Source organism: Mycobacterium canetti CIPT 140010059 (assembly GCF_000253375.1).
GTDB classification, from domain to species: Bacteria; Actinomycetota; Actinomycetes; order Mycobacteriales; family Mycobacteriaceae; genus Mycobacterium; species Mycobacterium tuberculosis.
Map to the genome: position 1 here is coordinate 461373 of NC_015848.1, position 461373 is coordinate 922745.

Below are 461373 nucleotides of genomic sequence, written 5' to 3' on the forward strand. Positions count from 1 at the left end.
ATCGTGGGTGAGCACGCAGATCACCGTGCGCTCGTCGATACCACCCGCCTCCGCCTGGGCAGCCAGATAGCGGTGGGGCCATGCGACGACGACGTCATCGGCCGTCGGAAAGCGCGCTGGCGTGGCGAATACCGCGCGGGCGTCGCAGACGGTGACCCGGTAGCCGAGGAACGAACCCTGCCGCGCCAGCGCGGCGGCGAAGTCGATGGCACCGAACACCAGCATCCGCGGGCGCGGCGCGTGGCTGGACACGAAGACCTCCATGCCCTCGCCACGCCGCTGCCCATCGGGCCCATATTCGAGGATCTCGCTGCGGCCCACCGCGAGCAGACCCCGCGCATCGTCGATAACCGCCGCATCGGCACGCGCCGAACCCAGCGAACCCGTCACGGGGCTCTTTGTGTCGGGCCGGATCACCAGTCGGCGACCCACCCGCCGCCCGTCCGGATGGGCGATGACGGTCGCGATGGCGACCGGGCGTTGCGCGCCGATGTCGTCGGCCAGCTCGCCCAGGTCGGGAAACGTGGCCCGCGATACGGGCTCGACGAAGACGTCGATGATGCCGCCACAGGTCAGGCCTACCGCGAATGCGGTATCGTCGCTGACTCCGTAGTGTTCCAGCCGCGGTATCCCGGTTTGGGCCACCTCGGCGGCCAGCTCATATACCGCACCCTCCACGCAGCCGCCCGACACCGACCCACTTACCGAACCGTCCGGGGCTACCACCATCGCGGCCCCCGGGGGCCGCGGCGCTGACCGCAAGGTTCGCACCACCGTCGCGACCCCCGCGGTGTCACCGGCGGCCCAGATCGCCATCAGCTCGGCAAGCACTTCACGCACGCTTCCCAAAGTAGGCTTCAGTGCATGACCCCGGCTCAACTTCGGGCCTATTCGGCGGTGGTTCGCCTGGGCTCGGTACGGGCGGCCGCCGCGGAACTCGGTCTTTCCGACGCCGGAGTCTCCATGCACGTCGCGGCGCTGCGCAAGGAACTCGACGACCCGCTGTTTACCAGGACCGGTGCCGGGCTGGCGTTCACGCCCGGCGGGCTGCGGCTGGCCAGCCGCGCGGTCGAAATCCTGGGCCTGCAACAACAAACCGCGATCGAGGTCACCGAGGCCGCCCACGGGCGTCGGTTGCTGCGCATCGCCGCCTCCAGCGCCTTCGCCGAACACGCCGCGCCGGGCCTGATCGAGCTCTTCTCGTCTCGGGCCGACGACCTTTCGGTCGAGTTGAGCGTGCATCCCACCAGCCGGTTCCGCGAACTGATCTGCTCGCGCGCCGTCGACATCGCGATCGGCCCGGCCAGTGAGAGCTCGATCGGTTCCGACGGCTCGATCTTTCTACGGCCCTTCCTGAAGTATCAGATCATCACCGTCGTCGCGCCGAATAGCCCACTGGCCGCAGGCATTCCGATGCCCGCGCTGTTGCGTCACCAGCAATGGATGCTGGGTCCGTCCGCCGGCAGCGTAGATGGTGAGATCGCAACCATGTTGCGCGGCTTGGCGATTCCGGAGTCCCAGCAACGGATCTTCCAGAGCGATGCCGCCGCGCTGGAGGAGGTCATGCGCGTCGGGGGCGCCACGCTGGCCATTGGCTTTGCGGTCGCCAAGGATCTTGCCGCCGGACGGTTGGTGCACGTGACCGGTCCTGGGCTGGATCGCGCCGGCGAGTGGTGTGTGGCGACATTGGCGCCTTCGGCCCGCCAACCCGCCGTCTCCGAGCTCGTTGGCTTCATCAGCACCCCGAGGTGTATTCAGGCGATGATCCGGGGCAGCGGGGTCGGGGTGACGCGGTTCCGCCCAAAGGTCCACGTCACCCTGTGGAGCTAGCTACTTCGACTTGAAAGGCTCGGCGCGCCGGTCCGCCAGTTGACGGCGCCCGGCTGCGAGGATTAGCCAGTTCCCTTGTCGCACAGGAGCGTTGAGGCTATCGCCGTATGCCTACTGCGTGCGATCAGCGCTTGCTCGTTCAATACCACAGGGTGCGGCCCAGGTGCAAGGTTCACTGTGCATCGCGCGCTGGAGCCTTTGGTGCCAGTTGCCCGTTGAACCGTGATCCAGCGCGGCTGAGGGTGTGGTGGTGTCGGGCCGCTGGGAGGCCGGGAATGCGGACGGTAACGGTGGCTCCGCGGGGTTGATCGGCAGCGGCGGGGCCGGCGGCGACGGCGGTAGCGGCGGGGCCACCGGCGCCGGTGGCGAAGGTGGCGATGCTGGAGCAAGCGGGTCCATAAACGGCAACGCCGGCGACCCCGGCAACAGCGGAGAACGCGGCGCAGTGGGCAAGCCCGGCGCACCCGGCTGGTCCGAAAATGAAGGGTGAGTCGCGGCTCCCGGGGTGATTTGGTCGTGGTCGCGGTATGCCCGGTCGGGTGGGTGCTTAGGCGGCCTGGATCGGGTCGAAGCGAACGGTGAACCCGAGCGCGTTAGCTTGACGGACGATGCGGCGCATGGCCAGTTCAGGATCCAGTCGTGCGAAGTAGTCACCGCCGAGATCGGCGTAGTCGACGTCGTCGGTGAGCATGTGCCACACCGCGATCAGAATCGAGTGCTCTATTGCGACAAGGGCTTTCTTCTTACCCAGTCGGTGCGCCAGGCGCTGGTAGCGCGCCCCGAGGTAGGTGGTGTCTTTGGTGCGGACCGCAGCCATCGCGGCGGTGCCCAACGCGCCAACGAGCCACCGGTTGCCGTGGCGAGTCTTACCGGAGCGGCGCTTGCCGGCCGATTCGTGCTGCCCTGGGCACACCCCGGCCCAAGACGCCAGATGCGCGGCGGTGCGAAAGCGAGTCATGTCGGCGCCGGTTTCGGCGACGATGACCTCGGCCACCGACTGACCCACGCCGGGGATCGTCGCCAGGCGCTCAAGCTGGCGGGCGAAAGGGCGCATCTGCTCTTCGATCCGCGCCGAGAGTTCCCCGATGGCCGCAGTGAGCTGGTCGATGCGCTGCAGATGTAGCCGGCATAGGAAGGCGTGGTGCTCACCGAAGTTGCCGGTCAACGCCTGCACCAGTTGGGGAATCTTGGGGCGCATCCGGGCCTTGGCCATCTCGGCGAGCACCGCCGGGTCGCGTTCGCCGTCGATCAGCGCGGCCAGCATCGCCCGCCCAGACACCCCGAGAATGTCGGTGGCCACACTGGACAGCTTGATCCCGGCGTCTTCGAGTTCCTTCTCCAACCGTTGCGCCTCCCGGGTGCGTTCGGCGAGGAGTGTTGTCCGGTAGCGGGTCAGGTCTCGGAGCTGGCGGATCGGCTCGGGCGGCACGAACGAGGCGCGTAGCAGCCCGCACTCACCCAGTTGACATAACCACGCGGCATCGCAAACATCGCTTTTGCGCCCGGGCAGGCCCTTGGCATGCGCGGCGTTGACCAGCACCACGTTCAAGTCGCCTTCGAGCAGGTAGAACGCGGCGCGCCAGTAATCGCCAGTGGCCTCCATCACCACCAGGCTGACCCGTTCGGCGATCAGCCAGTCCCGTAGCTCCAGCAACGCGTTGGTGGTGGTGACGTAGGTGCGGATCTCCTGGCTCCGCGACCGTCTGCCCTTGGGGCTTGGCGTGCGCACGCATGCCTTCAGGTCCTTCTTGCCGATATCGAGCCCGGCGCACCGCTCGTGCAGCAGTTCCATCAAATACCTCCAGACGCAACAACTTCCAACACTGCGCGTCCGTCCGGAGGAACCACAGGGCCTAAAGAATCTGGTCCGCGTGCTCAACGCAACAATCGACAGTTCCTGTCGGTGGCTCCCAACGCCATACTGACACCACGAGCTCGGACGACATCACAGACATGTCGGCGTGCCGGACGAACGCCACGCCATTTTCCCGCCACAACGGTGGCCAGCGCAGCGGGCCGGGTTTACTGACCCGAAAATCACCGCATCACCGGGCTCGCTCACAACCGAGAGCGGACGCGGGCTCGGCGGGCTAGACGAATCGACGCGCCAACTTTCTCGGATCGAAGAAGCTATACGCTTTACCCCCATGAGTGTGTACAAGGTGATCGACATCATCGGGACCAGCCCCACATCCTGGGAACAGGCGGCGGCGGAGGCGGTCCAGCGGGCGCGGGATAGCGTCGATGACATCCGCGTCGCTCGGGTCATTGAGCAGGACATGGCCGTGGACAGCGCCGGCAAGATCACCTACCGCATCAAGCTCGAAGTGTCGTTCAAGATGAGGCCGGCGCAACCGCGCTAGCACGGGCCGGCGAGCAGACGCAAAATCGCACGGTTTGCGGTTGATTCGTGCGATTTTGTGTCTGCTCGCCGAGGCCTACCAGGCGCGGCCCAGGTCCGCGTGCTGCCGTATCCAGGCGTGCATCGCGATTCCGGCGGCCACGCCGGCGTTAATGCTTCGCGTCGACCCGAACTGGGCGATCGACACCGTGACCGCCGCGCCGGCACGGGCGTCGTCGGTAATGCCGGGCCCTTCCTGGCCGAATAACAGCAGGCATTCCCGCGGCAACGCGGTCTGCTCCAGGCGCGCCGCACCCGGGACGTTGTCCACCGCCACCACGGTCAAGCCGGCGCCCGCCGCGAACTCCAGCAGCCCGGTGGTGCTGTCGTGGTGGCATAACCGCTGATAGCGGTCGGTCACCATGGCGCCGCGCCGATTCCACCGCCGGCGCCCGACGATGTGCACGGTGTGCACGGCGAATGCATTGGCGGTGCGCACCACCGAGCCGATATTGGCATCGTGTCCGAAGTTCTCGATCGCCACGTGCAAGGGGTGACGGCGCGTATCGATGTCGGCGATGATCGCCTCTCGGGTCCAGTACCGGTAGGCGTCGACGACGTTGCGAGCATCGCCGTCGCGCAACAACACCGGGTCGTATCGGGGGTCGTCCGGGAGGTCGCCTGCCCAGGGCCCCACGCCGCCGGTCGGCGCGCCCCATTCCGTAGGCCCGGGCCCAAGCGCACTCATCGCGAGGTCCACAACGCGGCGTGGGTTCCCACTGTCGCGACCGTCGCGTACAGCAACGCCTCGTTGATCTCGCCCTGCGTACACAGCGACGCGCTGATGTGGACCGCGTCCAGTAGCGCGTCAGGAAGGATCAGCACCGAGGATCCATACGTCGCGCACGCCGGGCTCAGTCCGCGGCCGGGCAGTGTCGGTGCGGCGAGCAGCATCATGGGACCGCCGCGGGCAGCCGAGTCGTCCCGATACCGATCCGGGACGGCGTCGACCTCCAGCCCCAGCAGCATGTAGCCATTACCGGTGAACGCCACCGGATCTCCGAGCTGGGGCTTACCGAGCTGCATGCCGTCGGCGCGCCAAGCCGAGACGCTGGTGGTCTTGACCACCAGACCGGCGTCGTTTTGATTGGTCGGCAGCATCCCCACCGGAAACGCGGCCGGATAGGCCGCGGCAGTACCCGGGATCCGATCGCGGGGCGAGTACGTGTACACGCCGCGGACGGCGCTTCGCTCTTTCAGCGGACCCAGGCAGACCGTGCCGGTGAGCCGGCCGGCAGGCGCCGATAGCGGCGACACGACGTCGCGCACGTGGGCCATCGCGTCGCCGCAGCTGCCGAGCGCAGCGGATTCCATCGGATGGGCCAACGCGCCGTACAGCCCGAAGCGAATGTCTTCGGGCTTGGCGTGCGGCGCATGCGGGTCCGTCGGGGATGCATCCACGTCGATGAGCACATAGTCGCCGGACCAGCGCAGATTCGACACCGACATGTTCCAGCCCAGCACCGCCAGCGATTCGCCGGTCCGGGCGCTCTGGGCGCCGTAGGTGCGACCGGAATGACTCGAACCCGAGCAGCCCGTCAGACCGGACAGGACGACGGCGCCGCAGGTGGCCCAGGCAACGAGAATGCGCACAGCGATGCCGCCGACGCCTAATCCAGCCCCAGATCGGCCAGGCCCAGCACGCTGCGGTAGCGCAGTCCCTCGGCTTCGATAGCCTCTGCGGCCCCGGTGGCGCGATCCACCACGGTAGCCACGCCGACAACCTCACCACCCACGTCTTGGACGGCGTGCACCGCCGTCAGCGCGGAGTTACCGGTGGTACTGGTGTCCTCTACCACCAGCACCCGCTGCCCGGTAACCTCCGACCCTTCGATAAGTCGCTGCATGCCATGGGCTTTCGCCGACTTGCGGACCACGAACGCGTCGATCGGACGGCCCGGGGCATGCATGATGGCGGTCGCCACGGGATCGGCCCCGAGTGTCAGGCCGCCGACAACCGAATAGTCCCAGTCGGCAGTGAGTTCGCGCATTAGCCGGCCGATCAGCGCGGACGCCCGATGGTGCAAGGTGGCGCGACGCAGGTCGACGTAGTAGTCGGCCTCCCGGCCAGACGACAGCGTGACGCGGCCGTGCACCACCGACAGCCGGCGCACCAACTCAGCCAACTCTGCGCGGTCAGGTCCGGCCACGGCTTCTCCTCACGCCGCCACGCGGGAGGCCGATCACATGCGGCGTCACCGCGGTGGCCTCGGGCGTGACATCCGCGGTCTCAGTGTTGGTAGTTGGTGGCCTGCTGGCCGTTGCGTCCGGCCGGCGGCGGGCGCCGAACGCCTTCGGAGCGGCCTTCATCGCGGCGGATCGGCTCGGGGGCCCGACGAGCCGGATCGGGCAGCACCGTGGTTGCCGGATCCGGCTGGGCGCGCCGCGGCGGTAACTCCGCGGGGCCGCCCGGGGCCACGGGTCGGCCAGGTGCCGCGCCGCGCGGTCCCACCCCGGTTTGTTGGGGCATCTCCTGCGGCAGCGGCGGCAACACGCGCAGCAAGTCGTTGAATTGGCGCACGGTGCGCAGGCCCTCGTCCCACTGGGCACGGGTGCTGGCAATCGGCATGCTGACCAGCGTCCAGTTCTGCTCGTTCCACATGATTTCGGCGCAGTCGGGCGCGGTGTGCGCGAAGGTGACCATCCGCCGATCGCAGGCGCGCCGGGCCGCGTCTAGATTGGTGGAGTACACCATCCGTGGCCCGATCGCGCCCAGCAGCCAGATGTCGCTTTCTCGTGGCTCTTTCAGGCCTTTGAGCCGCAGGTCGACCACGACATTGGTGCCCACCTTGCGATGCAGCGCGATCACGGTGGCGACTTCCTCGAGATCGAAGATGTACACCGCCTCGCCGCGGATCTGACCCAGCACCACGTTATGGGCGGCAACATCGCCAACTGTGGACATCACGCCGCGCGTCCAGCGCTTGAGTATCTCGGTGGATTCCCGTTCGTAGTCGAACCCGTGCGATCGCGCCCACGACTTGCGGCGTCTGCTGCGCCCGCGGCGTCGATCGATGTCGACGTACAGCAACACCACGGCACCGACGAAGCACAGTGCCGAGAGCGTGAACCAAAGCGGGACCATCGGTGCATAGCCTATCCGCTGGCGGCCCGGAACCGAGAATGCGACCAGGTCACAACCCAGTCACCTTCCACGCCGAGCAGACGCGGAATCGCACTGCGCGGACCTCACGCGTGCGATTCCGCGTCTGCTCGTCAGACAAATCAGCCCAGGATCAGCGAGTCGGCGTCGGGGCTGACGTTGACCGGCACGGTATCGCCGTCGTGCACCTGGCCGGCCAACAGCATCTTGGCCAGCTGGTCACCGATGGCCTGCTGCACCAGCCGGCGCAACGGCCGCGCCCCGTACACCGGGTCGAATCCGCGCTGCGCCAACCAGCGCTTGGCCGGCAGCGAGACCTGCAGCTGCAGCCGCCGCTGCGCCAGCCGCTTGCCCAGCTGCGCCAGCTGGATGTCGACGATGCGCACCAGCTCTTCGGGGTTGAGACCCTCAAAGATGAGCACGTCGTCGAGCCGGTTGATGAACTCCGGCTTGAACGTAGCGCGCACCGCGGCCAGCACCTGCTCGGCGCTGCCACCCGACCCCAGGTTGGACGTCAGGATCAAGATGGTGTTGCGGAAGTCGACCGTGCGGCCGTGCCCGTCGGTGAGCCGGCCCTCGTCGAGGACCTGCAGCAGCACGTCGAACACGTCCGGGTGCGCCTTCTCGATCTCGTCGAACAGCACCACCGTGTAGGGACGCCGGCGCACCGCCTCGGTCAGCTGACCGCCCGCCTCGTATCCCACATAGCCGGGCGGGGCGCCGATCAACCGAGCCACGGTGTGCTTCTCGCCGTACTCGCTCATGTCGATGCGGACCATCGCCCGCTCGTCGTCGAACAGGAAGTCGGCCAGCGCCTTGGCCAGCTCGGTCTTGCCGACACCGGTCGGGCCGAGGAACATGAACGCCCCGGTGGGCCGGTTGGGGTCGGACACCCCGGCCCGGCTGCGCCGCACCGCATCAGAGACTGCGGTAACCGCGGCCTTCTGCCCGATGACCCGCTTGCCCAGCTCGTCTTCCATGCGCAGCAGCTTGGCGGTCTCGCCTTCCAGCAGCCGACCGGCCGGGATGCCGGTCCACGCCGACACCACGTCGGCGATGTCGTCGGGACCGACCTCCTCCTTGAGCATCACCTGCTCCCGGGCCTGCGCCTGCGGCAACGCCGCGTCGAGCTTCTTCTCCACCTCGGGGATGCGCCCGTAGCGCAGCTCGGCGGCCTTGGCCAGGTCGCCGTCGCGTTCGGCCCGCTCGGATTCCCCGCGCAGGGCTTCCAGCTGCTCCTTGAGGTCGCGGACGATTTCGATCGCGTTCTTCTCGTTCTGCCAGCGGGTGGTGAGCTCGGCCAGCTTCTCTTTCTGGTCGGCCAGCTCGGAGCGCAGCTTGGCCAGCCGCTCCGCCGACGCATCGTCTTCTTCTTTGGACAGCGCCATCTCTTCGATCTCCAGCCGGCGCACCAGCCGCTCGACCTCGTCGATCTCGACGGGCCGCGAGTCGATCTCCATCCGCAGCCGGCTGGCCGCCTCGTCGACCAGGTCGATGGCCTTGTCGGGCAGGAAGCGGGCGGTGATATACCGGTCGCTCAAAGTGGCAGCTGCCACCAGCGCCGAGTCGGTGATGCGCACCCCGTGGTGCACCTCGTAGCGGTCTTTGAGCCCGCGCAGGATGCCGATGGTGTCCTCCACCGACGGCTCGCCGACGTACACCTGTTGGAAACGGCGCTCGAGCGCGGCGTCCTTCTCGATGTGCTTGCGGTACTCGTCAAGTGTGGTCGCCCCGACCAGCCGTAACTCGCCGCGGGCCAGCATCGGCTTGATCATGTTGCCGGCGTCCATCGCGCCCTCGCCGGTGGCGCCGGCGCCGACGATGGTGTGCAGCTCGTCGATGAACGTGATGATTTGGCCGGCCGAGTTCTTGATGTCGTCGAGGACGGCCTTGAGCCGTTCCTCGAATTCGCCGCGGTATTTGGAGCCGGCGACCATCGAGCCGAGATCGAGCGCGACGATGGTCTTGTCGCGCAAGCTCTCCGGCACGTCGCCGGCCACGATCCGCTGCGCCAGGCCCTCCACGATCGCGGTCTTGCCGACGCCGGGCTCACCGATCAGCACCGGGTTGTTCTTGGTGCGACGGGACAGCACCTGCACCACGCGGCGGATCTCGTTGTCGCGGCCGATGACCGGGTCGAGTTTGCCTTCGCGGGCGCGGGCGGTCAGGTCGGTGGAGTACTTCTGCAGCGCCTGATAGGTCGCCTCCGGTTCGGGGCTGGTGACCCGGGCGCTGCCGCGCACCTTGACGAACGCCTCCCGCAGCGCCTGCGGCGAGGCGCCGTGGCCGGTCAACAGCTTGGCGACGTCGGAGTCACCGGTGGCCAGCCCGACCATCACGTGCTCGGTGGAGACGTACTCGTCGTCCAGCTCGGTGGCCAGCTGCTGCGCGGTGGTGATCGCCGCTAACGACTCGCGGGACAGCTGCGGCTGCGTGCTGGCTCCAGTCGCCTGCGGCAAACGGTCGAGCAGGCGCTGGGTTTCGGCGCGGACGGTGGCGGGCTCGACACCGACAGCCTCCAGTAGCGGTGCGGCGATACCGTCGTTTTGGGTCAGCAGCGCCATCAGCAGGTGAGCGGGCCGGATCTCGGGATTGCCGGCGGTCGAAGCCGCCTGTAACGCCGCGGTTAGCGCCGCCTGCGTCTTGGTCGTCGGGTTAAACGAGTCCACGACACCTCCATTCGGGGTCCGTTCGAAATGCTTGTCGGGTTGTTCAACGCCGTCAATGTTGAGTCTGTTCCGCTCAATTTTACCCACTTGTGCATCCGCCGCCGTTTCGCCGCGAGCTTAGAATCGAGGTCCGTGGGCCTCGAGGACCGGGACGCGTTGCGGGTGTTGCAAAACGCCTTCAAGCTCGACGACCCGGAACTGGTCCGCCGCTTCTATGCCCATTGGTTTGCCCTCGACGCCTCGGTACGCGACCTGTTCCCACCCGACATGGGCGCCCAGCGAGCCGCTTTCGGGCAGGCGCTGCACTGGGTGTACGGCGAGCTGGTGGCGCAGCGCGCCGAGGAACCGGTGGCCTTTCTTGCCCAGCTCGGCCGCGACCACCGCAAATACGGTGTGCTGCCAACCCAGTACGACACGTTGCGCCGCGCGCTGTATACGACCCTGCGTGACTATCTGGGCCATCCAAGCCGGGGCGCCTGGACGGACGCCGTCGACGAGGCCGCCGGCCAGTCGCTCAACCTGATCATCGGGGTGATGAGCGGTGCCGCGGACGCCGATGACGCGCCCGCCTGGTGGGACGGCACGGTCGTCGAGCACATCCGGGTGTCACGCGACCTTGCGGTCGCTCGGCTGCAGCTGGACCGCCCGCTGCACTATTACCCTGGCCAATACGTCAACGTGCATGTTCCGCAATGCCCCCGCCGGTGGCGATATCTCAGCCCAGCCATTCCGGCCGACCCGAACGGGCGGATCGAGTTTCACGTCCGGGTGGTTCCCGGTGGCCTGGTCAGCAACGCCATCGTGGGTGAAACTCGGCCCGGTGACCGGTGGCGATTGTCCGGTCCGCACGGAGCCTTTCGGGTGGACCGCGACGGTGGCGACGTGCTCATGGTCGCCGGTAGCACCGGGCTGGCGCCGCTGCGGGCGCTGATCATTGACCTCAGCCGCTTCGCGGTGAATCCGCGCGTGCACCTGTTCTTCGGAGCACGCTATGCCTGCGAACTCTACGACCTGCCCACGCTGTGGCAGATCGCGGCGCACAATCCGTGGCTGTCGGTCTCGCCGGTGTCGGAGTACAACGGTGATCCGGCTTGGGCCGCCGACTATCCCGACGTGTCGGCGCCGCGCGGTCTGCACGTGCGCCAGACCGGCCGACTACCCGATGTGGTCTCCCGATACGGCGGCTGGGGCGATCGGCAGATTCTGATCTGCGGTGGACCGGCCATGGTCCGCGCCACCAAGGCCGCCCTGATCGCCAAAGGCGCGCCACCGGAGCGCATTCAGCACGACCCACTGTCGCGCTAGCCGGGCGGAAATCCACCGTCCGGTGGCGTCGCTTCGACATCGCATACGGCCTTTGCTACCCGGTCACCGCTGGCTAGCATGAGTGCGACTGAGTGGAGCGGGGATGAGCAAGTTGCTGCCACGGGGCACAGTGACATTGCTGTTGGCCGACGTCGAGGGATCCACCTGGCTGTGGGAGACCCATCCAGACGACATGGGTGCTGCCGTGGCGCGCCTCGACAAAGCCGTGTCTGGTGTGATTGCCGCCCATGACGGCGTACGCCCAGTCGAGCAGGGTGAGGGTGATAGCTTTGTCCTCGCGTTCGCCTGCGCGTCGGATGCCGTGGCCGCCGCGTTGGACTTGCAGCGAGCGCGGCTCGCACCGATCCGGTTGCGCATAGGCGTGCACACCGGGGAGGTCGCGCTCCGCGACGAAGGCAACTATGCCGGTCCGACCATCAACCGGACCGCGCGCCTGCGTGACTTGGCGCATGGGGGCCAGACGGTGCTCTCGGGCGTGACCGAAAGCCTGGTCATCGATCGCCTCCCGGACAAAGCATGGCTGGTTGACCTGGGGACGCACGCGCTGCGGGATCTGTCGCGTCCGGAGCGGGTAATGCAGCTGTGTCATCCCGAATTGCGTATCGATTTCCCGCCGCTGCGGGTGGCCAACGACGATGTGGCCCATGGTCTTCCGGTGCACCTGACGCGTTTTGTGGGGCGCGGCGCGCAGATCACCGAGGTGCACCGGTTGGTGACCGATAACCGGTTGGTGACCCTGACCGGCGCCGGCGGCGTGGGCAAGACACGGCTGGCGGCGCAGCTCGCGGCGCAGATCGCCGGTGAGTTCGGTCGCGCGTGGTTCGTGGATCTGGCGCCGATCACGGACCCCGACTTGGTGCCGGTCACGGTGGCGGGCGCGCTGGGACTGCACGACCAGCCGGGCCGCTCCACGACGGACACCGTGCTGCGCTTTCTTGGCGGGCGTCCAGCCCTGGTGGTGCTCGATAACTGCGAGCACCTGCTGGATGCGACGGCGGCCTTGGTGTTAGCGCTGGTGAAAGCGTGCCGGGGGGTGAGGTTGCTGGCAACTTGTCGTGAGCCGCTCCGGGTCGAGGGTGAGGTGAGCTACCGGGTGCCGTCGCTGTCACTGAGCGATGAAGCCGTTGAGATGTTTTGCTACCGGGCTCAGCGAGTCCGGCCGGACTTTCGCCTCACCGACGACAACTCCGCCGCAGTGACCGAGATCTGCAAACGGCTGGACGGTTTGCCGCTGGCGATCGAGCTGGCGGCTGCGCGGCTGCGGTCGATGACGCTTGACGAGATCATCGATGGCTTGCGTGACCGGTTCGCGCTGTTGACCGGCGGTGCGCGCACGGCCGCGCACCGGCAGCAGACGCTGTGGGCCTCGGTGGATTGGTCGTACACGCTATTGACCGAGCCGGAACGTACCTTGTTTCGCCGGCTTGCGGTGTTTGTGGGTTGCTTTTTTGTCGACGACGCACAGGCGGTTGCCTGCAGCGGCGATGTGCAGCGCTACCAGGTCCTTGACGAGATCACCCTGCTGGTCGACAAGTCACTGGTGATGGCCGACGACAACAGCGGCCGGACGTGCTATCGGTTATGCGAGACGATGCGCCACTACGCGTTGGAAAAACTCTCCGAGGCTGGCGAGGTGGACGCCGTGTTTGCGCGGCACCGTGACTACTACACGGCGCTGGCTGCCAGGGTCGACAATCCCGGACCCTCCGATTATTCGCACTGCCTCGACCAAGCCGAAACCGAGATCGACAACCTACGTGCCGCCTTTGTGTGGAACCGGGAAAATTCCGACACCGAGGGCGCCTTGGCGCTGGCGTCCTCCCTGTTGCGGGTATGGATGACGCGGGGGCGCATCCAGGAGGGGCGCGCCTGGTTTGACAGCATTCTTGCCGACGAGAATGCGCGTCATCTCGAGGTGGCGGCCGCGGTGCGCGCCCGGGCATTGGCCGACAAGGCCCTGCTCGACATCTTCGTCGACGCCGCCGCCGGTATGGAGCAGGCCCAACAGGCTTTGGTGATCGCGCGCGAGGTCGATGAACCGGCGCTGCTGTCCCGGGCGCTCACGGCCTGCGGCTTGATCGCGGTAGCGGTAGCTCGCGCCGATGCGGCCGCGTCTTATTTCGCCGAGGCGATCGACCTGGCACGAGCGGTAGACGACCGGTGGAGGCTGGCCCAGATCCTTACCTTTCAGGCGGTCGATGCGGTCGTGGCGGGTGACCCGGTCGCGGCACGCCCGGCCGCCCAAGAGGCACGCGAGCTGGCTGCCGCGATCGGTGACCACTCCAATGCGCTGTGGTGCCGCTGGTGTCTCGGCTACGCCCAGCTGATGCGGGGGGAGCTGGCCGCGGCCGCCGCCCAATTCGGCGAGGTGGTGGACGAGGCCGAGGCGTCTCAGGAAGTGCTGCACAAGGCCAACAGCCTGCAGGGCCTGGCCTTCGCGCTCGCCTACCAGGGTGAACTGAGTGCGGCTAGGGCGGCGGCCGACGCCGCTCTCGAGGCCGCCGAGCTGGGCGAGTACTTCGCGGGTATGGGCTACTCGGCGTTGACCACGGCCGCGTTGGCCGCCGGCGACGTGCAGACGGCTCAACATGCCAGCGAGGCGGCCTGGCGGAACTTGAGTTTGGCGCTGCCCCTCTCGGCAGCGGTGCAGCGCGCGTTCAATGCCCAGGCTGCACTGGCTGGTGGTGACCTTAGCGCAGCGCGTCGTTGGTGTGACGATGCCGTGCAGTCAATGACCGGCCATCATCTGGCGATGGCGCTGGCGACTCGCGCCAGGATCGCGGTCGCCGAGGGCAAGCGGGAAGAAGCCGAACGCGACGCGCATAAGGCGCTCGCGTGCGCGGCCGAGAGCGGGGCACACCTGGATCTCCCCGACGTGCTCGAATGCCTTGCCGGCCTGGCCAGCGACGCCGGCACCCACCATGCGGCGGCACGACTCTTCGGCGCCGCCGAGGCTATCCGACAGCAGATCGGCTCGGTCCGCTTCGCGATTTACCGTTCGGACTATGTGCAGTCGGTGACGGCTCTGCGAGATGCGATGGGGGAGAAAGACTTCGACGCTGCATGGGCCGAAGGTGCCGCGTTGTCGATCAAGGAGACGATCGCCTATGCGCAACGTGGCCACTCCTGGCGCAAACGACCGGCCACCGGTTGGGAATCGCTTACTCCGACCGAGATTGACGTCGTGCGACTGGTTGGCGAGGGACTGGCCAACAAGGACATCGCGACGCGGCTTTTCGTCTCACCGCGAACAGTGCAAACGCACCTGACGCACGTCTACACCAAACTCGGCTTCACCTCGCGACTGCAACTCGCTCAAGCGGCCGCCCGCCGTACCTGAGTGCTATTGATTGGCGTTCGGGGACGGCGGTACCACGATGATGGTCGCTCCGGGAATCGCCGCCAGGGTCGCCGCAAGGTTGGCAACCACGCCGGGCGGCAAACCGGGCGGTAGGCCAGGTATGGCTGACCCGGCGGCCGCCGCGGGGACCGCGGGCGTCTGCTGGGCGGCGGGCCTGGTGGCAGCCGGGCCGGCTCCGCCGGCTCCGGCCGGGGCGGCTGCAGCCGGGGTCGGCGCGGAGCCACCGCGGGCGGCAAGACCGGCCAGACCGGTGCCGGCCAAACCCGCCGCTGCCAGGCCGGCGTAGGAGCCGTCCGAACCCCCCGTCATATACATCGGAGTCGCGCCGGGGAACATCGCCGCAACTTGGCGCACCGCTGGCGGAAGATTCCAGCTGTGCGGCACGGAGAGTCCGCCGATGTTAGCGGAGTAGCCGGTGAGCGCGGCGACCGGCGGCTGTGGCGGGCTGGTGACCCGTCCTCCGACCTCAGGGAGATCCCCGTCACCCGCGGCCCCAGCGGGTGTCTGGTCGGATTCGGCTGGGCAATGCGGCGCCTTTTGGGCCTCGTCGACCACGTCGTGGCGGTAGATCTCGCCGAGCTGCGCCGCCGATACCCCCAAACTGCCAGCCGCGACGGCTACAGCTGCGGCTACGAGAACGTCAAGATCCTCGATGGGGTTCGGAATGGCGTCGAAGGGCGGCGGTAGGAAGGACTGCAGGGTTGGTAGCAGGCTCACGTCGGTCGCCGCGGCGGCCGGTACGACCGCCTGAGCCGCTGTCGCGGCGGCGTCACTCAGCGACCCGGCCCCGCTGGTGGTCGCCGGTGGCGGGGTGAACGGCGGCAACTGCGACGCGGCCGCCGAGGCGCCCGCATAGCCCTCCATCGCCACGATGTCCTGGGCCCACATTTCGCCGTACTGCGCTTCACTAGTCGCGATCGCCGGGGTGTTCTGGCCAAAAACATTGGTCTTGACCAGTGACAGCATTGTGCGGCGGTTGGCCGCGATTACCGTCGGGGGCACGGTCGCCGCGTACGCCGACTCGTAGGCGTTCGCCGCGGCCACGGCCTGAGCCGCGGCCTGCTCGGCCGAGGCGGCGGTGGCCCTCATCCACGCGACATAGGGGACGGCCGCGGCCGCCATCGACAGTGCCGACGGGCCCAGCCAGTCATCGCCGGTGAGCCCGGAAATCACCGAGGAGTAGGAAGCCGCCGTCGCGGTCAGTTCGTTGGCCAGCCGTTGCCAGGCTGCGGCCGCTTGCATCAGGGGCCTGGAGCCGGGACCGGAATAGATTCTGGCGGAGTTGATTTCCGGTGGTAGCGCACCGAAATCCATGACTAGCCGCTCCTCACACCGGCAGCAGCCTCAGCGCTGCGTGGCTGGGTCGTCACGAAAGACACGGATTCTCCTTTGCCGAAGCTGTCCGGTCCGCGCAGGGTTCGTCGCTGCCGCGAGCCAGGCGACTGGGCGCATACCTATTCGGGTGGCGGCAACCATGTCGGAGCCGGATGGATGGCTAAGCGGTCATCAAGTTCGGATGGCTTGGGTTATCAGGTCACTCAGTTGCCCCCACCTCCTCATAGCAAAAGTACACAGGCAGATGTGAGCGGAGTTGCGAAAATAGACAAATAATTGAGCCGAGCAACGACCGAGCGAGAGGGTGAGCTGGTGATCGACGGCTGGACGGAAGGACAGCACGAACCCACCGTTAGGCATGAGCGCCCAGCAGCTCCCCAAGACGTTCGGCGGGTGATGTTGCTGGGTTCGGCCGAACCCAGCCGGGAGCTGGCGATCGCGTTGCAGGGCTTGGGCGCGGAGGTGATCGCCGTCGACGGCTATGTCGGCGCGACTGCCCACCGGATAGCCGACCAGTCGGTGGTGGTCACCATGACCGATGCTGAAGAGCTGACGGCGGTGATCCGGCGGCTGCAACCGGATTTCTTGGTGACGGTCACCGCCGCGGTGTCTGTGGATGCTCTCGATGCCGTCGAGCAAGCCGACGGCGAGTGCACTGAGCTGGTGCCGAACGCCCGTGCCGTCCGGTGCACGGCCGACCGGGAGGGCCTGCGCCGGCTGGCCGCCGATCAGCTCGGCCTGCCCACAGCCCCGTTCTGGTTCGTCGGATCCCTTGGCGAACTTCAAGCGGTGGCCGTCCATGCTGGGTTTCCGTTGCTGGTGAGCCCGGTGGCAGGGGTGGCTGGCCAGGGTAGCTCGGTGGTCGCCGGGCCCAACGAGGTCGAGCCCGCCTGGCAGCGCGCGGCAGGCCATCAAGTACAGCCGCAGACTGGGGGAGTGAGCCCTCGGGTGTGCGCCGAGTCGGTGGTCGAGATCGAGTTTTTGGTCACCATGATCGTTGTGTGCAGTCAGGGCCCGAACGGACCGCTCATCGAGTTCTGTGCACCTATCGGTCATCGCGACGCCGATGCCGGTGAGTTGGAATCCTGGCAACCGCAGAAGCTGAGCACGGCGGCGCTGGACGCGGCCAAGTCGATCGCCGCGCGCATCGTCAAGGCGCTCGGGGGACGCGGGGTTTTCGGCGTCGAATTGATGATCAACGGCGATGAGGTGTATTTCGCCGATGTCACCGCGTGTCCCGCTGGGAGTGCCTGGGTCACCGTGCGCAGCCAGCGGCTTTCGGTGTTCGAACTGCAGGCCCGGGCGATCCTGGGTCTGGCGGTGGACACCATGATGATCTCGCCGGGTGCCGCTCGGGTGATCAACCCGGACCACACGGCAGGCCGGACAGCGGTCGGCGCAGCACCACCTGCCGATGCGCTGACCGGTGCGCTCGGTGTGCCGGAAAGCGACGTCGTGATGTTCGGCCGCAGGCTTGGGGTGGCGCTGGCCACCGCACCCGAGGTGGCAATCGCCCGCGAACGCGCCCGCGAAGTTGCCTCTCGGCTAAATGTGCCAGACTCACGCGAGTGAGCTACGCCGGAGATATCACGCCACTTCAGGCCTGGGAGATGCTCAGCGATAATCCGCGGGCGGTCCTGGTCGACGTGCGCTGCGAGGCGGAATGGCGCTTCGTCGGTGTGCCCGACTTGTCGAGCCTTGGTCGTGAAGTGGTCTATGTCCAATGGGCGACGTCCGACGGGACGCACAACGACAACTTCCTCGCCGAGTTGCGGGACCGCATCCCGGCGGACGCTGATCAGCACGAGCGGCCCGTTATTTTCTTGTGTCGCTCCGGTAACCGCTCCATCGGCGCGGCCGAGGTCGCGACCGAGGCGGGCATCACGCCGGCCTATAACGTGCTGGACGGCTTCGAAGGGCATCTCGACGCCGAGGGTCATCGAGGCGCAACGGGCTGGCGGGCGGTGGGACTGCCGTGGAGACAGGGATGACCGACGAGTCTTCGGTCCGCACCCCGAAGGCGCTGCCCGACGGCGTCAGCCAGGCCACCGTCGGGGTGCGCGGCGGGATGTTGCGGTCGGGGTTCGAAGAGACCGCCGAGGCGATGTACCTGACGTCCGGATATGTCTACGGCTCGGCGGCGGTTGCCGAGAAGTCGTTCGCTGGCGAGCTGGACCACTATGTGTACTCCCGCTACGGCAACCCAACGGTGTCGGTGTTCGAGGAGCGGCTGCGGCTGATCGAGGGTGCCCCGGCGGCGTTCGCCACCGCCAGTGGCATGGCCGCGGTATTCACCTCGCTGGGCGCGCTGCTGGGTGCCGGAGACCGACTGGTTGCCGCGCGCAGCCTGTTTGGCTCGTGTTTCGTGGTGTGCAGCGAGATCCTGCCGCGCTGGGGGGTGCAGACCGTCTTCGTCGACGGTGACGACCTCTCGCAATGGGAGCGGGCGCTTGCGGTGCCCACGCAGGCCGTGTTCTTCGAGACGCCGTCCAATCCCATGCAGTCGCTGGTGGATATCGCTGCGGTGACCGAGCTGGCACATGCCGCGGGTGCAAAAGTGGTGCTGGACAACGTATTTGCCACACCGCTACTGCAGCAGGGTTTTCCGCTGGGGGTGGACGTGGTGGTGTACTCGGGCACCAAGCACATCGACGGTCAGGGCCGGGTGCTGGGCGGGGCCATACTCGGTGACCGGGAGTACATCGACGGTCCGGTGCAAAAGTTGATGCGCCACACCGGTCCGGCGATGAGCGCGTTCAACGCCTGGGTACTGTTGAAAGGCCTTGAGACGCTGGCTATTCGGGTGCAACACAGCAATGCCTCGGCGCAGCGGATCGCGGAGTTCCTCAACGGCCATCCCTCGGTTCGGTGGGTGCGTTACCCGTACCTGCCGTCGCACCCACAATATGACCTGGCCAAGCGTCAGATGTCCGGTGGCGGAACCGTCGTCACCTTCGCACTCGACTGCCCGGAGGATGTCGCCAAACAGCGGGCCTTCGAGGTGCTCGACAAGATGCGGCTGATCGACATCTCCAACAACCTCGGCGACGCCAAATCGCTTGTCACCCACCCCGCCACCACGACGCACCGGGCGATGGGCCCGGAGGGCCGGGCCGCGATCGGGCTCGGTGACGGTGTGGTCCGCATCTCGGTTGGGTTGGAAGACACCGACGACCTGATTGCCGATATCGATCGAGCGTTGAGCTAACCCGCTGCCTCTTGCTCGGCGTGCTCGGCCTGTTCGGCGGCTGCCAGCGCTCCTTGTGCCTGCTGTTCCATCAAGGTCATCACTAACCTGGCGTAGATCATCTGGCTGGTGATGGCCATCTGGCCGCGGGCGCGGCCCATGAAGGAGATCCCCCAGGCGAACAGGGCTGCGATGCGGTTCCGATAGCCGACCAGGTAGACCAGGTGCAGCACCAGCCACGCCAGCCAGGCGAAGTACCCGGCAAACTCCAGCTTGCCGACCTGCGCGACGGCGCTGTGGCGGGAGATCGTCGCCATGCTGCCCTTGTTGAAGTAATGGAACGGCTTGCGATTGGCTGGGTCGTCATTGCCCTTGACCATGTGTTTGATCACCGTGGTGGCGTATCGGGCCCCCTGGATCGCGCCCTGAGCCACCCCGGGTACGCCGGGCACGAACATCAGATCGCCGACTACGAAGACGTTCGGATGTCCCTTGACGGTGAGATCGGGTTCCACGATCACCCTTCCGGCCCGGTCGATTTCGGTTCCGTCGGATCCCTCGGCGATCATCTTGCCCAGCGGGCTGGCCGCCACGCCGGCCGCCCAAACCTTGCACGCGCATTCGATGCGGCGTTCGCCGCCGTCCTTTTCCTTGATGGTGATGCCTTTGTAGTCGACCGCGGTCACCATCGCGTTGAGTTGAACCTCGACGTCCATCTTTTCCAGCCGCCGTTGCGCCTTGAGACCCAGCTTTGGACCCATCGGCGGCAACACCGCGGGTGCGGCGTCGAGCAGGATCACCCGGCACTCACTGGGCGTGATGGTCCTAAACGCGCCTGCCAGGGTGCGCTCGGCGAGCTCGACGATCTGCCCAGCCACCTCGACGCCGGTCGGCCCAGCGCCGACGACGACGAACGTCAGGCGCCGCTCCCGTTCGGCATGGTCGGTGCTGACCTCGGCGGCCTCGAACGCGCCCAGGATGCGGCCGCGCAGCTCCAGCGCGTCGTCGATGGTCTTCATTCCGGGCGCGAAGGTGGCGAATTCGTCGTTGCCGAAGTAGGACTGCTGTGCGCCGGCGGCCACGATGAGGCTGTCGTACGGCGTCACCGTGGTCATGTCCATCAATTTCGACGTGACCGTCTGCGCTTTCAGGTCGATCGCGTTGACCTCGCCCAGCAACACCCGGACATTCTTTTGCCGGCGCAGGATCAGCCGGGTGGTCGGGGCAATGTCGCCCTCGGACAAGATCCCGGTGGCCACTTGATACAGCAGCGGCTGGAACAGGTGGGTCGTTGTCTTGGAGATCAGCGTGATGTCGACATCCGCCCGTTTAAGCGCCTTGGCCGCATTCAGGCCGCCGAATCCACTACCGATGATGACCACGCGATGGCGCCCGCCGACGGCCGAGGGTTCACCAGATGAGAGCGTCATGGTCCTCCTTCAGTCTGGTCGCTGTGGCGCAGCTACACAGTACGACTCCCGTCATGCCAACGGCGTAACTTTTTGTGGGCCTTGTGGGCCTTGTGGGCCTTTGTCGGGCCGCCTTCGGATCGGACGCTCGGGATGGCTGTTGGGCGCTGCGCAATCCCGCACTTCGATCAGGCAGCGTCCGGCAGTGCCATCAATGGCGGCCAGGTACACCTCTCCGACGGCTCGACATCGCCGGCCCGGCAGTTACCTGCACCATGGCCGGGCGATGCGGGAGCGGCTGCCGAAGGTCGGGCAGGTGTTTGCCGCCGGGGAAATCGACTACCACATGTTTCAGACGTTGGTGTATCGCACCGATTTGATCACCGACCCGCAGGTGTTGGCGCGGGTGGATGCCGAGCTGGCGCTGCGGGTGCGGGGCTGGCCGTCGATGACCCGGGGCAGCTGGCCGCCGCGATCGATCGGATCGTGGCGGTGGCCGACCCCGATGCGGTGCGCCAGGTGCGGGAGCGGGCCCGCGATCGGGAGGTGTCGATCTGGAATTCCGAGCATGGGCGAGGTGTACGCCCAGTTGTATGCCACCGACGCCCAAGCCCTGGATGCGCGGCTGAACGCCTTGGTGGCCACGGTGTGTGCCGGTGATCCGCGCAGCACAGATCAGCGCCGCGCCGACGCGCTGGGCGCGTTGGCGGCCGGGTCGGATCGGCTGGCCTGCCGCTGCGACGGCCCCGACTGTGCCGCCGAGGGGCGCCGGTGTCGGCGGTGGTGATTCATGTGGTGGCCGAGCAGGCCAGCCTGGAGGGCCGCGGCCAGGCGCCGGCAGCGTTGCTGGGCGGCGACGGGCTGATCCCGGCCGAGCTGGTGGCCGAGTTGGCCAAGACCGCCCGGCTGCAGCCGATCCAGCACCCGGCCGGGCCGGAGCCGGGTTATCGGCCCTCGGTGAAGCTGGCGGCGTTTGTGCGGGCCCGGGATCTGACCTGCCGGGCGCCCGGTTGCGACCGCCCGGCCACCCAGTGCGACCTGGATCACACCATCGCGTTCGCCGACGGTGGGCCCACCCACGCGTCCAACCTCAAATGCCTGTGCCGGCTGCATCATTTGCTGGCCACCTTCTGGGCCTGGCCCGCCCAGCAACTGCCCGACGGCACCGTGATTTGGACGCTGCCGGGTAACCAGACCTACGTCACCACCCCGGGCAGCGCGCTGCTGTTCCCGGCGCTGTGCACCCCCACCGGTGACCCACCTCGACCCGACCCGGCCCGCGCCGACCGTCGCGGGCAGCGCACCGCGATGATGCCGCGCCGGGCCAGCACCCGCACCCAAAACCGCGCCCATTACATAGCCGAACGCCACCGCAACCACCAAGCCCGCCGGATTGCCCAAGCGGCCGTCATCGCCACCGAGACCCACGGCCCACCACCCGATCCCGACGACGACCCGCCGCCCTTCTAGGGGCTGGAGCGACCACGCACCTGCCCGACGACACGGGTATTAGGCAAAGGCACAGGGTCCTGATGTTGTTGTATTTCAATGCGATTCAGCTAAGGCCCGGAGCCCATGGCTCGTCCGGATGGTCGGTTGGGGTGATGTGTATGCCCCTCCTGCTCCATCCCGTTTCCTTGTATCCTCAAGTTTGTCGTTTGGCGCTGTTGCGACAGGAAGGCGTCGATCATGCACGCACTGAGGTTGGTCGGCTTGGCGATATTGACGGCGATCGCTCCAATCGCGGTCCTCATCGGAAGTAGCCCAGCGCATGCCGATACCGATATTGGTCAACCGTGCTCGCCGGAAGGCGCGAAACTCTGGGGGAACCCCGGCCCGATATATTGCGAGCGCACGGCGGACGGGCAACTGCAATGGGTGTCCATTCCTGCTTGGGCATTGTGTGTGGCGTTCTGCGATCGGCCTGGCGGGCCATAGGGGCCCACCAGCGGACCCCCACGGTCCGCCGGCCTGCTAGCCCGGCCATGAGCTCGCGGTGGTTCGGTAGTTCGCGTTGGGCGCACTGCAGAAGTCCGAGGCCGTGCCGGCCAGCAAGACGAAATAGCCCTCTTCGCCGCGGCGGGTGTCGGCGAACGGCGGGTAGGTCCAACCGTTGTTGCACATCGAAGTCGGCGTGCCCGCCGTGGCCTTGCGCCAACCGGACTTGACGCAGGCCTTGAGGGCGTCGACGTCGGAAACGGTGCTCTTGGCGACGACCAGCATCGCGCCTCCCCATTGCCCGTCGGTTCGCCGGTAGGCGCGCGCCCCGAAGCCGGCCCCCGAGCCGGCTGTGTTCTGTTGGCAGCCCAACACCCGCTGCAGCGGCAAGAACACCGACGCCACATCGCGGTCCGCGACAGCGGCTGCGGCCGTGATGAATTGAGCCGCGTCCGAGCCGTCAACCTCCTGGACGGTGGGATTTCCGAAGCTAAACAGCTGCTGTGAGATCCGCTGTCGCAGCGCGGCGTCACCGTCGCCGATGACCGGTCCGCTGCCGCTGGATGTCATCGGGGGCAGCGCGCCGGTGGGTTCCGCGCCCGCGGTGGGCGCGGCGGCCAGCACGGCCAGGGACAAACCGCACGCGGCGACACCGACAACGCGGGCAATGACTCCCATGGCTACCTACCTCCCCGGCGGCATGGGTGGGGCGTCGTTCGGCGCTACCTCGGCACCGATCTTGCGAAATAGTATGTCGGCCTGGTTGCGGTAGTTGCCCTGGTCATCGAAGGCCTCGGGGGCGTAGGTGACCGCGACCGCCACCGCGACCCGTTGCGACGGCAGATAGGCCTCCACCGCGGCGTAACCGGCGAACATGGGATTTTGCAGCAGCCAATGGCCGGATATGACGATCCCGAGACCATAGCTGTAGCCGTCGTTCTGCTCGAAGCAGGTGGGGCAGCCCGGCTGGGCGCGGGTCTTGCCGCGCAGCTCGGTCGACACCATCTTCTTGTACGAATCCGCCGAGAGCAGCCTGCCCGACCCGATCCCCACCGCGGTGGCCTCCATGTCGTAGATGGTGGTGGTTTGGATGGCGCCGCGGGTGATGGTCCACGACGGATTCCAGAAGGTCGATTCCTCGTAAAACGGCACGCCGGCAGGAATTTTCAAGGCCCCTCGGCGCTCGGAGGTGAATGCATGCAAGGCGGGCTCGGGGATGGCGGGGGTATCGGAGTTGGCGGTGGCCGTGAGGCCCAGGGGGGAAAGGACCTTGCGCTGCAGCAGGGTTGGCATGTCTTGGCCGGCGGCCTTCTCCAACGCCAGCCCCAGCAAGAGGTAATTGGTGTGCGCGTAGTTCCAGTTGGTGCCCGGGTCGTAAAGCAGTGGCCGTGAAGAGATTTGATCGAGTAACTCTTGTGTTGTCCACTGCCGGAACGGATTAGCGTAAAGCTCGGCATCAAACGCATCGTTGCCGAGGACGTAGTCGGGGTAGCCGGATGTCATCTGCGCTAGTTGACCCAGCGTGACCCGGTCGGCGTGCGGAAAGTCGGGAAGCCACCTGGACAGCTTGTCGTCCAGGCGCAGCTTTTTTTCGTCGACCAGTTTGAGCAACAGCGTCGCGACATAGGAGATTGCGACCGCGCCGTTGCGAAAGTGCATGGCGGTGGTGGCCGGCACGCCGGTCATCGAGTCGCCGACGGCCCGCGTCACGACCTCCTTGCCGGCCACGGTGACCCGGACCAGCACCGCCCTCAGATGCGCTTGCGTCATGAAGTCACGCACAATCCGGATGACCGCGTCGGCCTTGGCCCCGGTGTTGGTCGGCGACGAAGCCGGCCCGGTGCGGGGTGGGGCGCAGCCGGCCAGCAGCCCGAGAGCCAGGACCGAACACCCGAAGCGCCGCAAGACGGGCATCCGACGGTCCTACCGGAAGGCGGCCAAGCCCGTGAAGGCCTGACCGAGCACCAGCTGATGCATCTCGGGCGTGCCCTCGTAGGTGAGCACCGACTCCAGGTTGACCATGTGCCGGATGACCGGGTACTCCAGCGATATCCCGTTGCCGCCCAGTATTGTTCGAGCGGTCCGGCAGATTTTGAGCGCTTCCCGGGTGTTGTTGAGCTTGCCGAAGCTGACCTGATCGGGGCGCAGGCCCACCCTGTCTTTGAGGCGCCCCAGATGCAACGACAGCAGCTGACCCTTGTGCAGTTCCACGGCCATGTCGACGAGCTTGGCCTGGGTCAGCTGGAAGCCGGCGATCGGACGTCCGAACTGGGTGCGCTGTGTCGCGTAGTCGAGCGCGCACTGCCAGGCCGACCTGGCCGCGCCCATCGCTCCCCAGACGATCCCGTAGCGCGCCTCAGATAGACACGCCAGCGGCGCCCTGAGGCCGGTCGCGTCGGGCAGCATGGCGTCGGCGGGCAGCCGGACACCGTCGAGCACCAGCTCGCTGGTGATCGACGCCCGCAGCGACAGCTTGTGATCGATGGTGTTGGCGGTGAAACCCGGGGTGTCGGTGGGCACGATGAATCCGCGGATTCCGTCGTCGGTGGCGGCCCACACGATCGCCACGTCGGCGACCGAGCCGTTGGTGATCCACATCTTGCCCCCGGTGATCACCCAGTCCGGACCATCGCGTCGCGCCCGGGTTTTCATCGCGGCCGGGTCGGAGCCGACGTCGGGCTCGGTGAGCCCGAAGCAGCCGAGCAGGTCACCGGTGGCCATGCCGGGCAGCCACTGCCGCTTTTGCTCGTCGGAGCCAAAGCTCGCGATGGCGAACATCGCCAGCGAACCCTGTACCGACACCAGCGACCGGATGCCGGAGTCGGCGGCCTCCAGCTCCCGGCAGGCCAGGCCATAGTGCACCGCCGACGCGCCGCCACAGCCGTGGCCGTGCAGCTGCATTCCCAGCAGTCCGAGTTCGCCGAACTGTTTGGCCAAATCGCGCGCGACCGGTAGGTCGCCGTCCTCGAACCACACCGCGACGTGCGGGGTGACGTGTTCGGCGCAGAACCGCCTGACGGTGTCGCGGACGGCGATCTCGTCGCTGGATAGCGACGCGTCCAGTCCCAGCGGGTCGTCGCGGTCAAGGGCGGGTGGTGTCGGGGTGCTCATCACTCAATACTGCCCCGGCCCGGTAGCCTCGCGGCATGCGACCACGGCGCGCGCTGGCGGGGCTGGCCGCCGACGTCGTCGCCGTGCTGGTGTTCTGCGCGGTGGGACGTCGCAGCCACGCCGAAGGACTGAGCGTCACCGGCCTGGCGGCTACGGCATGGCCATTTCTCACCGGCACTGGTATCGGTTGGGTGCTGGCTCGCGGCTGGCGGCGGCCGACCGCCCTCGCCCCCACGGGGGTGATCGTGTGGCTGTGCACCATCGTGGTCGGCATGGTGTTACGCAAGGTCAGTTCGGCGGGTGTGGCCGCGAGTTTCGTCGTGGTCGCGTCCGCGGTCACCGCGGTGCTGCTGCTGGGTTGGCGAGCCGCCGTTGCGCTGATGGCACCGCACCGCACGGACGGCTGAGAAGGCCAAATGTCGTCGGGGTGTTCGCCGACCCCGGGATTTCCGACGTCCGCCTCCGTGCCCGCGAAGTCTCAGTACCGAGCCAGATTTCACGGTCGAGACCCCAACCAACAGGTCAGCGCGGTGCCACCGCGATCGTGATGTTGGCGCAGGTATGGGCCGCGACCTGTCGAGCTACGACCCGGGCCGTGCCGCTACTGCAGCAGCGCTGCGCGTTCCGCACTGAGCGCAGTGGTGCGACGAGGCCCGAGCACCTGGGGTTGTCGGGCTAGCCGATCCACCCGACGTGGCCACCAGAACCAGCGGCCGAGCAGAGTTGCCAGCGCAGGTGTCATGTAAGACCGGACAACGAGGGTGTCGAACAGCAATCCGATCATGATCGTGGTGCCGATTTGGCCGACGACGCGTAGATCGCTGGCCACCATCGAGCCCATGGTGAAGGCAAACACCAGTCCGGCGATGGTGACCACTCGGCCGGTGCCGGCCATGGCTCGGATCATGCCGGTTTTGAGGCCGGCCCCGATTTCTTCTTGGAATCGGGCTATCAAGAGCAGGTTGTAGTCGGATCCGACGGCCAACATGACGATGATGGCCATGGGCAGCACGAGCCAGTGCAGTGGCATATGCAGGATGTGCTGCCAGATGAGGACCGACAATCCGAAGGCTGAGCCCAGCGAAAGGGCGACCGTGCCGACGATGACGGCGGATGCGACCACGCTTCTGGTGATGCCGAGCATGATGATGAAGATCAGGCAAAGCGACGCCACGACGGCGATCATGACGTCATACAGGGTGCCCTCGTGGATGTCTTTGTAGGTGGATGAGGTGCCCGCCAGATAGATGCTGGCAGCCTGTAGCGGGGTTCCTTTCACGGCTTCGTCGGCGGCCTGCATGATGGGGTCGATGTGTGAGATGCCTTCAGCGCTCGCGGGATCACCCCGATGGGTGATGACGAATCGAGCGCAGGTGCCATCGGGGGATAGGAAGAGTTTCAGACCCCGCTGGAAGTCGGGGTTTTGGAAGGCCTCCGGTGGAAGGTAGAACGAGTCGTCGTTGTTGGCGGCGTCGAATGTTCGACCCATGACGGTGGCGTTGCGGGTCATGTCTTCCATTTGAGTGACCAGTCCGGAGAACGCGCTGGTCAGTGTTTGGGCAAGGTCTTTGACGGTTTGCATGGTGGCGATCGTGGGGTCCAGTTGGGCGAGTAGTTGCCGCTGTGTGGTGTCCATGCGTTCGGTGTCGTCGGTGAGGTTGGCAAGGTCCTCGGTGAGCTTGTCGACGTTATCCATGCTGTTCAACAAGGAGCGCATCGACCAGCAGATGGGAATGTCGAAGCAGTGGCGCTCCCAGTACGTGAAACTTCGAAGGGGGCGCCAGAAGTCGTCGAAATCGGCGATTCGATCGCGTAGTTCGTTGGCGTTGTCTCGCATCTGCCTGGTATGAGCGTTCATATCATGGGTGGCATCGGTTAGCTGTCGCGTCAGCTCCTGGGTTCGCTGGGTGATGTCGATCATGCGTTGCAGTTGATCGGTAAGGGTGGATAGATCAGCCACGCGGTCCTTGAGGTTCTGCAGGTTTTCGATGGTCATCGTGCTTTGCATGCCGAGCTGAAACGGGATCGACGAGTGGTCGATCGGAGCCCCCAACGGTCTGGTAATGCTTTGCACCCGCGCGATCCCCGGCGTATGGAAGACGGTTTTGGCGATCCTGTCCAGGATGAGCATGTCGGTCGGGTTACGCAGGTCGTGATCGGCCTCGACCATCAGGACCTCCGGTTCCATGCGGGCTTGCGGAAAGTGACGGTCTGATGCGAGGTAACCGATGTTGGATGGCGCCGCGCTGGGGATGTAGTAGCGCTCGTTGTAGTTGGTCTGGTATTTCGGCAAGGCGAGCAGTCCGATCAGCGCTATCAGCAGGGTGGCGGCCAAGACGGGGCCGGGCCATCGCACGACGACCGTGCCGATCCGGCGCCAACGCCGTTTCGTTGTCGCTCGTTTGGGGTCGAATAGCCCGAATCGGCTGGCAACGGCGATGATCGCGGGCGCCAGCGTCAGAGACGCCAACATCACCGTGACCAAACCGATCGCGCATGGCGATGCGAGGGTATTGAAGTAGGGTAGCCGGGTAAAGCCGAGGCAGTACATGGCGCCGGCGACGGTGAGGCCAGATGCCAGGACCACGTGTGCCGTCCCACCAAACATGGTGTAGTAAGCGGCTTCTCGGTTCTGGCCAGTCGCACGTGCCTCTTGATAGCGTCCGACGAGAAAGATGATGTAGTCCGTCGAAGCCGCGATCGTGAGCGCCACCAACACGTTGACAGTGAATGTAGACAGGCCCATGAGGTCGTTGACGGCAAAAGTGGAGATGATGCCGCGGACCACCAGCAGCTCGAGCCCGACCGTCAGCAGCATGATCAGAGCAGCAGAAAGCGAGCGGTAGGCGATGAACAACATGATCGCGATCACCGCAATGCTGATGCCGGTAATCGTGTGAAGGCTGCGGTCGCCGTATACAACTCGATCGGCGCCGAGTGGACCCGGGCCTGTCACGTAAGCCTTGATCCCCGGCGGCGGTGGCACGCTGTCCACGATGCGTTGCACGGCGGCGACAGACTCGTTGGCCTGCGAGCCGCCCTGATCACCAGTGAGGTTCAGCTGGACGTATGCTGCCTTGCCGTCAGCGCTCTGCGATCCCGCCGCGGTCAGCGGATCGCCCCAGAAGTTCTCAATGTGTTGGACGTGGGTGGTGTCTTGTGACAGCTTGGTCACTAGCACGTCATAGAAGCGGTGCGCCTCATCACCCAGCTTCTCTTGGCCCTCCAGCAGCACCATTGCAGTGGTGTCAGAATCGAATTGCTGAAAGTCCTTGCCGATGCGCTTCATGGCGATCAGTGACGGAGCATCGTGGGGGCCTAACGCCACCGAATGTGTCCTAGCGACCGACTGTAGCTGCGGCGCAACGACGTTCACCACAATAGTCAGCGCCACCCAGAACAGAATGATGGGTAGCGACAACGCATGGATCGTCCGGGCGGCGGCCGACAGGTGCCCGGCTAGACGTTGGCTCCTCACGCGGATTTCACCAGGCAACTGGTGTGCGCGTGGTAAGCATTCACAATGCGCTCCTCGCGGATCACCTCGTTGACGGTGATGCGACAGCCCAGGCTTGCACCGTCACCGCGGGCAACCACGTTGGCGACTACGGCGGTCAAGGTGGTCACGATGGTAAATGACCACGGGACCGCGGCATTGACGACCTCATGCGGCTGGGCATCGGCATCCAGGTAATTGATGCTGGCGACCGTCCCTGGCGGGCCGAAGACCTCGTAGAGAACATGCTTCGGGTTAAACGCGATGATCGGGTCGAGGTTGCCGGTGTCGGGCGCATGTTGATGTGAGCCAAACACCGAGTGCAGCCGCGAGACCGTCACGGCCGCGACAGCCACAACGATGACTATCACCATCGGGATCCACAAGCGTTTGGCAACGCCGAACATTTACCTTCCTGATTCCATCGCTTCAACAAGCCGCCGCGTGAGGACGAACCCTACCGGGGAGACGCCACTCGTTGGGGCAGTTTTGTACACTCCGTTTACATCGTTTACGGCGAGGTCAAAAAATTTCGGTTAATCGTACAGGCTGCCGCTCGGTCATCTATAGTCATCGATCCAGAGCCGCTTCGACCAGCCTGTGGTCGAAGCGGATCAGTTGAACCGGAGGAGTGGAAACATGAGCGGCCCGACGGGAAATTCGATGCCCAGACAGCTCGGCGGCCGGGTGGCCAGGATCGTTACCGGGTAAGGGATCGCCACTCCCAATGTCTGTTATATCCACGTTGCGCGACCGTGCGACCACGACTCCAAGCGACGAAGCCTTTGTGTTCATGGATTACGACACAAAAACCGGCGACCAAATTGACCGAATGACGTGGAGTCAATTATATTCTCGCGTCACCGCCGTGTCTGCGTATCTAATAAGTTATGGCCGGCATGCTGACCGACGAAGGACCGCAGCGATATCAGCTCCGCAAGGTCTGGACTATGTTGCAGGATTTCTAGGAGCACTGTGCGCCGGATGGACGCCGGTTCCGTTACCAGAACCGCTGGGCAGCCTACGCGATAAGCGGACTGGACTGGCTGTACTCGACTGTGCCGCCGACGTCGTGCTGACGACGTCGCAAGCCGAAACGCGGGTCAGGGCCACGATAGCTACACATGGGGCGTCTGTAACGACGCCGGTCATAGCGTTGGATACATTGGACGAGCCATCCGGAGATAACTGTGATCTCGATTCTCAACTATCAGACTGGAGTTCGTATTTGCAGTATACTTCGGGTTCAACGGCCAACCCCCGTGGTGTGGTTTTATCCATGCGTAACGTTACGGAAAATGTCGACCAAATTATCCGTAACTATTTTCGCCATGAGGGCGGCGCGCCGAGGTTGCCCAGCTCGGTCGTTTCGTGGTTGCCGCTTTACCATGACATGGGTTTAATGGTTGGCCTCTTTATTCCGTTGTTTGTCGGATGTCCGGTTATCCTGACGAGCCCAGAGGCATTTATCCGTAAGCCTGCCAGATGGATGCAACTGCTTGCTAAACACCAGGCGCCATTTTCGGCCGCGCCGAACTTCGCATTCGATTTGGCCGTCGCTAAAACTTCCGAAGAGGACATGGCGGGGCTGGATTTAGGCCACGTAAATACAATAATCAACGGCGCGGAGCAGGTGCAGCCAAATACAATAACCAAATTCCTCCGCCGGTTCCGTCCCTACAATTTGATGCCCGCAGCGGTCAAGCCATCATACGGGATGGCTGAAGCGGTGGTTTACCTGGCGACGACGAAGGCGGGATCACCTCCAACGTCAACCGAGTTCGATGCTGATAGCTTGGCTCGAGGCCACGCGGAGCTAAGTACTTCCGAAACTGAGCGTGCAACGCGTTTAATACGCTACCACAGCGACGACAAGGAACCGTTGCTTCGGATTGTCGATCCGGACTCGAATATCGAGCTCGGACCGGGACGTATCGGCGAGATTTGGATTCACGGTAAGAATGTGTCTACCGGATATCACAATGCAGACGACGCGCTCAACCGAGATAAGTTCCAGGCCAGCATCCGGGAGGCCTCCGCGGGAACGCCAAGGTCGCCGTGGCTTCGCACGGGAGACTTGGGATTCATAGTAGGAGATGAGTTCTACATCGTCGGCCGTATGAAAGATCTCATTATCCAAGACGGTGTAAACCATTATCCCGATGATATCGAAACTACGGTCAAGGAGTTTACCGGTGGCCGGGTCGCGGCATTTTCAGTATCCGACGACGGGGTGGAGCATTTGGTCATTGCGGCCGAGGTAAGGACTGAGCATGGGCCCGATAAAGTGACTATTATGGATTTCTCGACGATCAAAAGGCTGGTCGTATCGGCGTTGTCGAAATTACATGGCCTGCATGTAACAGATTTTCTTCTGGTACCGCCCGGGGCGCTACCGAAGACCACCAGCGGAAAGATTAGCCGGGCGGCATGCGCAAAGCAGTACGGAGCAAATAAGTTGCAACGAGTAGCAACGTTCCCATGACAGACGGTTCGGTCACTGCGGATAAGCTTCAAAAATGGTTTCGAGAGTACTTGTCCACGCATATCGAGTGTCATCCAAATGAGGTCAGCCTAGACGTTCCGATTAGAGATTTAGGTTTGAAATCGATTGATGTCTTAGCGATTCCCGGCGACCTCGGTGACAGATTTGGGTTTTGTATTCCCGATTTGGCCGTTTGGGATAATCCTAGCGCTAATGATTTGATTGATAGTCTGTTGAACCAGCGTAGTGCTGACTCGTTAAGAGAGAGTCATGGACACGCCGACAGGAACACGCAGGGTCGGGGCAGCATAAACGAGCCGGTTGCGGTCATCGGAGTGGGCTGTCGATTTCCGGGAGATATTGACGGCCCGGAACGGCTATGGGACTTTCTGACCGAGAAGAAGTGTGCGATAACAGCGTATCCAGATCGTGGGTTCACGAATGCTGGAACTTTCGCGGAGTCCGGAGGCTTTTTAAAGGATGTCGCGGGTTTCGATAATAGATTTTTTGATATCCCGCCGGACGAGGCTCTGCGAATGGATCCGCAACAACGGTTGTTACTGGAGGTCTCTTGGGAAGCGTTAGAGCATGCAGGAATTATTCCTGAGTCATTAAGACTTTCACGTACGGGCGTATTCGTTGGGGTGTCGTCAACTGACTACGTCCGGCTTGTGTCAGCTAGCGCTCAGCAAAAGTCTACTATTTGGGATAACACCGGCGGTTCTTCGAGTATTATTGCCAATAGAATCTCATACTTTCTCGATATTCAGGGTCCGTCCATTGTCATTGACACGGCATGCTCGTCATCCCTGGTCGCCGTGCATCTAGCCTGTCGAAGTCTCAGTACCTGGGACTGCGATATCGCACTTGTCGGTGGGACGAATGTTCTTATTTCACCAGAACCATGGGGTGGGTTTAGGGAAGCGGGCATCTTGTCGCAGACAGGCTGCTGTCACGCGTTCGATAAATCCGCCGACGGGATGGTACGCGGTGAGGGATGCGGAGTTATCGTGCTGCAGCGCCTCAGTGATGCACGCCTTGAGGGCCGGCGGATATTAGCGATTCTGACGGGTTCAGCGGTCAATCAGGACGGTAAGTCCAACGGTATTATGGCGCCAAATCCTAGTGCGCAAATTGGTGTTCTTGAAAATGCATGCAAGAGCGCTCGCGTCGATCCGCTGGAAATCGGCTACGTCGAGGCCCACGGGACCGGAACGTCGTTAGGGGATAGGATCGAGGCGCACGCCTTAGGCATGGTCTTTGGTCGCAAGAGACCGGGATCTGGGCCCCTGATGATCGGGAGCATCAAGCCGAATATCGGCCATCTGGAAGGTGCGGCTGGCATCGCCGGATTGATCAAGGCGGTGTTGATGGTTGAGCGTGGCTCGCTGCTTCCGAGCGGGGGGTTTACGGAGCCAAATCCAGCTATCCCATTCACGGAATTGGGCCTGAGAGTTGTAGACGAACTTCAGGAGTGGCCGGTGGTGGCGGGTCGGCCGCGCCGGGCTGGGGTGTCATCGTTCGGCTTTGGCGGCACCAATGCGCATGTGATTGTCGAGGAAGCTTTTCCGGTTGAGTCGGATGGGGTTTGTGCGGGGGCCGACGGTTCCGGTGGTGGGGTGGTGGCGTGGGTGATTTCGGGGAAGACGGCTTCGGCGTTGGCTGCTCAGGCGGGTCGGTTGGGGCGGTATGTGCGGGCTCGGCCGGCGCTTGATGTTGTTGATGTGGGGTATTCGTTGGTGAGCACGCGGTCGGTGTTTGATCATCGGGCGGTGGTGGTCGGCCAGACTCGCGATGAGTTGCTGGCTGGGTTGGCTGGGGTGGTTGCTGGTCGACCGGAGGCTGGGGTGGTCTGCGGTGTTGGCAAGCCGGCGGGCAAGACGGCTTTTGTGTTTGCCGGTCAGGGCTCGCAGTGGCTGGGTATGGGTAGCGAGCTTTATGCTGCCTACCCGGTTTTCGCCGAGGCCCTCGATGCTGTGGTGGACGAGTTGGACCGGCACCTGCGGTATCCGCTGCGCGATGTGATCTGGGGGCACGACCAAGATCTGTTGAATACCACCGAATTCGCCCAGCCGGCGCTGTTTGCGGTGGAGGTGGCGCTGTATCGGCTGCTCATGTCGTGGGGGGTGCGGCCGGGTTTGGTGCTGGGTCATTCGGTGGGCGAGTTGGCCGCGGCGCACATCGCCGGGGCGCTGTGTTTGCCGGATGCGGCGATGCTGGTGGCCGCGCGTGGACGGTTGATGCAGGCGTTGCCCGCCGGCGGCGCCATGTTTGCGGTGCAGGCCCGTGAAGACGAGGTAGCGCCGATGCTGGGGCACGATGTGAGCATCGCGGCGGTCAATGGTCCGGCTTCGGTGGTGATCTCTGGTGCCCACGATGCGGTGAGCGCGATCGCTGATCGGCTGCGCGGCCAGGGCCGTCGGGTCCACCGGTTGGCGGTCTCGCATGCCTTTCACTCGGCGTTGATGGAGCCGATGATCGCTGAGTTCACAGCCGTTGCGGCCGAACTGTCTGTGGGCTTGCCCACGATCCCGGTCATTTCCAATGTGACCGGGCAGTTGGTGGCCGACGACTTCGCCTCAGCTGATTACTGGGCCCGGCATATCCGGGCGGTGGTGCGGTTTGGCGACAGTGTTCGTAGTGCCCACTGCGCCGGTGCCAGTCGTTTCATCGAAGTCGGGCCCGGTGGCGGCTTGACGTCGTTGATCGAGGCATCGCTGGCCGACGCGCAGATCGTGTCGGTGCCCACGCTGCGCAAAGATCGGCCCGAACCGGTCAGTGTGATGACGGCGGCGGCCCAGGGCTTCGTCTCGGGGATGGGCCTGGATTGGGCCTCGGTGTTTTCCGGGTACCGGCCCAAGCGGGTGGAGTTGCCGACGTATGCCTTCCAGCATCAAAAGTTCTGGCTCGCACCAGCCCCATCGGTCAGCGACCCCACCGCCGCCGGCCAGATCGGGGCTAGCGATGGTGGTGCTGAACTCTTGGCGTCCTCCGGGTTTGCCGCCCGGCTGGCCGGTCGGTCGGCCGACGAGCAACTCGCCGCAGCGATCGAGGTGGTATGTGAGCATGCCGCAGCGGTGCTGGGGCGAGGTGATGCTGCCAGTGTGGATGCCGCTCAAGCGTTCACCGATTCCGGGCTCAACTCGCTTAGCGCAGTCGAGTTGCGTAACCGGCTCAAAGCCGTCACGGGTGCCACGCTATCGGCCACGGCCGTATTCGACTACCCCACGCCCACCGATCTGGCCCGGTATCTCGTTTCACACTTAGACGGTGCCGGCCGCTCCGCCGCTGCGGTCGTGTCGCGTGCGCGGGTACGCACCGGTGAGCCGATTGCGGTGGTGGGAATGGGGTGTCGCTACCCGGGCGGGGTTGTGACGGCGGAGGACTTGTGGCAGTTGGTGGCCTCCGGTCGTGATGTCATCAGTGAATTTCCTGCCGATCGGGGATGGGATGTTGAGGGGCTGTATGACGCTGATCCCGATGTACTGGGCAAGTGCTATACCCGTCAGGGCGGGTTTGTTGATGATGTGGCCAATTTCGATGCCGGGTTTTTTGGCATCTCCCCGGGTGAGGCGTTGGCGATGGATCCCCAACAGCGCCTGCTGTTGGAAATCTCCTGGGAAGCGTTGGAGAACGCCGGTATTGATCCACTAGCGCTGCGCGGTAGCGCCACCGGGGTGTTTGTCGGCATATATGGTGACGGTTACGGCGTAGGTACTTCGCAGGCCCAGTGGTACGCCGATACCGGCCACATCACCAGCGTGGCTTCAGGGCGTATTGCCTACAGCCTCGGGTTGACCGGCCCGGCACTGTCGGTGGATACCGCGTGTTCGTCGTCGCTGGTGGCGCTGCACTTGGCGGCGAATTCGCTGCGTGCCGGTGAATGTGACTTGGCCCTGGCGGGTGGGTCGACGGTGCTGGTTACACCGTCGATTTTTCTCGGGTTTAGTCGTCAGCGGGGGCTTTCGGTGGACGGGCGGTGCAAGGCGTTCGCTGATGCCGCCGACGGGACCGGGTTTTCTGAGGGCGCCGGAGTGCTGGTGATGCAGCGCCTCGGCGATGCCCGCCGTGCCGGTCGGAGGGTCCTGGCGGTGTTGGCAGGATCGGCGGTGAACCAGGACGGCGCCTCCAATGGGCTAACGGCCCCGAGTGGCCCGGCTCAGCAGCAGGTGATTGCGGCGGCGCTCGCGGACGCGGGGATCACCGGCGCAGACGTGGATGTGGTCGAGGCCCACGGCACGGGTACCAGACTGGGCGATCCGATCGAGGCACAAGCGCTGTTGGCCACCTACGGCCAGCACCATACGCCGGATGCACCACTGTGGCTGGGGTCGATCAAATCCAATATCGGGCATTCTCAGGCTGCCGCAGGGGTGGCTGGGGTGATCAAGATGATCGAGGCGATGCGACATCAGATGTTGCCGGCAACACTGCATGTCGATCGGCCTTCTTCGCATGTGGACTGGTCGTCGGGCACGGTTCGACTGCTTACCGAGGCCAAGGAGTGGCCGGTGGTGGCGGGTCGGCTGCGCCGGGCTGGGGTGTCATCGTTTGGTGTGAGTGGCACCAATGCGCATGTGATTGTCGAGGAAGCTTTTCCGGTTGACTCGGATGGGGTTTGTGCGGGGGCCGACGGTTCCGGTGGTGGGGTGGTGGCGTGGGTGATTTCGGGGAAGACGGCTTCGGCGTTGGCTGCTCAGGCGGGTCGGTTGGGGCGGTATGTGCGGGCTCGGCCGGCGCTTGATGTTGTTGATGTGGGGTATTCGTTGGTGAGCACGCGGTCGGTGTTTGATCATCGGGCGGTGGTGATCGGCCAGACTCGCGATGAGTTGCTGGCTGGGTTGGCTGGGGTGGTTGCTGGTCGGCCGGAGGCTGGGGTGGTCTGCGGTGTTGGCAAGCCGGCGGGCAAGACGGCTTTTGTGTTTGCCGGTCAGGGCTCGCAGTGGCTGGGTATGGGTAGCGAGCTTTATGCTGCCTACCCGGTTTTCGCCGAGGCCCTCGATGCTGTGGTGGACGAGTTGGACCGGCACCTGCGGTATCCGCTGCGCGATGTGATCTGGGGGCACGACCAAGATCTGTTGAATACCACCGAATTCGCCCAGCCGGCGCTGTTTGCGGTGGAGGTGGCGCTGTATCGGCTGCTCATGTCGTGGGGGGTGCGGCCGGGTTTGGTGCTGGGTCATTCGGTGGGCGAGTTGGCCGCGGCGCACATCGCCGGGGCGCTGTGTTTGCCGGATGCGGCGATGCTGGTGGCCGCGCGTGGACGGTTGATGCAGGCGTTGCCCGCCGGCGGCGCCATGTTTGCGGTGCAGGCCCGTGAAGACGAGGTAGCGCCGATGCTGGGGCACGATGTGAGCATCGCGGCGGTCAATGGTCCGGCTTCGGTGGTGATCTCTGGTGCCCACGATGCGGTGAGCGCGATCGCTGATCGGCTGCGCGGCCAGGGCCGTCGGGTCCACCGGTTGGCGGTCTCGCATGCCTTTCACTCGGCGTTGATGGAGCCGATGATCGCTGAGTTCACAGCCGTTGCGGCCGAACTGTCTGTGGGCTTGCCCACGATCCCGGTCATTTCCAATGTGACCGGGCAGTTGGTGGCCGACGACTTCGCCTCAGCTGATTACTGGGCCCGGCATATCCGGGCGGTGGTGCGGTTTGGCGACAGTGTTCGTAGTGCCCACTGCGCCGGTGCCAGTCGTTTCATCGAAGTCGGGCCCGGTGGCGGCTTGACGTCGTTGATCGAGGCATCGCTGGCCGACGCGCAGATCGTGTCGGTGCCCACGCTGCGCAAAGATCGGCCCGAACCGGTCAGTGTGATGACGGCGGCGGCCCAGGGCTTCGTCTCGGGGATGGGCCTGGATTGGGCCTCGGTGTTTTCCGGGTACCGGCCCAAGCGGGTGGAGTTGCCGACGTATGCCTTCCAGCATCAAAAGTTCTGGCTCGCACCAGCCCCATCGGTCAGCGACCCCACCGCCGCCGGCCAGATCGGGGCTAGCGATGGTGGTGCTGAACTCTTGGCGTCCTCCGGGTTTGCCGCCCGGCTGGCCGGTCGGTCGGCCGACGAGCAACTCGCCGCAGCGATCGAGGTGGTATGTGAGCATGCCGCAGCGGTGCTGGGGCGCGACGGCGCTGCCGGACTCGACGCTGGCCAGGCGTTTGCCGATTCGGGATTTAATTCCTTGAGTGCCGTGGAGCTACGTAACCGCTTAACAGCCGTCACCGCAGTAACGCTGCCGGCCACCGCGATTTTCGATCACCCCACCCCGACCGAACTAGCCCAGTATCTGATCACCCAAATAGACGGTCACGGCAGCTCCGCCGCCGCAGCGGCAAACCCGGCGGAGCGAATCGATGCGCTCACCGATCTTTTTCTACAAGCTTGCGATGCGGGTCGGGATGCCGATGGTTGGAAGATGGTCGCCCTGGCGTCGAATACGCGCGAGCGCATGAGCTCACCGGTTCGGAACAACGTATCGAAGAACGTCGCACTGCTGGCAGATGGTATCTCCGATGTGGTTGTAATTTGTATCCCAACTCTAACTGTGCTATCGGATCAGCGTGAATATCGAGATATTGCGAATGCGATGACAGGCCGCCATTCGGTTTATTCGCTTACGCTTCCCGGGTTCGATTCGTCTGATGCACTGCCGCAAAACGCGGATATGATTGTTGAAACCGTATCTAACGCAATTATTGATGTGGTAGGCGGCAGCTGCCGTTTTGTGCTGTCGGGCTATTCATCGGGTGGGGTGTTGGCCTATGCCCTCTGCTCCCATCTGTCGGTCAAGCACCAGCGGAATCCCCTCGGAGTCGCACTCATCGATACATATCTGCCTAGTCAGATCGCCAATCCTTCAATGAATGAAGGGTTCAGCCCCAACGATACTGGGAAGGGCCTTTCCCGTGAAGTAATTCGAGTGGCCAGAATGTTGAATCGGTTAACTGCCACCCGACTCACCGCGGCAGCCACCTATGCTGCAATCTTTCAGGCCTGGGAACCAGGTAGATCAATGGCTCCGGTTCTTAACATCGTGGCGAAGGACCGAATAGCTACCGTCGAAAATTTACGCGAAGAACGAATCAACCGGTGGCGAGCTGCTGCTGCAGAGGCGGCCTATTCTGTAGCCGAAGTACCCGGGGATCATTTCGGAATGATGAGCACCTCGAGTGAGGCAATAGCTACCGAAATACATGATTGGATTTCTGGGCTCGTTCGAGGGCCTCATCCGTAGCTTTGCGAATCGGCCCGTGCCACAGCTCGCCGTGACCAGGTGCCAGGATGTTGGTCTCTAGCAAAGCCAGCGCAGCCAGGCTGCGGATACTGTTCTGCTGGCTGTGGCTGAACACCGCGGGCAGTAGCTGTGGCCCGCGGTGACGCAACATCGGATGACCAGTGATCAGCGCATCGCCGCTGGCCAGCACACCGTCGACGACATACGAGCAGTGACCGCTGGTGTGTCCCGGGGTGAAAATCGCCATCGGTTGACCCGGCAGCCCGGCGGCCGCTTCGGCGGTCAGCGGCTGGGCGGTCGGAATGCCGTCGCCGGTCAGGCCGCCGCGGCGAAGCAAGTGAATACCCCAGACCGCCACACGGGGCCGCCAGCTGCGCAGCGCAACATCGAAAACCGAGGCATTCTCCCGGTATTCCCGCTTAGCGTGACCTACCTCCTCGGCGTGGCAGTACACCGGCGTGCTGTGCTCACGAGCAAACCAGATTGCCGAGCCCAGGTGGTCGATGTGCGCGTGGGTGAGCACGATGGCGCGCACGTCACCCGGTGTGTAGCCCAGTTTGTTCAGCGAGGCCAGCACCTCCGCACGGTCGCCGGGATAGCCGGCGTCGATCAGCAGCACGCCGGTGTCGTCGGTGACTAGCACCCAGTTGACCGCGTGGCCGCGAGCGAGGTGAACCTTGTCGGTGATCTGAACAAGCTCCGCCATGCCCGCGAGTCTAGGAGCGATCGCGAGCGCGGCGAAGCCGGGCGCCGCGGGTCGCGACCATGGGATATGGAGCGATCGCGAGCGCGGCGTAGCCGGGCGCCGCGGGTCGCGACCATGGGATATGGAGCGATCGCGAGCGCGGCGAAGCCGGGCGTGGCGGGTCGCGTTTATGGCATAGGAGTAGAAAGAACTGGTGGCTGAACTGAAGCTAGGTTACAAAGCATCGGCCGAACAATTCGCACCGCGCGAGCTCGTCGAACTAGCCGTCGCCGCCGAAGCCCACGGCATGGACAGCGCGACCGTCAGCGACCATTTTCAGCCTTGGCGCCACCAGGGCGGCCATGCCCCGTTCTCGCTGTCCTGGATGACCGCTGTCGGCGAACGTACCAACCGGCTGCTGCTGGGCACTTCGGTGCTGACCCCCACCTTCCGCTACAACCCCGCCGTCATCGCTCAGGCTTTCGCCACCATGGGATGCCTGTACCCGAACCGTGTTTTCCTTGGCGTGGGCACCGGTGAGGCGCTGAACGAAATCGCCACCGGATACGAGGGCGCCTGGCCGGAGTTCAAGGAGCGGTTCGCCCGGCTGCGTGAATCGGTGGGGCTAATGCGGCAGCTGTGGAGCGGTGACCGCGTCGACTTTGACGGCGACTATTACCGGCTCAAGGGTGCCTCGATCTACGACGTGCCCGACGGGGGCGTGCCCGTCTACATCGCCGCCGGCGGCCCGGCGGTGGCCAAGTACGCCGGCCGCGCCGGTGACGGCTTCATCTGTACGTCCGGCAAGGGCGAGGAGCTCTACACCGAGAAGCTGATACCGGCGGTACGAGAAGGCGCCGCTGCCGCTGACCGATCCGTCGACGGCATCGACAAGATGATCGAAATCAAGATCTCCTACGACCCCGACCCGGAGCTGGCATTGAACAACACCCGGTTTTGGGCGCCGCTGTCGTTGACAGCTGAGCAGAAGCACAGCATCGACGACCCGATCGAGATGGAGAAGGCCGCCGATGCGCTGCCAATCGAACAGATCGCCAAGCGCTGGATCGTGGCGTCGGACCCCGACGAAGCCGTCGAAAAGGTAGGTCAATACGTGACATGGGGCCTGAACCACCTGGTATTTCACGCACCAGGACATGACCAGCGCCGGTTCCTGGAGCTCTTCCAGTCGGACCTGGCACCCAGGTTGCGGCGACTTGGCTGACTCCTCGGCGATCTACCTCGCCGCACCAGAATCGCAGACGGGTAAGTCGACGATTGCACTGGGGCTTTTGCACCGACTGACCGCGATGGTCGCCAAAGTCGGTGTGTTCCGGCCGATTACGCGGCTCTCTGCGGAGCGGGACTACATCCTGGAACTACTGCTCGCGCACACCAGTGCGGGCCTGCCCTATGAGCGGTGTGTTGGCGTGACCTACCAGCAGCTGCATGCTGACCGCGACGACGCGATCGCCGAAATTGTCGATTCGTATCACGCAATGGCCGACGAGTGTGACGCGGTGGTGGTAGTCGGCAGTGACTACACCGACGTCACCAGCCCCACCGAGCTCTCGGTCAACGCCCGGATCGCGGTGAACCTCGGCGCGCCAGTGTTGTTGACGGTTCGGGCGAAGGACCGCACCCCCGATCAGGTCGCCAGCGTCGTCGAGGTCTGCTTGGCCGAGCTGGACACCCAGCGCGCTCATACCGCGGCGGTAGTGGCGAACCGGTGCGAGCTGTCCGCGATACCGGCCGTGACCGACGCGCTGCGCAGGTTCACCCCGCCTAGCTATGTAGTGCCCGAGGAACCACTGCTGTCGGCGCCGACCGTTGCCGAGTTAACGCAGGCTGTGAACGGGGCGGTGGTAAGCGGTGATGTTGCGCTGCGCGAACGTGAGGTGATGGGCGTGCTGGCCGCGGGTATGACCGCCGACCATGTGTTGGAGCGGCTGACCGATGGCATGGCGGTGATTACTCCCGGCGACCGCTCGGACGTGGTGTTGGCCGTCGCTAGCGCCCATGCGGCCGAAGGGTTTCCGTCATTGTCATGCATCGTCCTCAATGGCGGGTTCGAGTTGCATCCGGCGATCGCCGCCCTGGTTTCCGGCCTGCGATTGCGGTTACCTGTCATCGCCACCGCGTTGGGCACCTACGACACCGCCAGCGCTGCCGCGTCGGCCCGCGGGCTGGTAACGGCGACGTCGCAACGCAAGATCGACACCGCGTTGGAGCTGATGGACCGCCACGTGGACGTCGCCGGTCTATTGGCGCAGCTGACCATTCCCATCCCTACGGTCACTACACCACAGATGTTCACTTATCGGCTGCTGCAGCAGGCCCGTTCGGACCTCATGCGCATCGTCCTTCCCGAAGGGGACGACGATCGCATCCTCAAATCGGCGGGCCGCCTGCTTCAGCGCGGCATCGTCGACCTGACCATCCTGGGCGATGAAGCCAAAGTCCGTCTGCGGGCAGCGGAACTCGGTGTGGACCTGGACGGCGCCACGGTAATCGAGCCATGCGCAAGCGAACTGCACGATCAATTCGCCGACCAGTATGCGCAGTTGCGTAAGGCGAAGGGAATCACCGTGGAGCATGCCCGCGAAATCATGAACGATGCCACATATTTCGGCACCATGCTGGTGCACAACTGTCATGCCGACGGCATGGTATCGGGTGCTGCTCACACCACGGCGCACACCGTTCGTCCGGCGCTGGAGATCATCAAGACCGTTCCGGGCATATCCACCGTGTCCAGCATTTTCCTGATGTGTCTGCCGGATCGGGTACTGGCGTACGGCGACTGCGCGATCATCCCGAACCCGACGGTGGAGCAGCTCGCTGATATCGCCATCTGCTCGGCACGCACCGCCGCACAGTTCGGCATCGAGCCCCGGGTGGCCATGCTGTCCTACTCCACCGGTGACTCGGGGAAAGGTGCCGACGTCGACAAGGTCAGAGCGGCAACGGAGTTGGTGCGCGCTCGGGAGCCGCAGCTGCCGGTCGAGGGTCCCATTCAATACGACGCCGCAGTGGAACCGTCGGTCGCGGCCACCAAGTTGCGCGATTCGCCGGTGGCCGGCCGCGCGACGGTGCTGATCTTCCCCGATCTCAATACCGGCAACAACACCTACAAAGCGGTGCAGCGTTCTGCGGGTGCGATCGCGATCGGCCCGGTGCTGCAGGGCTTACGCAAGCCGGTGAACGACCTATCTCGGGGTGCACTGGTCGACGACATAGTCAACACCGTGGCCATCACGGCGATTCAGGCGCAGGGCGTCCATGAGTAGCACCGTGCTGGTGATCAATTCCGGCTCGTCGTCGCTGAAGTTCCAGCTCGTCGAGCCGGTCGCCGGCATGTCACGTGCCGCCGGGATTGTCGAGCGGATCGGCGAGCGGTCATCCCCGGTTGCCGATCACGCCCAGGCGCTGCATCGCGCATTCAAGATGTTGGCCGAGGACGGAATTGACCTGCAGACCTGCGGGCTGGTGGCGGTCGGACACCGGGTGGTCCACGGCGGCACGGAGTTTCACCAGCCGACGCTGCTGGATGACACGGTGATCGGCAAGCTTGAGGAGCTGTCGGCGCTGGCCCCGTTGCACAACCCGCCGGCGGTACTGGGCATCAAGGTGGCACGCAGATTGCTGGCCAATGTCGCGCACGTCGCGGTGTTCGATACGGCCTTTTTCCATGACTTGCCCCCGGCGGCCGCGACCTATGCCATCGACCGCGACGTCGCCGACAGATGGCATATCCGCCGCTACGGATTTCATGGCACTTCACACCAATACGTCAGCGAGCGGGCCGCCGCCTTCCTGGGCCGCCCGCTCGACGGTTTGAATCAGATTGTGCTGCATCTGGGTAACGGTGCCTCCGCCTCGGCGATTGCCCGCGGCCGGCCGGTGGAAACGTCGATGGGCCTGACACCGCTTGAGGGCTTGGTGATGGGCACCCGCAGTGGCGACCTGGACCCGGGCGTCATCAGCTACTTGTGGCGCACCGCGAGGATGGGTGTCGAGGACATCGAATCGATGCTCAACCATCGGTCCGGGATGTTGGGGTTGGCGGGGGAGCGGGATTTTCGCCGTCTACGACTAGTGATCGAAACCGGGGACAGGTCAGCACAATTGGCGTATGAGGTGTTCATCCACCGGTTGCGCAAGTACCTTGGTGCCTATCTGGCGGTGTTGGGCCACACCGATGTGGTGAGCTTTACCGCCGGGATCGGCGAAAACGATGCGGCGGTGCGGCGGGACGCGTTGGCTGGCCTTCAGGGGCTAGGTATCGCACTCGACCAAGACCGCAACCTGGGCCCGGGGCACGGCGCCCGGCGGATTTCGTCAGACGATTCACCGATCGCCGTGCTGGTGGTTCCCACGAATGAAGAACTGGCCATCGCCCGCGATTGCCTGAGGGTGCTGGGCGGACGCCGAGCGTGAATCATACGACAGCCCGCCGGCGTGTCGCGTCGTGCGATTCACACTCGGGCGGCTTAGAACGTGCTGGTGGGCCGGACCTTGTTGGCCATGTCCACCAGCGTGTAGCGATGCCGTTGAGTGGGAGCTACCCGGGCCAGGCTGCGCAGTGACGCCTCGACGCCCAGCCGCAGCCCGTGACTGGTGAATGGGAAACCGAGGATGTGGTTGGTGCTGGCCTTGTTGTCCTTCAGCCAGTCCAGCGCGCCACCCAGCACCAGGGCGCGGATCTGCAGCACGCGTGGTTCGGTCGGGGGCAGCGCCTCCACTCTTCGGGCGGCGTCGCGGATCTGTTCCTCGGTGACTTCACTCGTTGACCGGCCGGACAACAGAGTCACCGCGCTGGTCAGCCGTGCCGTGGTGAAATGCCGAGAAGTGGGCGGTACCTCGTCGAGCGTGCGCACGGCGCCGACCCGATCACCTTCGGCCGACCGGGCTCTGGCCAGTCCGAAAGCCGCCGAGATCACGCCGTCGTTGGTGCTCCACACCGTCTGATAGAACTTGTGTTCGTCGGTGTTGCCGGCTAGTTCGACCGTGGCGGCCAGCGCGAGCTTGGGCGCCAGCTCGCCGGGAAAGGTGTCCAGCACCTCGGTGAAATGCCTGGTGGCCGAGTCATAGTCGCCGGTGAGCAGCTCGGCGACGGCCCGGTACCAGACCAATCGCCATCGCCAGCCGACGCGTTCGGCCAGATCGTCGAGTTTTCGGGTGGCCTTGGCCACATCGCCGAGATCCAGCAGCGCACGGACTTCCATCAGCGGCAGCTCCACCGACTCGGAGAAGTCGACGCCGTCGGCGTCCAGCGCACCGTGGCGGGCCGCGCGCAGCGAGTCTAGGGTCTGCACCGGCTGGGAGAGCACCGTGGCCTGCAGGACCGAAGCTGCGACGTCGGTCGGATCGACCAGCGGCACCGACAGCGCGGTCACGATCTCGTTGGCGGTCAGCTTCTCCGCGTGCACCTGCCCGTCCAGATACACGTCGGTGTGCGCCACCAGCAGGTCCACTCCAAATGTCGACCGACTGGGACTGAAGATCGTTGATAGCCCTGGCCGCGGCACCCCGGTGTCCTGGGCGACCACCTCCCGCAACACGCCCGTCAATTGCGCGGACATCTCTTCGGCGGTGGTGAACCGTTGCCGCGGATCGGGGTCGATGGCCCTGCGCAGCAACCGGCCGTAAGAGTCGTAGGTTTTCAGCACCGGGTCGTCTTCGGGTAGCCCATCCACATAACGGCCATTGCGGGTGGGCAGGTCCAGCGTGAGCGCCGCGAGCGTGCGTCCCACGGTGTAGATGTCGGTGGCCACCGTCGGACCGGTCCGCACGATCTCGGGCGCCTGGAAGCCTGGGGTCCCGTAGAGGTAGCCGAACGAGTTGATCCGCGATACCGCGCCCAGGTCGATCAGCTTGAGCTGTTCCTCGGTCAGCATGATGTTTTCCGGCTTCAGGTCGTTGTAGACCAAGCCGATGGAATGCAGGTAGCTCAGCGCCGGCAGGATCTCCAGCAGGTAGGCGATGGCCTCCGCGACGGGCAGTTTCTGACCCTTGCTGCGTTTGAGCGATTGCCCGCCGACGTATTCCATCACGATGTAGCCGACCGGATCCCCGTGCCTGTCGGTGTGCTCGACAAAGTTGAAGATCTGCACGATCGACGGGTGCACCACCTCGGCCAGGAACTGGCGTTCGGCCATCGCCATTGCCTGCGCTTCGGCATCACCGGAATGCACCAGGCCCTTGAGCACCACCGGACGGCCGTTGACATTGCGGTCAAGAGCGAGGTAGATCCAGCCCAGTCCGCCGTGCGCGATGCAGCCTTTGACCTCGTACTGGCCGGCGACGATGTCCCCGGGATTTAGCTGCGGCAGGAACGAATACGGGCTGCCGCAATAGGGACACCAGCCCTCTGAAGCTCCCTTGGTCTCCGAGTCGGACCGGCCGACGGGACGTCCACAGTTCCAGCAGAACCGCTTGGACTCCGGCACCACCGGGTTGGTCATCAGGGCCTCAAGCGGATCGATATCGGGCGCCCGCGGGATTTCCACCAGGCCGCCGCCCAGCCGTCTGACCGGCGGGCGCACCCGGCTGGTGGTGGCCATCCGGTCTTGCGGCTCGGTGTCCGGGCCGAGCGTCGGATGGGGGAAGTTGTCCTCATCGCCGAAATCGGGGCGAAACACCGCCTGGGTGCTCAGGGGTCGAACCGTCGCGGACGTCGCGGTCTGGGCGTCCGCCGGTTGGGTGCCGGGGCCCGAACGTTCGGTCTCTGACGCCTTGGCCATCAGTCCACATACCTCGGCGTGGGCGGGGCGGGGGCTGGGCCGAGCACCGTCAGCCACTTGCGATACAACGTGTTCCAGGTGCCGTCATTGCGGATGCGTTCGAGCGTGCCGTTGACGAACCGGACCAATCCGGTGTTGTCCAGGTTGATCCCGACGCCGTAGGGCTGGTCGGCCATGTCGGGCCCGACGATATGCAGGTAGGGGTCTTCCTCTACCAGCCCGGCCAGGATGGTGTCGTCGGTGCTGACAGCGTCGATCTCGCGCTGCTGCAAGGCCACCAAGCAGTCCGCCCAGTTCACCACCGACACAATGACGGGGGGCGGTGCGATCTCCCGGATACGGCGCAACGATGTGGTGCCCCTGGCCACACAGACCCGCTTGCCCGACAGGTCGGACACCTTTGTGATCGGCGAGTCACGCGGGGCGAGGATGCGTTGGTTGGCGTCGAGGTAGACGGTGGAGAAGTTGACCAGCTTGCGCCGCTCGCAGGTGATCGACATCGTCTTGACGACGATGTCGACCTGCGACTTCTGCAGCGCGGTGACCCGCTCCGCGGCCGACAGGATCCGGTACTCGACATGTGACGGGACACCGAAGATGTCGCGTGCCACTTCGCCGGCGATGTCAACGTCGAAGCCGGTGATCTCGCCGGTGATCGGGTCGCGGAAGCTGAACAGGTTGCTGCCGATGTCGAGTCCGACGATCAGCCTGCCGCGCGCGCGGATGTCGGCCACCGCGGCGTCGGCCTCGGCCTTAGTGGCAAAGGGGCGCAGGCTGGCGGTGGGATCGCAGTCCTGGCTCGAACTGTCCGGCGGCAGCGGGGGTTGCGGTGGCATGATTTCCATGCCGACCGGTGTGGGCAGCGGCAGCGTCGGCGTCGCCTCCACCCCCAGCGTTTCCGAGTGGCCGCAACTGGCCAGCACCATCGCCAACGCCAGCGGCGCGAGTGGGGCTGCCGCCCGCGCCAGGAGGGCCCGGCGCGTCATCACCGATACTCTTTCAGCCGGGGCCACAGGCCGAGCGCGACGGCAATGGCGGCACCTAAGCTGAGCACCACGCCGCCCACCTGCGCGCCTGCCAGCCCGCGATGCGCATTGAGGATGTCGTGGCGCAGTTGGGTGCGGCTTTGTCCCATGGCTTTGGTCAGTGCTTCGTCGAGCTTGTCGAATGCGGGGGTAGCGTCGTCCTCGCCTTTACCCAGTGCCACCTGAGTGGCGGCCCGATAGTTGCCGACGGAGATGTAGGAATTGATCCGGTCGTTGGCCTGCCGCCAGCGCACCAACAGCTGGTCGGCGCCCTGCAGATCGGGTTTGTCGACGGCGTGGCGGCGGGCCATGTAGTCGTTGAGCTGGCGTTGCATGGCGTCGATGCGCTGATAGAAGGCCTGCTTGCGGACCTCTTCGTCGCCGCGCCGGATCAGCGACAGTGTCTCGTCGGCCCGTGCCTGTTGGGCGGTGATCGCCAGGTTGGTGATGGTCTTGAGTGACTCAGCCGCGGTATCTTTCGCGCTACGGCTGGCCGTTGTAGAGATGGTCAGCGCAGTTCCCACCCACACCACCATGACGAGAATACCGAGCGCGCCCACGACAAGACCGGGGTTAATCCGTCGCCTGGTGCGCCGGGCCAGCCAGCGATGTGCGAACGCACCGAAGACCACGGTGGTGGCGACCACCAGGATCACCGGGGCCGGGATCTGGGTCGACGCGGTGGTTTCCCGATCTACCCGTGCTGATGTCGCCTGGTAGAGCCGTTGCGCGTCGGGCAGGATCGTCGATTGCATCAGCCCCGACGCCTCTGACAGATATGACGACCCGACCGGGTTGCCCGCCCGGTTGTTGGCGCGGGCGATCTCGACCAGGCCGGTGTAGACGGCCAATTCGGCGTTGATCCGGCCCAGCAATTGCACCAACGATTCGTCGGTGAGCCCGCTCGAGGCCCGGGTTACCGCTACCGAGGCATCGGTAATGGCCTGCTCGTAGCGCAGCCGAACGCCGCCCGGCTCGGCTTGGGCTATGAACGCGGTGGCGGCCGCGGCGTCAGCCACCGACAGCGTGGTGTACAGCCGTCCAGCCGCGAACGACAGCGGCTCGGTGTGGTCGAGCACCGCGGTCAACACCTGCTGCCGGTGTTCGATGGTGGTGGAGGTAGCGAAGGCGCTGGCCACGCCGAGAGCCGCCAACACGATGCCGATCGTCATGATTCGGCCGGGTGTCGTCGAGATGAACCACCGCCGGGGATGTGCCGGTTCGGCGGGCGAGCGTGATCCCAGCGGCTCGGTCGACGGGTGCGCCAGCTCAACCGTCACGTCTGTTAGGACCTCATCTTTCGGCTAACGCAACGAAACTCTATAAGCGAATTCTAAGAGAAGGTTCCGACAGATGGTGTTAGGCATACGCAATTGCCCAGTTGCCCGCCTGCATATTCTGAACAGGTGCGGGGCGACGGTGACGGATGGGTGGTGTCCGACAGCGGCGTTGCGTACTGGGGCCGCTACGGCGCGGCCGGTCTGTTGCTTCGGGCTCCGCGGCCGGACGGCACCCCCGCGGTGCTGCTGCAGCACCGCGCGCTGTGGAGCCATCAGGGCGGCACCTGGGGCTTGCCGGGCGGTGCTCGAGACAGCCACGAGACGCCGGAACAGACCGCGGTCCGCGAATCGAGCGAGGAGGCGGGCCTGTCCGCCGAGCGACTCGAGGTGCGGGCCACGGTGGTCACCGCCGAGGTGTGCGGGGTCGACGACACGCACTGGACCTACACCACCGTTGTCGCCGATGCCGGGGAGTTGCTGGACACCGTGCCCAACCGGGAAAGCGCCGAACTGCGCTGGGTGGCCGAGAACGAGGTGGCCGACTTGCCGTTACATCCCGGATTCGCCGCCAGTTGGCAACGACTGCGGACCGCTCCGGCGACCGTGCCACTGGCCCGGTGCGACGAACGGCGGCAGCGGCTGCCGCGCACCATTCAGATCGAGGCCGGGGTTTTCCTCTGGTGTACGCCGGGCGACGCGGATCAGGCGCCCTCGCCGCTGGGTAGGCGGATCAGTTCGCTGCTGTAAGCGCCGACCGGAGCTGCTCGGCCGCCGCACGTGGGTCGTCAGCCGAGGTGATCGCCCGCACCACCACGATCCGGCGAGCGCCGGCATCGAGCACGGCCGGCAGCCGTTGCGCGTTGATGCCGCCGATAGCGAACCACGGCTTGTCGTCGCCGCCGAGTTCGGCGGCGACCCGTACCAGCCCCAGACCCGGCGCCGCACGGCCAGGCTTGGTCGGTGTCGGCCAACATGGTCCGACACAGAAATAGTCGGCGTCGCCGGCGGCGGCCGCAGCAACCTGGTCGGGGTTGTGGGTGGACCGGCCGATGAGGGTATCCGGTGCCAGGATCTGTCGTGCGACGTTCACGGGCAGGTCGCGTTGACCCAGATGCAGCACGTCGGCGCCGGCCGCGCGGGCAATATCGGCGCGGTCGTTGACCGCGAATAGGGCGCCGTACCGGTGCGCTGCGTCGGCCAGGATCTCGCAGGCGGCCAGTTCGTCACGCGCCTGTAGCGGGCCGAACCGCAGCTCACCGGGTGAGCCCTTGTCGCGCAACTGGATGATGTCCACTCCGCCGGCCAGGGCGGCCTCGGCGAACTGAGCCAAGTCGCCGCGTTCCCGACGGGCGTCGGTGCACAGATACAGCCTTGCCGATGCCAGACGGGATTCGTGCACATCGTGACGCTAGCGCGCTAGCGTGGAACCCTGTAGACACGGGAGTCCCGGGAGCGGGGTCTGAGAGTGGGCGCGCCTGCCCTTACCGTCACACCTGATCCGGATCATGCCGGCGAAGGGAGGTCAAGGATGGCGTCCGACCTACACACCGGGTCGCTGGCTGTCATCGGCGGCGGTGTCATCGGGCTGTCGGTGGCCCGCCGTGCCGCCCAAGCCGGCTGGCCGGTGCGGGTGCACCGCAGCGACGAGCGGGGGGCGTCCTGGGTTGCCGGCGGCATGCTGGCCCCACACAGCGAAGGCTGGCCCGGCGAGGAACGGTTGTTGCGGCTAGGCCTGCAGTCCCTGCGGCTTTGGCGTGAGGGCAGCTTTCTCGACGGGCTGGGCCCGCAACTGGTCACCGCGCACGAGTCGCTGGTGGTGGCCGTCGACCGGGCCGACGTCGCCGACCTGCGCACTGTCGCGGACTGGTTGTCCGCACAGGGGCACCCGGTGATCTGGGAGTCGGCTGCCCGTGACGTCGAACCCCTACTGGCGCAAGGCATCCGGCACGGGTTTCGGGCGCCCACCGAACTGGCCGTCGACAACCGCGCCCTGCTCGACGCGCTGTGCCGTGACTGCGAGCGACTCGGAGTTCGCTGGAGCTCACAGGTGAGCAGCCTGTCCGACGTCGATGCGCACACGGTGGTGATCGCCAACGGCATTGACGCCCCGGCCTTGTGGCCCGGCCTGCCGATACGCCCGGTGAAGGGTGAGGTGCTGCGGCTGCGATGGCGACCAGGTTGTATGCCCTTGCCGCAGAGAGTGATTCGTGCCCGTGTGCGTGGACGACAGGTCTATCTGGTGCCACGTTCGGACGGGGTGGTCGTCGGCGCCACCCAATACGAGCACGGGCGCGACACCGCGCCGGTGGTATCGGGAGTTCGTGACCTGCTAGACGATGCGTGTACCGTGCTGCCGGCGCTGGGTGAGTACGAGCTGGCCGAGTGTGAGGCCGGACTGCGCCCGATGACACCCGACAACTTGCCGCTGGTCCAACGCCTGGATTCGCGGACCCTGGTCGCGGCCGGTCACGGCCGATCCGGATTCCTATTGGCGCCGTGGACTGCCGAACAGATTGTGTCCGAACTCGTTTCGGTTGGGGCCGCCTCATGATCGTCGTTGTCAACGAGCAACAGGTCGAGGTCGACGAGCAGACCACCATCGCCGCGCTGCTGGATTCGCTGGGCTTCGGGGACCGGGGTATCGCTGTGGCGTTGAACTTTTCGGTGCTACCACGATCGGACTGGGCCACCAAGATCTGTGAGCTGCGTAAGCCGGTGCGACTAGAGGTGGTGACGGCGGTGCAGGGTGGCTGAGTCCAAGTTGGTTATCGGTGACCGCAGCTTCGCCTCGCGGCTCATCATGGGTACTGGGGGTGCGACCAATCTGGCGGTGCTAGAGCAGGCTCTGATCGCCTCAGGTACCGAGCTGACCACCGTCGCGATACGCCGGGTCGACGCCGACGGGGGAACCGGCCTGCTCGACCTGCTCAACCGGCTCGGCATCACACCGCTACCCAACACCGCGGGGTGCCGCAGCGCCGCGGAAGCGGTCCTGACAGCGCAGTTGGCCCGTGAGGCGCTGAACACCAACTGGGTCAAGCTCGAGGTGATTGCCGACGAACGCACCCTGTGGCCTGATGCGGTCGAATTAGTCCGGGCTGCAGAACAATTGGTGGACGACGGATTTGTGGTCCTACCGTACACAACCGACGACCCGGTGCTGGCCCGCCGGCTAGAAGATACCGGTTGCGCAGCGGTGATGCCGCTGGGTTCGCCGATCGGCACCGGCCTTGGTATCGCCAACCCGCACAATATCGAGATGATCGTCGCCGGTGCCCGCGTTCCCGTGGTGCTGGACGCGGGCATCGGTACCGCCAGCGATGCCGCGTTGGCGATGGAGTTGGGTTGCGATGCCGTGTTGTTGGCCAGTGCGGTGACCCGGGCCGCCGACCCGCCGGCGATGGCCGCGGCGATGGCCGCCGCGGTGACCGCCGGATATCTGGCGCGTTGCGCGGGGCGGATCCCGAAACGCTTCTGGGCTCAGGCTTCCAGCCCGGCACGATAACCAAAACGGTGAAGCCACGGGGTGCGGGCGGCCCGCTACCGGTCCGATTGCCCCGGATGTGGCAGCTTGCTCATGCAGTGCAGCCTTATACACGCCAACCTGTTGGCGGCCGCCGACTACAACGTTGTGGGCTTGGCGGCGGCGGAGTTGGCAGCACCATCGTCAGTCTTCCGTAGCGGCATTGTCGCTGGTAGTGCTTTGGTTTGTGCTGTGTAACCTCCGGTTTAGGCCATTCAACGCGCTGTTCGTTTGATTGGTCGGTGGGATGCAAAAGCTGCGCGGCGACAGGCGCGGTCTAATCTGGGCGCGATGGTGAACAAATCCAGGATGATGCCGGCGGTGCTGGCCGTGGCTGTGGTCGTCGCATTCCTGACGACGGGCTGTATCCGGTGGTCTACGCAGTCGCGGCCCGTTGTTAACGGCCCCGCTGCCGCAGAGTTCGCCGCTGCGTTGCGCAACCGGGTGAGCACCGACGCGATGATGGCGCACCTATCGAAACTGCAGGACATCGCCAACGCCAACGACGGCACTCGCGCGGTGGGCACCCCTGGCTATCAGGCCAGCGTCGACTATGTGGTAAACACACTGCGCAACAGCGGTTTTGATGTGCAAACCCCGGAGTTCTCCGCTCGCGTCTTCAAGGCCGAAAAAGGGGTGGTGACCCTCGGCGGCAACACCGTGGAGGCGAGGGCGCTCGAGTACAGCCTCGGCACACCGCCGGACGGGGTGACGGGCCCGCTGGTGGCTGCCCCCGCCGACGACAGTCCGGGCTGCAGTCCGTCGGACTACGACAGGCTGCCGGTGTCCGGTGCGGTGGTGCTGGTAGATCGCGGCGTCTGTCCTTTTGCCCAGAAGGAAGACGCAGCCGCGCAGCGCGGTGCGGTGGCGCTGATCATTGCTGACAACATCGACGAGCAGGCGATGGGCGGCACCCTGGGGGCTAATACCGACGTCAAGATCCCGGTGGTGAGTGTCACCAAGTCGGTCGGATTCCAGCTACGCGGACAGTCTGGGCCAACCACCGTCAAGCTCACGGCGAGCACCCAAAGTTTCAAGGCCCGCAACGTCATCGCGCAGACGAAGACGGGGTCGTCGGCCAACGTGGTGATGGCAGGTGCGCATTTGGACAGCGTTCCGGAAGGACCCGGCATCAACGACAACGGCTCGGGAGTGGCTGCGGTTCTGGAAACGGCAGTGCAGCTGGGGAACTCACCGCATGTGTCCAACGCGGTACGGTTCGCCTTCTGGGGCGCCGAGGAATTCGGCCTGATTGGGTCACGAAACTACGTCGAGTCGCTGGACATCGACGCGCTCAAAGGCATCGCGCTGTATCTGAACTTCGACATGTTGGCGTCGCCGAACCCGGGTTACTTCACCTACGACGGTGACCAGTCGCTGCCGCTAGACGCCCGCGGTCAGCCGGTGGTGCCCGAAGGCTCGGCCGGTATCGAGCGCACGTTCGTCGCCTATCTGAAGATGGCCGGCAAGACCGCGCAGGACACCTCGTTCGACGGTCGGTCCGACTACGATGGCTTCACGCTGGCGGGTATCCCTTCGGGTGGCCTGTTCTCCGGCGCTGAGGTCAAGAAGTCCGCCGAGCAAGCCGAGCTCTGGGGCGGCACCGCCGACGAGCCTTTCGATCCCAACTATCACCAGAAGACAGACACCCTGGACCATATCGACCGCACCGCGCTCGGTATCAACGGCGCTGGCGTCGCGTACGCGGTGGGTTTGTATGCGCAGGACCTCGGCGGCCCCAACGGGGTTCCGGTCATGGCGGACCGCACCCGCCACCTGATTGCCAAACCGTGATCCGGGCCTGATCTCGCCACTGACCCCGCACCGACCGATCTAGAATGGGATTTCCTTGGTGCATGCCGGGCGGGACGGGGTTAGGAGATGCATGGTCGCGGGCGGTATCGACCTCTGGTCCGCTGTGTTCGCCCTCGCCGGGTGGCCGCGTCGGTGCGGACCCCGATCGCCTGTCTAGCGGCGGTGGTCGTGATAGCCGGCTGCACGACCGTCGTCGACGGGCGGGCGCTGTCCATCCTCAACGACCCGTTCCGGGTGGGGGGTCTGCCCGCGACCAACGGTCCGAGCGGCGCCCGCCCCGACGCACCGGCTGCGTCGGGCACGGTGATCAACACCAACAACGGAGCGATCGACAAGTTGTCGTTGTTGTCGGTCAACGACATCGAGGACTACTGGATGGCGGTCTACAGCGAATCGCTGAAGGGCACCTTCCGGCCGGTCGGCAAGCTGGTGTCCTACGATTCCAACGACCCAAGTAGTCCGATCGTCTGCCACATTGACACCTATCAGCTCGTCAACGCCTTTTTCAGCTCTCGGTGCAACTTGATTGCCTGGGATCGAGGGGTCTTCATGGCGGTCGCGCAAGAATACTTCGGCGACATGTCCGTCAATGGTGTGCTGGCACACGAATTCGGGCATGCTCTGCAAGTGATGGCGAATTTGGTTACCAGGAAAGATCCCACCATCGTCCGCGAGCAGCAAGCGGATTGCTTCGCCGGGGTCTATCTGTGGTGGGTGGCCGAAGGTAAGTCGACACGCTTTACGCTGAGCACCGCGGACGGGCTCGACCACGTGCTCGCCGGCATCATCACCACCCGAGACCCGGTGATGGAAGCCGATGCGGAAAACGACGACGAACATGGGTCGGCCTTGGATCGGGTCAGCGCGTTCCAGCTGGGCTTCATCAACGGCACGCCGGCGTGCGCGGCGATCGACGAGGACGAAGTCGAGCGGCGCCGCGGTGACCTGCCGACGACGTTGCGGGTCGATGCCAGCGGCAACCCAGAGACCGGCGAGATCGGAATCAACGAAGAGACCCTCTCGACGTTGATGGAGTTGATGGGCAAGATCTTCTCGCCGAAGAATCCGCCCACGCTGTCCTACCAGCCGGCCGGTTGCCCAGACGCCAAGCCCAGCCCACCGGCCGCCTACTGTCCGGCCACCAACACCATCGTGGTCGACCTGCCCGCCCTGGCGAGGATGGGCAAGGTGGCCTCGGCAGCGGAACACAGCCTGCCGCAGGGCGATGACACGTCGTTGTCGATTGTGATGTCGCGGTACGCGTTGGCGGTGCAGCACGAACGCGGGCTGCCGATGCAGAGCCCGTGGACCGCCTTACGGACGGCGTGCCTGACCGGCGTTGCGCACCGCAAGATGGCCGTGCCCATCGACCTGCCCTCCGGCCAGCAACTCGTACTTACCGCGGGTGATCTCGACGAAGCGGTTTCCGGGTTGCTGACCAACCGCATGGTCGCCAGTGACGCCGACGGTGTCAGCGTTCCGGCCGGTTTCACTCGGATAGCCGCGTTCCGTGCCGGCGTGGGCGGCGACATGGACGCATGCTATGCCCGGTATCCGGGATAGGACTGGCCCTGATGTTGATCGTTGTGCACCCACATCACCAAAAACCCGGTGACCAGCAACCACCCCAGGGCAACGGACGGGATCGCCCAGGCGCGACGTACGAGTAGTGCGGTGTCACAACGCGTGACCAGGGCCTGAGTGTTGTCGTTGCCGTCGGCGTACAGCGCCTGGGTGAGGTTGGAGCGCCAGCCGCTGCCACAGGTGACCTTGATGCCATACGCATCGTATTGATCCAGGTAGACCGGAAACCACAGCGCCATCAGACCAATGACCGCCAGCAGCAGGCCAGTAATTCCGATGAACATCTGGCGACGATTCACGGCTTCTCCATGTCTTGCGATGTGCATTCGGGATTCGGGCGCCGCAGCGCTCGCGTCATGCAAGCGCAAATGCGGGCTTTGCCAACAAAGGCCGGGTGGCCACGCCCAGGCAAGTTGTGAGGGAGGCCCCCCGGGGCCGCAACCATGTTAACGCGCGTCCGCCTAAGCATTCAGCGCGCCGTGCCCTACCGGCACTACGCCCGGGCGTGCGTGCGGAACCTGACAGAGCTCACGCTATTTGACCCGCCGACAGACGTAGCGCCGCATCGACCGCCAGCCTGGCGACATCGAGGGTCTTCGAGCCCAAGTCATGTCGGGCGCCGGTGATCTCGACGACCTCGGTCGGTGCCGAGACCATCGCCGCGGCGGAACGCACCTGGGCCAGCGTGCCGAACGGGTCCGCCGTTCCGTGGGTGAACACCGTCGGCACTGCGATCCCCGGCAAGTGCTCGGTACGGACGCGTTCCGGCTTTCCCGGCGGATGGACCGGATAGGAGAACAGCGTCAGCACGTCGACCGGTGCCTGCCCGGCCGCCACCACCATGGACGTCTGCCGACCGCCGTAGGAATGTCCCCCGGCGATCAGCGGACCCTCGGCAAGGCCGCGGCACAGCTGGATCGCTTCGACGATGCCGGCACGGTCGCCTGACCCCGAGCCGGATGGCGGACCGGTGGGTCGGCGTCGGCGGTAGGGCAGGTTGTAGCGCACGGCCAGCCATCCTCGGCGGGTCCATTCGGCGCAAACCTGTTGCAACAGTGTGGATTCGCGGCTACCGCCCGCGCCGTGGGTAAGGACGACTACCCCGTGTGGTGGGCCGGCCGGTTGGTGTGCAACGCCGGCGATCTGATCGAGGTTCATGACAGGTTCATGACAGCCGAAACAGCGGCGAAACGGGTCCGTGGCCGCGGCCCAGTGGATAGGCCGCGCGCAGGCATTCGGTAACCCATCGCTTCCCGAAGTCCACCGCGTCGGTCACGGTGAAGCCGTGCGCCAACGCGGCGGCGATCGCGGTTGCCAGCGTGTCACCACCGCCATGGTCATCGCCGGTGGGTAGTCGCTGCGCGTCGAACTGGTAGCAGTTGACGCCGTCATAGAGCAGGTCGCAGCTGCGCTCCGACGAGCGCAGGTGTCCGCCTTTGACCAGCACCCATCGCGGCCCCAGCGCATGCAGGGCTTTGGCCGCCGCACGCTGCGACTCGGCGTCGACTACCTCGATGTCTACCAGCAGGCGCGTCTCGTCAAGGTTGGGGGTCAGCAGCGTCGCCAACGGGAACAGTTGACTGCGAAGCGAATCCAGGGCAGACGGTGCCAACAGCGGGTCTCCGTGCATGGATGCGCATACCGGGTCGACGACGAGCGGAACGGACAGCTTGAGCCGACGCCAGGTCGCGGCCACGGTCGCAACGATGCGCGACGAGGCCAGCATCCCGGTCTTGGCGGCTTGAACGCCGATGTCGGTGACGACCGCCTCGATCTGGCCGGCCACCACATCGTCGGGAACTTCGTGAATATCGGTGACTCCCAACGTGTTCTGTACGGTAACCGCGGTGACTGCGACGCACGCGTGCACTCCTAGCAGTGCCATCGTGCGCATATCGGCTTGGATGCCGGCACCGCCCCCGGAGTCCGATCCGGCGATGCTCAACACCCGCGGCGGCGTCATTCCCAGCGGTGCCAGCGGGAGGTAGTTCACTGGGTTATCGGGAGATACACCCGATTGCCGTGCTCTGCGAATTCGCGTGACTTTTCGGCCATTCCGGCGGCGAGCACGGCTTCGATGTCCTCTTCGGTCTCAAGCCCGTGTTCGGCGGCGTACTCACGGACATCCTGGGTGATGCGCATGGAGCAGAACTTCGGCCCGCACATCGAGCAGAAGTGCGCGGTCTTGGCCGGCTCCGCCGGCAGGGTTTCGTCGTGGAATTCCCGTGCGGTGTCGGGATCCAGCGACAGTGCGAACTGGTCGTTCCAACGGAACTCGAAACGAGCCGTGGACAGCGCATCGTCGCGCTCCTGGGCGCGCGGATGGCCCTTGGCCAAATCGGCCGCATGCGCGGCGATCTTGTAGGCGATCACCCCGTCCTTGACGTCCTTGCGGTCCGGCAACCCGAGGTGCTCCTTGGGGGTGACGTAGCACAGCATCGCGGTACCGGCTTGGGCGATGATGGCCGCACCGATCGCCGAGGTGATGTGGTCGTAGGCCGGCGCGATGTCGGTGGCCAGCGGACCCAGCGTGTAGAACGGGGCCTCCTCACACAGCTCTTCTTCAAGCCGCACATTCTCCACGATCTTGTGCATTGGGATGTGTCCGGGACCCTCGATCATCACCTGTGCTCCATGGGCTTTCGCGATCTTGGTCAACTCGCCCAGGGTGCGCAGCTCGGCGAACTGCGCGGCGTCGTTGGCGTCGGCGATCGACCCTGGTCGCAGCCCGTCACCGAGTGAGAAGGTGACGTCGTAGCGCGCGAAAATATCGCATAGCTCCTCAAAGTTGGTGTACAGGAACGACTCCCGATGATGCGCCAGGCACCAGGCCGCCATGATCGAGCCGCCGCGACTGACGATGCCGGTGACCCGCTTGGCGGTCAACGGCACATACCGCAGCAGCACCCCGGCGTGCACCGTCATGTAATCCACGCCCTGCTCACACTGCTCGATCACGGTGTCGCGGTAGATCTCCCAGGTCAGTTCGGTCGGATCGCCCTTGACTTTCTCCAACGCCTGATAGATCGGCACGGTGCCGACCGGCACCGGAGAATTGCGCAGGATCCACTCGCGGGTTTCGTGGATGTTCTTGCCGGTGGACAGGTCCATGATGGTGTCCGCCCCCCAGCGGGTGGCCCACACCATCTTGTCGACCTCCTCGGCGATCGAGCTCGTCACCGCCGAGTTGCCGATGTTCGCGTTGACTTTCACCGCGAACGCCTTGCCGATGATCATCGGCTCGCTCTCGGGATGGTTGTGGTTGGCCGGTATCACTGCCCGGCCGCGGGCCACCTCGTCGCGCACCAGCTCGGCGGGCATGTCTTCGCGAGCGGCGATGAACGCCATCTCCGCGGTGATCTCGCCGGCGCGGGCGCGTTGCAGCTGGGTGCCGCGGTCGCGAACCACTCCGGGCCTATGCGGCAGCCCGGCGGTCAGGTCGATCACCGTGTCCGTGTCGGTGTAGGGCCCGGAGGTGTCGTAGAGGTCGAAGTGATCTCCGGTGGACAAGTGCACCCGTCGAAACGGGACTTGGAGAGTAGCTCGGCTGCCGGGAGCCTCGATTTCCCGGTAGGCCTTGCTGCTGCCCGCGATGGGACCCGTGGTCACCGACGGTTCAACGGTGATGGTCATGTGCAACTCCCTACGCCGGCATTACCCGGTCAGGTTCGTACGGTCGACGGCCCCGAGCCGTCCTCTCAGCGCACTCGGCGTGCGCTCCCGCGTGGGTACCCCCACGCTAGCGCAGCGCGGCGCCGGTGTGCACGGACGGCCCAATGCCGCGTTAGGCCTCTTCCATCGCCTCGCCGAGTTCCTCGAGGACCCGGTTGTGGTGGTTATTTGCCAAGATATGTCCGGTGGCGATAACCAGGGCGACCGGCCAGTCGATGAGTTCGAGGGCAGCGAGTGCCGCCAGACCTCCGTAGTAGGCCAGGTGCTCTGGCCGCGGAATCTTCACTTGGCCGCAGATCGGCAGGTTCATCACAATAGTCTCCGCTTCGCGGATCTTAGCCACGGCCTCACGCTGAGATGTCGCTCGACGCGTATTCTTTTCGGCCATCATTTGCCTTTCAGTAACGAAGGGTTTGCCGTTGTGCAGGGTGGTGCGGTCACCGTCGGGGGTATGTCGACGAGGACCGATGCGCTGGCGGACCCTTTGGCTTCGTCGTTTGCCTTGTTGCTGACGGTGCCTTTGTTGGAGCTTTACGCCGTGCTGTGGCGCGTCGGCGTCGTCGAGGTCCGGGGGGCGCACCGGGGGACGCGTCGCGGGAAAGCGCATCGGTCTCGGGTGGTTGCGGGTTCGGCTGGCCCGATTTGTCCCGACCCGTCAGCACACGGTTCAGCACGGCGACGGCGACGGTCGCAGCAGACGCGGCTGCTATCGCCTGCGCCCAGCCGAGTGGGTCGAGGGGGGTGCAGCCGAGCAACTGGCTGACGACGGGGATGCTGATTAAGGTTGCCAGCGCGGCCAGTGAGCCCAGTGCGGTGAGCACAACCAGCCATGCATGCGAGTCCACCAAGGTTTGACCCAACTGAGCGGCCACCAGCGCCACCAGCGCCACCGTGGATGCGCGGCGCGGCAAGCCGGTGAACCCCGCCATCACCCAGGCCACGGTGGCCGCGGCCGCCGTGGTCGCCCCGCGGATACCGACGGCACGCCATAGCTCGCGTTGATCGGGACCGCGAGTTGCCGGTGTTACCGGGTCGCTTGGCTTGCTGACCGCGAGCGCCGCCGCGGGCAGCGCGTCGGTCAGCATGTTTACCAGCAGCAGCTGACGGGTGTTCAACGGCGAGGTCCCGGTGATAGCGCTGCCGATGATGGCAAAGGCCACCTCGCCCGCGTTGCCGCCGAGCAGCACAGACACCGCCGCTTGCACCCGCTGCCAAAGCTGGCGTCCTTCCAGGATTGCGGGCAGCAGTGACTCGATCCGGCCGTCGACCAACACCAGGTCGGCGGCGACTCGGGCCGGGTCGCTGCCGTGGGCGACGACACCGATTCCGACGGTGGCGGCCCGGATCGCGGCCGCGTCATTGGAGCCGTCGCCGACCATTGCGCACACCCGGCCGCTGTGTTCCAGCGTCTGCACGATCTGTACCTTGTTCTCCGGTGTCATCCGGGCGAAGATCACCCGCTCGGCTACCGCCCGCTCCTGGTCCTTGCGTGACAGGGCATCCCACTCGGCACCGCTGATGATCTGCTCAGGGCTCACCTGCATGCCGAGCTCTTCGGCGATGGCGGCGGCGGTAATCGGGTGATCACCGGTGATCAGCCGGATATCGAGATCGTGCTCGTGCAGGTCCGCAAGTAGGGCCGCCGCCTGGGCTCGGGGGGTGTCGGACAGCCCAAGAAACCCCACCAGATTCAACTCGTCGCGGCACAATCTCGCGATCTCGTCGGGGTCATCCACGACCGACCGTGCCTGGGCCGTGGTCAGCTGGCGATGCGCCACCGCGATCACCCGCAATCCGTTGGCGGCCAGTTCAGCGACCACGTCGTCCATGCTCGAGCCGATGCCTTCGCACGCCGCCAGCACCACTTCGGGCGCACCTTTGACGGTCAGCTCGGTGCCAGACACCGAGGCGGAAAACGACCTACCGGAGCGAAATGGCAGGTGGGCGGCGGGTTCTGCGGCGCCGGGTTCGGCACCGTCGGTGCCACTGGCGGCAGCCGCTGCGGCAGCTTGCACGATCGCGACGTCGGTGGCGTGCACCTGCGGGCCGTTCGACGCCGGCGCAGCGCGCGCCGCGCAGCGCAGCACTTCCTCGCGCGGGTGCCCCGCCACCGGCCGCACCTGCGCCACCCGCAAACGGTTCTCGCTGAGCGTTCCGGTCTTGTCGAAGCAGACCATGTCGACACGGCCGAGCGCTTCCACCGAGCGCGGGATGCGGACCAGCGCACCGAAGTGACTTAGCCGCCGCGCGGATGCCTGCTGGGCCAGTGTGGCCACCAGCGGCATCCCTTCCGGCACCGCGGCCACTGTGACCGCGATACCGCTGGCCACCGCTTGGCGTAGGCCCCGCCGGCGCAACAGCCCAAGCCCGGTGACCAGTGCGCCGCCGGTCATGCTGACCGGCCAGGCCTGGTTGGTGAGCCGACTCAGCTGATGCTGCAGACCGACGCTGGACAGATCACCGGACACGAGCTCGGCCGCGCGGCGCTCCTGAGTGTCGGGACCCACCGCGGTCACCACCGCGACCGCGGTGCCGGACACGACGGTCGTCCCGGCATAGAGCATGCAGCGACGTTCGATCAGGTCGACACCCGGCGTGGGTTCGACCTGTTTGGTCACCGACAGCGACTCACCGGTGAGCGCGGACTCGTCGACCTCCACGTCGACCTCTTCAATCACCCGGGCGTCGGCGGGAACCACCTCGTGGGTCCGCACCTCGATGATGTCGCCCGGACGCAGGTCCTCGGCGCGGACTTCGATGTACCTCGGCTGGTCGTCCGCGCCGGCAAGCACCTTCCTGGCGGGTGGAATCTGCTGAGCCAACAAGCGATTCAGCCGACTTTCGGCACGCAGCCGCTGGCTGGCCGCGAGAATAGAGTTTCCGGTGAGCACCGAACCGACCATCACCGCGTCCACCGGCGAACCCAACACCGCACTGGCCATTGCACCAAGCGCCAGCATAGGCGTCAACGGGTCCGACAACTCCGCGCGCACGGCCTTGGTCAACTGCCAAAGCGCGTTCAAGGGTGCCTGGGTCAGTTGTGCGCCGCGCTTCGCCGTGTGTAGGCCACCGGCCAGCGCACGGGCCGGAGACGGCGAAGGCGGTGCCTTCGCCGTTGCCTGCTCGTCCGGCGACGGCAAAGCTTTGCGGACTTGCTCGACCGACATTGCGTGCCATTCATGAGCGGGTGCCGGTCGCGGTGCCTGCACGTCGACGACCTTGCGTGCCAGCAGGTATCCCGAGAGCAGTCCGGCCGCCGCGCCGGTGGTCACCGGTCCGGGCCCCAGTCCGCGGACCCCTGGCAGCATCAACAGGGCTCCCAAAGCCGATGCACCACCGGAAATTTCGTTACCTCGCTGGCGTGCGGCCCTGGCTGCCGGAATCGCGTGCAGCACCCTCCACGCGGCCCCAAGATCGGGCAGCAGGACATCTGCGTACCAGGGCGATGCACCGGCTCCGGGTGGTGGCAGCACACCAAGCGCCACATCTGCAGCCGAAAGCGCTTGCGCACCAACCGATGACAACACCGCGACAGTGCGGCCCGCCTGGCGCAGCTCGGCCACCGCACGGGCTAGGGCTTCGTCGAGGGACCCGCTGGCACCGTCGTCGAGGGGCCGGATGTCGTCGAACACCGGTCGCAACTCACCCAGGGCGTCGACATCGACCGAAACCAGGTCCGCCCCGGTGCGATGTGCCTCGGCAACCACCGCCGAGGCCAGCCGGTCGTGCGTGGGACGCAAAAGTGCCTCCACTGACGAACCCGAACCGCTGGCCGAGACACCAGGCACTCGGTGCCAGCCTGGGCGCCGGCCACTCTCCGTCAAAACGAGTTGCGCCCGATTCCACGCTGTGGACAGCTCGTCTGCGCCGCAACCGCGGATGCGCGCCACGCGCAGGTCGTCGGTGCACAGCACGCGGGGGTCGATGACGATCGCATCGACCCGGTCCAATCGGCGCAAACTGGCCGGCCGTAACGGCAACACCGCGTGCTGATCAGCTAGACCTTGGCCGAGCGCCGCGGCGAACGCCTCCGGCGTGGTCCGGCTGGCTTTGGGGGTGGCCACCAGCGTCGCGGTCGCGGCCATGTCCGCGTCGCGGGTCCCGGCGCCCACGAGCACCGCGCTCAGCGCTTGGATCAGTGCGAAACGCGCGACGCTGCGTTGGACAGGTGGCGTCGACCGTGCGGGACGCGACCGAAGGGATTGGGGTTGGTCGGCCGGTTCGTCAGCGTGCAGCGCGAGCTGTGGTTCATGCTGGCGCCAGGCTCTGGCCCCGGCACGGCATTCCGCGGCTTTCAGCGCCTGGATCGTCAGATCCACCGACAACGCCGCCGGCGACAGCGTGACGGTGTGCGCGGCGGCCATGGCCAGCTCAAGGACGGTGGTGGTCGCCGCCGTGCCTATTCGATCCTCGAGTAGGCGGCGCAGCAACGGCTGGTAGTCCACGGCCGCCACCGCTGCCTCGATGACGAGCGGAAATCGGGGCCAGCGCAGCGCCCGGCCGGCGAGCGCTAAGCCCAGTCCGGCCGCGGTGGCGGCTACCGTTACAGCTCTGACCGCCAGCAGCACGCCGTCGCCCGGCAGGCTCCCCGGTGATTGCGCCAGCTGATCGGCGGCTTGATCTGGGTGGCGGTGTCTTTCGGCTTTTTCGGCGTCATCGACAATGCGGCAAAGTTCGCGCAGTGATGTGTCGGGATCGTCGATAGCGACGACGACACGGGACAACGGGTAGTTCAGCCTGGCCGACCCGACCCCGGGGTGGGCTTGGATTGCGTCGAGCACGGCGCGCCCAAGTTCGTCGTCGCCTCCGCTGCGCAAGCCGCGCACTTCGATCCAGGCCCGACGCTCGCCACGCCAACAGTTCCGACCGAGTGTCTCGCGGGATAGCTCGCCGGAAAGCGCCCTGGCTCCCGCGCGCAGCGGGATGGTGGCGACCTTCATACCGGTTCCGACCCCGGTCTTGGCCAGGCTCACTGAGACCGCTGCCGCGGCAGTGATCGATGCACCGGTGAGGGTGGCGCTCGCCCGGAAGCCCGTCGCGACAGCGCGCACCGGCATAGCCCGTGCTATGGATGCAGCAATGCTCAAGGGTTGCTCAACGCCGCCGATTAGTTGGTGCTGCGCAGCGCAGCGGTGCCCGCTCGGCGACCGCTCGTCTTCCTGGCTGTTGTCTTGCTGGCCTTGGCTGGCGCTTCCTTCGCGGCGGCCGGCTTGTCGGGTACCGGCGCAAGTTTCGCCTTCACCGGCGGTGCGGCCACCTCGGGGGTGCGGTTGAGCTTCCGCAATAGCAACGCTCCGCCGCCCACGGCCAACAGGATCGGCCAATCGACGAGGCCAGCGACACCGATCGCACCGATGGCCAACGCGGCTGCCGCGGTCGACTTGCTGCCGCTGCTAAGCCCCTTCTGAATGCCTTTGGCGGCTCCGGTCACACCGCCGACGATGCCGCTCACGGCGGCGCCACCCACCGCACCCGCGGCCGCTGTGGTCGCCGTTGCTGCACCACTCACCGTTCGACCCACGGTTCGAACTGTCCCGCCGACCACACTCATGATGACTCCCTGGCCCAAACTGCATTCGTTTACAAATGGTTTAGCTACAGTTCTACACTCGTTAACCCGCACCCTGCATTCGCACCGCTGACGAGATTTCTGTTCAGCGCTCTCGAAATGCAAGCCTGCCACGCCGCCTTGACTGAGACAACGCGCAACCGCCGCGTGCGGCGCGACTGCCGGCTACCGCCGTACGCCGCCTACCCGGCGTGCAGGTCGACGAGCACCGGAGCGTGGTCGCTGGGCGCTTTGCCTTTACGCTCCTCGCGTACGATCCGGGCGTCAACCACCCGGGCGGCCAACGCCGGCGAGGCGAGGATGAAGTCGATGCGCATGCCCTGTTTCTTCGGGAACCGCAGCTGCGTGTAATCCCAGTAGGTGTAAACCCCGGGTCCCGGGGTGAAAGGCCGTACCACATCGGTGAATTGCGCGTCGACAATGGCGTTGAACGCCTTGCGCTCGGGTTCGGAAACGTGCGTGCAGCCGGCGAAGAATTCGGTGCTCCAGACATCGTCATCGGTCGGAGCGATGTTCCAGTCGCCCATCAGTGCGATTGGTGCGGCGGGATCGTCACGTAGCCAGCCTTCGGCCGTATCACGCAGCGCGGCAAGCCAATCCAACTTGTAGGTGTAGTGCGGATCGTCCAGGGCGCGGCCGTTGGGCACGTAGAGGCTCCACACCCGGATGCCGCCGCAGGTGGCGCCCAGGGCACGGGCCTCCGTAGAGGCGGGCACCTCCGGCTTGCCGCTCCAGCTGGGCTGGCCGTCGAACCCAACCCGCACGTCGTCGAGGCCAACGCGGGATGCGATTGCCACGCCGTTCCACTGATCGAAGCCGACGTGTGCGACGTCATAGCCGAGTTCGAACAGCGGCAAGGCCGGGAATTGGCCGTCCGGGCACTTGGTCTCCTGCATGGCCAACACGTCGACATCGGCGCGCCCAAGCCAATCGAGGACACGATCCAACCGGGTGCGAATCGAATTCACATTCCAGGTGGCCAGCCGCAGCAGCGGCGATCGCAAGCGCGGCGAAGCCGGGCGCTGGGGGTGGCCGCCGTCAATTGTGCCGTCGGGCATGGCTAGAAGGTATCCCAGCCGACCGACTGGGCAGGAAGATAGCGGCAGTGATGGTGCAGCCGAAAACCCAGGGACTCGGCGAGGACGGATGTCGCGGTGTCGTGCACGCGCACGTAGCCGCGGGTCGCGCCGCGGCCCGCTCCCCAGCCCAACAGCGCTTCCCACAATTGGCGGCCAGCGGAGCCGCTCGCGGATTGCTCGTCGGCGGCACGCATTGCCGACAGACCCACCCACCGGGTGCCGTCGGGTGCGTCGGTTACCGCTGCACGTGCGACCGCCACACCCAGGTAGCTGCCGAATGCCAACTCGCCGTCGATGACGGGGGTCGCCATGTCGAGGGGTAGGCGTTGGTGGTAGAGCCGCAGCCAGGTGTCGTCGGGGTGGTCCAGCAACGTGACCGACCGGCCGGGTTCACCGGTGGACACGTCACGCACCAACACTTGCTCTCGGCGCTCACCTGCCAGGCCGGCCGGTAGTGGCAGCAAGCGGTCCGGGACGGCCAGCCATGGCTGCAGATCGCGGCTCGCATACCATGCGCTGATTTCTGTGATGGTGTTCGTGTGTGCCGAGATATCCAGCGGTACTGCTGAATTAGCGGCCAGTACGGCCCCGTGTCCGGCTCGCAGGAGCCAGCCGTCCAGCCAGGTTCGTTCAACGCCGGGCCAGGCCGCCGCGGCGGCGTGTTCAAGTGCGCGGATCGCGGCGGTGCGCACCGGCGCATCGGTCAGGACCCGCAGGGCCACCACATCGACGGGCGAGAACTCGACGATGGTCCCGGTCTTGGTCTGCACTCGCACCGTCGGATCGACGGCTAGCAGCCGACCCACCGCATCGGTCAGCGGTGGCATCGATCCGGCGGGCCGGCGGTAGCGCACCGTTACCCGTGTCCCAAGCCCCGGCCACGAGACCATTAGTGACCGAACGGGTCGGGGTCCTCGCCGGGCAGCCACGACAGTCCGGGAACGCCCCAGCCATGTGACTTGACGGCCCGTTTGGCGTTGCGGGCGTACCGGCCGATGAGGCGATCCAGGTACAGGAACCCATCAAGGTGCCCGGTTTCGTGCTGCAGCATCCGCGCGAACAGGCCGGTGCCCTCGATACTGACCGGACTGCCATCGGCGTCGAGTCCGGTGACTCGTGCCCACTTCGCGCGTCCGGTAGGAAATGACTCGCCGGGAACCGACAGACAGCCTTCGTCGTCGGTGTCCGGGTCGGGCATGGTCTCAGGTATTTCGGAGGTCTCAAGCACCGGATTGATGACCACGCCGCGTCGGCGGGCGGTCATTGCGCGGTCCGCGGCGCAATCGTAGACGAAGAGCCGCAGGCTGCAGCCGATCTGGTTGGCAGCCAGGCCGACTCCGTTGGCGGCGTCCATGGTGTCGTACATGGTGGCGATCAACTGGGCGAGATCCGCCGGGAGTGAACCGTCGGCGGCGACCGTCACCGGTGTGGTCGCAGTGTGTAAGACGGGATCGCCCACGATGCGGATGGGTACGACTGCCATGGTGGGCTAGCTTAGGCCCGTCGACCCCGAAACGTAGGAGCGCGCCGCGGGGCGGCGGGCATCATCGCCGGGTGTGAACCACACGACGGCTGGCCGGCATGTCGCGTCGCAGGATTCACACTCGGAGCATGAGCCGGCGCGCCGCGATCGGCAGTCGGGTGCAAGCAAGTCGGCCGACTCGCGGGCAGGATTACCGCCCGACGGTTCCTGGCGTGGTTCAATATTCGCCGAAGAAGCGCCTACGTAGGCCAAGTCATTCGTACACATTGAGAATTCGCCGGAAGGGCCCAGGGGAAAGCGATATGGACAGCGCCATGGCGCGGGCAATTCGATCGGGGGACGATGCCGAGGTCGCCGATGGGCTGACCCGGCGCGAGCACGACATCCTGGCGTTCGAACGTCAGTGGTGGAAGTTTGCCGGTGTCAAGGAAGAAGCCATCAAAGAGTTGTTCTCCATGTCGGCGACGCGCTACTACCAAGTGCTCAATGCGCTGGTGGATCGGCCCGAGGCGCTGGCCGCCGACCCGATGCTGGTAAAGCGGTTGCGGCGGCTGCGCGCCAGTCGGCAGAAGGCGCGGGCCGCGCGACGCCTTGGCTTCGAGGTGACCTGACACTCTCCCCGCTTTTGCCGGTTGTGTCCCGGTGCTGGTTACAGTGGGCTCGATGAATGAGCGTGTACCCGACTCTTCCGGGCTTCCCCTGCGGGCCATGGTGATGGTGCTGTTGTTTCTCGGCGTCGTCTTCCTGCTGCTCGGCTGGCAGGCACTGGGTTCGTCTCCGAACTCCGAGGACGACTCGTCAGCGATTTCCACCATGACCACCACCACTGCGGCGCCGACGTCGACCAGCGTTAAGCCCGCGGCGCCCCGGGCCGAGGTGCGCGTCTACAACATCTCAGGCACCGAAGGCGCCGCCGCGCGGACGGCCGATCGGCTCAAGGCGGCCGGTTTCACGGTCACCGACGTTGGGAATCTATCGTTACCCGACGTCGCGGCGACCACGGTGTACTACACCGAAGTCGAAGGCGAACGGGCCACCGCCGACGCGGTAGGCCAGACGCTAGGAGCAGCGGTGGAGCTGCGACTGCCAGAGCTGTCCGACCAGCCGCCCGGGGTCATCGTCGTGGTGACCGGCTGACGCTGATTCGAACGCCAGGTTAGGCTCTCGCTATGCCAAAGCCCGCCGATCACCGCAATCACGCAGCTGTCAGCACGTCGGTCCTGTCCGCGTTGTTTCTGGGCGCCGGTGCCGCGCTGCTGAGCGCATGCTCGTCTCCGCAGCACGCGTCGACAGTTCCGGGTACCACGCCGTCGATTTGGACCGGATCGCCCGCGCCGTCGGGACTTTCGGGTCACGACGAGGAGTCGCCCGGTGCGCAGAGCCTGACCAGTACCCTGACGGCGCCCGACGGCACGAAGGTAGCGACCGCGAAGTTCGAGTTCGCCAACGGCTATGCCACCATCACGATCGCGACGACCGGCGTCGGTCAGCTCACGCCCGGCTTCCACGGCCTACACATCCACCAGGTGGGTAAGTGTGAGCCCAACTCGGTTGCCCCCACCGGCGGTGCGCCCGGCAACTTTCTGTCCGCCGGCGGCCACTACCACGTGCCAGGGCATACCGGCACCCCCGCCAGCGGCGACCTGGCCTCGCTGCAGGTACGCGGTGACGGTTCGGCGATGCTGGTGACCACCACCGACGCCTTCACCATGGACGACCTGCTGAGCGGCGCGAAAACCGCGATCATCATTCACGCCGGCGCCGACAACTTTGCCAACATTCCGCCAGAACGCTACGTCCAGGTCAATGGGACTCCGGGTCCCGACGAGACGACGTTGACCACCGGCGACGCCGGCAAGCGGGTGGCGTGCGGTGTCATTGGTTCCGGCTAGCTTGCCTGCCCGCAGGTCGGCCGCCCGAATTGATTTCGCAGGCTCACCGCGGCCCACCCTCGGTGTGGAGTGGGAGTTCGCGCTCGTTGACGCGCAGACCCGCGATCTGAGCAATGAAGCCACCGCGGTGATCGCCGAAATCGGCGAAAACCCGCGGGTCCACAAGGAATTGCTGCGCAACACCGTAGAGATTGTCAGCGGTATCTGCGAATGTACCGCCGAGGCAATGCAGGATCTGCGCGATACCCTGGGCCCCGCCCGTCAGATCGTGCGCGACCGCGGGATGGAGCTGTTCTGCGCGGGTACCCACCCCTTCGCGCGGTGGTCGGCCCAGAAGCTCACCGACGCGCCGCGGTACGCGGAACTGATCAAACGCACCCAGTGGTGGGGCCGGCAGATGCTGATCTGGGGTGTGCACGTGCATGTCGGGATTCGCTCGGCGCACAAAGTGATGCCGATCATGACGTCGCTGCTCAACTACTACCCGCATCTGTTGGCGCTCTCGGCCTCATCACCCTGGTGGGGTGGCGAAGACACCGGGTATGCCAGCAACCGGGCGATGATGTTCCAGCAGTTGCCCACCGCCGGGCTGCCGTTTCACTTTCAGAGGTGGGCGGAGTTCGAAGGTTTCGTGTACGACCAGAAGAAGACCGGCATCATCGACCATATGGACGAAATCCGTTGGGATATAAGACCCTCACCCCATCTGGGCACCCTGGAGGTGCGGATCTGCGATGGCGTGTCCAACCTACGAGAGCTCGGCGCGCTGGTCGCGCTGACGCATTGCCTGATCGTCGATCTGGACCGCCGCTTGGACGCCGGCGAAACGCTACCGACCATGCCTCCCTGGCACGTCCAGGAGAACAAGTGGCGTGCCGCCCGCTACGGCCTGGACGCGGTGATCATCTTGGACGCCGACAGCAACGAACGGCTGGTTACCGATGACCTCGCGGATGTGCTGACCCGGCTGGAGCCGGTCGCCAAGTCGCTGAACTGTGCCGACGAGCTTGCCGCGGTCTCCGATATCTACCGCGATGGCGCCTCCTACCAGCGGCAGCTGCGAGTGGCGCAGCAGCATGACGGCGATTTGCGCGCGGTAGTTGACGCGCTGGTTGCCGAGCTGGTGATTTAGCCGATGCGGGCTGGCTGAGTGTGACGTCCGCCAGCCGCGAGGAGATTGAGGTTTAGGTGATGGCCGATTTCGCGCCGGTTGAGTTGGCGATGTTCCCGCTCGAGTCGGCGCCGCTGCCCGACGAAGATCTGCCGTTGCACATCTTTGAGCCCCGCTACGCGGCGCTGGTCCGTGACTGCATGGACACCGCGGATCCTCGCTTCGGTGTTGTACTGATCTCGCGTGGCCGCGAGGTCGGCGGCGGCGATACGCGATGTGATGTCGGGACGCTGGCCAGGATCACCGAATGCGCGGACGCGGGTTCGGGTCGCTATATGCTGCGCTGCCGGGTGGGCGAACGGATCCGGGTGTGCGACTGGCTGCCCGACGATCCGTACCCGCGTGCGAAGGTACGGTTCTGGCCCGACCAGCCGGGGCACCCAGTGACGGCTGCCCAGCTGCTGGAAGTCGAAGACCGGGTTGTGGCGCTATTCGAGCGGATCGCTGCCGCCCGGGGAGTTCGGCTGCCGGCCCGTGACGTGGTATTGGGCTACCCGGTGGTTGACCCAGCCGATACCGGGCAGCGTCTGTACGCGCTGGCATGTCGAGTGCCGATGGGCCCGGCCGATCGGTACGCCGTGCTGGCGGCGCCGTCGGCGGCCGATCGATTGGTCCGCTTGGGTGACGCGCTGGACTCGGTGGCCGCGATGGTGGAGTTCGAGTTGTCGACGTAACTGCCCTACGCGGTGCGTCTGACCCACTGGGCCTGAACCACATTCACTGCGCCGAGCACCATATACGGACCCGTCACCGCCGGCAAGCGCATCCGGGTGCGGAACCGGCTCGACAATGGTCAACGCCTTCGCACCATTGCCGACCAGTACCCGCAATTGCTCGACTTCATCAGTGGTCGCTAGGACCGAAGGTCACCCTTGGTGCCGAACTTACGCAGCGACGCCACCTGCAGCGGATCCAGCGACGCGCGCACGGTTTCTCGCGCGGTCGCCAGGTCGGCGGCGGTGACGTTGGCGGCTTCGATGGAACGCCGCATCGCGGTAAGCGCGGCTTCGCGCAGCAGCGCCACACAGTCGGCGGCACTATAACCGTCGAGTCCGGCTGCCACCTCGTCCAGGTCGACGTCGGAGCTCAGCGGGATCGACTTGCCAGCGGTGCGCAGGATTTCGCGGCGAGCGGCAGCGTCGGGCGGTTCAACGAACACCAGCCGTTCTAGCCGCCCCGGGCGCAGCAGCGCCGGGTCTATCAGATCGGGCCGGTTGGTCGCGCCTAGCATGACGACATCCCGCAGCGGGTCAATACCGTCGAGCTCGGTCAGCAGCGCGGCCACCACCCGGTCGGAGACGCCCGAGTCGAAGCTCTGACCGCGCCGTGGCGCCAGAGCGTCCAGCTCGTCGAGGAACACCAGTGACGGCGCGGAGTCGCGGGCCCGCCGGAATAGCTCGCGGACTGCCTTCTCCGAGGAGCCCACCCACTTGTCCATCAGCTCCGACCCTTTGACGGCATGCACGCTCAACTGTCCGGTGCTGGCCAGGGCACGAACCACAAAGGTCTTGCCGCAGCCGGGCGGGCCGTACAGCAACACCCCGCGCGGCGGTTCGACACCTAGCCGAGCGAAGGTGTCGGGGTGCTGCAGCGGCCACAGCACCGCCTCGGTCAGTGCTTGTTTGGCCGCGGCCATGTCACCGACATCGTCGAGCGTCACGTCACCCACGGTGACTTCGTCGCTGGCCGAGCGGGACAGCGGCCGGATGACGGTCAACGCACCGAGGAGGTCGTCTTGGTGCAGCATCGGTGGTCGGCCGTCGGCACTGGCTCGAGACGCTGCCCGCAGCGCCGCCTCGCGAACCAGCGCAGTCAGGTCGGCCACGACGAAACCCGGTGTGCGGGAGGCGATTTCGTCGAGGTTGAGGTCTCCGGTAGGAACCGGATTCAGCAGCGCCTCCAGCAGCGATTTGCGGGTGGCCGCGTCGGGCAGCGGCAGGCCAAGCTCCCGGTCGCACAACTCGGGGGAACGCAGCCGGGCATCGAGTTGATCGGGCCGTGCTGAGGTGGCGATCAATACCACACCGGCGGTGGCCACCGCGGTACGCAGCTCGGACAGGATCAGCGAGGCTACCGGCTCGGCGGCGGCTGGCAGCAGGGCGTCGGCATCGGTGATCAGCAACACACCGCCCTCATGGCGAACCGCCTGCACTGCCGAGGCCACGGCTTTGACCCGGTCTCCGGCGGCCAGAGCTCCAATCTCCGGACCATCCAGTGTCACCAACCTTCGGCCGTCGCACACCGCGCGCACCAGCGTCGCCTTGCCCACCCCGGCCGGACCCGACACCAGCACACCCAAATTGGTGCCGGCGCCCAAGGTCTGTAGTAGGTGCGGCTCATCGAGGGCAAGCTTGAGCCATTCGGTGAGCTTGGAAGCCTGCGGCTGGGCGCCCTTGAGCTCTTCGATCTGGATCTCCGGACTCGAGATGCTCACTTGCCCGGCCGTGGACGTACCCATTGCGGCCGGGACCCCAGCGCCCCAGGTGACCAGCGAGTTGGGCTGCACGCTGACCGGCCCGTCGGGGTCGACGCCGGTAACGGTCAGCAGCTCCGAGGTCCAACTGATCCCGACCGCAGCTGCCAATGCGCGGCTGGCAGCCGACGTGGATGTGCCGGGGCCTAGATCGCGGGGCAGCAGCGAGACCGCGTCACCGACGGTCATCACCTTGCCGAGTAGGGCCTGCCGCAGCGTGACCGGCGGCACCGACTGGGTGGCCAGCGTTGAACCGCTCAGCGTCACCGATCGCGCTCCGTAGACGGTGACCGGGCTGACGATCACCTCGGTGCCTTCGCGAAGGCCCGCATTGGACAGTGTGACGTCATCGAGCAGCACCGTCCCGACCGCGGTGTCTGCCGCGGCCAGGCCGGCGACCGCGGCGGTTGTCCGAGAGCCGGTCAGCGACACCGCGTCCCACTCGCGGATGCCAAGGGCAGCAATGGCATTGGGGTGCAACCGAACGACGCCGCGGCGTGAGTCGACGGCCGAGGTGTTCAGCCGGGCGGTAAGGGTGAGTTGGCGGGCCGGGTCCGGGTGGGTCACAGCCGTCGACCCGGCTTGCGCAGGCCCAGCCGCGCCATCGACGGCCGGTAGGGATGCGCCCGGCGGCTCGCGCGCCGCACCGCGCGCCGTTGCTTGGGCTTGTCGTCCCACACCTCAGGGTGTTGGGCAAGCCAGCGCTGGCTGCGCACCGCGAAAGGAATATGGCACATGTAGGCGATGATGATCACCCAGATCAACAAGTAGGGGGCCAGGACTGCGGCCGCCGCGCAGATAGCCAGCACCGCCAGCAGGGCGGCCGCGTAGTTGGGTGGTACCGACACGGCGTGCATCTTTTTCATCGGGATCCCGCTGACCAAGAGTATCGACGTTCCCGTCACCCAAAAGCTGAGGAACCAGACCGAGGTCCACCATCCTTCGCCGAACTGCATTTTGAGGGCTAGCAGGCCGATCATGGAAACCGCGCCCGCCGGCGCGGGCATTCCGACGAAGAATTCATGCGCGTAAGCGGGCTGGGTTCCGTCGTCCTGCAGTGCGTTGTACCGCGCCAGCCGTAATACCACGCACACCGCGTAGAGCAGCACGACCACCCAACCGACCGGCCACTTCGACAACATCGACACGTAAAGCACCAGCGCGGGTGTCACTCCGAAGTTCACCGCGTCGGCCAGTGAGTCGATCTCTGCGCCCATCCGCGACTGGGCATCCAGGATGCGGGCCACCCGGCCGTCGAGCCCGTCGAGGATGGCCGCTGCGGCGATCAGTGCCATCGCGGCCTTCGGCTGGTGCTCGAGCGCAAACTTGATTGCGGTCAGTCCCGCGCAAATGGACAGCACCGTCATCGCGCTGGGCAGTATCTGCAGGTTTACCCCTCGCCTGCCGCGGGGCTTTCCGATCATCGACATTCGGCCAGCACGGTCTCGCCGGCGACCGCGCGCTGGCCGACGTTGACGATCGGCTCTGCACCCGCTGGCAGGTAGGTGTCCAGCCGGGAGCCGAACCGGATCAGGCCGTAGGTGTCACCGATGGCCAGCTTGTCTCCGACGTGTGCGTCGCACACAATGCGGCGCGCCACCAGCCCGGCGATCTGCACCGCGACCACCTCGGCGCCGTTGGGCATGCGGATCCGCACACTGGTGCGCTCGTTGTCGTCGCTCGCCTCCGGTAGGTCGGCCGACCCGAACCGGCCCGGCCGGTGTTGCACGGCGATCACTTCCCCGCTCACCGGGGCACGTTGCACGTGGGCGTCCAATATCGACAGGAAGATGCTGACTCGCGGTAACGGCGTGTCACCCATGCTGAGTTCGGCCGGTGGGGCCGCTGAGTCGATCGCGCAGATCACGCCGTCGGCGGGCGCGACAATGGCAGCCGGCCTGGTGGGCGGTACCCGCTGCGGGTGCCGGAAGAAGCCCGCGCAGGCAGCGGCCGCCAGCAGACCCGTGCCGCGCAACCACCGGTAGCGGTGTCCGACGGCCGCAATCGCAAGACCGGCGGCGATGAACGGCCGCCCGGCCGGATGAACCGGTGGAACGGCGGACCGCACCAGGGCGAGCAGATGTTGCGGGCCGTCGGGGCGGGGGCGTCTGGCCACGGGGTTATCTTACGGAGCTTCGTGCCGCAGGTTGGGTGCACGGCACTAGGATCGGTCCGGTTAGGTCAAGTCCCAGACTTGCAGCTGCGTTCCGGCAGCCACCTCCACGACGTCCTCCGGGATGTCCAGAAGTCCGTTGGCCGATGCCAACCAACGCAAATGGTGCGACGCCGGTGGGCCGTAGCTGATGACCGTGCCTGCCTGGTGATCGAGTATTGCGCGTCGGAACTGACGTTTGCCGCGCGGCGATGTCAGGCTCGCGGTGAGTACCGCGCTTCGGTGCGGCCGGTACGGATCCGGCAGGCCCATGGCCATGCGCAGCGGGGGACGGATGAACACCTCGAAGGACACCAGCGCGCTGACCGGGTTGCCGGGAAGGGTGACGATCGGCGTACCTGCCACCCGCCCGACGCCCTGGGGCATTCCGGGTTGCATCGCCACCTTGACGAATTCGACACCGTGGTCGCCTCCCCGGTAGTCAGCGCTGCCGAACGCGTCTTTGACCACCTCGTAGGCTCCGGCACTGACACCGCCGCTGGTGATGATCAGGTCGGCGTCCACCGCGTACCGGTCAAGGATCGCGCCGAACTGCGCGACGTCGTCGCCGGCGGTTGCGGTGGCGACCACAGCGGCGCCCGCATCGCGGACGGCAGCGGCCAGCATGATCGAGTTGGACTCGTAGATCTGACCCGGTTGTAGGGGCGTGCCTGGCGACACCAGCTCCGACCCTGTGGAGATCACCAGCACCCGCTGACGGGGGAGCACCGGCAGCTCGGCCAAACCCAGCGCGGCGGCCAGGCCGAGCACCGCCGGCGTCACGATCTGGCCGTTGTGCAGCACCGTGGTACCGGCGGCGACGTCTTCGCCCGACCGTCGGATGTGCTTGCCTGGGGTGGCCTGTTGGCGGATCGCCACCGAATCGACGCCGCCGTCGGTGGCTTCGACCGGCACGATCGCCGTCGCACCGGTGGGCACTGGCGCACCGGTCATGATCCGGTGCGCAGTCACAGGCTGCAGCGTCAGCATGTCGGCGCGCCCGGCGGGAATGTCCTCGGCGACCGGCAACATCACCGGATTTTGCGGTGTGGCACCGCAGGTGTCTTCGGCGCGCACCGCATAGCCATCCATTGCGGAGTTGTCGAAAACCGGCAGCGACAGCGGTGCGACCACGTCGCCGCCCAGGACCAGACCTTGAGCCTGGGTCAGCGAAACCGTGATCGGGCGACAGGCGCGGATCATCTCCGCTACGACACGTTGATGCTCCTGGACTGACCGCACCCGGCCATTATCGGTCGTTCAGACTCCGAAGCTGACGCCGGTGAGTTCTTCGGAGACGGTCCAGAGGCGGCGCTGCAGATCTTTGTCGTGGGACTGCGCGCTGGATTGGACCACCTTCGGGTGACCGCGCTGCTCGCCGAACCCGTCCGGGCCGTAGTATTGCCCGCCCTGCGTGGTCGGATCGGTGGCGGCACGCAGTGTTGGCAGGGCGCCCATCTCTGGGCTTTGGAAAAGCAACGGCCCGAGCACGGTAGCGACGGGCCGGATAAGTCGCGGCAGGTTGCGGGTCAGCTCGGTGTTGGAGCCGCCAGGGTGAGCGGCGACGGCGATGGTGGATTTGCCCGCTTCGCCCAGCCGGCGTTGCAGCTCGTAGGTGAACAGCAGATTAGCCAGTTTGGCTTGTCCGTAGGCGGCGACGCGGTTGTAACGGCGTTCCCACTGCAAGTCGTCGAAGTGGATGGCAGCGTGAATCCGGTGGCCCTGGCTGCTGACGGTCACCACCCGCGAACCGGGTACCGGCAGCATGTGGTCGAGTACCAGTCCGGTTAGTGCGAAATGACCGAGATGGTTGGTACCGAACTGCAGCTCGAAACCGTCCTTGGTGACCTGCTTCGGCGTCCACATCACGCCGGCGTTATTGATTAGCACGTCGATGCGCGGATAGGCCGTGCGTAACGCGTCGGCGGCTGCGCGCACCGAGTCCAGCGAGCACAGATCGAGTTGCTGCAGCGTGACGTGGGCGCCTGGGCGGGCGGCCATGATGCGGGCCCGGGCGGCGTTGCCCTTCTCGAGATTGCGGACGGCCAACACGACGTGTGCACCGCGGTCGGCAAACACGGCGGCGGTGTGGTAGCCGATGCCGGTGTTGGCGCCGGTGACCACAACGACGCGCCCGCTTTGATCGGGGACGTCTGCGGCCGACCATTTACGGGTCTTGTTGTCGTTGGCGGTCATGGGCCGAACATACTCACCCGGATCGGAGGGCCGAGGACAAGGCCGAACGAGGGGCATGACCCCGTGCGGGGCTTCTTGCACTCGGCATAGGCGAGTGCTAAGAATAACGTTGGCACTCGCGACCGGTGAGTGCTAGGTCGGGACGGTGAGGCCAGGCCCGTCGTCGCAGCGAACCGCAGCGAGGACAACTTGAGCCGTCCGTCGCGGGCACTGCGCCCGGCCAGCGTAAGTAGCGGGGTTGCCGTCACCCGGTGACCCCCGTTTCATCCCCGATCCGGAGGAATCACTTCGCAATGGCCAAGACAATTGCGTACGACGAAGAGGCCCGTCGCGGCCTCGAGCGGGGCTTGAACGCCCTCGCCGATGCGGTAAAGGTGACATTGGGCCCCAAGGGCCGCAACGTCGTCCTGGAAAAGAAGTGGGGTGCCCCCACGATCACCAACGATGGTGTGTCCATCGCCAAGGAGATCGAGCTGGAGGATCCGTACGAGAAGATCGGCGCCGAGCTGGTCAAAGAGGTAGCCAAGAAGACCGATGACGTCGCCGGTGACGGCACCACGACGGCCACCGTGCTGGCCCAGGCGTTGGTTCGCGAGGGCCTGCGCAACGTCGCGGCCGGCGCCAACCCGCTCGGTCTCAAACGCGGCATCGAAAAGGCCGTGGAGAAGGTCACCGAGACCCTGCTCAAGGGTGCCAAGGAGGTCGAGACCAAGGAGCAGATTGCGGCCACCGCAGCGATTTCGGCGGGTGACCAGTCCATCGGTGACCTGATCGCCGAGGCGATGGACAAGGTGGGCAACGAGGGCGTCATCACCGTCGAGGAGTCCAACACCTTTGGGCTGCAGCTCGAGCTCACCGAGGGTATGCGGTTCGACAAGGGCTACATCTCGGGGTACTTCGTGACCGACCCGGAGCGTCAGGAGGCGGTCCTGGAGGACCCCTACATCCTGCTGGTCAGCTCCAAGGTGTCCACTGTCAAGGATCTGCTGCCGCTGCTCGAGAAGGTCATCGGAGCCGGTAAGCCGCTGCTGATCATCGCCGAGGACGTCGAGGGCGAGGCGCTGTCTACCCTGGTCGTCAACAAGATCCGCGGCACCTTCAAGTCGGTGGCGGTCAAGGCTCCCGGCTTCGGCGACCGCCGCAAGGCGATGCTGCAGGATATGGCCATTCTCACCGGTGGTCAGGTGATCAGCGAAGAGGTCGGCCTGACGCTGGAGAACGCCGACCTGTCGCTGCTAGGCAAGGCCCGCAAGGTCGTGGTCACCAAGGACGAGACCACCATCGTCGAGGGCGCCGGTGACACCGACGCCATCGCCGGACGAGTGGCCCAGATCCGCCAGGAGATCGAGAACAGCGACTCCGACTACGACCGTGAGAAGCTGCAGGAGCGGCTGGCCAAGCTGGCCGGTGGTGTCGCGGTGATCAAGGCCGGTGCCGCCACCGAGGTCGAACTCAAGGAGCGCAAGCACCGCATCGAGGATGCGGTTCGCAATGCCAAGGCCGCCGTCGAGGAGGGCATCGTCGCCGGTGGGGGTGTGACGCTGTTGCAAGCGGCCCCGACCCTGGACGAGCTGAAGCTCGAAGGCGACGAGGCGACCGGCGCCAACATCGTGAAGGTGGCGCTGGAGGCCCCGCTGAAGCAGATCGCCTTCAACTCCGGGCTGGAGCCGGGCGTGGTGGCCGAGAAGGTGCGCAACCTGCCGGCTGGCCACGGACTGAACGCTCAGACCGGTGTCTACGAGGATCTGCTCGCTGCCGGCGTTGCTGACCCGGTCAAGGTGACCCGTTCGGCGCTGCAGAATGCGGCGTCCATCGCGGGGCTGTTCCTGACCACCGAGGCCGTCGTTGCCGACAAGCCGGAAAAGGAGAAGGCTTCCGTTCCCGGTGGCGGCGACATGGGTGGCATGGATTTCTGACCCCGGCGAGAAGTCGCAGCGAGGAGCCCGGTCCCTTTGTGGGGCCGGGCTCCTCTGGTTGGGAGCTACGGTACCGAGAACACCACGCAGTCGTGTAGGCAACCTTTGGCCGCTGTGGGCGAGTCGGGGGCCGCATCTCGGTGCAGCAGCGCGCGGATGGGTACGACACCGCAGCGGGCGGTGTCGTCATCGGGGCCTGCGTCCGACGCCTGGGCACGGCCGTCGACGATCAGCGAGTAGCCGCTAGGATCGGATGGCGGCCACAACAGGGTGACTTCGCTGCGGTGGGCCAGGTTTTGCCGCGTACGACCCCCGATCAGGCCGACGTCGACCACTGCCCGGGGTCCATCGGGGCCGTCGGGGAGTTCGCGCAGCACCGGCTCGACTGCCACCGTGTGCACGCGATAGCCATCATCGACGGTGATCAGGTAAGCGAACGGGTAGTCGGGCAAGGCGGCGGCCAGCCGTTTGAGGTCTACCTTTTTGGCACCCATGGATTCGAGGATAGGCGCCCGATGTGTTACTCCGAACCGACCGGCTGCCCGATCCGCGGGCTGGCGTAGGCGGATTCGCGGTCGGGGCTCGGGTAGAAGTTCGACTTGGGGATGCCGGAGCCGGGGGTACTCGGCTCACGCACGGCGGTATTCCGCAAGCCCGAGTCGTTGCTGCCCGAGTTGACGAAGCTCGGGTAGCTGGTGCCAGAGCTTCTAAGGCCCGGGTTTGCGCCCGAGCCAGCCGCGGCACTGCCGCTACCGGGGTTCGGGTTGCCTGAGTCCAGGCCGCCAACAGGAGCACTGGCCGGGGCGGCGACGGGCGTGTTGGTCAGGCCCGAGTTGAGGACGTTCGCCAGGCCGTGTTGGAGACCGCCCGTTGATCCGAGGGCGGAGGCGAGGATGCCCGAACTCAAAGCCGCCGTGCTCATGCCGCCGGTGGCGTAGCCGGCGGAGCTGACCAAGGCCGCCTCCGAGCCAGCCGCGCTTCCTAAGGCGGCGTTTTGCATCCCCGCGTTCCAGAAGTTGGTGTTGAGGCTGCCCGCGCTGCCGAGGCCCGCGTTGATTGTCCCCGAGGTCCCGATGCCGCTGTTCAGGGAGCCCGAATTCCCGATGCCGATGTTTCCGCTGCCGGAGTTGAATAAGCCGACGTTGCCGGTGCCCGAGTTCCCGAAGCCGATGTTGCCGCTACCCGAGTTGAAGCCGCCGAAACCCATCTGGTGATCACCGGTGATCCCGAATCCGATATTCCCGCTACCGGTGTTGCCGAAGCCGATATTCCCGTCGCCGAGGTTGCCGAGGCCCAGGTTGCCGCTGCCGGTGTTGCCGCTGCCGATGTTGCCGCTGCCGGTGTTGCCGCTGCCGATGTTGTTGTTGCCGATGTTGTTGTTGCCGATGTTGCCGCTGCCAGTGTTGCCGAAGCCCAGATTGATCTGGCCGTTCTTGCCGATGTCGATGCCGAGGTTCCGCAAGACCTGCTGCCAGGGCGCCAGTTGTGCGACGGCCGCAGACGCATCGAAGTGGTAACCGGCCATCGCCGCCACGTCCAATGCCCACATTTGCTCGTATGCCGCCTCGACGTCCATGAGCGCCGGAGCATTCTGCCCAAACCAGTTCGTAGCTGCCAGCAGCTGCATCAGGCCACGATTGGCCGCTACCACTGCCGGCTGCACGGTGGCCGCCAGCGCCGCCTCGAACGCGGTCGCTATTGCCATGGCCTGTGCGGCCGCTTGTTCCGCCTGCGCTGCCGCCGTGCTGAGCCAGGCTAGGTACTGGGTTGCGACGGCCATCATCGCCGCCGCGGACGGACCCAGCCAGGCGCCGCCAGCGAGTTCGGATGTGACGGAGCCAAGCGACGCTATCGACGCGAGCAATTCTTCGGCCAGCTCGCCCCAGGCGGTGGCCGCAGCAATTAGCGGTCCCGACCCGGGACCGGCAAACATCAGTGCCGAATTGATCTCTGGCGGCAACCACGCAAAATGCGGGCTTGTCACTGATCCAACTTAACTGTCAGCGACCGTTGCCGTGGCGGTATCGGCACTTCAATACCACTCATCTTTGGGGTCATCTTTGGAGCGCCCCTAGGAACCGCCAGCTTACCTAGTCCCGGGTAGGGGCCGACTGGCGGCCGGGATGCAGCTGAGGGTCTGCCACCTGCCCCGTAATGTCGCTGGTATGGCAAGCACCGACGCCGCGGCCCAAGAGTTGCTCCGCGACGCGTTCAACCGGTTGATCGAACATGTCGACGAACTCACCGACGGCCTCACCGACCAACTCGCCTGCTACCGCCCGACCCCGAGCGCCAACAGCATTGCGTGGCTGCTCTGGCACAGCGCCCGGGTGCAGGATATACAGGTCGCCCATGTGGCCGGCGTGGAAGAGGTGTGGACCCGCGACGGTTGGGTGGACCGCTTTGGGTTAGATCTGCCGCGGCACGACACCGGATATGGACACCGTCCCGAGGATGTGGCGAAGGTACGGGCACCCGCCGACCTGCTGTCGGGGTACTACCACGCGGTGCATAAACTGACCCTGGAATACATCGCTGGCATGACCGCAGATGAGTTGTCCCGTGTGGTGGATACCAGTTGGAATCCGCCGGTTACCGTCAGCGCACGGTTGGTGAGCATCGTCGACGACTGCGCTCAGCACCTCGGGCAGGCCGCCTACCTGCGGGGGATAACCCGGTAACGGCGACATCCGCCGGATCGCTGAGGCGATGGTCAGCTACGCCGAAGATCGCCTGCACCGATGGTTACCTGACGCTAGCCGGCAGCGCCGCCCTAGTGGTACCCGGCGTGTTCGTCGCGATGCTGGGCACCATTGTCGCGCCGAGACTGCGGTGAGGGGCCGGGGTGTGCGTCCTCGGCTCACCCGAGCGGCAGCTCGGCCAAGATGGTACCGGTGGGCTGTGGTGATCCGGTGCCGGGTTCGACGGTGAATGCCAGTGCGGTCGAGGCTCCGAGATCGGTCAGCGTCGCCGTCGTCGAGGGCGTCACCGCCGCGGTGCCCATCGTCCCCGCCGACCTCGGCCCTTTGGCCCCTCCCAGCAGCCACATCTGATACACGGTTCCCCGGGATGGTGGCGCCACATTGTTCATCACCAGCAGACCTGTGTTGCGGTCGCGGGAGAACACCACCGTGGCCGTCCCGGCGCCCAGTGGGCGAGAGACCGTCCGTACGTCCGGCGCCGTCAGAACTTGCTCGGCCACGGTGGGGGGTGGCGATGGCCGGGTCAGCACCCCCAGGCCGAACGCCCCCAGCCCCACAGCGATCGCCGCTGCGGACGCAAAGGCTGCCGTACGCCAGCGTGATTGGCGCCTAACCTCGGGAATGGTCGCATCCAGGATGGCCGTCCGCAGATGTGCTGGCGGCTCGGCGGTGGTGGCCGCCGAGACGACGGCCATCGTCTCGCGGACGGCTCGAACTTCGTCGTTGAAAGCCGCGGCTACCGGCGAGGGCGCGGCGGCCACCCGTCGGTCGATGTCGGCTCGTTCATCGTCGGACACAGCGTTCAGGGCATACGGGGTAGCCAGCTCGAGCAGCTCAAAATCGGTATGTTCAGTCATGAGCGCCGCTCTCCCAACGCATCGCTTCGCTCGGCCGGCGCGGTCATGACACGTCCAGGCAGTTGCGCAGGCTGCGCAGGGCGTCGCGCATGCGGGATTTGATGGTCGACAGATTGGCCGCTAACCGCCGCGAAACTTCGACATACGTCAGCCCGCCGTAGTACGCCAGTTCGATGCACTGCCGCTGCGTGTCGGTCAACGCCTTGAGGCACTCGGTCACCCGGCGCCGCTCATCACCGGCGATCGCCAGGTCGGCGACGACGTCACTCGCGGGATCGACGTTGGCCGCACCATAGCGCACTTCCCGCTGGTTGCCGGCTTGCTCGCAACGGACTCGGTCGACAGCGCGCCGGTGGGCCATGGTCAAAAGCCAGGCCAACGCGGAACCTTTGGCGGAGTCAAACTCCGACGCGTTCCGCCACACCTCAAGATAGATCTCCTGGGTGGTTTCTTCGCTGTAGCCGGTATCACGCAGCACCCGCATCACCAGTCCATACACCCGCGACTTGGTGTGGTCGTAGAATTCGGCGAATGCGGCCTGGTCGTGACCAGCGACCCGGCGCAACAGGACGTCCAGGTCGCTGCTCAGCCGTGGCGGTCCGGTCATCGATGGGTAGCCTATCGCCAGCCGGCGCCGAGATGGTCAAGCCGGTCATCACCGACGCGCCGATCGCGGTGGCCGGGGCACGAAATAGGCTGTTCGCCTTTGATATTCGGCGAAACCGGGGCGACCCTTCAGGTATCTCTCAGTCAGCCGGGCTCCGCTGACGTCCACCAGCAGGTAGGTCATCAGCAGCGGCGAACCCACCGTGGCCAGCGGCGCCCAATCGTTGATCGTGATCAACCACAACCCCCACCAGACACAGGCATCGCCGAAGTAGTTGGGGTGACGCGTCCAGGCCCACAGGCCGCGGTCCATGATGACCCCGCGATTGGCCGGGTCGGATTTGAATACCCACAGTTGCCAATCTCCCACCGCTTCGAAGGTGATACCGACCAGCCACACGGCTAAGCCCACGCCCCCAACAGCCAGTAACGGCTTCGGCGTCGGCCCGGTGACTGCGGAAAGCTGCAGCGGGAATGAGACGAACAACGTCAGGAGGCCCTGTAATCCGAAGACCTTGCGCAATGCCTGCACAGGCGTGGCACCGCGCAGCAGGTCGGCGTAGCGGGGATCCTCCCCCTGACCGGCTGTCTTGCGGTACATGTGCCAGCTCAGCCGCAGACCCCAGGTCGACACCAACGCTAGCAGCAGCCATCGGCGAACCGGGTCGCCGTGGCCGAGCGTCGCGGCGGCGACGGCGACGGCGACGAAACCCAAGCCCCATACCACGTCGACGACGTTGTACCGGCCGATGCGGCGGCCGATCGCAAACGCCACCGAATGCACCACGGCCACAGCCAAAGCCGACACGCTGGTTACCACGACGATGTTCACGGGGGGCCCTCGCGGATCAACGTCCACTGGTAGACGTCCAGATAGCCCGACCGGAAGCCCGCCTCCGAGTACGCCAGGTACAGCTCCCACATCCGTGCAAACACCTCGTCGAAACCTAAATGCGCCAGCCCATCTCGCCGCTGCATAAATCGTTCCCGCCAGAGCCGCAGCGTCTCGGCGTAATGCGGTCGCAGCGAGGCCGCGTCGACGATGCGCAGCCCGGTGTGTTGCCCGGTGATGTCGATGATGGCCTGCGTGGACGGTAGCAGTCCGCCAGGGAAGATGTACTTCTGGATCCAGGTCTGGGTGTGGCGGGTGGCCAGCATTCGGTGGTGCGGCATGGTGATCGCTTGGATCGCTACCCGGCCACCCGGGCGCACCAACTGTTCTAGCGCGGCGAAGTACCGTGGCCACGAACGGTATCCCACCGCCTCGATCATCTCGACTGAGACTACTGAGTCATACTGCCCGTCGACGTCGCGGTAGTCGCACAAGTCGATCTCTACCCGGTGGCCAAAGCCGGCCGCGGCGACCCGCCGCCGAGCCAGCCGTTGCTGCTCCACCGATAGGGTCACCGAGCGGATGTGGGCCCCCCGTGCGGCCGCGCGAATGCACAGCTCGCCCCATCCGGTGCCGATCTCGAGAACGTGGCTGCCCTGCTGGACCCCGGCCACGTCGAGCAGCCGGTCGATCTTGCGGCGTTGGGCTGCGGCCAACTCGGTCCAGGCGGGAGTTGGCTGGGCCAGCAGGTCGGTGAACATTGCGCACGAATACGTCATGGTCTCGTCGAGAAACGCGGCGAACAGGTCGTTCGACAGGTCATAATGCACGGCTACATTGCGCCGGGCCTGATCTCGGCTATGGTCTGGCCAACTAGGTCGAAAGGTCGGCGTGATCGGCCGCAGCCAGTGCAGCGAGCGCGGTACCAGCTCGTCCACCGACCCTGCCAGCACGGTCAACACCCGCGTGAGGTCCTTCGACGACCATTCGCCGGCCATGTAGGACTCGCCGAAGCCGATCAAGCCGTGGCGCCCGATCCGGCGTGCAAGTGCGTCCGGCCGATGGATGAACAGGCTGGGTGCGCGCGGATCGGCGGCACCTGTTGCCGTTCCGTCGGGGTAGACCAATCGCAGCGGCAAGTGAGTGGCCGTGCGCCGAAGCAGCCGGTTGGCGATTGCCGCCGATGCCGCGGCTAGGGGACCGCGCGGCACCTTGGCAACTGCTGGCCAGCGATCCGAATCGATTGCTGCCGACGGTGTTTGGCTGGTTTCGACGGTCATCGCGGCACCACCGGAACTCGACGTAGCCACAGTCTGATCCCCTGTATCCTGATGCGCGCGGCCACCACCATCGGCGCCAGCGGTGAAATGATTTGCATCATCGCGATCTGTCTTGTCGTTGCCGGTCGCCGCTGCCCACGCAGGGTGGCTGTGAATTCCGGGCACACCTGCCGGCGGTCACGGTGCAGCGTCACCGTGACGTCGAGTTCGCGGTCGGGCCGTGGTGCCCGTATCAGGTAGTAGCCGGCTAGCTGATGAAACGGCGAAACGTAGAAGTTCTTGGCCGTCACCACGGGCAGGTCAGCCGGCGGTAGCAGGTAAGCATGGCGTCCGCCGTAGGTGTTGTGCACCTCGGCAATGACATGGCGCAGTTGGCCGTCGCGGTCGTGGCACCAGAAGATGCTCAACGGGTTGAAGACATAGCCGAGAACGCGTGCTTGCAGCAGCGCGGTGATACGGCCGTCGGGGATGGCAAGGCCGCGAGCGGCAAAGAAGGCGTCCAGCCGGTCACGCAGCGAGCTATGCGGCGGACACGAGAACGGGTCAGCGAAGTGGTCGTCGGCGTGGAACCGTGCGAACGGTCGCAGCCACCAGGGCAGCTGGGGGAGGTTGTCGACATCCACGTACCAGCTGTAGCTGCGGTATGCGAACGAGTGGTGCACCGGGACTTGTCTGCAGTGGCTGATCGTGGTGCGGTAGATCGCCGGCGTCAGGGTTTGAGTCAGCACGCGACCATCGCCTCCTGTGGGATCGCTGCCGGCCAGTCGGCGCCAAGGCGCCGGGCCGCCCGAAGACCCGAGGCGGCGCCGTCCTCGTGGAATCCCCAGCCGTGGTAGGCGCCGGCGAATACCACCCGATTGTCACCCAGCGTCGGCAATAAACGTTGGGCTGCAACCGATTCCGGTGTGTACAGCGGATGGCTGTAGGTCATCTCGGCGATCACCGAGCTGTGATCAACCCGGTCGTGGCCGCCGAGGGTGAGCAGATACCGGCGGCCACCGTCGAGGCGCATTAGCCTGCTGATGTCGTAGCTGACCACGACCTGGTGCTGCCCGGGTGTCACCAGGTAGTTCCAGGATGCGCGGGCGCGATGGTGGCGGGGCAGGACCGACTCGTCGGTGTGCAGCTGGGCGCTGTTGGTGGAGTATGCGATCGCGCCCAGGACCGCGCGCTCGGCCGGTGTCGGCTCGTCGAGCAACAGCAGCGCTTGGTCGGGATGGACCGCGACGACGGCCGCATCGAAACGCCGCGACGGCCCATCACCCGCGCCCACCAATACCCCGTCCGGCAGCCGGCGCAGCGAGTGCACTGGCGTGCGGGTCGACACCTCGTCCAGCTGAGCTGCGATCGCCTGCACGTAGTTGGCGGAACCTCCGGTGACGGTACGCCAGGTTGGCGACCCGAACACCGACAGCATGCCGTGATGGTCGAGGAAGACGAACAGATACCGGGCCGGATAGCGCAAGGCGTCGGCCCCGCCGCAGGACCACACGGCGGCGACCAAGGGTGTGATGAAGTAATCGACGAAATACTGCGAGAAGTGGTGCCGGCTCAGGAAGGCTTCCAGCGTCTCCGGTTTGTCTTCCGCGTTGTCGGTCTCCTCACGCAGCAGGCGAGCCGCGGCGCGGTGGAAGCGGAGAATCTCGGCAAGCATGCACAGATACCGTGGCCGCAGCGATTGCCGGCAAGCGAACAGCCCGCGCGCTCCCAGTGCGCCGGCATATTCGAGTCCGATGTCGTCGGCGCGCACCGACATCGACATTTCCGACTCCTGGGTGGCCACACCCAGTTCGGCGAACAATCGGCACAACGTTGGATAGGTTCGGTCGTTGTGCACCAGGAACGCCGAGTCGACGCCGACGACGTCGGTGCCCCGGGGGCCGCCACCGTTGTCCAGATAGTGGGTGTGGGCATGACCGCCCAGCCGGCCGTCCGCCTCGTACAGGGTGACTCGGTCCCGTCCAGACAGGATGTAGGCGGCGGTGAGGCCGGCGACCCCACTTCCGACAACAGCCACCGATCGTCGGAGTGATTGCTGCACATCCTGTATTCGGAGCGGCCGGCTAGACGGACGGGCGGTTCAGCCGAGGCGGTCGCTGCTCATCGCCAAGGGCCGGCCCGCGGGCTGGGTTTCGCTGGGTACGGTCGGGGTCCGGGCGGGCCGGGAACGCACCCGCAGCGGCCACCAGAACCAGCGGCCCAGTAGTGCGGCGATGGATGGCGTCATGAACGATCGCACGATCAACGTGTCGAACAGCAAACCCAGACCGATGGTGGTGCCCACCTGTCCGATAACCCGCAGATCGCTGACGGCCATGGACGCCATGGTGACGGCGAATACCAGCCCCGCGTTGGTCACGACCTTGCCGGTGCCGCCCATCGACCGGATGATGCCGGTCTTCAGCCCCGCTCCTATTTCCTGTTTGAATCGGGAGACCAAGAGCAGATTGTAGTCAGATCCCACCGCCAACAGAACGATGACCGACATCGCAAGCACGAGCCAATGCAGATGGATTGCGAGAATATGCTGCCAGAGCAGCACCGATAGTCCGAAAGAGGCACCCAGTGAAAGTGCGACTGTGCCCACAATGACGGCGGCGGCAATAAAGGCCCGTGTGATGATCAGCATGATGATAAAAATGAGACAGAGGGACGAAATTGCCGCGATAAGAAGGTCCCATTGGGCGCCCTCGGAGATGTCGTGGAAGACGGCCGCCGTGCCGGCCAGGTAGATCTTGGCGTCTTCTAGTGGAGTTCCCTTGAGCGATTCCTCGGCCGCGGTACGAATCGCGTCGATACTTTTGATGCCTTCGGGTGATTGCGGATCCCCCCTGTGCAGGATGATAAACCGGGCCGCGTGTCCGTCCGAAGACAGGAACGACTTCATGGCGCGCTGGAAGTCTTTGTTCTTGAAAACCTCGGGTGGAAGGTAGAACGAGTCGTCGTTCTTGGCGGCGTCAAAAGCCTTACCCATGGCTGTGGCATTGTCGCTCATTTCGAGCATCTGGTCGAAGATTCCGGTCATGGTGCTGTGCATGGTAAGAATCATGGTCCGCATGTTTTCCATGGCCTCAATCTGCGGCGGGATCTGCGCGACCATTTGTGGCATGAGGCGATCCATCTCGCGCAAGTCGCCCAAGAGGACGCCTATTTGCTCGCTGAGCTTGTCGATTCCGTCCAGTGCATCGAATATCGATCTGAACGACCAACAGATCGGAATTCCGTAGCAGTGCTTTTCCCAGTAGAAATAGCTTCGAATTGGTCTCCAGAAATCATCAAAATCCGCGACGTGGTCGCGTAATTCTTCGGTGATCTCCTTCATCTCTTCGGTGTCGCCGACCATGCGGTGGGTAGTACTGGCCATCTCCGCCATCAAGCTATGCATCCGCGTCAACACCGCAATCGTCGTGGCCATCTCGTCGGCCTGCTTCAGCATGTCGTTCGCCCGGTCGCGCTGGTACTTTATGGTCTGCAGCTGACCGGCATTTTGCATGCTGATCTGGAACGGGATCGACGTGTGGTCCATCGTCGTTCCTTCGGGCCGGGTAATTGCTTGCACACGGGAAATGCCCGGGACCCGGAAGATGCCTTTAGCCAGCTTGTCCAGGACCAGAAAATCTGCCGGATTCCGCATATCGTGATCGGATTCAATCATTAGGATCTCGGGCTTCATCCTGGCCTGAGAGAAATGACGATCCGCGGCCGCATATCCTTGGTTGGCGGGTATGAAGTCCGGTAGGTAGTCACGGTCGTTGTAGCTGGTTTTGTATCCAGGCAGGGCGAGCAGACCGACTAGGGCGATCGCGCAGGTAGCGACGAGAACGGGCAGCGGCCAGCGAACCACCACGGTACCCACCCGCCGCCAGCCACGGACTTTGAGGAGCCGCTTAGGGTCGAACAGGCCGAACCGGCTGCCGACGTGTAGGACGGCCGGACCCAGCGTCAACGCGACCGCCACTGCGACTAGCATCCCCACCGCGCAGGGGATGCCCAGGGTTTGAAAGTAGGGCATGCGGGCAAAGCTCAGGCAAAAGGTAGCTCCGGCGATGGTCAATCCAGAGCCCAGAATCACGTGGGCGGTCCCGCGGTACATGGTGTAGTAGGCCGCCTCTTTGTCCTCGCCGGCCTGGCGGGCTTCCTGGTAGCGCCCGATGATGAATATCCCGTAGTCCGTACCGGCCGCGATTGCCAGCGAAGTCAGCAAGCTCACCGCAAAGGTGGTAAGTCCGATAGCCCCGCTATGCCCCAGAACCGCTACGACTCCGCGCGCAGCCGTCAATTCGACCCCCACCGTGATCAGCAGGAGAACCACGGTGATTATCGACCGATAGACGAGCAACAACATAATAAAGATCACGGCGACCGTAACCATGGTGATCCTGGCCATGGATCTATCGCCACTGTGGTGCATATCAGCGGCGAGTGCGGATGGTCCGGTCACATAGGCCTTGATGCCCGGCGGCGCGGGCGTGCTTTCGACGATGCTGCGTACTGCCTCGACGGATTCGTTGGCCAGCGGCGTGCCTTGGTTGCCGGCAAGTGACAGTTGAACATAGGCGGCCTTGCCGTCGTTACTTTGCACGCCCGCGGCGGTGAGTGGGTCCCCCCATAAATCTTGGACACTTTGCACGTGGTTCTTATCGGCCCTCAATTGAGCAACCAGGCCGTCGTAATACTTATGGGCAGCGTCGCCAAGGGGTTGGTTACCCTCTATTATGACCATCGCGAAACTGTCGGAATCGCCTTCCTTGAACACCATGCCGATACGTCCCATCGCCTCAAACGACGGTGCATCCTTGGGACTCAGCGACACCGATCGCTCTTGGCCGACAGCTTCCAGTGACGGGACAAATACGGTGACAACGACGCAAACTGCCAGCCAGCCAAGGATTATCGGTACCGCAAAGGCGTGGATCATCCTGGCGATGAATGGCTTTTCGGGGCGAGCGTTGGTATTGGAGTCGTTCGCGAATTTAGTACTCACGCGGACTTCACCAAGCAGTAAGTATAGGCGTTGACTTCGTTGGAAACCCTCTCGGCCCTGACCTTGCCGTCTACCGTGATTCGGCAGCCAATGCTGTCGCTATTACCTTGTGCCACGATATTTCCCATCACCGCCGCGTCGTTTGTCGTGATATGCAATGACCACGGTAGCACCGCTCCATCGACCCGTTGCGGCTCGGAATTGACGTCGAAATAACTAATGTCGGCGACTGTTCCGGGGGGTCCGAAGATCTCGTAAGTCAGGTGTTTAGGGTTGAATGGTTTGCTGTTTTCCAGGTTGGTGTCGGAGTACGACGGGCGGTTTTCGGAGCCGAAGAAGCCGCGGATCCGGTGCACGGTGAAGCCCCCGACGATGACCACCACCAGGATGACCAGTGGAATCCAAGTCCGCATTAGCACCTTGAAAATCTCAGATCCCCTTCACCGGTTGGCAGTGGTACGGCGGACGATACCCAACTTTCAAAATCCGTTCGAGCTGGTCGCTACTTGAACGCAACTAAGCCTAGCCTAAGTAAAACATGGTTTTAGGCCCGAGCTCTCGACTCCATACCTCGTTCGCTGGAGTGTAACGCATATCACGTGCGTAACGGCACGCTACGTTATCGGCAGCCCTCTTACAAATCACACGGTGTGCGTTATCCTCTGGCGGTGGCGCAACTCGGCTTCCAGCGCGCCCGCACCGAGGAAAACAAGCGCCAACGTGCGGCGGCGCTGGTGGAAGCCGCGCGGTCGCTGGCGCTGGAGACGGGCGTGGCATCGGTGACGTTAACGGCTGTCGCAGGTCGTGCCGGGATTCACTACTCTGCGGTGCGCCGCTACTTCACCTCGCACAAAGAAGTGCTGCTGCACCTCGCCGCCGAGGGTTGGGCGCGGTGGTCGGGCACGGTATGCGAGCAGCTGGGCGAGCCGGGGCCGATGTCGGCACCGCGGGTGGCCGAGGCACTGGCCAACGGTCTGGCCGCCGATCCGCTGTTTTGTGATCTGCTTGCCAATCTGCATCTGCATCTCGAGCAGGAGGTGGATGTCGACCGGGTCATCGAGGTCAAGCGGACCAGCATCGCAGCCGTGACAGCGCTCGTCGACGCGATCGAAAGCGCATTGCCGGCACTCGGGCGTTCTGGGGCATTCGACATCCTGCTGGCCGCTTACTCGCTGGCGGCCACCCTGTGGCAGATCGCCAATCCGCCGGAGCGGCTCACCGACGCCTATGCCGAGGAGCCAGAGTTGCTCCCACCGGAGTGGAACCTCGACTTTGCTGCCGCGCTTACTCGCCTGCTCACCGCTACACTTCTCGGCCTGCTCGCCGGATCCCCATGCGAATGCCGGTCGCCAACGCGCTGAAGCGGGTGCGGGACGAAGGGGGCGCCGGACTTGGGCCCGCTTGGCGGCGGTAGGTGACCAAACTCACGCTTCTTGGGCGTGCGCCGCAGCCGAACCACGACTATTGCTAGTTGCAAACGATAGTCATAGTCAATTGTTGTCAGACGCACAGCTGGTGTTGGCGGGAGTCGCCGATAGAGGAGTGTTCGACATGACGTTGCACGTCGGTGCCGACGGCCTAGAGACCGCAACTACGGCGCGCGCCGTGGCGGTCGCTAGGTCCGGAATGGTTTGTGTGGCCGGTGATGCGTCAGGGGCGTCTTCGTGCCTACGCGGTGAGCTATGACGAGGGCACTGATATGGATGGCCTCTCCACCGGAGGTGCATTCGGCCTTGTTGAGTAGTGGTCCGGGGCCGGGGCCGGTACTGGCCGCCGCCACAGGGTGGTCGTCACTGGGGCGTGAATACGCCGCGGTTGCTGAGGAACTCGGGGCATTGCTGGCTGCGGTGCAAGCCGGGGTGTGGCAGGGGCCCAGCGCCGAATCATTTGCTGCCGCGTGCCTGCCGTATCTGTCTTGGTTGACCCAGGCCAGCGCCGACTGCGCCGCGGCGGCTGCCCGGCTGGAGGCGGTGACCGCCGCCTACGCCGCGGCTTTGGTGGCCATGCCCACCCTGGCCGAGTTGGCGGCTAACCACGCGACCCACGGGGCCATGGTGGCGACCAATTTCTTCGGGATCAACACCATACCGATCGCGGTCAACGAGGCCGACTACGTGCGGATGTGGCTTCAGGCGGCCACCACGATGGCCACCTATCAAGCGGTCGCGGACTCGGCGGTGCGCTCGATCCCGGACAGCGTGCCTCCGCCGCGAATTCTGAAATCCAATGCCCAATCCCAACACTCGAGCTCGAATAATTCCGGGGGCGCGGACCCGGTGGACGACTTCATTGCAGAGATCTTGAAGATCATTACCGGCGGTCGCGTGATCTGGGACCCCGAAGCCGGCACTGTCAACGGCCTCCCCTATGACGCTTATACCAACCCCGGCACACTCATGTGGTGGATTGCCAGAAGTCTGGAACTTCTTCAAGACTTTCAAGAGTTCGCCAAGCTGCTGTTCACCAATCCGGTGAAGGCTTTTCAGTTCCTTGTCGACCTCATCCTGTTCGACTGGCCCACACACATGCTGCAGCTGGCTACCTGGCTGGCCGAGAACCCGCAGTTGCTGGTGGCTGCGCTCACCCCAGCCATCTCCGGACTGGGAGGGGTATCGGGGTTGGCCGGGTTGACCGGCCTAGTCCCTCAGCCCCCCGTCGTGCCCGCGCCGGCACCCGATGCGGTCGTGTCCACCGTGTTGCCACTCGCCGGGACGGCCACGCCGACTACCGCGCCGGCCAGCGCCCCGGCCGCCGGAGCGGCGCCCGGGCCCCCGACCGGTACCGCCACTGCCACATCGGCGTCGGTGCCAACGAGCGCCGGCGGCTTTCCCCCTTACCTCGTGGGCAGCGGTCCAGGCATCGACTTCGACGCGGGGACGCCCGCCGGTTCCAGGAGAGCGCAGCCCGCCGCGGATAACGTCACGGCCGTGGCGGCAGCGCAGGTGTCGGCCCGTCAGCAGGCACGTCGGCGCCGACGAGCGGCGGCGAAGGAACGTGGCAACGCCGACGAGTTCGTCGATATGGACTCCGGCCCGGCGATTCCGCCGTCGGGCGAGCCGGACGCTTGGGCGTCCAATTCGGGCGTGGGCGGGCTGGGGTTTGCCGGCACCGCAAGCAACGAGACGGTGGCAGCGCCGGCCGGATTGACCACGCTGGCCGACGATGAGTTCCAGTGTGGCCCACGGATGCCGATGCTGCCGGGCGCTTGGGACTTGGGAACTTGGGACCGCGGGGACTGATTACCCTACAACGCAGCGACGTCGCGCATGATGTCGGTGGGTTCGCGCACCGGCGCCCCACAGGTCAGGCAGAACGCGCCCGGGGAACGGGTGAGCCGACCGACTTGAAGCAGGACTTTGGCCTCGACGTGCCACAAGCAGGCAATGCACAGAATTTCGACGGTGTTCCCGAATGGGTCCAGGTCGGGGTCGTTACATTCGTCTACCGCATGCAGATGCACCACGTAACTCGCCCGGTTGGTGCACCCGGCTCCGGACTGGCAGGTGATTCCACCCCAGTCCAGGGCCGCCAGCGTGTGTGGGATCTCGTTGCCGGGCGCTTGACTCATGCGCCGCGCTCCAGTGTCCAGGCCATGCGGCCCATGTTTACCTCTGCCCCGCAACGGCATGGTATCCCGGCGCGTGGCCGGTGGTGGCTGGGCTACCAAGAGCGAAGTCGGGCATGGCCTTAGTCCTAGTGGTACGCGATAGGTCGTCGAATTCCGTGGGTGATGGATATGACTATTTCGTAGCTGGTCGCCAGAATCAATCCGCCGAACGGCGGCTGATGGGCCCAACGGGCTGTCCCCCGAATGGTGGACAACATTTCCGGGTTCGTTGCAAACGACCGCGCTTTGACGCCGGTTAGCTTTAGGCCGGACTTAGGCCCAGTTCCACACCGACATGTCGCCGGCTGGGTATCCATTGCACACCTCGGTCCCTTTAGCGACGACGCCCTTGTTGTTGAAGAAGATTTTCATGTGATTGACCCAGGCAAACGTCAGCGGATCACCATTGTAAAAGTGTTCGGAGTAGTCTCGGCGCTCCGCCGGTGACAGCGAGAAGAACCAGTGCGCCTTGTTGATCGTCGCTTGCTGAAGGTTTGCGTGGTTGTTGAAGTCGATCATGTACCGCTGGTAGTACACCGGACTGGTATCCCGCACCGCCGCCAGATATTGTTCGGCGTCGCAGGTGGTTGCGATCATCCGGCGAGGTATTGGAAAGTCTTCCGTGGAGTCGGCTGCCGCGCTTTGTGGAAACGTCGCAGCGGCGATGCCGAGAACCAGAAATGCCGCGCCGGCACGCAGGATGGAACTCAGCCGAGACATAGTGGTTACCGTAGCACTTTTGGGGCGCCTCGAGGCGGGCAGACGACAAGGTTCATAGTCTGTCTCACTACACGCTCCCATCAGGAGTGATGACGTGCGTGGGGTCGGGTCGCAGTTCCGGTGGGGCTTGGCTGTAGTCGCCGAACGGGCCGTCGCGGCGCTCGACCGCGGCTCGCACACCCTGGGTTTGGGCGGTCCGGATGAACTCGAGCGCGTCGGGGGTGTTGCGCATCAGCCCGTCGAGAATGCCGCCCAGCAGCTGGGTGGAGGCCAGGCCCATGTTCTCGTAGGCCTGGTTGACGATCAGTTTCTGGGCTTGCAACTGTGACAACGGGATTCGTGCCAGCTCGGTGGCGATCTCGGCGACGCGAGCCTCGAGCCGCTCGAACGGCACCGCCTCGTTGATCAGCTCGGCTTCGGCGGCCTGCACACCGGTCAGCGGCCGGCCCGTCAGCGAGTGCCATTTGACCTTGGCAAGGCTGAGTCGATACAGCCACATCCCGGTCAAATAGGCTCCCCACATGCGGCTATACGGGGTCCCGATCACGGCGTCCTCGCTGGCGATCACAATGTCGGCACACAGCGCGTAGTCGCTGGCCCCGCCGACGCACCAACCATGCACTTGCGCGATCACCGGTTTGGACGCCCGCCAGATGGCCATGAATTTCTGCGTCGGTCCGGTCTCCCGCGCGGTGACCATGGCGAAATCCTTGCCCGGATCCCATCGGCCGTCGGTCATCATGGCATCGCCCCAATGCTGGAAGCCGCCGCCGAAGTCGTAACCGCCGGAGAAGGCGCGGCCGGCACCGCGCAGCACGATGACCTTGATGTCCTGGTCGCGCTCGGCCAACCCGATAGCGGCCTCGATCTCGTCGGGCATGGGCGGGACGATGGTGTTGAGCTGTTCCGGGCGGTTGAGCGTGATGGTGGCCACCGGCCCGGCCGTCGTGTACAGCAGCGTCTGGAAATCGGGTGTCGGCATAGCAGCAGCGAAGTCACTTCGGCCCTAAGGGTCAAGTGTCTCAGCGGGGATCGTGATAACGCCGCTGGTTCGAAGCTTCGGCCAACCCGGGCGCAGGGTTTCGCTAGCTGGCATTTGCATGCCTCGGGCATCGGTGTCCGGTTGCGCTCTTTGCTCCGACGTTAGCCGCAGGGCCCTGCGGCTAGGCGCGGCCGGTGCCGTTGGCCGCGGCGGCAATCGATGTTGCAGCAGTTACAACGCCAAATGGAGTCTGAGCGCATCGTCGAGTTCGATCAGCTCGGCAGGGGAGACGTTGCGCAGCGACGGATCCAACCTGCTGGGCCTGCGCCTTCGAATCGACGGCCAGGCCACCGCTCGCTGCCGGCAACAACACCTGGAATGGGGACCTTTTCGGTGTTGCTGGTAACCGGGACAACCGGCACCACGCCTCGGTCGAGACGTATCGCGGCAGCGTTGGCCCTGTCGTTGCTGACAATTACCGCTGGCCGCCGCATATTTGCCGCGCTGCCGCGGGCCGGATCCAGGTCGACCTGCCAGATCTCACCGCGCAGCATCTACGCCGTTCGCTGCAAACCGCCGACTGCGACGGCAGGCCCGCTCTCTTGGCATGCGTCCAATGCTGCGACGTCCTCGGTAGACAAGCTCACGCTTGGCTTCATGCCGCAGTCCTACCCATGTAGTAACAGATAGTAATACGTAGTAATAGGTAGTAATGCAGTATCAATCGGCTACAACTCGATAGCCACGTTATTTGGGCTAAGTCCACCGTTCGTGAATGCCGGTTAGCCGGCCAGCATCCGCCATAGGAACGCGAAACTCAGCGCCGATTTGAATGCGATCTGTGCGTTGTCGGCTGCGCCGGCGTGCCCACCCTCGATGTTTTCGTAATACCAGACGGGGTGGCCCGCAGCCTGCAGGGCCGCCGTCATTTTGCGGGCGTGGCCGGGGTGCACCCGATCGTCGCGGGTAGAGGTCGTCATGAGTACTGGCGGGTATTTCCGGTTCGCCGAAATGTTTTGGTATGGCGAATATTCAGAGATGAACTTCCAGTCATCCGGGTTATCCGGATCGCCGTATTCGGCCATCCAGGAAGCGCCGGCCAGCAGCAGGTGGTACCGCTTCATGTCCAGCAGCGGCACGTCGCAGACCAGCGCGCCGAACTTCTCCGGGTACCCGGTCAACATGATGCCCATCAGCAGCCCACCGTTGCTGCCGCCCCGCGCGCCGAGCTGCTCAGCGGTGGTGATGCCGCGGGTCACCAAATCGGTTGCCACGGCGGCGAAGTCTTGGGCGACCTTGTCCCGGCCCTCGCGCATCGCCTGCGTGTGCCAGCCAGGCCCGTACTCGCCGCCGCCGCGGATGTTGGCCAACGCATAGGTGCCCCCGCGGGCCAGCCACAGCCGGCCCAGGACGCCGTCATACGTCGGCGTTCTGGATGTCTCGAATCCACCGTAGCCGTTCAACAATGTGGGGCCGGGATTGTCCGCGTCGGTGCGTCGCACGACGAAATACGGGATCGATGTGCCATCGTCTGATGTCGCGAAATACTGTGTTACAGCCATGTTTTCCGCGTCGAAGAAAGCTGGCGCAGATTTGATCTCTGCTAGTCGGCCGTCATCGGTGCCGCGTATCAGCCGCGACGGCGTATCGAATCCACTGGAGTCGAGGAAGAACTCGTCGCCGTGGCTGTCGGCGGAGACGATGACGGTGTTGGTGGCGGCGGGGATACCTGAGAGTGGCTCACGTCGCCAGCTGCCGGGAGTTGCGATCTCGACGCGGCTCGCCACGTCGGCCAGGGTGACGATCAACAGCCGGTCTCGGGTCCAGGCGTATTGGTACAGCGCGGTGTGCTCGTCGGGTTCGAACACCACCTGTAATTCCGCTGAGCCGGCAAGGAATTCGTCGTATTCGGCGGCCAGCAGTGAGCCGGCAGTGTACCTGGTGGTGGCCACGGTCCAGTCGGTGCGCAGCTCGATCAACAGCCAGTCGCGGTGAATTGACACGCTCGCGTCGGTGGGGGCTTCGATTCGGATCAGCTCCGAACCACGCAATTCGTAGACCTCTTCGTTCCAGAAGTCGAGGGCCCGTCCCAGCAGGGTGCGCTCGAATCCGGGCGTGCGATCCGCTGACGCGTTGACGCGGACGTCGGTGCCCGCGCCCTCGAAGATTGTCTCCGCATCGGCCAGCGGTTTGCCCCGGCGCCATCGCTTGATCACTCGCGGATAGCCGGAAGTGGTGAGCGAGTCGCCGCCGAAGTCGGTGCCCAGCAAGACAGTGTCCGGGTCCTCCCAGGTAATCTGGGATTTGGCCGGTGGCAGCTGGAACCCATCCTCGACGAATTCGCGTGTCAGCATGTCGAATTCACGCACAATGGATGCATCCGAGCCGCCCGGGGACAGGCCGATCAGCGCGCGCGTGTAGTCGGGTTCGATGACACCGGCGCCGCCCCACACCCACTTCTGGTCGTCGGCGCGGCCCAGTTCATCAACATCGATCAGCACATCCCAGCCCGGCGAGTCGGTGCGGTAGCTGTCCAGCGTGGTGCGCCGCCACAACCCGCGGGGGTTGGCGGCATCGCGCCAGAAGTTGTAGAGATAGTTGCCGCGCCTGTTCACATAGGGGATTCGGGCATCGGTGTCGAGCACCTCGAGCGCCTCGACGCGCATCCGCTCGAACTCTGCGTCGCAGAACGCCGCCGTTGTCGGCTTGTTGCGCGCGCGTACCCAATCCAGCGCTTCCGCACCGGTGACGTCCTCGAGCCATAGGTAGGGGTCAGCGCCGTCTGGGGCAGGCTCAAATGTCATGGAAGCCATTGTGGCCCCGGCGGTAGTGTGAGCTGTATTACATGATTTTGACGAGGAGCCGAATACGATGACTGTCTTTTCCCGTCCCGGTTCCGCCGGGGCGCTGATGTCCTATGAATCCCGGTACCAAAACTTCATCGGGGGCCAGTGGGTCGCGCCGGTCCATGGGCGCTACTTCGAGAACCCGACGCCGGTGACCGGCCAGCCGTTCTGCGAGGTGCCGCGCTCCGACGCGGCCGACATCGACAAGGCGCTCGACGCCGCGCACGCGGCGGCGCCGGGGTGGGGCAAGACCGCACCGGCCGAACGGGCGGCGATCCTCAACATGATCGCCGACCGCATCGACAAGAACGCCGCCGCGCTGGCGGTGGCCGAGGTCTGGGACAACGGGAAACCGGTCCGGGAAGCGCTGGCCGCCGATATCCCGTTGGCGGTCGATCACTTCCGGTACTTCGCCGCGGCGATTCGCGCCCAGGAGGGCGCGCTGAGCCAGATCGACGAGGACACCGTGGCCTACCACTTCCACGAGCCGCTCGGCGTGGTGGGCCAGATCATTCCGTGGAACTTCCCCATCCTGATGGCGGCCTGGAAGCTGGCGCCGGCGTTGGCGGCCGGCAACACGGCGGTGCTCAAACCCGCCGAGCAGACACCCGCTTCGGTGCTCTACCTGATGTCGCTGATCGGTGATCTGTTGCCGCCCGGGGTGGTCAACGTGGTCAACGGATTCGGCGCCGAGGCCGGCAAGCCGTTGGCCTCCAGCGACCGCATCGCCAAGGTCGCGTTCACCGGGGAAACCACCACGGGGCGGCTGATCATGCAATACGCCTCGCACAACCTGATCCCGGTCACCCTGGAACTCGGCGGCAAGAGCCCCAACATCTTCTTCGCCGACGTGCTGGCCGCCCACGACGACTTCTGCGACAAGGCGCTGGAAGGCTTCACCATGTTCGCCCTCAACCAGGGCGAGGTGTGCACCTGCCCGTCGCGCAGTCTGATCCAGGCCGACATCTACGACGAGTTCCTGGAGCTGGCGGCGATCCGGACCAAGGCGGTCCGGCAGGGCGACCCGCTGGACACCGAAACCATGCTGGGTTCCCAGGCCTCCAACGACCAGCTGGAAAAGGTGTTGTCCTACATCGAAATCGGCAAGCAAGAGGGTGCGGTGATTATCGCCGGAGGCGAGCGCGCCGAACTAGGCGGCGACCTGTCCGGCGGTTATTACATGCAGCCGACGATCTTCACCGGCACCAACAACATGCGGATTTTCAAGGAGGAGATCTTCGGGCCGGTGGTCGCGGTGACGTCGTTCACCGATTACGACGACGCGATCGGCATCGCCAACGACACCCTCTACGGCTTGGGTGCCGGTGTGTGGAGCCGCGACGGCAACACTGCCTATCGGGCCGGGCGGGACATCCAGGCCGGCCGGGTGTGGGTCAACTGCTACCACCTCTACCCCGCGCACGCGGCGTTCGGCGGCTACAAGCAGTCCGGCATCGGCCGGGAGGGCCACCAGATGATGCTGCAGCACTACCAGCACACCAAGAACCTGCTGGTGTCCTACTCGGATAAGGCGCTGGGGTTCTTCTGATGAACGCTCCCGCGGGGGTGCTCATCACCGCCGAGGCCGCCGCGCTGCTGGCTGGGTTACAGGACCGGCACGGTCCGGTGATGTTCCACCAATCCGGCGGCTGCTGCGACGGGTCCGCGCCGATGTGCTACCCGCGGGCGGACTTCCTGGTCGGTGACCGCGACATCTTGCTGGGTGTGTTGGACGTCGGGGAAGACGGCGTGCCGGTGTGGATTTCGGGCCCGCAGTACCAGGCCTGGAAGCACACCCAGCTGATCATCGACGTGGTGCCGGGCCGCGGTGGCGGGTTCAGTCTGGAAGCGCCCGAGGGCGTGCGCTTTCTCAGCCGAGGTCGGGTGTTCAGCGACGCCGAAAAGGCGATGCGGGAGGCTGCGCCGGTGATCACCGGCGCAGCCTACGAGTGCGGCGAACGACCGTTAGTGCGGGGTCTTGTCGTCGATCTCGACGAGCCAGATGCCACGCCGGGAGTGTGCCGCGCCAGTCGGCGGTAGCCGCAGTAAGGTCGTAGACCGTGATCCCCCTTCCGCGGTCATGGCAGCTGACCAGCGCGATGCTGGTTGGTAATGCGATCGGACTGCTAGCGGGGGTGGCGTGCAGCGTGCTGGTGCATGCCCGGATCCGTCCGGACATCGTCATCGCAATGGTAGTCGGGATTCCCAGCGCGATCGGGCTGCTGGTCATCCTGTTCTCCGGACGTCGATGGGTGACGATGCTGGGCGCGTTCATCCTGGCGTTGGCGCCGGGTTGGTTTGGTGTGCTGGTTGCGATCCAGGTGGCGTCCAGTGGCTGACAACGATTACCGGTCGGCACCCGGAACCGAGCCGTTTGTGCCCGATTTCGACACCGGCGCACACTCGCAGCGGTTCCTCTCGTTGGCCGGCCAGCAGGACAGGGCGGGGAAATCCTGGCCAGGCTCGACGCCGAAGCCGCAGGAGGACCCCGTGGGTGTCGCGCCTTCGGCCAGCGTCGAGGTGCTGGGGTCCGAGCCGGCCGCCACGCTAGCGCACTCGGTTACAGTACCCGGCCGATATACCTACCTGAAGTGGTGGAAGTTCGTTCTAGTGGTCCTCGGCGTATGGATCGGTGCTGGCGAGGTCGGCCTGAGCTTGTTCTATTGGTGGTATCACACACTCGACAAGACGGCCGCCGTGTTCGTCGTCCTGGTCTACGTCGTCGCGTGCACCGTCGGTGGCTTGATCCTGGCGCTGGTGCCGGGCAGGCCACTGATCACGGCGTTGTCCCTCGGAGTGATGTCGGGGCCGTTTGCCTCGGTCGCCGCCGCGGCGCCGCTCTACGGCTACTACTACTGCGAGCGGATGAGTCATTGCCTGGTCGGCGTCATTCCGTACTAGTCGGTTGTCGGACTTGACCTACTGGGTCAGGCCGACGAGCACTCGACCATTAGGGTAGGGGCCGTGACCCACTATGACGTCGTCGTTCTCGGAGCCGGTCCCGGCGGGTATGTCGCGGCGATTCGCGCCGCACAGCTCGGCCTGAGCACTGCAATCGTCGAACCCAAGTACTGGGGCGGAGTATGCCTCAATGTCGGCTGTATCCCATCCAAGGCGCTGTTGCGCAACGCCGAACTGGTCCACATCTTCACCAAGGACGCCAAAGCATTTGGCATCAGCGGCGAGGTGACCTTCGACTACGGCATCGCCTATGACCGCAGCCGAAAGGTAGCCGAGGGCAGGGTGGCCGGTGTGCACTTCCTGATGAAGAAGAACAAGATCACCGAGATCCACGGGTACGGCACATTTGCCGACGCCAACACGTTGTTGGTTGATCTCAACGACGGCGGTACAGAATCGGTCACGTTCGACAACGCCATCATCGCGACCGGCAGTAGCACCCGGCTGGTTCCCGGCACCTCACTGTCGGCCAACGTAGTCACCTACGAGGAACAGATCCTGTCCCGAGAGCTGCCGAAATCGATCATTATTGCCGGAGCTGGTGCCATTGGCATGGAGTTCGGCTACGTGCTGAAGAACTACGGCGTTGACGTGACCATCGTGGAATTCCTTCCGCGGGCGCTGCCCAACGAGGACGCCGATGTGTCCAAGGAGATCGAGAAGCAGTTCAAAAAGCTGGGTGTCACGATCCTGACCGCCACGAAGGTCGAGTCCATTGCCGATGGCGGGTCGCAGGTCACCGTGACCGTCACCAAGGACGGCGTGGCGCAAGAGCTTAAGGCGGAAAAGGTGTTGCAGGCCATCGGATTTGCGCCCAACGTCGAAGGGTACGGGCTGGACAAGGCAGGCGTCGCGCTGACCGACCGCAAGGCTATCGGTGTCGACGACTACATGCGTACCAACGTGGGCCACATCTACGCTATCGGCGATGTCAATGGATTACTGCAGCTGGCGCACGTCGCCGAGGCACAAGGCGTGGTAGCCGCCGAAACCATTGCCGGTGCAGAGACTTTGACGCTGGGCGACCATCGGATGTTGCCGCGCGCGACGTTCTGTCAGCCAAACGTTGCCAGCTTCGGGCTCACCGAGCAGCAAGCCCGCAACGAAGGTTACGACGTGGTGGTGGCCAAGTTCCCGTTCACGGCCAACGCCAAGGCGCACGGCGTGGGTGACCCCAGTGGGTTCGTCAAGCTGGTGGCCGACGCCAAGCACGGCGAGCTACTGGGTGGGCACCTGGTCGGCCACGACGTGGCCGAGCTGCTGCCGGAGCTCACGCTGGCGCAGAGGTGGGACCTGACCGCCAGCGAGCTGGCTCGCAACGTCCACACCCACCCAACGATGTCTGAGGCGCTGCAGGAGTGCTTCCACGGCCTGGTTGGCCACATGATCAATTTCTGAGCGGCTCATGACGAGGCGCGCGAGCACTGACACCCCCCAGATCATCATGGGTGCCATCGGTGGTGTGGTTACCGGCTACATCCTCTGGCTGGCGGCGATCTCCGTCGGCGATGGTCTGACGACGGTGAGTCAATGGAGTCGCGTGGTGTTATTGCTGTCGGTCCTGGTGGCGGTGTGCGGCGCGGCGGGCGGCTTGCGGCTGCGCAGCCGCGGCAAGCTCGCGTGGTCGGCGTTTGCTTTCAGTTTGCCGATTCCTCCCGTGGTGCTGACCGTGGCGGTGCTGGCCGACATCTACCTTTGACGGCTACTGTGGGTTGTCCGGCGGGATGGCCAGGGCGGTGATCGTTGCGGCGATCGCGTCGTATTGGGTTGCGAGTAAACAGAATTCGATCAACAGGCGCGCATCGAGGTGAGTTGCCAGCCGCTCCCAGGTGCCCGCGGTGATCGTGCGATCCTTGATCAATTCATCGGTAGCCTGTAGCAGCGCCTGTTGGCGGGCGCTGAGCACTTTTCGCGGTCCGTCTCCATCTGGAACGTCGGGCCAGGCGAATATCGTGGCCTGGGTGTTGGCGTCTAGGCCCCGACGGCGCGCCATTCGGCGATGATGCTGAAGTTCGTATTCGCAAGATCGTAGGTGTGCGACCCGAAGGATCACCAACTCGGTATCGACGCCGGGCAGCCGCCCGTGCAGTAGTCGGCCGGTGTAGATGGCAAAGGTCCAGAACAAGTACTGGCGGTAGCCCAGCGTGGTGAACAGGTGCATCTGCGGTGCCCCAACCGCACGTGCGGCCAGCTTGGCCACCAGCCAGTTGACCGGCCCCAGCTGGCGGAACTTCCCCGGGGAGATACGCGCGACTTGGCCGTTCTGACCGGTCATAGTTGTTTCACCAGATACGGGGACACCGTGCTGCGGTGTTCGTCGAGATCCAGTGCCCGCCCCAAGGCGGGGAAGGCGCGTTGCGGACAGTTGTCGCGTTCGCAGACGCGGCAACCGGCGCCGATAGGTGTGGCCGCAGTATTCGGGTCACCCGACAAGTCGAGTCCTTCCGAGTAGACGAGCCGGTGCGCGTGGCGAAGTTCGCAGCCCAGCCCGATCGCGAAGGTCTTACCGGGCTGACCATACCGGGCGGCCCGGAGCTCAACGGTGCGGGCCACCCACAGGTAGTTGCGGCCGTCGGGCATCTGGGCGATTTGCACCAAGATCTTCCCCGGGTTGGCAAACGTTTCGTAGACGTTCCACAGCGGGCAGGTGCCGCCGCTGGAGGAGAAGTGAAAGCCGGTGGCCGACTGACGTTTTGACATGTTTCCCGCTCGGTCCACCCGGACGAAGGTGAACGGGACCCCGCGCATCGAAGGCCGTTGTAGTGTCGACAGCCGGTGGGCGATGGTCTCGTAGCTCACCGAGTAGAACGCCGACAGCCGCTCGACGTCGTAGCGGAAATTCTCGGCGACGTCGTGGAACTGGCGGTAGGGCAGCACGGTGGCCGCGGCGAAGTAATTAGCCAGGCCCAGCCGGGCCAACGTCCGCGACTCGGCGCTGGTGAACTTGCCGTCGGTGACCATGGCGTCGATGAGGTCGCCGAACTCGAGATAGGCCAACTCGGCGGCCATCTTGAACACCTGCTGGCCCGGGGAGAGGTGACTGCTGATCTCCAGCGTGTTGGTCGCGGGGTCGTAGCGGTGCAGCACGGTGTCACCGAGGTCGATGCGCTTGTTGATGCGTACTCCGTGCACCTCGGTGAGCCGGCGGGTCAATTCGCGGGCCAGGTCGCCGTGGTGCATCCGCATCTGGGCCGTGAGGTCTTCGGCCGCGGTGTCCAGCTCATGTAGATAGTTCTGGCGTTGGTAGAAGTAGTCGCGCACCTCTTCGTGCGGCATGGTGATCGACCCTCGGCCACTGCCGTCGGAGAACCGCTCCTCGGTCGCGGCGGCCAGCTGCGCGGTGGTGATCCGGTAGCGCCGATGCAGGTTGACCACCGCGCGGGCCAGCCCGGGATGAGCGCTGACCATTTCGGCCACTTCATGCGGGTCGATGGCGATGTCTAGATCGCGGTCCAGGGTCACCTCCCTGAGTTCGGCGACCAGCCGGGTGTCGTCCTGGGAGGCAAAGAACGTCGCGTCCACCCCGAACACTTCGGTGATGCGCAGCAGCACGGCCACGGTCAGCGGCCGGACGTCGTGTTCGATCTGGTTCAGATAGCTCGGCGAGATCTCCAGCATCTGGGCCAGCGCGGCCTGGCTGAACCCGCGCTCGTTGCGCAGTTGGCGGACCCGCGAGCCGACGTAGGTCTTGGACACCCAACCGAGCGTACCGGGTGTTGTGAAGACACCATTCGCAGAGTTAGCAAGCGTGCTGCGATTGGTGTTTCCGCCACGGCGTTGGCATGATTCGCACCGGGACTCAAGGGTGAGCCTGAGGTACACGCGAGGAGGAAATGGGGAGAACGCCGTGAGCCTCGACAAAAAATTGATGCCCGTGCCCGACGGTCACCCCGACGTGTTCGACCGAGAATGGCCGCTGCGCGTCGGCGACATCGACCGCGCGGGCCGGCTGCGGCTGGACGCGGCTTGTCGGCACATCCAGGACATCGGTCAGGACCAACTGCGCGAGATGGGCTTCGAGGAGACCCACCCGCTGTGGATCGTCCGCAGGACCATGGTGGACCTTATCCGGCCGATCGAGTTCGGCGACATGCTGCGGTGTCGGCGCTGGTGCTCGGGCACCTCCAACCGGTGGTGTGAGATGCGAGTTCGTGTCGATGGCCGCAAGGGCGGCCTGATCGAATCCGAGGCGTTCTGGATCCACGTTAACCGGGAAACCGAGATGCCGGCCCGCATTGCCGACGACTTCCTCGCGGGTCTGCACCGGACCACGTCTGTTGATCGGCTGCGCTGGAAGGGCTATCTGAAGCCGGGCAGCCGGGATGATGCGTCGGAGATCCACGAGTTCCCGGTCCGGGTCACCGATATCGACTTGTTCGACCACATGAACAACGCTGTCTATTGGAGTGTGATCGAGGACTACCTGGCGTCGCATGCAGAGCTGCTGCGGGGCCCTTTGCGGGTGACCATCGAGCATGAGGCGCCGGTTGCGCTCGGCGACAAGCTGGAGATCATCTCCCACGTTCACCCGGCTGGTTCGACCGAGATATTCGGCCCGGGGTTGGTCGACCGCGCTGTTACAACGCTCACATATGTGGTTGGCGACGAGCCCAAGGCAGTCGCCTCGCTGTTCAATCTGTGACCGGATCCGCAGGACGTCGATCCGTGGGTTTACCTGCGGATTTGTCGTTACTGGCGGGTAGCTTCTGAAACGGTTCAGTTTTTGGGCGACTTCGCAAAATTTGCAAAAAGTCCGCAGGCCGTTGCCGAAATTCGCAAGTGAAATGGGTGGACCAGCGTTGACACGCTGTGCCATGGTCGAGTTAGCACACCAGTGAAGCTGCGCCGTTGACACCGCCTGGACGACGGTAGGGCGTCAGCGTTTTCGGCAATGAAAGACCGTTAAGGAGTTGTCTATGTCTGTCGTCGGCACCCCGAAGAGCGCGGAGCAGATCCAGCAGGAATGGGACACGAACCCGCGCTGGAAGGACGTCACCCGCACCTACTCCGCCGAGGACGTCGTCGCCCTCCAGGGCAGCGTGGTCGAGGAGCACACGCTGGCCCGCCGCGGTGCGGAGGTGCTGTGGGAGCAGCTGCACGACCTCGAGTGGGTCAACGCGCTGGGCGCGCTGACCGGCAACATGGCCGTCCAGCAGGTGCGCGCCGGCCTGAAGGCCATCTACCTGTCGGGCTGGCAGGTCGCCGGCGATGCCAACCTGTCCGGGCACACCTACCCCGACCAGAGCCTGTATCCCGCCAACTCGGTGCCGCAGGTGGTCCGCCGGATCAACAACGCACTGCAGCGCGCCGACCAGATCGCCAAGATCGAGGGCGATACTTCGGTGGAGAACTGGCTGGCGCCGATTGTCGCCGACGGCGAGGCCGGCTTTGGCGGCGCGCTCAACGTCTACGAGCTGCAGAAAGCCCTGATCGCCGCGGGCGTTGCGGGTTCGCACTGGGAGGACCAGTTGGCCTCTGAGAAGAAGTGCGGCCACCTGGGCGGCAAGGTGTTGATCCCGACCCAGCAGCACATCCGCACTTTGACGTCTGCTCGGCTCGCGGCCGATGTGGCTGATGTTCCCACGGTGGTGATCGCCCGTACCGACGCCGAGGCGGCCACGCTGATCACCTCCGACGTCGACGAGCGCGACCAGCCGTTCATCACCGGCGAGCGCACCCGGGAAGGCTTCTACCGCACCAAGAACGGCATCGAGCCTTGCATCGCTCGGGCGAAGGCCTACGCCCCGTTCGCCGACTTGATCTGGATGGAGACCGGTACCCCGGACCTCGAGGCCGCCCGGCAGTTCTCCGAGGCGGTCAAGGCGGAGTACCCGGACCAGATGCTGGCCTACAACTGCTCGCCATCGTTCAACTGGAAAAAGCACCTCGACGACGCCACCATCGCCAAGTTCCAGAAGGAGCTGGCAGCCATGGGCTTCAAGTTCCAGTTCATCACGCTGGCCGGCTTCCATGCGCTGAACTACTCGATGTTCGATCTGGCCTACGGCTACGCCCAGAACCAGATGAGCGCGTATGTCGAACTGCAGGAACGCGAGTTCGCCGCCGAAGAACGGGGCTACACCGCGACCAAGCACCAGCGCGAGGTCGGCGCCGGCTACTTCGACCGGATTGCCACCACCGTGGACCCGAATTCGTCGACCACCGCGTTGACCGGTTCCACCGAAGAGGGCCAGTTCCACTAGTCTGCCGAGCAGACGCAAAAGCACCCTTTTGCGGCGCAAAAGTGGCGCTTTTGCGTCTGCTCGCGCATTTGAGGAGGAACAGTGAGCGATGCGATCCAGCGGGTAGGGGTTGTCGGGGCCGGGCAGATGGGGTCCGGCATCGCCGAGGTCTCGGCTCGCGCCGGCGTCGAAGTGACGGTGTTCGAGCCGGCCGAGGCGTTGATCACCGCGGGACGCAACCGCATCGTGAAGTCGCTGGAGCGGGCCGTCAGCGCCGGCAAGGTAACCGAGCGCGAGCGTGACCGCGCCCTCGGCCTGTTGACCTTCACCACCGACCTCAACGACCTATCCGATAGGCAACTGGTGATCGAGGCCGTTGTCGAGGACGAGGCCGTCAAGTCCGAGATCTTCGCCGAGCTCGACCGGGTCGTCACCGATCCGGACGCGGTGCTGGCGTCGAATACCTCCAGCATCCCGATCATGAAGGTCGCCGCGGCCACCAAGCAGCCGCAACGGGTTCTTGGCCTGCATTTCTTCAATCCGGTCCCGGTGCTGCCGCTGGTCGAGTTGGTGCGCACGCTGGTCACCGACGAAGCCGCCGCCGCGCGCACGGAGGAGTTTGCCAGTACTGTGCTGGGCAAACAGGTCGTGCGTTGCTCCGACCGCTCCGGATTCGTGGTCAATGCGCTCCTGGTGCCGTATTTGCTGTCGGCGATTCGGATGGTCGAGGCCGGGTTTGCCACCGTCGAAGATGTCGACAAGGCCGTTGTTGCGGGGTTATCGCACCCCATGGGTCCGCTGCGGCTTTCCGATCTTGTCGGCCTAGACACCCTCAAGCTGATCGCGGACAAGATGTTCGAAGAATTCAAAGAACCGCACTACGGGCCCCCTCCGCTGTTGCTGCGTATGGTTGAGGCGGGCCAGTTGGGAAAGAAATCGGGTCGAGGTTTCTACACGTACTGAAGTGTATGAACGGCCCCCAGGCTTGACGCAAGGCGAGATCACAGACCGAGACGGTGTGGTTACGATCGTGTGACAGCCGTTGCATACATCGGGTAGTATTTCCGCGATCAACAGATGAGAGGTTCGGCCGGCATGACTGAGTTAAGGCCCTTTTACGAAGAGTCGCAATCGATTTACGACGTTTCCGACGAGTTTTTCTCACTGTTTCTAGACCCCACGATGGCTTACACCTGCGCGTACTTCGAGCGTGAGGACATGACTCTCGAAGAAGCGCAAAACGCGAAGTTCGATTTGGCGCTGGACAAGTTGCATCTTGAGCCCGGGATGACGCTGCTCGATATTGGCTGCGGCTGGGGTGGTGGGCTGCAACGAGCGATCGAGAACTACGATGTGAACGTCATCGGTATCACGCTCAGTCGCAATCAGTTCGAGTACAGCAAAGCGAAATTGGCGAAAATTCCCACCGAACGCAGCGTCCAGGTGCGGCTGCAGGGCTGGGAAGAGTTCACGGACAAGGTCGACCGTATTGTCAGCATCGGTGCCTTCGAAGCATTCAAAATGGAGCGTTATGCGGCATTCTTTGAGCGTTCCTACGACATACTTCCAGATGACGGCCGGATGCTGCTGCACACAATTCTGACCTATACGCAGAAGCAGATGCATGAGATGGGCGTCAAGGTGACGATGAGCGATGTGCGGTTTATGAAATTCATCGGCGAAGAAATTTTTCCGGGCGGACAGTTACCGGCGCAGGAAGACATCTTCAAATTTGCGCAGGCGGCGGACTTTTCGGTGGAGAAGGTGCAATTGCTGCAGCAGCATTACGCTCGGACGCTAAACATCTGGGCGGCGAATCTGGAGGCTAACAAGGACCGCGCCATTGCTCTTCAGTCAGAGGAGATTTACAACAAATACATGCACTATCTGACCGGATGTGAGCACTTCTTCCGCAAGGGCATCAGCAACGTGGGACAGTTCACGCTGACCAAGTAGCCCATCGCCGCCCGAGCACCCCAGGGGTTGCGGAGCTCACGCCGGGTGTGGCTTGACGCCCGGGCACCGGCCGGTGGGTAGCCAGCGCGCTTTGTCCGGTTACTTTTCCAGTGTGAACTGGTCGACGTCGGTGTAACCCTGGCGGAACAGCTTCGCGCAGCCGGTCAGGTACTTCATGTAGCGGTCGTAGACAGTCTGCGACTGGATCGCGATGGCCTGATCCTTGTTGGCCTCGAGCGCTGTGGCCCACATGTCCAGCGTCCTGGCGTAGTGCAGCTGCAATGACTGGACCGCGGTGACCCGGAAGCCGACCTTCTCGGCGTACTCGTGCACCGTCGGGATGGACGGCAGCCAGCCGCCGGGGAAGATCTCGGCCAGGATGAATTTGGTGAAGTGAACCAGTTCGTGGGTCAACGTCAGGCCCTTTTCCCTGCCTTCTTTGAAGGTGGGGCGCACGATGGTGTGCAGCAACATCTTGCCGTCGGCGGGCAACGTGCGGTGGGTCACCTCGAAGAAATGGTGGTAGCGCTGGTGGCCGAAGTGCTCGAACGCGCCGATCGAGACGATGCGGTCGACGGGCTCGTCAAATTTCTCCCAGCCCTCCAGCAACACTCGTCTGGAGCGGGGGGTGTCCATTTGGTCGAACATTTTCTGGACATGACCGGCCTGGTTCTCCGACAACGTCAGGCCCACGACATTGACGTCGTATTTCTCGATGGCGCGCCGCATGGTCGCGCCCCAGCCGCAGCCGATGTCCAGCAACGTCATCCCGGGTTCGAGGTTCAGCTTGCCCAGGGCCAGGTCGATCTTGGCGATCTGGGCCTCCTGCAGCGTCATGTCGTCGCGTTCGAAGTAGGCACAGCTGTAGGTCTGGGTGGGGTCCAAGAACAGCCGGAAAAAGTCGTCGGAGAGGTCGTAATGAGCTTGCACGTTTCCAAAATGCGGCGTGAGCTGCACGGACATACCGATTGAGCCTTTCTGTGTTCCGAGGCCCGCATCCGCTTGCCTCGACGCACCCCTGATCTATCCCCGATGCATCCCTTGCATGCTAGCTGCTGAAAGGCGGCCCAGTCGCAATCGGCGCCATGACCAGCTGTCGCAGCCGTCAGCGAAAATCACCAGGCGCGCCGCCAGGCACCGATCGCCAGGCCCACAACCAGCAGCGCACCGGCCTGACGCACGTGCAGCCAGGCCAACGCGGCATACCACAGCGGCCACACCGGAAACGCCGGTGGCGGCTGCTGGGGCCGCCGTCGCAGGAAATAGGGCCACACTTTCGCCAGCCGGGGCAGCGCCCGGCGACCAGCAACGCGGCCAGGGCATGGCAGCCAGCATGACGTTTACGGCGATAAGTAGGTAGAAGCCGACCATCATGGCCAGTGTCACGGTGCGCGCGCACGTTTCGCCGAGTAGCACCGGCAGCGTTCGGATACCCAGCGGTTCGTCGTAACCGATCTTGTCGATGTGCTTACCCATCAGCACCGTGGTGCACAACAGCCCGTAGGGGAGCGACGCCAGCACGACCTCCCAACCGCCCGCGCCCACCGCGGCGTAGTAGGTTCCAGCGCACGCTCGGGTGAGCCGCAGCTGGTGGTTCGTCGAGGCGTGGTATATGCGGCACGGTTGGCCCCGGTAGCGGCCGGGTGCGGGGCATAGCGGGCGCGCGCGTAGGTGGCGCTGTCAGTACTGACATCGGTGTCGTAGAGATCGTTCATAAGGTTGTTGGCGATGTGCGCGCATGTGATTCCCACCACAGGACGAGCCAGCGCCAATCCAAGCCAGGCTCGCCGATCGCCAACAGCCCCGCGACCAGGCCGGAGACCAGGGTCATCGGCAGCACTGCGGCCCGGGTGACGACGAGCCACCGGGTGACCGTGTCGGTCGGCCCGTCAGCTGGCGGGTTGGTGGTGCGAAGTGCGTAGGCCCACGATCTGAGCCGGGAGCCCGCGCCCGCGTCGGGCATCCCTAAAGCCTAGACCTGCCCCCAGGCAGGCACGATCGGCGAAGGATGCGGCTGCTCGCGAAACTTCTCCAACGATCCGCCGGCCTCGACGATGCCGCACAGTGCGCTCCAGCTCAGCATCGTCAGGTAGTCGATCAGTTCGTCACTGCTCATGCGCGGGTCTGACATCCAGGAGTGGGTGGCCAGCTGCACGCCGCCCACGATCAGATATGCCCACGGCTCGACTCCGCCGGTGTCCATCCCGGCTTCTTGCATGCGGCGGCGCAGCATCACCGCGAGCATGCGGGCAATGATTCGCTCCGAGTCGGCAATCACTTTGCTTTTGCTGGCCGAGCTATTCGCCATCACGAACCGATACGGCTCCGGTTGGGCCGCCACGGTCTCGACATAGACCCGGATGATTTCGCGGGTCAGTTCGAAACCATCCATATCGGCCGACAGCGCAGCGATCATGTTGGGGATCAAGGTGGTCTGCGTGAACCGCATCATCACGGCGGTCGTCAGGTCGTTTTTGTCGACGAAGTAGCGGTAGAGCACGGTCTTGGAGACCCCGATCTCGGCCGCTATCTCGTCCATGCTGAGGAAGCGGCCATGCCGGCGAATCGCCTCAATCGTGCCGTCCACCAGCTCATTGCGGCGCTCCACCTTGTGCTGGTGCCAGCGTCGCTTGCGACCATCCGTCTTCACGGTCACAGCCGGGATACGCTCTGCCACTGTTGCCAATTCCCATTCACTAGACGCTCCCGATACTACGGCCAATTGGGGGTCCTGCTGGCACATTGGACGCGCGCGCGGGGTGCGCAGGACAGTGTCGTCACATTAACTGGTGCCGGTGATAGCGGATGATGGTGTGGTGGCACATAGAGCCGAGGTGTCGGGCTCGCCGCCGCCACGGCTGAATTTGAGCACCCAGCCGACGGTGGCGCGGCGTGTCCGCGCCTCCTTCGCGGAATCCTTCGCCGCAGCCGATCCGGAGGCGGATGCCGCCCGGCGGATGGCGCTGCGTCGGATGAAAGTGGTGGCAGTGGGGTTTTTGGTAGGCGCCACCGGCGTGTTCCTCGCTTGTCGCTGGGCACAGGCCGATGGCGCTGACCACGCGTGGCTGGGTTATCTGGGCGCTGCGGCGGAAGCCGGTATGGTCGGCGCCTTGGCGGACTGGTTCGCGGTGACCGCGCTGTTCAAGCATCCGCTAGGCATTCCGATCCCGCATACGGCGATCATCAAGCGCAAGAAGGATCAGCTGGGCGAGGGCCTGGGCACCTTCGTACGGGAGAATTTCCTGTCGCCGCCGGTCGTGGAGACCAAGCTGCGTGATGCGCAGATACCGAGCCGGCTTGGCAAGTGGTTGTCAGAGGCCACGCATGCCCAGCGGGTGGCGGCCGAGACCGCAACGGTGCTGCGGGTGCTGGTGGAGCTGCTGCGTGACGAGGACATCCAGCAGGTGATCGACCGGATGATTGTGCGTCGTATCGCCGAACCGCAGTGGGGTCCGCCGGCGGGCCGGGTGCTGGCGACGTTGCTGGCCGAGAATCGGCAGGAAGCCTTTATCCAATTGTTGGCCGATCGGGCGTTCCAGTGGTCGCTCAACGCCGGGGTGGTGATCCAGCGGGTGGTGGAGCGTGACTCGCCGAGTTGGTCGCCCCGATTCATCGACCACCTGGTTGGCGACCGTATCCACCGTGAGTTGATGGAATTTACCGACAAGGTGCGCCGCAACCCCGATCACGAGTTGCGCCGTTCGGCTACCCGCTTCTTGTTCGATTTCGCTGACGACCTGCAACACGATCCGGCCACTGTCGCGCGCGCCGACGCGATCAAAGAGGAGCTAATGGCGCGCGATGAGATCGCCACTGCGGCCGCGGCGGCGTGGAAGACACTGAAGCGGTTGGTGCTCGAGGGTGTTGACGACCCGTCCAGTGCGTTGCGCACCCGCATCACCGATGCGGTCATCCGGATCGGCGAATCGCTTCGTGACGATGCCGACCTGCGTGACAAGGTAGACAGTTGGACGGTGCGGGCGGCCCAACATCTGGTCTCGGAGTACGGGGTGGAGATCACCGCGATCATCACCGAGACGATCGAGCGCTGGGACGCCGAGGAAGCCAGCCGGCGAATCGAACTGCACGTCGGCCGAGACCTGCAGTTCATTCGGATCAACGGAACAGTGGTCGGGGCGATGGCAGGGTTGGCGATCTATGCGATCGCGCAACTGTTGTTCTGACGGGTGCTAACAAACGCTTGCAATAGCAAGCACTTGGACGTACTCTGGTGGCCGTTGCACCGATCACCCCGAGCTAGGAGTAGCCAATGTCGTCGGAGGAGAAGCTGGCCGCCAAGGTGTCCACCAAGGCCTCCGATGTGGCTTCCGACATCGGCAGCTTCATCAGGTCGCAACGTGAGACGGCGCACGTCTCGATGCGGCAGCTCGCCGAGCGGTCCGGCGTCAGCAATCCGTACCTGAGCCAGGTTGAGCGCGGATTGCGTAAGCCGTCCGCCGACGTGTTGAGCCAGATCGCAAAGGCGCTGCGGGTCTCGGCCGAAGTCCTTTATGTGCGCGCCGGGATTCTCGAGCCCAGCGAGACCAGTCAGGTGCGTGACGCCATCATCACCGATACGGCGATCACCGAGCGTCAGAAGCAGATTCTGCTCGATATCTACGCGTCATTTACCCACCAGAACGAAGCCACCCGTGAGGAGTGTCCGAGCGATCCGACACCGACCGATGACTAGCCGTTGGCCGGCTGTTTTGCGCACCGGCTGGCGGGTAATCAAACCTGAAGGACAGTCATCTGGGTGAGGTCGACCGCAGGCTGATCCAGCCGATCGGCCGCGCTGGCCAACAGCGACTCCGTCGATGACGTGCAGCAAAGGAGACATGTAGTGACCGGATCAGCTGGGCCTGACATCTACGAACTCGACCGACAACCGACCCGACGATCAGGAGGTTTCCCCGGCAAGTCGCGTGCCATGTCAATCCGCGGGTCTTGACTAGTCCTCCCTGGAGGAGCCGACGCTTGCCCCAACGTCCAGACCAAAGATGTAAGAACGCCGATATCAGAAAATAGTTAATGAAAGGAATACCCATGGCTGAAAACTCGAACATTGATGACATCAAGGCTCCGTTGCTTGCCGCGCTTGGAGCGGCCGACCTGGCCTTGGCCACTGTCAACGAGTTGATCACGAACCTGCGTGAGCGTGCGGAGGAGACTCGTACGGATACCCGCAGCCGGGTCGAGGAGAGCCGTGCTCGCCTGACCAAGCTGCAGGAAGATCTGCCCGAGCAGCTCACCGAGCTGCGTGAGAAGTTCACCGCCGAGGAGCTGCGTAAGGCCGCCGAGGGCTACCTCGAGGCCGCGACTAGCCGGTACAACGAGCTGGTCGAGCGCGGTGAGGCCGCTCTAGAGCGGCTGCGCAGCCAGCAGAGCTTCGAGGAAGTGTCGGCGCGCGCCGAAGGCTACGTGGACCAGGCGGTGGAGTTGACCCAGGAGGCGTTGGGTACGGTCGCATCGCAGACCCGCGCGGTCGGTGAGCGTGCCGCCAAGCTGGTCGGCATCGAGCTGCCTAAGAAGGCTGCTCCGGCCAAGAAGGCCGCTCCGGCCAAGAAGGCCGCTCCGGCCAAGAAGGCGGCGGCCAAGAAAGCGCCCGCGAAGAAGGCGGCGGCCAAGAAGGTCACCCAGAAGTAGTCGGGCTCCGAATCACCATCGACTCCGAGTCGCCCACGGGGCGACTCGGAGTCGACGTGTTGGATGCAAACCGCATAGTCTGAATGCGTGAGCCACCTCGTGGGTACCGTCATGCTGGTATTGCTGGTCGCCGTCTTGGTGACAGCGGTGTACGCGTTTGTGCATGCTGCGTTGCAGCGGCCCGATGCCTATACCGCCGCCGACAAGCTGACCAAGCCGGTGTGGTTGGTGATCCTGGGCGCGGCCGTGGCGTTGGCCTCCATCCTGTATCCCGTTTTGGGTGTGCTCGGGATGGCGATGTCCGCCTGTGCGTCCGGCGTGTATCTGGTCGACGTGCGGCCCAAGCTTCTCGAGATTCAGGGCAAGTCGCGCTAACGGAATGAAAGCCCTGGTGGCCGTGTCGGCGGTGGCCGTCGTCGCACTGCTCGGTGTATCTTCCGCCCAAGCTGATCCCGAGGCGGATCCCGGCGCAGGTGAGGCCAACTATGGTGGCCCCCCAAGTTCCCCACGTCTTGTCGATCACACCGAATGGGCGCAGTGGGGAAGTCTGCCCAGCCTCCGGGTCTACCCGTCCCAAGTTGGGCGTACAGCCTCCCGCCGCCTCGGGATGGCCGCTGCCGACGCGGCCTGGGCCGAGGTTCTCGCGCTGTCACCGGAGGCCGACACTGCCGGCATGCGCGCGCAGTTCATCTGCCACTGGCAGTACGCCGAAATCAGACAACCCGGCAAACCCAGCTGGAACCTCGAGCCGTGGCGGCCGGTCGTCGACGACTCGGAGATGTTGGCTTCCGGCTGCAATCCGGGCAGCCCTGAAGAGTCGTTTTAGTGCTCGGCCAACCGACTCGGGCGCAGTTGGCCGCGCTGGTAGACCACACCCTGCTCAAGCCTGAGACCACCCGTGCCGATGTGGCCGCGCTGGTCGCCGAAGCCGCCGAACTCGGCGTCTACGCGGTCTGCGTGTCGCCGTCGATGGTGCCAGTTGCGGTCCAAGCCGGTGGTGTGCGGGTTGCGGCGGTGACGGGCTTCCCGTCGGGCAAGCACGTGTCCTCGGTCAAGGCGCATGAGGCGGCTGCGGCCCTGGCATCCGGCGCCAGTGAGATCGACATGGTCATCGACATCGGGGCTGCGCTGTGCGGTGACATCGACGCAGTGCGCTCCGACATCGAGGCGGTGCGTGCCGCTGCGGCCGGGGCTGTGCTCAAGGTGATCGTGGAGTCGGCGGTGCTGTTGGGACAGTCAAACGCGCACACGTTGGTGGATGCGTGTCGTGTCGCCGAGGATGCCGGTGCCGACTTCGTCAAAACCTCGACTGGGTGTCATCCGGCCGGCGGGGCCACGGTGCGTGCCGTCGAGCTGATGGCCGAGACGGTCGGCCCTCGGCTAGGGGTCAAAGCCAGCGGTGGGATCCGCACCGCCGCCGACGCGGTCGCGATGCTCAACGCCGGTGCCACCAGGTTGGGCCTGTCCGGCACCCGGGCGGTGCTCGATGGGCTCAGCTGACAGCTGAGCGCGCGGGTGGCGGCGTCAAATGTGCGAGAAGCAGGGATTCTGGATGCCGGTGGGGATAGCCGCGTCGCGAGTTGAGAACCGGCTCACCACGCCGGTCGAGGTGACTTGCACGCTGTCCGCGTGAATCCCCAACGGGTAGTTCTTGGTCAGGCTGGAGGTGAACTCGTTCAGCGTCGACTGAACGGTTTCTTTCGGCAGCGAGAACCCGAGCGTGTTGAAATTGATGATCTGCAGCTCCAATCCTTTGCCAGCCACTATCGGCTTGGCTGTGATGTTGTTCAGCAGGCCCTTCAGTTCGACGGTGCCGTCTGCGGGGTGAGTGACCACGCTGCTGGTGACGAAAGCGCCCAGGATCGGAATCGCGTTTTGCACCGATTCCTTGATGCCTTCCGACGACCAGGTAATGGTGGCGTCCAGGGCGCCGATCGTGCCCCTAGAGTTGGGGGTGTTCTTGAGCCGGACGTTCTGGATCGTGAGCTTTATCTGCATGCCCTTGGCATCGCGGATCTGATTGCCCGCGGTTTCCACCGAGATATTGGTGAAGTGCCGCGTAGCGACCTGCCACAGCAGCAGCGGCGCCACACCGAAGGATGCGGTGGCTTGGTCTTTGACCACGCATGCGACCGCTTGGGCGACCTTGCTATTGGCAACATGGCGAGCGTATAGCTCGCCTCCGATCAGCCCGGCGAGGACGAGCGAAAACACGATGATCAGGACAAGAAAGACGGTTAGCGGGTCGCGGCGGGCACGTCGTTTGGTCTTCACCGCCGCTGGCTCTTCCTCTTGCGCAGCCAGCAGGCCCGTTGGGTCCCACGCCTGGTGCGCAGCTTGGCGGCCGGATCGCCGTGTGTGGGCATGCGACGCAGCCAGATGCTCAGTTTGCGGCTCGGGCTGCTGCTCAGGTTGGGTGGGCGGACTCACCGGTTCTTGGATATGACCCGCGGGCTCGCCGGGGCGCAGTCGACCGGTGGATGCTTCGGACGATGCCGGGGGTCGGGCGAGCGGACCTTGATCCCCAGGGCGCGCCCAGGGCGACGGGTCGTACGGTGGACCTTGCGGGTTGGTCACCCACGCGATTGTGCCTTATCGATCTGAACGAAGTCTGTCTGGTTGCGTAGCACCGCAATGCGGTCGCGAGCCGCGGCCACATTGTCGACATCGATGTCGGCGACCAGCAGTTGCGGCTGGGTGCCAGCTGACACCACCACCTCGCCTAGCGGCGAGGCCACCAGGCTGCCGCCTACCCCGGTCGGTGCAGCCGAGCTCGCCCCCACGCCGGTGCGGGCATCACCTGGGTCTGCTTGGCCGGCCGCGGCGACGTAACTCATGGAGTCTAGCGCCCGGGCGCGGGCCAGCAACGTCCACTGTTCGAGTTTGCCCGGACCGGAACCCCAGGATGCACAGACCGCGATCAGTTGGGCCCCGCGCCGCGCCAGCTCGGTATAAAGGGCGGGAAAGCGAATGTCGTAGCAAACGGTCAAACCCACCCGCACGCCGTCGACCACGACTACCACCGGTTCGCGCCCGGGTGCGACGGTACGTGACTCGGTGAAGCCGAACGCGTCATAGAGGTGGATCTTGTGGTAGTGCGCGTCCGGCTGATTGGGCGTGCCCGGGCCGGCTGCGATCAGCGTGTTTGTTACCCGCCCGTCGCCGGTCGGGGTGAACATGCCGGCGATCACGGTGATGCCCGCCTCGGTCGCGATCCGTCGGACTCCGTTTGCCCAGGGTCCGTCGACGGGCTCGGCGACCTGCCGCAGCGGGACACCGAGCCGGCACATGGTCGCCTCAGGAAACACCACCAGCTGTGCGCCCGCGGTGGCGGCTTCGCCGGCGTACTTGCCGACCAGTTGCAGATTGGCGGCGGGGTCGGTACCGCTGCGGATTTGCGCCAACGCGATTCGCATGCGCGCCAGCCTAGGCCCGGCGACGAGCGCGCCGCACCGGCGCGCGCAGGAGCCGGGCAATCCAGCTTGCGCCCGGCGACGAGCGCGCCGCACCGGCGCGCGCAGGAGCCGGGCAATCCAGCTTGCGCCCGGCGACGAGTGCGCCGCACCGGCGTGCGCAGGAGCCGGGCAATCCAGCTTGCGCCCGGCGACGAGCGCGCCGCACCGGCGCGCGCAGGAGCCGGGCAAGCTGGCACCTCAGACGTTGTTCGTGATCCACAGCGTCGTGAAGCGCTGTTCGATGGTCACTAGCTGGCTTAATTGGGTGCCGATAAGCCTCTCCAGCTTCCCGCCAATGAACGGGATACGCACCTGGATGGTGACCTGCAGCGTCATTCGGGAGCCACCCGACTCCGGTATGGGCGAGAGCACGGCGGTGCCCCACAAGTTCACCGGAGCGTCCACGATCGATCCCGCAATGGACGCGGTCGCGATGCCTTCCTTGACCGGGCCCCAGGTCTCCTCGCGCCGTACCGAAAGGTCGCCCCGGTGCAACTGTGTGACCAGGCCGGGCAGATTGTGACTGCGCACCATCTGCAGGGTGACGACTTCGATGGTGCCGTCGTCTCCGGAGTCGCCACCTACGCGTATCGACTCAAGGGTCGCGACGTCGACCGGCGTTTCGGCCAGTCTGGCTTTCCAGTAGTCCGCCTCGTAGAAAGCCCGATGAACCTCCTCGACGCTGCCCTCGTAGTCGGCCGACATGTCGAATGAACGCGGCATAGCAGGTCAGGCTACCCTTACGGGCCATGAAACGGAGCGGTGTCGGTTCGCTCTTTGCCGGTGCGCATATTGCCGAGGCGGTCCCGTTGGCGCCGCTGACCACTTTGCGTGTGGGCCCGATCGCCCGACGTGTCATCACTTGCACCAGCGCCGAACAGGTGGTGGCTGCGCTGCGGCACCTGGATTCGGCGGCCAAGACCGGAGCTGACCGCCCGCTGGTGTTTGCTGGTGGCTCCAATTTGGTGATCGCCGAGAACCTGACCGACCTGACCGTGGTGCGGTTGGCCAATAGCGGCATCACCATCGACGGTAACTTGGTGCGGGCTGAGGCCGGTGCGGTCTTCGATGACGTGGTGGTTAGGGCCATCGAACAGGGTCTGGGCGGACTGGAATGCCTGTCTGGCATCCCAGGATCGGCGGGGGCGACACCCGTGCAGAACGTGGGGGCGTATGGCGCGGAGGTGTCTGACACCATCACTCGGGTTCGGCTTTTGGATCGGTGCACGGGTGAGGTGCGTTGGGTATCCGCGCGCGACCTGCGCTTCGGCTATCGCACGAGCGTGCTCAAACACGCTGATGGGCTTGCGGTGCCCACCGTGGTCTTGGAGGTGGAGTTTGCGCTGGATCCGTCGGGCCGCAGCGCACCGCTGCGCTACGGCGAGCTGATCGCCGCGCTGAATGCGACCAGCGGCGAGCGCGCCGACCCGCAAGCGGTCCGCGAAGCGGTGCTGGCCCTGCGGGCACGCAAGGGCATGGTGCTGGACCCGACCGACCATGACACCTGGAGCGTGGGATCGTTCTTCACAAACCCGGTGGTCACCCAGGATGTTTACGAACGGCTGGCCGGTGACGCGGCCACCAGAAAGGACGGTCCGGTCCCGCACTATCCCGCGCCCGACGGCGTCAAGCTGGCCGCCGGCTGGCTGGTGGAACGGGCCGGCTTCGGCAAGGGCTATCCGGATGCCGGCGCCGCCCCATGCCGGCTTTCCACCAAACATGCGCTGGCGCTGACAAATCGTGGCGGGGCCACCGCCGAAGATGTGGTGACGCTGGCGCGCGCCGTGCGCGATGGGGTCCATGATGTGTTTGGTATCACACTAAAACCCGAACCCGTGCTGATCGGCTGCATGTTGTAGCTGCGTTTTCGCGGCGGGGCGGCCTGGCGCGCATTGCTTAGGGCTGGTTGCCAGGCGTTCTGTGGTCATTCGTGTGCTGTTTCGCCCGGTATCTTTGATACCCGTGAATAACTCCAGCACCCCCCAGAGTCAGGGGCCGATCAGTCGGCGTCTGGCGTTGACGGCCCTTGGGTTTGGGGTGTTGGCACCGAACGTTCTGGTCGCGTGCGCCGGCAAAGTGACCAAGCTGGCCGAGAAGAGGCCGCCACCGGCGCCTCGTCTGACTTTCCGGCCTGCCGACTCTGCCGCCGACGTGGTGCCGATCGCGCCGATCAGCGTCGAGGTCGGTGACGGCTGGTTTCAGCGGGTCGCGCTGACCAATTCGGCAGGCAAGGTCGTCGCCGGGGCATACAGCCGGGATCGCACCATCTACACGATCACCGAGCCGCTGGGCTACGACACGACCTACACCTGGAGCGGTTCGGCCGTCGGCCATGACGGCAAGGCGGTTCCGGTGGCGGGCAAGTTCACCACCGTGGCACCCGTCAAGACGATCAACGCGGGATTCCAGCTCGCCGACGGCCAGACCGTCGGGATCGCGGCGCCGGTGATTATTCAGTTCGATTCACCGATCAGCGACAAGGCCGCCGTCGAGCGGGCACTAACCGTGACCACCGACCCGCCTGTCGAGGGTAGCTGGGCCTGGCTGCCCGACGAGGCGCAGGGCGCTCGCGTGCACTGGCGTCCTCGGGAGTACTACCCGGCGGGTACCACCGTCGACGTCGACGCCAAGCTGTATGGGCTGCCGTTCGGCGACGGCGCGTACGGCGCGCAGGATATGTCGTTGCACTTCCAGATCGGTCGTCGTCAGGTGGTCAAGGCCGAAGTCTCGTCGCACCGCATCCAAGTCGTCACCGATGCCGGCGTCATCATGGACTTCCCGTGCAGCTACGGCGAGGCCGACTTGGCGCGCAACGTCACCCGCAACGGCATCCACGTCGTCACCGAAAAATACTCGGACTTCTATATGTCCAACCCGGCCGCCGGTTACAGCCATATCCACGAACGTTGGGCGGTGCGGATTTCCAACAACGGCGAGTTCATCCATGCCAACCCTATGAGCGCCGGTGCCCAGGGCAACAGCAACGTCACCAACGGCTGCATCAACCTGTCGACGGAGAACGCCGAACAGTACTACCGCAGCGCGATCTACGGTGACCCGGTTGAGGTGACCGGCAGCTCGATCCAGCTGTCCTACGCCGACGGTGACATCTGGGACTGGGCGGTGGACTGGGACACCTGGGTGTCGATGTCGGCGCTACCGCCACCGGCGGCCAAACCGGCGGCGACGCAAATCCCGGTCACCGCCCCGGTCACGCCGTCGGATGCCCCCACCCCGTCCGGCACACCCACGACTACTAACGGACCGGGTGGGTAGCGCGACGGCTAGCTGATGCCTGGTCGCGGGGCCGGATGACGATCTGGTCAAGGTTGACGTGTGAGGGCCGGGTGGCCACGAATCCGATCACCTCGGCGACGTCGGCGGCTACTAGCGGTGTCATGCCGGCATAAACCGCGTCCGCGCGTTGCTGGTCGCCGTCGAAGCGGACCAGCGAAAATTCGGTCTCGACCGCGCCTGGAGCGATCTCGGTGAGCCGGACCGGCTTCCCCAGCAGTTCGCCGCGCAGCGTGCGATGCAGCGCGCCCTGCGCGTGCTTGGCAGCGGTGTAGCCGGCGCCGCCGTCGTACACCTCGAGCGCGGCGATCGAGGTGACGGTGACGATCAGGCCGTCGCCGGAGTCGATCAGCTTGGGCAGCAGCGCGCGGGTTACCCGCAGCGTGCCCAGTACGTTGGTGTCCCACATCCATCGCCAGTGCTCCAAATCGGCATCGGCGACGAACTGAAGCCCCTTGGCGCCACCGGCGTTATTGACCAGCACGTCCACCCGGCTCAGCGCGCGGGCCAACGCTTCGACGGCGGCGTCGTCAGTGACATCGGCCACAATTGCGGTTCCGCCGATCTGGTTGGCCAGCGCGGTGATCCGGTCCGCTCGACGCGCCACCGCGACCACGTGAAACCCCTGGGCCGCAAGGGTTCTCGCGGTTGCCTCGCCGATACCGGAACTGGCGCCGGTGACCACGGCGACTCGCTTGTGGGTGCCGATTGTCGTCATCGGGACAACTCTAATAAACGTGCTAAATTCTCGGTGTGTACCACAGCGCCTTGTTCCGCACGACGACTGCGTGTCTTTTCGCGGGCGCGTGTTGTTGCCGCCCCCTTTGCCGCGCCTGACCGATACACGTCAGCAGGTGTGGCCAACAGGACCCGGCCATTGGAACTCGGATAAGGACGCCCGTGTACTCGACCAACCGCACCTCACAGTCACTCAGCCGCACACCCGGCCGCAAGCACCAGCTGCGATCGCACCGTTACATCATGCCGCCGTCGCTGCACCTGTCCGATTCCGCGGCTGCGTCCGTCTTCCGGGCCGTGCGTTTGCGTGGTCCGGTCGGTCGGGACGTAATTGCTGGATCTACGTCGCTGAGCATCGCGACGGTGAACCGCCAGGTCATCGCACTGCTGGAAGCGGGCCTCCTGCGTGAGCGGGCGGACCTGGCGGTTTCCGGGGCTATCGGGCGCCCACGCGTGCCTGTCGAAGTAAACCACGAGCCTTTTGTCACCCTGGGCATCCACATCGGTGCCCGGACCACCAGCATCGTGGCCACCGACCTGTTCGGCCGCACGCTCGACACGGTGGAGACCCCGACCCCGCGTAACGCTGCCGGGGCCGCGCTGACCTCACTGGCCGACAGCGCTGACCGATACTTGCAGCGCTGGCGCCGGCGCCGTGCGCTGTGGGTCGGGGTGACGCTTGGTGGTGCAGTCGACAGTGCCACCGGTCATGTCGACCATCCGCGGCTCGGTTGGCGTCAGGCTCCGGTCGGACCCGTGCTGGCGGATGCCCTAGGCCTGCCCGTGTCGGTGGCGTCCCACGTCGACGCCATGGCCGGGGCCGAGCTGATGCTCGGCATGCGGCGGTTCGCACCGAGCTCGTCGACGAGCCTCTACGTCTACGCCCGCGAAACCGTAGGCTATGCGCTGATGATCGGTGGGCGGGTGCACTGCCCGGCCAGTGGTCCCGGCACCATCGCGCCCCTGCCCGTCCACTCTGAAATGCTCGGCGGTACCGGGCAGCTGGAGTCCACTGTCAGCGACGAGGCGGTTTTGGCTGCTGCCCGCCGGCTGCGGATCATCCCCGGCATCGCTTCGAGGACCCGGACCGGTGGGTCCGCTACCGCCATCACCGACTTGCTGCGAGTGGCACGAGCCGGTAATCAGCAAGCCAAGGAGCTGCTGGCGGAGCGGGCCCGCGTGCTCGGTGGGGCGGTCGCGCTGCTGCGTGACTTACTCAATCCCGACGAAGTGGTGGTCGGTGGCCAGGCGTTTACCGAATATCCCGAGGCGATGGAGCAGGTGGAGGCGGCGTTTACGGCAGGGTCGGTGTTGGCGCCGCGTGACATCCGCGTGACCGTTTTCGGCAACCGGGTGCAGGAGGCCGGGGCAGGCATCGTGTCCCTAAGCGGGCTCTATGCCGATCCATTGGGTGCCTTGCGGCGATCGGGCGCGCTGGATGCCCGGCTGCAGGACACCGCCCCGGAGGCGCTCGCGTGATCGGCTGACGAGCCGCGTCCGCGCGTGTCACTTCGGTTCCTGCAAGGATGGCAGGTGTGCGGCACGATGACGGTTCAGGGTTGATCGCCCAGCGCCGTCCGGTCCGCGGCGAGGGTGCCACCCGCTCGCGCGGCCCATCCGGGCCATCCAATCGGAATGTTTCGGCAGCAGACGACCCGCGCCGGGTTGCGCTGCTGGCGGTGCACACCTCACCGCTGGCACAGCCGGGCACCGGTGACGCCGGCGGCATGAACGTCTACATGCTGCAAAGTGCGCTGCACCTGGCCCGTCGGGGCATCGAGGTGGAGATCTTCACCCGGGCCACCGCATCGGCAGATCCACCGGTGGTGCGGGTGGCACCCGGCGTGCTGGTGCGCAACGTGGTGGCGGGGCCCTTCGAGGGTTTGGACAAGTACGACCTGCCCACCCAGCTTTGTGCGTTCGCCGCCGGGGTGCTGCGCGCCGAGGCGGTCCACGAACCGGGTTACTACGACATCGTGCACTCGCACTACTGGCTGTCGGGTCAGGTCGGCTGGCTGGCGCGCGACCGCTGGGCGGTGCCGTTGGTGCACACCGCACACACGCTGGCCGCCGTGAAGAACGCGGCACTGGCCGACGGCGACGGACCCGAGCCGCCGCTGCGTACGGTCGGGGAGCAGCAGGTCGTCGATGAGGCGGATCGGTTGATCGTCAACACCGACGATGAAGCCAGGCAAGTGATTTCGCTTCATGGTGCCGATCCGGCACGAATCGACGTGGTCCATCCCGGTGTCGATCTGGACGTGTTCCGCCCGGGTGATCGGCGCGCGGCCCGGGCCGCGCTAGGACTACCAGTTGACGAGCGCGTGGTGGCCTTCGTCGGACGCATCCAGCCGCTGAAGGCACCCGACATTGTGCTGCGTGCGGCCGCCAAGTTGCCCGGGGTGCGCATCATCGTGGCCGGCGGACCGTCGGGCAGCGGTCTGGCTTCACCGGACGGACTGGCCCGGCTCGCCGACGAACTGGGCATCTCTGCACGGGTGACGTTTCTGCCGCCGCAGTCCCACACGGATCTGGCCACCTTGTTTCGGGCGGCGGACCTGGTTGCGGTGCCGAGCTACTCCGAGTCGTTCGGCCTGGTTGCTGTGGAGGCCCAAGCGTGCGGCACACCGGTGGTGGCCGCGGCGGTGGGCGGGCTGCCCGTCGCGGTGCGCGACGGGATCACCGGCACCCTGGTGTCCGGGCACGAGGTCGGTCAGTGGGCCGACGCCATCGATCACCTGCTGCGGTTGTGTGCCGGGCCACGGGGACGGGTGATGAGCCGGGCGGCGGCACGGCACGCCGCCACGTTCTCGTGGGAGAACACCACCGACGCGCTGTTGGCCAGTTATCGGCGTGCGATCGGCGAGTACAACGCCGAGCGCCAGCGCCGGGGCGGCGAGGTGATATCGGACCTGGTAGCGGTGGGCAAGCCCCGGCACTGGACGCCGCGTCGCGGGGTGGGCGCGTGACTTCCTCCTTGCCGACCGTGCAACGTGTGATCCAGAATGCGCTCGAGGTCAGCCAGCTGAAGTACTCCCAACACCCCCGCCCGGGCGGGGCGCCGCCCGCGCTGATCGTCGAGCTGCCGGGCGAACGCAAGCTCAAGATCAACACCATCCTGAGCGTCGGCGAGCATTCGGTGCGTGTCGAGGCGTTCGTGTGTCGCAAGCCTGACGAGAACCGCGAAGACGTATACCGGTTCCTGCTGCGGCGCAACCGCCGCCTGTATGGGGTCGCGTACACGCTGGACAATGTCGGCGACATCTACCTGGTGGGCCAGATGGCGCTGTCCGCAGTGGACGCCGACGAGGTTGACCGGGTGTTAGGGCAGGTGTTAGAGGTGGTGGATTCGGACTTCAATGCGTTGTTGGAGTTGGGATTTCGGTCGTCGATTCAACGAGAGTGGCAGTGGCGGTTATCTCGCGGTGAGTCGCTGCAGAACATGCAGGCCTTCGCTCACTTGCGCCCGACGACGATGCAGAGCGCGCAGCGCGATGAGAAGGAGTTGGGCGGTTAGGTCGAGCCCGACGACGATGCAGAGCGCGCAGCGCGATGAGAAGGAGTTGGGCGGTTAGGTCGAGCCCGACGACGATGCAGAGCGCGCAGCGCGATGAGAAATAGCACTCGTGGAGGTCAAGACGCCCGCCGGTGATGGGCTGGTGGCGCTCACCCCGTTCCGGACTCAGAAATTCGCGATCACAATTTGCGCGTTCAAGTCATTGGCATGCATGTGATGGTTTAGCGTTCCGCTGTGCCTCTTCAGGTGTTTGTCGGCTTCGTTGCCATGATGACGCTCAAGGTCGCGATCGGCCCGCAAAACGCATTTGTCCTGCGCCAAGGAATTAGGCGAGAATACGTGCTGGTCATTGTGGCGCTGTGCGGGATCGCTGATGGGGCACTGATTGCCGCGGGCGTTGGCGGCTTCGCTGCGCTGATTCACGCTCATCCCAATATGACTTTGGTTGCCCGATTTGGCGGCGCAGCGTTCTTGATTGGCTACGCGCTATTGGCCGCGCGGAACGCGTGGCGCCCGAGCGGGCTGGTGCCGTCGGAATCGGGGCCGGCTGCGCTGATCGGCGTGGTGCAAATGTGCCTGGTGGTGACCTTTCTCAACCCACACGTCTATCTGGACACTGTGGTGTTGATCGGTGCCCTCGCCAATGAGGAATCAGATCTGCGGTGGTTTTTCGGAGCCGGTGCCTGGGCCGCCAGCGTCGTATGGTTCGCCGTGTTGGGATTTAGCGCGGGCCGGCTACAGCCATTCTTCGCAACTCCAGCTGCTTGGCGCATTCTTGATGCGCTGGTTGCCGTGACGATGATTGGGGTCGCCGTCGTTGTGCTCGTCACGTCACCAAGTGTGCCGACGGCCAATGTCGCACTGATCATTTGACCACCTCGTAGGCCGCCCATGTATCGGCCTTGGTGAACCGGCCGTTACGGTGCCGACCACCTCGGCGGTATGAACGCGCTGCGCAGCGGACCGAGGAGAATTCGGGCATTTTGGTCCACGATGAGGAGTGCGGGAGTGCGTGAGAGACTTGCCGGTATGGCAAACACTGGCAGCCTGGTGTTGCTGCGCCACGGCGAGAGCGACTGGAATGCCCTCAACCTGTTCACCGGCTGGGTCGATGTCGGCCTGACGGACAAGGGCCAGGCAGAGGCGGTTCGAAGCGGCGAGCTGATCGCGGAACACGACCTATTGCCCGACGTGCTCTACACCTCGTTGCTGCGGCGCGCGATCACCACCGCGCATCTGGCGTTGGACAGCGCCGATCGGCTCTGGATTCCCGTGCGGCGTAGCTGGCGGCTCAACGAACGCCACTACGGCGCGCTGCAGGGTTTGGACAAGGCCGAGACCAAGGCCCGCTATGGCGAAGAGCAGTTCATGGCCTGGCGGCGCAGCTATGACACGCCGCCGCCGCCGATCGAGCGGGGCAGTCAGTTCAGCCAGGACGCCGACCCTCGTTACGCCGACATCGGCGGTGGCCCGCTCACCGAATGTCTGGCTGACGTGGTCGCCCGGTTTTTGCCATATTTCACCGACGTCATCGTTGGCGACTTGCGGGTCGGCAAGACGGTGCTGATCGTTGCCCACGGCAACTCGTTGCGCGCGCTGGTCAAGCACCTGGACCAGATGTCTGACGACGAAATCGTCGGACTGAACATCCCGACCGGAATTCCGCTGCGCTACGACCTGGATTCCGCGATGAGGCCGCTGGTGCGCGGTGGTACGTATCTGGACCCGGAGGCGGCAGCCGCCGGCGCCGCCGCGGTGGCCGGCCAGGGCCGCGGGTAATTGTTTGAGATCCCACCTGCCGGCGGTTTCGGCGGCTGATGGTGTGCTTTGGTGCGCTGTTTGCCAAACAGCATGTGAACGGTAACCGAACAGCTGTGGCGCAGTGTGTGACTTGTCCGATTTTGGCCTTGCCGCGCTAGGGCGACGTTCACCGGATTTGTAGGATTTTCCTTGTGACTGTGTTCTCGGCGCTGTTGCTGGCCGGGGTTTTGTCCGCGCTGGCACTGGCCGTCGGTGGTGCTGTTGGAATGCGGCTGACGTCGCGGGTCGTCGAACAGCGCCAACGGGTGGCCACGGAGTGGTCGGGAATCACGGTTTCGCAGATGCTGCAATGCATTGTCACGCTGATGCCGCTGGGCGCCGCGGTGGTGGACACCCATCGCGACGTTGTCTACCTCAACGAACGGGCCAAAGAGCTAGGTCTGGTGCGCGACCGCCAGCTCGATGATCAGGCCTGGCGGGCCGCCCGGCAGGCGCTGGGTGGTGAAGACGTCGAGTTCGACCTGTCGCCGCGCAAGCGGTCGGCCACGGGTCGATCCGGGCTATCAGTGCATGGGCATGCCCGGTTGCTGAGCGAGGAAGACCGCCGGTTCGCCGTGGTGTTCGTGCACGACCAGTCGGATTATGCGCGGATGGAGGCGGCTAGGCGTGACTTCGTGGCCAACGTCAGTCACGAGCTCAAGACGCCCGTCGGTGCCATGGCTCTACTCGCCGAGGCGCTGCTGGCGTCGGCCGACGACTCCGAAACCGTTCGGCGGTTCGCCGAGAAGGTGCTCATTGAGGCCAACCGGCTCGGTGACATGGTCGCCGAGTTGATCGAGCTATCCCGGCTACAGGGCGCCGAGCGGCTACCCAATATGACCGACGTCGACGTCGATACGATTGTGTCGGAAGCGATTTCACGCCATAAGGTGGCGGCGGACAACGCCGACATCGAAGTCCGCACCGACGCGCCCAGCAATCTGCGGGTGCTGGGCGACCAAACTCTGCTGGTTACCGCACTGGCAAACCTGGTGTCCAATGCGATTGCCTATTCGCCGCGCGGGTCGCTGGTGTCGATCAGCCGTCGCCGTCGCGGTGCCAACATCGAGATCGCCGTCACCGACCGGGGCATCGGCATCGCGCCGGAAGACCAGGAGCGGGTCTTCGAACGGTTCTTCCGGGGGGACAAGGCGCGCTCGCGTGCCACCGGAGGCAGCGGACTCGGGTTGGCCATCGTCAAACACGTCGCGGCTAATCACGACGGCACCATCCGCGTGTGGAGCAAACCGGGAACCGGGTCAACGTTCACCTTGGCTCTTCCGGCGTTGATCGAGGCCTATCACGACGACGAGCGACCCGAGCAGGCGCGAGAGCCCGAACTGCGGTCAAACAGGTCACAACGAGAGGAAGAGCTGAGCCGATGACCTGCGCCGACGACGATGCAGAGCGTAGCGATGAGGTGGGGGCACCACCCGCTTGCGGGGGAGAGTGGCGCTGATGACCTGCGCCGACGACGATGCAGAGCGTAGCGATGAGGAGGAGTGGCGCTGATGACCAGTGTGTTGATTGTGGAGGACGAGGAGTCGCTGGCCGATCCGCTGGCGTTTCTGCTGCGCAAGGAGGGCTTTGAGGCCACGGTGGTGACCGATGGTCCGGCAGCTCTCGCCGAGTTCGACCGGGCCGGCGCCGACATCGTCCTGCTCGATCTGATGCTGCCTGGGATGTCGGGTACCGATGTATGCAAGCAGTTGCGCGCTCGGTCCAGCGTTCCGGTGATCATGGTGACCGCCCGGGATAGCGAGATCGACAAGGTGGTCGGCCTGGAGCTGGGCGCTGACGACTACGTGACCAAGCCCTATTCGGCACGCGAGTTGATCGCACGCATCCGCGCGGTGCTGCGCCGTGGCGGCGACGACGACTCGGAGATGAGCGATGGCGTGCTGGAGTCCGGGCCGGTTCGCATGGATGTGGAGCGCCATGTCGTCTCGGTGAACGGTGACACCATCACGCTGCCGCTCAAGGAGTTCGACCTGCTGGAATACCTGATGCGCAACAGCGGGCGGGTGTTGACTCGCGGACAACTGATCGACCGGGTCTGGGGTGCGGACTACGTGGGCGACACCAAGACGCTCGACGTCCATGTCAAGCGGCTGCGCTCCAAGATCGAAGCCGACCCGGCTAACCCGGTTCACTTGGTGACGGTGCGCGGGCTGGGCTACAAACTCGAGGGCTAGCGGACGCCGACAACCTTGGCGACTGTCTGGTCGGCTACGGCCAGTGCCATCGCCATGATGGACAGCTGCGGGTTCACTTCCGGGCAGCTGGGCAGGATCGAGGCGTCGGCAACCCACACGCCCTCGACGCCGCGCAGCCGGCCCGTCGCGTCGACCGGACAAAGCTGCTCGTCGGCGCCGGCGGCCGCGGTGCCCGTCGGATGGAAGGCGGCCAGGTGCAGGCTTCTGGGGTTGGCTCGGCGCAGCACATCCTGCAGCTCGGGCAGGGACCGCATCGGTGGGGCGCCGGGGATACCGGTCAGCACCTCCACCGCGCCGGCGGCAAAGAGCAGCCGGCCAATGGCCTGCAGCGCGACCCGTAGCTTGGCGATGTCACCTGGAGCTATGTCATAGCGCACCACCGTCTCGCCGCGCACCGACCGCACCGTGCCGACGCCCCGATCGGCCACCATCGCCCCGAATGTTGCGATCTGCGGCGCCCGGTCGAGCCAGCGGAGCAGCTCGGCCCCGTAGCCGGGGAAGACCATCGACCCCATGCCCGGCGGTGTGGAGGTGGCCTCGATCAGCACGCCGTCGGATTCGTGAAACTCGTGAACCGCCGCGCTCTGCAGCACCCCGCGCCACGCGAAGACGTCGTCGTCGAAGAGCCCGGCCAGCATAGTTGCCGGGTGCAGCGCAAGGTTGTGGCCCAGTCGCGGGTGCCCACCAAGACCGCTGCGCCGCAACAGTCCTGGCGTCTCCGTCGCACCGGCGGCGACGACGACCGCGTCGGCCAGCACGTCGAGTGTGGTGCCGTCGGGCCGGCGGGCTCGCACGCCATAGGCCCGCCCGGCGCGGTGCAGGATCCGTTCGACCCGCGCCCAGGAGATGATCCGCGCGCCGGCCGCGCAGGCTTGCGGCAGGGCGTTGAGGTGCACGCCGAACTTGGCGTTGCTGGGGCAGCCGATCGCGCACTGGCAACAGCCACGGCACCCCGGCGCATTGCGCGGGATGGGCGCCGCCCGCCAGCCCAGCGACTTGGCGGCCTGCAGCAACAGGCGCCCGTTGCGGCCCATGATCTCCAGCGGCACCGGCGCAACCCGCAGTGTTTGCTCCGCATCGTCAAGACGACGTCCCAGCTGGTCGGGGTCGGCCAGGCCGAGACCGAACTCGTCACGCCAGCGCCGCTGCACGGCAAGTGAAGGCCGAAAGCAGGTGCCGGAGTTGACGACGGTGGTGCCGCCCACCGCCCGGCCCATCGGCAGCACCACCGCCGGTCGCCCGAGCGCGACGGTGGCCCCGGCGCCACGGTACAACCCGGCATAACGGTCGACCGGGTGGGTGCTACGGAACTCCTCGACCGTCCAGCGCCGTCCCTCTTCGAGCACGACCACGTCAAGGCCGGCCCGGGCCAGCGTGCGCGCGACCATCGCGCCGCCCGCCCCGGAGCCGACGACCACCGCATCGGCCCTGGTGACGGATGGGCTGTCCGCCGACAAGATGACGGTCAACTCCGCGTCGGGGCGCGCCGCGTCATGTTCCTGGGCGCGGGCGAGCAATTCGTGCGCGTAGGTGTCGGCGCCGTTGGCCAACAGCACGATCGCCTTCAACCCCTCCACGGCCGCAGCGACTTCCGGGCTCAGTGCGGCGATCCGGTGCAGCACCCGTGCCCGCTCGTCCGGGTGCAGTCGCGGTAGCGACCGGCCGGTGGTGAGGTAGCTGGCCGCCGCCAGTGAAGCCAGGCCGGCGCGCACCGCGAATCGTGAGGTCGCCGGCAGTCGTGTGACGTAGCGGTCAACGCGCTGCACGAATTGAGCCGGCAACGGGCCGCCGAGCTCCGGCGGCAGCAGCGCGGCGCCGAACGAGGCCAACGGATAGGACTTAGCCCGATCGGCGAGCCGGCTCATATCCGGCGCCCGAGCCGGCGGCCGAGCTTTATGAAGAACGGATACGTTGCGAAGATGGCAGCGGCCATCGCGTGCAGCGGCCACTCCGCGCGGGCCACATCCACGCTGAAAACCCCGCTGTTCCACATGAAATCGCGGCCGTTCTGTGCGCGAAATGGCCGCCACAGCATCCCGAGCCCGGGTACGTTGTGGTACAGCCCGAACGAAGCGCCGAAGAAGACGCCCAGGGCGGCGGCCTCGGCGGCATCGCGGCGGTCCACGGGCAGGCGTCGCTCGATGAGCACTCCGCAGACAAACAGCAGCGGCGGGTCGAGCAGGAAACTCATGCTGGCGTCCCTTCCTTGATAGCCGGTGCCGCGGTTCCCCGCAGGCCGACTTCGGCGTGTCCGGTGCCCAGCACCGACCAGTGCCGGCCACCGAGCTCGATGTGGATGTCGGCCTGCTCGGTGTTGGTGCACACCGCCTTGGCCCCGTCGGGATCGGTGTATCCCAGGCTTACGCACCGCTCCGGCGGCTGGTCTACCCGGATTAGCGCCTCCCGGCCGCCGATGCGTCCTTCCAGTTGCCAGTGCCGCACGCCGAGCGTTGTCCGCATTCGCAGCGACGGTAAAGGACTTGCGGGCCAATCCTTTCCGTCGATGCGGAAGCGAACGAACGCTAGCGGCGCGAGCCTGCGTAGGCCCGGCTTGTGTGATACCGCGGTCACCACCTCTAGGACGTCGCCGTCGCCGAGATCGGCATGGATCCATCCCCACCGCTTGGCATTGCCATGTCCGTAGATGTGGGCCACACCGCCGCGCCAGCTGTCGACGCGGTGGGTGGTTTCGCCGACGGCCAAGGAGCCAGCGAAGACGGCGGTGGGTGCGATCACCACTTGGGCGCCGGGCAGCAACTCGCGCTCCCAGGCCACGCGAGGAAACGTCCACAGTGGCGCCGCGGTGTCCTTCCAGGACAGCTCCCATGCGAGTGATCGGGTACGTCCGGTCAGCTCCGCTGGCGCCATTCGTACACCGGCGATGTCGAACCAGGCGGGGCCGGCCGCGGGTTGGGCGGGCTGGGGGCCGAAGCGCTCGGTGCCCGGCGGGGCATCCGGTGGAAACCAGGTCACCCAGCCGTGCGCGTAGGGCCCGCCTGTCGTCGGGGCCACCGTCTCACAGTGCACCCATAGGCCGGTACGCGTCAGTGGATCCGACAGAGTCGCATACCAGACTTCCAGGCGCCCGGCTGCACCGCGCCACCGCGGCAAGGCCGCCGACCGCGTTTCATCGTCCACTGCGGCACCTCCTGCTGGCTGAGTTGTCGATTCGCCCACTATATTGGTTGAGCCAATGAACCAGTCAAGTGTCTTTCAGCCGCCGGATCGGCAGCGGGTGGATGAGCGGATCGCGACGACGATCGCCGACGCCATCCTCGACGGCGTCTTCCCGCCGGGCTCGACCCTGCCGCCCGAGCGAGACCTGGCAGAGCGGCTCGGTGTCAACCGCACCTCGCTACGCCAGGGTCTGGCGCGACTGCAACAGATGGGCCTGATCGAGGTGCGGCACGGCAGCGGCAGTGTGGTCCGTGACCCCGAGGGGCTCACCCATCCCGCGGTGGTCGAGGCGCTGGTGCGCAAACTGGGCCCCGACTTCCTCGTCGAGTTGCTGGAGATCCGCGCGGCGTTAGGCCCGTTGATTGGCCGCCTGGCGGCCGCCCGGAGCACGCCCGAGGATGCCGAGGCGTTGTGTGCGGCGCTGGAAGTGGTGCAACAGGCGGACACGGCCGCGGCGCGGCAGGCAGCCGATCTTGCCTACTTCCGGGTGCTCATCCACAGCACTCGCAACCGCGCATTGGGGTTGCTCTACCGCTGGGTGGAGCACGCCTTCGGCGGCCGCGAGCATGCGCTCACCGGGGCCTACGACGACGCGGACCCAGTGTTGACCGACCTGCGGGCGATCAACGGGGCGGTGCTGGCCGGTGACCCGGCGGCCGCTGCCGCGACCGTCGAGGCGTATCTGAACGCCAGTGCGCTGCGCATGGTCAAGTCCTACCGCGACCGCGCTTAGCTACTGGGCCGCACGCGTCGCCGGATGTACGGCGATGAGCCCTAATTGACTGCGGCGCTTGCACATTGCTGCGAGTTCCCCATAGGCCTTCTCCCCGAGTAATTCGGTGAGTTCGTCGGCAAGGCTCTGCCACACCTGCTTGGTTCCGACATGGGCGGCCGGATCGCCGGTGCAATACCAGTGCAGGTCAGCACCACCCGAGCCCCAACCGCGGCGGTCATATTCGGTGAGGGTGGTCTTGAGGATTTCGGTGCCGTCGGGGCGGGTCACCCATTCCTGGCTGCGCCGGATCGGCAACTGCCAGCAGACATCGGGTTTCATCGTCAACGGCGGCACGCCCAGCTTGAGGGCTTTGCTGTGCAGCGCGCAGCCGGCGCCACCGGCGAACCCGGGCCGGTTCAAGAAGATACATGCGCCCTTGTGTTTGCGGGTGCGGTGCTGGGGTTGGCCGTCGTGCTCGTCGAGTTCCAGGTAGCCCTTGCGGCGCAGGCCCTTTGCCCGGAACTGCCAGTCGTCGTCGGTCAGCTTGTGCACCGCGTCGGCCAACCGGGTGCGGTCGTCGTCGTCGGACAGGAACGCACCGTGCGAACAACAGCCGTCGTTTGGCCGGCCCGCGACGGTGCCCTGGCAGGCGGGTGTGCCGAATACACACGCCCAGCGCGACAGCAACCAGGTAAGGTCGGCCGCGATCAGGTGCTCGGGATTGTCCGGGTCGTAGAACTCCACCCACTCACGGGCGAAGTCCAACTCGACTTCTTGCCCCGGGTGCACCGGTCTCCGTCGCGAATTTGCCACGGATTCAACGTTAGACCACGAAGCCCGCCGCGGGATTCCGCCATAGCCCAGCACGGCCGGCACATGCCACTGGGCGCCTTGCGCGGGTCGCCACACGCCCGTATCTTCGCCCGGCTAGTTTGTTTTCGTGCGATTGGGCGTGCTGGACGTGGGTAGCAACACGGTCCATCTGCTGGTGGTCGATGCCCACCGCGGCGGCCACCCGACCCCGATGAGCTCGACGAAGGCCACGCTGCGGCTGGCCGAGGCCACCGACAGCTCGGGCAAGATCACCAAGCGCGGAGCCGACAAGCTGATTTCCACCATCGACGAATTCGCCAAGATTGCCATCAGCTCGGGCTGTGCCGAGCTGATGGCCTTCGCCACGTCGGCGGTCCGCGACGCCGAGAATTCCGAGGACGTCCTGTCCCGGGTGCGCAAAGAGACCGGTGTCGAGTTGCAGGCGCTGCGTGGGGAGGACGAGTCACGGCTGACCTTCCTGGCCGTGCGACGATGGTACGGGTGGAGCGCTGGGCGCATCCTCAACCTCGACATCGGCGGCGGCTCGCTGGAAGTGTCCAGTGGCGTGGACGAGGAGCCCGAGATTGCGTTATCGCTGCCCCTGGGCGCCGGACGGTTGACCCGAGAGTGGCTGCCCGACGATCCGCCGGGCCGGCGCCGGGTGGCGATGCTGCGAGACTGGCTGGATGCCGAGCTGGCCGAGCCCAGTGTGACCGTCCTGGAAGCCGGCAGCCCCGACCTGGCGGTCGCAACGTCGAAGACGTTTCGCTCGTTGGCGCGACTAACCGGTGCGGCCCCATCCATGGCCGGGCCGCGGGTGAAGAGGACCCTAACGGCAAATGGTCTGCGGCAACTCATCGCGTTTATCTCTAGGATGACGGCGGTTGACCGTGCAGAACTGGAAGGGGTAAGCGCCGACCGAGCGCCGCAGATTGTGGCCGGCGCCCTGGTGGCAGAGGCGAGCATGCGAGCACTGTCGATTGAAGCGGTGGAAATCTGCCCGTGGGCGCTGCGGGAAGGTCTCATCTTGCGCAAACTCGACAGCGAAGCCGACGGCACCGCCCTCATCGAGTCTTCGTCTGTGCACACTTCGGTGCGTGCCGTCGGAGGTCAGCCAGCTGATCGGAACGCGGCCAACCGATCGAGAGGCAGCAAACCATGACGGGACCACACCCCGAGACAGAGAGCTCCGGTAACCGGCAGATCTCGGTGGCCGAGTTGCTGGCCAGGCAAGGGGTCACCGGCGCCCCGGCCCGACGGCGCCGGCGGCGACGCGGCGATAGTGACGCCATCACGGTCGCCGAGCTGACCGGTGAGATTCCGATCATTCGTGACGACCATCACCACGCCGGCCCGGACGCGCACGCGAGCCAGTCTCCGGCGGCTAACGGGCGAGTCCAGGTTGGCGAAGCTGCCCCACAGTCGCCGGCGGAACCAGTCGCCGAGCAGGTTGCCGAAGAGCCAACGAGAACCGTGTACTGGTCGCAACCCGAGCCGCGCTGGCCCAAGTCCCCCCCGCAGGACCGGCGCGAGTCCGGGCCCGAGCTTAGCGAGTACCCGCGGCCACTGCGCCACACGCATAGCGACAGAGCACCCGCGGGGCCGCCGTCCGGTGCCGAACACATGAGTCCGGATCCGGTCGAGCACTACCCCGATCTCTGGGTGGATGTCCTGGACACCGAGGTGGGCGAAGCGGAAGCCGCGACCGGGGTGCGCGAAGCGCAACCTGGGCGCGGCGAGCGCCACGCCGCAGCGGCGGCGGCCGGCACCGACGTCGAGGGTGATGGTGCGGCCGAGGCGCGGGTTGCCCGTCGTGCCCTGGACGTGGTCCCGACGCTGTGGCGCGGCGCGTTGGTCGTGCTGCAGTCGATCCTGGCCGTTGCCTTCGGTGCCGGGTTGTTCATCGCCTTCGACCAGTTGTGGCGCTGGAACAGCATAGTGGCGCTAGTGCTATCGGTGATGGTCATCCTTGGCCTAGTGGTCTCGGTGCGGGCAGTCCGCAAGACCGAAGACATCGCCAGTACGTTGATCGCGGTTGCGGTGGGGGCGCTGATTACCCTGGGACCGCTGGCCTTGTTGCAATCGGGCTAGCCGCCACCACACACAGTGCGCCCAGCAATCAAAGTCGGCTTGTCGACGGCCTCGGTGTACCCGTTGCGGGCCGAGGCCGCGTTCGAGTACGCCGACAGGCTTGGCTACGACGGGGTCGAGCTGATGGTCTGGGGTGAATCGGTCAGTCAGGACATCGATGCCGTCCGGAAGCTGTCGCGCCGCTACCGCGTGCCGGTGTTGTCGGTGCACGCTCCGTGCCTACTCATCTCGCAGCGGGTGTGGGGCGCCAATCCGATCCTCAAGTTGGACCGCAGTGTGCGGGCCGCCGAACAACTGGGCGCGCAAACGGTCGTCGTGCATCCGCCGTTCCGCTGGCAACGACGCTACGCCGAGGGGTTCAGCGATCAGGTTGCCGCCCTAGAAGCGGCCAGCACCGTGATGGTGGCCGTTGAAAACATGTTTCCCTTCCGAGCGGACCGGTTTTTCGGGGCCGGCCAGTCCCGGGAACGGATGCGTAAGCGGGGTGGTGGCCCAGGTCCGGCGATCTCGGCGTTCGCGCCGTCCTACGACCCGCTGGACGGCAACCACGCGCATTACACGCTGGACCTCTCGCACACCGCGACTGCGGGCACCGACTCGCTGGATATGGCGCGGCGGATGGGCCCAGGGCTGGTGCACCTGCACCTGTGTGACGGCAGCGGCCTGCCCGCCGACGAGCACCTGGTGCCCGGCCGCGGTACCCAGCCGACCGCCGAGGTGTGCCAGATGCTGGCCGGCAGCGGCTTCGTCGGCCACGTCGTGTTGGAGGTGTCCACCTCAAGCGCGCGTTCGGCCAATGAACGCGAATCCATGCTGGCCGAGTCGTTGCAGTTCGCCCGCACTCACCTGCTGCGTTGATATGCCGGGAACACTATGAACGCGTTGTTCACCACGGCGATGGCGCTGCGCCCGCTTGACTCCGATCCCGGCAATCCGGCGTGCCGGGTTTTTGAAGGCGAGCTGAACGAGCACTGGACCATCGGGCCCAAGGTGCACGGCGGTGCGATGGTGGCGCTGTGTGCCAATGCCGCCCGCACCGCTTACGGCGCGGCCGGACAGCAGCCCATGCGGCAACCGGTCGCAGTGTCGGCGAGCTTTCTGTGGGCGCCGGATCCGGGGACGATGCGGTTGGTGACGTCGATCCGCAAGCGTGGTCGCCGGATTAGCGTGGCCGATGTCGAGCTCACCCAGGGTGGCCGCACAGCGGTGCACGCCGTGGTCACCCTGGGTGAGCCGGAGCATTTTCTCCCCGGCGTTGATGGGAGCGGCGGGGCCAGTGGAACCGCGCCGCTGCTGTCGGCGAATCCGGTGGTGGAGCTGATGGCACCGGAACCGCCCGAGGGAGTCGTGCCGATCGGTCCCGGCCATCAGCTGGCCGGGCTGGTGCACTTAGGCGAAGGCTGCGATGTCCGGCCGGTGTTGTCGACGTTGCGGTCCGCGACCGATGGGCGGCCACCGGTGATTCAGCTGTGGGCGCGTCCACGCGGCGTTGCTCCGGACGCGCTGTTCGCTCTGTTGTGCGGGGACTTGTCGGCCCCGGTGACCTTCGCGGTGGACCGCACCGGCTGGGCGCCTACAGTTGCGCTCACCGCCTATCTTCGGGCCCTGCCCGCCGACGGCTGGCTGCGAGTGCTCTGCACCTGCGTCGAAATCGGGCAGGACTGGTTTGACGAGGACCACATCGTCGTCGACCGGTTGGGCCGCATCGTGGTGCAGACGCGCCAACTGGCGATGGTGCCTGCCCAGTAGCACGGATCGGCCGAGCTGTTTGCGATGCTTTTCGGCATGGCAAGGATCGCGATTATCGGCGGCGGCAGCATCGGTGAGGCATTGCTGTCGGGTCTGCTGCGGGCGGGCCGGCAGGTCAAAGACCTGGTAGTGGCCGAGCGGATGCCCGATCGCGCCAACTACCTGGCGCAGACCTATTCGGTGTTGGTGACGTCGGCGGCCGACGCGGTGGAGAACGCGACGTTCGTCGTCGTCGCGGTCAAACCAGCCGACGTCGAGCCGGTGATCGCGGATCTGGCGAACGCGACTGCGGCGGCCGAAAACGACAGTGCTGAGCAGGTGTTCGTCACCGTGGTAGCGGGCATCACGATCGCGTATTTCGAATCCAAGCTACCGGCCGGGACGCCAGTGGTGCGTGCGATGCCGAACGCGGCGGCATTGGTGGGAGCGGGGGTTACAGCGCTGGCCAAAGGCCGCTTTGTCACCCCGCAACAGCTTGAGGAGGTCTCGGCCTTGTTCGACGCGGTCGGCGGCGTGCTGACCGTTCCGGAATCGCAGTTGGACGCGGTGACCGCGGTGTCCGGCTCGGGTCCGGCCTATTTCTTTCTGCTGGTCGAGGCCCTGGTGGATGCCGGAGTCGGGGTGGGCTTGAGCCGTCAGGTAGCCACCGATCTCGCCGCGCAGACAATGGCTGGCTCAGCGGCGATGCTGCTGGAGCGGATGGACCAAGACCAGGGTGGCGCCAATGGCGAGCTGATGGGGCTGCGCGTGGACCTTACCGCATCACGGCTGCGCGCCGCGGTTACCTCGCCGGGCGGTACGACCGCCGCTGCGCTGCGGGAACTCGAACGCGGCGGGTTTCGGATGGCTGTCGACGCGGCGGTTCAAGCCGCCAAAAGCCGCTCTGAGCAGCTCAGAATTACACCGGAATGATTCACGAATTTTGAACTGATTATCCCTCACCAGTACCAGTAACCCCACTAGTCCCGCTATTCTCCTCTTTGTAAGCGCGTGTGGGTGCCAGCGGAGGGGAAGCCGCTGGGACTGCGCGTGCCTGACACGATTGGGTTGCGATGACGTCTACGAACGGGCCATCGGCGCGGGATACCGGTTTTGTTGAGGGCCAGCAGGCCAAGACACAACTTCTCACCGTGGCCGAAGTGGCGGCCCTGATGCGGGTGTCCAAGATGACGGTGTACCGGCTGGTGCACAATGGCGAACTGCCCGCGGTTCGGGTCGGGCGGTCATTCCGGGTGCATGCCAAGGCCGTCCACGACATGTTGGAGACTTCGTACTTCGACGCGGGCTAGTTGCCGGCCGCACGCGGCCGGAGTCCGCCTGACCGATCTGGCAATGCTCGGGCGCTGCCGGTTTGGTGTTCCGTGCGACCGCCCGGGTAGAGTGTCCGGGTCAGATAGCCGTATAGATGGCGGGGTCATGGGTTCAGTAATCAAGAAGCGGCGCAAGCGCATGTCCAAGAAAAAGCATCGCAAGCTGCTGCGTCGCACCCGGGTGCAGCGCAGGAAACTGGGCAAATAGGTTGCGAGCAGACCCCGCCAGCTCGACCGTCACGCGCTTGTAACGCCGCCGTTTCGCCTGGCCGTTAGGCTGTCGGAGTGAGTTCGTCGAACGGGCGCGGTGGCGCCGGAGGAGTCGGCGGCAGCAGTGAGCACCCGCAGTACCCCAAAGTTGTGCTGGTGACCGGTGCTTGCCGTTTCCTAGGCGGCTACCTGACCGCACGGCTTGCCCAGAACCCGCTGATCAACCGGGTCATCGCGGTGGACGCGATCGCGCCGAGCAAGGACATGCTGCGCCGGATGGGCCGAGCCGAATTTGTTCGCGCTGATATCCGAAACCCATTCATCGCCAAGGTGATTCGCAATGGCGAGGTGGACACGGTGGTGCACGCCGCGGCGGCCTCGTATGCGCCGCGGTCCGGCGGCAGTGCGGCATTGAAGGAACTTAACGTGATGGGCGCGATGCAACTGTTCGCCGCCTGCCAAAAGGCGCCCTCGGTCCGCCGGGTCGTGCTGAAGTCGACCTCTGAGGTTTACGGATCGAGCCCACACGATCCGGTGATGTTCACCGAGGACAGCAGCAGTCGACGTCCTTTCAGCCAAGGTTTCCCTAAGGACAGTCTCGATATCGAGGGCTACGTGCGCGCGCTGGGCCGACGCCGCCCCGATATTGCAGTGACTATCCTGCGGCTGGCCAACATGATCGGCCCGGCGATGGACACCACGCTTTCACGATATCTGGCCGGGCCGCTGGTCCCGACGATCTTCGGCCGTGATGCGCGACTGCAGTTGCTGCACGAGCAGGATGCGCTGGGTGCGTTGGAGCGCGCGGCGATGGCCGGCAAGGCCGGAACGTTCAACATCGGAGCCGACGGCATCCTCATGCTGTCGCAGGCGATCCGGCGGGCCGGGCGAATTCCGGTGCCGGTGCCAGGGTTTGGGGTATGGGCTCTGGATTCGCTGAGGCGAGCGAATCACTACACCGAGCTGAATCGTGAGCAATTCGCTTACCTGAGTTATGGCCGGGTTATGGACACCACCAGAATGCGCGTCGAACTGGGTTACCAGCCGAAGTGGACGACCGTCGAGGCGTTCGATGACTATTTTCGCGGCCGCGGCCTGACTCCCATTATTGACCCACATCGGGTACGCTCCTGGGAGGGTCGCGCCGTAGGTTTAGCGCAGCGCTGGGGTAGCCGAAATCCAATTCCATGGAGCGGACTCAGATAGGTTTGGATGGGTAACGTGGCGGGCGAAACCAGAGCGAATGTCATTCCACTGCACACAAATCGGAGCCGGGTAGCGGCGCGCAGGCGTGCCGGTCAACGGGCAGAGTCCCGGCAGCATCCGTCGTTGCTGTCCGATCCAAATGACCGGGCGTCGGCCGAGCAGATCGCCGCCGTTGTCCGGGAAATCGACGAACACCGGCGCGCTGCGGGTGCCACGACCTCGTCCACCGAGGCCACGCCCAACGACCTTGCGCAACTCGTCGCCGCGGTTGCTGGATTTCTCCGACAGCGCCTGACCGGTGACTACAGCGTCGACGAATTCGGGTTCGACCCGCACTTCAACAGCGCCATCGTGCGACCCTTGCTGCGATTCTTCTTCAAGTCATGGTTTCGGGTCGAAGTCAGTGGTGTCGAGAACATCCCGCGCGATGGTGCGGCGCTGGTGGTGGCCAATCACGCAGGTGTGTTGCCGTTTGACGGGTTGATGTTGTCGGTGGCCGTCCACGACGAGCACCCGGCGCATCGGGATCTGCGGCTGCTTGCCGCCGACATGGTGTTCGACCTCCCCGTGATCGGCGAAGCCGCCCGCAAGGCGGGTCATACCATGGCGTGTACGACGGATGCGCACCGGTTGCTTGCCTCCGGCGAACTCACCGCGGTGTTCCCCGAGGGATACAAGGGGCTGGGTAAGCGTTTCGAGGACCGTTACCGGTTACAGCGGTTTGGTCGCGGCGGCTTCGTATCGGCCGCGCTACGGACCAAGGCGCCGATTGTGCCGTGTTCGATCATCGGCTCCGAAGAGATCTACCCCATGCTGACCGATGTCAAGCTGCTGGCTCGGCTGTTCGGCCTGCCGTACTTCCCGATTACGCCGTTGTTCCCGTTGGCTGGACCGGTCGGGCTAGTGCCGTTGCCCTCGAAATGGCGCATCGCGTTCGGTGAGCCGATCTGCACCGCCGACTACGCCTCCACCGACGCCGACGACCCGATGGTGACGTTCGAGTTGACCGATCAGGTGCGCGAGACGATCCAGCAGACGCTATACCGACTGCTTGCCGGCCGTCGCAACATCTTTTTCGGCTGACCCTTATTTGACCAGAGTGAACTGGCAGACGTCCGTGTACTTGTCGCGGAACAGGTCTGAGCAGCCACGTAGGTAGTGCATGTAGATGTCGTACGTCTCCTGGCCCTTGAGGGCGATCGCCTCATCTTTGTGCGCCTGTAGCGCATCCGCCCAGGCGTTCAGGGTCGGCACGTAGTTGGCCCCGATCCGGTGGTAGCGCTCGACCTTCCATCCGGCGTTGGAGGAGTAATAGTCCACCTGCGAGATCCTGGGCAGCCGCCCGCCCGGGAAGATCTCGGTCAGGATGAACTTGATGAAGCGCAGCAGGCTCATCGGAGACGTCAAGCCGAGCTCCTGGGCTTCCTCTTTGTCCGGGATAGTGATGGTGTGCAGCAGCATCCGGCCGTCGTCGGGCGTCAAATTGTAGAACTTCTTGAAGAAGGTGTCGTAGCGCTCGAACCCGGCGTCCCCGGCACCGTCGGCGAAATGCTCAAACGCACCGAGTGACACGATGCGGTCGACCGGCTCGTCGAACTCCTCCCAGCCCTGGATTCGCACCTCTTTTCGGCGGGGGCTGTCGACCTCTTCGAACATCGCCTTGTCGTGGGCGTACTGGTTTTCGCTCAGGGTCAAGCCGATGACGTCGACGTCGTACTCGGCGACCGCGTCTCGCATGGTGGAACCCCAGCCGCAGCCGATGTCGAGCAGCGTCATGCCGGGCTCAAGGTTCAGCTTGTCCAGTGCCAGCTTGCGCTTCGCGTACTGCGCCTCTTCCAGCGTCATATCGGGACGTTCGAAGTAGGCGCAGCTGTACGTCATCGATGGGTCAAGCCAGAGCTTGAAGAACTCGTTCGATTTGTCGTAGTGGGATCGGACTGCTTCGACCGGCGGCTTGAGCTGCGTGCCGCTTGTCGTGTCGCCCTGTGACGTCATTGAACGGACCCTACTTTCCCCACTAGATCGATGCAATCGCCGCCACCGTTGCATCGGCATCGGCTTCGTGGTGGGCCGCTTCTCCCAACATGGTGACGACACTGGTGACCACAGGCTTTCCTTCGGCGTCGGTAACTTCGCTTCGGATCTCGGCGAGCACCGTGCCGTGGGATTCGATGACGGAGTCAAGATAGGTGTCGAAGTACAGCTTGTCGTTGGCCAGGATCGGCCGGTGGAAGCGGAACTTCTGGTCGCGATGAAAGACCCGGGCGATGTTGATCGGGATATTGAACTTGGTGAAGATCTCCAGCTGCACGCGCCGGCCGGCGATCGCCAGGAAGGTCAGCGGGGCTACCAGCGCGGGGTAACCGGCCGCTGCGGCATCCGGCTCGCTGTAGTGGGTCGGGTGGTCGTCTTTGACCGCGACCGCGAACTCGCGGATCTTCTCGCGCCCCACCAGAAAGTGGTCCGGTGCCCGATAATGCTTGCCGATCAGTGTCTGGGCTTCTTCGGGAACTGTCATGCCGCTGCCGCCCTCCGCTCGAATAGTTGCTAGGCCCTATTGCCCGGCTCCTCCTCGCCCCGCTGCGCGGGCCGCATCGTCGCTAGGCTGGGCCCTATTGCCCGGCTCCTCCTCGCCCCGCTGCGCGGGCCGCATCGTCGCTAGGCTGGGCCCTATTGCCCGGCTCCTCCTCGCCCCGCTGCGCGGGCCGCATCGTCGCTAGGCTGGGCCCTATTGCCCGGCTCCTCCTCGCCCCGCTGCGCGGGCCGCATCGTCGCTAGGCTGGGCCCTATTGCCCGGCTCCTCCTCGCCCCGCTGCGCGGGCCGCATCGTCGCTAGGCTGGGCCCTATTGCCCGGCTCCTCCTCGCCCCGCTGCGCGGGCCGCATCGTCGCTAGGCTGGGCCCTATTGCCCGGCTCCTCCTCGCCCCGCTGCGCGGGCCGCATCGTCGCCAGGCTGGGCCCTATTGCCCGGCTCCTCCTCGCCCCGCTGCGCGGGCCGCATCGTCGCCAGGCTGGGCCCTATTGCCCGGCTCCTCCTCGCCCCGCTGCGCGGGCCGCATCGTCGCCAGGCTGGGCCCTATTGCCCGGCTCCTCCTCGCCCCGCTGCGCGGGCCGCATCGTCGCCAGGCTGGGCCCTATTGCCCGGCTCCTCCTCGCCCCGCTGCGCGGGCCGCATCGTCGCCAGGCTGGGCCCTATTGCCCGGCTCCTCCTCGCCCCGCTGCGCGGGCCGCATCGTCGCCAGGCTAACGGCGCAGCTTATCAGCGTGATTGGCGTCTAGAGGCTAGAGCCGCCAACGCGCCGCCGGCCGCACCCAGCGCCAGGGCTGACGGAACCCCGATCCGAGCGGCCTTGCGGGCGATTCGGAAATCACGGATCTCCCACCCCCGTTCCCGGGCCAGGCTGCGCAGGCGGGCGTCGGGGTTGATGGCGACCGCGGTGCCCACCAGCGACAGCATCGGGACGTCGTTGTAGCTGTCGGAGTAGGCGGTGCAGCGTTTGAGATTGAGTCCCTCCCGGATGGCCAGCGACCGCACCGCGTGTGCCTTGCCAGTGCCGTGCAGGATCTCGCCGACCAGTCTGCCGGTGAATATCCCGTCGACCGACTCGGCGACGGTGCCCAGGGCGCCGGTTAGGCCGAGCCGGCGGGCGATGGTGGCCGCGAGTTCGTATGGGGTAGCGGTGATCAGCCATACCTGCTGGCCGGCGTCCAGGTGCATCTGGGTGAGTTCGCGGGTGCCGGCCCAGATCTTGTCGGCGATGATCTCGTCGTAAATCTCCTCTCCCAAGGCCACCAACTCCGCGACGGATCGGCCCTCGATGAACGCGAGCGCCTTGCGCCGGCCAGCGGCGACGTCGTTGCTGTTCTCCTTGCCAAGTAGCTGGAACTTGGCCTGAGCGTAAAGAAATCCGAGGACGTCGCGGTAGGTGAAGTAGTGGCGAGCGGCTAGCCCGCGGCCGAAGTGCACCGCCGACGAGCCCTGAACCAAGGTGTTGTCCACGTCGAAGAAGGCGGCTGCGGTCAGGTCGATCGGCGGCTGCCGATCGCTGTCGGCGGCGGCGACGGGGGCCGGCATGTCCACCGGCGAGTGGCTGGCGCTGGCATCGGGTGGCGGCGGGTCGGCCGGCGAAGCCAGGTCGACGTGACCGGCCTGGTCTGGGCTACCCAGGTGGGAGGAAACCATCATTACTCCTAATCGCGGTGCCTGCCCGGTGGCCGATGCTGCGGCCGTTATCAACCCTATCCGGCAAATGCGTGGCGGAGCTCTTGGCTGGCGCGGATTGACCTGCAAGCCCCAGCGCGGTATCGAAATTCGCGAGGCCGCAGCGACTTTCGTCGTGAACACGACCCGCAGCGGTTCCGGGCCAACATGTCAGCCCCATACCGGTACGCGCAAAGCTGGGTACGTGAAATCCTGAATTCTTCAGCCTGTCAACGGTAGCGTCTACGCTAGCTAACGCAACGAGACATCCGATTACTACGCACGTTAGGACATTTCAGGAGGTATCGGGAGGCCTAAGGGTCACTAGGTCCGCGCGATGGGCGGAACACGAGGGTGAGGATGATTTCGGTTAGCGGCGCCGTGAAACGCATGTGGTTGCTGCTGGCCATCGTCGTGGTGGCCGTTGTCGGGGGGCTTGGTATCTATCGGCTGCACAGCATCTTCGGTGTTCACGAGCAACCCACTGTCATGGTCAAGCCTGATTTCGACGTCCCGCCGTTCAACCCCAAGCGGGTGACCTACGAAGTCTTTGGCCCCGCCAAGACCGCAAAGATCGCCTACCTGGACCCTGATGCCCGGGTGCATCGACTCGATAGCGTGTCCCTGCCGTGGTCCGTCACGGTCGAGACGACGCTGCCCGCGGTCAGTGTCAACCTCATGGCGCAGAGTAACGCCGACGTGATCAGCTGCCGGATCATCGTCAACGGCGCCGTTAAGGACGAAAGGTCTGAGACCTCGCCGCGAGCGCTAACCTCCTGCCAGGTGTCATCCGGATGAGCGAAAGACACGCCGCACTGACGTCACTGCCGCCCATTCTGCCGCGGCTGATCCGCCGGTTTGCGGTGGTGATCGTCCTGCTCTGGCTGGGCTTCACCGCCTTTGTCAATCTCGCCGTACCGCAACTGGAAGTGGTCGGAAAAGCACACTCGGTATCGATGAGCCCCAGCGACGCCGCATCGATTCAGGCGATCAAGCGCGTTGGTCAGGTGTTCGGTGAGTTTGATTCCGATAACGCGGTGACGATCGTGCTGGAAGGCGACCAGCCACTCGGTGGGGACGCGCACCGGTTCTATAGCGATCTGATGCGGAAGCTTTCCGCCGATACCCGCCATGTCGCGCACATCCAGGACTTCTGGGGGGATCCGCTGACAGCCGCGGGATCCCAAAGTGCGGATGATCGGGCCGCCTACGTCGTGGTGTACCTCGTCGGTAACAACGAAACCGAAGCGTATGACTCGGTCCACGCGGTGCGGCACATGGTGGACACCACACCGCCACCGCACGGGGTGAAGGCCTATGTCACCGGTCCGGCAGCACTCAATGCCGACCAGGCCGAGGCCGGAGACAAAAGTATCGCTAAGGTCACCGCGATCACGAGCATGGTGATCGCGGCAATGTTGCTATTGATCTATCGCTCCGTAATTACCGCGGTTCTCGTCTTGATCATGGTCGGCATCGACCTCGGCGCAATCCGCGGATTCATCGCCTTGCTCGCCGACCACAACATTTTCAGCCTTTCAACATTTGCGACCAACCTGCTCGTTCTCATGGCGATTGCGGCGAGCACGGACTACGCGATATTCATGCTCGGCCGTTACCACGAATCGCGCTACGCCGGCGAGGATCGGGAAACGGCCTTCTACACGATGTTTCACGGGACCGCCCACGTGATCTTGGGTTCGGGTTTGACCATTGCCGGCGCCATGTATTGCCTCAGCTTTGCCCGGCTTCCGTATTTTGAAACGCTCGGCGCGCCCATTGCTATCGGCATGCTGGTCGCGGTCTTGGCGGCGCTCACGCTCGGCCCGGCCGTACTGACCGTGGGCAGCTTCTTCAAGCTGTTCGATCCCAAGCGGCGGATGAACACTCGGCGGTGGCGCCGGGTGGGAACGGCAATTGTGCGTTGGCCCGGGCCGGTGCTCGCGGCGACATGCTTGGTCGCCTCCATTGGCTTGCTGGCCTTGCCCAGTTACCGGACAACGTATGATCTGCGCAAGTTCATGCCCGCCAGCATGCCGTCCAATGTGGGGGATGCGGCGGCTGGTCGACACTTTTCACGGGCTCGGCTGAACCCTGAGGTGCTGTTGATCGAGACTGACCACGATATGCGTAATCCGGTGGACATGCTGGTGTTGGACAAGGTAGCCAAAAATATCTACCACAGTCCCGGTATTGAACAAGTGAAAGCGATAACCCGGCCCTTGGGAACGACCATCAAGCACACTTCGATACCGTTCATCATCAGCATGCAGGGCGTGAATAGTAGCGAGCAAATGGAATTCATGAAGGACCGAATTGATGACATACTGGTGCAGGTGGCTGCGATGAATACCTCCATCGAGACGATGCATCGCATGTATGCACTCATGGGCGAGGTCATTGACAACACCGTCGACATGGATCATCTCACGCATGATATGTCGGACATAACGGCTACGCTAAGAGATCATCTCGCGGATTTCGAGGATTTCTTCCGGCCTATTCGCAGCTACTTCTACTGGGAAAAACATTGTTTCGACGTTCCGCTCTGCTGGTCGATAAGATCGATATTCGATATGTTTGACAGTGTGGACCAGCTGAGCGAAAAGCTCGAGTACCTGGTCAAGGATATGGATATTCTGATTACACTGTTGCCGCAGATGCGCGCGCAGATGCCGCCGATGATATCTGCGATGACGACGATGCGGGACATGATGCTTATCTGGCATGGCACGCTTGGCGCGTTCTATAAGCAACAGGAGAGGAATAACAAGGACCCCGGCGCGATGGGCCGGGTTTTTGACGCCGCCCAGATCGATGATTCGTTCTATCTGCCGCAGTCGGCTTTTGAGAATCCGGATTTCAAGCGGGGGCTGAAGATGTTTTTGTCTCCGGACGGCAAGGCAGCCCGCTTTGTCATTGCTCTGGAGGGAGATCCCGCAACGCCCGAGGGCATCTCTCGGGTCGAGCCGATCAAGCGGGAGGCTAGAGAGGCCATAAAGGGAACTCCATTGCAGGGCGCTGCGATCTATCTGGGTGGCACCGCGGCGACGTTCAAGGATATTCGAGAGGGCGCCAGATACGATCTGCTGATCGCCGGAGTGGCGGCGATAAGCTTGATTTTGATCATCATGATGATCATCACCCGAAGTGTGGTAGCCGCAGTGGTTATCGTGGGTACCGTCGTGCTTTCCATGGGCGCCTCTTTCGGGCTTTCCGTATTGGTCTGGCAGGACATTCTGGGTATCGAGTTGTACTGGATGGTGTTGGCGATGTCGGTGATCCTGCTCCTGGCGGTGGGATCCGACTACAATCTGCTGCTGATTTCCCGGTTGAAAGAGGAAATTGGGGCCGGATTGAACACCGGAATTATCCGTGCCATGGCTGGTACCGGGGGAGTGGTGACGGCTGCCGGCATGGTGTTCGCCGTTACCATGTCGTTGTTTGTGTTCAGCGATTTGCGGATTATTGGTCAGATCGGTACCACCATCGGCCTGGGCTTGCTGTTCGACACCCTCGTCGTGCGCTCGTTCATGACACCGTCCATTGCTGCGCTGCTGGGACGCTGGTTCTGGTGGCCGCTACGGGTGCGCCCGCGCCCGGCCAGTCAGATGCTTCGGCCGTTCGCGCCGCGCCGATTGGTTCGCGCCTTGTTGCTGCCGTCCGGCCAGCACCCGTCAGCGACTGGCGCCCATGAGTAGGCCCCAGGTGGAGCTTTTGACTCGCGCCGGGTGCGCGATCTGCGTGCGGGTAGCGGAGCAGCTGGCCGAACTGTCCAGCGAACTGGGCTTCGACATGATGACGATCGACGTTGATGTCGCGGCGTCGACGGGCAATCCAGGGCTGCGAGCTGAGTTTGGCGATCGGTTGCCGGTGGTCCTGCTGGATGGCCGCGAGCATAGCTACTGGGAGGTCGACGAGCACCGGCTGCGTGCGGATATAGCCCGCAGCACATTTGGTAGCCCACCTGATAAACGTCTACCGTAGACACCAGTTTTACTGGGGTAGTCGAGGGAGCTGGCCAGGTGGTGCTGCCGTGAGCGTGCTGCTCTTCGGGGTGTCGCATCGTAGCGCGCCGGTCGTCGTCCTTGAACAACTCAGTATCGACGAATCCGATCAAGTCAAGATCATCGACCGAGTGCTGGCTTCGCCGCTGGTGACCGAGGCGATGGTGCTGTCGACTTGCAACCGCGTCGAGGTCTACGCCGTAGTGGACGCGTTCCATGGCGGCCTGTCGGTGATCGGGCAGGTGCTTGCCGAACACTCCGGCATGTCGATGGGGGAGCTGACCAAGTACGCATATGTCCGCTACAGCGAGGCGGCAGTTGAGCACCTGTTCGCGGTTGCCAGCGGCCTGGACTCGGCGGTGATCGGCGAGCAGCAGGTGCTTGGTCAGGTGCGCCGCGCCTATGCCGTCGCCGAATCCAACCGCACGGTCGGCCGCGTGCTGCACGAATTGGCCCAGCGGGCGCTGTCGGTGGGCAAGCGAGTGCACTCCGAAACCGCCATTGACGCTGCCGGTGCCTCCGTGGTGTCGGTCGCCCTGGGAATGGCCGAGCGCAAATTGGGCTCGTTGGCGGGCACGACCGCGGTGGTGATCGGCGCCGGGGCGATGGGCGCGCTGTCGGCGGTACATCTGACCCGTGCCGGCGTCGGGCACATTCAGGTGCTCAACCGGTCGTTGTCCCGGGCGCAGCGGTTGGCCCGAAGGATCCGCGAATCTGGCGTGCCGGCCGAGGCGCTAGCGCTCGACCGCCTGGCTAATGTCCTGGCCGATGCCGACGTGGTGGTCAGCTGTACTGGGGCGGTGCGTCCGGTGGTGTCGCTGGCCGATGTGCATCATGCGCTGGCCGCCGCCCGCCGTGACGAGGCCACCCGTCCGTTGGTGATATGCGACTTGGGCATGCCGCGTGACGTCGATCCTGCGGTGGCCAGATTGCCGTGTGTGTGGGTCGTGGACGTGGATAGCGTGCAACATGAACCCTCGGCACATGCCGCGGCTGCCGACGTTGAGGCCGCCCGCCACATCGTCGCCGCCGAAGTTGCCAGCTATCTGGTGGGGCAGCGGATGGCCGAGGTCACCCCAACCGTGACGGCGTTGCGCCAGCGAGCCGCCGAAGTGGTCGAAGCGGAATTGCTGCGCCTGGACAACCGGCTGCCCGGCCTGCAGAGTGTCCAGCGCGAGGAGGTGGCCCGTACCGTACGGCGAGTCGTGGACAAGCTGTTGCACGCGCCTACCGTGCGGATCAAGCAGCTCGCCAGTGCGCCCGGCGGTGACAGCTACGCTGAGGCGCTGCGCGAGCTTTTCGAGCTTGACCAGACCGCCGTCGATGCCGTCGCCACTGCAGGTGAATTACCGGTGGTGCCAAGCGGATTCGACGCTGAAAGTCGCCGCGGTGGAGGCGACATGCAAAGCAGCCCGAAGCGATCGCCGAGTAACTGATTGGCGCACGTGATCCGGATAGGTACCCGGGGCAGCTTGCTGGCCACCACTCAGGCCGCCACTGTCAGAGACGCCCTCATCGCTGGTGGCCACTCCGCGGAGTTGGTGACCATCAGCACCGAGGGTGACCGATCCATGGCGCCGATCGCCAGTCTCGGGGTTGGCGTCTTCACCACGGCGTTGCGCGAGGCGATGGAGGCAGGCCTCGTCGATGCGGCGGTGCATTCGTACAAGGATTTGCCGACTGCCGACGATCCAAGGTTCACGGTTGCGGCGATACCGCCGCGCAATGACCCCCGCGACGCGGTGGTAGCCCGTGACGGGCTGACGCTGGGGGAATTGCCGGTCGGATCGTTGGTGGGCACATCCTCGCCGCGGCGGGCCGCACAGCTTAGAGCATTGGGTCTCGGTTTGGAAATCCGCCCCCTACGAGGCAACCTAGATACCAGGTTGAACAAGGTAAGTAGCGGCGATCTTGACGCCATCGTGGTGGCCCGGGCTGGTCTGGCGCGGCTGGGCCGCCTCGATGACGTGACCGAGACGTTAGAGCCGGTGCAGATGTTGCCCGCGCCGGCTCAGGGCGCGCTCGCGGTCGAATGCCGCGCCGGCGACAGCCGGTTGGTGGCAGTGCTGGCGGAGTTGGATGACGCCGACACGCGTGCGGCGGTCACCGCCGAGCGAGCCCTGCTTGCCGACCTGGAGGCAGGTTGCTCCGCACCGGTGGGAGCGATCGCAGAAGTGGTCGAGTCCATCGATGAGGACGGCCGTGTCTTCGAGGAGCTGTCGCTGCGCGGGTGCGTGGCGGCGCTGGACGGATCCGACGTGATCCGCGCGTCCGGCATCGGCAGTTGCGGTCGGGCACGGGAGCTGGGGCTCTCGGTCGCCGCGGAGCTGTTCGAGCTGGGCGCCCGGGAGCTGATGTGGGGAGTGCGGCATTAGCCCGCATGAAGAAGTGACTGGGAGTGACAATCATGACGCGAGGGCGTAAGCCGAGACCGGGCCGCATCGTTTTCGTGGGCTCCGGTCCGGGCGACCCCGGCTTGCTTACGACACGGGCTGCCGCGGTGCTGGCCAACGCCGCGCTGGTGTTCACCGATCCCGACGTACCGGAGCCGGTGCTGGCGCTGATCGGCACGGATCTGCCCCCCGTGTCCGGCCCGGCGCCCGCCGAGCCGGTTGCCGGGAACGGCGATGCGGCCGGCGGAGGAAGTGCGCAGGAACAAGGCCGGGCCGCGTCCGCGGTAGTCTCCGGTGGTCCTGACATCCGCCCGGCGCTGGGCGATCCCGCCGATGTGGCCAAGACGCTGACCGCCGAGGCCCGTTCGGGTGTCGACGTGGTGCGGCTGGTGGCGGGCGATCCGCTCACGGTGGATGCGGTAATCAGCGAGGTGAACGCCGTCGCACGCACCCACCTGCACATCGAAATCGTGCCCGGCCTGGCCGCCAGCAGCGCGGTCCCGACCTATGCCGGGTTGCCGCTGGGTTCGTCGCACACCGTCGCCGACGTGCGCGGCGATGTGGACTGGGACGCGCTGGCTGCCGCACCCGGGCCGCTGATCCTGCAGGCCACCGCATCGCATCTAGCCGAATCGGCCCGCAGCCTGATCGATCACCAGCTGGCCGAGTCCACTCCGTGCGTGGTGACCGCACACGGCACCACCTGTCAGCAGCGTTCGGTCGAGACCACACTTCAGGGATTGACCGACCCGGCAGTCCTGGGCGCTGCCGACCCCGCGTGCTCCGCAAACGGGAGGGACTCCCAGGCCGGACCGCTGATAGTGACCATCGGCAAGACGGTGACCAGTCGGGCAAAGCTGAACTGGTGGGAGAGCCGCGCTCTCTACGGCTGGACGGTGTTGGTGCCGCGCACCAAGGACCAGGCCGGCGAGATGAGCGAGCGGCTCACGTCGTACGGCGCGCTGCCGGTGGAGGTGCCGACCATCGCCGTCGAGCCGCCGCGCAGCCCCGCGCAGATGGAGCGCGCCGTCAAGGGCCTGGTCGATGGCCGATTCCAGTGGATCGTGTTCACCTCCACCAACGCGGTGCGTGCGGTGTGGGAGAAGTTCGGCGAGTTCGGTTTGGATGCCCGCGCGTTCTCCGGGGTGAAGATCGCCTGTGTCGGCGAGTCGACGGCCGACCGGGTGCGCGCCTTCGGAATCAGTCCCGAGCTGGTGCCCTCCGGGGAGCAGTCCTCGCTTGGCTTGCTAGACGACTTCCCGCCCTACGACAGCGTTTTCGACCCGGTGAACCGGGTTTTGCTGCCGCGCGCCGACATCGCCACCGAAACGCTGGCCGAGGGACTGCGAGAGCGTGGCTGGGAGATCGAGGACGTCACCGCCTACCGGACCGTGCGGGCCGCGCCGCCGCCGGCCACTACCCGGGAAATGATCAAGACGGGCGGGTTTGACGCGGTATGTTTCACCTCCAGCTCGACGGTGCGAAACCTGGTCGGCATCGCCGGCAAGCCGCACGCGCGGACGATCATCGCCTGCATAGGGCCAAAGACCGCCGAGACCGCAGCCGAGTTCGGCTTGCGGGTCGATGTCCAGCCGGACACCGCCGCCATCGGCCCGCTGGTCGATGCGCTGGCCGAGCATGCCGCCCGGTTGCGCGCTGAGGGTGCGCTGCCCCCGCCGCGCAAGAAGAGCCGCAGGCGCTAGTGGCCCACCCTCGTCAGGTGAGCGTGCGTGTCTGTACACCGACACGCCGACCGAGCTGGCATTTTGCGTACGCTCGCGGCTACGAATGAGCATGAGTTCCTATCCGCGGCAGCGACCGCGCCGGCTCCGCTCTACCGTCGCGATGCGCCGTCTGGTTGCGCAAACCTCGTTGGAGCCAAGGCATTTGGTGCTGCCGATGTTCGTTGCCGACGGCATTGACGAGCCGCGGCCGATTACCTCCATGCCGGGCGTGGTACAGCACACCCGGGATTCGCTACGTAGGGCCGCGGCAGCCGCGGTGGCCGCCGGCGTGGGTGGGCTGATGCTTTTCGGCGTGCCGCGCGATCAGGACAAGGACGGTGTCGGTTCGGCGGGCATCGACCCCGACGGGATCCTCAACGTCGCCCTTCGCGATCTGGCCAAGGATCTGGGTGAGGCCACGGTGTTGATGGCCGACACCTGTCTGGACGAGTTCACCGACCACGGGCACTGCGGTGTGCTCGATGACCGGGGCCGGGTCGATAACGACGCCACCGTGGCCCGCTATGTGGAACTGGCTGTGGCGCAAGCGGAATCGGGCGCCCACGTGGTCGGACCCAGTGGGATGATGGATGGCCAGGTAGCCGCGATCCGGGACGGTTTGGACGCCGCCGGCTACATCGATGTGGTGATCTTGGCCTACGCCGCGAAGTTTGCTTCGGCGTTCTACGGCCCGTTCCGCGAGGCGGTGAGCTCTAGCCTGTCCGGGGATCGGCGCACCTACCAGCAGGAGCCGGGCAACGCCGCCGAGGCGCTGCGTGAGATCGAGCTCGATCTCGACGAAGGCGCCGACATTGTGATGGTCAAACCCGCGATGGGCTACCTCGATGTGGTGGCGGCCGCGGCGGACGTCTCGCCGGTACCGCTGGCCGCCTATCAGGTCTCGGGAGAGTACGCGATGATTCGTGCGGCGGCGGCCAATAATTGGATCGATGAGCGTGCCGCGGTGCTAGAGTCGCTGACCGGTATCCGGCGTGCCGGCGCCGACATCGTGCTCACCTACTGGGCGGTAGACGCGGCGGGCTGGCTTACGTGACGGAGGCCTGACATGACACCAACCGGGGATACCAAGCCCAAGTTGTTGTTCTACGAACCCGGCGCGAGCTGGTACTGGGTGCTGACTGGTCCGCTTGCGGCGGTGTCGGTGCTCCTCCTCGAGATATCCAGCGGCGCCGGGGTTGGGTTGATAACGCCGGCGATCTTTCTGGTGATGGTGTCGGCGTTCGTGGCATTGCAGGTGAAGGCGGCGCGGATTCACACGTCGGTCGAGCTGACGCATGATGCCTTGCGCCAAGGCACCGAGACCATCAGGCTGGCCGAAATCGTCAAAATCTATCCGGAGGCAGACGGCCGCGAGACGTCCGGGGAAGAGCCGGCAAAGTGGCAGTCGGCGCGGACCCTGGGCGAGCTCGTCGGCGTACCGCGCGGCCGGGTGGGAATCGGGCTGAAGCTGACCGGAGGCCGCACCGCCCAGGCCTGGGCGCGTCGTCATCAACAGCTGCGGGCGGCGCTGACTCCGCTGGTTCAGGAGCGGCTCGGGCCCGTGGATTCTGATGTCGCCGACGTCAACGGTGACGACGCCGGGCCAGCGCGGTGATCGCCCGCTACCGGGCCGGGGCCGAACTGTTCCTGGCTTGTGCCGCGCTTGCCGGATCTGCGGCGAGCTGGTCGCGGACCCGCTCCACCGTGGCCGTCGCGCCCGTCATCGACGGCCAGCCGGTCACCCTGTCGGTGGTCTATCACCCGCAACCGCTGGTGCTGACCCTGCTGCTGGCGACGATCGCCGGCGTGTTGTCGGTGGTGGGGACGGCCAGGTTGCGGCGCGCGCGAGCTGGCTTGAACGCACATCCGGACGGCTTGAACCAGCGTCCGCCCGGCGGTTGGTGTCATTGAGCCGTTTGCGTGGATCACTTCCGCTGCTGCTTGATCGGGCCCTGGTCTGTGTCGGCAGCGGCTGGTAGTATCGAAAATATGTTCGATCAGGTGCGGGGGCGCATGCCTTCACCGGAGGCGATCGCTCATTTTGATGAGCTGTTTGAATGCCATGCTCCGCGGGCCACGAGGGTGTCGGCGGCGTTCATCGATCGGATCTGCTCGGCGACTCGGGCCGAAAACCGGGCCGCTGCGGCGCAGTTGGTGGCGTTGGGGGAGTTGTTCGCCTATCGGTGGTCGCGTTGCGGGGGCCGCGAGGAGTGGGTGATGGACACCATGGCGGCGGTGGCCGCCGAGGTGGCGGCGGCGTTGCGGATCAGTCAGGGTCTGGCGGCCAGCCGGTTGCGGTATGCGCGGGCGATGCGTGAGCGGCTGCCTAAGACGGCTGAGGTGTTTAGCGCCGGCGACATCGGCTATCTGATGTTTGCCACGATTGTGTATCGCACCGACTTGATCGTTGACCCTGATGTTTTGGCGGCGGTGGATGCGCAGTTGGCCGCCAATGTGGCGCGTTGGCCCTCGATGACCAAGGCCCGCCTGGCTGGGCAGGTCGATAAGATCGTGGCGCGTGCCGATGCCGATGCGGTGCGGCGGCGCAAGGAGTATCAGGCCCAGCGCCAGTTCTGGGTCGGGGAAAGCCAAGACGGTGTGTGCCAGATCGGTGGCAGCCTGTTGGCCGTCGACGCACACGCCCTCGATGCGCGGTTGAGCGCGTTGGCGGGCACCGTGTGTGAGCACGATCCGCGCAGCCGTGAGCAGCGCCGCGCGGACGCGTTGGGGGCGTTGGCGGGCGGGGCCGATCGGCTGGGCTGTGGCTGTGGGCGCGCTGATTGTGCGGCCGGGAAGCGGCCTGCGGCCCCGCCGGTGGTGATTCACCTGATCGCCGAGGCGGCCACGATCAATGGCACGGGCTCGGCGCCGGCATCGCAGATGAACGCCGACGGGCTGATCACCGCCGAACTGGTGGCCGAGCTGGCCAAGACGGCCACGCTGGTGCCGCTGGTTCATCCCGGCGATGCGCCGCCCGAGCCGGGGTATGCGCCGTCGAAAGCGCTCGCCGATTTCGTTCGCTGCCGGGATCTGACGTGTCGCTGGCCCGGCTGTGATGAGCCCGCCACCAATTGCGACCTGGATCATACGATCCCGTATGCCGCCGGCGGGCCCACCCATGCGTCGAACCTGAAATGTTACTGCCGTACCCATCACCTGGTGAAAACGTTTTGGGGATGGCGTGATCAACAGCTACCCGACGGCACCCTGATTTTGACCTCCCCGTCCGGGCATACCTATGTCAGCACCCCGGGCAGTGCGCTGCTGTTCCCCAGCCTGTGCCACTTCAGCGGCGGCATCCCGGCACCGGAAGCCGACCCACCCTACGACCATTGCGACCAGCGCACAGCGATGATGCCCAAACGCCGGCGCACCCGCGCCCAAGACCGGGCCTATCGCATCGCCACCGAACGTCGACAAAACCACGCCGCCCGCCAGCGCGCCCAGGTGCTCACCCAGACCGCCGCGGCCACCGACACCCACGGCCCACCACCGGATCCCAACGACGACCCACCGCCGTTTTAGGCTGACCTGCTGATTAGCGGTAGCACCAGCTGACGGCGGCGGTCGATGGCGTCAGCCAGGTCGTGGAGCGCTTTATGCACCGAGCGCGCCATCGGGAACATGGATTCATGCTCGCCCTGGTCACAGCGGCCACCTAGCTGTTCGACTACTGCGGGGCTCGCGACTAATGCCCACTGGACGCCGGCGGCTCGGCAGTCCTCATCGAGGATGCACAAGAGCGAGATGCCGGCCCCACTGAAGTGACTCAACTCGCTCAGGTCGAGCACCATCGGATTTGTTCCGAGGCTGAAACGCCGGACGTGCTCGCTGATCTGCTCGACATTGGCGGCGTCGATCTCGCCTCGGATGGTCACCACTGTCGCCAGGTGATGCAGGTAGGCCCGAATCTGAGCGCCACCGTAGTCAACGGCGGCATTTCCGGGCCGCGTCGTGACGCTGCAAGCCGATTTTGACGTCGGGATCGTGGTAGTCATCAATAGCCTCGTTGTCCGTCGCGTTGCGGGCCGACCGATCGCCGGCTAAAGCTGCCTTTAACCAAACCCGCAAAATCTAAGGGGAGCGAAAGCCGCCTCTAACTCTTTGCTAAGAAGCGATTTTCGGGGTGCTCCCGGGGAACCAGGCAACGTTTAGGTCGAGGCCACACCAAAACGGTCACGCCGTCGCGGCCATGGCGCTGTTAGGCTGCGATGGCTGCCGGTTGCTAGTCGGGGGCTGATGATATGGCCGGTGGTATGGATCAGTCGCCCGGTCAGCCTAGAAGGCGGACCAGACAGCAGAGTTCAGACGGAAAGAACGGCGTGCGCGCTGCAGAGATCACCGGAGAAATTAGGGCCCTGACAGGATTGCGCATCGTCGCGGCGGTGTGGGTAGTGCTGTTTCACTTCCGACCGATGTTGCGTGATGCGTCACCGGGCTTCCGCGACGCCCTCGCGCCGGTGCTCGACTGCGGCGCGCAGGGTGTAGACCTCTTCTTCATCCTCAGTGGGTTCGTGCTGACCTGGAACTACCTCGACCGCATGGGCCGGTCGTGGTCGGTCCGTGCCAACCTGCACTTCTTGTGGCTGCGGCTGGCCAGGGTGTGGCCGGTGTACCTGGTCACCTTGCACCTGGCCGCCGTGTGGGTCATCTTTACGCTGCACGTCGGTCACGTGCCGTCTCCGGAGGCAGGCCAGCTGACCGCGACCAGCTATGTGCGCCAGATCCTGCTGGTGCAGCTGTGGTTTCAGCCGTATTTCGATGGATCCAGTTGGGATGGACCGGCCTGGTCGATCAGTGCGGAATGGTTGGCCTACTTGCTGTTCGGTCTGCTCATTCTGGTCATCTTCCGGATGAAGCACGCCACCAGGGCGCGGGGCCTGATGTGGCTGGCCTTCGCGGCGTCGTTGCCGCCCGTGGTGCTGCTGTTGGCCAGCGGCCAGTTCTATACGCCATGGAGCTGGCTGCCCCGAATCGTGACGCAATTTGCCGCGGGAGCGCTGGCGTGTGCCGCCGTCCGCAGGTTGCGGCCGACCGATCGCGCTCGCCGCGTCGCCGGGTACCTTTCCGTGCTGGTCGGCGTCGCGATTGTCGGCATCCTCTACCTGTTGCACGCGCATCCGCTCGCCGGGGTCGAGGACAGCGGCGGGGTGGTCGACGTGCTGTTCGTTCCGCTGGTGATCAGCCTGGCGATTGGCGTCGGCAGCCTGCCGGCGTTGCTGTCGACGCGGTTGATGGTTTTTGGCGGGCAGATCTCGTTTTGCCTCTACATGGTGCACGAGCTGGTGCATACCGCCTGGGGATGGGCCGTGCAACAATACGAGCTTGCGCTGCAGGATCAGCCGTGGAAATGGAACGTCGTCGGTCTGCTCGCGATCGCCCTGGGGGCTGCGATCTTGCTGTATCACTTCGTCGAAGAACCGGGCCGCCGATGGATGCGCCGGATGGTCGACGTCAAAGCCGCGAGTGCGAGAAGCGAGCCCGGGGAGCCGGTAGGCAGCACGCGTTATCAAATCGACGATGCGCTGGAAGGGGTTTCGGCCCGCGCGGTGTGACGGTTGAGTGGGGCTGCAGCGGGTCGACGCGAGTTCACATCGGTTTCCTCGTACGATTCCCTTGATTTGGACGCGGCGCACGACCCGTCCAACTTTGAGCCGAGTCCAGTGGAGCCATCAGTGGAGTCAGTGTGAGTCGCCCGGGTACATACGTCATTGGTCTCACTCTCCTGGTCGGCCTGGTCGTCGGCAATCCAGGGTGCCCGCGGTCCTACCGCCCACTGACCCTGGATTACCGGCTTAACCCGGTCGCGGTGATTGGCGACTCCTATACCACCGGCACCGATGAGGGCGGTCTGGGCTCGAAATCATGGACCGCTCGCACCTGGCAGATGCTCGCTGCACGTGGCGTGCGGATCGCAGCCGACGTGGCCGCCGAGGGCCGGGCCGGCTACGGGGTGCCCGGCGACCACGGCAACGTGTTTGAGGATCTGACCGCCAGGGCCGTCCAGCCCGACGATGCACTGGTGGTGTTCTTTGGCTCCCGCAACGACCAAGGCATGGATCCTGAGGATCCCGAGATGCTGGCCGAAAAGGTCCGCGACACTTTCGATCTAGCGCGCCACCGCGCACCATCCGCGAGCTTGCTGGTGATCGCACCGCCGTGGCCTACCGCCGACGTACCTGGCCCAATGCTGCGGATTCGCGACGTGCTGGGCGCCCAGGCGCGGGCCGCAGGAGCAGTGTTTGTCGACCCGATCGCCGACCACTGGTTCGTCGACAGGCCCGAGCTGATCGGCGCGGATGGCGTGCATCCCAACGATGCGGGACATGAGTATCTGGCGGACAAGATCGCGCCGCTGATCAACATGGAGTTGGTTGGATGAGTTGGGAGTCACGAGCCACGCAAAGGGTTTAGCGTGACGACGGTCGACGCGCTAGTCCTCTGCGTGCCGTTCGTAATCCCAACGCTCAAGGCGCGCCTGCAACTGCAGGAGACCAAGTCCGGCGAGTGGCGCCGCGGCGGTGAGGAAGGCCAGCAGCATCGGACTCATCTCAGAACCTCCAAAACCATTTCATTCGTACCACGTTCGTCGTCGAGGGGTGGTTCTTTCGCGAAACATGTCCGTCCGAATTCAGCTGTCCTCAGCCACCGCCACGCTGCGCCACGTCAGCTAGGACGCCATCCAAGCCAGTTCGCCGGGCAACTGTTCGCGCCAGTACGACGCGTCGTGTCCTCCGGGCGAGAAGCTGCCGGCAGGCGGTTGGTGCAGTTGGTTGACGAATTGGCGAGTGGCGAAGTAGAAGCGGTCGCTGGTGCCGCAATCCACCCGTAGCGGGATTGAGTTCAGCGCGGGCAGTCCCAACACGCTGTGTTGCACATAGTCGTCGTAGCTGTCGAACGCCCCGGGTGTGCTGCCGGTGAACGACGTGAACAATGCCGGGCTGATGGCACAGATCCCCGCGGTTCTGGCCGGACCCAACCGGGCACCCAGGAGCAGCGCGCCGTATCCCCCCATCGACCACCCCAGGAATCCCACCCGGGAGGTGTCCATACCCATCGAGGTCAGCATCGGCAGCAGCTCGTCGAGCACCATCGCACCCGAGTCCCCGCCGGAAGAGCGACGGTGCCAGTAGGTGTTGCCGCCGTCGACGCCGACCACCGCGAACGCTGGCTTGCCCTCCTTGACCAGGCGGGCCAACCCCTGCTCGACGCCGAGATCCAGCATCATGCCGGCGTTGCCGTCCTTGCCATGCAGTGCGATCACTGGCCGCAGCTGCCCGCTCTGGCCGGGCGGCATGGAGATCACCCAGTTGGTCTTGATGCCTCCGCGAGCCGCCGAGATGAACGAGCCGGAGATCCTGGTCGGCAAGCTGCTGCCCGCCGTCGGGGGCTCGAACGGCGCCGGGGCCGCCTGCGGCTCAAGTGGGTCCACCAGGGCGCCGAAGGCCCACACGCCGGCGGCTCCCGCGCCGGCGCCGGCACCCCAGCGGAGCAGGGCACGGCGGGTCAGGTCTGCCATGGGCGTCATGATGCCGCGCCGATCGGTGTTGCCCGCACAGCCACGCCGTAGCACCGGCCAATCGTGACACCGGTAACGGCTGGCGAGTCGCCGTAGTGGGGGCCCGGCTGGGCAGCAGTGACGGCATGAAGAACTTTCGCAAAACTGGAAACGGTTGGTACCGGAAGTCGGTATTCTTTGCGCGGCAGCTGCGTGTCAATGATGACCGAGCGGTAGCCCGGTCGTCCCTGGTGAATGGGAGGGTGCGGGATGTCGTTTGTGGTCGTGGCTCCGGAGGCGTTGGCGGCATCGGCCGCGGATTTGGCGCGCATCGGTTCGGCGGTGGTCGCGGCCAACGTGGCAGCGGCGGCGCCGACGATCGAGGTGTTGGCTGCGGGTGCTGACGAGGTGTCAGCGCAGATCGCCGCGCTGTTTGGTGCGCACGCCCAGAGTTATCAGGCGGTCAGCGCGCGGGTGGTGGCGTTTCACGAACAGTTCGTGCGGGCGTTGAGCGTGGGCGGAGCCTCGTATGCGGCGGCCGAGGCCGCCAGCGCGCAGCAGAACCTGCTGGACGCGATCAATGCGCCCACCCTGGCGCTGTTGGGGCGTCCGCTGATCGGGAACGGCGCCAATGGGGCTCCGGGGACCGGGCAGGCCGGCGGGCCTGGCGGGATCTTGATCGGCAACGGCGGGGCCGGCGGGGCGGGCGGGCCAAACCAAAACGGCGGTAACGGTGGGGCCGCTGGGCTGTTCGGCATTGGCGGTGCCGGCGGGGCCGGCGGAACAAACGGCGACGGCGGGGCGGGCGGCGCCGGCTGGCTATTCGGTGCCGGCGGTGCCGGTGGGGCCGGCGGGTCGGGCGGTGCCACCGGGGGCGCTGGCGGGGCCGGGGGGGCCGGCGGGTGGTTCGGTGCTGGCGGAGCGGGCGGCCCCGGTGGGTTCGGCGCCACGGTTGGGGGTGTGGGCGGCGCCGGCGGGACTGGCGGCCTGCTGTTCGGCACCGGTGGTACCGGAGGCACCGGCGGCCTCGGCCCGGTCGGCGGTGTCGGCGGTGTCGGCGGCGACGCTCGGCTGATCGGCAGCGGCGGTGACGGTGGCGTCGGCGGGTCCGGTGTGGCGGGGAACGGTGGGGCCGGGGGGGCCGGCGGCGCTGCCGGGTTGTTCGGCTTTGGCAGCGGCGGGCTGTTCGGTGCCGGCGGCAACGGAGGGGTGGGCGGGACCAGCACCCTGGGGACCGGTGGTGCCGGCGGGGCGGGCGGTTCCGGTGGGCCATTCGGAGCTGGCGGGGCCGGTGGCGATGGCGGGTTCGGCTTTCAAGTCGGGGCTGCCGGCGGGGACGGTGGGGACGGTGGGGCCGGCGGGTGGTTCGGTGCCGGCGGCGCCGGCGGAACCGGTGGGAGCGGCACCGTCGCCGGGGGCGCCGGCGGTGCTGGCGGAACCGGCATGCTGTTCGGCGACGGTGGGGCCGGAGGCGACGGTGGGGCCGCCTCGCTTAGCGGAAGCATTGGTGGTGCCGGCGGGGCCGGTGGGGGCGGCGGATGGTTCGGTGCCGGCGGAGACGGCGGTACCGGCGGTCGGGGCAGCGCCACCGGGGGTGCCGGCGGGGTCGGAGGCACCGGCGGCAGGCTGTTTGGTGCCGGCGGGGACGGTGGGACGGGCGGTACCGGCCTGACCAACGGAGGGGCCGGTGGTGACGGCGGTGACGGCGTGCTGTTCGGTGCCGGCGGCAACGGTGGCGCGGGCGGTGCCGGCGCCACCAACGGTGCTGGCGGCACCGGTGGGGCCGGCGGCAAGGGTGGCATGCTGTCCGGTGACGGCGGTAGTGGCGGGGCCGGCGGGTTTGGCGCCTTCCAAGGTGCCGGCGGCGCCGGTGGCTCTGGTGGTGCCGGTGGGTTGTTCGGCAATGGTGGTGATGGCGGTGATGGCGGCATTCCCGCTGCCGGCGGCAACGGTGGTGCCGGCGGGGCGGGCGGCAACGGTGGTGGTCTGATAGGTGCTGGCGGTGACGGCGGTGCCGGCGGAACTAGCCTCGGCGGCGATGGGGGTGCCGGTGGCGCAGGGGGCAGTGCCAGCGGGCTGTTCGGCGATGGCGGCTCCGGAGGTGCCGGCGGCAACGGCCCCAACGCCGGCGGTGCCGGTGGGGCAGGCGGCAATGCCGGGTTGGTCGGCAATGGCGGCAACGGCGGTGTCGGCGGCGACGCGGATCCTTTCCAAGGCGCCGCCGGAGCCGGTGGTAACGGCGGCGGCGCCGTGCTGATCGGCAACGGCGGAAACGGCGGCAATTCCGGGATTGGCTTCCTGCCGGCCGCTGCGGGCACCGGCGGCACCCGTGGGCAGCTGCTCGGCGAGAACGGGCTGGACGGGTCGGCGCCATAGCCCGCGGCTCGGCGGCCAGCGCTTCCGACGGCCAGGGTGATTGCCCAGCCGGTGGTAGCGCAGTTGGTCGCTGGAGCTGATCCGGGGCAAACCGCTTGCGTCCGCACGTACGGAGACTTCCAGGAGACGTACGAGGAGACTGAGCCCGATTTCTTCATCCCACGTCGCGGAGAAGTCCCTTGACCGCGATCCGAGTGGCGCGGCAAATTTCTACCGGGATCGCGAGGTTGCCGCTGGCGGCGAAGGTGAGGCCGAAGCCTACAACGACAGCAACGACGCTGACGCCTTCTACTCAATGATTTGGGGCGGTGAGGATATTCACGTCGGCTGCTATTGAGAGCACCCGTGACATCAGAGCGGCCGGCGCAGAGACCGTGGGCCGGATGATCCGCCCGCTCTCGACGCTTGACGACACCGCACTGTTGGATCTCGGTGCTGGTTACGGTGGGTCCGCGCGCCGCATCGCCACGGAATGCGGCTGTTCGATCACCTGCCTCAACATCTCCGAAGTGCAGAACGAGACCAACCGTAAGAAGAACCGTCAGGCCGGACTCGACCGCAGTATCCGGGTGATTCATGGCAGCTTCGACGACATTCCCGAGCCGGACAGCGGCTATGACGTCGTCTGGTCACAAGATGCGATCCTGCTACGCGCCCGACCGCCGAAAGGTGCTCGAGGAGGCATTCCGGGTGTTGCGGCCCGGCGGCGAACTGATCTTCACCGATCCGATGCAGGCCGACGATGTTCCCGACGGTGTGCTGCAGCCGGTCTACGACCGGCTCAACCTGCGTGACCTTGGCTCGATGCGCTTCTATCGTGAAGCCGTACAGGCACTCGGTTTCGAGGTGCTCGACCAAAGAGACCTGGTTCGCAATCTGCGGACGCAACTACAGCCGAGTGCTCGAGGAACTCGAAGCCCGGCGTCTCGAACTCGAGGGGAAGTCCTCCCAGGAGTACCTCGACAAGATGCGGGTAGGCCTGACGAACTGGGTGGAGGCCGCCGACAACGGTCACTCTCGCGTGGGGCATCCAACATTTCCGAAAACCCGCCTGACTCCGATATGCCAGCTGCCCACGGCCGCGATCGACTCGACGGCTGGTCGTCGCCGGTATCGTTGACCCCACGGACTGCGTGACGGCCGGGGGCACGGAGTTGCCCGGCGGCGCCAGTACTGCCCCCGACGGACCGGAAGGCAGGTGCCATAGCTACCACTTCAGGACTGCGCCCAGGACTGTCGCAGCGTCAGCTCAACATGATCGCTATCGGCGGCGTCATCGGTGCTGGCTTGTTCGTCGGGTCTGGTGTGGTTATCCGTGCGACCGGTCCGGCGGCATTCCTGACCTATGCGCTGTGTGGCGCACTGATCGTTCTGGTGATGCGCATGCTGGGCGAGATGGCCGCCGCCAATCCGTCGACTGGAGCGTTCGCCGACTACGCGGCAAAAGCCCTGGGCGGCTGGGCGGGATTCTCAGTTGGCTGGCTGTACTGGTACTTCTGGGTAATCGTCGTGGGGTTCGAGGCGGTTGCCGGCGGGAAGGTTCTAACCTACTGGATCGATGCGCCGCTGTGGTTGGCGTCGCTGTGTCTGATGATGATGATGACCGCGACGAACTTGGTCTCGGTGTCATCCTTCGGTGAGTTCGAGTTCTGGTTCGCCGGAGTCAAGGTTGCCACCATCGTCGGCTTCCTGGTCCTTGGCACCGCTTTCGCCTTCGGGCTGCTGCCGGGCCATGGCATGGATTTCAGCAACCTCAGCGCGCACGGTGGCTTCTTTCCCGACGGGGTAGGTGCCGTCTTCGCTGCCATCGTGGTCGCGATCTTCTCCATGACTGGCACGGAAGTGGTCACCATCGCCGCGGCTGAAGCGCCGGACCCTCAACGAGCGGTCCAACGCGCGATGAGCACGGTGGTGGCACGCATCGTGATCTTCTTCGTCGGCTCGGTCTTCCTGCTCACGGTGATCCTGCCGTGGAACTCGTTGGAGCTTGGCGCCTCCCCGTACGTTGCCGCGCTGCGGCACATGGGTATTGGGGGCGCTGATCAGATCATGAATGCCGTCGTGCTTACCGCGGTGCTGTCCTGCTTGAACTCGGGCCTGTATACCGCGTCGCGGATGCTGTTCGTGCTCGCCGCCCGGCAGGAGGCGCCGGCCCAGCTGGTCAAAGTCAACCGGCGTGGAGTCCCCACTTTCGCGATCATGGGATCGTCCGTGGTGGGATTCCTGTGCGTGATCATGGCATGGGTCTCACCCGCAACGGTATTCGTTTTCCTGCTCAACTCGTCGGGCGCTGTGATTTTGTTCGTCTACCTGCTTATCGCGCTGTCGCAGATCGTGTTGCGTCGCCAGACATCTGGCCAAAATCTGCGGGTACGGATGTGGCTTTTCCCGGGGCTGTCGATCGTCACGGTGACCGGAATTGTCGCCGTGCTGGCGCGGATGGCGTTCGACTACGCCGCGCGCAGCCAGCTCTGGCTCAGCCTGCTGTCCTGGGCAGTGGTCGTTGGGTGTTATTTGGTCACCACATTGGTGCGACGTCCCCTTAATTGGCCTTGGTGAGCAGTACGGCCTCGTCGAACGGCAGTCTGGCAAAGACCGGCCGCCATCGGCTGCTGACATACGGCGCCGCCTCGGCCTTGGTGAGCCGCCGCGGGTTGGCGACACCAAAGGTTTTGCCGTAGCGGCGCATCCGGCCACCGCCGGCCGCGGTGATGTTCTTCAGCCAGTCGCGGTTCGGACCGTAGGTGAGCAAAATCGCCACGCCCGCCCGGCCGTCGACGTCCGCGCTGAACACGTTCAACGGGGTACGGTACGGCTTGCCCGAGCGGCGGCCCACGTGCTCAAGAATCGCGAACGCCGGGAGCCAGCCGGCCCATAGCCGCTGAATGGGGTTGGTGACATATCGATTGAACCGAGCCAGCCACTGCGGTAGTTGCATGCCCACCATCCAACTCGTGGACCGGCCGCGGCATCAAGCAAACCTCGGGTGGCTGCGGCAAACTCTTACACCCTGTAGTTGAGCGACCTGGGCAGGCTGGAACACTAGTCGTCATGGGCAGCACGGAACAGGCCACCTCGCGGGTAAGGGGGGCTGCGCGCACATCGGCGCAGCTGTTCGAGGCCGCATGCAGCGTCATACCCGGCGGAGTGAACTCCCCGGTGCGGGCGTTCACGGCGGTGGGTGGCACCCCGCGCTTCATTACCGAAGCCCACGGCTGCTGGTTGATTGACGCCGACGGCAACCGCTACGTAGACCTGGTGTGCTCATGGGGCCCGATGATCCTCGGTCACGCGCATCCGGCCGTCGTCGAGGCAGTGGCCAAGGCCGCAGCCCGCGGCCTGTCCTTCGGGGCCCCGACTCCCGCCGAAACCCAACTAGCCGGCGAGATCATCGGCCGGGTAGCTCCCGTCGAGCGGATACGGCTGGTGAATTCCGGCACCGAGGCCACTATGAGCGCCGTGCGGCTGGCCCGCGGATTCACCGGCCGGGCCAAGATCGTCAAGTTCTCCGGCTGCTACCACGGACACGTCGACGCATTGCTCGCCGACGCGGGTTCGGGAGTGGCCACCCTGGGCTTATGTGACGACCCCCAGCGCCCGGCTTCGCCGCGCTCGCGATCGTCACGGGGCCTGCCGTCCTCGCTCGGGGTCACCGTTGCCGCCGCGGCTGACACAATCGTGTTGCCTTACAACGACATCGACGCAGTGCGGCAGGCATTCGCCCGATTCGGCGAGCAGATCGCCGCGGTGATCACCGAGGCCAGCCCCGGCAATATGGGCGTCGTTCCGCCAGTGCCCGGCTTTAACGCGGCGCTGCGCGCGATCACCGCCGAGTACGGCGCACTGCTGATCCTCGACGAGGTGATGACCGGGTTTCGGGTCAGCAGAAGTGGTTGGTTCGGAATCGATCCGGTGCCCGCTGACCTGTTCACCTTCGGCAAGGTGATGAGCGGCGGGATGCCCGCCGCCGCGTTCGGCGGGCGCGCCGAGGTGATGCAGCGGCTGGCGCCGCTGGGGCCGGTGTATCAGGCCGGCACGTTGTCGGGTAACCCGGTGGCGGTTGCCGCCGGGCTGGCAACGCTGCGGGCCGCCGACGACGCGGTCTACACCGCATTGGACGCCAACGCTGACCGCCTGGCCGGCCTGCTCTCCGAGGCACTGACGGATGCCGTTGTGCCACACCAGATTTCGCGGGCAGGCAATATGCTCAGTGTGTTCTTCGGCGAAACACCGGTGACCGACTTCGCGTCCGCGCGGGCCAGCCAGACCTGGCGTTATCCAGCGTTCTTTCATGCCATGCTGGACGCCGGTGTCTACCCGCCGTGCAGTGCCTTCGAGGCATGGTTCGTCTCGGCCGCTTTGGACGACGCGGCGTTCGGCCGGATCGCCGACGCGCTGCCCGCCGCGGCCCGAGCAGCGGCCCAGGAAAGGCCCGCCTGATGCCCGAGGAAACCCAAGTCCACGTGGTGCGCCACGGTGAGGTGCACAACCCTACCGGCATCCTGTACGGGCGGCTGCCCGGATTCCACCTGTCCGCAACCGGCGCGGCGCAGGCCGCCGCCGTCGCCGACGCGCTGGCCGACCGCGACATCGTCGCGGTAATCGCATCGCCCTTGCAGCGTGCCCAGGAGACCGCCGCGCCCATCGCCGCCCGGCATGACCTTGCGGTGGAGACAGACCCGGATCTGATCGAATCGGCCAACTTCTTCGAGGGCCGCCGCGTCGGCCCCGGTGACGGGGCATGGCGCGACCCGCGGGTGTGGTGGCAGCTGCGTAACCCGTTCACCCCGTCGTGGGGTGAGCCTTACGTGGATATCGCTGCCCGAATGACGACCGCGGTGGACAAGGCACGTGTCCGCGGCGCCGGCCATGAGGTGGTGTGCGTCAGCCATCAGCTGCCGGTGTGGACGCTGCGGCTGTATCTGACCGGTAAGCGCCTCTGGCACGATCCGCGCCGTCGGGACTGCGCACTGGCCTCGGTGACGTCGTTGATCTACGACGGCGACCGCTTGGTTGACGTGGTGTATTCGCAGCCGGCGGCGCTTTGACCGCGCCGGCGACGATGCAGAGCAGAGCGACCAGAAGGAGCGGCGCTTTGACCATGCGCCGGCTGGTGATCGCCGCAGCGGTATCGGCATTGCTGCTCACCGGCTGTTCCGGGCGCGACGCCGTCGCCCAAGGCGGCACGTTCGAATTCGTCTCGCCCGGCGGAAAGACCGACATCTTCTACGATCCGCCTGCCAGCCGCGGCCGCCCGGGCCCATTGTCTGGGCCGGAGCTGGCGGATCCGGCGCGCAGTGTGTCGCTGGACGACTTCCCTGGGCAGGTCGTCGTCGTCAACGTGTGGGGGCAATGGTGTGGGCCGTGCCGGGCCGAGGTCAGCCAACTACAGCGGGTGTATGACGCCACCCGAGGTGCGGGTGTGTCGTTCCTCGGGATCGACGTGCGCGACAACAACCGCCAGGCGCCCCAGGACTTCATCAACGACCGGCATGTGACGTACCCGTCGATCTATGACCCGGCGATGCGCACCTTGATCGCATTCGGTGGCAAATACCCCACCAGCGTCATTCCGTCCACGCTGGTGCTGGACCGTCAGCACCGGGTCGCGGCGGTGTTTCTGCGCGAATTGCTGGCTGCGGACCTGCAGCCGGTGGTCGAGCGGGTGGCCGAGGAGGAGCCGTCGGGTCGGGCTCCGGTGGGGGCGCAATGACCGGGTTCACCGAGATTGCCGCGGTGGGGCCACTGCTGGTGGCGGTGGGGGTATGTCTGCTGGCTGGTCTGGTGTCGTTCGCCTCACCATGTGTGGTGCCGCTGGTGCCCGGCTACCTGTCGTATCTGGCGGCCGTCGTTGGGGTGGACGAGCAGCTGCCGGCCGGCGTCGTCAAACCCCCGGTGGCTGCCCGCTGGCGGGTCGCCGGATCGGCGGCGCTGTTCGTGGCGGGGTTCACGACGGTGTTCGTGCTGGGCACCGTCGCCGTCTTGGGCATGACCACCACGCTGATCACGAATCAGCTGCTGCTGCAGCGGGTCGGAGGCGTGCTGATCGTCGTCATGGGCCTGGTGTTCGTGGGGTTCATCGGAGCCCTGCAGCGCCAGGCGAGGTTCACGCCGCGCCAGTTGACGAGCGTAGCGGGGGCGCCGGTGCTTGGCGCGGTGTTCGCGCTCGGCTGGACACCGTGCCTGGGGCCGACGCTGACCGGGGTGATCACCGTTGCCTCGGCCACCGAGGGTGCCAGCGTGGCGCGTGGGATCGTGCTGGTGATTGCCTATTGCCTGGGGCTGGGGATTCCGTTCGTGCTTTTGGCGTTCGGTTCGGCGTGGGCGGTGGCGGGCCTGGGCTGGCTGCGCCGGCACACCAGGGCCATCCAGATCTTCGGCGGGGCGCTGCTGATCGCGGTCGGTGCCGCGCTGGTCACCGGGGTGTGGAACGACGTCGTGTCGTGGCTGCGCGACGCCTTCGTTTCCGACGTGAGGTTGCCGATTTGAGTGGGCAGGGTGCCGCGCAAAAGGCGCGCAACATGTGGCGGTCGTTGACGTCGATGGGCACCGCGCTGGTGCTGCTGTTTTTGCTCGCGCTGGCTGCCATACCCGGGGCCCTGCTGCCGCAGCGTGGCCTCAACGCCGCCAAGGTGGACGACTACCTGGCCGCGCACCCACTCATCGGTCCGTGGCTGGACGAGCTGCAGGCCTTCGACGTGTTCTCCAGCTTCTGGTTCACCGCCATCTACGTGCTGCTGTTCGTGTCCCTCGTCGGCTGTCTGGCCCCGCGGACGATCGAGCACGCCCGCAGCCTGCGGGCTACACCGGTCGCCGCCCCGCGCAACCTGGCCCGGCTGCCCAAGCACGCCCACGCCCGGCTGGCCGGCGAGCCCGCCGCCCTGGCCGCCACCATCACGGGCCGGCTGCGCGGCTGGCGCAGCATCACCCGGCAACAAGGCGACAGCGTGGAAGTCTCCGCCGAGAAGGGCTACCTGCGCGAGTTCGGCAACCTGGTGTTCCACTTCGCGCTGCTGGGTCTGCTGGTGGCGGTGGCCGTCGGCAAGCTGTTCGGCTACGAGGGCAACGTGATCGTGATAGCCGACGGCGGACCCGGTTTTTGTTCGGCGTCGCCGGCCGCGTTCGACTCGTTTCGCGCCGGCAACACCGTCGACGGCACGTCGTTGCACCCGATCTGTGTGCGGGTCAACAACTTCCAAGCGCACTACCTGCCGTCCGGGCAGGCCACCTCGTTCGCCGCCGACATCGACTATCAGGCCGACCCGGCCACTGCTGACCTGATCGCCAACAGCTGGCGGCCCTACCGGCTGCAGGTCAATCACCCGCTGCGGGTCGGCGGCGACCGGGTGTACCTGCAGGGCCACGGCTATGCGCCCACCTTCACCGTGACGTTCCCGGACGGGCAGACCCGCACGTCGACCGTGCAGTGGCGACCCGACAACCCGCAGACCCTGCTGTCGGCGGGCGTCGTGCGCATCGACCCGCCGGCCGGCAGCTACCCCAACCCCGACGAGCGTCGCAAACACCAGATCGCCATCCAGGGCCTGCTGGCTCCCACCGAGCAGCTCGACGGCACCCTGCTGTCGTCGCGTTTCCCCGCGCTCAATGCCCCGGCGGTGGCCATCGACATCTACCGCGGCGACACCGGCCTGGACAGCGGGCGGCCCCAGTCGTTGTTCACCCTGGACCACCGGCTGATCGAGCAGGGCCGGCTGGTCAAGGAAAAGCGGGTCAACCTGCGCGCCGGTCAGCAAGTCCGCATCGACCAAGGCCCGGCGGCCGGCACGGTGGTCCGGTTCGACGGCGCGGTGCCGTTCGTCAACCTGCAGGTCTCCCACGACCCCGGCCAGTCCTGGGTGCTGGTCTTCGCAATCACGATGATGGCGGGACTGCTGGTGTCGCTGCTGGTGCGCAGGCGCCGGGTGTGGGCGCGGATCACGCCGACGACCGCGGGTACGGTAAACGTCGAGCTGGGCGGCCTGACGCGCACCGACAACTCCGGGTGGGGCGCCGAGTTCGAGCGGCTGACCGGGCGGTTGCTGGCGGGTTTTGAGGCGCGGTCCCCGGACATGGCCGAAGCGGCCGCAGGGACCGGAAGGGACGTCGATTGAACACGCTGCACGTCAACGTCGGCCTGGCCCGCTACTCCGACTGGGCGTTCACCTCGGCCGTGGTGGCGCTGGTGGTCGCGCTGCTGCTGCTGGCGTTCGAGTTCGCCCAGGTTCGCGGTCGCGGACTCGCGCCGCTGGCCGTGCCGGCCGGATCGGTGGCCACCGATAGCGCTACCCCTGGGATCGTGGCGGACCAACGGCACCGGCCGTTCGACGAACGCGTCGGGCGGGGCGGGCTGGCCGTCGCCTATCTGGGCATCGGGCTACTGCTGGCGTGCGTCGTGCTGCGCGGCCTGGCCACCCAGCGGGTGCCGTGGGGCAACATGTACGAGTTCATCAACCTGACCTGCTTGTCCGGGCTGGCCGCCGGCGCGGTCGTGCTGCGCCGTGCGCGATACCGGCCGCTGTGGGTCTTCCTGCTGGTCCCGGTGCTGATCCTGCTCACCGTGTCCGGACGCTGGCTCTACGCCAATGCCGCCCCGGTGATGCCGGCACTGCAGTCCTACTGGCTGCCCATTCACGTGTCGGTGGTCAGCCTCGGTTCTGGGGTATTCCTGGTCGCCGGTGTCGCCAGCATCCTGTTCCTTGTGCGCACCTCGCGGCTGGGTGAGCCAACCGGTGAAGGCGCGCTGGCGGGTATGGTGCGGCGGCTCCCCGATGCCCAAACCCTGGACGGAATCGCCTACCGGACCACGATCTTCGCCTTCCCCGTTTTCGGCTTCGGGGTGATATTCGGTGCCATCTGGGCCGAGGAAGCCTGGGGCCGCTACTGGGGCTGGGACCCCAAGGAGACGGTGTCCTTCGTCGCGTGGGTGGTGTACGCGGCGTACCTGCACGCGCGGTCAACGGCGGGTTGGCGGGACCGCAAGGCCGCCTGGATCAATGTCGCCGGCTTCGTGGCCATGGTCTTCAACCTGTTCTTCGTTAACCTGGTGACCGTCGGCCTGCACTCGTATGCGGGCGTGGGCTGACCGTTCGTCTGCAACCGACCCGAGGACCGCAGCAAGGGGGAGTGCTGGTGACCGAGCATCCGAGGACGGGCGTGGGAGCCCCCGATAGCGGCAACGGCGGCACGGATCATCCGACCGTGCAGTTGCCGCCCGTGCCATCCGTGGGGGCACCACCGGCTGCGGCCGGTGGTGAAACACCGACTAGGTCAGTTGCCGGGTTCCGCACCCAGCGGCTCGACCCGACGGCCTACGGCGCCTACTACAGCGGCCCCGATGAGGGCCCGGCCAGCCCGGCTGAAAGGCCGCCGTATCGTCTCGAGCCGGTGCCCCATACGCCGTATCCGGAACTGGCCACCACCACGCTGCTGAGGCCGGTCAAGCCGCCACCGTCGGAAGGCTGGCGTCGGTTGCTCTATCTGCTGTCGGGTCGGCTGATCAACGCCGGGGAAGGCCCTCGGGCCGCGCACCTCAACGACCTGGTCGCTCAGGTCAACCGCCCGCTGCGCGGCTGCTACCGGATCGCGGTGTTGTCGTTGAAAGGGGGTGTCGGCAAGACCACGATCACCGCGACCCTGGGGGCCACCTTTGCCGACCTGCGCGGTGACCGGGTTGTCGCGGTCGACGCCAATCCCGACCGCGGCACACTGAGCCAAAAGGTCCCGCTCGAGACGCCGGCCACGGTGCGGCACCTGCTGCGCGACGCCGACGGCATCGAGCGCTACAGCGACGTTCGCGGCTACACATCGAAGGGACCCAGCGGGCTGGAAGTGCTGGCATCGGACAGTGATCCGGCCTCCTCGGACGCATTCAGCGCCGACGACTACACCCGCACCCTGGACATTCTGGAGCGGTTCTACGGCCTGGTGCTCACCGACTGCGGTACCGGGTTGCTGCACTCGGCGATGTCGGCGGTTCTGCCTAGGTCCGACGTACTGGTCGTGGTCAGCTCGGGGTCCATCGACGGCGCCCGCAGCGCCGCGGCGACGCTGGACTGGCTGCAGGCCCACGGCCACGACGACCAGGTGCGCAACTCGATCGCCGTCGTCAACGCGGTGCGGCCGCGCGCGGGCAAGGTCGACGTGGGCAAGGTCGTCGAGCACTTCTCCAGGCGTTGCCGTGCGGTGCGCGTGGTGCCGTTCGACCCACACCTCGAAGAAGGCGCCGAAATCGCGCTGGATCGGTTGCGGCGGGAGACCCGCGAAGCGCTCACCGAACTGGCAGCGGTGGTGGCCGCTGGATTCCCCGGCGACCCGCGGCGCTGCAAACCGAGCTTCACCTAGGAACGGTTATTGTCCCCGTGCCCCAACCGCCGCAGGAACTCTGGATCGTCGTCGGGCCCGATGACGCGAGTCTTGGGCCGGTTCATCTGTGCCCGTGCAGCGCGCCAGCCAAGGTAGATCAGCGTCGCCAAAATCAGCACGAGGAGCAGGTAGAGCACTCGACACCTCCTTGGACCGAATATACCCGCGCCGTAGGCTCAGGCTGTGTCAGAAGCGCCTAACGACAAGACCACTCGGGGTGTTGTCGACATACTGGTCTATGCGACGGCGCGGCTGCTGCTGGTGGTGGCGGTCAGCGCAGCGATTTTCGGGGTCGCGCGACTGATCGGGTTGACCGAATTCCCCGTTGTCGTGGCCACGCTGTTCGGGCTGATCATCGCGATGCCGTTGGGCATTTGGGTGTTCAGCCCGCTGCGGCGGCGCGCCACGGCCGCGCTCGCGGTGGCCGGTGAGCGTCGGCGCGCCGAGCGGGAACGGCTGCGGGCCCGGCTGCGTGGCGAGTCGCTACCCGAACAACAGTGAGCGCGGGGCGCCTGGTAGTCGGCATTGTGCACAAGTGGGTTGGGCATTCAGCACAGTGTTTGCGCTGATCGTGGCGATTCGCCTCGGCCGCGATTGGCGGCTCCTAACGTTGGCTGCACCGGGTGTGGGTTGCGGGAAGGTGTGCGATGTCTAATTTGCTGGTAACCCCGGAGCTGGTGGCGGCTGCGGCGGCGGATTTGGCGGGTATCGGGTCGGCTATCGGTGCGGCCAATGCGGCGGCCGGGGCCCCGACGATGGCGCTGTTGGCCGCCGGTGCCGATGAGGTGTCGGCGGCGGTGGCGGCCGTGTTTTCCTCCTACGCCCAGCAATATCAGACGGCGAGCGCTGCGGCGGCGGCGTTTCACGACCAGTTCACGCGGACCCTTCTTGCGGGTGCGGGGGCGTATGCGGGCGCTGAGGCCGCCAACGTGGAGCAGCAGTTGCTGAACGCCATCAATGCGCCCACCCTCGCGTTGCTGGGGCGCCCACTGATCGGCAACGGCGCCGACGGGGCGGCCGGGACCGGGCAGGCCGGCGGGGCAGGCGGGCTGTTGTACGGCAACGGCGGTAACGGCGGGTCGGGTGCGGCCGGGCAGGCCGGCGGGGCCGGCGGCGCCGCCGGGCTGATCGGCCACGGCGGGACCGGCGGGGTCGGGGGTACCGGTGCGGCCGGCGGGGCCGGCGGGACCGGCGGGTGGCTGTTCGGCAACGGCGGGGCCGGCGGGACCGGCGGGGCCGTCACCGGGGTCAGCACCACCGGCGGGCCGGGCGGTCACGGCGGTGACGCCGGCCTGTACGGGTTTGGCGGGGCCGGTGGCGCGGGTGGGTTCGGCCAGAGCGGGGCGGCCGGCGGGGCCGGCGGGGCCGGTGGGGCCGGTGGGTGGTTGTACGGCGACGGCGGCGACGGCGGCGCAGGCGGCAACGGCGGTAACGAGTCCGGCACCGGCGTCAGTGGCGTTGGGGGTGTGGGTGGGGCCGGTGGTGCTGGTGGGTTGTTGTTCGGTAACGGCGGCGACGGCGGCGTCGGCGGCGACGGCGGCGACGGCAGCAGCACCCAGGATTCCGGTGGTGATGGGGGTGCGGGTGGGGCCGGTGGTGCTGGTGGGTGGTTGCTTGGTAATGGGGGGGCCGGCGGGGCCGGCGGGGCCGCCTCAATCAAGGTTGCCACTGGTGGGCTGGGTGGTGATGGTGGCGATGCCGGGCTGTTCGGGTTTGGTGGGGACGGCGGCTGGGGCGGACGCGGAGTGGATGCTCGATTCGGTGCGGCTGGGGGTGCCGCTGGGGCCGGCGGTGCGGGCGGGTGGTTGTACGGCGATGGCGGCGCCGGCGGTGTCGGCGGTGTCGGCGGTGCTGTCTTCAGCCTTTCCTCCGGTGACGGCGGGGCCGGCGGGGCCGGTGGCGGTGGTGGGTGGTTGTTCGGTAACGGCGGCGACGGCGGCGCCGGTGGCGGCGGCGGTGGCCGCTTCGGCAGCGGCAGCGGTGCCGGTGGTGATGGGGCTGTCGGTGGGGCCGGTGGTGCGGGCGCGTGGTTCGGCAACGGTGGCGCCGGCGGCGTCGGCGGCGGCGGTGGCCGCGGCACCACCGCCATCGGTGGCGACGGGGGTGCCGGTGGGGCCGGTGGTGCGGGTGGGTGGTTGTACGGCGACGGCGGCGCCGGCGGTGCCGGCGGCGGTGGTGGCCGCGGCGGCACAGGCAACGATGGTGGCGACGGCGGGGACGGCGGCCGCGGCGGTGATGCCCAGCTGCTTGGCAACGGCGGTGACGGCGGGGCCGGCGGGGCCGGCGGGCCCGCCGGGTTTGGCGCTTCCCCCGGGGCCGGCGCGGCCGGCGGGGGCGGCGGTGCCGGCGGTTCGCTGTTCGGCAGCCCCGGCACGACCGGCCCGCACGGCTGATCCCTGGCTAGCGCCGATCTTCGCGCGCTCAACCCTTCGGCATTCGCACCACCTGGGCGGCATAGCTCAGACCGGCGCCGTAGCCGATCAACAGGGCCAGATCGCCGGGCTTGGCCGCGCCGGTCGTCAGTAATTCGGCCATCGCGAGCGGAATGGAGGCCGCCGAGGTGTTTCCGGTGTGCTCGATATCGTTGGCGACCACCGCGTCGGGCCGCAACTGCAGGTTCTTGACCAGCAGCTCGTTGATGCGGCTATTGGCCTGATGAGGGACGAACACGTCTATCTGGTCGGGTCGCACCCCGGCGGCGTCCATCGCGCGCCGACCGACGTCGCCCATTTTGAACGCTGCCCAACGGAAGACCGCGGGACCTTCGAGCCGCACAAACGGGCGTGGGCCGCTGGGATTCTGGGCGAAAGTGATCCAGTCGATGTCCTGCCGTATGGCATCGGCCTGTTCGCCGTCGCTACCCGCCACGGTTGGTCCAATGCCTTGAAACGGTGTCTCGCCCACCACCACTGCGGCCGCGCCGTCGGCGAAGATGAAGCAGTTGCCGCGGTCGTACATGTCTATCGTGGGGGACAGTTTTTCCGTGCCGACCACCAGCATCGTGGCCGCACCTCCGCCCCGGATCATGTCGGCCGCTGCGCCAAGCGCATATCCGAATCCGGCGCACCCCGCCGAAAGATCGAACCCGAGTATGCCCTTGGCGCCCAGCGACGCCGCGACCATTGGGGCGGCCGGCGGGGTTTGCAGGAAATGGGTGTTGGTGGTGACGATCACGCCATCGATGTCGGCCGCCGACAGGCCGGCGTTCGACAGTGCCCGTCGACAGGCCTCAGTCGCCATGGAAGCCGCCGACTCGTCGTCGGCGGCGAATCGGCGGGTCTTGATGCCGGTTCGGGTGTAGATCCACTCGTCGGACGAGTCGATGTGCTGGCATATCTCGTCGTTGGTGACCACGCGTTCGGGCCGGTACGCCCCGACACTGAGCAGCCCGACGCTCCTGGCGCCGCTGGTCGTGGCGATCTCCGTCATACCCGTCCTATCTGTTCTCGTCGAGTGTGCACCTACGGCGACGACACGCCGACGGAGCCCGCCCTGAGTGCACGTTCGAAGTTAGCTCAACTGACCAAACGCCAATGCCCCCGCCACCGCCAACGCCCACACCAGCATGGCCAGCCCAGTGTCACGCAGTACCGGGATCAGCTCGCGCCCGCCGCGCCCGGATCGCACCGGTCCGGCAGCGCGCAGCGCCAAAGGCGCGGCCACCAAGCCCACCACACACCACGGCGTGGCCAGCATTAGCACGAACGTCAGCACCCCGGCTACCGCCAGCAGGCCCTGGTAAAGCATCCGGGTCCGGGCGTCTCCCAGCCGCACCGCCAGCGTGATCTTGTCGGCCCGCGCGTCGGTGGGGATGTCGCGCAGGTTGTTGGCCACCAGCACCGAGCACGACAACGCACCCGTTGCTACCGCCTGTGCCAGCCCCACCCAGTCCACCCGCAATGCCTGCGTGTACTGGGTACCGAGCACGGCGACCGGCCCGAAGAACACAAACACCGCCAGTTCGCCGAAGCCCGCATAGCCGTAGGGTTTTGACCCGCCGGTGTAGAGCCAGGCCCCGGCGATGCAGATCGCACCCACCGCAATCAGCCACGGCGCGCTGAGCAGCGCCAAAACCAGCCCGGCCAGCGCACCGAGCGCCAGGCTCGTCATGGCAGCGGTCAGCACCGAGCGCGGGGTCGCCAGCCGCGAGCCCACCAACCGCACCGGACCCACCCTGTCGTCATCGGTGCCGCGGATGCCGTCGGAGTAGTCATTGGCGTAATTGACCCCAATGACCAGCGCCACCGCAACAGCCAGCGCCAACAGCGCTTTCCACCACACGGCCGCGTGCAGCCAGGCCGCGGCGCCGGTGCCGGCAACCACTGGCGCGATCGCGTTCGGCAGCGTTCGGGGCCGCGCGCCGGAGACCCACTGTGCGAAACTGGCCACCAGGGCATCCTGCCCTATGCACAACAATGGGCGCATGCTCGGAGTGATCGGCGGCAGCGGCTTCTACACCTTCTTTGGGTCGGACACCCGCACAGTCAATTCGGACACCCCCTACGGTCAACCCAGCGCCCCGATCACGATCGGCACCATCGGGGTGCACGACGTCGCGTTCTTGCCCCGCCACGGCGCCCATCACCAGTACTCGGCGCACGCCGTGCCGTATCGGGCCAACATGTGGGCGCTGCGCGCGCTTGGTGTGCGGCGGGTCTTCGGGCCGTGTGCGGTCGGCAGCCTGGACCCTGAACTCGGGCCCGGCGCGGTCGTGGTGCCCGATCAGCTGGTCGACCGCACCAGCGGCCGCGCCGACACCTATTTCGACTTCGGCGGTGTCCATGCCGCCTTCGCCGATCCGTACTGCCCCACGCTGCGGGCCGCGGTGACCGGCCTGCCCGGTGTTGTCGACGGCGGCACCATGGTGGTGATCCAGGGTCCGCGGTTTTCCACCCGCGCGGAAAGCCAGTGGTTCGCCGCTGCCGGGTGCAATCTGGTCAACATGACCGGCTATCCCGAGGCGGTGCTGGCTCGCGAACTCGAATTATGCTACGCAGCAATCGCTTTGGTGACAGATGTGGATGCCGGCGTCGCTGCTGGCGATGGCGTGAAAGCCGCCGACGTGTTCGCCGCATTCGGGGAGAACATCGAACTGCTCAAAAGGCTGGTGCGGGCCGCCATCGATCGGGTCGCCGACGAGCGCACGTGCACGCACTGTCAACACCACGCCGGTGTTCCGTTGCCGTTCGAGCTGCCATGAGGGTGCTGCTGACCGGCGCGGCCGGCTTCATCGGGTCGCGCGTGGATGCGGCGTTACGGGCTGCGGGTCACGACGTGGTGGGCGTCGACGCGCTGCTGCCCGCCGCGCACGGGCCAAACCCGGTGCTGCCACCGGGCTGCCAGCGGGTCGACGTGCGCGACGCCAGCGCGCTGGCCCCGTTGTTGGCCGGTGTCGATCTGGTGTGTCACCAGGCCGCCATGGTGGGTGCCGGCGTCAACGCCGCCGACGCACCCGCCTATGGCGGCCACAACGATTTCGCCACCACGGTGCTGCTGGCGCAGATGTTCGCCGCCGGGGTCCGCCGTTTGGTGCTGGCGTCGTCGATGGTGGTTTACGGGCAGGGGCGCTATGACTGTCCCCAGCATGGACCGGTCGACCCGCTGCCGCGGCGGCGAGCCGACCTGGACAATGGGGTCTTCGAACACCGTTGCCCGGGGTGCGGCGAGCCAGTCATCTGGCAATTGGTCGACGAGGATGCCCCGTTGCGCCCGCGCAGCCTGTACGCGGCCAGCAAGACCGCGCAGGAGCACTACGCGCTGGCGTGGTCGGAAGCGAGTGGCGGTTCGGTGGTGGCGTTGCGCTACCACAACGTCTACGGCCCCGGCATGCCGCGCGACACCCCCTATTCCGGAGTGGCCGCGATCTTCCGCTCGGCGGTTGAAAAAGGCAAGCCACCAAAGGTTTTCGAAGACGGCGGCCAGATGCGGGACTTCGTGCACGTGGACGACGTGGCCGCGGCGAACCTCGCCGCGGTGCATCTGGGTGAAGCGGACCGCGACGGGTTTACCGCGGTCAACGTCTGTTCCGGGCGCCCCATCTCGATCCTTCAGGTGGCAACCGCGATATGCGACGCCCGCGGTGGCTCGATGTCCCCGGCCATCACCGGGCACTACCGCAGCGGCGACGTGCGCCACATTGTCGCCGATCCCGCGCGGGCCGCCCGCGTGCTCGGGTTCCGCGCGGCCGTCGATCCAGGCGAAGGACTGCGTGAGTTCGCGTTCGCGCCGCTTCGCTGACCGCTCGAGCTACGACGAGTGGTCCGGCGGCCGGTAGATCTTCGGCCGCACTGGGTGCGTCGACCCAGCTGACCTGAAAATCCGGGGGGATCCAGCAGGCCGGGACAGCGCCGGGGTGTGCGGGGGTTGCGGCAGCTGGCGCAGCCTGCCGATGACGATGGCCGCCGCGAGGATGCTGAGCGCCAGGCCGCACAGCACCACATCGAAGGTGCTGGTGATCTGCTGGGCAAGATCGTTTCCGTAGACGGGGTGAGCCGACCCGCCCGAAGATGCCTGGAATCGCGGAGCCAGGACGACGCCGACGATGACGCGCGAAACGGTGAATGTGCATAGCAATCCGCACAGCGACGAGATCAGCCTCGCGGGCAGGGCCTCGGTCGCCATGTTGAAGCGAAGCCAGATCGCTAGGACCGCGGTGGCCAGATCGAACGCAGCCAGCGCCATGCTGTCGTAGCGCGAGAACGGATAATTCAACAGCACCGCGACGACGAGGTCGGTCAACCGCATCGCTACCGAGCCCAGGCACCACACGGCGATGAGCAGCAAGCTGTTTCGGGACGCTGCCCGCCACACGGTTTTGTCGATCGGTGGCGCGTTCGGGGACCTGAACAGGGTCAGCGGCGCACACATTGCCGCGGCCGCGGCCCACACCAGATAACCCTCGTATCCCACGCCGGCCGTCGACGTGTTTTGGGCAATGCCGTGGAACGCGTCGATCTCGCGGCCGATGGGAAGGCTCCACACGATGGACCCGGCGATCAGGGTGGAGCCACCCAGCGCCACGGTTGAGAGCGCTTCGGCCGCTGTAGGCCGAAGCAGCCACCGGGACGCGACTAGCACGGCGGCCAGGGCTACCACGCCGTACACCACCGCCGTGTCGATGACCGCGAGGTTCTGTTTGCCAAAACCGGACGCGCCGGCCGCGGGCTCCAACGCGTACCTGACCCGCCAGCTCAGGTTGAAACCGGTGCTGAGGGCCGCACCCAACATAGACGCGTAGCCGAGGAACTGGGTGGCCCGCAGCCACCTGCTGTGGCTGCCCTCATCGGTGGTAGCGCCGGTTAGCGCCGGTTGCGCGCTCAACAGCGCGCCGGTGATCCCCAGCCATCCCCCCGGCCCGACACCACCGGGCACGTGGACGGTGCCGCCGAGTCGAATCGTCTGGATCGCGTCGAACACCACGAAGGCCAGCACCAGCAGCAGATAGGGGACGTTGAGGCCCAGGCGAAGCTGTGAGCGCCTCCCGGCGAAGGTCACGGCAAGCGATGCCAAAGAGAGCGATGTCACCGCCAGCAGCAACCCGAACACGGTCTTGCTGCTGTCCGGGATTCGGAAACCGAAATACAGGTTCCATGGGAAAAACAGCGCACCGATGAGCAGGGCACCAGCGGCCAAGTCGCGGACGACCTCGCGTCGTCGGGTGTCGTCGCTGCTCAGGCCCACGATGCCCCCCGGGAATCAAGAACGGTTGGCGCCGAGTCGGTCCTGTGGTGGCGTGGGTGCACCCGGCCGGGCCGACTGCGTTGCTCGCTTGCGAACATAGTCTCCGTTCCGACGACGCGGCAGTGGCGCAGAACACGCGGTTGGGCGGATCTCGTTTGCCCGGTGACCGTCCCGCTGTTTGCGAACCCGGTTACGCTGCGGTCATAGGCGAACGCTGTCGCCGAATGACCGATACTGCCGACGGTATCGCAGTGTAACGATGCCGGGACATTGCTGGTTGTGGGGTAGCCAGCCGAAGGAGAGCCGCGATGGACGTCGCTTTGGGGGTTGCGGTCACGGATCGGGTCGCGCGTCTGGCGCTGGTCGACTCGGCTGCGCCCGGCACCGTGATCGACCAGTTCGTGCTCGATGTGGCCGAGCACCCGGTCGAGGTGTTAACCGAGACCGTGGTGGGCACGGATCGGTCATTGGCCGGCGAAAACCACCGGCTGGTCGCTACCCGGCTGTGTTGGCCGGATCAGGCCAAAGTTGACGAGCTGCAGCACGCACTGCAGGACTCCGGGGTCCACGACGTTGCCGTGATATCCGAGGCGCAGGCCGCCACGGCGCTGGTCGGGGCGGCACATGCCGGCTCTGCCGTGCTGTTGGTGGGTGATGAGACGGCAACCTTATCGGTGGTTGGTGACCCGGACGCGCCGCCGACGATGGTGGCCGTCGCGCCGGTGGCGGGCGCCGACGCCACATCGACCGTCGATACCCTGATGGCCCGGCTCGGCGACCAGGCCCTCGCCCCGGGGGATGTCTTCCTGGTGGGTAGGTCCGCCGAGCACACCACGGTTCTTGCCGACCAGCTGCGCGCGGCGTCGACGATGCGCGTGCAGACTCCCGACGACCCCACGTTCGCGCTGGCCCGTGGCGCGGCGATGGCGGCCGGCGCCGCTACGATGGCGCACCCGGCCCTGGTCGCGGATGCGACCACTTCGCTCTCCCCGGCCGAGGCGGGGCAATCGGGTTCTGAAGGCGAGCAGCTGGCGTACTCGCAGGCCAGCGATTACGAGCTGCTTCCGGTCGACGAATATGAGGAACACGACGAATACGGGGCAGCCGCGGATCGCTCGGCGCCGTTGAGCCGACGGTCGCTGCTGATCGGCAACGCTGTCGTGGCCTTTGCGGTGATCGGTTTCGCCTCGCTGGCGGTGGCGGTGGCGGTCACCATCCGACCGACCGCGGCCTCAAAACCGGTAGAGGGACACCAAAACGCCCAGCCAGGGAAGTTCATGCCGTTGTTGCCGACGCAACAGCAGGCGCCGGTCCCGCCGCCTCCGCCCGATGATCCCACCGCTGGATTCCAGGGCGGCACCATTCCGGCTGTACAGAACGTGGTGCCGCGGCCGGGTACCTCACCCGGGGTGGGTGGGACGCCGGCTTCGCCTGCGCCGGAAGCGCCGGCCGTGCCCGGTGTTGTGCCTGCCCCGGTGCCAATCCCGGTCCCGATCATCATTCCCCCGTTCCCGGGTTGGCAGCCTGGAATGCCGACCATCCCCACCGCACCGCCGACGACGCCGGTGACCACGTCGGCGACGACGCCGCCGACCACGCCGGTGACCACGCCGCCAACGACGCCGCCGACCACGCCGCCAACGACGCCGCCGACCACTCCGGTGACCACGCCACCAACGACGCCGCCGACCACTCCGGTTACCACGCCGCCGACGACCGTCGCCCCGACGACGGTCGCTCCGACCACCGTCGCCCCGACCACGGTCGCTCCAGCCACCGCCACGCCGACGACCGTCGCTCCGCAGCCGACGCAGCAGCCCACGCAACAACCAACCCAACAGATGCCAACCCAGCAGCAGACCGTGGCCCCGCAGACGGTGGCGCCGGCTCCGCAGCCGCCGTCCGGTGGCCGCAACGGCAGCGGCGGGGGCGATTTATTCGGCGGATTCTGATCACGGTCGCGGCTTCACTACGGTCGGAGGACATGGCCGGTGATGCGGTGACGGTGGTGCTGCCCTGTCTCAACGAGGAGGAGTCACTCCCGGCGGTGCTGGCCGCGATCCCGGCCGGCTATCGGGCGCTAGTGGTGGACAACAACAGCACCGATGAGACCGCGACGGTGGCCGCCCGCCACGGTGCCCAGGTGGTTGTCGAGCCGCGGCCCGGATACGGCTCGGCGGTGCATGCCGGTGTGCTCGCCGCGACCACCCCCATCGTAGCGGTCATCGACGCCGACGGCTCGATGGATGCCGGCGACTTGCCCAAGCTGGTCGCCGAACTCGACAAGGGCGCCGACCTGGTGACCGGTCGGCGGCGGCCGGTGGCGGGCCTGCACTGGCCATGGGTCGCCCGGGTGGGCACCGTGGTGATGAGCTGGCGGCTGCGCACCCGCCACCGCCTGCCGGTGCACGACATCGCGCCCATGCGGGTCGCCCGGCGAGAGGCCCTGCTGGATCTGGGCGTTGTCGATCGACGCTCGGGTTACCCGCTGGAGCTGCTGGTCCGGGCCGCTGCGGCGGGCTGGCGTGTCGTCGAACTCGACGTCAGTTACGGTCCCCGGACCGGCGGCAAATCCAAGGTCAGCGGTTCGCTGCGGGGCAGCATCATCGCGATCCTGGACTTCTGGAAGGTGATCTCGTGAGCTGCCTGCCGGTCAGCGTGCTGGTGGTCGCTAAAGCGCCGGAGCCGGGCCGGGTCAAGACCCGGCTGGCCGCGGCGATTGGCGATAAGGTCGCCGCCGACATCGCCGCGGCCGCACTGCTGGACACCCTGGATGCGGTGGCCGCTGCGCCGGTCACCGCCCGGGCGGTGGCGCTTACCGGCGACCTGGACTCAGCGGCCGATTCCGCGGAGATCCGCCGACGGCTTAAGTCCTTCACGGTATTTCGGCAGCGCGGTGACGCCTTCGCCGACCGGCTCGCCAACGCACACGTCGACGCGGCCGACGGCTATCCGGTGCTGCAGATCGGGATGGACACGCCCCAGGTGACCGCCGAGCTGTTGGCCGATTGTGCACGCCTGCTGCTTCAAATCCCCGCGGTGCTCGGCCTGGCGTTCGACGGCGGTTGGTGGGTGCTGGGGATACGCACGCCTACTGCGGCCGAGTGCCTGCGCGCCGTCCCGATGTCACAGCCAGACACCGGCGAGCTCACCTTGAAGGCGTTGCGCGACAACGGCATTGATGTGACGCTAGTGCAGCGTCTGGGCGACTTCGACATCGTGGACGACATCGCGCTGGTACGCGATTGCTGCGCTCCGGGGAGTCGGTTCGCGCAGGCTACCCGCGCGGCTGGACTCTGAGGCCGCGCCGGCGCACTTGCTTACCAATTGGTGAAGATGATGCTGTTCAGCAGTAGGGCCCCGGCGGCGTTGACCGCCAGCCAGAGTCGGTGCGAGCGGGGCGGCAGCAGTGCGGGCGCCGCGGTCAGCCAAATGGTGAAGGGCAGCCAGATTCGTTCGGTCTCGGCTTTGCTCAGCATGCTCAGGTCGGCCAAGGCGATGGCGGCCAGCACCGCCAGCAGCAGCAGATGGCAGCCGGATCGACGACTGATCGCGGCCCGGTCGAATACCCGGCTGAGACCTGCGACGCTGCCTAACCCGATAGCGCAGACCACGCACGCCAAGTTTGCCCAGGACCAATAGCCGAACGGCCGATCTTTGGCGATCCCCTGCCAATAGCGTTGCTGGACAAGGGTATAACCGTCGAACCAGGAGAATCCGGCAACCGCGAAGCTCACCGCCACCACCAGCGCCGCCAGCACGGCCGGCCCCAGTGCCCGCAGGACGGGCCGCCAATCTGCGGCGGCCAACACCGCCATCCCCGGCAGCACGATCAGCACGAGCCCGTAGTTGAGAAAGACACCCCAGCCGAGCAGTAGCCCCGCTCCGGCCGCCACCAGCGCCGGGAAGCGAGTGGCACCATGCACCGCCACCGCCAACAGGGCGATACCCCACGCCGCCACACCGGCGAAATACCCGTCGGCCGAAACCGCGATCCAGATCGCCGTCGGCGCTACCGCGACGAATGGTGCCGTCCGCCGCGCCATCTGCTCACTGGCCAGCACCCGCACGGCGATCAGCACCGCCGCCGCCGCGCTGGATCCCACCAGCAGGCACACCAGCCCCGCCCAACCGCCACCGCGCAGCCCGATCCGATCCAGCCAGACAAACGTCAGCAGCGCACCCGGCGGGTGCCCGGAGACGTGAGTCACCCAGGAATTGGGCTGGAAGTCGAGAATCCGGCTGGTGAACGTCCGCAACGTCGCCGGGATGTCGGCAATGCCGGGCACCTGCCACAGGTACTCGTCACGGGTGGTCAATCGGCCGGCAAAGCCGCGCTGCCAGCCGTCGATCATCGCCAGTGAGAACGCCCAGGCGGCGGCGGTGGCCCAGGTGCTCAGCGTCAGCACCCGCCAGGGGAGCCGGTGCGCCACTACCGGCCCCCACGCCACAACGGCCACTGCGGTAAGGACCGCCGGGGCCGTGCCCCAGCCAACATGGGCGTCCCAGTAGCCGAAGATCGGCGCGGCGCCGGCGCGCGTGGCAAACCGCTCCAAGCCGATATCGGATCGCGGTTTGATTCCCAGGTTCAACCGCGGCAGTACGAACGCGGCGCCGACCAGGACAAACCCGATCGCGACGGCCAATCCCTCGCGGCGACCGATCCTCACGACCGATCAGCCTATTGATCGGCTTCACCGGCGAACCGGCGCACCAACGCTGCCCGGTCCACCTTGCCGATGCCGCGTCGCGGTAGCACGTTCACGACATGTAGCTCTCGGGGCGCGGCGGTGACGTCCAGGGTGCGCGCGACATGCGCCCGCAGCGCTTCTAGCGTTGGTGGTGGGCATCCGTCGCCGACCACAATCGCGGCGACCACTCGCTGACCGAGTCGGTCGTCGGCAAGTCCAAAAACCGCGCAGTCACGCACCGCAGGGTGGGTGCCCAGTGCGGCCTCCACTGGCTGCGGCAGCACGGTGAATCCGCCCGTGCTGATCGCTTCGTCGGCTCGGCCCAGCACGGTCAGCACACCCGAATCACCCGATTCAAGGGCGCCAAGGTCGTCGGTGTGAAACCAGCCTGGCTCGGCGAACGGATCGGGCGAGACCGGGTTGCGATAGCCCTTGGCCAGGGTCGCACCGCCGATAGCTATGCGGCCGCCGGCCAGCACCCGCAGCCGGACCCCGTCGAGCGGGACGCCGTCGTAGACACAGCCGCCCGAGGTCTCGCTCATGCCGTAGGTGCGCACCACCGTGATGCCGGCGGCGGCCGCGGCGTCCAGGATGGGCCGGGGGGCCGGCCCGCCGCCGATCAGCACCGCGTCCAATTCGGCCAGCGCGGCCGTGGCCGCCGGGTCGGTAAGTGCCTTGGCCAACTGTGCGGCGACCAGCGACGTGTATCGCCGGCCAGAACCCAATCTCTTTATCGCGTTGGGTAATTCGGTGACATCGAATCCCGCGGAGACGTTCAGTTCGACAGGAACTGATCCGGCGATCACGCTGCGCACCAGCACCGCCAGCCCGGCGATGTGATACGGCGGCACAGCCAACAGCCAGCTGCCCGGTCCGCCGAGCCGGTCGTGGGCGGCCGAGGCGCTGGCGGTCAAGGCCGCCGCGGTCAACATGGCGCCCTTGGGCGGTCCCGTGGTTCCCGACGTCGTCACTACCAGGGCGACGTCGTCGTCAATCTGCTCGCCCACTCGCAAAGCGCCCAGCAAGGACTCATGCTGGGTGGGCACCGCGACCAATGCCGGGTCGCTGCCACCCAGCACTCGTTGCAGGGCAGGCAGCAGCAGCGCGGTAGCAGAACCGGCCGGGACGTGCAGCGCACGCAGGATGGCTATGCGTGCTCCTCGCGGTCGCGGACGTCATCGAGTGGCCATCCCTGGGCGGCCAACCGCGCCCGGACGCGCTCAACATCCTCCGGTGACGGCAACTCGTCGGTGAAATGGGTGATCACCACGCCGATGTCGATCTGGTCGAAGTCACCGAGTCGCATCAGTTCGTTAGCCACCGCCTTGACCTCATCGTGGCTCAGCCGGCGGCAAAGCAGGGCGAGCACCGCAAAGGAGTCGGTCGGCGGAATGCCCTCGGGATATCCCGCGCGCAACCACGCGACGATCGAGGTGAGAAACCGGTTCACGCTGCTATATCTTCCCGTCGGGGCCGTCGCCAAACCCTATGTCGCGGCCATCTGCGACTCTACTTGGGTGTGGCGCCCAGGAAGGCCCAGCCGGTGTGATGCGCGATGAAGTCACGGGCGATATACAGCACTCCAATGATGACTACCGCAAGCACCAGCGCGAAGATCGCCCAACTGACGGCAACCAGTAGCGGGCGCCGGCGCGCGGTGGCGTCGGCACCGTCGCCGGCGGCCTGCAGCCGCACGCCCACCGCGAACAGGCCCGGTAGCAGCGCGCCGGCTAGCAGACTGAAGATCAGGATCTTCAGGGTGGCCGTGTAGTTGAACCAGGCACTCACGGGGCGTTCCTCGTGGTGACGCCGAACTGTGGTGCTCGGTGGTTCGGTGGGGGAGTCGGAGCCGGCGGTGCAGGCACCGGCGGCCTCTGATCCGCAAGCGGCTGCGCACCCGCTTCCAGGCCGGCCGTCAGGTTGCCTTCCCAGTCGGCGGTGACGTTGGTGTGGTCGATCGGCGCCCTGCGCGACCGCAGCCAGATGGCGGTGGCGGTCAGCCACAACAGTGCGAAACCGAGGATCGCACCGGGGTAGCCACCGATGAAATGCACCAGCCCGTAGGTGAAGGCCCCGACCAGCCCGGCCAACGGGAGCGTCACCAGCCACGCGACCACCATGCGGCCGGCTACCCCCCAGCGCACCTCGGCGCCGGGCTTGCCGACGCCGCTGCCCAGCACGGACCCGGTCGCGACCTGCGTTGTGGACAGCGCATAGCCGAAGTGCGCGGACAACAGAATGACGGCGGCCGATGACGACTCGGCGGCCATACCCTGCGGTGGTTTGATCTCGACCAGCCCTTTGCCTAGGGTGCGGATGATGCGCCAGCCACCCAGGTAGGTACCGGCGGCCATGGCCACGGCGCAACTCACGATCACCCACAGCGGCGGCACGGATGCCGTCGTGCTGACCGCGCCGTAGGACATCAACGCCAGGAAGATCACGCCCATCGTCTTCTGCGCGTCGTTGGTGCCGTGCGCCAGCGAGACCAGCGACGCCGAGCCGATCTGGCCGCGCCGGAAACCGCGTTCCGTACGCTTTTCGGCAACCCCGCGCGTCGTCCGGTAGACCAGCCAGGTGCCGACTGCTCCGACCAGCGTGGCCAGCAGCGCGGCTACCACGGCCGGCACGATCACCTTGGACACCACTCCGCTCCAGATCACCCCACGCAGGCCGACGGCGGCAATTGTGGCGCCGACGATGCCGCCGATCAGCGCATGTGAGGAACTCGACGGAATGCCCAGCAACCAGGTCAACAGGTTCCAGACGATCCCGCCGACCAGGCCGGCGAACACCAACTCCAGCGTCACCAGATTCGCGTCGATCAGACCCTTGGCGATTGTGGCCGCCACGGCGGTGGACAAAAACGCACCGATCAGGTTCAGCACGGCAGAAAGTGCTACCGCTACCCGCGGTGCCAGGGCGCCGCTGGCAATCGAGGTCGCCATGGCGTTTCCGGTGTCGTGGAACCCGTTGGTGAAGTCGAACGCCAATGCCGTCACGACGACAATGAGCAAAAGGAACAACTGAAGGTTCACAGGGCCTGATTCTGCTGGTCGGGATATTGCGTTGTCGATCAAACGAGTACGCGAAATGCGGGTGTATCTCGACTCGTCGCCAGATGTTACCAATCACGTAACCCAGCGTTTTGCGGAGTTCACGCCCGGGTGTCTGTACGCAGCGGGTGACCCTCGGGAACCTCGACGAATATCAGTGTGATCCCGTCTGGGTCGGTCACATGCATCTCGTGCAGGCCCCACGGTTCGCGGCGGGGCTCGCGAGCGATCGACACGCCTCGGCTGACCAGCTCGGTCTGGGTAGCCTCGAGGTCGCGCACCTGCAGCCACAGCGCGCCGGGAAAAGGTCCCCGCGAATGGTCCGGCTCGCCGTAACCGGCCAGTTCGAGCAGTGACTGACCGGCGAAAAACACTGTGCCGGCCCCGTATTCACGGGCAATCGCCAGCCCGATCTGGTCACGGTAGAAGCTCAGCGACCGCTGATAGTCCGCCGGCCGAAGTAGCATCCGGCTGGCCAGGATTTCCATGGCCCTGTGTCTATCACGTAGCGGCACGCCGGCGGCCGAGGGTCGGCAGGCCGGGACCCGGTTCAAGGGTTGAGCTGTTCGTTGCGGCGCTGCATGAGTGCATTGACCCAGCGGGGACCGATGCTGTCCAGCGCGTTGACGGCGACGGCAACCCGAGGCGCGATCCGCACCGGTCGGGTGCGGGCGGCGGTGACCATCCACTCGGCGGCTTCCGCGGCGGTCAGCGCCGGCAGCCCGTCGTAGGCCTTCGTCGGCGCAATCATCGGAGTTGCCACCAGCGGGTAGTACAGCGTCGTCGAATGCACGCCCTGACTACCCCACTCGGTTTCGATGATCCGGCTCACCGCCGACAGTGCGGCCTTCGATGCGTTGTACACCGAGAACAGCGGCGAAGCCTCCGACAACACGCCCCAGGTGGCGACATTGATGATATGGCCGTCGCCACGCTCGAGCATCCCGGGTGCAAGCCCGCGGATAAGCCGCAGCGGGGCATAGTAGTTGAGCACCATGGTGCGCTCGACGTCGTGCCAGCGTTCCAGCGACTCGGCCAGCGGCCGCCGGATCGACCGGCCGGCATTGTTGATCAGGATGTCGATCCCGCCGATGCGCTTTTCGACGTCTTCGACCAGCGCGTCGATCGCTTCCATGTCCGAGAGGTCGCAGGGGAGCGACATCGCCGTGCCGCCGTCGCCGGTGATCCGGTCCGCCACGGCATCCAGCAGATCCTTACGGCGCGCGACGGCAACCACGACGGCGCGGTGCAGTCCGAACTGTTTGGTCGCGGCCGCACCGATGCCTGACGACGCGCCGGTGAGCAGGATGCGCTTGCCGGTGAGGTCGACGGGTTGCATCGCGGGCCGGTTGATCAGCAGTTGCGGCGAAATTGGTGGCCGCATGCCGGCCAATGTGATTTGTTCAGTCAACCAGCGCAGCGGACTTTTGCTCACAGCTGGGGAGTCTAGTTTTGCCGAGCCTGTAGTTACTGTGGTGTCCCACTCGTCGGGCTTCTGCTCGGCAACTACAGCCTCGGCGAACGGCCGCGTTAGAAATAGCGCGGAAACGGGCTCCAGTCGGGGGGACGCTTCTGTAGGAAGGCGTCGCGGCCTTCGACGGCCTCGTCGGTCATGTAGGCCAGGCGGGTGGCCTCACCGGCAAACAGTTGCTGACCCACCAGCCCGTCGTCGAGCAGGTTGAACGCGAACTTCAGCATCCGTTGCGCCTGAGGCGATTTCGCGTTGATCTCGGCCGCCCACTGCAGCCCCACTGTCTCCAGCTCGGCGTGTTCGGCCACCGCGTTGACCGCGCCCATCTGGTGCATCTGCTCGGCGGTGTAGGTGCGGCCTAGGAAGAAGATCTCGCGGGCAAACTTCTGGCCGACCTGACGGGCCAGATATGCGCTGCCGTAACCGCCATCGAAGCTGCCGACGTCGGCGTCGGTCTGCTTGAAGCGGGCGTACTCGCGGCTGGCCAGGGTGAGATCGCAGACCACGTGCAGGCTGTGTCCCCCGCCGGCCGCCCAGCCATTGACCAGACAAATGACCACCTTGGGCATGAACCGGATCAGCCGCTGCACCTCCAGGATGTGCAACCGGCCGGCGCGGGCGACATCAACCGTGTCCGCGGTGTCTCCGCTGGCGTACTGGTAACCGCTGCGCCCACGAATTCGTTGGTCGCCGCCGGAGCAGAACGCCCAGCCGCCGTCCTTCGGGGACGGCCCGTTGCCGGTCAGCAGCACCACTCCGACGTCGGGCGACATTCGTGCGTGGTCGAGCACCCGGTACAGCTCGTCGACGGTGTGCGGGCGAAATGCGTTGCGCACTTCAGGGCGGTTGAACGCCACCCGCACCGTGGCATCGTCGACGTGGCGGTGGTAGGTGATGTCGGTCAGATCGTCGAACCCGTCCACGAGCCGCCACGCCTTGGCATCAAAAGGGTTGTCACTCAAGGCTGTTGAACTCCGTCCTTGTTCGCCGGCTGGAGCCACCACGGCGATCTGATCCGTTCACCCATGCCTGCCACAGTAATCATGGCCGCTGGGCGTCAGCCGGACGGTATGGTGCCCGGGGTCTTGGTCACATGTGGTCGTGAGTTGGCGCCCGGGCGGCTTTCTGTGGAGGGTCACCGCGTACTCGATCATGGCGCTGCTCGCAGTTCATCACCGAACCGGCACAGTGTCGCTCGGCAATGCGGTCTACTCGTGGGGCATGTTAAGCGCTCAACAGGGCGGCGCGCCCACCTTTCTCCAAGCCCCGCTGGACTCAGCCGATGGCGTGAGCCGAGGGCCAGGCGCGTGCCAATCTTTCGTCGGTGGTCAACAACACCAGACCTGCCGTTTCGGCCAGCTCGACGTAGAGGGCATCGGTCAGGCGGAGGGTGTCGCGGCGCGACCACGCTCCAGCAAGCAGCGACGAAAGACCGTGTCGAGTCACCGGCACCTGTCGCAACTCCTCCAGTGCCGCATCGACATAGGCAACGGTGAGTGCGCCGGCGCGCTGCATGCGCCCCAGCGCCGACAACACCTCGGCATCGAAGTGCGCCGGCGCGTGCATCGCGGTCCGAGCCAGCCGCGCGCGCACCGCAGAGCACCGATCGCTAGTGCGAGCCAGTAGATCCACCATGGCACTCGCGTCGACGACCACCTGCTCCGGCGGCGAAGTGGGCGATGCTCTCACGCTTCGAACTCATCGCGAGCGGCATCGATCGCACCCAGCACGTCATCATGCCGAGCGCCGGTGCTTCTGGGTTCCAACCCCTCAAGCCACGCATCGGTTGCGGAGTTCTCCAACTCGGCACTGATCGCGGCCTGAGTCAGCGCCGAGACGTTCAAGCCCCGCGCCCTGGCGCGCTCCGCCAATTCGTCGGGCACATACACGTTCAACCGAGCCATACACACCAATGTACACACAACGATCGTTTTCGTGCGCCGGCTCAACAAGGCTTTCGGCGGGTTCTTTCGCCCGCCGCAGACCGCGAAACCCGCTGTGAAGGTGGGTTATCCCGAGCATCGCCGGCATATCTGCACGGCATCGGCGGCGTCAAGTGCGCCGGCATCGCCAGGCCGAAGGCCGGGGTGAAGACTAATCCAGATCAGATGCGAGGGACCAGACTTCATGCAACGGCCAAGCCCTAGCCGACCGCGCGCCCAGCGCCTTCCCAGAACCGTGCGCGCACGGCCTTCTTGTCCGGCTTTCCTAGACCGGTCAACGGCAAAGAGTCGACGACCACCACCCGCTTGGGTGCCTGCACCGATCCCTTGCGTTGTTTGACCGCTGCCTGGATCTCGGCGGTCATGGCCTTGATCGCGGGCTCATCGCGGGCCGCGTTGGAGCGCAACACCACCACCGCGGTGACGGCCTCGCCCCACTTCTCGTCCGGCGCGCCAACCACGCACACCTGTGCAACCGCCGGATGCTCGGCCACCACGTCCTCGACCTCCCGGGGGAACACGTTGAAGCCGCCGGTGACGATCATGTCCTTGACGCGGTCGACGATGTAGTAGAAGCCATCGGAGTCCTCGCGGGCCAGGTCGCCGGTGTGCAGCCAGCCGTCTTTAAAAGTCCGCGACGTCTCGTCTGGCAGCTTCCAGTAACCGCCCGCCAACAGCGGTCCGCTGACACAGATTTCGCCGACTTCGCCCTGCTTCACCGGCTTGCCATGCTCGTCTAACAGCGCGACGCGGGCGAACAGCGTCGGCCGCCCACATGAGGTCAGCCGCTTCTCGTCGTGATCGCCCTTGGCCAGATAGGTGATCACCATGGGCGCCTCGGATTGCCCGTAGTACTGGGCGAAGATCGGGCCGAACCGCCGGATCGCCTCGGCTAGTCGCACCGGGTTGATCGCCGAGGCGCCGTAGTAGACGGTTTCCAGCGACGACAGGTCCCGGGTGTGCGAATCCGGGTGGTCCAGCAGCGCGTACAGCATCGATGGCACCAACATGGTCGCTGTAATGCGTTGCTCCTCAATGATTCTGAGTACCTCGGCCGGGTCGAACTTCGCCAGCACTATCATCTCGCCGCCCTTGATCACCGTCGGCGTGAAAAACGCCGCGCCGGCGTGCGACAGCGGGGTGCACATTAAGAACCGCGGGTTGGCCGGCCACTCCCATTCGGCGAGCTGGATCGAGGTCATGGTGGCGATCGACTGCGCGGTGCCTATCACGCCCTTAGGCTTGCCGGTGGTGCCGCCGGTGTAAGTCAGGCCGATAACTTGGTCGGGTGGCAGGTCGGCGGCGACCAGCGGCTGCGGCTGGTATTTGGCGGCCTCGGCGGATAGGTCGACTGCCACACGCTTGAGCGCATCGGGCACCGGCCCAATGGTGAGGATTTGCTGCAGCGAGTCCACCTGCTCCAGCAGAGCCAGTGCGCGCTCGACGAACATCGGGTTGGGGTCGATGATCAGTGAGCTGATGCCGGCGTCGTTCAGCACGTAGGCGTGATCGGCCAGCGAGCCCAACGGGTGCAGCGCGGTGCGCCGATAACCGCGGGCCTGCCCGGCGCCGATGATCATCAAAACTTCAGGACGGTTGAGCGACAGCAGACCGACCGCCACCCCGGTGCCGGCACCTAGCGCCTCGAATGCCTGGATGTACTGGCTGATACGGTCCGCCAGCTGGCCACCGGTCAGCCTGGTGTCGCCGAGGAACAGCACCGGCTTGTTCTGGTGGCGCTTGAGCGCTCCCACTAGCAGATGGCCGTTGTGGGTCGGGCTGCGCAACAGCTCGCCCGAACAATCCTGGTCACGCATGGCGCCGCTCTCCCTCGCTAGCTGGGGTACCCCCACCGCATCGCTTCGTCCCCCGCAAGCGGGTGGTACCCCCACTGCATCGTCGCCGGCGGTGCTCATCTGGCAAGACTAGAACGTGTTGCAATTTGGATCTGCCGTGCCCTCGCAATCTCGAAGGATCACTACGCTTGGAGCCCATGGCCGATGCAGACCTCGTCATGACCGGAACCGTGCTCACCGTCGACGATGCGCGGCCAACGGCCGAGGCGATCGCGGTCGCCGACGGCCGGGTCATTGCCGTCGGTGACCGGTCCGAGGTTGCCGGCCTGGTTGGCGCCAACACCCGGGTCATCGATCTGGGTGCCGGGTGTGTCATGCCAGGATTTGTTGAGGCACACGGCCATCCGCTACTGGAGGCGGTCGTGCTGTCGGACCGGTTCGTCGATATCCGTCCGGTGACGATGCGGGACGCGGACGACGTCGTTGCCGCGATCCGCGGCGAGGTTGCACGGCGCGGCCCGGCCGGCGCCTATCTGGTCGGCTGGGATCCGCTGCTGCAGTCCGGTCTTGGCGAGCCGACGCTGACCTGGCTCGACAGCCTCGCGCCGAACGGGCCGCTGGTGATCATCCACAACTCCGGACACAAGGCTTACTTCAACTCGCACGCCGCCTGGCTCAATGGGCTCACCCGAGACACCGCGGATCCCAAGGGCGCGAAGTATGGCCGCGACGGCAATGGCGAACTCGACGGCACCGCCGAGGAAATCGGCGCGATTCTTCCGCTTTTGGCCGGTGTAGCCGACCCCAGCAACTTCGGTGCCATGCTGCGCGCCGAGTGTGCTCGGCTCAACCGTGCCGGCCTGACCACATGCTCGGAGATGGCTTTTGACCCAGGGTATCGGCCGATGGTCGAGGCGGTGCGCGCCGAACTGACGGTCCGGCTGTGCACCTACGAGATCTCCAATGCGCGGATGTGCACCGATGCGACGCCTAGGCAAGGTGACGACATGCTGCGCCAGGTGGGCATCAAGATCTGGGTGGACGGCTCGCCGTGGGTCGGCAATATCGATCTGACCTTTCCCTACCTGGACACCCCCGCCACCCGTGCCATCGGTGTACCGCCCGGTTCCCGCGGGTGCGCCAATTACACCCGTGAACAGTTGGCCGAAATCGTCGGGGCCTACTTTCCGCGGGGCTGGCAGATCGCCTGTCACGTGCACGGCGACGGCGGTGTGGACACCATCCTCGACGTCTACGAAGAGGCACTGCGCCGCAATCCTCGAGACGATCACCGGCTGCGGCTCGAACACGTCGGGGCCATCCGGCCCGACCAACTGCGGCGCGCCGCCGAACTCGGTGTCACCTGCAGCATCTTCGTCGACCAGATCCATTACTGGGGCGATGTGATCGTCGATGACCTGTTCGGGGCACAGCGCGGGTCCCGGTGGATGCCGGCTGGATCCGCGGTGGCCGCCGGCATGCGTATCTCGCTGCACAACGACCCGCCCGTCACACCGGAGGAGCCGCTGCGCAACATCAGCGTGGCCGCAACCCGGGTGGCGCCCAGTGGCCGGGTGCTGGCACCTCAGGAGCGCCTGACGGTCGAGCAGGCGATTCGCGCGCAGACCATCGATGCCGCCTGGCAACTGTTCGCTGAGGACGCGATCGGCTCGCTTCAGGTCGGCAAGTACGCGGATATGGTGGTGCTGTCGGCGGATCCCCGGACGGTGCCGCCAGAGCAGATCGCCGACCTGGCGGTGCGGGCGACGTTTCTGGCCGGTCGCCAGGTTTATCGGCGGTGATACCCGTGCTGCCCCCCCTAGAAGCCCTGCTGGACCGCCTGTATGTGGTGGCCCTGCCGATGCGAGTGCGTTTCCGCGGCATCACCACCCGTGAAGTGGCCTTGATCGAGGGTCCGGCCGGTTGGGGCGAATTCGGTGCGTTCGTGGAGTACCAGTCCGCGCAGGCGTGCGCGTGGTTGGCGTCGGCGATCGAGACCGCCTACTGTGCGCCGCCGCCGGTGCGACGTGACCGCGTTCCGATTAACGCCACTGTGCCGGCCGTTGCCGCCGCCCAGGTGGGCGAGGTGCTGGCCCGGTTTCCTGGGGCCCGGACGGCCAAGGTGAAGGTCGCCGAGCCTGGGCAGAGCCTGGCCGACGACATCGAGCGTGTCAACGCGGTTCGGGAGCTGGTTCCCATGGTGCGGGTGGACGCCAACGGTGGCTGGGGTGTCGCCGAGGCGGTGGCCGCGGCGGCCGCCCTGACCGCCGACGGCCCGCTGGAGTACCTTGAACAACCCTGCGCCACCGTCGCCGAACTCGCCGAGTTGCGCCGGCGGGTGGATGTGCCGATCGCCGCCGACGAAAGCATCCGCAAGGCCGACGATCCGTTGGCCGTTGTCCGCGCTCAGGCCGCCGATATCGCGGTGCTGAAGGTCGCCCCGCTGGGCGGTATTTCGGCGCTGCTTGATATCGCGGCGCGGATCGCCGTTCCGGTGGTGGTCTCCAGCGCGCTCGATTCCGCCGTCGGAATCGCCGCCGGCCTGACCGCCGCCGCGGCCCTGCCGGAGCTCGACCACGCGTGCGGGCTGGGCACCGGCGGGCTGTTTGAAGAGGACGTGGCCGAGCCCGCAGCACCCGTCGACGGCTTGCTGGCAGTTGCGCGGACAACGCCCGACCCGGCGCGGTTGCAAGCCCTGGGTGCACCGCCGCAGCGGCGACAGTGGTGGATCGACCGGGTCAAGGCCTGCTACTCGTTGCTTGTACCGTCTTTCGGGTGATCAACCTGGCCTACGACGACAACGGGACCGGTGACCCGGTGGTCTTTATCGCCGGCCGCGGCGGCGCCGGACGCACCTGGCACCCACATCAAGTCCCGGCCTTTCTGGCGGCTGGATATCGGTGCATCACGTTCGACAATCGGGGCATCGGCGCCACCGAAAACGCCGAAGGCTTCACAACGCAAACCATGGTCGCCGACACCGCGGCGCTGATCGAAACCCTAGACATCGCCCCGGCGCGCGTTGTCGGGGTGTCGATGGGGGCGTTCATCGCGCAGGAACTCATGGTGGTCGCACCCGAGCTGGTCAGCTCGGCGGTGCTGATGGCCACTCGCGGCCGCCTGGACCGCGCCCGCCAGTTCTTTAACAAAGCCGAGGCCGAACTCTATGACTCGGGTGTCCAGCTGCCACCCACATACGACGCGAGGGCTCGCTTACTGGAGAACTTCTCCCGAAAGACGCTCAACGATGACGTGGCCGTTGGCGACTGGATCGCGATGTTTTCCATGTGGCCGATTAAGTCCACCCCCGGACTGCGCTGTCAGCTAGATTGCGCTCCGCAGACCAACCGGCTGCCCGCCTACCGCAACATCGCCGCGCCGGTGCTGGTGATTGGTTTCGCCGACGACGTGGTGACGCCGCCCTACCTGGGTCGGGAGGTCGCCGACGCCCTGCCGAATGGCCGTTACCTGCAGATACCTGACGCCGGTCATCTCGGGTTCTTCGAGCGGCCGGAAGCCGTCAACACCGCGATGCTGAAGTTCTTCGCCAGTGTCAAGGCCTGAGCGCGGCCCGGCCATACGGTCCGGCTGTGACACTCTGTACTGGTGAACCCCTCGACGACACAGGCGCGCGTCGTCGTCGACGAACTGATCCGCGGCGGCGTTCGCGACGTGGTGCTGTGTCCGGGCTCGCGCAATGCGCCGCTGGCCTTCGCGCTGCAGGACGCCGACCGGTCCGGCCGGATCCGGTTGCACGTTCGCATCGATGAACGCACCGCCGGCTACCTGGCCATCGGGCTGGCAATCGGGGCGGGCGCGCCGGTGTGTGTCGCGATGACATCCGGCACCGCCGTGGCTAACCTCGGTCCGGCGGTGGTGGAGGCAAACTACGCTCGGGTGCCGCTGATCGTGCTGTCGGCCAATCGGCCCTACGAGCTGCTGGGCACCGGCGCCAACCAGACCATGGAGCAGCTGGGCTATTTCGGCACCCAGGTGCGCGCCAGCATCAGCTTGGGGCTGGCCGAGGACGCACCCGAGCGGACCTCGGCGCTCAACGCGACCTGGCGATCGGCTACGTGCCGAGTGTTGGCGGCCGCCACGGGTGCTCGCACCGCCAACGCGGGCCCCGTGCACTTCGACATCCCGCTGCGCGAACCGCTGGTGCCCGATCCCGAGCCCCTCGGCGCGGTCACCCCGCCGGGCCGGCCTGCTGGCAAGCCGTGGACCTACACGCCGCCGGTCACCTTCGACCAGCCACTGGACATCGACCTGTCGGTCGACACCGTGGTCATCTCCGGGCATGGCGCTGGCGTGCACCCCAACCTCGCGGCGTTGCCGACCGTCGCAGAACCGACGGCGCCGCGGTCCGGGGACAACCCGTTGCACCCGCTGGCGCTGCCGCTGCTGCGCCCTCAACAGGTGATCATGCTGGGCCGGCCGACACTGCATCGTCCGGTATCGGTGCTGCTGGCCGACGCAGAAGTGCCGGTATTCGCATTGACAACCGGTCCACGCTGGCCGGATGTCTCGGGTAACTCGCAGGCCACCGGCACGCGGGCGGTCACCACCGGCGCGCCGCGGCCCGCGTGGCTTGACCGGTGTGCGGCGATGAACCGGCACGCGATCGCGGCGGTTCGGGAACAGCTCGCGGCGCACCCGTTGACCACCGGGCTGCACGTCGCGGCGGCGGTGTCGCATGCGCTGCGGCCCGGTGACCAGCTGGTGCTCGGGGCATCCAATCCGGTGCGGGATGTGGCGTTGGCCGGTTTGGACACCCGCGGCATCCGGGTACGGTCCAACCGTGGGGTCGCCGGCATCGACGGCACCGTGTCCACCGCGATCGGGGCGGCCCTAGCTTATGAGGGGGCTCACGAGCGCACCGGCAGCCCGGACTCCCCGCCCCGCACCATCGCACTGATCGGCGACCTGACGTTCGTGCACGACAGCTCCGGGCTGTTGATCGGGCCGACCGAACCGATACCGCGGTCATTGACAATCGTGGTGTCTAATGACAACGGCGGCGGCATCTTCGAATTGCTCGAGCAGGGTGACCCCAGGTTCTCCGACGTGTCATCGCGAATCTTCGGCACCCCACACGACGTCGATGTGGGCGCATTGTGCCGCGCCTACCACGTGGAATCTCGCCAGATCGAGGTCGACGAACTCAGACCGACCCTCGATCAACCCGGTGCCGGCATGCGCGTGCTCGAGGTCAAGGCCGACCGGTCGTCGTTGCGACAATTGCACGCCGCCATCAAGGCGGCTCTGTGATATCACCGAAACCCCTGCTGCACATCCTGATTCATGGGCGCAGTGATGGACTGCCCGATACTCGAGCCAGGATCGTGCTGCGCTGGTTACGAATCGCCGTCCTGATAGTGACCGGTTTGGTCACGCTGCAGTCGGTGCTTCTGGTGGCTGGTGCGTGGCGCAATGACATTGCGATCCAACGTAATATGGGGGTCGCGCAGGCTGAGGTGCTCAGCGCCGGGCCGCGGCGTTCGACGATCGAGTTTGTCACACCGGATCGGATCACCTATCGGCCGCAACTCGGTGTGCTGTATCCGTCCGAATTATCCACGGGCATGCGAATTTACGTTGAGTACAACAAGAGGGATCCCAACCTGGTCAGAGTGCAGCACCGTAACGCCGGACTGGCGATCATCCCGGCCGGTTCCATCGCGGTGGTGGCCTGGCTGATCGCCGCCGCCGCCCTGGTCGTGCTAGCGGTGCTGGACAAGCGGTTGGAACGTCGTGAAAATTCGGCGTCTGCAACGGGCTGAGCAGCAGAGTTCGCACGTCGTATGCCGCTACGCAACCATTTCGACAGCCGGCGCTGACAGTGTGTGTGGCGTGCGTGTTGCGATCGTCGCCGAGTCGTTCCTCCCGCAGGTGAACGGCGTCAGCAACTCGGTGGTCAAGGTACTCGAACATCTGCGTCGAACCGGTCATGAAGCCCTGGTGATCGCGCCCGACACGCCGCCAGGTGAAGACCGCGCCGAGCGACTTCACGACGGTGTCCGGGTGCACCGGGTGCCGTCGCGGATGTTCCCAAAGGTGACCACGTTGCCGCTCGGCGTGCCCACCTTCCGAATGCTGAGAGCGCTGCGCGGATTCGATCCGGATGTCGTGCATCTGGCGTCGCCGGCGCTGCTTGGCTACGGCGGACTCCATGCCGCTCGGCGGCTAGGGGTGCCCACGGTCGCGGTCTACCAAACCGATGTTCCGGGTTTCGCGTCCAGCTACGGCATTCCGATGACAGCACGGGCGGCGTGGGCATGGTTCCGCCACTTGCATCGCCTGGCTGACCGCACTCTGGCGCCGTCCACAGCGACAATGGAATCCCTTATTGCCCAGGGCATTCCGCGAGTACACCGGTGGGCACGCGGGGTGGACGTGCAACGTTTCGCGCCGTCGGCGCGAAACGAGGTGTTGAGGCGACGGTGGTCACCGGACGGCAAACCCATCGTCGGCTTTGTGGGTCGGCTTGCTCCGGAGAAGCATGTCGACCGGCTCACGGGTCTGGCGGCCTCCGGCGCCGTGCGGCTGGTGATCGTCGGCGACGGCATCGACCGGGCAAGATTGCAATCAGCAATGCCCACAGCGGTTTTCACCGGAGCACGGTATGGCAAAGAGCTCGCCGAGGCGTATGCCAGCATGGACGTCTTCGTACATTCCGGTGAGCACGAGACGTTCTGCCAAGTCGTGCAGGAAGCGCTGGCGTCGGGGCTACCGGTGATCGCTCCGGACGCCGGCGGACCGCGTGATCTGATAACCCCGCACCGCACCGGGCTGCTGTTGCCGGTCGGCGAGTTCGAGCACCGGCTTCCTGACGCCGTCGCCCACCTGGTGCACGAACGCCAGCGCTACGCGCTGGCCGCCCGGCGCAGTGTGCTGGGCCGCAGTTGGTCGGTGGTCTGCGATGAGCTGCTCGGCCACTACGAGGCGGTGCGAGGTCGGCGCACGACCCAGGCCGCGTAACGGTAGCGTCGAGGCTGTGAGTCGCGCCGCCTTGGACAAGGATCCCCGCGACGTGGCGTCGATGTTCAATGGCGTCGCCCGCAGGTATGACCTGACCAATACCGTGTTGTCCCTGGGCCAGGACCGGTATTGGCGGCGAGCCACTCGGTCGGCGCTGCGGATCGGGCCCGGCCAAAAGGTCCTGGACCTGGCCGCGGGCACCGCCGTGTCCACCGTAGAGCTCACCAAGTCGGGCGCGTGGTGTGTGGCTGCCGATTTTTCGGTCGGCATGCTTGCGGCGGGCGCTGCGCGCAAGGTTCCCAAGGTCGCCGGTGACGCCACCCGGCTGCCGTTTGGTGACGACGTGTTCGATGCGGTCACCATCAGTTTCGGGCTGCGTAACGTCGCAAACCAGCAAGCGGCGCTGCGGGAAATGGCTCGTGTCACCCGGCCGGGCGGGCGGCTACTAGTGTGCGAATTCTCCACGCCCACCAATGCGTTGTTCGCCACCGCCTACAAGGAATACTTGATGCGGGCGCTGCCCCGGGTGGCGCGGGCGGTGTCTAGCAACCCCGAGGCCTACGAGTACCTCGCGGAGTCGATCAGGGCCTGGCCCGACCAGGCGGTGCTGGCGCACCAGATTTCGCGGGCCGGGTGGTCAGGGGTGCGGTGGCGCAACCTGACCGGCGGCATCGTAGCTCTGCATGCCGGATACAAACCCGGCAAACAAACCCCGCAGTGACCGGTAGGAAGACTTAGCGGGTGCCAGCCCGTTGCAGGACGCCCACATGCTCGGGGCAGTAGTGATCGATCGCGGCGCCCAGGAACTGAAACGCTTGGCCCTGGGTGGTTCCGCGTGGCAGGTTGCGTTGCAGGAAAGTGGCCGACTTGTACGCATCGCCGTCAACGCCTCTGCTCAGCCGTTCGCAGCTGATCTTGGCAAGCCAAGCGTTGTAGTCCTGCGGGCCGTAGATCCCGAAGCGATGGATCGTGTTGTTGAAGGGGGCGTCGTAGTCGTCGGCCTGCGCCGGCGCTGCCAAACTAACGGCAGCCACCGTCATGCCGACGACAACAGCCAGCTTTGTTCCCTTCATTAGCCGGACTATACGCGTCGTTTGGGTGCGCCGTCAGCCCAGGTGGGCCGAGAGCAGCCAGCCACCGATCGACTGCAGCCCGTTGGGCTCTTCGCGGATGTCCAGGAGTGCGGGCATGCCGGCGAAGCCGGCCGGGAACCTCGCGTACAGCCGCGCGGGCTTGATCTCATCGATGATCCAGTACTTGGACACCGCCGCGCGCAGCTCGTCCTCGGTGACCGCATTGATCGGCCCCTCGGGTATCGCCGCGCGGTCGAATACCAACACGAAGTAGGAGGCGCCCGGTGCCGCCGCACGCACGATCGATTGCAGATAGCCCTCCCGCGACTCGACCGGCATGGAGTGGAACAGCGTGCTGTCGACGATGGTGTCGAACCTGCCGTCATAGCCGGTAAACGAACTGGCGTCGGCCACCTCGAAGCTGGCATTGGCCAGGCCGCGCTTCGCTGCTTCATGCCGAGCCAGTTCTACGGCGGTGGGGGAGAGGTCCAGTCCGACCGTGGTGTGTCCCCGTTCGGCCAGTGCCAGCGAAATCGCGGCCTCCCCGCAGCCCACGTCGAGGACGTCGCCGCGGAACTTGCCCTGCACGATCAGGGCGGCCAGCTCGGGCTGGGGTTCGCCGATGCTCCATGGCGGTCGGACTCCCTCCCCGAAGGCGACGGATTCACCGCGGTAGGCGGATTCGAACTCAAGATCCAGCGATTCAGTCATGTGTTCACATATATCAACGGCCCTGATATATGTCAACACAGTTGACATTAGCGCACCCTTGGTTGCCGGCCGTCAGCTGAACGGCGGTCGTCGATCGATGAGCCGGGACAATTGACCGCCACCGCGCCACACCCGCGCCACCCAGTCGCGGTCGTCGTCGGTGACCAGATTGGACATCACCCGCACGGCGATGTTCATCAATGCGGTGGAGCGCATCGTGATGGGCCCAGTCGTGGGTAGGAACCGTGGGAAGGTCAGTAACAACGCTAGCCGGCGCGCAACCGAGAAGCCGCGACCGTAGCGGTCGGCCAGCAGCGACGGCCACAGCCGTGCCAGGTCACGCGAATCCAGCAGTTCGGCGGCCAGCCGCCCGGTTTCCAGCCCGTAGTCGATGCCCTCGCCATTGAGCGGGTTGACGCAGGCCGCGGCGTCGCCGATGAGCATCCAGTTGGGCCCGGCCACTCCAGAAACCGCGCCGCCCATCGGCAACAGCGCCGACGACACCGCGCGCGGCTGGCCGGTGAAGCCCCACTCGTCACGGCGCAGGTCGGTGTAGTAGGAGATCAGCGGTCGCAGGGCCAGATCGGCTGGCCGTCTTGAGGTCGACAACGCTCCCACGCCGATGTTCACTTCGCCGTTGCCCAGCGGAAAGATCCAGCCGTAGCCGGGTAGCACGGCGCCGTCGGGGGAGCGCAGTTCCAGATGCGACGTCAGCCACGGGTCATCGCTGTACGCCGTGCTCAGGTACCCCCGGACCGCGACGCCATAGACCGTCTCCCGATGCCATCGCCGGCCCAGCTTGCGTCCCAGCGGGGATCGGGCCCCGTCGGCAACGATCAGCTGGCGGCAGCCCACCTCAGTGCCGTCGGCCAGGGTCAGCGATACCACCCGCCTCGATGAATCATGGTGAACGGCAACGGCTTTAGCGCCAAGTAGCATGCGCGCACCGGTGTCCTCGGCGACCTTTCGGATCCGGTCGTCCAGCTCGAGACGGGCCACCGCGCTGCCGTACGACGGGAAGCTCGGACCGGGCCAGTCCACTTCCACCTCGCCTCCGAAGCCGCTCATCCGCAACCCACGATGCCGGATGTGGTCCGCCAGCCACTTACCTAGTCCCAGCTGGTGCAGTTCGACGACCGCGCGTGGTGTCAGCCCGTCGCCGCAAGGCTTGTCGCGGGGGAAGGTGGCGGTGTCGATGACGAGGACGTCGCGGCCCGCGCGGGCAGCCCAGGCGGCCGCAGCTGACCCGGCCGGTCCGGCGCCCACGACCACCACGTCGGCACTGTCATCCACGCTCACCAGTATGTTGGTCGAGTGAGGACTCCGGCGACGGTGGTGGCAGGCGTTGACCTGGGCGACGCTGTCTTTGCCGCGGCCGTGCGTGCTGGTGTCGCGCGAGTCGAGCAACTCATGGACACCGAGCTGCGCCAGGCCGACGAGGTGATGAGCGATTCGCTGCTGCACTTGTTCAATGCCGGCGGCAAGCGGTTCCGTCCACTGTTCACCGTGCTGTCGGCGCAGATCGGGCCCCAGCCGGATGCCGCAGCGGTGACAGTCGCCGGGGCGGTGATCGAGATGATCCACCTGGCGACCCTCTACCACGATGACGTGATGGACGAGGCCCAGGTCCGCCGCGGCGCGCCCAGCGCCAACGCGCAATGGGGCAACAACGTCGCGATCCTGGCTGGCGACTACCTACTGGCCACCGCATCGCGGCTGGTGGCGAGGTTGGGACCGGAGGCGGTGCGGATCATCGCCGACACCTTCGCCCAGTTGGTGACCGGGCAGATGCGTGAGACGCGCGGCACGTCGGAGAATGTGGACTCCATCGAGCAGTACCTGAAGGTGGTCCAGGAGAAGACCGGCAGTCTAATCGGGGCGGCCGGCCGGCTGGGTGGGATGTTCTCCGGTGCCACCGACGAACAGGTCGAACGGCTGAGCCGCCTCGGCGGCGTGGTGGGCACCGCGTTTCAGATCGCCGACGACATTATCGACATCGACAGCGAGTCTGACGAGTCGGGCAAGCTGCCCGGTACCGATGTGCGCGAAGGAGTGCACACCCTGCCGATGCTCTACGCGTTACGGGAATCAGGGCCCGATTGCGCTCGGTTGCGCGCACTGCTGAACGGACCGGTCGACGACGACGCCGAGGTGCGTGAGGCGCTGACGTTGTTGCGGGCGTCGCCGGGCATGGCCCGGGCCAAAGACGTCCTGGCGCAGTATGCGGCTCAGGCACGTCACGAGCTGGCCTTACTGCCCGACGTCCCGGGACGGCGTGCCCTGGCGGCGCTGGTCGACTACACCGTGAGCCGGCACGGCTAGGTTGCCCGGCCAGGCTCGATTGCGGAACCAGCGGATACCCCTCAGGCGTTGAACCAGCAGTAATCTCCCAAGTTGAGGTGTTCTAGGAGGACACGCACTGATGACTTGGCATCCGCATGCCAACCGGCTGAAGACGTTCCTGCTGTTGGTCGGTATGTCCGCGTTGATCGTGGTCGTCGGCGCGTTGTTTGGCAGGACGGCGCTGATGCTGGCGGCGCTGTTCGCCGTCGGAATGAACGTCTACGTCTACTTCAATAGCGACAAGCTGGCGCTGCGGGCGATGCATGCGCAACCGGTTTCCGAACTGCAGGCGCCGGCGATGTACCGGATCGTTCGAGAGCTGGCGACCAGCGCTCACCAGCCGATGCCCCGGCTGTACATCAGCGACACCGCCGCACCCAACGCGTTCGCCACCGGCCGCAACCCGCGCAATGCCGCGGTGTGTTGCACGACTGGCATCCTGCGTATCCTCAATGAGCGTGAGCTGCGTGCCGTGCTGGGCCACGAGCTGTCTCACGTCTACAACCGCGACATCCTGATCTCTTGTGTGGCAGGTGCGCTGGCAGCGGTGATTACCGCGCTGGCCAACATGGCCATGTGGGCCGGCATGTTCGGCGGCAACCGAGACAACGCCAATCCCTTTGCACTGCTTCTGGTTGCGCTGCTGGGCCCGATCGCGGCAACCGTGATACGGATGGCCGTGTCGCGATCGCGGGAGTACCAGGCCGACGAGTCGGGTGCCGTCCTGACCGGGGACCCGCTGGCGTTGGCGTCGGCATTGCGCAAGATCTCCGGCGGCGTCCAGGCGGCGCCGCTGCCGCCGGAGCCGCAGCTGGCCAGCCAGGCGCACCTGATGATCGCCAACCCGTTCCGGGCGGGTGAGCGGATCGGGTCGCTGTTTTCGACTCACCCACCGATCGAGGACCGCATTCGCCGGCTGGAGGCGATGGCGCGCGGCTGATAACTGTGGGTATCGAGATGCTATCGGTGATGAGTCAGGCGCCGCTATCGAGGAGGCGGTCGATCAGTTCGTGGCTGGCATGCCGGTGTGCGGCGAGGACGCGCCCGTCCCACTGACCGAACGCAACTACAGCCGAACTATCGTTGTGCGGACATCACCAGCATGCGTGCCGGCAGCGGTGGCAAGCCTAAAACCCCGAGCCGTGCACCTCGTGTCCGGGGACCTCGGCGATCAAGCCTCTATACGCCTGCTCCACCGTCGAACCATGGTTGATGACGGCGTCGACCTCGCGGGCGATCGGCATGTTCAGCCCGAACTCGTTGGCGAACTCCATCACCACACCGGCAGCTTTGACGCCCTCGGCGACCTGGCTCATCGATGCGATGATTTCGTCGATCGGCTTGCCTGCGCCGAGTTGTTCGCCCACATGGCGGTTGCGGCTGCGTTGGCTGGTGCAGGTGACGATCAGGTCGCCGAGACCGGCCAGTCCCGGGAACGTTTCGCTTTTCCCACCCATTGCCACACCCAACTTCGTCATCTCGCGCAGCGCGCGGGCGATCACCAGGGCGCGGGTGTTTTCGCCGATACCCAGCGAATAGCCCATCCCGACCGCGATGGCGAAGACGTTCTTGAGGGCGCCCGCCGTCTCGACACCGACGACGTCGTCAGTGGTGTACACGCGGAAGCGCCGGGTGCGAAACATTGCTGACAGCCGGGTCGCCAGGTGCTGGTCGGGCATGGCCAGCACCGCCGCGGCCGCGTAGCCCTCGGCCACCTCGCGGGCGATGTTCGGGCCGGCCAGGATGCCGGCCGGATGACCGGGCAGTACCTCCTCGATGATCTGCGACATCCGCATATTGGTGCCCTGTTCGAGCCCCTTGACCAGGGACACCACTGGCACCCAGGGTCGCAGCTCTTTGCTCAGCTCGACAAGCACTCCGCGGAAACCGTGCGAGGGCACCCCCATGACGACGACGTCGGCGCAGTTGGCGGCCTCGGTGAAGTCTGTGGTGGCGCGCAGGGTGTCGCTGAGCACCACGTCGTTGCCGAGGTATCGGCTATTGCGATGGTTGTCGTTGATGTCCTGCGCGGTGACCGCCGAGCGCACCCACTGCAAGGTTGGTCCCCGGCGCGCACAGATGGAGGCGACGGTGGTGCCCCAGGAACCGCCACCGAGGACAACGACTTTGGGTTCGCGCTTGTTGGCTGCCATGGCGTTCAGCGTATTGCGGCAACCGGACATTTGATAGCCGTCGACGAACCGCAGGAGCAATCATGCCGCGCCGAACACCATTGCCTCCTCGATGCGGTCGAATCGGTAGTCGATGGCGTCGGCCAAGTAGTTCTGTCGTACATTCCACGGCCGCTTGGTGCCGGACTTGGGCAGCGCGTACGGCGCCCGCTTCACATAGCCGGCCTGAATGTCCCAGGACGGTTTCTCGTCCATCGCCTCGTCGCCCAGGTGCGGGGCGGCGCGCGTGTGTCCATGGGCGGCCATGTGTGCCAGTAGTTTTGCCGTCGCCCGGGCCGTCATGTCGGCGCGCAGCGTCCAGGACGCGTTCGTGTAACCCACACACCAGAACAGGTTGGGCACGTCTTCGAGCATGTGCGCCTTGTAGACAAAGCGATCCCGAGGGTCGATCTCGACGCCGTCGAGGCTGATCGCGGCCCCGCCAAGCGCTTGCAACTGCAGGCCGGTGGCGGTGACGATAATGTCCGCATCGAGGTGCCCACCGGATTTGAGTGCAATACCGGTGGCGTCGAAATGGTCGATATGGTCGGTGACCACCTCGGCGCGGCCGCTGGTGATTGCGTTGTACAGGTCGGCGTCCGGGATCAGGCACAGTCGCTGATCCCACGGGTTGTACCGCGGCGTGAAGTGGGTTTCGATGTCGTAGCCCTCGGGCAGATTTTTGATCGCGGTACGGCGCAGCAGCCATTTCACGAACACCGGTGTCTTGCGGGACAAGAACCAGAACACCGCTTCCAATAACGCGTTGTACATTCGGACAATCAAGTGAGAAGTTTTGGGAGGCAACGCTTTACGAACAACGGCGGCGAACATGCTGTATTTGGATGCCGAGATCAGGTAGGTCGGGGACCGCTGCAGCATGGTTACCTTTTCGGCCCGGTCGGTCAGCGAGGGGATCAGTGTGACCGCGGTGGCCCCGCTGCCGATCACCACGATCTTCTTGCCGGTGTAGTCCAGATCCTCTGGCCAGTGCTGGGGATGCACGACCGCGCCGCCGAACGTCTCGATGCCTCCGAAGTCGGGGGTGTAGCCCTCGTCATAGTTGTAGTAGCCGCTGCCGAAGAACACGAACCGGCTGCGGTAGTGCTTGTGCACGCCGTTCTGCTCGAAGGTGACGGTCCAGGTATCGGTGGATGAGTCCCAGTCCGCTGCGCGAACGTAGCTGTTGAACTCGATGTGGCGATCGATGCCGTACTTGTGGGCCATGTCGGTGAGGTACTCGCGGATGTGGGCGCCGTCGGCGATGCCTTCTTCGCGGGTCCACGGCTCGTAGGGAAACGACAGCGTGAAGATGCTGCTGTCGGAGCGCACGCCGGGGTACCGGAACAGATCCCAGGTGCCGCCGATCCGCGCACGCCTTTCCAGGATGGTGTAGGTCAGCTGCGGGTTGCGTTCGATGATCCGGTAGGCCGCGCCCAGTCCGGAGATGCCGGCGCCGACGATGACGACGTCGACACAGCCGGCGTTTGGAGTCACGCTCATCGTGAACCTCGCTTGAAATCCTGGATCAGCGACCAGGGTAGCCAGGACATCCAGCCAGCCCCTCCAGATCGCCGCGACTAGCGGTAGTTCACAAACTGCAATGCCACGTCCAGGTCGGCCTTCTTCAGCATGGCGATGACGGCCTGCAGGTCGTCGCGCTTCTTGCTGGTGACCCGGACCTCGTCGCCCTGGATCTGGGTTTTGACGTTCTTGGGGCCTGCGTCTCGGATGAGCTTGGTGATCTTCTTGGCGTTCTCGCTGCTAATGCCCTGTTTGAGGGCGCCGGTGACTTTGTACGTCTTACCCGAGGCCTGCGGTTCTCCGGCCTCGAAGGCCTTCAGCGAGATGTCGCGGCGGATCAGCTTCTCCTTGAAGACGTCGACGGCGGCCTTGACACGCTCCTCGGTGGACGAGGTGAGCTCGACGGCCTCGTCGCCCTTCCACGCGATCTTGGTGTCGGTGCCGCGGAAGTCGAAGCGCGTGGCCAGCTCCTTGGCGGCCTGGTTGAGTGCGTTGTCGACCTCCTGCCGGTCGACCTTGCTGACGATGTCGAACGATGAGTCCGCCATTCGGTTCGTCCCTCCTTCGCGAGATAGCCGTGTGTGCTCTGTCTACCCGGTCGTTGTACCCTGCTAGGCGGCAGGTTGCCCGAGCGGCCAATGGGAGCGGACTGTAAATCCGTCGCGAAAGCTACGCAGGTTCGAATCCTGCACCTGCCACCACGGTCAAGCTGGTATCCGGGCATGGGCGCCGGACATGGCCACGCTCGCGCGTTGGTGCCCCAACGTCGCCTACGGTCGGTAGACAGCGGCGCGACACCCGCACTCCAACAATTTCGGGAGGTCAAGTGGTGGAGTTGAGCCCGGATCGGATCATGGCGATCGGCGGCGGGTACGGCCCGTCTAAGGTACTGCTTACCGCGGTCGGGCTTGGGCTGTTCACCGAACTTGGCGATGAGGCCATGACCGCCGAGGCCATCGCCGACCGCCTCGGGTTGCTAAAGCGACCGGCGATTGACTTCCTCGACGCCTTGGTCTCGCTGGACTTGCTGGCGCGAGACGGCGACGGACCCGGGTCCCACTACCGCAATACACCGGAGACAGCGCACTTTTTGGACGAGGCCCGTCCCACCTACGCGGGCGGCCTGCTGAAGATCTGGAACGAACGCAACTACCGCTTCTGGGCGGATTTGACCGAGGCGCTCAAGACCGGGAAGGCACAAAGCGAGGTCAAGCAAACCGGGCGGCCCTTCTTCGAGGCGCTCTACGCAGACCCTCGGCGGCTCGAGGCGTTCATGGCGGCTATGGACGCGGCGTCGCGTCGCAACATCGAGCTCCTCGCCGAACGCTTTCCGTTCGAGCGCTACCGGCGTCTCTGTGACGTGGGCGGCGCGGACGGTCTGTTGTCACGAATCGTCGCGGCGGCTCACCCGCACTTGCAGTGCGTCAGCTTCGACTTGCCCGCGGTGACCGAGATCGCTCGACGCAAGCTGACAGCCGAGGGTTTGGGTGAGCGGGTGCAGGCGTTCGCCGGTGACTTTTTGGCCGATCCTCTTCCGGCGGCCGATGTCATCACAATGGGCCAGATCCTGCACGACTGGAACCTCGACCGTAAACAGCAGTTGGTCGCTAAGGCCTACGAGGCCCTGTCCAAGGAGGGGGCTTTCATTGTGATCGAGACATTGATCGACGACGCGCGACGCGAAAACACAACCGGCCTGATGATGTCACTGAACATGCTTATCGAGTTCGGTGACGCGTTCGACTACTCCGCCGCCGACTTCCGGGGGTGGTGTGGCGAGGCGGGATTCCGTTCGTTCGAGGTGATCCCGCTTGCCGGCGGCTCCAGCGCGGCGGTGGCCTATAAATAGCGGGCAATGACATGGTGGGTGGCCGCCCAACGTGAACTGAGGGCGGCAAATCGGCCTCAGTTCACGCTCGGCGCTTTGAGCAACAAATTGAACAAATAGAATCGTGTCGATGAGCGGCACATCGTCGATGGGATTGCCGCCGGGACCTCGACTTTCCGGCTCGGTGCAGGCCGTGTTGATGTTGCGCCATGGGTTGCGTTTTTTGACGGCCTGTCAACGCCGTTACGGCAGTGTTTTCACGCTGCATGTCGCGGGGTTCGGCCACATGGTGTATCTGTCCGATCCGGCCGCCATCAAGACGGTGTTTGCCGGCAACCCGCGTGTCTTTCACGCCGGCGAAGCCAACTCGATGTTGGCTGGACTGCTCGGGGACAGCTCACTGTTGTTGATCGACGACGACGTGCACCGCGACCGGCGTCGCCTGATGTTGCCGCCGTTCCATCGCGACGCGGTCGCGCGCCAAGCGGGGCTCATGGCCGAGATCGCCGCGGCCAACATCGCCGGGTGGCCGATGGCCAAGCAGTTCGCGGTGGCGCCCAAGATGTCTGAGATCACCCTTGAGGTGATCCTGCGGACGGTCATAGGCGCCAGCGATCCGGCCCGGCTCGCCGCGCTGCGCAAGGTCATGCCGCGGCTGCTCAACGTGGGCCCGTGGGCGACGCTCGCACTGGCCAACCCGAGCCTGCTGAACAATCGCCTCTGGAGCAGGCTGCGACGGCGGATCGAAGAAGCCGACGCCCTGCTGTATGCCGAGATCGCCGACCGCCGAGCCGATCCCGATCTGGCCGCACGCACCGACACGCTGGCCATGCTGGTTCGGGCCGCCGACGAAGACGGACGGACGATGACCGAGCGCGAGCTGCGCGACCAGCTGATAACGTTGCTGGTCGCAGGTCACGACACCACCGCGACGGGACTGTCGTGGGCACTGGAGCGGTTGACCCGCCACCCGGTCACCCTGGCCAAGGCCGTGCAAGCGGCCGACGCCAGCGCGGCCGGCGATCCAGCCGGCGACGAGTACCTGGACGCGGTGGCCAAAGAGACACTGCGGATCCGCCCGGTGGTGTACGACGTGGGCCGGGTCCTCACCGAGGCGGTGGAGGTGGCCGGTTACCGGCTGCCGGCCGGGGTCATGGTGGTCCCAGCGATCGGGCTGGTGCACGCGAGCTCGCAACTGTATCCGGATCCGGAACGGTTCGACCCTGATCGGATGGTTGGCGCCACTTTGAGCCCGACCACCTGGTTGCCGTTCGGCGGCGGCAACCGCCGCTGCCTCGGCGCCACCTTTGCCATGGTCGAGATGCGGGTCGTCCTTCGGGAGATCCTGCGCCGCGTCGAGTTGAGCACCACCACGACCTCCGGCGAACGGCCGAAGCTAAAGCACGTCATCATGGTGCCGCACCGCGGCGCGCGCATCCGCGTCCGGGCAACCAGGGACGTTTCGGCCACGTCGCAAGCGACAGCCCAGGGTGCCGGATGCCCAGCCGCTCGCGGTGGCGGGCCGTCCAGAGCCGTCGGCAGCCAATGACCAGCTGGGGTATCCGCATGGGGTCGCCCAGCGGGTCCCGAGGGGACTTTTGGCCACCGGCGCTGGTGGCCTACTGCCCTCCCGCCGTTGCGCCGGGTGCGTGCACGATTGAAGTCCCCAAGGAAGGGACGCTCATGAAGGCAAAGGTCGGGGACTGGCTGGTGATCAAAGGCGCGACGATAGATCAACCGGACCACCGAGGGTTGATTATTGAGGTGCGCTCATCCGATGGTTCGCCGCCGTATGTGGTGCGCTGGCTCGAGACCGACCATGTGGCGACGGTGATTCCGGGTCCGGATGCGGTCGTGGTCACTGCGGAGGAGCAGAATGCGGCCGACGAGCGGGCGCAGCATCGGTTCGGCGCGGTTCAGTCGGCGATCCTCCATGCCAGGGGAACGTAGGCGATTCGCTCAAGCGACGAAGTCGGTGGCTGTCAGCTGGCCGGCGAAAGTCCGGCGCCGGGATGGAACGCTGGTGCCGTTCGACATCGCGCGGATCGAAGCAGCGGTGACGCGGGCAGCGCGCGAGGTGGCTTGCGACGACCCCGATATGCCGGGCACCGTAGCGAAAGCCGTCGCCGACGCACTCGGGCGCGGTATCGCTCCCGTTGAGGACATTCAGGACTGCGTGGAGGCCCGGCTGGGGGAAGCCGGTCTGGATGACGTGGCCCGTGTTTACATCATCTACCGGCAGCGGCGCGCCGAGCTGCGGACGGCTAAGGCCTTGCTCGGCGTGCGGGACGAGTTAAAGCTGAGCTTGGCGGCCGTGACGGTACTGCGCGAGCGCTATCTGCTGCACGACGAGCAGGGCCGGCCGGCCGAGTCGACCGGCGAGCTGATGGATCGATCGGCGCGCTGTGTCGCGGCGGCCGAGGACCAGTATGAGCCGGGCTCGTCGAGGCGGTGGGCCGAGCGGTTCGCCACGCTATTACGCAACCTGGAATTCCTGCCGAATTCGCCCACGTTGATGAACTCTGGCACCGACCTGGGACTGCTCGCCGGCTGTTTTGTTCTGCCGATTGAGGATTCGCTGCAATCGATCTTTGCGACGCTGGGACAGGCCGCCGAGCTGCAGCGGGCTGGAGGCGGCACCGGATATGCGTTCAGCCACCTGCGACCCGCCGGGGATCGGGTGGCCTCCACGGGCGGCACGGCCAGCGGACCGGTGTCGTTTCTACGGCTGTATGACAGTGCCGCGGGTGTGGTCTCCATGGGCGGTCGCCGGCGTGGCGCCTGTATGGCTGTGCTTGATGTGTCGCACCCGGATATCTGTGATTTCGTCACCGCCAAGGCCGAATCCCCCAGCGAGCTCCCGCATTTCAACCTATCGGTTGGTGTGACCGACGCGTTTCTGCGCGCCGTCGAACGCAACGGCCTACACCGGCTGGTCAATCCGCGAACCGGCAAGATCGTCGCGCGGATGCCCGCCGCCGAGCTGTTCGACGCCATCTGCAAAGCCGCGCACGCCGGTGGCGATCCCGGGCTGGTGTTTCTCGACACGATCAATAGGGCAAACCCGGTGCCGGGGAGAGGCCGCATCGAGGCGACCAACCCGTGCGGGGAGGTCCCACTGCTGCCTTACGAGTCATGTAATCTCGGCTCGATCAACCTCGCCCGGATGCTCGCCGACGGTCGCGTCGACTGGGACCGGCTCGAGGAGGTCGCCGGTGTGGCGGTGCGGTTCCTTGATGACGTCATCGATGTCAGCCGCTACCCCTTCCCCGAACTGGGTGAGGCGGCCCGCGCCACCCGCAAGATCGGGCTAGGAGTCATGGGTTTGGCGGAACTGCTTGCCGCACTGGGTATTCCGTACGACAGTGAAGAAGCCGTGCGGTTAGCCAGCCGGCTCATGCGTCGCATACAGCAGGCGGCGCACACGGCATCGCGGAGGCTGGCCGAAGAGCGGGGCGCATTCCCGGCGTTCACCGATAGCCGGTTCGCGCGGTCGGGCCCGAGGCGCAACGCACAGGTCACCTCCGTCGCTCCGACGGGCACCATCTCACTGATCGCCGGAACCACCGCGGGCATCGAGCCGATGTTCGCCATCGCGTTCACCCGCGCCATCGTCGGCCGGCATCTGCTGGAGGTCAATCCGTGCTTCGACCGACTGGCCCGCGATCGGGGCTTTTATCGTGACGAGCTGATCGCCGAGATCGCTCAGCGTGGCGGAGTCCGTGGCTATCCGCGGCTGCCTGCTGAGGTGCGGGCCGCGTTCCCGACCACGGCGGAGATCGCGCCGCAGTGGCATCTGCGCATGCAGGCCGCGGTGCAGCGCCACGTCGAGGCCGCCGTGTCCAAGACGGTCAACTTGCCCGCCACCGCGACGGTCGATGACGTCCGCGCCATCTATGTGGCCGCCTGGAAGGCAAAGGTCAAGGGCATCACGGTGTATCGCTACGGCAGCCGGGAAGGACAGGTACTGTCCTACGCCGCGCCGAAACCGCTACTGGCGCAGGCTGACACGGAGTTCAGCGGCGGCTGTGCGGGCCGCTCCTGCGAGTTCTGACGGCGGCTCCCATGGCGCGAGCAGACGCAGAATCGCACAAAATCAGCGATTTTGATGCGATTCTGCGTCTGCTCGCGCAGGGATCGCAGGGATCACCCCGGCCGGCTAGCGGTTTAGCCGCTTGGGCCTGGGCCGCACAAGTGGTCGATGAACCAATCGCACGCCAGCTTGGCAACCTGTTCCAGCGTGCCTGGTTCTTCGAATAGGTGTGTGGCGCCGGGGACCACGGTGAGTTGGCATTTCCCGGGTATTACCGCTTGTGCTCGTTGGTTCAGCTCGAGGACCACCTGGTCGCGTCCACCCACGATCAGCAGCGTCGGTGCCACCACGCTCCCCAGCGAATCACCCGCGAGATCGGGCCGGCCGCCGCGGGACACCACCGCCCGCACGTTCACGCGCGGATCGGCGGCCGCGACCAGCGCCGCACCCGCTCCCGTGCTGGCGCCGAAGTAGCCGACCGGCAGCGATGCGGTGTCGGGCTGGGTGGCCAACCAACCGGTCACGTCGATGAGTCGGGAAGCGAGCAGCTCAATGTCGAAGACGTTGGCGCGGTTGCGTTCTTCTTCGGGCGTGAGCAAGTCGAATAACAGCGTCGCAAGTCCGGCCCCGGTCAAGACCTCTGCAACGTACCGATTGCGGGTACTGTGCCGGCTGCTGCCACTGCCATGTGCGAAAACCACAATTCCCCTGGGTTTTTCGGGGACAGTCAGGTGCCCTGCCACCGGTACTGGGCCGGCAACGACCTGGACCTCCTCATCGCGAAGCGGTGGGTCAGCGGCGGCATCGATCGCACCTGCCTCGGCGAAGTCGCGGTGAGCACGATCCAGAAACGCCACCACCTCGTCGTCGGAGGTCTGGGTGAAGTTGCGGTAACCCTGCCCGACGGCGAAGAACAACGCCGGCGTCGCCAAACACACCACCTCATCGGCGTACCCGGCGAATCTCGCCACGATGTCGTCTGGGCCGATCGGGACCGCCAGCACCACCTTGTCCGCACAGTGCGCCCGGGCGACCTGGCACGCCGCCTTGGCCGTCGCTCCGGTGGCGATGCCGTCATCGACGATCACCGCGATCCGCCGGGTCAACGGGATGCGGTCACGCCCGCGGCGGAAGCGTTCCGCGCGGCGTTGTAGCTCGATCAGCTGCTTGCGTTCGACCGCGTCCATGGCGGCAGCATCGAGATGTGTCCCGCGGACGACGTCGTCGTTGAGCACCCGCACGCCGTCCTCACCGATGGCGCCGAAAGCCAATTCGGGTTGGAACGGCACGCCAAGCTTGCGCACGACCAGGACGTCGAGTGGCGCTTGCAGTGACTTGGCGACCTCAAAGGCCACCGGTACCCCGCCGCGCGGCAAGCCAAGGACGACGACGGCCTTGCCGGATAGCTGCGCCAGGCGTTGCGCCAACTGGCGTCCAGCGTCGCCACGATCGTCAAAGAGCTTCATCTGCCGAGTGTGTCGCCATCTGATGGCTCCAAATATGGAATTAGGTCCCTGGGCCGACTGACGACAGTCCCTCAGCGACCGGATTGCACATCCCGCCTTGTACGCTACTCCGCAAATCCCGGGCTTGCGTCCGCGGAAGCGAACTCGGCGGCGCTGCGGTGGTGGCTCACTTCGGCCGTGCGCACTCGGATCGACGGGCCGAGGGCGGCCGGGCCCGCGCGCTTCATAGGTCATCGGATTGAGGTGATCGACTCGGCGATGAGTGTTCGAAAGATGACTCAGTGGTGTGCCTTCCGTCGGTGAGCTGCACGACATATGTGCGGTCGTCGGCGTCGTACTCAACCGTGCCGCCCGAGACAACCATCCCAACCAACGCATTGCCGTCCTGGAAGTAGTACGCGTTCTTTTCTCGGCGCATGGAATCCAGGTGGCAACCGGGCACTATGAGGACGCCCCTGCGGGGATCGTCGGTGAGGACCAGAATCCGCGCGCCCCGTTTCTGGGCTAGGGGATGCTTCGTAGGCTTCCGTTGCCGCATGTGCCGCTTGATGGCGTGCTCACCCATTTTGGTTTTGCCCTCTCACTTGACGCTGCGTTGCCTAGCATGCCAACCGGCTAGCTTCGCGGAACGTGCTCCCCGGGGTACGGGCATTCGCCGGGCACGTGAATCAGTACTGCGCCGTCATCGACGATCCCGGCTTGACCGCGGCGATGGGCGGTGATGTATAGCCATCCGGGTTCGATGGTTTGCTTGCAGCGTGTACATTGCGGGTCGGCGGCCATGTGCTCCTCGCTTCCCTAGCCTCACGGTTTGCGCCGTCGGTCGACAGGCGAACTGCTCTTCGCCGATGTACGTCACTGCTTCGGCGGCTAAACCCCTTGTCCAGCACGACAAGTCCAACCGCGCCTGCGCCGGCGGAGTTTGGCCTCGTGCTCGGCTGGCGGTGCTCATGATGTCCCTCCGGAACTCGGGGTAACGGCAAGCTTTCGATGCGTCGGCAGTCCGAAATCTAGAGACGACGAACTTGTTGTTCTAGGGTCGTTTGGCCTTCGCCCCGACGACGTTGGACCCGGGGTGGGCTTCGGCCGTGTCGGCGTGCCGCAGCCGGGCGAGTTCGCCCACGATCCTGTCGCTGACCGCCACCGGATACGAGTAGCCGGTGTCCTCGAGCGAGCGCAGCTCCGGCGGGAGCGCGTCGATCTGCTGGCGGGCCCAGTCCCGCGCGCCGTCCAATGTGGGTGCATGCTGCCGGATGCGTCGGCCGTTGGTCATGATGGGCACCAGCAACGGGTCCCCGGGCAGGTTTTCACCGTGCTCGCCGAGCGTGTCGCCGCCGAAGACTCCGTGCTCGAGCTTACGGAACACCTGCTTGCGTCCCGGGTAGATCACCTTGCCGCTGGAGAACTTGGTGCGCCCGCTGCCGTCGTATGCCACCAGCTTGTAGGCCATGTCCAGCGCGGGCGCGTCTTGAGCCACGACGAGCTGGGTGCCCACGCCGAAGCCGTCGATCGGACAGCGGGCAGCCAAAAGCGCGGCGATGCGGTTTTCGTCGAGGCCCGACGACGCGAAGATCTCGACCTGCTCGAGACCGGCGGCGTCGAGCCGTGCACGGGTCGCCTTGGACAGCTCATCGAGGTCGCCGGAATCCAGCCGGACCGCGCGCACATCGAATCGATTGCCCAGCCGCTTGGCCAACTCGATGACGTGATCGACGCCGCGTAGCGTGTCGTAGGTGTCCACAAGCAGCATGGTGGCTGGGTAGAGCCGGGCGAACGCCTCGAACGCGGTCACCTCACTGTCGAAGGCTTGAACAAAGCTGTGCGCCATGGTGCCGAACGTCGGGATCCCATATTGGCGGGCCGCGAGCAGATTCGACGTGCCCGCAGCGCCCGCGAGATAACTGGTGCGCGCGACCTTGCAGGCCGCGTCGGTGCCGTGAGCGCGCCGCGCGCCGAAATCCACCACCGGTCGTCCGCCCGCGGCGGCGACCACCCGCGCGGCCTTGCTCGCGAGCACGCTTTGCAGATGAATCTGGTTCAGCACAAACGTCTCGACAAGCTGGGCCTCGATGATTGGCGCGATCAGCTGGACCGCGGGTTCGTTCGGAAAGATCACGGTTCCTTCCGGCGCGGCCCAGACATCTCCGGTGAAACGCACTCCGGCCAGCCACCTCAGGAACTCGTCGGAAAACTGGCCCAGGCCACGCAGGTAACGCAGATCCTGCTCGTCGAATCGAAACGCTTCGAGGAACTCGACCACATCGGCCAGCCCGGCGGCCATGATGTAGGACCTGCCAGGCGGAAGCTTGCGGAAGAATATCTCGAAAACCGCTGTGCCCGACATTCTTTCGGCCCAGTAGGCCTGGGCCATCGTCACCTCGTACAGGTCGGTGAACAGCGCGCCGACGTGTTGGCGGATCGCCATGGTTGCCGGTTACTCCTTGCTCGTTCGGTTGGCAGCGGGAACGACCTCCAGCAGGTTGTCGGGTCGAGTCACGACTCGAATCCCGAACCGGCGGCTGATGCGCTCAATGGTGTTGCGGAGCCATTCGGTGTCGGTCTGGGAGGCACGCTGTAGGCGCATCCGCGACACTCGCAGTGGAAGCATCTGCAGCGAGATCAGGTTCCCGCTGGCGGGATCGGTGACGGTCAGATACAGCAGTCGCAGTTCACTGCGGAACGACTCGTGCCCGCCGATGCCTTCGTAGTCGTCAACGACGTCACCGCATCCGTACAGGATCGGTTTACCGCGATATATCTCGATTGGCCGCGGATGGTGCGAGGAATGTCCGTGGACCATGTCGATGCCGGCGTCGATCAGCCGGTGTGCGAATGCGACGTCGCCGGGTGTGGTCGCATAGCCCCAATTGGATCCCCAATGCATCGAGACTATGGCGATATCACCGGGGCGTTTGTCCGCCAGCACCAGCGCCGCCACGTCGTCGGCGGTTTCGCGTTGCGACGAATCCCGGATCAACCACACTCCGGGCCGATCGCGGTGCGCGGCCCAGGATTCGGGGACGCCGCTGGACTTCGCCGCGACCGAGCCAACTATCACCCGGTGCTCATGGTCAACCGTTACCACCGCGGCGCGGCGAGCGGTGAGCAAATCGGCTCCCGCCCCGGCACCCTGAATACCCGCGCCGGCGAGAGCCGCGAGCGTATCGGTCAGCCCCTGGTATCCGAAATCGAGAATGTGGTTGTTGGCCAGCGCGCACACGTCCGGCCGCAACGCCGCCAGCGCCGGCACGTTGTCCGGGTGCATCCGGTAACAGACGGGCTTGCGGTCGGCGAATTCACCGTCGGCGGTGATTGTCGTCTCCAGGTTGATCAAGCGAACGTCGGTGCCGGCGTCGTCAAGGATCGCCAACACCTCGCCCCAGGGCCACCGCCAATCCACCGGGCGCCGAATCGGCCCGTTCACCCGCTCGGCCAGGCGGACATAGCCGGTCGCATCCCGCATATAGCGTTCGCGCAATTGCGGTTCGGCGGGATGGGGCAGGATCTGATCGACGCCACGGCCGAGCATGACGTCACCGCCCAGTGCCACCGTCACCACATCAGAATCGCCAGCCACCGCGGACCACCACCGCCTCAAGGCAATCGCCGTAATACACACCCTATGGCGTACATTGCACGTCATACGATCGGTCCGAAGACAGCTCCATGGGTGGGGCCGAAGGTCCTCAAGACCGCGCCCAAAGGTCACATTGCCCGCGACAAACCGTGCCTACCCGCCGGCGAGGGGCCCGTTGGTAGGTGGCTACCAGGCGTATTCGGGCAGCTTGAAGTCGTCACGCACGCTGCCGGCGAACAGCGTTGCCAGCGGGCCGAAGTTCATCGTGCGCATCGCAACGTTGCGAAACCACAGGCCGAATCGGGTTCGCGTGGCGAAAAACCAAATGAACCTCGCCGCACTGGCTTGCTTGCCCTCGATGAAGGGACGCAGGCGCGCCTCGTAGGCGTCGAAGGCGCGTCGGTGGTCCCCCCCGGCGCGTGCGAGCTCCCCGGCTAGCACGTAGGCCTCGGTGATCGCCAGGCCGGTGCCCTCGCCGCCAAGCAGCGAGATGCACCCGGCCGCGTCGCCGATCAGCAGCACCCGACCGCGTGACCAGCGGTCCATCCGGATTTGGCTGACCACGTCGAAGTACAGGTCCTCGACGGTGTCGAGCGCGGCCAGAATGTCCCGGCTTTCCCAGCCCACGTCGCCAAATTGGTTGCGCAGCTCATCTTTTGGTGCCACGCCAGGGTTGTCATGTTCGGCGCGGAAGACGAACAAGAACATGGTGCGGTCGCCGCGCAGCGCGAAACGCGCCAGCTGTCGGTCGACGGTGTTGTAGAGGACATAGCTGCGCTCGTCGCGGGGCCGGTAGCCGTCGACCACGCAGGCCGCGACCTTGCAGCCCAGGTAATGTTCGTAGTTTTGCTCTGGCCCAAAGACCAGCCGGCGCACGTTGGAGTGCAGTCCGTCGGCGCCGATGACCAGGTCGAAATCGCGCGGCGCGGACCGTTCGAAGGTGAGCCGAACGCCGTCGCTGCGCTCGTCGACGGTGGCAATGCTGTCGTCGAAGATCGTTTCCACCCGGTCTTCGATCGTCGTGTAGATCGCGGCAGCGAGATCGCCGCGCGGCAAGCTGGTGAAGTCTTCGCCGACCATGCGGCGAAAGACGTCGACGCTCAGGTCGGCTTTGACCTTGCCGGTGGGACCGACGGAGCGGACGCGTTCCATGTGGTAACCCGCCGCTGCGATCTGGTCCGCTATGCCCATCCGCTTGGCCACCTGGTAGCCGACGCCCCAGAAGTCGATCATGTAGCCGCCGGTGCGGAACTTCGGTGCCCGCTCGATCACCGTCGGGGTGTGGCCGGTGCGCCGCAGCCAGTGGGCGAGCGCCGCGCCGGCCACGCCGGCCCCGCTAATCGCTACTTTCACACTGCAATTGTGCCCTTCGGCATGAGTGCAGAACAACCCGGCAACCGACCGAGCCTGGCGACTGCCGACCGCTTGCGCGGCATCATGCCGCTAGGTATCGGCCATTGCGATCGGCAAACGTCGGCGCGCCACCCGGGTAGCATCGGCAAGCGAATCTCACGCGCGGAATCGCCGCGCCTGCCGAAGGGTTGCAATGCCGACCAGTGACAACCCCGTGCCGCGGGGACGGATCCGGCGGACCATGCCGTTGGCCGGTTTCGCGGCTCGGGCCGCGGGCGGGCGGATCGTCGCCGGTCTACGGGAGAAGACCGGCGATACTGGAGCGGTGGCGCGCTTCCACGAGCGCACCGCGCAACGCTACTCGCAGCTACTGGGCCGCTCCAAGGGCGTGCTCATGAAGGCAGGTCAGATTCTGTCCGTGGTGGACACCAGTTGGCTTGGCAATGGCGAGTTTTCCAGCTACCAGGCGGCGCTGTCGCACCTGCAGGCCGATGCCCCGCCGATGGACGCGGCCCTGGCGCGTGAGGTGCTGCACGGCGATCTCGGCCTATCGGCGGAGGAGCTGTTTGCCGACTTCACCGACGAGCCGATGGCGGCCGCCTCCATCGGGCAGGTACATCGCGCCGTCCTGCACGACGGTCGACAAGTGGCGGTCAAGATTCAATACCCGGGCGCGGCCGAAGCCATCCACGACGATCTGGCCAACACCGAACTGCTCGCGGCCTTCCTGCGGCTGGTTGCCTCGGCGTCGGGCGCCGTTCTGCAAACCGATTTCAGAAAGGCCGCCCGCGAAATCGCCGCCCGCATCGGCGAGGAGATCGACTACCGCCATGAAGCCGCCAACATCACGGCGTTCAGCGAGCTTTACCGCGACCACCCGTTCATTCGGATCCCGGAGGTCATACCGGAGGCATCCGGTGACCGCGTGTTGACCATGACCTACCTCGATGGAATGGATTGGGCCGCGGCGCAACTCGCCGACCAGGAGCTGAGGAACACGTGGGCTGAGGTAATTCTGCGTTTCGCCACCGGCTCGGCCCGCCACGCGAATCTGTTTCACGCCGATCCGCACCCGGGCAACTACCGCTTCCGCCCCGACGGGCAGGTCGGCTTCGTCGACTTCGGTTGCGTCAAGGTGGTGCCCGAGCAGTTTCGCCGCAAATACCTGCACACGGTGCGCGCCGCACTGGACGGACGCAGCCACGAGCTGCGCGAGCTCATGGTGGAGGCCGGATTCCTGACCGCCGATTCCAGGCTGACCAGCGACGAGGTGTATCGGTGGTGGGCCGACGTGCTGCACGAGGCGCTGGCCCCCCAGCCGGTCACCTATTCCCGAGACACCTCCCGCCGGGCGATCCGCGCACTGATTCCCTTGTCACCCGAGCACCCGGTTCGGCGGATGTCACTGCCCGACGATCTGGTTTTCCTGTCCCGGATCAGCCTCAACGTCAACGCGATATGCGCCATGCTCGGGGTCACCGTGCACGCCCGGTCGATCCCGGATGACATGGACGGCGTCGCCGAACCGATGACTCCGCTGGGCAAGCAGCATCGCGCGTGGGTGCGCCAGCGCGGCCTGCCCTTTGGATTGGACCCTCATGACCATCCGTAGCGCAACTGGGCCTCGGTTGCCGTGGGATGCCGCCGATCCCTACCCGTTCTACGAGCGGCATCGCGGCGTCGCCGACCCAGTGTGGGACGACACCGCGCAGGCCTGGCTGGTCTTCGGCTATCACGCGGCCCAGCAGGTGCTCGGCGGACCGGGATGGGCCATCGATCCCCTGGCCAACCCCAACGCCGGGCTGGCCGTGGACGCCGCCAGCAGCGAGTTGTTCAAACGGTCCATGCTGTTTGCCGACGGCACCGAACACCTTCGGCTGCGCGGGGCGGTGCGCGACGTTTTCACTCCGTCCTTCATCACCGGTCTCACCGCCGGCGTGGAAGCAATCGCCGCGGCGGTGATCGACCATCCACGCACGGCCACCGTATTCGACTTCATGACAGAAATTGCCCTGCCGTTGCCGCTTGCTGTGATGGGTGAGTGGCTCGGGTTGGATGTCGAGAGCTCGAGGCTTTTCCGCACGCTGTCGTCGGCGACTATCCGGATTTTGGTACCGCTGGCCACTGCCGAAGAGATCCAGACTGGTGCGGCAGCCTTGACGAGACTGGTGGCGCATATCCTTCCGCTGGCCGCCGACCGGCGGTCCAATCCTAGCGACGATCTGCTCAGCTTCATCGCCGCCGATCCGGACCTGCAGCTCGATGAGGTGGTGATGACCGCGCTCAACACCGCCGTCGGCGGCCACGAGACCACCGCATACCTGCTGGGGACCGCCGCCATCCGACTGTTCACCCCGCGAGCGGACGGCAACCGCATGCTCGACGAGCTCGACCCAGCCGATCCGTCGCTGATCACCGAACTGCTCCGGCTGGAAAGCCCGATCCAGGCGACCGCGCGCACCGCTACCCAGATCCAGCGGATCGGCGACACCGAAATCGCGCAGGGCCAACAAGTCATCGTGGTGATCGCCGCCGCCAATCGTGATCCGGCGGTGTTCGACGAACCCGACCGGCTGCGGCTGGGCCGGCGCGGGCCGGCGCCACTGGCTTTCGGGCACGGCCCGCATTACTGTCTGGGCGCCGCGCTGGCGCGACTGCAAATTTCAGTGGCGCTACGGCGGATCGTCGCCCGCAATCCCGTCGTCTGCGGCGCGGCGAGCTGGGATAGGAGCCCAGCCCTTCGCGGGCCGGTCAGCCTGCCGATGAGGTTCATAGGTCCTTAGGGCGAACCCGATCGAGGATCCGCAATGGCGCGCCGCGGCGAGGCGCGCATCGTGGTGCTCGAGGCGCAACCCCTCCACCGGCAGGCCCAGGAGTATCGGCTCATCGACGCGGCGACAGGCGAATTCGAGCGGGGCCGGGTGCGGCTGGCAGACCTGGTCAGCCGCCAGCCATGGGCCGAAGATGTGCCGGTTCAGGTGTCGGATGACCATAGCCATAGCGGTCAATGACCTCGCCCCAGCGCTGCGTGACGATCGCGCGCTGCTCGGCCGTCAGCTCATAGCTGTTGGTCTGGTATTCGGCGTGGTCGGCCAGGTATCGTCGCAGGCGCGGCAGGTAGCGCTCGAAGCCGCCTAGTTCCAAATGATCGTATAGTCGGCGCAGCTGCTCCTCGGGGTCGGCGATCAGATCCTCGTAGCGCAATTCGTAAAAGCGGGACGGGTCAACGAGTTTACGCCCTTCGTCCAACTTTCGGTACAGGTCGACGTAGGTCGACAGCACTTGTTCGTCCAAGCCCGCGAACGTGGGCCGTTGCAGGCCGTGCTTGCGATACAGCGACTTTCGAAGATGGACGGTCGACGGGTAGACGACATACGGATCCCTGACGATGTGGATGAACTTCGCCTGCGGAAACAGGTCCAACAGCACCTTGATCCGGAAGCTATGCGGCGGGTTCTTGAGGATCACCCGCTTTCGACGACGAAAGTACACCTGCTGAACGAACCGGAAGAGGCTCTGTTTCCACGCTGCCAGTTCGCGCGATGTCAATTGCTCCAAATCCAAATACCGCAAATCTTGCGGTGGCCGGTTCGGGAACGCAATGGTCAGATACAGCGACGGCTGCCCCAGCATGCACAGCACGAACTCATCTTCCTGCGGGTGCCGCAAACTCAGCTCCATGTTGTCCATCACCCGGTGCTTCGATACCAGGAATTCCGCCAGCGGCGCAATCCATTCGGTGAGCAGGAAATGGTGTGGCACCAGGCATTCGTAGCTGGTGGGACCGGTGTGGCGTTCGTCGAGGACCAACAGTTCGTGCAGCAGAGTGGTGCCGGTGCGCCAGTGCCCGACGATGAAGATCGGCGGCTCGACAATCACCGTCTTGGCCACCCGCTTGCCGAATAATACTTTCTGCCACAGCCCCAAATAGGAATGCAGCGCGCTGAGCACCGTGTAGAGCACCACGAAGTGCCAGCGACTCCAGTGCACGGCGAAACGGTTACGGATCAGCAGCCGCATCCACGCGGAGAAACTGCAACCGATCCACAGGGGGGCAGCCCACTCCTGCCGCCAGGCACGCAACGCCGACGGACGTAACGCTCGCATCAGATCTGAGATGGGCCCGACGCGGGTGTGCGGCGGGTCACGGAGACCCGCAGCCGGGTCAGGCCACGAAGGTTCGCGTTCGTCGACCATCTGGGCGGCTCGACCACCTCGATCCGCTCGATGTTCTCGACGATCTCGCGAAGGACCGCCTGACCCTCCATCCGGGCCAACTGTGCCCCGGGACATGAGTGGATGCCGGAGCCGAACGCCACATGCGCGGTCGGGTTGCGGTCGGCGCGAAAGACATCGGGGTCGTCGAATTGACGTGGGTCTCGGTTCGCCGCACCCCACGCCAGCAGCACCAGGGAACCTTTAGGGATGACGGCGCGGCCGACGGGATAGTCGACACGCGTTGTGCGGCAGATATTTTGGATCGGAGACGCAAAGCGAAGTTGCTCCTCGATGGCCGACGGGATCAGCTCCGGCCGCTGCGCGAGGAGCCGAAGCTGATCTGGCCAGCTGGCCGGCGTGAGGAATAACGTGCTGAGCAGGTTGGCGGTGCTCTCGTAGCCGGCCACCAGTAGCAACACCGCGAAGAAGAACAGTTCCTCATCGCTAAGCGCACCGTCATCGGCCTGCGCGGCCAGCCTCTCCAGAACGGTTTCCACCCGCAGCGGTCCGTCGTGGCGTAACCGCTGGGTGAAAAACGCATGCAGGTGCCGAAACCCGTTGAAGGTCCGCGCAAGCGAGAACAGCCCGGACGCTGACAGGTTGATATTGGTCATCCGAGCCGCCTGGCTGGACCAGTCTCGGAATGCCGCCTGGTCCGGACCCGATACGCCGAGAATGTGGGTGATGGTGCGCATCGCGATCGGCGCGGCCACGGTGGAGACCACGTCGGCGCCCGCCTGGGTCATCAGCCTGGCGATCAGCTCTTGGGCAAGTTGGTCGATCGTTGGACGCCAGGATTCCAAGGCGCTGCGCGTGAACGCCGGCCGCAGCTGCTTGCGCATCCGAGTGTGTTCCGGCGGGTCGGACGTGGGCAGGAACGGCAGCTGCAGCCGCGAATAAGTGACTCCGCCCGCACTGGACAACACATCGTGGTTGCGGGCAGCCGCGCGGACGTCTGCATATCGGCTCAAGATGTAGACGTCGCGCTTGGGGTTGTAGTGCACCCGCGGGCCCGCCAGAAGCGCGCGGTAGTGCGGGTACGGGTCGTGGGCTACGGTGGGGTCGAACGGGTCAAAGTCGGTGATTGCCACATGCTTCGGGTCATGCTCGACAACCAGTTTCGACCGTGCTTTTCGGGCGAGGGTGAGCGCGAGTGTTTTGGCCAGCATGGGCGCATACAGGCGCGCCAGTTGGACGTCGCGCCGTAGCGTCGCGCTCACGGGAAGGCTAACGCGAGAAGACGCGCGCCAACGCACGGATTCACCGGGTTTGGCCGCGCCCTTCAGAGCCAACGCTGGCCGCACGCCGCGATCGAACGGACATCCGCCCTGTGCCACCTCAGCCGATGGGTGTTCGGCGCTGGACCGCGTTGCCGTCATAATCCCCCGGATTTCAGGCGGGTGAGGTTCTCGGAATCACAGCAAGAATAGCTGCGCGCGTCGCGATCGGTGCGCAGTTCGGGAAACTGTTTGCATTGCAAAGAGACGGCCAAGCGCTAGGAAGGCCGACATGCGAGGGCTCTGGACATGCTGCGATGACTGCGATCTACCTCGCCTACAACGCGAGCAGCCCGATCGATCGGCGGGTAGCCGACGTCATGTACCTGTTGCTGCACGAGGCGTCCGGCAAACCATCCAGCAACCATTCGCCACCCATTGATCAATACGTTAGCGTGCGCTAACGTATTGGCGTGTGCCCGACATGCTGGAAGTCGCGGCAGAGCCAACCCGGCGCCGGCTGCTACAGCTCCTGGCACCGGGTGAACGCACCGTTACCCAGCTTGCGTCGCAGTTCACGGTCACCCGTTCGGCGATATCGCAGCACCTCGGCATGCTCGCCGGAGCGGGATTGGTTACCGCCCGCAAACAGGGCCGGGAACGGTACTACCGGCTCGATGAGCGCGGGGTGCTGCGGCTTCGTGCGCTCATGGAGTCCTTCTGGAGCGACGAGCTGGACCGTCTTGTCGCCGATGCCGCCCACTACCCGCCGTCACAAGGAGACTGTGCCATGCCGTTCGAGAAAGCGGTCGTCGTGCCCTTGGATCCGACCAGCACCTTCGCGCTCATCACCCGGCCCGACAGGCTTCGGCGCTGGATGGCCGTCGCCGCGCGTATCGAGCTGCGCACCGGTGGCGCTTATCGCTGGACGGTGACTCCGGGGCATAGCGCGGCTGGCACCGTCATCGACGTCGACCCCGGCAAGCGGGTGGTCTTCACCTGGGGTTGGGAGGACCACGGCGACCCCCCGCCGGGCGGGTCGACGGTGACTATCACGCTGACCCCGGTCGACGGCGGCACCGAGGTCCGGCTGGTCCACGACGGGCTGACCGCGCAGCAGGCCGCCCGGCACGCCAAAGGGTGGAACCACTTCCTGGACCGGCTGGTCGTCGCCGGCCAACACGGTGACGCCGGTCCCGACGAATGGGCCGCGGCGCCCGATCCGCTCGACGAATTATCTTGTGCCGAAGCAACATTGGCCGTTCTTCAGCACGTACTGCGCGGGATAGGCGCCTCCGACCTGACCAGGCAGACACCGTGTACGGAATATGACGTTTCGCAACTGGCGGATCATTTGCTGCGCTCGCTGGCGATCATCGGCGCTGCGGCGGGCGCGCAGCTGGCGCCCCGCGATGTGGACGCGCCACTGGAAACCCAGGTGGCCGACGCGGCGCAGGCCGTGATGGAAGCCTGGCGGCGGCGTGGCTTGGCGGGCACGGTGGAGCTGAACTCGGACCAGGTGCCTGCGACGGTGCCGGTCGGCATCCTGTGCCTGGAATTTCTGGTCCACGCTTGGGATTTCGCGACTGCCACCGGTTCTCAGGTGATCGTGGCCGAGCCGGTGTCGGAGTACGTACTGGCGGTGGCCGGCAAGGTCATCACCCCGGCAACCCGTAACTCCGCGGGCTTCGCCGCGCCGGCGGCGGTCGGATCCTTTGCCCCAGTCCTCGATCGCCTCATCGCCTTCACCGGTCGCCAGCCGACCGCAGGCCACGTGTCCGCCACCTAACGAAAGGATGATCATGCCCAAGAGAACCGAATACAGGCAAGGCACGCCGAACTGGGTCGACCTTCAGACCACCGATCAGTCCGCCGCCAAAAAGTTCTACACCTCGTTGTTCGGCTGGGGTTACGACGACAACCCGGTCCCCGGCGGCGGTGGGGTCTATTCCATGGCCACGCTGAACGGCGAAACCGTGGCCGCTATCGCACCGATGCCCCCGGGTGCACCGGAGGGGATGCCACCGATCTGGAACACCTACCTCGCGGTGGACGATGTCGATGCGGTGGTGGACAAGGTGGTGCCCGGGGGCGGGCAGGTGATGATGCCGGCCTTCGACATTGGCGATGCCGGCCGGATGTCGTTCATCACCGATCCGACCGGCGCTGCCGTGGGGCTATGGCAGGCTAACCGGCACATCGGAGCGACCTTGGTCAACGAGACGGGCACGCTCATCTGGAACGAACTGCTCACGGACAAACCGGATTTGGCGCTAGCGTTCTACGAGGCTGTGGTTGGCCTCACCCACTCGAGCATGGAAATGGCTCCGGGCCAAAGTTATCGGGTGCTCAAGGCCGGCGACGCGGAAGTCGGCGGCTGTATGGAACCGCCGATGCCTGGCGTGCCGAATCATTGGCACGTCTACTTTGCGGTGGATGACGCCGACGCCACGGCGGCCAAAGCCGCCGCAGCGGGCGGCCAGGTCATTGCGGAACCGGCTGACATTCCGGCGGTGGGCCGGTTCGCCGTGTTGTCCGATCCGCAGGGCGCGATCTTCAGTGTGTTGAAGCCCGCATCACAGCACTAGGGAGCATCCCGGGCAGGCGCGCCGGCCGGCAGATTCGGAGCACCCGCCGTTGCCCTCCCGCGACCCTGCGGGAGAGGATGAGGAATGGTCGGCTATGTGGATGTTCGGGCATACGCCGAGCTCAACGAGTTCGTGGAGCTGCAGGCGCGCGGTCTGACGGTGCGCCGGCCGTTCCGCGGCCATCAGACGGTCAAGGATGTGCTGGAGGCGATGGGCATTCCGCATACCGAGGTGGATCTCATCCTGGTGAACGGCTATCCCGCGGATTTTTCCTACCGGCCGGCCGCCGGTGACCGCATTGCCGCCTACCCCATGTTCGAGGCCCTCGACATCGGGTCGACCGCCTGGCTTCGGCCGGTGCCGTTGCGTAACCCGCGCTTCGTCGTCGATGTCAACCTCGGCCAGCTGGCGCGGCTGCTTCGGCTGCTGGGCTTCGACGCATGGTGGTCGAGTGCCGCCGATGATCCGACGCTGGCCGATATCAGCCTGGGCGAGCAGCGAATTCTGCTGACCCGCGACCGCGGCCTGTTGAAGCGCAAGGCAATCACCCATGGTCTGTTCGTCCACTCCCAGCACCCGGAGGAGCAGGCGCTCGAGGTGTTGCGGCGGCTAGACCTCAACGGGCGGCTGGCACCGCTATCCCGGTGTCTGCGGTGCAATGGTGAGCTGGCCGCGGTTGCCAAAGACGAGGTGATCGGCCAGCTGAAGCCGTTGACCCGCAGGTACTACGAGTCATTCAGCCGCTGCTCCGGTTGCGGGCGGATCTACTGGCCGGGATCACACCACGCAAGGTTGGTTCGCCTCGTCGAACGACTGCGGGACCAGCTAACTACTTCGACCTGACCCGCCCGGCGGCGCGCGCGTCGATCGTCACCAGCTGACACGCCGAAAGTGCAACCACGGCGGCATCGAGCGGCGTGTCGCCGCCACCAATGCACGTTCGGCGCGGCCGGCGCACGCTCGGCGCGGAGCTACGAATTATCCGCCGGAGTCAACCGAACGGCTACCAGCTTGAGCCGGTCCACCGCCTCGGCGAACTCCTCGAGCGTGGGTATGCGCCGGTCGCGGAAGCTCAACCCCAGCATGCGTTGGCCACGCTTGACGCCATAGGCCTGTGCGGCGCGCAGGAAAAGTTCAGAAACGACCGCACGGTCCCGGATGAGCTCGCCACGCATAGCGGTCGTCTTGCCGTCGTAGACGACCTGGGCGGCGGCACCGTCGGAGAAGTTGTGCTTCCAGCCGGCCTCGGTCAGCGCGTAGAGGTCGTTGTCGATGACGTGCGCGCTCAAGGGAATCGAGAAGTGCCGCCCAGTCTTTCGCCCGGTGAAGCTCACCACCATCAGCTGTGTGCGTAGCGGGCCGGCAAGCGGGGTGTGCAGCAGGGAGCGCAGGATCGGGTTGACGAGGCGAAGGAGGGCCGCCGGTGGGTGTGCGATGTCTACCGCATACGACTGATCTGTCATGCCTTCACCGTAGATCCGATCGGGGTTCGCGGCTACGCCGACAAGTTGGTGACGCAACAAGATATATGGCGCCACCGGTAGTACCATACGTATGTGGACAAGACGACGGTCTACCTGCCGGATGAACTCAAGGCGGCCGTGAAGCACGCCGCTCGGCAGCGCGGAGTCTCCGAAGCGGAGGTAATCCGGGAGTCCATCCGGGCGGCGGTCGGCGGCGCCAAGCCGCCGCCGCGCGGGGGTCTATATGCGGGTTCGGAGCCCATCGCGCGGCGAGTCGACGAGCTGCTGGCTGGCTTCGGTGAGCGGTGATCGTCGACACGAGTGCGCTGCTTGCCTATTTCGACGCCGCCGAGCCAGACCACGCCGCAGTGTCTGAGTGCATCGATAGCTCCGCAGACGCGCTCGTCGTATCCCCTTATGTTGTAGCGGAACTCGACTATCTCGTCGCCACCCGGGTAGGTGTCGATGCCGAGCTCGCCGTCCTGCGTGAACTCGCCGGCGGGGCTTGGGAGCTCGCCAACTGCGGTGCCGCCGAAATCGAGCAGGCCGCCCGCATCGGCAAGAAATACCAGGATCAGCGGATCGGGATCGCGGATGCGGCCAACGTCGTGCTGGCCGACCGATACCGCACGCGCACGATCCTCACCCTGGACCGTCGGCACTTCTCGGCGCTGCGGCCGATCGGCGGTGGGCGCTTCACCGTCATTCCGTAAACCGCGACCGATTCGGTGCTGCACCGCGGCGTGTTCGTCTTCCGCGTGCGATCCGTCCCTTAGGGCGTGATGGTCGTCTGCTCGTCGATGACGTTGGCGGCGTCCATCAACGTCATCGTCTCGTCGTCGAGCGCGTCGGCGTTGAGTTGAAGCACGAACACCGCACCTTGGCTGGGAATCACCACCGTCTTCTGCGCGACGGTCCGCAACTTGCCGTTCTTGCTGTACGAACCACCGAGCTGCCATGCTGAAAAGCCGCCGAGCGTGGCTGCACTTCCGTCGCCGCTGCCTTGGAAGCCGGGCAGGTTTTTCAACTCGCCGGGTGCGAATTGGAGGACCTTCGCGGGGTCGATGTCACCGGTGAGTTTGGAGAGGATCGCAACGATGGTGGGGGGATCGTTGGGATCGGCGGGCTGGGTGTAGACGATGCCGCCATAGGGTGCGCGGGAGCTTTCCGGAAGCAGCCGCCAATCGTCGGGCACCGGCAGGTCGATGGTCGGGGAGCCGGGGTCGCCGTGGTGCACTGGGGTCTCCTGGATGTGGTTGTCCCGGATATAGTCGGCGATGGTGTAGTTGGGCCCCGCTGCCTGAGCCGAGGTGGTTGCCGACGTAGTCGTTGTCGACGTCGTGGTTGGCGACGTGGTTGGCGCGCTGTCGGTCTTGATGTTGAAACTGCAGCCAGCCAGTGCCAGGCTCAGCGCCACCGTGGCGACGGCCGCCGTGAAGTGCTTCATTGCGCGCTCCCGAAGATTGGACCGGCACTTCCGGCCGGTGAGGTCGGATTGAGACTAGTCCAACTGGTGTGCGCGCGACCCTATCACTGCAATCCCATCTCGATTGACCGCAAAACACCGCGGGAACAGGCGTCTATGCAGTAAGAGACAGCTATGCGGGCACGCAGGTTGCGCAGAGCCCTGGCCGCGCTCTTGGCGGTGGCGGGTCTGTTTGTTCCGTTCATCGTTGGCGTGCCCACGGCCTACGACGGTGAGCCGGTGTTCGTCGCCATTCCGGTCGAGCACGTCAATACGCTCATCGGCACCGGCACGGGAGCCGCGATAGTGGGGGAGATCAACAACTTTCCCGGCGCCTCGGTGCCGTTCGGCATGGTGCAGTACTCGCCGGACACCGTCGACAACTACGCCGGCTACGACTACGACAACCCGCATTCCACCGGATTCAGCATGACGCATGCGTCGGTGGGCTGCCCGGCGTTCGGCGACATCTCGATGTTGCCGACGACCACCCCGCTCGGCTCGCAGCCGTGGAGCGCCTGGGAGGAGATCGCCCACGACGACACCGAGGTCGGCGTGCCCGGCTACTACACCGTACGGTTCCCCGGTACCGGGGTGATCGCCGAGCTCACCGCCACCACCCGCACGGGTGTCGGCCGGTTTCGCTACCCCCGCAACGGGTGGCCGGCGCTGTTTCACGTGCGCTCCGGCGCATCGCTGGCGGGAAACTACGCCGCGACACTGCGGATCGAGGACAACACGACGATCACCGGTTCGGCGACCAGCGGCGGGTTCTGCGGCAAGAAGAACCTGTACACGGTGTACTTCGCCATGAAGTTCAACCAGCCGTTCAGCTCGTATGGCACCTGGGACGGCTACGCCGTCTATCCCGGTTCACACAGCGTGAATTCGAGTTACAGCGGGGGATATGTCGAGTTTCCGGCCGGCTCGATGCTCGAGGTGCGGACCGCCCTGTCCTACGTGAGCGTGGACGGGGCGCGAGCCAACCTGGACGCCGAAGGCGGAGCAAGCTTCGACGACATCCGTGCGGCGACATCGAGCGAATGGAACGCCGCGCTATCGCGAATCGCGGTGGCCGGCAGGGGTCCTGGCGACGTGGACACCTTCTACACTTGTCTTTACCGGTCACTGTTGCACCCCAACACCTTTAACGACGTGGACGGACGTTACATCGGATTCGACGGTGTCATCCACAGCGTTGCCAGTGGGCACACCCACTACGCCAATTTCTCCGACTGGGACACCTACCGCAGCCTCGCCCCACTGCAGGGACTGTTGTTCCCGCAACGGGCCAGCGACATGATCCAGTCGTTGGTGACCGACGCGGAGCAGAGTGGTGCGTATCCGCGTTGGGCGCTGGCGAATTCCGCAACCGGCATGATGAGCGGAGACAGTGTGGTACCGCTCATCGTAAACCTCTACGCCTTCGGCGCCAGGGATTTCGACCTCAAATCCGCGCTGCACTACATGGTGAATGCAGCGACCCAGGGCGGTGTCGGACTTGACGGTTTCCTGGAGCGGCCGGGAATCGCCGCCTATCTGAGGCTCGGCTATGGACCACAAACGGCGGAATTCCGCGCCAACGGTCGTATCGCCGGCGCCTCGGTCACGCTGGAGTGGTCGGTCGATGACTTTGCCATCTCCCGATTCGCTGATTCGTTGGGCGATACCGCAACTGCCGCCGTCTTCCAGAACCGGTCGCAGTATTGGCAGAACCTGTTCAATCCCACCACCGGCTATATCTCGCCCCGGAGCGCGGCCGGTTTCTTCCCCGACGGTCCCGGGTTCGTGGCATACCCCTCGGGCTTTGGGCAGGACGGATACGACGAGGGCAACGCCGAACAATACCTGTGGTGGGTGCCGCATAACGTGGCCGGTTTGGTGACCGCGCTTGGTGGCCGCACGGCCGTCGTCAAGCGGCTCGACCGCTTTACCAAAAAGCTCAACGTCGGCCCCAACGAACCCTATCTGTGGGCCGGTAACGAGCCCGGTTTCGGGGTGCCCTGGCTGTACAACTACATCGGCCAACCGTGGAAAACCCAGCGGACGGTCGACCGGGTCCGCGGCCTGTTCGGCCCGACACCTGGCGGTGCGCCGGGCAACGACGACCTCGGCGCCCTGTCCAGCTGGTATGTCTGGGCTGCCCTTGGCCTGTATCCGAGCACCCCGGGAACCACCATCCTGACCGTGAACACACCGCTTTTCGATCGCGCCGTGATCGCGCTCCCCACCGGAAAGTCCATTCAGATCACCGCGCCGGGCGCATCCGGGCGGAACCGCCTGAAGTACATCGACGGCCTGACCATCGACCGCCAACCGAGCAACCAGACGTTTCTTCCGGAGTCGATCGTGCGCACCGGAGGCGACCTGACCTTCTCGCTCGCCGGCACACCCAACAAGGTCTGGGGAACCGCGGCGTCTGCCGCGCCGCCGTCATTCGGTGCGGGCAGCTCGGCGGTGACGGTAAATATCGCCCAGCCCATCATCGGGATCGTGCCGGGAGCGACCGGGACCGTGACCGTCGACGCGCAACGGATGATCGACGGCGTCGACGACTACACTGTCACCCCAACGTCCTACGTTGTTGGGATTGCGGCGGAACCGTTATCCGGGCAATTCGACGATGACGGAGCCGTGAGCGCGTCGGTCGCGATCACCGTAGCTCGATCGGTGCCGTCGGGGTATTACCCGATCTATGTCACCACCAGCGCCGGGGATAGTGCCCGGACATTGATCGTGCTGGTCGTGGTCGCCGAGGCGGTGGAATGATCATTGCGCAAGCGCAGAGGAGTTAGATCATTTCGTGTCTGGTCAGCCAGTGCATCACCTGCCAGCCGGCGAATACCGGTAGCCAACAGGTCAATAGTCGATACAGCAGCACCGACGGCACACCCAATGCTGCAGGTACACCGAAGGCGGCGAGCCCACCGATCAGCGCCGCCTCCACCGCGCCAACCCCGCCCGGGGTGGGGGCGGCCGAGGCGAGGGTGCCGCCGACCATCGTCACCACGGTCACCGTGACGAACGTCGTTCCGCCGCCAAAGGCTTCCATACTGGCCCACAGTGCCAACGCCGCTCCGAGCGTCGTTCCGGCACAACCGAGTACGATCAACGCCAGTCGCTTCGGCTCCCGGGCCAACGCAATGAGGTCATTCGTTACCTCCCTGAGCTTCGGCCGCACCGCCGTCGCTAGCCAGCGTCGCAGCTTCGGCACGAAGAGGAATGTCCCGACAATGCCTAGGGCCACACCGGCAATGAGGTAGAGCACCGTGGCATTCGGGACGAAATGAGATAGGTCGGTCGAGGTGCCGGCCAGGGCGCTGAACAGGATCAGCAGCACGAGGTGGACGATCACCTGTACCGACTGCTGCAGTGCCACCGCCGCGGTGGCCCGCACTGCGGTCAGCCCTCCCTTCTGCAAGAACCGGGTACTCAACGCTAGCCCGCCGACGCCGGCCGGGGTAGTCGTTGCAGCAAAAGTGTTGGCTACCTGCATGATTGACAGCTTCCAGAAGCCCACCAGCCCATCAGCGCAGGCCCACAACGCCGCTGCCGCACCGACATACGTCAGCGCCGACACCGCTAGGCCCAGTAGCGCCCACCACCAGTTCGCGGTTCGCAGCTGGGAAAAGAACGTGGGCACGGTACTGATGAAAGGGTAAGCGACATAGACCAGAGCACCGATTAACACCAGTTGAATGAGCTGGCCGCGGCTGAACCGGGTGATCGTTTCGGCTTTGATCTGATCCGCGCCCGTTTGCCGCATCACCTCGGCGCGTGTGCTGGCGATGACCGCATTTGGGTCGGTTATCGACTCTCGGATTCGTTTTGGCACAGCGGATTTGGTAAGTCTTCGCGATGCCGTCAGGATGGCTTGCTTGCCGAACGTGTCAATGGCTGCGGTCACGGCGGCCTCGGCGTCATACAGCGCCGACGTCGTCACCAAGAGTTGGGCCAGGTCGGATTGGAGTTGGGCGTCGGTGGCGCCGTACTCGGCCTCGCCGAACCCGCCGAACAGCACCGCGCCGTTGTCGACGGTGATCTCGGCACTACACAGGTCCCCGTGGGAGATCTGCTGGTCGTGCAGGGTCCGTAGCGCCTCCCAGACATGGGCAGTCGGCGTGGTCTTGGTGCATTCGCTGATGCCGATTCCGCGAGCGGGCCGGTGTGCATACAACGTCCATCCCCGGTCGAGCGGGGACACCGCGATCACCGTCGTGTTGGCCATGCCTAGATCGCCGAAGGCAATGGCCATCAGCGCGCGATGCTCGACCGCACGGCGCATGGAGGCCTGCAGGGGTGCGGTCTCGGTGCCGCGCAACGTCAGCTTCAGCCAGAGTTGGCGCAGCGCGCCGCCGCCACTTTGGTGCGGGCCGTACAACTCGATCAACGCCTCGCTGCACGCCCCGGCGTTGGGCTGCTCGCAAGCGGCCGACAGTACCAGTGGCCCGGGCCCGGCCGGCCGCACCACCGCGAGCCCGGACACCGCGAATCCGCGTTTTGCCAACGCGCGAATGGCACCATCCAGTGGCACTTCAAGCGCTGGTGTGCCGACGACCAGGACCACCAACGCGCCGACCAACCACCCCACCGCCAGCCCCAACAATGAGCGGGCCGGCACAATCGCGCTGACAACCAGATGGATCGGCACGAATGCCAACAGCAGCGCCCACCACCAGTGCCGCCAGCGCGCGGGCAGCCAGGGACCCGACACGGTGAGCACCGCCGCGAGCATCGCGATCCATCGCGGGTCATCGAGAAACTGGGCCGGCAATGTGGCGAGCCGGTCGGAAAGGTCAAAGTGCCATCGGGGTGCCGCGATGCGGCTACTGCTGATCGACAACGGGAGAACGGCCATAAGTCCGGCGGCCGCATACGCGCCCAGCAGCTTCCACTGCCGGGAAACGATCAGGCCAATCAGGATCACGAACGGCAACGCCAAAATCGCCAGGCCGTACCCCAGGTACACCAGATCGGATTGCGACGGGGACAGCACCCCGACGATCTCCGAGATGGATTTCTCCAGCGCCACCCACTGCGGGCGGGTGATCAGCGAACTCGTGATCACCGCCACGAGGTAGATCGCCGCCAGCACCACCCGGATGATGTCGTTGGTGCGCCGGGTCAGTGGTTGCAGCAAGTTACCGGAAACGCCTATGTCGCGTCCGTCAACTCGCATGTTCTAACGATCTTCCGGATCAGGGCCCGCGGTGTCTGGTGCCGTTTCGCGGCTCCGCCGACAACTTAGCCCGATAACTGCGTGGGGTATCGGTCTGACCACTTGACGTCTTACCAATCACCATTCACACTGGGCGCATGGCGCTGCAGCCGGTGACTCGCCGATCGGTGCCCGAAGAGGTCTTCGAGCAGATCGCTACCGATGTGCTCACCGGCGAGATGCCGCCCGGCGAGGCGTTGCCCAGCGAGCGTCGGTTGGCTGAGTTGCTCGGAGTGTCGCGACCCGCGGTCCGCGAGGCGCTCAAACGGCTGTCGGCCGCAGGTCTGGTCGAGGTGCGTCAGGGCGACGTCACCACCGTGCGTGACTTCCGGCGGCACGCCGGCCTGGATCTGTTGCCCCGATTGTTGTTTCGCAACGGTGAGCTGGATATCTCCGTCGTCCGCAGCATCCTCGAGGCCCGGCTGCGCAATTTTCCGAAGGTCGCGGAACTAGCGGCCGAACGGAACGAGCCCGAGTTGGCGGAATTGCTGCAGGATTCGCTGCGTGCGCTGGACACTGAGGAAGATCCGATCGTGTGGCAACGCCACACGCTCGACTTTTGGGATCATGTGGTCGACAGCGCCGGTTCGATCGTAGATCGATTGATGTACAACGCATTTCGTGCTGCTTACGAGCCGACGCTAGCTGCTCTGACCACCACGATGACCGCTGCGGCTAAGCGTCCGTCGGACTACCGAAAACTCGCGGATGCGATCTGCTCAGGTGATCCCACCGGAGCGAAGAAAGCCGCCCAAGACCTACTCGAACTTGCGAACACATCGTTGATGGCCGTACTCGATAGCCAGGCGAGTCGGCAATGACCACCCACGCCGTGATCATCACCTATCTCCGCGACCAGACGCAGCCCGCCGTCGATGCGATCGGCGGGTTCTACCGGACATGCGTACTGACTGGCAAGGCGCTGGTTCGGCGGCCCTTCCATTGGCGTGAGGCGATCGAGCAGGGCTGGTTCATTACCAGCGTCTCGTTGCTGCCAACCCTGGCGGTGTCGATTCCGTTGACCGTGTTGATCATCTTCACGCTCAATATCCTGCTGGCCGAGTTCGGCGCCGCCGACATCTCCGGCGCCGGCGCGGCGCTAGGCGCGGTCACCCAGCTGGGCCCGCTGACCACCGTGTTGGTGATTGCGGGCGCTGGAGCCACAGCGATCTGCGCCGACCTGGGTGCCCGCACCATCCGGGAAGAGATCGATGCGATGGAGGTGCTGGGCATCGACCCCATCCACCGGCTGGTGGTGCCTCGGGTCGTTGCCGCGACCATCGTCGCCGCACTGCTCAACGGCGCGGTGATAACCATTGGCCTGGTTGGTGGTTTCGTCTTCAGTGTCTTCATCCAACACGTCTCGGCCGGCGCCTACGTGGGCACGCTCACCTTGGTCACCGGTCTACCCGAGGTGATCATCTCGGTGGTCAAGTCGGCGACGTTCGGCCTGATCGCTGGCCTAGTCGGCTGTTACCGCGGGCTGACCACGAAAGGCGGCCCCAAGGGAGTTGGAACCGCCGTCAACGAAACCCTGGTGCTGTGCGTGATCGCGCTGTTCGCGACCAATGTGGTGTTGACCACGATCGGCGTGCGGTTCGGGACGGGACACTAGCATGGTGGAGTCTTCAACGGCATCAGCGGCAGCCGTATTGCGGGCCCGCTACCCACGCACAGCCGCCAGCCTTGACCGCTACGGCGGCGGCACGGCCCGAAGACTTGAGCGGACAGGGACTTTCGCGAGATTCACCCGGATCAGCGTCGTGCAGATCGGCTGGGCACTGCGTCGCTATCGCCGGGAGACGCTGCGCCTGGTCGCCGAGATCGGGATGGGCACCGGCGCGATGGCCGTCGTCGGCGGCACGGTCGCGATCATCGGTTTTGTGACGCTGTCCGGCGGCTCGCTGATCGCCATCCAGGGCTTCGCGTCGCTGGGCAACATCGGTGTCGAGGCGTTTACCGGATTCTTTGCCGCACTGGCCAACACACGCGTCGCTGCGCCCATTGTCTCCGGTGTCGCGCTGGCCGCGACGGTGGGCGCCGGCGCCACCGCACAGTTAGGTGCCATGCGGATCAGTGAGGAGATCGACGCGCTGGAAGTGATGGGCATCAAGTCGATTTCGTTTCTGGTCTCCACTCGGATTCTAGGAGGGCTGGTGGTGATCATGCCGCTGTACGCGCTCGCTCTCGACATGGCTTTCACCTCTGGTCAGGTGGTCACAACCGTGTTCTACGGCCAGTCCAACGGCACCTATGAGCACTACTTCCGCACCTTCCTGCGCCCAGAGGATGTGGGTTGGTCGGTCGTGGAGGTGGTGATCATCGCGGTGGTGGTGATGATCACCCATTGCTACTACGGGTACACCGCCAGCGGTGGCCCGGTTGGGGTCGGCCAGGCGGTTGGTCGATCGATGCGTTTCTCGCTGGTCTCGGTGGTGGTCGTTGTCCTGCTGGCCGAGTTGGCGCTCTACGGCGTCGACCCGAACTTCAATCTCACGGTGTAGCCGCGGTGCCAACGCTGGTGACGAGGAAGAACCGACGTGCGTGGCTGTATGTGGAGGGTGTTGTCCTGCTGTTGGTGGGCGCGTTGGTGCTCGTATTGGTGTACAAGCAGTTTCGTGGGGAATTCACGCCGAAGACCGAGCTGACTATGGTCGCCTCCCGGGCTGGGCTGGTTATGGAAGCTGGATCCAAAGTCACCTACAACGGGGTGGAGATCGGCCGGGTGGGCAGCATTTCGGAGATTGAGCGTGACGGCCGGCCGGCGGCGAAGCTGGTTTTGGACGTGAATCCTCGCTACATCAGCCTGATTCCGGTCAATGTGGTGGCCGATATCGAGGCGGCCACCCTGTTCGGCAACAAGTATGTTGCGCTGTCCGCGCCGAAAATTCCTCAACAGCAGCGGATTTCCTCACATGACGTGATTGATGTGGGGTCGGTGACCACCGAATTCAACACGTTGTTCGAGACGATCACCTCGATCGCCGAGAAGGTGGATCCGATCGAGCTGAACGCGACGCTGTCCGCGGTAGCACAGGCGCTGGATGGGCTGGGCGGCAAGTTCGGTGAGTCGATCGCTAATGGCAATCAGATTCTGGCGCAATTAAATCCGCGGCTGCCGCAGCTCGGCTATGATGTTCGGCGGTTGGCGGATCTCGGTGAGGTCTATGTCGATGCTTCGCCGGATCTGTGGTCCTTTCTGCAGAACGCACTGACCACTGCGCGCACATTGACCAGCCAACAGCGCGATCTGGATGCCGCGTTGTTGGCGGCTACGGGTGCGGGCAACACCGGTGAAGACGTTTTTGCTCGAGGCGGGCCGTATCTTGCGCGCGCAGCCGCCGATCTGGTGCCCACCGCTACGCTGCTGGACACCTACAGTCCCGAACTGTTCTGCATGATCCGCAACTTTCACGACGCTGCGCCCAAAGTCGCGGACGCGGTGGGCGGCAACGGCTATTCGCTAGCGGCCGCCGGAACGATTTTGGGAGCACCCAATCCCTATGTCTATCCGGACAATCTGCCGCGGGTGAATGCCCACGGTGGACCCGGGGGCCGACCGGGCTGCTGGCAGACGATCACCCGGGAGCTGTGGCCGGCACCCTATCTGGTGATGGACACCGGTGCCAGCCTCGCACCGTACAACCACGTCGAGCTCGGCCAACCGATGTTCACTGAATACGTATGGGGACGCCAATACGGAGAGAACACGATCAACCCATGAAAACCACAGGCACAACTATCAAACTCGGCATCGTCTGGTTGGTGCTGTCGGTGTTCACCGTGATGATCATCGTGGTGTTCGGGCAGGTGCGGTTCCATCACACCACCGGGTACTCCGCGGTGTTCACCCATGTCAGCGGGCTGCGGGCCGGGCAATTTGTCCGCGCTGCGGGCGTAGAGGTCGGCAAGGTCGCCAAGGTAACGCTGATCGACGGGGACAAGCAAGTATTGGTGGACTTCACCGTGGATCGCTCGCTGTCACTGGATCAGGCGACGACCGCCTCGATCCGCTACCTCAACCTGATCGGCGACCGGTACCTTGAGCTCGGCCGCGGTCACAGCGGTCAGCGGCTGGCGCCGGGTGCCACGATCCCGCTCGAGCACACCCATCCGGCCTTGGATCTCGACGCTCTGCTCGGCGGGTTTCGCCCACTCTTCCAAACGTTGGACCCAGACAAGGTCAACAGCATCGCCTCCTCGATCATCACCGTGTTCCAAGGGCAAGGCGCCACCATCAACGACATCCTCGACCAGACCGCCTCGCTGACGGCAACGCTGGCCGACCGGGACCATGCGATAGGTGAGGTCGTCAACAACTTGAACACCGTGCTGGCCACCACCGTCAAGCATCAAACGGAATTCGACCGCACGGTCGACAAGCTAGAGGTGCTGATCACTGGACTGAAGAACAGGGCGGACCCGCTGGCCGCGGCGGCGGCACACATCAGCAGCGCCGCGGGAACCCTAGCCGATCTGCTGGGGGCGGATCGTCCATTGCTGCACAGCAGCTTCGGGCACCTCGAGGGCATCCAGCAGCCGCTCATAGACGAGCTGGCAGAACTCGACCACGTGTTGGGCAAGCTGCCGGACGCCTACCGGATCATCGGCCGCGCCGGCGGCATATACGGTGACTTCTTCAACTTCTATCTGTGTGACATCTCACTGAAAGTCAACGGATTACAGCCTGGAGGTCCGGTACGCACCGTCAAGTTGTTCGGCCAGCCGACCGGCAGGTGCACACCGCAATGAGAACGCTGACCGAGTTCAACCGCGGCCGTGTCGGGATGATGGGTGCGGTGGTCACGGTGCTCGTCGTTGGTGTTGCGCAAAGCTTCACCAGCGTGCCGATGCTGTTCGCCACACCTACCTACTATGCGCAATTCGCCGACACGGGTGGCATCAACACGGGCGATAAGGTGGAAATCGCTGGGGTGAACGTCGGGCTGGTGCGCTCGCTGGCAATCCGCGGCAACCGCGTGTTGATCGGATTCTCGTTGCCCGGCAAGACAATCGGGATACAAAGCCGGGCAGCAATTCGCACCGACACCATTCTTGGCCGTAAGAACCTGGAGATCGAACCCCGCGGTTCGGAGCCGTTGAAACCCAACGGTTTCCTGCCGTTGGCGCAGACCACTACGCCATACCAAATCTATGACGCGTTCGTCGATGTCACGAAGGCGGCGACGGGCTGGGACATCGATGCCGTCAAACGCTCGCTAAACGTGTTGTCGGAGACATTCGATCAGACCGCCCCGCATCTAAGTGCTGCCCTCGAGGGTGTCAAGGCATTCTCCGACACCGTCGGCCGGCGCGGCGAGCAGATCGAGCAACTGCTGGCGAACGCCAACAGGATCGCGCGCGTGCTCGGCGACCGCAGCGAGCAGGTCAACGGGCTGCTGGTGAATGCCAAGACGCTGCTGGCCGCGTTCAAGCAACGCAGCCAGGCACTGCGCATTCTGCTAACCAACGTGTCGGAGGCATCAGCCCAGGTATCTGGCCTGATCACAGACAACCCCAACCTCAACCATGTGCTGGCCCAGTTGCGCACGGTCAGCGAGGAGCTGGTGAAGCGCAAGAACGAATTGGCCGATGTAGCCGTCTTGCTCGGCAGATACACCGCGGCCCTGACAGAGGCCGTCGGTTCCGGACCGTTCTTCAAGGCGATGGTGGTCAATCTGCTGCCCTACCAGATTCTTCAGCCCTGGGTTGACGCGGCGTTCAAAAAGCGGGGCATCGACCCGGAGAACTTCTGGCGCAGTGCGGGTCTGCCGGAATTCCGCTGGCCCGACCCCAACGGCACCCGGTTCCCCAACGGCGCGCCGCCGGCGGCGCCACCGGTGCGGGAGGGTACACCCAAGCATCCGGGACCGGCCGTCCCGCCGGGAACGCCGTGCTCCTACACACCGGCGGCGGGCGCGTTGCCACGGCCCGACAACCCGCTACCCTGCGCGGGCGCCACCGTTGGCCCGTTCGGTGGACCCGACTTCCCGGCACCGCTCGATGTCCAGCCGTCGCCGCCTAATCCCGATGGGCCGCCGCCGACGCCGGGCATCCCAAGTGCTGGGCGGCCGGGCGAGCCGGCTCCGGCTGTTCCGGGCATACCGATGCCGCTGCCGCCGAACGCGCCGCCGGGTGCCCGCACCCAACCGCTGGAGCCGTTTCCTGACGGGACGGGAGGTAGCAACCAATGAGCACCATCTTCGACATCCGCAGCCTGCGACTGCCGAAACTGTCTGCAAAGGTAGTGGTCGTCGGCGGGTTGGTGGTGGTCTTGGCGGTCGTGGCCGCTGCGGCCGGCGCGCGGCTCTACCGGAAACTGACTACCACTACCGTGGTCGCGTATTTCTCTGAGGCGCTCGCGCTGTACCCAGGAGACAAAGTCCAGATCATGGGTGTGCGGGTCGGTTCTATCGACAAGATCGAGCCGGCCGGCGACAAGATGCGAGTCACGTTGCACTACAGCAACAAATACCAGGTGCCGGCCACGGCTACCGCGTCGATCCTCAACCCCAGCCTGGTGGCCTCGCGCACCATCCAGCTGTCACCGCCGTACACCGGCGGCCCGGTCTTGCAAGACGGCGCGGTGATCCCAATCGAGCGCACCCAGGTGCCCGTCGAGTGGGATCAGTTGCGCGATTCCATCAATGGGATCCTCCGCCAGCTCGGCCCGACGGAGCGGCAGCCGAAGGGGCCGTTCGGCGACCTCATCGAATCGGCCGCGGACAACCTGGCCGGCAAGGGCAGGCAGCTCAACGAAACGCTGAACAGTTTGTCGCAGGCGTTGACCGCGCTGAACGAGGGCCGGGGAGACTTCGTTGCGATCACGCGAAGCCTGGCGCTATTTGTCAGCGCGCTCTACCAGAATGATCAACAGTTCGTTGCACTCAACGAAAACCTTGCCGAGTTCACCGACTGGTTCACCAAATCCGACCATGACTTGGCCGACACGGTGGAACGGATCGACGACGTTCTCGGCACCGTCCGAAAGTTCGTGAGCGACAACAGATCCGTGCTGGCTGCCGATGTCAACAACCTCGCCGACGCGACCACTACACTAGTGCAACCCGAGCCGCGGGACGGCCTGGAAACCGCGTTGCACGTGTTGCCGACCTACGCCAGCAACTTCAACAACCTTTACTATCCACTGCACAGCTCTCTGGTGGGCCAGTTCGTGTTCCCCAACTTCGCGAACCCAATTCAGCTCATTTGCAGCGCTATTCAGGCCGGCAGCCGACTCGGCTATCAGGAATCCGCCGAGCTGTGCGCGCAGTACTTGGCACCGGTTCTGGACGCTCTCAAGTTCAATTACTTGCCGTTCGGCTCAAACCCGTTCAGTTCGGCGGCCACTTTGCCCAAGGAGGTGGCTTACTCCGAGGAGCGGCTCCGCCCGCCGCCCGGGTACAAGGACACCACTGTCCCAGGGATCTTCTCGCGGGACACACCGTTTTCACACGGCAACCATGAACCGGGCTGGGTCGTTGCGCCCGGGATGCAGGGTATGCAGGTTCAGCCGTTTACCGCGAACATGCTCACCCCGGAATCGCTGGCAGAGCTGCTGGGTGGTCCGGATATTGCCCCCCCGCCGCCGGGAACCAACTTGCCCGGACCGCCGAATGCGTATGACGAGTCCAATCCGTTGCCGCCGCCGTGGTACCCGCAGCCCGCGTCCCTCCCGGCTGCGGGCGCCACAGGACAGCCAGGCCCGGGCCAGTGAGGTGCGGCGTGAGCGCGGACAGCGCGAACGGCAAGCCGAACCGTTGGACCCTGAGGTGCGGCGTGAGCGCGGGTAGCGCGAACGGCAAGCCGAACCGTTGGACCCTGAGGTGCGGCGTGAGCGCGGGTCACCGTGGATCGGTGTTCTTGCTGGCGGTCTTGCTGGCCCCGGTGGTTTTGACTTCGTGTACCTGGCGTGGCATCGCCAATGTTCCGCTGCCGGTCGGCCGGGGTATGGGTCCGGATCGCATGACGATCTACGTGCAGATGCCTGACACGCTGGCGCTGAACACTAACAGCCGGGTCAGGGTTGCCGACGTCTGGGTCGGTACGGTGCGTGACATCAGCCTGAAGAACTGGATCGCGACCCTGACGCTGGAGCTCGAGCCGACCGTGCGGCTACCGGCAAATGCGACCGCGAAGATCGGCCAGACCAGCCTGTTAGGCACACAACATGTCGAGCTGGCCGCACCGCCAATCCCGTCACCGCAGCCGCTGAAAAGCGGCGACACCATCGGCCTGAAGAACTCCTCGGCCTACCCTACCGTCGAACGGACCTTGGCCAGCGTCGCGTTGATCCTCACCGGCGGCGGCATCGTCAACCTCGACGTGATTCAAACCGAGATCCTCAACATCCTTGACGGCCATGCCGGTCAGATTCGCGAATTCCTCGAGCGGCTAGCCACTTTCACCGCCGAGCTGAACAACCAACGCGGGGATCTGACTCGCGCAATCGACTCAACCAACCAACTCCTGACCATCATCGCCAACCGCAACGACACGCTGGATCGGGTGCTCACTGACGTCCCACCGCTGATCGAGCATTTCGCCGACACCGGTCAGCTGTTCGCTGACGCCACCGAATCCTTGGGGCGGTTCAGCGAAGTCGCCAACCGGGCGCTGGCGGCTACCCGGCCTAACCTTCACCAGACGCTGCAGTCGTTGCAGCGGCCGTTAAGGCAATTGGAACGGGCTTCGCCGTATGTGGTCGGCGCGTTGAAGCTAGGCCTCACCGCTCCGTTCAACATCGACGAGGTGCCAAACGTTATCCGCGGCGACTACGTCAACGTGTCCGCGACGTTCGACGTGACGCTTTCTGCACTCGACAACGCGCTGCTGAGCGGAACGGGCATCTCGGGAATGTTGCGTGCGCTCGAGCAGGCGTGGGGACGGGATCCGGAGACCATGATCCCGGATGTCCGCTACACGCCGAACCCGAATGACGCGCCGGGCGGACCGCTGGTGGAAAGGGCTGAGTGAGGAGATGCTGACTCGCGCTATCAAGACCCAGCTGGTGTTGTTGACGGTGTTGGCGGTCATCGCGGTGGTGGTCCTTGGTTGGTATTTCCTGCGGATACCCAGCCTGGTCGGCATCGGTCGATACACGCTTTATGCCGAATTGCCTCGGTCCGGGGGTCTATACCGAACAGCCAACGTCACATATCGGGGCATCACCATAGGGAAGGTCACCGGCGTCGAACCAACCGAGCGGGGCGCGCGAGCAATCATGAGCATCGACAATGGCTACCAGATCCCCACCGACGCCTCGGCCAATGTGCACTCAGTGTCGGCGGTCGGCGAGCAGTTCGTTGACCTGGTGTCGACCCGCACCGGCGGTCCGTATCTGCGGCATGGGCAGACGATCACCACGACTACGGTCCCCAGCCAGATTGGCCCGGCGCTGGACGCCGCCAACCGTGGATTGGCAGTGCTGCCCAAAGACCGGGTCGCGTCGGTGCTGCACGAGGCGTCGGAGGCCGTGGGCGGGCTGGGATCCTCACTGAATCGCCTCATCGAAGCCACCCAGGCAATCGCCCACGATGTCAGGGGCAGCCTCGAGGACATCGACGACATCATCGAGCGTTCGGCGCCTATCATCGATAGCCAGGTCAATTCCGGCAACGAGATCGCCCGCTGGGCCGCCAACCTCAACACGCTGGCCGCTCAGACCGCGCAGACCGATCCGGCGGTGCGAAGCATTCTGGCCAACGCGGCACCGACTGCCGATCAGGTCAACGCCACGTTCAGCGACGTGCGGGAGTCGTTGCCGCAGACGCTGGCCAATCTCGAGGTCGTAATCGATATGCTCAAGCGCTACCACAACGGCGTCGAGCAGGCGTTGGTGTTCTTGCCGCAGTCCGGCGCGATCGCCCAGTCGGTTACTACAGAGTTCCCCGGCCAGGCCGGACTGGGTGTCGGCGGCCTGGCGCTCAACCAACCACCGCCGTGCCTGACCGGCTTCCTGCCGGCGTCGGAGTGGCGGTCACCTGCTGATACCAGCACCGCACCGCTACCCAAGGGCACCTACTGCAGGATTCCGATGGACGCGAGCAATGTGGTTCGTGGAGCACGCAACAACCCGTGTGTAGACGTGCCCGGCAAGCGGGCGGCGACCCCGCGGGAATGCCGCAGCAATGAAGCTTATGTGCCCGGGGGCACCAATCCCTGGTATGGGGACCCCAACCAGATGCTCAGCTGTCCCGCGCCGGCCGCGCGTTGTGACCAGCCGGTGAAGCCAGGCCAGGTGATCCCGGCGCCGTCAGTTAACAATGGCATCAACCCGCTGCCCGCCGATCAGCTGCCAGGCACACCTCCACCGGTCAACGATCCTTTGCAGCGACCTGGGTCAGGCACCGTCCAGTGCAATGGGCAACAACCCAACCCGTGCGTCTACACCCCGAGCACATTTCCCACAACCATTTACGACGTGCAGAGCGGCAAAGTCGTAGCACCCGACGGTGTGGTGTATTCCGTTGAGGCTTCGACTCATGCCGGAGCCGACGGATGGAAGGTGATGCTGGCACCAACCGGCTGAGCCGGCGCGATCAGGTACCGGCGGATTCGCGCTGGTCAAGAAAGGCAACCGTCAGATCGTTATGACCTCGACGTCGGGCATGGCGGCGTAGTCGTTGTCTTGGGTCACGATCGCAATTCCGTGCGCCACGGCTGTGGCAGCAATCCAGCTGTCGTTGATCGGCACGCGCAGTTTGGCGGCGCGCAGCTTGGACACCAGTAATGCCCATGCTTCGGAGACCGCCTCGTCGATGCCTAGTGGTTCGAACCGTTGCGCAAGCTGGTAGGTGGAGAGCCGACGTGCGGCGGCCTCGGGGCCGGAGGCTTGCAACACCCCGAGCCGCAGCTCGCCGAGTGTGACTACCGAGACGCCCCATTCGTATCCCGCAAACCGGTCCGGGTCGAATCGTGTCGCCTCGATGCCAATGAAAACGGATGTGTCGGCGAGGGCGCGCCGTACGTTCACCACCGCACATCGTCCGTGGTTTGCGTCAGCGTCTCTCGCAGCTCCTCGCCCAGATTGGTGGTATCGGGGCCCAAGCGCACCAGTTCGCCGATCACCTCGGCAGCTGGCAACCATTGGCGGCGCCGCTTGAGCGGAACGATGCGCGCTACGGGGCGATTGTCCTTGAGCACCTCGATTTCCTCGCCGGCGGCAACTCGCCGCAGTACCTCGGCGGTGTGGTTGCGAAGATCGCGAGCGGGAATCGTAGCAGACATGCTACGAGTGTAGCGGAGCTGCTGTCGCGCCGCCTCGCCTCGATGTCTGCGGTCACGATCTCCGCAGGTTACGGCCGCTGCTGTGCCCGCAGTCGCCCGCGATGGCGGGCCCGTCGGGGTAGATTGCGAGCGCGCCCGGACGGAGGCCGCCGATGCCGAAGTGCCGTGATTTGTTCGAAGAGTTAGCCGGTCCAGAGCGTGCTAACGGGTAACGCCGCGAGCGTTGGGCCGAACGGGGTGGCTTCCGGCGCGGCGGTGAGCAGCACGCCGAACTGAAATCGATCATCGAGCCGCTCGGCCAGATAACGTAGGCCACGCAGGTCCTCGGCTCGCGGCGTGCTGGTCGCCTTGACCTCGATGCCGCAGACCCGACCATCGGGATGTTCGAGCACCAGATCGACCTCGGCGCCGCCGCGGTCGCGAAAATGCCACAGACTCGGCCGTTCGGTCGACCAGGTGAGCTGTTTGCGAATCTCGTTCGCCACGAACGTCTCCAGTAGCGGGCCGAGTGGACGGCCGGGGCGATCCAGCGTCGCACCGGTAACGCCGAGCAGGTGACACGCCAGGCCACTGTCCGAGACCACCAGTTTCGGTCGGCGAATCACCTTGCGGCTCAGGTTGGTCGACCAGGCCGGCACCCGGTGGATAAGGAACGCCGCTTCCAGCAGGGCCAGATAGCCAGCGGTGGTGCGAGCCGGGATCGACAGGTCGTTCGCCAGTGCGCTCACGTTGAGCTCGGCGCCGGTACGCGCGGCGCAGAGCCGAAGCACACGCGGCATTTCGGCAAGCCGCTCGATCGGCGAAATCTCGCGGATCACCGACTGCGTCGCCGTCGTGAGATAGTTGTCGAACCACGCGCGACGCCTCGACGGCGATCGGGCGACGATGTCCGGGAAGCCTCCGGTGGCGATCCTGTCGACCAGATCGGCGCGGCGCATATCGGAGCCGTGGATCAGCTCGCGTGGTGCGGTGAACAGCGCATCGACGAAACCGTCCGCGATTCCGGCCCGCTCACCTTGCGAGAACGGCCAGAGTTCGATGATTTCGACCCGCCCGACGAGCGCGTCGGCCATGTCAGGAGCCGAGAGCAGCCTCGCTGAACCCGTGAGCAGGAACCTGCCCGGCCTGCGATCCCGGTCGACCTCTGCCTTGATCGCCCGAAACAGCCCCGGCTCGAGCTGGGCTTCGTCGATGACGAGCGTGTCCACCGGCCGGGATACGAATGCGCGGGGATCGTCGCGGGCGGCGTCGCGGTTGGCGACGTCGTCAAGCGAGACGACTTCGCTGGATCCCGGATAGTCAAGTCGCGCGACCAGTGTTGTTTTGCCGACCTGACGCGCGCCGTTGACAACGACGACCGGGGTGTCGGCGAGCGCGGCCAGCACCGAGGGCGCGATCGCGCGTTCGACGACTCCCATGCGGACAGAATACGCTGCCGATTTGTCTACCTATTGGCTGCCGATTCGTCCCCATTAGCGGTGCGGATTAGTCCACATCATCGCTGCGGATCCGTCCGACGGCGGCCCTGAGCCACGTGGCCGACGAAGAACGCTCGGAGGCGCTGCTGCGGGAGCGCTCGCTGCTCTACGTGGCCAGTAGCCGGGCGGGGGGCATGTTGGTGGTGACCTGGAGCGGACAGCGGTCGGAGTTGTTGAGTCAGCTGAAGATTCACGCGGCGACAACGACGTGGACGCCGATCTTTTCGTAAGTGTCCTTGGCTCGAGCATCGCGTGTGGCGAGTTCAGCCCGGTGCTCGGCGGCGGCAAGGGCCACGAGAGCGTCATAGACCGCGCCACCAGTGATCTCGAATTGGGCCAGCACGCGTGGGAGATGTTCAGTGGTGCGGGAACTCAACAACAGCGGTGCCGCAAAGCGTTCGGTAAGAAGCCGCGCGGCGTCCATCGGTGCCAGTCGTAGGTCACGCGGCAGGCGGGTCAGCACGGAGTAGGTTTCGGCCAGGGCGTGCCCGCACAGCGCGGCCTCCCGATGTGCCCACCAGGCGACAACCGCCGCATGCGCGGTATGGGTCCGTACCAGCAACGGAATCGCGACGCTGGTGTCCACTGCCAGCGGCGGTTTCACTTCCGGCCGCTATCGATAAGGCCGAACACGACCTCATCGTCGATCGTGGTCTCACCGGTGGCCACCAGTACGCCATTCTCCTCTTCGAGACGCGCTGTTCGTCCGGTGGGAATCAGGTGGAGACCAGCGCCATAGCGGGATATTTCCACGGTGGACCCCGGTTGCAGCCCCAAGGCTTCGCGCAGCGGTTTGGGTACGACGATGCGGCCAGCCGCATCCACAACAGCCTTCATGGGAATACGATACCAATGGCTTCCCACTCAGGTGCGGAAGTCGACTCACCGCCGCTACCACGACCCCGACGACCGCACCGTCAGCGGCGCCGGGGACGTGGCGACTATTGGTCGCTAGTGTCGTGCTCCCGATTCGGGTCCTTTGTATCTGATGACGTGATCCGCGGAAGCTCCTCGTGGAAGGGCGGCCGCGGTGTGGGGAGGGTGATGCGGAGTTCGGCCCCGCCGTCGGGGTGGTTGGTGGCGTTGGCATGTCCGCCGTGGGTGGTGGTGAGGGCGGCGACGATGGCCAGGCCGAGGCCGCTGCCGCGACCGCCGCGGGCGGTGTCGGCGCGGGTGAATCGGTCGAAGGCGACGGGAAGAAAGTGGTCGGCGAATCCGGGGCCGTGGTCGCGGACGCCGATGTCGACTGCACCGTCGCGGGCGTGCGCGGTGACAGCGATTTCACCGTCCCCGTGGGTGATGGCGTTGTCGAGCACGGCGGTGAGGATTCGGCGCAGGTGGTCCGGATCGATCGAGACGAACAGGTCCGGTTCCGCGCGTGTGGTGATGTCCGCTCCAGTAGCGGCGAAGCGGGCCACGCTCTCGTGCAGCAGGGGAGTGATCGGCACCGCTTTGGCGGAGGGGTGGGATTCGGGGCGGTCGGCGCGGGCCAGGGTGAGCAGTTGGTCGGCCAGTCCGCTGAGCCGGCGGGTTTCTTCGAGCGCGGAGCGCAGGGCGGCGCTCAGCTGGTCGGCGGGTCTGGGCCGGCGCAGCGCAGTTCGAGTTCGGTGGTCAGCAGTGCCAACGGGGTGCGTAGTTCGTGCCTGGCGTCGGCGACGAACTGTTGTTCGCGGGCGCGTCGTGCGATGTCGTCCTCGTTCAATGGGCCATGTTCGGCCGGGATCCTCGCCACGGCACGGTCGCATGGAACGATTCGGCCACGATGGCCACCCTATGCCGCGTCGAGCCGGGGCCCCGATCGTGTCGGACCCTCGGTGGAGACTGTGGCCAACCGACGCCAGTTCCGAGACTGCGTCAATGTCAGGGGAGACTATGGGAAACCGGGCGAACTTCGTCATCGTCAAAGATCGGGATTGGCAGCTCTACTATTCGCATTGGGCGGGCTGCCGCATGCTGGATGCGCTGATCGCCGGGCCGGAGCTCGCGCTGCGGTACGCACAGTTGCTTCGACCGTGCCCCAAGGACCAGTGGGTCGACCCAGAATGGGCCGACGGCGGGGCGGTGGTGGACCTCGATCGTCGTCGGGTGTTGTTCTTCGGCGACGAACTAATGGTGGAAATGCGTGAGCGCCGGGCCGTGATGAGTGCGCTCGCCGTGGTATGGCGTGACTATGCGATCGGCTGGGCGTACGACGGAACCGCTGAACTCGCCGGATACGTCGGCGCCGAGCTGCCGGCCTGCACCTGGGACCGGCGGCCGGGGCTGCGATTGTCTGATGATCGAAACGCGTTGTGCCATTTGGTTTCTGTGGTCGGCGCCGACGGGCGACTACGGCTGTGGCCGCTATGGTGGCACCTCAGCAAGGCATGGCTTGGGCCCGCGTTGCTGGACATGCTGCCCGGTCCTGGTGCCAGACGGCTAACGCTGGGCATTATCCCCGAGGGCGGCGCCCATATCGACGTGCCCAGAAAGACCGTGGGCGCCTGGCAAACAGCCGACACCATGGGCATCTTCCAGGCCCTGCCCGACGTCTGGGGCGGGTGGCGGACCGAATGCTGGGAAGACCGCTTCGAAGAGCAGCTGATTCGATGCAACGGGGCGCTGCGGCTTCCCGAGCTGGATTTGGCCGCGGGCATGGACAGCGCCCGGGAGTGGCTCCGTGACAGGATATTTCAGCGCTTCTCGGACAGCCCGGCAGGACAAATTCTGAAACTCTCCGAGCTGCTGGCCGATGTCGGACCCGGTCTGGTCGTCAGCGACGATGCCGTGACGAATGGCGGGGCTCGCCCAAACAACGAAGAGTGGGCGCGTTTCGTTGCGGCGTGCGATCTGGTGCGTGGGGCTCACGCCGAATCGGCCTGACTTCGGGGATAGTGGTACCATCACTATGGTAGAAGGGTACTAACATGGCGTTGAACATCAAAGATCCGTCGGTTCACCAGGCGGTCAAGCAGATCGCGAAAATCACCGGCGAATCTCAGGCTCGGGCGGTGGCGACCGCGGTGAACGAGCGTCTGGCCAGACTGCGCAGCGACGATCTCGCCGCCCGGCTCTTGGCTATCGGCCACAAGACCGCGAGCAGGATGAGCCCGGAAGCAAAGCGCCTCGACCACGATGCTCTGCTGTATGACGAGCGAGGGCTGCCGGCGTGATCGTCGACACGTCGGCGATCATCGCGATTCTGCGCGACGAGGACGACGCCGCGGCCTACGCCGACGCGCTCGCCAACGCCGATGTCCGCAGACTGTCTGCGGCCAGCTACCTGGAATGCGGGATAGTCCTTGACTCCCAGCGTGATCCGGTCATCAGCAGAGCACTGGATGAACTTGTCGAAGAAGCCGAGTTCATCGTCGAGCCGGTGACCGAGCGCCAGGCCCGGCTGGCCCGAGCGGCGTTCGCGGATTTCGGCAGAGGCAGCGGCCACCCCGCGGGCTTGAATTTCGGCGACTGCCTGTCCTATGCGCTGGCGATCGATCGACGCGAGCCGCTGCTGTGGAAGGGCAATGATTTTGGGCACACCGGCGTCCAAAGGGCACTGGATCGGCGGTGATCGACGTCAGCCTGGCGCGGCGGTGCGAGGCTCATGGGTACGACTATTTTCGTTCCGACGATCCGGTGGCAGCGGCGGGCTTTGTGGTGTCCGCTGTGTGGAGTTGTGGGCGTGGACCTGCGAACGCCACGGGTTCCGGGTGTTTGCCGAAACCGCTGCGCCACAGTTGATTTGGCGGGAGTCCAGACACGGCTGGACCCGATACGGCGACGGATCTGTGGCGCAGGTCAAATCGATCTTCGACGCTCCGCGCGGTTACCTCAATGCGGCGTGTCGTCGGCGTGTTGTACATTGGGCATCGGGACTCCTGAGAAGGATCCTGTAGGCCGTAGCCCCGCCCACGGGTGGGGCTGACGTGCGTCCAAGGGGGCCAGATCTGGCAGACCTTCATCTTGTTTGCGACGATGTCCCATAATCGTTGGTGGTCTTCACCGACCGGGCGTCTTTGACGTCTGACCGACGCCTCCGAAAGTGGAGGTAGGACACAAGGTCGGCAGCTTGCAGCAGGCGACGGTGTTTCGAGGGCGCGAAATGCAGTGCGTCGACGCCCGCTATTCCTCACCGCCGCGGTTTCCTCGGTGGCAATCTCACTTCGTCGAGCCGCGGGCACGGCTTTCGAGATAGAGGTCGATATGCCCACAAGTCTCGCAGGCAACGGCGTTGACCTGGGTGCCGCGATTGAAGTGGCCGGCACCTTCGCGCTTGAAACGCAGCGGCGCGTTCCAGACGACGGCCCCTTCGACGAGCTGGTCGCCCCCGCATCTCACGCACTTCTCGTCGGTCACGACGCCTCCCCTTCTCTGCGGCTGGCCAGGCTACGCCCAGCGCTTGATGCCCAGGAAATCCACGGCGCCGCCGCTAGTTTCACCTGAACGACGCCGCGCGATCACGAAGCTTTCGGATCGCCCGTGCGGTAAACGCTTGCGGCTCCAGATGCCACAGGTGCGCGCCTTCAGGTGTGCGCAACGCCGCGAAAGGAACCCGCTCACCACACACGAGCTTCTCCAGCTCGAGTGCCCAGCCTACGGCCAGGGCGGCACGCTGCCGGTGCCAGGCGTCAGCGCGCCACGTCAGCCGGGGCAAGCCGGCGAGTTTGCTCTGGATGCTTTGGCGGAGTTTGCCGGCGCAGAGGATCCGGGACGGACCCGAGCCCAGACCTTCGGTGTCGGACGCCGGAGCGACGCGGGTGAACGCGATCTCCCGGCGGTCGTAGTTCCACCAGGCGCGCGCGACGGTGACCTCGCCGACCGGGGTCGCACGGTTCGACAGTTCGCGCTTTTCTTGACGCGCCCCATGCTGATCCAGCCACAGATGGATTTCGGCAACCGTGCGGGCGGGCAGTGGCTCGGCGTTCGGGCGCGGATCGCATCCGGCGACCAGCATCGCGGGGACGTGCGGCGGCCACAGCTGGGCGAGTGGACGCAGCGGATTGAGCCGAACGCCGTCGAAGTCGCTGCGTTTGGCGAGGTCGCCCCAGAGTGCGGGACCCAACCGCACGACGTCGAGTCCGCGGTGTCGCTCGGTTCGCCGGAATGTCGCCGCCGCGTCCGGCGCGGTCATGATCGTGATGACGTCCAACCCGTCGGCGCGGTGAACGGCGGGCCGGCCGGTGCCCGGGGAGACGGCAACCCACCACGGCCCTTCGTACAGCAAATCCCGCTGGCCGGGGCCCGGTTTGGCAACGGCATCCTCGAGCTCGACCGTGCGCGCCCAGCTCTGCAGCTCGGGCAGCGCACCCGGCCGGAACGCCGAACCCCACGGTTCGTCGGGATCGAATGACAGGCCACCGACGAGCGGAGCGATGTCGCGAACCAGTTCCAGGCCGGAATATTCGCGGCCGTCCGACGCCGAACTCTCGGCGATGAGCATCGGTGTGCCGTCATCGAGCGCCACGGTCTCGAGTTCGCCGTCTATCTCGGCGACCCGCCACTTCGGGTAGCGCAGTATCGCGCGCCGCGCGTCGTCGGCGGAGAGTTCTCCGCGCGCATATCGGGCCAGTAAGCCCCGTAGCTCGTCGTCCATCGGCCATCACCCGGTCGGGTTGCAGCATCCGCCACAGAACAAAGCGGACGACTACGCCACCTCGCGGACATGCGGAATCTCCCGCCGCCGTCGTGGTCGGATATCGTCGCCGGCCAACGTGACGACCGCTACCGTGCAGCCGTTCGCGGCGGTGAAGTCGACTTCGTAGCCACCCGCGGCGTAGCGCCCGACGACGGCACCGACGTCTCCGGCGATGAGGGATTTGTCGGGAACATCCCGTGTTAGCACCACAACATCGTGTTCTGCGTACATCGGTCCGCTCCTAGCGTGGATAGGCGGTAACCAATCGAGGCACGCCGTCGGGTTCGTCGCTGATCCACACTGTACGCAATGCAACCATCCGGCCGCACCGTGATTCCACGACACCATCGACGATTGCCGTGACGCCGTAGGGTGTTGGGGCCGATCCGGCAACCGCGCCTGACGGTGCGGCCAGGGCGGCTGCCGGGGATGATCGCCGGCGTGGCGGCGAAACGAATGAACCGCGAACAGTTCTTCCGCGCGGCGTCGGGGCTCGATGAGGATCGCCTACGGAAGGCGCTGTGGAACCTCTACTGGCGCGGCACCGCAAACATGCGGGAGCGCATCGAGGCCGAGCTGGCCAGCGCCGGGCGCGCTCGCCCGGCGCGCAAAATAAAGCCGCCGGCCGATCCGGACATCGTGGGTTGGGAGGTCGACGAGTTCGTGTCACTGGCGCGGTCGGGTGCCTACCTGGGCGGGGACCGGCGGGTGTCGCCGCGGGAACGATCGCGCTGGCGTTTCACCTTCAAGCGGCTCGCCGCGGAAGCCCAGGACGCCCTGCGAGCCGAGGACGCCGAGCCCGCGGCATCCGCACTGGAGCAACTGATCGACCTGGCGCGCGAGGCCGACGGGTACGACTACTTCCGCTCCGACGATCCGGTGGCAGCGGCGGGTTTCGTCGTGTCCGATGTGGCGGCGGCGGGCCACCCACACTTCCGTGAGTTCGCCGCCGAGATCGGTGCGGCGATCCCGCCGTGAGTACCGCCCGCCCGGCTACTACAAGCCCAAAGCGGTGCGCAGCCGGTCGGCGTCCATCCCGCCACGGGCGCCCGCGCCGGCGGGAAACGTGTCCAGGAGCTTGATCAGGTCGGCGCGGCGGGTGGGGTCGTCGGCGGCCTGCCGCGGCGTGTGCCCGTCCAGCGCGGGGATGGGTTGATCGAGCCAGCTGGTCTCGTAGTCGCGGATGAATTCCTCGAGCGCGGCGGCCAGCTCGGGGCTGTCGGGGTCGGGCGCGCCCGCGCCGGTAACTGGCATCTGCTCGGCCAGCGCGGCGGCCTCGCGGGTGTTGCGCAGCGGACGGCGGTCGTCGTCGAGCACCGTCATCGCCGGGTCGAGGCGGGTCAGCGTGGCCAGCACGCGATCCATCCGCGGTTCGCTGTTGGTTTCCACCCGCAGCGTGTCACCGTCGAGGACCAGCGTGGCCCGGACCCGCAGCATGCCGTCGTTGGTGACGTGTTCGATCCACCGCGGCGGCTCCTCGCCGTCAACCCGGTCGTAGACCCCGTCGAGCGCGCCCTGGATCCCGGCCGGATCGCCGACTCGCACGCTGGCCTCGCAGATTGCCAGCGAGTCGCCCTCGGTGTTGACCAGTGTCGGCGGCGCGAACCGGCGGCTCAGCTGGGCCACCAGTGTCACCGGGTCGGGCTCGTCATCGAGCAGCTCGATCAGCACGGCACGCTCGTGCAGCGCGACCGGCTCGATCCCGCCGAAGAACACCATGGTGTCCCCGGCGGGCACCGGGCGCGCGCAGATCAGCTGCCCGGCTCGCAGCTGGCGGCTGGCCGCCCGCTCATGCACCTCATGGGTGTCGCCGGTGCGTACGTCGCGCACGATCACGCCCTCGCCAGGTTGCACGTGCTCGACCTCGAACACCGACCGCTCCACGAGCAGCCATTGCTCGGCAAGCAGCCGCTCGTCGTCGGGTAGCAGCGAACCGCGCACTTCGAGGAACTCCGCGAACGCGCCGCCCTCGAACAACACCGCGTCCAGCACCAGCGGATCGGCCAGCGCCGCGGCCAGCGCGTCCTCATCGTCAGAGTCGGCATACCGGAAGCGCTCATAGCTGACTTCGGCCAGCAGGCCGGTCCAGTCGCCCGACAGTGCGTGCTGGGATGCCTTGGCATACAGCCAGTCCACCCGCTCGGCCAGCGGCAGCGCCTCACGGCCGAGATGGCATTTCTTGTACTTGCGGCCCGACCCGCACCAGCACGCCTCGTTGCGGCCCAGGTCGCGGCGCGGCTGGGCTCGGTGCCGCTCCAGGAGCCGCACCAGCGGGTGGTCGGGTTCGGTGCCGGCGCGGCGCAGCAGTGCCAACCCGCGCTCGGCGTCGCCGCGATCGGAGGCGATGCGGGCCAGGTCGAGCAACGGCAGCGGCCACTCGGTGTCCATCGACTCGGCCGCCAGCAGCTCACGTTCGGCCGCCTCGACATCACCGATCCGGTCCAGCGCGACCGCGCGCAGCCAGCGCACCGCCACCCGCGCCGCGCGCGGCACCTTGGGCTCCAGCATCTCGGTGAGCAGGCCCAGCGCGGCCGCCCCGCCGGAGTCGGTGCCCACCGTCTCTGCCACCAGCAGCTCGGCCAGCAGCGGGTCCGCCAGCGCCGCCCCAATGTCGCCGAGCAGATCGACCAACGAGTCGGAGCCGGTTTCCGTCGCGGTCTCGGCGGCTGTGGCGAGCACATCCCGCGGCAACTCGTCCGGGTCGGTTGCTTCGAGCAGCAGCGACATCGTCTCGTGCAGTTTGATCAGCGTGTACAGCGCGACCGCGTCGTTGGGGTCGAGGTCGTGGCGAAAGGCCAGCAGTTCGCATCGGTTCTCGAAACGCCAAGCGTCGAAATTGAATCCGCCAGGTGCTAGCCAGTCGTCTTCGTGCGTGAGGCCGTGCTGGTCGAGGATCTCGCGCAGCGGTGCCACTGGCTCGGTAAATGCCGCCGGGTCGTCGACGCACGCCGTCCAGACCGCCGCGGGGAAGAACGCGGGCTCGTCGGGGTCGACCAGCTCGGCCAGCCGGGCGCCGACGGAGGTGTCCGCACCGGCTGTGCCGATCCGCTCGAGCACCAGCCCTGCGGCGGTCAGCCGCACACCGACCAGATCCCCCGCGGCGGCCCCCAACGTCGCCAGCGTGCCCGGCTCCAGCAGCAGTGCCCCGCCGGGGTCGATGGCCTCGTCCGGGATGCCCCGTCGTTCGAGCAGCTCCTCGTCGTATCCGGCCAGCACGATCCGCGCCGCCGAACCGTCGGCCAGCCGGCCATACTCCTCGTGCTCGCAGAGCGTGGTGATCGGGTCCAGGTCCGGGGTCACGCCGAGCATGTCGTGGACCGCCTCGTCCGCGCCGAGCCGATGGGTGAATACCCGCCCGGCTAGCAGCGTCGGCAGCCACACCCACCGATCGTCGACCAACTGCCTTGCCGGCCATTCCGTTTCAAGGCGAAGCGCGCGCAGGACGGCGTCCGGGTCGGCCACGCCGCTGTCCAGCAGGCGTCGTGCGATGTCGTCCTCGCTCAATGGGCCATGTTCGGCCAGGATTCTCGCCACGGCTTGGGTCGCATCGAACGCTTCGGCCACGGTGGCCACCTTATGCCGCGGCCAGCCGAGGCTTGACGTCGGGCACCAGCCGACGGGGCTGGCCTCGCCTAGGGTTCGGCGTTGTGACGGCGCCGACGCGGTGGACCCTGGCCGACGGACGTGAGCTGCTGTTCTTTTCGCTGCCCGGGCCCCGCACCAGCGGCACCGCCGCAGAACGGGTGGCTCGCCACGCTCAAGCGCAAACGTTCGCCGGCGATATCCGCCAGCGCGCCATACAGCTGGTCGTGTCCGAACAAGAAGTGGCAAGCAAAATCACCGCCGCTACCGCCGGAATCGCCACCACCACCTTCCCGGAAACACCCAGCATCGACGACACCATCATCGGCAACGACAACCGCGACACTGGGGTCCGGTTGGTCGACGTCAAACAAGATGGCGGCACTAGTCCCCCGCCCCCATTTGCGCCGTGGGACACCCCTGATGGAACACTGCCGCCGGGCACTGGCCTAAGCCCTACGCTGCAGCAGATGATCCTCGGCGGTGATCCAGCTAATCTGACCGGCCAGGGTCTTGCGGACAACGTGCAACGGTTCGTACAGTCGCTGCCCGCAAACGACCCCAACACAGCGTGGTTGCGCGGTCAGGTTGCGGATCTGCAGGCGCACGTCGCCGATATTGAGTACGCCCGCACCCATTGCAGCACCAACGACTGGATCGACCGGACCGCCCAGTTCGCCTCGGGCGCCATAGTCTTCAGCATCGGCGTGTTGACCGCAGAGACCGGGGCGGGGGTCGTGGCTGCCGCGGCCGGTGGTGTCGGCGCGGCCACGGCGGGCGTGAGTCTTCTACAATGCCTGGTGGGGAGCAAGTGATGGACGTATTGGCTGCTGGGATCGCGGCTGGTGCGCTCACGCTGGCGGCGTGGGGCGCCTGGCGCCCGCACTACCGGGCGGCGTCCTACCTCGTGGCCGGTGCCGTAGAGCTGGCACTGATCGGGCTGCTGGTGGTGACCGGGCAAACATTGATGGCCATCTCGGTGGCCTTCCTTGTGGCGCTGGGCGGTCCGTTGGTGGTGGTCAACCACCGCAGAGCTGAACGCAGCCGAGGTTAGATGAACGAAGAGGGCCTGTAGGTCGCACTCATCGCGCGGCTAGCCTGTGAGGCCAGCCCTCGGGCCGCCACCCAACACGGCTCGTGCGCTGTCTCGGCCGGCTCGTCTGCCGCACGGCCAGCATGATCAGTCCCGTTGGAATACCGGTGAGCGTCGGCGCGCGCATCACGATGCAGCGATGTTAGGATGAGGCGGTGCGCACTACCATCGACCTGCCGCAAGACCTGCACAAGCAGGCACTGGCGATTGCCCGGGATACGCACCGCACGTTGAGTGAAACGGTCGCCGACCTCATGCGACGAGGCCTGGCCGCCAACCGCCCTACCGCGTTGTCCTCAGACCCCAGAACGGGATTGCCTTTGGTGAGCGTCGGGACCGTCGTGACCTCCGAGGACGTGCGTTCATTAGAGGACGAGCAGTGACGGTGCTGCTCGACGCCAACGTGCTGATCGCATTGGTGGTCGCCGAGCATGTGCATCATGATGCCGCAGCGGACTGGCTCATGGCGTCCGACACCGGATTTGCGACCTGCCCGATGACACAAGGAAGCCTGGTTCGATTCCTGGTGCGCTCGGGACAGTCCGCGGCGGCGGCTCGGGATGTCGTCAGTGCGGTCCAGTGCACGAGCCGCCACGAATTCTGGCCCGATGCACTCTCTTTCGCCGGTGTCGAGGTCGCTGGTGTGGTTGGGCACCGGCAGGTGACCGATGCCTACCTTGCCCAGCTCGCGCGAAGCCACGACGGGCAGTTGGCGACGCTCGACAGCGGCTTAGCACACCTGCACGGCGACGTCGCGGTACTCATTCCAACGACCACCTGATGTGCATCGTCTCCCGGCGGCGCGGCGAGCCGCCCCAAAACCAACGATTGGGCCACGATGCGTAGGCATAGCTGAGGTGGCGTCGCGGCCCTCACCGGCGACACCACAGAGGATCTCGGGCCGATCCGATGAGCGCCACGCCACCGGCCGGAGGACTCGACGCGTCGGTGTTCATCGCGAACGAACGCGGTCGGCAACTCGACGAGGCGCTCCCAGTAGGGTTCTGCGTTGTGACGGCGCCGACGCGGTGGACCCTGGCCGATGGCCGTGACCTGCTGTTCTTTTCGCTGCCCGGACACGTCCCGGCGCCGGTGTCGGATCGTCGGCCGCTGCCCGAACGTGACCCGGCTCCCTCGCGGCTGCGGTTCGACCGGGCCACCGGCCAGTGGGTGATCGTCGCCGCACAGCGCCAGGATCGCACCTACAAGCCGCCGGCCGCGCGCTGCCCGCTGTGTCCGGGGCCGACCGGTCTGAGTAGCGAGGTGCCCGCCCCCGACTACGACGTTGTCGTCTTCGAGAACCGGTTTCCCAGCCTGGCCGGGGCCGGCATCGCCCCAATCGGCGCGCCCGACGGTGACGGGTTCGTATCCGCTCCGGGGCACGGACGCTGCGAGGTGATCTGCTTTTCGGCCGATCACACCGGTTCGTTCGCGGGCCTGGACCCGGCGCATGCCCGGCTGGTCGTGCACGCGTGGCGGCACCGCACCGCCGAATTGACGGCGCTGCCCGGGGTAGCGCAGGTGTTCTGCTTCGAGAACCGTGGTGAGGAGATCGGGGTGACCCTGACCCACCCGCACGGCCAGATTTACGCCTATCCGTATCTGACGCCGCGCACCGCGGCGATGCTGCGCCAGGCTCGTCGGCACCGAAAGCGCCACGGTGACAACCTGTTTGCCAGCCTGCTGGCACGCGAGGTCGCCGACGGCAGCCGCATCGTGGTACGCGGCGAGCTGTTCACCGCATTCGTACCGTTCGCCGCACGCTGGCCGGTGGAGGTACACATTTACCCAAACCGGTTGGTGCGCAACCTCACCGAGCTCAATGACGGGGAGTTGGATGAGTTCGCCCGGATCTATCTGGACGTGCTGCAGAGGTTTGATCGGATGTATTCTTCACCGCTGCCGTACATGTCGGCGCTGCACCAGTTCAGCGAGGTCCAGCGCGATGGCTACTTTCACGTCGAGCTCATGTCGATCCGGCGCAGCGCCACCAAACTGAAATATCTGGCGGCCGCCGAGTCGGCGATGGACGCGTTCATCGCCGACGTTATCCCGGAGGCCGTGGCCGCCCGGCTGCGCGAGCTGGGCCCATGACCGTCGGCTACGGCGCACCCGGGCGGGTCAACCTGATCGGCGAACACACCGACTACAACCTGGGTTTCGCGCTGCCGATTGCGTTGCCGCGGCGCACCGTTGTCACGTTCACCCCCGAGCACACCGGCGCGATCACCGCGCGCAGCGACCGCGCCGACGGCTCGGCGAGTTTCCCGCTCGACACCGCGCCGGGGCAGGTGACCGGCTGGGCAGCCTATGTGGCCGGGGCGATCTGGGCGCTGCGGGGCGCCGGCCACCCGGTGCCCGGCGGGGCGATGTCGATCACCAGCGACGTCGAGATCGGGTCGGGGCTTTCGTCGTCGGCCGCGCTGATCGGCGCGGTGCTAGGCGCGGTCGGCGCCGCCACCGGCACCCCCATCGACCGCCTCGAGCGGGCCCGGCTCGCACAGCGAGCCGAGAACGACTACGTAGGTGCCCCAACGGGTTTGCTCGACCACCTGGCCGCGCTGTTCGGAGCGCCGAAGACCGCGCTGCTGATCGACTTTCGCGACATCACCGTGCGCCCGGTGGCCTTCGACCCGGACGCCTGCGATATCACGTTGCTGTTGATGGATTCTCGAGCCCGACACCGTCACGCCGGCGGGGAGTACGCGCTGCGCCGGGCGTCGTGTGAACGGGCGGCCGCTGATTTGGGGGTGTCCTCGCTGCGCGCTGTGCAGGATCGCGGGCTGGCGGTGCTGGGCGAGATCGCCGATCCGATCGACGCGCGCCGCGCCCGGCACGTGCTGACCGAAAATCAGCGGGTGCTGGATTTCGTGGCTGCACTGGCTGATTCGGATTTCACCGCCGCCGGGCGGCTGCTGACCGCGTCGCATGAGTCCATGCGCGAGGACTTCGCCATCACCACCGAGCAGATCGATCTGATCGCCGAGAGCGCCGTACGGGCCGGCGCGCTGGGCGCCCGGATGACCGGGGGCGGCTTCGGGGGCGCCGTGATCGCACTGGTGCCTGCCGATAGGGCCCGCGACGTGGCCGACACGGTGCGACGGGCGGCGGTCACCGCCGGCTACGACGAGCCGGCGGTGAGCCGGACCTATGCCGCGCCCGGCGCGGCCGAGTGCCGTTGAGCGGGTTGGCGAAGCGTCATGTCCACAGTGAGCAGATCGGTGCGGGTCCGCCACTGGCCTTCACCTCGAAGCCGAACACCAGCTGCGAGAGGGGGCACCGATACTTGACTGTCGTGGTTGATCACGGGACGGGCCGGCTGGTGTGGGCGGCCGAGGGCCGCAACCAAGAGACCTTGGGGAAGTTCTTCGACCAGCTTGGAGCAAAGCGGGCCGGGCCAGCGCGCACCACAAGCCGTGATCTGCCTGGATCCCTTTCAAGTCGTGGCCTGGGCGCTCAAGGCGCTGGACAAGGTGCGGGCGCGCACCATGACCCGCGCCGGGATTCGCGATCGGCACGCGATGTGGGCGACCCGCAAGAACCCGGCCGACCTGACCGGCGAGCAGCGCAGCAACCTCGCCGAGATCGCGGTCACCAACCAGACACTCTGCCGGGCGTATCTACTCAAAGAGCAACTCCGCGAAGTCTTTCGGGTCAAAGGTGCCGATGGTCGCCATCTGTTGGCCGGCTGGATGTCGTGGGCGTCGCACTCGCGCATCCCCGAATTCGTCGGCCTCGCACGCACCTCCGCCGCTACCGCGACCTCATCTGGAACACCCACGACCACGGCCTGTCCAACGCTCGATCCGAAGCCATCAACACCCACCTGCGGGCACTGACCAAGCGCGCCTACGGCTTTCACAGCCCAGACGCACTGATCGCCATGGCACTGCTCACCCGAGGCGGACTCTGCCCTGCACTACCCGGTAGAGCCGCATGAAACCGAGCCCACGGAAACGTCAGTAGATCCCACCGGTCGTTGTCATAGCTCAAACGCTACGGCCAACCCCGCAACTTCTACCAGGCATTGGTGGTGTCGGCTCCTGTTGGCAACAGAAGTCACCATCAAAGCGTTTGTGCGCGTTGGGCGTTCGACCTGTGGTTATCCGGCGGTCGCGAAAAGGCCGCGCCTCAATTGCGACCGAGGCCGTTTCGACGCCGTTGTTATGTGGTAATGAGTTTGCCGAGTTGTTGGCGTACTTTGTCGCCCCCGAGGATTCGGCGAGCCCGGATCAAATGATCCGCTGCGGCAATTTCCCGGTCGTAGGCGCTCGGCGCTTCTGTTCCATGTGAACGAGAAAACCACGCCGAAACTTCAGCCCACGAATACAGGGACCACTGCCCAGTCGACAGCGGCGTCGGGAAGCCGCCGGGGCCACGCTTGCCTGCCGCGATGAGTCGAACCGATTCGTAGGTTCGGCCGAGTCGGGCCGCGATGTCACGCAGCGACACAAGGTCGTTGGAAGCGATGCCGGTCACGACAAGGCCGGTCGACTCCACGTCTTCGACAGTTTGCAGGAGTGCGGTAGCGAAGGAATCCGCTTGGCGGCAGACGTGCACGACGTTGACGCCTGTGCCACCTTCAGGGACTAGGTCGCCTTCAGCGATGTCGAATAGCTTGTCAGCCATCTCGGTGGGGTCACGGTCGACGGCTAGTGTGAATTCGTAGTTCATGTGTGCTCCCTGTGTGTCCTGATAAATGCGCGGATGAGCTTGGCGCCGTGCTCGGGGTTGCGCGCGGTGGAGTACACGGCGATGCGCTGACCGCATGGGCAGCGCACCCATCCCCAGGTGTGTCCGCTGGTTTCGATGATGCTGAGCCCGGCGGCTTCGGATTCATCGAGAGCTTTGCGGATCTCTTTGTGGGGATGGCGACCCATGTTGGGAGTGTACAACGCCATGTTGTGAGCACACAACGGATGGGCTGTCGAGTTCTGCAGCGTGGACATGTCGACCGCTCAGCGTGCCCCGACTTCGCGATCCGGATCCTCGACGCCGCCGTCCGCGCCGTCACCACGGGCGTGTGCACGCCACTGGCGGTACCCGTGTCGCGCCGCGAACGCACCGACGATCGCGGTGACGCACCACACCGCGATCGCGCAGGACGCCAGCAGCGGTGAGCGATCCCCGATCGCCGCACCCAATGCGGTGTAGACGAATGCCCGCGGCGCGGAACCGATGAATGCACCGACGGCCATCTGCCACAACGGAACTCCGAACGTCCCGAACGCATAGGAGGCGAACGCATCCGATATGCCGGGGACAAAGCGTTGGCCGACGACGGCCCACAGGCCGCATCGTTCGATCAGCGCGTCGGCGCGATCGGCACGTCCCCCACCCAGCAGGGCTCGCGCGCTGGCCCGGCCGGCTCGACGGCCGACCAGGCTCGCGACGACGGCGGTGCCCACCGTGGCACCCAGCGTCACGAACACCCCCACTAGCGGACCGAACAGCAGCCCGCTGCTTGCGGCCAGGATCGGGCCCGGCACGAACAACGCGCCGAGCACGGCCGACACCACGACATAGGCCAGCGGCGCCGCCGGCCCGGTCGCCGACACCGCGCCCCGCACCGCGGCCACATCGATCACGTCCGTGGCGGCTACCAGGTAGAACATCCCAACAAGGAAGCCGGCGAACACGACAAGCCGCACGATGTGGCGTCGCCGGGATGTCGGTGCGGAATCGTTGTGAGTGCTCATGCTGACCGTGATTCTTCCGCACCGACGCTCGCCGGGCCCGTCGTCCCCGGCGTTGGCTGGGGAACCTCGGCTGCGCGGCGCTCAAGCCGATCCCAGGCTCCGTAACGACCTCGCGGTCCTCGCCGGCATTCGGGTCTGACTCGGCGGCCTCGCGCCTCTCGCGCTGTTGTCCGCACCCGCAGGGCGTCCCGGTGGGTCAACGCGGCGGCCTCAGTCGACGAACAGCGCCATCGACGCGGTAAACCCGTGCAACGCGTTGTGGCCCGCGACCGGGCCGATCTCCCCGGCGGCGAAGAAACCGGCCAGCGGAATCCCGCCCAGCAGGTCCTCGATCGTCGACGCGTCGTGGTCGGTGACCCCGAACATTCGTCGTCCGCGCCCGTTGCCGGTGAACAGCAGCCCACCAACCGGGGGCCCGGGCAGCTCCGCCGCCGCCCGCTCGACGGCCAGACGCAGGTCCTTGTCGGCCGCCGCCGCGTCCCGGACCTGGAATTGCACGGTCGCGCCGACCTCGACAACCTCGCCGATCCCGATCGCCCCCGTCGTTGGGTCGGCGCCGAGCAGCCCGCGGATCAAAAAGTCGCCCTGACCCGGCACCGCCAGGTGCTCGTCGACGACGATTCCGATCTGCAGGCCGCGGCTGACCAGTTCCTGCTCGTCGGGCGCCATCCCCAAGACGATCTCCCGCAGGCGGTGCAGCGGCGGTCGGCCGCCCAGCTCGGTGATCACGGCACCGTCCGCGCCGGTGACAATGTACGGTTCCCCGATCGGCCGGCAGCTCTGCGACACCACGGAAACGCTGTGCGCGCCGGGCAGGCGCACGCCGACCAGCCCGGAGGTGAGCACGTCGCGGTCACGAAACAGCCGGGTGTCGCCCCGCCGACGCCCACCGCTCACCACCCCGCCGACGACGGTCGTTCCCGGCAGGTCGGTGTTGAGGTGGTCGATGAGCAGATTCGACGGGAACGAGTACGGGTCCGGCAGCAGCAGGTGCAAGTCGTGCGCGGTCCGGTCGAAGCGGTAACCGGTGATCAGAGCGCCCGAGCCGGTGCGAACGAAGTCCAGGTGGAATGTCTCCGCGGGTGAGCCGGACGCCAGCCACACCGCCACCGCGGGCTCGTTCTCCAGCTCGTGGCGACCGGCGACAATGCCTTGGGCCACGCAACCGATCAGTGCGGCCGGCTCGACCGACTCCTGCACCGCAGCCAGCAGGTCCACGGCCTGGTCGGTGTGTGACCGCGATCCGAGGAGCACGGCCAGCGCCGGCGTCCCACCCGCGAGCTCCTCGTGCGCGTGCGCGGCAGCCTCCGCCGCGGCCCGGCGCACGTCCGGCGCGGTGGAAACCCCGACTCCGATCCGCACACATCCATGATGCGCCGTCGCCGTGCTGTTCGCGTATGCGATGTCAAAGTCCGGGCGCGGTTACCCGACGAGCCGAGCACATCCCGGACGAGTCAGCCACACCCCGTCGACTGTAACCGCATCCGCAACCCGCTGGCCCGCACCGCCCGGCGCGCGATCGCGGCCCGCACCGAAGCTTCGGACCCGACCACCCGGACCTTGCGTTTGGCCCGGGTCACCGCGGTGTACAGCAACTCCCGGGTCAGCAACCGCGAATCCTCTTGCGGCATCAGCACCGTCACCTCGTCGACCTGGCTGCCCTGACTCTTATGGATGGTCATCGCGTGCATGGTCTCGACGTCGCCGAGGCGGCCGGTGGCAACGTCAAGTGGCCCGGATGCACCAGAAATGACGGCCCGCAGACCGGTGGGGCCGGCCAACACGACACCGGTGTCGCCGTTGTAGACGCGAAGGCCGTAGTCGTTGGCCGTCACCAGCAGCGGACGCCCGGCGTACCACGGCGTCCAGGGCGGCTGGCCGGTCTCCTCGGCGAGCCAGGCTTGAACCCGGCGGTTCCAGTGCAGCACGCCGGTGGGCCCCTCCCGATGCGCACACAGCAGCCGGTGCTCGTCCAGGGTGGCCAACGCGACGTCGGAGGCACCCAACAGCGCCGCCTCGCGCAGCCGCAACGCGTGTGGCACCAGCACCGCGCGCAACCGCGGCGCCGGATCCTCGTCGTCGACGAACTCGATCCGCTCCTCACCCGAGCGCAGCAGGCCCAGTACGGCATCGCCATCGCCGGCCCGGATCGCTTCGGCCAAGGTACCGATCACCTTGCCGAACCGATGCGACGTTCGCAGCTGCGCCACCAGCGCGTCGTCGCGTACCGAGAAGCCATCGACCAAATCCGCCAGCACCGCTCCGGCTTCCACCGACGCCAACTGGTCGGCATCGCCGACGAGGATCAACCGGGCGCCCGGGCGCACCGCCTCGGCCAGCCGGGCCATCAGCGTCAGCGACACCATCGAGGTCTCGTCGACCACGATCACGTTGTGAGGCAACCGGTTCTGGCGATCCTGGCGAAACCGCGCTCCCGGTTTGGCACCCAGCAGACGATGCAGCGTGACCGCGTGCAGGTCGCCGAGCCGTGCCCGGTCGGTGGCGTCGAGCTTGGCCATCTCGCGCCGTACCGCCTCGGCCAGCCGGGCCGCCGCCTTGCCGGTGGGGGCGGCCAGCGCGATCCGCGGCCGCGGCTCACCGGCCAGCTCCGCCTGCTCGGCAACCAACGCCAGCAGCCGCGCGACCGTCGTCGTCTTCCCGGTGCCAGGCCCGCCGGTCAACACCGTAACACCTTGCGAGAGCGCGATTTCCGCCGCGCGCCGCTGCTCGTCAAAGCCGGTCGGGAACAGTCGCTGCAAGTCGGGTACCCCGGCCGGTCGCCTGGATGTCAGCAACGCGAGCAGGTCCGCGCACACCTGCTCTTCTTCGCGCCAGTAGCGGTCCAGATAGAGCAGCCGATCGTCATACAGGTGCAGCACGGGTGGATCGGCGAGCAACGGACTGGCCCGCACCGCCGCCAACCAGTCCGCCGGATCCGGCCACGGCAGGTCGTCGTGTCCAGCGACCCGCGCGATCGACAACAGATCCACACACACCGAACCGGCCCGTAGCGCGCGGACCGCCACCGCTACCGCCAACGCCACCCGCTCGTCGCTCTCCCCGGCCAGTGCACAGAGACGTTGCGCCACATGCACATCCGACACGTCCAGCACACCGGCCTGGTTGAAAGCCCGCACCATCCCGGAGGCCTCGACCGCAAAATCGACGTCGGTGAGCGTCACGACTGCAGCCTTCCCCGGTCGAGCAGATCCGAGAGCGCCACCACCAACGCCGTGGGCGGGTTCCAGGTGAACACACCGGCCGGATGCCCGGCCGTCACCGGCGTCGCCGCACCGCACATGCCCCGCACAAACAGGTACAGCACCCCGCCGAGATGGCGCGCCGGAGCGTAATCCCGCTGCCGCCACCGCAGAAAGCGGTGCAGCACAACAACATACAGCAGCGCCTGCAGTGGGTAGTCCGAATGCAGCATGGCCTCGGTCAACCGCTCGAAGCCGTAATCGGCGGCGGTGTCACCAAGGTGATTGGTCTTGTAATCGACCACCAGATATCGCTGCCCGGGTAGCCGCAGCACCACGTCGATCGACCCCGCCAGGTAGCCACGCAGCGGTTGATCACCCAACCCGGCCGAACCAAGCCGATCGGCGTAGGGCGACAACGGGTCGTCGCCGGGCAGGTGCGACGCCAGCAGCTCACCCACGTCGGCCAGCGACACGTCCGGGGACCGGCCGCGCAGATCGCCCCCGGCCAGCGGCATCTCGAAGTCCAACTCCCGCAGACGATCACGTACACCGATCTGCCGCAATGTCAGTGCGGCGGCGGCGGGTCCCAGCGGCGTGTCGTGCATCGGCAGCAACGCTCGGGCCAGTTCGGGAGCCAGCTGCGCGTGGTCGACGTCCACGGTCCACCACGGCGCGTGCCGGCGCACCTGGGCTTCCAGTTCGGCGGCCAGATCGGGAGCGGCTGGGTCCGCGGTCTCGAGCACGGCGTGCACCAGCGAGCCGAACGACGCCCCCGACGGCAGCGCTGCCAGCGGTGATGTCAGATCGGCGCCGGAACCGGGCGCGGCGACGACGGCGATCTCCACCTCGTCCGCACGGCCGCCGGCCGCCGGCTCGCTGGTGACGGTGACGGCTTCCGAGCCCCGCACCAGATCCGAGTACGAGGTCCGCCGCCACGTGGTGTCGATCCGGCGGTGAAAGTGCCGAACCTCGAAACCGGGTACGGGCACCGGCTTTTCGAGGGAACTGCGAGCACCGATGACCGATTCCTCGACCGACGGCCCGCCCGCGGCCTCCCACTGCGCGAACACCGCCCAGGCCTGCTCGTCGGTGACGCGTGGTGTACACCGGTCCGGTACCTGCGACTGGCCGGGCCGGCGCCCGCGCAGCAACCGCGACAACCCGCCGTTGACCTCGTCGAACGTCGGTGCCCACCACGCGACGACCTGCGATTGCGCGCGGGTAAGCGCGACATAGGTGAGCCGGAGGTTGTCGTGGGCCGCCTCGACGCGATTCAGCCCCTCAACGGTGCGCCGCTGAGCACCGCCGTCCTTGCCGCCGATGTACAGGCAGCGGGTGCCGTCGTCGTGATACAGCAGGATGTCGTCGCTGCGGACGTTGCGGTTGAAGGCGAACGGCAGATACACGATGGGAAACTGCAGTCCCTTGGCCACGAAGACGGTCATGATCTGCACCGCCGCGGCGTCGCTGTCCAACCGGCGATTGTGTTCCGGCGGGCCGGCACCCGCCTTGGCCTGGCGGCGCAGCCAATCCCGCAGCCCGGGCAGGCCGAGCCGCTCGCGATGAGCGGCCTGGTGCAGCAGCTGCGCAATGTGCGCCAGGTCTGTCAGGTCCCGTTCGCCGCCGCGCTGGCTCAGCACGCGCCGGCCCATCCCGGCCAGCTGAGCGGCCTGAAACACCGCGGCCACACCGCGATGGCGTGCGTGGTCGGCCCACTCGCGCAACGTGCCGGCCACCCGATCGGTCAGCGCATCGCCCTCGGCGGCAAGCGATTCCGCGGTCTCACCGAAGAACATCGTGCACGCGGCGGCGCGGACCAGCCCGCTGCGCTGCGGCGCGTCGAACGCCTCCAGCAGGCACAGCCAGTCCTTGGCGGCCTGGGAGGCGAACACGTCGGTGTCACCGGTGTAGATCGCCGGGATGCCCGCCTCCGCCAACGCATTCCGGCACGCCCGCGCGTCTTTGTGATGCTCGACGATCACCGCGATGTCTGCGGCCACCACGGGCCGCCCGGCGAAGGTGGCCCCGCTGGCCAGTAGCGCCGCGACGTCAGCGGCCAGGTCGTCGGGGATGTGCCGGCGCAGCGCCTCGATCGGGACGTGGGCGGTCCCGTCATACCCGAGTGTGTGCCGTTTGACCACGCGCAACCGAAACGGCGCCGGGCGCGGCGCCGAGGCCAGGCGGTGCCCGGCGTGGTGGGCGTCGGTGCCGCGGACGACGATGTCGGCGTGACCCAGGGTCGCATCGCGCAGCACCGTCTGCAAGCTCTCGACCAGCGCCCGGTCGCTGCGCCAGTTGACGCCCAACGTGTAACGGGCATCGGCGGTGCCGGCCGCCGTGAGGTAGGTGTGGATGTCGCCGCCGCGAAAGCCGTAGATCGCCTGCTTGGGATCGCCGATCAGGATCAGCGCCGAATGCCCGCTAAACGCGCGCTCGAGCACCCGCCACTGCATGGGGTCGGTATCTTGAAACTCGTCCACCAGCACGATCCGCCAGCGTTCCCGCATCCGATCGCGAGCCGGCGAGTCGGCAGCCTCAAGGGCGCTCGCCAGACGGATCAGCAGATCGTTGAATCCCTGCACACGCAGCCGGCCCTTGCGGTGCTCGAGTTCCTCGAGCACCTCGGTGGCAAAGCGCAGCCGCACCGCTGCCTTGCTGCCGGGCTCGGGATCACGCGGGCGCAGTTGGGCGCACGGGTCGTCGACGACGGCAAGGGCCAGGGCCAGCGCCTCGGCGTAGGTCAGGTCCGGATCGGTTTCCTGACGACCGAAGTTCGCCAGATAGCGATCGTCCACGATCTCGGTGACCAGGTCGGTAAGGCTCTCCTTGAGCTCCACGTCGGCGGCGTTGTCACCGGCCACACCGAGGGATTTCAGCACCGAGCCGCAGAACTCGTGCGTGGTGGCGATGGTTGCCGCGTCGAAGTTGGCCAGCGCGTCACGAAGCCGTAGCCGCTTCTGGGCGCGCTCGGCGTCGCTGCCGCGCAGCAGGTGCTCGACGAGCTCGCCGCTCGGGGGCGCACCGCCTTGTAGCGCGCCCACGGCCTCGACAATCTGCCCGCGCACCCGCTCGCGCAACTCCCGGCTGGCCGCACGGTTGAACGTGATCAACAACATCTCGTCGAGCGTCGCGGCGGTCTCGGCCAGATAGCGGGTGACCAGACCGGCCAGCGCGAACGTCTTACCGGTGCCGGCGCTGGCTTCCAGCACGGTGGTGGTGCCCTCCCTCGGCAACGGGCCCAGCAGCTCGAATCGGTCCATCAGACCGACCCTTCGGCGGCCAACAGCGGCAGCCATAGCCGGGCGGCCAGCGCCCCTAGCCGGGTCTCTTCCCCGGCGACCTCTTCGCCCGCGCGGGGCTTGCCGAGCAACACCTCGAAGGGTGCGCGCGGGCCCCAGGCTCGCACGTGGGCGGGCGCGTCGTCGTCGCCCGGCCGGAACCTGTTGGTCTGCCAGCATTCGCGGGCGGGCGGGTAGGGGTCTTGGCCGTCTCGGCGTGCCTGGGCCCACGCGCAGGACGTCTTCAGCGGCAGCGGCAGTGGTTCGCGCCGGCCGGCGTCGTACAGCAACACCAGCTCCCGCAATACCGCCACCGGGTCCGGCGGCGGCACGAAAAGCCTTCTGGCGATGTGGTTCCTGGTCTTGCTGCGGCCGATGCACAGCGCCGACCACTCGCGGCCAGGCTCTTGGGCGGCCAGCGTAACCAGGCCGATCCACGCCGGCAACACATGCTTGGGCGCCAGCTTTGAGTAGGTCACCGACACCGTGCGCCCGCCGAACACGGGTGTCACCGTGCCGCTCAGTCGCCGCCCGTCGCCGAGGTCGACGTCGACGTCGTGCGCCTGGCCGTGGCCGTCGCGGTGCGCCAGCGCGGCGGCCGCCAGATCGCGCGCGCGGTTCCGGATTTCCTTCGCCCGTCGCACGCCGAGGCGCCCGGGCGGCAACGTGCCGCGACGCCATTCGGAGTGAGCGGCGTCGTCGGGGTGCAGGCCGCGGAGCATGTCGCGCAACATCCGCTCGCCCACCGTCCACTCGGCCAAGGCGTCGACCTGGACCGGTATCGAGTCCTCGACGGTGTCGACGTCCCAGGGCAGCGTGTAGTCCAGCGCCCGGAAGAACCCCTTGACCGGATCCTTGAAGAAGTCGAGCAGGTCCGCCAGCGTCACGTCGGCCGCGGGTGGTGCGGGCAGCCGACCGGAGATGAAAGCCGTTGGTGGACAGCGCTTCCCGGCGGCGGCCTGGGCGGCGGCGAGCGCGGCGGGGTCGAACGTGAACGGCTTGGCGCCCAGCAGTGCGCCGGGGGTGACGTTCTTGCGGTCGAACGGCTGCAGTGGGTGTGTGACCAGGATCCGCTCACGCACCGGCGCTGACGTCGTCTGGTCGAGCGCGTCGAGCAACTCGGCCAGCGGCACCGCGGGTGGGCGCGGTTGCCCGGTGCGCTCGTCGGCGCCGGTGTAAGTGATCACCAGGGTCTGGGTGGCCGCACCTATCGCGTCCAGCAGCAATTGCCGGTCCTCCGAACGGATGTCACGTTCACCCGTCATCGGTTCTCGGGCCAGCACGTCGTCCCCGTCGGGATGGCTCAGCCGCGGAAACACGCCGTCGTCCAGACCCACCAGGCACACCACCCGGTGCGGCACCGAGCGCATCGGGACCATCGTGCAGACGGTCAGCGTGCCGGTGCGAAAGTTGGCCCGGGTCGGGCGCCCGGCCAGCTGCGCGTCCAAAAGCGCTCGCACGTCGGGCAGTCGCAACAGCGGCGCCGCGCGCGAACCGGCGCGCGCCAGCACGTCGGCGAACTCCCGCTGCACCTGCGCGCGTTGCCAGCCGTCGTTACAGGCGGTCAGCAGATCGATCCCCGTGGCCAGCGCATCCAGCCATGCGACCAACGGCCGTGCACCGCTGAGTCCGCCGACGACATGATGCAACCGTTCGACGAACTCGGCCAGCCTCCCGGCCAGCTCGACCCGATTGCTGCCGACGTCATCAAGGGGCAGCGCGGTATCCAGCCACGCTTGGGAATCCTCGGACATGGCCACCCCGGTGAGGATGCGGTCGAGTCCGAACCGCCACGTGTTGTGCACGACGGTGTCGAGGCCATAGCGTCGCCGGTGCGTCGGGTCGAAGCCCCAGCGGATGTTCGATTCGCGCACCCACGTGGTGATGGTGGCCAGGTCGTCGTCGGCGAACCCGAATTTGGCGCGCACCGGAGCGGCCTGCGCGAGGTTGAGCAGTTGGCTGGCGGTGGCCCGGGTTTCGGCGATGGTGAGCAGTTCGGCGGCCACCGAGAGCAGCGGATTGGTCTGGGTCAGGGCGCGGTCGGCCAGACGCACCCGCAGCCGGTGTGCGGGGTGGCAGTCGCCGGCCACCTCACCGAGGCCGAAGCCGGCGACGATCAACGGTGCGTAGGTGTCGATGTCGGGGCACATCACCACGATGTCGCGCGGTTGCAGCGTCGGGTCGTCCTCGAGGAGGCCGAGCAGCACCTCGCGCAGCACATCGATTTGCCGCGCCGGGCCGTGACAGGCATGGACCTGCACCGATCGGTCGGCATCCGACAAGCTACGCCCGACGGGTCGCGGCGCGTTGCCGGCGATGTCGGCTTGCAGCCATCCCAGCAACGTGTCGGGTTTGGTTGTGGCACCAAGGAATTCGTCGGTGGCCCGGGCGGCGGGCAGCGCGCGCTGCAGTTCGCGCACGTCGCGGCCCAGCGTTTCCAGCAGCGGGTGCTGGGCGGCCCGCCGGCTGGTGTCCTGCCGCCGCGGCAGCAGGCCATCAGCGCCCTGGAAGCCGGCCAGCGCCCGCCACAACTCGTCGCTGGGGTGCGGCAGCCACAGGTGCAGGTCGTGGTGGACGGCCAGCGCATCCAGCAGCTGCACGTCGGTGCAGGCCAGGCGGGTGTGGCCGAACAGCGAAAGCCGAGCCGGCAGGTCGGCGGGGCCGTCGCGCAGCCGGGCGATGGTCTTGTCGTGGCGGACATGCGGGGGATCGGCCCCGACCGTGGTCACCAGGGCGCGCCACAGTGGCGGTTGCCAGGCCAAGTCGCCGGGCAGCTCGCCGAGGTCGCCGTCCAGCCAAGCGGCCAGCAACCCGGGACGCTGGCGTGCATAGGACGCGAACAGCCCGGCTAGCCGGCGCGCCACCGAATAGCGCCGGCCGCGGCGCAGCTCCGCCTCGGCATCGGTCGTCGAGAAGTGCCCCAAGTGGGATGCCAGCGTGCGGCACCACGGTTCGTCGAGGCTGGCGTCGATCACCGCCAGCAGCGGCCACGCCAGGGCTTCCGGCGACCACGGGTCGTCGTCGAGGGTGCCGGTGATCTCGGCGATCAGGGACTGCGGATTGCGGAACGCGATGCCGGCGCACACCCCGTCGGCGCGGCCCGGCCCGCAGCCCAACACGAGCGAAAGCCGTTGGCTCAGCCAGCGTTCCACGCCGCGGGCAGCGACCAGCACCAGTTCCTGCGCGAAAGGGTCGGGCTGGGGATCGGCCAGCAGCGCGCCGAGCCCGTCGGCAAGCAGATCGGTGCGCTCGGCACGGTGCAGGTGAAGCGCCATCGGGCGTCACCCTAGTCGAGCGGCCGGCCGCCGACATGCATGCTGGCGTGCATAAACAGACGCGAGATCACCGAACGACAAGGGCTACCAGTCGGTACGGGCCTTCTTGTCGACCTGGAACTGGGTCAGATATCGAACCGTTCCGGGATTTCATCAACGCGCTGGGGCGTGCCGCGATGTCGGCATGACGAGCCGCCTCGGACGTGACACACTTCGAGATGGAGGAGGCGGTGTAGGTGTGAGGCGGTTGCCCAAAGCAACCGCGTCACCCACCACTTACAGCCCGAACTCGGCTGCTATCCCGTCGATCCCGGCCCGAATCGCAGTGAGCGCGTCGGCGCGGGAGCGCAACTTGGTCGCGGCATGGGCGTGTTGGTTGAGACCGGCGAACTCTCGTGCGGCTTCCTCGGCGCGGCTGACCACCACCTCCGGCAGGGCGATCTCGTCGATAAACCCGGCGGCCAGCGCGGTTTCCCCGAAGAACGTCTTGGCCAGCCCGGTTGCCTGCTGGTATGCCGACCGGGTCAGTCGCAGCTTCATGATCTCTAACGCCGCGTACGGAATGGTCATGCCGATCGCGACCTCATTGGCCTGGATGTTGTATGCGTGGGCCGCCACCCGATGATCGCCGCAGGACAACAGAAACGCGCCCATGGCGATGGCGTGACCGGTGCACGCCATCACCACCGGTTTGGGGTAGGACAAGAGGCGATACGCCAGCTCGAAGCCGCCCCTGAGCATGTCGATCGCGGGCTGCACTTCACCGGAGGTGAGGATCTTCAGGTCGAAGCCTCCGCTGAATACCCGGCCATTACCGGTGATCACCAGCGCCCCAACATCATCACGGTCCGCGTTGTCGATCGCTGCATTGAGGGCTTGTTGCATCGCCGGGCCCAGTGCGTTGACCTTGCCGTCGTCCATACTGATGACGGCGATGGAATCCTTGCGGGTATAGCTGACCGGGTCGCTCATGCTCTCGATTGAATCAGATCAGCATTGGGGGATCTTGTGCGCCCGCAGTTAGCCTGCCGGTATCCGCGTGGGCTGTGGCCCTTGCCCCTCCGAGCGCTGGCTGACCTCGGTGGGCACCTCGACCTGCCGAGCGCGCCACCTGTCCTGGGTTTCGGCCGCGGCGCGGTTGATCCGGTCGATCTCGCTGCGGAACACGTCGGGACGCGTCTCCTTGCTCGCGTAGTGAAAATACGTCAACAGACTACGTAACAGCTCCAGCTTCTGCTTTTCCCGCTTCGCCAGGTCGTGGGTGGTCATCAGCTCGATGCGCGCAACGGGCGGCAGGGCATCCCAGTCCAGCACCACTTTGGTCTCCAACGGACGCCGTCCGCGCCGCCAGAACCGCCATCGGCGCGGCTGCTCGGGTCGGTCGTAGTAGGTCACCGTGCCCGGGAAGCGGGACTCGATGCCCCGCCCGATCTCGGCGCGATCGAGCGCTGAATCCCACACCATCCGCCACTCCTGACCGGGAGCCAGCATCGGCAACTCTTGGGGCAGCCGAAGTTCCACGACATCGGCGTAGCCGTTGGCGGCATTCTCGTATTGGGCCACGGTTGGTGGGTTGGGGAACGAGAACCGGACGTCGTAGGCGGCTGTGCGACCGAAGTTGCGGACTACCAGCTCGATCACGTGCCAGTCCGCGACGTGGGGCTCCATAAACATGGCCACGTAGGGCCGAGTCTGCTCCGCAGCCAGTCGACGATTGCGTTGGATTTGCCGCTTGGTCACCACCAGGGCGACCACACCGAGCCCAAGCGCCGCCCACGCGGCCCACGCCAACCAGGTGCCGGAGTCGACGCCGGTGACCTCATGCCAGCTGCTCAGGACCCACCCCATGGAATCCACCATCCGCTTATACCACAGTGACATCGGACCGAGAAGTTAGCTGACAGGATCCCAGAGGCGCCTGGGCACTGGTCGCTGGCTGCCGAATCGTTGGCGGAAGCGCCGCTGGACACGTCGCTGGACCCGGGCCGGAATGGGAGAGGCTTGCCCAGTCCTTCAGCCGCCCATCAACATTCGCCATTGATCGAGACTTGCGGGGCGATAAACGTAATTGGAACGCTTGACCTCCGACAGCGACGCACTTGGCTCGGCCGAATACCAGTGCCCGGGAAAGACGGTTGGGTCACCCGGAAGCTCGGCGAGCTGTCGCAGGCTGCGGTACATCTCGTCGGAATCACCGCCGGGAAAGTCTGTGCGTCCACAGCCTTCCAGGAATAGCGTGTCACCGGCGACCAGCCGGCCGTCGAGTAGAAAGCACTGACTGCCTGGGGTATGCCCGGGTGTGTGCAGCAGCTCGATGTCGATGTCGCCGACGCTGACCTTGTCCCCATGCTCATGGGTGATCAGGTCGCCGACAGGAATCCCAGTGACTCGCGAAACCCACAGCGCTTCATGGGTGTTCACGTGCACGGGTACAGATGCCCGCTCCAGCAGCTCAGCCAGTCCCGGCAGCTGAAAACCCATCATCGAGCCGCCCACATGGTCTGGATGATGGTGGGTCACCAGCACACCCGATAGCTGCATATCGTCGGATTCGAGCGCGTCGAGCAGATCCCCGGCAGCGTAGGCCGGGTCGACCACCACGCAGTCCCCGGTTGTGCGATCTCCGATCAGGTAGGCAAAGTTGCGCATTTGCGTCGCGAACATGTCGCCGACGGCGAAATCGCGACCGGAGAGCAGTTGACGGAAGTACAGCCGGTCCTTGGACACGCAACCAGCCTATGTCTTGTCCATCGCCGCCCAGACCGCGTCTTGGCGTTTGCAGCCCGGGACACGTTAATGCGGAGTCTTGGGGTCTGACTGTGGGTGCGGTGGGTATCTTTGGTCCATGCTGAAGAGGGTCGAGATTGAGGTTGATGACGACCTTATCCAAGAGGTCATCCGGCGGTACCGTGTGAAGGGTGCGCGCGAGGCTGTCAACCTTGCGCTGCGAACGTTGCTCGGCGAGGCGGATACCGCGGAGCATGGGCACGATGACGAGTACGACGAGTTCAGCGATCCCAATGCCTGGGTTCCGCGGCGGAGCCGCGACACAGGGTGATCCCGTCCAATCTTGGACGACTTGGTCCGTAGCTGCATGGGTGGCACCGGTGGTTTGGTGGCGTTGCGCGCCAGGCTGTACCCTCTTTTAGGCCCGCGGCACGACCCGACTGGTCGCTACGGGTGAGCGGCCCCCTTAGCTCAGTCGGCAGAGCGTTTCCATGGTAAGGAAAAGGTCAACGGTTCGATTCCGTTAGGGGGCTCGGCGGACGCCGGGCAGGCTGGCGGTGCGTACCAGAGGCGATGTAGCTCAGTCGGTTAGAGCGAACGACTCATAATCGTTAGGTCGCCGGTTCGAGTCCGGCCATCGCTACAACACAACAGCAAGACTCGTTAGAGAGAACGGATATGGCTTCCAGTACCGACGTGCGGCCGAAGATCACTTTGGCATGCGAGGTGTGCAAGCACCGTAACTACATCACCAAAAAGAACCGCCGCAACGACCCGGACCGGCTGGAGCTGAAGAAGTTCTGCCCGAATTGCGGCAAGCACCAGGCGCACCGCGAGACGCGGTAACCGCCGACCCGCGAGCAGTTGCTGAGACTGACTAGGTAGGTTCTACAGCCGTGGCGTTGAGCGCAGACATCGTTGGGATGCATTACCGGTATCCCGACCACTACGAGGTGGAGCGGGAGAAGATTCGCGAGTACGCCGTCGCCGTTCAAAACGACGACGCGTGGTATTTCGAGGAGGACGGCGCCGCCGAACTCGGGTATAAGGGCTTGCTGGCTCCGTTGACGTTTATCTGTGTGTTCGGCTACAAGGCCCAGGCGGCGTTCTTCAAGCATGCGAACATCGCGACCGCGGAGGCGCAGATCGTCCAGGTAGACCAAGTGCTGAAATTCGAGAAACCGATCGTGGCGGGCGACAAGCTGTACTGCGACGTCTATGTGGATTCGGTGCGTGAGGCGCACGGCACCCAGATCATCGTGACCAAGAACATCGTCACCAACGAGGAAGGTGACCTCGTGCAGGAGACCTATACGACCCTGGCGGGCCGTGCCGGCGAGGATGGGGAGGGATTTTCTGATGGCGCTGCGTGAGTTCAGCTCGGTGAAGGTCGGAGACCAGCTTCCGGAGAAGACCTACCCGCTGACCCGCCAGGATCTGGTGAACTACGCCGGAGTTTCGGGTGACTTGAACCCGATTCACTGGGACGACGAGATCGCCAAGGTCGTCGGGCTGGACACCGCGATCGCTCACGGCATGTTGACGATGGGGATCGGCGGCGGCTACGTCACATCCTGGGTTGGCGACCCGGGCGCGGTCACCGAGTACAACGTGCGGTTCACTGCGGTGGTTCCGGTGCCCAATGACGGCAAGGGCGCCGAGCTGGTGTTCAACGGTCGGGTGAAATCGGTTGATCCTGAGAGCAAGTCGGTGACCATCGCACTCACCGCTACAACCGGCGGCAAGAAGATTTTCGGGCGGGCCATCGCCTCGGCGAAGTTAGCGTAGTTTATGGCGCTCAAGACCGATATCCGCGGGATGATTTGGCGGTACCCGGACTACTTCATCGTGGGCCGTGAGCAATGCCGCGAGTTTGCCCGAGCTGTCAAGTGCGACCACCCGGCCTTTTTCAGCGAGGAAGCGGCCGCCGACCTCGGTTACGACGCGCTGGTTGCTCCGCTGACCTTCGTGACGATCCTCGCCAAATATGTGCAACTGGACTTCTTCCGCCACGTCGACGTGGGCATGGAGACGATGCAGATCGTTCAGGTCGACCAGCGGTTCGTGTTCCACAAACCCGTGCTCGCCGGGGACAAGTTGTGGGCTCGGATGGACATCCATTCGGTGGACGAGCGGTTCGGCGCAGACATCGTCGTTACCAGAAACCTCTGCACCAACGACGACGGTGAGCTGGTCATGGAGGCCTACACCACGCTGATGGGCCAGCAGGGTGATGGTTCCGCCAGACTCAAATGGGACAAGGAATCCGGGCAGGTCATCAGGACCGCGTAATTAGCAACTGGCCGCTGCGGCCATGTACACTCGGACCTCGGGGTTTTCCCAACATCGGCGCGCTTTCCGTGAGTTCAACGAGCGGAGTGTCGTCTCCACTTTCGGTTCGCGATCACCGAACGGAGGGCGCGCGTGTCATGTGAGCCCCGGCGTAGTGGGTTGGCCAGGGCCTGGTCTGGTCTTGCCTGCCAACCGCGAAGGGGCGTAGCTCAACTGGCAGAGCAGCGGTCTCCAAAACCGCAGGTTGCAGGTTCAAGTCCTGTCGCCCCTGCTGAAGGCGAACGTTCGACGACGATGCAGGCACGGCCTGAAGAGGAGACGGACCATAGGTATGTGCCATGGTGGACACTGGAAGGTGCCCCACCAGAGCGGAACGGCTCGCGGGGTAGCTAGTAAACGAAGGAGCATGCGGTGAGCGACGAAGGCGACGTTGCCGACGAGGCCGTAGCCGACGGCGCCGAGAATGCGGACAGCCGCGGGAGCGGTGGCCGGACGGCCCTGGTGACAAAGCCGGTGGTGCGGCCGCAACGTCCCACCGGCAAGCGGTCGCGGTCGCGTGCAGGAGCCGACGCAGACGTCGACGTCGAAGAGCCGTCGACCGCGGCTTCGGAAGCTACCGGGGTCGCCAAGGACGATTCGACCACCAAGGCCGTGTCGAAGGCTGCCAGGGCAAAAAAGGCCAGTAAACCGAAGGCCCGGTCGGTTAACCCGATCGCATTCGTCTACAACTACCTCAAGCAGGTCGTTGCCGAGATGCGGAAGGTAATCTGGCCGAACCGCAAACAAATGCTTACCTACACGTCGGTGGTGCTGGCGTTTCTGGCCTTCATGGTGGCGCTGGTCGCCGGTGCTGACTTGGGCCTGACCAAGCTGGTGATGTTGGTGTTCGGCTGAGGCTCGAGAGTGACAGAGAGGACTGAAAACCGTGACTACCTTCGACGGTGACACGTCCGCGGGTGAGGCGGTCGATCTAACAGAGGCCAACGCCTTCCAGGATGCAGCGGCCCCGGCTGAAGAGGTCGATCCGGCCGCCGCGCTCAAAGCGGAGCTGCGCAGCAAGCCCGGCGACTGGTACGTCGTTCACTCCTACGCAGGGTACGAGAACAAGGTCAAGGCCAACCTGGAAACCCGGGTGCAGAACCTTGATGTCGGCGACTACATCTTCCAGGTGGAGGTGCCCACCGAAGAGGTCACCGAGATCAAAAACGGCCAACGCAAGCAGGTCAACCGTAAGGTGCTGCCCGGCTACATTCTGGTGCGGATGGACTTGACCGACGACTCCTGGGCCGCGGTGCGTAACACGCCGGGGGTCACGGGGTTCGTTGGGGCAACATCTCGCCCGTCAGCGCTCGCCCTCGACGACGTGGTGAAGTTTCTGCTTCCGCGGGGGTCGACGAGGAAGGCTGCCAAGGGTGCGGCCAGCACGGCTGCCGCCGCCGAGGCGGGCGGGCTAGAGCGTCCGGTCGTCGAGGTCGACTACGAGGTGGGCGAATCGGTAACCGTCATGGACGGGCCGTTTGCCACATTGCCGGCCACGATCAGCGAGGTCAACGCCGAACAGCAGAAACTCAAGGTGCTGGTCTCCATCTTCGGCCGCGAAACACCGGTGGAGCTGACCTTTGGCCAAGTCTCCAAGATCTAGCCCAGCAGGGCAGGCCACACAGGCTGAAACAAGGAAGGACATCGACACGTCATGGCCCCGAAGAAGAAGGTCGCCGGGTTGATCAAGCTGCAGATCGTGGCGGGCCAGGCCAACCCTGCCCCGCCAGTGGGCCCCGCGCTCGGTCAGCACGGCGTCAACATCATGGAGTTCTGCAAGGCGTACAACGCCGCGACGGAGAACCAGCGCGGCAACGTCATCCCGGTGGAGATCACCGTTTATGAAGACCGTAGCTTCACTTTCACGCTGAAGACGCCGCCCGCCGCCAAGCTGCTGCTTAAGGCCGCTGGTGTGGCGAAGGGTTCGGCGGAGCCGCACAAGACCAAGGTCGCCAAAGTCACCTGGGATCAAGTCCGCGAAATCGCCGAGACCAAGAAGACGGACCTCAACGCCAACGACGTCGACGCTGCGGCCAAGATCATCGCCGGTACCGCTCGGTCGATGGGCATCACCGTCGAATAGGGCCCTACCCGTGGGAGGGCCAGCTTCGGCCCGCTGAGTAACCACGACCCATAGATTGGATATCAAATGAGCAAGACCAGCAAGGCATATCGCGCCGCCGCCGCGAAGGTGGACCGCACCAACCTCTACACCCCGCTGCAGGCGGCCAAGCTTGCCAAAGAGACCTCGTCGACCAAGCAGGACGCGACCGTCGAGGTGGCGATCCGGCTTGGCGTCGACCCGCGTAAGGCAGACCAGATGGTTCGCGGCACGGTCAACCTGCCACACGGCACCGGTAAGACTGCCCGCGTCGCGGTATTCGCGGTTGGTGAAAAGGCCGATGCTGCCGTTGCCGCGGGGGCGGATGTTGTCGGGAGTGACGATCTGATCGAGAGGATTCAGGGCGGCTGGCTGGAATTCGATGCCGCGATCGCGACACCGGATCAGATGGCCAAAGTCGGTCGCATCGCTCGGGTGCTGGGTCCGCGCGGCCTGATGCCCAACCCGAAAACCGGCACCGTCACCGCCGACGTCGCCAAGGCCGTCGCGGACATCAAGGGCGGCAAGATCAACTTCCGGGTTGACAAGCAGGCCAACCTGCACTTCGTCATCGGGAAAGCGTCGTTCGACGAGAAGTTGTTGGCGGAGAACTACGGCGCGGCGATCGACGAGGTGCTGCGGCTCAAGCCGTCCTCGTCGAAGGGCCGCTACCTGAAGAAGATCACCGTGTCGACGACGACGGGCCCGGGCATTCCGGTCGACCCATCCATCACCCGCAACTTCGCGGGGGAGTAGTTTCCCCGGCGAGCAGACGCATAAGCCCCCGCACGCACGGCGTGTCGGGGGCTTATGCGTCTGCTCGCCGGGCTTAGGCCGCGGCACCCGGCTTGAGGTAGGTCACCAGGCTGCAGTCGAGCATCTCGTCGGTGAAGTAGTGCTCGCAGCCACGCAAATACTTCATGTAGCGGTTGTAGACCTCTTCGGAGGTGACCTCGATGGCCTTGTCCTTATTGGACTGCAGCGTGTCCCCCCAGATCCGCAGCGTCTTGATGTAATGCGGGCGCAACGAGAGCGGCTCCGGGACGGTGAAACCGGCCTTCTCGCCGTGTTCGACCATCATCTCGGTGGACGGCAGGCGGCCGCCGGGAAATATCTCGGTGACGATGAACTTGATGAAACGCGCCGTCTCGAAGCTCAGCTTCTTACCGCGGGCCGCCATCTCGTAGGGGTGGTAGCTGACGCTGCTCTGGACGGTCATCCGGCCGTCGGCGGGCATGATGTTGAAACACCGCTTGAAGAAGTCGTCGTAGTTCTCGTGCCCGAAGTGCTCGAAGGCTTCGATCGACACAATCCGGTCGACGGGTTCGGCGAAATCCTCCCAGCCTTGCAGCAGCACTTGACGTGAGCGGTTGGTGTCGATCGAAGCCAGCACTTGCTCGCAGCGGGCGTGCTGGTTCTTGGACAACGTCAGGCCGATGACGTTAACGTCGAACCGCTCGACGGCGCGCCTCATGGTGGTGCCCCAACCGCACCCAATGTCCAGCAGCGTCATGCCCGGCTTGAGGTCCAGCTTGTCCAGGTTGAGGTCGACCTTGGCGTATTGGGCTTCTTCGAGCGTGAGCTCCGGTGGCTCGAAGTAGGCACAGCTGTAAGTTCGGGTCGGGTCCTGGAACAGGGCGAAGAAATCATCGGAGACGTCGTAGTGCGCTTGGATGTCTTCGAAGCGTGTCCGTGTTTTGGTTGGGCTAATCGGTTTCTCGGCCATTCTCGTCATGTTCTCCTGGATGGTGTCAGTTACCGGTGGCTGTGCACCCATAGCCCGTCGGTGGCACGAAAGTCTACTTGGCCAGCGTGAACTGGTTGCAGTCGATGTAGCCCATTCGGAACGCCTTGGCGCAGCCGGTCAGGTATTTCATGTACCGCTCGTATACCTCTGCGGACTGGATCTCGATGGCCTCGTCCTTGTGGGCTTGAAGCGCCTCGGCCCACAGGTCAAGAGTCCTGGCGAAGTGCGGTTGCAGGGACTGGATATCGGTAATGGTGAAACCGGCCTTCGTCACATGCTCCTCGATCGTCTCGATCGTCGGCAACCGGCCGCCCGGGAAGATGTCGGTCACGATGAACCGGATGAATTTGGCCATCTCCATGGTCAACGGTATGCCGCGCTCGATGACCTGCTTTACGTGCAAGCCGGTGATCGAGTGCAGCAGCATCACGCCGTCCGCGGGCATCGCGTTGTAGGCGAACTTGAAGAAGTCATCGTAGCGCTCGAAACCGAAGTGCTCTATCGCTTCGATGGTTACGATGCGGTCCACCGGCTCGCTGAAGTTGGCCCAGTCGCTCAGCAGTACCCGGTGCGAGCGGTTGGTGTCGACCTTGTCGAGCACTTGCTGGCAGTAGGCGTGCTGATTTTTCGACAGGGTCAAGCCGACGACGTTGACGTCGTAGCGCTCGACGGCACGCTTCATGACCGAACCCCAGCCGCAGCCCACGTCGAGCAGTGTCATTCCCGGTTCTAGCCCCAGCTTGCCCAGGGTTAGGTCCAGCTTGGCGACCTGTGCTTCGTGCAAGGTCATGTCGTCGCGCTCGAAGTAGGCGCAGCTGTAGGTCCGAGTCGGATCCTGGAACAGCGCGAAGAACGCATCTGAAAGGTCGTAATGGGCTTGGACGTCGTCGACATTGGACCGAGACTTTGTGGTGCCCGTTGAGTTATCAGACATGTGTCCTCCCACTGTGAGGGGCACCTTAAGCAGGTGGCCATCCCCGGCACCCTACACGGTGCATGGCACATCGCCCGCATTCGCGCTCGCATGCGCCGGTCTTTCTCGATCGGGATTTGCCAGATATCACCCTGGCCGGCGCAATCACTACTTCGCCAGCGTGAACTGGTTGACGTCGATGTAGCCGACCCGGAACAGCTTGGCGCAGCCGGTCAGGTATTTCATGTACCGCTCGTAGACCTCTTCGGACTGGATCGCGATGGCCTCGCTTTTGTGTTCCTGCAGCGCCTCGGCCCACAGGTCGAGGGTCCTGGCGTAATGCGGCTGCAGCGACTGGCGGCGAGTCAGCGTGAAACCCGTCTTCGCCGACTGTTCCTCAACCATTTCAATCGTCGGAGGTTGGCCCCCCGGGAAGATTTCGGTCGCGATGAACTTGAGAAAGCGGGCCAGCCACAACGTGAGCGGCAAGCCGTGGTCGACCATCTGCTGCCTGGTCAGGCCGGTGATCGTGTGCAGCAGCAACACGCCATCGGGCGGCAGGATTTTGTGGGCCCGGGCGAAGAAGTCGGCGTGACGATCGTGGCCGAAGTGCTCGAACGCGCCGATCGACACGATGCGGTCGACGGGCTCGTTGAACTGCTCCCATCCCGCCAGCAACACTCGCCTGTCGCGCGGGGTGTCCATCTCGTCGAACGACTTCTGCACATGGGCGGCCTGGTTCTTCGACAATGTCAGGCCGACGACGTTGACGTCATACTGCGCGATCGCGCGCCGCATGGTGGCGCCCCAGCCGCAACCGATATCGAGCAGCGTCATGCCGGGCTGCAGACCTAGCTTGCCCAGCGCCAGGTCGATCTTGGCGATCTGGGCCTCTTCCAGCGTCATGTCCTCGCGTTCGAAATGCGCGCAGCTGTAGGTCTGGGTCGGATCCAGGAACAGCCGGAAGAAGTCGTCGGACAGGTCGTAGTGTGCCTGCACGTCCTCGAAGTGCGGCGTTAGGTCGTTGACCATGAGGTGTAATGCCTTTCCGGACCCTAGGTGGCCTTTCGGTGCTTGCACGGAACGCACCGATGCTTCCCCCTCCCCGCATGCTCGAGGCATGCTATCCGATACAGGGCCGCCGTACTAAACCGCGATCGAATTTGCCCAGGTCAGGGAACGGATATGAGCGGACGAGCTACTTGGTCATGGTGAACTGGGCGACGTTGATAAGGCCTCTGCGGAAGCGCTCCGCGCATCCGGTCAGATAGTGCATGAAGTTGTTGTAGACCTCTTCGGACTGTACGGCGATGGCGCGTTCGCGGGCAGCCTGTAGGTTGGCGGCCCATGCATCGAGAGTCCGTGCGTAGTGCTGCTGCAGCAGCTGGACATGCTCGATGGTGAAGCCCGCGGCCTGCGCATTGTCGACAATGTCGGGCTCCGATGGCAGCTCGCCGCCCGGGAAGATCGACTCCCGCAGGAATTTGAGGAATCGAAGGTCGCTCATCGTCAGCGCAATGCCCTGTTCGTGCAGCCACCTGCGGTCGTAGGTGAACAGGCTGTGCAGTAGCATCCGCCCGTCATCGGGCAGGATGTCGTAGGAGCGTTCGAAGAACGTCAGATACCGCTCCTTTTTGAACGCGTCGAATGCCTCAAAGCTGACGATCCGGTCGACGTTCTCTTCAAACTCTTCCCAGCCCTGCAGCCGGGCCTCGGCGCGCCGTTGCGTTCCGATTGCGGCCAGGCGGTCTTTGCTGCGTTCATAGTGATTCCGGCTGAGCGTGAGGCCGATGACATTGACGTCGTACTTCTCCACGGCCCGAACGAGCGCCCCGCCCCACCCGCAACCCACGTCGAGTAGCGTCATCCCCGGTTCGAGGTTCAGCTTGTCCAACGCCAGATCCACCTTGGCCAGTTGCGCCTCTTCCAGCGTCATATCGTCACGCTCGAAATAGGCGCAGGTGTAGACCCAGGTGGGATCGAGGAACAACGCGAAGAAGTCATCCGAAATGTCGTAAGCCGACTGTGACTCTTCGTAATATGGTCTCAGCTTGGCCATAGGCGACAACCTCCCGCGCCAACCGTACAACGCCTCGCCGACCGGCTCAGCCGGCCTCAGAGAAGTTGCGCGTCAACTCGCCGATCACCCGATCCCACAGCTGTCTGGGCAGGTCATGGCCCATGCCGTCGATGAGCACCAGGCGCGCGCCGTTGATTGCTCGCGCGACCGCGCGGCCGCCGAACGGCCGCATCAGCTTGTCCGCGCGCCCGTGGATGACGACGGTCGGTGCGACGATGCGCCGGTCGTAGCGCAGCAGGCTGCCGCTGCCCAGTATCGCGCTGAACTGCTGGGCGATTCCCCAGGGATGGAAGTTGCGGTCGTAGCTTTCGGCGGCCTCGGCTCGTACCTGGTCTTCGGGAATCGGGTAGGCCGGGCTGCCGATGATCTTGCTGACCCGGACGGCGTTGTCGACAATGACGTCGCGTGGCGAATCCGGCGGCGGACCCGTGAGCAGCGCCAGCAGCGCGCGTGGCGCCGGCGGTGGCAGAAACCGGTGATTGTTGCTGGAGAAGATGACCGCCAGGGTTTTCGTCCGCTGCGCGAATCGCGCGGCGAAAATCTGGGCGATCATGCCGCCCATCGACGCCCCGACGACGTGCGCGTGCTTGACGTCGAGGTGATCGAGCAACGCCGCGGCGTCGGCGGCCATGTCTTCCAACGTGTAGGCAGCCTGGCTGGGCAGACCGAGCCAGGACCGGACCAACCGCGTGGCCAGTGGCTGTCCCGGGCGGTGGCGCTCGGTCTTGGTGGACAGGCCGACATCGCGGTTGTCGTAGCGGATGACGCGCAGGCCCTTCGCGACGAGCCGCGCGCAGAAGTCGGTCCGCCACAGCAGCATCTGGGCGCCCAGGCCCATGATCAGCAACACCGGCGGGTGGTCGAGGTCACCCATGTCCTCGTAGTACAGCTTCACATCACCGGAGACCGCGGTGCCGCTACGGATGTCCACCGAGACCTCGCCTAAACCTCGATGTCGGATTGATGTTCGCGGCTGACCTCGACCATGAAGTTGGCGAAATATCCGGTCAGCTGCGGGTCCGACATCATCTGCCACCTCGGCGCCAGCAGCTTCATGTAGCGCTCCACGTACAGGAACTGCTTGCCGATCAGCACCAGCTCGCGGGGCAGCTTGACGTCGTAGGCGTCGGCCAGCGCCGAGAGCTGGCGGCCGATGTCGGCATATGACATGTCGCCCAGCGATTGCATGGTCAGCGGGGTGGCGAAGCGCTCCAGGTCTTTGGCGGCCTGGGTCTCGGGCTTCATGGTGCCGACGGCGCCCATGAGCACGACGATCTTGCCGGCGGCTGCGTGGTCCTTCTTCACCAGCAGCGCATACACCAGCTCGCGGAGTAGCCAGCGGGTGCGTGGATCGATGCGGCCCATGATCCCGAAGTCGAAGAACACGATGCGGCCCGCCTCGTCGACGTAGAGGTTGCCCGCGTGCAGGTCGCCGTGGAACAGCCCGTGCCGCAGGCCGCCCTCGAACACCGAAAACAGCAGTGCCTTGACCAGCTCGACACCGTCGAACCCGGCCTTGCGGATCGCGGCGGCGTTGTCGATGCGGATGCCGTGCACCCGTTCCATCGTCAACACCCGCTCGGTGGTGAAGTCCCAGTGCACCTGCGGCACCCGGATGTTTTTGCCCAGCGGCGAGGCGTGTAGGTGGGAGACCCAGGCCTCCATGGACTGCGCCTCGAGGCGAAAGTCCAGCTCCTCGGCCAGGTTGTCGGCGAAGTCGGCGACCACGTCTTGTGCCGAGAGCCGCCGGCCCAGCTTGGCCAGTTCGACGGTCTGCGCGAAGCGCTTGAGGATCTGCAGGTCGGCGGCAACGCGGCGGCGGATGCCCGGCCGCTGGATCTTGACCACCACCTCCTCGCCGCTGCGCAGGGTCGCGTAGTGCACCTGGGCGATGGACGCCGACGCGAACGGCTCTTCCTCGAAGGAGGCGAACAGCCGGGCCGGCTCGTCGCCGAGTTCCTCGACGAAGAGCTTGTGCACCTCGTCGGTTTTTGCGGGCGGCACCCGGTCGAGCAGGCCGCGGAATTCCCGCGACAGCGACTCACCGAATGCTCCCGGGCTGGACGCGATGATCTGGCCGAACTTCACGTATGTCGGTCCCAGATCGGCGAAGGTCTGCGGGAGCTCCTTGATCACCTTCTGTTGCCAGGGCCCTTTTCGGGGGAGCCTGCCGATGAACCGGACGGCGGTGCGGGTGACCTGCCAACCGGTGGCCGCCACCCGGGCAGCTTCGACCGGCAGCGGTACCCGGTCAAGCTTGGCCACCTCGCGGTGTGTGGTGGAACCCATCTGAGCAGTGTGCCAAACCGGGGCAGACAGCTCCCAATTGACGTGAGCCCGCTCACGTGCCGGCCCGATTTCCGCCCTGATTACACATTCGGCGACGCTCGGTTGGCCCGCTGCTGGGCCGGCGGCGTTCCTTTATCGCGACGATTGGTCGCCGTAAGGTGCGGTCATGCGGGTGGTTTCGGCGGAATCGACCGAGCTTTTCGTCGGCCCGCCGGATGCGCCGCTGCAGCTGGTCCGCGTCACGGTCACCGGGTGTACCGAACCGGCGCCGATCCGCATCCATGGTGACGGCTTGGCCGGCGAGGCGGCCGCCCGCCCCGGCGACGACGTCGTCGAGGTTGCGGTCGCGGTTGAGTCGCCGGTCGTGGGTGAGCGGCGGACCGCGCGGGCACACACCCCCGATGGTCCGAGCCTGGCGTTCGAGTTCACCGTGGCCGAGCCCGGCTGGACGATGTTCATGATCAGTCACTTCCACTACGACCCGGTCTGGTGGAACACCCAGGGCGCCTATACCAGCCAGTGGCGCGAAGACCCGCCCGGGCGAGCCCGCCAGGCCAACGGCTTCGAGCTGGTGCGCGCGCATCTGGAGATGGCGCGCCGCGAGCCCGAGTACAAGTTCGTGCTGGCCGAGGTGGACTACCTCAAGCCGTACTGGGACACCCACCCGCAGGACCGCGCCGACCTGCGCCGGTTCCTCGCCGATGGGCGCATCGAAGTGATGGGCGGAACCTACAACGAACCCAACACCAACCTCACCAGCCCGGAAACCACCATCCGCAACCTGGTGCACGGCATCGGTTTTCAGCGTGACGTGCTGGGCGCCGAGCCGGCCACCGCGTGGCAGCTCGACGTGTTCGGCCATGACCCGCAATTTCCTGGGATGGCCGCCGATGCCGGGCTGACGTCGAGCTCATGGGCCCGCGGGCCACACCACCAGTGGGGTCCGGCCCAAGGCGGGGTAGACCGCATGCAGTTCTGCAGCGAGTTCGAGTGGATCGCACCGTCGGGTCGCGGCCTGTTGACCCACTACATGCCGGCGCATTACTCGGCGGGCTGGTGGATGGACTCGTCCACCTCGCTGGCCGACGCCGAGGCCGCCACCTACGCGCTGTTCGACCAGCTCAAGAAGGTCGCGCTGACCCGCAACGTGCTCCTGCCGGTGGGCACCGACTACACCCCGCCGAACAAGTGGGTCACCGCCATCCACCGCGACTGGGGCGCGCGCTACACCTGGCCGCGCTTCGTGTGCGCGCTGCCGAAGGAGTTCTTCGCCGCGGTGCGTGCCGAACTGGCCGACCGTGGTTGGGCGGCGTCACCGCAGACCCGCGACATGAACCCGATCTACACCGGCAAGGACGTCTCCTACATCGACACCAAACAGGCCAACCGGGCCGCCGAGAACGCCGTCCTGGAAGCCGAGCGGTTCGCGGTGTTCGCCGCGCTGCTGACCGGCGCCGAGTATCCGCAGGCGGCGTTGGCCAAGGCGTGGGTGCAGCTGGCCTACGGTGCGCACCACGACGCCATCACCGGCTCGGAGTCCGACCAGGTCTACCTCGACCTGCTGACCGGGTGGCGCGACGCGTGGGAGCTGGGCCGCGCGGCCCGGGACAACTCGCTGGCATTGCTGTCCGGCGCGGTCACAGCCGCGGATGACTCGGTGGTGGTATGGAACCCGCTGACCCAGCGGCGCACCGACATCGTCACTGCCAGGGTCGACCCGCCGCTGCAGGCCGGCGTGCGGGTGTTCGATCCCGACGGGGCTGAGGTGGGCGCGCTCGTCGAGCACGACGGACGGTCGGTCACCTGGCTGGCGTGCGACGTGCCCTCGCTGGGCTGGCGGGTTTACCGGCTGGTGCCCGCCGACGAGGCGCCAGGCTGGGAACTGGCACCCGGCACCGACATCGCCAACGAGCACTATCGGCTGGCCGTCGACCCCGAGCGTGGCGGGGCGGTGTCGTCGCTGGTTCACGACGGCCGCCAGCTGATCGCCGCCGGCCGGGTAGCCAACGAGCTGGCCCTCTACGAGGAATACCCGTCGCACCCGACTCAGGGGGAGGGCCCGTGGCATCTACTGCCCAAGGGGCCGGTGGTCCGCTCCTCGTCAGCCCCCGCCGCGGTGTGGGCCTACCGCGGCCCGCTGGGCCAGCGGTTGGTCGTGCGAGGCCGGATCGGCACCCTGCTGCGATACACGCAGACACTCACCTTGTGGGACGGCGTCGATCGGGTGGACTGCCGCACCACCATCGACGAGTTCACCGGGGAAGACCGCTTGCTGCGGCTGCGCTGGCCGTGTCCGGTACCCGGCGCCATGCCGATCAGCGAAGTGGGGGACGCCGTCGTCGGGCGAGGGTTCGCGTTGCTGCACGAGGGGCCCGCATCGGTGGACACCGCCCAGCATCCGTGGACCCTGGACAACCCGGCCTACGGCTGGTTCGGGTTGTCCTCGGCGGTGCGGGTACGCGCCGGCAATGAAGTGCGCGCAGTGTCGGTGGCCGAGGTGGTGTCGCCGTCGGAGACGTCGTCCGGCCCGATGGCGCGCGACCTGATGGTCGCGCTGGTCCGCGCGGGCGTCACCGCGACCTGCAGCGGCGCCGACAAGCCGCGCTACGGCCACCTCGATGTCGATTCCAATCTGCCGGACGCCAGGATCGCGCTCGGTGGGCCGGACCGCAACACGTTCACCAAGGCCGTGCTGGCCGAGGCCGCCCCGGCCTACACCGCTGAACTGCAGCGGCAGCTGGCGAAGACCGGCACGGCCAGGGTGTGGGTGCCGGCCGCGAACCCGTTGGCGCGGGCCTGGCTGCCCGGCGCGGACTTGCGGGCACCGTGCGCGCTGCCGGTGCTGGTGATCGACGGCCGAGACGAGAAGCACCTGCGCGCCGCGGTGGCGTCGCTGGCCGACGACCTGGCCGACGCCGAGATAGTCGTGCACCAGCGGGCCGCGCCGCAAATGGAGCCGTTCGAGGATCGCACGGTCGCGCTGCTCAACCGTGGGGTGCCCAGCTTCGCCGTCGACTCCGAGGGCACCCTGCACACCGCGCTGATGCGGTCGTGCACCGGCTGGCCCTCCGGGGTCTGGATCGACCAGCCGCGACGCACCGCCCCGGATGGCTCGAATTTCCAACTCCAGCACTGGACCCACCACTTCGACTACGCGCTTGTCTGCGGCGGCGGCGATTGGCGGCGCGCCGGCATCCCGGCGCGCAGCGCGCAGTTCTCCCACCCGCTGCTTGCGGTGGCGCCGCGACGGCCACAGGGCGAGCTGCCGGCGGTCGGCTCGCTGCTGCACGTCGAGCCGGCCGACTCGGTGCAGCTGGGCGCGCTCAAGGCGGCCGGCAACCCGCTGGCAGCCGGCAGCGCGCGGCCGGTCCAACCCGCCGCGGTGGCGCTGCGATTGGTGCAAACGACAGGGGCCGACACCCCGGTCACCATCGGCTGCGAGCTGGGCAAGGTAGGCGCCCTCCGGCCGGCCGACCTGCTGGAAACGCCGCTCGCAATGGCAAGGGCGCACAAGTCGTCCATCGACCTGCACGGCTATCAGGTCGCCACCGTGCTGGCCCGGCTCGACGTGGCCGTCGATATGGCTAACGTGCTGGCGGCCGACGACGTGGCGTTGGCGGCGCACGCCGAGACCGCTCAGCCGCAGTACGCGCGCTATTGGCTGCACAACCGCGGCCCGGCGCCGCTGGGCGGGCTGCCCGCGGTCGCCCACCTGCACCCGCGGCGGGTGCGCGGCCAGCCCGGTGACGACGTGGTGCTGCGCCTGACCGCGGCCAGCGACTGCACCGATTCGGTGCTGGGCGGCGTGGTCGACGTCGTGTGTCCGCTCGGCTGGCCGGCCACACCGGCTCGGTTGCCGTTCACGCTGGGCGCCGGGGCGCACCTGCAGGCCGACATCGCGTTGAGCATTCCCGCCGGCGCGCCGCCGGGACCGTATCCGGTCCGCGCGCAGCTGCGCGTCGTCGACACGGCGGTACCGGCCGCCTGGCGCCAGGTGGTCGAGGACGTGTGCGTGGTCACCGTCGGCGCCGACTCCGATCTGGAGGAGCTGGTCTACCTCGTCGATGGGCCGGCCGACATCGAGCTGGCCGCCGGCGACCGGGCCCGGCTGGCGGTGACGATCGGCAGCCGCGCTCACGCCGAGCTGGCCCTGGATGCGCACTCGATCAGCCCCTGGGGCACCTGGGAGTGGATCGGCCCGCCCGCGCTCGGCGCCGTGCTACCCGCCCGGGGCATGGCCGAGCTGGCTTTCGATGTGACCCCGCCGGCCTGGCTGGAGCCCGGGCAGTGGTGGGCCCTGGTTCGGGTCGGTTGCGCGGGTCAGTTGGTCTATTCGCCGGCGGTGAAGGTGAGCGTGACATGAGCGGGCGAAGCCGATTGCCCGGCTCCTCCTCACGCTGCGACGCGGCGCGCATCGTCGCCGAGCGGGTGGTCGCGACCGTCGCCGGTGTCGCGGTAGCGGTCGACGAGGTCGACGCGGCCGAAGCGCGGCTGCGCGACGGACCGCGCGCGGCCGCGCTGCCGGCGAGCGGCACCAGCGAGGGACGCCAACTGCGGCGCTGGCTCACCCAACTGATCGTGACCGAGCGGGTGGTAGCCGCCGAGGCCGCCGCACGTGGTCTGACCGCGGCGGGCGCCCCCGCCGAGGCGGACCTGCTGCCCGACGCGACGGCTCGGCTGGAGATCGGCAGCGTCGCCGCAGCGGTGCTGGCGGATCCTTTGGCGCGGGCGTTGTTCGCCGCCGTCACCGCGCGGGTCGCGGTCACCGACGACGCCGTGGCCGACTACCATGCCCGCAACCCGCTGCGGTTCGCCGCGCCATGTCCCGGCCAGCACGGCTGGCGTGCCCCGGCGGCGGCCGCCCCACCGCTGGATCAGGTGCGCCGCGCGATCACCGAGCATCTGTTGGGGGCCGCGCGCCGCCGCGCCTTCCGGGTGTGGCTGGACGCGCGCCGGAACGCCCTGGTGGTGCTGGCCCCCGGCTATGAGCACCCCGGCGACCCGCGCCAACCCGACAACACCCACCGGCACTGATGCTCACCCTTTGCCTCGACATCGGCGGCACCAAGATCGCCGCGGGCCTGGCCGACCCGGCCGGCACGTTGGTGCACACCGCCCAACGTCCCACCCCGGCGTATGGCGGAGCCGAACAGGTCTGGGCCGCGGTCGCCGAGATGATCGCCGACGCGCTCGGCGTGGCGGGGGGCGCGGTCGGTGGTGTGGGGATCGCCTCGGCCGGTCCTATCGACCTACACAGCGGCCGCGTCAGCCCGATCAACATCGGATCCTGGGGCGGCTTTCCGCTGCGGGATCGGGTCGCCGCCGCGGTCCCGGGGGTTCCGGTGCGGCTGGGGGGTGACGGGGTGTGCATGGCGCTCGGCGAGCACTGGCTGGGAGCCGGACGGGGTGCGCGCTTTCTGTTGGGTTTGGTGGTGTCCACCGGGGTGGGCGGCGGGTTGGTGCTCGACGGCGCCCCCTGTCTCGGCCGCACCGGCAACGCCGGTCACGTCGGCCACGTGGTGGTGGATCCGGATGGCTCGCCGTGCCCGTGCGGGGGGCGTGGCTGTGTGGAGACCATCGCGTCCGGCCCGTCGCTGGCGCGCTGGGCGCGGGCCAACGGCTGGTCCGCGCCGCCCGGGGCCGGCGCCAAAGAGCTGGCCGAGGCGGCTGGGGCCGGAGACCCGGTGGCGCTGCGGGCCTTCCGCCGCGGCGCCGCGGCGCTGGCCGCGATGATCGCCTCGGTGGGCGCCGTGTGCGACTTGGATCTCGCCGTCATCGGCGGCGGCGTGGCCAAGTCGGGTCGCCTGCTGTTCGAGCCGTTACGTGCGGCGTTAGCCGACCACGCCCGGCTGGACTTTCTGGCCGGCCTGCGGGTGGTGCCCGCCGAGCTGGGCGGCGCCGCCGGCCTGGTGGGTGCGGCCAGGCTCGCGGCCATCGCATAATGCCGATTGTGAATCTGGCGACGCGACACGCCGGTGCGGCGTCGCGGGATTCACACTCGGCGATACGTGTCGCCGTTTTGGCTGACCGGACCGGGCCAGGCTATTGTGGTTGCCGATCCACCGAAGACCGTCGGTCACCGAGCAATCGGTTGAAGGTCCGGGAGCATCCCGGCGACCCACGCAGGAGGACGAGGCAGCACCGCCGGCGCGCGCCGGCCTAGTTCCACGCCCCGACCGCTTCCTGCGTCGGGGCGTTCGTCGTTCCCGGGTGGTCGCAGACGGCACGTCGTACCCCGACTGCCACCAGACTTGCACCGTCAGGAGGTATGCATGGCCAGGGCTGACAAGGCCACCGCCGTCGCAGACATCGCAGCGCAGTTCAAGGAGTCGACCGCGACGTTGATCACCGAATACCGCGGCTTGACGGTGGCCAACCTGGCCGAGCTACGCAGGTCTCTGACGGGGTCGGCGACCTACGCGGTGGCCAAGAACACACTCATCAAGCGGGCGGCCTCCGAGGCCGGCATCGAGGGGCTCGACGAACTGTTTGTGGGCCCCACCGCGATCGCGTTCGTCACCGGTGAGCCGGTCGACGCCGCCAAGGCCATCAAGACCTTCGCCAAGGAGCACAAGGCGCTGGTCATCAAGGGCGGCTACATGGACGGCCACCCATTGACCGTGGCCGAAGTCGAGCGCATCGCCGACCTGGAGTCCCGCGAGGTGTTACTGGCCAAGCTGGCCGGTGCGATGAAGGGCAACCTGGCCAAGGCGGCCGGGTTGTTCAACGCGCCGGCCTCGCAGCTGGCCCGGCTCGCGGCCGCCCTGCAGGAAAAGAAGGCCTGCCCAGGCCCAGACTCAGCCGAGTAGTCACCCAGTACCCCACACCAGGAAGGACCGCCCATCATGGCAAAGCTCTCCACCGACGAACTGCTGGACGCGTTCAAGGAAATGACCCTGTTGGAACTCTCCGACTTCGTCAAGAAGTTCGAGGAGACCTTCGAGGTCACCGCCGCCGCTCCAGTCGCCGTCGCCGCCGCCGGTGCCGCCCCGGCCGGTGCCGCCGTCGAGGCTGCCGAGGAGCAGTCCGAGTTCGACGTGATCCTTGAGGCCGCCGGCGACAAGAAGATCGGCGTCATCAAGGTGGTCCGGGAGATCGTTTCCGGCCTGGGCCTCAAGGAGGCCAAGGACCTGGTCGACGGCGCGCCCAAGCCGCTGCTGGAGAAGGTCGCCAAGGAGGCCGCCGACGAGGCCAAGGCCAAGCTGGAGGCCGCCGGCGCCACCGTCACCGTCAAGTAGCTCTGCCCAGCGTGTTCTTTTGCGTCTGCTCGGCCCGTAGCGAACACTGCGCCCGCTCGGGTGAATCTCCCAGCGCGACAAGCAGGTTCACCGTCATCGCGGCGAGCACCGGTTCGACGGCCGCGCCTCGATCGCCGTAGAAGCCGGCCAGCTCGAGCATCACGAAGCCGTGGATCTGTGACCAAAACTGCGCCGCGGTGGCAACTATTGCCGTGTCGTCGTCGGCTCCAAGCGCGGTCGCGAACCGGCCGGCCAGCAGGCACCGGTGCACCGCTCGCACCACATGCGCGAAACTGGGGTGCTGGTGTTCGATCTCGGCAACCTTGAGGGTCAACACGTCGCGCGCTGGCGCGTTGATGCCGTGTGCGCTGGTGCTGCCGAACATCAGCCGGTACATGTGCGGGCGCTCGATGGCGTAGCGCCGGTAGGCGGTGCCGATGGCCAGCAGGTCGGCGACCGGATCGGCGGTCTGCGGGACCGTCAGCGCGACATCGAACTGGCGTAGCCCTTCTTCGGCTATGGCGGCGATCAGTCCGCGCATCCCGCCGAAATGGGTGTACACCGCCATCGTCGAGGTGCCTGCTGCGGCGGCCACCTTGCGGGTCTGCAGCGCGTCGAGCCCGTGGTCGTCGAGCAGTCGCACGCCGGCGTGCAGCAGCTCGTCGCGAACACCGGTCTGCGAGGTCATCCTTGCCATGTTCTCACCAAGGGCGTACCGTTCCAATATCAGTGTAATAACAATGTTATAGGAGATCGGCATGACCACCGCACAAGCCGCCGAATCCCAAAACCCATATCTCGAGGGCTTCCTGGCGCCGGTGAGCACCGAGGTAACTGCCACCGACCTGCCGGTCACCGGCCGCATTCCGGAACACCTCGACGGGCGTTATCTGCGTAACGGCCCCAACCCGGTCGCGGAGGTCGACCCGGCCACCTACCACTGGTTCACCGGCGACGCCATGGTGCACGGAGTCGCGCTGCGCGACGGGAAGGCCCGCTGGTATCGCAATCGCTGGGTCCGCACACCCGCGGTGTGCGCCGCCCTGGGCGAGCCCATTTCGGCCCGGCCTCACCCGCGCACCGGGATTATCGAGGGCGGTCCCAACACCAACGTGCTGACCCACGCCGGACGCACCCTGGCCTTGGTTGAGGCCGGCGTGGTCAACTACGAACTCACCGATGAGCTGGACACCGTGGGACCCTGCGACTTCGACGGCACCCTGCACGGCGGTTACACCGCCCATCCGCAGCGTGATCCGCACACGGGTGAACTGCACGCGGTGTCCTACTCGTTCGTCCGCGGACACAGAGTGCAGTACTCGGTGATCGGCACCGACGGACACGCTCGTCGGACGGTCGATATCGAGGTGGCGGGATCGCCGATGATGCACAGCTTCTCCCTGACCGACAACTACGTGGTGATCTACGACCTGCCGGTGACCTTCGACCCAATGCAGGTGGTGCCGGCGTCCGTGCCACGCTGGCTGCGACGGCCCGCCAGGTTGGTGATCCAGTCGGTCCTGGGCCGTGTCCGCATCCCCGACCCGATAGCGGCGTTGGGCAACCGGATGCAGGGTCACTCCGATCGCCTCCCGTACGCCTGGAACCCCAGCTACCCGGCGCGCGTCGGTGTCATGCCGCGCGAGGGTGGCAACGAGGACGTGCGGTGGTTCGACATCGAACCCTGCTACGTATACCACCCACTTAACGCCTACTCGGAGTGCCGGAACGGCGCTGAGGTGCTGGTGTTGGACGTGGTGCGCTACTCACGGATGTTTGATCGCGACCGGCGGGGTCCCGGCGGTGACAGCCGGCCCTCGCTGGATCGCTGGACCATCAACCTGGCGACCGGTGCGGTGACCGCCGAATGCCGCGACGATCGGGCGCAGGAGTTTCCCCGCATCAACGAGACTCTGGTGGGTGGGCCGCATCGCTTCGCCTACACCGTCGGCATCGAGGGTGGGTTTCTCGTCGGCGCCGGCGCTGCGTTGTCGACTCCGCTGTATAAACAGGACTGCGTGACCGGGTCCAGCACGGTCGCCTCGCTCGATCCCGACCTGCTGATCGGCGAGATGGTGTTCGTGCCGAACCCGTCGGCGCGTGCAGAAGATGACGGGATTCTCATGGGCTACGGCTGGCACCGCGGCCGCGACGAAGGCCAGCTGCTCTTGCTGGATGCCCAGACTCTCGAGTCGATCGCCACCGTGCACCTGCCACAGCGTGTGCCGATGGGCTTCCACGGCAACTGGGCGCCGACCACCTGACGGCGCCTCGGGTGCGATACAGTGACTCATACCACACAACGGGCCGGTGGCAGCCACGAGCGTCGACAGAAGGGTTTCCCATGGGCGTCAGCATCGAGGTCAACGGACTAACGAAGTCCTTCGGGTCCTCGAGGATCTGGGAAGATGTCACGCTAACGATCCCCGCCGGGGAGGTCAGCGTGCTGCTGGGCCCATCGGGTACCGGCAAATCGGTGTTTCTGAAATCTCTGATCGGCCTCCTGCGGCCGGAGCGCGGCTCGATCATCATCGACGGCACCGACATCATCGAATGCTCGGCCAAGGAGCTTTACGAGATCCGCACATTGTTCGGCGTGCTGTTTCAGGACGGTGCCCTGTTCGGGTCGATGAACCTCTACGACAACACCGCGTTCCCGTTGCGTGAGCACACCAAGAAAAAGGAAAGCGAGATCCGTGACATCGTCATGGAGAAGCTGGCCCTAGTCGGCCTGGGTGGGGACGAGAAGAAGTTCCCCGGCGAGATCTCCGGCGGGATGCGTAAGCGTGCCGGCCTTGCGCGTGCCCTGGTCCTTGACCCGCAGATCATTCTCTGCGACGAGCCCGACTCGGGTCTGGACCCGGTTCGTACCGCCTACCTGAGCCAGCTGATCATGGACATCAACGCCCAGATCGACGCCACCATCCTGATCGTGACGCACAACATCAACATCGCCCGCACCGTGCCGGACAACATGGGCATGTTGTTCCGCAAGCATTTGGTGATGTTCGGGCCGCGGGAGGTGCTACTCACCAGCGACGAGCCGGTGGTGCGGCAGTTCCTCAACGGCCGGCGCATCGGCCCGATCGGCATGTCCGAGGAGAAGGACGAGGCCACCATGGCCGAAGAGCAGGCCCTGCTCGATGCCGGCCACCACGCGGGCGGTGTCGAGGAAATCGAGGGCGTGCCGCCGCAGATCAGCGCGACACCGGGCATGCCGGAGCGCAAAGCGGTCGCCCGGCGTCAGGCTCGGGTTCGCGAGATGTTGCACACGCTGCCCAAAAAGGCCCAGGCGGCGATCCTCGACGATCTCGAGGGCACGCACAAGTACGCGGTGCACGAAATCGGCCAGTAAGGCGCGCGGCGATGCGACCGCCGGACCGCCGCAATCGGATGATTTCGCGTAACTTGCCGCATACCACCCGGAGACCGAATCGGGTCGGCCGCTGGAGGCGGCGCCTGTTCGGGAGCTGATCACGCAACGTTTGTATCTGCTGCCGACCTTCCGTTGGCGGCTCGCGTAGGTGGCACAGTCCGCGAAGTGCTTGGGCCGCTGATCAAGGCGCTCCCGGAGCACAATCCAGACATGTCAGGCCGTCACCGACGCACAGGCGACGGCCCTCGAGCAGCGTGGGAAGAGCCGGGCTCGTCGAGTGGATCACACATTTCGAGGCGCTCTCGTGTATCGAGCGGCACATCAGCCATGCGTGTCTCCTTGTCCTGCCTTCTCCAGAGGAAACCGCTAGTCGTCGGCGCTGACGACCCTCCGCACTCTGATGTCGGGAAGGTGACGCTCTGCGAGTTCGTAGTCGGCATCGTCGTGGAGGACTACTAGGCCCCTGGCCGCCGCAGTGTCGCAGATCAGCAGATCGACAACCGACAGGGCACCCACCGCTCCCGCCCGGGCGAGGCGGTGCTGTGCCGAATCGATCCACCGCCACACGGATTTCGGCACTGGCACATCGGGGTAGACGTCACCAAACATCCGGCTCATCTGGTCGAACTCGTCCGCATTCCGCGCTGATCGGCAGAACTCGGCTCGTTGCGGTTCGCACGACCCGACGGCCCGCTGAGCAGCGCGGAGTTCCAGGCCTCGGTGGGTTCCGGTTGTCGTTGCAGCCGCCAAACCGCTGAGGAATCCACCAGGAAATAGATCAAATCCCCAGGGCCTTCTCGTCGTCCCGCGCGGCCACCCAGCCCTTGTAGTCCCAGCCTTTCGCCTGCTCGCGCGAGCGGGCCAGGGCCTCGATGCGCCGAAACCGTTCGACGTAATCGCGCATCGCGAGGTTCACGGCTTCCTTCTTTGTGTGCACTGCGGCGATGCGCATCACCTCGGCCAGCGCTTCGTCGTCGAGGTCGATCTGGGTCACCGACACGACGGCCTCCTATGTTGAAGACATATCACATAAACATACGTAACCAACATCGCGAGGAGACCGTCTCGCGCCTGCTCAGGGCAACGATATGGCGCCAGTCAGACCAAGCAGCAATACGATCCCGGGCAATAGGTTGGTCACTTGGTGCGTGACGATGCTGGCCAGTAGACCGCCGGAATAGAACCGTGCCAGCGCGATCGGGATGGCCACCACTACCAGCAGTGGAGCTCGGGCGAACTCGAGATGGGCCAATGCGAAGACCACGGTGGTAACCACCAGCGCCGCCCACCGACCCCAGCGCCGATCCACAGCACCCCAGAGCAGCCCGCGGTAGATGATCTCTTCGCACAGTGGCGCGACGAACACCACGACCAGAAAGACGACCAGCGCCCACGGCCAGGACGCCCGAACGCCACCGAAAATCCTTACTACAGCGGAATTCGCTTCTGGCCCAACGATAGCGGTGTAGACCAGCGACGCCGGAATCGTGACCAGCATTCCGCCGAAACCGAACATCAACCCGAGCCGCAGTCCGCGCCACGACCAGCGCAGCCGCAAGTCGGTGCGGGGGCCGTTGCCGCGGAGCCTGGTGATGAGGATGGCCAGCCCGGCGGCGACCACCGTGGGGGCGGCTAGCGCAAGGGCCAGCACCCCGGCAGACACCGGGCCGTGACCGGTAAGGACAACCGCTAACGAAGTCGAGGCGACCAGGAATACCAGCTCGACGACCAAGAAGGCCCCAAGTCCCCAGCGGTGACTGGGGGCTACGGTATCGGCACGGCCCGCTTCCACGGCTCCGACGGTATCGAAGTGTCACCGCCACCGGCGCTGACGTCGAGCCGGCGGACGGCCGGCTGCTACGCGCGCGGTACCTCGTCGGGCGGATCGGGTTCGGTCGATCGACGCGAAATATGTTGGCGACTGGCAACTTCCGGTGCTTGCCACGGTCTCAACTCTCACCGCCGTGTTGATCCGGACCGACGGATGTGTCGCCGAACCGACCATATCGTGGGCTTGCTGACGCGCTCATCAGTCGGTTCGGGTGGCCACGTGCAACCAGCCCCCGCTCAACACCCCGTGCTCGCCCGGAGTGTTTGACAGGCTTCGTGCAGGCGGGCCGGGGACAGCCGGGTGATGCGGCGTCGGAATGCGGTGCGTGGCAACGTATGAATGTTGTCGAAGTTGACGACGCAGTCGCTCGGAACACGGTCTTCGGCGGCCGTGAGCTCCAATTCCGACACCAGGCCTCGGCGGGTGCGGGTTAGGGCCACCACAACGACCGCGCCGATGCGGTCTGCCACCGGATCTCTGGTAAGGACAAGTACTGGTCTGTCACCACCAGGTGTGGCGGCAAACCACAATTCACCGCGCCGCATCGGCCCAGTCGGCCCAGTCCTCCGCCGGCCCCCAGTCGGCGATCTCAGCCAGTGCGTTCTCGTCGTCCGTCAACGGTCGCTCGGTGTAGGCCTGGACATCCTGGTCCGCGGCCAGCGCGGCCAAGTGACGTCGCAGCGCATCGCGCAGCAGCTCGGAGCGGCCGATGTGTAGGCGACGCGCCCACGCGTCGGCCAGGTCGACGTCGTGGTCGTCGGCGCGGAAGCTGAGCATCGTCATACATCGAGTTTAGAGCGTATGACGTTGTCGGCCGGCGAGCAGACGTCAAAGCCCCCGACACGCCGGGCGTGCGGGGGCTTTTGCGACTGCTCGCCCGGGGCCGTCAGCGGTCGCCGAGCAGGCTGACCATCCCGGCCGCGTCGGGAATGACGTGCACGACATCCGACAGATCGGCGAACGCCGGGTCAGCCGAGACAAGAGCGGTCGCGCCGGCGCTTGCGGCAACCGCCGCGAGCACCGCGTCGCAGGCTTCAAGCCCTGGCGTTGTCTCGAACAGCGTCAGGCCGCGCTTCGAGGTGGCCTCGATTGATGGTGAGCAGCGGCGAGAGCAGTTCGGCATAGTCACGGCCCAGCGCGGCGGCGTCGCTGCGGTCGCGCCGGCGGGTGCGTACGTGGACGAACTCCTGGATCACCTCGGCGGTGGTGGTCGCAGCGATGCGTTCGTCGGCGATTGCCGCGACGAGATCGCGGCAGGGATCGCGGAGTGGATGCTCAGCGCCTTTGGCATAGACGAGGACGGTGGTGTCGAGCACTATCATCCGCGGCGCGCCCGGAGGGCCTCGAGCTCCTGCTTCAGCTCCCGCGGCTCGGGAACGGGCATGTCGGCGGCGTCGAGCAGGCGCCTGCCCGCGGACTTGCGGCGACCGGCGGGGCTGACGAGGCCTCGATCAATGGCCTCGCGCACGACGGTTGCGACCGGGACGCCTCGCTCGCGCGCCACCGCGGTGATGCGGCGGTGGCACTCGTCGTCGAGCAGGATCTGGAGCCGATGCGCGAGACGCATGCTCATACATTTAGCATGCTGAAATTTGGGCGGCGGCTGCCATTGCGGTCGCGTTGACCCGCGGACGGCCCAGACGCTGCGGTTGTAGCGTCGATAGGCACGCGTATTAGGGAGGAACAATGCCGCAGCCAAGAACGCATCTGCCGATTCCCAGTGCTGCTCGCACCGGGCTGATCACGTATGACGCGAAGGATCCCGACAGCACCTATCCGCCGATCGAGCAGCTGCGCCCACCGGCGGGTGCCCCGAATGTGTTGCTGATCCTGCTTGACGATGTCGGGTTCGGTGCGTCGAGCGCGTTCGGAGGCCCATGCAGGACGTCGACGGCGGAACTGCTTGCCGGTAACGGGTTGCGGTACAACCGGTTTCACACCACCGCGCTGTGCTCGCCGACGCGTCAGGCGTTGTTAACTGGACGCAACCATCACTCCGCCGGCATGGGCGGTATCACCGAAATCGCCACCGGTGCACCGGGATACAGCTCAGTACTACCGAACACCATGTCGCCGATCGCGCGGACGCTAAAGCTCAACGGCTACAACACCGCCCAGTTCGGCAAGTGCCACGAAGTCCCGGTCTGGCAGACCAGCCCGGTCGGGCCGTTCGACGCGTGGCCCAGCGGCGGCGGTGGTTTCGAATACTTCTACGGGTTTATCGGTGGCGAGGCTAACCAGTGGTATCCGAGTCTGTACGAGGGCACCACGCCGGTCGAGGTGAACCGCACGCCCGAGGAGGGTTACCATTTCATGGCGGACATGACCGACAAGGCCCTCGGCTGGATCGGACAGCAGAAGGCACTGGCCCCCGACCGGCCGTTCTTCGTGTACTTCGCCCCGGGCGCCACCCACGCGCCCCACCACGTTCCGCGGGAGTGGGCCGACAAGTACCGGGGCCGCTTCGATGTGGGCTGGGACGCACTGCGAGAGGAAACCTTCGCCCGGCAAAAGGAACTCGGGGTGATCCCGGCGGACTGCCAGCTGACCGCGCGGCACGCCGAAATCCCGGCGTGGGACGACATGCCGGAGGACCTCAAACCCGTGCTATGCCGGCAGATGGAGGTCTACGCGGGCTTTCTGGAATACACCGACCACCACGTCGGCCGGCTCGTCGACGGCCTGCAGCGCCTCGGTGTGCTCGACGACACGCTGGTGTTCTACATCATCGGCGACAACGGCGCCTCGGCCGAGGGCACGATCAACGGCACCTACAACGAGATGTTGAACTTCAACGGCCTGGCCGACATCGAGACGCCGCGGTTCATGACCGACCGGCTCGACAAGTTCGGCGGGCCGGAGTCCTACAACCACTATTCGGTGGGTTGGGCGCATGCGATGGATACCCCCTATCAGTGGACCAAACAAGTGGCCTCGCACTGGGGTGGCACGCGTAACGGCACGATTGTGCACTGGCCCAACGGAATTGCCGCCAAGGGGGAGATGCGCTGGCAGTTTCACCACGTCATCGACGTGGCGCCGACCATCCTGGAGGCGGCGGGGTTGCCGGAACCGTTATTCGTCAACGGCGTGCAGCAACACCCCATCGAAGGGGTCAGCATGGCCTATTCGTTCGACGACGCGCAGGCGCCGGATCGACACGAGACGCAATATTTCGAGATGTTCGGAAACCGGGGCATCTACCACAAGGGTTGGACCGCGGTGACCAAGCACAAGACGCCGTGGATTTTGGTTGGCGAGCAGACCGTGGCGTTCGACGACGACGTGTGGGAGCTCTACGACACCACCAAGGATTGGAGCCAGGCCAAAGACTTGGCCAAGGAGATGCCGGAAAAGCTGCATGAGCTACAGCGGCTGTGGCTGATCGAGGCGACGCGCTACAACGTGCTGCCGCTGGACGACGACACCACCGGCCGGATCAACCCCGATCTGGCGGGCAGGCCGGTGCTGATCAGGGGCAACACCCAGGTGCTGTTTTCGAACATGGGCCGGTTGTCGGAGAACTGTGTGCTCAACCTCAAGAACAAATCGCACACGGTGACCGCTGAGATCGAGGTGCCCGAGACCGGTGCTGAGGGCGTGATCGTCGCGCAGGGCGCCAGCATCGGCGGCTGGAGCCTGTATGCCAACGACGGCAAGCTCAAGTACTGCTACAACCTGGGTGGCATCAAGCACTTCTACGCCGAGTCCGCCGACCCGCTGCCGGCCGGCGCCCATCAGGTGCGCATGGAATTCGCTTATGCCGGTGGCGGTTTGGGCAAGGGCGGCGAGGTAACTCTTTATGTCGACGGCCAACAGGTCGGCGAAGGACATGTCGAAGCCACCCTTGCCATCGTCTTCTCGGCCGACGACGGCTGCGATGTCGGCATGGATTCGGGCTCGCCCGTCTCACCCGACTATGCCCCGGGGAGTAACGCGTTCAACGGGCGGATCAAGGGCGTGCAGCTCGCGATCGCCGAGGCCGCCGCTGCTGCGGGCCATCTGGTCGACCCGGAGCACGCGATCCGCATCGCGCTGGCGCGCCAATAGGGCCGCACAGTCAAACGGGGAGGGGACGGCGATGGAAAAGTCACGGTGCCACGCTGTCGCACATGGAGGTGGGTGTGCGGGATCTGCGAAATCGCACAAGTCAGGTGGTCGATGCGGTCAAGGCCGGGGTGCAGGTGACTCTCACGGTACATGGGGAGCCGGTCGCCGATATCGTGCCGCATCGGCGCCGCATCCGCTGGCTGTCGGGGCGCATCTGCGCGATGAGCTCGCCAAGCGCTCGGCCGACCCGCGCCTCACCGATGAACTCAACGACTTGGCCGGTCATACCCTCGACGACCTGTGACCGAGGGCGAGGTCGGGGTAGGCCTGCTAGATACGTCGGTCTTTATTGCGCGCGAGAGCGGCGGTGCAATCGCGGACCTGCCTGAACGCGTGGCGCTTTCGGTTATGACGATCGGTGAGCTGCAACTCGGTGTGCTCAATGCTGGCGATTCGGCGACCCGATCACGACGCGCCGACACCCTCGCGCTAGCGCGCACGGCCGATCAGATCCCTGTCAGTGAAGCGGTGATGATTTCGTTGGCTCGACTCGTCGCGGACTGCCGAGCCGCGGGCGTGCGGCGGTCGGTGAAGTTGACCGACGCTCTCATTGCGGCAACCGCGATCGAGCATGGCCTTCCCCTGGTCACCCGAGATGCCGACTTCGACAAGATTGCGTGCGCGTGTCCCGCTTTATCGGAGATCAAGGTGTGACACCGAGGACTGAAGAAGGTGCCGCTGCACCCTGCCTGATGCCTGACGTCACGATGCCCGTGAAGCGTGATGATGCCCGGGGAGCTTTGGGTGTGGGTCCAGCTTTGTTCGTGGTGAGCGTGAGCAGCTCGCTGGTGAGGGCCAGGAGCTGTCGTTGCACGGCGGATTGATCGATTCGACCGCATCCATCTGGAGCTACTGCCCCAGACCGCACTCGCAGCCTTGGCAAGCCGCTACGCGGGCATTCTCACCTGAGGCAACGAAGGGCGCTATGCGCGCATTGTGGGTGAGTCAACGCGAGGACTTGACGGCAGACGCTAAACGGGTCAATCTGTTGGGCAGCATGCGCCGCATGTGGCCAAAGGAAGTCGAGATCGCCAGCTAGCGCCGATATCCGGGGATGGTTATTGCCGGGTATTTGAGGAATGCGCCGTCCTGCGCTATTGTTGGACGTTGCGCTGGCTACTTCCTGCCCACCTCACCCGCCACTTGACACCGTGGTCTTAGTCTGAGCCCAGTTTGCGGCTCAGCGGTTTAGTTGCGTGCGTGAGATCCGGACAGATCGTTCGCCGGCCGAAACCGACAAAATTATCGCGGCGAACGGGCCCGTGGGCACCGCTCCTCTAAGGGCTCTCGTTGGTCGCATGAAGTGCTGGAAGGATGCATCTTGGCAGATTCCCGCCAGAGCAAAACAGCCGCTAGTCCTAGTCCGAGTCGCCCGCAAAGTTCCTCGAATAACTCCGTACCCGGAGCGCCAAACCGGGTCTCCTTTGCTAAGCTGCGCGAACCACTTGAGGTTCCGGGACTCCTTGACGTCCAGACCGATTCGTTCGAGTGGCTGATCGGTTCGCCGCGCTGGCGCGAATCCGCCGCCGAGCGGGGTGATGTCAACCCAGTGGGTGGCCTGGAAGAGGTGCTCTACGAGCTGTCTCCGATCGAGGACTTCTCCGGGTCGATGTCGTTGTCGTTCTCTGACCCTCGTTTCGACGATGTCAAGGCACCCGTCGACGAGTGCAAAGACAAGGACATGACGTACGCGGCTCCACTGTTCGTCACCGCCGAGTTCATCAACAACAACACCGGTGAGATCAAGAGTCAGACGGTGTTCATGGGTGACTTCCCGATGATGACCGAGAAGGGCACGTTCATCATCAACGGGACCGAGCGTGTGGTGGTCAGCCAGCTGGTGCGGTCGCCCGGGGTGTACTTCGACGAGACCATTGACAAGTCCACCGACAAGACGCTGCACAGCGTCAAGGTGATCCCGAGCCGCGGCGCGTGGCTCGAGTTTGACGTCGACAAGCGCGACACCGTCGGCGTGCGCATCGACCGCAAACGCCGGCAACCGGTCACCGTGCTGCTCAAGGCGCTGGGCTGGACCAGCGAGCAGATTGTCGAGCGGTTCGGGTTCTCCGAGATCATGCGATCGACGCTGGAGAAGGACAACACCGTCGGCACCGACGAGGCGCTGTTGGACATCTACCGCAAGCTGCGTCCGGGCGAGCCCCCGACCAAAGAGTCAGCGCAGACGCTGTTGGAAAACTTGTTCTTCAAGGAGAAGCGCTACGACCTGGCTCGCGTCGGTCGCTATAAGGTCAACAAGAAGCTCGGGCTGCATGTCGGCGAGCCCATCACGTCGTCGACGCTGACCGAAGAAGACGTCGTGGCCACCGTCGAATATCTGGTCCGCTTGCACGAGGGTCAGACCACGATGACCGTTCCGGGCGGCGTCGAGGTGCCGGTGGAAACCGACGACATCGACCACTTCGGCAACCGCCGCCTGCGTACGGTCGGCGAGCTGATCCAAAACCAGATCCGGGTCGGCATGTCGCGGATGGAGCGGGTGGTCCGGGAGCGGATGACCACCCAGGACGTGGAGGCGATCACACCGCAGACGTTGATCAACATCCGGCCGGTGGTCGCCGCGATCAAGGAGTTCTTCGGCACCAGCCAGCTGAGCCAATTCATGGACCAGAACAACCCGCTGTCGGGGTTGACCCACAAGCGCCGACTGTCGGCGCTGGGGCCCGGCGGTCTGTCACGTGAGCGTGCCGGGCTGGAGGTCCGCGACGTGCACCCGTCGCACTACGGCCGGATGTGCCCGATCGAAACCCCTGAGGGGCCCAACATCGGTCTGATCGGCTCGCTGTCGGTGTACGCGCGGGTCAACCCGTTCGGGTTCATCGAAACGCCGTACCGCAAGGTGGTCGACGGCGTGGTTAGCGACGAGATCGTGTACCTGACCGCCGACGAGGAGGACCGCCACGTGGTGGCACAGGCCAATTCGCCGATCGATGCGGACGGTCGCTTCGTCGAGCCGCGCGTGCTGGTCCGCCGCAAGGCGGGCGAGGTGGAGTACGTGCCCTCGTCCGAGGTGGACTACATGGACGTCTCGCCCCGCCAGATGGTGTCGGTGGCCACCGCGATGATTCCATTCCTGGAGCACGACGACGCCAACCGTGCCCTCATGGGGGCAAACATGCAGCGCCAGGCGGTGCCGCTGGTCCGTAGCGAGGCCCCGCTGGTGGGCACCGGGATGGAGCTGCGCGCGGCGATCGACGCCGGCGACGTCGTCGTCGCCGAAGAAAGCGGCGTCATCGAGGAGGTGTCGGCCGACTACATCACTGTGATGCACGACAACGGCACCCGGCGTACCTACCGGATGCGCAAGTTTGCCCGGTCCAACCACGGCACTTGCGCCAACCAGTGCCCCATCGTGGACGCGGGCGACCGAGTCGAGGCCGGTCAGGTGATCGCCGACGGTCCCTGTACTGACGACGGCGAGATGGCGCTGGGCAAGAACCTGCTGGTGGCCATCATGCCGTGGGAGGGCCACAACTACGAGGACGCGATCATCCTGTCCAACCGCCTGGTCGAAGAGGACGTGCTCACCTCGATCCACATCGAGGAGCATGAGATCGATGCTCGCGACACCAAGCTGGGTGCGGAGGAGATCACCCGCGACATCCCGAACATCTCCGACGAGGTGCTCGCCGACCTGGATGAGCGGGGCATCGTGCGCATCGGTGCCGAGGTTCGCGACGGGGACATCCTGGTCGGCAAGGTCACCCCGAAGGGTGAGACCGAGCTGACGCCGGAGGAGCGGCTGCTGCGTGCCATCTTCGGTGAGAAGGCCCGCGAGGTGCGCGACACTTCGCTGAAGGTGCCGCACGGCGAATCCGGCAAGGTGATCGGCATTCGGGTGTTTTCCCGCGAGGACGAGGACGAGTTGCCGGCCGGTGTCAACGAGCTGGTGCGTGTGTATGTGGCTCAGAAACGCAAGATCTCCGACGGTGACAAGCTGGCCGGCCGGCACGGCAACAAGGGCGTGATCGGCAAGATCCTGCCGGTTGAGGACATGCCGTTCCTTGCCGACGGCACCCCGGTGGACATTATTTTGAACACCCACGGCGTGCCGCGACGGATGAACATCGGCCAGATTTTGGAGACCCACCTGGGTTGGTGTGCCCACAGCGGCTGGAAGGTCGACGCCGCCAAGGGGGTTCCGGACTGGGCCGCCAGGCTGCCCGACGAACTGCTCGAGGCGCAGCCGAACGCCATTGTGTCGACGCCGGTGTTCGACGGCGCCCAGGAGGCCGAGCTGCAGGGCCTGTTGTCGTGCACGCTGCCCAACCGCGACGGTGACGTGCTGGTCGACGCCGACGGCAAGGCCATGCTCTTCGACGGGCGCAGCGGCGAGCCGTTCCCGTACCCGGTCACGGTTGGCTACATGTACATCATGAAGCTGCACCACCTGGTGGACGACAAGATCCACGCCCGCTCCACCGGGCCGTACTCGATGATCACCCAGCAGCCGCTGGGCGGTAAGGCGCAGTTCGGTGGCCAGCGGTTCGGGGAGATGGAGTGCTGGGCCATGCAGGCCTACGGTGCCGCCTACACCCTGCAGGAGCTGTTGACCATCAAGTCCGATGACACCGTCGGCCGCGTCAAGGTGTACGAGGCGATCGTCAAGGGTGAGAACATCCCGGAGCCGGGCATCCCCGAGTCGTTCAAGGTGCTGCTCAAAGAACTGCAGTCGCTGTGCCTCAACGTCGAGGTGCTATCGAGTGACGGTGCGGCGATCGAACTGCGCGAAGGTGAGGACGAGGACCTGGAGCGCGCCGCGGCCAACCTGGGAATCAATCTGTCCCGCAACGAATCCGCAAGTGTCGAGGATCTTGCGTAAAGCTGTCGCAAAATTACTAAACCCGTTAGGGGAAAGGGAGTTACGTGCTCGACGTCAACTTCTTCGATGAACTCCGCATCGGTCTTGCTACCGCGGAGGACATCAGGCAATGGTCCTATGGCGAGGTCAAAAAGCCGGAGACGATCAACTACCGCACGCTTAAGCCGGAGAAGGACGGCCTGTTCTGCGAGAAGATCTTCGGGCCGACTCGCGACTGGGAATGCTACTGCGGCAAGTACAAGCGGGTGCGCTTCAAGGGCATCATCTGCGAGCGCTGCGGCGTCGAGGTGACCCGCGCCAAGGTGCGTCGTGAGCGGATGGGCCACATCGAGCTCGCCGCGCCCGTCACCCACATCTGGTACTTCAAGGGTGTGCCCTCGCGGCTGGGGTATCTGCTGGACCTGGCCCCGAAGGACCTGGAGAAGATCATCTACTTCGCTGCCTACGTGATCACCTCGGTCGACGAGGAGATGCGCCACAATGAGCTCTCCACGCTCGAGGCCGAAATGGCGGTGGAGCGCAAGGCCGTCGAAGACCAGCGCGACGGCGAACTAGAGGCCCGGGCGCAAAAGCTGGAGGCCGACCTGGCCGAGCTGGAGGCCGAGGGCGCCAAGGCCGATGCGCGGCGCAAGGTTCGCGACGGCGGCGAGCGCGAGATGCGCCAGATCCGTGACCGCGCGCAGCGTGAGCTGGACCGGTTGGAGGACATCTGGAGCACTTTCACCAAGCTGGCGCCCAAGCAGCTGATCGTCGACGAAAACCTCTACCGCGAACTCGTCGATCGCTACGGCGAGTACTTCACCGGTGCGATGGGCGCGGAGTCGATTCAGAAGTTGATCGAGAACTTCGACATCGACGCCGAAGCCGAGGCGTTGCGTGAGGTCATCCGAAACGGCAAGGGGCAGAAGAAGCTTCGCGCTCTCAAGCGGCTCAAGGTGGTTGCGGCGTTTCAGCAGTCGGGCAACTCACCGATGGGCATGGTGCTCGACGCCGTCCCGGTGATCCCGCCGGAGCTACGCCCGATGGTGCAGCTCGACGGTGGCCGGTTCGCCACGTCCGACTTGAACGACCTGTACCGCCGGGTGATCAACCGCAACAACCGGCTGAAAAGGCTGATCGATCTGGGTGCGCCGGAAATCATCGTCAACAACGAGAAGCGGATGCTGCAGGAGTCCGTGGATGCGTTGTTCGACAACGGTCGTCGCGGTCGCCCGGTCACCGGGCCGGGTAACCGTCCGCTCAAGTCGCTGTCGGATCTGCTCAAGGGCAAGCAGGGCCGGTTCCGGCAGAACCTGCTCGGCAAGCGGGTCGACTACTCGGGCCGCAGCGTCATCGTGGTCGGCCCGCAGCTCAAGCTGCACCAGTGCGGTCTGCCCAAGCTGATGGCGCTGGAGCTGTTCAAGCCGTTCGTGATGAAGCGGCTGGTGGACCTCAACCATGCGCAGAACATCAAGAGCGCCAAGCGCATGGTGGAGCGCCAGCGCCCCCAAGTGTGGGATGTGCTCGAAGAGGTCATCGCCGAGCACCCGGTGTTGCTGAACCGCGCACCCACCCTGCACCGGTTGGGTATCCAGGCCTTCGAGCCAATGCTGGTGGAAGGCAAGGCCATTCAGCTGCACCCGTTGGTGTGTGAGGCGTTCAATGCCGACTTCGACGGTGACCAGATGGCCGTGCATCTGCCTTTGAGCGCCGAAGCGCAGGCCGAGGCTCGCATTTTGATGTTGTCCTCCAACAACATCCTGTCGCCGGCATCTGGACGTCCGTTGGCCATGCCGCGGCTGGACATGGTGACCGGGCTGTACTACCTGACCACCGAGGTCCCCGGGAACACCGGCGAATACCAGCCGGCCAGCGGGGATCACCCGGAGACTGGTGTCTACTCTTCGCCGGCCGAAGCGATCATGGCGGCCGACCGCGGTGTCTTGAGCGTGCGGGCCAAGATCAAGGTGCGGCTGACCCAGCTGCGGCCGCCGGTCGAGATCGAGGCCGAGCTATTCGGCCACAGCGGCTGGCAGCCGGGCGATGCGTGGATGGCCGAGACCACGCTGGGCCGGGTGATGTTCAACGAGCTGCTGCCGCTGGGCTATCCGTTCGTCAACAAGCAGATGCACAAGAAGGTGCAGGCCGCCATCATCAACGACCTGGCCGAGCGCTACCCGATGATCGTGGTCGCCCAGACCGTCGACAAGCTCAAGGACGCCGGCTTCTACTGGGCCACCCGCAGCGGCGTGACGGTGTCGATGGCCGACGTGCTGGTGCCGCCGCGCAAGAAGGAGATCCTCGACCACTACGAGGAGCGCGCGGACAAGGTCGAAAAGCAGTTCCAGCGTGGCGCTTTGAACCACGACGAGCGCAACGAGGCGCTGGTGGAGATTTGGAAGGAAGCCACCGACGAGGTCGGTCAGGCGTTGCGGGAGCACTACCCCGACGACAACCCGATCATCACCATCGTCGACTCCGGCGCCACCGGCAACTTCACCCAGACTCGAACGCTGGCCGGTATGAAGGGCCTGGTGACCAACCCGAAGGGTGAGTTCATCCCGCGTCCGGTCAAGTCCTCCTTCCGTGAGGGCCTGACCGTGCTGGAGTACTTCATCAACACCCACGGCGCTCGAAAGGGCTTGGCGGACACCGCGTTGCGCACCGCCGACTCCGGCTACCTGACCCGACGTCTGGTGGACGTGTCCCAGGACGTGATCGTGCGCGAGCACGACTGCCAGACCGAGCGCGGCATCGTCGTCGAGCTGGCCGAGCGTGCACCCGACGGCACGCTGATCCGCGACCCGTACATCGAAACCTCGGCCTACGCGCGGACCCTGGGCACCGGCGCGGTCGACGAGGCCGGCAACGTCATCGTCGAGCGTGGTCAAGACCTGGGCGATCCGGAGATTGACGCTCTGTTGGCTGCTGGTATTACCCAGGTCAAGGTGCGTTCGGTGCTGACGTGTGCCACCAGCACCGGCGTGTGCGCGACCTGCTACGGGCGTTCCATGGCCACCGGCAAGCTGGTCGACATCGGTGAAGCCGTCGGCATCGTGGCCGCCCAGTCCATCGGCGAACCCGGCACCCAGCTGACCATGCGCACCTTCCACCAGGGTGGCGTCGGTGAGGACATCACCGGTGGTCTGCCCCGGGTGCAGGAGCTGTTCGAGGCCCGGGTACCGCGTGGCAAGGCGCCGATCGCCGACGTCACCGGCCGGGTTCGGCTCGAGGACGGCGAGCGGTTCTACAAGATCACCATCGTTCCTGACGACGGCGGTGAGGAAGTGGTCTACGACAAGATCTCCAAGCGGCAGCGGCTGCGGGTGTTCAAGCACGAAGACGGTTCCGAACGGGTGCTCTCCGATGGTGACCACGTCGAGGTGGGCCAGCAGCTGATGGAAGGCTCGGCCGACCCGCATGAGGTGCTGCGGGTGCAGGGCCCCCGCGAGGTGCAGATACACCTGGTTCGCGAGGTCCAGGAGGTCTACCGCGCCCAAGGTGTGTCGATCCACGACAAGCACATCGAGGTGATCGTTCGCCAGATGCTGCGCCGGGTGACCATTATCGACTCGGGCTCGACGGAGTTTTTGCCCGGCTCGCTGATCGACCGCGCGGAGTTCGAGGCAGAGAACCGCCGGGTGGTGGCCGAGGGCGGTGAGCCCGCGGCCGGCCGTCCGGTGCTGATGGGCATCACGAAGGCGTCGCTGGCCACCGACTCGTGGCTGTCGGCGGCGTCGTTCCAGGAGACCACTCGAGTGCTGACCGATGCGGCGATCAACTGCCGCAGCGATAAGCTCAACGGTCTGAAGGAAAACGTGATCATCGGCAAGCTGATCCCGGCCGGTACCGGTATCAACCGCTACCGCAACATCGCGGTGCAGCCCACCGAGGAGGCCCGCGCTGCGGCGTACACCATCCCGTCGTATGAGGATCAGTACTACAGCCCGGACTTCGGTGCGGCCACCGGTGCTGCCGTCCCGCTGGACGACTACGGCTACAGCGACTACCGCTAGGTGGGCGAGCAGACGCAGAATCGCACGCGAAATACCTGCGCGATGCGATTCTGCGTCTGCTCGCCGTGGTGGATGAGCCGGTCTTGCATCGCCAACGCGGGAAACTATGCATGCGTTGGGGCACGACGCCGGCCTGGCCGCCAGATTGGCGCTGCCCACCGCCCCGTTCAACATGAGTGGCAATCCCGCCATCTGCCTGCCTGCGGGGGACACGTCGTGAGGAACCCCGGTCGGGGTTTAGTTCATCGGCCGTGAATTCGCCGAACGGTTGCTCGTCCAAGCCGGCCACGCATTCCAGCAGGCCACTGCGTTCCATCGCCGACGCCCAGGCATGGCCTGGGTTGGTGATTGCGGCCGCCGAGTCAGCCAACCGTGAACTCGCGCGTCGTCGCGCTGAACGCTGTAAGCATGCCGTTGCGATCGCGTGCGGTGCCGTGGTGGACGATGCGGTATTGCCCGGGCGTGGTATCGCCGGGAACATCCCAGCGAATGCTGACATGCGATCCGGCCCGCCCTTGGCGCTGCCAGCGAAAGCTCGTGGCCCAGTCGCCGTCGTCAGCAATCCGCACCCAGCTGGCACCTTCCCGGCGGACCACTTCCAGGTAGGTGCCGCCGCGGCGCAGATCGTTATTGGGCAGCGCGCTGACGAATACAGCTTCCACGGCCTGACCGGGTCGGTACGTCGCCAAGGGCTCGGCGATGACCGCTCCGAACGATCCGGCATCGGCCGGCGCGCCGCGCACCCAGCTCAGCTCCCGGGTGGGCCGCGGCCGGCAACCGGGCATCACCGGACGGCCGTCGCGCATGGCCTCGGCGAGTTCGGCCACGGTCTGCATGAGGGCGCACAGTTCCCATCGACCGAACAACGTGCTACCGCCCTCGTAACGCTGTTCAAGATACTCTTCGGGCGTTGTCACGTAATGGATGTAGGCGTTGGTGTAGCCCACGCAGAGCACGTCGGCCAGCTCGGCGCCAACAATCGAAGCCACCGTGCGGCGCAGCCTAAGCCCCGCGACGATGGTCGGTTCGCCCGGAATACCGATCAGATAGAGGCGACCGATCCGCACGAGCTGAACGGGAACGATCTCCTGGACAAAGGGGTGTATCCGGTTCGGCAGGCGTGCGGGCATCACAATGCCTTTGGGGGCCTGCGCCGCTGCCGCCGACCTTGCCAGCCGATACATGGCGCGGGATAGTCTGTCCCAGAACGGGTTTCGGCCTTGGCGAAAGCCGTGGAAGCCCGGGCCCTCGTCGGTGCCTGCCATGCACCCGGCGCCAAACATCGGACGCCCGGTACGGCGCTCCTGACCGTCTGGTGTGTATTCGCCGCGCACGAGCACAGAACCGAGATCGACATAGGTGAACCGGGCATCAATGCCAGCGCCGATGGGCGTCGCTCCGCTCAACTGCGTGAAAGCATCCTCGAACTGGCACAACCCGGTACGACGGGTGTTGTCGAATTCCCGGTCTGGTGGGGCCTCGGGAGAAAGGGGCCCGTCGACATTCGGGCTCATGTCGCCCGGATTCGTCTGTGCGAAGGCGGCGATGAAGTCGGGCTGGCCGGCGAGATAATCCGCGCCGCCCACGGTGCGTTCCCAGTGATAGGCCGCGAAACCCTTGTTGTCTCCGGAGATGAGGTGGTTGCGATTCGTCATGCTCGTGCCGTGGGTGGCGAAGAAATGGATCGCGCCCACGGTGGTCTCGCCCCGGTCGATACGCACGAGCGTGGTATGGGGGTCGACGCGTTTCGGGAAGAACGCCTTGTCGGCCGGCGGGTTGCGGTCGAACGCTGCCGGGGATCGATTGATGCTTGCGCCGTACAGCTCGCCGTGCGAGAGCGAAACCTCGGCGGGCGCCACGTCGGCATGCGCATGTTCCACCGATTCGACAATTCCGTCGACGATCGCCGCAAAGGTCGCCGGCCGAAAGCCGCTCGTGGTCAGGTTGTACAGCAGGTATCCGCAGTATCCGCCGGGCCCGGCGTGGGTGTGGGTCGCCGTGATCAGTGTGTTGTGCTCCGAGTAGGTATCGCCGTACAAATCGGCCAACCGGCGCAGCACTTCCTCATTCACGTTTTGCATGGGCAGCGGCAGTTCGGCGACAATCAGCAGCAACCGCGCGTTCCCGTCCTGGGAATCGTCCCGGAATACAAACGCCCGTGACCTCAGTCGCTGGTGAATGCCGGCGGTGCGCTGGTCGGACTTGCCGTAGCCGAGCATGCCGCAGTCCGCCGCCTCACCAGTGATGTCGGCGATGCCGCGCCCTACACTAAGCATTGCCTAATCCTCCGCACCAGCAGCAAATTTCACGAGCGCTGACTACGCGCTGCTCCGGGGAAACGTATCCCACAAGGAGAAACACTTTATGCGCCGGGCCCACGAATACGGACGGCAGCATCCCGTGCCGCGGCTGGCCGGACGTGATCCGAGGGTGTGGGTCTCACCAGACCGGTCTCACTAGACTTGGGTTGTGCTCATTGGTTCGCATGTCAGCCCAACCGATCCGCTAGCCGCAGCGGACGCCGAAGGCGCTGACGTAGTGCAGATCTTCCTTGGCAATCCGCAGAGCTGGAAGGCTCCCAAGCCGCGGGACGACGCCGCCGCGCTGAAAGCCGCGAACCTGCCCATCTACGTGCATGCGCCCTACCTGATCAACCTTGCGTCGGCGAACAATCGCGTACGGATCCCGTCGCGCAAGATCCTGCAAGAGACCTGTGCTGCGGCTGCCGACATTGGCGCCGCGGCGGTGATCGTGCACGGTGGGCACGTCGCCGACGACAACGACATCGACAAGGGCTTCCAGCGCTGGCGCAAGGCGCTGGACCGGCTGGAAACCGAGGTTCCCGTCTACCTGGAAAACACCGCCGGCGGCGATCACGCGATGGCGCGCCGCTTCGACACCATCGCCCGGCTCTGGGACGTCATCGGCGACACCGGCATCGGCTTTTGCCTGGACACCTGCCACACCTGGGCGGCCGGCGAGGCGCTGGTCGATGCGGTGGACCGAATCAAGGCCATCACCGGCCGAATCGACCTGGTTCACTGCAACGACTCCAAGGACGAAGCGGGTTCGGGCCGTGACCGCCACGCCAACCTCGGTAGCGGGCAGATTGATCCTGACCTGCTGGTGGCTGCCGTCAAGGCGGCCGGCGCGCCGGTGATCTGCGAAACCGCCGACCAAGGTCGCAAGGACGACATCGCGTTTCTGCGGGAAAGAACCGGCAGCTGACTTCAAGCCCCGCGGCACCTACCGTTGACTTATGCTCCGCATGGTCGCCATGCTGCTCGCCGCTGTGCTTGCGTTCGCGGGCTGCTCGGGGGGAACGAGGTCGGCGGCGGGCTTCGGCAATGGCAATAGCGTGCACACCCTCGATGTCGATGGAGCCGGCCGCAGCTACCGGCTTTATAAGCCCGTCGGGTTGCCGTCCTCGGCGCCGCTGGTCGTCATGTTGCACGGCGGGTTCGGCAGCGCCAAGCAGGCCGAAAGGTCTTATGGCTGGGACGAATTGGCCGACTCCGAGAAGTTCCTCGTCGCCTACCCCGATGGCTATCACAGGGCTTGGAATGCCAATGGCGGAGGCTGCTGCGGCCGGCCCGCACGTGAAGGCGTCGACGACATCGGCTTCGTCCGCGCGGTCGTCGCCGACATCGCCAACAATGTCAGCATCGACCCCGCCCGGGTCTACGTCACGGGCATGAGCAACGGTGCCATCATGTCCTACACGCTGGCCTGCAACACCAGCATCTTCGCGGCGATCGGCGTCGTTTCGGGCACGCAACTAGACCCGTGTCAGTCCCCGCGTCCGGTGTCGGTCATCCACATCCATGGCACGGCCGATCCGCTGGTCCGCTACCACGGCGGGCCCGGCGCCGGGTTCGCGCGCATCGACGGTCCGCCGGTGCCCGATCTCAATGCGTTCTGGCGCGAGGTCAACCGGTGCGGCGCGCTGGATACCACGACCGAAGGTCCGGTCACCACATCGGGCGCCACATGCGCCGACAATCGCCGTGTCGTGCTGCTCACCGTCGATGACGCCGGCCATCGATGGCCGTCATTTGCCACCCAGACACTGTGGCGATTCTTTGCAGCGCACTTCAGATGAGGACAACACCATCCGTTACATTCTCTTGTGCAGTTGTAGAAAAAACGTAACATGGTGGCATGTCAGATACGCATGTCGTCACCAACCAGGTTCCGCCCTTGGGGAACTACAATCCCGCGTCATCCCCGGTGCTCATCGAGGCTCTGATCCGGGAGGGTGGCCAGTGGGGCCTGGATGAAGTAAACGAGGTCGGGGCAATTTCTGCCAGCTGCCAAGCCCAACGCTGGGGAGAGCTTGCAGACCGCAACCGGCCCATCCTGCATACCCACGACGCTTACGGGTACCGGGTCGATGAGGTGGAGTACGACCCGGCCTACCACGAGCTGATGCGTACCGCGATCACCCATGGCATGCACGCCGCACCGTGGGCTGACGACCGCCCGGGTGCGCACGTGGTGCGAGCGGCCAAGACATCGGTGTGGACCGTCGAGCCGGGCCATATCTGCCCCATCTCGATGACCTACGCCGTCGTTCCGGCGCTGCGGTATAACTCCGAGCTGGCCGCGGTCTACGAGCCGCTGCTGACCAGTCGTGAGTACGACCCGGAGCTGAAGCCGGCGACCACGAAGGCCGGCATCACCGCCGGCATGTCGATGACCGAGAAGCAGGGCGGCTCCGACGTGCGCGCCGGCACCACCCAGGCGACCCCGAATGCGGACGGCAGCTACAGCTTGACCGGCCACAAGTGGTTCACTTCGGCGCCGATGTGCGACATCTTCCTGGTGCTCGCGCAGGCACCGGGCGGGCTGTCGTGCTTCCTGCTACCGCGGGTGCTGCCCGATGGCACCCGCAACCGAATGTTCTTGCAGCGGCTCAAGGACAAGCTCGGCAACCACGCAAACGCCTCGAGCGAGGTCGAATACGACGGTGCCGTCGCGTGGCTGGTGGGCGAGGAGGGCCGCGGCGTGCCGACCATCATCGAGATGGTCAACCTCACCCGGCTGGACTGCGCTCTGGGCAGTGCCACCAGCATGCGCACCGGCCTAACCCGCGCCGTCCACCATGCCCAGCATCGGAAGGCGTTCGGCGCCTACCTGATCGACCAGCCGTTGATGCGCAACGTGCTGGCCGACCTGGCGGTGGAGGCCGAGGCCGCCACCATCGTGGCAATGCGGATGGCCGGTGCCACCGACAACGCGGTGCGCGGGAACGAGACCGAAGCGCTGCTGCGTCGCATCGGCCTGGCGGCCGCCAAGTACTGGGTGTGCAAGCGCTCCACCGCTCACGCCGCCGAAGCGCTGGAGTGCTTGGGCGGCAACGGTTATGTCGAGGATTCCGGGATGCCCCGGCTCTACCGGGAGGCGCCGTTGATGGGCATCTGGGAGGGCTCGGGCAATGTCAGCGCGCTAGATACCTTGCGCGCCATGGCAACCCGGCCCGCATGCGTCGAGGTGCTGTTTGACGAGCTGGCCCGCAGCGCAGGCCAGGACCCCAGGCTGGACGGCCACGTCGAAAGGCTGCGTCCGCAACTGGGCGATCTTGACACGATCGGTTATCGAGCCCGCAAGATTGCCGAAGACATCTGCCTGGCGTTGCAGGGATCGTTGTTGGTGCGCCACGGACATCCCGCCGTCGCCGAGGCGTTTCTGGCCACTCGGCTCGGCGGCCAGTGGGGCGGAGCGTACGGCACCATGCCGGCCGGTCTGGATCTCGCGCCCATCCTCGAGCGGGCGCTGGTAAAAGGCTGAGCGGCCGCTGATGACACACGCGATCAGGGGGGTCGACTTCGACAACCTGAAGACGATGACCTATGAGGTCACCGGTCGGATTGCGCGGATCACCTTCAACCGGCCGGAGAAGGGCAACGCCATCATCTCCGACACTCCGCTGGAGCTCTCGGCGTTGGTGGAACGCGCCGACCTCGACCCAGCTGTCCACGTCATCTTGGTGTCCGGCCGCGGCGAGGGGTTTTGTGCGGGCTTCGACCTGTCCGCCTACGCCGAGGGGTCGTCGTCGACCGGGGGCGGCGGCGCATACCAAGGCACGGTGCTAGATGGCAAGACCCAGGCCGTCAACCACCTACCGAACCAGCCGTGGGACCCGATGATCGACTACCAGATGATGAGCCGGTTCGTGCGCGGATTCGCCAGCCTGATGCATGCCGACAAGCCGACGGTGGTCAAGATCCACGGCTACTGCGTGGCCGGCGGCACCGACATCGCGCTGCACGCCGATCAGGTGATCGCCGCCGCCGACGCCAAGATCGGCTACCCGCCCACCCGGGTGTGGGGGGTGCCGGCGGCGGGCCTGTGGGCGCACCGGCTCGGCGACCAGCGGGCCAAACGGCTGCTGTTCACCGGCGATTGCATCACCGGCGCGCAGGCCGCCGAGTGGGGCCTGGCGGTGGAGGCGCCGGAGCCGGCCGACCTCGACGAGCGGACCGAGCGACTGGTGGCCCGGATCGCCGCACTGCCGGTCAATCAATTGATCATGGTCAAGCTCGCGCTCAATTCCGCTCTGCTGCAACAGGGTGTGGCCACCAGCAGGATGGTCAGCACCGTGTTCGACGGCGCCGCTCGGCACACACCCGAGGGGCACGCGTTTGTCGCCGACGCGGTCGAGCACGGCTTCCGGGATGCGGTGCGGCACCGTGACGAGCCGTTTGGCGACTACGGCCGTCAAGCATCGCGGGTGTAACCATGCCGGCCATGACCGCCCGTTCGGTGGTACTCAGCGTGCTGCTCGGTGCTCATCCCGCGTGGGCCGCCGCAAGCGAATTGATCCAGCTGACAGCGGATTTCGGTATCAAGGAGACGACGTTGCGGGTCGCGCTGACCCGCATGGTCGGTGCCGGGGATCTGGTTCGGTCCGCCGACGGCTACCGGCTCTCGGATCGGTTGCTGGCCCGCCAGCGACGACAAGATGAGGCCATGCGCCCACGGACCCGCGCTTGGCACGGAAACTGGCACATGCTGATTGTCACCAGCATCGGCACCGATGCTCGTACCCGGGCCGCACTGCGAACCTGCATGCACCACAAGCGTTTCGGTGAATTGCGGGAAGGGGTGTGGATGCGGCCGGACAATCTCGACCTCGACTTGGAGTCCGACGTTGCGGCCCGGGTTCGGATGCTGACGGCCCGCGACGAGGCCCCTGCCGACTTGGCCGGGCAGCTGTGGGATCTGTCGGGGTGGACCGAGGCCGGCCACCGGTTGCTCGGCGACATGGCAGCGGCCACCGACATGCCCGGGCGATTTGTGGTGGCTGCGGCGATGGTGCGCCACCTGCTCACCGATCCGATGTTGCCCGCTGAACTGTTGCCCGCCGACTGGCCGGGCGCCGGGTTGCGGGCGGCGTACCACGACTTCGCCACTGCAATGGCGAAACGACGCGATGCAACTCAACTTCTGGAGGTGACATGAGTGATCTGGTGCGTGTGGAGCGCAAAGGTCGGGTGACCACGGTGATTCTGAACCGGCCGGCCTCCCGCAACGCGGTCAACGGCCCGACCGCCGCGGCGTTGTGCGCGGCGTTCGAGCAATTCGACCGGGACGACGCCGCGTCGGTGGCCGTACTCTGGGGTGCGGGTGGAACCTTTTGTGCGGGAGCCGATTTGAAGGCCTTTGGCACACCGGAGGCCAACTCTGTGCACCGGACGGGTCCCGGCCCGATGGGGCCGTCACGAATGATGCTGTCCAAACCGGTGATCGCCGCCGTCAGCGGCTACGCCGTCGCCGGGGGGCTGGAATTGGCACTGTGGTGCGACCTGCGGGTGGCCGAGGAAGACGCCGTGTTCGGTGTGTTTTGCCGTCGCTGGGGGGTACCGCTCATCGACGGCGGCACCGTGCGACTGCCACGGCTGATCGGGCACAGCCGCGCGATGGACATGATCCTCACTGGCCGTGGGGTGCCGGCCGATGAAGCGCTGGCCATGGGGTTGGCCAATCGGGTGGTGCCCAAGGGTCAAGCCCGACAGGCGGCTGAGGAGTTGGCGGCGCAATTGGCCGCGCTGCCGCAGCAGTGTCTGCGATCGGATCGGCTGTCGGCGCTGCACCAGTGGGGCCTGCCCGAGTCCGCGGCGCTCGACCTCGAGTTCGCCAGCATCGCGCGGGTGGCCGGCGAGGCGCTAGCGGGGGCGAGACGGTTCGCCGCGGGTGCCGGTCGGCATGGGGCCCCGGCACCTCGGGCCGAACAGGGCGACACGCTTTAGGAGGGTACGGCTCAGACCAAGGCGAAGGTCCGTGCCGATGCCGGCGAGGGCCACGGCTGCGGAACGGGTCGTTGCCGGACAACCTGGGGCCACCAGAACCACTTTCCGAGGAGGGCCGCGATCGACGGTGTCATGAACGACCGGACGATCAGGGTGTCGAAGAGCAGGCCCATGCCGATGGTGGTGCCAACCTGGGCCATCACGGTCAGCTCGCTGACGGCAAACGACATCATGGTGAAGGCAAACACCAGCCCGGCGGCGGTCACCACCGACCCGCTGCCACCCATCGCACGGATGATGCCGGTGTTGATTCCGGCGTGGATCTCCTCCTTGAGCCGGGCAACCAGCAGCAGGTTGTAGTCCGCGCCGACGGCCAGCAGGATGATGACCGCCATCGCCAACACCAACCAGTGCAGCTCGATACCCAGGATGTGTTGCCAGATCAGCACCGACAGCCCGAACGAGGCGCCCAGCGACAACACCACGGTGCCGACGATGACGGCGGCCGCGACGACGCTGCGGGTGATGATCAGCATGATGATGAAGATCAGGCAGAGCGCGGAGATTCCGGCGATCATCAAGTCATAGGTGTTGCCGTCGGACAAGTCCTTGAACATCGCCGCGGTACCGCCCAGGTAGATCGCGGATCCCTCCAACGGTGTGCCCTTGATGGCTTCCTTGGCGGCGGTCTTGATCTTGGCGATGCGCGCGATGCCCGCCTGGCTCATCGGGTCGCCTTCGTGGCTGATGATGAACCGCACCGCGTGCCCGTCCGGCGAGAGGAACTGTTCCAGGCCGCGTTGGAAGTCGGGATTGTCGAAAACCTCGGGAGGCAGGCAATCCCCTGTAACCGTAGAGACTTGTTTGTAGGGATTTGATCTTGATAGGAGCCGGGCGCCGTGGCGGGTCTGGTGGGCAGGGCTGCTGCTCCTGCCCGTGCCGCTGTGCGGGAAGGGGCCGTAGAGGCTCCGGGGTCAAGGGCGGGCCGTAGGCCCGTCGCGTAGCGATCGCGGTAGCGACCCTTGAGGCCGGAGGGGCGGCCCCGTAGCCTGCCGCGGCGCTCGGCGGGCAGGACAGCGGCGGCGAAGCCGTCTCCTTCTGGGTTCATGCCGCCCGTTTCTGGGCGTGCTGTTCACCGGCTGGTTGCTCACTCCGTTGTTGACCACAGGCGCGTTCGTAGTCGACGGGGCTGAGCATGCCGTTCGTGGAATGCCGACGTTCAACGTTATACTCGTCGATCCAGGCGGCGACCGCGTGACGTGCCTCTTCACGTGTGTGGAAGTGGTTGTTGCGCAACAATTCCCATTCCAGAGTCGAGTTGAACGATTCCGCGGCCGCGTTGTCGAGAGCCGACCCGGTACGCCCCATCGATTGGGTGACGCGAGCGGATCGGCAAGCGCTGGCGAACAGTTCGCCGGTGTATTCACCGCCCTGGTCGGTGTGGAAAATGACCCCGGCCACCGACCCGCCGCGCACCGCAATGGCCATACACAGCGCCGCCCGCGCCAGCGCGGCGTCATGGTGCACCCCCATGGCGAACCCGGGCACCCGCCGCGAATGCAGGTCAATTACTGAGGCGAGGTGCAGTTTGCCCTCATCGGTGGGGATTTCGGTCAGATCGCCCACCCAGGCGAGGTTGGGGTGGTCGCGCGGGGAAAAGTCTCGGCCCAGCAGATCGGGGGCCTTACGCGCGGATTTGTCCGGTTTCGTGGTGCCGTGCCGGCGGCGTTTGCGCCGCGCTACCAGACCCTGCTCGCGCATCAGCGCCGCGACGGTGTTCACCGACACCCGCCACCCCATATCCCGTAGGTCAGCGGTAATCCGCGGTGATCCGTAGGTCCGCTTGTGCTTGGCGAACAGATACCCGATGGTGGCCGCCAACGCTTTTCGCCGTGCACGCCGTGGTGAACCATCGCTATGGCACCACTTGTAAAACCATGCCTGCGACACGCCCAGCGCGCGGCACGACACCGCGTGCGGGATACCGTGTTCTACCCTCTGAGTGGCGATTACAGCGGCCAGGCCTACCGATGCATCGCTTCCTTGACCCAGAGGGCGACCGAGCGCTTGAGAACATCGCGCTCCATCGCCAGCTCCGCATTCTCCGCACGCAACCGCTTGAGTTCCTCGCGTTCGCTCTCGCAAAGCCGCCCGTCACCACCGTCTCGGGCGCGCTCATCCTGCCTGACCCAGCTACCCAGGGTGCCGTCACTGATCCCGAGCTCACGAGCAACCTGCGCGATCGGTTTGCCGGTCTCCCGAACGATCCGGACGGCGCCTTCCTTGAACTGGGCATCGAACTTCCGCCGTGCCTCCATCGCCTAACCTCCTCATGGCGATGTCTCCACGATAAGAGGGGAAGCCCAGACAGATAGAACGAGTCGTCGTTGCGCGAAGCATCAAAGGCTTCGCCCATCGCCGCCGAATCCTCCTGCATCGCGGCCATCTGATCCTGCAGCCCTTCCTGGGTGGAATGCATGCTCAGCATCTGCGCCTTCATGCTCCTCATGGTCTGGATCATCTCGGGCATCATCGCGGTCAGCTGGGGCATGAGCGTGTCCAGGCGCTGCATGAGCGGCAGCAGGTTGTTGATGTCTTCGGTCATGACGTCGATTCCGTCGAGGGTGTCGAACACCGACCGCAGCGACCAGCAGACCGGGATGTCGTAGCAGTGCTTTTCCCAGTAGAAGTAGCTGCGGATGGGGCGGAAGAAATCGTCGAAATCCGCAATATGGTTGCGCAACTCCTCGACATCGACCACCATCCCGGTCATCTGAATGACCATTTCGTGGGTGACATCGGCCATCTGCTGGGTGAGGCTGTGCATCCGCTCCATCTGGTCGATGTTGGACTGAATGTCGTTGACCTGCTCCAGCATCCTGGCCGTCAGGTCCTGGTTGTATTTCTCGGTCAGCTTCTGGCTGGTGCCCTGCATGCTGATCAGGAACGGGATTGAGGTGTGCTCGATCGGTTTGCCGTCCGGCCGGGTGATGGCCTGCACCCGGGATATCCCCTCCACGGCGAAAATGGCCTTGGCGATCTTGTTGATCACCAAAAAGTCGGCCGAATTACGCATGTCGTGGTCGCTTTCGACCATCAGCACCTCGGGGTTCATCCGGGCCTGGGAGAAATGGCGCTCCGCGGCCGCATAGCCTTCGTTGGCCGGTAGGTCGGCGGGCAGGTAGTTGCGGTCGTTGTAGTTGGTCCGGTAGCCCGGCAGGGTCAGCAGACCGACGAGCGCCAGGGCCACCGCAGCGACCAGGATGGGGCCGGGCCAGCGGACGATGGCGGCCCCGACCTTGCGCCAGCCCCGCACCCGCGCCATCCGCTTGGGCTCGAGCAGCTTGCCGAACCGGCTCGTCACGGCGATTATCGCCGGGCCCAGGGTGAGCGCGGCGGCGACGACGATGACCATCCCGATCGCCAACGGCACACCGAGGGTCTGAAAGTACGGCAGTCGGGTGAAGCTCAGACAGAACGTGGCACCCGCGATGGTCAGACCCGAGCCCAGCACGACATGGGCGGTGCCGCCGAACATGGTGTAGTACGCCGACTCCCGGTCCTGGCCGAGCCCGCGTGCTTCCTGGTAGCGGCCGATCAGGAAGATGGCGTAGTCGGTGGCGGCCGCGATCGCCAGCACCACGAGCAGGTTGGTCGCGAAGGTCGAGAGCCCAATGATCCGGTGGAAACCGAGGAAAGCCACGCCCCCGCGGGTGGCGAGCAGCCCGAGCACCACCATCGTCAGCATGATCGCCGACGTGATGATCGACCGGTAGACCAGCAGCAACATCACGATGATCACGGTGAACGTGACCGCCTCGATCACCTGCAGACTACGGTCGCCGGCCTGCTGCTGATCGGCGACCAGCGCGGCCGAACCGGTGACGTACACCTTGACACCGGGTGGCGGCGCAAGGCGCTCGATGATGGTCTTGACCGCTTCCACGGACTCGTTGGCCAGTGACTCGCCCTGATTGCCCGCGAGTTTCACCTGAACGTAGGCGGCCTTGCCGTCGCTGCTCTGGGCGCCGGTGGCGGTCAGTGGATCCCCCCAAAAGTCCTGCAAGGACTGGACGTGGGTGGTGTCGGCTTGCAGTCTGCCGATCATCTGGTCGTAAAACGCATGGGCGGCGTCACCGAGCGGCCGCTGGCCCTCCAGCACGATCATCGCCGCGCTGTCGGAGTCTCCCTCCTCGAACACCTTGCCGATGTGTTTCATCGAGATCATCGACGGTGCCGCGTCGGGGCTCATCGACACCGCCTGTATCTGTCCGACCGTTTCCAGTTGCGGCACAGTGACGTTGAGGACGGCGATGGTGACCAACCACCCAAGGATGATCGGCACCGCGAAGGTACGGATCATTCTGGGGATGAACGGTCGCGCCGCGTGCCTGTCGGGCGGGACGGAGCCCGTCGGCGCAGCTGTCCTTTGCGCGATCATGCGGATTTCACAAAGCAGTAGGTCAGGGCATCCACGCCGGTTGCGGTCCGCTCGTCCTTCACTTCGCCATCGACGGTGATTCGGCAGGTGATCGAAGTGCCGTCGCCTTGCGCGAGGATGTTGGGGGCCGCGGACGGCGCCGTGGTCTTCAAGGTGAGCGACCACGGCAGGGCCGCGCCGTCGATCCGCTGTGGCTTGGCGTCGAGGTCCAGGTAGTTGATGTTGACGTAACTACCGGAGCCGGAAACTTCGTACTCCACCACCTTGGGGTCGAACGGCTCCGGGTCATCGGCGAAGACCTTCGGCGTCACCAAGATGCCTTCGGAACCAAAGAAAGTGCGGATCCGCTGCACCGTGAAGCCGGCGATGGCGACCACAACCAGGATGAGCAGCGGTATCCAGGCACGCTTGAGAGTTCCAATCATCGCCCTCCGCCTCTGTCGCATGAAGTTCACGCCGGTCTGGTGACGCATACCGAACGTCACAGATTTCAGAGTACAGTGAAACTTGTGAGCGTCAACGACGGGGTCGATCAGATGGGCGCCGAGCCCGACATCATGGAATTCGTCGAACAGATGGGCGGCTATTTCGAGTCCAGGAGTTTGACTCGGTTGGCGGGTCGATTGTTGGGCTGGCTGCTGGTGTGTGATCCCGAGCGGCAGTCCTCGGAGGAACTGGCGACGGCGCTGGCGGCCAGCAGCGGGGGGATCAGCACCAATGCCCGGATGCTGATCCAATTTGGGTTCATTGAGCGGCTCGCGGTCGCCGGGGATCGGCGCACCTATTTCCGGTTGCGGCCCAACGCTTTCGCGGCTGGCGAGCGTGAACGCATCCGGGCAATGGCCGAACTGCAGGACCTGGCTGACGTGGGGCTGAGGGCGCTGGGCGACGCCCCGCCGCAGCGAAGCCGACGGCTGCGGGAGATGCGGGATCTGTTGGCATATATGGAGAACGTCGTATCCGACGCCCTGGGGCGATACAGCCAGCGAACCGGAGAGGACGACTGATGAGCAACCTCGCAATCTGACCGAGGTGGCGAGCAAGACGGCGATTGGCCTGTGGTCACTCCTTGTTGATGCGGTTGCCCGCGCCGAGGTTATCGATTGTGGGGTCACCGTTTTTGTAGGTGACCGTGTTGTCCAGCCCAACAACAACGAGGCGCTCGTCGATCCTGTCGAAGGCGATCTTGTTGTTCGCACCACCGACGGTCACCGTTTCGCAGGTGCCGTTGACGGTCAGCGTGTTGTTCGAGCCGGCCACGTTCAGTGACTTGCCGTCAGCGCAGTCAAGGGTGGCGGTAGTCCCGATGGATCCGTAGGTCAGCATGTCACCGATCTGGATCGAAGCGGTTGTGGATTCTCCGGTCGTCACGGTCGGCGCCGCGGTCGGGCCGCTCGTCGCTGTCGTGGTGGTGGTGGGGGTCGCGGGCGTCGTGGTAGCTGCCGGCGGGTTGGCAGTGGAACTGCAGCCGGCCAGCGGCAACGCTGCGGCAGCCAGCGCCAGAGCAAAGGTCGCCAACCGGGAGTGGGTAGCGCGATCGGCGCGCAACGGTTTCTCGACCACCTCAGCCGACCCGCTGCAGTCGGTTTACCATTCCTAGTTCCCGGCCACGGTCCCAGATGAACGGATCACCATTGCGGAAGAACACCGTTTCGTCCCAGCCGTAGACGGTGATGTCGTTGATGATCGTGTCGGCGACAACGGTGTTGGACGAGCCCATCACGGTCACCGCCCAGCAGGTTCCCAGCGCGGTCACGATGTTCTGAGTGCCGTTGACCAACAAGGTGGATTCGTTGCAGTCCAGCGTCCGCTCGATGCCCTGCCCGGTGACATGGGTGTCGCCGTTCTTGGCGTGTGCGGCCGGCGGTGGGGCGGCCAAGGCGACAGCGATGGTGATGACACCGGCAGCCAGCGACGCGGCGACGGTGTTCCACTTCACGGTGGGCCCCCCTTCGACTGGGCGGGTGATGCTTGACTGAGCCTTGATCGGGCCTTGATTGAGCGTACGTGCATTCGCCCGGGCGACGACAGACCTGAGTGCATTTGCCGGGCAGGCACCCCGCGTCTGATGTCAGCTACTCCACAACCCGGTCGCTAGAGTCATTAGTTGGCCCTAACGTCCCCCGAAGACCGGTGCGGACCCAAAGCCGATCACCCCAACCGAAGGGCGAACCGCCATGGCAGCTCAGCCGCAAGCACCGTCAGCGGGCGGCCGCCCGCGCGCGGGGAAAGCGGTGAAGTCCGTGGCTCGCCCGGCCAAACTGAGCCGTGAGAGCATCGTCGAGGGCGCCCTGACCTTTTTGGATCGGGAGGGGTGGGACTCGCTGACCATCAATGCGCTGGCGACCCAGCTCGGGACCAAGGGGCCGTCGCTGTACAACCACGTGGACAGCCTCGAGGATCTACGCCGGGCGGTGCGGATTCGGGTGATCGACGACATCATCACGATGCTGAATAGGGTCGGTGCGGGTCGCGCACGCGATGACGCGGTGTTGGTCATGGCCGGTGCCTACCGCAGCTACGCCCACCACCACCCGGGTCGGTACTCGGCGTTCACCCGGATGCCGCTGGGCGGTGACGATCCCGAATACACCGCTGCGACTAGGGGCGCAGCCGCGCCCGTCATCGCCGTGCTGTCCTCGTACGGCCTCGACGGTGAGCAGGCTTTCTACGCGGCGCTCGAGTTTTGGTCGGCACTGCATGGGTTTGTGTTGCTGGAAATGACCGGCGTCATGGACGACATCGATACCGATGCGGTGTTCACCGACATGGTGCTGCGGCTGGCGGCGGGCATGGAAAGGCGCACCACACACGGTGGTACCGCGTCAACGTAGCGCCCTGCTTCGGCCGCAACGCCCGCTTTGACCTGCCAGACTGGCGGCGGGTATTGTGGTTGCTCGTGCCTGGCGGCTTACGCCTGATGTAGGGGCGTGGATGCCGGGCCAATTCGCATGTCCGCGATGCCTCGGATGAGACGAATCGAGTTTGAGGCAAGCTATGCGACACACCCGGCCGCGGGTAACCGTGGCGGGGCATGGCCGACAAACAGAACGTGAAAGCGCCCAAGATAGAAAGCCGGTAGATGCCAACCATCCAGCAGCTGGTCCGCAAGGGTCGTCGGGACAAGATCAGTAAGGTCAAGACCGCGGCTCTGAAGGGCAGCCCGCAGCGTCGTGGTGTATGCACCCGCGTGTACACCACCACTCCGAAGAAGCCGAACTCGGCGCTTCGGAAGGTTGCCCGCGTGAAGTTGACGAGTCAGGTCGAGGTCACGGCGTACATTCCCGGCGAGGGCCACAACCTGCAGGAGCACTCGATGGTGCTGGTGCGCGGCGGCCGGGTGAAGGACCTGCCTGGTGTGCGCTACAAGATCATCCGCGGTTCGCTGGATACGCAGGGTGTCAAGAACCGCAAACAGGCACGCAGCCGTTACGGCGCTAAGAAGGAGAAGGGCTGATGCCACGCAAGGGGCCCGCGCCCAAGCGTCCGTTGGTCAACGACCCGGTCTACGGATCGCAGTTGGTCACCCAGTTGGTGAACAAGGTTCTGTTGAAGGGGAAAAAATCGCTGGCCGAGCGCATTGTTTATGGTGCGCTTGAGCAAGCTCGCGACAAGACCGGCACCGATCCGGTGATCACCCTCAAGCGGGCTCTCGACAATGTCAAACCCGCCCTGGAGGTGCGCAGCCGTCGCGTCGGCGGCGCGACCTATCAGGTGCCTGTCGAGGTGCGCCCCGACCGGTCGACCACGCTGGCGCTGCGCTGGCTCGTCGGCTACTCGCGGCAACGCCGTGAGAAGACGATGATCGAGCGCCTGGCAAATGAGATCCTGGATGCCAGCAATGGCCTTGGGGCCTCCGTCAAGCGGCGTGAGGACACCCACAAGATGGCCGAGGCGAACCGAGCCTTTGCGCATTATCGCTGGTGAGAAGCGCCGGTTAGCCAGCCAGGGCGCAAACCGACAGTGATAGACAGCTAACTAGCAACCGAAAGAGTGGGAAGACTTCTGTGGCACAGAAGGACGTGCTGACCGACCTGAGTAGGGTCCGCAACTTCGGCATCATGGCGCACATCGATGCCGGCAAGACCACAACCACCGAGCGCATCCTGTACTACACCGGTATCAACTACAAGATTGGTGAGGTGCACGACGGCGCAGCCACCATGGACTGGATGGAACAGGAACAGGAGCGCGGCATCACCATCACCTCTGCGGCCACGACCACGTTCTGGAAAGACAACCAGCTCAATATCATCGACACGCCAGGGCATGTGGATTTCACCGTCGAGGTGGAGCGCAATCTGCGCGTGCTCGACGGCGCGGTCGCGGTTTTCGACGGCAAAGAGGGTGTCGAACCGCAGTCCGAACAGGTGTGGCGGCAGGCCGACAAATACGATGTCCCCCGAATCTGCTTCGTCAACAAGATGGACAAGATCGGTGCGGACTTCTACTTCTCGGTTCGCACGATGGGGGAGCGGCTTGGGGCCAACGCCGTGCCCATTCAGCTTCCCGTCGGTGCGGAGGCCGACTTCGAAGGCGTCGTCGACCTGGTGGAGATGAACGCCAAGGTGTGGCGCGGCGAGACGAAACTCGGCGAAACCTACGACACCGTGGAAATACCGGCCGACCTGGCCGAGCAGGCTGAGGAGTACCGGACCAAGCTGCTCGAGGTGGTCGCCGAGTCCGACGAGCACCTGTTGGAGAAGTACCTGGGCGGTGAGGAGCTCACCGTCGACGAGATCAAGGGCGCGATCCGCAAGCTGACAATCGCCAGCGAGATCTACCCGGTGCTGTGCGGCAGCGCGTTCAAGAACAAGGGCGTGCAGCCGATGCTGGATGCCGTCGTCGACTACCTGCCGTCGCCGCTGGACGTTCCGCCGGCGATCGGGCACGCGCCCGCCAAGGAGGACGAGGAGGTGGTGCGCAAGGCGACCACCGACGAGCCCTTTGCGGCCCTGGCGTTCAAGATCGCTACTCACCCGTTCTTCGGCAAGCTCACCTACATCCGGGTGTACTCGGGCACCGTCGAGTCGGGTAGCCAGGTCATCAATGCCACCAAGGGCAAGAAAGAACGGCTGGGCAAGCTGTTCCAGATGCACTCCAACAAGGAGAACCCGGTCGATAGGGCTAGTGCCGGTCACATCTACGCGGTGATCGGTCTCAAGGACACCACCACCGGTGACACCTTGAGCGACCCGAACCAGCAGATCGTGCTGGAGTCGATGACCTTCCCCGACCCGGTGATCGAGGTGGCCATCGAGCCGAAGACCAAGAGCGACCAAGAGAAGCTGAGTCTGTCGATCCAGAAGCTCGCCGAAGAGGATCCGACCTTCAAGGTGCACCTGGATTCCGAGACCGGCCAGACCGTCATCGGCGGCATGGGCGAGCTGCATCTGGACATCCTGGTGGACCGCATGCGCCGGGAATTCAAGGTCGAGGCCAACGTCGGCAAGCCTCAGGTTGCCTACAAGGAGACCATCAAGCGGCTCGTGCAGAACGTCGAGTACACCCACAAGAAGCAGACGGGTGGCTCGGGCCAGTTCGCCAAGGTCATCATCAACCTCGAGCCGTTCACCGGTGAAGAGGGCGCGACCTATGAGTTCGAGAGCAAAGTCACCGGCGGGCGTATCCCGCGGGAGTACATCCCGTCGGTGGATGCCGGCGCACAGGACGCCATGCAGTACGGCGTGCTGGCCGGCTATCCGCTGGTGAACCTGAAGGTCACGCTGCTCGACGGCGCCTACCACGAGGTTGACTCCTCGGAAATGGCGTTCAAGATCGCGGGCTCGCAGGTGCTCAAAAAGGCTGCCGCACTTGCGCAGCCGGTGATCCTGGAACCGATCATGGCGGTCGAGGTGACCACACCCGAGGACTACATGGGTGACGTGATAGGCGACCTGAACTCCCGCCGTGGCCAGATCCAGGCCATGGAGGAGCGGGCTGGTGCGCGCGTTGTTAGGGCGCACGTGCCGCTGTCGGAGATGTTCGGCTACGTCGGTGACCTTCGGTCCAAGACTCAAGGCCGGGCAAACTACTCCATGGTGTTCGACTCGTACTCCGAAGTGCCGGCGAACGTGTCGAAGGAAATCATCGCGAAGGCGACGGGCGAGTGAGCGCAAGCTCGCGAGTGAGGAGCCGAGCAATGGGTACAGCGAAGGCGACGGGCGAGTGAGCGCAAGCTCGCGAGTGAGGAGCCGAGCAATGGGTACAGCGAAGGCGACGGGCGAGTGAGCGCAAGCTCACGAGTGAGGAGCCGAGCAATGGGTACAGCGAAGGCGACGGGCGAGTGAGCGCAAGCTCGCGAGTGAGGAGCCGAGCAATGGGTACAGCGAAGGCGACGGGCGACTAGGCGATGCGAAGACGACCGCTAGTGAGCGAAGCTCACGAGCAATGAGCAGCGCGAAGGCGACTGGCGAGTAGATACAACCATACGAGTAGGCTGGCCCGGTTACGACCGCGGCATAACTGAAAACATCAACACTGCTTTTATAAGCACTAACAAGTCCAGGAGGACACAAAAGTGGCGAAGGCGAAGTTCCAGCGGACCAAGCCCCACGTCAACATCGGGACCATCGGTCACGTTGACCACGGCAAGACCACCCTGACCGCGGCTATCACCAAGGTCCTGCACGACAAATTCCCCGATCTGAACGAGACGAAGGCATTCGACCAGATCGACAACGCCCCCGAGGAGCGTCAGCGCGGTATCACCATCAACATCGCGCACGTGGAGTACCAGACCGACAAGCGGCACTACGCACACGTCGACGCCCCTGGCCACGCCGACTACATCAAGAACATGATCACCGGTGCCGCGCAGATGGACGGTGCGATCCTGGTGGTCGCCGCCACCGACGGCCCGATGCCCCAGACCCGCGAGCACGTTCTGCTGGCGCGTCAAGTGGGTGTGCCCTACATCCTGGTAGCGCTGAACAAGGCCGACGCAGTGGACGACGAGGAGCTGCTCGAACTCGTCGAGATGGAGGTCCGCGAGCTGCTGGCTGCACAGGAATTCGACGAGGACGCCCCGGTTGTGCGGGTCTCGGCGCTCAAGGCGCTCGAGGGTGACGCGAAGTGGGTTGCCTCTGTCGAGGAACTGATGAACGCGGTCGACGAGTCGATTCCGGACCCGGTCCGCGAGACCGACAAGCCGTTCCTGATGCCGGTCGAGGACGTCTTCACCATTACCGGCCGCGGAACCGTGGTCACCGGACGTGTGGAGCGCGGCGTGATCAACGTGAACGAGGAAGTTGAGATCGTCGGCATTCGCCCATCGACCACCAAGACCACCGTCACCGGTGTGGAGATGTTCCGCAAGCTGCTCGACCAGGGCCAGGCGGGCGACAACGTTGGTTTGCTGCTGCGGGGCGTCAAGCGCGAGGACGTCGAGCGTGGCCAGGTTGTCACCAAGCCCGGCACCACCACGCCGCACACCGAGTTCGAAGGCCAGGTCTACATCCTTTCCAAGGACGAGGGCGGCCGGCACACGCCGTTCTTCAACAACTACCGTCCGCAGTTCTACTTCCGCACCACCGACGTGACCGGTGTGGTGACACTGCCGGAGGGCACCGAGATGGTGATGCCCGGTGACAACACCAACATCTCGGTGAAGTTGATCCAGCCCGTCGCCATGGACGAAGGTCTGCGTTTCGCGATCCGCGAGGGTGGCCGCACCGTGGGCGCCGGCCGGGTCACCAAGATCATCAAGTAGGTCTACCGGCCACCAGACGCAAAAGAACATGATGGGCGCACCAGCGCCCATCATGTTCTTTTGCGTCTGCTCGCGAAAATGCCCAGCGTGCGGCGCTACGCTGACATGGACCCTCCGACGAGGCAAGGAGCAGGCACGTGTTAGCGCGCTACATCAAGATGCAGTTATTGGTGCTGTTGTGCGGTGGTCTGGTCGGGCCGATCTTCTTGGTCGTCTACTTCACGCTCGGACTGGGCAGCCTGATGTCGTGGATGTTCTATGTCGGTCTGAGCATTACCGTTGCTGACGTGCTGGTCGCGCTCGCATTGACCAACTACGGGGCAAAGACCGCTGCCAAGACCGCGGCACTTGAACGGAGTGGAGTGCTGGCGCTCGCCCAAATCACCGGGCTCAGCGAGACGGGGACCCGGATCAACGATCAACCGCTGGTAAAGGTGCACCTGCACATCTCGGGACCCGGCATCACTCCGTTCGACACGGAAGACCGGGTCATCGCCAGTGTGACCCGGCTGGGCAATCTCACGGCTCGAAAACTGGTGGTATTGGTGAATCCCGCCACGCAGCAATACCTGATCGACTGGGAACGAAGCGCTTTGGTCAACGGCCTGGTGCCCGCCCAATTCACCGTCGCCGAAGACAACAAGACCTACGACTTGAGTGGGCAAACCGGCCCGCTGATGGAGATCTTGCAGATTCTGAAGGCAAACAACGTTCCGCTGAACCGGATGGTTGACATCCGCTCGAATCCGGCACTGCGTCAGCAAGTCCAAGCGGTGGTGCGGCGGGCAGCCGAGCGGCAGGCGCCGGCGGCCGAGCCAGCGTCGCAAGGATCGATCGCCGAGCGGCTTGCGGAGCTGGAATCGCTGCGCGCCAGCGGTGCGGTCAACGCGGCGGAATACGAGAGCAAGCGCGCCCAGATCATCTCCGAAATCTGAGGCGAGCTGGGGCACCATCCGCTGGCGAGCAGACGCGAAAGCCCGCGACACGCCGAGGCATCGGGGGATTTTGTGTCTGGTGGGCGGGAATCTGGGGCACGTTAGAACACGTTACAGTTTCGCTGCTAGCCTGACAGTCGGCGAGAGGGGCGTACGTGTCTGCGCGGGGAGGATCACTGCACGGCCGGGTGGCATTTGTCACCGGCGCCGCCCGCGCCCAAGGACGGTCGCACGCGGTGCGGCTGGCGCGCGAGGGGGCCGATATCGTCGCGCTGGACATCTGCGCGCCAGTATCCGGCAGCGTGACTTACCCGCCGGCCACGTCCGAAGATCTCGGCGAGACCGTCCGCGCGGTGGAAGCCGAAGGCCGCAAGGTGCTCGCCCGCGAGGTGGATATTCGCGACGACGCCGAGTTGCGGCGGCTGGTGGCCGATGGTGTCGAGCAGTTCGGCCGGCTCGACATCGTGGTGGCCAACGCCGGGGTGCTGGGTTGGGGCAGGCTCTGGGAACTCACCGATGAGCAGTGGGAGACCGTTATCGGGGTCAACTTGACGGGTACGTGGCGCACCTTGCGGGCCACCGTGCCCGCGATGATCGATGCCGGCAATGGGGGTTCGATTGTGGTTGTCAGCTCGTCGGCGGGGTTGAAGGCGACACCGGGCAACGGCCACTACGCGGCCAGCAAGCATGCACTCGTAGCGCTGACCAACACGTTGGCGATAGAGCTCGGTGAATTCGGCATACGGGTCAACTCCATTCATCCTTACTCGGTCGACACCCCGATGATCGAACCGGAGGCAATGATTCAGACGTTCGCCAAGCATCCCGGATATGTGCATAGCTTTCCACCAATGCCGTTGCAGCCCAAAGGTTTTATGACACCAGACGAGATATCCGACGTCGTTGTCTGGTTGGCCGGCGACGGCTCGGGCGCACTGTCGGGCAATCAGATCCCGGTCGATAAGGGTGCCTTGAAGTATTGACGCGCGATCGTGTATGAACGCACACGTGACCAGTCGTGAAGGCGTCAATGAGTTTGACGATGGAATTGTGATCGTCGGCGGCGGATTGGCAGCTGCGCGCACCGCCGAGCAGTTGCGTCGTGCGGGCTATTCGGGTCGCCTCACGATCGTCAGCGACGAGGTGCATCTGCCGTACGACCGTCCGCCGCTATCCAAGGAGGTGCTGCGCAGCGAGGTCGACGATGTGGCCCTCAAACCCCGCGAGTTCTACGACGAAAAGGACATCGCACTTCGGCTGGGGTCGGCTGCCGTCAGCTTGGACACGGGAGAACAGACGGTAACGCTGGCCGACGGTACGGTGCTCGGCTACGACGAGCTCGTCATCGCGACTGGTTTGGTGCCCCGGCGTATTCCATCGCTTCCCGACCTTGATGGCATTCGGGTGCTCCGGTCGTTCGACGAGAGCATGGCACTGCGCAAGCATGCATCCGCCGCACGGCACGCCGTGGTGGTGGGGGCCGGTTTCATCGGCTGCGAGGTGGCTGCCAGTCTGCGCGGTCTCGGTGTGGATGTGGTGCTGGTTGAGCCGCAGCCGGCGCCGTTGGCCTCGGTGCTGGGCGAGCAGATCGGCCAGTTGGTGACGCGGCTCCATCGCGATGAGGGCGTTGATGTTCGCACGGGTGTGACAGTGGCCGAGGTACGTGGCAAGGGGCATGTCGACGCGGTGGTCCTGACCGACGGTACCGAACTGCCGGCTGATCTGGTGGTTGTGGGCATTGGGTCGACCCCGGCGACCGAATGGCTAGAGGGTAGCGGCGTCGAGGTCGACAACGGCGTGATCTGTGACAAAGCCGGGCGGACTAGCGCGCCGAATGTGTGGGCGCTCGGTGACGTCGCCTCCTGGCGAGATCCGATGGGACACCAAGCACGCGTGGAACATTGGAGCAACGTCGCCGACCAGGCCCGAGTCGTGGTGCCCGCGATGCTCGGGACCGATGTGCCCACGGGCGTGGTCGTCCCGTATTTCTGGAGTGACCAGTATGACGTCAAAATCCAGTGCCTGGGGGAGCCGCACGCCACCGACGTTGTGCATCTGGTCGAGGACGACGGGCGCAAGTTCCTTGCCTATTACGAGCGCGATGGCGTGCTGGTTGGCGTGGTCGGTGGCGGGATGGCCGGCAAGGTCATGAAGGTGCGCGGCAAGATCGCCGCGGGCGCGCCCATCGCCGAAGTGTTAGACCAAACTCAGGCCTAGAGCTGACCTAGGTGGCAGCGGGCGCCCTGGTCGTCGGCGCATTCGGCGGACATATCGTCTGGCTGTCGGGACGGCTCGGCCAGCGCGCCGGCCGCACGCACCCGTGCGACCGCCGCGTCGATATCGCCACCGTCCATATCGGCACGGCGCTCGGATGCGGGCTGCGGCCCGCTGCACCGGGCCATCAGATGCACGCCCGGCGCCTGCCAGCCATCCGCGACGCGGCCCGGTTTGACGGTCCACCCCAGCACGTGGCGTAGAAGTCGCGGATGACGTCGGAATCGGCTACCTCGTAGCTGACATTCGCCGTTTCACTGAGCCGGCATCTGTTGAGCTCTGGGCGTTTCCGGCACGGGCTCGGCTTCAAGACCGCGAATGCCGCGCTTCGGTTGTCGGTAGCATCGAGGATGGCTCCGTGCTCGGATTGACCTGTTTGTCCCGCGACACCGCTGGCTGCGGTGATCGCCTCGCGCGTGGCGACCAGGCCTGCGACGGCCTAGCAGCAACCAGGGTGGGACAACCGGAGCCGGCGAATATGCCGGTCGGGAGCTCGGTTGTTCGTGGGAGCTCGGTGACCGGCATGGGGACATGACGGCGGCTGATCGTGGTCAGCCAGCTTGTGTCGCGCCACGCAGCCATGAAATCGCGATTGGCGGCGGATCGCTTCCATGCGCGGCATCCGTTGCAGCCCGAAATGTCTCCGACGTCAGGTCCTCGGCCGTGCCACGGGCGCCGCAGAGCCGCCCATACCGTCGCCGCGCTGGCGTGAATTCCGACGGGTTGGTCAGGAAAATATCCGGCGAGCTGCTACCGTGGCGGCGCCAACACTGTGCCGACCCAACTCGGGGATCGCAGATCGCTCGTCATTGCCAGGTCACCGGTGGGCCGTGTGGATGGCATTCACCCAAGACCCGGGCGTGACCACCCGGCCAACTGCGCATACGTACCAGGTACTTGATTTGGGCGCCGGGCCGCTGGTGGGCAGGCTCCAAGGTGAGGTGCACGAACGGGCAGTGGGCATCGGCTTGCGCGGCTAATGCGTCGATTCCGGCGCGGATCGCTGCGCGTTCGTCGGCGGGCAGGTACTGCCAGGTGATCGAATGCCACAACACGGTGAGTGCATCGTCGGTCAGAGTCATGCCGGCGACTGCGGCGTGCGCCGCCTGCCGATGGAGGTCCGCGGGAATGTTGCGGGCGACGGCGATGGCGCCCCGCAACCGCTCCAACCGATCGGTCTGGTCCGGCCAGATGTAGCTCAACGCGTTCAGCTCCCCGTCGGGGCTGGTGACGTCGATGGGCGCGATGTCGTATCCGTGTCGTTCGACGATCCGCACCGTGGCCGTCGGCGGCAATTCGCCCAGCCAGGCATTGTCGATTCGCACCGGCGAGTCGGCCAGGCCCCATTCGCCGCTGAGATAACGGTAGCGGTACCGATCTGGTCGCAGGTTCAGCCCTGCACTGGACCCTATCTCGAAAAGCCTTATTGGCAAGTCGAATTGGAGGCAGGCGATGAGAAGTCCACCGATCAACGCCGCCGAGCGCCCCACCTCGTTGGTCTGCGGTGGCCGATCGAGAGCCGCACGCAGCGACTCCGGCTGGTCGGTCGCGGTGCGGACGATATCGGGCCAGGCTGCCTCCGCCTGCCAGGTACCGCCGGTGCTGGGGTACCAGCGGCGCAACACCGGTGCGCGGCCGTCGAGCACCATCCGGTGCAATCCGCCGAGCAGCCGAAGCGGCACCGCCTGGCCCTCCGGAGCACCCTTCTGGTCGGCCAAGATGGACGCGAAGACGCCGCCGCTTTCGACGTCAGCTGCCACGAGCTCAAGTAGCTCGCGGTACATCGGGGAGCCGGAGGAGGTGCACACCCGCCCCTGTGACCGCAGGGTGTGGACCAGGTGTTCGGTGCCCGTCACTGGTTGAGTCGGTCCAGACCGGCGCCGACGACGTCAAACGCGGCCCCGAGCGCTTCGGTCAAGGAGACGGATTCGTCGCGCAGCCAATGTTCATAGGCGCTCAGAGCGACCCCCAGCATTGTCCAGGCGACGGTTTGGGGCATAAAGTCTGTCGTCTTTCCACCCGATCTGTGGGCAACGAATTTGGCGATCACCTCGCGCCAGCCAGCATACATGGTCATCGAATAGGCCTGCAGTTCAGGAGTTTGCAAGATGACCCGCATGCGCTTGCGGTGTCGGATGGTTTCGGATTCGTCAAAGGTGTTGAAGGCCAACAGCGCTGCGCGCAACGCGTCCCTCAGCTGAATCCGTGAATCGATATTGTCGAGTAGATCTTGTAGCTGTGCAAGGTGGGTGCTGAAGTCACCCCAGGGGATAGCGTTCTTGGACGCGTAGTAGCGAAACAACGTTCTGCGGGCGATGCCGGCCGCCCGGGCGATGTCGTCCACGCTGACATCGGTGAAACCGTGGGCAGCGAACAGTTCGATGGCAACATCGCTGATGTGGTGCGGTGTGGTTGAGCGCCGTCGGCCCACCCGCGACTCGTGCGGCATCACATTCGCCCTTCCATTTCGGCACTCGATGCCATATTGTGTCCAGATCGACGGATCGCTGTCGAGACCTGCTGGCGAAAGGCAATCCAGATGGACTACGAAACCGATACCGACACCGAGCTTGTCACCGAGACCCTGGTTGAAGAGGTGTCCATCGACGGAATGTGTGGGGTTTACTGACCGTGCCGGCGCCCGCGCAGGCTCGCCGGGCTGATTCCAGCGAATTCGATCCCGATCGCGGCTGGCGACTACACCCACAGGTGGCGGTCCGGCCGGAGCCTTTTGGCGCGCTGCTCTATCACTTCGGCACCCGTAAGTTGTCATTTCTGAAAAATCGCACCATCCTCGCGGTGGTGCGGACGCTGGCGGATTATCCCGATATCCGGTCGGCCTGCCGCGGCGCCGGCGTCGACGACTGTGACCAGGATCCGTACCTGCACGCCCTGAATGTGCTCGCCGGTTCGAACATGCTGGTTCCTCGGCAGACAACATGACGAGCCCCGTACCCCGACTCATCGAGCAGTTCGAGCGGGGGCTCGACGCGCCGATCTGCCTTACCTGGGAGCTGACCTACGCCTGCAACCTAGCTTGCGTGCACTGCCTGTCGTCCTCGGGCAAACGCGATCCCGGCGAGTTGTCCACCCGCCAATGCAAGGACATCATCGACGAGCTGGAACGCATGCAGGTGTTCTACGTGAACATCGGCGGCGGCGAACCAACCGTGCGCCCGGACTTTTGGGAGCTGGTAGATTACGCCACCGCACACCACGTCGGGGTGAAATTCTCCACCAACGGGGTCCGGATCACCCCCGAGGTGGCCACGCGGCTGGCAGCCACCGACTACGTCGACGTTCAGATCTCACTCGACGGCGCCACGGCCGAGGTCAACGACGCCATCCGCGGCAACGGGTCGTTCGACATGGCGGTGCGCGCGCTGCAGAACCTGGCAGCGGCGGGATTTGCCGGCGTCAAGATCTCGGTTGTGGTCACCCGGCGCAACGTCGCCCAGCTCGACGAATTCGCCACGCTGGCAAGCCGTTACGGAGCGACGTTGCGGATAACCAGGTTGCGACCGTCGGGGCGCGGGACTGACGTATGGGCCGACCTGCACCCCACCGCCGACCAGCAGGTGCAGCTTTACGACTGGCTGGTTTCCAAAGGAGAGCGGGTGCTCACCGGCGATTCCTTCTTCCACCTGGCGCCGCTCGGCCAGTCGGGGGCTCTGGCCGGCTTGAACATGTGCGGAGCCGGGCGGGTAGTGTGCCTGATCGACCCGGTGGGTGACGTGTATGCGTGCCCATTCGCCATTCATGACCACTTCTTAGCCGGAAACGTGTTGTCCGACGGCGGATTTCAAAACGTCTGGAAGAACTCGTCGCTGTTTCGCGAGCTCCGGGAGCCCCAGTCCGCAGGCGCCTGTGGCAGCTGCGGACACTACGACAGCTGCCGGGGCGGCTGCATGGCGGCGAAATTCTTCACCGGCCTGCCGCTGGACGGGCCGGATCCCGAATGCGTGCAAGGCCATAGCGAGCCGGCGCTGGCGCGCGAGCGCCACCTACCGCGGCCCCGCGCCGACCACTCCCGCGGTCGGCGCGTCAGCAAACCGGTGCCCCTGACGCTGTCGATGCGGCCACCCAAGCGCCCGTGCAACGAAAGTCCGGTGTAGCCGTGGCCGAAGCGTGGTTTGAAACGGTAGCCATCGCGCAGCAACGCGCGAAGCGGAGGCTGCCGAAATCGGTTTACTCGTCCCTGATTGCGGCCAGTGAAAAGGGAATCACGGTCGCCGACAATGTCGCAGCATTCAGCGAGCTCGGGTTCGCGCCGCACGTCATCGGGGCGACAGATAAACGTGACTTGTCGACGACCGTTATGGGGCAAGAAGTTTCGTTGCCAGTGATTATTTCGCCGACCGGTGTTCAGGCGGTCGATCCCGGCGGTGAAGTCGCCGTCGCGCGGGCCGCGGCCGCCCGGGGTACTGTGATGGGATTGTCCTCGTTTGCCAGCAAGCCGATCGAGGAGGTCATTGCCGCCAACCCCAAGACCTTCTTCCAGGTCTACTGGCAGGGCGGGCGCGACGCGCTCGCTGAACGCGTCGAACGGGCGCGGCAGGCCGGCGCGGTCGGCCTGGTCGTCACCACCGACTGGACGTTCTCGCACGGGCGCGACTGGGGCAGCCCCAAGATCCCCGAAGAGATGAACTTGAAGACCATCCTGCGGCTATCCCCGGAGGCGATCACCCGGCCGAGGTGGTTGTGGAAGTTCGCCAAGACGCTACGGCCACCGGACCTACGGGTGCCCAACCAGGGCCGGCGCGGCGAGCCCGGCCCACCGTTCTTCGCAGCCTACGGCGAATGGATGGCAACACCTCCGCCGACCTGGGAAGATATCGGCTGGCTGCGCGAACTGTGGGGCGGACCGTTCATGCTCAAGGGCGTCATGCGGGTCGACGATGCCAAAAGAGCTGTGGATGCCGGGGTTTCGGCGATCTCGGTATCCAACCACGGTGGCAACAATCTGGATGGGACGCCAGCATCGATCCGGGCCCTGCCCGCGGTCTCGGCAGCGGTCGGCGATCAGGTCGAAGTGTTGCTCGACGGCGGCATCCGGCGGGGCAGCGATGTCGTCAAGGCGGTGGCGCTGGGCGCGCGCGCGGTAATGATTGGCCGCGCTTACCTGTGGGGCTTGGCCGCCAACGGCCAAGCCGGCGTCGAGAATGTCCTCGACATCCTGCGCGGTGGTATCGACTCGGCTCTGATGGGTCTCGGGCATGCCTCTGTCCATGACCTCAGCCCAGCCGACATCCTCGTTCCCACCGGGTTCATCCGCGACCTGGGTGTGCCCTCCCGACGGGACGTTTAGCCGGATGTTGAGCTGGGCCCAAATTGGGGCTGTCAGCTGTTGCGGTCTGAGTGGTCGGTAGTTGTCAGTGGCGTGCTGTAGGAACAACAGTATGAATCTGGCGGTGTGGGCTGAGCGCAACGGTGTTGCGCGGGTGACTGCGTATCGCTGGTTTCACGCGGGGTTGTTGCCGGTGCCGGCGCGGAAGGCCGGGCGGCTGATTCTCGTGGACGACCAGCCGGCCGATAGATCCCGCCGGGCGCGGACGGCCGTGTATGCGCGAGTGTCGTCAGCGGATCAGAAGCCGGACCTGGATCGGCAGGTGGCGCGGGTGACCGCCTGGGCCACGACCGAGCAGATCGCGGTCGACAAGGTCGTGACCGAGGTCGGTTCGGCGCTGAACGGGCACCGCCGAAAGTTTCTTGCGCTGCTGCGTGACCCATCGGTGAAGCGGATCGTGGTGGAACACCGAGACCGGTTCTGCCGGTTCGGCTCTGAGTACGTCGAAGCGGCGCTGGCCGCCCAAGGCCGCGAGCTGGTCGTGGTCGACTCGGCCGAGGTTGATGACGACCTGGTACGGGACATGACCGAGATCTTGACCTCGATGTGCGCCCGGCTGTACGGCAAGCGCGCTGCGCAGAACCGGGCCAAGCGCGCATTGGCGGCCGCCGCCGAAGAGTCGGAGGCTGCCTGATGGCGAAATTCGAGATTCCTGAGGGCTGGATGGTTCAGGCTTTCCGGTTCACGCTCGATCCGACCGAGGACCAGGCCCGCGCGTTGGCACGGCATTTCGGTGCCCGCCGCAAGGCCTACAACTGGACCGTCGCCACCCTGAAAGCCGATATCGACGCCTGGCAGGCGACCGGGATCCAGACGGCAAAGCCGTCGCTGCGGGTGTTGCGGAAGCGCTGGAACACCGTCAAGAACGACGTGTGCGTCAACATCGAGACCGGTGTTGTGTGGTGGCCGGAGTGCTCGAAGGAGGCCTACGCCGACGGTATTGACGGCGCGGTCGACGCGTACTGGAACTGGCAGAACTCGCGATCAGGCAAACGTGATGGCAAAAGGATGGGCTTTCCCCGGTTTAAGAAGAAGGGACGCGACCCAGACCGGGTGACGTTCACGACCGGAGCGATGCGCGTCGAGCCCGACCGGCGCCACCTCACGCTGCCGGTCATCGGGACCGTCCGCACCCACGAGAACAAGCGCCGGGTTGAGCGGCTCATCGCCAAAGGCCGGTCGCGGGTGCTCGCGATCACGGTGCGCCGTAACGGGACCCGGATCGATGCGAGTGTGCGGGTCCTCGTGCAGCGCCCGCAGCAACCGAAGGTGACCGACCCCGGTTCACGGGTCGGCGTTGATGTCGGGGTGCGCCGCCTGGCCACGGTCGCCACCGCCGACGGCGCGGTGCTCGAACGAGTGCCGAATCCACGGCCACTCGACGCGGCACTCAACGAGCTACGGCATGTCTGCCGGGCACGGTCGCGCTGCACGAAAGGCTCACGTCGCTACCGTGAGCGCACCACCGAAATATCCCGGCTGCACCGCCGGGTCAACGATGTTCGCACCCACCACCTGCACTGTCTGACAACGCATTTGGCTAAGACCCACGGCCGCATCGTTGTCGAAGGCCTGGACGCGGCAGGGATGCTGCGGCAACAGGGCCTCTCGGGTGCCCGCGCTCGCCGGCGCGGACTCTCCGACGCGGCCCTGGGCACCCCGCGCCGCCACCTGTCCTACAAGACAGGCTGGTACGGGTCACAACTAGTGGTCGCTGACCGCTGGTTCCCATCGTCGAAAACCTGCCACGTCTGCGGGCATGTCCAAGAGATCGGATGGGCCGAGCACTGGCAATGCGATTCGTGCTCGGCATCGCATCAGCGTGATGACTGCGCAGCGATCAACCTCGCACGCTACGAGGACACCAGTAGCGTCGTCGGCCTAGTTGGGGCCGCCGTCAAGCGTGGAGCCGACCGTAAGACCCGGCCTGGCCGGGCTGGTGGTCGTGAAGCGCGGAAGGGAAGCAGCCGCAAGGCTGCCGAACAACCCCGAGACGGGGTGCAAGTCGCGTGACCACTAAAGATCACTCACTTGCAACGGTTGGCCCTCCCAATACCACAGAGATGCTCGCGACGGAATGACGTTTTTAGAAATTCTGATACGGGCGTGGCAGCCGTGGCGGGCGAGCAGGATGTGTGGCCGGTAAGTCATCACGACGAAAAAAAATTTCGGTAGAAGACATAACAATTGGTGCACGCCAGGTGAATTCGTCCTACCATCGGCGAGTGCCGGTAGTCGGGGAACTCGGGAGTGCGACGTCGAGCCAGCTACCAAGCACGTCGCCGTCGATAGTGATCCCGCTGGGGTCCACCGAGCAGCACGGTCCCCACCTGCCGTTAGATACCGATACCCGGATCGCGACCGCCGTGGCCCGGACCGTCACCGCGAGGCTGCACGCCGAGGACCTGCCCATTGCTCAGGAAGAATGGCTGATGGCGCCCGCCATTGCCTACGGCGCCAGCGGCGAACACCAGCGTTTCGCTGGAACGATCTCTATCGGCACTGAAGCCCTGACGATGTTGCTCGTGGAGTATGGCAGGTCGGCCGCCTGCTGGGCCCGGCGCCTGGTCTTCGTCAACGGGCACGGCGGCAATGTCGGCGCTTTGACCCGAGCGGTAGGCCTGCTGCGCGCTGAAGGTCGCGACGCCGGATGGTGCCCGTGCACCTGCCCGGGCGGTGACCCCCACGCCGGCCACACCGAAACATCCGTGCTGCTGCATCTTTCGCCGGCCGACGTGCGCACCGAACGGTGGCGCGCGGGTAATCGCGCACCGCTGCCCGTGTTGTTGCCGTCGATGCGCCGAGGCGGGGTCGCGGCCGTGAGCGAGACAGGAGTGCTCGGGGATCCGACCACGGCGACCGCGGCCGAGGGGCGGCGGATCTTCGCGGCGATGGTCGACGACTGTGTGCGCCGAGTCGCCCGGTGGATGCCACAGCCCGACGGGATGTTGACATGACCGCGCCGGCGACGATGCAGAGCGAAGCGATGAGGAGAAGCGGCGCAGATGAGCACCGCCGGCGACGATGCAGAGCGAAGCGATGAGGAGAAGCGGCGCAGATGACCGCGACCCGACTGCCTGACGGGTTCGCCGTCCAGGTTGACCGTCGCGTGCGAGTGCTTGGCGACGGCTCGGCCCTGCTCGGTGGCTCACCGACCCGGTTGCTGCGGCTGGCTCCCGCCGCACGAGGCCTGCTCTGTGACGGCCGCCTTAAGGTCCGCGACGAGGTCAGCGCGGAGCTGGCCCGCATCCTGCTGGACGCCACGGTGGCGCATCCACGGCCGCCGAGTGGGCCGTCACATCGTGACGTCACCGTCGTTATACCAGTACGGAACAACGCATCTGGTCTGCGGCGTCTGGTGACCTTGTTACGCGGATTACGCGTCATCGTGGTCGACGACGGTTCGGCGCGCCCGGTCGAGTCGGACGACTTTGTCGGCGCACATTGCGACATCGAAGTACTCCACCACCCCCACAGCAAGGGGCCGGCAGCGGCTCGCAACACCGGGCTAGCGGCCTGCACCACCGACTTCGTGGCGTTCCTGGATTCCGACGTGACGCCGCGGCGGGGATGGTTGGAATCCTTACTCGGCCACTTCTGCGATCCCACCGTCGCACTCGTCGCACCTCGCATCGTCAGCTTGGTGGAAGGCGAGAACCCGGTAGCTCGCTATGAGGCCCTGCACTCGTCGTTGGACCTTGGTCAGCGCGAAGCGCCGGTGTTACCGCATAGCACAGTCTCTTACGTGCCGAGCGCCGCCATCGTTTGCCGGAGTTCAGCCATCCGCGACGTCGGCGGCTTCGACGAGACCATGCACTGCGGGGAAGATGTCGACTTGTGCTGGCGGCTCATCGAGGCTGGTGCTCGGCTGCGCTACGAGCCAATTGCGCTGGTCGCCCATGACCATCGGACCCAATTGCGGGACTGGATCGCGCGCAAGGCGTTTTACGGCGGTTCGGCGGCTCCGCTAGCTGTGCGGCACCCGGACAAGACCGCGCCGCTGGTGATTTCGGGCGGGGCACTGATGGCGTGGATCCTCATGTCGATCGGCACCGGTCTTGGTCGACTGGCGTCGTTGGTGATCGCGGTGCTGACTGGTCGCCGGATCGCCAGGGCCATGCGCTGCGCCGAGACGTCGTTCTTGGATGTGCTTGCCGTCGCCACCCGCGGGTTGTGGGCGGCCGCGCTGCAGCTGGCGTCGGCCATCTGCCGGCACTATTGGCCACTGGCATTGCTCGCGGCCATCCTGTCGCGCCACTGTAGGCGGGTGGTGTTGATTGCGGCGGTAGTGGACGGTGTGGTGGATTGGCTTCGCCGCAGGGAGGGCGCCGACGATGATGCTGAACCGATTGGGCCGCTGACTTACCTAGTGCTGAAGCGCGTGGACGACTTGGCTTATGGCGCTGGCCTGTGGTACGGGGTGGTGCGCGAACGTAACATCGGCGCGCTCAAGCCGCAGATTCGTACCTAGTGTGACTGCGGCGGTCCGGCATAGCGATGTGCTGGTCGTCGGTGCTGGAAGTGCTGGATCGGTTGTTGCCGAGCGTCTTTCCATGGACTCGAGCTGTGTGGTGACCGTGCTTGAGGCTGGCCCCGGGCTGGCCGATCCGGGGTTGCTGGCTCAGACGGCCAATGGGTTGCAACTGCCGATCGGAGCTGGCAGCCCTCTGGTTGAGCGTTATCGGACGCGGCTCACCGATCGACCGGTTCGCCACTTGCCGATCGTGCGGGGTGCGACGGTCGGCGGTTCCGGCGCAATCAATGGCGGCTATTTCTGCCGCGGACTGCCCAGCGATTTCGACCGTGCCTCGATACCAGGCTGGGCATGGTCTGACGTTCTGGAGCACTTCCGGGCTATCGAGACAGATCTGGATTTCGAGACGCCTGTGCATGGCCGTAGTGGCCCTATCCCAGTTCGCCGCACACACGAAATGACTGGCATCACTGAAAGTTTCATGGCTGCCGCAGAGGACGCAGGGTTCGCTTGGATCGCTGACCTCAACGATGTTGGGCCGGAAATGCCTTCGGGTGTAGGCGCGGTCCCGCTCAACATCGTTAACGGCGTACGCACCAGCTCGGCGGTCGGCTATCTGATGCCCGCGCTGGGACGACCGAATCTGACACTGCTGGCCCGGACGCGGGCGGTGCGGCTGCGCTTTTCCGCCACCACCGCGGTGGGTGTCGACGCGATCGGCCCAGGAGGCCCGGTAAGCCTGAGCGCTGACCGAATCGTATTGTGCGCCGGAGCGATTCAGTCAGCTCATCTGTTGATGCTCTCGGGCGTCGGCGAGGAGGAGGTGTTGCGATCCGCCGGTGTGAAGGTGCTTATGGCGTTGCCGGTTGGCATGGGCTGCAGTGACCACCCGGAATGGGTGATGCCGACCAACTGGGCGGTGGCTGTCGATCGGCCGGTGTTAGAGGTGCTGCTGAGCACTCATGACGGCATCGAAATAAGGCCGTACACAGGCGGCTTCGTTGCGATGACCGGCGACGGTACAGCCGGGCATCGCGATTGGCCGCATATCGGGGTGGCGCTCATGCAGCCGCGGGCACGCGGACGCATCACGTTGGTCTCGAGTGATCCCCAGATACCAGTCCGCATCGAGCACCGATACGACAGTGAACCTGCCGATGTCGCGGCCCTGCGCCAGGGTAGCGCATTGGCCCACGAATTATGCGGTGCGGCAACGCGCATCGGTCCAGCCGTATGGGCGACATCGCAGCATCTGTGTGGTAGTGCCCCAATGGGCACCGACGATGACCCACGAGCCGTCGTCGACCCGCGGTGTCGGGTCCGCGGCATCGAAAACCTATGGGTGATAGACGGATCTGTTCTTCCGTCGATCACCAGTCGCGGTCCACACGCAACGATCGTGATGCTGGGCCACCGCGCGGCCGAATTTGTTCAGTGACTTTCGTCGAGTGGGGCGACCACAGCGGTCGCTGCCGAATGTGCATTTCGGTACGGCATTGAGCAGGGGACCGAATAGCGTAGCTCCGCATCGGACTGCGGTCGTCAGGTCGACGATGATGGCGCTGACATCGGAGGTGGGCCGCGGCCCAGGCTTCGGCGGTTTGGCGGCCTGCGAAGAAGTGACTCTTCTGACACTTCCGTGGGTGGACTTCTGGTCTGAGTAGGCGCACGTCGTTGTCGTTTAGGGTTTCTGGCTTGTCAAAGGTCAGGACCAGCGCAGATCACAGTAGTCTTAGTTGATGCTGCCGCCCGGATTGCCGACGTCGTGGCCCAGCGGTGCCCCAACGCGATCCGCCGCGTCGATCCTTTTCACGTGGTGGCCTGGGCCACCGAGGCTCTAGAGGCTGAACGGCGCCGGGCCTGAAACGACGCGCGAGCGCCCGCCCGGACCCCGAGTCATTGGGTCGCAGGGGTAACCGAGGGTGCACGTTGACGGGGTGAGGCCAAGCGGGCGCCGAGCGTGAACTGAGGGCGAGATTTCGGCCGATTCTCCGCCCTCAGTTCACGCTGGGCGACGGCGCCAACGAGCTGCCCCTGGCCGGTCGCACCAAGACGCCGCATACGTACCACACTTCCCATACTCACCCATCGCGGTGGACCCCAAACCCAGTGTCGGCCACCAAGGGCCTTCCTGATGGATTGGTGCAAGCCACCTCCATCATCGAAAACCTTGACCCCGGCAATGACACGTCGATCCCCCTACACCCCCAACTGCGAAAAGTCCGAAAACCTGGGCGCCATAGGCGATCTGAATGCGATGCGTGTTCGGTGCTGCGGAGAACGGATACATCGCGCCCATGCGTGCAGGTGGATGACGTCCGATGCGTGCAGCTGGTCCAGGATCCGCGGCGCGGACGTGCCGAACTCGGTGGTTACCGCGCCGAGCTCACTGTTGGCCGACGGGCGGCGGTGAATTGCGAACGCCCGCAATATGGTGCGGATGGATGGTCCGTTCGGTTGGGTTGCGGGGTAGGCGGCGCCGCGCGAGGCGATCAGCGCTGAGGTTCGGGAATTCACCTCCGGTCGCGGGAGTGCAGCGGTCGGCTGGGGTGCCGCCGGTGTCTGTCGGGTAGAGGCGGCAGGACACGCTCGCCGTCAAAACGGCTTCGGCAAACGGGTCTTCGCCGTCGACAGGCAGGGTTGGTGATCCCGGCCTCGGCGGCGACGGTCTGGTCATTGATTGTGCGATGGGTGATCGTCGTGTCGATCTGCTCGCGGCGAAGGACTCGGAGATCCGGCGCTCGATGGGGGCAGTACCGGTCGGCGCGGGATGCTCGCAGGTGGCGACGAGTTGGGCGAGTGATCGTTGCATCCGCTGTCGGGCGGCGATCCTGTCGGCCGACTGTGCCAACTTGGCTAGGGCGTGTCTCCCAATTTCGGAGTTCCCACTCGGGCGTGGATGACGGCGCAGGCCAGCAGGACGCTGCCGAGGTAGGTCAGGGCGTATTTGTCGTAGCGGGTTGCGATGCCGCGCCACTGCTTGAGTCGATGGAAGCCGCGTTCGACGGTGTTGCGTAGCCCGTAGAGCGCGGCGTCGAATGCTGGTGGCCGCCCGCCGGCAGACCCCTTGGCCTTGCGCCGGTCGATCTGATCTTGGCGTTCGGGGATGGTGTGCTTGATCTTCTTAGACCGTAATGCGGCACGGGTACTTGGGTGTGAGTAGGCCTTGTCGGCGAGTAAGCGGAAATCCGTGCTGCCCAGGGCGTATTCGGTGCTGGCATGGCGATAGTCGTCGAGCAGGGGCAGCAGTTGCGGGTTGTCGCCGGCCTGGCCTGCGGTCAACCGGATCCGCACCGGGGCTTCGCGCTGATCGGTCAGGGCATGGATCTTGGTGGTCAGCCCGCCGCGCGAGCGGCCGATCGCATGATCGTCGGGTTCATCGGCGGATTTCTTGTAATTCGACAGTGCCCCCTGTGGCGAGCGTGTCCGAGCGGGCGCCCGCCGAATGCTGGTGTGCCCGCACGTTCGTGGAATCCACCGACAGCAACTTCTCGATATCCTCGGCCACCTCAGCGTCCACCCCGAACACCGCGGCAACGTGGGCGAACATCTCGTCGTAGGTACCATCCAGCGACCAACGGTGATGGCGCTTCCACACCGTTTGCCACGGCCCGAACTCAGCGGGCAGGTCCCGCCACGGACTTCCCGTACGGAACCGCCACGCGATCCCTTCCAGGATAAGCCGGTGATCGCTAAACCGTCTGCCGCGCTTGCCCTCATGCGACGGCATCAACGGCTCGACCACGGCCCAGAACTCGTCCGAAATCACACCCACTCGCGTCACCGGCCAATCCTCGCTGGCCAGTACCTAAAAATTTGGGAGACACGCCCTAGGGCCAATTCGCGGGGCGGTCTGGTAGTCGGCGGGTCCGCTGTCAGCTAGCTGCAGCAGCTCCTCGATCTCGTCGAGGCTGAATCCATGGGACTACGCGCGTCTGACGGACGAGACCACCGATACCGCATCGGCGCGATACCGCGATAGCGCTGAGAACGACCGGGCCGGCGCGGCTAGCAGGTCCTCCGCTCGTAATAGCGCAGCGTCTGGCCGTTGATCCCAGCCCGCGCGGCAACCTGGCTACTCCGCATTCCGCCATTCTGAACCCTGTACTCGACTGTCGAGTCAAGGGTGTGCGTTGTCAGTGCTGGGTCAGGTGCCGATAGCAACCGGCCGCCCGCCGCTGCACCCGAGGCCAGCGGCGATTTGGCCGAAGCGGTGATCTGGGGCATACTGTTCAGGTTGCCCTGCGCCAGGTTTGCGTCTGGCCGGGCATACGACCAGCGCCCACACGGGCGCGTCCGGTCCCACCCTTGAAGCGCGACGATTTCGGCCTTGAAATTGATCGCGACAAGGCTGTGTGCGGGCGACACGCCCGAGCGCGGGGCCGGTGGACCTACGACAGGTAAACAGCGGCGCAGTATTCGGCGCAACGCTAGATCGGTCCAGAAGGACCGGGTCGATCGGCGCGCCGGGGAGCACCGGACCCGGATACGGGCTCGAGTGGGAGTGAGGTAGGAGAAGCGTGGCGGGACAGAAGATCCGCATCAGGCTGAAGGCCTACGACCATGAGGCCATTGACGCTTCGGCGCGCAAGATCGTCGAAACCGTCGTCCGCACCGGTGCCAGCGTCGTAGGGCCGGTGCCGCTACCGACCGAGAAGAACGTGTATTGCGTCATCCGCTCACCGCATAAGTACAAGGACTCGCGGGAGCACTTCGAGATGCGCACACACAAGCGGTTGATCGACATCATCGATCCCACGCCGAAGACCGTTGACGCGCTCATGCGCATCGACCTTCCGGCCAGCGTCGACGTCAACATCCAGTAGGAGATTGGACAGAGCAATGGCACGAAAGGGCATTCTCGGTACCAAGCTGGGTATGACGCAGGTATTCGACGAAAGCAACAGAGTAGTACCGGTGACCGTGGTCAAGGCCGGGCCCAACGTGGTAACCCGCATCCGCACGCCCGAACGCGACGGTTATAGCGCCGTGCAGCTGGCCTACGGCGAGATCAGCCCACGCAAGGTCAACAAGCCACTGACAGGTCAGTACACCGCCGCCGGCGTCAACCCACGCCGATACCTGGCGGAGCTGCGGCTGGACGACTCGGATGCCGCGACCGAGTACCAGGTTGGGCAAGAGTTGACCGCGGAGATCTTCGCCGATGGCAGCTACGTCGATGTGACGGGTACCTCCAAGGGCAAAGGTTTCGCCGGCACCATGAAGCGGCACGGCTTCCGCGGTCAGGGCGCCAGTCACGGTGCCCAGGCGGTGCACCGCCGTCCGGGCTCCATCGGCGGGTGTGCCACGCCGGCGCGGGTGTTCAAGGGCACCCGGATGGCCGGGCGGATGGGCAATGACCGGGTGACCGTTCTTAACCTTTTGGTGCATAAGGTCGATGCCGAGAACGGCGTGCTGCTGATCAAGGGTGCGGTTCCTGGCCGCACCGGTGGACTGGTCATGGTCCGCAGTGCGATCAAACGAGGTGAGAAGTGATGGCTGCGCAAGAGCAGAAGACACTCAAAATCGACGTCAAGACGCCGGCGGGCAAGGTCGACGGCGCTATCGAGCTGCCGGCCGAGCTGTTCGACGTCCCGGCCAACATCGCGCTGATGCACCAGGTGGTCACCGCCCAGCGGGCGGCGGCACGCCAGGGTACCCACTCGACGAAGACGCGCGGCGAGGTCAGTGGCGGTGGCCGCAAGCCCTACCGGCAGAAGGGGACCGGTCGTGCCCGGCAGGGCTCGACGCGGGCGCCGCAGTTCACCGGCGGTGGCGTGGTACACGGTCCCAAGCCGCGCGACTACAGCCAGCGCACACCCAAGAAGATGATCGCCGCGGCGCTGCGCGGGGCGCTGTCCGACCGGGCCCGCAACGGGCGTATCCACGCGGTCACCGAGCTAGTGGAAGGTCAAAACCCGTCGACCAAGAGCGCCAGGGCATTTCTGGCCAGCCTGACAGAACGTAAACAGGTGCTGGTGGTCATCGGGCGCAGCGACGAGGCCGGCGCGAAAAGCGTGCGCAATCTGCCGGGCGTGCACATCCTGGCGCCGGACCAGCTCAACACCTATGACGTGCTGCGTGCCGACGACGTGGTGTTCAGCGTTGAGGCGCTGAATGCCTATATCGCGGCCAACACCACGACGTCCGAGGAGGTTTCGGCCTGATGGCGACGCTCGCTGACCCCCGCGACATCATCCTGGCCCCGGTGATCTCGGAGAAATCCTATGGGTTGCTGGATGACAACGTGTACACGTTTTTGGTGCGCCCGGATTCCAACAAGACGCAGATCAAGATCGCCGTCGAGAAGATTTTTGCCGTCAAGGTCGCATCGGTGAACACCGCGAACCGGCAGGGCAAGCGTAAACGCACCCGGACCGGATACGGCAAGCGCAAGAGCACCAAGCGCGCCATCGTCACCCTGGCGCCGGGCAGCAAGCCGATCGACCTGTTCGGGGCACCGGCCTAGCCCGGCGACGATGCAGAGCGAAGCGATGAGGAGGAGCAGGGCAATGCGGCCTAGCCCGGCGACGATGCAGAGCGAAGCGATGAGGAGGAGCAGGGCAATGCGGCCTAGCCCGGCGACGATGCAGAGCGAAGCGATGAGGAGGAGCAGGGCAATGCGGCCTAGCCCGGCGACGATGCAGAGCGAAGCGATGAGGAGGAGCAGGGCAATGCGGCCTAGCCCGGCGACGATGCAGAGCGAAGCGATGAGGAGGAGCAGGGCAATGCGGCCTAGCCCGGCGACGATGCAGAGCGAAGCGATGAGGAGGAGCAGGGCAATGCGGCCTAGCCCGGCGACGAGAGCGTGAGAGAAAGACCTGATTAGACATGGCAATTCGCAAGTACAAGCCCACGACGCCTGGTCGTCGCGGCGCCAGCGTATCTGATTTCGCCGAGATCACCCGGTCAACCCCGGAGAAGTCGCTGGTGCGCCCGCTGCACGGTCGCGGTGGACGCAACGCGCATGGCCGGATTACCACCCGGCACAAAGGCGGCGGTCATAAGCGCGCTTACCGGATGATCGACTTTCGCCGCAATGACAAAGATGGTGTCAACGCCAAGGTCGCGCACATCGAGTACGACCCGAACCGTACCGCACGGATTGCGTTGCTCCACTATCTCGATGGGGAGAAGCGCTACATCATTGCGCCCAACGGACTTTCGCAAGGGGATGTGGTGGAATCCGGCGCTAACGCCGACATCAAGCCGGGCAACAACCTGCCATTGCGCAACATCCCGGCCGGTACCTTGATCCACGCCGTGGAGCTCCGCCCGGGAGGTGGCGCTAAGCTTGCGCGCTCGGCCGGGTCGAGCATCCAGCTGCTCGGCAAGGAGGCCAGCTACGCGTCGCTGCGTATGCCCAGCGGTGAGATCCGCCGGGTCGACGTCCGCTGCCGCGCGACCGTCGGCGAAGTGGGCAATGCCGAGCAGGCAAACATCAACTGGGGCAAGGCCGGTCGGATGCGGTGGAAGGGCAAGCGCCCGTCGGTCCGGGGCGTGGTGATGAACCCGGTCGACCACCCGCACGGCGGTGGTGAGGGTAAGACCTCCGGCGGCCGTCACCCGGTTAGCCCGTGGGGCAAGCCTGAGGGGCGTACCCGCAATGCGAACAAGTCGAGCAACAAGTTCATTGTCCGGCGCCGGCGCACCGGCAAGAAGCACTCGCGTTAGCCGCGCAATCAGATCTAGGGAGTTTCAGGAGTAGCCAACCATGCCACGCAGCCTGAAGAAGGGCCCGTTCGTCGACGAGCATCTGCTCAAGAAGGTCGATGTCCAGAACGAGAAGAACACCAAGCAGGTCATCAAGACCTGGTCGCGTCGGTCGACCATCATTCCGGACTTCATCGGCCATACCTTTGCGGTGCACGACGGCCGCAAGCACGTCCCCGTGTTCGTCACCGAATCGATGGTGGGCCACAAACTTGGTGAGTTCGCGCCGACACGCACCTTCAAGGGCCACATTAAAGACGACCGAAAGAGCAAGCGGCGATGACTGCGGCTACTAAGGCTACCGAGTATCCCTCGGCGGTCGCCAAGGCCCGATTTGTGCGGGTGTCGCCAAGAAAGGCGCGCCGGGTGATCGATCTGGTGCGTGGCAGGTCGGTGTCAGACGCGCTCGACATCCTGCGCTGGGCGCCGCAGGCCGCCAGCGGTCCGGTGGCCAAAGTGATCGCCAGTGCGGCGGCCAACGCGCAAAACAACGGCGGGCTGGACCCGGCAACCTTGGTGGTGGCCACCGTGTACGCCGACGAGGGACCGACCGCCAAGCGCATCCGTCCGCGCGCCCAGGGCCGCGCGTTCCGCATCCGCCGGCGCACTAGCCACATCACGGTGGTGGTGGAAAGCCGGCCGGCCAAAGATCAACGGTCGGCGAAATCGTCGCGGGCCCGCCGCACCGAGGCCAGCAAGGCCGCCAGCAAGGTCGGGGCTACGGCGCCGGCCAAGAAAGCGGCCGCCAAAGCGCCCGCCAAGAAGGCACCCGCCAGTTCCGGCGTTAAGAAGACACCCGCAAAGAAAGCGCCCGCCAAGAAGGCACCCGCCAAGGCTTCTGAGGCTTCTGCAGCGAAGGGAGGCTCAGACTAGTGGGCCAGAAGATCAATCCGCACGGCTTCCGGCTGGGCATCACCACCGACTGGAAGTCGCGCTGGTATGCCGACAAGCAATACGCCGAATATGTCAAGGAAGACGTAGCCATCCGGCGACTGCTGTCCAGCGGCCTGGAGCGAGCGGGGATCGCCGACGTGGAGATCGAGCGGACCCGTGACCGGGTCCGGGTGGACATCCACACCGCGCGTCCGGGCATCGTCATTGGTCGGCGTGGGACCGAGGCCGACCGGATTCGTGCCGACCTGGAAAAGCTGACCGGCAAGCAGGTCCAGCTCAACATCCTGGAGGTCAAAAACCCGGAGTCGCAAGCGCAATTGGTGGCTCAGGGGGTAGCCGAGCAGTTGAGCAACCGGGTGGCGTTCCGCCGCGCAATGCGCAAGGCGATCCAGTCGGCGATGCGTCAGCCCAACGTCAAGGGAATCCGGGTGCAGTGCTCGGGCCGCCTCGGCGGCGCGGAAATGAGCCGTTCGGAGTTCTACCGCGAGGGCCGCGTCCCGCTGCACACCTTGCGGGCAGATATCGACTACGGCCTATACGAGGCCAAGACCACCTTCGGCCGGATCGGTGTGAAGGTGTGGATCTACAAGGGTGACATCGTGGGCGGCAAACGTGAATTGGCTGCCGCCGCGCCAGCGGGCGCCGACCGTCCGCGCCGTGAGCGGCCGTCGGGCACGCGCCCCCGTCGCAGCGGTGCTTCGGGCACCACGGCGACCGGTACCGACGCGGGTCGGGCCGCGGGTGGCGAAGAGGCCGCGCCTGACGCAGCAGCGCCCGTTGAAGCGCAGAGCACGGAGAGCTGAATCATGTTGATTCCCCGTAAGGTTAAACATCGCAAGCAGCACCATCCTCGCCAGCGGGGCATCGCCAGCGGCGGCACAACGGTGAACTTCGGCGACTACGGCATTCAGGCCCTTGAGCACGCCTATGTCACCAACCGGCAAATCGAAGCTGCGCGTATCGCCATCAACCGGCACATCAAGCGTGGCGGCAAGGTATGGATCAACATCTTCCCTGACCGCCCGCTGACTAAGAAGCCCGCCGAAACCCGCATGGGTTCGGGCAAGGGCTCGCCGGAGTGGTGGGTAGCCAACGTTAAGCCGGGCCGGGTGCTGTTCGAGCTCAGTTACCCCAATGAAGGTGTCGCCCGGGCCGCGCTCACCCGAGCGATCCACAAGCTGCCGATCAAGGCACGCATTATTACTCGAGAGGAGCAGTTCTGATGGCAGTGGGTGTCTCGCCTGGCGAACTGCGTGAGCTCACCGACGAGGAGCTGGCCGAGCGGTTGCGCGAGTCCAAGGAAGAGTTGTTCAACTTGCGTTTCCAGATGGCGACCGGCCAGCTCAACAATAACCGCCGGCTCCGCACGGTGCGTCAGGAAATCGCGCGCATCTACACCGTGCTGCGCGAACGAGAACTGGGTCTGGCGACTGGGCCCGATGGTAAGGAATCGTGATGGCAGAGGCTAAGACCGGCGCGAAGGCGGCGCCTAGGGTGGCTAAGGCCGCCAAGGCGGCCCCCAAGAAGGCCGCACCCAACGACGCTGAGGCCATAGGTGCGGCCAACGCGGCAAACGTTAAGGGGCTCAAGCACACTCCGCGTACTCCGAAGCCACGCGGCCGCCGCAAGACACGAATTGGCTATGTGGTGAGCGACAAAATGCAGAAGACCATTGTGGTGGAGCTGGAAGACCGCATGCGGCACCCGCTATACGGCAAGATCATCCGGACCACTAAGAAGGTCAAGGCACACGACGAAGACAGCGTTGCCGGCATTGGCGACCGTGTCTCGCTGATGGAGACGCGTCCCCTGTCGGCGACCAAGCGCTGGCGGCTCGTCGAGATCCTCGAGAAGGCTAAGTAAGCCTGACGAGCAGTCGCAAAAGCCCCCGACACGCGCGGCGTGCGGGGGCTTTTGCGACTGCTCGGCCAACCGGCGCGGCGTCAGTGCGGAAATCCTCAGCTGATTCCTACCCTGTGCGTGTAGTGTACACAACCGTTCATTAACTCTACGGGGAAGTGAGGCTGGCTTATGGCACCCGAGGCCACCGAGGCGTTCAACGGCACCATCGAGCTGGATATTCGTGATTCGGAGCCGGATTGGGGCCCATACGCAGCGCCGGTGGCACCGGAGCACTCACCAAACATCCTGTATCTGGTCTGGGACGACGTCGGCATCGCGACCTGGGACTGCTTTGGCGGCCTGGTCGATATGCCCGCGATGACGCGCATCGCCGAGCGTGGCGTGCGACTGTCGCAATTTCACACCACCGCACTGTGCTCGCCGACCCGGGCGTCGCTGCTGACCGGTCGCAACGCCACCACCGTAGGCATGGCTACCATCGAAGAGTTCACCGACGGGTTCCCCAACTGCAACGGGCGGATCCCGGCTGACACCGCGTTGCTCCCGGAGGTGCTGGCCGAACATGGCTACAACACCTACTGTGTGGGCAAGTGGCACCTGACGCCACTCGAGGAATCCAATATGGCGTCGACAAAGCGGCACTGGCCGACCTCGCGCGGGTTCGAACGGTTCTACGGATTCCTAGGCGGGGAGACCGACCAGTGGTATCCCGACCTGGTATACGACAACCACCCAGTGAGTCCTCCCGGCACACCCGAGGATGGGTACCACCTGTCGAAAGACATCGCCGACAAGACGATTGAGTTCATTCGTGATGCCAAGGTGATCGCGCCCGACAAGCCGTGGTTCAGCTACGTGTGCCCAGGCGCCGGGCATGCGCCGCACCACGTCTTCAAGGAATGGGCTGACAGATACGCCGGCCGATTCGACATGGGGTATGAGCGCTATCGCGAGATCGTGCTGGAAAGGCAGAAGGCGCTAGGGATCGTGCCACCCGACACCGAACTGTCGCCCATAAACCCTTATCTGGATGTGCCGGGGCCAAACGGCGAGACCTGGCCGCTGCAGGACACGGTGCGGCCGTGGGACTCGCTGAGCGATGAAGAAAAGAAGCTGTTTTGCCGGATGGCCGAGGTGTTCGCCGGCTTTCTGAGCTACACCGACGCCCAGATCGGACGGATCCTGGACTACCTCGAGGAATCCGGCCAGCTGGACAACACCATCATCGTGGTGATCTCCGACAACGGCGCCAGCGGCGAGGGCGGACCCAACGGATCGGTCAACGAAGGCAAGTTCTTCAACGGCTACATCGACACCGTCGCTGAAAGCATGAAGCTCTTCGACCACCTCGGTGGTCCGCAGACCTACAACCACTACCCGATCGGGTGGGCAATGGCCTTCAACACCCCCTACAAGCTGTTCAAGCGCTACGCCTCACATGAAGGCGGCATTGCCGACCCGGCAATCATCTCCTGGCCCAATGGTATTGCCGCACACGGTGAAATCCGCGACAACTACGTCAATGTCAGCGACATCACGCCCACCGTCTACGACCTGTTGGGCATGACACCGCCGGGGACCGTCAAGGGGATTCCACAGAAACCGATGGACGGCGTGAGCTTCATAGCGGCCCTTGCCGACCCGGCCGCCGACACCGGCAAGACCACCCAGTTCTACACCATGCTGGGCACCCGCGGGATCTGGCATGAAGGTTGGTTCGCCAACACCATTCACGCGGCCACGCCCGCCGGCTGGTCGAATTTCAACGCTGACCGCTGGGAACTGTTCCACATCGCAGCAGACCGCAGCCAGTGCCACGACCTGGCCGCCGAGCATCCCGACAAACTTGAGGAGCTCAAGGCGCTGTGGTTCTCCGAAGCCGCCAAGTACAACGGGCTGCCGCTGGCCGACCTGAACCTCCTGGAAACGATGACTCGGTCGCGGCCTTACCTGGTCAGCGAACGAGCCAGCTACGTCTACTATCCCGACTGCGCTGACGTCGGCATCGGCGCGGCCGTAGAGATTCGCGGGCGCTCGTTCGCCGTGCTGGCCGATGTGACCATCGATACCACCGGCGCCGAGGGCGTGCTGTTTAAGCACGGCGGCGCCCATGGCGGGCACGTGCTGTTCGTCCGGGACGGACGCTTGCACTACGTCTACAACTTCCTCGGTGAGCGCCAGCAGCTGGTCAGCTCGTCGGGTCCGGTCCCGTCGGGAAGACATCTACTCGGGGTTCGTTATTTGCGGACCGGAACCGTGCCCAACAGTCACACGCCGGTGGGCGATCTTGAGCTGTTCTTCGACGAGAACCTGGTCGGCGCCCTGACCAATGTGCTGACCCACCCCGGAACGTTCGGGTTGGCCGGCGCCGCTATCAGCGTCGGCCGCAACGGCGGTTCGGCTGTGTCCAGCCAGTACAAAGCGCCGTTCGCGTTCACCGGCGGTATCATCACCCAGGTCACCGTCGACGTGTCAGGCCGACCGTTCGAAGATGTGGAATCCGATCTTGCGCTTGCTTTTTCGCGTGACTGAGCGGTCTGCTGTGACGCGGGACGGCGTGGTCGGCATACGCTGAAGTCGTGCTGACCGAGTTGGTTGACCTGCCCGGCGGATCGTTCCGCATGGGCTCGACGAGCTTCTACCCCGAAGAAGCGCCGATTCATACCGTGACCGTGCGCGCCTTTGCGGTAGAGCGACACCCGGTGACCAACGCGCAATTTGCCGAATTCGTCTCCGCGACAGGCTATGTGACGGTTGCAGAACAACCCCTTGACCCCGGGCTCTACCCAGGAGTGGACGCAGCAGACCTGTGTCCCGGTGCGATGGTGTTTTGTCCGACGGCGGGGCCGGTCGACCTGCGTGACTGGCGGCAATGGTGGGACTGGGTACCTGGCGCCTGCTGGCGGCATCCGTTTGGCCGGGACAGCGATATCGCCGGCCGAGCCGGCCACCCGGTCGTACAGGTGGCCTATCCGGACGCCGTGGCCTACGCACGATGGGCCGGGCGACGCCTACCGACCGAGGCCGAGTGGGAGTACGCGGCCCGTGGCGGAACCACGGCACCCTATGCGTGGGGCGACCAGGAGAAGCCGGGGGGCATGCTCATGGCGAACACCTGGCAGGGCCGGTTTCCGTACCGCAACGACGGTGCATTGGGCTGGGTGGGAACCTCCCCGGTGGGAACGTTTCCGGCCAACGGGTTTGGCCTGCTCGACATGATCGGAAACGTCTGGGAGTGGACCACCACCGAGTTCTATCCACACCATCGCATCGATCCACCCTCGACGGCCTGCTGCGCGCCGGTCAAGCTCGCTACAGCCGCCGACCCGACGATCAGCCAGACCCTCAAGGGCGGCTCGCACCTGTGCGCGCCGGAGTACTGCCACCGCTACCGCCCGGCGGCGCGCTCGCCGCAGTCACAGGACACCGCGACCACCCATATCGGGTTCCGGTGCGTGGCCGACCCGGTGTCCGGGTAGTGCCAACTTCGCATGAAGAACTGCACACCCAGCAGGGCGTCAGTCGGCGCGACGAGTCACTGCCGGGGGGCTACGTATGAATTCGACCACCGAAGCAGGCCTGGCTGGGCGTGAGCGCGCGCAGTTGTACGGCCCCAACGGCGTGTCGGTGTACAAACACGCACCCTCGCGGGTCCGGTTGATCCAAAAAGCCAAGCCTCTCAAACCAGTTGCTCGCCAGCAATGACGCCGGTTGCTACCATCTGACTCCGTGTCGCTTCCCGGGGCAGGACTGGGGCAGTGGGTTATCCGGTGATGACCGATGGCCGGTAGCGACCCACCAACAGGTGGGCCAGCGTCGCAGGCGGGTTCAGACGCGGGAGCCTCGCCAGAACACAAACACATGTCGCGGCGAAAGCACCTCGTGCTCGATGTCTGCATCATCCTGGGTGTTCTCATTGCCTACGTCTTTTCGCTGCTCGGCTACGACTGGTTGGCCCACACACCGGGTCCGCTTCCGCAGCCGGACGTGGGCACGACTGACGACACCGTGGTTTTGATCCGCTTCGAGGAGCTGCACACTGTGGCAAATCGCCTCGATGTGAAAGTGCTGGTGCTGCCCGACGATTCGATGATCGACCATCGCCTCGAAGTGTTGACTACCGACACCTCGGTGCGGTTGTATCCGGAGAACGAACTCGGAGATTTGCAGTACCCGGTAGGAAAGCTGCCCGCGCAAGTAGCGACCACGATCGAGGCGCACGGCAACCCGGGCGCCTGGCCATTCGATACATACACCACCGATACGGTCCAGGCCGATGTGCTCGTCGGCGCTGGCGACAACCGTCAATACGTACCCGCCCGGGTCGAAGTGACCGGATCGCTGGAAGGCTGGGACATCAGCGTCGTCCGCGTCGGGGAAAGCAGCCAAACCTCTGATCGCCCGGACAATGTCATCATCACCCTGAAGAGGGCCAAGGGTCCGCTGGTCTTCGACCTGGGCATCTGCCTGGTGCTGATCACATTGCCGACGTTGGCCTTGTTTGTGGCCATCCAGATGATTACCGGCCGCAGAAAATTCCAACCACCGTTCGGCACCTGGTACGCCGCGATGTTGTTCGCTGTCGTGCCGCTGCGCACTATTCTCCCGGGCTCGCCGCCGGCGGGTGCGTGGATTGACCGGGCCGTTGTGATCTGGGTGCTCATAGCGCTGGCGGCGGCGATGGTGGTGTACATCGTCGCCTGGTACCGAGAATCGGACTAAGGCGGGCGTCAGATGGCTTCTGTCGACGCGTCCGGAGGGTTTCCGCTGGATTTCATAAACAGGCGCTAGCGCGGTGTCCAACGATACGATTGGGGTCCATGCGGCCCGACGAGATCGGCTCGATGCGGGCCGGCCTGGCGGCTGCTGCGCGGTGAACTCAATCGCGTTGACGCCGGATCAGCTATCCGATGATTCAGGCGGAGATCTCGACGATCGTGGGCGCTACCGCCAACCCGGTATCCGGGTAGATCGTGATCGACATGGGTTGATCTGCCCTGGTGGGGCGGACTCACATTAGCGAAATTTTGCGCTGAGTAGGTCGTCCCCTAAACTTCAGGGGTTGCCGTGAGCAGACCTCGGCCGGCGCGCATAAGCTTTGCTTGGTCGGCCCCGCGTGCCCGTCGGCGACAAAGACCGCGCACGTCAGGGATGGTCCCGGCTGGCTCCTCCTGCCGTGCACACGTCAACCAGGTCAGGAGATCCAGTGATTCAGCAGGAATCGCGGCTGAAGGTCGCCGACAACACCGGCGCCAAGGAGATCTTGTGCATCCGGGTGCTGGGCGGTTCTTCGCGACGCTACGCCGGCATCGGTGACGTCATCGTCGCCACCGTGAAGGACGCCATTCCGGGCGGCAACGTTAAGCGGGGGGATGTCGTCAAGGCCGTCGTGGTGCGCACAGTCAAGGAACGCCGGCGTCCCGACGGCAGCTACATCAAGTTCGACGAGAACGCCGCGGTGATCATCAAGCCCGACAACGACCCGCGCGGCACCCGCATTTTTGGACCGGTCGGTCGCGAGCTGCGGGAGAAGCGGTTTATGAAGATCATTTCGCTGGCCCCGGAGGTGTTGTAGATGAAGGTCCACAAAGGCGACACCGTGCTGGTGATTTCGGGCAAAGATAAAGGGGCCAAGGGCAAAGTCTTGCAGGCGTATCCGGACCGCAACCGGGTATTGGTCGAGGGTGTCAACCGGATCAAGAAGCACACCGCGATCTCGACCACCCAGCGGGGCGCGCGTTCGGGTGGGATCGTCACCCAGGAAGCGCCGATCCATGTCTCCAACGTGATGGTGGTTGACTCCGACGGCAAGCCCACCCGAATCGGCTATCGGGTCGACGAGGAGACCGGCAAGCGCGTCCGTATCTCCAAGCGCAACGGCAAGGACATTTGATGACCACTGCACAGAAGGTTCAGCCGCGCCTCAAGGAGCGCTACCGCAGTGAGATTCGGGATGCGCTGCGCAAGCAGTTCGGCTACGGCAATGTCATGCAGATCCCGACGGTGACGAAGGTCGTCGTCAACATGGGTGTCGGCGAGGCCGCCCGGGACGCCAAGTTGATCAACGGAGCGGTCAACGATTTGGCGCTGATCACCGGGCAGAAGCCGGAAGTCCGCCGGGCGCGCAAGTCCATCGCGCAGTTCAAATTGCGTGAGGGCATGCCGGTGGGCGTCCGAGTCACGCTGCGCGGTGACCGGATGTGGGAGTTCCTTGACCGGCTCACGTCGATCGCACTGCCACGCATCCGTGACTTCCGTGGGCTTTCGCCCAAACAGTTCGACGGTGTGGGCAACTACACCTTCGGGCTGGCCGAGCAGGCGGTATTCCACGAGGTCGACGTGGACAAGATTGACCGGGTCCGTGGCATGGACATCAACGTCGTCACTTCCGCGGCGACCGACGACGAAGGCCGAGCGCTGTTGCGGGCCCTCGGCTTTCCCTTCAAGGAGAACTGAGCAGATGGCGAAGAAGGCACTGGTCAACAAGGCCGCAGGCAAACCGAGGTTTGCCGTGCGCGCCTACACCCGTTGCAGCAAGTGCGGCCGCCCGCGTGCGGTCTACCGCAAGTTCGGGCTGTGCAGGATTTGCCTGCGCGAGATGGCGCACGCGGGTGAGTTGCCCGGCGTGCAGAAGAGCAGCTGGTAACGGGACACGGGGACTAGAACATATGACCGCGCTGACGACGATGCAGTGGGGGTACCCCCAGACGCGCAGCGGCGAGGGGGCCGCAAGCGATGAGGAGGAGTAGCGCTCAATGACCGCGCTGACGACGATGCAGTGGGGGTACCCCCAGACGCGCAGCGGCGAGGGGGCCGCAAGCGATGAGGAGGAGTAGCGCTCAATGACGATGACGGACCCGATCGCAGACTTTTTGACCCGTCTGCGTAACGCCAACTCGGCGTATCACGACGAGGTCAGCTTGCCGCACTCCAAGCTCAAGGCCAACATCGCGCAGATTCTCAAGAACGAGGGGTACATCAGCGACTTCCGAACCGAGGACGCTCGGGTCGGTAAATCGCTGGTTATCCAGCTCAAGTACGGCCCTAGCCGGGAGCGCAGCATCGCCGGGTTGCGGCGGGTGTCCAAGCCCGGCCTACGGGTGTACGCGAAATCCACCAATCTGCCGCGGGTGCTCGGCGGCCTGGGCGTGGCGATCATCTCGACCTCCTCGGGCCTGCTCACTGACCGGCAGGCAGCCAGACAGGGCGTGGGCGGCGAAGTCCTCGCATATGTCTGGTGAGAGTGTGGTGAGAGGAAGCAACCATGTCGCGTATTGGTAAGCAGCCGATTCCGGTGCCCGCCGGGGTCGACGTCACGATCGAGGGACAGAGCATCTCGGTTAAGGGGCCCAAGGGCACCCTAGGACTGACGGTCGCCGAGCCAATCAAAGTGGCACGCAATGACGACGGCGCTATCGTGGTCACCCGTCCCGACGATGAGCGGCGTAATCGCTCCTTACACGGGCTGTCCCGTACCCTGGTGTCCAACCTGGTCACTGGCGTGACGCAGGGGTACACCACCAAGATGGAGATCTTCGGGGTCGGCTACCGGGTGCAGCTCAAGGGCTCCAATCTGGAGTTTGCGCTGGGGTACAGCCACCCGGTGGTGATCGAGGCTCCCGAAGGAATCACGTTTGCCGTCCAGGCACCGACGAAGTTCACCGTTTCCGGGATCGACAAACAAAAAGTCGGCCAGATCGCCGCGAATATCCGCCGTCTTCGCCGTCCCGATCCGTACAAGGGCAAGGGCGTGCGCTACGAGGGCGAGCAGATCCGCCGCAAGGTCGGAAAGACAGGTAAGTAGCCATGGCGCAATCAGTTTCCGCGACTCGACGAATCTCCCGCCTGCGCCGGCACACGCGGCTGCGGAAGAAGCTCTCGGGCACCGCGGAGCGCCCGCGGCTGGTGGTGCATCGGTCCGCGCGGCACATCCACGTGCAACTGGTGAACGACCTCAACGGCACCACCGTGGCCGCCGCTTCGTCGATCGAGGCCGACGTGCGCGGCGTGCCGGGTGACAAAAAGGCCCGCAGTGTGCGGGTCGGCCAGTTGATCGCCGAGCGGGCCAAAGCCGCCGGCATCGACACCGTGGTATTCGACCGCGGCGGGTATACCTACGGCGGACGAATCGCCGCGCTGGCCGACGCCGCACGCGAGAACGGATTGAGTTTCTGATGAACGGGAGGACCGCATAATGGCGGAGCAGCCGGCCGGACAGGCAGGCACTACCGACAACCGTGACGCACGGGGTGATCGGGAGGGCCGGCGCCGCGACAGCGGCCGCGGCAGTCGTGAACGGGATGGCGAGAAGAGCAACTATCTAGAGCGGGTCGTCGCCATCAACCGCGTCTCCAAGGTGGTCAAGGGTGGTCGGCGCTTCAGCTTCACCGCTTTGGTCATCGTGGGCGACGGTAACGGGATGGTCGGTGTCGGCTACGGCAAGGCCAAGGAAGTCCCGGCCGCGATCGCCAAGGGCGTCGAAGAGGCGCGCAAAAGCTTCTTCCGGGTACCGCTGATCGGCGGCACCATCACGCACCCGGTGCAGGGCGAGGCGGCCGCCGGTGTGGTGTTGTTACGCCCGGCTAGCCCGGGTACCGGTGTGATCGCCGGTGGTGCGGCCCGTGCGGTGCTGGAATGTGCTGGGGTGCACGACATCCTGGCCAAGTCGCTGGGCAGTGACAACGCGATCAATGTGGTGCACGCCACGGTGGCCGCACTCAAGCTGCTGCAGCGTCCGGAGGAGGTGGCGGCGCGCCGCGGTTTGCCGATAGAGGACGTCGCCCCGGCCGGCATGCTGAAGGCGCGTCGGAAAAGTGAAGCGCTGGCCGCCAGCGTTTTGCCGGATAGAACGATATAGCCATGTCACAGCTGAAGATCACCCAGGTGCGCAGCACCATCGGAGCACGCTGGAAGCAGCGCGAGAGCCTGCGCACTCTGGGCTTAAGAAGGATTCGTCATTCGGTGATCCGCGAAGACAACGCAGCGACTCGCGGACTGATCGCGGTGGTGCGTCACCTCGTGGAGGTTGAGCCCGCGCAGACCGGAGGGAAGACATAGTGACGCTCAAGCTGCACGACCTGCGCCCCGCGCGCGGGTCCAAGACCCCCCGTACCCGAAGCGGTCGAGGTGACGGCTCCAAGGGCAAGACGGCCGGCCGTGGCACCAAGGGAACCAGGGCCCGCAAGCAGGTGCCGGTGACCTTCGAGGGCGGGCAGATGCCGATCCACATGCGGCTGCCCAAGCTCAAGGGCTTCCGTAACCGGTTTCGCACCGAATACGAAATTGTCAACGTCGGCGACATCAACCGGCTGTTTCCGCAGGGTGGTGCCGTCGGCGTGGACGACCTGGTGGCCAAGGGGGCCGTCCGCAAGAACGCTCTGGTCAAGGTGTTGGGTGACGGCAAGCTGACCGCCAAGGTCGACGTGTCCGCGCACAAGTTCAGCGGCAGCGCGCGCGCGAAGATCACCGCCGCGGGCGGTTCAGCCACCGAGCTCTAGTTCGGGCGAGCAGACGCAAAATGCCCCCGAAATGCCCATTTTCGGGGGCTTTGGCGTCTGCTCGCGGGCCCTTGGCGGCCGGTGGGTACGCTGGGTGAATATGGTTGCCTTTCTGCCTTCCATACCCGTTGTCGAGGACCTACGCGCCCTGGTCGGCCGGGTTGATACCGCCCGCCACCACGGTGTACCCAACGGCTGCGTGCTCGAATTCAACCTGCGGTCGGTGCCGCCGGAGACGACGGGCTTCGACCCTCTTACGGTGCTCACCGGGGGTGGGCGGCCGATGGCGCTGCGCGATGCGGTCGACTCGATCCACCGTGCCGCCGAGGACCCCCGGGTAGCCGGGCTGATAGCCCGCGTGCAGCTTCCGCCCTCGCCGGCGGGGGCGGTTCAGGAGCTGCGGGAGGCCATCGCGGCCTTCAGTGCGGTCAAGCCGTCGCTGGCCTGGGCCGAAACCTATCCGGGCACCCTGTCCTACTATCTGGCTTCGGCGTTCGGTGAGGTCTGGATGCAACCCTCGGGGAGTGTGGGGCTGGTCGGCTTCGCCACCAACGCCACATTCCTGCGCGACGCCCTGCACAAGGCGGGCATCGAAGCCCAGTTCGTCGCCCGGGGCGAATACAAGTCGGCGGCAAACCTTTTCACCGAGGATGGCTTCACAGACGCCCACCGCGAAGCGGTCACGCGGATGCTGGACAGTCTGCAGGACCAGGTGTGGCAGGCGGTCGCCAAGTCGCGCAATATCGGCGTCGATGCGCTTGATGAGCTGGCTGACCGGGCTCCGCTATTGCGGGACGACGCCGTGACTTGCGGTCTGATCGACCGGATCGGATTTCGCGACCAAGCCTACGCCCGTATGGCGGAATTGGTTGGTGTGGAAAAAGGTTCACCGGAATCCAGTGGCTCGCAAACAAGCCCAGACGAAAAGCCGCCGCGGATGTACCTGGCGCGCTACGCCAGTTCGGCCCGGCCACGGCTGACGCCCCCCGTCCCATCGATTCCCGGTCGCCGGTCCAAGCCGACGATCGCGGTGGTGACCCTGGAAGGCCCGATCGTCAACGGTCGTGGTGGGCCCCAGTTTCTGCCGCTCGGTCCGTCGAGCGCCGGCGGTGACACCATCGCGGCAGCGCTGCGGGAGGTGGCCGCCGACGATTCGGTGTCGGCGATAGTGCTGCGGGTCGACAGTCCGGGGGGCTCGGTCACCGCATCGGAGACTATCTGGCGTGAGGTGGCCAGGGCCCGCGACCGTGGCAAACCGGTGGTGGCGTCGATGGGTGCGGTCGCCGCCTCCGGTGGCTATTACGTGTCGATGGGTGCCGACGCCATCGTGGCCAACCCGGGCACCATCACCGGGTCGATCGGTGTGATCACCGGAAAGCTGGTGGTTCGGGATCTCAAGGACCGGTTGGGTGTCGGGTCGGATGCGGTGCGCACCAACGCTAATGCCGATGCCTGGTCGATCGACGCACCCTTCACCCCGGACCAGCAGGCCCATCGCGAGGCGGAGGCGGACTTGTTCTACAGCGACTTCGTGGAACGCGTCGCCGAGGGCCGCAAGATGACTACCGACGCCGTGGACGTCGTTGCGCGAGGCCGGGTCTGGACCGGTGCCGACGCTCTCGATCGCGGCCTGGTCGACGAACTCGGCGGCCTTCGAACCGCGGTGCGTCGCGCGAAGGTGCTAGCCGGACTAGATGAGGACACCGAGGTTCGCATAGTCAGTTATCCGGGGTCGTCACTCTGGGACATGGTGCGACCGCGTCCGTCGTCACGACCGGCAGCGGCATCGCTGCCGGATGCTATGGGTGCGCTGCTTGCCCGTTCGATCGTCGGCATCGTCGAGCAGGTGGAACAGACTCTCAGTGGTGCCAGCGTGTTGTGGCTGGGGGAGTCGCGCCTCTAGCCGTTCAAACCACCGCTGATGAAGATGATTTCGCCGAGCGGATCGTCGTCGTGCGGGGCGGGAACGGGCAAACCATTGCGCCTGAATAGGTCGGTCCGCACTGTGCCCTCAACGTCCCAGCCCTTGGCGCGCAGGTAGTCGACGACGTGGCTGCGTTCGCCGGAATACACCAGCGACGCCATGTCGATGTCCATGCCGTGCTTGCGAAACGAATCCGCCATTTCTCGTACCCGGACTGCGTCGAAATCCACAATGCCCGGGACAAATTCGGTAGCGATCGTGCTGCCCGCAACACTGAGTTCGGTGCTGTTGTCGAACAACCGGTCCTGGTCATCCGGCGGCAGGTAGATCAGCAGGCCTTCGGCCAACCATGCTGTCGGTGCCGTCGAGTCCAGGCCGGCAGCTTGCAGTGCCGCCGGCCAGTCCGCGCGCAAGTCGATGTACACCGTGCGCCGAATGGCGGTGGGCTTGGCGCCGATGCCGGCCAAGGTGGTTGTCTTGAAGTCGATCACCTGTGGTTGGTCGATCTCGTAGACCACGGTGCCGGCCGGCCACGCCAACCGATAGGCGCGCGCGTCCAACCCGGCTGCCAGGATCACCACTTGTCGCACTCCGCCGTCCGTGGCAGTGCGGAAGTAGTCGTCGAAGTACTTGGTGCGCACCGCTATCCCGTCGATCAGCGCCTGTGCCCGCCCCGGCGAAAGGTTCCCGGTCGTCGCGATATCGAGCTCGCCGTCGATCAACATGGTGAAGAAATCCAGCCCGACCGCGCGCACCAGCGGTTCGGCGAACGGGTCGTTGATCAAACCTCGTGGATCCTTGGTCGCCAACGCGCGTCCGGCAGCAACCATGGTCGCGGTAGCCCCGACGCTGGAGGCTAGATCCCAGTTGTCGTCGTGAGCGCGCGGCATCTCCGCCCTATGTCCGGGTCGCAGCGACGTAGTTCATTGTGCCGAGACGGCCGCTGCAGCGCTGAGGTCGGCCAGTGTACGCGACCGCCAACTCAGCCGGTAAGCCCCGGCGGCGGTGGAGCAGTCGTCGAAGCCTGGTGAGCATCACTGCGAGTCATCGTGTAGGCGGCCGATTTCGACAGTTCATTGACGGGGCAAGCGGTATGGCGCCACGAAGGTGCTGGCTTGCGGTGTGCCGGGTACTGTCTGTGTTTCCGTTGCAACCTGGCGCTGACATAGAAGAAATCAGGCAACGGCACTTCTTCGTCCTCGAACGGTTGAAATCCGTTGGCGGTCAGCAGGTCCTGGGATTTGATCTCGGTCAGCAGCCAACCATTGTCGGATAGGTACGAGGCGGGCTCGTTGCGGTCGCCGAAGTACACCAGCTCATTCATGTCTAGATCGAAACCGTATGCGCGCCAACGATTGGCGAGGATCGTCATGCGCTCCCTCATCCGTTCCTCATGATGCGGCTTGAAGTTGCGTATGCTCTCGGTTGCAAACCTGCTGTCCGGCACACTGAGCGCGGTGACATTGTCCAACAAGCGGTCCTGCGCTTCCGGCGGGAGGTAGCGGAGCAACCCTTCAGCGCTCCACGCGGTGGGCTGGGTCGGGTCGAATCCCGCCGCGCCCAACGCGGTGGGCCAATCCGCACGCAAATCGGCGGTGACCACGCGCCGGTCGGCGGTGGGCGTGGCGCCCAGTTCGGCGAGTGTGCGAGTTTTGAACTCCATGACTTGCGGTTGGTCGATCTCATACACCACGGTCTGGGCGGGCCAGGCCAGCCGGTATGCCCGGGAATCCAATCCTGAGGCCAGAATCACGACCTGCCTGATGCCCGCGCGTGTCGCATCCATGAAGAACTCGTCGAAGAACTTGGTGCGGACGGCATGGTGTTCGGCCATACGGACCATGGACGCATTCGGGCGTTCCGGATCGTCGATGTCTGAGGCCGTCAATTCCCCGCTCGCGAGCCGGGTCAGAACGTCCACCCCCACCGCCCGGACCAGCGGCTCAGCGAACTGATCGTTGATCAGTGGGTTGGCGGCGCGGGTCGCCATCGCGCGAGCCGCCGCAACCATCGTGGCGGTCGCCCCGACGCTGGATGCCAGATCCCAGGTGTCCCCTTCGCACCTGATGGAACCGGTGTATGTCATGCACGGCCTCTCTTCAAAAAGCGGGGATAATTCCTTAGTAAAGTTAACAACAGGCGACAAATTCCGCGACTTGGAAAGGCTGGCGCGATCGGCGGCGTCGGGGTGCCGCCATAGGGGGCGCACGTGGGGGTCCTGGCTGTTGAGCGTGAATACCGCGATGGGTTTTCGGCGTGTCGCGTGGTGCGATTCACTCTCGGTGCGGCTAGAGCGGATTCGCGCGCAGATAGCCGTAGACGCCCGTGAAGTTGCGGTTCACGTCCTCAGGAATTGGCACCGGTCCACCGAGAGCGCGGGCACCCCAAACGATTTGTGCGGTGCGCTCAACAAGGGCGGTGACGCGCAGCACCTGGTCGGGGCGGGGCCCCACGGCCACCAGGCCGTGGTTGGCGATCAGGGCGGCGGCGCGGCCCTCAAGCGCACGCACCGCGTTGCGGCCGACCTCGGGTGTACCGGACGCGGCGTACTCGGTGCAGCGAACGTCCCCGCCGCAGTAGATCGCGAACTCGTCGATGCAGGCGGGAATCGGCTCATGGGCGACGGCGAACATGGTCGCCCACACCGGGTGGCTGTGGATCACGCTGCCAATGTCGTCGAATGCGCGATAGCACGCCAGGTGTAGGTTTAGTTCGGTCGACGGCGACCGGCCGTCCTTGGCGTGCAGCACCGCACCGCCGGCGTCGACTAGCACCAGATCGTCGAGCAGCATCTCGGCGTAGTCGACCGAGGACGGCGTGATGACCACGTTGCCGTCCGAGCGCCTGGCTGAGATATTTCCGGCGGTCCCCTCGACCAGGCCCCGACGCAACATGTCCTTGGCGGCCGCCAGCACCGCGGATTCCGGGTCGTCAACGAAGTTCATGAGCCCAATACCTCCGGGTTGACGACATGGGCGGGCCTGTTGCCGGACAGCAGTGCGCCCAGGTCGTCGGCGACCATCCGCGCCTGCCGGGCCTCGGTGTTCCAGGTGGCCCCGCCGATGTGGGGGGTGAGGACGACATTGGGCATGCTCACCAAAGGGTGATCGGTCGGCAGCCATTCACCGGTGAAGTGGTCCAGGCCGGCGGCGGCCAGCTTGCCGCCACGCAGGGCGTCGACGAGCGCATCGGTGTCGTGCAGCTGGGACCGGGCGGTGTTGAGAAACACCGCACCGTCGCGCATGGCCGCGAACTGCTGGGCACCGATCATCCCGAGGGTGTCGTCGGTGACCGCCGCGTGCATGGAGACGATGTCAGCCTCGGCCAGCAGCTCGTCAAGGCTGTGGCCGGCGTCGTCGCGGTAAGGATCGTGCGCGATGACCCGCAGGCCCAGCCCGGACAGCCGCCAGCGCACCGCGCGACCGACGGCACCCAGGCCCACCAGCCCGGCAGTCAGCCCGGCGATTTCGGCACCGCGGAACCGCTGATAGGGGATGGTGCCGTCGCGAAAGATGTTGCCGGACCGCACATCTGCGTCCGCGGGAACCAGGTGCCGGGCGACGGCCAGCAACAGGGCCACCGTCATCTCGGCGACAGCGTCGGCGTTGCGAGCCGGGGTGTGCAGCACCGGTATGCCGGCCGCGGTGGCGCCGGGGATGTCGACGTTGCTGGGATCCCCGCGGGTGGCGGCGACCACCCGCAACCCCCGCTCGAACACCGGGCCACCGACCGAGTCACTTTCCACCACAAGAACATCGGCGGCGACGGCGGTGATCCGGTCAGCTAGCTGCTCGGCGCTGTAGATTCGCAGCGGTCGCTGATCGATCCACGGGTCGTATACCACGTCGGCTAGCCGCCGGAGCTGGGCGAACCCCGGTCCACGCAATGGAGCCGTCACCAGAGCACGCGGTCGAGGCGTCACGTCTGCCAATGCTGGCGTACGGTGGCGCCCGTGTCACGCGACGACGTCACAATCGGCATCGACATCGGCACCACCGCCGTCAAAGCGGTGGCTGCCGACGACAACGGTCGGGTGACGGCGCGGGTACGGATTGGCCACCAGCTGGCGGTGCCGGCCCCCGACCGGCTGGAGCACGACGCCGACGAAGCGTGGCGGCGGGGACCATTGGCAGCACTGGACCGGCTGGTCGGACCCGACACCCGGGCACTAGCCGTTGCCGCGATGGTGCCATCGCTGACCGCTGTCGATCCCGCGGGCCGGCCGATCACACCCGGGCTGCTGTACGGCGACGCCAGGGGTCGGGTACCGAACGCCTCGGTGGCACGGGCGCAGTCGGTGCCGTCGGTGGGTGAGACCGCCGAGTTTCTGCGCTGGACGGCCGGCCAAGCGCCGGATGCGTCCGGGTACTGGCCGGCGCCGGCGGTGGCCAATTACGCCCTGTCGGGCGAAGCGGTCATCGACTATGCCACGGCCGTCACGACTCTCCCGTTGTTCGACGGGACGGGATGGAACGCGACCGCGTGCGCCGACTGCGGTGTGACCGTTGACCGGATGCCGCGGGTGGAGACGTTCGGAGTGGGAGTGGGGCAGGTGCGCGGCACCGGCGCGGTGCTGGCGGTCGGTGCCGTCGATGCCCTGTGCGAACAGATCGTGGCCGGCGCCGACCGCGACGGCGACGTGTTGGTGCTATGCGGCGCCACCTTGATCGTGTGGACCACCATCTCCGCGGCTCGTCAAGTGCCGGGTTTGTGGACCATCCCGCATACGGCACCGGGCAAGAGCCAGATCGGAGGGGCCAGCAACGCTGGTGGGTTGTTCCTCAACTGGGTGGATCGTGTTATTGGACCGGGCGATCCAGCGCTAGCCGATCCGCGGCGGGTGCCGGTGTGGCTGCCCTATATACGCGGCGAGCGCACCCCGTTCCATGAGCCCGATCGCCGGGCCGTGCTCGACGGTGTGGATCTCTCCCAGGACGCCGCATCGGTGCGGCGGGCCGCCTACGAGGCGTCGGGCTTCGTCGTGCGCCAGCTCATCGAGCTAAGCGGGGCGCCGGTGGCGCGCATCGTGGCGGCAGGTGGGGGCACCCGGATACAGCCTTGGATGCAGGCTATCGCCGACGCGACCGGCCGGCCGGTGGAGGTGTCCAGGGTGGCCGAAGGGGCGGCACTGGGAGCGGCTTTCCTTGGCCGCTTGGCGGCCGGATTGGAATCGTCGATCGCCGACGCTGCCCGGTGGGCCTCAACTGACCGCATTGTCGAACCCAGTGCCGACTGGGCGGGGCCGACCAAGGAACGCTATCGCCGGTTCCTGGCGCTCAGCGGCTCGAAGTTGGCCTGACGGTGGACCAAGATGCATGGCGCAAGAACTGGTGTGTCGTTCTACGCTTATGCAATGACAGATCACGACCAGACCGCGGCCCGTCGAGAGATCGCCGATGCCCTGCTCGCCGCGCTGGAACGTCGGCATGAGGTCGCAGACGCCATCGTGGAGGCCGCCAACAAGGCCGCCGCCGTCGAGGCGATCGTGAACTTGCTGGGCACCTCGCACTTGGCCGCCGAAGCGGTGATGAGCATGTCTTTCGATCAGCTCACCCAGGATGCGCGCACAAAGATCATCGCCGAGCTCGACGACCTGAACAAACAGCTGAGCTTCACCGTCAAGGAGCGTCCAGCCAGCTCTGGTGAGGGCCTGGAGCTGCGGCCGTTCTCCCCAGATGAGGACCGCGACATCTTCGCCCGACGAACCGAAGAAATGGGCGCCGCCGGCGATGGATCCGGGGGACCCGCCGGCAGCGTCGACGACGAGATCCGAGCCGCACAAAAGCGCGTCGACGACGAGGAGGCGGCTTGGTTCGTGGCTGTTGATTCCGGCGTCAAGGTCGGGATGGTGTTCGGCGAGCTTGTCCACGGCGAGGTGGACGTCCGGATCTGGATTCACCCCGATCATCGAAAAAAGGGTTACGGAACCGCGGCATTGCGCAAGTCGCGCTCGGAGATGGCCTGGGCGTTCCCGGCCGTGCCGATGGTCGCGCGCGCGCCCGCGGCCCAACCCGCCCAGCCGGGAAGTGCCGGCTCCTAGCATCCGGTTCGGTCTGGCAGGCGGTCGCCAGGCCGATCGGCGGCGAATCCGTGGCGCCAACGCTGCCGCCGGATCCCAACTGGCTTAATCAGCGTGTGTCTTGGTGTTTCTGCTTCAGTTCGGCGGAGACATAGATCACCTCGCCGAACGGGGCGTCGTCGCCGTCGATCGGCGGCAGTCCGTTTTCAGCCAGCAGGTCGCTGGTGCTCGCGCTGGCTGTCCGCCAGCCGTGGTCGGCCAGATAGGTCCGCGCGTCCGTGCGGTCGCCGAAATACACCAGGCCCGACATGTCGAGGTCGAGGCCATGGCGCCTGAACCGCTCCGCCAGGCGCCGCATGCGTCCTCGCAGTTCTTCTTCGTTGAGCCGATTGATGTCGCGCAGGACTTCGGTGGCGAACTGGCTGCCCGGTACGCTCTGGGCGGTGATCTGGTCAAGCAGCCGGTCCTGCGCCTCGGCGGACAGATAGCCCAGCAGCCCCTCGGCGATCCAGGCGGTCCGCTGCGCGTTGTCAAAGCCGGCTTTTTGCAGGGCGGTGGGCCAGTCGTCGCGCAAATCGACCGCCACGGTGCGCCGGTCGGTCGTGGGTGCCGCACCCAGGCCGGCCAGCGTCGTGGTCTTGAAGTCGATCACCTGCGGCTGATCGACTTCGAAGACGATGGTGCCGGCTGGCCAGCGCAGCCGGTAGGCGCGGGAATCCAGGCCGGAAGCCAAGATGACGGCCTGCCGAATCCCGGCTCGGGTGGCATCCAGAAAGAAGTTGTCGAAGTAGTGAGTGCGAATGGCCATCGCGTCGGCGAACCGCCGCAGGCCGTTGGCCTCGTCTTCGGCTAGCTCGTCGGGATCCAGTTCGCCACTGGCCATGCGTACGAAGAAGTCGACGCCGACCGCGCGGACCAGCGGTTCCGCGAACTGGTCGTTGACCAGCGCGCCGGGAGCCCGGCCGGCTACCGCTCGGGCCGCCGCCACCATGGTGGCCGTCAAACCCACACTGGACGCCAAGTCCCACGAATCGCCCTCAAAGCGGGCACTGCCCGTTTGCGTCATCTGTAACCCCTTCGATAGCTCGCACCGTGGCGGCCCGGAACGGGCCAGTCCATACCAGCTGTTAGTCTCTTACACGATTTGGCGCGCGACGCCGTACGTCCTGGCCTGCGGGTGTTGGGCGCGTGATGCAAGATGACCCCGGGCTGCGCAGGAGGATAGAGTGCTTTCGGCTTTCATCTCGTCGCTGCGAACAGTCGACTTGAGACGAAAGATCCTCTTCACGCTGGGCATCGTCATTCTCTACCGTGTCGGTGCCGCGCTGCCGTCCCCCGGTGTCAATTTTCCGAACGTGCAGCAGTGCATCAAAGAAGCCAGCGCGGGCGAAGCCGGACAGATCTATTCCCTGATCAACCTGTTCTCCGGCGGTGCGTTATTAAAGCTCACGGTGTTCGCGGTGGGGGTGATGCCCTACATCACCGCCAGCATCATCGTGCAGCTGCTCACCGTGGTCATCCCGAGGTTCGAGGAACTCCGGAAGGAAGGCCAGGCGGGTCAGTCGAAGATGACCCAGTACACCCGTTACCTAGCGATCGCATTGGCTATCCTTCAAGCCACCAGCATCGTGGCGTTGGCTGCCAACGGCGGGTTGCTACAAGGTTGCTCGCTGGACATCATCGCCGACCAGAGCATTTTCACACTGGTCGTCATCGTGCTTGTGATGACGGGCGGCGCCGCGTTGGTGATGTGGATGGGCGAGTTGATCACCGAACGCGGCATCGGCAACGGCATGTCGCTGCTGATCTTCGTTGGCATCGCTGCCCGCATCCCGGCCGAAGGTCAAAGCATCCTGGAAAGCCGCGGTGGAGTCGTCTTCACCGCGGTCTGCGCGGCCGCGTTGATCATCATCGTCGGTGTGGTGTTCGTCGAACAGGGTCAGCGCCGGATTCCAGTGCAATACGCCAAGCGCATGGTGGGCCGGCGGATGTATGGCGGGACTTCGACTTATCTGCCGCTCAAGGTCAACCAGGCCGGCGTTATCCCGGTTATCTTCGCGTCGTCGCTGATCTACATTCCGCACCTGATCACCCAGCTGATTCGCAGCGGCAGCGGTGTCGTGGGAAACAGCTGGTGGGACAAATTCGTCGGCACGTACCTGTCCGACCCGAGCAACCTGGTCTACATCGGCATCTACTTCGGCCTCATCATCTTCTTCACCTACTTCTACGTGTCGATCACCTTCAACCCCGACGAACGTGCCGACGAGATGAAGAAGTTCGGCGGCTTCATTCCGGGAATTCGGCCGGGCCGTCCGACCGCAGACTATCTGCGCTATGTGCTGAGCCGGATTACCTTGCCGGGCTCGATTTACCTCGGCGTGATCGCCGTGCTGCCCAACCTGTTCCTCCAGATCGGCGCCGGTGGAACCGTGCAGAACCTGCCCTTTGGGGGTACCGCGGTGCTGATCATGATCGGTGTCGGTTTGGATACGGTCAAGCAGATCGAGAGTCAGCTCATGCAGCGCAACTACGAAGGGTTCCTCAAGTGAGAGTTTTGTTGCTGGGACCGCCCGGGGCGGGCAAGGGGACGCAGGCGGTGAAGCTGGCCGAGAAGCTCGGGATCCCGCAGATCTCCACCGGCGAACTCTTCCGGCGCAACATCGAAGAGGGCACCAAGCTCGGCGTGGAAGCCAAACGCTACTTGGATGCCGGTGACTTGGTGCCGTCCGACTTGACCAATGAACTCGTCGACGACCGGCTGAACAATCCGGACGCGGCCAACGGATTCATCTTGGATGGCTATCCACGCTCGGTCGAGCAGGCCAAGGCGCTTCACGAGATGCTCGAACGCCGGGGGACCGACATCGACGCGGTGCTGGAGTTTCGTGTGTCCGAGGAGGTGTTGTTGGAGCGACTCAAGGGGCGTGGCCGCGCCGACGACACCGACGACGTCATCCTCAACCGGATGAAGGTCTACCGCGACGAGACCGCGCCGCTGCTGGAGTACTACCGCGACCAATTGAAGACCGTCGACGCCGTCGGCACCATGGACGAGGTGTTCGCCCGTGCGTTGCGGGCTCTGGGAAAGTAGTCATGCGCCCACTGGCACGGCTGCGGGGTCGCAGGGTCGTGCCGCAGCGCAGTGCCGGCGAACTCGACGCGATGGCCGCGGCGGGCGCCGTCGTTGCCGCCGCGCTGCGGGCGATCCGTGCGGCAGCGGCTCCCGGCACATCCAGCCTGAGTCTCGACGAGATCGCCGAGTCGGTGATCCGCGAATCCGGCGCCACCCCGTCGTTTCTGGGCTATCACGGCTACCCGGCCTCGATCTGCGCGTCGATCAACGACCGGGTGGTTCATGGCATCCCGTCGACCGCCGAGGTGCTCGCGCCCGGTGATCTGGTATCCATCGACTGCGGTGCGGTGCTGGACGGTTGGCATGGCGATGCGGCGATCACCTTCGGGGTTGGCGCCCTGAGCGACGCCGACGAAGCGCTGTCGGAGGCGACAAGGGAATCGCTTCAGGCCGGCATCGCCGCGATGGTGGTCGGCAATCGGTTGACCGACGTCGCGCATGCCATCGAAACGGGTACCCGTGCCGCCGAGCTCCGTTATGGACGCTCGTTCGGGATCGTCGCCGGTTACGGGGGCCACGGCATCGGCCGCCAGATGCATATGGATCCGTTCCTGCCGAACGAGGGTGCGCCGGGGCGCGGTCCGCTGCTGGCTGCCGGCTCGGTGCTGGCCATCGAACCGATGCTGACCCTCGGTACCACCAAAACGGTGGTGCTCGACGACAAATGGACGGTCACCACCGCCGATGGGTCACGTGCGGCACACTGGGAACACACCGTGGCGGTAACCGACGACGGGCCCCGAATTCTGACGCTCGGTTAGCGCGGCTGCCGGCGCGGGCAGTGGTGAACCAAACTCTTACTCGACTCGTGTCAGTAAGCGGGAGGTGATCGCGTGGCTCGTGTGTCGGGCGCCGCGGCCGCTGAAGCCGCGTTGATGAGGGCGCTCTATGACGAGCATGCCGCCGTGTTGTGGCGTTACGCGCTGCGCTTGACCGGGGATGCGGCCCAAGCCGAAGACGTCGTCCAAGAGACGCTGTTGCGGGCGTGGCAGCATCCGGAGGTGATCGGCGACACCGCGCGGCCGGCAAGGGCGTGGTTGTTCACCGTCGCGCGCAACATGATCATCGACGAGCGGCGCAGCGCCCGGTTCCGCAATGTGGTCGGTTCGACCGACCAATCGGGCACACCCGAGCAGTCGACGCCGGACGAGGTGAACGCCGCACTGGATCGGCTGCTGATCGCCGATGCGCTGGCCCAACTGTCCGCCGAGCATAGGGCCGTGATCCAGCGGTCCTACTACCGCGGATGGTCGACCGCACAGATTGCCACCGACCTCGGAATTGCCGAAGGAACGGTGAAGTCGCGATTGCACTACGCCGTGCGCGCGTTGCGGCTCACTCTGCAGGAACTGGGAGTTACTCGATGACGGCAGAGCCCATTCACATTGCTGCCGGCTCCGGATACGTGAGGGTGACAGGAGAGAGATGACATGACGATGCCGCTACGAGGACTTGGCCCGCCCGATGACACCGGTGTGCGCGAGGTGTCGACGGGTGATGATCACCACTACGCGATGTGGGATGCAGCTTACGTGTTGGGAGCATTGTCTGCGGCCGACCGCCGCGAATTCGAAGCGCACCTGGCCGGTTGCCCCGAATGCCGGGGGGCCGTCACCGAACTCTGCGGGGTGCCCGCCCTGCTGTCCCAGCTCGATCGTGACGAAGTGGCCGCGATTAGCGAATCCGCCCCGACTGTGGCGGCTTCGGGGCTGTCGCCGGAGTTGTTGCCGTCGTTGCTGGCGGCGGTGCACAGGCGTCGGCGCCGTACCCGGCTGATCACCTGGGTGGCCTCGTCCGCCGCTGCCGCGGTGCTGGCGATCGGTGTGCTAGTCGGTGTGCAGGGCCACTCCGCGGCACCGCAGCAGGCGGCCGTGTCGGCGCTGCCGATGGCCCAGGTCGGCACGCAGCTGTTGGCGTCCACGGTGTCGATCAGCGGCGAGCCTTGGGGGACGTTCATCAACCTGCGGTGCGTCTGCCTGGCGCCGCCGTATGCTTCCCACGACACGCTGGCCATGGTTGTGGTGGGTCGTGACGGCAGCCAGACACGGCTGGCGACTTGGTTGGCCGAACCCGGTCACACCGCGACACCCGCCGGCAGCATTTCGACACCGGTTGACCAGATCGCCGCCGTGCAAGTGGTTGCCGCCGATACCGGCCAGGTTCTGCTGCAGCGTTCGCTCTAAGACTGAGCTTGAGGCACCTGGCGCCCTGCTATTGGCACGCCCTACAAGCACCGGGTGGTCGGGCGTCGACCACCTGCTCGGAGTGGGCTGCATGATGCCGCGCATCTTCAGTCGTGCTGGCCAAACACGAGTTCTCCGCTGCCACGGTGGCCGACGGGTACAGCCGCAGCGGGGCCGGGTTCGGGGTCGCGGCGGCGGCCCCCGGTGGCGGCACTTTCCTCGGTCAGAAATGCGCCGCAGCAACGGCAAGCTGAATTCCGTAAGGTTGGCCCGCGTCGACGCATGTGCGATAAGAAGGGGGCGTGGCCTCAGATAATCGCGACCCCATCGCCGCAGCACGGACCAACTGGGAGCGTTCCGGGTGGGGTGATGTGTCGCTAGGCATGGTGGCGGTGACGTCGGTGATGCGTGCGCATCAGATTCTGCTGGCCCGCGTCGAGACGGCGCTGCGCCCCTATGACCTGAGTTTCTCCCGCTTCGAGCTGCTGCGGCTGCTGGCGTTCAGCCGTATCGGAGCGCTACCGATCACCAAAGCGTCGGACCGATTGCAGGTTCACGTGACCAGCGTCACCCACGCGATCCGCCGGCTGGAGGCCGATGGATTGGTGCGGCGGGTTCCGCACCCCACCGACGGGCGGACCACACTGGTGCAGATCACCGAGCTGGGTCGCTCCACGGTCGAGGACGCCACCGTCACCCTCAACGAGCAGGTGTTCGCCAACGTTGGGATGGGCGCCGAGGAATCGCAGGCGCTGGTGTCGGCCGTCGAAACGTTGCGGCGCAACGCCGGCGACTTTTGAGGGCGGGCAGACGCGTAAGCGCCCAATGTCGTGCCGAAATGGGCGCTTATGCGTCTGCTCGCGCCCGGCTTGGCGCGCAGGCGGCGACATTCCATGACCAGTTTGTGCGGGCCTTGACCGCGGGCGCGGGCTCGTATGCGACCGCCGAGGCCGGCGGCGCCGGCTTGCTGCTGGACAATGGCGGGGCTCGGCGGTATCCGGCGGCGGGCAGCTAACCGGACTGCCCCGAAACCCACTGCGTGGTCAACGATTTCAGGACAAGCTGTTAGCAGGACGTGCCCGCGCTGCGCTATCCAAAAACGTCATGGGCACGCATGATGGTGAAATGCGGCGGACACCAATTCAACCGCGAAAGGCAGGACAGTGGACCCACTGATGGCTCACCAGCGCGCTCAGGACGCGTTCGCCGCGCTCCTGGCCAACGTCCGCGCTGACCAGCTCGGCGGCCCCACGCCCTGCTCGGAGTGGACGATCAACGATCTGATCGAGCACGTCGTCGGCGGCAACGAGCAGGTCGGGCGATGGGCGGCCAGCCCCATCGAGCCACCCGCCCGGCCCGATGGCCTCGTTGCCGCCCACCAAGCCGCGGCCGCGGTCGCCCACGAGATCTTCGCGGCGCCGGGCGGGATGTCCGCCACATTCAAGCTGCCGTTCGGCGAGGTTCCCGGGCAGGTGTTCATCGGGTTACGCACCACCGATGTGCTGACCCACGCGTGGGATCTTGCCGCCGCCACCGGCCAATCCACCGATCTTGATCCCGAGTTGGCCGTCGAGCGGCTCGCCGCCGCGCGTGCCTTGGTGGGGCCGCAGTTCCGTGGGCCGGGAAAGCCCTTCGCGGACGAGAAGCCTTGCCCGCGTGAGCGCCCGCCCGCCGATCAGCTGGCGGCATTTCTGGGCCGCACGGTGCGGTGAACCCGCGAATTCGGCTGCCGCGCAACGTGTGGATCACCGCGCTGCGGTCCAGGGCGCCGTGGTCGGCGGCGAATCTGGCGTAGATTTCGGCGGGGTGGCCACCTAGCGGCGCCGCCGCACCGGTCGAGGCCACCGCTTCCAAGGCCAGGCCCACATCTTGATCGGCGTGGTGGCCACGCCCGGTGTGAAGTGCTGTTGGCCGTGATGTCGGATTACAGTCTCGGCGTGCCCGACGAGACAGGCCTTGGTGCTGACGCGGCGCGCGCGCGTGAAGCGGCGCTGACACAGCACATTGGGGTATCCGCGGAGACCGATCGGGCCGTCGTCCCCAAGCTGCGCCAGGCCTATGACAGCCTGGTGTGCGGTCGCCGCCGGCTTGGCGCCATTGGAGCCGAGATCGAGAACGCGGTGGCCCATCAGCGCGCGCTGGGCCTTGACACCCCGGCCGGTGCCCGTAACTTCTCCCGGTTTCTCGCCACCAAAGCACACGACATCACGCGAGTGCTGGCCGCAACCGCCGCGGAATCCCAGGCCGGCGCGGCGCGGTTGCGATCCCTGGCTTCGTCCTATCAGGCTGTGGGATTTGGCCCCAAACCCCAGGAGCCGCCTCCGGATCCAGTGCCATTTCCGCCCTACCAGCCGAAGGTGTGGGCGGCGTGCCGGGCGCGTGGCCAAGACCCGGACAAGGTCGTCAGGACGTTCCATCACGCGCCGATGAGCGCGAGATTCCGCTCGCTACCGGCCGGAGACTCCGTGTTGTACTGCGGCAATGACAAGTACGGGCTGCTGCACATTCAGGCCAAGCATGGACGGCAATGGCACGATATTGCGGATGCACGATGGCCGAGTGCAGGCAATTGGCGCTATCTCGCCGATTACGCAATCGGTGCCACACTGGCCTACCCGGAGCGAGTGGAGTACAACCAAGACAACGACACGTTCGCCGTATACCGGAGAATGTCGTTGCCAGACGGCAGATACGTTTTCACAACCCGCGTCATTATTTCGGCACGCGACGGGAAGATCATTACGGCCTTCCCGCAGACGACGTGATGCGTCGGTTGGGAACTAAGGGAAGGTGATGGCGTGACCGGGCCACCGCGAAGCTATACAGGGCGCCGGGATCTCATCGCGGAGAAGCTGGAGTCGTACTTTCAGATCAGCGCCATGCTGCCGAAGAACACCAGACCCACCTCGGAAACCGCCGAAGAGTTCTGGGACAACTCGCTGTGGTGCAGCTGGGGCGACCGAGAAACGGGATACACCCGCACCGTCACGGTTTCGATCTGCCAGGTGGCGGACGGCGAACGTGAGGCCGAAGGGGTTCGGGACATGATGCGGCTGGAGTGTCCGGCTGGGCTGGATCTACGGACACCCAACCCGGAGGCATACGAGATTACCGGTCAGCGACCCGGAGAATTCGTGTTCGTGCTCGGCTATCTGGGGCATGTGCGGGCCATCGTGGGCAACTGTTACATCGAGATCATGCCGATGGGCACCGGGGTCGAGCTGAGCAAGTTGGCCGATGTGGCATTGGATATCGGCCGCAGTGTCGGATGCTCGGCCTACGAGAACGACTTCACGCTGCCGGATATTCCAACGCAGTGGCGCAACCAGCCGCTGGGCTGGTACACGCAGGGCCTTGCCCCCTACCTGCCGGGGCTGTCGGACCCGAAAGACGCCGCCGAGGGCTGATGGGTGTGCCGGCGACCTCTGAGGGCGAGCAGACGCATAAGCGCCCAATTTCGGGCTCTTCTGACCCTTCCGTGGGTGGAACCTTGGTCTGAGTAGGCGCACGTCGTTGTAGCTTAAGGTTGCTGGTTTGTCAAAGGTCCGAAACCAAGGGGAGCGAGCAACGACGTGCGCAATGCGAGGTTGTGGCGTGAACTGCTGGGTGTTGATAAGCGGACGGTGGCCTACGCCAGGTGTTTTCGGTCAAAGGCGAAGAAGGCAAGCAGGCACTGGATCGGTGGATCTCCTGGGCGCGGCGCTGCCGCATCCCCGTCTTCGTGGAGCTGGCCGGCGGCATCGTGCGACACCGCCAAGCCATCGACGCCGCCCTTGACCACGGCCTATGGCAAGGACTGATCGAATCCACCAACACCAAGATCCGACTCCTAACCCGGATCGCGTTCGGATTCCGCTCCCCCGAAGCACTCATCGCCTTGGCCATGCTCGCCCTCGGCGGCCGCCGCCCCGCCCTACCGGGCAGAACCAAACACCCACGGATCAGTCAGTAGAGCCGGAAAACCTGGGATTTCGCTGCCCGTTGGACGGTGCAATGCGCTTCTGTCCATGAGTCGCTGGAAGACCTGGGCATCTCGCCCGGGTTGTCCTGGCTTATTGGGCCATGACCTCTTGGGAGGTGTCACATATCGTTTGTGATCGCGGCGCCGGAGGCCATCGCGGCAGCGGCCACGGATTTGGCAAGCATCGGTTCGACGATCGGGGCGGCCAACGCCGCGGCCGCGGCCAACACGACGGCGGTGCTGGCCGCGGGCGCCGATCAGGTGTCGGTGGCCATCGCGGCGGCTTTTGGGGCGCACGGCCAGGCCTATCAGGCGCTCAGCGCGCAGGCGGCGACGTTTCATATCCAGTTTGTGCAGGCCTTGACCGCGGGCGCGGGCTCGTATGCGGCCGCCGAGGCCGCCAGCGCCGCGTCCATAACCAGTCCGCTGCTCGACGCGATCAACGCGCCCTTCCTGGCGGCGTTGGGGCGCCCGCTGATCGGTAACGGCGCCGACGGGGCGCCGGGGACCGGGGCCGCCGGCGGGGCCGGCGGATTGTTGTTCGGCAACGGCGGCGCGGGCGGGTCCGGCGCGCCCGGCGGGGCCGGCGGATTGTTGTTCGGCAACGGCGGCGCCGGCGGCCCCGGCGCGTCCGGCGGCGCGCTGGGCTGATCGGCAACGGCGGTAACGGCGGTAAGGGCGGGCTTGGGGTCCCGCCGGGTGTCGGTGGTACCGGCGGCGCCGGGGGGCTGCTGCTCGGCCTGGATGGGTTGACGTAGGCGGCGGCCCGCAGCCCGCCGGGCTCCACGTCATCTGGCGCTGCTGGCAGACCAACGCTCCCTACGAGCCCACGCGCCACCGAGCCCTCCAGGGCCCTGCTGGCCCAACATCAACGAACGGATACCTGGGACAGGACGACTGGAAGGCGGGCAGTTGACCCATGCCGAATACCGGTGGCAGCCTGCTGCACATCGCATCCACTTCCGGGCGACCAACACGTCGAGCAGCCGCGACATCCGCGGCATGCAATGCTGGCGGCGCGACAGGTGCTAGGAGGAGTGGTTGCCCGCACCGTAGTAGTTCAGCCAGGCCGCAATGCGTTGACCGATACGCGGGTCGGTTTCCTCCGGCAGCAGCAAAACCCGAGCCTGGATCACACCCACGTCGAGCAGGCCGCTTCGGATGAGGGCGGCCACGAAAGCTTTGTCCTTCTCGCGTCCGGCGGCAAGTTTCGCCACCGCGAGGTCGTGCGGTTCCAGAAAGCGTGGTTTCGCCGGGCGCGAGGATTCGACGGTCCAACTGACCAGCCGGTCCCGCCACCCGTTAGGCAGGATCGCGGTGTCGATATGTACGCCCTCGGCATAAACGCCATTGCTGCGGTGAAAATCGGACATCTCGCCGATTGCCACGTCGACATGATCCGCTTTGTCCCGCGCCGGGTCGTTGACAAACGCGATGTCGGCCTCCTGGGAGGCGGTGGCCTGCGGCGGTAGTTCGTTTTCATCAAATGACCCCAGGATCGACTGCGACCCGAGTACCAGCACGTCCACATCGCCCACAACAGCACAGGCGCGGCGGAGGAGATGTGCAAGTTGCTGACGCGTCATTCCGTCATGGCCCGCTCGTGCTCGCGATCCCAGTGATCCTTGAACGACCGCAGCACCGCGACCCTCGTCGCCTCCGGCAGTATGCCCGCGAACGGGGAGTTCTGCCGCATCTCCCGAGCGTCCTCCGAAGGGCTGGTCAATACGTGCATGACCGCGTCGAGGCCGTCGTTAAGGACACGCTGCCACTTCGTGAAATACCACCCCGCCATGCCGTCCCGACGATGCATACCCGACCAGCGACGCAAGTTCTCTCGTGCGGCGGAGACGACCGTATCCGGTTCGGTCAACAGCGGGCTCAGCAGGGCGCGATGCAGCCACAGCGACCTTTCCTCCTCGCGGGTCAACCGGCGGCTCGTGACGCGCTCGACTTCGCTACTGGGCACCCGCCGATGGCTGCCGACGTGCACGCACACCATCTCGCCGCGGTCACACATGTTGACGACATGCTGCCGCGATACCCCGAGTATCTGCGCGGCCTCACTCGTCTTCAGCAGAGTCTCCATGTCCCAATGCTGGCTAGTAAACCCAAAAAACACAACATCGTTGCGGAGCGTGATCGCACCGGCTGACGGCAGAGCGAGGGCCCCAGTTCCGCGGCCGACAGGTGGCAGTGAGCTAGCGCCGGCGGGTCCGGCGGGTCCGGCGGGTTTGGCCTCCCCAGCGGGGGGAAAGGGGGGGCCGGCGGCGACGCCGGCATGCTCTTCGGCTCCGGCGGCTCCGGCGGCTCCGGCGGCGCCGGCGGCATTAGTAGAAGCGTCGGGGACGGCGCCGCCGGCGGGGCCGGCGGGGCCGGCGGGCTGATCGGCAACGGCGGCAACGGCGGCAACGGCGGCGCGAGCACCGGCGGCGGGGACGGTGGGCCCGGTGGGGCCGGCGGCACCGGCGTGTTGATCGGCAACGGCGGCAACGGCGGCAGCGGCGGGACCGGCGCGACCCTGGGCAAGGCCGGCATCGGCGGTACCGGGGGGGTGCTGTTGGGCCTGGACGGCTTTACGGCCCCCGCCAGCACCTCGCCCCTGCACACCCTGCAGCAGGACGTGATCAATATGGTGAACGACCCCTTCCAGACGCTCACCGGGCGTCCGCTGATCGGCAACGGCGCCAACGGCACTCCGGGGACCGGGGCTGACGGCGGAGCCGGCGGCTGGTTGTTCGGCAACGGCGGAAACGGCGGGCAGGGAACGATCGGCGGCGTCAACGGCGGGGCCGGCGGGGCCGGCGGGATCTTGTTCGGCACCGGCGGGGCCGGCGGAAGCGGTGGTGCCGGCGCGGTCGGTGGCAATGGCGGGGCCGGCGGTAACGGCGGGCTGTTCGCCAACGGGGGAGCCGGCGGGCCCGGTGGGTTTGGCAGCCCCGCTGGGGCTGGCGGGATCGGCGGGGCAGGTGGGAACGGCGGGCTGTTCGGCGCCGGCGGGACCGGCGGGGCCGGCGGGGGAAGCACCCTCGCCGGCGGCGCCGGCGGGGCGGGCGGCAACGGCGGGCTGTTCGGCGCCGGCGGCACCGGCGGCGCCGGCAGCCATAGCACCGCCGCCGGAGTTTCCGGAGGGGCCGGCGGGGCCGGCGGCGACGCGGGTTTGCTCGTCGGCTCCGGCGGGGCCGGCGGGGCCGGCGCCTCCGCCACCGGCGCCGCCACCGGCGGGGACGGCGGGGCCGGCGGCAAGTCCGGAGCGTTCGGTCTCGGAGGTGACGGCGGCGCCGGCGGCGCCACCGGTTTGTCCGGTGCTTTCCACATCGGCGGCAAGGGCGGCGTCGGCGGCAGCGCCGTGCTGATCGGCAACGGCGGCAACGGCGGCAACGGCGGTAACAGCGGTAACGCCGGGAAATCCGGGGGTGCACCCGGCCCCAGCGGCGCCGGCGGCGCCGGCGGGCTGCTGCTCGGTGAGAACGGGCTGAACGGCTTGATGTAGCCGGCGGGCCTGCGACCGCGCGCGGCGTTGACAGCATCGCTTCGGCCGCTCGACCGCAGATGATGCTGTTGATGCGTTACCGTGTGCATCATGCGCACCACGGTGTCAATCTCCGATGAAATACTCGCTGCCGCCAAACGCCGGGCCCGCGAGCGTGGTCAATCGCTCGGCGCGGTGATCGAGGACGCCCTTCGCCGGGAGTTCGCCGCCGCCCACGTCGGCGGCGCCCGCCCGACCGTCCCGGTTTTCGACGGCGGCACCGGTCCGCGGCGAGGCATCGACCTGACCTCGAATAGAGCGTTGTCCGAAGTGCTCGACGAGGGCCTGGAACTGAACTCCCGGAAGTAACCCCCAATAGGCGCAGAACGGCAATGTTCCTTCTCGACGCCAACGTGCTGCTGGCTGCACACCGCGGTGACCACCCGAATCACCGAACCGTCCGCCCCTGGTTCGATCGACTGCTCGCGGCTGACGACCCCTTCACAGTGCCGAACCTGGTATGGGCGTCGTTCCTCCGGCTGGCAACGAATCGACGCATCTTCGAGATTCCGTCACCGCGAGCAGCTGCATTCGCATTCATCGACGCCGTCACCGCCCAGCCCCACCACCTTCCGACCAACCCCGGCCCCAGACACCTCATGCTGCTACGCAAACTCTGCGACGAGGCCGATGCGTCCGGCGACCTAATACCCGACGCGGTACTCGCGGCCATAGCAGTGGAGCATCACTGCGCCGTGGTGAGCCTGGACAGGGATTTCGCCCGGTTCACCTCGGTGCGCCACATTCGCCCGCCGCTCTAGCGAGCGGTCCTCAAGTACAGTCGGCGACCGGACAAACCGCTGCGCCAGACGATTCACCGTCCTCGCGTCAATTCGAGCAGCTACGGCCGAAAGCCAAGGGCCTTCTTCGTCGGGGTGAAAAAGTTCAGACGCAGCGACACCAGCTGCCACAGCTGGTTGAGCAACTCCAGTTCCTCGGTGCTGTCGTAGCGCCAGTGGAACGCGTGTTTGCGCACCACACGGTTGTTCTTTCGACTCCACGTGCGCCTGGTCGTTCGTCTGGTACACCAGGCTACCGGGCTATCGGATTCGGCCCCAAACCTCAGGAGCCGCCTCCGGATCCGGTGCCGTTTCCGCCCTACCAGCCGAAGGTGTGGGAACTAAACTATCTAGGGCATGTGCGGGCCATAGTGGGCGACTGCGTCATCCACATCATGCCGATGGGCACCGGGGTCGAGCTGAGCAAGTTGGCCGATCTGGCATTGGATATCGGCCGCAGTGTCGGATGCTCGGCCTACGAGAACGACTTCACGCTGCCGGACATTCCAACGCAGTGGCGCAACCAGCCGCTGGGCTGGTACACGCAAGGCCTTGCCCCCTACCTGCCGGGGCTGTCGGACCCGAAAGACGCCGCCGAGGGCTGATGGGTGTGCCGGCGACCTCTGAGGGCGAGCAGACGCATAAGCGCCCAATTTCGTGTCGAAATGGGCGCTTATGCGTCTGCTCGCGCGCGCAACGTGTGGATCACCGCGCTGAAGTCCAGGTCGGCGTGGTCGGCGGCGAATTTGGCGTAGATGTCGGCGGCGTGGCTGCCCAGCGGGGCCGTCGCACCGGTGGCGGCCACCGCATCCATCGCCAGGCCCAGGTCCTTGTTCATCAACGCGGTCGAAAACCCGGGCTTGAAGTCGTTGTTGGCCGGTGAGGTGGGCACCGGGCCCGGCACCGGGCAATTGGTGTGCACCGCCCAGCAATTGCCGGTCGCGCCGGTGATGACGTCGAACAACGATTGTGCGGACAGCCCGAGCTTCTCGGCCAGCACGAACGCCTCGGCGATCGCGATCTGCTGCACCGCCAGCACCATGTTGTTGCACACCTTGGCGGCCTGTCCGGCACCGGCGGCGCCGCAGTGAATGATCTTGCCCGCCATGGGCTCTAGTACCGGGCGTGCCCGCCGTAGCGTGGACTCGTCGCCGCCGACCATGAATGCCAGCGTCGCGGCGGCGGCGCCCTTCACCCCGCCGGAGACCGGCGCATCCAGTTGGAGCATGCCGTGCGATTCGGCCAGCGCGTGCACCTCACGGGCATCGGTGACCGAGATCGTGGAGCTGTCGATGAACAGCGTTGCCGGACGCGCGGCGGCCAGCACGTCGGTGTAGCAGCGCCGGACCACCTCGCCGGTGGGCAGCATGGTGATGACCACGTCGGCCTCGGCCACCGCTTCGGGCGCGCTACGAAACACCGCGACACCGTGCGCGGCGGCGCCGGACGCCGCCGTGGGTGCCGGGTCGAATCCACGCACGACGTGGCCCGCACCAACCAGATTCGCCGACATCGGCGCACCCATGTTGCCCAAACCTAGGAAGGCGATGGTCGTCATCTGAGCCTCTCTAAACGGTGGCGCGGAACCGCGCGGCCTCGGCCCGACCGATGACCAGCCGCATGATCTCGTTGGTCCCTTCCAGGATGCGATGCACCCGCAGGTCGCGGACGATCTTCTCCAGACCATACTCGCGCAGATAGCCATAGCCGCCGTGCAGCTGCAGGGCCTGGTCGGCGACCTCAAAGCAGGTGTCGGTGACGTAGCGCTTGGCCATCGCACACAGCTCGACCTTGTCGGCGTCGTCGTCATCGAGCGCACTTGCGGCCCGCCACAACAACATTCGCGACGTCTGCAGCCCGGTAGCCATGTCGGCCAGGGTAAACCGCACGGTGGGCTCGTCGAGCAGCGATCCGCCGAAGGCCTGTCGGTCGCGAACGTAGGCGCCCGCTTTGTCAAAGGCGGCCTGCGCGCCACCCAGCGAGCATGCTGCGATATTGAGCCGGCCGCCGTTGAGGCCGCTCATCGCGATACCGAAGCCGGCGCCTTCGCCGTCGGCGCCGCCCAGCATGGCCTCGGCGGGTACCCGCACCCCGTCCAGCACCACCTGCGCGGTGGGTTGGGCATGCCAACCCATCTTCGCTTCGGGCGCGCCGAAACTCAGCCCCGGTGTGCCCTTTTCGACGATGAACGCCGACACGCCGCGCGGACCCTCGGCGCCCGTGCGCGCCATCACCACATACACGTCCGATGCTGCGGCCCCGGAAATGAATTGTTTGACGCCATCGAGCACGTAGTCGCCGCCTTTTCCTGAGCCGTGCCTGACGGCGCGGGTGCTCAGTGCGCCGGCATCGGATCCGGCGCCCGGTTCGGTCAGGCAGTAGCTGGCGATGACGCCCATGGTGGCCAGTCGCGGAATCCAGTCCTTGCGTTGCTCGTCGGTGCCGAAGCTGTCAATCATCCACGCGCACATGTTGTGGATGGACAAAAACGCGGCGGTCACCGGGTCGGCGATCGCCAACTGCTCGAAGATGCGCACGCCGTCGAGCCGGCGCAGCCCACTGCCGCCGACGTCGTCGCGGCAATAGATCGCGGCCATGCCGAGTTCGGCCGCTTCCCGCAACACGTCCACCGGAAAGTGTTTGGCGGCATCCCATTCCAGGGCGTGCGGAGCCAGGCGTTTGCCGGCGAAGGCGGCCGCCGTCTCGACGATCACCCGTTCGTCGTCGTTAAGGACAAACATGACACGCTAACTCATTGTGGGGATGACGAATTCGGCACCGTCCTTGATGCCTGACGGCCATCGCGACGTGACGGTCTTGACCTTGGTGTAGAACTGGATTGCCGCCGGGCCGTGCTGGTTGAGGTCGCCGAAGCCGGAGCGCTTCCAGCCGCCGAAAGTGTGGTAGGCCACCGGCACCGGGATCGGCACGTTGACGCCGACCATGCCCACCTGCACCCGGGAGACGAAGTCGCGGGCCGCGTCGCCGTCGCGGGTGAAGATCGCCACCCCGTTGCCGTATTCGTGCTCCGACGGCAGCCGCAACGCCTCTTCGTAGTCGCGGGCGCGAACCATGCACAACACCGGCCCGAAGATTTCGTCGGTGTAGATCGACATGTGGGCAGCGACATGGTCGAACAGGGTCGGCCCGATGAAGAAGCCGCCCTCCAGGTTCGCATCGCCTTCAGGCAGCCCAAAGGTCAGGTCGTCGCTGGCGCGGTCGCGGCCGTCAACGACCAGCTCGGCACCGGCGGCCACACCCTGGCCGATGTAGTCGCGCACCCGCGCCAGCGCCGCCCCGGTGACCAGCGGGCCGTAGTCCGCCTTGGGGTCCAGGCTGTGTCCCACCCGCAAGTTATTGATCCGCTCGATCAGCCTGGCGCGCAACCGCTCCGCGGTCTGATCGCCCACCGGCACGGCGACGCTGATCGCCATGCAGCGTTCGCCGGCGCTGCCGTATCCGGCGCCGATCAGTGCGTCCACGGCCTGATCCAGGTCCGCGTCGGGCATCACGATCATGTGGTTCTTGGCACCGCCGAAACACTGCGCCCGCTTGCCGGTGGCGGCGGCACCAGCGTAGATGTACTGGGCGATATCCGAGCTGCCGACGAAGCCGACGGCCTTGATGTCGGGGTGGTGCAGGATGGCGTCGACGGCCTCCTTGTCGCCGTGCACCACCTGGAACACGCCCGCCGGCAGGCCCGCCTCGATGAACAGCTCGGCCAGCCGCACCGGAACCGACGGGTCGCGCTCACTTGGCTTGAGCACGAAGGCGTTGCCGCACGCTAGGGCCGGGCCGGCCTTCCACAGCGGAATCATCGCCGGGAAGTTGAACGGGGTGATCCCCGCGACCACACCCAGGGGCTGCCGCAGCGAATAGACGTCGATGCCGGGACCGGCACCCTCGGTGTACTCGCCCTTGAGCAGGTGGGGAATGCCGAGGCAGAATTCGATCACCTCGATGCCGCGCTGGACGTCGCCGCGGGCGTCGGCCAGCGTTTTGCCGTGCTCACGCGACAACAGCTCGGCCAACTCGTCGATGGTGTCGTTGACCAGTTCGATAAACCGCATCAACACCCGGGCACGGCGCTGGGGATTCCATGCGGCCCAGCCCTTTTGGGCCTCGACCGCGGAGGCCACGGCCGCGTCGATGTCTGACTTGCCGGCCATCGGTACCTTCGCCTGGATCTGGCCGGTGTTGGGGTCGAAGACGTCGGCCGAGCGCGTGGACTGGCCGGCGGTGCGTTGTCCGTCGATGAAATGTGAAATCTGTGTGGTCATGGTTGTCCTGTGCAAGCCGGTGGCGGCGGGGAATCCCGATACTTGGATATCCTAGTAACTGTGACGGATGGCTCGCAAGGCGACCGAGCCGACAGCGTCCTAGCGGGAGACGCTTGGATGCTCGTTGCATTTTGGCCGATACCCGCATCTGTTCCGGCGCTGCGCTCCATCATGGCTAGTACGCGACAACACCCGGGGGTAAGCGATGTCATTTGTGATCGTGGCGCGGGACGCGTTGGCGGCGGCCGCGGCGGATCTAGCGCAGATCGGTTCGGCAGTGAATGCGGGCAATCTGGCCGCAGCCAATCCGACGACCGCTGTGGCGGCGGCGGCCGCCGACGAGGTATCGGCGGCACTCGCGGCGCTGTTCGGCGCGCATGCCCGGGAGTATCAGGCGGCGGCGGCGCAGGCAGCGGCGTATCACGAGCAGTTTGTGCACCGATTGAGCGCGGCAGCGACATCGTATGCGGTTACCGAGGTGACCATCGCGACGTCGCTCCGGGGGGCGCTGGGCTCGGCGCCCGCGTCCGTTTCCGACGGGTTCCAAGCGTTCGTCTATGGTCCGATTCACGCGACCGGCCAGCAATGGATCAACAGCCCGGTCGGCGAGGCGCTCGCCCCGATTGTCAATGCGCCGACAAACGTGCTGCTCGGCCGCGATCTGATCGGCAACGGCGTCACCGGGACGGCGGCAGCTCCCAACGGTGGCCCCGGCGGTTTGCTATTCGGTGACGGTGGGGCCGGCTATACCGGCGGTAAAGGTGGGAGTGCCGGGTTAATCGGCAACGGGGGTACCGGTGGCGCCGGCTTTGCCGGCGGAGTGGGCGGCATGGGCGGCACCGGCGGCTGGTTGATGGGCAACGGCGGCATGGGTGGCGCGGGCGGTGTCGGCGGTAACGGCGGCGCCGGGGGCCAGGCGCTGTTGTTCGGCAACGGCGGCCTGGGCGGAGCCGGCGGGGCTGGCGGGGTCGATGGGGCTATCGGTCGTGGCGGGTGGTTCATCGGTACCGGCGGCATGGCCACGATCGGTGGTGGCGGCAACGGGCAGTCGATCGTCATCGACTTCGTGCGGCACGGCCAGACGCCGGGCAACGCCGCAATGTTGATCGACACGGCGGTGCCCGGACCCGGACTCACCGCGCTGGGCCAGCAACAGGCGCAGGCCATCGCCAACGCGCTCGCGGCCAAGGGCCCCTATGCCGGGATCTTCGACTCGCAGTTGATCAGAACGCAGCAGACCGCCGCGCCGTTGGCGAACTTGCTGGGGATGGCCCCGCAGGTATTGCCCGGGCTCAACGAGATCCATGCCGGCATCTTCGAGGACCTGCCGCAGATCAGCCCCGCGGGCCTGCTGTATCTCGTCGGCCCGATCGCCTGGACGCTCGGATTTCCCATCGTGCCGATGCTGGCCCCGGGCTCCACCGACGTCAACGGGATCGTCTTCAACCGAGCCTTTACCGGTGCGGTTCAAACGATCTACGACGCTTCCTTGGCCAATCCGGTCGTGGCCGCAGACGGCAACATCACGTCGGTCGCTTACTCCAGCGCATTCACCATCGGGGTCGGGACGATGATGAACGTCGACAATCCCCATCCGCTACTGCTGCTCACCCACCCGGTGCCCAACACCGGCGCCGTCGTGGTACAGGGCAATCCCGAGGGCGGCTGGACGCTGGTCAGCTGGGACGGGATACCCGTCGGGCCGGCGTCGCTGCCGACCGCGTTATTCGTCGACGTGCGCGAGCTGATCACGGCGCCGCAATATGCGGCCTACGACATTTGGGAGTCCCTGTTCACCGGCGATCCGGCGGCGGTCATCAACGCGGTGCGAGACGGTGCCGATGAGGTCGGCGCGGCTGTGGTCCAGTTCCCACATGCGGTGGCTGACGACGTGATCGACGCTACGGGCCACCCCTATCTAAGCGGCCTGCCGATCGGTCTGCCCAGCCTGATCCCATGACCGCGAGCGACCAATAGGTCCCCACATGGCCCGGAGGCCGCTGCCAGCATTGACCCGACGATGCCGGCCCGCAGGCTTCCCCGATCGTGCGGAACCTGCTCGGCCGTGCATGGGACATCCAGATCGGATTGCCTCCGGGTACGGCGTACGCCGGCCCCGGTCGCCGGGACGATACCGGGCTAGTGTTCGCTAGCGGTGGAAAAAGCCCGAGACGAAATCGATAGTGTTAAAGCCACCAGAGTCTTGCTTTCCGGAGTTCCCGAAACCCGACGCGGCGCTGTTACTGTCGGGATCGGCATCAAGATTACCGAAGCCCGACTGCAGCTCACCCGTATTGCCAAAGCCCGAAATGAATCCTAGGTTGAACGAGCCGGTCCCCTTGTTTCCGAAGCCCGATATTATATTACCCGAATTGTTGTAACCCGATACTGATTGGCCGGAGTTACCGAAGCCCGAGATTTGCAAAGTACCAAGGTTATAGGCGCCAGAATTTCCCTTGCCAGAATTATTGAAGCCCGAGTTCCCGCTGCCGGTGTTTCCGAATCCAGAATTTTCGCCCGGCCCATCGGCAGTATTGCCGAAACCGGTATTCAGATTGCCCGCATTAAAGCCGCCTGTGTTGATATTGCCAGAATTTGCGAAGCCGGTGTTCGTCAGGCCAGAGTTAAAGAAACCCGAATTAGCGTTCCCTCCGTTGAAGCTGCCCGAGTTGAATGCACCCGAGTTGAAGCTACCGGTGTTAATGATGCCACCGTTGAAGTTGCCGGTGTTGTAATCACCCGCGTTCCCTATGCCGGTATTGGCGCCACCGGAGTTGGCAAAGCCGGTGTTGACGGTTGAAGCGTTGCCGAAGCCGGTGTTGATCAAGCCGGAATTCCCGAAGCCGGTGTTAATGTTGCCCGAGTTCGCGACGCCCGTGTTGGTGACGCCCGAGTTCCCCACGCCGAAGTTACCGCTGCCCGAGTTGAAGAAGCCGATATTCCCGGTGCCCGAGTTGCCAAATCCTATATTTCCGCTACCAGAATTTAGCCCGCCAAAGCCGATCTGATTGCTGCCGGTTAACCCGATGCCGATATTATTGGTGCCGGTATTCCCCAAACCGAAGTTGTGGCTGCCGCTGTTCCCGAAGCCAACGTTGCCATTGCCTACGTTTCCCAGTCCGATATTTGCGTTGCCCGTGTTACCGCCGCCGAAATTTCCATTGCCGCCGTTGCCAACCCCGACATTCCCATTGCCGGGTGTCGGCGTGGCGGGCGATCCCGTGTTTGGACCTGCATTTCCGATACCAATGTTGCCATTGCCGAGGTTCCCGAAGCCGACGTTGTTATCGCCAGAGTTTCCACTCCCGACGTTCGCATTGCCGATGTTGCCGCTACCCACGTTGAAGCTGGATGGTCCGATGCCAGCGTTTCCGTTTCCGCTACCCAGGTTGAAGTTGCCGATGTTGCCGCTACCCACGTTGAAGCTGGAAATCTGTCCGTGGAAGGCGCTCCCGTTTCCGCCGCCAAAGTTGGCGTTGCCGAAGTTTCCATTACCCAGGTTGTAATCGCCGGTGTTGCCGTTGCCAACATTGAGGTTGCCGATATTGCCGAGACCCAAATTGATGTTTGGTAGTGCCTGCTGCCACGACGTCAGCTGCGCCGCTACCGCCGAGGAGGCGGCATGATAGCCGGCCATCGCCGCCACGTCCTGGGCCCACATCTGCTCGTAGGTGGCTTCCATGGCCGCGATGGCCGGCGCGTTTTGCCCGAACACGTTCGACACCGCCAACAACCACGTCCGAACACGATTAGCCTGCACCACGGCCGGATGCACTACGCCGGCCAGCGCCTCCTCAAATGCACCCGCCGCCGCCCGCGCTTGCCCAGCAGCCAACTCGGCCTGGGCTCCGGCCGCAATCAACCAGCTCGCATAAGGCCCCGCTACACTCGCCATCGCGGCCGACGCCGGTCCCTGCCAAGCGCCGCCGGCCAACTCCGACGTTACCGACCCGAACGACGACGCCGCCGCATGCAACTCCTCGGCCAACCCGTCCCAGGCCCCCGCCGCCGCCAATAGTGGCTGTGACCCCGCACCCAGATACATCCTTAGCGAATTGGTCTCCGGAGGCAACCACGCGAAACTGACCATCACGGTCCTCCTCACACCAGTGACAAACCGGTACTCCGCGAGCCTAGGGGCGCAGTGCGAAGGGATTGGGGCTTTTGTCGGAATTGCGCTACATGGACTGGCTCGTGGCCTTTCCCATCAAGCCTCGGCGTGTTTCATGCGGGTTGCCGGGGTCTGCCACCTGCGAATACGCATTTGTGCAGGCTCCCGTCGGGAATTGTCGATACCAAAAGAGGGCGATCTTGACCGTTATCGGAAGCGCGAGATTGCGCCCTGAGCTGCGCCTTTGTGGAGCCCCCTGTCAGGATTGAACTGACGACCGCTCGCTTACAAGGCGAGTGCTCTACCACTGAGCTAAGGAGGCCGGTAAAACCGGTGTAAGCCTAGCCGCTCACTCGGTGTCGACGATGCGTTGCGAATGCACCGACCGAGACGACGAGCGGCGCGCGGGACGGCGCCCGGGCAGCGGAATGCGCTCGGCGATGCTGCTCAACGGGTTGACCACCATGGTGAGCGCGATCACCGCGTCTTGCAGGGTCGCAATGGCCGGCTCTAGCGCCTCCATCCCGGGCGTCAGTCGGGCCAATGTGTCGGCGACGTCGGCGAGCTGTTCGAGTGGTCCGTCCTTGGCCGTCATCTTGTCGATCAGTCCGCCTTCGGCAAGCAGTCGGTCGGCCAGCCCATCCTCGGAGAGCACCCGCTCGATCAGCCCGTCCTCGGCCAGCAGCTGGTCGGCCAGTCCGCCCGGTTGCAGCGCGCGCTGCATGGCGCCGCCTTCAGCGGTCAGGCGGTCGAGTAAGCCGCCGGGCTGGGTCAGCAGGTCGACCACCCCGCCGGGCCGCAGCATCCGGTCCAGCGGCCCGTTGGGCGCGATGGCGCGTCCCAGCGGCATATCGTCGTCCAATAGCCTGGCCAGCCGGTTGGCGCGGGCAATCGTGTCATCGATTCCCAGCATGTTGGCCATTGAGGTCGACCCGCTTGCGCCGCCGGCATCACCCAACGCTTGCTTGGCCATGTCAACCGCCGCGCCGGCCATGTTCAAACCGGTGTCGGCGGCGGCGAGCCCCGCTCGTGCGGGCCAGGTCGCAATACCCACGAGGGTTTGGCCGAGGTTCATTCTGCGAGTGTATTCACGGCGCGCCGCGGATTGAGCGGCAACGGTCCAAGCTGATTTGGCGATTCCTGGCAGACTGTTAGCAGACTACTAGCAACGAGCTTTCAGGAATTACACAATGATTGTGAAGGTAACGTTCAACCAATGCGGAAAGGGGTTGATCTCGTGACGGCGGGAACCCCAGGCGAAAACACCACACCGGAGGCTCGTGTCCTCGTGGTCGATGACGAGGCCAACATCGTTGAACTGCTGTCGGTGAGCCTCAAGTTCCAGGGCTTTGAAGTTTACACCGCGACCAACGGGGCGCAGGCGCTGGATCGGGCCCGGGAAACCCGGCCGGACGCGGTGATCCTCGATGTGATGATGCCCGGGATGGACGGCTTTGGGGTGCTGCGACGGCTGCGCGCCGACGGCATCGATGCCCCGGCGTTGTTCCTGACGGCCCGTGACTCGCTACAGGACAAGATCGCGGGTCTGACCCTGGGCGGTGACGACTATGTGACAAAGCCCTTCAGCTTGGAGGAGGTCGTGGCCAGGCTGCGGGTCATCCTGCGACGCGCGGGCAAGGGCAACAAGGAACCACGTAATGTTCGACTGACGTTCGCCGATATCGAGCTCGACGAGGAGACCCACGAGGTGTGGAAGGCGGGCCAACCGGTGTCGCTGTCGCCCACCGAATTCACCCTGCTGCGCTATTTCGTGATCAACGCAGGCACCGTGCTGAGCAAGCCTAAGATTCTCGACCACGTTTGGCGCTACGACTTCGGTGGTGACGTCAACGTCGTCGAGTCCTACGTGTCGTATCTGCGCCGCAAGATCGACACTGGGGAGAAGCGGCTGCTGCACACGCTGCGTGGGGTGGGCTACGTACTGCGGGAGCCTCGATGAGTCTTGGTAGTTAATCGGATCGGCAGCCCGAGGAGAACGCGGCAATGGCCAGACACCTTCGAGGAAGGCTGCCCCTACGGGTACGCCTGGTCGCAGCCACGCTGATCCTGGTGGCCACTGGACTTGTGGCCTCGGGGATCGCGGTCACCTCGATGTTGCAGCACCGGCTGACCAGCCGGATCGATCGGGTGTTGCTCGAGGAAGCCCAAATCTGGGCGCAGATCACGCTGCCCTTGGCGCCGGACCCCTACCCTGGTCATAACCCCGATCGGCCGCCGTCGAGGTTCTACGTTCGGGTGATCAGCCCCGACGGCCAGAGCTATACGGCACTCAACGACAACACTGCCATACCGGCGGTGCCCGCCAACAATGATGTCGGCCGGCACCCGACGACGCTGCCATCGATCGGCGGATCCAAGACTCTTTGGCGCGCGGTCTCGGTGCGCGCGTCGGATGGCTACTTGACCACCGTCGCCATTGATCTGGCCGACGTCCGGAGCACCGTGCGGTCGCTGGTGCTGTTGCAGGTCGGCATAGGCAGTGCGGTGCTGGTTGTCCTCGGGGTGGCGGGCTACGCTGTGGTTCGCCGCAGCCTGCGGCCGCTGGCAGAATTCGAGCAGACGGCCGCGGCGATCGGCGCGGGGCAGCTGGATCGCCGGGTCCCGCAGTGGCATCCGCGAACTGAGGTCGGCCGGCTTTCGTTGGCGCTCAACGGAATGCTGGCACAAATTCAGCGGGCGGTGGCGTCCGCGGAATCCTCCGCCGAAAAGGCCCGGGATTCAGAGGACCGGATGCGACAGTTCATCACCGACGCCAGCCATGAACTGCGTACCCCGTTGACCACTATCCGCGGCTTCGCGGAGCTGTACCGACAAGGAGCCGCCCGCGACGTGGGCATGCTGCTGTCGCGGATTGAGGGCGAAGCGAGCCGGATGGGGCTGTTGGTGGACGATTTGCTGCTGCTTGCCCGGCTAGATGCACATCGGCCGCTGGAACTGCGCCGGGTGGACCTGCTGGCGCTGGCCAGTGATGCCGCGCACGACGCGCTGGCGATGGACCCCAAACGCAGGATCACCCTGGAGGTCCTTGACGGCCCCGGCACCCCGGAGGTCCTCGGCGACGAATCGCGGCTTCGGCAGGTGCTGCGCAATCTCGTTGCAAATGCCATCCAGCACACCCCGGAAAGCGCCGACGTCACCGTGCGAGTCGGCACCGAGGGCGACGACGCCATCCTCGAGGTCGCCGATGACGGTCCGGGCATGAGTCAGGAGGATGCGCTGCGGGTGTTCGAGCGGTTCTATCGCGCCGACTCGTCGCGGGCGCGCGCCAGCGGCGGGACCGGACTGGGGTTGTCGATCGTCGACTCCTTGGTGGCGGCCCATGGCGGAGCGGTCACCGTGACGACCGCGCTCGGGGAGGGTTGCTGCTTTCGTGTCTCGCTGCCGCGCGTCAGTGACGTGGACCAGCTGAGCCTCACGCCAGTTGTGCCAGGGCCGCCCTGATCTTGGCCTGCGCTTCGTCCAGCGATCCCGGTGAGGGGTTGCGGTCGACGTTGGCAAAGCCGAAATCACTGAGGCTGCGGGTGGGAAACACGTGGATGTGTAGGTGGGGCACTTCCAGCCCGGCAATGATCATCCCGGCGCGTTGGGTTGAAAACGCCCGGCACACGGCCTTGCCGATCAGCTGGCTCACCGACATGACGCGGCCAAATAACGCGGGATCCACGTTTTGCCAGTGATCGATTTCGGCGCGTGGCACCACCAAGGTGTGGCCTTGCGTCATCGGCTCAATCGTCAAGAACGCGACAACGTCGTCGTCCTCGTAGACAAAACGGCCGGGCAGTTCACGGTTGATGATCTTGGTGAAGATCGACACCCGTTGAGCATATGACGTCGAAACTGCCCCCCAGGTTTCATTCCTGGTTACCGAAGGCCATCATGTCGAGGTTCCAGTACCCACGCATGTTGGTGATCAAACCGGCCTTATTCACCCGGTAGGTGAACACGCCGCGGACCTCACTGGTAAAACCACCGTCAAACTCGCTGTGCAACACCAGAATATGGGCGATCTCGTCCGGTGAGCTGGACGGGAACGTCTCCTCGCAGGTGACCGTCAACCGATTGGCCGCAATGTGCGTGTCGAAGAAGGCGCCGACGGCCTCCTTACCTTTGATGCCGCTGCCATCGGGATTGGTGACGGACTTGCCGATCGGATCCTCGATGACGACGTCGTCGGCCATCAGCGCCAGCCAGCCCTCCCGGTCGTGGGCTTGGACGCACCGCCACGACGACTGCGACGCGATCAGGGCCGGGGATTGGGTCGTTTGGGTCATGGCTATCTCCGGCTAGCGGTCGTCGTCCGTGTACCGGATCACGCCGCGAATGTTCTTGCCGTTCAGCATGTCCTGGTATCCGTCGTTGATCTGCTCCAGCTTGTACGCAGTGGTCACCATGTCGTCGAGGTTGAGTTTGCCGGCCTTATACATCGACAACAGCTTCGGAATGTCGTAGTGCGGGTTGCCGCCGCCGAAGATGGTGCCCTGGATGTTCTTTTGCAGCAGGGTCAACATCGCGAGGTTCAGCGTCACCTGGGTGTCGACCAGGCTGCCGATGGCCGTCAGCACGCAGGTGCCGCCCTTGGCCGTGATGGTCAGATAGCTGTCGACGTCGGCGCCATCGAGCTTGCCGACGGTGATGATCACCTTCTGCGCCATCAGGCCGTAGGTGACCTCGGCGATGCCCATCAGCGCGGCGTTGATGTCCGGGTAGACGTGGGTGGCACCGAATTTCAGCGCCTGATCACGTTTCCATTCCACCGGCTCCACCGCGAAGACGTAGCGGGCGCCCGCGCTGACCGCGCCCTGCAACGCCGCCATGCCGACCCCACCCAAGCCGACGATGGCCACGTCGTCGCCCGGCCGGACGTCGGCCGTGCGGACCGCCGAACCATAGCCGGTGGTGACGCCGCAACCAACCAGGCAGGCGACTTCGAAGGGCACCGACGGGTCGATCTTCACCACCGAGCTGCGGTGCACCACCATGTACGGTGAAAACGTTCCGAGCAGGGTCATCGGGTAGACGTTCTGGCCGCGAGCCTGAATCCGGAAGGAGCCGTCCGTCACCGATTCCCCGGCGAGCAGCCCTGCCCCCAGGTCGCACAGATTCCGCATTCCAGCCTGGCAGGACGGACACTTGCCGCAGGACGGGATGAATGCCAACACCACGTGATCGCCCGGGGCGAAGTCGTCGACTCCCGGGCCGACCTCGGTGACGATGCCCGCGCCCTCGTGTCCGCCCAGAACGGGAAAGCCCGCCATCGGGATGTCGCCCGTCACCAGGTGATGGTCGGAGCGGCACATCCCAGCCGCTTCCATCTGGATCTTGACTTCGTCCTTGCGCGGGTCGCCGATTTCGATCTCTTCGACGGACCATGGCTGGTTGAACTCCCAGATCAGTGCGCCCTTGGTCTTCACCGCTAACCTGCTTTCATCGTTGAACTTCGGCTACGAGTGGTCCCGAGCCTCGGCCGGAACGCCGACTGGCTGAGTGTAGGTCAGCGGCGCTAGGGCGTTTACCACAGTGGCACCGGCGTCTTGCCGAGCGGGTAATAGCCCGGCACTTTGTCGCCCGACACGGCGCGTTCGATGCGCTTCTGCATGCCTGGCGATAGTTTGCCAGCCTTGAGCAATTCCAGGTAGAGCGCGGAAACATGACCGAAGTCGAAGAAATCGCGCTGCCAGTTCCATTTCCCGCCGCCGGCATAGCGGAACCAGCTGCCGCCAATGCCGTACACCTCCTGCTCGGCGCCATTGGCGTCGGTGGCAACCTGTTTCCAGAACCCAACCACCTCGCCCTGTTTCTCGTCGATGACGACCCGCTGATAGGGGTAGCGCCAGCCCTGCAGGCCGTCCATCTCCTGGCCCAGCGCAATGTCGCGGATCTCGTCGATGCCGACGCACATCACGTCCTCGTTGGGACCGACGTTCCAGCCGTAGGTGGCGTCGTCGGTGTAGAAGTCGGCCAGTAACGTCCAGTCGCCGCGCCGCTCCGCCGTACGGTTGGCCTGTAACCAGCGGTGAACCACATCTTCGAGTTCGTCGCGCGGATAGCCGGCCACAGTTATTCTCCCGTTTCTCGGATGGACAGTGCCTGGGTGGGACAGGCCCGCACGGCATGCTTGATCACGTCGCGGGCTTCCTCGGGCGGCTCGGGGTCGAGGATTTCGACCTGGCCGCGCTTGGGCACCCGGAAATACTCGGGTGCCTCCAGCTCGCACATCGCGTGTCCTTGGCACAGATCCCGGTCCAGGTGCACCCGGTAGCTCATCGTCAGCCTCCCGTCCCGCTTCTCAGGCGGTAGCGCACGCAAGCGGGCTGGGCCAACTGCACCACCATCTTCGAATGGTCGTTGCGATAGCTTTCTGGCGGTTGCGCCATCTCAAACTCATACTCGCGCAACAACACCGAGAAGATCGCTTTGATCTGCATGATGGCGAACGCCGCCCCCACGCAACGATGCCGGCCGGCGCCGAACGGAATCCACGTCCAGCGGTTGAGCAGATCTTCCTGGCGTGGCTGCTCGTATCGTGCTGGCACGAAGTCGTCGGGATCGGGGAAGTCTTCGGGGATGCGGTTGGAGATCGCCGGGGAGGCCGCCACCAGATCGCCCTCATGAATCCGGTGGCCTTGCACCTCGAACTCGCCCTTGGCCACTCGCATGAGGATGATCAGCGGAGGGTGCAGGCGCAGCGTCTCTTTCAGCACGTTTTCCAGCCGCGGAATCTGGCGCAGCGCATGGAAACTCACCGATCGGCCGTCGCCGTACAGCTCGTCGAGTTCGTTGATCACCGCCGCGTAGGCGTCGCGATGGCGCATCAACTCGATCAGCGTCCACGAAGCCGTACCCGAGCTGGTGTGATGGCCGGCGAACATCATCGAGATGAACATGCCGGTGATCTCGTCGGCCGAGAACCGGGGAGTGCCGGTCTCATCCTTGACGGCGATGAGCACGTCGAGCATGTCACGGTCGCTCTTGTCGGTGGGTGGGTTGGCGATCCGGCCGTTCATGATGTCCGCAACCAGTGCCACTAGACCTTTGCGGGCTTCGTCGCGGCGACGGAAGCTCTCGATCGGCAGATACGGGTCGACGTAGGCCAGTGGGTCGGTGCCGCGCTCCAACTCGTGATAGAGCTTGGCGAATCGCCTGTCGAGCTGGTCGCGGAACTTCTTGCCGATCAGGCAGGCCGAGGAGGTGTAGATGGTCAGCTCGGCGAAGAAGTCCAGCAGATCGATCTCGCCGGCCTCACCCCAGTCGGCGATCATCCGTCGGACTTGATCTTCGATGGTGGCGGCGTGGCCCTTCATCTGCTCGCCGCGTAGCGCGGCATTGTGCAGCATCTCTTTACGCCGTTCCGGGCTGGCGTCGAACACCACGCCTTCGCCGAAGATCGGCTTCATGAACGGGTATGCCTTGGCCTGGTCCAGGTCGTCGTCGCCCGCCCGGAAGAAGAATTCGTTGGCCTGCGCGCCGGACAGCAGCACGACCTGCTTTCCGGCCAGCTGGAAGGTACCGACGTCTCCGCATTCGTCGCGGACCCGTTGCATCAGCCCGATCGGATCGGTGCGGAACTCCTCGAGGTGGCCGTGTTCGTCGTGGCCACCGGAAACCCGGGGCAGTGCAACAGCGCTCATTAGCCCGGCATCCCCTCTTCGCCCAGTACTAGCTTCTGACGGTGCGCGGGCGCATCCCTCAGCGGGGCCTCCGGCTGAATCTCCATGTTCACCACGACACACCCGCGCGGCGTTTCTGCGACGAACGCGATAGCGCGTGCCAGGTCGCTGGGTCGCAAGAAGTAGTTGTGCCGGGCCTGCCCCCACTTTGCCCAGTCCGCCAGCATTGGGCCGACTTGTTCGGCCGACAGCTGCCAGCCCATACCGGTCAGCGTGGGTCCCGGATGCACGATCGATGCGCGAACACCGGTGCCTTCCAACTCCATCTGCAGGTTGGTGACCATAGCGATCAGGCCGGCCTTGGCGGCGCCGTAGGCACCCATATGCGGGCGTTGGCGCAGGCCCACATCGGATCCGACGAAGATGAGGTCACCTCGCCGGCGTGCCACCATGGCCGGTAGCACCGCCGTGGCCAGCCGGTTGGCACCGACCAGGTGTATCTGAACCTGCTCTGCAAAGGCCTCGGTGCTGACCTCGTGCAGCTGTCCTGGGAGCATGTCGCCTGCACTGGACACCAGCAGTTCGACCTCGCCGAGTGCCTCGACCGTTTGCGCCACAAACGATTTCACCGACTCGGGATCGGTCACGTCGAGGGGGAAGGCTACCGCCTCGCCACCGTCGGCGCGGATCTTGTCGACCAGCTCGGCCAACTTGTCCATGCGGCGGGCCCCCAAGGCGACCGGAAACCCGCGGCCGGCGAGTTCGGTTGCGGTGGCCGCGCCGATGCCCGACGATGCGCCGGCGACGACGGTGGTCCGCCGGGCGGGGTGAGGTTCGAAGCGTGGCATTACCTGGCCTGCACGCTGATCGGCAGATGGGCAAATCCGCGCACGTTGCTGGAATGGACGCGCACGGCGTTGTCGTCGTCGACTTCGTAGTTGCGGATCCGACGCAGCAGCTCGCCCAGGGCCACCCGGGCTTCCATCCGGGCCAGGTGAGCCCCCAGACAGAAGTGGGCACCGCTGCCGAAACTGACTAGTTTGCAGCCGATTTCGCGGCCGATGCGATAGTCGTCCGGGTCGTCGAACACCCGGTCGTCACGGTTGGCCGATCCCGGCAGCAGCAGCAACACCTCACCCTCGGGGATCGTGGTGTCGTACAACGTGAGATCGTGCGCGACGGTGCGGGCCAGAATCTGGCTGGACGTGTCGTAGCGCAGGGTTTCCTCCACCCACATCGGAATCCGGGAGTGGTCGGCGAATACGCGGGCCAGCTGGCCAGGGTGGTGGGCGGCCCAGTAGACGGCATTGGCCAGTAGCTTGGTGGTGGTCTCGTTGCCGGCGATCACCATGAGAAACAGGAACGCCATGATTTCCTGGTCGGAAAGCCGGTCGCCGTCGAGCTCGGCTGCTAGCAGTGCCGACGTCAGATTGTCCGCGGGCCGCCGCCGGAATTCCGCGATCAGGTCAGCGTAATATCTCATCAGCTCGATCGACGCCGCCATCGCCGACGGGGGCACATCGGCCACGCCGTCCTCGCGGTGCAGCACCGCATCGGCCAGCGCGCGGATGCGGGCTCGGTCGGTGTCGGGCACGCCCATCAGCTCTGAAATCACATCCATCGGCAGCTTGCCAGCGAATTCTGCTACGAAATCGAAACTTTCGGTTTGCAGGGCCGAATCCAGGTGAATGCGGGCAAGTTCGAGCACCTGCGGCTCGAGTTCACGGATCCGCCGTGGGGTGAAGCCCTTGGACACCAAGGTACGCATCCGCAGATGTGCGGGGTCGTCCATGGCCAGCATCGACATTACCCGGTACGCCTCAGAAGTGCGTGAGGACGGATCCAGGGATACGCCATAGGCATTCGACAACGCCGTGCTGTCCCGGAAGCCTTGCAGCACGTCGTGGTGCCGCGACACCGCCCAGAAATTCCGTTCCTCGTTGCGGTACAGCGGGGCCTCGTCCCGCAGCCGACGATAATACGAGTACGGGTCTTCGTGAAAGTCGTAGTCGTAGGGGTCCAGGACCAGTTCGGGGTCACCGATGCGGACGGTCATCCGTTGCCGCCAGTGCTCGGCTCGTTAGCTCCGGCCAAGATCAGGCCCACCACGTACCCGAGCCGATCGGCGATCTCGTGGTAGGTGAAGGTGCCGCTGCCGGCCTGTACGAGTGCTCCGAAGAACGCCATCTCGAGTGCGAACACGGTACCGGGCTCGGCGCCAGGTCCGATCGCCGATGTGATGCGGCGGTGGATCTCGGCGCCGATTCGGTCGCGCACCGCACGCACCGCGGGGTCGGCGCCGCCGTCGAGCAGCGCCGCCGTGCACGCCGCGCCGATTTCGGGTTCGTCGGCAACTACCAGCGCCAGGTGTCGCAACGAGCTCGTCACCCGGGTAGGCATCGGGACGTTGACGTCGGTGACGCAGGGGACCTGGCGGACCAGGTCGAGGTAGACCTCGGCGATCAGATGGTTCTTCGACGAGAAGTATGTGTAGGCCGTCGCCGGGGCTACCTTGGCGCGGGCCGCCACCAGGCGCACCGTCAGATCGGCGTATGACTTCTCCCGCAGGGTCGCCATGGCGGCAGCTAGCACCTTGCGGAAGGTTGCCTGCTGGCGGCGGTTGCGTGACACCGCTTCGGTGTGGGGTTCGGTTTGGCGCTGGGTCGGGGTGGTAACCAGTACATCGCTGGACACATGTCCAAACTATCGGATGGTCGCGGCAGGAGGCAAGCCAGTCTGCTAAACATGCAGCTAACATGGGGCTGCCGCGACGCGACGTGGCCGCTGGTGCATCGGTCAGGACGATGTAGCGGCCTTGCGGATACGGTTTCGATGAGGCAATATCGGACAAGTGTCCAATCGATGATGAGAGTCGGAGAAGTTGGGAGCGGTAGATGGCCCTGTGGGGCGACGGAAATAGTGCGCTGCTCATCGACGGCAAACTGTCGGACGGCCGTGCCGGCACCTTCCCGACGGTCAATCCGGCCACCGAGGAAGTGCTGGGAGTCGCCGCCGACGCCGATGCCGAGGACATGGGCCGCGCCATCGAGGCCGCGCGGCGGGCGTTCGACTCGACCGACTGGTCCCGCAATACCGAACTTCGGGTGCGGTGTGTGCGGCAACTGCGCGACGCAATGCAACAGCACGTCGAAGAACTACGCGAACTGACGATCTCCGAGGTGGGCGCGCCGCGGATGCTCACCGCCAGCGCCCAGCTGGAAGGCCCGGTCGGGGATCTGTCGTTTGCGGCGGACACGGCCGAGTCCTACCCGTGGAAGCAGGACCTCGGCGAGGCATCGCCGTTGGGCATCGCCACCCGGCGCACCCTCGCACGGGAGGCCGTCGGTGTCGTCGGCGCCATCACCCCGTGGAACTTCCCGCACCAGATCAATCTCGCCAAGCTAGGTCTCGCGCTGGCCGCGGGTAACACCGTCGTTTTAAAGCCGGCGCCCGACACACCGTGGTGCGCAGCAGCGCTCGGGGAAATCATCGTCGAGCACACCGACTTCCCACCGGGTGTCGTCAACATCGTCACCTCCAGCAACCACGCTTTGGGAGCGATGTTGGCCAAAGACCCTCGGGTGGACATGATTTCGTTCACCGGTTCTACTGCGACCGGCCGTGCCGTAATGGCCGATGCCGCGGCCACTATCAAAAAGGTTTTTCTGGAACTGGGTGGCAAGTCGGCGTTCGTCGTGCTCGACGACGCTGACCTAGCCGCTGCCAGCGCGGTATCGGCGTTCTCGGCTTGCATGCACGCCGGGCAGGGGTGCGCAATCACGACCCGGCTGGTGGTGCCACGGGCCCATTATGACGAGGCGGTTGCCATCGCGGCGGCCACCATGTCGTCGATCAGGCCCGGCGATCCCAACGACCCCGGAACCGTTTGCGGGCCGTTGATTTCGGCCCGACAGCGGGATCGGGTGCAGGGCTACCTCGACCTGGCGGTCGCCGAAGGCGGAAGGTTCGCGTGCGGCGGCGCGCGGCCGGCGGACAGAGAGGTCGGTTTCTACATCGAGCCCACGGTCATCGCAGGGTTGACCAATGACGCCAGAGTCGCCCGAGAGGAGATCTTCGGACCGGTGCTCACGGTGATTGCCCACGACGGTGACGATGATGCGGTGCGCATCGCCAACGACTCGCCATACGGCTTGTCGGGCACCGTGTATGGCGCCGACCCGCAGCGCGCCGCGAGGATTGCCTCGCGGCTGCGGGTAGGCACCGTCAACGTCAATGGGGGTGTCTGGTACTGCGCCGACGCGCCGTTCGGCGGCTACAAGCAATCCGGTATCGGACGCGAGATGGGTCTCCTCGGCTTCGAGGAGTACTTAGAAGCCAAACTCATTGCTACCGCTGCAAATTAGCTAGCGGGTTGACAGCGCAGAAAGGAAGCCATGTTCGACAGCAAGGTGGCTATCGTCACCGGGGCTGCCCAGGGTATCGGACAGGCCTACGCTCAGGCGTTGGCCCGCGAAGGTGCCTCGGTGGTCGTCGCTGACATCAACGCCGACGGTGCCGCGGCGGTAGCCAAGCAGATTGTCGCCGACGGCGGTACTGCGATTCATGTGCCCGTTGACGTGTCCGACGAGGATTCCGCTAAAGCCATGGCCGACCGCGCCGTCGGTGCTTTCGGCGGCATCGACTATCTGGTGAACAATGCGGCGATCTACGGTGGCATGAAGCTCGATCTGTTGTTGACCGTGCCGTTGGACTACTACAAGAAATTCATGAGCGTCAACCACGACGGCGTGCTGGTGTGCACCCGCGCGGTGTACAAGCACATGGCCAAACGGGGCGGCGGCGCGATTGTCAACCAGTCCTCGACCGCGGCCTGGCTGTATTCCAACTTCTACGGCCTGGCCAAGGTCGGTGTCAACGGGCTGACGCAGCAGCTGGCCCGCGAGCTGGGCGGAATGAAGATAAGGATCAATGCGATCGCGCCCGGACCGATCGACACCGAAGCTACCCGCGCCGTCACCCCCGCGGAGCTGGTCAAGAACATGGTGCAGACCATCCCGCTGTCGCGGATGGGTACACCGGAGGATCTGGTGGGCATGTGCCTGTTCCTGCTGTCGGATTCGGCATCGTGGATCACCGGGCAGATCTTCAATGTCGATGGCGGACAGATCATCCGGTCATGACCGGCGCCGGCGACGATGCAGAGCGGGGCGATGAGGTGGGGGCGCGCCCCCACAAGTGGGAGGTACCCCCGTCCGCTGGCGGGGGAGAGCGGCGCTCATGACCGCTCACCCGGAGACACCACGCCTGGGATATATCGGCTTGGGTAATCAAGGCGCGCCGATGGTTAAGCGTCTGCTCGATTGGCCTGGCGGACTGACCGTTTTCGATGTGCGGGTCGAGGCCATGGCACCGTTCGTCGAGGGCGGCGCCACCGCAGCGGCAAGCGTCTCCGATGTCGCCGAAGCCGACATCATCAGCATCACCGTGTTCGACGACGCGCAGGTGCGCTCGGTGATCACCGCCGACAACGGACTGGCGACGCACGCCAAGCCCGGCACCATTGTCGCGATTCACTCCACTATCAGCGACACGACAGCAGTCGATCTGGCCGAAAAGCTCAAGCCGCAGGGGATCCACATCGTGGACGCACCGGTCAGCGGCGGCGCGGCGGCGGCCGCCAAGGGTGAGTTGGCCGTGATGGTCGGCGCTGACGGCGAGGCGTTCCAGCGGATTAAAGAGCCATTTTCGAGGTGGGCTTCGCTGTTGATTCATGCCGGGGAACCGGGCGCTGGCACCCGGATGAAACTGGCGCGCAACATGTTGACTTTCGTCTCGTATGCCGCCGCCGCCGAGGCGCAGCGGCTGGCCGAAGCCTGTGGCTTAGACCTCGTGGCGCTCGGGAAGGTGGTGCGGCACAGCGACTCATTCACCGGTGGCGCGGGAGCGATCATGTTCCGCAACACCACTGCGCCGATGGAGCCGGCTGACCCGCTGCGGCCGTTGTTGGAGCACACCCGCGGCCTGGGTGAGAAAGACCTGAGTCTGGCGTTGGCCCTGGGCGAGGTGGTATCGGTCGACCTGCCGCTGGCCCAACTGGCGCTGCAACGGCTGGCCGCCGGCCTCGGGGTACCGTACCCGGACACCGAGCCAGCAAAGGAGACATGATGGACGAGCTGCGCCGCACCGGCCTGGACAAAATGAACGAGGTTTACGCCTGGGACATGCCCGACATGCCAGGTGAGTTTTTTGCCCTGACCGTCGATCACCTATTCGGCAGGATCTGGACCCGTCCCGGCCTGTCCATGCGGGACCGGCGGATGGCCGTGATCGCGGTGCTGACCGCTCAAGGCCAGTCGGATCTGCTCGAGGTCCAAGTCAACGCCGTCCTGCATAACGACGAACTCACCATAGACGAGCTGCGTGAACTCGCCGTGTTCATTACCCACTATGTCGGCTTCCCGCTGGGCTCGCGGCTGAACAGTGCGATCGAGCGGGTAGCGGCCAAGCGTAAGCAGGCGGCCGAGAACGGCTCGCTGCCCGACACGAAAGCCAACGTCGCCGAAGTTCTTGCTAAGGAATCCGGTAAATCGAGCTAGTCTGACGTGTCGTGCGCGTCCTGGTAATCGGTTCGGGTGCCCGCGAACATGCGCTATTACTGGCGCTCGGCAAAGACCCGCAGGTTTCGGGGCTAATCGTTGCTCCCGGCAATGCCGGCACCGCTCGGATCGCCGAGCAGCACGACGTCGACATCACCTCCGCCGAGGCGGTGGTCTCCCTGGCTCGTGAAGTCGGCGCTGACATGGTGGTGATCGGCCCCGAGGTACCGTTGGTGCTCGGGGTAGCCGACGCCGTGCGCGCGGCCGGCATCGTGTGTTTCGGGCCTGGTAAGGACGCGGCTCGCATCGAAGGCTCCAAAGCATTCGCCAAGGACGTCATGGCGGCGGCCGGTGTGCGCACCGCGAACAGCGAAATCGTCGACAGCCCAGCGCACTTGGACGCGGCCCTGGACCGGTTCGGGCCGCCTGCCGGTGACCCGGCCTGGGTGGTCAAAGACGACCGGCTAGCCGCCGGCAAGGGTGTGGTGGTGACAGCGGACCGCGATGTCGCGCGCGCACACGGCGCTGCCCTGCTCGAGGCCGGGCACCCGGTGTTGCTGGAGTCCTACCTGGACGGCCCGGAGGTATCGCTGTTCTGTGTCGTCGACCGCACCGTCGTGGTGCCGCTGCTGCCGGCACAGGACTTCAAGCGAGTCGGTGAGGATGACACCGGACTTAACACCGGCGGTATGGGCGCCTACGCGCCGCTGCCGTGGTTGCCCGACAACATCTATCGGGAGGTGGTCAGCCGGATCGTCGAACCCGTTGCGGCCGAACTAGTCCGGCGTGGAAGCTCGTTTTGCGGATTGCTGTATGTTGGTCTCGCGATTACCGCCCGCGGGCCGGCGGTGGTCGAGTTCAACTGCCGATTCGGCGATCCGGAGACCCAAGCCGTGCTGGCCTTGCTGGAGTCTCCGCTCGGCCAACTGCTTCATGCCGCCGCTACCGGGAAGCTGGCCGATTTCGGCGAGTTGCGGTGGCGTGACGGTGTAGCCGTAACAGTGGTACTGGCGGCCGAAAACTATCCCGGGCGCCCCCGGGTCGGCGACGTCGTTGTCGGCTCCGAAGCCGAGGGCGTGCTGCACGCCGGAACCACGCGGCGCGACGATGGCGCGATCGTTTCGTCCGGCGGCCGGGTGCTGTCGGTGGTGGGCACCGGTGCCGACTTGTCCGCAGCACGCGCACACGCGTATGAAATCCTCAGTTCAATTCGGTTGCCAGGCGGTCATTTCCGCAGCGATATCGGTTTACGGGCGGCCGAAGGGAAGATCAGCGTCTAGCAGGCTGCGGCTTGGCCATCACGGCGGGGATCGCTGGCCGCGAGGTACCCATCGTCGAGCCGCCAGATTGCCTGACAACTCCCGAACTGGCTGTAGTCCGCTACTGCGACCAAGTCATGCCCACGCTGCCGCAGCTCATCGAGAGTTGAATCTGGGAAGCCGTTTTCGAAACTGACCTGCATACCGTTCGCCCAGCGGAACCGAGGGCCGTCACAGGCCGCCTGGGGGTTCTGGCCGTAGTCGGCGATGCGCACCAGCACCTGCACGTGACCCTGGGGTTGCATCATGCCGCCCATCACCCCGAAGCTCATCACCGGTGCACCGTCGCGGGTCACAAAACCTGGGATGATCGTGTGATAGGGACGCTTCCGTGGCCCAACCCGGTTCGGATGTCCCGGCACCACAGTGAAATCCGAGCCGCGATTGTGCAGCGAAATGCCGGTGCCGGGCACCACCACACCGGAGCCGAACCCAAGGTAGTTCGACTGGATCATGGACACCATCATCCCCGCAGCGTCGGCGGCGGCCAGATAGACGGTGCCGCCTCGAGGGATGCCGGTGGCCGCCGGCATTGCCCTCTTTGGATCGATCAGCGTGGCGCGCTGCCGCAGATACTCCTTGTCGAGCAGGCGCTTCGGGTGCAGCGGCATGTAGTCGATGTCGGCGACATACGCTTGCGCGTCGGCGAAGGCAAGCTTCAGTGCTTCGATCTGCACGTGCACACTGTCAGCGGAATCCACTGACCACGATGACATATCGAAATGCTCGAGGATTCCGAGCGCGATCAAGGCCACAATGCCCTGGCCGTTGGGCGGTATCTCGTGGATGGTGTACCCGCGGTAGGTTCCCGTGATCGTGTCGACCCAGTCCACGCGATGCGCGGCGAGGTCGTCGGCACGCATCACCCCTCCGTTTGCCGCCGAGTGCGCCTCGAGTTTAGCGGCCAGCTCGCCCCGGTAGAACTCCTCACCGTTGGTCGCCGCGATCTTCTCTAGCGTCGCCGCGTGGTCAGGAAAGGTAAACAGCTCACCGGGTTTCGGCGCTCGTCCGCCGGGCATGAACGCATCGGCAAATCCGGGCTGGGATGCGAACAACGGCACCTGTGCCGCCCATTGTGCCGCGACGGTCGGTGAGACCAGAAAGCCGTTGCGGCCGTAGGAGAGGGCGGGCGCGAAGAGCGTTTCGAATGGTAGCCTGCCGAACCTGGCGTGCAGTTCCACCCAAGCCGACACCGCACCGGGCACCGTCACGGAGTTCCAGCCGAGCACGGGAACGGCGTTGCCGCCGAAGTACTCTGGCGTCCACGCCGAGGGCGAGCGGCCGGACGCGTTCAGGCCGTGCAGTTTTTGTCCGTCCCAGACGATGCTGAAGGCGTCCGAGCCGATGCCATTGGACACCGGTTCCACCACGGTGAGGGTGATGGCTGTGGCGACGGCGGCGTCGACCGCGTTGCCGCCGTTGGCCAGCATCCGAAGACCCGCTTGCGCGGCCAGCGGTTGTGACGTGCACACGACGTTTGTCGCCAGGATGGGCATGCGCGGCCAAGCGTAGGGGAAGGTCCAACCAAACGGCGTGCTCACGCCGCTTAACCTGTGAGCAGCGGCGCGATCCAGGTCAGCTCGGCGGGTAGCTGTGCGCTCCAGAACCCACCGTTGTGCCCGCCGGGGGAGAAGCCGCCCGCCGGCGGGTGGGGCAGCTGCGCCACGAACTGCTTGGTCGCGGCATAGAACGGATCGCTGTTGCCGCAATCGACCCGGATCGGGATGGACCTCAACGCGGGGAGTCCGAAAACCGAGTTCGCCGACCAGTCGTCGGGTCCGTCGAAGGAGCCGGGTGCGACGGAACCGGCAGATAGCCACAGTGCCGGGCTGACCGCGCAGATCGCCGCGGTGTGTGCCGGTCCAAGGCGGCTGCCGAGCAGCAAAGCGCCGTAGCCGCCCATCGACCAGCCCAGAAACGCTACCCGGGAGGTGTCCAGCTGCTGGGTGTCCAATAGCGGAATGAGCTCGTTGAGCACCATTGCCCCAGCGTCCTCGCCAGAAGCCCGCTGGTGCCAGTAGCTGCTGCCTCCGTCCACGGAGACCACCGCGAACGGTGGCAACCCGGCGTTGACGGCCTGGGCCAGGCCCTGCTCGACGCCGCCGTCCATCACGGCCGATGCGCTACCGCCCAAGCCGTGCAGTGCGATCACCGGCCGCAGCGCCTGGGTCTGGCCGGGTGGGCGGGCGATGGCCCAGTTGGTCATCTTCCCGGCGCGCGCTGCCGACACGAACGAGCCGGTGGACATCGTCGGCGCCGCCTGAGCCGGGGGGGCCGGATCGAGTGCTGGTGTCGGCGCCAATGGAACGTTTGTGCCAATCGCCGCCGCCGGTGCGGCATGTGAAGTTCGGGGCTGCAACAGCATGTCGATCGCATATGCTGAGGTAGCGCCAAGGACCGTGCCGGCGCCGAGACCGAGCACGGCGCGGCGGCTCAACTCTGGCATGCGGGCCATCATGCCATGGACGTTTGGCCGAATTGGCAATGCAGTACCACTTTGACTGGCAGCATGGATGGGCGTGACAGCAGCGGTTACTCCAAAAGGAGAACGTCGGCGGTATGCATTGGTCAGCGCCGCCGCGGAGCTGCTCGGCGAGGGCGGGTTCGAGGCGGTACGCCACCGGGCGGTGGCGCGGCGGGCCGGTTTGCCGTTGGCGTCTACCACCTACTACTTCTCGTCGCTCGACGACTTGATCGCTCGCGCGGTCGAACACATCGGAATGATCGAGGTGGCTCAGCTGCGAGCCCGGGTCAGTGCCCTGTCCCGGCGACGTCGGGGGCCCGAGACCACCGCCGTTGTGCTAGTTGACCTGCTGGTGGGGGAAATGTCCAGTCCGGGGCTTGCCGAGCAGCTGATCTCACGATACGAGCGCCATATCGCCTGTACCCGCCTGCCTGACCTGCGCGAAAGCATGCGCCGCAGCCTGCGTCAGCGCGCTGAGGCCGTGGCCGAGGCCATCGAGCGCTCCGGCCGCTCCGCACAGATCGAACTGGTGTGTACGTTGATCTGCGCGGTCGACGGATCGGTGGTCTCGGCGCTGGTCGAAGGGCGGGATCCGCGTGTCGCTGCGCTGGCGACGGTGGTCGACCTCATCGACGTGCTCGCGCCCGTCGAGCAGCGTCCGGTGCCGATCTGAAGTCGGCGGGCAGCGACGGCGTGACAATGTACCCGGTGGTGAAGTCCCCATAGATCGTGACATCGGCGGGCCGGCGCTGGGCGTACAACGCCACGTAGGCGCATACGACGGCGTCGACCGGATCCTCGGCGGCCCGCAGGTCGCTTTTTCGCTGCGCGACCGTCACCTGCCGGCGCAACGAGACCCAATCCGGCTGACCGGCTACCTGCATCCGAACCCCGGCCTGGGCGAGCCCCTCGACGCCGTCCATCAGTCGCAATAGCTCCGATTTGAGCAGGTCAACGCTGCGTCCCGGCTTGGCCTTGTACTTCAGCGCGCGGGGTAGCCGAAACAGCGCCACCGTAGCCGGGTGCGGATAGACCTCGATGGCCCGCCGCGTGGCGGACGAAAGAGGATCCATATCCAGCGCCAGTTGGCGGGCCAGCCGGGCGGCGCGTGGGCCGTCGGCAAACTCGGGCTTTTCGGTGTTGGCCGGATACGCGCCGGCCTCGAATCGTCGGAAGTCTCGATTCAGTGCGGCCTCCGCCGGCCGCTGGCCGGTGCGGTTGGTCACCACCAGCGGCGCGTCGAAGGCGACCAGGCAATCGCCCACAACGTAGGGCCGCAGCGCCGCCAGGACGGAGGCATCGTCGCGAGCGGCACCGACCCCCACCAGACACCCGTCCGCGTCGACAGCCGCGACACCGGTCGGATTGCGGCCGGCCCAGGCGAGGTCCACGCCGACGAAGTACATCCGCCCAGGGTATGGCGGGGCCGCGGCGTATGTGCTGTGGTGTCACATCCGCCACTTGCGCCTCTGTCAGAGGGATGCGCGTTGTGCCCGTCTCATAGCGACACCGCCCGGGCGGCACCGGGACCGGGCGTTGCCGAGTTGTCGCGATGAGTCGGGCACATCGGGTGCCCCCTGGCGCCGGGACTCGTGTGACAACTGCGACCACTAGGCCCGCGACCGTAAGCTGTGTCTTTGTGAGGGCCAAGTGAGCATTCCCAACGTGCTGGCCACCCGATATGCCAGCGCCGAGATGGTCGCGATCTGGTCGCCGGAGGCCAAGGTGGTCGCGGAGCGGCGGTTATGGCTGGCCGTATTGCGGGCACAGGCAGAGCTGGGGGTAGCGGTTGCCGATTCGGTGCTCGCCGACTACGAACGTGTGGTCGACGATGTGGACTTGGCCTCGATCTCAGCCCGGGAGCGGGTGCTGCGCCACGATGTCAAGGCCCGCATCGAGGAATTCAACGCATTGGCCGGTCATGAGCACGTGCACAAGGGGATGACCAGCCGCGACCTGACCGAGAATGTGGAGCAACTGCAGATTCGGCGGTCGCTGGAAGTGATTTTCGCCCATGGGGTGGCGGTGGTGGCGCGGCTGGCCGAGCGGGCGGTGAGCTACCGTGACCTGATCATGGCCGGGCGCAGCCACAACGTGGCCGCTCAGGCCACCACCTTGGGCAAGCGGTTCGCCTCGGCGGCCCAAGAGATGATGATCGCGTTGAGGCGGTTGAGGGAGTTGATCGACCGCTACCCCCTGCGTGGCATCAAGGGCCCGATGGGCACCGGTCAGGACATGCTCGATCTGCTGGGCGGTGACCCCGCGGCGCTGGCCGATCTCGAGCGGCGCGTCGCCGACTTCTTGGGCTTTGCAACTGTTTTCAACAGCGTGGGGCAGGTGTATCCGCGTTCATTGGACCACGACGTGGTTTCGGCTCTGGTGCAGCTCGGCGCGGGGCCGTCATCACTGGCACACACGATTCGATTGATGGCCGGCCACGAGCTCGCCACCGAGGGTTTCGCGCCGGGTCAGGTCGGTTCGTCGGCGATGCCGCACAAGATGAACACCCGCAGCTGCGAACGGGTCAACGGGCTGCAGGTTGTGCTACGCGGCTATGCATCCATGGCGGCCGAGTTAGCCGGTGCACAGTGGAACGAGGGTGATGTGTTCTGCTCCGTGGTGCGCCGGGTTGCGTTGCCGGACAGCTTCTTTGCCGTCGACGGGCAGATCGAGACGTTTTTGACGGTGCTGGACGAGTTCGGCGCCTACCCGGCGGTGATCGGCCGCGAGTTGGATCGTTATCTGCCATTCCTAGCCACCACTAAGGTGCTAATGGCGGCCGTGCGCGCGGGGATGGGTCGCGAGTCCGCGCACCGGTTGATCTCCGAGCACGCGGTGGCGACGGCGCTGGCCATGCGAGAACACGGCGCGGAGCCCGACCTGCTGGACCGGTTGGCCGCCGATCCGCGGCTGCCGCTGGGACGAGACGCTTTGGAGGCCGCGCTGGCCGACAAGAAGGCATTTGCCGGTGCCGCGGGCGACCAGGTCGATGATGTGGTCGCGATGGTGGACGCGCTGGTGAGCCGTTACCCGGACGCGGCTAAATACACGCCGGGTGCAATTCTTTAGTGTCATGACTACCGCCGCCGGGCTTTCGGGCATCGATCTGACCGATCTGGACAACTTCGCCGACGGCTTCCCCCATCACCTCTTCGCCATCCACCGTCGTGAAGCGCCGGTGTTTTGGCATCGGCCGACCGAGCACACCCCGGACGGGGAGGGCTTCTGGTCGGTGGCTACCTACGCCCAAACCCTTGAGGTGTTACGTGATCCGGTGACCTATTCGTCGGTCACCGGGGGCCAACGTCGGTTTGGGGGCACGGTGCTGCAGGATCTGCCGGTCGCCGGCCAGGTGCTCAACATGATGGATGATCCCCGACACACCCGTATCCGGCGGTTGGTCAGCTCGGGCTTGACACCACGGATGATCCGGCGGGTCGAAGACGATCTGCGCCGCCGGGCGCGTGGATTGCTCGATGGCGTAGAACCCGGAGCGCCTTTCGACTTCGTGGTCGAGATCGCTGCCGAATTGCCCATGCAGATGATCTGCATTCTGCTGGGTGTGCCGGAGACGGATCGACATTGGTTGTTCGAGGCGGTTGAGCCGGGATTCGATTTCCGCGGCTCCCGCAGGGCGACGATGCCGAAGCTGAACGTCGAGGATGCCGGATCGCGGTTATACACCTACGCATTGGAGCTGATCGCCGGTAAACGCGCCGAACCTGCCGACGACATGCTGTCCGTCGTCGCCAACGCTACCATCGACGATCCGGATGCGCCGGCGCTGTCCGACGCCGAACTGTACCTGTTCTTCCATCTACTGTTCAGCGCCGGCGCGGAAACCACCCGTAACTCCATTGCCGGCGGGCTGCTGGCGCTGGCCGAGAACCCCGACCAACTGCAAACGCTGCGAAGCGATTTTGAGTTGTTGCCGACTGCGATCGAAGAGATCGTGAGGTGGACGTCGCCGTCACCATCGAAGCGGCGCACGGCGTCCCGTGCGGTCAGCCTGGGCGGCCAGCCGATCGAGGCGGGTCAGAAGGTTGTGGTGTGGGAGGGCTCGGCCAACCGTGATCCCAGCGTGTTCGACCGCGCGGACGAGTTCGATATCACCCGAAAACCCAATCCGCACCTGGGTTTCGGTCAGGGGGTGCACTATTGCCTGGGCGCCAATCTGGCTCGGCTGGAACTGCGGGTGCTGTTCGAGGAACTCTTGTCCCGCTTTGGCTCCGTGCGGGTGGTGGAACCCGCGGAATGGACACGCAGCAACCGGCATACCGGCATCCGGCACCTGGTCGTTGAATTGCGCGGAGGCTAGTTTCCGCGCAGCGGGATTCCGGCGGCCCGCAACTCGAGCGCGGCCAGCGCACGAATGGTGGCGGGATCCTCTCGTCGCCAGGCGCCGACCGGATCGGTGCTGACGGCGGCCAGTTTGCCCGGCGGCCGGTTCGCCAATGCGCGCAGCGCCAGCAGCTGGCGACCGGCCGGGGTCGCCGCCAGGGTGGTAACGGTCCACTTGCGCCGGAAGAACCGCAGCCGCAGGAACAGCCAGGGCATGGCCACGGCAAGAATCGGCGTCGCGGCGACCGCCAGCGCGAGCACTACCGCAAGCCAGCCGGCCGTGGTGTCCAGGTTGTGGCCGGCGCCGGCGATGTCAAGGGCGGCCTGGCTTGCGGCGGTGATGGGGTTGCTGAGCGCATCGCCCACCACCGGGATACGCTGGGCGTCCTGGCCCGCGGCCGCCAGGTTGCCGGCAATCCCGTGCGAGCCGACTTCGATTTGGCGGCCGGCCTCGCCGATTATCGAGATGGCGTCGTGCACGGCGAGGCCGACGAGCATCCATAGCGTCGTCCACACCGCGACAGTGATATCGCTGATCAGTTGGGCCAGCAGTCGGCCGGGCGTGGTGGCATACGGCAAGAAGCGCGATCTCATACCAGAGATACCAGCACAGGGCGCCGTCGTGCGGCGGCTAGGCTGGCGCGATGCGCCCCGCATTGTCCGACTACCAGCATGTGGCCAGCGGTAAGGTCCGCGAGATCTACCGTGTCGATGACGAGCACCTGCTGCTGGTTGCCAGCGACCGGATCTCGGCGTACGACTACGTCCTGGACAGCACCATCCCGGACAAGGGCCGCGTCCTGACCGCCATGAGCGCATTCTTCTTCGGGCTCGTCGATGCCCCTAACCATCTGGCCGGGCCGCCGGACGACCCGCGTGTTCCCGATGAGGTGCTGGGCCGCGCGCTGGTGGTGCGGCGGCTGGAGATGCTGCCGGTGGAATGTGTGGCCCGTGGCTACCTGACCGGTTCGGGGTTACTGGATTACCAGGCGACCGGGAAGGTGTGCGGTATCGCGCTGCCGCCGGGCCTGGTCGAGGCCAGTCGGTTCGCCACACCGCTGTTCACCCCGGCGACTAAAGCCGCGTTGGGGGACCACGACGAGAACATCTCGTTTGACCGGGTGGTCGAGATGGTAGGCGCGTTGCGTGCCAACCAGCTGCGCGACCGTACATTGCAGACGTATGTGCAGGCCGCCGATCACGCTCTCACCCGCGGAATCATCATCGCCGACACCAAGTTTGAATTTGGCATCGACCGCCACGGCAACCTGCTGCTGGCCGACGAAATCTTCACACCGGACTCGTCGCGGTACTGGCCTGCCGACGACTACCGGGCCGGCGTGGTCCAGACCAGCTTCGACAAGCAATTCGTCCGTAGCTGGCTCACCGGCTCCGAGTCCGGCTGGGATAGAGGCAGCGATCGGCCGCCGCCTCCGCTCCCCGAGCATATCGTCGAGGCCACGCGTGCCCGTTATATTAATGCATACGAACGGATTTCCGAACTAAAATTCGACGACTGGATCGGCCCTGGCGCATGATGCACCGAACCGCACTACCCTCACCGCCCGTGGCCAAGCGGGTGCAGACCCGCCGGGAGCACCACGGCGACGTCTTTGTCGACCCATACGAATGGTTGCGCGACAAGGACAGCCCGGAAGTAATCGCCCACCTCGAAGCTGAAAACGACTACACCGAACGGACCACCGCACACCTTGAGCCATTGCGGCAAAAGATCTTCCACGAAATCAAAGCGCGTACCAAGGAAACCGACTTATCGGTGCCGACGCGACGTGGCAACTGGTGGTACTACGCGCGGACCTTTGAGGGAAAGCAGTATGGCGTACACTGTCGTTGCCCGGTAACCGATCCCGACGACTGGAACCCACCAGAGTTCGACGAGCGCACCGAAATTCCCGGTGAACAGCTTCTGCTCGACGAGAACGTGGAAGCTGACGGCCACGACTTCTTCGCACTGGGCGCGGCCAGCGTCAGCCTGGACGATAACCTCTTAGCGTATTCCGTTGATGTCGTAGGTGACGAACGATATACCTTGCGGTTCAAGGACTTACGCACCGGAAAACGGTACCCGGACGAGATCGCCGGGATCGGCGCGGGAGTCACCTGGGCAGCTGACAACCGCACTGTCTACTACACCACCGTGGACGCGGCCTGGCGTCCGGACACGGTGTGGCGATACCGGCTAGGGTCCGGCGAATCGTCGGAGCGGGTTTACCACGAAGCCGATGATCGGTTCTGGCTCGCGGTGGGGCGCACTCGCAGCAACGCCTATCTGCTGATCGCGGCGGGGTCGTCCATCACTTCGGAGGTCCGTTACGCGCACGCGGCAGATCCGACAGCGCAGTTCAGCGTGGTGCTGCCGCGCCGCGACGGCGTCGAGTACTCGGTGGAGCATGCGGTCATAGCTGGCCAGGACCGGTTTCTGATCCTGCACAACGACGGCGCGGTGAACTTCACACTGGTAGAGGCCCCGGTCGAGGATCCTGCGCGGCAACGCACCCTCATCGCCCACCGCGACGACGTCCGACTCGACGCGGTGGATGCCTTGGCCGGCCATCTGGTAGTCAGCTACCGGCGCGAGGCGCTGCCGCGGGTTCAACTGTGGCCGATCGGGCCTGACGGCAACTATGGTGAGCCCGAGGAGATCTCGTTCGACTCCGAGCTGATGTCGGCGGGACTGGGGCCCAACCCCAACTGGGATTCGCCCAAACTGCGGGTCGGTGCCGGATCTTTCGTCACCCCGGTGCGCATCTACGACATCGACCTGGCCACTGGCGAGCGTACCTTGCTGAAAGAACAGCCCGTACTGGGCGGCTACCGCCGCGAAGACTATGTGGAGCGGCGGGACTGGGCGTACGGAGACGACGGCACCCGGATCCCGGTCTCGATAGTGCACCGCTCCGATATCGAATTCCCGGCACCTGCGTTGATCTATGGCTACGGCGCCTACGAGATCTGTGAGGATCCGCGGTTTTCCATCGCTCGGTTGTCGCTGCTGGATCGCGGGATGGTGTTCGTCGTCGCCCACGTTCGCGGCGGCGGTGAGATGGGCAGGCTGTGGTATGAAAACGGCAAGCTACTGGACAAGAAGAACACGTTCACCGACTTCATCGCGGTGGCAAGACATCTGGTGCACACGGGACTTACTTCCCAGCAGCAGTTGGTGGCATTGGGGGGTAGCGCGGGCGGTCTGCTGATGGGCGCGGTGGCCAACATGGCACCGGATCTCTTCGCCGGAATCCTTGCGCAGGTGCCGTTCGTGGACCCGCTGACCACCATCTTTGATCCATCGTTGCCGCTGACCGTCACCGAGTGGGACGAATGGGGAAATCCGTTGAACGACAGCGATGTCTATGCCTATGTGAAATCGTATTCGCCGTACGAGAACGTCACGGCCCAAAAGTACCCGGCCATCCTGGCAATGACGTCGCTGAACGACACCAGGGTCTATTACGTGGAGCCGGCCAAGTGGGTGGCCGCGTTGCGGCACGCCAAGACCGACGGCAATTCCGTGCTGTTGAAGACCCAGATGCACGCCGGTCATGGTGGGATCAGTGGCCGCTACGAGCGCTGGAAGGAGACCGCGTTTCAATACGGGTGGTTGCTAGCTACTGCCGACAGCGACCGTTACGGCGGCGGCCAGGGAAACGACCTCGATGGCGCTGCGCCAGCATAGCCGATGGGATCGGCCATTCGGGATGCGTAGACATTGGCTCCGAACATGGCCAGCATCAGCGCCAGCGAGCATACCGCCGCTGCCATGCGGGTGTCGGGCAGCAACAGGCCCACGGCGACCAAGAGCTTTGAGCGCACCGGTGATGGTGACCAGCAGGCCGGGCGCAAGCAGCCCGGGTGAAACGATGGCGATGAGGTGGCCGCGCAGGGGCGGCGTGAAGTGAGCTCGGCTGCTCGACGGCTCCGATTCCGAACTGGTCGACGCCGAGACCGCCGCCGCCGCCGAGCTGGCGCGCGGGGTGGCGGCGTTGCGCGATCCCAACCCCCGGGCGAATCCGGCGGGTGCCGAGCTGGCGACCTGGTCGCTGGTGCACGGCTTTTCGACGCTGTGGCTCGACGATGCGGTCAACGCTGACGTGAAGCAGACGTCATGCGGATAGCAACGGTGCTCTTCGATGACTAGCCTGCTGTTTCGGCAGGAATGCCGCGGGGATCAGCGTCGAGACCACTAGCGCGGTCGCTATCACGAATACCACCGCGTAGGCGTGCGAAAGGTCATGCAGCAGTTGGGCCGCGAAGCTGGTTTGGCGCGGTAGCGAGGACGGGTCAACCGCCACCCCGCGCCCGGCGGCACTCTCTGGGGTCAGGGCGACTTTCTTTGCAGTAGCGATGGTTTCGCTGTGATTGAACTGGTAGGTGAGCAGCACCGACATCAGTGCGGTCCCTATCGAACCGCCCACCTGCTGGTTGACGCTGATCAGCGTCGAACCGCGAGCGATCTGACGTGGGGCCAGGGTCTGCACTGCCGCCCCGGACAGCGGCATCATGGAGCAGCCCATGCCCATGCCCATGATTGCCAGCCCGGTCGGCAGAATGGGTAAGTAGTCCGCTTGCCGCGCGACACCAAAGGCGAAGGTGCCCAACCCCGCAGCGATCAGCATGATCCCAACCAGCACGATCTTGGCCGGTCCCCGTCGGTCCATCACCGCTCCGGCGATCGGCATCGCCAGCATGGCACCGAGGCCCTGTGGGATGATATGCACCCCCGATTGCATCGGTGATTGGTGCAGCACTTGCTGGAGGTAGCTCGGGAGCAGCAAGAAGGAGCCAAACAGCCCGAGGGAGAGCACCGTCATCGTCATGTTGGCCTGCGCGACCGCTCGGTTCTGGAACAAGCGCATGTCTATGAGCGGATGTTCTGCGCGGTACCACGAATGTGCGACGAATGCCGCGATCAACGCCAGGCCGGTGATCACCGGTATCAACACGTGCCGATCGGCCATCGTTCCACGGGCGGGGCTAGATGACACCCCGAACAGGAAGGTCGCCAGGCCCGGCGACAGCAACAAGAGGCCCAAGTAGTCGAAGTTTTCCGATGCTGCCGGGCGATCTCTTGGGAACACGATCGCCGCCAAGACGAGCGCGGACAGCCCGACCGGCAGGTTGACCAAGAAAATCCAACGCCAGCCGTAGGCCCCGATGAGCCAACCACCCAGGATCGGCCCACCGACCGGGCCGAGCAGCATCGGAATGCCCACCACCGCCATCACGCGCCCCAGCCGCTTCGGGCCCGCCTCACGGGCCAAGATGGCAAAGGACACCGGCGTCAGCATGCCCCCACCGAAACCCTGGAGAACGCGAAATATGATGAGCAGCAAGATGTTTAGCGCTAATGCGCACAGCAGTGAGCCGAGGGTGAACGCCAATACCGAACCCATGAAAAGCCGCCTGGTGCCGAACCGGTCGGCCGCCCAACCGGCCGTCGGGATCACAGTGGCCAACGCGAGCATGTAGCCGGTCATGGTCCAGGCCACGACGGCCTGGGTGGACCCGAAATCGGCAACGAAGGTGCGTTGCGCGACGCTGACCACGGTGACGTCCACATGCGCCATCACCGAGGCCAGGACACACACTCCGGCGGTCCGAAGCAACCCCACATCGAGCCTGTCGGGATAGCTGCGTTGGCCAGAGCGGGGCCGCCCCGCGGGGGTGATGGGCACCGGGGCATCGCCTTCCGCGGGACACGCTTCAACCATGGCGTTGCCGAGCATATCGATACCGGTCACGGGTACCGCGCGAGGATGTCGGGCGGTGCTTGGTTCCGGCGTCGGATCATGGCCCTGGCGCCGAGCCGACGTGCGCTCGTTCTGCGCTGGTCAGGGTCCAGATATACGCCTGCTGTCCGCGTGTCCTTCACCGTCCGGAAACCTGGAATCGGCAGACTGCAAGCGTGTCTGGAAAACTTCTCGTGTCGGTCTCGGGGATAGGTGAGAGCACCCTGGCCGATGTCGACGCGTTCTGCGCGGAAATGGACGCCCGTTCGGTGCCGGTATCGTTGCTGGTGGCTCCGCGTATGCGCGATGACTACCGGCTCGACCGCGACCCACGCACCGTCGACTGGCTGACCGGTCGCCGGGCCGGCGGCGACGCTCTGGTATTGCATGGCTACGACGAAGCGGCCACCAAGAGGCGGCGCGGCGAATTCGCAATGCTGCGCGCACACGAGGCCAACCTGCGGCTGATGGCCGCCGACCGGGTGCTCGAACACCTTGGGCTGCGAACCCGACTGTTTGCGGCACCGGGCTGGCTGGTATCACCAGGTGTCCGTACAGCGTTGCCGACCAATGGATTTCGGCTGCTTGCGGATCTCCATGGAATCACGGATCTGGTTCGGCTCACCACCGTGCGTGCCCGCGTGCTGGGCATCGGCGAGGGTTTCCTGGCGGAGCCGTGGTGGTGCCGGATGGTGGTGATGTCGGCCGAGCGGATCGCCCGGCGCGGGGGCGTCGTCCGGATTGCGGTGGCCGCCCGTCATTTGCGCAAGTCCGGTCCGCTGCAGGCGATGCTCGATGCCGTCGACCTGGCGATGCTGCAGGGGTGCACACCGATGGTGTACCGGTGGCGAGCCGATGCGGCGGTACTCGACGCGGCCTGACCGAGCGCCTGATCGGTGGCGTTAACCTGTACCGACATGAGCGATGCTGTAGCCGGTTCAGATGCCGAGGGGTTCACCGCCGATGCCATTGTCGTGGGAGCCGGATTAGCGGGCCTGGTAGCCGCTTGTGAGTTGGCCGACCGCGGCCTACGGGTGCTGATCCTCGACCAGGAGAATCGGGCCAATGTGGGCGGGCAGGCCTTCTGGTCGTTCGGCGGTTTGTTCTTGGTCAACAGTCCCGAGCAGCGCCGCTTGGGCATCCGTGACAGCCATGAGCTTGCTCTGCAGGATTGGCTGGGGACGGCGGCGTTCGACCGGCCCGAGGACTACTGGCCCGAACAATGGGCGCATGCCTACGTCGATTTCGCGGCGGGGGAGAAGCGCAGCTGGCTGCGCGCCCGCGGGCTGAAGATCTTTCCGCTGGTGGGCTGGGCCGAGCGTGGTGGTTACGACGCGCAGGGGCACGGCAACTCGGTGCCCCGTTTCCACATCACCTGGGGTACTGGGCCGGCTCTGGTCGACATATTCGTGCGTCAGCTGCGTGATCGCCCCACGGTGCGCTTTGCGCACCGTCACCAGGTCGACAAACTGATCGTCGAGGGTAACGCGGTGACAGGCGTTCGGGGTAGCGTGCTGGAGCACTCGGATGAGCCGCGCGGCGCGCCTTCGTCGCGAAAGTCTGTGGGGAAATTCGAGTTTCGCGCGTCAGCGGTGATCGTGGCCAGTGGTGGTATCGGTGGCAATCATGAACTGGTGCGCAAAAACTGGCCGAGACGGATGGGCCGCATTCCCAAGCAACTGTTGAGCGGGGTGCCCGCGCACGTTGATGGCAGGATGATCGGCATCGCTCAAAAGGCCGGGGCTGCGGTGATCAATCCGGACCGGATGTGGCATTACACCGAAGGCATTACCAACTACGACCCGATCTGGCCGCGGCACGGTATCCGGATTATTCCGGGGCCGTCGTCGCTATGGCTGGATGCTGCGGGCAAGCGGTTGCCGGTACCGTTGTTTCCCGGGTTCGACACCCTCGGCACATTGGAGTACATCACCAAGTCTGGGCATGACTACACCTGGTTCGTGTTGAATGCCAAGATAATCGAGAAGGAATTCGCGCTGTCCGGTCAGGAGCAGAACCCTGACTTGACCGGTCGGCGCCTGGGCCAGCTGTTGCGCTCTCGGGCTCACGCCGGCCCGCCCGGACCGGTGCAGGCATTCATCGATCGTGGTGTGGACTTCGTCCACGCGAACTCGTTGCGCGAGTTGGTGGCCGCGATGAACGAGTTGCCCGATGTGGTGCCGCTGGACTACGAGACGGTGGCAGCCGCGGTCACTGCGCGCGATCGTGAGGTGGTCAATAAGTACAGCAAGGATGGACAGATCACCGCGATTCGCGCCGCTCGCCGCTACCGAGGCGACCGATTTGGCCGGGTGGTGGCGCCACATCGGTTGACCGATCCGAAGGCCGGGCCGCTGATCGCGGTCAAGCTGCACATCCTGACTCGAAAGACGTTGGGTGGCATCGAAACTGACTTAGATGCTCGGGTGCTCAAGGCCGACGGTACGCCACTGGCCGGGTTGTATGCAGCCGGCGAGGTCGCCGGGTTCGGCGGGGGCGGTGTCCATGGCTACCGGGCCTTGGAGGGCACCTTCCTGGGTGGATGCATATTTTCCGGCCGCGCTGCCGGCCGCGGGGCCGCCGAGGATATCCGCTAGTTGTGGCCGAGCAGACGCAAAGGGCGCCCATTTCGGGCCGAAATGGGGGCCCTTTGCGTCTGCTCACGCTAGAAGGTGACCGCGCTTTCCTCGGGCAACACCTGAAAGTCGGTGGTGGTCATCTCGGTGAGCCGGCCGTAGTAGATACCCCTGGCGTCCGGAGCGACGATGGCTTGGTGGATGGGTACCGCTCGTGCCGGAGCTACGGCCCGCAGGTAGTCGACCGCCTCGGAGATCTTCATCCATGGGGCCGCGGCGGGAGTGGCCAGTACGTCCACCTGCTCGCCGGGAACGAACAACGCGTCACCGGGATGCATCAGTCTTGCCCGATGTTTACTGTCGCCCACCAGATACGAAATGTTCTCTATCACAGGGATTTCCGGGTGGATCACCGCGTGGCAACCGCCGACCGCACGGACGGTCAGCTCCGCTAACGGCAGCTCGTCGCCAACGTGCACCGCCCGCCATGGCTCGCCCAGCTGCGCCGCCGTCTGCGGATCGGCGTACAGCTCGGCAGCCGGGTTGTCCTCGAGCAGGGTCGGCAGTCGCGTGACGTCTACGTGATCGGGGTGCTGGTGGGTGATCAAGATCGCGGACAAACCGGTGATTCCCTCGAAGCCGTGCGAGAAAGTACCGGGATCGAAGAGCAGGCGGGTTTGACCGAACTCAGCGAGGAGGCAGGAATGGCCGAAATGCGTGAGTTGCATGTTTACGATTGTGCCCTTATGGGGGCGTTTCCGATGCGGTTGATCCTGGCGACGATGCTGGTCGCCGGTCGCTTATTGGCGACGCTCATGGCCGCGCCTAGCGCCCAGGCTGAGCCGGAAACCTGCCCGCCGATATGCGACCAGATTCCTGCTACCGCGTGGATCAGCACCCACGCCGTGCCGTTGAACTCGCAATACCGTTGGCCGGCAATGGCCGGCGCGGCAGTGGCGGTGACCAGGGCGACACCACGTTTCGGGTTCGAGCAGGTGTGCGCCACGCCGGCGTTCCCGCACGACAGCCGCGATTGGGCGGTCGCGGGCCGGGTGACGGTGGTCCACCCCGACGGCCAGTGGCAGTTGCAAGCTCAGGTGCTGCACTGGCGCGGGGACACCGCCCGCGGTGGCCAGATCGCGGCGTCGGTGTTTGGCACCGCCGTCGCCGCGTTACGCGCCTGCCAGCTGGGCGCACCGCTGCAGTCGCCGTCGGTCACCGACGACGAACCGACCCGGATGGCCGCGGTGATCAGCGGGCCGGTCATCATGCACACCTACCTGGTCGCGCACGTATCAAGCAGCACGATCAGCGAACTCACCTTGTGGTCGTCCGGGCCGCCACAGGTGCCGTGGCCCACGGTTGCGGACTCCGCGGTTTTGGACGCCCTGACCGCGCCGTTATGCGAGGCCTACATCGGCTCGTGCCCGTGACCAGGCGGGGCACCTACCGCCGGTAGAGTTGGCGCGGGAATCATTGCCCGGCTCCTGGCGGCCGCTGTCGCCGGGCGCGGCGGGCAGATCTGAGGAGGAGCGCCGGTGGCCAGGGTGGTCGTGCATGTGATGCCCAAGGCGGAGATTCTTGACCCGCAGGGCCAGGCGATTGTCGGTGCGCTGGGGCGTCTTGGCCATCCCGGAATATCAGATGTGCGTCAAGGCAAGAGGTTTGAGCTGGAGGTCGACGATACGGTTGATGACACCACGCTGGCCGAGATCGCGGAATCACTGTTGGCCAACACCGTGATCGAGGACTGGACGATCAGCCGGGACCCGCGGTGACGGCGCGCATCGGTGTCATCACGTTTCCCGGCACGCTCGACGACGTCGACGCCGCGCGCGCGGCGCGGCAGGCGGGCGCCGAGGTGGTCAGCCTGTGGCATGCCGACGCCGACCTTAAGGGTGTCGACGCCGTAGTGGTGCCCGGCGGATTTTCCTACGGTGACTACCTCCGGGCCGGAGCGATCGCCAGGTTCGCTCCGGTGATGGACGAAGTGGTAGCTGCCGCGGACCGCGGCATGCCGGTGTTGGGGATTTGCAACGGCTTTCAGGTGCTGTGTGAGGCCGGGCTACTACCTGGTGCCCTGACCCGCAACGTGGGATTGCACTTCATCTGCCGCGATGTGTGGCTGCGGGTAGCGTCGACGTCGACGGCGTGGACATCGCGTTTCGAGCCTGACGCCGACCTGTTGGTTCCGCTGAAGTCCGGCGAGGGCCGTTACGTGGCGCCGGAGAAGGTGCTTGACGAACTAGAAGGCGAAGGCCGGGTGGTGTTTCGCTACCATGACAACGTCAACGGCTCGCTGCGCGACATCGCCGGCATCTGCTCAGCCAACGGCCGTGTCGTCGGCCTGATGCCGCACCCCGAACATGCGATTGAAGCGTTGACCGGGCCGTCCGACGACGGACTGGGTCTGTTCTATTCAGCGCTGGATGCCGTTCTGACGGCCTGAGGTCACCCGCTCACGCTCACCCGGCGTCTCGCAGCAACGGCGGCGTCGCGGTTGGAGGTAATCCGGCTGCCGTCAGCTGACCGAAGAGCTCCGTCGCGGCCGAGACGGCGTTGTCGACGAAGGTGGCGAAATCGTCGAACCGGATGCGGTCCCTGATCAAGGACCGCTCTGCGGCCACGCCGATGCGGTGCGGATCAGAGGACCCGTGCACGATCGCGGTGACCTCGTGGTTCTGCAGGTTCCACGCGTTGACGATCTCCGCCAACCGGGTGTGGTCGGTGGCGGGGAAGAAGTATGCGGGACTGACCCTGATCGTGAACACGTCGCGGTAGGCGGGAGAGATTTCTAGGTGGACGTGCAGCCGCAGGTGGGCGTTGGCGACGAAGAAGAACTCGGCGTCGTGGTGGCCACGGAAGTATCGCCGGCCGCGGGCGCGCAGGTAGCGCTCGATCAGGTTGGTGCTCAGCGGCTCGCCTATCGACTCAGTCATGAACTCATGATGCAGCCGGCGCCTTGGTGAATCCTTTGAGCTGGGAACCCGGTTGCGAAGAACAAGATGAGAATTCCCTGAGCGACGCGGGGTAGCCCGGCCACTGTGAATGGCACGACGCGACACGCGGCGGAGGCGTCGTGAGATTCACAGTCGGTGGGTTGCGTCGGCCAATTCGACCGGGGGGCCGGTCCACAGTTCGTCGTCGGCGGCTACCAAGGCGTGTACTTCGGTGGACTGCAACGCCTTCAGGACCGACTGAGCGATTCGCTGGTACCATTGCGCGACCGCGCTGGGATAGTCGGCGTAGCTGCCGTTTTCCCGCAGAATGGTTCCTTCCACCGTCGGGATCGGGGTAGCTCCGTCGAATTCCTGCCGGTAGGGCTTGCCGAGGCGGGCGGCGGTGGGTGCGTCGATGGTGGCGTCCAGCTTGACCCATCGCCGACCAAGGTATGCCTCACCCAGCGAGTGCCACGGGAAGGGCCGGCCAGTTCGGCCTCCCCATAGGGCACGTACCTGCGGGGACAGAAACTCCTTATCGGGGGCGTCGATCGTCTGGAACGCGATACGGGCCGGGACACCGGCGGCTCGGCACAGGGCGACGAAGGAACTTGCCTTGCCCATACAGAAGGCGACCCCGTGGCCGATCACGTCGCTGGCGCGGTGATGTCCCTGCGCGAGGTAGCGAAAGGACGCGAGGACGTCGTATGGCAGGTCGCGTACGTAGTAGTAGATCCGCCTGACCCGCTCGGTATCCGACACCGCGTCCCGGATGAGGGTTGCTGCCGTCGTACGAACGAGCGGATGGCCGGCGTCGAGGTACTCCGTGGGCATCAGAAATTGGTCCATGCCGGTTCCATTGTTGGCTAGCGTCATGGAATCGTGACCTCAGTTTTGACGCGCGGAATGATGTCGCTGCCGATGATGTGCAGATAATCGGTCTTCACGACGTGTGGAATCGTGAAGAGAAAATGGCCGACACCGCGGTCCTGGTATTCACGAATGCGCTCGATACACCTGTCGGGTGTCCCGACGATGAGCCCCGGCTCGGGGATGGACGCGAATTCTTCGCGGATCCGGACTTCTTCCTCGCCGGACTGGGTGGGTGCCAGCAGCAGTGTGACCGACAGTCGCAGCGTGTCGGGGTCACGCCCGGCCGCCTCGGACGCACGGGTGAGAAAGCCGCGGCGTTGGGCGATTTGCTGCGGCGACCACCAGCGCACGTTGAGGCCCTGGGCATGCTTAGCGGCGATGCGCTGGACCCGGTCGCCTTCCCCGCCGATCCACAACGGAGGGTGTGGCCGTTGCACCGGCGGCGGATCGCAGGTGGCGCCGTCCAAGGTGTAAAACCGGCCGGCGTAGGTGGGGTTTGGCTCGGTCCACACGGCTTTGATGACCTGCAGCGACTCGGCAAGCGCGGAGACTCGGTCGCCAACCGGCGGGAACGGGATGCCGTAGGCTTGCGACTCGCGCCGAAACCAGCCGGCGCCCAATCCCAGATCGAGACGTCCCTGGGAAATGACGTCCAGCGTCGCAGCCATCTTCGCCAGCACCGAAGGATGACGGTAGGAATTGCACAGCACGCTGGTGCCCAACCGCAGCTTGGTGGTGTCGCGGGACAGTGCCGCAAGTGCCGTCCAGCACTCCAGCAGGGGCAGCGACCTCGAAGGGGCGCCCTGGCCCGCCCCGCCGGTTTCGGTGCCGGTCGCGGAGCCGGTGTCGGCGGCGATGCCGGCAACCTTCGCATACTCGCCGGGGCTTATCGTCAGGAAGTGGTCGCATAACCACACCGAATCGAATCCGTATTCCTCCGCTGTCTGCGAGACGACAACCATTTCGTGGTAGGTGCTAATCGCCAGGCCGTTAACCGTCAACGCCAGCAAGAGTCCGAAGTGTGGATCGTTTTTGGCGTTCATGTGAAATCTCGTTTCTCGATAATTCCGGCACCCGATCCGGGCAACGTTCGGGGCAACGTGACGGAGAACTGGTACCGCTCGGGGCGGTGGTGAAACACCACCACTTCAAGGGGCTTGCCGTCATTGGTGTAGCTGGTGCGGTCGACGACCAGTACCGGCGAACCCACCGCCAGATCCAACGCGTCGGCTACGTCGGGGGAGGCCCCGGCGGCATGGATTTCGTGGGTGGCCCGCGCAATGCGTACACCCAGTCGCCGCTCCCACATCGCATACGTGGTTTCGGTGTCCGCGCCGCCCGATAGCAACGGCTCCACGGCTGGGCCCAACCCGGGCGGAAGATAAGCCGTGACCAGGGCCAAGGGTTGATCGCCAGTGCGGATGCGCCGGCGAATACAGAGGACCTCAACCAATCCCAGAGTCTCGGAAATCCGTTGCGGCGCCGGTCCGGTCTGGTGTGACAGCACGTCGACCTGCGGGGTAACACCACAGCTCAACAACACCTCGGTGATGGTGCGCACGCCGCAAGTGAGCTCCTGTTCCACCGGATCGGCGACGAAGGTACCCAAGCCCTGCCGGCGCACCAGCCACCCCTGACGTTGCAGCATCCCGACCGCCGCGCGCACGGTCACGCGGCTCAAACCGGAGCGGTCGATCAATTCTCGTTCGCTGGGCAAACGCCCGCCGCGCGGCAGCCGCTGCTGGATGATCTGGGCCTTTAGCGCCTCGGCAAGCTGGGTACTCGCCGGCACGCTGCCACGCGATATCCGCAGATCGGCAGCATCCAGGTCCAGCTTGACAGATGTCATAAGACGTATTAAAACGTCTTATGACATAGCGCGTCAAGCGTGCGTGCGCGGTAGCAGCGGAAGAAGGTCAGCCATGACGTCACCCATCGCGGTCATCGCCCGGCTCATGCCAAGGCCTGACGCTAGGTCGGCCCTGCGCGCTCTCTTGGACGCAATGGTTACCGCGACACGGGCCGAGGACGGATGCCGTAGCTACGACCTCTACGAGAGCGCCGACGGCGGCGAGCTGGTGCTTTTCGAGCGGTACCGCAGCCGTATCGCGCTCGACGAACACCGCAGTTCGCCGCACTATCTGAACTACCGGGCACAGGTCAGTGAATTGCTGACCCGGCCCGTCGCGGTGACCGTGCTCGCGCCGCTCGACGAGGGTTCTGCTTAGAGCGGGTAGCACCCAGGCAGCTTGATCCACGCCCGGCACCGGCCGAGCGCTCGGGAACCGCCGCAGACCACCGCAGTCCCCCCGCGGGTTCAGCGGCGCGGCGGCGGGTTGGCTATACCAGCAGGTAAAACGAATCTCGGTAGGATTCAAGAAGTCTCAGCCACAGTTCGCTGATGGTCGGGAAGCACGGAACGGCGTGCCACAACCGATCGATTGGCACCTGGCCGGCGACGGCGACGGTGGCCGAATGCAACAGCTCGGCGGCGCCCGGGCCAACCATGGTCACGCCCAGCAGATGGCCCCGATCGACGTCGACCACCATGCGCGCCCTGCCGGTGTATCCGTCGGCAAAGAGCCTGGCTCCCATAACGACATCGCCGATTTCGACATCGATCGCTTTGATCCGGTGACCAGCCTGTGCGGCCTGATCAGCTGTCAGGCCGACCGCTGCGGCTTCGGGGTCGGTAAAGAATGCCTGCGGCACCGCGTGATGGTCGGCGGTGGTCGCGTGCATGCCCCACGACGTGGTGTCTAGCGGTCGTCCGGCGGCACGGGCGCCGATCGCGGCGCCGGCGATCCGCGCCTGGTATTTGCCTTGGTGGGTCAGCAACGCGCGATGGTTGACGTCGCCGGCGGCATAGAGCCAACCGTCGTCAACAGCCCGCACCCGGCAGGTGTCATCGACGTCCAGCCAGCTGCCCGGCGTCAGTCCTATTGTCTCCAAGCCGATGTCGTCGGTTCGCGGTGCTCGGCCGGTGGCGAAGAGTACCTCGTCGACCCGCAGCTCGGTACCGTCGTCCAGCTCAAGGACCACTGGGCCAGTTGGGTCGGGGCGGGCCAGCGCGCGTACCGATACTCCCACGCGCACGTCAACGCCGGCGTCGGCCAGTCCGCGACCGATGAGTTCCCCCACAAACGGCTCCATCCGAGGCAGCAGGCCAGATCCCCGAGCCAGCAGGGTCACCGAGGCGCCCAGTCCCTGCCAGGCGGTCGCCATCTCCACACCGACGCCGCCGGCGCCGACGATCGCAAGCCGGTCGGGGACCGTACTGTTGTCGGTGGCTTGGCGATTGGTCCATGGCCGGGCTTCGATGATGCCGGGAAGGTCGGGGAGTGCTGGCCGGCTTCCGGTGCAGATGACAACGGCATGCCGGGCGGTCAGCGCCACGCTTTCTCCGCTCGACTTGGTGACGACGACGCGTCGCGGACCGTCCAACCGCCCATCACCACGTATCAGCGTCGCGCCGATTCCACTCACCCAGTCGGCCTGGCCGGTGTCGTCCCAGTCGGCCACGTAGCGGTTGCGGCGGCCAAAGACGCCGGCTGTGTTGATCGAGCCGTCGACTGCTTCGCGCGCGCCGTCGACCCGTCGGGCGTCAGAGATCGCGATGACCGGACGCAGCAGGGCTTTGCTGGGCACACAGGCCCAATAGGAGCATTCACCCCCGACGAGTTCGCGCTCTACCACCGCGACACGCAGGCCCCCCGCGCGGGCACGATCGGCGACGTTCTGTCCAACGGGTCCCGCGCCGAGCACGACGACGTCATACGTTTCACCCTCACGGCAGCCGGGTGTTGCCATTGGCGCCTGGTCCTGTTGGGCCGCGGTCATAATCAAAGATCCTTTCGTCGGACTCTGCCAGCGACGCTACGCGCGCCTAGCGCCGGTGAGCCGTGCCGGCCTATCGCCCACCAGACGCAAAAGCTCTCTTACTACGCCGGGCGAAAAGGGACCTTTATGTCTGCTCGCGCTCGTGCCTTAGTGGCTGAGCGCGACCGACGCCTCGGCGGTGTAGCAAAGGAACGTCAGCGTTTCCTGCAGGTAGAGCCGCACGGTGTCCGTGTCGTGGCTGGCGTACCCGATTGCGACGTCGGTGCCCAGCTGTAGGTCGAAGTCGCCGCCTCGAGTGGTCAGCACGAACGCGCCGTCGATGGCCGGGGCCCAAATGATGTCCCCGTCCACTAGCCGGTTCAGATGCTCCCGGATGGGATAGCCGTGATCGGAAGTCTCGCTAACCTTGGTGTAGACGTCGGCAGAGAGCAACACCGAATACGGTCCGTCCACACCGGCCAACCGCAGTTCGGACAATGCCTGGGAGATGACATCAGGGATTTCACGGGGATCCTCGGGCAACGTCAGCGCCGGGTTCGAACTCGCGCTGCGGATCCCTTCGATTGATGCGGCGCTGTAGCCTTCGAATATTGTGCGGTCCTCGACGAAGGCCAGCTTCTTGGCGGCCTCCTTGACCGGTTCCCAATCGGAGTCCTTAGAGCCACGTTCCACGTCGTCGATCTCGTTGCGCGACAAGATAAACGGAACCCGCAGCCGGACAAGGGGTTTGCTAGCTCGCAGGTGCGCGATCACGCCGTCGGTGGGTGCTTTAACATCGATCAGCCGGCCGGTGCTGACCGCCGCGGTGACGGGCCCCCCGGGATCACTGACATCGACCACCCGGCGCCCGGCGATGTGTCGCTTGAACGTCCGCGTCGCCTCCAATTCGATTTCCGCCCAAGCGGCTTCGGTGACCGGTGCCAAATCGCGGTAGAGATTGTTCATCGGGGGCTTCCTTTCAAGCTGCCGATCGATAGCGACCTGGCTGCCAGAGTCGGCGTCGCCGCCTGCGGTAGGGGCGGTGGATCGTCGAGAAAGTCGATGGTGGGTGAGAAGAACAGTCCGCCGGTCACCGCGGTGGAAAAGTCAAGCACTCGATCGGTGTTGCCTGCCGGATCGCCGAGAAACATGTTGCGCAGCATCTGCTCGGTCACCGCCGGCGTGCGCGAATATCCGATGAAGTAAGTGCCGTACTCGCCCTTGCCGACTTCGCCGAACGGCATGTTGTGTCGCACGATCTTGCGCTCGGTGCCGTCGTCGTCGGTGATGACGTTGAGCGCTACGTGTGAATTGGCTGGCTTCGCGTTGTCGTCGAGTTCGATGTCGTCGAGTTTGGTCCGGCCGATCACACGCTCCTGCTCGGTGACCGAGAGGGATTCCCACGAGGCCATATCGTGCACATACTTCTGCACGTGCACATAACACGAGCCGGCGAAGTTGCGATCCTCGTCACCGATCGTGGTGGCCTTGATGGCGATTGGGCCACTTGGGTTTTCGGTGCCATCGACAAAGCCCAGCAGATCACGGTTGTCGAAAAACCGGAAGCCGTGCACTTCGTCGACAACGGTCACCGCATCGCCCATCGACTTGAGAATGCGGCCGGCCAACTCGAAGCACACGTCCATGGTCTCGGCCCGGATGTGGAACAACAGATCGCCGGGAGTTGCCGGGGCGGCATGCCGTGGTCCGGTCAGCTCGACGAACGGATGCAGCTCGGTGGGTCGAGGTCCGGCGAACAAGCGGTCCCAGGCGTCGGACCCGATCGAGACGACCACGGACAAGTGTTTGGTCGGGTCACGGAAGCCGATCGCACGCACCAGGCCGGAGATCTCCGACAGTGCGTCGTGCACCGTCGCCTCGCCGTCGGCGCCGATGGTGGCGACCAGGAAGATCGCGGCCGGAGTCAACGGCGCCAGAATCGGCTGCGGAGAGACGGCAGGCACAGCCACGACCCTAACGTCCCTGCAATTCCGGTGATGCTAGACATGGCTACATGGCGGCCACGGCACACGGCCTGTGCGAATTCATCGACGCGTCCCCGTCGCCGTTTCACGTCTGCGCGACGGTGGCGGGACGGCTGCTCGGCGCCGGATACCGCGAGCTGCGCGAAGCGGATCGCTGGCCGGACAAACCGGGCCGGTACTTCACCGTCCGGGCCGGCTCGCTGGTGGCGTGGAACGCCGAGCAGAGCGGGCACACGCAGGTCCCATTCCGGATCGTTGGGGCGCACACCGACAGTCCCAACCTGCGGGTCAAGCAGAACCCGGACCGGGTGGTCGCCGGCTGGCAGGTGGTGGCCCTGCAGCCGTACGGGGGAGCGTGGCTGAACTCTTGGCTGGATCGTGATCTGGGCATCAGCGGGCGGCTATCGGTGCGAGACGGTGCCGGGGTCAGCCACCGGCTGGTCCGGATCGACGACCCGATCCTGCGGGTGCCGCAGCTGGCGATTCACCTGGCCGAGGACCGCAAGTCGCTCACGCTGGATCCGCAACGACACCTCAACGCGGTATGGGGCGTGGGAGATCGGGTGGAGTCGTTTGTGGGGTACGTCGCCCAGCGCGCCGGGGTGGCGGCGGCCGACGTGCTGGCCGCGGATCTGATGACTCATGACCTGACCCCGTCGGCGGTGATCGGCGCTTCGGTCGATGGCACTGCCAGCCTGCTGAGCGCGCCGAGGTTGGACAACCAGGCCAGTTGCTATGCGGGAATGGAGGCATTGCTGGCGTTGGACGTGGACTCGGCACCGCGCGGCTACTTGCCCGTGCTGGTGGTTTTCGACCACGAGGAGGTGGGTTCGGCCTCGGACCACGGCGCGCAGTCCAACCTGCTGACCGCCGTGCTGGAACGCATCGTGCTGGCGGCCGGCGGCACCCGGGAGGATTTCCTGCGCCGGCTGACCACCTCGATGCTCGCCTCGGCCGACATGGCGCACGCGACGCACCCCAACTACCCGGACCGTCACGAGCCGAGCCACCTGATCGAAGTCAACGCGGGTCCGGTGCTCAAGGTGCACCCAAATCTGCGCTACGCCACCGACGGACGCACCGCGGCGGCTTTCGCGCTGGCCTGCCAGCGCGCGGGAGTGCCTATGCAGCGTTACGAGCATCGCGCCGATCTGCCGTGCGGGTCGACGATCGGGCCGTTGGCCGCGGCGCGTACCGGAATCCCCACGGTCGACGTCGGCGCCGCCCAGCTGGCGATGCACTCCGCGCGAGAGTTGATGGGCGCTCACGACGTAGCCGCCTATTCGGCGGCACTGCAAGCGTTTCTTTCCGCCGAGCTATCCGAGGCATAGGGTCGGGCGGTATGGCACTCAAGGTAGAGATGGTCACTTTCGACTGCAGCGACCCTGCGAAGCTTGCCGGCTGGTGGGCCGAGCAGTTCGATGGTACGACGCGTGAACTGCTGCCCGGCGAATTCGTCGTGGTCGCCCGGCCCGATGGACCGCGGTTGGGATTCCAGAAGGTGCCCGATCCCGCCCCTGGGAAAAACCGCGTGCACGTCGACTTCACGACCAAGGACCTGGATGCCGAGGTGTTGCGCCTGGTCGCCGCCGGAGCCAGCGAGGTCGGGCGGCATCAGGTCGGCGAGAGCTTTCGCTGGGTGGTGCTGGCTGACCCCGAAGGCAACGCTTTTTGCGTGGCGGGTCAATAACGAGGCGGTTCCTAGGGGCCGAAAAGCGGCCGGCAGCGGTCGAACCCGTCCACCCGAACCTCAACCGTGCGATGCCGCTGCCAATCGTCGCGGGTCAGCCGGAATAGCAGCGCCTCTGCCATAGCCCCTTCGCGTGCCACGCGATCCAGGCCGTTGTGGCGGTATCCGTTACGGCGGGATACCGCGATCGAGGCCGGGTTATCCACGAACGACCTCGACGTCGCGACCTGCGCCTCCAGCTCGGCAAACGCGAAATACAGTACAGCCGCCCGCATCTCGGTGCCGTAGCCGTGGCCTTGGTAACGCAACCCGAGCCATGATCCAGAATCCACCTGACGGGTGATGGGGAAATCCTTGGAGCTCAGGGCCTGTACGCCTACGGCCCTACCGTCGACGAGGACGGCCAGCGGCAGAGACCAGTCATCCCGCTTGAACCCGGCCAGTTGCTGCCATAGGTGCGACAGCGTGTTGAACGGCAGGTCCTCGCGCGATGCTCGCGTCCACGGAACCGAAAACGGCATTCGGTCGGGGTCGTGGACTCCCTCCAGGAGGGTGTCGATCAGCTGGTCGCACAACTCCTCGGTGGGCAGTTGCAACTGGAGCCGCGGCGTGGTGATGCGCAGGTCGAACAACGGCCAGTGACGAGACATGGTTCCATTTTGCGCACCACCATCCTGAGCGCCCGCCCGATGTCAGCCCGACGGCTGATGCCACCGGGGTTCTTGCGCGGGCATACCTACCCGTCGGCTTGTCCGTGTCAACGCGGCCGCAGCGCGATGGGGCCTAGACTGCCTCCGTGATGTCTCCGCTCGCCCGGACCCCGCGCAAAACGTCGGTGCTGGACACCGTCGAACACGCCGCGACCACACCCGACCAACCACAACCGTATGGTGAGCTGGGCCTCAAAGACGACGAATACCGGCGGATTCGCCAGATCCTGGGCCGCCGGCCCACCGACACCGAGCTGGCCATGTACTCGGTGATGTGGAGCGAACACTGCTCGTACAAGTCCTCCAAGGTGCACCTGCGCTACTTCGGTGAGACCACCTCCGACGAGATGCGCGCGGCCATGCTGGCCGGCATCGGCGAGAACGCCGGCGTCGTCGACATCGGCGACGGCTGGGCGGTCACCTTCAAGGTGGAGTCACACAACCACCCGTCCTACGTCGAGCCCTACCAGGGCGCGGCCACCGGGGTGGGCGGCATCGTCCGCGACATCATGGCCATGGGCGCCCGACCGGTCGCCGTGATGGACCAGCTACGGTTCGGCCCCGCCGACGCCCCCGATACCCGCCGCGTGCTCGACGGCGTGGTCCGCGGCATCGGCGGATACGGCAACTCCCTGGGCCTGCCCAACATCGGCGGAGAGACCGTCTTCGACCCGTGCTACGCCGGCAACCCCTTAGTGAACGCGTTGTGTGTCGGCGTATTACGGCAGGAGGACCTGCATCTGGCGTTCGCCTCCGGCGCCGGCAACAAGATCATCCTGTTTGGCGCGCGCACCGGGCTCGACGGTATCGGCGGGGTGTCGGTGCTGGCGTCGGACACCTTCGATGCCGAGGGATCCCGCAAGAAGCTGCCCTCGGTGCAGGTCGGCGACCCGTTCATGGAGAAGGTGCTCATCGAATGCTGTCTCGAACTCTACGCGGGCGGCCTGGTGATCGGCATCCAAGACCTAGGCGGAGCCGGATTATCGTGTGCCACATCGGAGTTAGCATCCGCCGGTGACGGCGGAATGACTATCCAGCTGGACAGCGTCCCGCTGCGGGCCAAGGAGATGACGCCCGCCGAGGTGCTCTGTAGCGAGTCGCAGGAGCGGATGTGCGCGGTGGTCTCCCCGAAGAACGTCGACGCATTCCTAGCGGTGTGCCGCAAGTGGGAGGTGCTGGCGGCGGTGATCGGTGAGGTCACCGACGGCGACCGGCTGCAGATCACCTGGCACGGCGAGACGGTGGTCGACGTGCCGCCGCGCAGCGTGGCTCACGAAGGCCCGGTGTATCAGCGCCCGGTCGCCCGCCCCGACTCGCAGGACGCGCTGAACGCCGACCGCTCGGCCAAGCTGGCGCGGCCGGTCACCGGTGACGAGCTGCGCGCGACGTTGCTTGCGCTGCTGGGCAGCCCGCACCTGTGCAGCCGCGCGTTCATCACCGAGCAGTACGACCGCTATGTGCGCGGCAACACGGTGCTCGCCGAGCACGCCGACGGCGGCATGCTGCGCGTCGACGAGTCGACCGGCCGGGGCATCGCGGTATCGACCGACGCGTCGGGACGCTACACGCTGCTGGATCCCTACGCTGGCGCGCAACTCGCGTTGGCCGAGGCGTACCGCAACGTCGCCGTCACCGGCGCCACCCCGGTCGCGGTGACCAACTGCCTGAACTTCGGTTCCCCCGAGGACCCCGGCGTGATGTGGCAGTTCGCGCAGGCGGTCCGCGGTCTGGCCGATGGCTGTGCGGCCCTGGGCATTCCGGTGACCGGTGGCAACGTGAGTTTTTACAACCAAACCGGTTCGGCGGCCATCCTGCCCACGCCGGTGGTCGGGGTGCTCGGCGTCATCGACGATGTGCGTCGGCGCATCCCCACCGGCCTGGGCGCCGAGCCCGGGGAAACGTTGATGCTGTTGGGCGACACCCGCGACGAGTTCGACGGTTCCGTGTGGGCGCAGGTGACCGCAGACCACCTGGGTGGGCTGCCGCCGGTGGTCGATCTGGCGCGGGAGAAGCTGTTGGCCGCGGTGCTGAGCTCGGCGTCGCGGGACGGGCTGGTGTCTGCGGCGCACGATTTGTCCGAGGGTGGGCTGGCCCAGGCCATCGTGGAATCGGCGTTAGCGGGTGAAACCGGTTGCCGCATAGTGCTTCCCGAAGGGGCTGACCCGTTTGTGCTGCTGTTCTCCGAGTCGGCGGGTCGGGTGCTGGTCGCGGTGCCACGCACCGAGGAGAGCCGGTTTCGCGGGATGTGTGAGGCGCGGGGACTGCCCGCGGTCCGCATCGGTGTCGTCGATCAAGGTTCGGACGCGGTTGAGGTGCAGGGCTTGTTCACAGTGTCGTTGGCCGAACTGCGTGCGACATCCGAGGCGGTGTTGCCGCGCTACTTCGGATGAGTCGGCTTCGCGCCCTGTCTTTGGCCGCCGGCCTGGTTGGCTGGAGTCTGGTCGGCCCGCGGCTGCCGGCGCCGTGGCGGATTCCGTTGCAGGCGGGGCTGGGGAGCGTGTTGGTGCTGGTTACTCGTGCGACGATGGGCCTTTGGCCGCCGCGGCTGTGGGCCGGGCTGCGGCTGGGCTCGGCCGCGGGGGCGGCGGCGGCGACCGCGATCGCGGCAACGACACCGGTGCCGATGGTGCGGTTGTCGATGTCGGCTCGTGAGTTGCCGGCGTCGGTGCCGGTCTGGCTGGTATGGCACATACCTGGCGGCACGGTGTGGGCCGAGGAGGCCGCGTTTCGCGGGGCGCTGTCCACTATCGGTGCCCGGGCCTTCGGTCGGTCGGGTGGACGGATACTGCAGGCCGGCGCCTTTGGTTTGTCTCACATCGCCGACGCGCGCGCGACGGGCGAGCCGGTGGTGCTCACGGTGTTGGCCACCGGTATCGCCGGCTGGATGTTCGGTTGGCTGGCCGACCGGTCCGGCAGTCTGGCAGCACCGCTGCTGACGCACTTGGCCATCAACGAGGCCGGTGCGGTCGCCGCCGTGCTGGTCCAGCGGCGTTCTGGTATCTCGACCCGGCTGTGATCGCGGGATCGGGCCCCTGGTGATCGTGGAACGGCTCACAACAGCGCGGATCTGGTCGGCGGCGCCGCTATACTGATTGGTCACTGTCTAACCAATCAATGGAGAGGGTTGGCACCTCAGGTGCATAGACTTAGGGCCGCGGAGCATCCGCGGCCGGATTACGTTCTCTTACATATCAGCGACACTCATCTCATCGGGGGGGATCGTCGGCTCTACGGGGCGGTGGACGCCGACGACCGGCTGGGCGAACTGCTCGAACAGTTGAACCAGTCCGGCCTACGCCCCGATGCGATCGTCTTCACCGGCGATTTGGCCGACCAAGGCGAACCGGCGGCATACCGCAAGCTCCGAGGCCTGGTAGAGCCGTTCGCGGCGCAGTTGGGCGCCGAACTCGTCTGGGTGATGGGTAACCACGACGACCGGGCCGAACTACGCAAATTCTTGCTGGACGAAGCGCCATCGATGGCGCCGCTGGACCGGGTGTGCATGATCGACGGTCTGCGCATCATCGTGTTGGATACCTCGGTGCCCGGACATCATCACGGCGAAATCCGCGCGTCCCAATTGGGTTGGCTTGCTGAAGAGTTGGCCACGCCAGCGCCGGACGGCACCATTTTGGCGTTGCATCATCCGCCGATTCCGAGTGTCTTGGATATGGCCGTCACGGTGGAGCTGCGCGACCAGGCTGCGCTTGGGCGAGTGCTGCGGGGCACTGACGTTCGCGCCATTTTGGCCGGGCACCTGCACTACTCGACGAATGCCACCTTCGTCGGGATCCCAGTGTCGGTTGCCTCGGCGACCTGCTACACCCAGGACCTGACCGTCGCTGCTGGAGGAACGCGTGGCAGAGACGGCGCCCAAGGTTGCAACCTGGTGCACGTCTATCCGGACACCGTCGTGCACTCGGTGATTCCGCTGGGCGGCGGAGAAACGGTCGGCACCTTTGTCTCACCCGGGCAGGCGCGACGCAAAATCGCCGAGAGCGGCATTTTCATCGAACCGTCGCGTCGCGATTCGCTATTCAAGCACCCTCCGATGGTGCTGACGTCCTCGGCACCGCGAAGTCCCGTCGACTGACGTCCGCGGCGATCTTCTCCCAGGGAGCCGGTATCGGGAAATAGCGCTCCAGGAAACTGACGACTCGTTCTGCGCGCTGCGCTGCGGGGACTTCAGGAAAGCTACCGTCGTTGAGGCAGAAGAAATCGTATCCGCGGTGCTTCCGCAACTTAGGAAGTAGCCGAAGACCCGCATAGCTGGTGGTGTCGACATAGAGGACTTTAGCCTTTTCCTGCGGGACGGCGCGTCCGGTCATCAGCGCGTAATAGTGGTAGAACGAGTTGGTCACCGAGATGTCGGTGCCGGAGCGGAACGGGCTGGCCGCAGTGCGGGCGAATTCCTCCGGGAATTCCCGCTCCATCTCGATCAGCACACTCTTGCGCAACGGTACCGCGGTGTGCTCGAGATGACGGGTAATCACCTGCCCGAACCGGTCGAAGAGCAGCTGCCGGTTCACCCGGGCCGCGTTTTCAAAGCCACTACGCGCTGGGTTGTTGGCGCCGAGCCCGATCCGGGTCTTGGCTTCGATGAACCTGGTGACTCCACCGGGAGAGAAGAACATGCTGGCCTTGAGCGGCCGGCCGAAGAACATGTCGTCGTTGGAGTACAAGAAGTGCTCGCTGAGCCCCGGGATGTGGTGCAGCTGGCTCTCCACCGCATGCGAGTTATAGGTCGGCAACGCGGAACGGTCGGAAAAGTGGTCCTCGGCGCGAACGATGGTGATTTTGGGATGTTCGGCCAACCATGGCGGCGGGGTTGAATCCGTCGCGATGAAGATGCGACGTATCCACGGAGCAAACATGTTCACCGACCGCAGCGCGTATTTCAACTCGTCGATTTGGCGGATCCGCGCTTCGGCGTCGTCGCCCTCGCCCACCACGTACTGCGACATTTGAGCCATGCGGCGCGCCCGGAACTCGGGGTCAGTGCCGTCCACCCAGGAGAACACCATGTCAATGTCGAACACGACGTCGCTGGCGTGCGGGGCAAACATCCCGTCAAGGGTCGGCCATTTGTACCCGTAGAGTTTGACATTTGTCGGCGTTATTTCGTTTCGGGGCAGCACTTTGCGGCTAAGCGAGTTTTCGACAGGGCAGCGGATCACCGTCTCCTCGTATACCCAGAATTGCAGTTCCACACCGAACGCCGGGCCGTAGCGAAATCCGCCCGGCGCAATCCGGCGTCGATACAACCGCACGACACGCGGGTCAACCAGCCGCGACAGCCCGTCGGTGGCGACCAAAACAGGAGAAAGGCCAGGCTCATCAATAGTTTTGGCGTACATCGGTTCGGTTGCACATGCGGCCGCAAGAGCGCGCTCGAGGCCAGCACGTAGTTCGATGTTGATGGCAAGCACCGGCCGGTTCTTGTGGTTTCGGATCAGTAGATAGGGAATATCAGCCCTGTTTAACACCTTTCGCAGAAAGACCAGATCTTCGATCTGGGCCTCCTGGGGGGTCAGGCCGGATTCCAGGCGGGCGATCTTGCCGCGCCGGGTAACGATGATGGGATTCACGGTGCGCTGAGCGGTCCGACCGCCGTCGCGCGAAGAGATTTTGGGCATCGGGTCACCGCCTTGGGAACTCAGGGAGAAATGATTAGGTCACCGAAAGAATCTCACAGATCGCGGGTCGGCGCAGGTTGACCGCGCGCCGGCGCGGGGTCCATACAGAATTGTGCGGTCAAGGCGATAACTCTTGCAAGACAGCAGATCTAGCGATCTAAGGACATCGGCTGGAAAGCTGGTTGTTGTGGCCGCGCCATGTCAAGTTCAGTTCGGAACTGGGTTCGCATACCACCCGATCCCGGTCTCAGCAGCGGCGCCTGGCCGCCGTCTGGATGGATCCACCGATTCTTGAGACCCTAAGGTATGAGCGCTCGTGATCGAGCCGATCCGGCGAAGACTCGGCAGGTCGTGTTGGCCCTCGCGGACTGGTTGCGCGACGAAACGCTGCCAGCACCCGACACGGACGTGTTGGCGGCGGCGGTTCGGCTTACGGCGCGCACGCTCGCTGCGCTGGCCCCCGGCGCCAGCGTCGAAGTCCGGATCCCACCGTTTGCTGCGGTGCAGTGCATTTCTGGGCCCCGGCACACTCGCGGCACACCCCCCAACGTCGTGCAGACCGACCCACGGACCTGGCTCCTGGTGGCTACCGGGCTGTCGGGGGTGGCGCAGGCCCGGGCCAGCGGCGCGCTGCAGCTCTCCGGCTCGCGGGCCGGTGAGATCGAGGCCTGGTTGCCACTGGTGGATCTCGGCTGATTCCGGCGTGCTGAGCTGCGGCTATGGTGTGTGAGGGTGGTGCCGGGGTGCCCGACACGCAAGCCGAATTCGGCGGTGCAGACGTCGTGGCCGTAGACTCGGATTACGTCACCGACCGCGCCCCAGGGAGCCGCCAAACCGTGACCGGCCAGCAACCCGAGCAAGACCTGAACTCGCCCCGGGAAGAGTGTGGTGTCTTCGGGGTTTGGGCCCCGGGCGAAGACGTCGCCAAACTCACCTACTACGGCCTGTACGCGTTGCAGCATCGCGGCCAGGAAGCCGCCGGGATCGCCGTCGCCGACGGCTCCCAGGTGCTGGTCTTCAAAGACCTCGGCCTGGTCAGCCAGGTGTTCGACGAGCAGACGTTGGCGGCCATGCAGGGCCATGTCGCCATCGGGCACTGTCGTTACTCCACCACCGGGGACACGACGTGGGAGAACGCCCAGCCCGTGTTCCGCAACACCGCCGCTGGCACCGGTGTTGCGTTGGGGCACAACGGAAATCTGGTCAATGCCGCTGCCCTTGCCGCCCGCGCCCGCGACGCGGGGTTGATCGCCACCCGCTGCCCAGCCCCGGCGACGACGGACTCCGACATTCTGGGGGCGCTGCTGGCCCACGGTGCGGCCGATTCCACCCTCGAACAGGCGGCGCTGGACCTGCTGCCCACAGTGCGGGGAGCGTTCTGTCTGACGTTCATGGACGAAAACACGCTTTATGCGTGCCGCGACCCGTACGGGGTGCGCCCGCTATCGCTCGGACGTTTGGACCGTGGCTGGGTGGTGGCCTCCGAAACGGCCGCACTCGACATCGTCGGCGCCTCGTTCGTCCGTGATATCGAACCGGGCGAATTGCTGGCTATCGACGCCGACGGGGTGCGGTCCACCCGCTTTGCCAACCCCACGCCCAAGGGCTGCGTCTTCGAATACGTCTACCTGGCGCGGCCGGACAGCACGATCGCCGGCCGGTCGGTACACGCCGCGCGGGTGGAGATCGGTCGCCGACTGGCTCGGGAATGCCCGGTCGAGGCCGACTTGGTGATCGGTGTGCCGGAATCCGGCACACCCGCCGCGGTCGGCTACGCGCAGGAGTCCGGCGTTCCATATGGGCAGGGTTTGATGAAGAACGCCTATGTCGGGCGCACCTTCATCCAGCCGTCACAGACCATCCGTCAGCTCGGCATCCGGCTGAAGCTCAACCCGCTCAAAGAGGTGATCCGCGGCAAGCGGCTCATCGTCGTCGACGACTCGATCGTGCGGGGCAACACCCAGCGTGCGCTGGTACGCATGCTGCGCGAGGCCGGTGCGGTCGAATTGCATGTGCGCATCGCCTCGCCACCGGTGAAGTGGCCGTGCTTCTACGGTATCGACTTCCCCTCGCCGGCCGAGTTGATCGCCAACGCCGTGGAAAACGAGGACGAGATGCTGGAGGCGGTACGGCATGCCATCGGGGCCGACACGCTGGGATACATCTCGCTGCGGGGCATGGTCGCGGCGTCCGAGCAGCCCACGTCGCGGCTGTGCACCGCATGCTTCGACGGCAAGTATCCAATAGAGCTGCCCCGCGAGACCGCGCTAGGCAAAAACGTCATCGAGCACATGCTCGCCAATGCGGCTCGCGGAGCCGCGCTGGGCGAACTCGCCGCCGACGACGAAGTCCCCGTTGGGCGCTGACAAAACGCACGCGCGGTAGCCTTTATCGCGATGACGGATCTCGCAAAAGGCCCCGGAAAAGACCCGGGTAGTCGGGGTATCACCTACGCGTCGGCCGGGGTCGACATCGAAGCCGGTGACCGCGCCATCGACCTGTTCAAGCCGCTCGCTTCGAAGGCCACCAGACCCGAAGTGCGCGGCGGGCTGGGGGGATTCGCCGGACTGTTCACTCTCCGCGGCGACTACCGCGAACCGGTGCTGGCGGCCTCAAGCGACGGCGTCGGCACCAAACTCGCGATCGCTCAGGCGATGGATAAGCACGACACGGTGGGCCTGGACCTGGTGGCGATGGTGGTCGATGACTTGGTGGTCTGCGGCGCCGAGCCGCTGTTCCTGTTGGATTACATCGCCGTCGGCCGGATCGTGCCGGAGCGACTCAGCGCGATCGTCGCCGGTATCGCCGATGGGTGCATGCGTGCCGGCTGTGCGCTGCTTGGCGGCGAGACCGCAGAACATCCGGGCCTGATCGAGCCCGATCACTACGATATCTCTGCCACCGGCGTCGGCGTCGTCGAGGCGGACAATGTGCTGGGTCCCGACCGGGTCAAACCCGGCGACGTCATCATCGCGATGGGCTCGTCGGGTCTGCATTCCAATGGGTACTCGCTGGTCCGCAAGGTGTTGCTGGAGATCGACCGGATGAATCTGGCCGGTTATGTGGAGGAGTTCGGTCGCACCTTGGGCGAAGAGTTACTGGAGCCGACTCGCATCTACGCCAAAGACTGTTTGGCCTTGGCCGCCGAAACCCGTGTCCGGACGTTTTGCCACGTCACCGGCGGCGGGCTCGCCGGCAACCTGCAACGGGTCATCCCGCATGGCCTCATCGCCGAGGTCGACCGCGGCACCTGGACACCCGCGCCGGTGTTCACCATGATTGCCCAGCGCGGCCGGGTCAGGCGCACAGAGATGGAGAAGACGTTCAACATGGGTGTCGGCATGATCGCCGTCGTCGCCCCCGAAGACACGACGCGCGCCCTGGCCGTCCTGACCGCGCGGCACCTGGACTGCTGGGTATTGGGAACCGTCTGCAAAGGCGGAAAACAAGGCCCGCGGGCAAAACTGGTTGGGCAGCACCCGAGATTCTAAGAACCAGACCTAACCGGGTCTAATGAGGTCAACGCCGCGCCGATGGGAACCGAATCGGCACCGTGCGGGGGGCAGCTCCGTGGTGCTAGCGACGCCAGTCGTCCTCGTCGTTCCACGAGTCGTCGTCCGACGGGCCGTCGCCGTCCAGTCGGTCGGATTCACCGGTACCGGTACCTGACAGCTCACGCTGAAGCCGCTGGAAGTCGGTCTGCGGGGAGCTGTATTTCAATTCTCGAGCAACCTTGGTCTGCTTTGCCTTAGCCCGGCCGCGGCCCATGGGGGAACCCCCTCGCGAAATAACGGAGCGGCCTAACGAGTAGGCGGCTCCGATCTCTGGTGTCGTTTATTGTCCTGCCGACAGTTTACCGTGCCGCCCGGTCGGGCGCGGGGCGGCCTGCCCGCCGCTACGGAGGGCACGGGTAATCACCGAATACCGCCGCGCAGCCGCTCGACGGCCCGCCGTCCGGCGCCCACATCGTCGGCGGGCGGCAGCGAGTCGACGTCGATCACCGCGGCAACCTCGGCTTCCGGACCGGTTACCAGCGCGGTGTCGCCCGGCAGACCCCGTTTGAGCAGGGCCAGTGCCACCGGCCCTAGCTCTACGTGCTCGACCACCGTTCCCAGTCGTCCCACCGTGCGACCGCCGGCCAGCACCGCATCGCCCGTCGACGGCCGCTGCACTGACCCGTCCAGATGCAACAACACCAGCATCCGGGGTGGTCTACCCAGGTTGTGCACCCGTGCGACGGTCTCTTGCCCTCGGTAACAGCCCTTGTTCAGGTGGACGGCTCCGGCGCCGGGGCCACCGATCCAACCCACTTCGTGAGGGATGGTGCGTTCATCGGTGTCAACGCCCAGCCGCGGGCGCCTAGCCGGCACCCGGTGAGCCACTCGATGGGCTTCATAGGCCCAGATGCCGGCCGGGCGCACACCCGCCTGAGTCAGGCGACGCTGCCAGTCGGCACGATCGCCGCGCTTCACCACCACGTCCAGTTCGATTTGGCCCGCTAGGCCGTCGGGCATCCGGCGGACAATCCCGCCGCCGGCAAGCGGCACGGCCAGCCACTCAGCGGGCAAGACATCCAGACCCAGCGCGTCGAGCACTCGTTGCTCAGCCAGTCGCGGCCCCAATAGCGACAACACCGCCATATCAGCGGCACGAGGAGTGACCATCGACCAAAAAACCATCTTGCGCAAATAGGCCAGCAGCGGTTCACCCCGCCACGGCTCGGTATCGAGATAGGTCGTGCCACCCAGCTCGGTCTGTATCCAGTGGTCCTCAACTCGACCTTGTCCGTCCAGGCTGAGATTTTGGGTGCTGGCGCCCTCAGGCAGGTCGCTGACGTGTTGCGTGGAGATGCTGTGCAGCCAGGTTTGCCGATCGCCACCGTCGAGGGTGAGCACGGCGCGGTGCGAGCGATCCACCAGCACGGCATCGGCTTGCCCCGCGCGTTGCTCGCCCAGCGGGTCGCCGTAATGCCAGATCGCACCCGCGTCGGGTCCGGGGTCTGGGGCAGGGACTGCGGCCACACAACAACTCTACGAAAAGCCGCGCTCGGCCTCGTTGACCAGTGTGCAGCTAGGCTGCAGGGACATGTTGAGGCAGACGGGCGTGGTGGTCACGCTTGACGGTGAGATCCTGCAGCCGGGTATGCCGCTGCTGCACGCCGATGATCTTGCCGCTGTACGGGGGGATGGCGTTTTCGAGACACTGCTGGTGCGCGACGGCCGAGCCTGTCTGGTTGAAGCGCACCTGCAGCGGCTGACCCAATCAGCCAGGTTGATGGACCTTCCCGAACCGGATCTCCCCAGGTGGCGCCGCGCGGTCGAGGTGGCAACCCAGCGGTGGGTGGCTAGCACCGCTGACGAGGGCGCGCTGCGCTTGATCTACAGCCGCGGTCGGGAGGGTGGCTCGGCGCCGACGGCTTATGTCATGGTCAGTCCGGTCCCGGCGCGAGTTATCGGGGCCCGCCGCGATGGTGTGTCGGCGATCACGCTGGACCGCGGTTTGCCGGCTGACGGTGGCGACGCCATGCCGTGGCTGATGGCCAGCGCCAAAACACTGTCCTATGCGGTGAACATGGCCGTCCTGCGTCATGCCGCCCGGCAGGGCGCCGGCGACGTCATCTTCGTCAGCACGGACGGCTACGTCCTGGAAGGCCCTCGCTCGACGGTGGTGATCGCCACCGACGGTGACCAAAGGGGCGGGAACGCCTGCTTGCTAACGCCGCCTCCGTGGTATCCAATCCTGCGGGGAACCACGCAACAAGCGCTCTTCGAAGTCGCCCGCGCGAAAGGCTACGACTGCGACTACCGTGCCCTACGCGTCGCCGATCTCTTGGATTCCCAAGGTATTTGGTTGGTATCGAGCATGACTCTGGCCGCCCGCGTACACACCCTGGACGGGCGGCGATTACCCCGCACCCCGATCGCTGAGGTGTTTGCCGAATTGGTGGACGCCGCTATTGTCAGCGATCGGTGATACGGCAACCTCTGTTGTGGTCAGCGCCGGCCATACCGCTCGCCGTTATCCGACGAACCGGGACAACCGCGCCGACAGATGTGGTACCAGCCCGCCGTCGGCATCTACGCGTTCCTCGACGTAGGCCAGGTCGCCACCTTCGACGATGCCGTAGAGTCGTTTGGCGCCGCCGACCAGCACGCCAGACCGACTGCGGGCCAGCGCATCGGTCACCAACTCCCACGAGGACTGGGTGCGCGGCCGCCCGTAGAACAGTTCGACATAACCGGCCGAATGCGCCAACAGCAACTCGATCGCCTGAGACTCGCTCGGATCGTACGGGTCGGCGACGAACCGCCAGAATCCCGCTTCTCGTAAGCCTGGTTCCTGGTAGTCGCCCGTGGCGGTGAGCCGCCAGGACCGGGATTCCCAATTCAGATAGTCGCCGCCGTCGTGTGACACAACGATCTGCTGGCCGAACCGGTAGTCGCCGTCGGGTCCGCGGCCCTCGCCTTCGCCGCGCCACACGCCGACCAGTGGCAGCAGCGCCAGCAGTGCATTGTTCAGGTCGGCACCTTCGCGCAGGTTCGCGGTATCGGCGGGAACCGGCAAATCGTCGAAGGCAGGGATATTGCGCGCGGCAGTCGCCTTGGCCCGCTCGACGGCAGCGGCGACCGCACGGTCGCCGGAGCCCGCAGCATGGACGCCGCCGGCCCCTGTCGCATCCGAGCCCGCGCCGGAACTCACGACTCGTCGGTAACGAGCCGGTACAGCGTGTACAGCGCGAACCAGGAGATAACCACGGTAGCCAAGACCAGCATGATCTCGAAGAACAGCACCACGGGGACGAGTGTATGCGGCCGCGGCCGCTTCCGTGGCCCTGGCTCGTCTGGGCCTGATTGGGGCCGGTCAGGCGATCTTGACGTCTACCTCGTGGATGCCCGCGCCCGAGGGCTGCACCACCGCGTCGCCATTGCCGGCCGCCGACAGCGCGCGCAGCGTCCAGGATCCGGGCGCGGCGAAGAACCGGAAATCGCCGGTGGCCGACGCGACGACCTCCGCGGTGAACTCGTCGGAGGAGTCCAGCAGCCGCACGAACGCGCCGCCCACGGCCTGGCCGTCACCGTCCACTACGCGGCCGGTGATCACCGTTTCTTTTTCCAGGTCGACGCTGGCCGGCAACGTCAGTCCTTGCTTGGGTCCAGAGCACATATCAGCTTCCCAACTCGATCGGGGCACCCACCAGGGAGCCGTATTCTGTCCAACTGCCGTCGTAGTTCTTGACGTTTTGGTGTCCGAGTAATTCCCGCAACACGAACCAGGTGTGCGAGGACCGCTCCCCGATTCGGCAGTAGGCAATCGTTTCCTTGCTGTCGTCTAGGCCGGCGTCGGCGTAAAGCTTGGCCAACTCCTCATCGGACTTGAAGGTGCCGTCCTCGTTGGCGGCCCTGCTCCACGGCACGTTGATCGCACCAGGAATGTGTCCGGGCCGCTGGCTTTGTTCCTGCGGCAGGTGCGCGGGGGCCAGGATCTTGCCGGAGAACTCGTCGGGAGAGCGCACGTCGATGAGGTTCTTGACGTTGATGGCCGCCAGGACCTCGTCGCGGAATGCCCGAATCGTGTTGTCCGGCGGGGAGGCGGTGTAGGAGGTCACCGGCCGGCTGACCGGGTCGCTGGACAGCGGGCGCCCGTCGAGCTCCCACTTCTTGCGGCCGCCGTCGAGCAACTTGACCTTCTCATGGCCGTAGAGCTTGAAATACCAGTACGCGTAGGCGGCGAACCAGTTGTTGTTGCCGCCGTAGAGGATCACCGTGTCCTCGTTGGCGATGCCACGCTCGGACAGCAGCTTGGAGAATTGCTGGGCGTCGACGAAGTCACGTTTGACCGGATCCTGCAGGTCGGTGCGCCAGTCCAACTTGATCGCGCCGGCAATATGGTCACGGTCATATGCACTGGTGTCCTCGTCCACTTCGACGAAAACGACCTTCGGCGCGTGCAGATTGCTCTCAGCCCAGTCGGCGGAGACCAGGACATCGCAGCGTGCCATGGCGGGAATCCTTTCGCATTGTTCGGTGACCAGCGTGGTCAACTGGTTAGGCGGGACGGGGAGTGTTACTGCTTGACTGCTCCTTGGGACGTCTGTTGCACAGAAACGGCGGGCGACACGCTACGGTGGGGCTCCTAGGCTGCTCGAAGTGCTGCGCGGACGTGCGCGGCTACTCAGCAGCTACAGCAACAGCAACAACCCGCTAGGCGGCACAGATCAACTGCGCGGCGCTTGGTGAGCATGGGCTCGATGCGGGCTGACACGTCGGACAGCTTACCCAATCGCATAGTGCTCAAGCCAACAGTGGTTTCAGGGCAGAGCGCAGGTCGGCGGCCTTGGGGACCCCGGAGGTCCGGTAGCGCTGTCGCCCGTCGACATCGAAGATCAACGTGGTGGGCAGCGAAAGCACCGAAAATCGCCGCGCTGCCTGCGGGTTGGAGTCCAGGTCGACCTCGATGTGAGCAACATCGCCCAGATCGGCGCAGACGTCGCCGACCACTCGGCGTACCCGGTCGCAGGGCGCACACCCTGGGGCCCTGAAATGCACGACGGTCGGCCCGGCCCCGGACAGGCCCCGTTCCGCGGTGCGCGCCGGAGCCGCCGGTGTCGTTTCCGGACCAACCTCCCGCAGGATCACTGACCGCCGGGTCAGCAACCACCGGGCAATGGTCGCCAGCGCACCTGTAGCAACGGAAGCGACGATCATGGTCGTCATGACTGTTTGAACTCGTCGAGCGAGATCGTTACTCCCCGGGTAATGCCTTCGATGATGACGTCCGATCCGCGCGCCCCCACGGTGTTTGGCACCACCCCGAACGGCAGCTTCTGGTTGGGCAGCTTGCTGGCGAAGGCGTGCAGCACCGCATCCCGCTTGTCATCCGGAACCGGTTGGTCCGCGGTGTCGGGTCCGGTCACGACGGCGGTGGGGGTGATAACCAAGGTCGCGCGGTCGTCCGAGGCAACGGACAGGTCCACCAAGACGCTGACCCGGTGAGCGAAGTTGGCCGATGTGGGCGTGCCGCTGAACACCAGCCCGCGGTTGCCAGATATCCCGGACTCGGTAGTGCCGCCGGTGGCGTCGTTGCTCTCCTGACGGGGCGCGGCGACCATAAGGTCGCTAATGCCCAGGTAGCGGCCCAGGTGCATGGAGTCGATGATGATGCGACTCTCCAGCTCGCCGACCGGGAGCTTGGCATCGGCCCTGATCAGCCAGGACGCGTAGGACAAGTCGATCGAATGCATAGTGGCCTCCAGAGTGGCCGTGCCGACTCCGGCGTGCTCCACGGCAAATGCCTTGATTTCTAGCTCCGCGTAGTGTTCCCGCATCGCCTGCGGGATGAATGGGAACCGTAGGATGGCGACGAACGGGTCTGACCTCAGGTTTGCCGCTTTGCGCACAGTGGTCGACAGCCGGTACTCGGCATAGATGCTGGCCCCGAAATCGGCGCCGACGGCGCCCACGATGAGAACGGCCACGACGATCGCCGCCCCGGTCACCGCGACCAGCACCTTGCGCATCGGCATATTGTCGCCCAGCGCTCGAGCCCGTCCCGGAGCGCCTCGTCAGGTGGCACGTTATCGTTAGATGAGCTGCCGCTACCGTCACATGGCGCGATCAACTGGGAGACGCCTTTCCCACGACGCTGGAGGGGCTTGTTGGAGTTATTACTGCTGACCTCGGAGCTGTATCCGGATCCGGTCCTGCCGGCGCTGTCGCTGCTGCCCCACACCGTGCGGACGGCGCCGGCCGAGGCGTCTTCGTTGCTGGAGGCGGGAAACGCAGACGCTGTGCTCGTCGACGCGCGCAATGACCTGTCGTCCGGGCGAGGCCTGTGCCGCCTGTTGAGCTCGACCGGCCGGTCGATCCCGGTACTGGCGGTGGTGAGCGAAGGCGGGCTGGTGGCGGTCAGCGCTGACTGGGGGCTAGACGAGATCCTGCTGCCCAGCACCGGGCCCGCTGAGATCGACGCCAGACTGCGGCTGGTGGTTGGCCGGCGCGGAGATCTGGCTGACCAGGAGAGTCTGGGCAAGGTGAGCCTGGGCGAGCTGGTGATCGACGAAGGCACCTACACCGCCCGGCTGCGTGGCCGCCCGCTGGATCTCACCTACAAAGAGTTCGAGCTGCTGAAATACCTGGCGCAGCATGCCGGCCGGGTGTTCACTCGGGCGCAGCTGCTGCACGAAGTATGGGGGTATGACTTCTTCGGGGGCACCCGGACTGTTGATGTGCACGTGCGGCGGTTGCGGGCCAAACTCGGCCCCGAGCATGAAGCGCTGATCGGCACGGTGCGCAACGTCGGATACAAAGCTGTTCGGCCGGCGCGCGGCCGACCGCCGGCCGTGGACCCCGACGACGAAGACGCCGATCCCGGCCGGGATGGTATGCAAGAACCACTGGTCGACCCGTTACGCAGTCAGTGACGGCGCTTGACTGGCGCTCCGCTCTGACCGCCGACGAGCAGCGCAGCGTGCGTGCACTGGTCACGGCGACAACAGCAGTCGATGGGGTAGCACCCGTGGGTGAACAGGTGCTGCGGGAACTGGGCCAGCAACGCACCGAGCATCTGCTGGTGGCCGGTTCGCGACCGGGCGGCCCGATCATCGGCTACCTCAACCTCAGCCCACCCCGGGGCGCGGGTGGTGCGATGGCGGAGTTGGTGGTGCATCCGCAGTCTCGACGGCGCGGTATCGGCACCGCCATGGCCCGCGCGGCATTGGCCAAGACCGCCGGCCGCAACCAGTTCTGGGCGCACGGCACGCTGGATCCCGCTCGCGCGACCGCGTCCGCGCTGGGTCTGGTCGGCGTCCGTGAACTGATCCAGATGCGACGCCCGCTGCGTGATATCCCCGAACCGACGATCCCCGACGGGGTGGTGATCCGCACCTACGCGGGCACGTCCGACGACGCTGAGCTACTCCGGGTCAACAACGCCGCGTTCGCCGGACACCCGGAACAGGGTGGGTGGACCGCGGTTCAGCTTGCCGAGCGGCGTGGCGAGACGTGGTTCGATCCAGACGGCCTGATCTTGGCCTTCGGTGATTCGCCACGTGACCGGCCTGGCCGGTTGCTGGGTTTCCATTGGACCAAAGTGCATCCCGATCACCCGGGATTGGGCGAGGTGTACGTGCTGGGCGTCGATCCGGCGGCGCAGCGCCGTGGTCTCGGCCAGATGTTGACGTCGATCGGTATCGTCTCGCTGGCCCGTCGGCTGGGCGGTCGGAAGACCCTCGACCCTGCGGTCGAACCCGCCGTGCTGCTCTACGTGGAGTCGGACAATGTGGCGGCCGTGCGAACCTACCAGAGCCTGGGCTTCACCACCTACAGCGTCGATACCGCCTACGCGCTGGCTGGCACGGATAACTGACCGAAGATGTTCCCTCCCAAGAAGTCGTAAGCAGGAGCTTAAGTGGCCAAGCGGTTGGACCTCACGGACGTCAACATCTACTACGGGTCATTTCATGCGGTCGCTGATGTGTCGCTGGCGATTCTGCCCCGCAGCGTCACGGCGTTCATCGGTCCCTCGGGCTGCGGCAAGACGACGGTGCTGCGCACCTTGAACCGGATGCATGAGGTCATCCCCGGAGCTCGAGTCGAGGGTGCTGTACTGCTCGATGATCAAGATATCTACGCCCCCGGTATCGACCCGGTCGGTGTCCGCCGGGCAATCGGGATGGTGTTTCAGCGGCCGAATCCATTCCCCGCCATGTCGATTCGCAACAATGTGGTAGCCGGCCTGAAGCTGCAGGGTGTGCGCAATCGCAAGGTGCTCGACGATACGGCCGAATACTCGCTGCGCGGCGCAAACCTGTGGGACGAGGTCAAGGATCGATTGGATAAACCCGGCGGCGGATTGTCTGGGGGGCAGCAGCAGCGGTTGTGCATCGCACGGGCAATCGCCGTGCAACCCGACGTGTTGCTGATGGACGAGCCCTGCTCCTCGCTGGACCCAATCTCGACCATGGCCATCGAAGACCTGATCAGCGAGCTCAAGCAGCGGTACACCATCGTCATCGTCACCCATAACATGCAGCAGGCTGCCCGGGTGAGTGATCAGACGGCATTCTTCAACCTGGAAGCGGTGGGAAAGCCGGGGCGGCTGGTAGAGATCGCCAGCACCGAGAAAATCTTCTCCAACCCGAACCAGAAGGCCACCGAGGACTACATCTCCGGGCGCTTCGGCTAGGCCCGATGGCCTCGATGGCCAGGCTGGCGTCACCGCGGGTGGATGTTTGCTCGGCCTAGGGAAAGGCGCCGGTCGCCTGGAAGATCACGCGTCGTGCCACTTCCACGGCGTGGTCGGCAAAGCGCTCGTAGAATCGGCTCAGCAACGTCACGTCGACGGCGGCCGCCACTCCGTGCTTCCATTCGCGGTCCATCAGCACGGTGAACAAATGCCGGTGCAGGTCGTCCATCGCGTCGTCTTCTTCGCGGATCTGGGCGGCCTTTTCCGGGTCGTGCGACAACACGACCTCTTGGGCGCTGTTGCCCAATTCGACTGCAACTCTTCCCATTTCGGCAAAATAACCGTTGACCTCTTCGGGCAGCGCGTGCTGGGGATGCCGACGGCGGGCGATCTTGGCGACATGCAGCGCCAACGCCCCCATCCGGTCGATGTCAGCCACCATCTGGATGGCGCTCACAATGGCTCTGAGGTCACCGGCGACCGGTGCCTGCAACGCCAGAAGAACGAATGCACTCTCCTCGGCCCGGGCGCTTAGCGTCGCGATCTTTTCGTGGTCGGAGATCACTTGCTCGGCCAGCACGAGATCGGCCTGCAGCAAGGCTTGGGTTGCCCGCTCCATGGCGATGCCTGCTAGCCCGCACATTTCCCCGAGACGCTCGGATAATTCCGAGAGTTGCTCATGGTAGGCGGTCCGCATGTGCTCAAGCCTACGTTCCCGACCTTGGAAAATGCCGTAAGCGTCGTGTTAATGCGGCTACTCGCAGGTGGTGTCGGCGGCGTTGGTGACCGTCAGGTCCTCGGGCAGCTTGGTCGGTGGGCTGGATGAGTTGCGGCTTATCTGCACGCTGACGGTGGAGCCACTCGGCAGGGGAGCGCGCACCGCGCTGAAGTCTTGGCCGAGCACCACCTGGACCAGTTGGCCGATCCCGGTCACCCGCTCGATCTTTGACTGGCCGAACGCGGCGGCCACGGTGGCGGCAGCCTGTTCGTTGCCGGGCGAAAAAAACACTGTAGTGGCCCGCAGCGAACTCGGGTAGTCGTCCGGAGCCATCACGTTGAAGCCGTTCCGCCTGAGCTGATCGGTGGCGGTGGTGGCCAAACCGGCCTGGCCGGTCGAGTTAGAGACCTGCACTGTGACCTCTTTTGGCGAGGTCGTCGTAACCTGCTGGTGCTGAATCTCGTTGGTCTGACCCGCCTGCGGTGCCTTCTTGGTGGTGGTCGGCGGGGTCGTCGGTGTGTTGCCCAGACGCTGGGCGTTGTGATCGTTTTCCAGGGGCAGCGGATCGTCGTCGATGATGGCGGTGAAAAGCGCCTTCATGTCGGAGGTACGTGGGGGCTCGTCGCCGTTCTGGTCGGTTATACCGGTCGGAACGGTCACGAACGTGACGTGCCCGGCCGCCATATGCTGCAACGATCGACCGAGTTCGACCAGGTCTTTGGTCTTGACGTTGTCCACGTAGCTGTTACCGATGAACATGTTGACGACGTTGTTGAGCCTGCCGAGGTTGAACAAGGTGTCCGTCGAGATCAT

The 461373-nt window shown here is 65.8% G+C and carries 440 protein-coding genes, 5 tRNA genes, 29 pseudogenes and 2 riboswitches (2 of these 476 running past the window's edge); of the genes and pseudogenes, 277 read left to right on the forward strand and 197 right to left on the reverse strand.

Annotated features, from left to right (window positions below):
* Positions 1–840, reverse strand: partial view of an XdhC family protein gene (locus tag MCAN_RS01965; RefSeq protein WP_173391185.1) — the 5' portion only. 327 nt of this gene lie to the left of the window's left edge; only the first 840 of its 1167 coding nucleotides appear in the window; the start codon lies at positions 838–840; its stop codon lies beyond the left edge, outside the window.
* 24 nt (positions 841–864) lie between these two features.
* Here MCAN_RS01965 and MCAN_RS01970 point away from each other — a divergent pair, with 24 nt between their 5' ends.
* Both MCAN_RS01970 and MCAN_RS01975 read left to right on the forward strand, forming a co-directional pair.
* On the forward strand, positions 865–1830 hold the full coding sequence (locus tag MCAN_RS01970) for a LysR family transcriptional regulator (RefSeq protein ID WP_003401875.1): 966 nt from the start codon (positions 865–867) through the stop codon (positions 1828–1830).
* Positions 1831–2080: 250 nt separating this feature from the next.
* Positions 2081–2320 (forward strand): hypothetical protein, encoded by a 240-nt coding sequence (locus MCAN_RS01975; RefSeq protein WP_014000199.1) that lies wholly within the window; start codon positions 2081–2083, stop codon positions 2318–2320.
* 57 nt (positions 2321–2377) lie between these two features.
* Here the strand turns inward: MCAN_RS01975 and MCAN_RS01980 are convergent, their stop codons facing one another.
* Positions 2378–3622, reverse strand: a complete 1245-nt coding sequence (locus tag MCAN_RS01980) for an IS110 family RNA-guided transposase (protein WP_014000200.1) — start codon at positions 3620–3622, stop codon at positions 2378–2380.
* Between the two features lie 355 nt (positions 3623–3977).
* Here MCAN_RS01980 and secE2 point away from each other — a divergent pair, with 355 nt between their 5' ends.
* Complete coding sequence (gene secE2, locus MCAN_RS01985) at positions 3978–4193, forward strand: calcium dodecin (protein WP_003401885.1); 216 nt, start codon at positions 3978–3980, stop codon at positions 4191–4193.
* A 75-nt stretch (positions 4194–4268) separates the two neighbouring features.
* On the opposite strand, the gene MCAN_RS01990 is transcribed toward secE2, so the two are convergent.
* From MCAN_RS01990 to clpB, 5 genes are all read right to left on the reverse strand, one after another.
* Positions 4269–4919, reverse strand: coding sequence for a TrmH family RNA methyltransferase (locus MCAN_RS01990; protein ID WP_003900914.1), 651 nt, complete (start codon positions 4917–4919; stop codon positions 4269–4271).
* Positions 4916–5824: a hypothetical protein gene (locus MCAN_RS01995; protein ID WP_003401890.1), complete on the reverse strand. Its 909-nt coding sequence runs from the start codon at positions 5822–5824 to the stop codon at positions 4916–4918. Before MCAN_RS01995 ends, MCAN_RS01990 begins: the two co-directional genes overlap by 4 nt.
* 17 nt (positions 5825–5841) lie before the next feature.
* Positions 5842–6381: an orotate phosphoribosyltransferase gene (pyrE, locus tag MCAN_RS02000; protein WP_003401894.1), complete on the reverse strand. Its 540-nt coding sequence runs from the start codon at positions 6379–6381 to the stop codon at positions 5842–5844.
* Positions 6382–6461: 80 nt separating this feature from the next.
* Positions 6462–7316 (reverse strand): trehalose monomycolate transport factor TtfA, encoded by an 855-nt coding sequence (gene ttfA / locus MCAN_RS02005; protein ID WP_003401897.1) that lies wholly within the window; start codon positions 7314–7316, stop codon positions 6462–6464.
* Positions 7317–7456: 140 nt separating this feature from the next.
* A complete protein-coding gene (clpB, locus tag MCAN_RS02010; RefSeq protein WP_014000201.1) occupies positions 7457–10003 on the reverse strand; it encodes an ATP-dependent chaperone ClpB in 2547 nt (848 codons plus the stop codon).
* Between the two features lie 132 nt (positions 10004–10135).
* Here clpB and MCAN_RS02015 point away from each other — a divergent pair, with 132 nt between their 5' ends.
* Both MCAN_RS02015 and MCAN_RS02020 read left to right on the forward strand, forming a co-directional pair.
* Entirely contained in the window at positions 10136–11308 is a 1173-nt protein-coding gene (locus tag MCAN_RS02015; RefSeq protein ID WP_003401910.1) for an FAD-binding oxidoreductase, read from the forward strand.
* A 103-nt stretch (positions 11309–11411) separates the two neighbouring features.
* Positions 11412–14669, forward strand: a complete 3258-nt coding sequence (locus tag MCAN_RS02020) for a helix-turn-helix transcriptional regulator (RefSeq protein WP_003401912.1) — start codon at positions 11412–11414, stop codon at positions 14667–14669.
* Between the two features lie 3 nt (positions 14670–14672).
* Here MCAN_RS02020 and MCAN_RS02025 read toward each other — a convergent pair whose 3' ends face one another.
* Positions 14673–16004 carry a PPE family protein gene (locus tag MCAN_RS02025; protein WP_015287807.1) on the reverse strand — a complete coding sequence of 444 codons (1332 nt, stop codon included), beginning with the start codon at positions 16002–16004 and terminating at the stop codon, positions 14673–14675.
* A gap of 333 nt (positions 16005–16337) precedes the next feature.
* Between MCAN_RS02025 and purT the strand changes: the two genes are divergently transcribed.
* The 3 genes from purT to MCAN_RS02040 are packed head-to-tail and all read left to right on the forward strand — an operon-like array spanning position 16338 to position 19233.
* The gene (gene purT, locus MCAN_RS02030; protein WP_014000203.1) at positions 16338–17597 is read left to right on the forward strand and encodes a phosphoribosylglycinamide formyltransferase 2; all 1260 of its coding nucleotides are present in this window, start codon (positions 16338–16340) and stop codon (positions 17595–17597) included.
* Positions 17594–18016: a rhodanese-like domain-containing protein gene (locus tag MCAN_RS02035; protein WP_014000204.1), complete on the forward strand. Its 423-nt coding sequence runs from the start codon at positions 17594–17596 to the stop codon at positions 18014–18016. The genes purT and MCAN_RS02035 overlap by 4 nt, the downstream gene beginning before the upstream one ends.
* The gene (locus tag MCAN_RS02040) at positions 18013–19233 is read left to right on the forward strand and encodes an O-succinylhomoserine sulfhydrylase (RefSeq protein ID WP_014000205.1); all 1221 of its coding nucleotides are present in this window, start codon (positions 18013–18015) and stop codon (positions 19231–19233) included. Before MCAN_RS02035 ends, MCAN_RS02040 begins: the two co-directional genes overlap by 4 nt.
* Here the strand turns inward: MCAN_RS02040 and MCAN_RS02045 are convergent.
* Positions 19230–20642: an NAD(P)/FAD-dependent oxidoreductase gene (locus MCAN_RS02045; protein WP_003898428.1), complete on the reverse strand. Its 1413-nt coding sequence runs from the start codon at positions 20640–20642 to the stop codon at positions 19230–19232. The genes MCAN_RS02040 and MCAN_RS02045 overlap by 4 nt on opposite strands.
* Positions 20643–20907: 265 nt before the next feature.
* Between MCAN_RS02045 and MCAN_RS23250 the strand changes: the two are divergent.
* A pseudogene (locus MCAN_RS23250) lies at positions 20908–22091 on the forward strand (DUF222 domain-containing protein).
* 219 nt (positions 22092–22310) lie between these two features.
* Positions 22311–22559, forward strand: a complete 249-nt coding sequence (locus tag MCAN_RS02060; protein WP_003898430.1) for a hypothetical protein — start codon at positions 22311–22313, stop codon at positions 22557–22559.
* A 36-nt stretch (positions 22560–22595) separates the two neighbouring features.
* Here the strand turns inward: MCAN_RS02060 and MCAN_RS02065 are convergent, their stop codons facing one another.
* From MCAN_RS02065 to MCAN_RS02075, 3 genes are read right to left on the reverse strand one after another with little or no spacing between them, the layout of a single operon-like run.
* Positions 22596–23237 carry a hypothetical protein gene (locus MCAN_RS02065; protein WP_014000206.1) on the reverse strand — a complete coding sequence of 214 codons (642 nt, stop codon included), beginning with the start codon at positions 23235–23237 and terminating at the stop codon, positions 22596–22598.
* A 6-nt stretch (positions 23238–23243) separates the two neighbouring features.
* Positions 23244–24473 carry a serine hydrolase domain-containing protein gene (locus MCAN_RS02070; RefSeq protein ID WP_014000207.1) on the reverse strand — a complete coding sequence of 410 codons (1230 nt, stop codon included), beginning with the start codon at positions 24471–24473 and terminating at the stop codon, positions 23244–23246.
* A gap of 9 nt (positions 24474–24482) precedes the next feature.
* Positions 24483–25670, reverse strand: a complete 1188-nt coding sequence (locus MCAN_RS02075) for an acyl-CoA dehydrogenase (protein ID WP_014000208.1) — start codon at positions 25668–25670, stop codon at positions 24483–24485.
* Positions 25671–25705: 35 nt separating this feature from the next.
* Here MCAN_RS02075 and MCAN_RS02080 point away from each other — a divergent pair, with 35 nt between their 5' ends.
* A complete protein-coding gene (locus tag MCAN_RS02080) occupies positions 25706–26077 on the forward strand; it encodes a DUF3054 domain-containing protein (RefSeq protein WP_014000209.1) in 372 nt (123 codons plus the stop codon).
* Between the two features lie 194 nt (positions 26078–26271).
* On the opposite strand, the gene mmpL1 is transcribed toward MCAN_RS02080, so the two are convergent.
* Both mmpL1 and MCAN_RS02090 read right to left on the reverse strand, forming a co-directional pair.
* Positions 26272–29148 carry an RND transporter MmpL1 gene (gene mmpL1 / locus MCAN_RS02085; RefSeq protein ID WP_014000210.1) on the reverse strand — a complete coding sequence of 959 codons (2877 nt, stop codon included), beginning with the start codon at positions 29146–29148 and terminating at the stop codon, positions 26272–26274.
* Positions 29145–29573, reverse strand: coding sequence for an MmpS family protein (locus MCAN_RS02090; RefSeq protein WP_014000211.1), 429 nt, complete (start codon positions 29571–29573; stop codon positions 29145–29147). Before MCAN_RS02090 ends, mmpL1 begins: the two co-directional genes overlap by 4 nt.
* 320 nt (positions 29574–29893) lie before the next feature.
* Here MCAN_RS02090 and fadD30 point away from each other — a divergent pair, with 320 nt between their 5' ends.
* Together fadD30 and MCAN_RS24025 are read left to right on the forward strand one after the other, a co-directional pair.
* Positions 29894–31651: a fatty-acid--AMP ligase FAAL30/FadD30 gene (gene fadD30 / locus MCAN_RS02095; protein ID WP_014000212.1), complete on the forward strand. Its 1758-nt coding sequence runs from the start codon at positions 29894–29896 to the stop codon at positions 31649–31651.
* The gene (locus MCAN_RS24025) at positions 31648–38880 is read left to right on the forward strand and encodes a type I polyketide synthase (protein WP_014000213.1); all 7233 of its coding nucleotides are present in this window, start codon (positions 31648–31650) and stop codon (positions 38878–38880) included. Before fadD30 ends, MCAN_RS24025 begins: the two co-directional genes overlap by 4 nt.
* On the opposite strand, the gene MCAN_RS02105 is transcribed toward MCAN_RS24025, so the two are convergent.
* Positions 38828–39586 (reverse strand): MBL fold metallo-hydrolase, encoded by a 759-nt coding sequence (locus MCAN_RS02105; protein ID WP_003911199.1) that lies wholly within the window; start codon positions 39584–39586, stop codon positions 38828–38830. The genes MCAN_RS24025 and MCAN_RS02105 overlap by 53 nt on opposite strands.
* A gap of 193 nt (positions 39587–39779) precedes the next feature.
* Here MCAN_RS02105 and fgd point away from each other — a divergent pair, with 193 nt between their 5' ends.
* Genes fgd through MCAN_RS02120 form a run of 3 tightly spaced genes read left to right on the forward strand, consistent with a single transcriptional unit; the run spans position 39780 to position 44005 of the window.
* A complete protein-coding gene (gene fgd / locus MCAN_RS02110) occupies positions 39780–40790 on the forward strand; it encodes a glucose-6-phosphate dehydrogenase (coenzyme-F420) (protein WP_014000214.1) in 1011 nt (336 codons plus the stop codon).
* On the forward strand, positions 40783–42855 hold the full coding sequence (pta, locus tag MCAN_RS02115; protein WP_014000215.1) for a phosphate acetyltransferase: 2073 nt from the start codon (positions 40783–40785) through the stop codon (positions 42853–42855). Before fgd ends, pta begins: the two co-directional genes overlap by 8 nt.
* Positions 42848–44005, forward strand: a complete 1158-nt coding sequence (locus MCAN_RS02120; RefSeq protein WP_003402097.1) for an acetate kinase — start codon at positions 42848–42850, stop codon at positions 44003–44005. Before pta ends, MCAN_RS02120 begins: the two co-directional genes overlap by 8 nt.
* Before the next feature lie 53 nt (positions 44006–44058).
* Here the strand turns inward: MCAN_RS02120 and pknG are convergent, their stop codons facing one another.
* Genes pknG through glnX form a run of 3 tightly spaced genes read right to left on the reverse strand, consistent with a single transcriptional unit; the run spans position 44059 to position 48616 of the window.
* On the reverse strand, positions 44059–46311 hold the full coding sequence (gene pknG, locus MCAN_RS02125; RefSeq protein ID WP_014000216.1) for a serine/threonine protein kinase PknG: 2253 nt from the start codon (positions 46309–46311) through the stop codon (positions 44059–44061).
* Positions 46311–47297, reverse strand: coding sequence for a glutamate ABC transporter substrate-binding protein (locus MCAN_RS02130; RefSeq protein WP_003900142.1), 987 nt, complete (start codon positions 47295–47297; stop codon positions 46311–46313). Before MCAN_RS02130 ends, pknG begins: the two co-directional genes overlap by 1 nt.
* Positions 47297–48616, reverse strand: coding sequence for a protein kinase G-activating protein GlnX (glnX, locus tag MCAN_RS02135; protein WP_003402108.1), 1320 nt, complete (start codon positions 48614–48616; stop codon positions 47297–47299). The genes MCAN_RS02130 and glnX overlap by 1 nt, the downstream gene beginning before the upstream one ends.
* A 126-nt stretch (positions 48617–48742) precedes the next feature.
* Here glnX and MCAN_RS02140 point away from each other — a divergent pair, with 126 nt between their 5' ends.
* On the forward strand, positions 48743–49363 hold the full coding sequence (locus tag MCAN_RS02140) for an NUDIX hydrolase (protein ID WP_003898441.1): 621 nt from the start codon (positions 48743–48745) through the stop codon (positions 49361–49363).
* Here the strand turns inward: MCAN_RS02140 and thiE are convergent.
* The gene (thiE, locus tag MCAN_RS02145) at positions 49347–50015 is read right to left on the reverse strand and encodes a thiamine phosphate synthase (protein ID WP_014000217.1); all 669 of its coding nucleotides are present in this window, start codon (positions 50013–50015) and stop codon (positions 49347–49349) included. The genes MCAN_RS02140 and thiE overlap by 17 nt on opposite strands.
* Positions 50016–50043: 28 nt before the next feature.
* Positions 50044–50154: riboswitch (TPP riboswitch) on the forward strand.
* Here thiE and thiO point away from each other — a divergent pair.
* From thiO to MCAN_RS02170, 6 genes and pseudogenes are all read left to right on the forward strand, one after another.
* Positions 50145–51167, forward strand: coding sequence for a glycine oxidase ThiO (thiO, locus tag MCAN_RS02150; RefSeq protein ID WP_003402118.1), 1023 nt, complete (start codon positions 50145–50147; stop codon positions 51165–51167). Its footprint overlaps the riboswitch before it by 10 nt.
* Entirely contained in the window at positions 51164–51370 is a 207-nt protein-coding gene (gene thiS / locus MCAN_RS02155) for a sulfur carrier protein ThiS (protein ID WP_003402121.1), read from the forward strand. Before thiO ends, thiS begins: the two co-directional genes overlap by 4 nt.
* On the forward strand, positions 51363–52121 hold the full coding sequence (gene thiG / locus MCAN_RS02160; protein ID WP_003402126.1) for a thiazole synthase: 759 nt from the start codon (positions 51363–51365) through the stop codon (positions 52119–52121). The genes thiS and thiG overlap by 8 nt, the downstream gene beginning before the upstream one ends.
* 21 nt (positions 52122–52142) lie before the next feature.
* Positions 52143–52274, forward strand: a pseudogene (locus MCAN_RS20920) (DUF2752 domain-containing protein); the annotation flags it as partial.
* A 156-nt stretch (positions 52275–52430) separates the two neighbouring features.
* A complete protein-coding gene (locus tag MCAN_RS02165) occupies positions 52431–53933 on the forward strand; it encodes a M28 family metallopeptidase (RefSeq protein ID WP_014000218.1) in 1503 nt (500 codons plus the stop codon).
* Positions 53934–54020: 87 nt separating this feature from the next.
* Positions 54021–55517 (forward strand): neutral zinc metallopeptidase, encoded by a 1497-nt coding sequence (locus MCAN_RS02170; protein ID WP_014000219.1) that lies wholly within the window; start codon positions 54021–54023, stop codon positions 55515–55517.
* Here the strand turns inward: MCAN_RS02170 and MCAN_RS02175 are convergent.
* The 5 genes from MCAN_RS02175 to MCAN_RS02195 all read right to left on the reverse strand — a co-directional run bounded on the left by MCAN_RS02175 (position 55496) and on the right by MCAN_RS02195 (position 59598).
* Positions 55496–55837 carry a hypothetical protein gene (locus MCAN_RS02175; RefSeq protein ID WP_003911201.1) on the reverse strand — a complete coding sequence of 114 codons (342 nt, stop codon included), beginning with the start codon at positions 55835–55837 and terminating at the stop codon, positions 55496–55498. The genes MCAN_RS02170 and MCAN_RS02175 overlap by 22 nt on opposite strands.
* 229 nt (positions 55838–56066) lie before the next feature.
* Positions 56067–56696 carry an alpha/beta hydrolase family protein gene (locus tag MCAN_RS02180; RefSeq protein ID WP_003402145.1) on the reverse strand — a complete coding sequence of 210 codons (630 nt, stop codon included), beginning with the start codon at positions 56694–56696 and terminating at the stop codon, positions 56067–56069.
* 7 nt (positions 56697–56703) lie between these two features.
* Entirely contained in the window at positions 56704–57531 is an 828-nt protein-coding gene (thiD, locus tag MCAN_RS02185; RefSeq protein WP_041180006.1) for a bifunctional hydroxymethylpyrimidine kinase/phosphomethylpyrimidine kinase, read from the reverse strand.
* Complete coding sequence (gene thiC, locus MCAN_RS02190; protein WP_014000221.1) at positions 57528–59171, reverse strand: phosphomethylpyrimidine synthase ThiC; 1644 nt, start codon at positions 59169–59171, stop codon at positions 57528–57530. Before thiC ends, thiD begins: the two co-directional genes overlap by 4 nt.
* Positions 59162–59272, reverse strand: a riboswitch (TPP riboswitch). It overlaps the preceding gene by 10 nt.
* A gap of 50 nt (positions 59273–59322) precedes the next feature.
* On the reverse strand, positions 59323–59598 hold the full coding sequence (locus MCAN_RS02195) for a hypothetical protein (RefSeq protein WP_003402157.1): 276 nt from the start codon (positions 59596–59598) through the stop codon (positions 59323–59325).
* Between MCAN_RS02195 and MCAN_RS23895 the strand changes: the two are divergent.
* Positions 59497–59739, forward strand: a pseudogene (locus MCAN_RS23895) (hypothetical protein); the annotation flags it as partial. The gene MCAN_RS02195 and the pseudogene MCAN_RS23895 sit on opposite strands and share 102 nt — an antisense overlap.
* Here MCAN_RS23895 and MCAN_RS23900 read toward each other — a convergent pair.
* From MCAN_RS23900 to MCAN_RS02220, 5 genes are all read right to left on the reverse strand, one after another.
* Positions 59648–64267 carry a cation-translocating P-type ATPase gene (locus MCAN_RS23900; RefSeq protein ID WP_014000222.1) on the reverse strand — a complete coding sequence of 1540 codons (4620 nt, stop codon included), beginning with the start codon at positions 64265–64267 and terminating at the stop codon, positions 59648–59650. The pseudogene MCAN_RS23895 and the gene MCAN_RS23900 sit on opposite strands and share 92 nt — an antisense overlap.
* Positions 64268–64317: 50 nt before the next feature.
* Positions 64318–64761 (reverse strand): hypothetical protein, encoded by a 444-nt coding sequence (locus MCAN_RS02205; RefSeq protein ID WP_014000223.1) that lies wholly within the window; start codon positions 64759–64761, stop codon positions 64318–64320.
* Between the two features lie 200 nt (positions 64762–64961).
* Entirely contained in the window at positions 64962–65768 is an 807-nt protein-coding gene (locus MCAN_RS02210; RefSeq protein ID WP_041180208.1) for an exodeoxyribonuclease III, read from the reverse strand.
* Between the two features lie 71 nt (positions 65769–65839).
* A complete protein-coding gene (locus MCAN_RS02215) occupies positions 65840–66748 on the reverse strand; it encodes an N-acetylglutamate synthase, CG3035 family (RefSeq protein ID WP_014000225.1) in 909 nt (302 codons plus the stop codon).
* Positions 66748–67341, reverse strand: a complete 594-nt coding sequence (locus MCAN_RS02220) for a peptide deformylase (protein ID WP_003402185.1) — start codon at positions 67339–67341, stop codon at positions 66748–66750. The genes MCAN_RS02215 and MCAN_RS02220 overlap by 1 nt, the downstream gene beginning before the upstream one ends.
* Positions 67342–67643: 302 nt before the next feature.
* On the opposite strand from MCAN_RS02220, the gene MCAN_RS02225 reads away from it, so the two are divergent.
* Genes MCAN_RS02225 through MCAN_RS02245 form a run of 5 tightly spaced genes read left to right on the forward strand, consistent with a single transcriptional unit; the run spans position 67644 to position 71078 of the window.
* Positions 67644–67952 (forward strand): DUF3263 domain-containing protein, encoded by a 309-nt coding sequence (locus tag MCAN_RS02225; RefSeq protein WP_003402188.1) that lies wholly within the window; start codon positions 67644–67646, stop codon positions 67950–67952.
* Positions 67953–68004: 52 nt separating this feature from the next.
* A complete protein-coding gene (locus MCAN_RS02230) occupies positions 68005–68478 on the forward strand; it encodes a LytR C-terminal domain-containing protein (RefSeq protein ID WP_041180007.1) in 474 nt (157 codons plus the stop codon).
* Positions 68479–68510: 32 nt separating this feature from the next.
* Positions 68511–69233, forward strand: a complete 723-nt coding sequence (gene sodC / locus MCAN_RS02235) for a superoxide dismutase[Cu-Zn] (protein ID WP_014000227.1) — start codon at positions 68511–68513, stop codon at positions 69231–69233.
* 1 nt (position 69234) lies between these two features.
* Positions 69235–70365, forward strand: a complete 1131-nt coding sequence (locus tag MCAN_RS02240) for a glutamate--cysteine ligase (protein WP_014000228.1) — start codon at positions 69235–69237, stop codon at positions 70363–70365.
* A 59-nt stretch (positions 70366–70424) separates the two neighbouring features.
* Positions 70425–71078, forward strand: a complete 654-nt coding sequence (locus tag MCAN_RS02245) for an LON peptidase substrate-binding domain-containing protein (RefSeq protein ID WP_014000229.1) — start codon at positions 70425–70427, stop codon at positions 71076–71078.
* Positions 71079–71257: 179 nt separating this feature from the next.
* On the opposite strand, the gene MCAN_RS02255 is transcribed toward MCAN_RS02245, so the two are convergent.
* The 5 genes from MCAN_RS02255 to MCAN_RS02275 are packed head-to-tail and all read right to left on the reverse strand — an operon-like array spanning position 71258 to position 77225.
* Entirely contained in the window at positions 71258–73444 is a 2187-nt protein-coding gene (locus MCAN_RS02255) for an AAA family ATPase (RefSeq protein WP_014000230.1), read from the reverse strand.
* A complete protein-coding gene (pssA, locus tag MCAN_RS02260; RefSeq protein WP_003402213.1) occupies positions 73441–74301 on the reverse strand; it encodes a CDP-diacylglycerol--serine O-phosphatidyltransferase in 861 nt (286 codons plus the stop codon). Before pssA ends, MCAN_RS02255 begins: the two co-directional genes overlap by 4 nt.
* Positions 74298–74993 carry a phosphatidylserine decarboxylase gene (locus MCAN_RS02265; RefSeq protein WP_003402216.1) on the reverse strand — a complete coding sequence of 232 codons (696 nt, stop codon included), beginning with the start codon at positions 74991–74993 and terminating at the stop codon, positions 74298–74300. The genes pssA and MCAN_RS02265 overlap by 4 nt, the downstream gene beginning before the upstream one ends.
* Positions 74994–75053: 60 nt before the next feature.
* A complete protein-coding gene (gene moeA / locus MCAN_RS02270; protein WP_014000231.1) occupies positions 75054–76271 on the reverse strand; it encodes a molybdopterin molybdotransferase MoeA in 1218 nt (405 codons plus the stop codon).
* Positions 76272–76289: 18 nt separating this feature from the next.
* Positions 76290–77225: an SDR family NAD(P)-dependent oxidoreductase gene (locus tag MCAN_RS02275; protein ID WP_003402219.1), complete on the reverse strand. Its 936-nt coding sequence runs from the start codon at positions 77223–77225 to the stop codon at positions 76290–76292.
* Between the two features lie 293 nt (positions 77226–77518).
* Between MCAN_RS02275 and groL the strand changes: the two genes are divergently transcribed.
* Positions 77519–79141, forward strand: a complete 1623-nt coding sequence (gene groL / locus MCAN_RS02280; protein ID WP_003402236.1) for a chaperonin GroEL — start codon at positions 77519–77521, stop codon at positions 79139–79141.
* 65 nt (positions 79142–79206) lie between these two features.
* Here the strand turns inward: groL and MCAN_RS02285 are convergent, their stop codons facing one another.
* Together MCAN_RS02285 and MCAN_RS02290 are read right to left on the reverse strand one after the other, a co-directional pair.
* Entirely contained in the window at positions 79207–79635 is a 429-nt protein-coding gene (locus MCAN_RS02285; RefSeq protein ID WP_014000232.1) for a hypothetical protein, read from the reverse strand.
* A gap of 26 nt (positions 79636–79661) precedes the next feature.
* Positions 79662–81125 carry a PPE family protein gene (locus MCAN_RS02290; protein ID WP_014000233.1) on the reverse strand — a complete coding sequence of 488 codons (1464 nt, stop codon included), beginning with the start codon at positions 81123–81125 and terminating at the stop codon, positions 79662–79664.
* A gap of 181 nt (positions 81126–81306) precedes the next feature.
* On the opposite strand from MCAN_RS02290, the gene MCAN_RS02295 reads away from it, so the two are divergent.
* Positions 81307–81822 (forward strand): mycothiol transferase, encoded by a 516-nt coding sequence (locus MCAN_RS02295; protein WP_014000234.1) that lies wholly within the window; start codon positions 81307–81309, stop codon positions 81820–81822.
* 179 nt (positions 81823–82001) lie between these two features.
* Here the strand turns inward: MCAN_RS02295 and rskA are convergent, their stop codons facing one another.
* The 8 genes from rskA to mmpS4 are packed head-to-tail and all read right to left on the reverse strand — an operon-like array spanning position 82002 to position 90821.
* Positions 82002–82700: an anti-sigma-K factor RskA gene (gene rskA / locus MCAN_RS02300; protein ID WP_014000235.1), complete on the reverse strand. Its 699-nt coding sequence runs from the start codon at positions 82698–82700 to the stop codon at positions 82002–82004.
* Positions 82701–82743: 43 nt separating this feature from the next.
* Positions 82744–83307, reverse strand: coding sequence for a sigma-70 family RNA polymerase sigma factor SigK (sigK, locus tag MCAN_RS02305; RefSeq protein WP_014000236.1), 564 nt, complete (start codon positions 83305–83307; stop codon positions 82744–82746).
* Positions 83308–83355: 48 nt separating this feature from the next.
* Entirely contained in the window at positions 83356–84126 is a 771-nt protein-coding gene (locus tag MCAN_RS02310; RefSeq protein ID WP_003402248.1) for a DUF1295 domain-containing protein, read from the reverse strand.
* 8 nt (positions 84127–84134) lie between these two features.
* A complete protein-coding gene (locus MCAN_RS02315; protein WP_014000237.1) occupies positions 84135–85418 on the reverse strand; it encodes a class I SAM-dependent methyltransferase in 1284 nt (427 codons plus the stop codon).
* On the reverse strand, positions 85415–86146 hold the full coding sequence (locus MCAN_RS02320) for a DUF1365 domain-containing protein (protein WP_041179556.1): 732 nt from the start codon (positions 86144–86146) through the stop codon (positions 85415–85417). Before MCAN_RS02320 ends, MCAN_RS02315 begins: the two co-directional genes overlap by 4 nt.
* Positions 86140–87459: an NAD(P)/FAD-dependent oxidoreductase gene (locus tag MCAN_RS02325; protein ID WP_014000239.1), complete on the reverse strand. Its 1320-nt coding sequence runs from the start codon at positions 87457–87459 to the stop codon at positions 86140–86142. The genes MCAN_RS02320 and MCAN_RS02325 overlap by 7 nt, the downstream gene beginning before the upstream one ends.
* Positions 87460–87498: 39 nt before the next feature.
* Positions 87499–90402, reverse strand: a complete 2904-nt coding sequence (mmpL4, locus tag MCAN_RS02330) for a siderophore RND transporter MmpL4 (protein WP_014000240.1) — start codon at positions 90400–90402, stop codon at positions 87499–87501.
* Positions 90399–90821 carry a siderophore RND transporter accessory protein MmpS4 gene (gene mmpS4, locus MCAN_RS02335; RefSeq protein ID WP_003402272.1) on the reverse strand — a complete coding sequence of 141 codons (423 nt, stop codon included), beginning with the start codon at positions 90819–90821 and terminating at the stop codon, positions 90399–90401. The genes mmpL4 and mmpS4 overlap by 4 nt, the downstream gene beginning before the upstream one ends.
* Positions 90822–91052: 231 nt before the next feature.
* Between mmpS4 and MCAN_RS02340 the strand changes: the two genes are divergently transcribed.
* Together MCAN_RS02340 and MCAN_RS02345 are read left to right on the forward strand one after the other, a co-directional pair.
* Positions 91053–91763, forward strand: coding sequence for a TetR family transcriptional regulator (locus MCAN_RS02340; protein WP_014000241.1), 711 nt, complete (start codon positions 91053–91055; stop codon positions 91761–91763).
* 321 nt (positions 91764–92084) lie between these two features.
* Positions 92085–93641 (forward strand): PPE family protein, encoded by a 1557-nt coding sequence (locus tag MCAN_RS02345; protein ID WP_014000242.1) that lies wholly within the window; start codon positions 92085–92087, stop codon positions 93639–93641.
* Between the two features lie 5 nt (positions 93642–93646).
* Here the strand turns inward: MCAN_RS02345 and MCAN_RS22775 are convergent, their stop codons facing one another.
* From MCAN_RS22775 to MCAN_RS02375, 6 genes and pseudogenes are all read right to left on the reverse strand, one after another.
* Complete coding sequence (locus MCAN_RS22775; protein ID WP_003898461.1) at positions 93647–93970, reverse strand: hypothetical protein; 324 nt, start codon at positions 93968–93970, stop codon at positions 93647–93649.
* Positions 93971–94282: 312 nt separating this feature from the next.
* The gene (locus tag MCAN_RS02355) at positions 94283–94729 is read right to left on the reverse strand and encodes a DUF5078 domain-containing protein (protein WP_003402286.1); all 447 of its coding nucleotides are present in this window, start codon (positions 94727–94729) and stop codon (positions 94283–94285) included.
* Positions 94730–94796: 67 nt separating this feature from the next.
* On the reverse strand, positions 94797–95711 hold the full coding sequence (locus MCAN_RS02360; RefSeq protein WP_014000244.1) for a crotonase/enoyl-CoA hydratase family protein: 915 nt from the start codon (positions 95709–95711) through the stop codon (positions 94797–94799).
* 231 nt (positions 95712–95942) lie between these two features.
* A pseudogene (locus MCAN_RS02365) lies at positions 95943–96265 on the reverse strand (type II toxin-antitoxin system PemK/MazF family toxin).
* Positions 96252–96425: a hypothetical protein gene (locus MCAN_RS02370; protein ID WP_041180209.1), complete on the reverse strand. Its 174-nt coding sequence runs from the start codon at positions 96423–96425 to the stop codon at positions 96252–96254. The pseudogene MCAN_RS02365 and the gene MCAN_RS02370 overlap by 14 nt, the downstream one beginning before the upstream one ends.
* Before the next feature lie 68 nt (positions 96426–96493).
* Positions 96494–98515: a prolyl oligopeptidase family serine peptidase gene (locus MCAN_RS02375; RefSeq protein ID WP_014000245.1), complete on the reverse strand. Its 2022-nt coding sequence runs from the start codon at positions 98513–98515 to the stop codon at positions 96494–96496.
* Positions 98516–98582: 67 nt separating this feature from the next.
* Between MCAN_RS02375 and exaC the strand changes: the two genes are divergently transcribed.
* The 6 genes from exaC to MCAN_RS02405 all read left to right on the forward strand — a co-directional run bounded on the left by exaC (position 98583) and on the right by MCAN_RS02405 (position 103217).
* Positions 98583–100106 (forward strand): acetaldehyde dehydrogenase ExaC, encoded by a 1524-nt coding sequence (exaC, locus tag MCAN_RS02380; protein ID WP_003402294.1) that lies wholly within the window; start codon positions 98583–98585, stop codon positions 100104–100106.
* Complete coding sequence (locus MCAN_RS02385; protein ID WP_014000246.1) at positions 100106–100597, forward strand: DUF779 domain-containing protein; 492 nt, start codon at positions 100106–100108, stop codon at positions 100595–100597. The genes exaC and MCAN_RS02385 overlap by 1 nt, the downstream gene beginning before the upstream one ends.
* Before the next feature lie 20 nt (positions 100598–100617).
* Positions 100618–100896 (forward strand): putative holin, encoded by a 279-nt coding sequence (locus tag MCAN_RS02390; RefSeq protein ID WP_003898465.1) that lies wholly within the window; start codon positions 100618–100620, stop codon positions 100894–100896.
* Entirely contained in the window at positions 100889–101458 is a 570-nt protein-coding gene (locus MCAN_RS02395) for a hypothetical protein (protein WP_003898466.1), read from the forward strand. The genes MCAN_RS02390 and MCAN_RS02395 overlap by 8 nt, the downstream gene beginning before the upstream one ends.
* A gap of 63 nt (positions 101459–101521) precedes the next feature.
* Positions 101522–102916: a dihydrolipoyl dehydrogenase gene (gene lpdA, locus MCAN_RS02400; RefSeq protein WP_003402301.1), complete on the forward strand. Its 1395-nt coding sequence runs from the start codon at positions 101522–101524 to the stop codon at positions 102914–102916.
* Between the two features lie 7 nt (positions 102917–102923).
* Positions 102924–103217, forward strand: coding sequence for a hypothetical protein (locus MCAN_RS02405; protein ID WP_003402304.1), 294 nt, complete (start codon positions 102924–102926; stop codon positions 103215–103217).
* Between the two features lie 3 nt (positions 103218–103220).
* Here the strand turns inward: MCAN_RS02405 and MCAN_RS02410 are convergent, their stop codons facing one another.
* Together MCAN_RS02410 and ramB are read right to left on the reverse strand one after the other, a co-directional pair.
* Entirely contained in the window at positions 103221–103793 is a 573-nt protein-coding gene (locus tag MCAN_RS02410; RefSeq protein WP_014000247.1) for a carboxymuconolactone decarboxylase family protein, read from the reverse strand.
* A complete protein-coding gene (gene ramB, locus MCAN_RS02415; protein ID WP_014000248.1) occupies positions 103790–105214 on the reverse strand; it encodes an acetate metabolism transcriptional regulator RamB in 1425 nt (474 codons plus the stop codon). The genes MCAN_RS02410 and ramB overlap by 4 nt, the downstream gene beginning before the upstream one ends.
* Positions 105215–105365: 151 nt before the next feature.
* Here ramB and MCAN_RS02420 point away from each other — a divergent pair, with 151 nt between their 5' ends.
* The 4 genes from MCAN_RS02420 to umaA all read left to right on the forward strand — a co-directional run bounded on the left by MCAN_RS02420 (position 105366) and on the right by umaA (position 109656).
* Positions 105366–106160, forward strand: a complete 795-nt coding sequence (locus MCAN_RS02420; RefSeq protein WP_003402311.1) for an acyl-[acyl-carrier-protein] thioesterase — start codon at positions 105366–105368, stop codon at positions 106158–106160.
* Positions 106161–106434: 274 nt separating this feature from the next.
* Positions 106435–107721: an isocitrate lyase gene (gene aceA / locus MCAN_RS02425; RefSeq protein ID WP_003402316.1), complete on the forward strand. Its 1287-nt coding sequence runs from the start codon at positions 106435–106437 to the stop codon at positions 107719–107721.
* An 81-nt stretch (positions 107722–107802) separates the two neighbouring features.
* Positions 107803–108663 (forward strand): 3-hydroxybutyryl-CoA dehydrogenase FadB2, encoded by an 861-nt coding sequence (gene fadB2, locus MCAN_RS02430; RefSeq protein ID WP_003402318.1) that lies wholly within the window; start codon positions 107803–107805, stop codon positions 108661–108663.
* A 132-nt stretch (positions 108664–108795) separates the two neighbouring features.
* Positions 108796–109656 carry an SAM-dependent methyltransferase UmaA gene (gene umaA, locus MCAN_RS02435; protein WP_014000249.1) on the forward strand — a complete coding sequence of 287 codons (861 nt, stop codon included), beginning with the start codon at positions 108796–108798 and terminating at the stop codon, positions 109654–109656.
* Positions 109657–109755: 99 nt separating this feature from the next.
* Here umaA and pcaA read toward each other — a convergent pair whose 3' ends face one another.
* The 4 genes and pseudogenes from pcaA to MCAN_RS02450 all read right to left on the reverse strand — a co-directional run bounded on the left by pcaA (position 109756) and on the right by MCAN_RS02450 (position 112333).
* A complete protein-coding gene (pcaA, locus tag MCAN_RS02440) occupies positions 109756–110619 on the reverse strand; it encodes a cyclopropane mycolic acid synthase PcaA (RefSeq protein WP_003402323.1) in 864 nt (287 codons plus the stop codon).
* A 142-nt stretch (positions 110620–110761) separates the two neighbouring features.
* Positions 110762–111201: pseudogene (locus tag MCAN_RS20935) on the reverse strand (1,4-dihydroxy-2-naphthoate prenyltransferase).
* Positions 111132–111619, reverse strand: a pseudogene (locus MCAN_RS20940) (1,4-dihydroxy-2-naphthoate prenyltransferase). Before MCAN_RS20940 ends, MCAN_RS20935 begins: the two co-directional pseudogenes overlap by 70 nt.
* Before the next feature lie 9 nt (positions 111620–111628).
* Positions 111629–112333, reverse strand: coding sequence for a TetR/AcrR family transcriptional regulator (locus MCAN_RS02450; RefSeq protein ID WP_003402330.1), 705 nt, complete (start codon positions 112331–112333; stop codon positions 111629–111631).
* Between the two features lie 136 nt (positions 112334–112469).
* Here MCAN_RS02450 and MCAN_RS02455 point away from each other — a divergent pair, with 136 nt between their 5' ends.
* From MCAN_RS02455 to deoC, 6 genes are all read left to right on the forward strand, one after another.
* The gene (locus tag MCAN_RS02455; RefSeq protein ID WP_003402332.1) at positions 112470–113840 is read left to right on the forward strand and encodes a DUF445 domain-containing protein; all 1371 of its coding nucleotides are present in this window, start codon (positions 112470–112472) and stop codon (positions 113838–113840) included.
* Positions 113841–113926: 86 nt separating this feature from the next.
* The gene (locus MCAN_RS02460; protein ID WP_003402335.1) at positions 113927–114349 is read left to right on the forward strand and encodes a helix-turn-helix domain-containing protein; all 423 of its coding nucleotides are present in this window, start codon (positions 113927–113929) and stop codon (positions 114347–114349) included.
* A gap of 353 nt (positions 114350–114702) precedes the next feature.
* Entirely contained in the window at positions 114703–115302 is a 600-nt protein-coding gene (gene hbhA, locus MCAN_RS02465; RefSeq protein WP_003402339.1) for a heparin-binding hemagglutinin HbhA, read from the forward strand.
* Positions 115303–115389: 87 nt separating this feature from the next.
* On the forward strand, positions 115390–115677 hold the full coding sequence (locus tag MCAN_RS02470; protein ID WP_003898474.1) for a DUF2516 family protein: 288 nt from the start codon (positions 115390–115392) through the stop codon (positions 115675–115677).
* Positions 115678–115681: 4 nt separating this feature from the next.
* Entirely contained in the window at positions 115682–116128 is a 447-nt protein-coding gene (locus tag MCAN_RS02475; RefSeq protein WP_003402344.1) for a DUF2599 domain-containing protein, read from the forward strand.
* Positions 116128–116802 carry a deoxyribose-phosphate aldolase gene (deoC, locus tag MCAN_RS02480; protein WP_014000251.1) on the forward strand — a complete coding sequence of 225 codons (675 nt, stop codon included), beginning with the start codon at positions 116128–116130 and terminating at the stop codon, positions 116800–116802. Before MCAN_RS02475 ends, deoC begins: the two co-directional genes overlap by 1 nt.
* A 24-nt stretch (positions 116803–116826) precedes the next feature.
* On the opposite strand, the gene MCAN_RS02485 is transcribed toward deoC, so the two are convergent.
* The 3 genes from MCAN_RS02485 to MCAN_RS02495 form a co-directional block, all read right to left on the reverse strand.
* Positions 116827–117879: an LmeA family phospholipid-binding protein gene (locus MCAN_RS02485; RefSeq protein WP_014000252.1), complete on the reverse strand. Its 1053-nt coding sequence runs from the start codon at positions 117877–117879 to the stop codon at positions 116827–116829.
* Positions 117876–118718 (reverse strand): carbon-nitrogen hydrolase family protein, encoded by an 843-nt coding sequence (locus MCAN_RS02490; RefSeq protein ID WP_003402350.1) that lies wholly within the window; start codon positions 118716–118718, stop codon positions 117876–117878. Before MCAN_RS02490 ends, MCAN_RS02485 begins: the two co-directional genes overlap by 4 nt.
* A 237-nt stretch (positions 118719–118955) precedes the next feature.
* On the reverse strand, positions 118956–119480 hold the full coding sequence (locus MCAN_RS02495; RefSeq protein WP_003402351.1) for a DUF2505 domain-containing protein: 525 nt from the start codon (positions 119478–119480) through the stop codon (positions 118956–118958).
* Between the two features lie 26 nt (positions 119481–119506).
* On the opposite strand from MCAN_RS02495, the gene MCAN_RS02500 reads away from it, so the two are divergent.
* Positions 119507–120616, forward strand: a complete 1110-nt coding sequence (locus MCAN_RS02500; protein ID WP_003402354.1) for a UDP-N-acetylmuramate dehydrogenase — start codon at positions 119507–119509, stop codon at positions 120614–120616.
* A gap of 61 nt (positions 120617–120677) precedes the next feature.
* Positions 120678–122033, forward strand: a complete 1356-nt coding sequence (ldtMt5, locus tag MCAN_RS02505) for a L,D-transpeptidase LdtMt5 (RefSeq protein WP_014000253.1) — start codon at positions 120678–120680, stop codon at positions 122031–122033.
* On the opposite strand, the gene MCAN_RS02510 is transcribed toward ldtMt5, so the two are convergent.
* Positions 122014–122769 (reverse strand): SDR family NAD(P)-dependent oxidoreductase, encoded by a 756-nt coding sequence (locus tag MCAN_RS02510; protein ID WP_014000254.1) that lies wholly within the window; start codon positions 122767–122769, stop codon positions 122014–122016. The two genes, ldtMt5 and MCAN_RS02510, sit on opposite strands and share 20 nt — an antisense overlap.
* Before the next feature lie 182 nt (positions 122770–122951).
* Between MCAN_RS02510 and MCAN_RS02515 the strand changes: the two genes are divergently transcribed.
* The 7 genes from MCAN_RS02515 to regX all read left to right on the forward strand — a co-directional run bounded on the left by MCAN_RS02515 (position 122952) and on the right by regX (position 130301).
* The gene (locus tag MCAN_RS02515; protein WP_014000255.1) at positions 122952–124268 is read left to right on the forward strand and encodes a transcriptional regulator; all 1317 of its coding nucleotides are present in this window, start codon (positions 122952–122954) and stop codon (positions 124266–124268) included.
* Between the two features lie 47 nt (positions 124269–124315).
* Positions 124316–125758 carry a D-inositol-3-phosphate glycosyltransferase gene (gene mshA, locus MCAN_RS02520; protein ID WP_014000256.1) on the forward strand — a complete coding sequence of 481 codons (1443 nt, stop codon included), beginning with the start codon at positions 124316–124318 and terminating at the stop codon, positions 125756–125758.
* Positions 125755–126306, forward strand: coding sequence for a type III secretion system chaperone family protein (locus MCAN_RS02525; protein ID WP_014000257.1), 552 nt, complete (start codon positions 125755–125757; stop codon positions 126304–126306). The genes mshA and MCAN_RS02525 overlap by 4 nt, the downstream gene beginning before the upstream one ends.
* Positions 126307–126573: 267 nt before the next feature.
* The gene (gene lysE / locus MCAN_RS02530; RefSeq protein ID WP_003402377.1) at positions 126574–127179 is read left to right on the forward strand and encodes an L-lysine exporter; all 606 of its coding nucleotides are present in this window, start codon (positions 126574–126576) and stop codon (positions 127177–127179) included.
* Between the two features lie 156 nt (positions 127180–127335).
* Complete coding sequence (locus MCAN_RS02535; RefSeq protein ID WP_003402379.1) at positions 127336–128085, forward strand: phosphoglyceromutase; 750 nt, start codon at positions 127336–127338, stop codon at positions 128083–128085.
* 173 nt (positions 128086–128258) lie between these two features.
* Positions 128259–129491 (forward strand): two-component system sensor histidine kinase SenX3, encoded by a 1233-nt coding sequence (senX3, locus tag MCAN_RS02540; RefSeq protein WP_003402390.1) that lies wholly within the window; start codon positions 128259–128261, stop codon positions 129489–129491.
* 126 nt (positions 129492–129617) lie between these two features.
* Positions 129618–130301, forward strand: a complete 684-nt coding sequence (gene regX, locus MCAN_RS02545; RefSeq protein WP_003402393.1) for a two-component sensory transduction protein RegX — start codon at positions 129618–129620, stop codon at positions 130299–130301.
* Here the strand turns inward: regX and MCAN_RS02550 are convergent.
* Genes MCAN_RS02550 through MCAN_RS02560 form a run of 3 tightly spaced genes read right to left on the reverse strand, consistent with a single transcriptional unit; the run spans position 130298 to position 133460 of the window.
* Positions 130298–132187, reverse strand: coding sequence for a GMC family oxidoreductase (locus MCAN_RS02550; protein ID WP_014000258.1), 1890 nt, complete (start codon positions 132185–132187; stop codon positions 130298–130300). The two genes, regX and MCAN_RS02550, sit on opposite strands and share 4 nt — an antisense overlap.
* Entirely contained in the window at positions 132184–132513 is a 330-nt protein-coding gene (locus MCAN_RS02555; RefSeq protein ID WP_003402400.1) for a hypothetical protein, read from the reverse strand. The genes MCAN_RS02550 and MCAN_RS02555 overlap by 4 nt, the downstream gene beginning before the upstream one ends.
* Positions 132510–133460, reverse strand: a complete 951-nt coding sequence (locus tag MCAN_RS02560; RefSeq protein ID WP_003918084.1) for a hypothetical protein — start codon at positions 133458–133460, stop codon at positions 132510–132512. Before MCAN_RS02560 ends, MCAN_RS02555 begins: the two co-directional genes overlap by 4 nt.
* Before the next feature lie 55 nt (positions 133461–133515).
* Between MCAN_RS02560 and MCAN_RS02565 the strand changes: the two genes are divergently transcribed.
* Positions 133516–134232: a FadR/GntR family transcriptional regulator gene (locus MCAN_RS02565; RefSeq protein ID WP_003898483.1), complete on the forward strand. Its 717-nt coding sequence runs from the start codon at positions 133516–133518 to the stop codon at positions 134230–134232.
* Here the strand turns inward: MCAN_RS02565 and MCAN_RS02570 are convergent, their stop codons facing one another.
* Entirely contained in the window at positions 134233–135027 is a 795-nt protein-coding gene (locus MCAN_RS02570; RefSeq protein WP_023637344.1) for a hypothetical protein, read from the reverse strand. It abuts the gene before it with no gap.
* A gap of 127 nt (positions 135028–135154) precedes the next feature.
* Here MCAN_RS02570 and ppx1 point away from each other — a divergent pair, with 127 nt between their 5' ends.
* The 9 genes from ppx1 (at position 135155) to MCAN_RS02615 (ending at position 142676) form a co-directional block, all read left to right on the forward strand.
* A complete protein-coding gene (ppx1, locus tag MCAN_RS02575) occupies positions 135155–136189 on the forward strand; it encodes an exopolyphosphatase Ppx1 (protein ID WP_003402419.1) in 1035 nt (344 codons plus the stop codon).
* Positions 136186–137118 (forward strand): membrane protein, encoded by a 933-nt coding sequence (locus tag MCAN_RS02580; protein ID WP_014000260.1) that lies wholly within the window; start codon positions 136186–136188, stop codon positions 137116–137118. Before ppx1 ends, MCAN_RS02580 begins: the two co-directional genes overlap by 4 nt.
* 15 nt (positions 137119–137133) lie before the next feature.
* A complete protein-coding gene (locus MCAN_RS02585; protein WP_003402432.1) occupies positions 137134–137976 on the forward strand; it encodes a sugar phosphate isomerase/epimerase family protein in 843 nt (280 codons plus the stop codon).
* 15 nt (positions 137977–137991) lie between these two features.
* A complete protein-coding gene (locus MCAN_RS02590) occupies positions 137992–138867 on the forward strand; it encodes a thioesterase family protein (RefSeq protein WP_003402433.1) in 876 nt (291 codons plus the stop codon).
* Between the two features lie 36 nt (positions 138868–138903).
* Positions 138904–139779 (forward strand): pyrroline-5-carboxylate reductase, encoded by an 876-nt coding sequence (gene proC / locus MCAN_RS02595; RefSeq protein ID WP_171355219.1) that lies wholly within the window; start codon positions 138904–138906, stop codon positions 139777–139779.
* A 140-nt stretch (positions 139780–139919) separates the two neighbouring features.
* Positions 139920–140156: a cell division/environmental response transcriptional regulator gene (locus MCAN_RS02600; protein ID WP_003402437.1), complete on the forward strand. Its 237-nt coding sequence runs from the start codon at positions 139920–139922 to the stop codon at positions 140154–140156.
* A gap of 127 nt (positions 140157–140283) precedes the next feature.
* Positions 140284–140385 (forward strand): 30S ribosomal protein bS22, encoded by a 102-nt coding sequence (locus tag MCAN_RS02605; protein ID WP_003402602.1) that lies wholly within the window; start codon positions 140284–140286, stop codon positions 140383–140385.
* Between the two features lie 77 nt (positions 140386–140462).
* Positions 140463–141593 (forward strand): SDR family oxidoreductase, encoded by a 1131-nt coding sequence (locus MCAN_RS02610; RefSeq protein WP_003402607.1) that lies wholly within the window; start codon positions 140463–140465, stop codon positions 141591–141593.
* 6 nt (positions 141594–141599) lie between these two features.
* On the forward strand, positions 141600–142676 hold the full coding sequence (locus tag MCAN_RS02615; RefSeq protein WP_003898486.1) for a lysophospholipid acyltransferase family protein: 1077 nt from the start codon (positions 141600–141602) through the stop codon (positions 142674–142676).
* A 3-nt stretch (positions 142677–142679) separates the two neighbouring features.
* Here the strand turns inward: MCAN_RS02615 and cmaA2 are convergent, their stop codons facing one another.
* From cmaA2 to MCAN_RS02630, 3 genes are all read right to left on the reverse strand, one after another.
* Positions 142680–143588, reverse strand: coding sequence for a cyclopropane mycolic acid synthase CmaA2 (gene cmaA2, locus MCAN_RS02620; protein WP_014000261.1), 909 nt, complete (start codon positions 143586–143588; stop codon positions 142680–142682).
* A 22-nt stretch (positions 143589–143610) separates the two neighbouring features.
* Entirely contained in the window at positions 143611–144111 is a 501-nt protein-coding gene (locus MCAN_RS02625; protein ID WP_003402626.1) for an FAS1-like dehydratase domain-containing protein, read from the reverse strand.
* 741 nt (positions 144112–144852) lie between these two features.
* Positions 144853–145761 (reverse strand): HAD family hydrolase, encoded by a 909-nt coding sequence (locus MCAN_RS02630; protein WP_407635596.1) that lies wholly within the window; start codon positions 145759–145761, stop codon positions 144853–144855.
* 387 nt (positions 145762–146148) lie between these two features.
* On the opposite strand from MCAN_RS02630, the gene MCAN_RS02635 reads away from it, so the two are divergent.
* The 10 genes from MCAN_RS02635 to MCAN_RS02680 all read left to right on the forward strand — a co-directional run bounded on the left by MCAN_RS02635 (position 146149) and on the right by MCAN_RS02680 (position 157443).
* Positions 146149–146592, forward strand: coding sequence for an MmpS family protein (locus MCAN_RS02635; RefSeq protein WP_014000262.1), 444 nt, complete (start codon positions 146149–146151; stop codon positions 146590–146592).
* On the forward strand, positions 146589–149495 hold the full coding sequence (gene mmpL2, locus MCAN_RS02640) for an RND transporter MmpL2 (RefSeq protein WP_014000263.1): 2907 nt from the start codon (positions 146589–146591) through the stop codon (positions 149493–149495). Before MCAN_RS02635 ends, mmpL2 begins: the two co-directional genes overlap by 4 nt.
* Positions 149488–149781 carry a glutaredoxin family protein gene (locus tag MCAN_RS02645; RefSeq protein ID WP_003402695.1) on the forward strand — a complete coding sequence of 98 codons (294 nt, stop codon included), beginning with the start codon at positions 149488–149490 and terminating at the stop codon, positions 149779–149781. The genes mmpL2 and MCAN_RS02645 overlap by 8 nt, the downstream gene beginning before the upstream one ends.
* A gap of 49 nt (positions 149782–149830) precedes the next feature.
* The gene (locus MCAN_RS02650; RefSeq protein ID WP_003402699.1) at positions 149831–151237 is read left to right on the forward strand and encodes a glutamyl-tRNA reductase; all 1407 of its coding nucleotides are present in this window, start codon (positions 149831–149833) and stop codon (positions 151235–151237) included.
* Between the two features lie 9 nt (positions 151238–151246).
* Positions 151247–152176 carry a hydroxymethylbilane synthase gene (gene hemC, locus MCAN_RS02655; RefSeq protein WP_014000264.1) on the forward strand — a complete coding sequence of 310 codons (930 nt, stop codon included), beginning with the start codon at positions 151247–151249 and terminating at the stop codon, positions 152174–152176.
* Positions 152177–152208: 32 nt separating this feature from the next.
* Positions 152209–153897, forward strand: coding sequence for a bifunctional uroporphyrinogen-III C-methyltransferase/uroporphyrinogen-III synthase (locus MCAN_RS02660; RefSeq protein WP_014000265.1), 1689 nt, complete (start codon positions 152209–152211; stop codon positions 153895–153897).
* 85 nt (positions 153898–153982) lie between these two features.
* Positions 153983–154972: a porphobilinogen synthase gene (hemB, locus tag MCAN_RS02665; RefSeq protein ID WP_014000266.1), complete on the forward strand. Its 990-nt coding sequence runs from the start codon at positions 153983–153985 to the stop codon at positions 154970–154972.
* A gap of 12 nt (positions 154973–154984) precedes the next feature.
* Positions 154985–155533, forward strand: a complete 549-nt coding sequence (locus MCAN_RS02670) for a hypothetical protein (protein ID WP_003402713.1) — start codon at positions 154985–154987, stop codon at positions 155531–155533.
* Positions 155530–155829 (forward strand): hypothetical protein, encoded by a 300-nt coding sequence (locus MCAN_RS02675; RefSeq protein ID WP_003402715.1) that lies wholly within the window; start codon positions 155530–155532, stop codon positions 155827–155829. The genes MCAN_RS02670 and MCAN_RS02675 overlap by 4 nt, the downstream gene beginning before the upstream one ends.
* A 78-nt stretch (positions 155830–155907) precedes the next feature.
* Positions 155908–157443 (forward strand): HNH endonuclease signature motif containing protein, encoded by a 1536-nt coding sequence (locus MCAN_RS02680; RefSeq protein WP_145974161.1) that lies wholly within the window; start codon positions 155908–155910, stop codon positions 157441–157443.
* Here the strand turns inward: MCAN_RS02680 and oprA are convergent.
* Complete coding sequence (oprA, locus tag MCAN_RS02685) at positions 157440–157916, reverse strand: osmosensory protein OprA (protein ID WP_003402807.1); 477 nt, start codon at positions 157914–157916, stop codon at positions 157440–157442. The genes MCAN_RS02680 and oprA overlap by 4 nt on opposite strands.
* A 324-nt stretch (positions 157917–158240) precedes the next feature.
* Between oprA and MCAN_RS02690 the strand changes: the two genes are divergently transcribed.
* Both MCAN_RS02690 and MCAN_RS02695 read left to right on the forward strand, forming a co-directional pair.
* Positions 158241–159473, forward strand: a complete 1233-nt coding sequence (locus MCAN_RS02690) for an acyltransferase family protein (RefSeq protein WP_041180009.1) — start codon at positions 158241–158243, stop codon at positions 159471–159473.
* 131 nt (positions 159474–159604) lie between these two features.
* Positions 159605–160300 carry an Rv0518 family GDSL lipase gene (locus MCAN_RS02695; protein WP_014000269.1) on the forward strand — a complete coding sequence of 232 codons (696 nt, stop codon included), beginning with the start codon at positions 159605–159607 and terminating at the stop codon, positions 160298–160300.
* A 288-nt stretch (positions 160301–160588) separates the two neighbouring features.
* Here the strand turns inward: MCAN_RS02695 and MCAN_RS02700 are convergent, their stop codons facing one another.
* Entirely contained in the window at positions 160589–161446 is an 858-nt protein-coding gene (locus tag MCAN_RS02700; RefSeq protein WP_003912593.1) for an alpha/beta hydrolase, read from the reverse strand.
* A gap of 240 nt (positions 161447–161686) precedes the next feature.
* On the opposite strand from MCAN_RS02700, the gene MCAN_RS02705 reads away from it, so the two are divergent.
* From MCAN_RS02705 to MCAN_RS02720, 4 genes and pseudogenes are all read left to right on the forward strand, one after another.
* A complete protein-coding gene (locus tag MCAN_RS02705) occupies positions 161687–163792 on the forward strand; it encodes a PE family protein (protein WP_014000270.1) in 2106 nt (701 codons plus the stop codon).
* A gap of 383 nt (positions 163793–164175) precedes the next feature.
* The gene (locus tag MCAN_RS23255) at positions 164176–164586 is read left to right on the forward strand and encodes an SAM-dependent methyltransferase (RefSeq protein ID WP_456319989.1); all 411 of its coding nucleotides are present in this window, start codon (positions 164176–164178) and stop codon (positions 164584–164586) included.
* A 10-nt stretch (positions 164587–164596) separates the two neighbouring features.
* Positions 164597–164912, forward strand: a pseudogene (locus MCAN_RS23260) (methyltransferase).
* 53 nt (positions 164913–164965) lie between these two features.
* A complete protein-coding gene (locus tag MCAN_RS02720; RefSeq protein ID WP_082226952.1) occupies positions 164966–166351 on the forward strand; it encodes an amino acid permease in 1386 nt (461 codons plus the stop codon).
* Here the strand turns inward: MCAN_RS02720 and MCAN_RS02725 are convergent.
* Entirely contained in the window at positions 166335–166730 is a 396-nt protein-coding gene (locus MCAN_RS02725; RefSeq protein WP_014000272.1) for a nitroreductase family deazaflavin-dependent oxidoreductase, read from the reverse strand. The genes MCAN_RS02720 and MCAN_RS02725 overlap by 17 nt on opposite strands.
* Positions 166731–166843: 113 nt before the next feature.
* Between MCAN_RS02725 and hemL the strand changes: the two genes are divergently transcribed.
* Genes hemL through MCAN_RS02760 form a run of 7 tightly spaced genes read left to right on the forward strand, consistent with a single transcriptional unit; the run spans position 166844 to position 174133 of the window.
* A complete protein-coding gene (hemL, locus tag MCAN_RS02730; RefSeq protein WP_014000273.1) occupies positions 166844–168232 on the forward strand; it encodes a glutamate-1-semialdehyde 2,1-aminomutase in 1389 nt (462 codons plus the stop codon).
* Positions 168232–168840 (forward strand): histidine phosphatase family protein, encoded by a 609-nt coding sequence (locus MCAN_RS02735; protein WP_003402845.1) that lies wholly within the window; start codon positions 168232–168234, stop codon positions 168838–168840. Before hemL ends, MCAN_RS02735 begins: the two co-directional genes overlap by 1 nt.
* Positions 168841–168893: 53 nt before the next feature.
* Positions 168894–169505, forward strand: coding sequence for a TlpA disulfide reductase family protein (locus MCAN_RS02740; RefSeq protein WP_003911234.1), 612 nt, complete (start codon positions 168894–168896; stop codon positions 169503–169505).
* Positions 169502–170281 (forward strand): cytochrome c biogenesis CcdA family protein, encoded by a 780-nt coding sequence (locus MCAN_RS02745; RefSeq protein ID WP_003402847.1) that lies wholly within the window; start codon positions 169502–169504, stop codon positions 170279–170281. The genes MCAN_RS02740 and MCAN_RS02745 overlap by 4 nt, the downstream gene beginning before the upstream one ends.
* Positions 170282–170313: 32 nt before the next feature.
* Positions 170314–171903 carry a cytochrome c biogenesis protein ResB gene (gene resB, locus MCAN_RS02750; protein WP_003402848.1) on the forward strand — a complete coding sequence of 530 codons (1590 nt, stop codon included), beginning with the start codon at positions 170314–170316 and terminating at the stop codon, positions 171901–171903.
* A complete protein-coding gene (ccsB, locus tag MCAN_RS02755) occupies positions 171900–172874 on the forward strand; it encodes a c-type cytochrome biogenesis protein CcsB (protein WP_014000274.1) in 975 nt (324 codons plus the stop codon). The genes resB and ccsB overlap by 4 nt, the downstream gene beginning before the upstream one ends.
* A 41-nt stretch (positions 172875–172915) precedes the next feature.
* Positions 172916–174133 (forward strand): MinD/ParA family ATP-binding protein, encoded by a 1218-nt coding sequence (locus MCAN_RS02760; protein ID WP_003898495.1) that lies wholly within the window; start codon positions 172916–172918, stop codon positions 174131–174133.
* Here the strand turns inward: MCAN_RS02760 and MCAN_RS02765 are convergent.
* Positions 174130–174291 (reverse strand): hypothetical protein, encoded by a 162-nt coding sequence (locus tag MCAN_RS02765; RefSeq protein ID WP_003402851.1) that lies wholly within the window; start codon positions 174289–174291, stop codon positions 174130–174132. The genes MCAN_RS02760 and MCAN_RS02765 overlap by 4 nt on opposite strands.
* Before the next feature lie 46 nt (positions 174292–174337).
* On the opposite strand from MCAN_RS02765, the gene MCAN_RS02770 reads away from it, so the two are divergent.
* Together MCAN_RS02770 and MCAN_RS02775 are read left to right on the forward strand one after the other, a co-directional pair.
* Positions 174338–174655 (forward strand): DUF4229 domain-containing protein, encoded by a 318-nt coding sequence (locus MCAN_RS02770; protein ID WP_014000275.1) that lies wholly within the window; start codon positions 174338–174340, stop codon positions 174653–174655.
* A gap of 146 nt (positions 174656–174801) precedes the next feature.
* Positions 174802–176680: pseudogene (locus MCAN_RS02775) on the forward strand (PE family protein).
* Here the strand turns inward: MCAN_RS02775 and fabH are convergent.
* Positions 176576–177583 (reverse strand): beta-ketoacyl-ACP synthase III, encoded by a 1008-nt coding sequence (fabH, locus tag MCAN_RS02780; RefSeq protein WP_003402861.1) that lies wholly within the window; start codon positions 177581–177583, stop codon positions 176576–176578. The pseudogene MCAN_RS02775 and the gene fabH overlap by 105 nt on opposite strands.
* An 81-nt stretch (positions 177584–177664) precedes the next feature.
* Entirely contained in the window at positions 177665–178543 is an 879-nt protein-coding gene (locus MCAN_RS02785) for a 1,4-dihydroxy-2-naphthoate polyprenyltransferase (protein WP_003402865.1), read from the reverse strand.
* 34 nt (positions 178544–178577) lie between these two features.
* On the opposite strand from MCAN_RS02785, the gene MCAN_RS02790 reads away from it, so the two are divergent.
* Positions 178578–179354, forward strand: coding sequence for an S-methyl-5'-thioadenosine phosphorylase (locus MCAN_RS02790; RefSeq protein WP_230864405.1), 777 nt, complete (start codon positions 178578–178580; stop codon positions 179352–179354).
* Positions 179351–180391: an NAD-dependent epimerase/dehydratase family protein gene (locus tag MCAN_RS02795; protein ID WP_003402868.1), complete on the forward strand. Its 1041-nt coding sequence runs from the start codon at positions 179351–179353 to the stop codon at positions 180389–180391. Before MCAN_RS02790 ends, MCAN_RS02795 begins: the two co-directional genes overlap by 4 nt.
* Before the next feature lie 9 nt (positions 180392–180400).
* On the opposite strand, the gene MCAN_RS02800 is transcribed toward MCAN_RS02795, so the two are convergent.
* Entirely contained in the window at positions 180401–181834 is a 1434-nt protein-coding gene (locus MCAN_RS02800) for a DUF7937 domain-containing protein (protein WP_014000278.1), read from the reverse strand.
* Positions 181835–182142: 308 nt separating this feature from the next.
* Here MCAN_RS02800 and MCAN_RS02805 point away from each other — a divergent pair, with 308 nt between their 5' ends.
* Genes MCAN_RS02805 through MCAN_RS02815 form a run of 3 tightly spaced genes read left to right on the forward strand, consistent with a single transcriptional unit; the run spans position 182143 to position 185134 of the window.
* Entirely contained in the window at positions 182143–183786 is a 1644-nt protein-coding gene (locus MCAN_RS02805; protein ID WP_014000279.1) for a hypothetical protein, read from the forward strand.
* A gap of 32 nt (positions 183787–183818) precedes the next feature.
* Entirely contained in the window at positions 183819–184475 is a 657-nt protein-coding gene (locus MCAN_RS02810; protein ID WP_041179563.1) for a glycosyltransferase family 2 protein, read from the forward strand.
* Positions 184472–185134: a TIGR04282 family arsenosugar biosynthesis glycosyltransferase gene (locus tag MCAN_RS02815; RefSeq protein WP_003402886.1), complete on the forward strand. Its 663-nt coding sequence runs from the start codon at positions 184472–184474 to the stop codon at positions 185132–185134. The genes MCAN_RS02810 and MCAN_RS02815 overlap by 4 nt, the downstream gene beginning before the upstream one ends.
* A 20-nt stretch (positions 185135–185154) precedes the next feature.
* Here MCAN_RS02815 and MCAN_RS02820 read toward each other — a convergent pair whose 3' ends face one another.
* The 11 genes from MCAN_RS02820 to fadD8 all read right to left on the reverse strand — a co-directional run bounded on the left by MCAN_RS02820 (position 185155) and on the right by fadD8 (position 194911).
* Positions 185155–186504 carry an integral membrane protein gene (locus MCAN_RS02820; protein ID WP_003402890.1) on the reverse strand — a complete coding sequence of 450 codons (1350 nt, stop codon included), beginning with the start codon at positions 186502–186504 and terminating at the stop codon, positions 185155–185157.
* Positions 186505–186515: 11 nt separating this feature from the next.
* Positions 186516–187604, reverse strand: coding sequence for an o-succinylbenzoate--CoA ligase (gene menE, locus MCAN_RS02825; RefSeq protein WP_003402892.1), 1089 nt, complete (start codon positions 187602–187604; stop codon positions 186516–186518).
* A 68-nt stretch (positions 187605–187672) separates the two neighbouring features.
* A complete protein-coding gene (locus MCAN_RS02830; protein WP_003402896.1) occupies positions 187673–187975 on the reverse strand; it encodes a DUF3349 domain-containing protein in 303 nt (100 codons plus the stop codon).
* Between the two features lie 59 nt (positions 187976–188034).
* On the reverse strand, positions 188035–188313 hold the full coding sequence (locus tag MCAN_RS02835) for a hypothetical protein (protein WP_003402901.1): 279 nt from the start codon (positions 188311–188313) through the stop codon (positions 188035–188037).
* Positions 188310–189563 (reverse strand): inorganic phosphate transporter, encoded by a 1254-nt coding sequence (locus MCAN_RS02840; protein WP_014000281.1) that lies wholly within the window; start codon positions 189561–189563, stop codon positions 188310–188312. The genes MCAN_RS02835 and MCAN_RS02840 overlap by 4 nt, the downstream gene beginning before the upstream one ends.
* A gap of 119 nt (positions 189564–189682) precedes the next feature.
* Positions 189683–190069 carry a VOC family protein gene (locus MCAN_RS02845; RefSeq protein ID WP_003402907.1) on the reverse strand — a complete coding sequence of 129 codons (387 nt, stop codon included), beginning with the start codon at positions 190067–190069 and terminating at the stop codon, positions 189683–189685.
* 62 nt (positions 190070–190131) lie between these two features.
* Complete coding sequence (locus MCAN_RS02850; RefSeq protein ID WP_014000282.1) at positions 190132–191016, reverse strand: SDR family oxidoreductase; 885 nt, start codon at positions 191014–191016, stop codon at positions 190132–190134.
* A 95-nt stretch (positions 191017–191111) separates the two neighbouring features.
* Positions 191112–192014 (reverse strand): 1,4-dihydroxy-2-naphthoyl-CoA synthase, encoded by a 903-nt coding sequence (locus MCAN_RS02855; RefSeq protein ID WP_003915439.1) that lies wholly within the window; start codon positions 192012–192014, stop codon positions 191112–191114.
* Positions 192015–192327: 313 nt separating this feature from the next.
* Complete coding sequence (locus MCAN_RS02860) at positions 192328–192741, reverse strand: type II toxin-antitoxin system VapC family toxin (protein ID WP_003898500.1); 414 nt, start codon at positions 192739–192741, stop codon at positions 192328–192330.
* Positions 192738–193004 (reverse strand): type II toxin-antitoxin system CcdA family antitoxin, encoded by a 267-nt coding sequence (locus tag MCAN_RS02865; protein ID WP_003402915.1) that lies wholly within the window; start codon positions 193002–193004, stop codon positions 192738–192740. Before MCAN_RS02865 ends, MCAN_RS02860 begins: the two co-directional genes overlap by 4 nt.
* A 191-nt stretch (positions 193005–193195) precedes the next feature.
* On the reverse strand, positions 193196–194911 hold the full coding sequence (fadD8, locus tag MCAN_RS02870; RefSeq protein ID WP_014000283.1) for a fatty-acid--CoA ligase FadD8: 1716 nt from the start codon (positions 194909–194911) through the stop codon (positions 193196–193198).
* A 77-nt stretch (positions 194912–194988) separates the two neighbouring features.
* On the opposite strand from fadD8, the gene MCAN_RS02875 reads away from it, so the two are divergent.
* The 7 genes from MCAN_RS02875 (at position 194989) to MCAN_RS02905 (ending at position 202493) form a co-directional block, all read left to right on the forward strand.
* Positions 194989–196593, forward strand: coding sequence for an amidohydrolase (locus MCAN_RS02875; RefSeq protein ID WP_014000284.1), 1605 nt, complete (start codon positions 194989–194991; stop codon positions 196591–196593).
* On the forward strand, positions 196590–197570 hold the full coding sequence (locus tag MCAN_RS02880; RefSeq protein WP_014000285.1) for an o-succinylbenzoate synthase: 981 nt from the start codon (positions 196590–196592) through the stop codon (positions 197568–197570). Before MCAN_RS02875 ends, MCAN_RS02880 begins: the two co-directional genes overlap by 4 nt.
* Positions 197567–198355 carry an alpha/beta fold hydrolase gene (locus tag MCAN_RS02885; protein WP_003402925.1) on the forward strand — a complete coding sequence of 263 codons (789 nt, stop codon included), beginning with the start codon at positions 197567–197569 and terminating at the stop codon, positions 198353–198355. The genes MCAN_RS02880 and MCAN_RS02885 overlap by 4 nt, the downstream gene beginning before the upstream one ends.
* 42 nt (positions 198356–198397) lie before the next feature.
* On the forward strand, positions 198398–200062 hold the full coding sequence (gene menD / locus MCAN_RS02890) for a 2-succinyl-5-enolpyruvyl-6-hydroxy-3-cyclohexene-1-carboxylic-acid synthase (protein WP_014000286.1): 1665 nt from the start codon (positions 198398–198400) through the stop codon (positions 200060–200062).
* Positions 200059–200574 (forward strand): DUF3592 domain-containing protein, encoded by a 516-nt coding sequence (locus MCAN_RS02895; protein ID WP_014000287.1) that lies wholly within the window; start codon positions 200059–200061, stop codon positions 200572–200574. The genes menD and MCAN_RS02895 overlap by 4 nt, the downstream gene beginning before the upstream one ends.
* A gap of 70 nt (positions 200575–200644) precedes the next feature.
* Entirely contained in the window at positions 200645–201772 is a 1128-nt protein-coding gene (gene mgtA, locus MCAN_RS02900) for a GDP-mannose-dependent alpha-mannosyltransferase (RefSeq protein WP_041180011.1), read from the forward strand.
* A gap of 16 nt (positions 201773–201788) precedes the next feature.
* Positions 201789–202493: a demethylmenaquinone methyltransferase gene (locus tag MCAN_RS02905; RefSeq protein ID WP_014000289.1), complete on the forward strand. Its 705-nt coding sequence runs from the start codon at positions 201789–201791 to the stop codon at positions 202491–202493.
* Positions 202494–202506: 13 nt separating this feature from the next.
* Here MCAN_RS02905 and MCAN_RS02910 read toward each other — a convergent pair whose 3' ends face one another.
* The 3 genes from MCAN_RS02910 to menJ form a co-directional block, all read right to left on the reverse strand.
* The gene (locus tag MCAN_RS02910; protein ID WP_003402937.1) at positions 202507–202845 is read right to left on the reverse strand and encodes a DUF732 domain-containing protein; all 339 of its coding nucleotides are present in this window, start codon (positions 202843–202845) and stop codon (positions 202507–202509) included.
* Positions 202846–202878: 33 nt separating this feature from the next.
* Positions 202879–203556 (reverse strand): benzoquinone methyltransferase, encoded by a 678-nt coding sequence (locus tag MCAN_RS02915; RefSeq protein WP_041179566.1) that lies wholly within the window; start codon positions 203554–203556, stop codon positions 202879–202881.
* Positions 203557–203628: 72 nt separating this feature from the next.
* Positions 203629–204855: a menaquinone reductase gene (gene menJ, locus MCAN_RS02920; protein ID WP_014000291.1), complete on the reverse strand. Its 1227-nt coding sequence runs from the start codon at positions 204853–204855 to the stop codon at positions 203629–203631.
* 15 nt (positions 204856–204870) lie between these two features.
* Here menJ and grcC point away from each other — a divergent pair, with 15 nt between their 5' ends.
* Complete coding sequence (grcC, locus tag MCAN_RS02925) at positions 204871–205878, forward strand: polyprenyl-diphosphate synthase GrcC (RefSeq protein WP_003402957.1); 1008 nt, start codon at positions 204871–204873, stop codon at positions 205876–205878.
* Between the two features lie 100 nt (positions 205879–205978).
* Positions 205979–206839 carry a zinc metalloprotease HtpX gene (htpX, locus tag MCAN_RS02930; RefSeq protein WP_014000292.1) on the forward strand — a complete coding sequence of 287 codons (861 nt, stop codon included), beginning with the start codon at positions 205979–205981 and terminating at the stop codon, positions 206837–206839.
* Positions 206840–207026: 187 nt separating this feature from the next.
* On the opposite strand, the gene MCAN_RS02935 is transcribed toward htpX, so the two are convergent.
* From MCAN_RS02935 to MCAN_RS02945, 3 genes are all read right to left on the reverse strand, one after another.
* On the reverse strand, positions 207027–208052 hold the full coding sequence (locus tag MCAN_RS02935; RefSeq protein WP_003900965.1) for an NAD(P)H-dependent glycerol-3-phosphate dehydrogenase: 1026 nt from the start codon (positions 208050–208052) through the stop codon (positions 207027–207029).
* A gap of 60 nt (positions 208053–208112) precedes the next feature.
* Entirely contained in the window at positions 208113–209573 is a 1461-nt protein-coding gene (locus MCAN_RS02940; RefSeq protein WP_014000293.1) for a flavin-containing monooxygenase, read from the reverse strand.
* Positions 209574–209650: 77 nt separating this feature from the next.
* Positions 209651–210142 carry a YajQ family cyclic di-GMP-binding protein gene (locus MCAN_RS02945; protein WP_003402987.1) on the reverse strand — a complete coding sequence of 164 codons (492 nt, stop codon included), beginning with the start codon at positions 210140–210142 and terminating at the stop codon, positions 209651–209653.
* 69 nt (positions 210143–210211) lie between these two features.
* Here MCAN_RS02945 and MCAN_RS02950 point away from each other — a divergent pair.
* The 5 genes from MCAN_RS02950 to MCAN_RS02970 all read left to right on the forward strand — a co-directional run bounded on the left by MCAN_RS02950 (position 210212) and on the right by MCAN_RS02970 (position 215476).
* A tRNA-Tyr gene (locus MCAN_RS02950) sits at positions 210212–210295 on the forward strand.
* Positions 210296–210423: 128 nt separating this feature from the next.
* On the forward strand, positions 210424–211443 hold the full coding sequence (locus MCAN_RS02955; protein WP_014000294.1) for a methyltransferase: 1020 nt from the start codon (positions 210424–210426) through the stop codon (positions 211441–211443).
* Positions 211444–211552: 109 nt separating this feature from the next.
* Entirely contained in the window at positions 211553–212971 is a 1419-nt protein-coding gene (locus MCAN_RS02960; RefSeq protein ID WP_014000295.1) for a cytochrome P450, read from the forward strand.
* A gap of 134 nt (positions 212972–213105) precedes the next feature.
* On the forward strand, positions 213106–213372 hold the full coding sequence (locus MCAN_RS02965; protein WP_003402995.1) for a DUF1918 domain-containing protein: 267 nt from the start codon (positions 213106–213108) through the stop codon (positions 213370–213372).
* Between the two features lie 25 nt (positions 213373–213397).
* The gene (locus MCAN_RS02970) at positions 213398–215476 is read left to right on the forward strand and encodes an adenosylcobalamin-dependent ribonucleoside-diphosphate reductase (protein WP_014000296.1); all 2079 of its coding nucleotides are present in this window, start codon (positions 213398–213400) and stop codon (positions 215474–215476) included.
* A 113-nt stretch (positions 215477–215589) separates the two neighbouring features.
* Here MCAN_RS02970 and MCAN_RS02975 read toward each other — a convergent pair whose 3' ends face one another.
* The 5 genes from MCAN_RS02975 to MCAN_RS02995 form a co-directional block, all read right to left on the reverse strand.
* On the reverse strand, positions 215590–216921 hold the full coding sequence (locus tag MCAN_RS02975) for a phosphoribosyltransferase (protein ID WP_014000297.1): 1332 nt from the start codon (positions 216919–216921) through the stop codon (positions 215590–215592).
* Between the two features lie 223 nt (positions 216922–217144).
* Positions 217145–217486 carry a hypothetical protein gene (locus tag MCAN_RS02980; protein ID WP_014000298.1) on the reverse strand — a complete coding sequence of 114 codons (342 nt, stop codon included), beginning with the start codon at positions 217484–217486 and terminating at the stop codon, positions 217145–217147.
* Positions 217487–217954: 468 nt separating this feature from the next.
* Positions 217955–219346, reverse strand: coding sequence for a nicotinate phosphoribosyltransferase (locus MCAN_RS02985; RefSeq protein WP_014000299.1), 1392 nt, complete (start codon positions 219344–219346; stop codon positions 217955–217957).
* Positions 219347–219355: 9 nt separating this feature from the next.
* Positions 219356–220498 (reverse strand): CapA family protein, encoded by a 1143-nt coding sequence (locus tag MCAN_RS02990; protein WP_014000300.1) that lies wholly within the window; start codon positions 220496–220498, stop codon positions 219356–219358.
* A 186-nt stretch (positions 220499–220684) separates the two neighbouring features.
* The gene (locus tag MCAN_RS02995; RefSeq protein ID WP_014000301.1) at positions 220685–221851 is read right to left on the reverse strand and encodes an FAD-binding domain; all 1167 of its coding nucleotides are present in this window, start codon (positions 221849–221851) and stop codon (positions 220685–220687) included.
* Between the two features lie 193 nt (positions 221852–222044).
* Here MCAN_RS02995 and MCAN_RS03005 point away from each other — a divergent pair, with 193 nt between their 5' ends.
* The 3 genes and pseudogenes from MCAN_RS03005 to MCAN_RS20970 form a co-directional block, all read left to right on the forward strand.
* Positions 222045–223463, forward strand: coding sequence for an ABC1 kinase family protein (locus MCAN_RS03005; protein WP_014000302.1), 1419 nt, complete (start codon positions 222045–222047; stop codon positions 223461–223463).
* Positions 223450–224634: a cytochrome P450 gene (locus MCAN_RS03010; RefSeq protein ID WP_014000303.1), complete on the forward strand. Its 1185-nt coding sequence runs from the start codon at positions 223450–223452 to the stop codon at positions 224632–224634. The genes MCAN_RS03005 and MCAN_RS03010 overlap by 14 nt, the downstream gene beginning before the upstream one ends.
* A 36-nt stretch (positions 224635–224670) precedes the next feature.
* Positions 224671–224862 (forward strand): annotated as a pseudogene (locus MCAN_RS20970) (DUF3556 domain-containing protein); the annotation flags it as partial.
* On the opposite strand, the gene MCAN_RS03015 reads toward MCAN_RS20970, so the two are convergent.
* The gene (locus MCAN_RS03015; protein WP_014000304.1) at positions 224792–225958 is read right to left on the reverse strand and encodes a sulfotransferase family protein; all 1167 of its coding nucleotides are present in this window, start codon (positions 225956–225958) and stop codon (positions 224792–224794) included. The pseudogene MCAN_RS20970 and the gene MCAN_RS03015 sit on opposite strands and share 71 nt — an antisense overlap.
* A complete protein-coding gene (locus MCAN_RS03020; protein WP_014000305.1) occupies positions 225958–227448 on the reverse strand; it encodes a cytochrome P450 in 1491 nt (496 codons plus the stop codon). The genes MCAN_RS03015 and MCAN_RS03020 overlap by 1 nt, the downstream gene beginning before the upstream one ends.
* A gap of 155 nt (positions 227449–227603) precedes the next feature.
* Between MCAN_RS03020 and MCAN_RS22665 the strand changes: the two genes are divergently transcribed.
* The 4 genes from MCAN_RS22665 (at position 227604) to MCAN_RS03035 (ending at position 230717) form a co-directional block, all read left to right on the forward strand.
* On the forward strand, positions 227604–227750 hold the full coding sequence (locus tag MCAN_RS22665; RefSeq protein WP_158309793.1) for a hypothetical protein: 147 nt from the start codon (positions 227604–227606) through the stop codon (positions 227748–227750).
* A gap of 20 nt (positions 227751–227770) precedes the next feature.
* Complete coding sequence (locus MCAN_RS03025; protein ID WP_014000306.1) at positions 227771–229075, forward strand: TIGR03086 family metal-binding protein; 1305 nt, start codon at positions 227771–227773, stop codon at positions 229073–229075.
* Between the two features lie 13 nt (positions 229076–229088).
* Positions 229089–229874, forward strand: a complete 786-nt coding sequence (locus MCAN_RS03030; RefSeq protein ID WP_014000307.1) for a VOC family protein — start codon at positions 229089–229091, stop codon at positions 229872–229874.
* 84 nt (positions 229875–229958) lie between these two features.
* Complete coding sequence (locus MCAN_RS03035) at positions 229959–230717, forward strand: Mut7-C RNAse domain-containing protein (RefSeq protein ID WP_014000308.1); 759 nt, start codon at positions 229959–229961, stop codon at positions 230715–230717.
* A gap of 128 nt (positions 230718–230845) precedes the next feature.
* Here MCAN_RS03035 and MCAN_RS03040 read toward each other — a convergent pair whose 3' ends face one another.
* Entirely contained in the window at positions 230846–231337 is a 492-nt protein-coding gene (locus MCAN_RS03040) for a mycobacterial cell wall protein Rv0580c (RefSeq protein ID WP_014000309.1), read from the reverse strand.
* Positions 231338–231430: 93 nt separating this feature from the next.
* Here MCAN_RS03040 and vapB26 point away from each other — a divergent pair, with 93 nt between their 5' ends.
* Complete coding sequence (gene vapB26, locus MCAN_RS03045) at positions 231431–231646, forward strand: type II toxin-antitoxin system antitoxin VapB26 (RefSeq protein ID WP_014000310.1); 216 nt, start codon at positions 231431–231433, stop codon at positions 231644–231646.
* Positions 231643–232050, forward strand: a complete 408-nt coding sequence (gene vapC26 / locus MCAN_RS03050) for a type II toxin-antitoxin system toxin ribonuclease C26 (protein WP_014000311.1) — start codon at positions 231643–231645, stop codon at positions 232048–232050. The genes vapB26 and vapC26 overlap by 4 nt, the downstream gene beginning before the upstream one ends.
* Before the next feature lie 59 nt (positions 232051–232109).
* Here the strand turns inward: vapC26 and lpqN are convergent, their stop codons facing one another.
* A complete protein-coding gene (gene lpqN, locus MCAN_RS03055) occupies positions 232110–232784 on the reverse strand; it encodes an envelope biogenesis lipoprotein LpqN (RefSeq protein ID WP_014000312.1) in 675 nt (224 codons plus the stop codon).
* Between the two features lie 153 nt (positions 232785–232937).
* Between lpqN and MCAN_RS03060 the strand changes: the two genes are divergently transcribed.
* Complete coding sequence (locus MCAN_RS03060) at positions 232938–235571, forward strand: GH92 family glycosyl hydrolase (RefSeq protein ID WP_014000313.1); 2634 nt, start codon at positions 232938–232940, stop codon at positions 235569–235571.
* A gap of 22 nt (positions 235572–235593) precedes the next feature.
* On the opposite strand, the gene MCAN_RS03065 is transcribed toward MCAN_RS03060, so the two are convergent.
* Positions 235594–237981, reverse strand: a complete 2388-nt coding sequence (locus MCAN_RS03065; protein ID WP_014000314.1) for a lysylphosphatidylglycerol synthase transmembrane domain-containing protein — start codon at positions 237979–237981, stop codon at positions 235594–235596.
* Positions 237982–238118: 137 nt separating this feature from the next.
* Here MCAN_RS03065 and mce2R point away from each other — a divergent pair, with 137 nt between their 5' ends.
* From mce2R to MCAN_RS03110, 9 genes are all read left to right on the forward strand, one after another.
* Complete coding sequence (gene mce2R / locus MCAN_RS03070) at positions 238119–238841, forward strand: FadR family transcriptional regulator Mce2R (protein ID WP_014000315.1); 723 nt, start codon at positions 238119–238121, stop codon at positions 238839–238841.
* Positions 238838–239635 carry an MlaE family ABC transporter permease gene (locus tag MCAN_RS03075; RefSeq protein ID WP_003403095.1) on the forward strand — a complete coding sequence of 266 codons (798 nt, stop codon included), beginning with the start codon at positions 238838–238840 and terminating at the stop codon, positions 239633–239635. The genes mce2R and MCAN_RS03075 overlap by 4 nt, the downstream gene beginning before the upstream one ends.
* Position 239636: 1 nt before the next feature.
* Positions 239637–240524 (forward strand): ABC transporter permease, encoded by an 888-nt coding sequence (locus tag MCAN_RS03080; RefSeq protein WP_003403101.1) that lies wholly within the window; start codon positions 239637–239639, stop codon positions 240522–240524.
* 5 nt (positions 240525–240529) lie between these two features.
* Entirely contained in the window at positions 240530–241744 is a 1215-nt protein-coding gene (locus tag MCAN_RS03085; RefSeq protein WP_014000316.1) for an MCE family protein, read from the forward strand.
* The gene (locus MCAN_RS03090; RefSeq protein ID WP_003403107.1) at positions 241741–242772 is read left to right on the forward strand and encodes an MCE family protein; all 1032 of its coding nucleotides are present in this window, start codon (positions 241741–241743) and stop codon (positions 242770–242772) included. The genes MCAN_RS03085 and MCAN_RS03090 overlap by 4 nt, the downstream gene beginning before the upstream one ends.
* On the forward strand, positions 242769–244214 hold the full coding sequence (locus MCAN_RS03095; RefSeq protein WP_014000317.1) for a virulence factor Mce family protein: 1446 nt from the start codon (positions 242769–242771) through the stop codon (positions 244212–244214). Before MCAN_RS03090 ends, MCAN_RS03095 begins: the two co-directional genes overlap by 4 nt.
* Entirely contained in the window at positions 244211–245737 is a 1527-nt protein-coding gene (locus tag MCAN_RS03100) for a virulence factor Mce family protein (RefSeq protein ID WP_003403112.1), read from the forward strand. The genes MCAN_RS03095 and MCAN_RS03100 overlap by 4 nt, the downstream gene beginning before the upstream one ends.
* A gap of 116 nt (positions 245738–245853) precedes the next feature.
* A complete protein-coding gene (locus MCAN_RS03105; RefSeq protein ID WP_044080049.1) occupies positions 245854–246996 on the forward strand; it encodes a virulence factor Mce family protein in 1143 nt (380 codons plus the stop codon).
* 4 nt (positions 246997–247000) lie between these two features.
* Positions 247001–248551, forward strand: a complete 1551-nt coding sequence (locus MCAN_RS03110; RefSeq protein WP_014000319.1) for an MCE family protein — start codon at positions 247001–247003, stop codon at positions 248549–248551.
* A 51-nt stretch (positions 248552–248602) separates the two neighbouring features.
* On the opposite strand, the gene vapC4 is transcribed toward MCAN_RS03110, so the two are convergent.
* From vapC4 to MCAN_RS03125, 3 genes are all read right to left on the reverse strand, one after another.
* On the reverse strand, positions 248603–248995 hold the full coding sequence (vapC4, locus tag MCAN_RS03115; protein WP_014000320.1) for a type II toxin-antitoxin system toxin ribonuclease C4: 393 nt from the start codon (positions 248993–248995) through the stop codon (positions 248603–248605).
* The gene (gene vapB4, locus MCAN_RS03120) at positions 248992–249249 is read right to left on the reverse strand and encodes a type II toxin-antitoxin system antitoxin VapB4 (RefSeq protein ID WP_003403125.1); all 258 of its coding nucleotides are present in this window, start codon (positions 249247–249249) and stop codon (positions 248992–248994) included. The genes vapC4 and vapB4 overlap by 4 nt, the downstream gene beginning before the upstream one ends.
* 182 nt (positions 249250–249431) lie before the next feature.
* A complete protein-coding gene (locus MCAN_RS03125; protein ID WP_014000321.1) occupies positions 249432–250667 on the reverse strand; it encodes an ATP-binding protein in 1236 nt (411 codons plus the stop codon).
* A 101-nt stretch (positions 250668–250768) separates the two neighbouring features.
* Between MCAN_RS03125 and MCAN_RS24030 the strand changes: the two are divergent.
* Positions 250769–250957: pseudogene (locus tag MCAN_RS24030) on the forward strand (hypothetical protein); the annotation flags it as partial.
* Here MCAN_RS24030 and MCAN_RS03130 read toward each other — a convergent pair.
* The 4 genes and pseudogenes from MCAN_RS03130 to MCAN_RS20975 all read right to left on the reverse strand — a co-directional run.
* A complete protein-coding gene (locus tag MCAN_RS03130) occupies positions 250918–251331 on the reverse strand; it encodes a type II toxin-antitoxin system VapC family toxin (RefSeq protein ID WP_003403137.1) in 414 nt (137 codons plus the stop codon). The pseudogene MCAN_RS24030 and the gene MCAN_RS03130 sit on opposite strands and share 40 nt — an antisense overlap.
* On the reverse strand, positions 251328–251564 hold the full coding sequence (gene vapB27, locus MCAN_RS03135) for a type II toxin-antitoxin system antitoxin VapB27 (RefSeq protein ID WP_003403139.1): 237 nt from the start codon (positions 251562–251564) through the stop codon (positions 251328–251330). Before vapB27 ends, MCAN_RS03130 begins: the two co-directional genes overlap by 4 nt.
* Before the next feature lie 104 nt (positions 251565–251668).
* Entirely contained in the window at positions 251669–252175 is a 507-nt protein-coding gene (locus MCAN_RS03140) for a two component system sensor kinase HK1 (protein WP_003900973.1), read from the reverse strand.
* A 113-nt stretch (positions 252176–252288) separates the two neighbouring features.
* A pseudogene (locus MCAN_RS20975) lies at positions 252289–252402 on the reverse strand (histidine kinase dimerization/phospho-acceptor domain-containing protein); the annotation flags it as partial.
* Positions 252403–253118: 716 nt separating this feature from the next.
* On the opposite strand from MCAN_RS20975, the gene MCAN_RS03145 reads away from it, so the two are divergent.
* The 4 genes and pseudogenes from MCAN_RS03145 to MCAN_RS23340 all read left to right on the forward strand — a co-directional run.
* A complete protein-coding gene (locus tag MCAN_RS03145; protein ID WP_003898523.1) occupies positions 253119–253589 on the forward strand; it encodes a hypothetical protein in 471 nt (156 codons plus the stop codon).
* Between the two features lie 44 nt (positions 253590–253633).
* Complete coding sequence (locus tag MCAN_RS03150; protein WP_003403184.1) at positions 253634–253879, forward strand: type II toxin-antitoxin system VapB family antitoxin; 246 nt, start codon at positions 253634–253636, stop codon at positions 253877–253879.
* Positions 253876–254277, forward strand: coding sequence for a type II toxin-antitoxin system VapC family toxin (locus tag MCAN_RS03155; protein ID WP_014000322.1), 402 nt, complete (start codon positions 253876–253878; stop codon positions 254275–254277). The genes MCAN_RS03150 and MCAN_RS03155 overlap by 4 nt, the downstream gene beginning before the upstream one ends.
* 5 nt (positions 254278–254282) lie before the next feature.
* Positions 254283–254447: pseudogene (locus MCAN_RS23340) on the forward strand (hypothetical protein); the annotation flags it as partial.
* 217 nt (positions 254448–254664) lie between these two features.
* Here MCAN_RS23340 and MCAN_RS24035 read toward each other — a convergent pair.
* Positions 254665–254832: a DUF3800 domain-containing protein gene (locus MCAN_RS24035; protein WP_077385191.1), complete on the reverse strand. Its 168-nt coding sequence runs from the start codon at positions 254830–254832 to the stop codon at positions 254665–254667.
* Between the two features lie 23 nt (positions 254833–254855).
* Here MCAN_RS24035 and MCAN_RS23905 point away from each other — a divergent pair, with 23 nt between their 5' ends.
* Positions 254856–255149 carry a hypothetical protein gene (locus tag MCAN_RS23905; protein ID WP_016719609.1) on the forward strand — a complete coding sequence of 98 codons (294 nt, stop codon included), beginning with the start codon at positions 254856–254858 and terminating at the stop codon, positions 255147–255149.
* Here the strand turns inward: MCAN_RS23905 and MCAN_RS03165 are convergent.
* Together MCAN_RS03165 and MCAN_RS03170 are read right to left on the reverse strand one after the other, a co-directional pair.
* Complete coding sequence (locus MCAN_RS03165) at positions 255142–256299, reverse strand: hypothetical protein (protein ID WP_014000323.1); 1158 nt, start codon at positions 256297–256299, stop codon at positions 255142–255144. The genes MCAN_RS23905 and MCAN_RS03165 overlap by 8 nt on opposite strands.
* 51 nt (positions 256300–256350) lie before the next feature.
* A complete protein-coding gene (locus tag MCAN_RS03170) occupies positions 256351–256572 on the reverse strand; it encodes a DUF4926 domain-containing protein (RefSeq protein ID WP_003898525.1) in 222 nt (73 codons plus the stop codon).
* 141 nt (positions 256573–256713) lie between these two features.
* Here MCAN_RS03170 and MCAN_RS03175 point away from each other — a divergent pair, with 141 nt between their 5' ends.
* Positions 256714–257319: a hypothetical protein gene (locus MCAN_RS03175; protein ID WP_003898526.1), complete on the forward strand. Its 606-nt coding sequence runs from the start codon at positions 256714–256716 to the stop codon at positions 257317–257319.
* A gap of 18 nt (positions 257320–257337) precedes the next feature.
* Here the strand turns inward: MCAN_RS03175 and MCAN_RS03180 are convergent, their stop codons facing one another.
* Positions 257338–259905: an SEC-C metal-binding domain-containing protein gene (locus MCAN_RS03180; protein WP_014000324.1), complete on the reverse strand. Its 2568-nt coding sequence runs from the start codon at positions 259903–259905 to the stop codon at positions 257338–257340.
* A gap of 83 nt (positions 259906–259988) precedes the next feature.
* On the opposite strand from MCAN_RS03180, the gene MCAN_RS03185 reads away from it, so the two are divergent.
* Positions 259989–260738, forward strand: coding sequence for a hypothetical protein (locus MCAN_RS03185; RefSeq protein ID WP_015287871.1), 750 nt, complete (start codon positions 259989–259991; stop codon positions 260736–260738).
* Positions 260735–260977 carry a hypothetical protein gene (locus MCAN_RS03190; protein ID WP_003403210.1) on the forward strand — a complete coding sequence of 81 codons (243 nt, stop codon included), beginning with the start codon at positions 260735–260737 and terminating at the stop codon, positions 260975–260977. Before MCAN_RS03185 ends, MCAN_RS03190 begins: the two co-directional genes overlap by 4 nt.
* Here MCAN_RS03190 and MCAN_RS23910 read toward each other — a convergent pair.
* The gene (locus tag MCAN_RS23910) at positions 260974–261240 is read right to left on the reverse strand and encodes a hypothetical protein (RefSeq protein ID WP_003898530.1); all 267 of its coding nucleotides are present in this window, start codon (positions 261238–261240) and stop codon (positions 260974–260976) included. The genes MCAN_RS03190 and MCAN_RS23910 overlap by 4 nt on opposite strands.
* Here MCAN_RS23910 and MCAN_RS03200 point away from each other — a divergent pair.
* From MCAN_RS03200 to MCAN_RS22670, 6 genes and pseudogenes are all read left to right on the forward strand, one after another.
* Positions 261172–261399 carry an antitoxin VapB29 gene (locus MCAN_RS03200; RefSeq protein WP_003403213.1) on the forward strand — a complete coding sequence of 76 codons (228 nt, stop codon included), beginning with the start codon at positions 261172–261174 and terminating at the stop codon, positions 261397–261399. The two genes, MCAN_RS23910 and MCAN_RS03200, sit on opposite strands and share 69 nt — an antisense overlap.
* Complete coding sequence (gene vapC29, locus MCAN_RS03205) at positions 261396–261797, forward strand: type II toxin-antitoxin system ribonuclease VapC29 (protein WP_003403218.1); 402 nt, start codon at positions 261396–261398, stop codon at positions 261795–261797. Before MCAN_RS03200 ends, vapC29 begins: the two co-directional genes overlap by 4 nt.
* 230 nt (positions 261798–262027) lie before the next feature.
* A pseudogene (locus MCAN_RS24040) lies at positions 262028–262093 on the forward strand (galactose-1-phosphate uridylyltransferase); the annotation flags it as partial.
* Complete coding sequence (gene galT / locus MCAN_RS03210) at positions 262085–263110, forward strand: galactose-1-phosphate uridylyltransferase (RefSeq protein ID WP_258560807.1); 1026 nt, start codon at positions 262085–262087, stop codon at positions 263108–263110. The pseudogene MCAN_RS24040 and the gene galT, both read left to right, overlap by 9 nt.
* Positions 263107–264198 carry a galactokinase gene (locus tag MCAN_RS03215; RefSeq protein ID WP_014000327.1) on the forward strand — a complete coding sequence of 364 codons (1092 nt, stop codon included), beginning with the start codon at positions 263107–263109 and terminating at the stop codon, positions 264196–264198. The genes galT and MCAN_RS03215 overlap by 4 nt, the downstream gene beginning before the upstream one ends.
* 261 nt (positions 264199–264459) lie before the next feature.
* Positions 264460–264956: pseudogene (locus tag MCAN_RS22670) on the forward strand (transposase).
* A 224-nt stretch (positions 264957–265180) separates the two neighbouring features.
* Here MCAN_RS22670 and MCAN_RS20780 read toward each other — a convergent pair.
* The 10 genes from MCAN_RS20780 to MCAN_RS03270 form a co-directional block, all read right to left on the reverse strand.
* Positions 265181–265690, reverse strand: a complete 510-nt coding sequence (locus tag MCAN_RS20780) for a hypothetical protein (protein WP_015289187.1) — start codon at positions 265688–265690, stop codon at positions 265181–265183.
* A complete protein-coding gene (locus MCAN_RS22295) occupies positions 265687–265896 on the reverse strand; it encodes a hypothetical protein (RefSeq protein ID WP_041181386.1) in 210 nt (69 codons plus the stop codon). The genes MCAN_RS20780 and MCAN_RS22295 overlap by 4 nt, the downstream gene beginning before the upstream one ends.
* A gap of 78 nt (positions 265897–265974) precedes the next feature.
* Positions 265975–266715 carry a TVP38/TMEM64 family protein gene (locus tag MCAN_RS03235; protein ID WP_014000329.1) on the reverse strand — a complete coding sequence of 247 codons (741 nt, stop codon included), beginning with the start codon at positions 266713–266715 and terminating at the stop codon, positions 265975–265977.
* A 210-nt stretch (positions 266716–266925) separates the two neighbouring features.
* Positions 266926–268077, reverse strand: coding sequence for an FIST signal transduction protein (locus tag MCAN_RS03240; RefSeq protein WP_014000330.1), 1152 nt, complete (start codon positions 268075–268077; stop codon positions 266926–266928).
* A 92-nt stretch (positions 268078–268169) separates the two neighbouring features.
* Positions 268170–269897: an exodeoxyribonuclease V subunit alpha gene (gene recD, locus MCAN_RS03245; RefSeq protein ID WP_014000331.1), complete on the reverse strand. Its 1728-nt coding sequence runs from the start codon at positions 269895–269897 to the stop codon at positions 268170–268172.
* On the reverse strand, positions 269894–273178 hold the full coding sequence (gene recB, locus MCAN_RS03250; RefSeq protein WP_014000332.1) for an exodeoxyribonuclease V subunit beta: 3285 nt from the start codon (positions 273176–273178) through the stop codon (positions 269894–269896). The genes recD and recB overlap by 4 nt, the downstream gene beginning before the upstream one ends.
* Positions 273178–276471, reverse strand: coding sequence for an exodeoxyribonuclease V subunit gamma (gene recC, locus MCAN_RS03255; protein WP_014000333.1), 3294 nt, complete (start codon positions 276469–276471; stop codon positions 273178–273180). Before recC ends, recB begins: the two co-directional genes overlap by 1 nt.
* Before the next feature lie 276 nt (positions 276472–276747).
* Complete coding sequence (locus tag MCAN_RS03260) at positions 276748–277443, reverse strand: crotonase/enoyl-CoA hydratase family protein (RefSeq protein ID WP_003403259.1); 696 nt, start codon at positions 277441–277443, stop codon at positions 276748–276750.
* Positions 277444–277491: 48 nt separating this feature from the next.
* Positions 277492–278331 carry a hypothetical protein gene (locus MCAN_RS03265; RefSeq protein WP_003403262.1) on the reverse strand — a complete coding sequence of 280 codons (840 nt, stop codon included), beginning with the start codon at positions 278329–278331 and terminating at the stop codon, positions 277492–277494.
* Positions 278332–278484: 153 nt separating this feature from the next.
* Positions 278485–279198, reverse strand: a complete 714-nt coding sequence (locus MCAN_RS03270) for an MBL fold metallo-hydrolase (protein WP_003403266.1) — start codon at positions 279196–279198, stop codon at positions 278485–278487.
* 118 nt (positions 279199–279316) lie between these two features.
* On the opposite strand from MCAN_RS03270, the gene MCAN_RS03275 reads away from it, so the two are divergent.
* From MCAN_RS03275 to rplA, 12 genes are all read left to right on the forward strand, one after another.
* Positions 279317–279529, forward strand: a complete 213-nt coding sequence (locus MCAN_RS03275) for a type II toxin-antitoxin system VapB family antitoxin (RefSeq protein ID WP_015287878.1) — start codon at positions 279317–279319, stop codon at positions 279527–279529.
* Between the two features lie 129 nt (positions 279530–279658).
* A tRNA-Thr gene (locus MCAN_RS03280) sits at positions 279659–279731 on the forward strand.
* 36 nt (positions 279732–279767) lie between these two features.
* Positions 279768–279841 (forward strand) — tRNA-Met (locus MCAN_RS03285).
* Positions 279842–279876: 35 nt separating this feature from the next.
* Positions 279877–280044, forward strand: a complete 168-nt coding sequence (gene rpmG / locus MCAN_RS03290) for a 50S ribosomal protein L33 (RefSeq protein WP_003898538.1) — start codon at positions 279877–279879, stop codon at positions 280042–280044.
* A gap of 50 nt (positions 280045–280094) precedes the next feature.
* A complete protein-coding gene (hadA, locus tag MCAN_RS03295; RefSeq protein ID WP_003403277.1) occupies positions 280095–280571 on the forward strand; it encodes a (3R)-hydroxyacyl-ACP dehydratase subunit HadA in 477 nt (158 codons plus the stop codon).
* Entirely contained in the window at positions 280558–280986 is a 429-nt protein-coding gene (gene hadB / locus MCAN_RS03300; protein WP_003903106.1) for a (3R)-hydroxyacyl-ACP dehydratase subunit HadB, read from the forward strand. The genes hadA and hadB overlap by 14 nt, the downstream gene beginning before the upstream one ends.
* A 3-nt stretch (positions 280987–280989) precedes the next feature.
* On the forward strand, positions 280990–281490 hold the full coding sequence (gene hadC, locus MCAN_RS03305; RefSeq protein ID WP_003403282.1) for a (3R)-hydroxyacyl-ACP dehydratase subunit HadC: 501 nt from the start codon (positions 280990–280992) through the stop codon (positions 281488–281490).
* 198 nt (positions 281491–281688) lie between these two features.
* Positions 281689–281761, forward strand: a tRNA-Trp gene (locus MCAN_RS03310).
* A gap of 140 nt (positions 281762–281901) precedes the next feature.
* A complete protein-coding gene (secE, locus tag MCAN_RS03315) occupies positions 281902–282384 on the forward strand; it encodes a preprotein translocase subunit SecE (protein WP_014000335.1) in 483 nt (160 codons plus the stop codon).
* Positions 282385–282415: 31 nt separating this feature from the next.
* Positions 282416–283132 carry a transcription termination/antitermination protein NusG gene (gene nusG / locus MCAN_RS03320; protein ID WP_003403288.1) on the forward strand — a complete coding sequence of 239 codons (717 nt, stop codon included), beginning with the start codon at positions 282416–282418 and terminating at the stop codon, positions 283130–283132.
* A 51-nt stretch (positions 283133–283183) separates the two neighbouring features.
* Positions 283184–283612, forward strand: coding sequence for a 50S ribosomal protein L11 (gene rplK / locus MCAN_RS03325; protein WP_003403291.1), 429 nt, complete (start codon positions 283184–283186; stop codon positions 283610–283612).
* A 66-nt stretch (positions 283613–283678) separates the two neighbouring features.
* Positions 283679–284386: a 50S ribosomal protein L1 gene (gene rplA / locus MCAN_RS03330; RefSeq protein WP_003403292.1), complete on the forward strand. Its 708-nt coding sequence runs from the start codon at positions 283679–283681 to the stop codon at positions 284384–284386.
* Between the two features lie 73 nt (positions 284387–284459).
* Here the strand turns inward: rplA and mmaA4 are convergent, their stop codons facing one another.
* From mmaA4 to MCAN_RS03360, 6 genes are all read right to left on the reverse strand, one after another.
* A complete protein-coding gene (mmaA4, locus tag MCAN_RS03335) occupies positions 284460–285365 on the reverse strand; it encodes a hydroxymycolate synthase MmaA4 (protein WP_003900195.1) in 906 nt (301 codons plus the stop codon).
* 64 nt (positions 285366–285429) lie between these two features.
* A complete protein-coding gene (mmaA3, locus tag MCAN_RS03340) occupies positions 285430–286311 on the reverse strand; it encodes a methoxy mycolic acid synthase MmaA3 (RefSeq protein ID WP_003403302.1) in 882 nt (293 codons plus the stop codon).
* Between the two features lie 147 nt (positions 286312–286458).
* Positions 286459–287322, reverse strand: a complete 864-nt coding sequence (gene mmaA2 / locus MCAN_RS03345; RefSeq protein ID WP_003900985.1) for a cyclopropane mycolic acid synthase MmaA2 — start codon at positions 287320–287322, stop codon at positions 286459–286461.
* Positions 287323–287488: 166 nt separating this feature from the next.
* Positions 287489–288349 carry a mycolic acid methyltransferase MmaA1 gene (gene mmaA1, locus MCAN_RS03350; RefSeq protein WP_003403310.1) on the reverse strand — a complete coding sequence of 287 codons (861 nt, stop codon included), beginning with the start codon at positions 288347–288349 and terminating at the stop codon, positions 287489–287491.
* A 46-nt stretch (positions 288350–288395) separates the two neighbouring features.
* Positions 288396–289301, reverse strand: a complete 906-nt coding sequence (gene lipG / locus MCAN_RS03355) for a lipase/esterase LipG (RefSeq protein WP_003403314.1) — start codon at positions 289299–289301, stop codon at positions 288396–288398.
* Between the two features lie 11 nt (positions 289302–289312).
* The gene (locus MCAN_RS03360) at positions 289313–290659 is read right to left on the reverse strand and encodes an ABC1 kinase family protein (RefSeq protein WP_003904450.1); all 1347 of its coding nucleotides are present in this window, start codon (positions 290657–290659) and stop codon (positions 289313–289315) included.
* Positions 290660–290825: 166 nt separating this feature from the next.
* Between MCAN_RS03360 and MCAN_RS03365 the strand changes: the two genes are divergently transcribed.
* The 5 genes from MCAN_RS03365 to rplL all read left to right on the forward strand — a co-directional run bounded on the left by MCAN_RS03365 (position 290826) and on the right by rplL (position 297897).
* Positions 290826–295022, forward strand: a complete 4197-nt coding sequence (locus tag MCAN_RS03365) for a glycoside hydrolase family 38 N-terminal domain-containing protein (RefSeq protein WP_014000336.1) — start codon at positions 290826–290828, stop codon at positions 295020–295022.
* The gene (locus MCAN_RS03370) at positions 295019–295693 is read left to right on the forward strand and encodes a DUF7158 domain-containing protein (RefSeq protein WP_014000337.1); all 675 of its coding nucleotides are present in this window, start codon (positions 295019–295021) and stop codon (positions 295691–295693) included. The genes MCAN_RS03365 and MCAN_RS03370 overlap by 4 nt, the downstream gene beginning before the upstream one ends.
* A complete protein-coding gene (locus MCAN_RS03375) occupies positions 295693–296601 on the forward strand; it encodes an ROK family protein (protein ID WP_003403330.1) in 909 nt (302 codons plus the stop codon). Before MCAN_RS03370 ends, MCAN_RS03375 begins: the two co-directional genes overlap by 1 nt.
* 330 nt (positions 296602–296931) lie before the next feature.
* Positions 296932–297468 carry a 50S ribosomal protein L10 gene (gene rplJ, locus MCAN_RS03380; RefSeq protein WP_003403341.1) on the forward strand — a complete coding sequence of 179 codons (537 nt, stop codon included), beginning with the start codon at positions 296932–296934 and terminating at the stop codon, positions 297466–297468.
* A gap of 36 nt (positions 297469–297504) precedes the next feature.
* Positions 297505–297897 carry a 50S ribosomal protein L7/L12 gene (gene rplL / locus MCAN_RS03385; RefSeq protein ID WP_003403353.1) on the forward strand — a complete coding sequence of 131 codons (393 nt, stop codon included), beginning with the start codon at positions 297505–297507 and terminating at the stop codon, positions 297895–297897.
* Here the strand turns inward: rplL and MCAN_RS03390 are convergent.
* On the reverse strand, positions 297890–298585 hold the full coding sequence (locus tag MCAN_RS03390) for a TetR/AcrR family transcriptional regulator (protein ID WP_014000338.1): 696 nt from the start codon (positions 298583–298585) through the stop codon (positions 297890–297892). The genes rplL and MCAN_RS03390 overlap by 8 nt on opposite strands.
* Before the next feature lie 70 nt (positions 298586–298655).
* Between MCAN_RS03390 and MCAN_RS03395 the strand changes: the two genes are divergently transcribed.
* Positions 298656–300161, forward strand: coding sequence for a carotenoid cleavage oxygenase (locus tag MCAN_RS03395; protein ID WP_014000339.1), 1506 nt, complete (start codon positions 298656–298658; stop codon positions 300159–300161).
* Positions 300162–300241: 80 nt separating this feature from the next.
* On the forward strand, positions 300242–301252 hold the full coding sequence (locus MCAN_RS03400; protein ID WP_003911248.1) for an ABC transporter ATP-binding protein: 1011 nt from the start codon (positions 300242–300244) through the stop codon (positions 301250–301252).
* A gap of 387 nt (positions 301253–301639) precedes the next feature.
* Here MCAN_RS03400 and MCAN_RS03405 read toward each other — a convergent pair whose 3' ends face one another.
* The 7 genes and pseudogenes from MCAN_RS03405 to MCAN_RS03435 form a co-directional block, all read right to left on the reverse strand.
* Positions 301640–302023: a ribonuclease VapC6 gene (locus MCAN_RS03405; protein ID WP_003403365.1), complete on the reverse strand. Its 384-nt coding sequence runs from the start codon at positions 302021–302023 to the stop codon at positions 301640–301642.
* A 97-nt stretch (positions 302024–302120) separates the two neighbouring features.
* Positions 302121–302273, reverse strand: a pseudogene (locus MCAN_RS03410) (type II toxin-antitoxin system VapB family antitoxin); the annotation flags it as partial.
* 75 nt (positions 302274–302348) lie between these two features.
* Positions 302349–303065 carry a CPBP family intramembrane glutamic endopeptidase gene (locus tag MCAN_RS03415; protein ID WP_003403371.1) on the reverse strand — a complete coding sequence of 239 codons (717 nt, stop codon included), beginning with the start codon at positions 303063–303065 and terminating at the stop codon, positions 302349–302351.
* A gap of 275 nt (positions 303066–303340) precedes the next feature.
* A complete protein-coding gene (locus MCAN_RS03420; RefSeq protein ID WP_014000341.1) occupies positions 303341–303649 on the reverse strand; it encodes a type II toxin-antitoxin system PemK/MazF family toxin in 309 nt (102 codons plus the stop codon).
* Positions 303636–303881, reverse strand: coding sequence for a ribbon-helix-helix protein, CopG family (locus MCAN_RS03425; RefSeq protein ID WP_003403381.1), 246 nt, complete (start codon positions 303879–303881; stop codon positions 303636–303638). The genes MCAN_RS03420 and MCAN_RS03425 overlap by 14 nt, the downstream gene beginning before the upstream one ends.
* A gap of 109 nt (positions 303882–303990) precedes the next feature.
* A pseudogene (locus MCAN_RS03430) lies at positions 303991–304426 on the reverse strand (type II toxin-antitoxin system VapC family toxin).
* A complete protein-coding gene (locus tag MCAN_RS03435) occupies positions 304423–304677 on the reverse strand; it encodes an antitoxin (RefSeq protein WP_162139305.1) in 255 nt (84 codons plus the stop codon). Before MCAN_RS03435 ends, MCAN_RS03430 begins: the two are co-directional and overlap by 4 nt.
* A 113-nt stretch (positions 304678–304790) precedes the next feature.
* Between MCAN_RS03435 and atsD the strand changes: the two genes are divergently transcribed.
* The 7 genes and pseudogenes from atsD to MCAN_RS23915 form a co-directional block, all read left to right on the forward strand.
* Positions 304791–307154 (forward strand): arylsulfatase AtsD, encoded by a 2364-nt coding sequence (gene atsD / locus MCAN_RS03440; RefSeq protein ID WP_014000343.1) that lies wholly within the window; start codon positions 304791–304793, stop codon positions 307152–307154.
* 62 nt (positions 307155–307216) lie between these two features.
* On the forward strand, positions 307217–307543 hold the full coding sequence (locus tag MCAN_RS03445; protein ID WP_162139306.1) for a type II toxin-antitoxin system Phd/YefM family antitoxin: 327 nt from the start codon (positions 307217–307219) through the stop codon (positions 307541–307543).
* Positions 307455–307778, forward strand: a pseudogene (locus MCAN_RS03450) (PIN domain-containing protein); the annotation flags it as partial. The gene MCAN_RS03445 and the pseudogene MCAN_RS03450, both read left to right, overlap by 89 nt.
* Positions 307779–307864: 86 nt before the next feature.
* Positions 307865–308038 carry a hypothetical protein gene (locus MCAN_RS03455; protein ID WP_014000346.1) on the forward strand — a complete coding sequence of 58 codons (174 nt, stop codon included), beginning with the start codon at positions 307865–307867 and terminating at the stop codon, positions 308036–308038.
* 497 nt (positions 308039–308535) lie between these two features.
* The gene (rpoB, locus tag MCAN_RS03460) at positions 308536–312054 is read left to right on the forward strand and encodes a DNA-directed RNA polymerase subunit beta (protein WP_014000348.1); all 3519 of its coding nucleotides are present in this window, start codon (positions 308536–308538) and stop codon (positions 312052–312054) included.
* A 44-nt stretch (positions 312055–312098) separates the two neighbouring features.
* On the forward strand, positions 312099–316049 hold the full coding sequence (locus MCAN_RS03465; RefSeq protein ID WP_014000349.1) for a DNA-directed RNA polymerase subunit beta': 3951 nt from the start codon (positions 312099–312101) through the stop codon (positions 316047–316049).
* Between the two features lie 76 nt (positions 316050–316125).
* Positions 316126–316425, forward strand: a pseudogene (locus MCAN_RS23915) (amidase family protein); the annotation flags it as partial.
* Here the strand turns inward: MCAN_RS23915 and MCAN_RS03475 are convergent.
* Positions 316412–318325: a neutral ceramidase gene (locus MCAN_RS03475; RefSeq protein WP_014000350.1), complete on the reverse strand. Its 1914-nt coding sequence runs from the start codon at positions 318323–318325 to the stop codon at positions 316412–316414. The pseudogene MCAN_RS23915 and the gene MCAN_RS03475 overlap by 14 nt on opposite strands.
* A gap of 193 nt (positions 318326–318518) precedes the next feature.
* Here MCAN_RS03475 and MCAN_RS03480 point away from each other — a divergent pair, with 193 nt between their 5' ends.
* Genes MCAN_RS03480 through MCAN_RS03505 form a run of 6 tightly spaced genes read left to right on the forward strand, consistent with a single transcriptional unit; the run spans position 318519 to position 324301 of the window.
* Positions 318519–319277 carry a deoxyribonuclease IV gene (locus MCAN_RS03480; protein ID WP_014000351.1) on the forward strand — a complete coding sequence of 253 codons (759 nt, stop codon included), beginning with the start codon at positions 318519–318521 and terminating at the stop codon, positions 319275–319277.
* Positions 319278–319308: 31 nt separating this feature from the next.
* On the forward strand, positions 319309–320151 hold the full coding sequence (locus tag MCAN_RS03485; protein ID WP_014000352.1) for an alpha/beta hydrolase family esterase: 843 nt from the start codon (positions 319309–319311) through the stop codon (positions 320149–320151).
* A 59-nt stretch (positions 320152–320210) separates the two neighbouring features.
* Positions 320211–321839, forward strand: coding sequence for an acyl-CoA dehydrogenase family protein (locus MCAN_RS03490; protein WP_014000353.1), 1629 nt, complete (start codon positions 320211–320213; stop codon positions 321837–321839).
* A 10-nt stretch (positions 321840–321849) separates the two neighbouring features.
* Entirely contained in the window at positions 321850–322788 is a 939-nt protein-coding gene (locus MCAN_RS03495; RefSeq protein WP_014000354.1) for a crotonase/enoyl-CoA hydratase family protein, read from the forward strand.
* A 2-nt stretch (positions 322789–322790) separates the two neighbouring features.
* A complete protein-coding gene (locus MCAN_RS03500) occupies positions 322791–323513 on the forward strand; it encodes a PaaX family transcriptional regulator C-terminal domain-containing protein (RefSeq protein WP_014000355.1) in 723 nt (240 codons plus the stop codon).
* Positions 323510–324301 carry a crotonase/enoyl-CoA hydratase family protein gene (locus tag MCAN_RS03505; protein ID WP_014000356.1) on the forward strand — a complete coding sequence of 264 codons (792 nt, stop codon included), beginning with the start codon at positions 323510–323512 and terminating at the stop codon, positions 324299–324301. The genes MCAN_RS03500 and MCAN_RS03505 overlap by 4 nt, the downstream gene beginning before the upstream one ends.
* Before the next feature lie 11 nt (positions 324302–324312).
* Here MCAN_RS03505 and mmpL5 (MCAN_RS03510) read toward each other — a convergent pair.
* From mmpL5 (MCAN_RS03510) to mmpS5, 4 genes and pseudogenes are all read right to left on the reverse strand, one after another.
* Positions 324313–325137: pseudogene (mmpL5, locus tag MCAN_RS03510) on the reverse strand (siderophore RND transporter MmpL5); the annotation flags it as partial.
* Positions 325138–325405: 268 nt separating this feature from the next.
* Complete coding sequence (locus MCAN_RS03515; RefSeq protein WP_014000357.1) at positions 325406–326272, reverse strand: IS3 family transposase; 867 nt, start codon at positions 326270–326272, stop codon at positions 325406–325408.
* A gap of 397 nt (positions 326273–326669) precedes the next feature.
* Positions 326670–328742 (reverse strand): annotated as a pseudogene (gene mmpL5, locus MCAN_RS03520) (siderophore RND transporter MmpL5); the annotation flags it as partial.
* Positions 328739–329167 (reverse strand): siderophore transporter accessory protein MmpS5, encoded by a 429-nt coding sequence (mmpS5, locus tag MCAN_RS03525; protein ID WP_003403439.1) that lies wholly within the window; start codon positions 329165–329167, stop codon positions 328739–328741. The gene mmpS5 and the pseudogene mmpL5 (MCAN_RS03520), both read right to left, overlap by 4 nt.
* 84 nt (positions 329168–329251) lie before the next feature.
* Here mmpS5 and mmpR5 point away from each other — a divergent pair, with 84 nt between their 5' ends.
* Positions 329252–329749 (forward strand): siderophore transport transcriptional regulator MmpR5, encoded by a 498-nt coding sequence (mmpR5, locus tag MCAN_RS03530; protein ID WP_003403442.1) that lies wholly within the window; start codon positions 329252–329254, stop codon positions 329747–329749.
* A gap of 55 nt (positions 329750–329804) precedes the next feature.
* On the opposite strand, the gene MCAN_RS03535 is transcribed toward mmpR5, so the two are convergent.
* Together MCAN_RS03535 and MCAN_RS03540 are read right to left on the reverse strand one after the other, a co-directional pair.
* Positions 329805–330305, reverse strand: a complete 501-nt coding sequence (locus tag MCAN_RS03535) for a DUF3060 domain-containing protein (protein ID WP_014000358.1) — start codon at positions 330303–330305, stop codon at positions 329805–329807.
* Position 330306: 1 nt separating this feature from the next.
* Positions 330307–330681 (reverse strand): DUF3060 domain-containing protein, encoded by a 375-nt coding sequence (locus MCAN_RS03540; RefSeq protein ID WP_003403448.1) that lies wholly within the window; start codon positions 330679–330681, stop codon positions 330307–330309.
* Positions 330682–330985: 304 nt separating this feature from the next.
* Here MCAN_RS03540 and MCAN_RS03545 point away from each other — a divergent pair, with 304 nt between their 5' ends.
* The 9 genes from MCAN_RS03545 (at position 330986) to MCAN_RS23345 (ending at position 339865) form a co-directional block, all read left to right on the forward strand.
* On the forward strand, positions 330986–331576 hold the full coding sequence (locus MCAN_RS03545) for a TetR/AcrR family transcriptional regulator (protein ID WP_003403451.1): 591 nt from the start codon (positions 330986–330988) through the stop codon (positions 331574–331576).
* A 248-nt stretch (positions 331577–331824) separates the two neighbouring features.
* The gene (gene rpsL, locus MCAN_RS03550; protein ID WP_003403453.1) at positions 331825–332199 is read left to right on the forward strand and encodes a 30S ribosomal protein S12; all 375 of its coding nucleotides are present in this window, start codon (positions 331825–331827) and stop codon (positions 332197–332199) included.
* Positions 332199–332669 (forward strand): 30S ribosomal protein S7, encoded by a 471-nt coding sequence (gene rpsG, locus MCAN_RS03555; RefSeq protein WP_003403456.1) that lies wholly within the window; start codon positions 332199–332201, stop codon positions 332667–332669. The genes rpsL and rpsG overlap by 1 nt, the downstream gene beginning before the upstream one ends.
* Before the next feature lie 80 nt (positions 332670–332749).
* Complete coding sequence (gene fusA / locus MCAN_RS03560) at positions 332750–334855, forward strand: elongation factor G (protein WP_003898554.1); 2106 nt, start codon at positions 332750–332752, stop codon at positions 334853–334855.
* A 407-nt stretch (positions 334856–335262) separates the two neighbouring features.
* Complete coding sequence (gene tuf / locus MCAN_RS03565; RefSeq protein WP_003403463.1) at positions 335263–336453, forward strand: elongation factor Tu; 1191 nt, start codon at positions 335263–335265, stop codon at positions 336451–336453.
* Positions 336454–336590: 137 nt separating this feature from the next.
* Positions 336591–337388 (forward strand): SHOCT domain-containing protein, encoded by a 798-nt coding sequence (locus MCAN_RS03570; RefSeq protein WP_014000359.1) that lies wholly within the window; start codon positions 336591–336593, stop codon positions 337386–337388.
* 155 nt (positions 337389–337543) lie between these two features.
* Positions 337544–338371, forward strand: coding sequence for an Rv0687 family mycofactocin-dependent SDR oxidoreductase (locus MCAN_RS03575; RefSeq protein WP_003403468.1), 828 nt, complete (start codon positions 337544–337546; stop codon positions 338369–338371).
* Between the two features lie 13 nt (positions 338372–338384).
* Positions 338385–339605, forward strand: coding sequence for an NAD(P)/FAD-dependent oxidoreductase (locus MCAN_RS03580; RefSeq protein ID WP_003901000.1), 1221 nt, complete (start codon positions 338385–338387; stop codon positions 339603–339605).
* 11 nt (positions 339606–339616) lie between these two features.
* A complete protein-coding gene (locus MCAN_RS23345; protein ID WP_178121162.1) occupies positions 339617–339865 on the forward strand; it encodes a hypothetical protein in 249 nt (82 codons plus the stop codon).
* A 603-nt stretch (positions 339866–340468) separates the two neighbouring features.
* Here the strand turns inward: MCAN_RS23345 and MCAN_RS03590 are convergent.
* Both MCAN_RS03590 and mftR read right to left on the reverse strand, forming a co-directional pair.
* On the reverse strand, positions 340469–341518 hold the full coding sequence (locus MCAN_RS03590) for a DUF2332 domain-containing protein (RefSeq protein ID WP_014000360.1): 1050 nt from the start codon (positions 341516–341518) through the stop codon (positions 340469–340471).
* The gene (gene mftR, locus MCAN_RS03595; protein WP_014000361.1) at positions 341515–342111 is read right to left on the reverse strand and encodes a mycofactocin system transcriptional regulator; all 597 of its coding nucleotides are present in this window, start codon (positions 342109–342111) and stop codon (positions 341515–341517) included. Before mftR ends, MCAN_RS03590 begins: the two co-directional genes overlap by 4 nt.
* 90 nt (positions 342112–342201) lie before the next feature.
* On the opposite strand from mftR, the gene mftA reads away from it, so the two are divergent.
* From mftA to MCAN_RS03655, 12 genes and pseudogenes are all read left to right on the forward strand, one after another.
* A complete protein-coding gene (mftA, locus tag MCAN_RS22300; protein ID WP_003403483.1) occupies positions 342202–342291 on the forward strand; it encodes a mycofactocin precursor MftA in 90 nt (29 codons plus the stop codon).
* Positions 342276–342605 carry a mycofactocin biosynthesis chaperone MftB gene (gene mftB / locus MCAN_RS03605; RefSeq protein WP_014000362.1) on the forward strand — a complete coding sequence of 110 codons (330 nt, stop codon included), beginning with the start codon at positions 342276–342278 and terminating at the stop codon, positions 342603–342605. Before mftA ends, mftB begins: the two co-directional genes overlap by 16 nt.
* On the forward strand, positions 342602–343777 hold the full coding sequence (gene mftC / locus MCAN_RS03610) for a mycofactocin radical SAM maturase (protein WP_014000363.1): 1176 nt from the start codon (positions 342602–342604) through the stop codon (positions 343775–343777). The genes mftB and mftC overlap by 4 nt, the downstream gene beginning before the upstream one ends.
* Before the next feature lie 2 nt (positions 343778–343779).
* Positions 343780–344970, forward strand: a complete 1191-nt coding sequence (gene mftD / locus MCAN_RS03615) for a pre-mycofactocin synthase MftD (protein ID WP_003898557.1) — start codon at positions 343780–343782, stop codon at positions 344968–344970.
* Positions 344971–345061: 91 nt separating this feature from the next.
* A complete protein-coding gene (locus MCAN_RS03620) occupies positions 345062–345643 on the forward strand; it encodes an IS607-like element IS1602 family transposase (RefSeq protein WP_003414146.1) in 582 nt (193 codons plus the stop codon).
* The gene (tnpB, locus tag MCAN_RS03625; protein WP_014000364.1) at positions 345643–347022 is read left to right on the forward strand and encodes an IS607 family element RNA-guided endonuclease TnpB; all 1380 of its coding nucleotides are present in this window, start codon (positions 345643–345645) and stop codon (positions 347020–347022) included. The genes MCAN_RS03620 and tnpB overlap by 1 nt, the downstream gene beginning before the upstream one ends.
* 188 nt (positions 347023–347210) lie before the next feature.
* Positions 347211–347966, forward strand: coding sequence for a mycofactocin biosynthesis peptidyl-dipeptidase MftE (gene mftE / locus MCAN_RS03630; protein ID WP_003403497.1), 756 nt, complete (start codon positions 347211–347213; stop codon positions 347964–347966).
* Positions 347963–348054: pseudogene (locus MCAN_RS24050) on the forward strand (sirohydrochlorin chelatase); the annotation flags it as partial. The gene mftE and the pseudogene MCAN_RS24050, both read left to right, overlap by 4 nt.
* Positions 348055–348067: 13 nt before the next feature.
* Complete coding sequence (gene mftF, locus MCAN_RS03635; RefSeq protein ID WP_014000365.1) at positions 348068–349480, forward strand: mycofactocin biosynthesis glycosyltransferase MftF; 1413 nt, start codon at positions 348068–348070, stop codon at positions 349478–349480.
* Between the two features lies 1 nt (position 349481).
* The gene (gene mftG, locus MCAN_RS03640) at positions 349482–350921 is read left to right on the forward strand and encodes a mycofactocin dehydrogenase MftG (RefSeq protein ID WP_003403503.1); all 1440 of its coding nucleotides are present in this window, start codon (positions 349482–349484) and stop codon (positions 350919–350921) included.
* A 276-nt stretch (positions 350922–351197) separates the two neighbouring features.
* A pseudogene (locus MCAN_RS21035) lies at positions 351198–351344 on the forward strand (transposase); the annotation flags it as partial.
* An 826-nt stretch (positions 351345–352170) separates the two neighbouring features.
* A complete protein-coding gene (locus tag MCAN_RS03655) occupies positions 352171–352386 on the forward strand; it encodes a hypothetical protein (protein WP_044080098.1) in 216 nt (71 codons plus the stop codon).
* Here MCAN_RS03655 and MCAN_RS21040 read toward each other — a convergent pair.
* Both MCAN_RS21040 and MCAN_RS23920 read right to left on the reverse strand, forming a co-directional pair.
* Positions 352340–353267: pseudogene (locus MCAN_RS21040) on the reverse strand (IS5 family transposase). The gene MCAN_RS03655 and the pseudogene MCAN_RS21040 sit on opposite strands and share 47 nt — an antisense overlap.
* Positions 353268–353619: 352 nt before the next feature.
* A pseudogene (locus MCAN_RS23920) lies at positions 353620–353851 on the reverse strand (hypothetical protein).
* A 152-nt stretch (positions 353852–354003) separates the two neighbouring features.
* On the opposite strand from MCAN_RS23920, the gene rpsJ reads away from it, so the two are divergent.
* From rpsJ to sppA, 25 genes are all read left to right on the forward strand, one after another.
* Entirely contained in the window at positions 354004–354309 is a 306-nt protein-coding gene (gene rpsJ / locus MCAN_RS03675; RefSeq protein WP_003403578.1) for a 30S ribosomal protein S10, read from the forward strand.
* Positions 354310–354325: 16 nt separating this feature from the next.
* Positions 354326–354979 (forward strand): 50S ribosomal protein L3, encoded by a 654-nt coding sequence (rplC, locus tag MCAN_RS03680; protein WP_003403579.1) that lies wholly within the window; start codon positions 354326–354328, stop codon positions 354977–354979.
* Positions 354979–355650 (forward strand): 50S ribosomal protein L4, encoded by a 672-nt coding sequence (gene rplD, locus MCAN_RS03685; RefSeq protein ID WP_014000367.1) that lies wholly within the window; start codon positions 354979–354981, stop codon positions 355648–355650. The genes rplC and rplD overlap by 1 nt, the downstream gene beginning before the upstream one ends.
* Complete coding sequence (rplW, locus tag MCAN_RS03690; RefSeq protein WP_014000368.1) at positions 355650–355952, forward strand: 50S ribosomal protein L23; 303 nt, start codon at positions 355650–355652, stop codon at positions 355950–355952. The genes rplD and rplW overlap by 1 nt, the downstream gene beginning before the upstream one ends.
* A 362-nt stretch (positions 355953–356314) precedes the next feature.
* Entirely contained in the window at positions 356315–357157 is an 843-nt protein-coding gene (gene rplB / locus MCAN_RS03700; RefSeq protein ID WP_003403582.1) for a 50S ribosomal protein L2, read from the forward strand.
* A 40-nt stretch (positions 357158–357197) separates the two neighbouring features.
* Positions 357198–357479 carry a 30S ribosomal protein S19 gene (rpsS, locus tag MCAN_RS03705; RefSeq protein WP_003403584.1) on the forward strand — a complete coding sequence of 94 codons (282 nt, stop codon included), beginning with the start codon at positions 357198–357200 and terminating at the stop codon, positions 357477–357479.
* The gene (rplV, locus tag MCAN_RS03710) at positions 357476–358069 is read left to right on the forward strand and encodes a 50S ribosomal protein L22 (protein WP_014000370.1); all 594 of its coding nucleotides are present in this window, start codon (positions 357476–357478) and stop codon (positions 358067–358069) included. Before rpsS ends, rplV begins: the two co-directional genes overlap by 4 nt.
* On the forward strand, positions 358069–358893 hold the full coding sequence (rpsC, locus tag MCAN_RS03715; RefSeq protein WP_003403590.1) for a 30S ribosomal protein S3: 825 nt from the start codon (positions 358069–358071) through the stop codon (positions 358891–358893). The genes rplV and rpsC overlap by 1 nt, the downstream gene beginning before the upstream one ends.
* 3 nt (positions 358894–358896) lie before the next feature.
* Positions 358897–359313 carry a 50S ribosomal protein L16 gene (rplP, locus tag MCAN_RS03720; RefSeq protein WP_014000371.1) on the forward strand — a complete coding sequence of 139 codons (417 nt, stop codon included), beginning with the start codon at positions 358897–358899 and terminating at the stop codon, positions 359311–359313.
* Complete coding sequence (gene rpmC / locus MCAN_RS03725) at positions 359313–359546, forward strand: 50S ribosomal protein L29 (RefSeq protein ID WP_003403594.1); 234 nt, start codon at positions 359313–359315, stop codon at positions 359544–359546. The genes rplP and rpmC overlap by 1 nt, the downstream gene beginning before the upstream one ends.
* On the forward strand, positions 359543–359953 hold the full coding sequence (rpsQ, locus tag MCAN_RS03730) for a 30S ribosomal protein S17 (RefSeq protein WP_014000372.1): 411 nt from the start codon (positions 359543–359545) through the stop codon (positions 359951–359953). Before rpmC ends, rpsQ begins: the two co-directional genes overlap by 4 nt.
* Before the next feature lie 168 nt (positions 359954–360121).
* A complete protein-coding gene (gene atsA / locus MCAN_RS03735) occupies positions 360122–362485 on the forward strand; it encodes an arylsulfatase AtsA (RefSeq protein WP_014000373.1) in 2364 nt (787 codons plus the stop codon).
* A gap of 47 nt (positions 362486–362532) precedes the next feature.
* Positions 362533–363432 carry a formylglycine-generating enzyme family protein gene (locus MCAN_RS03740; RefSeq protein WP_014000374.1) on the forward strand — a complete coding sequence of 300 codons (900 nt, stop codon included), beginning with the start codon at positions 362533–362535 and terminating at the stop codon, positions 363430–363432.
* Between the two features lie 301 nt (positions 363433–363733).
* Positions 363734–364675, forward strand: coding sequence for a DUF4436 domain-containing protein (locus MCAN_RS03745; protein WP_014000375.1), 942 nt, complete (start codon positions 363734–363736; stop codon positions 364673–364675).
* A 484-nt stretch (positions 364676–365159) separates the two neighbouring features.
* A complete protein-coding gene (rplN, locus tag MCAN_RS03750) occupies positions 365160–365528 on the forward strand; it encodes a 50S ribosomal protein L14 (RefSeq protein ID WP_003403649.1) in 369 nt (122 codons plus the stop codon).
* Positions 365529–365846, forward strand: coding sequence for a 50S ribosomal protein L24 (rplX, locus tag MCAN_RS03755; protein WP_003403654.1), 318 nt, complete (start codon positions 365529–365531; stop codon positions 365844–365846). It begins immediately after the preceding gene.
* The gene (gene rplE, locus MCAN_RS03760; protein ID WP_003403660.1) at positions 365846–366409 is read left to right on the forward strand and encodes a 50S ribosomal protein L5; all 564 of its coding nucleotides are present in this window, start codon (positions 365846–365848) and stop codon (positions 366407–366409) included. The genes rplX and rplE overlap by 1 nt, the downstream gene beginning before the upstream one ends.
* Positions 366410–366413: 4 nt before the next feature.
* Positions 366414–366599, forward strand: coding sequence for a type Z 30S ribosomal protein S14 (locus tag MCAN_RS03765; protein WP_003403667.1), 186 nt, complete (start codon positions 366414–366416; stop codon positions 366597–366599).
* Positions 366600–366795: 196 nt separating this feature from the next.
* The gene (gene rpsH, locus MCAN_RS03770; RefSeq protein WP_003403669.1) at positions 366796–367194 is read left to right on the forward strand and encodes a 30S ribosomal protein S8; all 399 of its coding nucleotides are present in this window, start codon (positions 366796–366798) and stop codon (positions 367192–367194) included.
* A gap of 23 nt (positions 367195–367217) precedes the next feature.
* Positions 367218–367757 (forward strand): 50S ribosomal protein L6, encoded by a 540-nt coding sequence (gene rplF / locus MCAN_RS03775; protein WP_003403673.1) that lies wholly within the window; start codon positions 367218–367220, stop codon positions 367755–367757.
* A gap of 2 nt (positions 367758–367759) precedes the next feature.
* Complete coding sequence (gene rplR, locus MCAN_RS03780) at positions 367760–368128, forward strand: 50S ribosomal protein L18 (protein ID WP_003403677.1); 369 nt, start codon at positions 367760–367762, stop codon at positions 368126–368128.
* Positions 368129–368147: 19 nt separating this feature from the next.
* Positions 368148–368810, forward strand: a complete 663-nt coding sequence (rpsE, locus tag MCAN_RS03785) for a 30S ribosomal protein S5 (protein WP_003403680.1) — start codon at positions 368148–368150, stop codon at positions 368808–368810.
* Between the two features lie 2 nt (positions 368811–368812).
* Positions 368813–369010, forward strand: coding sequence for a 50S ribosomal protein L30 (gene rpmD, locus MCAN_RS03790; RefSeq protein ID WP_003403683.1), 198 nt, complete (start codon positions 368813–368815; stop codon positions 369008–369010).
* Positions 369010–369450, forward strand: a complete 441-nt coding sequence (gene rplO / locus MCAN_RS03795; RefSeq protein ID WP_014000376.1) for a 50S ribosomal protein L15 — start codon at positions 369010–369012, stop codon at positions 369448–369450. Before rpmD ends, rplO begins: the two co-directional genes overlap by 1 nt.
* Positions 369451–369550: 100 nt before the next feature.
* Positions 369551–371353: a signal peptide peptidase SppA gene (sppA, locus tag MCAN_RS03800; protein ID WP_041180020.1), complete on the forward strand. Its 1803-nt coding sequence runs from the start codon at positions 369551–369553 to the stop codon at positions 371351–371353.
* On the opposite strand, the gene MCAN_RS03805 is transcribed toward sppA, so the two are convergent.
* The 4 genes from MCAN_RS03805 to serA all read right to left on the reverse strand — a co-directional run bounded on the left by MCAN_RS03805 (position 371350) and on the right by serA (position 375296).
* Positions 371350–372264: a class I SAM-dependent methyltransferase gene (locus tag MCAN_RS03805; RefSeq protein ID WP_014000378.1), complete on the reverse strand. Its 915-nt coding sequence runs from the start codon at positions 372262–372264 to the stop codon at positions 371350–371352. The two genes, sppA and MCAN_RS03805, sit on opposite strands and share 4 nt — an antisense overlap.
* Positions 372265–372356: 92 nt before the next feature.
* Positions 372357–373460 (reverse strand): class I SAM-dependent methyltransferase, encoded by a 1104-nt coding sequence (locus MCAN_RS03810; protein WP_003403691.1) that lies wholly within the window; start codon positions 373458–373460, stop codon positions 372357–372359.
* 202 nt (positions 373461–373662) lie between these two features.
* Positions 373663–374319 (reverse strand): L-fuculose-phosphate aldolase, encoded by a 657-nt coding sequence (locus MCAN_RS03815; RefSeq protein ID WP_014000379.1) that lies wholly within the window; start codon positions 374317–374319, stop codon positions 373663–373665.
* Positions 374316–375296, reverse strand: a complete 981-nt coding sequence (gene serA / locus MCAN_RS03820; protein ID WP_014000380.1) for a D-3-phosphoglycerate dehydrogenase SerA — start codon at positions 375294–375296, stop codon at positions 374316–374318. Before serA ends, MCAN_RS03815 begins: the two co-directional genes overlap by 4 nt.
* A gap of 30 nt (positions 375297–375326) precedes the next feature.
* Between serA and MCAN_RS03825 the strand changes: the two genes are divergently transcribed.
* Both MCAN_RS03825 and MCAN_RS03830 read left to right on the forward strand, forming a co-directional pair.
* The gene (locus tag MCAN_RS03825; RefSeq protein WP_003403701.1) at positions 375327–376673 is read left to right on the forward strand and encodes a xylulokinase; all 1347 of its coding nucleotides are present in this window, start codon (positions 375327–375329) and stop codon (positions 376671–376673) included.
* A gap of 54 nt (positions 376674–376727) precedes the next feature.
* Positions 376728–377414, forward strand: a complete 687-nt coding sequence (locus MCAN_RS03830; RefSeq protein WP_041179574.1) for a GNAT family N-acetyltransferase — start codon at positions 376728–376730, stop codon at positions 377412–377414.
* Between the two features lie 88 nt (positions 377415–377502).
* Here MCAN_RS03830 and MCAN_RS03835 read toward each other — a convergent pair whose 3' ends face one another.
* The gene (locus MCAN_RS03835) at positions 377503–378459 is read right to left on the reverse strand and encodes a class I SAM-dependent methyltransferase (protein ID WP_014000382.1); all 957 of its coding nucleotides are present in this window, start codon (positions 378457–378459) and stop codon (positions 377503–377505) included.
* A 160-nt stretch (positions 378460–378619) separates the two neighbouring features.
* Here MCAN_RS03835 and secY point away from each other — a divergent pair, with 160 nt between their 5' ends.
* The 9 genes and pseudogenes from secY to MCAN_RS03875 all read left to right on the forward strand — a co-directional run bounded on the left by secY (position 378620) and on the right by MCAN_RS03875 (position 384424).
* Complete coding sequence (secY, locus tag MCAN_RS03840) at positions 378620–379945, forward strand: preprotein translocase subunit SecY (protein WP_003403723.1); 1326 nt, start codon at positions 378620–378622, stop codon at positions 379943–379945.
* Positions 379942–380487: an adenylate kinase gene (locus MCAN_RS03845; RefSeq protein WP_003403726.1), complete on the forward strand. Its 546-nt coding sequence runs from the start codon at positions 379942–379944 to the stop codon at positions 380485–380487. Before secY ends, MCAN_RS03845 begins: the two co-directional genes overlap by 4 nt.
* Positions 380488–380489: 2 nt before the next feature.
* Positions 380490–381290, forward strand: a complete 801-nt coding sequence (map, locus tag MCAN_RS03850) for a type I methionyl aminopeptidase (RefSeq protein ID WP_003403728.1) — start codon at positions 380490–380492, stop codon at positions 381288–381290.
* A 72-nt stretch (positions 381291–381362) separates the two neighbouring features.
* Positions 381363–381896, forward strand: a complete 534-nt coding sequence (sigL, locus tag MCAN_RS03855) for a sigma-70 family RNA polymerase sigma factor SigL (RefSeq protein WP_003403731.1) — start codon at positions 381363–381365, stop codon at positions 381894–381896.
* Between the two features lie 63 nt (positions 381897–381959).
* Positions 381960–382712, forward strand: coding sequence for an anti-sigma-L factor RslA (gene rslA, locus MCAN_RS03860; RefSeq protein WP_014000383.1), 753 nt, complete (start codon positions 381960–381962; stop codon positions 382710–382712).
* A 107-nt stretch (positions 382713–382819) separates the two neighbouring features.
* A pseudogene (locus tag MCAN_RS22900) lies at positions 382820–382924 on the forward strand (thiamine pyrophosphate-binding protein); the annotation flags it as partial.
* A gap of 90 nt (positions 382925–383014) precedes the next feature.
* Positions 383015–383512: a MarR family transcriptional regulator gene (locus tag MCAN_RS03865; RefSeq protein ID WP_014000384.1), complete on the forward strand. Its 498-nt coding sequence runs from the start codon at positions 383015–383017 to the stop codon at positions 383510–383512.
* Positions 383509–383727 carry a PE family protein gene (locus MCAN_RS24055; protein WP_407635594.1) on the forward strand — a complete coding sequence of 73 codons (219 nt, stop codon included), beginning with the start codon at positions 383509–383511 and terminating at the stop codon, positions 383725–383727. The genes MCAN_RS03865 and MCAN_RS24055 overlap by 4 nt, the downstream gene beginning before the upstream one ends.
* 148 nt (positions 383728–383875) lie before the next feature.
* Entirely contained in the window at positions 383876–384424 is a 549-nt protein-coding gene (locus tag MCAN_RS03875) for a TIGR03086 family metal-binding protein (RefSeq protein ID WP_014000385.1), read from the forward strand.
* A 19-nt stretch (positions 384425–384443) separates the two neighbouring features.
* Here the strand turns inward: MCAN_RS03875 and MCAN_RS23360 are convergent.
* Positions 384444–384587, reverse strand: a pseudogene (locus tag MCAN_RS23360) (3-hydroxyisobutyrate dehydrogenase); the annotation flags it as partial.
* A gap of 81 nt (positions 384588–384668) precedes the next feature.
* Here MCAN_RS23360 and MCAN_RS03880 point away from each other — a divergent pair.
* The 4 genes and pseudogenes from MCAN_RS03880 (at position 384669) to MCAN_RS03895 (ending at position 387324) form a co-directional block, all read left to right on the forward strand.
* Positions 384669–385477 (forward strand): annotated as a pseudogene (locus MCAN_RS03880) (DUF4226 domain-containing protein).
* 114 nt (positions 385478–385591) lie between these two features.
* Positions 385592–386119, forward strand: a complete 528-nt coding sequence (locus MCAN_RS23365) for a hypothetical protein (protein ID WP_014000386.1) — start codon at positions 385592–385594, stop codon at positions 386117–386119.
* Between the two features lie 221 nt (positions 386120–386340).
* Positions 386341–386664, forward strand: a pseudogene (locus MCAN_RS03890) (transposase); the annotation flags it as partial.
* Between the two features lie 132 nt (positions 386665–386796).
* Positions 386797–387324, forward strand: a complete 528-nt coding sequence (locus MCAN_RS03895; RefSeq protein WP_003901009.1) for a PE family protein — start codon at positions 386797–386799, stop codon at positions 387322–387324.
* 377 nt (positions 387325–387701) lie between these two features.
* Here MCAN_RS03895 and MCAN_RS03900 read toward each other — a convergent pair whose 3' ends face one another.
* On the reverse strand, positions 387702–388259 hold the full coding sequence (locus MCAN_RS03900) for a DUF6036 family nucleotidyltransferase (RefSeq protein ID WP_003403820.1): 558 nt from the start codon (positions 388257–388259) through the stop codon (positions 387702–387704).
* On the reverse strand, positions 388256–388762 hold the full coding sequence (locus MCAN_RS03905) for a helix-turn-helix domain-containing protein (protein WP_003403827.1): 507 nt from the start codon (positions 388760–388762) through the stop codon (positions 388256–388258). The genes MCAN_RS03900 and MCAN_RS03905 overlap by 4 nt, the downstream gene beginning before the upstream one ends.
* Before the next feature lie 117 nt (positions 388763–388879).
* On the opposite strand from MCAN_RS03905, the pseudogene MCAN_RS03910 reads away from it, so the two are divergent.
* The 3 genes and pseudogenes from MCAN_RS03910 to MCAN_RS03920 all read left to right on the forward strand — a co-directional run.
* Positions 388880–390166: pseudogene (locus MCAN_RS03910) on the forward strand (PGRS repeat-containing protein); the annotation flags it as partial.
* A 90-nt stretch (positions 390167–390256) separates the two neighbouring features.
* Complete coding sequence (locus tag MCAN_RS03915) at positions 390257–390514, forward strand: ribbon-helix-helix protein, CopG family (RefSeq protein WP_003403834.1); 258 nt, start codon at positions 390257–390259, stop codon at positions 390512–390514.
* A 23-nt stretch (positions 390515–390537) separates the two neighbouring features.
* Positions 390538–390966: a type II toxin-antitoxin system VapC family toxin gene (locus MCAN_RS03920; RefSeq protein WP_014000388.1), complete on the forward strand. Its 429-nt coding sequence runs from the start codon at positions 390538–390540 to the stop codon at positions 390964–390966.
* A gap of 80 nt (positions 390967–391046) precedes the next feature.
* On the opposite strand, the gene MCAN_RS03925 is transcribed toward MCAN_RS03920, so the two are convergent.
* Positions 391047–391184, reverse strand: a complete 138-nt coding sequence (locus MCAN_RS03925) for a hypothetical protein (protein ID WP_003403839.1) — start codon at positions 391182–391184, stop codon at positions 391047–391049.
* Positions 391185–391343: 159 nt separating this feature from the next.
* On the opposite strand from MCAN_RS03925, the gene MCAN_RS03930 reads away from it, so the two are divergent.
* Positions 391344–391589, forward strand: a complete 246-nt coding sequence (locus MCAN_RS03930; RefSeq protein ID WP_003403841.1) for a hypothetical protein — start codon at positions 391344–391346, stop codon at positions 391587–391589.
* A gap of 68 nt (positions 391590–391657) precedes the next feature.
* Here MCAN_RS03930 and mmsB read toward each other — a convergent pair whose 3' ends face one another.
* The 3 genes from mmsB to MCAN_RS03945 are packed head-to-tail and all read right to left on the reverse strand — an operon-like array spanning position 391658 to position 395264.
* Entirely contained in the window at positions 391658–392542 is an 885-nt protein-coding gene (mmsB, locus tag MCAN_RS03935) for a 3-hydroxyisobutyrate dehydrogenase (protein ID WP_003403844.1), read from the reverse strand.
* A gap of 10 nt (positions 392543–392552) precedes the next feature.
* Positions 392553–393725, reverse strand: a complete 1173-nt coding sequence (locus MCAN_RS03940; protein ID WP_003403845.1) for an acyl-CoA dehydrogenase family protein — start codon at positions 393723–393725, stop codon at positions 392553–392555.
* Between the two features lie 6 nt (positions 393726–393731).
* Positions 393732–395264 carry a CoA-acylating methylmalonate-semialdehyde dehydrogenase gene (locus MCAN_RS03945; RefSeq protein WP_003403847.1) on the reverse strand — a complete coding sequence of 511 codons (1533 nt, stop codon included), beginning with the start codon at positions 395262–395264 and terminating at the stop codon, positions 393732–393734.
* A 205-nt stretch (positions 395265–395469) separates the two neighbouring features.
* On the opposite strand from MCAN_RS03945, the gene MCAN_RS03950 reads away from it, so the two are divergent.
* Positions 395470–397224 carry a phosphoglycerate mutase PE_PGRS11 gene (locus tag MCAN_RS03950; RefSeq protein ID WP_014000390.1) on the forward strand — a complete coding sequence of 585 codons (1755 nt, stop codon included), beginning with the start codon at positions 395470–395472 and terminating at the stop codon, positions 397222–397224.
* A gap of 189 nt (positions 397225–397413) precedes the next feature.
* Here MCAN_RS03950 and MCAN_RS03955 read toward each other — a convergent pair whose 3' ends face one another.
* The 3 genes from MCAN_RS03955 to MCAN_RS03965 form a co-directional block, all read right to left on the reverse strand.
* Complete coding sequence (locus tag MCAN_RS03955) at positions 397414–399354, reverse strand: PPE family protein (RefSeq protein WP_014000391.1); 1941 nt, start codon at positions 399352–399354, stop codon at positions 397414–397416.
* A gap of 268 nt (positions 399355–399622) precedes the next feature.
* Positions 399623–399697, reverse strand: a tRNA-Thr gene (locus MCAN_RS03960).
* 27 nt (positions 399698–399724) lie between these two features.
* Positions 399725–400450 carry a hypothetical protein gene (locus MCAN_RS03965; RefSeq protein ID WP_014000392.1) on the reverse strand — a complete coding sequence of 242 codons (726 nt, stop codon included), beginning with the start codon at positions 400448–400450 and terminating at the stop codon, positions 399725–399727.
* A 141-nt stretch (positions 400451–400591) separates the two neighbouring features.
* Here MCAN_RS03965 and phoP point away from each other — a divergent pair, with 141 nt between their 5' ends.
* Positions 400592–401335, forward strand: coding sequence for a two-component system response regulator PhoP (gene phoP, locus MCAN_RS03970; RefSeq protein ID WP_003403867.1), 744 nt, complete (start codon positions 400592–400594; stop codon positions 401333–401335).
* 44 nt (positions 401336–401379) lie between these two features.
* Positions 401380–402837 carry a sensory box histidine kinase PhoR gene (phoR, locus tag MCAN_RS03975; RefSeq protein WP_014000393.1) on the forward strand — a complete coding sequence of 486 codons (1458 nt, stop codon included), beginning with the start codon at positions 401380–401382 and terminating at the stop codon, positions 402835–402837.
* Here the strand turns inward: phoR and MCAN_RS03980 are convergent.
* The 9 genes from MCAN_RS03980 to MCAN_RS04020 all read right to left on the reverse strand — a co-directional run bounded on the left by MCAN_RS03980 (position 402809) and on the right by MCAN_RS04020 (position 409697).
* A complete protein-coding gene (locus MCAN_RS03980) occupies positions 402809–403210 on the reverse strand; it encodes an HIT family protein (RefSeq protein WP_003403876.1) in 402 nt (133 codons plus the stop codon). The two genes, phoR and MCAN_RS03980, sit on opposite strands and share 29 nt — an antisense overlap.
* 37 nt (positions 403211–403247) lie before the next feature.
* Complete coding sequence (locus tag MCAN_RS03985; protein WP_014000395.1) at positions 403248–403667, reverse strand: ketosteroid isomerase family protein; 420 nt, start codon at positions 403665–403667, stop codon at positions 403248–403250.
* 12 nt (positions 403668–403679) lie between these two features.
* On the reverse strand, positions 403680–404807 hold the full coding sequence (locus MCAN_RS03990) for an NDMA-dependent alcohol dehydrogenase (RefSeq protein WP_003403885.1): 1128 nt from the start codon (positions 404805–404807) through the stop codon (positions 403680–403682).
* A 98-nt stretch (positions 404808–404905) separates the two neighbouring features.
* Positions 404906–405451 (reverse strand): Cif family virulence factor, encoded by a 546-nt coding sequence (locus tag MCAN_RS03995; RefSeq protein WP_014000396.1) that lies wholly within the window; start codon positions 405449–405451, stop codon positions 404906–404908.
* A 2-nt stretch (positions 405452–405453) separates the two neighbouring features.
* Positions 405454–405660: a ferredoxin gene (locus tag MCAN_RS04000; RefSeq protein ID WP_014000397.1), complete on the reverse strand. Its 207-nt coding sequence runs from the start codon at positions 405658–405660 to the stop codon at positions 405454–405456.
* 2 nt (positions 405661–405662) lie between these two features.
* Positions 405663–407024 (reverse strand): lanosterol 14-alpha demethylase, encoded by a 1362-nt coding sequence (gene cyp51 / locus MCAN_RS04005; RefSeq protein ID WP_014000398.1) that lies wholly within the window; start codon positions 407022–407024, stop codon positions 405663–405665.
* A complete protein-coding gene (locus MCAN_RS04010) occupies positions 407024–407851 on the reverse strand; it encodes an SDR family oxidoreductase (RefSeq protein WP_014000399.1) in 828 nt (275 codons plus the stop codon). The genes cyp51 and MCAN_RS04010 overlap by 1 nt, the downstream gene beginning before the upstream one ends.
* On the reverse strand, positions 407851–409059 hold the full coding sequence (locus MCAN_RS04015; RefSeq protein WP_014000400.1) for a cytochrome P450: 1209 nt from the start codon (positions 409057–409059) through the stop codon (positions 407851–407853). The genes MCAN_RS04010 and MCAN_RS04015 overlap by 1 nt, the downstream gene beginning before the upstream one ends.
* Entirely contained in the window at positions 409056–409697 is a 642-nt protein-coding gene (locus MCAN_RS04020; RefSeq protein ID WP_014000401.1) for a TetR/AcrR family transcriptional regulator, read from the reverse strand. Before MCAN_RS04020 ends, MCAN_RS04015 begins: the two co-directional genes overlap by 4 nt.
* A gap of 200 nt (positions 409698–409897) precedes the next feature.
* Between MCAN_RS04020 and MCAN_RS04025 the strand changes: the two genes are divergently transcribed.
* The 5 genes from MCAN_RS04025 (at position 409898) to purD (ending at position 414840) form a co-directional block, all read left to right on the forward strand.
* Entirely contained in the window at positions 409898–411367 is a 1470-nt protein-coding gene (locus MCAN_RS04025; RefSeq protein WP_014000402.1) for an aldehyde dehydrogenase, read from the forward strand.
* Between the two features lie 30 nt (positions 411368–411397).
* The gene (locus tag MCAN_RS04030) at positions 411398–412144 is read left to right on the forward strand and encodes an SDR family oxidoreductase (protein WP_014000403.1); all 747 of its coding nucleotides are present in this window, start codon (positions 411398–411400) and stop codon (positions 412142–412144) included.
* A 97-nt stretch (positions 412145–412241) separates the two neighbouring features.
* A complete protein-coding gene (locus MCAN_RS04035) occupies positions 412242–413129 on the forward strand; it encodes an NAD(P)-dependent oxidoreductase (RefSeq protein WP_014000404.1) in 888 nt (295 codons plus the stop codon).
* A complete protein-coding gene (locus MCAN_RS04040) occupies positions 413126–413560 on the forward strand; it encodes a carboxymuconolactone decarboxylase family protein (RefSeq protein WP_003403928.1) in 435 nt (144 codons plus the stop codon). The genes MCAN_RS04035 and MCAN_RS04040 overlap by 4 nt, the downstream gene beginning before the upstream one ends.
* Positions 413561–413571: 11 nt before the next feature.
* Positions 413572–414840, forward strand: coding sequence for a phosphoribosylamine--glycine ligase (gene purD / locus MCAN_RS04045; RefSeq protein ID WP_014000405.1), 1269 nt, complete (start codon positions 413572–413574; stop codon positions 414838–414840).
* Here the strand turns inward: purD and ggtA are convergent.
* Together ggtA and MCAN_RS04055 are read right to left on the reverse strand one after the other, a co-directional pair.
* Positions 414837–416420, reverse strand: a complete 1584-nt coding sequence (gene ggtA / locus MCAN_RS04050) for a gamma-glutamyltranspeptidase GgtA (protein ID WP_015292434.1) — start codon at positions 416418–416420, stop codon at positions 414837–414839. The two genes, purD and ggtA, sit on opposite strands and share 4 nt — an antisense overlap.
* Positions 416421–416425: 5 nt before the next feature.
* Entirely contained in the window at positions 416426–417337 is a 912-nt protein-coding gene (locus MCAN_RS04055; RefSeq protein WP_014000407.1) for an iron-stress inducible esterase, read from the reverse strand.
* Between the two features lie 55 nt (positions 417338–417392).
* Between MCAN_RS04055 and MCAN_RS04060 the strand changes: the two genes are divergently transcribed.
* Positions 417393–418016: a TetR/AcrR family transcriptional regulator gene (locus MCAN_RS04060; RefSeq protein ID WP_014000408.1), complete on the forward strand. Its 624-nt coding sequence runs from the start codon at positions 417393–417395 to the stop codon at positions 418014–418016.
* Here the strand turns inward: MCAN_RS04060 and MCAN_RS04065 are convergent.
* Positions 417970–418749: a DUF429 domain-containing protein gene (locus MCAN_RS04065; RefSeq protein ID WP_014000409.1), complete on the reverse strand. Its 780-nt coding sequence runs from the start codon at positions 418747–418749 to the stop codon at positions 417970–417972. The two genes, MCAN_RS04060 and MCAN_RS04065, sit on opposite strands and share 47 nt — an antisense overlap.
* 244 nt (positions 418750–418993) lie before the next feature.
* On the opposite strand from MCAN_RS04065, the gene purB reads away from it, so the two are divergent.
* Entirely contained in the window at positions 418994–420412 is a 1419-nt protein-coding gene (purB, locus tag MCAN_RS04070) for an adenylosuccinate lyase (protein ID WP_014000410.1), read from the forward strand.
* Positions 420413–420416: 4 nt separating this feature from the next.
* Positions 420417–421661 carry a cytochrome P450 gene (locus MCAN_RS04075; RefSeq protein ID WP_014000411.1) on the forward strand — a complete coding sequence of 415 codons (1245 nt, stop codon included), beginning with the start codon at positions 420417–420419 and terminating at the stop codon, positions 421659–421661.
* Here the strand turns inward: MCAN_RS04075 and MCAN_RS04080 are convergent.
* Complete coding sequence (locus MCAN_RS04080) at positions 421658–422278, reverse strand: hypothetical protein (RefSeq protein ID WP_014000412.1); 621 nt, start codon at positions 422276–422278, stop codon at positions 421658–421660. The two genes, MCAN_RS04075 and MCAN_RS04080, sit on opposite strands and share 4 nt — an antisense overlap.
* A 50-nt stretch (positions 422279–422328) precedes the next feature.
* Here MCAN_RS04080 and MCAN_RS04085 point away from each other — a divergent pair, with 50 nt between their 5' ends.
* From MCAN_RS04085 to MCAN_RS04095, 4 genes are all read left to right on the forward strand, one after another.
* Positions 422329–423222, forward strand: coding sequence for a phosphoribosylaminoimidazolesuccinocarboxamide synthase (locus MCAN_RS04085; RefSeq protein ID WP_014000413.1), 894 nt, complete (start codon positions 422329–422331; stop codon positions 423220–423222).
* On the forward strand, positions 423219–425378 hold the full coding sequence (locus tag MCAN_RS04090; RefSeq protein WP_014000414.1) for a S9 family peptidase: 2160 nt from the start codon (positions 423219–423221) through the stop codon (positions 425376–425378). Before MCAN_RS04085 ends, MCAN_RS04090 begins: the two co-directional genes overlap by 4 nt.
* A gap of 45 nt (positions 425379–425423) precedes the next feature.
* The gene (locus MCAN_RS23835) at positions 425424–425558 is read left to right on the forward strand and encodes a hypothetical protein (protein ID WP_258560979.1); all 135 of its coding nucleotides are present in this window, start codon (positions 425424–425426) and stop codon (positions 425556–425558) included.
* Between the two features lie 118 nt (positions 425559–425676).
* On the forward strand, positions 425677–425817 hold the full coding sequence (locus MCAN_RS04095) for a WHG domain-containing protein (RefSeq protein ID WP_041180024.1): 141 nt from the start codon (positions 425677–425679) through the stop codon (positions 425815–425817).
* On the opposite strand, the gene MCAN_RS04100 is transcribed toward MCAN_RS04095, so the two are convergent.
* Positions 425806–427428: a DHA2 family efflux MFS transporter permease subunit gene (locus MCAN_RS04100; protein ID WP_014000415.1), complete on the reverse strand. Its 1623-nt coding sequence runs from the start codon at positions 427426–427428 to the stop codon at positions 425806–425808. The two genes, MCAN_RS04095 and MCAN_RS04100, sit on opposite strands and share 12 nt — an antisense overlap.
* Before the next feature lie 179 nt (positions 427429–427607).
* Between MCAN_RS04100 and MCAN_RS04105 the strand changes: the two genes are divergently transcribed.
* Entirely contained in the window at positions 427608–428312 is a 705-nt protein-coding gene (locus MCAN_RS04105) for a DUF2334 domain-containing protein (protein WP_041180025.1), read from the forward strand.
* 15 nt (positions 428313–428327) lie between these two features.
* On the forward strand, positions 428328–430028 hold the full coding sequence (locus MCAN_RS04110; protein ID WP_014000417.1) for an FAD-binding dehydrogenase: 1701 nt from the start codon (positions 428328–428330) through the stop codon (positions 430026–430028).
* Positions 430029–430096: 68 nt separating this feature from the next.
* On the opposite strand, the gene MCAN_RS04115 is transcribed toward MCAN_RS04110, so the two are convergent.
* Complete coding sequence (locus tag MCAN_RS04115) at positions 430097–430735, reverse strand: MBL fold metallo-hydrolase (RefSeq protein WP_041180027.1); 639 nt, start codon at positions 430733–430735, stop codon at positions 430097–430099.
* On the opposite strand from MCAN_RS04115, the gene MCAN_RS04120 reads away from it, so the two are divergent.
* The 3 genes from MCAN_RS04120 to purQ all read left to right on the forward strand — a co-directional run bounded on the left by MCAN_RS04120 (position 430649) and on the right by purQ (position 432456).
* Positions 430649–431440 carry a hypothetical protein gene (locus MCAN_RS04120; protein WP_021036368.1) on the forward strand — a complete coding sequence of 264 codons (792 nt, stop codon included), beginning with the start codon at positions 430649–430651 and terminating at the stop codon, positions 431438–431440. The two genes, MCAN_RS04115 and MCAN_RS04120, sit on opposite strands and share 87 nt — an antisense overlap.
* A 105-nt stretch (positions 431441–431545) precedes the next feature.
* Positions 431546–431785, forward strand: a complete 240-nt coding sequence (gene purS / locus MCAN_RS04125; protein WP_014000419.1) for a phosphoribosylformylglycinamidine synthase subunit PurS — start codon at positions 431546–431548, stop codon at positions 431783–431785.
* Entirely contained in the window at positions 431782–432456 is a 675-nt protein-coding gene (gene purQ / locus MCAN_RS04130; protein WP_014000420.1) for a phosphoribosylformylglycinamidine synthase subunit PurQ, read from the forward strand. The genes purS and purQ overlap by 4 nt, the downstream gene beginning before the upstream one ends.
* A 16-nt stretch (positions 432457–432472) precedes the next feature.
* Here purQ and MCAN_RS04135 read toward each other — a convergent pair whose 3' ends face one another.
* From MCAN_RS04135 to MCAN_RS04150, 4 genes are all read right to left on the reverse strand, one after another.
* A complete protein-coding gene (locus tag MCAN_RS04135) occupies positions 432473–432946 on the reverse strand; it encodes a hypothetical protein (protein ID WP_014584683.1) in 474 nt (157 codons plus the stop codon).
* A 147-nt stretch (positions 432947–433093) separates the two neighbouring features.
* Positions 433094–433822, reverse strand: a complete 729-nt coding sequence (locus tag MCAN_RS04140) for a transglutaminase-like domain-containing protein (protein ID WP_014000422.1) — start codon at positions 433820–433822, stop codon at positions 433094–433096.
* Positions 433819–434862 carry an LLM class flavin-dependent oxidoreductase gene (locus tag MCAN_RS04145; protein ID WP_014000423.1) on the reverse strand — a complete coding sequence of 348 codons (1044 nt, stop codon included), beginning with the start codon at positions 434860–434862 and terminating at the stop codon, positions 433819–433821. The genes MCAN_RS04140 and MCAN_RS04145 overlap by 4 nt, the downstream gene beginning before the upstream one ends.
* Entirely contained in the window at positions 434859–435668 is an 810-nt protein-coding gene (locus MCAN_RS04150) for an Rv0792c family HTH-type transcriptional regulator (RefSeq protein WP_014000424.1), read from the reverse strand. The genes MCAN_RS04145 and MCAN_RS04150 overlap by 4 nt, the downstream gene beginning before the upstream one ends.
* A gap of 73 nt (positions 435669–435741) precedes the next feature.
* Here MCAN_RS04150 and MCAN_RS04155 point away from each other — a divergent pair, with 73 nt between their 5' ends.
* Positions 435742–436047, forward strand: a complete 306-nt coding sequence (locus MCAN_RS04155; protein WP_014000425.1) for a putative quinol monooxygenase — start codon at positions 435742–435744, stop codon at positions 436045–436047.
* A 112-nt stretch (positions 436048–436159) separates the two neighbouring features.
* Here the strand turns inward: MCAN_RS04155 and MCAN_RS04160 are convergent, their stop codons facing one another.
* From MCAN_RS04160 to MCAN_RS04170, 3 genes are all read right to left on the reverse strand, one after another.
* Positions 436160–437659, reverse strand: a complete 1500-nt coding sequence (locus tag MCAN_RS04160; protein ID WP_014000426.1) for a dihydrolipoyl dehydrogenase family protein — start codon at positions 437657–437659, stop codon at positions 436160–436162.
* A 147-nt stretch (positions 437660–437806) separates the two neighbouring features.
* Positions 437807–438604 (reverse strand): family 1 encapsulin nanocompartment shell protein, encoded by a 798-nt coding sequence (locus MCAN_RS04165; protein ID WP_014000427.1) that lies wholly within the window; start codon positions 438602–438604, stop codon positions 437807–437809.
* On the reverse strand, positions 438601–439608 hold the full coding sequence (locus MCAN_RS04170; RefSeq protein WP_014000428.1) for a Dyp-type peroxidase: 1008 nt from the start codon (positions 439606–439608) through the stop codon (positions 438601–438603). Before MCAN_RS04170 ends, MCAN_RS04165 begins: the two co-directional genes overlap by 4 nt.
* A 44-nt stretch (positions 439609–439652) precedes the next feature.
* On the opposite strand from MCAN_RS04170, the gene MCAN_RS04175 reads away from it, so the two are divergent.
* Both MCAN_RS04175 and MCAN_RS04180 read left to right on the forward strand, forming a co-directional pair.
* Positions 439653–440954: a M18 family aminopeptidase gene (locus MCAN_RS04175; RefSeq protein ID WP_014000429.1), complete on the forward strand. Its 1302-nt coding sequence runs from the start codon at positions 439653–439655 to the stop codon at positions 440952–440954.
* Between the two features lie 11 nt (positions 440955–440965).
* A complete protein-coding gene (locus tag MCAN_RS04180) occupies positions 440966–441313 on the forward strand; it encodes a VOC family protein (RefSeq protein ID WP_014000430.1) in 348 nt (115 codons plus the stop codon).
* 11 nt (positions 441314–441324) lie between these two features.
* On the opposite strand, the gene MCAN_RS04185 is transcribed toward MCAN_RS04180, so the two are convergent.
* A complete protein-coding gene (locus MCAN_RS04185) occupies positions 441325–441963 on the reverse strand; it encodes an acetyl-/succinyl-CoA transferase (protein WP_041180028.1) in 639 nt (212 codons plus the stop codon).
* Between the two features lie 185 nt (positions 441964–442148).
* Between MCAN_RS04185 and purL the strand changes: the two genes are divergently transcribed.
* The 3 genes from purL (at position 442149) to cpdA (ending at position 446116) form a co-directional block, all read left to right on the forward strand.
* Positions 442149–444413, forward strand: a complete 2265-nt coding sequence (gene purL, locus MCAN_RS04190) for a phosphoribosylformylglycinamidine synthase subunit PurL (protein ID WP_014000431.1) — start codon at positions 442149–442151, stop codon at positions 444411–444413.
* Positions 444410–445039: an Rv0804 family intramembrane glutamic endopeptidase gene (locus MCAN_RS04195; RefSeq protein ID WP_014000432.1), complete on the forward strand. Its 630-nt coding sequence runs from the start codon at positions 444410–444412 to the stop codon at positions 445037–445039. The genes purL and MCAN_RS04195 overlap by 4 nt, the downstream gene beginning before the upstream one ends.
* 120 nt (positions 445040–445159) lie before the next feature.
* Entirely contained in the window at positions 445160–446116 is a 957-nt protein-coding gene (gene cpdA, locus MCAN_RS04200; RefSeq protein WP_014000433.1) for a 3',5'-cyclic adenosine monophosphate phosphodiesterase CpdA, read from the forward strand.
* Here cpdA and MCAN_RS04205 read toward each other — a convergent pair.
* A complete protein-coding gene (locus MCAN_RS04205) occupies positions 446061–447659 on the reverse strand; it encodes a stealth family protein (RefSeq protein ID WP_014000434.1) in 1599 nt (532 codons plus the stop codon). The genes cpdA and MCAN_RS04205 overlap by 56 nt on opposite strands.
* Before the next feature lie 306 nt (positions 447660–447965).
* Between MCAN_RS04205 and MCAN_RS04210 the strand changes: the two genes are divergently transcribed.
* The 3 genes from MCAN_RS04210 to purM all read left to right on the forward strand — a co-directional run bounded on the left by MCAN_RS04210 (position 447966) and on the right by purM (position 451150).
* The gene (locus tag MCAN_RS04210) at positions 447966–448355 is read left to right on the forward strand and encodes a sterol carrier family protein (RefSeq protein WP_014000435.1); all 390 of its coding nucleotides are present in this window, start codon (positions 447966–447968) and stop codon (positions 448353–448355) included.
* Positions 448356–448495: 140 nt separating this feature from the next.
* Positions 448496–450025: an amidophosphoribosyltransferase gene (purF, locus tag MCAN_RS04215; protein WP_003911290.1), complete on the forward strand. Its 1530-nt coding sequence runs from the start codon at positions 448496–448498 to the stop codon at positions 450023–450025.
* A 30-nt stretch (positions 450026–450055) separates the two neighbouring features.
* Positions 450056–451150 carry a phosphoribosylformylglycinamidine cyclo-ligase gene (gene purM / locus MCAN_RS04220; protein WP_014000437.1) on the forward strand — a complete coding sequence of 365 codons (1095 nt, stop codon included), beginning with the start codon at positions 450056–450058 and terminating at the stop codon, positions 451148–451150.
* A gap of 85 nt (positions 451151–451235) precedes the next feature.
* Here purM and MCAN_RS04225 read toward each other — a convergent pair whose 3' ends face one another.
* Together MCAN_RS04225 and ygfZ are read right to left on the reverse strand one after the other, a co-directional pair.
* On the reverse strand, positions 451236–451427 hold the full coding sequence (locus MCAN_RS04225; RefSeq protein ID WP_014000438.1) for a DUF3073 domain-containing protein: 192 nt from the start codon (positions 451425–451427) through the stop codon (positions 451236–451238).
* A gap of 146 nt (positions 451428–451573) precedes the next feature.
* Positions 451574–452680 (reverse strand): CAF17-like 4Fe-4S cluster assembly/insertion protein YgfZ, encoded by a 1107-nt coding sequence (ygfZ, locus tag MCAN_RS04230; protein ID WP_014000439.1) that lies wholly within the window; start codon positions 452678–452680, stop codon positions 451574–451576.
* A gap of 82 nt (positions 452681–452762) precedes the next feature.
* Between ygfZ and MCAN_RS04235 the strand changes: the two genes are divergently transcribed.
* Positions 452763–453632 (forward strand): aminodeoxychorismate lyase, encoded by an 870-nt coding sequence (locus MCAN_RS04235; protein ID WP_014000440.1) that lies wholly within the window; start codon positions 452763–452765, stop codon positions 453630–453632.
* A 45-nt stretch (positions 453633–453677) separates the two neighbouring features.
* Here the strand turns inward: MCAN_RS04235 and MCAN_RS04240 are convergent, their stop codons facing one another.
* The 6 genes from MCAN_RS04240 to lmeA form a co-directional block, all read right to left on the reverse strand.
* A complete protein-coding gene (locus MCAN_RS04240; protein WP_003898596.1) occupies positions 453678–454358 on the reverse strand; it encodes a nitrobindin family protein in 681 nt (226 codons plus the stop codon).
* Between the two features lie 162 nt (positions 454359–454520).
* Positions 454521–454823: a DUF1416 domain-containing protein gene (locus MCAN_RS04250; RefSeq protein WP_003905391.1), complete on the reverse strand. Its 303-nt coding sequence runs from the start codon at positions 454821–454823 to the stop codon at positions 454521–454523.
* A 1-nt stretch (position 454824) separates the two neighbouring features.
* A complete protein-coding gene (locus MCAN_RS04255; protein WP_014000441.1) occupies positions 454825–455658 on the reverse strand; it encodes a sulfurtransferase in 834 nt (277 codons plus the stop codon).
* A gap of 173 nt (positions 455659–455831) precedes the next feature.
* A complete protein-coding gene (locus MCAN_RS24060) occupies positions 455832–455945 on the reverse strand; it encodes an Ms5788A family Cys-rich leader peptide (RefSeq protein ID WP_349814712.1) in 114 nt (37 codons plus the stop codon).
* A 5-nt stretch (positions 455946–455950) separates the two neighbouring features.
* Positions 455951–456373: a thioredoxin family protein gene (locus tag MCAN_RS04260; RefSeq protein ID WP_014000442.1), complete on the reverse strand. Its 423-nt coding sequence runs from the start codon at positions 456371–456373 to the stop codon at positions 455951–455953.
* Entirely contained in the window at positions 456370–457182 is an 813-nt protein-coding gene (gene lmeA, locus MCAN_RS04265; protein ID WP_014000443.1) for a mannan chain length control protein LmeA, read from the reverse strand. The genes MCAN_RS04260 and lmeA overlap by 4 nt, the downstream gene beginning before the upstream one ends.
* A gap of 129 nt (positions 457183–457311) precedes the next feature.
* Here lmeA and MCAN_RS04270 point away from each other — a divergent pair, with 129 nt between their 5' ends.
* From MCAN_RS04270 to pstB, 3 genes are read left to right on the forward strand one after another with little or no spacing between them, the layout of a single operon-like run.
* Positions 457312–458079: a winged helix-turn-helix transcriptional regulator gene (locus MCAN_RS04270; protein ID WP_014000444.1), complete on the forward strand. Its 768-nt coding sequence runs from the start codon at positions 457312–457314 to the stop codon at positions 458077–458079.
* A complete protein-coding gene (mshD, locus tag MCAN_RS04275) occupies positions 458076–459023 on the forward strand; it encodes a mycothiol synthase (protein WP_014000445.1) in 948 nt (315 codons plus the stop codon). The genes MCAN_RS04270 and mshD overlap by 4 nt, the downstream gene beginning before the upstream one ends.
* 42 nt (positions 459024–459065) lie before the next feature.
* Complete coding sequence (gene pstB / locus MCAN_RS04280) at positions 459066–459842, forward strand: phosphate ABC transporter ATP-binding protein PstB (protein ID WP_014000446.1); 777 nt, start codon at positions 459066–459068, stop codon at positions 459840–459842.
* Positions 459843–459897: 55 nt separating this feature from the next.
* Here the strand turns inward: pstB and phoU are convergent, their stop codons facing one another.
* Both phoU and MCAN_RS04290 read right to left on the reverse strand, forming a co-directional pair.
* Positions 459898–460539 carry a phosphate signaling complex protein PhoU gene (phoU, locus tag MCAN_RS04285; protein WP_003404314.1) on the reverse strand — a complete coding sequence of 214 codons (642 nt, stop codon included), beginning with the start codon at positions 460537–460539 and terminating at the stop codon, positions 459898–459900.
* Between the two features lie 57 nt (positions 460540–460596).
* A protein-coding gene (locus tag MCAN_RS04290; RefSeq protein ID WP_014000447.1) for an LCP family protein crosses the window boundary here: on the reverse strand, positions 460597–461373 show its end. Its footprint extends 1278 nt past the window's final position; 777 of the gene's 2055 nt are visible here — the last part of the coding sequence; the start codon falls outside the window, past its right edge; it ends in the stop codon at positions 460597–460599.

Excerpts from the sequence above, each read along its gene's own strand:
- MCAN_RS03835 (WP_014000382.1), bottom strand. The coding sequence starts at position 378,459 with ATGACGCAAACGGGCAGTGCCCGCTTTGAGGGCGATTCGTGGGACTTG.
- MCAN_RS04085 (WP_014000413.1), top strand. The coding sequence starts at position 422,329 with ATGCGCCCCGCATTGTCCGACTACCAGCATGTGGCCAGCGGTAAGGTC.
- MCAN_RS03985 (WP_014000395.1), bottom strand. The coding sequence starts at position 403,667 with ATGACCCAAACGACCCAATCCCCGGCCCTGATCGCGTCGCAGTCGTCG.
- MCAN_RS04015 (WP_014000400.1), bottom strand. The coding sequence starts at position 409,059 with ATGACCGTCCGCATCGGTGACCCCGAACTGGTCCTGGACCCCTACGAC.
- rskA (WP_014000235.1), bottom strand. The coding sequence starts at position 82,700 with ATGACTGAACATACCGATTTTGAGCTGCTCGAGCTGGCTACCCCGTAT.
- MCAN_RS03370 (WP_014000337.1), top strand. The coding sequence starts at position 295,019 with ATGAGCGGGCGAAGCCGATTGCCCGGCTCCTCCTCACGCTGCGACGCG.
- MCAN_RS03095 (WP_014000317.1), top strand. The coding sequence starts at position 242,769 with ATGAGAACGCTGACCGAGTTCAACCGCGGCCGTGTCGGGATGATGGGT.
- MCAN_RS02120 (WP_003402097.1), top strand. The coding sequence starts at position 42,848 with ATGAGTAGCACCGTGCTGGTGATCAATTCCGGCTCGTCGTCGCTGAAG.
- MCAN_RS02295 (WP_014000234.1), top strand. The coding sequence starts at position 81,307 with ATGGCAAGCACCGACGCCGCGGCCCAAGAGTTGCTCCGCGACGCGTTC.
- htpX (WP_014000292.1), top strand. The coding sequence starts at position 205,979 with ATGACTTGGCATCCGCATGCCAACCGGCTGAAGACGTTCCTGCTGTTG.
- mshA (WP_014000256.1), top strand. The coding sequence starts at position 124,316 with ATGGCAGGTGTGCGGCACGATGACGGTTCAGGGTTGATCGCCCAGCGC.
- ttfA (WP_003401897.1), bottom strand. The coding sequence starts at position 7,316 with ATGGTCCCGCTTTGGTTCACGCTCTCGGCACTGTGCTTCGTCGGTGCC.
- rplF (WP_003403673.1), top strand. The coding sequence starts at position 367,218 with ATGTCGCGTATTGGTAAGCAGCCGATTCCGGTGCCCGCCGGGGTCGAC.
- MCAN_RS03485 (WP_014000352.1), top strand. The coding sequence starts at position 319,309 with ATGCTCCGCATGGTCGCCATGCTGCTCGCCGCTGTGCTTGCGTTCGCG.
- MCAN_RS04155 (WP_014000425.1), top strand. The coding sequence starts at position 435,742 with ATGACGTCACCCATCGCGGTCATCGCCCGGCTCATGCCAAGGCCTGAC.
- MCAN_RS02795 (WP_003402868.1), top strand. The coding sequence starts at position 179,351 with ATGAGGGTGCTGCTGACCGGCGCGGCCGGCTTCATCGGGTCGCGCGTG.
- MCAN_RS04010 (WP_014000399.1), bottom strand. The coding sequence starts at position 407,851 with ATGCCACGCTTCGAACCTCACCCCGCCCGGCGGACCACCGTCGTCGCC.
- MCAN_RS02080 (WP_014000209.1), top strand. The coding sequence starts at position 25,706 with ATGCGACCACGGCGCGCGCTGGCGGGGCTGGCCGCCGACGTCGTCGCC.
- MCAN_RS03905 (WP_003403827.1), bottom strand. The coding sequence starts at position 388,762 with ATGGAGACTCTGCTGAAGACGAGTGAGGCCGCGCAGATACTCGGGGTA.
- MCAN_RS02935 (WP_003900965.1), bottom strand. The coding sequence starts at position 208,052 with ATGGCAGCCAACAAGCGCGAACCCAAAGTCGTTGTCCTCGGTGGCGGT.
- MCAN_RS04100 (WP_014000415.1), bottom strand. The coding sequence starts at position 427,428 with ATGCTCGGCAACGCCATGGTTGAAGCGTGTCCCGCGGAAGGCGATGCC.
- MCAN_RS02215 (WP_014000225.1), bottom strand. The coding sequence starts at position 66,748 with ATGGTCTCGTGGCCGGGGCTTGGGACACGGGTAACGGTGCGCTACCGC.
- MCAN_RS03400 (WP_003911248.1), top strand. The coding sequence starts at position 300,242 with ATGGGCGTCAGCATCGAGGTCAACGGACTAACGAAGTCCTTCGGGTCC.
- mftR (WP_014000361.1), bottom strand. The coding sequence starts at position 342,111 with ATGCCGCACGAGTCGCGGGTGGGCCGACGGCGCTCAACCACACCGCAC.
- MCAN_RS02735 (WP_003402845.1), top strand. The coding sequence starts at position 168,232 with ATGCCCGAGGAAACCCAAGTCCACGTGGTGCGCCACGGTGAGGTGCAC.
- MCAN_RS03080 (WP_003403101.1), top strand. The coding sequence starts at position 239,637 with ATGGTGGAGTCTTCAACGGCATCAGCGGCAGCCGTATTGCGGGCCCGC.
- rpmG (WP_003898538.1), top strand. The coding sequence starts at position 279,877 with ATGGCTTCCAGTACCGACGTGCGGCCGAAGATCACTTTGGCATGCGAG.
- MCAN_RS04140 (WP_014000422.1), bottom strand. The coding sequence starts at position 433,822 with ATGACGCTAGCCAACAATGGAACCGGCATGGACCAATTTCTGATGCCC.
- MCAN_RS02285 (WP_014000232.1), bottom strand. The coding sequence starts at position 79,635 with ATGGGTGCCAAAAAGGTAGACCTCAAACGGCTGGCCGCCGCCTTGCCC.
- MCAN_RS03945 (WP_003403847.1), bottom strand. The coding sequence starts at position 395,264 with ATGACCACACAGATTTCACATTTCATCGACGGACAACGCACCGCCGGC.
- MCAN_RS02600 (WP_003402437.1), top strand. The coding sequence starts at position 139,920 with ATGACGTCTACGAACGGGCCATCGGCGCGGGATACCGGTTTTGTTGAG.
- rpsL (WP_003403453.1), top strand. The coding sequence starts at position 331,825 with ATGCCAACCATCCAGCAGCTGGTCCGCAAGGGTCGTCGGGACAAGATC.
- MCAN_RS03040 (WP_014000309.1), bottom strand. The coding sequence starts at position 231,337 with ATGACAGATCAGTCGTATGCGGTAGACATCGCACACCCACCGGCGGCC.
- MCAN_RS03830 (WP_041179574.1), top strand. The coding sequence starts at position 376,728 with ATGACAGATCACGACCAGACCGCGGCCCGTCGAGAGATCGCCGATGCC.
- pcaA (WP_003402323.1), bottom strand. The coding sequence starts at position 110,619 with ATGTCCGTGCAGCTCACGCCGCATTTTGGAAACGTGCAAGCTCATTAC.
- MCAN_RS03020 (WP_014000305.1), bottom strand. The coding sequence starts at position 227,448 with ATGACGGCAACGCGGTCCAGCGCCGAACACCCATCGGCTGAGGTGGCA.
- MCAN_RS04255 (WP_014000441.1), bottom strand. The coding sequence starts at position 455,658 with ATGGCACGCTGCGATGTCCTGGTCTCCGCCGACTGGGCTGAGAGCAAT.
- MCAN_RS23255 (WP_456319989.1), top strand. The coding sequence starts at position 164,176 with ATGATCCGCCCGCTCTCGACGCTTGACGACACCGCACTGTTGGATCTC.
- MCAN_RS02065 (WP_014000206.1), bottom strand. The coding sequence starts at position 23,237 with ATGGGAGTCATTGCCCGCGTTGTCGGTGTCGCCGCGTGCGGTTTGTCC.
- recC (WP_014000333.1), bottom strand. The coding sequence starts at position 276,471 with ATGGCGCTTCACCTGCACCGTGCCGAGCGCACCGATCTGCTTGCCGAC.
- resB (WP_003402848.1), top strand. The coding sequence starts at position 170,314 with ATGTGGCGGTCGTTGACGTCGATGGGCACCGCGCTGGTGCTGCTGTTT.
- MCAN_RS04060 (WP_014000408.1), top strand. The coding sequence starts at position 417,393 with ATGGGCGTGACAGCAGCGGTTACTCCAAAAGGAGAACGTCGGCGGTAT.
- MCAN_RS04150 (WP_014000424.1), bottom strand. The coding sequence starts at position 435,668 with ATGACATCTGTCAAGCTGGACCTGGATGCTGCCGATCTGCGGATATCG.
- MCAN_RS02845 (WP_003402907.1), bottom strand. The coding sequence starts at position 190,069 with ATGGAAATCCTGGCCAGCCGGATGCTACTTCGGCCGGCGGACTATCAG.
- rplD (WP_014000367.1), top strand. The coding sequence starts at position 354,979 with ATGGCTGCGCAAGAGCAGAAGACACTCAAAATCGACGTCAAGACGCCG.
- hadC (WP_003403282.1), top strand. The coding sequence starts at position 280,990 with ATGGCGCTCAAGACCGATATCCGCGGGATGATTTGGCGGTACCCGGAC.
- mmaA3 (WP_003403302.1), bottom strand. The coding sequence starts at position 286,311 with ATGTCTGATAACTCAACGGGCACCACAAAGTCTCGGTCCAATGTCGAC.
- MCAN_RS02875 (WP_014000284.1), top strand. The coding sequence starts at position 194,989 with ATGGCCGATGCAGACCTCGTCATGACCGGAACCGTGCTCACCGTCGAC.
- aceA (WP_003402316.1), top strand. The coding sequence starts at position 106,435 with ATGTCTGTCGTCGGCACCCCGAAGAGCGCGGAGCAGATCCAGCAGGAA.
- purM (WP_014000437.1), top strand. The coding sequence starts at position 450,056 with ATGACGGATCTCGCAAAAGGCCCCGGAAAAGACCCGGGTAGTCGGGGT.
- mmpS5 (WP_003403439.1), bottom strand. The coding sequence starts at position 329,167 with ATGATTGGAACTCTCAAGCGTGCCTGGATACCGCTGCTCATCCTGGTT.
- mmsB (WP_003403844.1), bottom strand. The coding sequence starts at position 392,542 with ATGACGACCATCGCCTTCCTAGGTTTGGGCAACATGGGTGCGCCGATG.
- MCAN_RS03005 (WP_014000302.1), top strand. The coding sequence starts at position 222,045 with ATGCCGACCAGTGACAACCCCGTGCCGCGGGGACGGATCCGGCGGACC.
- MCAN_RS03125 (WP_014000321.1), bottom strand. The coding sequence starts at position 250,667 with ATGGGAGTCGTCGAACGCGCGATCGCGCCCTCGGTGCTGGCCGCGCTC.
- MCAN_RS03940 (WP_003403845.1), bottom strand. The coding sequence starts at position 393,725 with ATGTTTGTCCTTAACGACGACGAACGGGTGATCGTCGAGACGGCGGCC.
- MCAN_RS01990 (WP_003900914.1), bottom strand. The coding sequence starts at position 4,919 with ATGAGTGCGCTTGGGCCCGGGCCTACGGAATGGGGCGCGCCGACCGGC.
- MCAN_RS03955 (WP_014000391.1), bottom strand. The coding sequence starts at position 399,354 with ATGGTCAGTTTCGCGTGGTTGCCTCCGGAGACCAATTCGCTAAGGATG.
- MCAN_RS02025 (WP_015287807.1), bottom strand. The coding sequence starts at position 16,004 with ATGGATTTCGGTGCGCTACCACCGGAAATCAACTCCGCCAGAATCTAT.
- MCAN_RS02625 (WP_003402626.1), bottom strand. The coding sequence starts at position 144,111 with ATGACAGTTCCCGAAGAAGCCCAGACACTGATCGGCAAGCATTATCGG.
- mftF (WP_014000365.1), top strand. The coding sequence starts at position 348,068 with ATGACCGCGACCCGACTGCCTGACGGGTTCGCCGTCCAGGTTGACCGT.
- MCAN_RS22775 (WP_003898461.1), bottom strand. The coding sequence starts at position 93,970 with ATGAGTCAAGCGCCCGGCAACGAGATCCCACACACGCTGGCGGCCCTG.
- sodC (WP_014000227.1), top strand. The coding sequence starts at position 68,511 with ATGCCAAAGCCCGCCGATCACCGCAATCACGCAGCTGTCAGCACGTCG.
- MCAN_RS03215 (WP_014000327.1), top strand. The coding sequence starts at position 263,107 with ATGACCGTCGGCTACGGCGCACCCGGGCGGGTCAACCTGATCGGCGAA.
- MCAN_RS04075 (WP_014000411.1), top strand. The coding sequence starts at position 420,417 with ATGACTACCGCCGCCGGGCTTTCGGGCATCGATCTGACCGATCTGGAC.
- recB (WP_014000332.1), bottom strand. The coding sequence starts at position 273,178 with ATGGACCGATTCGAGCTGCTGGGCCCGTTGCCGAGGGAGGGCACCACC.
- MCAN_RS02670 (WP_003402713.1), top strand. The coding sequence starts at position 154,985 with ATGACACCAACCGGGGATACCAAGCCCAAGTTGTTGTTCTACGAACCC.
- MCAN_RS01980 (WP_014000200.1), bottom strand. The coding sequence starts at position 3,622 with ATGGAACTGCTGCACGAGCGGTGCGCCGGGCTCGATATCGGCAAGAAG.
- MCAN_RS04160 (WP_014000426.1), bottom strand. The coding sequence starts at position 437,659 with ATGACCGCGGCCCAACAGGACCAGGCGCCAATGGCAACACCCGGCTGC.
- MCAN_RS02105 (WP_003911199.1), bottom strand. The coding sequence starts at position 39,586 with ATGGCGGAGCTTGTTCAGATCACCGACAAGGTTCACCTCGCTCGCGGC.
- MCAN_RS03260 (WP_003403259.1), bottom strand. The coding sequence starts at position 277,443 with ATGAGCGACCCGGTCAGCTATACCCGCAAGGATTCCATCGCCGTCATC.
- rpsG (WP_003403456.1), top strand. The coding sequence starts at position 332,199 with ATGCCACGCAAGGGGCCCGCGCCCAAGCGTCCGTTGGTCAACGACCCG.
- MCAN_RS04115 (WP_041180027.1), bottom strand. The coding sequence starts at position 430,735 with ATGCAACTCACGCATTTCGGCCATTCCTGCCTCCTCGCTGAGTTCGGT.
- umaA (WP_014000249.1), top strand. The coding sequence starts at position 108,796 with ATGACTGAGTTAAGGCCCTTTTACGAAGAGTCGCAATCGATTTACGAC.
- MCAN_RS03100 (WP_003403112.1), top strand. The coding sequence starts at position 244,211 with ATGAGCACCATCTTCGACATCCGCAGCCTGCGACTGCCGAAACTGTCT.
- MCAN_RS23900 (WP_014000222.1), bottom strand. The coding sequence starts at position 64,267 with ATGCCGGTGCGCGCTGTCGCGACGGGCTTCCGGGCGAGCGCCACCCTC.
- MCAN_RS03810 (WP_003403691.1), bottom strand. The coding sequence starts at position 373,460 with ATGACATACACCGGTTCCATCAGGTGCGAAGGGGACACCTGGGATCTG.
- MCAN_RS02790 (WP_230864405.1), top strand. The coding sequence starts at position 178,578 with ATGCTCGGAGTGATCGGCGGCAGCGGCTTCTACACCTTCTTTGGGTCG.
- MCAN_RS02590 (WP_003402433.1), top strand. The coding sequence starts at position 137,992 with ATGAACGCGTTGTTCACCACGGCGATGGCGCTGCGCCCGCTTGACTCC.
- MCAN_RS02315 (WP_014000237.1), bottom strand. The coding sequence starts at position 85,418 with ATGACCGTCGAAACCAGCCAAACACCGTCGGCAGCAATCGATTCGGAT.
- MCAN_RS03655 (WP_044080098.1), top strand. The coding sequence starts at position 352,171 with ATGGGTGATCGTCGTGTCGATCTGCTCGCGGCGAAGGACTCGGAGATC.
- oprA (WP_003402807.1), bottom strand. The coding sequence starts at position 157,916 with ATGACTACCACGATCCCGACGTCAAAATCGGCTTGCAGCGTCACGACG.
- MCAN_RS03390 (WP_014000338.1), bottom strand. The coding sequence starts at position 298,585 with ATGACCTCGCAGACCGGTGTTCGCGACGAGCTGCTGCACGCCGGCGTG.
- groL (WP_003402236.1), top strand. The coding sequence starts at position 77,519 with ATGGCCAAGACAATTGCGTACGACGAAGAGGCCCGTCGCGGCCTCGAG.
- MCAN_RS03235 (WP_014000329.1), bottom strand. The coding sequence starts at position 266,715 with ATGAGCACTCACAACGATTCCGCACCGACATCCCGGCGACGCCACATC.
- MCAN_RS03010 (WP_014000303.1), top strand. The coding sequence starts at position 223,450 with ATGACCATCCGTAGCGCAACTGGGCCTCGGTTGCCGTGGGATGCCGCC.
- MCAN_RS03950 (WP_014000390.1), top strand. The coding sequence starts at position 395,470 with ATGTCATTTGTGATCGTGGCGCGGGACGCGTTGGCGGCGGCCGCGGCG.
- hemL (WP_014000273.1), top strand. The coding sequence starts at position 166,844 with ATGGGCAGCACGGAACAGGCCACCTCGCGGGTAAGGGGGGCTGCGCGC.
- MCAN_RS03065 (WP_014000314.1), bottom strand. The coding sequence starts at position 237,981 with ATGCGAGTTGACGGACGCGACATAGGCGTTTCCGGTAACTTGCTGCAA.
- MCAN_RS04180 (WP_014000430.1), top strand. The coding sequence starts at position 440,966 with ATGGCACTCAAGGTAGAGATGGTCACTTTCGACTGCAGCGACCCTGCG.
- MCAN_RS03075 (WP_003403095.1), top strand. The coding sequence starts at position 238,838 with ATGACCACCCACGCCGTGATCATCACCTATCTCCGCGACCAGACGCAG.
- MCAN_RS02375 (WP_014000245.1), bottom strand. The coding sequence starts at position 98,515 with ATGACATTTGAGCCTGCCCCAGACGGCGCTGACCCCTACCTATGGCTC.
- rpmC (WP_003403594.1), top strand. The coding sequence starts at position 359,313 with ATGGCAGTGGGTGTCTCGCCTGGCGAACTGCGTGAGCTCACCGACGAG.
- vapB27 (WP_003403139.1), bottom strand. The coding sequence starts at position 251,564 with ATGAAGGCTGTTGTGGATGCGGCTGGCCGCATCGTCGTACCCAAACCG.
- MCAN_RS04225 (WP_014000438.1), bottom strand. The coding sequence starts at position 451,427 with ATGGGCCGCGGCCGGGCTAAGGCAAAGCAGACCAAGGTTGCTCGAGAA.
- MCAN_RS02550 (WP_014000258.1), bottom strand. The coding sequence starts at position 132,187 with ATGAGCCGGCTCGCCGATCGGGCTAAGTCCTATCCGTTGGCCTCGTTC.
- MCAN_RS03360 (WP_003904450.1), bottom strand. The coding sequence starts at position 290,659 with ATGGGTTCCACCACACACCGCGAGGTGGCCAAGCTTGACCGGGTACCG.
- MCAN_RS02645 (WP_003402695.1), top strand. The coding sequence starts at position 149,488 with ATGAGTAGGCCCCAGGTGGAGCTTTTGACTCGCGCCGGGTGCGCGATC.
- rpsS (WP_003403584.1), top strand. The coding sequence starts at position 357,198 with ATGCCACGCAGCCTGAAGAAGGGCCCGTTCGTCGACGAGCATCTGCTC.
- secE2 (WP_003401885.1), top strand. The coding sequence starts at position 3,978 with ATGAGTGTGTACAAGGTGATCGACATCATCGGGACCAGCCCCACATCC.
- MCAN_RS02180 (WP_003402145.1), bottom strand. The coding sequence starts at position 56,696 with ATGAACCTCGATCAGATCGCCGGCGTTGCACACCAACCGGCCGGCCCA.
- rplL (WP_003403353.1), top strand. The coding sequence starts at position 297,505 with ATGGCAAAGCTCTCCACCGACGAACTGCTGGACGCGTTCAAGGAAATG.
- MCAN_RS02170 (WP_014000219.1), top strand. The coding sequence starts at position 54,021 with ATGCATGGTCGCGGGCGGTATCGACCTCTGGTCCGCTGTGTTCGCCCT.
- rplC (WP_003403579.1), top strand. The coding sequence starts at position 354,326 with ATGGCACGAAAGGGCATTCTCGGTACCAAGCTGGGTATGACGCAGGTA.
- MCAN_RS04055 (WP_014000407.1), bottom strand. The coding sequence starts at position 417,337 with ATGATGGCCCGCATGCCAGAGTTGAGCCGCCGCGCCGTGCTCGGTCTC.
- MCAN_RS03915 (WP_003403834.1), top strand. The coding sequence starts at position 390,257 with ATGCGCACCACGGTGTCAATCTCCGATGAAATACTCGCTGCCGCCAAA.
- MCAN_RS02985 (WP_014000299.1), bottom strand. The coding sequence starts at position 219,346 with ATGGCGATCCGCCAACACGTCGGCGCGCTGTTCACCGACCTGTACGAG.
- MCAN_RS03490 (WP_014000353.1), top strand. The coding sequence starts at position 320,211 with ATGTCAGATACGCATGTCGTCACCAACCAGGTTCCGCCCTTGGGGAAC.
- MCAN_RS02910 (WP_003402937.1), bottom strand. The coding sequence starts at position 202,845 with ATGAAGGGAACAAAGCTGGCTGTTGTCGTCGGCATGACGGTGGCTGCC.
- exaC (WP_003402294.1), top strand. The coding sequence starts at position 98,583 with ATGACTGTCTTTTCCCGTCCCGGTTCCGCCGGGGCGCTGATGTCCTAT.
- MCAN_RS04210 (WP_014000435.1), top strand. The coding sequence starts at position 447,966 with ATGAGCGCTCGTGATCGAGCCGATCCGGCGAAGACTCGGCAGGTCGTG.
- rpmD (WP_003403683.1), top strand. The coding sequence starts at position 368,813 with ATGTCACAGCTGAAGATCACCCAGGTGCGCAGCACCATCGGAGCACGC.
- MCAN_RS04185 (WP_041180028.1), bottom strand. The coding sequence starts at position 441,963 with ATGTCTCGTCACTGGCCGTTGTTCGACCTGCGCATCACCACGCCGCGG.
- MCAN_RS04030 (WP_014000403.1), top strand. The coding sequence starts at position 411,398 with ATGTTCGACAGCAAGGTGGCTATCGTCACCGGGGCTGCCCAGGGTATC.
- MCAN_RS02195 (WP_003402157.1), bottom strand. The coding sequence starts at position 59,598 with ATGGCCGAAAAGAATACGCGTCGAGCGACATCTCAGCGTGAGGCCGTG.
- MCAN_RS02965 (WP_003402995.1), top strand. The coding sequence starts at position 213,106 with ATGAAGGCAAAGGTCGGGGACTGGCTGGTGATCAAAGGCGCGACGATA.
- MCAN_RS02915 (WP_041179566.1), bottom strand. The coding sequence starts at position 203,556 with ATGACTGAATCGCTGGATCTTGAGTTCGAATCCGCCTACCGCGGTGAA.
- MCAN_RS03920 (WP_014000388.1), top strand. The coding sequence starts at position 390,538 with ATGTTCCTTCTCGACGCCAACGTGCTGCTGGCTGCACACCGCGGTGAC.
- MCAN_RS03015 (WP_014000304.1), bottom strand. The coding sequence starts at position 225,958 with ATGCGAGCGTTACGTCCGTCGGCGTTGCGTGCCTGGCGGCAGGAGTGG.
- MCAN_RS02975 (WP_014000297.1), bottom strand. The coding sequence starts at position 216,921 with ATGAAGCTCTTTGACGATCGTGGCGACGCTGGACGCCAGTTGGCGCAA.
- MCAN_RS03110 (WP_014000319.1), top strand. The coding sequence starts at position 247,001 with ATGCTGACTCGCGCTATCAAGACCCAGCTGGTGTTGTTGACGGTGTTG.
- MCAN_RS02810 (WP_041179563.1), top strand. The coding sequence starts at position 183,819 with ATGGCCGGTGATGCGGTGACGGTGGTGCTGCCCTGTCTCAACGAGGAG.
- phoU (WP_003404314.1), bottom strand. The coding sequence starts at position 460,539 with ATGCGGACCGCCTACCATGAGCAACTCTCGGAATTATCCGAGCGTCTC.
- hbhA (WP_003402339.1), top strand. The coding sequence starts at position 114,703 with ATGGCTGAAAACTCGAACATTGATGACATCAAGGCTCCGTTGCTTGCC.
- MCAN_RS03395 (WP_014000339.1), top strand. The coding sequence starts at position 298,656 with ATGACCACCGCACAAGCCGCCGAATCCCAAAACCCATATCTCGAGGGC.
- MCAN_RS03165 (WP_014000323.1), bottom strand. The coding sequence starts at position 256,299 with ATGGACGACGAGCTACGGGGCTTACTGGCCCGATATGCGCGCGGAGAA.
- MCAN_RS02535 (WP_003402379.1), top strand. The coding sequence starts at position 127,336 with ATGGCAAACACTGGCAGCCTGGTGTTGCTGCGCCACGGCGAGAGCGAC.
- MCAN_RS04040 (WP_003403928.1), top strand. The coding sequence starts at position 413,126 with ATGATGGACGAGCTGCGCCGCACCGGCCTGGACAAAATGAACGAGGTT.
- MCAN_RS03805 (WP_014000378.1), bottom strand. The coding sequence starts at position 372,264 with ATGCCGCGCGCTCACGACGACAACTGGGATCTAGCCTCCAGCGTCGGG.
- MCAN_RS04195 (WP_014000432.1), top strand. The coding sequence starts at position 444,410 with ATGAGTCGGCTTCGCGCCCTGTCTTTGGCCGCCGGCCTGGTTGGCTGG.
- MCAN_RS02580 (WP_014000260.1), top strand. The coding sequence starts at position 136,186 with ATGACGGGACCACACCCCGAGACAGAGAGCTCCGGTAACCGGCAGATC.
- MCAN_RS02605 (WP_003402602.1), top strand. The coding sequence starts at position 140,284 with ATGGGTTCAGTAATCAAGAAGCGGCGCAAGCGCATGTCCAAGAAAAAG.
- MCAN_RS04035 (WP_014000404.1), top strand. The coding sequence starts at position 412,242 with ATGACCGCTCACCCGGAGACACCACGCCTGGGATATATCGGCTTGGGT.
- MCAN_RS04025 (WP_014000402.1), top strand. The coding sequence starts at position 409,898 with ATGGCCCTGTGGGGCGACGGAAATAGTGCGCTGCTCATCGACGGCAAA.
- MCAN_RS23365 (WP_014000386.1), top strand. The coding sequence starts at position 385,592 with ATGCTGCCGAAGAACACCAGACCCACCTCGGAAACCGCCGAAGAGTTC.
- mftA (WP_003403483.1), top strand. The coding sequence starts at position 342,202 with ATGGACTACGAAACCGATACCGACACCGAGCTTGTCACCGAGACCCTG.
- MCAN_RS02500 (WP_003402354.1), top strand. The coding sequence starts at position 119,507 with ATGAAACGGAGCGGTGTCGGTTCGCTCTTTGCCGGTGCGCATATTGCC.
- MCAN_RS02220 (WP_003402185.1), bottom strand. The coding sequence starts at position 67,341 with ATGGCAGTCGTACCCATCCGCATCGTGGGCGATCCCGTCTTACACACT.
- MCAN_RS03900 (WP_003403820.1), bottom strand. The coding sequence starts at position 388,259 with ATGACGCGTCAGCAACTTGCACATCTCCTCCGCCGCGCCTGTGCTGTT.
- MCAN_RS03365 (WP_014000336.1), top strand. The coding sequence starts at position 290,826 with ATGCGGGTGGTTTCGGCGGAATCGACCGAGCTTTTCGTCGGCCCGCCG.
- rplW (WP_014000368.1), top strand. The coding sequence starts at position 355,650 with ATGGCGACGCTCGCTGACCCCCGCGACATCATCCTGGCCCCGGTGATC.
- MCAN_RS02225 (WP_003402188.1), top strand. The coding sequence starts at position 67,644 with ATGGACAGCGCCATGGCGCGGGCAATTCGATCGGGGGACGATGCCGAG.
- sigK (WP_014000236.1), bottom strand. The coding sequence starts at position 83,307 with ATGACCGGACCGCCACGGCTGAGCAGCGACCTGGACGTCCTGTTGCGC.
- MCAN_RS03965 (WP_014000392.1), bottom strand. The coding sequence starts at position 400,450 with ATGAACCTCGGCCAAACCCTCGTGGGTATTGCGACCTGGCCCGCACGA.
- MCAN_RS02355 (WP_003402286.1), bottom strand. The coding sequence starts at position 94,729 with ATGTCTCGGCTGAGTTCCATCCTGCGTGCCGGCGCGGCATTTCTGGTT.
- MCAN_RS24025 (WP_014000213.1), top strand. The coding sequence starts at position 31,648 with ATGACAGACGGTTCGGTCACTGCGGATAAGCTTCAAAAATGGTTTCGA.
- rplE (WP_003403660.1), top strand. The coding sequence starts at position 365,846 with ATGACCACTGCACAGAAGGTTCAGCCGCGCCTCAAGGAGCGCTACCGC.
- MCAN_RS24060 (WP_349814712.1), bottom strand. The coding sequence starts at position 455,945 with ATGCGATTGGGTAAGCTGTCCGACGTGTCAGCCCGCATCGAGCCCATG.
- MCAN_RS20780 (WP_015289187.1), bottom strand. The coding sequence starts at position 265,690 with ATGAACTACGAATTCACACTAGCCGTCGACCGTGACCCCACCGAGATG.
- MCAN_RS03170 (WP_003898525.1), bottom strand. The coding sequence starts at position 256,572 with ATGTACGCAGAACACGATGTTGTGGTGCTAACACGGGATGTTCCCGAC.
- map (WP_003403728.1), top strand. The coding sequence starts at position 380,490 with ATGCGCCCACTGGCACGGCTGCGGGGTCGCAGGGTCGTGCCGCAGCGC.
- mmaA4 (WP_003900195.1), bottom strand. The coding sequence starts at position 285,365 with ATGACGAGAATGGCCGAGAAACCGATTAGCCCAACCAAAACACGGACA.
- MCAN_RS02245 (WP_014000229.1), top strand. The coding sequence starts at position 70,425 with ATGGCCGATTTCGCGCCGGTTGAGTTGGCGATGTTCCCGCTCGAGTCG.
- cmaA2 (WP_014000261.1), bottom strand. The coding sequence starts at position 143,588 with ATGACGTCACAGGGCGACACGACAAGCGGCACGCAGCTCAAGCCGCCG.
- MCAN_RS03505 (WP_014000356.1), top strand. The coding sequence starts at position 323,510 with ATGAGTGATCTGGTGCGTGTGGAGCGCAAAGGTCGGGTGACCACGGTG.
- sppA (WP_041180020.1), top strand. The coding sequence starts at position 369,551 with ATGGTTGCCTTTCTGCCTTCCATACCCGTTGTCGAGGACCTACGCGCC.
- MCAN_RS03765 (WP_003403667.1), top strand. The coding sequence starts at position 366,414 with ATGGCGAAGAAGGCACTGGTCAACAAGGCCGCAGGCAAACCGAGGTTT.
- MCAN_RS02385 (WP_014000246.1), top strand. The coding sequence starts at position 100,106 with ATGAACGCTCCCGCGGGGGTGCTCATCACCGCCGAGGCCGCCGCGCTG.
- MCAN_RS03275 (WP_015287878.1), top strand. The coding sequence starts at position 279,317 with ATGCTGAAGAGGGTCGAGATTGAGGTTGATGACGACCTTATCCAAGAG.
- mce2R (WP_014000315.1), top strand. The coding sequence starts at position 238,119 with ATGGCGCTGCAGCCGGTGACTCGCCGATCGGTGCCCGAAGAGGTCTTC.
- rplX (WP_003403654.1), top strand. The coding sequence starts at position 365,529 with ATGAAGGTCCACAAAGGCGACACCGTGCTGGTGATTTCGGGCAAAGAT.
- thiO (WP_003402118.1), top strand. The coding sequence starts at position 50,145 with ATGGCGTCCGACCTACACACCGGGTCGCTGGCTGTCATCGGCGGCGGT.
- MCAN_RS02205 (WP_014000223.1), bottom strand. The coding sequence starts at position 64,761 with ATGAGTGTGGTCGGCGGGACAGTTCGAACCGTGGGTCGAACGGTGAGT.
- MCAN_RS03475 (WP_014000350.1), bottom strand. The coding sequence starts at position 318,325 with ATGCTTAGTGTAGGGCGCGGCATCGCCGACATCACTGGTGAGGCGGCG.
- rpsE (WP_003403680.1), top strand. The coding sequence starts at position 368,148 with ATGGCGGAGCAGCCGGCCGGACAGGCAGGCACTACCGACAACCGTGAC.
- MCAN_RS02405 (WP_003402304.1), top strand. The coding sequence starts at position 102,924 with ATGACGAGGCGCGCGAGCACTGACACCCCCCAGATCATCATGGGTGCC.
- cyp51 (WP_014000398.1), bottom strand. The coding sequence starts at position 407,024 with ATGAGCGCTGTTGCACTGCCCCGGGTTTCCGGTGGCCACGACGAACAC.
- MCAN_RS02705 (WP_014000270.1), top strand. The coding sequence starts at position 161,687 with ATGTCGTTTGTGGTCGTGGCTCCGGAGGCGTTGGCGGCATCGGCCGCG.
- MCAN_RS02070 (WP_014000207.1), bottom strand. The coding sequence starts at position 24,473 with ATGCCCGTCTTGCGGCGCTTCGGGTGTTCGGTCCTGGCTCTCGGGCTG.
- MCAN_RS03500 (WP_014000355.1), top strand. The coding sequence starts at position 322,791 with ATGCCGGCCATGACCGCCCGTTCGGTGGTACTCAGCGTGCTGCTCGGT.
- MCAN_RS03030 (WP_014000307.1), top strand. The coding sequence starts at position 229,089 with ATGCCCAAGAGAACCGAATACAGGCAAGGCACGCCGAACTGGGTCGAC.
- MCAN_RS02230 (WP_041180007.1), top strand. The coding sequence starts at position 68,005 with ATGAATGAGCGTGTACCCGACTCTTCCGGGCTTCCCCTGCGGGCCATG.
- vapB4 (WP_003403125.1), bottom strand. The coding sequence starts at position 249,249 with ATGTCTGCTACGATTCCCGCTCGCGATCTTCGCAACCACACCGCCGAG.
- fadD30 (WP_014000212.1), top strand. The coding sequence starts at position 29,894 with ATGTCTGTTATATCCACGTTGCGCGACCGTGCGACCACGACTCCAAGC.
- MCAN_RS03435 (WP_162139305.1), bottom strand. The coding sequence starts at position 304,677 with ATGAGCATGCGTCTCGCGCATCGGCTCCAGATCCTGCTCGACGACGAG.
- MCAN_RS02045 (WP_003898428.1), bottom strand. The coding sequence starts at position 20,642 with ATGACGCTCTCATCTGGTGAACCCTCGGCCGTCGGCGGGCGCCATCGC.
- pssA (WP_003402213.1), bottom strand. The coding sequence starts at position 74,301 with ATGATCGGAAAGCCCCGCGGCAGGCGAGGGGTAAACCTGCAGATACTG.
- thiS (WP_003402121.1), top strand. The coding sequence starts at position 51,164 with ATGATCGTCGTTGTCAACGAGCAACAGGTCGAGGTCGACGAGCAGACC.
- rplK (WP_003403291.1), top strand. The coding sequence starts at position 283,184 with ATGGCCCCGAAGAAGAAGGTCGCCGGGTTGATCAAGCTGCAGATCGTG.
- MCAN_RS02945 (WP_003402987.1), bottom strand. The coding sequence starts at position 210,142 with ATGGCGGACTCATCGTTCGACATCGTCAGCAAGGTCGACCGGCAGGAG.
- MCAN_RS02980 (WP_014000298.1), bottom strand. The coding sequence starts at position 217,486 with ATGGGTGAGCACGCCATCAAGCGGCACATGCGGCAACGGAAGCCTACG.
- MCAN_RS04145 (WP_014000423.1), bottom strand. The coding sequence starts at position 434,862 with ATGAACGCCAAAAACGATCCACACTTCGGACTCTTGCTGGCGTTGACG.
- MCAN_RS03420 (WP_014000341.1), bottom strand. The coding sequence starts at position 303,649 with ATGCGGCGCGGTGAATTGTGGTTTGCCGCCACACCTGGTGGTGACAGA.
- phoR (WP_014000393.1), top strand. The coding sequence starts at position 401,380 with ATGGCCAGACACCTTCGAGGAAGGCTGCCCCTACGGGTACGCCTGGTC.
- MCAN_RS03580 (WP_003901000.1), top strand. The coding sequence starts at position 338,385 with ATGAACGCACACGTGACCAGTCGTGAAGGCGTCAATGAGTTTGACGAT.
- lmeA (WP_014000443.1), bottom strand. The coding sequence starts at position 457,182 with ATGCCGATGCGCAAGGTGCTGGTCGCGGTGACCGGGGCGGCGATCGTC.
- phoP (WP_003403867.1), top strand. The coding sequence starts at position 400,592 with ATGCGGAAAGGGGTTGATCTCGTGACGGCGGGAACCCCAGGCGAAAAC.
- MCAN_RS02360 (WP_014000244.1), bottom strand. The coding sequence starts at position 95,711 with ATGCCGACACCCGATTTCCAGACGCTGCTGTACACGACGGCCGGGCCG.
- pknG (WP_014000216.1), bottom strand. The coding sequence starts at position 46,311 with ATGGCCAAGGCGTCAGAGACCGAACGTTCGGGCCCCGGCACCCAACCG.
- atsD (WP_014000343.1), top strand. The coding sequence starts at position 304,791 with ATGCCGCAGCCAAGAACGCATCTGCCGATTCCCAGTGCTGCTCGCACC.
- MCAN_RS03375 (WP_003403330.1), top strand. The coding sequence starts at position 295,693 with ATGCTCACCCTTTGCCTCGACATCGGCGGCACCAAGATCGCCGCGGGC.
- MCAN_RS03425 (WP_003403381.1), bottom strand. The coding sequence starts at position 303,881 with ATGCTCAGCTTCCGCGCCGACGACCACGACGTCGACCTGGCCGACGCG.
- rslA (WP_014000383.1), top strand. The coding sequence starts at position 381,960 with ATGACGATGCCGCTACGAGGACTTGGCCCGCCCGATGACACCGGTGTG.
- MCAN_RS04080 (WP_014000412.1), bottom strand. The coding sequence starts at position 422,278 with ATGAGATCGCGCTTCTTGCCGTATGCCACCACGCCCGGCCGACTGCTG.
- MCAN_RS04205 (WP_014000434.1), bottom strand. The coding sequence starts at position 447,659 with ATGCCCAAAATCTCTTCGCGCGACGGCGGTCGGACCGCTCAGCGCACC.
- mmpL2 (WP_014000263.1), top strand. The coding sequence starts at position 146,589 with ATGAGCGAAAGACACGCCGCACTGACGTCACTGCCGCCCATTCTGCCG.
- lpqN (WP_014000312.1), bottom strand. The coding sequence starts at position 232,784 with ATGAAGCACTTCACGGCGGCCGTCGCCACGGTGGCGCTGAGCCTGGCA.
- MCAN_RS02490 (WP_003402350.1), bottom strand. The coding sequence starts at position 118,718 with ATGCGAATCGCGTTGGCGCAAATCCGCAGCGGTACCGACCCCGCCGCC.
- MCAN_RS04065 (WP_014000409.1), bottom strand. The coding sequence starts at position 418,749 with ATGTACTTCGTCGGCGTGGACCTCGCCTGGGCCGGCCGCAATCCGACC.
- MCAN_RS02275 (WP_003402219.1), bottom strand. The coding sequence starts at position 77,225 with ATGACCGCCAACGACAACAAGACCCGTAAATGGTCGGCCGCAGACGTC.
- MCAN_RS02090 (WP_014000211.1), bottom strand. The coding sequence starts at position 29,573 with ATGTTCGGCGTTGCCAAACGCTTGTGGATCCCGATGGTGATAGTCATC.
- MCAN_RS02740 (WP_003911234.1), top strand. The coding sequence starts at position 168,894 with ATGCGCCGGCTGGTGATCGCCGCAGCGGTATCGGCATTGCTGCTCACC.
- MCAN_RS03060 (WP_014000313.1), top strand. The coding sequence starts at position 232,938 with ATGCGGGCACGCAGGTTGCGCAGAGCCCTGGCCGCGCTCTTGGCGGTG.
- MCAN_RS02565 (WP_003898483.1), top strand. The coding sequence starts at position 133,516 with ATGAACCAGTCAAGTGTCTTTCAGCCGCCGGATCGGCAGCGGGTGGAT.
- MCAN_RS02040 (WP_014000205.1), top strand. The coding sequence starts at position 18,013 with ATGACCGACGAGTCTTCGGTCCGCACCCCGAAGGCGCTGCCCGACGGC.
- MCAN_RS02940 (WP_014000293.1), bottom strand. The coding sequence starts at position 209,573 with ATGAGCGTGACTCCAAACGCCGGCTGTGTCGACGTCGTCATCGTCGGC.
- mftC (WP_014000363.1), top strand. The coding sequence starts at position 342,602 with ATGACGAGCCCCGTACCCCGACTCATCGAGCAGTTCGAGCGGGGGCTC.
- MCAN_RS04175 (WP_014000429.1), top strand. The coding sequence starts at position 439,653 with ATGGCGGCCACGGCACACGGCCTGTGCGAATTCATCGACGCGTCCCCG.
- MCAN_RS04000 (WP_014000397.1), bottom strand. The coding sequence starts at position 405,660 with ATGAGCTACCGGGTGCACCTGGACCGGGATCTGTGCCAAGGACACGCG.
- MCAN_RS03090 (WP_003403107.1), top strand. The coding sequence starts at position 241,741 with ATGAAAACCACAGGCACAACTATCAAACTCGGCATCGTCTGGTTGGTG.
- proC (WP_171355219.1), top strand. The coding sequence starts at position 138,904 with ATGGCAAGGATCGCGATTATCGGCGGCGGCAGCATCGGTGAGGCATTG.
- MCAN_RS02130 (WP_003900142.1), bottom strand. The coding sequence starts at position 47,297 with ATGACGCGCCGGGCCCTCCTGGCGCGGGCGGCAGCCCCACTCGCGCCG.
- MCAN_RS03745 (WP_014000375.1), top strand. The coding sequence starts at position 363,734 with ATGGCCGGTAGCGACCCACCAACAGGTGGGCCAGCGTCGCAGGCGGGT.
- mmaA2 (WP_003900985.1), bottom strand. The coding sequence starts at position 287,322 with ATGGTCAACGACCTAACGCCGCACTTCGAGGACGTGCAGGCACACTAC.
- MCAN_RS02805 (WP_014000279.1), top strand. The coding sequence starts at position 182,143 with ATGGACGTCGCTTTGGGGGTTGCGGTCACGGATCGGGTCGCGCGTCTG.
- MCAN_RS03035 (WP_014000308.1), top strand. The coding sequence starts at position 229,959 with ATGGTCGGCTATGTGGATGTTCGGGCATACGCCGAGCTCAACGAGTTC.
- MCAN_RS04135 (WP_014584683.1), bottom strand. The coding sequence starts at position 432,946 with ATGACTGAGTCGATAGGCGAGCCGCTGAGCACCAACCTGATCGAGCGC.
- lysE (WP_003402377.1), top strand. The coding sequence starts at position 126,574 with ATGATGACGCTCAAGGTCGCGATCGGCCCGCAAAACGCATTTGTCCTG.
- fadD8 (WP_014000283.1), bottom strand. The coding sequence starts at position 194,911 with ATGAGCACCGCCGGCGACGATGCAGTGGGGGTACCACCCGCTTGCGGG.
- MCAN_RS23835 (WP_258560979.1), top strand. The coding sequence starts at position 425,424 with ATGGCCAGCATCAGCGCCAGCGAGCATACCGCCGCTGCCATGCGGGTG.
- MCAN_RS03025 (WP_014000306.1), top strand. The coding sequence starts at position 227,771 with ATGCTGGAAGTCGCGGCAGAGCCAACCCGGCGCCGGCTGCTACAGCTC.
- mmaA1 (WP_003403310.1), bottom strand. The coding sequence starts at position 288,349 with ATGGCCAAGCTGAGACCATATTACGAAGAGTCACAGTCGGCTTACGAC.
- MCAN_RS02075 (WP_014000208.1), bottom strand. The coding sequence starts at position 25,670 with ATGAGCACCCCGACACCACCCGCCCTTGACCGCGACGACCCGCTGGGA.
- tnpB (WP_014000364.1), top strand. The coding sequence starts at position 345,643 with ATGGCGAAATTCGAGATTCCTGAGGGCTGGATGGTTCAGGCTTTCCGG.
- MCAN_RS02660 (WP_014000265.1), top strand. The coding sequence starts at position 152,209 with ATGACGCGAGGGCGTAAGCCGAGACCGGGCCGCATCGTTTTCGTGGGC.
- rplV (WP_014000370.1), top strand. The coding sequence starts at position 357,476 with ATGACTGCGGCTACTAAGGCTACCGAGTATCCCTCGGCGGTCGCCAAG.
- MCAN_RS02460 (WP_003402335.1), top strand. The coding sequence starts at position 113,927 with ATGTCGTCGGAGGAGAAGCTGGCCGCCAAGGTGTCCACCAAGGCCTCC.
- fabH (WP_003402861.1), bottom strand. The coding sequence starts at position 177,583 with ATGACGGAGATCGCCACGACCAGCGGCGCCAGGAGCGTCGGGCTGCTC.
- MCAN_RS02060 (WP_003898430.1), top strand. The coding sequence starts at position 22,311 with ATGCACGCACTGAGGTTGGTCGGCTTGGCGATATTGACGGCGATCGCT.
- MCAN_RS01970 (WP_003401875.1), top strand. The coding sequence starts at position 865 with ATGACCCCGGCTCAACTTCGGGCCTATTCGGCGGTGGTTCGCCTGGGC.
- MCAN_RS04090 (WP_014000414.1), top strand. The coding sequence starts at position 423,219 with ATGATGCACCGAACCGCACTACCCTCACCGCCCGTGGCCAAGCGGGTG.
- MCAN_RS03445 (WP_162139306.1), top strand. The coding sequence starts at position 307,217 with ATGGAGGTGGGTGTGCGGGATCTGCGAAATCGCACAAGTCAGGTGGTC.
- rplR (WP_003403677.1), top strand. The coding sequence starts at position 367,760 with ATGGCGCAATCAGTTTCCGCGACTCGACGAATCTCCCGCCTGCGCCGG.
- MCAN_RS04250 (WP_003905391.1), bottom strand. The coding sequence starts at position 454,823 with ATGTGCTCTGGACCCAAGCAAGGACTGACGTTGCCGGCCAGCGTCGAC.
- atsA (WP_014000373.1), top strand. The coding sequence starts at position 360,122 with ATGGCACCCGAGGCCACCGAGGCGTTCAACGGCACCATCGAGCTGGAT.
- rplA (WP_003403292.1), top strand. The coding sequence starts at position 283,679 with ATGAGCAAGACCAGCAAGGCATATCGCGCCGCCGCCGCGAAGGTGGAC.
- MCAN_RS03265 (WP_003403262.1), bottom strand. The coding sequence starts at position 278,331 with ATGGTGGATTCCATGGGGTGGGTCCTGAGCAGCTGGCATGAGGTCACC.
- rplP (WP_014000371.1), top strand. The coding sequence starts at position 358,897 with ATGTTGATTCCCCGTAAGGTTAAACATCGCAAGCAGCACCATCCTCGC.
- MCAN_RS03150 (WP_003403184.1), top strand. The coding sequence starts at position 253,634 with ATGGCGTTGAACATCAAAGATCCGTCGGTTCACCAGGCGGTCAAGCAG.
- MCAN_RS22295 (WP_041181386.1), bottom strand. The coding sequence starts at position 265,896 with ATGGGTCGCCATCCCCACAAAGAGATCCGCAAAGCTCTCGATGAATCC.
- MCAN_RS04260 (WP_014000442.1), bottom strand. The coding sequence starts at position 456,373 with ATGACGACCATGATCGTCGCTTCCGTTGCTACAGGTGCGCTGGCGACC.
- MCAN_RS02960 (WP_014000295.1), top strand. The coding sequence starts at position 211,553 with ATGAGCGGCACATCGTCGATGGGATTGCCGCCGGGACCTCGACTTTCC.
- MCAN_RS02725 (WP_014000272.1), bottom strand. The coding sequence starts at position 166,730 with ATGCAACTACCGCAGTGGCTGGCTCGGTTCAATCGATATGTCACCAAC.
- MCAN_RS03620 (WP_003414146.1), top strand. The coding sequence starts at position 345,062 with ATGAATCTGGCGGTGTGGGCTGAGCGCAACGGTGTTGCGCGGGTGACT.
- MCAN_RS04165 (WP_014000427.1), bottom strand. The coding sequence starts at position 438,604 with ATGAACAATCTCTACCGCGATTTGGCACCGGTCACCGAAGCCGCTTGG.
- MCAN_RS02745 (WP_003402847.1), top strand. The coding sequence starts at position 169,502 with ATGACCGGGTTCACCGAGATTGCCGCGGTGGGGCCACTGCTGGTGGCG.
- rplJ (WP_003403341.1), top strand. The coding sequence starts at position 296,932 with ATGGCCAGGGCTGACAAGGCCACCGCCGTCGCAGACATCGCAGCGCAG.
- hadB (WP_003903106.1), top strand. The coding sequence starts at position 280,558 with ATGGCGCTGCGTGAGTTCAGCTCGGTGAAGGTCGGAGACCAGCTTCCG.
- thiC (WP_014000221.1), bottom strand. The coding sequence starts at position 59,171 with ATGACCATCACCGTTGAACCGTCGGTGACCACGGGTCCCATCGCGGGC.
- MCAN_RS03815 (WP_014000379.1), bottom strand. The coding sequence starts at position 374,319 with ATGAACTTCGTTGACGACCCGGAATCCGCGGTGCTGGCGGCCGCCAAG.
- regX (WP_003402393.1), top strand. The coding sequence starts at position 129,618 with ATGACCAGTGTGTTGATTGTGGAGGACGAGGAGTCGCTGGCCGATCCG.
- MCAN_RS02510 (WP_014000254.1), bottom strand. The coding sequence starts at position 122,769 with ATGACGACAATCGGCACCCACAAGCGAGTCGCCGTGGTCACCGGCGCC.
- MCAN_RS02345 (WP_014000242.1), top strand. The coding sequence starts at position 92,085 with ATGACGAGGGCACTGATATGGATGGCCTCTCCACCGGAGGTGCATTCG.
- MCAN_RS02020 (WP_003401912.1), top strand. The coding sequence starts at position 11,412 with ATGAGCAAGTTGCTGCCACGGGGCACAGTGACATTGCTGTTGGCCGAC.
- MCAN_RS03495 (WP_014000354.1), top strand. The coding sequence starts at position 321,850 with ATGACACACGCGATCAGGGGGGTCGACTTCGACAACCTGAAGACGATG.
- rpsH (WP_003403669.1), top strand. The coding sequence starts at position 366,796 with ATGACGATGACGGACCCGATCGCAGACTTTTTGACCCGTCTGCGTAAC.
- MCAN_RS02495 (WP_003402351.1), bottom strand. The coding sequence starts at position 119,480 with ATGCCGCGTTCATTCGACATGTCGGCCGACTACGAGGGCAGCGTCGAG.
- MCAN_RS02615 (WP_003898486.1), top strand. The coding sequence starts at position 141,600 with ATGGGTAACGTGGCGGGCGAAACCAGAGCGAATGTCATTCCACTGCAC.
- MCAN_RS02165 (WP_014000218.1), top strand. The coding sequence starts at position 52,431 with ATGGTGAACAAATCCAGGATGATGCCGGCGGTGCTGGCCGTGGCTGTG.
- MCAN_RS02680 (WP_145974161.1), top strand. The coding sequence starts at position 155,908 with ATGTTCGATCAGGTGCGGGGGCGCATGCCTTCACCGGAGGCGATCGCT.
- MCAN_RS02555 (WP_003402400.1), bottom strand. The coding sequence starts at position 132,513 with ATGAGTTTCCTGCTCGACCCGCCGCTGCTGTTTGTCTGCGGAGTGCTC.
- MCAN_RS02475 (WP_003402344.1), top strand. The coding sequence starts at position 115,682 with ATGAAAGCCCTGGTGGCCGTGTCGGCGGTGGCCGTCGTCGCACTGCTC.
- rplB (WP_003403582.1), top strand. The coding sequence starts at position 356,315 with ATGGCAATTCGCAAGTACAAGCCCACGACGCCTGGTCGTCGCGGCGCC.
- MCAN_RS22665 (WP_158309793.1), top strand. The coding sequence starts at position 227,604 with ATGACTGCGATCTACCTCGCCTACAACGCGAGCAGCCCGATCGATCGG.
- MCAN_RS02700 (WP_003912593.1), bottom strand. The coding sequence starts at position 161,446 with ATGACGCCCATGGCAGACCTGACCCGCCGTGCCCTGCTCCGCTGGGGT.
- MCAN_RS03145 (WP_003898523.1), top strand. The coding sequence starts at position 253,119 with ATGCTGCCCGGTCCTGGTGCCAGACGGCTAACGCTGGGCATTATCCCC.
- hemB (WP_014000266.1), top strand. The coding sequence starts at position 153,983 with ATGAGCATGAGTTCCTATCCGCGGCAGCGACCGCGCCGGCTCCGCTCT.
- MCAN_RS02410 (WP_014000247.1), bottom strand. The coding sequence starts at position 103,793 with ATGACCGGTCAGAACGGCCAAGTCGCGCGTATCTCCCCGGGGAAGTTC.